The sequence below is a fragment of the Pseudactinotalea terrae genome (assembly GCF_009733845.1).
GTDB classification, from domain to species: domain Bacteria; phylum Actinomycetota; class Actinomycetes; order Actinomycetales; family Beutenbergiaceae; genus Pseudactinotalea; species Pseudactinotalea terrae.
Window position 1 is genome coordinate 854,512 of record NZ_WNXZ01000001.1, and the last position, 446,592, is coordinate 1,301,103.

Genomic DNA, 446,592 nt, shown 5'->3' on the forward strand with positions numbered 1-446,592 from the left:
GGAGATCCGGGACCTGCGGGCCGACGAGGTCGACCTGGCGGTCGAGCTGTCGTCGCGGTGCGACCTGGTGCGGCCGTGGAACGAGCCCGCTGGCGACCTGGTGAGAGCACTGACCGGCAGCACCTCGACCGTCCTCGCAGGGATTGACGGCGATGCCCTCGTGGGAACAGCGATGGTCGGGCACGACGGGCACCGCGGCTGGGTGTACTACCTCGCGGTCACGCCGGACCGGCAGGGCAAGGGATGGGGCAGGGCGCTGATGAGTGCTGCCGAGGACTGGCTGCGAGAGCGTGGCGCGCCCAAGGTCCAGCTGATGGTGCGCGACGGGAACGAGGCCGTGATCGGCTTCTACCAGTCGCTGGGGTACTCGAACCAGGGTGTCGCCGTGCTGGGGAGGTTCCTCGATCCCGAGCTCGAGGCGCGCCGGCGGATGGGGTAGCCAGCCTTCTCGCGGCCGCAGACGCGGTCGCGGCCGTTCGCAGCCATGATCTTGCCGGAACTGCGGCGGCCGACCACCCCGATCGGCAGGCACCCTCTATCCGCACCACCGCCTGGCGCTACCCGCACCTCGCCGATCCGCACGATGGCCGCCCGACAGCGCCACGTCCCCGGATCCAGCTCTCGCGCCGGATCTCATCCACCTCCCGGGCAGGACGCGAAGCACCGCCGTTGGCCAGCGCCCACGCCCGGTCTCACGTGCTTCGTCCGGTTCCGCGGCACGAGCTTCTTCCGCAGGTTCTGGGGCTTTGGGTGGGTTGTCGGTGGTCGGTGGTCTACTTCTCGTATGGATGTTCTACCTCTGAGTCTGACCGGTGACGGGGCGTTGCGCGCTGCTGTCGCGGCTGCTCGCGAGGTGACCCGCATGGAGGGCGTCCAGATCGATCACCTGGCCCAGTACCTCGGGGAGGTCGCCGCCGACTGGGAGCCGCCGGCCTGGCAGCGCCCCGGGATGGAGCAGGCGATCCGGCTCGGTGGCCCGGGAACCCCGCAGGTCCCTGAGTTCGCGGTCTGCGAGGTCGCCGCCGCGTTGGGGCTGACGCAACCGGCCGCGACCAGCCTGTGTGCCGATGTGCTGGACCTGTCCTACCGGCTCCGCGGTATCGCGACCTCGGTGCGCGCCGGAGCCTTGAGCTTTGCACGGGCGCGGGTGATCGCCCGCCGCACCCGGGACCTGACCCGGGAGCAGGCCGAGCTCGTGGAGGCGCGCCTGTGCCGGCCCCGGGACACCGGGCGCGGTCCGCAGCCGATGGCCGCCCTGGTCCCGATGAGCCGGCTGCGTACCGTGATCGACCAGGCCGTGATCACCGTGCGCGGCCCCGAGACCGAGGCCGAGGCCGAAGCCCGGGTCGCGGCCTCGTTGTATGTCGAGGTCGTGCACCAGGTCGGCGCCGCCACCGACCTGGCCGCCCGGCTGGCCACCGCTGACGCCGCCCGCCTGGACGCACGGCTGGACCAGATCGCCGGCTGGCTGACCGACCTCGGCGATACCCGCCCCAAGAAGATCCTGCGCGCCGTGGCCCTGGGCCTGCTCGCCGACCCCGCCCTGCTGGGCGCCCTGCACGACCTCCACACCCAGCACGAGCCGCACGAGAACCCGACCCCCGCCGCGACACCACCCACCGCGCCGCAGCCCACCCACGACGCCGTGTCCCTGCCATCCGCATCGACTCGGGGGTCGAGCGCCACACCGCAAGGATCGTCGCCACCACCCCAGCTCTCTCCTTCATCGACGGCACCGCCGACCATGCCCTGCGATCGGCCTGAGGCAACTGCGTCAGACCCGCCGTGGTCAACACCGCCGGGTGCATCGGGCGAACACACCGGACCGCCAGCCAGACCCGCCCCGGATCCCTTCGACCTGCTCCCCGACCCGGCTGACCGCACGCCCGGGACCGACGCATCCGACCCCACCGGAGCCGACCCCCGACCCGACCCCCACGCGTCCCAGCCCGCGGCGCGGGCTGCCGGTGTGGCTGGTCTGCCCGCAGGACTGCTGGCCAAGCTCGGAAACCTCGGCTCGACGGTGCTGTACGTGCACCTCGACCGGCCCTCGGGCACCTGGTGCGCCGAAGGCGCCGGGGTGCTGACCAAGGAACAAGCCATGCAGATCCTCGGACACTCCAACGTGAGCATCCGCCCGGTGCTGGACCTGGCCGAACCGCTGAAATACACCGGCTACGAAGCACCACCGAAGCTCAAAGAACAGCTCGCCCTGCTCAACGCCGGCTACTGCACCTTCCCCCACTGCCACCGCCGCGCCCGGGCCAGCGACGTCGACCACCAGCTCACCCACGCCAACGGCGGCCCGACCACCACCATGAACACCCACCGGCTCTGCCGCAAGCACCACCGCGCCAAGGACAAAGGCCACTGGCGCGTCGCCCAACCCGCACCCGGGATCTGGATCTGGGCCTCCCCCGCCGGCGCCACCTACCTCGTCACCAACGGCACCACCACACCACTGAACGGCATCCTCACCCGCACCACACCCCCGGCCGAGTCCGAGCCCGAGAACCCGTCCGCGCCCGAGACCACGGCGAACCGACCCGCCCGCTTGAACGCCGCCGACCCACGCACCCTCGACGTCCCCACCGAAGGCCACCCCTGGAAACCCGCCTGGGACCCCTGGAACGACTGGGACCCCCTGACCCAAACCGAGCACGAATACACCTACGGCTACCTCAACGCCGGATGACCAGGAACCCCTGGGTTGGCCATCCTCGCCGCACGTTGACGACCCTGCACGAGGGTCGCGCACGACCTGGACGGCCGCGGTCTCGCTCAGCACGGGCCCGATGCATGCCACCTCTGCGTGTGGGTACCGTCAACCAATGAGCTCGATCCCGATCCGCGTCTGGGCGCCGAACGCACGAAGCGTCGGCGTCGTCGTCGAGGGCAACACCCTGCCGCTGTCCGCCGAGCCGGACGGCTGGTGGGTCCATTCCCCTGGGCTACCGGCGGGCACCGACTACGCCTTCATGCTCGACGGCGACGGCCCCTACCCCGACCCGCGCAGCGCGCACCAGCCCCACGGCGTCCACGGGCCCTCACGTACCTTCGACCCCACCCAGCACGCCTGGCAGGATGCCGACTGGCCCGGCATCGACGTGCGCGGCGCAGTCATCTACGAGCTCCACGTCGGCACCTTCACACCCGAGGGCACCCTCGACTCAGCCATCGAACGCCTGGACCATCTCGCTGACACGGGCGTGGACATCATCGAGCTGATGCCGGTCGCAGCATTCCCCGGGACGCGTGGGTGGGGCTACGACGGCGTGGCGCTCTACGCCGTCCACGACACCTACGGCGGCCCGGCCGCGCTGCAGCGCTTCGTCGACGCCGCGCACGCGCGCGGGCTCGGCGTCGCGCTCGACGTGGTCGACAACCACCTCGGCCCCACCGGCAACTACCTCGCCCTGTTCGGGCCCTACTTCACCGACGCCCACCACACGCCCTGGGGGTCGGCGGTCAACCTCGACCAGCCCGGGTCCGAGCACGTCCGCTCGTTCCTCATCGACAAGGCGGTGCGCTGGTTCCGAGACTTCCACCTCGACGCGCTCCGACTCGACGCCGTCCACGAGCTCCGGGACGACTCGCCCACCCACGTGCTGGCACAGCTCGCCAGCACGACGGCGGCACTCGCCGCCGAGCTCGGGCGCCCCCTCGGCCTGATCGCCGAGTCGGACCTCAACGACGTCACGATGGTGACGCCCGTCTCCGAGGGCGGCCTCGGCATGACCGCCCAGTGGGACGACGACGTCCACCACGCCATCCACGCGTTCCTCACCGGCGAGCGGCACGGCTACTACACCGACTTCGGTTCACTCGAGACCCTCGTCGCCGCACTGCAGCAGGTGTTCGTGCACAACGGCACGTACTCCTCGTTCCGCCACAAGGTCTGGGGCGCGCCGGTACCAGACACCGTGGACCGGCGCCACTTCGTGATCGCGACCTCGACCCACGACCAGGTCGGCAACCGCGGCCTGGGTGACCGGCCGCCCGAGCGCCTCACCGCCGGGCAGTCCGCGATCGCGGCCGCGCTGCTGCTCACCACGCCCTTCACGCCGATGCTCTTCATGGGCGAGGAGTGGGCCTCGCGGACGCCCTTCCAGTTCTTCACCGACTTCGACGACCCCGACCTGGCGCAGGCGGTCCGCGAGGGTCGCGCCCGCGAGTTCGGCGAGCACGGCTGGGACGAGATCTACGGTCCCGGCGCCGAGGCACCCGACCCGCAGGCCGCCACCACCTTCGAACGCAGCCGCCTCGACTGGGACGAGCACACGCGACCCGAGCACGCCCGCCATCTCGCCTGGGTCAAGGCACTCATCGCGCTCCGCCGGCTTCGACCGGACCTCCGCGGCGGGGATGCCACGAGCCTCCGCGTCAGCGCCGACCCAACAGCGGGCTGGCTGATCCTGCACCGCGAGCACACGGACGTCGTCATCAACACGGCGGCGCACACGCAGCAGGTCACGCTCCCCGAGCCCGGCCCTCGCGTGGTGCTGGCCTCGTGGGAACCGCGCGACCACGGCGTCGATGACGGTGCCATCGATCTGGCCGCCCACGACGTCGTCATCCTCGGACGGGACTGACAGGGTCGGCCTACTCCTCGAACCACGACACCGATGTGGCACCGTCCTGGAGCCGCCACGTGCCGACGACGCGGCCACCGCGCACCAGCGCCGCCGCGCCGTTCGAGAGCAGCCGCCTCCGCTCGGGCGGGACGATCCGCGAGTCCGCGGTCCCCGGACCCATCACCCACGGGTCGTAGGCAGGCAGGAGCTTGAGCGCGTCGGAAGGCTGAGCAGCCTGCAGGTCGTCCAGCGTCTCGGTGAGCACGTATGCGTGGACGCCCGCCACCGTCACGGCGCTCACCTCGTCACCGAGATCGGCGAGCCACCCCGCCACCCGAGAACGCGGCGCACTCAGCCCTTCGGTCAACCAGTAGCTGAGGTTGGCCTCGGTGGCCGGCCCATACGCCCGCAGGTACTGCCGGACAGCGAGCCGACCGGCGTCGTCGGCGTCCGGCAGCCCCGGCCAGTGCGGGTCGTCCCGCAGCCACCGGAACGTGCTCTGCCCCTGCCGCGGCGGCCCGAAGCAGATGTCGCCCCACCAGTGCAGCGGCTTGTAAAGGCTGTCGGCGCCCGCCCCGGTCGCCGCCGCCTCGGCCAGCTGTGCGACCGAACGCGCCCCGGCCAGGTGCGACGCGATCTCGGCGCGGGTGGCAGGCCCCGACGCCAGCGCCTCCCGTACCGCCGCACGCAACGCCTCCCAGTCGACGGCGTCGTCGACGATCTGCCGTTGCCACCGCCGCGACTCCCACGCCCGGCTCGTCGTCCGCACGGCCATGAGCACCGCGCCGATCTCCGGCGTGAACACGTAGGAGCCACCGCGGAACGCGTAGCTCTGGATGAGCTCACCCGTTCGCAACGCGCTCTCGACCGCACCGGCCTGCGGGTCGGCCTGCCGGACCGCGAACGCCTCCTCCGCGGCGGGCAACGGCCACGCCCGCGCCGCCAGGACCCGCTCCGCCACGACCACGACGCCCGCGGCCAGCGGTGAGTCCAGCCCGTGGTGACGCCACCGCCAGGCGAGCGAGGCGCCGTCGTCGAGCGTGATCATCCGCGGAGCCGCTCCTGCAGGGCGAGCACGGTGCGCCAGTTGCGCGCGGTCGCCTCCCGCTGTCCGGCGGCGCGTGAGCGGCCGAGCTTCTCGGCGAGCTTGCTGCGGCCCATCCCGTTCGGCAGGTGCAGGTAGAGAACGCGCCCGACGACGGTCAGATCGTCGGTCGAACCGCCCTCCCGGACGGCGTCGCGCAGGTCCCGCGCCGCACGCACCTGGTCGGGGGTGTAGTCCTGTGCGGCGACGACGGCGTGAAGCTTGGTCCCGTCGGTCTCGTCGGGATAGGGGTTGTGCTCGATGAGCTCCTCCCACTCCGCGGCCGTCAGCACGATGACCGTGGTGCTGACACCGCAGGCCTCGGCGATCGCCGCCTCCAGACCCCGGGCGAGCGCCGGCGGCTCGGCCTCGGCCGTGAAGGTGACGTTGCCCGACTGCACGTAGGTCGCGACGTCGGTGTGCCCGAGCTCCTCGACCGCGGCGCGCAGGTCCGCCATCGCGACCCGCACCCCGCCCACGTTGACACCCCGCAGCAGCGCGACACATCTGGCCATCACCCCATCGTCGCACCCACGTCCTAGGTTAGGTGCCATGGCCACTCTGTTCACTCGCATCATCGACGGCGAGATCCCCGGTCGGTTCCTCTGGTCCGACGATGTCTGCGTCGCCTTCCTCACGATCGGCCCGCTCCAGCTCGGTCACGCCATGGTCGTGCCGCGCGAGGAGGTCGACCACTGGGTCGACCTCGATCCCGACGTCGCTGCGCACCTGTTCGAGGTCGCGCGCCTCATCGGGCTGGCACAGCGGGAGGAGTTCGGCGCCCCACGAGTCGGGCTGCTCATCGAGGGGTATGAGATCCCGCATGCCCACGTGCACGTGTGGCCAAGCAAGAGCTCGGCGGACTTCGACCCGCACAACGTGCTCACGGACGTCTCGGACGCCGACATGGACGAGGCCGCCGCACGGCTCCGTGAGCGGCTGCGTGCCCACGGGCACCACCAGGTCGCCGAGAGCGGGGCGCGGTCATGAGCATGGCGATGACCACGCAGGAGCGTGAGGCGTTCCTCGCCGACGTGCATATCGGGGTGCTGGGCATCGACCGACCAGACGGTGCCCCGTCGCTCACACCGATCTGGTACCGGTACCTCGACGGCGTGGTGGAGGTCGCCACACCGAGCAGCAGCGCCAAGGTGGCGCTGCTGGAGCGGGCGGGTCGAGCGAGTTTCTGCGTGCAGCGCGAGGGCGAGCCCGCACCCGCGTACGTGACGGTGGAGGGTCCCGTCAGCATCAGTCCAGCGCCGGAAGGGCTGGTCGAGGCGATCGCCTCGCGCTACCTCGGAGCCGAGAAGGGCGCGGCGTTCGCTGCCGGACCGGGCCAGCAGGATGACACCGTGGTCCGACTCCACGTGCAGAGGTGGCGCACGCTCGACTTCACCAAGATGGGCGGCTGATGGCACTGACGTGGCGGCCCGCCACCCTCGCCGACGTGCCTGCGCTGACTGTCCTCGCGAACGCGGCGATCGAGGCCGATGGCACCGGGAGGCCGATCTCCGAGGCAGCCGTGGCCGAGCAGCTCGAGGCACCCCGCTTCGACCCGGCCACCGACAGCGTCACCGTGTGGGAGGCCGGCGATCTCGTCGCCGCCGGGACGGTGTGGGCAGGCTCCGAGCCGGTCGCGGGGCATGCCCTGACCAGCATCGGCGGTGACGTGCACCCCGCCTACCGACGCCGCGGGATCGGTCGCGAGCTGCTGGCCCGGTTGGAGCGCCGCGGGATCGAGCTCGCCGGTGTCCGGCACCCCGGTCTCCCGATCCGGTTGCGCTCGGCCGGCGGCACGCCCGACTCCCCCACCCAACGACTCCTCGAGCACGCCGGCTACCGCCCGGACAACTACTTCATCACCATGGAGGTCGACCTGCCCGCGTGGGAGGACCCGGGCCACCCCTCGGCCGCCGTCGCGATCGATCCCGAAGCCCTGCTCGCGACGCGCGAGGCGCACAACGACGCCTTCCGTGACCACCGCAACTCCAGCGCGATCCCCGAAGACGTCTGGGTGCACTGGATGGGCTCCGGGGCCTCGCGACCCGACATGGGCCGCGTGGTGCTCGACGACGACCGCCGGGTTCTCGCGTACGCGCTGGTGGGCGAGCACCAGCCCGGCGTCGCGCACGTCGAGCTGCTCGGCACCCGCCGCGAGGCGCGAGGCCGAGGCCTCGCCCGACAGGTCCTCCTCGGGACCCTCCGCGCCGCCCGCGAGGCCGGCTACGCCGTCGCCGAGCTCGAGGTCGACTCGACCAGCCCGACGGGCGCGGACCGGCTGTACGCCACCGTGGGCTTCCTCCCGGTCCGGACGATCTCTCGGTATCAGCGCAGCGTCTGATCGGCGAGCAGGCGGCGCACGCCACCCCTGGCGGCAAGCAGCACGAGCACCAGCAGCGTCACCGACCAGAAGCCGCCGAGGCTCACCGCATCGCTGAAGACCAGCGCCACGAGCTCGAGCACCACGAACTTGCTGCCTGCGGCCACGACCCACAGGCAGACTCCGGCAACGATCTTCGCCCGCCGGGTGGTGGCGGCCCGTAACCGGCCCAGGATGGCGCTCTTCCCCCAGATGACGCACTCGAGCGCGACCTTGAGCAGCAGCGCGGTGAGGAGTGTCAGGGTGAAACCCTCGCTGAGGACGTTCGGCACGTACTCCACCGCGAGGTTGAGGACCACCACGTAGACGAACACGTCGACGACATCCGCAGGACGTGCCTTCAGCCACCCACGAGCCGTACGCCGCTGCGCCATCCTCGGATCGTAGACCTGGCCCGTCAGCTCCTCCCGTGCGCCAGTATGCTCGCCGCTATGCCGACGATCATCCTGCTCACCGAGGAGGCGTTGCGCCCCAGCGACGTCACCAACATCCGCACCCTCCACGGCGACGACCAGCTCGACGTCACGGTCCTCGTGCCCGCCGACACCGAGCAGAACGTGATCACCGAGATCATCAACCACCTGAGCCTGTTCGAGCTCAAGGAGGCGTGGGACGCGATCACGGAGAGGGAGGACGACGACGAGGCCCGGCAGGAGGCCTCCGAGGCGCTCGAGCAGACCGTGGCCGCCCTCGAGGCGGCGGGCCTGAAGGCCGGTGGCTCGGTGGTCGACGACGACCCCCTGCCCGCGCTCACCCAGGCCGTGACCAACGCTGACGCCGATGAGGTCATCATCGTGACCCGGCCGCACGCCGTCGAGGACACCTTCCACGCCGACTGGGCCTCCCGCGCCCGCGAGAGGCTCGGCGTCCCCGTGCTCCACTTCTACACGGGCACCAACTTCCTGGGCTGACCTCAGGCGTGCCAGCGCCGGAACTTGCGGAACTGGTTGACCATCGCCGTGACGACGTAGAACCAGCGGCGAGGATTTCTCTCTGCGGCGTAGTAGTACGGGTTCGTCACCGCTCCTCGGCGCCTGAGCTCGCGCACGCGCGCCCACGTGGTCGCCGACACGTACCGCTGGAGCAGCGCGAGCGGCACGACCGTGAACAGGTGCTCGGCATCGCCGATCACCGGCTCGCCCGACGGCGTGGGCTCACCTGCGAGGTAGGCCTCGCCGTACATCGCGGCGACGTTGTAGCCGGCCGCGGTCACGGCGTAGCCGCTACGCCCCACCCGAGGGTTGAGCTCGAGAAAGGTGTAGGAGCCGTCGCGCGGGTCGCGCTTGAGGTCGAGGTTCGCGAACCCGGTCCAGCCGACATGCTCCAGGAGGCGTCGGGCGTGCGCGACCGCGGCGTCATGAGCCGCGCGGCCGCCCGTGATCTGCGCGACCGAGTTGCCGAGCCCGTTGGGCGTGGCCTCCTCCAGGAGCACCTCGCCGAACAGCAGGAACCGCACCCCGCCCGCAGGCCCGCAGAACGCGTTGACTGCGGCCATCGCGTCGTCACCGCCCTCGATCCGCTCCTGCACCACGACCTCGCCGGCGAAACCGGCGGCTGCCATGCGATCCAGCATGCTTGCCAGCTCGGCGGCGTCGTTCGCGTACGCGACCTTGCGCTTGCCCTCGAACTCGACGTCGTGGAACTCTGCCGACGACGACGCCTTCACCACGGCGGGGAACGTCACCTCGTCCCGCAGATCGTGGGCGTCGGTGCCGATCCGCACCACCTGGGTACGCGGGTGCGGGATGCCGAGCTCGGCACACAGCCGGCTGAAGCCCGCCTTGGTCGTGACCTGCTCCATCGTCGCCTGGTCGGCGTACGGCACCACGACGTCAGGTCCGAGTGCCGCACGCACCCGCACGAGCGCGTGCACGGCCTGGTCGGCGCTGCCCAGCACCAGGTGAGGGACACCCGGCTGCTCCGCCGCGACGGCCTGCACCGCGGAGATCAACCCTGCGTCGTCGTCGAGGTCCGGGACGATCCGCAGATCCACGATCGTGCTGTGGGCGACCGGGCCGACCGAGACGCTCGCGAGCACCACGGTGCGCACGCCGTAGGCCTCGTGAAAGGCGCGTGCCGAGGCGTAGGCGCCGATGTCGCCACCGACCACGATCGGGCGTACGGAGGTCTCACCAGGCATGTGCGCGAGACTAGCGTCGGCGTGGCACGCCCCCGCACGACGGCGTGCCGACATAGCCTGTCCACGTGGACTCCGTCAAGCAGCCACCTCGCCCAGGCGAGGCCGGTCACCCGGCCACGCCTCCCGACTTCGAGGCTGCCCTGCTGAGCCTGCGCGGTCACCGGCTGCGGCCGGAGCTGCACCTCGAGGAGGTACCGGCCCCCACCCGCATCGCGCCGTACGCTCTCGCGCTCACCGGTGAGGTCAACCGCACCCGCGACCCGGACGACCTGCTCGGGTCGGGCCGGTTCGTCGTGCTCTACGACCCCGAGGGGCAGGACGCCTGGAACGGCGACTTCCGCGCCATCATCATGGGTCGCGCGCGCATGGAGCCCGAGGTCGCGCAGGACCCGATGCTCGGCGAGGTGGGCTGGGCCTGGCTGACGGACGCCCTCGCCGAGTGCGGCGCCGAGTACCACTCGCTCTCCGGTACCGTCACCCGGGTGCTCTCCGAGACGTTCGGCGGCCTGGAGCTGCGCGGCGGCGAGGTCGAGATCGAGGTACGCGCCTCCTGGACCCCGGGCACCACGGATCTCGGGCCCCACCTGCGCGCCTGGGCGCTGCTGCTGTCCCAGGTGAGCGGTCTGCCGCCGATCCCCGACAACGTCAGCCCGCTGGGCCGGCGCCGATGACCGAGCAGGACCAGGCGACGGACGCACCGCCCGAGATCGAGGGGCCGCCGCTGGAGCCCCTGGTCATGCCCAGCGACGGGGTGCCCGACGTCGTCGACTCCCCGGCGGCCCTCGCCACGACCGTGGCCGCCTTCGCCGCTGGCAGCGGACCCGTCGCGGTGGACGCCGAACGAGCCTCCGGGTTCCGGTACGGCCAGCGGGCGTACCTGGTGCAGCTGCGTCGGGAGGGCGCGGGCACCGCGCTGATCGACCCGATCCCGCTCGGCGACCTGTCGTCGCTGTCCGAGGTGCTCTCCGGCACCGAGTGGGTGCTGCACGCCGCGAGCCAGGACCTGCCGTGCCTGGACGAGATCGGCATGCGGCCGGACGGCCTGTTCGACACCGAGCTGGCCGGGCGGCTGCTCGGGCTCGACCGCGTCGGCCTCGGCCCGATCGTGGCCGCCGAGCTCGGCCTGAGCCTCGCCAAGGAGCACTCGGCCGCCGACTGGTCGACCCGCCCGCTCACGGAGTCGTGGTTGCGTTACGCCGCCCTGGACGTCGAGGTGCTGGTCGAGCTCCGTGACATCCTGGAGGCCAAGCTCGACGACGCCGGCAAGCTGGACTGGGCCCGCCAGGAGTTCGAGGCGGTGCGGCTGGCTCCGCCGCCGGTGCCACGGCCCGAGGCATGGCGCAAGGGAGCCCACGGGATCCGGGACCAGCGAGGGCTCGCCGTCGTCCGGGAGCTGTGGCTGACCCGCGAGGAGGTCGCCCGCGAGGCTGACATCGCCCCCGGACGCATCCTCAGCGTCGACGCGATGGTCGCCGCCGGTCGCGTCAAGCCCCGCACGCTCCGGCAGCTCTCGGAGCTCCGCGAGTTCAAGCACCGCGGTGCTGCGCGGCGCCTGCGCACGTGGGCGGACACCGTCTCGCGTGCGCTCGCACTCCCCGAGTCCGAGCTGCCGCCGAAGCGACCGCCGCAGGACCCCGACTCGCTCCCCGCACCGAGGTCGTGGCGCGACCGCGAGCCCGCGGCAGCGGATCGCCTCGAGGTCGTCAAGGCCGTGATCCGTTCGCACGCCGAGCAGATCACCATGCCGCAGGAGAACCTGCTGACGCCGGAGTTCCAGCGGCGCCTGGCGTGGCGCCCTCCGCAGCCCGCGACCGAGCAGCGCATCGGGGACTTCCTCAGCGATCTCGGCGCGCGGCCCTGGCAGGTCGAGCAGGTCGCAGGTCGCCTCGCGGCAGGTCTTGCCGACCCGGACTCCGTGCTGGCGGTCGAGCAGGTATCCTCTGGCGAAGATACCTAGTACTGCCAGTACCAACCTCTCGGAGGCGACGATGCCCTTGCTCGGTCGTGACGTGGTCCTCGTGGACGCCGTCCGCTCACCCTTCGGGCGCGCGAAGGCCGACGGCCTGTACGCCCACACCCGTGCGGACGACATCGCGGTCGCCGTCGTGCGCGACCTGCTGCGTCGCAACCCCGACCTGCCGCCCGAGCACATCGGCGATGTCGGGATCGCCGCCACCTCGCAGGTGGGCGACCAGGGACTCACCCTCGGGCGCACGGTGGGCATGCTGGCCGGTCTGCCACGCCAGGTCCCCGGGTTCGCCATCGACCGGATGTGTGCCGGCGCGATGACGGCGACCACGCTGCTGGCCTGTCAGATCGCCGTCGGCGCGCTGGATGCCGCGATCGCGGGTGGCGTCGAGCACATGGGCGCGCACCCGCTGGGCCAGGGCATGGAGCCCAACCCGCGCTTCATCTCCGAGCGGTTGGTCTCCCCGGATGCCCTCGTGATGGGGGCGACCGCCGAGAACCTGCACGACCGCTACCCCGCCCTCACCCGGGACCGTGCCGACGCCTTTGGCGCCGCCTCGCAGGCGAAGTACGCGGCGGCACTGGCCGCCGGGAAGATCACGCCGGACCTGGTTCCGGTCGCTGTCGCCGACCCTGAGCGCGGCTGGGGCCTCGCCACCGCGGACGAGCCACCCCGCCCCGGCACCACGGTCGAGGGCATGGCCGGCCTCGCCACGCCGTTCCGCGACGGCGGCCGCGTCACGGCGGCCACCTCCTCACCGTTGACCGACGGCGCGACGGCGGCCCTGCTGACCTCGGCGGACCTCGCAGCCGAGCTTGGGCTGACCCCCAAGCTCAGACTCGTCTCCTACGCGTACTCGGGCGTGGAACCCGAGGTCATGGGTGTCGGGCCGGTCCCGGCCACCCGGAAGGCGCTCGAGATCGCCGGGCTCGATATCGCCGACATCGGGATGTTCGAGATCAACGAGGCGTTCGCCGTCCAGGTGCTCGCCTTCCTCGACGCGTTCGGCATCGCCGACGACGACCCGCGGGTCAACCCCTACGGCGGCGCCATCGCCGTCGGTCACCCGCTCGCCGCCTCGGGCGTGCGGCTCATGCTGCAGCTCGCGCGGCAGCTCGCCGAGCGACCGGATGTCCGCTACGGCCTCACCACGATGTGCGTCGGTCTCGGTCAGGGCGGCACCGTCATCTGGGAGAACCCCCACTACGGCAAGGAGGCCCAGCAGTGAGCGCCGAACGCATCACCCACGCGCTGGTGCGCGACGTCGATCTGGCACCGTTCCGGGCCACTGGCACCGGCCCCCTGGTGCTGGGCCTCGTCACACTCGACAACGGCGAGGGCTTCACGAAGCCGAACACGCTCGGACCGGCCGGCATGGCCGAGCTGCGCTCCGCCGTCGCGGGGCTGATCGAGCGCGCGACCAGAGGCGAGATCCAGGCGATCGGGGTCACGGGCAAGCCGTTCCACTTCGCAGCCGGCGCCGACCTCAAGGGCGCGGCGACGATCAAGACCGAGGCCGACGCCCTCGGGATCGCCCGCGCGGGCCACGACGCCTACCGGCTCCTGCTCGACGCCCCGGTCCCCACGTTCGCCTTCGTCGGCGGTGTGGCGCTCGGTGGCGGCATGGAGCTCGCGCTCTCGTGCTCGTACCGCACGGTGATCTCGTCGGTGCGCAACCTGGGCCTGCCCGAGGTCGCGCTGGGGCTCATCCCGGGCTGGGGCGGCACGTACCTCGCGCCCGGTGTGGTGGGCATCGAGAAGGCGCTCGAGGTGATCGTCGCCAACCCGCTGCGCAACAACAAGCAGCTCACCGGGCCCGCAGCGGCCGAGCTGGGCCTCATGGACGTGGTTCTCGAACCTGCGGACTTCCTCGCGGAGTCCCTGCGCTGGGCGACGGCGGTGCTCACCGGCGCGGTCGAGGTCACCCGCCCGGCGCCGGTGCCGGCCGAGCGCTGGGTCGCGACGGTCGAGGCCGCGCGCGCCCAGGTGGACGCCCGGCTGCACGGTGCGGCGCCCGCCGCGTACGAGGCCCTCGACCTGCTCACGCTGTCGGCTCAGCGTGACCGGGAGGCCTCGTTCGCGGCTGAGGACGCAGCGCTCGCCCGGCTGCTCATCTCGCCTGAGTTCAAGGCGAGCATGCACGCGTTCGAGCTGACCACGAGCCGCGCCAAGCGGCCGGTCGGAGCGCCCCCGGCCGAGCAGGCACGCCCCGTGCGCTCGGTGGGCATCGCCGGTGCCGGGCTGATGGCCAGCCAGCTCGCGTTGCTGTTCGCACGCCGCATGAAGGCGCCGGTGATCATGCGTGATCTCGACGACGCCCGGGTCGAGCGCGGCCTCGGGTTCGTCAGCGCCGAGGTCGACAAGCTCAAGGCTCAGGGCCGGATCGGCGACGACGAGGCGAACCGCATCACCTCGCTCGTGACAGGAACCACCGACCTCGCCGATCTCGCCGGCCGCGATCTCGTGATCGAGGCCGTGTTCGAGGAGCTCGACATCAAGAAGCAGGTGTTCGCCGAGCTCGAGCAGGTGATCTCACCCGAGACGATCCTCGCGACCAACACCTCGGCGCTGTCGGTCACCGCGATGGCTGCGGACCTGCAGCACCCCGAGCGCGTCGTCGGGCTGCACTTCTTCAACCCGGTGGCGCAGATGCCGCTGGTCGAGGTCGTGCGGGCGGCAGCGACCGACGACGCCGCCTACGCGACCGCCTTCGCCGTCGCCAAGGCCTGCGGGAAGTCCGCGATCGCCGTGGCGGACCGCCCCGGGTTCGTGGTCAACCGGCTCCTGGTGCGCCTGCTCGGTGAGGTCCTCGGCTCGCTCGAGGACGGCACAGCTGTCGAGACCGCCGATGCCGCGTTGCGGCCCCTCGGGCTGCCGATGGGCCCGTTCCAGCTGCTGCAGCTGGTCGGCCCCGCCGTCGCCAAGCACGTGCTCGACACGCTGCGCGACAACCTGGGCGAGCGCTACCCCACCTCGCCCGGTCTGGACCGGATGGTCGACGACGGCGCCCCCTTCGTCACGTTCGAGGGTCGCCCGAACGCGGGCTCACCTGTCGATCCGTCGATCGCGTCCTACTTCGGCTCGCGGTCGGGCCACGCCCAGACCGACGACGAGCTGCTCGCCCGGGTGCGCGACGCGCTCGCCGAGGAGGTCCGGCTGATGATGGAGGAGAAGGTCGTCACCGACACCGCGGACATCGACCTCGCGATGATCCTCGGTGCCGGCTGGCCCTTCCACCTCGGTGGCATCACGCCGTACCTGCAGCGCACGGGCGCGCTCTGAACGGCTAGGGCAGGCCCGTCCCACGCGGCGATCGCCGGCAAACGTCGAGGTGAGCCGGAGCCGCGGGAACGGCCGGTCCAGCCCGCCAGGCACTCGATCTCGGACTCGACCCACGAGGCGAGCTCCGCCGTCGACCGGGGCCCGTCCTCGTGAGGTTCCGCGACGGCTCAGTTCTGCACGTCCACGGAAGCGGCCACGGATGCGGCGGCATCCCGTGCCACATCTGCTGCGCGCAGCCGGAGGTCCTCGATGATCTCGCCCCGTGAGGCGTGCTCGAGGAAGTTCGTCGGGATCCCGTGGGTCTGGACCGGCACGTCGATGCGGGCGGCGATCAGCGCCTCCCGGACCGCGGCACCGACCCCGTTCTCGACCAGGCCATCTTCGATCGTCACGACGAGATCGACCCCGCGGGCCATCTCGACGAGCTCAGCCGGGACCGGGAGCACCCAGCGCGGGTCGACGACGACGCTCCCGACGCCCTGGTCGGCCAGGCGGGTGCCGACCTCGATCGCACACGGCACGAACGAGCCGATGCCGACCACGAGCACCCGGGCGTCGCCGTCGCCAGCGGTACGCGCGAGCACGTCGACGACGCCATCGCGAGAGATCGCGGCAATCGGCTCCGGGAGAGCGGACTTCGGGTAACGGATCACGGTGGGTGCGTCGCTGACCGCGACCGCCTCGCGCAGCTCCTGCCGCAGCGTGGGCTCGTCACGCGGTGTCGCGAGCCGCAGCCCAGGGACGAGCCGCAGCAACGCCATGTCCCACATGCCGTTGTGGGAGGCGCCGTCGTCACCGGTGATCCCGGCGCGGTCGAGCACGATCGTGACGCCCGCCTTGTGCAGCGCGACGTCCATGAGGAGCTGGTCGAACGCCCGGTTGAGAAAGGTCGCGTACAGAGCGACCACGGGGTGCAGGCCGGCGAACGCCATGCCGGCGGACGCGGTCAGCGCATGCTGCTCGGCTATCCCGACGTCGATGACCCGGTCGGGCATCTCCTCGGCCATCGGCGCCAGCCCCACCGGGGCGAGCATCGCGGCCGTCACCCCCACGACATCCGATCGGGAGCGGGCGATGTCGACGATCTCCTCGGCGAACACGGCCGTCCACCCGAACCGCGACGGGACGACCGGGAGCCCGGTCTCGGGGTGGATCACCCCGACCGCGTGGAACCGGTCGGTGGCGTCGCTCTCGGCGGGGACGTAGCCGCGCCCCTTCTCGGTCATCGCGTGCACGATGACCGGCCCGCCGAAGGCACGGGCGCTGCGCAGAGCCGCCTCGACGGCGAGCACGTCGTGGCCGTCGACCGGGCCGACGTACTTGATGCCCAGGCCCTCGAACATCCCCTGCGGGCGCAGCATGTCTCGCAGCCCCGCCTTGACGCCATGCAGCGCCTCGTAGGTCACCTGCCCCGGCGTGCCAGCACCCTTGAGCGTCCGCTTGCCCCAGCCCAGGACCTTCTCGTAGGGCCGTGAGGTGCGCAGCGCGTCGAGCTGCCGGGCTAGCCCGCCGATCGTCGGCGCGTAGGAGCGGCCGTTGTCGTTGACCACGATGACGAGCCGGCGGTCCTCGGAGGTCGCGATGTTGTTGAGCGCCTCCCAGGCCATGCCACCGGTCAGCGCGCCGTCGCCGATGACCGCGACCACGGTGCGGTCCGAGCGGCCGGCGAGGTGGTTGGCACGAGCGATGCCGTCGGCCCAGGAGATCGCCGTCGAGGCGTGCGAGTTCTCGACCACGTCGTGGTCGGACTCCGCGCGGCTCGGGTAGCCCGACAGGCCGCCACGGCGGCGCAGCCTCCCGAACTCGGTGCGGCCGGTGAGGATCTTGTGCACGTAGGACTGGTGCCCCGTGTCGAAGACGATCGTGTCCCGCGGCGAGCTGAACACGCGGTGCATCGCGATCGTGAGCTCGACGACCCCGAGGTTCGGTCCGAGATGACCGCCCGTCTGCGAGACCGAGCTCACGAGGAACTGCCGGATCTCGGCCGCCAGCCGCTCCAGGCGGGCGGGGCCGAACGTGCGGAGGTCGTCGATCGAGGTCAAGCGCTCCAGCTCACCCACAGGCGACCCTCCCTCCTTCATGCCACTCGTGGCGGTCGCGGACACCCATGGTACGTCCGCCCGGTCAGCCGCTCGGCAACCACTCCTCGATCGCCGCTCCGAGGAAGGGCGCCAGCGCCGTGGCGTACTCGTGGCTCAGGTGGCTGTAGTCGCGGTAGACGATCACGTTGCCGACGACCGGGTAGCAGGTGGTGGCGTCGCAGAAGTGGTCCGTGAGGTCGACCACGCCCGCCCCCGCCTGCTCGGCGGCTGCCAGCAGCGGGTCCGGCGCCGCCGACTCCAGTCGTGAGGTTGCGCACGCTGCGAAGTCGTTCGCGTGCCCGGCGAGGCAGTCGGGGACGTTCGCGCCCTGCGTTCGCGGGATCGCGGCGATCGTCGCGACCGGGACGTCACGCTCCAGCCAGGCCCGCCAGTACTGGGCGAAGCCGGCCACGGCGGGATCCTGCTCGACCGCCGACGACTCTCCCAGGAGATCATCGGCCGGGACCCCGTACTCGTACTGCGAGGAGTACGCCGTGACGAGCACCAGGTCCGGGGCGCTCGAGAGCACCCGGTCCCGCACCTCACCGAGCCACTCCCGGCACGCCTCGAGGTCGCCCTCGCTCTCCGCGACCCCGGTCGCTCGTGCCGCCGCCGACGGCGGGCAGCTCGCCTTGGTGTAGGTCTCGATGCGCAGGTTCTCGTCCTGCCCGAGCCGGTCGAGCGCGGGGAACCACTGGGTGCCGTGGGAGTCACCCACGAGCACGACGACGCCGTCGGGTTCCGGGTCGTCCGAGCCCAGCGCGCAGGTGAGCACCTCGGCCCCGTGCAGATCCTGCTGGCAGCCGGGATAGGCCGGGTCCTCACTCTGCAGGGCCACCGCCTCGGGCGGCGAGACCAGCAGCAAGCCGGGCCCCATGATGCCACCGCACCCCTCGGGATCTGCGAGGGCGCCCGGTCCCACGCACTCGGCAGGGAGCGACGCCGCGGCCGCCTCCGCCGCCTCGACACGCGCGTCGAGCTGGGCGCGCAGCGCGAAGCCGAGCGACAGCACGAGCACCATCCCGGCCGCCGCCAGCGCGTAGGTGCGTGCGACACCCCGCTGCCCCGCCCGCGGCGTGCGGAACCGGTCCTCCACCCACACCTTCGTGCCCCACGAGAGCAACGTGACGAGACCGATCGCCACGACCTTGTCCACGAACCCGAGCGAGCGTGCGAGCGCGAACGGCGCCACGACCACGACCGGCCAGTGCCACAGGTACACCGCGTACGAGATGTCTCCGACGAAGGTCGCGGGCCGCAGGCTCAGCCACCGGTCGGCCCCGAGCCGCGACTGCGTCCGGCCGGCCGCGATCACCGCGGCCGCACCCAGCGTCGGGAAGGCCGCGACCCAGCCCGGGAACGCACTGTCGCCGTCGAGCATGAGAGCACTCGCCACGATCGCCGCGATGCCGACCCAGCCGAGCGCGATCCGCGCGAGCCTCCCGAGCCGCACGGCGACCAGGGCGAGCCCGGCGCCGAGAGCCAGCTCCCAGATCCGGGTCGGGGTGGCGAAGTACGCCCACGCCGACGCGGCCGCCGTCATCCACACCGAGGTCACGAACGAGGCACCTCCCACCCCTGCGATGACGATCGCAGCCGTCCGCACACGGTCCGCCCCCGGGCGGAGCCGGCGGGCCAGCGCGAGCCCGGCCACCAGCAGCAACGGCCACACGACGTAGAACTGCTCCTCGACCGAGAGCGACCAGAAGTGCTGCGCGATCGTCGGCGCCTCACCGAGCGCGAGATAGTCCACGGCGTCCGCGGCCAGCGCCCAGTTCTGCACGTACAGGGCGCTCGCGATCAGCTGCCGTGCGGTGGCGGCCCAGTGCGTCGGTAAGACCCAGAGATAGGTCGCGACCGCGCAGACGGCGAGCACGAGCAACGAGGCAGGCAGGAGCCGCCGGATCCGGCGCGCCCAGAACTCGCGGAGCGAGACCGTGCCGTCGCGCACGACCTCCTTCATCAGGTGGGAGGTGATGAGGAATCCGGAGATCACGAAGAACACGTCGACGCCCACGAACCCGCCCGGGATCCGGTTCGGCCAGAAGTGATAGAGCACCACGAGCCCCACCGCGACCGCACGCAGCCCTTGGACCTCGGGGCGGTAGGTGCGCTCGAGCGGCGTGGCGCTGGTCACGGAGAGCGAGGCTAGCCCGGGCGCTCCGCCCTGTGGTCGACTCGGGGACATAGGCTGGCACCATGCGGTTCCTGTCCGGAGAGCTCACGAACGATCTGACCTACTCCGATGTCTTCCTGGTCCCCTCTCGTTCGGATGTCGCTTCCCGGTTCGACGTCGATCTGACGCCTCTCGACGGCGCCGGTGCCACGATCCCGGTGGTCGTCGCGAACATGACGGCGGTCACCGGCGCGCGCATGGCCGAGACCGTCGCCAGGCGCGGCGGCATCGCGGTCCTCCCGCAGGATGTCCCGCTCACCGAGGTGAGCCGCACGATCGAGCGTGTCAAGGCGCGTCACCCCGTGCTCGAGACCGCGGTCACGGTCACGACCCCCGACACCGTGCACACCGTGCTCTCGCTGCTGCACAAGCGCGCTCATGGCGCCGCGGTGGTGCTCGAGGGTGATCGTCCGGTCGGCGTGATCTCACGCGCGGACTGCGAGGGAGCCGACCAGTTCGCGCAGGTCGGCACGCTGATGTCGAGCAACCCCACCACCCTGGGGATCGACGTGCTCGCCGGCGGCGGCGAGGCCGCGCTGCGCAACGCCTTCAACCAGCTCCACGCGAATCGGCGGCGCTTCACACCGGTGGTCGACGGCGAGGGTCGCTACCTCGGTGTCCTCACCCGGCTCGGTGCGCTCCGTTCCTCGATCTACTCCCCCGCCCTCGACGGCGCGGGTCGGCTGCGCGTCGGCGCCGCGATCGGCGTCAACGGCGATGTCGCGGGCCGCACAGAGGCGCTGCTCGAGGCCGGCGCCGACGTGCTGGTCGTCGACACCGCGCACGGCCACCAGGCCAAGATGATCGAGGCGCTCCGCACCGTGCGCTCGATCGCCACCGACGTCACGGTCGTCGCCGGCAACGTGGTCACGGCCGACGGCGTCACCGACCTCGTCGAGGCGGGCGCCGACATCATCAAGGTGGGGGTAGGCCCGGGTGCCATGTGCACCACCAGGATGATGACCGCCGTCGGGCGGCCGCAGTTCTCCGCCGTCCTCGAGTGCGCCACGCGCGCCCGCGAGCTCGGCAAGCACGTGTGGGCCGACGGCGGGGTGCGCTACCCGCGCGACGTCGCCCTCGCGATCGCTGCCGGGGCGAGCCAGGTGATGATCGGTTCGTGGTTCGCCGGCACCTACGAGTCGCCGGGCGACCTGCACGTCGACGCCAACGGGCGTGAGTACAAGGAGAGCTTCGGGATGGCATCGGCGCGCGCCGTCGCGGCCCGGTCCTCCAGCGAGCCCGAGGCGTTCGACCGCTCCCGCAAGGCGATCTACGAGGAGGGCATCTCGCACTCGCGGATGTACATCGATCCCGACCGGCCGGGCGTCGAGGATCTGCTCGACCACATCACGTCCGGGCTGCGCTCGGCCTGCACGTACGCGGGGGCGAGCACCATCGAGGAATTCGTGGAGAGGGCAGTCGTGGGGATCCAGTCGCAGGCAGGGTACGAAGAAGGCCGACCGCTGCCGGGTGGCTGGTCGTGAGCACCCTGCCATACGGTTCCTGGCGCTCCCCGCTGCACGCCTCCGACCTCGCCGGGGCGAGCGTGCGGCTCTCCGAGGTCGCGATCGTCGGTGCCGATACCTACTGGACCGAGGGGCGCGCCTCCGAGCAAGGCCGCACCGTCCTGCTGCGCCGGGATGCGGCGGGCGCAGTCTCGCGGGTCTCGCCCGAACAGGCGCCCGACGGCGGCACCTTCGACGTCCGCTCCCGCGCGCAGGAGTACGGGGGCGGCACGTTCGCCGTGACCGACGATCTCGCCGTCGCCTCCCGCAAGGAGGACGACCGCCTCTACCGGTTCGCGCTCGACGGCGCGGGCGCCACCCCGCTCACCCCTGCGGACGGTGCGCGGTACGCCGATCTCGCGATCGACGTCGAGCGCGGCCTGGTCTACGCGGTCAGCGAGGACCACGGCGAACCGGGAGGCTTCCGCACCGATCCGACGACGACGCTGGTGGCGATCCCGCTCGACGGCAGCGCGGCGGACTCGCGCGAGCGGGTGCGGACCGTGTTCGAGGGCACCGACTTCGTCAACGCACCCCGGCTCTCGCTCGACGGCGACTATCTCGCCTTCGTCACCTGGGACCACCCCAACATGCCGTGGGACGGGTCGAGCGTGCGCGTGGGCGTCCTGACCAGCGACGGCACCTTCGGCTCGCCTGCGCTCGTGGTGGCCGGCGGTGACGACGTGTCCGCGCAGGAGCCGGTATGGACACCCGCCGGTGACCTGGTGCACGTGGACGACAGCTCGGGCTGGTGGAACCTCTACCGCACCGAGCTGCAGACGCCCGAGGGCTGGCTCGAGCTCCGCACCCGGCACCTGCACCCGGCCCAGGTCGAGTTCTCCGCGCCCCAGTGGGCCTTCGGGCCGCGCACGCTCGCGGTGCTCGACGAGGACCACCTGGTGCTCTCCTGGGTCGAGGAGGGCCGCCGTCGGCTCGGCACCATGCGCCTGCTCAACGGTGAGCTCGAGGCCTGGATCGGGGACTGGGAGCCTGCCGGCGCCATCGCCGCCGCTCCGGACCGGGTGGTGTTCGTGGGCTCGCACCCGCGCCGCCCGGGTGCGGTGGTCGAGCTGGAGCTCGCCGAGGGGACGACGACGGTGCTCGCCACCTCGACCAGCATCACGCTCGACGACGCGAGCGTGAGCGAGGCGGAGTCGGTCTCGTGGGATGCGGGCGCGGGCGCCGAGGCGCACGGGTTCTACTACCCGCCCACGCTGGCCGGGACCACCGGTCCCGAGGGCGAGCTGCCGCCGCTGCTGGTGATGATCCACGGTGGGCCGACCGCGGCCACCAGTCCCGGGTTCTCACCGGGCGTGCAGTACTGGACCACCCGCGGCTTCGCCGTGCTGGATGTGAACTACGGCGGCTCCACCGGGTACGGCCGCGCCTACCGCGAGCGGCTCGACGCCTCCTGGGGGGTGGTCGACGTCGCGGACTGCGCCAGCGGTGCGGCAGCGATGGCAGCCGGCGGCCGTGCCGACGCCGCGAGGCTGGCGATCCGTGGCGGCTCGGCAGGCGGCTTCACCACGCTCGCAGCCCTGGCGTTCACCGACACGTTCGCCGCGGGCACCTCCAAGTACGGCATCGGCGATCTCGCGGCTCTCGCGGCGCAGACGCACAAGTTCGAGGCGCGGTACCTCGACCGGCTGGTCGGTCCCTACCCTGAGGCCGAGGCGGTCTACACCGAGCGGTCGCCGCTGCACCATGTCGAGCGGATCACGGCCCCGGTGCTGCTCCAGCAGGGGTCCGAGGATCGGGTGGTGCCGCCGTCGCAGTCCAGCGGGATGGCCGAGGCGCTCCGGGCGCGCGACGTGCCGGTCGCCTACGTCGAGTTCGCGGGCGAGGGGCACGGGTTCCGTGGTGCGGAGGCGATCACGAGGGCGTTGGAGACCGAGCTCGCGTTCTACGGGCAGGTGCTCGGGTTCGAGCCCGCGGGCGACCTCCCCACACTGGTGCTCGACGCGTGAGCGGGCCGAGAACCGCCGTCGTCGCTGGGGCCTCGGGGTACATCGGGCGGTACCTGACGGCGCGGCTGCGGCACCGCGGGGTGACGGTCCGGACGATCGGTCGCGGCGCTTCCGCCGATGCCGGCTGGGGTGACGAGAGCGCCGTCGCGCGGGTGCTCGACGGCGCCGACCTCCTGGTCAACCTCGCCGGGCGCTCGGTGAGCTGCCGGTACAACAAGCGCAACGCTGATCTGATCTTCTCCTCCCGCGTGCGCACGACGGCGGAGCTGGCCCGGGCGTTGGGCCGCGCCGCTGCTCCCCCGCCCGTGTGGATCAACGCGAGCACCGGCACGATCTACCGGGACGCGCGCGACCGGCCCCAGGACGAGGCCACCGGTGAGCTCGGGAGCGGGTTCTCGGTCGAGGTGGCCCGGGCATGGGAGCGCGAGCTCGGCGGGGCGCCGGAGCACGTGCGCACGGTCGCGCTGCGGATGTCGATCGTCATCGGCGCGGGCGGCGGTGCGATCAACCCGATCATCAACCTGGTGCGCATGGGGTTCGGCGGGCCGATGGGTGATGGCGGCCAGATGTTCAGCTGGGTGCACGTGGAGGACGTCGCTCGTGCGATCGACCACCTGTATGCCGACGCAGGCGTCAGCGGCCCGGTCAACGTCGCCACCCCGAACCCGGTGACCAACGCCGAGCTGATGAGGCAGATGCGCGAGGTCTTCGGTGCGCCGTTCGGGATCCCCGAGCCGACGTGGCTGCTCGAGGTCGGCGGTCGCATCATCGGCACGGAGCCTGAGCTCGTGCTGAAGAGCCGCTGGGTGCACCCGGGCGTGCTGCTCGGCACGGGCTTCACCTTCCGATTCCCGCACCTGCAGGGCGCGCTGGAGCAGATCGCCTCGCGCACCCGAGCGGGTCTGCTGCCGGTCCAGCTCGGTTGATGTCCTAGGCTCCTGGTTCGTGCGAGCAGTACGGATCCATCGCGACCAGGACCTCCGGATCGAGGAGGTGCCGACACCGGAACCAGGACCGGGTCAGGTGCGGATCCGACCGACCCATGTGGGCATCTGTGGTTCCGACCTGCACTACTTCTCGGACGGCGCGGCGGGGATCTTCAGGATCGTCGAGCCGCTGATCCCGGGTCACGAGATGTCCGGGACGATCGACCTCGACCCGTCCGGTCGGTACGCGCCGGGTACACCGGTCACCGTGCATCCGGCGACCTGGGGCCCGGTGTCGCAGGGTTCGCGGCCGACCTGGCCCGGCGGGACCTTCCTCGGCAGCGCCTCCACCTCGCCCCACACGCAGGGCGCGATGTCGGAGTTCCTCGTCGTCACGGCCGACCAGGTGCGGCCGCTGCCCGCGGACCTGCCGTTGCGCCGCGCCGCGCTCGTGGAGCCGCTCGCCGTCGGCCTGCACGCGATCGCTGTGGCGGGCGGGGTACGTGGTCGATCGGTGCTCGTGGCCGGGTCCGGCCCGATCGGGCTGCTCGCGGCCGCGGGGGCGCTCGCGGCCGGCGCGTCCGAGGTGTGGTGCACCGACGTGCGCTCCGGTCCCTTGACGCGGGCCCGCGCGCTGGGAGTCACCGAGGCCGTGGACGTCGCGCGGGCGGAGCTGCCGGAGTCCCGGTTCGAGGTGGTGCTCGAGTGCACCGGCATCCCCCAGACCCTGAACTCGCTGCTGCGCGCCTGCGCGCGCGGCGGCACCCTCGTGCAGGTCGGGAACGTGCCGAACGAGGACCGCCCCGTCAATCTCGCGCCGATGGTCTCCAAGGAGATCCAGCTCCGCGGGACGTTCCGCTACGACGACGAGATCGACGGCGCGATCGCGATGCTCGCCGCCAACCCCTCGATCGAGAAGGTGATCACGCACGAGCTGCCGCTCGAGTCGGTCCTCGAGGCGTTCGCCGTCGCCGCTGACTCCGATGCCTCCGGCAAGGTGCTGGTCCGGATCTCGTAGGGCTGCCCGCTCGGCGTTGGTGTTGCCTCGGGTCGAAGGATCACCTGCATCTCGGCCCAGGTGTACAGCAGAAGGCTCCGCGTGGCCGCGCTCCAGTGTCACCGCGCCACCGCGCCCAGACATCGCCGCGGCGGCTGACCGGAGGCGGCGGGCACCGCGCCCAGGGTCACCGTGCGACCTCGGGCGGCCGGCCGCGGTCGAGACAGGTCAGGCGTTCTGCCTTGGTCGGGGCGGATGTCCGTGGTCGATGATCTACTTCTCGTATGGATGTTCTACCTCTGGGTCTGGTCGGTGATGGCGCGTTGCGTGCTGCTGCTGTGGCCGATCGTGAGGTGACTCGGATGGAGGGGGTGCGGCTGGATCATCTGGTGCAGTATCTCGGGGAGGTTGCTGCGGATGGGGAGCCGCCGCTGTGGCAGGGCCGGGGTGCGGAGCGGGCGATCCGGCTCGGTGGTGCCGGGACTCCTGAGGTGCCGGAGTTCGCGGTGGTGGAGGTCGCTACGACGTTGGGGCTGACGCAGCCTGCTGCCACGGTCCTGTGTGCGGATGTGCTGGATCTGGCGTATCGGTTGCCGCGGTTGGCTTCGGCGGTGCGTGCGGGGGTGCTGGGGTTCTCCCGGGCGCGGGTGATCGCGCGGCGCACTCGGGAGCTGAGCAGGGAGCAGGCTGCGCTGGTGCAGGAGCGGTTGTGCCAGCCCAGGGACACGAGTCTGGGTCCGGCTCCGGTGGTCGCGGTGGTGGCGATGTCGCGGTTGCGCACGGTGGTGGATCAGGCGGTGATCACGGTCCGGGGGCCGGAGAGTCAGGCCGAGGCCCAGGCGCGGGTGGCGGCCTCGTTGTTCGTCCAGGTCAGCCCGGGCGAGCCGGGTGCTGCGGATGTTGCTGCGCGTCTGGAGGTCACTGATGCGGTCCGTCTGGACCGGCGCCTGGATCAGATCGCCGGCTGGTTGACCCAGGTCGGTGACGCCCGCCCGAAAGCGATCCTGCGTGCCGTGGCCCTCGGGCTGCTGGCCGATCCCGCACTGCTCCGTGCCCTTGACGACCTCCGCAAGCAGCACGAAGACACCTCTGTGAGCCCGACGGCCACGAGCGAGTCCAGCGACGTCGGCGAGTCAAGCGACGTCGGCAGGGATGAACCGACTCCGCCCACGCCGACCGAGGCCATCGAACCGCCGGTCATGCAACCGTCGGCCGTCGAACCGCCGTGGGATGCCCAACCTGATGGCACCGTGTCCACGGATTCGCCGGCGCGGCTCGCCGAAGCGGCGCACCACGCACTTTCCGACAGGGCAGGGCATCACGAGACCCCTTCATCGCGTTCCAGACCTGCAGGTCAGGAGGACCCTGGCCCCGCGCAGGAGCCTGTGCTCACGGGTGCGCTTCCGCCACCGGCTGCCGCTGCGATTGCGGCAGAGTCCGAACCGGACGGCGGCGACAGTGACGACAGCGGTGACCGCGCGGGCGGAGTCGGCGGTGTGTCCGTCGCTCAGGAGCCGCTCGCGGGTGTGGCGGGATGTCCGCCGGGGCTGTTGGAGGAGTTCGCGGGTTTGACCTCCACGGTGCTGTACGTGCATCTGGACCGGGCCTCCGGGACCTGGTGCGAGGAACGTGGTGGATTGCTCACCCCGGGACAGGCACGCGCGGTGGTGGGGCACGCCAAGGTGAGTGTGCGGCCGGTACTGGATCTGGCCGAGCCGCTGTCCTACACCGGGTACGTGGCCCCGCCGCGCCTGAAGGAACAGCTCGCGCTGCTCAACGCCGGGTACTGCCCCTTCCCCTACTGCCACCGACGCGCCCGCGCCGGCGATGTCGATCACCAGGTGCCCTACCGCCAGGGCGGTCCCACCGCCACCCCGAACACACACCTGCCCTGTCGCAAGCACCACCGCGCCAAGGACAAAGCCGGCTGGAAAGTCACCACCCCGACCCCGGGCGTCTGGATCTGGACCTCACCCGCCGGCGCCATCTACCTCGTCACCAACGGCACCACCACCCAGCTCAACGGCATCGGAGCAGGTGCCGGCGCGACAGCTGGGGGGCCGAGCGCTGTGGCACCCGTCGCATTCGCTCGCCAGGGTGGGCATATCGGAGGCGACAGCGACGGTGTCCCTCTCCGCGGTGTCGATGCCGGTGCCGGGCACCCGGATGACAGCTCTCATGGGATCGGTCCGAGCAGCGCTGCGGGTGCGGGTGATTCCCGACCGGTGCCTGATCGGCGAGCGGACACCCGTGCCGGGACCAGGAGCTGGGCGCCCTCGTGGGACCCGTGGGAAGACATCGACCCGCTCACCCTCGACGAGCACGATGTCACCTACGGGTTCATCAACACCGCCTGAGCCCGGCTCGAGACCGACGGCTAGCTCGAGGCAGGAGCATCGGGACTGGCGGCGCCATCGCTATTGGCCCTCGCCCCGGCACCGGCGCCGGCACCACCGGCATCCGGTACGGGCTCGAACAGCCCCGTGCGTGGTGCAACGAGTGTCCCCACGAGCACGGTCGCCACCAGTGCCAGGAACAACGACACGAGCCCGGACCGGAGACCGAGCATGGCCGTCAGGGCGCCGCCGATCCCGATGAGGAGGGCGGTGCCCAGCCCGTCGAGGATCTGTGCGGCAGCGGTGTTGAAACCCACCTCACCGCGCGCGGAGTGGCCCATCACGAGAAGCGAGACCGCCGGCATGCCCAGTCCCATCCCGAACCCTGCGATGGCCTGCGCCGCGAACGTCAGCCAGGCCGGCACGAGGCCCAGTGTCACGGGAATCACGATCGCGATCGCGACCGCGATCAGGCCGAACGCCGCGCGCAGCAGCGAGTCCCGGCGCAGATCCGGTCGGCCGCCCTGCCACGTCGACGCTGCCGACCAGCCCAGCGACCCGACGATCAGGACCGCACCGGCCTCGGTCAACGTCCACCCGTGCAGCCTGTTGAGCATGAGCGGCAGGAACGAGTTCATCGCGAAGAACGACCCGGCCAGGAAGCCACGGGAGAGCACCGTGGACGCGACGCCACGCCGCGCCAGCAGCGTCCCGGTCGGCACCAGCTGCCGCACCGAGGGGATCAGCACGGCAAGCGCCACCACCGCGACCGGAAGCACCGTGAGCCCTGGGCGCTCCCCCGCCCAGCTCAACGCCGCCACGCCGATCGCCGCGAGCGGTGCGGCAAGCAGCAACCACCGTCCCCCGGGCCGCACACCGGCCCGCTCGGGTCGCGTCGAGCCGAGCCGCCGCAACGCTCGGGACATCATCACGAGCGCGATCGCGGCGAACGGGACGATGCCCAGGAACACCCAGTGCCACGACCAGGTCTCGGTCACGTAGGCCGCTGCGGGCGGCCCGAGCAACGACGGCAGCACCCACGCGGTCGCCGTCCAGCCGAACACCGCAGGGCGCAGCTGCACCGGATAGGCCAGCGCCACCAGCACGAACACCGCCACGGTGAGCGCACCCGCACCCAGACCCTGCAGCGCGCGCCCCACCAGGAGCTGCGGCAGCGCGGTGGCGGTCCCCGCCGCGATCAGGCCGATCGCGAACGCCGCGACACCTGCGACCAGCGGCCCGGCCGGACCGCGCTCATCGGCCCACCGACCGCCCAGCACGGTGGCGAGCACCGAGGAGGCCAGGAACGCGACGAAGGGCCACGCGTAGGTCTCCAGCGTGCCGACGTCGGCCATGATGTCCGGCATCGCCGTGCCCACGCCCATGCCCTCGAAGGCGACGGCGGTGATGACCAGCAGGATGCCCGTCGTCGTCGCGCCCCGACCGTCTCGGAACACGTCCCAGCGGCCGGAGCTGCTCGGCAGCTCCGGCTCAGCCGGGGGTGTGTCAGATGTGCTCAGGCGGCGACCAGCGAACGCAGCACGTACTGGAGGATCCCGCCGTTGCGGTAGTAGTCCGCCTCACCGGGGGTGTCGATGCGAACGACCGCGTCGAACTCCACGACCGAGCCGTCGGCCTTGGTGGCGCTCACGTGCACCGTGCTCGGGGTCGAACCATCGTTGAGCGCGGTGACGCCACTGATGTCGAACGTCTCGGTGCCGTCGAGCCCGAGCGAGTCCGCCGTCTCGCCCGCCGGGAACTGCAGGGGCAGCACGCCCATCCCGATCAGGTTGCTGCGGTGGATGCGCTCGAAGCTCTCCGTGATGACCGCGCGGACGCCGAGCAGCGCCGTGCCCTTGGCCGCCCAGTCCCGCGAGGAGCCGGAACCGTACTCCTTGCCGCCGAGCACGACCAGCGGGATGCCCGCCTCGGCGTACGCCTGTGCCGCGTCGTAGATCGACGTCTGCTCGCCCGTGAGGAGGTTCTTCGTGAACCCGCCCTCGACGCCGTCCAGCAACTGGTTGCGCAGCCGGATGTTGGCGAACGTGCCACGGATCATCACCTCGTGGTTGCCGCGGCGGGAGCCGTAGGAGTTGAAGTCGCGGCGCGCGATCCCGTGCTCGGCGAGGTACGTGCCCGCAGGTGAGTCGGGCTTGATCGAGCCAGCCGGCGAGATGTGGTCGGTCGTGACGGAGTCACCCAGCTTCGCGAGCACACGCGCACCCGAGATGTCGGTGACCGGCGCCGGCTCGACCGTCATGCCCTCGAAGTACGGGGGCTTGCGCACGTAGGTGGACTCCGGGTCCCACGAGAACGTGTCGCCCTCAGGGGTGTCGAGGTTGCGCCAGTGCTCGTCGCCGGTGAACACGTCCGCGTAGTCGGAGGTGAACATCTCTCGGCTGATCGAAGAAGCGATGGTCTCCTGGACCTCCTGGGGCGAGGGCCAGATGTCCTCGAGGAACACCGGGGTGCCGTCCTCGGACTGACCGAGCGGTTCGGACGCGAAGTCGAAGTCCATCGTGCCGGCGAGCGCGTACGCGATCACCAACGGCGGCGAGGCGAGGTAGTTCATCTTGACGTCGGGGTTGATCCGCCCCTCGAAGTTCCGGTTGCCCGACAGCACCGAGACGACCGAGAGGTCGTGCTCGTTGACGACCTGCGAGACCTCGTCGGGCAGCGGCCCCGAGTTACCGATGCAGGTGGTGCAGCCGTACCCCACCAGGTGATAGCCGAGCTTCTCCAGGTAGGGCCACAGACCGGCCTTGTCGTAGTAGTTGGTCACCACCTGCGAGCCGGGTGCCATCGAGGTCTTCACCCAGGGCTTGACCTGGAGGCCCTTCTCGACCGCACGCTTGGCGAGCAGTCCCGCGGCCAGCATGACCTCGGGGTTGGAGGTGTTGGTGCAGGAGGTGATCGAGGCGATCGCGACCCGCCCGTGGTCGAGCTGATAGGTGCTGCCGTCCGGTGCGGTCACGTCCACGAGCTTGTGCGCACGGCTGGACTGCACCACCGGCGAGCTGGTCGGCTGGCCCAACGGCGAGGACTCCTCGTGCGCGTCGTGCGACGGCGAGTCGGAGGCGGGGAAGGTGTCCGCCAGCTCCTGGTCCACCGGGCTCTTCTCGATGCGCTTGCCGTCGACGACGTAGTTCTCGAGGTCGGCGTGGAACTGCTCCTTCGCGCGGGTGAGCGCGATGCGGTCCTGCGGCCGCTTCGGCCCGGCGATCGACGGCACCACGGTGGACAGGTCGAGCTCGATGTACTCGGAGAACTCCGGCTCGACGTAGTCCTCCGCGTCCGGGGCGAGCCACATCCCCTGCTCCTTGGCGTACGCCTCGACCAGCGCCACCTGCTCCTCGTCGCGGCCGGTCAGGCGCAGGTAGTCCAGCGTGACCTCGTCGATCGGGAACATCGCCGCGGTCGAACCGAACTCGGGGCTCATGTTGCCGATGGTGGCGCGGTTGGCGAGCGGCACCTGGGCGACGCCCTTGCCGTAGAACTCGACGAACTTGCCCACCACGCCGTGCTGGCGAAGCATCTGGGTGATGGTGAGCACGACGTCGGTCGCGGTCACCCCGGAGGGGATCTCACCCTTCAGCTTGAAACCGACGACCCGCGGGATCAGCATCGACACCGGCTGCCCCAGCATCGCGGCCTCGGCCTCGATACCACCCACGCCCCACCCCAGCACGCCCAGGCCGTTGACCATCGTGGTGTGCGAGTCGGTGCCGACGAGGGTGTCCGGGTACGCCTTGCCGTCACGGACCATCACCACCCGCGCCAGATACTCGATGTTGACCTGGTGCACGATGCCGGTGCCCGGGGGCACGACCTTGAAGTCGTCGAACGCGGTCTGGCCCCAACGCAGGAACTGGTACCGCTCGTGGTTGCGCTCGTACTCGAGGTCAACGTTGCGCTGGAATGCGTCGGCGCGCCCGAACACGTCGATCTGCACCGAGTGGTCGATCACGAGCTCAGCCGGCGAGAGCGGGTTGATCGCCGAGGCGTCCCCGCCCAGCTCCGCCACGGCCTCACGCATGGTCGCCAGGTCCACCACGCAGGGCACACCGGTGAAGTCCTGCATCACCACGCGGGCCGGCGTGAACTGGATCTCGGTGCTCGGCTCGGCACTCGGGTCCCAGCCGGCCAGCGCGTTGACGTGGTCGGCCGTGATGTTCGCACCGTCCTCGGTGCGCAGCAGGTTCTCCGCCAGGACCTTGAGCGAGTAAGGCAGCTTGTTCAGCCCCTCGACCGCTCCCAGTCGATAGATCTCGTAGCTGGCCCCGCCTACCTCGAGCGTGCCCTTGGCTCCGAAGCTGTTCACCGCGCTCACTGCTGCTCCATCCGGTCGTTCGTCGCCGAGGACGTCACGTCCATGACGTCGGGCTCGACTTCAATCAATTATCTCGATGTCGAGATATCTTACCAGGCTGTCCCCATCACGTCGTGCTCCAGCGTGGCACAGCGCGTCGCCGGTGTCATGGCGTCAGGCGGGCCAGCCGCTGCTCCCGCAGGCGGTAGACCAGCTCGATCAGCGCGGCCCCGACGAGCCCGACGACGACGACGAGCTGCGCGGTCGGGCCGGCGGGCCACTCGAGCGCGAAGAAGTCGCGCGCGGTCGGGATGCCGACGGCCAGCACCGCTCCGAACGCCATCACGGCGACCAGAGCGAGCCGCCACCAGTTCCACGGCCGCGCGAGGATCGCGAGCAGCCACAGCGCCATCACGATCAGCGTCAGCGTGGCACCGGTGCTCGCCTGCAGCTCCTCGCCGCGCTCGTGCAGGATCCCGAAGACCACCAGCACGCCGGAGCCGCAGATCAGGCCGCAGGGCACCGCCAGCTGGAGCACCCGGTCGAGGAAACCCTCCCGGTACCGCTGGTTGTTCGGTGCGAGCGCGAGGAAGAACGCCGGCGTGCCGATCGTCAGCGCACCGACGAGCGTGAGGTGACGCGGCAGGAACGGGTAGGGCCAGGCCACGAGGGCGACCACGACGGCGAGCAGCACGGCGTAGGTGGTCTTGGTGAGGAACAGCGCCGCCACGCGCTCCATGTTCGCGATCACGCGGCGCCCTTCGGCCACCACACCCGGCAGCGTGGAGAACCGGCCGTCGAGCAGCACCAGCCGGGCCACCGCCTTGGTCGCCGCCGCGCCGTTGCCCATCGCGATGCCGAGATCCGCGTCCTTGAGCGCGAGCGCGTCGTTGACGCCGTCCCCCGTCATGGCGACCGTACGACCCTCGTCCTGCAGGGCGTGCACGAAGGCGCGCTTCTGCTCGGGCGTGACGCGGCCGAACACCCGGCCACGCCTGATCGGGTCCCGCAGGGACTCACGGTCGTGCGGGAGCGTCCGCGCGTCGACGGCCTCGGCGCCCCCTTGCAGCCCGACCGATCCGGCGATCGAGCCCACGGTCGCCGGGTTGTCGCCCGAGAGCACCTTGACCTCGACTCCCTGCGCCGCGAAGTACTCGAGCGTCTGGGCAGCGTCGGGGCGCACGCGCTCCCGCAGCACCGCCAGCAACGCGGGCTGCAGGTCGTCCGGCAACGACTCCCCCGCCAGATCCCCGGCGCGCACCCGCGCGAGCAGCATGACGCGAGCACCTGTCGTGGCGAGCGCGTTCACGCGGGCGAGCACGCCGTCGTCGGCCCCTCGAGAGGCGAGCAGCACCTCGGGGGCGCCGAGCACCCACGTGCCCGACTCCGCCCGGTGCCCGCTCCACTTGCGAGCCGAGCTGAACGGGACGACCTCCTCCTGCGCGACCACGGGGGTCTCGGCGAGCCCGCCGGCGATCGCCGCTGTCGTCGGCGAGGCGCCGGGCTCGCGCGCGAGGGCTGCCAGCAGCTCGCGGGACCCGGCGACCTCCTCGATCTCGACCAGCTCGTCGAGCTCGACCGAGCCGTCGGTGATCGTGCCCGTCTTGTCGAGGCACAGCACGTCGACGCGTGCGAGCACCTCGACGGCGGGCAGCTCCTGCACCAGGACCTTGCGCCGGGCCAGGATGATCGCCGCCAGCGCGAAGTTGATCGAGGTGAGCAGCACCAGCCCCTCGGGCACCATCCCGACGATGCCGGCCACCGCCTGCACCACCGCCTCGCGCCAGCCGTCGCCCGCGAAGGCGGTCTGCCAGCCGCCGGCGTTGCGGATCTGGCTCCAGAACAGCAGGAACGCGATCGGGACGATCACCCACGAGATCACCACGAGCACCTTGTTGATGCCGCTGCGGAGCTCGGACCCCACGAGCGAGAACTGCTTGACCTGCGCCGTCAGCTTCTGTGCGTAGGCATCGGGCCCGACCTTCGTGGCCCGGACGACGGCCGAGCCGGCCACGACCGCTGATCCGGAGAGCACGGGGTCGCCGGGAGTCTTGTCGACCGGCTCGCTCTCTCCGGTCAGCATCGACTCGTCCACCTCAAGACCCACCGAGCTGAGCACCTCGCCGTCGGCAGGCACCTGGTCGCCCAGGCGCAGCCGCAGCACGTCGTCGAGCACGACCTCCCGCATGGGCACCCGATGCTCCGCGCCGTCGCGGATCACGGCCACCTCGGCCTGGTTGAGGATCGCCAGCCGGTCGAGTGTGCGCTTGGCCCGGTACTCGGTCACCGCTCCGATCAGCGTGTTGAACAGCAGCACGAAGCCGAAGACCGCGTCCTTCCAGGCCCCGACCGACAGCACGACCACGAGGGCTACCCCGAGGATCGCGTTGAAGAGCGTGAAGAGGTTGCCACGGACGATCTCCCACAGGCTGCGCGAGGAGGTGTCGTCGGTGACGTTGACCTTCCCCGCGTCCACGCGGGCGGCGACGTCGGCGGAGGTCAGACCGGGCGGCGGCACGATCGAGGTGGCTTGCTGCACGGTCCCCGAGTATGGCCGAACTCGGGCCGTGATGCGGATCACATCCGTTCTCGCGTCATGACGGGTCCCCGTCCACGTCTCTCAAGCACGTCGCACCGAGCAGAGAGGACAGCACATGGTTGCCACGGCGTCGCAGCTTCGGCTCCGCCTGCGCCGCGGTCCTCGCCGGTGGACGAGCCCGTCGGGTCAGGGGGTGCGGTGGGGTCGGGCCCGCCTCGCCCCCGCCGGCGGGCGATGAGGCGTTCGGAGGGGTGCCCGGGGCGGGGCGGTCGAGATGGGGGTCTCGGCCGGCCCCGCCCCTGTGACGCCCGCTGCCAGGTCGTACGCGCACGCCACGTGCGCGCCCTCGGGCAGCCGGGCGCGTCGACGACCCGGCGGCGCCGTCACCGCCTGAGCGTCGCCACAGCCTCGACGTGGTGCGTGTGCGGGAAGAGGTCGAGTCCTCGCAACGCCTCCAACCGGTAGCCGCGCTCGACCGCGATGCGCGCATCGCGTGCGAGCGCCGCCGGGTCGCAGGCCACGTACACGATGAGCGGCACCTCGAGGTCGGCGAGCCCGTTGAGCACCCCCGCCCCGGCACCTGCCCGGGGAGGATCGAGGACGACGGCGTCCGGCCGGGTCTCGATGTGAGGCAGGGCTTGCGTGACCTGGGCCGTGCGCAGCTCGAGCTGGGGAACGCCGTGCGCGTTCCGACGAGCGTCCCTGCCCGCCTGGGTGTCGGACTCGATCGCCAGCACGTGGCCCTGCTCGCCGACAGCGCGAGCGAGCGGGAGGCTGAGCAGGCCGGCGCCCGAGTAGGCGTCGACGACGCGCTGCCCAAGCTCGAGCGTGGCGGCCTCGAGCACGGCGTCCACGAGGGTGGCCGGGGCGCCGCGGTGGATCTGCCAGAAACCTGCCGCGGCCACGCGGTAGCGGTATTCGTCGGCGCCGGCCTGGACCCGTTCGCGCACATGGGTGCGACCGCCCTTCGCGGGCCGGCCGTCCACCAGCACGACCGGGTCCCCGTCCGCCGGTGCGACGGCGTCGATGCGGGCACCGGGCTGCCAGCGGCGGCTCAGGAGGTCGAGCGCGGCGATCTCGGCCACCGCGAGAGGCATCTCCCGCAGCGGGAGCACGTCGTGCGTCCGGTACCGGTACATCCCGGCCCGGCCCGCGCCGTCGGCGGTGAGCTCGATCCTGGTGCGCGTGCCGAGCCCGTCGACGTCGCCGGGGACCGGCTCGACCGAGAGACCCGCGAGAAGCGGGTCCTGCGCGTCGAAGCCGCCGATCCGCACGAGCGACTCGACCAGCACGCCCCGCTTCCACTCGCGCTGCGCAGGCAGAGCCACGTGCGCCAGCTCGCCGCCGCCCACGCCGTCGGGCCCGGCCTCGGGCCAGACGCTCGGCACCCGGTCGGGTGAGGCGTCCAGGATCTCGACCGCGTCTGCGCGCCAGTAGCCCTTGCGCCGCTGCTCGGTGATCCGGACCCTGGCCCGCTCCCCGGGCAGCGCGTGCCGCACGAACACCACGCGCCCCTCGTGGCGCGCGAGACAGTGCCCACCGTGCACGGCCGGCCCGATCTCCAGGACGAGCTCCAGCGGTGTCTCAGTGGCCACGGCGCACCGCCCCCGGTGCCGGGAGGTCACCGGGCTGCTGGCCCGGCTCGTCGACGGCGAACGAGCGGGACAGGTCCCGCGAGGAGTCGAGCTGCCACGGCACCGAGGCCACGACGACGCCCGGCGTGAACAGCAGCCGCCCCTTGAGGCGCAACGCGCTCTGATTGTGCAACAACTGCTCCCACCAATGACCCACGACGTACTCGGGGATGTAGACGACCACGAGGTCGCGAGGCGAAGAACGCCGCAGCGACCGCACGTACTCCAGCACCGGCCGCGTGATCTCGCGGAACGGGGAGTCGAGCACCGTCAACGGTAGCGGGATCCCGGCCGCATCCCATGCCGCGCGGGTGCGCTCCGCGTCGGCCGCGTCGACGCCGACCGTGATCGCCTGCAGCGTCGAGGGTCGCGTGGCACGCGCGTAGGACAGCGCCCGCATCGTGGGCTTGTGCACCTTGGACACGAGCACGACCGCGTGCACCCGCGCCGGCAGGGCCTTCGCGCCCTCGACGTCGTCGAGCGTGAGCTCCTCGGTGACCCGGTCATAGTGCTTGCGGATGCCGCGCATCAGCACGAACAGCACGATCATCAGGGCCATCGTGATCCAGGCGCCCTGGGTCGTCTTGGTGATCACCACCACCGTGAGCACGATCGAGGTGAGAACGAAGCCGAAGAGGTTGATCGCCCGGGACCGACGCATCCGGTTGCGCTCGCGTGGACGTGCCTCGGTGTCCATCGCGCGGCTCCAGTGCCTGACCATGCCGAGCTGGCCGAGCGTGAACGATACGAACACGCCCACGATGTACAGCTGGATCAGGCGCGTCACCTGGGCGTCGAAGACCCAGATCAGGAAGATCGCCGCCAGGGCGAGCGTGAGGATGCCGTTGGAGAAGGCGAGCCGGTCGCCGCGGGTGTGGAGCTGGCGGGGAAGGTAGCCGTCGCGGGCGAGGATGCTGCCCAGCACGGGGAATCCGTTGAACGCCGTGTTGGCGGCGAGCAGCAGGATCAGCCCCGTGACTCCGGTGACGACGTAGAAGAGCAGCGGGAAGCCCGCGAACACCGTCTCGGCGACCTGACCCAGCACCGGGTCCTGCTGGTAGGACTCGGGGACGTCGCCGCCGTCGAGGTGCAGCTGGGAAGCGGGGTCCTCGACGAACCGGACGCCGGTCGCCTTGGCGAGGCCGAGCACGGTGGTGAGCATGAAGACCGAGATGCCGCCGAGCATGAGCAGCGTGGTGGCGGCGTTCTTCGACTTCGGTCGCTGGAAGGCCGGCACCCCGTTGGCGATGGCCTCGACACCCGTGAGGGCTGCGGCGCCCGAGGTGAACGCGCGCAGCACGAGCAGCGCTCCCGCGAGACCCACCAGGCCCTGCTCGTACCCCGGCCGTGGGGTGACGTCGAAGGCGGCCGACTCAGCCGCCCCGAGCGAGCCCGTGAGCCACTGGATGCCACCGACGACACCCAGCACGCCCATCGAGAGCATGAACACGTAGACCGGGATCGCGAACCCGCGGCCCGACTCGCGCACACCGCGCAGGTTGAGCAGCGCCAGCAACGCCACGAACCCGCACGCGATCGCGGCCTCGTGACCGCGGGCGGCGGGCAGCACGGTGGCCAGGTACTGGGCGCCCGACGATACCGAGACGGCCACGGTGAGCACGTAGTCGACGAGCAGCGCGCTGCCGACCGTCAGGCCGGCGGTACCGCCCAGGTTCTTGGTGGCGACCTCGTAGTCGCCACCGCCCGAGGGGTAGGCCCGCACGGTCTGGCGGTACGAGGCCACCACGGTGAGCAGCACCACGACGACCGCGAGGCCCACCCATGGAGAGATCGTGTAGCTGGCCAGACCCGCGATCGAGAGCATCAGCAGGATCTCGTCAGGGGCGTACGCCACCGACGAGAGCGCGTCCGAGGCGAACACGGGAAGCGCGAGACGCTTCGGGAGCAGGGTGTGGCCCAGGGCCTCGCTACGGACCGGGCGGCCTACCAGGACGCGCTTGGCGGCATCGACGATGTCGGGCACGGTTGCCGATGCTACGCCCGCACGGACGGGACTGCTGGGTGTAGGTTCGGCAATCGTGCACTTCGTCATCATGGGCGCGGGCCGTGTCGGCGTCACGCTCGCCGAGGCCCTCGAGGAGCGCGGCCACTCGGTGGGGATCATCGACCAGAACCCCGACGCGTTCCGCCGGCTCTCCGCCGACTTCGAGGGACGCCGCGTCACCGGGCTCGGGTTCGACCGGGATGCGCTCGTGCAGGCCGGTATCGAGGAGGCGCGCGCGTTCGCCGCGGTGTCCTCGGGCGACAACTCCAACATCATCGCCGCCCGGGTGGTGCGCGAGACCTTCGGGGTGACCGACGTCGTCGCCCGCATCTACGACCCGCGGCGGGCCGAGGTCTACCAGCGCTTCGGCATCACCACGGTCGCGACCGTGCGCTGGACCGCGGACCAGGTGCTGCGACGGATGATCCCGCGTGGCGCCGACTCGGAGTTCACCGATGCGTCCGGGCGCATCCAGCTCTGCGAGATGGACAGCCACGCCGCGTGGGTGGGTCGCTCGATCCGCGACGTGCAGCGGGTCTCGCGCGCCCGCGTGGCCTACCTGACCCGGCTGGGCGAGGGCTACATCCCCGCACCCGACGACCTGCTGCAGGAGAACGACGTGATCCACATGCTCGTCGAGACGCCTCGCGTCAACGACGTGCAGCGCGTCCTCGCGGTCCGGCCGCCGGCCGAGGAGGAGTGAGCATGCGGGTCGTCATCGCAGGTGCTGGCAGCGTGGGGCGCTCGATCGCGCGCGAGCTGCTCAACCACGATCACGAGGTGGTTCTCATCGACAAGGAGCCGGCAGCGATGCGGGTGTCCTCGGTGGCCGATGCCGAGTGGATCCTTGCCGATGCGTGCGAGATCTCCTCGCTCGACCAGGCGCACCTGGACACCTGCGACGTCGTGGTGGCCGCGACCGGTGACGACAAGGTGAACCTCGTCGTCTCGCTGCTCGCCAAGACCGAGTACGCCGTGCCACGCACGGTCGCTCGCGTCAACAACCCCAAGAACGAGTGGATGTTCGATGACGCCTGGGGCGTCGACGTGCCGGTCTCGACCCCGCGGATCATGACGTCGCTGGTCGAGGAGGCCGTCTCGGTCGGCGACCTGGTGCGGATCTTCACCTTCCACCAGTCCGGCGCGAGCATGTACGAGATCACGCTCGCCGAGGACGCCTCGGTGGTCGGCCAGCGGGTGGCCGCGATCGCGTGGCCGAGCCACAGCGTGCTGGCGGCGATCATCCGCGGGGACCGGCCGATCCCCCCCTCGGCCGACGACACGCTCGAGGGCGGCGACGAGCTGCTGCTGATCAGCTCGTCGGAGGATCCTGCCGATCTTGCCGAGCTTCAGGATCTGCTCGGGGGTTCACCAGCACCCACGTCACCCACAGCACCAGAGCCCACAGCGGAAGCCCCATGACGAGGCGGGCGGCGCCGAGCCAGCCCGTGTCGCCGTCGAGGTAGAGCGGTACCTGGACCACGAGCCGCAGCACGAACGCGCCGACCCACAGCCACGAGGCCAGCGTGTACCGCCGCATCAGCGCCGGGGTGCTGCGCCAGTCGTGCCCCTTGCCGAAGAGCGTGGCCACGATGACGCCCACCACGGGCCAGCGCACGAGGATCGAGATCGTGACCCCGACGGCGAACGCCAGGTTGGTGTACAGGCCCCAGACGAAGAAGTTCTGGGCCTCGCCGCTGCGCCACGCCCAGACGGCCCCGATGCCGATGCCGAGCAGGCCGCCGACCGCCTGCGTGACCGGGGTGCGCTGGATCAGTCGGAGCACGGTGGCCAGCACCGCGACCGCCACCGAGGCGATCACCGCGGGCACGACCTCACGGATCGCCACGAACACCACCACGAACACGAGGCCGGGCGCGACCGACTCGACCATGCCCCGCCAGCCGCCGATGGCCTCCAGCCCGTCGAACTCCGCCGAGGCGAGCTGTCGCATGCCCCGCTGAGGCTCCTCGGTCGCCTCCTCCGGGCCGGTCGCCGTCATGACGCCACCGTCGGGGCGAGCAGCGTGTACGTGGGGTTGTACATCACCAGGTGCTGATCGCCCTCGCTGAGCCGCCCGGTCACGAGCAGCCGCCGTCCGGGCTCGATACCGGCGATCTCCCGCCGTCCGAGCCACACGAGGTCGACGCTGCCGGAGCCGTCGTACAGCTCGGCCACGAGCTCGGGCCGGGCATCGCGCGCCGCGTACCGGACCGAGCGCAGCACCCCGGAGAGGCTGTGGCGCTCGCGCGCGCGGCATCGGGAGACCGGATCCGTGCCCCGCAGCGCAGCCTCGACGAGCTCGTCGTCGGCCTCGAGCTCACCGGTCGAGGCGAACACCCGCCGGAGCCGCTCCTTCAGGGCCCGGGACACTCAACGGACCTCGGTGATCTCAGGGCCGCGCGGGCTGCCGAGATCGATGCTGGGCCGTGTGGCAGCGGTGCTCGGGACCTCTTGGCCGGGCTTGCCCGGCATGTGCAGTGCCAGGAGGTCGCGGGGAGCTCGCGCCTCCTCGCCGCGCACCACGACGAGGTCGGCGAGCACAGCCTCCATCGTGGCGGCCGACTCGGCGTCGACCGCGGCCTTGCCCGTCAGCACGGCACGCACGAACCAGCGTGGGCCGTCGATGCCGATGAACCGGGCGGGTCGGTGCCCGCTGCGGCCGTCCGGCGTCCTGATCGGGAGCCGCGCGAGAAGCTCGGGGCCGAAGCGGCCCTCCTGCTCCTCCGACGAACCGCCCTGCTTGGTGATCGTGCCGGCAATCTCCTCGCGGAGCTCCTCCCACAGCCCGGCCGAGCGCGGCGCGGCGAACGCCTGCAGCTGGAGCGCCGAGCCCTCGTGGCGCACGTTGACGGCGACGATCCGGCGAGTCTTGCGCTCCTGCTCCATGCGCACCTCCATGCCGGGGCGGACCGGGACGCGCAACGCACCCAGGTCGACCCGGGCGCCGAGCTCGGGCACCTCCTCGAGGTCCCACGGGCCGCTGCCCTCGGGCTCTGCCGGCGGATCCTGCTCGTTCGTCTCGACGTCGGTCTCCTCGACGTCGTCGCTCTCGTCGCGCCCCTTGCGGGAGAACCACCTCATGCCCGAGCCTCCGCTGTCATGGCCCCAAATCCCCCGGTGGAGCCGAACCCGCCCGCGCCCCGGTCACTGCCCGGTAGCGAGCCGACCTCGATCAGCTCCGCCTGCGCGACCGCCTGCACCACCAGCTGGGCGACACGGTCGCCACGGCGCAGGGTGACGGTCTCAACGGCATCGGTGTTGACGAGGATCACCTGGATCTCGCCTCGATAGCCGGCGTCCACCGTGCCCGGGGCGTTCAGCACCGTGATGCCGTGCTTGCGCGCCAGGCCGGATCGTGGGTGCACCAGCCCGACGTACCCTGCCGGCAGCGCGAGCGCCACGCCCGTGGGCACCGCCGCACGGCCGCCCGGTGCCAGCGTGACGTCCTCGCGGGCGAGGAGGTCGAGACCGGCGTCGCCGGGGTGGGCGTACGCCGGGAGCGGCAGCTCGGGGTCGAGTCGGTGCACCAGCACCTGTACGGGCTCGGAGTCGATCACTCGATCGATCCTACGTTCAGTGCGGGACCGTGCGAATCCACCTGGCACCCTGGTGCCGTGATCACGTACGAGGAACGACTGCACCCGTCGGCGGCGATGTGGCTGCTGGTGCCTGTCGGCACCTTCATGGCCGGTGCCGCGACGTTCCCGCTGGGGCTGCCGATCGCTGTGCCGGTCGGCCTCGCCGTGGGTGTCGGCTTGCTGGTGGCCCTGCTGGCCTCCCGACCGCGGGTGGCCGTCGGCCCCGACGGGCTGCACGCAGGCAAGGCGTTCCTCGAAGCCGAGCACCTGGGCGAGATCGAAGCCCTGGACACCGAGAGGACTCGCCTCGCGCTCGGACCCGAGCTGCGCGCGGACGCGTGGCTGCTGCACCGCTCGTGGATACGCACCGCCGTCAGGGTCCAGGTACAGGACCGGGCCGACACCACGCCCTACTGGGTGGTGTCGACCCGTCGTCCTGCTGAGCTCGCGACGGTGCTGGTCGCGTGCCGTGATGCTGCTGGCCAGGAGGGTCAGGCAGCGCACTCCGAGCAGACGGGCTGACCGCCCTCCTCGTAGGCGAGCTGGCTGCGGTGGTGCACCAGGAAGCAGCGCGAGCAGGTGAACTCGTCAGCCTGTCGTGGCAGCACGCGCACGCTGAGCTCTTCGCCGGAGAGGTCGGCGCCGGGTAGCTCGAAGCCTTCTGCAGCCTCGGTCTCATCCTCGTCGACGGTCCCCGAGTTCTTCTCGGCACGGCGCGCCTTGAGCTCTTCGAGCGAGTCCTCGCTGAGCTCTTCGTCGGTCTTGCGCGGGGCGTCGTAGTCGGTCGCCATGTGGTTCTCGTCGGTCCTTGATCGTCGTCGGGCTGGTGCTGTTCATACAGCGCGTCGGGAACGCCGTACGCGGGTACAACGCACTGCGGGCCGGATTGTTCCCGTACGCAGGCGAGCAGATTGTGCACCATCGAACGCCAGAATGCACACCGGATCACGCGCGAGCCGCCCTCGGATCGTGTTCGAACTCCCTCCAGTACCGCCACACCGACCTGAATCGGCAGATCCGGACGCTCGGCGTGGCAGGCTCGGGGGTGGTGAACTGTCCTGGGAGGTGTCATGGCTGAGCTCGAGCTTGTCGGTATCCACGCCGATGGAGAGCACATCGTGCTGGTCGACGAGGAGGGTCAGCGCCACCGTCTCCCCATCGATGACGCGCTCCGCGCCGCGGTTCGCCGCGACCGTCCCCAGCTGGAGCAGATCCGGTCGGAGGGCCTGCGCCCCCGCGAGATCCAGTCGCTGGTCCGGGCCGGCGCATCCGCCGAGGACATCGCAGCCGAGGCCGGCGTGCCCGTGGAGCAGGTGCGCCGCTACGAGGGGCCGGCCCTGGCCGAGCGCGGCCACGTCGCGCAACGCGCGCAGGCGATGATGCTGGGCCGTGAGCCGGGTTCCCCCACCCTGGGCGACATGGTCGTGGACCGCCTCGCCGCGCGTGGGGTCGAGCAGATCGACTGGGATGCTCGACGGCGTGGGGCCGAGCCCTGGGAGGTCGTGGCTCGCTTCGTGGCCGGGGACCGTGAGCGCGAGGCCACCTGGCAGGTGGACCTCGCCGCCGGCAGCGTGGTCGCCGTCGACGACGAGAGCCGGTGGCTCTCGGAGACCGACCTCGGGCCGGGCACGCCGCGGCGTCACCTCTCCGCGGTGCGCGGGGCGCGACTGTACGACGTCGAGACCGATGCCGACGTCGCACCCGCACTCGCCGCTGTGGACGCTGTGATCCGTGACACCCGCCCCCGTGACCTCCGCTCGGCGCGGCAGGCGCCCGAGCCGTCGGAGCCGCCGACCCCGCAGGAACCCGAGGCCGAGATCTCGGCCGAGGACACCGAGGCGCTCCTCGACGAGCTGAGCGCCGCGCGGGGCGTGCGGCAGCACATCGAGATCGACGACGAGACGCTGGCCGAGGAGGTGCTCGCCTCCGACCAGGAGGAGTCCGCCCCCCGCCCGCCGACAGTGCTGCGGGCGGCCCCGCACACCCCCGCCCTGTGGGACGAGGGCGATGAGGCCGCTGCCGACGCCCAGCCGGAGCACGAGGCCGACGAGAACGACGCCGACGACGACCGCTCCGACGACGCCGCGGACGACACCCGGCCCGACGGCGCCCACCCGGCCGCCTCCGCCCCGGAGGAGGCCACAGACGCCACGGTGATCAAGGAACGTCCCACCCGTCGGTCCCAGAAGAACCGCCGGACCAGCGTCCCCAGCTGGGACGAGATCGTCTTCGGCGCCCGTTCCGACCAGTAGCTCGACTACGCGAGCCAGGCGAGCTCGCGCCCGTGCGGGTCCGCGTGACCGAGCACGACGTCGTCGAGCGTGAGCAGGAACCGCCCCCCGAAGTCACCCGCCGGCACCGGGACGCCGAGATCGGCCGTCACCTGCGCGCCCTCGAGCCCCAGCCGCCGGGCCCCCGCCGCGCGGCAGGCTCGTGCGAGAGCGGCTCGGTGCGGGCGATCGAGGTAGGCCACCATCGCGCTGTGCACCACGACGAGCGTCGCGTCGGGCGCGTCGGCGCGAAGATGCTCGACCGCCGTGGGCAGGTCCCGCGGCGCCAGCCCTCGCACCACCACCGGCGGGTCTGACGCGGCCACGGTCAGGGCGGCTCCGAGCCGCTCGGCACGTTCGGTGTGCTCGGGCCAGACGAGACACTCGAGCCATCGGGCCACGTCCGGGTCGGAGGCGTCCAGGGGGTTGGCGTCCAGGCCGAGCCGCGCGGCGATCTGCGGTACCCGCTCGGGCGGGGACACGCCCTCGACCAGGCACGGCAGCGTGAGGGCGCCCTCACCGACGCGCACCGACCCGCCGTCCTCGCCCAGGTAGGCGTAGGAGTACTTCTCGTACTGCAGGCAGAGCCCCGCGCTGGCGCCCACCTCGAGGATGGCGAGCGGCTCCGGCAGCAACGCCAGCGCGGGAAGCAGCACCGCGCAGCGAGCGGGCTCGTTGGTCTGGGTGGAACGGGCCAGCATCACCGCCCGGAGATCCTCGGAGTGCTCGATGGCGAAGTCGAGCGCGGCCATCGGGTCGCCGACGTCGGCGCCCAGCAGCCGGAGGGCGCCGAGCAGCAGGTTCGGCTGCCGCTTCAGCGGCGGCACGGTCCGCAGGAACGCGAGCACACCGGCGTGCTCGGAGATGGCGAGGCAGAGGCGTTCGTACGTCTGCGACGAGCCGCGTGCCTCGACCTCGGCGAACCGCCGATACAGCCCGGCCACGTCGGGTGCGGACACCTCCATCAGGTCGGTCTCACAGCGGCGGCCACGGGATCGGGGGCATCTCACCCTCGGGCTCGGGGAACACACCCTCCGCCAGCAGCCGGTCGCACCGCCGTCGGAACGCGCTCACCTCGTCGACATCGAGGAGAGCGCCCAGAGCGATCCCCAGGGAGCCGTCGAGGGCATCACGGACCCGGCTGACGCCGTCGATCTCCGCCTCGTCGAGCTCCTGCCCCACCCAGCCCCAGAGGATCGTACGGAGCCGCGGCTCGGCGTTGAAGGTGACGCCGTGGTCGACGCCGTACCGGTGCCCGTCGGGCATCTCGAGCACGTGCCCGCCCTTGCGGTCTGCGTTGTTCGCGAGCACGTCGAGCACCGCCATCCGGCGCATCGCGGCCGAGTCCTCATGCAGCAACGACACCGGGCGCTCGGTCTCGTCGAGGCCGTCGAGCACATGGCACCAGCCGTCCGGCACCTCGTGGTCGGCGGGCACGAGGGCGACCGCGGGGCGCACCACGCCGTCGGGCTCCTGCCAGAGCTGCACCATGCCCTCGCCGAACGGGCCCTCGCGGAGCCACGTCGTCGGCACGATGTTCCAGCCGATCTCCTCGGAGAGCAGATACGTGGCGAGCTCGCGTCGGGCGAGCGTGCCGTCCGGGAAGTCCCACAGCGGGCGTTCGCCCGCCACGGGCTTGTAGACGACCTGCACGTCACCGATCCGACCGAGGAACGTCGCGTTGGACGCCGTGGTGATCCGACCCACCAGCTCGAGCGGGCCGGCGAGCGGCTCCTCGGTCTGCTGCTGGGTCGAGGTCACTCCAAGCCGTCCGTGATGGCGCAGACGTGACCATCCGGATCCATCGGCTCCTCGCAGATCGGGCAGATCGGACGCCCCCGGGTGAGGATCGTGCGGGTGCGCGCCGCGAAGGCGCGCGCCGCGCCGACCGGGAGACGCACCACCATCACCTCGGCGGGGTCCTCCTCCTCGATGACGGTGCCGTCGTCGTCGAGCAGCAACCGTGACGCCTGGATGACCACCTGCGCGGTCGAGGCATCCCAGGCGAGACGCATCTCGCCCACCCGGAACTCCTCCTCCACGGGTTCGGTCAGCGGCTCGTCGTCGGCGAGCCCGCTGGGCGCGGTCTCCGGGACGGAGTACCGGTTGCCCTCCTCGGTCATCAGCTGGTCCAGGACGGCGTCGACACCATCGGCCAACGCGGCGGACTGCTGCTTCTCCAGCGCGACGCTCACGACCCGCTTGCCCTCCTGGGCCTGCAGGTAGAACGTCCGCGAACCTGGCTCCCCCACCGTTCCGGTGACGAATCGGTCCGGCCAGTCGAAGCCGTGCACGATCGCAGACATGGCTCCAGATTAGTCTGCGGTCCCGCCGCCGCCACCCACCATCGGCTCCGGCGTGGGACCGAGCCAGGCCACCTCACCGGCGAGCGTGTTGAGCCCGAGCACGTACGGTCGCGGACCCCCGTAGTGGACGATCGAGATCGAGGCCGGGTGCACGTCGATCCGCTGGAACGAGTCGAGGTGCATCCCGAGGGCGTCGGCGAGCACCGCCTTGATGATGTCGCCGTGGCTGACGGCGGCCCACACCGCGTGGGTACCGGCTGCCTCGCCGATGCGGGCGTCGTGGCGGCGCACCGCCGCCACAGCGCGCGCCTGCATCGCCGCCATCGACTCCCCGCCCGGGAACGACGCCGCCGTGGGCTGGTTCTGCACGAGGCTCCACAGCGGCTCCGTGGCGAGCTCAGCCAGCGTGCGCCCCTGCCACTGCCCGTAGTCGCACTCCGACAACCCGTCCTCGACCTCCACCCCGGAGGCGCCGTCGGCCGGCTGCTGCGCGAGCAGCGCCATCGCAGTCTGCCGGCAGCGCTCCAACGGGCTGCTCACCACTGCGGCCAGCCGCAGACGGGAGACCCGGGCGCCGGCGGCGCCGACCTGCTGCCGACCGGTCTCGTCGAGCTCGACGCCCGGGGTACGCCCCGCGAGCACGCCGCTCGCGTTGGCCGTGGTGCGCCCGTGCCGGACCAGCAGGACCGTCGCCACCGTGCCGCCGCTCTACAGACCGACGGCCGACATCAGCCGACCCAGCTCGGTGCCTTCGATCGCCCGCGTGCGGCCGGGCTTGAGGTGCCCCAGCCGGATCGGACCGATCGAGGTCCGCACCAGCCTGGTGACCGGGTGCCCGACCTCCTCGAGCAGTCGCCGCACGATGTGGTTGCGCCCCTCGTGCAGCGTCACCTCGACCAGCGAGGCGTTCGGGGTGGTCTCCATCAGCGTGAACCGGTCGACGACGACCGGCCCGTCCTCGAGCTCGACGCCCTTGGCCAACTCGCGCCCCAGGCCCTTCGCCACGCGGCCCTCGACGTACGCGACGTAGGTCTTGGGCACCTCGTAGGAAGGGTGCGCGAGCCGGTGCGCGAGCTCGCCGTCGTTGGTCAGCAGGATCAGACCCTCGGTCTCGGCGTCGAGTCGCCCGACGTGGAAGAGGCGTTCGGTACGGTCGGCCACGTACGCCGACAGGTCGGGGCGACCCTGCTCGTCCGACATGGTGGAGTAGACCCCGGCCGGCTTGTGCAGGGCGAGCGTCACCACGGTCTCGTCGAGCTGCACCCGCAACCCGTCCACATGGATGACGGCGGTGCGCGGGTCGACCCGGATCCCCAGCTCCCGGACCTGCTCGCCGTCGACCGTCACCCGCCCGGAGTCGATGATGGTCTCGCACGCGCGGCGCGAGCCGAAGCCCGCGGACGCGAGCACCTTCTGAAGCCGGACGCCGGACGGGTCGTGGACGCTCATGAGCGGTCTCCCAGGTCGATGGTGGTGGTGCCCGGCTCGTTGACCTCGTCGAGGTCGGGCAGATAGGGCGCCAGCGGGGGCAGCTCATCGAGGCTGCGCAGGCCGAGCCGCTCCAAGAAGTAGGTGCTGGTGCGGTACAGGTTCGCACCGCCGTCGGGATCCTGGCCCGCCTCCTCGATGAGGCCGCGCGCCAGCAGCGTCCGCACGACGCCGTCGACGTTGACACCACGGATCGCGGCGATCCGGCCGCGCGAGACCGGCTGCCGGTACGCGATGACGGCGAGGGTCTCGAGCGAGGCCTGCGTGAGCCGGGCGGTCTGGCCATCGAGCACGAAGGCGTCGACGACCGGAGCGAACACCGGGTTCGAGTAGTAGCGCCAGCCGCCGCCGTGCTCGCGCAGCACGAAGCCACGATGCTGGACCTCGTACCCCTCGACCAGCTCCTGCAAGGCCTGCTCGACCTCGGCCTCGGGGCGCGCCAGCACGGTGGCCAGCTGCGTCGTCGGCACCGGGGTGTCGGCGACCATGAGGATCGCCTCGAGCGCAGCGGGCAGGCCGCCGGGCTCGTCGAGGACGCGGGCGGCCGCCGCGAGATCGGTCTCCCGTTCGGGCGCCTCGCGCTCGGGCGCCTGGGGCGGCTCCTGGGCCACCGGATCGGTCTCCGTCTCGCTCATGGTGCCTCCACCTGCTCGTCCGGGGGCGCAGACGTGGGCTCCCCTGGGTCGTCGTCGTACTCGTCGGCCACGTCGATCTCGCCGGCGTCGCTGCCGGTCCAGCGGATCGTCAGCTCGCCCAACGCGCTGGCCTGGTCGAACGAGACCGCACCTTCGCGGAACAGCTCCAGCAGTGCGAGGAACCGTGCGACCACCACGTTGAGCGACCCGGCGTCGGCGGCGAGCGTCCGGAACGAGACCGCGTGGTCCCGGCGGAGACGATCCACGATCACGCCCGCCTGGTCGCGCACGCTCACCGCGGGCGCGTGCAGGTGGGAGATGTCCACGCCCTCCGGTGCAGCCTTGGGCGCCAGCGCGGCCGCAGCCAGTCGGGCCAGGTCGTCGGGTCCGATCTGCAGCACGAGCTCGGGCAGCAGCGCAGCGAGATGGGGCTCGAGCGACACCGAGCGCGGGTGTGCCCGTCCGTGCCGCTCCCACTCGGTGCCCAGGTGCGCGGCCACCTGCTTGAACGCCCGGTACTGCAGCAGCCTCGCGAACAGCAGATCCCGCGCCTCCAGCAGCTCCAGATCCTCGATCTCGTCGGTGCTGGTACCCGGCAGCAGCCGCGCCGCCTTGAGGTCGAGCAGCGTCGCGGCGATCACGAGGAACTCGCTGGCCTGCGACAGGTCCCAGTCCTTCTGGGTGCGGATGAAGGAGATGAACTCGTCGGTGACGACGGCGAGCGCGACCTCGGTGACGTCCATCTGGTGCTTCGCGATCAGCGAGAGCAGCAGGTCGAAGGGACCCGTGAAGTTCTCGAGGGTCACCTCGAACCGGCCGGGGCGGGTGAGGGCGACCGCGGCCTCCCCCTCGACGACCGACGTCGCGGTCACCGGCTCGGCAGCGGGCTCCGCCGCCTCAGGCGGCTGCACCGCGGGCGATCAGCTCGCGGGCGAGCTTCTTGTAGGCGTAGGCACCCGCGTGGTTCGGGGCGTAGGTCAGGATGGACTCGGTCGCGACCGAGGCGTCGGGGAACTTGACCGTGCGCGCGATCACCGTCGAGAACACCGTGTCGCCGAAGGCCTCCCGCACCCGCGCGAGCACCTCCTTGGAGTGCAGCGTGCGACCGTCGTACATCGTGGCGAGGATGCCGTCGGTCTGCAGGCGCGGGTTGAGGCGGTCGCGGACCTTGTCGATCGTCTCGACCAGCAGCGCCACACCGCGCAACGCGAAGAACTCGGTCTCGAGCGGGATCACCACGCCGTGGGCGGCGGTGAGCGCGTTGACCGTGAGCAGACCGAGCGAGGGCTGGCAGTCGATGAGGATGACGTCGTAGGTATCGGTGACGCTCCGCAACACCCGGCTCAGCACCTGCTCGCGGGCCACCTCGTTGACGAGCTGGACCTCGGCGGCCGACAGGTCGATGTTGGCGGGCGCGAGATCGAGGCCGTCGACCGAGGTGCTCTGGATGATCTCGCGGACGTCGGGACGAGCCCTCATCAGCTCGGTGTAGATCGTGGCATCGAGCTCGTGGGCGTTGACCCCCAGCCCGGCCGAGGCCGCGCCCTGGGGGTCGAAGTCCACGAGCAGCACCTTGCGGCCGTAGCTGGCCAGGGCTGCACCGAGGTTGATCGTGGTGGTCGTCTTGCCGACCCCGCCCTTCTGGTTGCACATCGCGATGATGCGGGCGGGACCGTGCGACGACAGCGGTGCCGGCGCCGGGAAGTCGCGCGCGGCCTCCGGGTCGGAGTCGTCGATGCTCATCGGCCCAAACCTACAGTGCGCGGGGGTGCGAGGCGGCGTAGACCTCGCGGAGCGTGTCCGGTGTGACCAACGTGTAGATCTGCGTGGTCGTGACCGACGCGTGGCCGAGCAGCTCCTGCACCACACGCACGTCGGCACCGCCCGCGAGCAGGTGCGTGGCGTACGAGTGCCGCAGCGTGTGCGGCGAGATGTGGGTGCCGATCTTGGCGCGGGCCGCCGCGTCCTGCAGCACGGCCCAGGCGCTCTGACGCGACAGCGGGTTGCCCCGCTGGTTGAGGAACAGCGCCGCGTTGCCGCGGCCGTTCCCCGCGAGCACCGGCCGGCCCCGCACCAGGTAGGCCTCCAGCGCATCGATCGCATAGCTCCCGACCGGGACCACGCGCTCCTTGCGGCCCTTGCCGAAGAGGTGGATCGAGGGCGCCTGCCGGTCCAGCTCGACGTCGTCGACCGTGAGCCCGATCGCCTCGCTGATGCGGGCTCCGGTCCCGTAGAGCACCTCGACGAGCGCGCGGTCGCGCAGCCCGAGCACCCCGTCGGCGGCCGAGGCGCCGTCGAGGAGTCGCTCGACGTCGTCGACCGAGATCGCCTTCGGGAGCCGCTTGACGCCTCCGGCCGGACGGACGGCGGCCGCCGGGTCGTTCGCGGCGCGGCCCTCGCGGACCTCGAACCGGTGCCAGCCGCGCACGGCGACGACCGCGCGGTTGGTCGACGACGGCGAGAGCGCAGAGCCGCCGTCGGAGCCTGCTCGGAGCGCCTCGACGTACGAGGCGACCTCTGCCTCCGAGACGGCGGCCAGGTCGGTGATCCCGCGCCCGGTCAAGAAAGCGAGGTAACGCTCGAGGTCGCGCCGGTACGCCGCGAGCGTGTGCTCCGACAGGCCGCGTTCCACCCCGAGATGGGCGAGATACTCCGCGAGCGCCTCTGGCGGCGTCATGGCCTAGAAGGGCAGGAACGGGTCGATCGCGACCGCGACGAAGAGGATGGTCAGGTAGGTGATCGAGCCGTGGAACACCGACATGGCGTGGACCTTGCGCACACCGGAAGCGGCGCGCCGGTACAGCAGGATCGAGATGGTGAGGAACCACGCGCCGGAGATCACGGCCACGGCCGCGTAGAACCACCCGAGGCCACCGACCGGCACCAGGGCGAGCGTGCACGCCACCATCAGGGCGGCGTAGACGATGATCTGCTTCGCGACCGTGGTGTTCGCCGCGACGACAGGGAGCATCGGGACCCCGGCCGCCTCGTAGTCTCGTCTGAACTTCATCGACAGCGGCCAGTAGTGCGGCGGCGTCCAGAAGAAGATCACACCGAACAGCAGCACCGGTGCCCAGGTCAGGCCCCCGGTCACGGCTGCCCAGCCGATCAGCACGGGCATGCAGCCGGCGGCCCCGCCCCACACGATGTTCTGCGACGTGTGCCGCTTCAGCAGCATGGTGTAGCCGACCGAGTACATGACGTTGGCGGCCAGCGCGAGCCAGGCGGCGAACCAGTTGACGAGCAGCCCCAGCCACAGCACCGACGCCACGGCGAGCAGCGAGGCGAACACCAGCGCCTGGACCGGCGTCACGTCACCGGTGACCAACGGTCGCTTCTTGGTGCGGTTCATGAGCGCGTCGATGTCGCGGTCCCACCACATGTTGTAGGTGTTCGCGCTCCCGGCGGCGAGCGTGCCACCGATCACGGTGGCGATCATCAGCCAGGTCCCTGGCCACCCCTGCGCCGCGAGGATCATCGTGGGCACGGTGGTGATCAGCAGCAGCTCGATGATGCGCGGCTTCGTCAGCGCCAGGAATGCGAGGGCTCGCCGGCGGAGCGTGACCGGCGGTCGCTGCGCCACGGGCATCGTGCCCCGCTCGTCAGCCGGCCGGGTCGTCGCCCCGCTGCTCGCCTCGGTCTGTGCCACTCCGGTCCTTCACGCTCCTCAGCCGCGCCGGCGCAGCCTCGAGCAGGCGTACGTGCGCTCGCTCGTCAGTCTAGGCGGTCCCGCCGCCGGATCTCACCGAGCCGCGCTGCGCTGCCGTGGAGGGTTGTCTCGGGTTGTCTCCCGCATCTGAGACGACGCACCCAGGGCTGGACGAGGCGACTAGCCTCGATCCCGAGTGCCGGCCTGCGCCGGCGTGCTAGCGAGGAAGCCCCCACCAGGGCGGGAAGAGGAAGCGTGACCGAGACCGGAGTGCATGCACAGGCCGCCGTCGCGAAGGAGGTCGGTTGGACAGACCTCGACCTCAAGGCTGTCGACACGGCGCGGGTGCTCGCTGCCGACGCCGTGGAGAAGGTCGGCAACGGCCACCCCGGCACGGCGATCAGCCTGGCGCCCCTGGCGTACCTGCTCTACCAGAACGAGATGCGAGTCGATCCGGGCGACTCGAAGTGGCTCGGGCGCGACCGCTTCGTGCTCTCCGCCGGGCATGCGTGCCTGCTGCAGTACATCCAGCTGTACATGGGCGGCTTCGGGCTGGAGCTCGAGGACATCGAGGCGCTGCGCACCTGGGGGTCGCTGACCCCCGGTCACCCGGAGTACCACCACACCACGGGCGTCGAGGCCACCAGCGGGCCGCTGGGCCAGGGCGTCGCGATGGCTGTCGGCATGGCGATGGCGCAGCGCCGCGTGCGCGGGCTGCTCGACCCCGACGCCGCCCCGGGCACGTCACCCTTCGACCACTACGTCTACTCGATCGTCGGCGAGGGCTGCCTGCAGGAGGGCGTCTCCTCCGAGACCGCCTCGCTCGCCGGCACCCAGCAGCTCGGCAACCTCATCACGATCTGGGACGACAACCGGATCACGATCGAGGGCCACACCTCGATCGCCTTCACCGAGGATGTCGTGGCCCGCTACGAGGCCTACGGCTGGCACACGCAGACGGTCGACTGGATCACCGACGGCGGCTACCAGGAGAACGTGGACGCCCTGCACGCCGCGATCGCTGCTGCTCGCGAGGTCACCGACCGCCCGAGCTTCATCCGGTTGCGCACGATCATCGCGTGGCCCGCTCCCACGTTCCAGGACAGCCACAACGCGCACGGCAACAAGCTCGGCACCGACGAGGTCCGCCGCATCAAGGAGGTGCTGGCGTTCGACCCGGAGAAGACGTTCGACGTCGACCCCGCCGTCCTCTCGCGGACCCGCGAGCTGAAGGACCGCGGTCGCGCCGCGCACGAGGCGTGGGACGCCGACCTCGCAGCATGGGCCGAGCGCGAGCCGGAGCGTGCGGCGCTGCTCGAGCGGCTGCGGTCCGGCGAGCTGCCCGACGGCTGGGCCGACGCGCTGCCGACCTTCGAGGCCGGCAAGGACCTCGCCACGAGGGCCGCCTCGGGGAACGTGCTGAGCGCGCTCGCGCCCGTGCTGCCAGAGCTGTGGGGTGGCTCGGCCGACCTCGCGGGCTCGAACAACACGACGATGAAGGGTGAGCCGTCCTTCCTGCCTGCCGAGCTCTCCTCCGAGGAGTTCTCAGGGCACGTGTACGGACGAACCCTGCACTTCGGGATCCGCGAGTTCGGGATGGGCGCGATCCTCAACGGCATCGCGCTCTCCGGCCTGACCCGCGCCTACGGGGGGACGTTCTTCACGTTCAGCGACTACATGCGCCCGGCGGTTCGGCTGGCCGGCCTCATGGGTGTCGCCCCGATCTACGTGTGGACCCACGACTCGATCGGTCTCGGTGAGGACGGGCCGACCCACCAGCCGGTCGAGCACCTCGCCGCGTGTCGCGCGATCCCCGGGCTGGCCGTGGTCCGCCCCGCGGACGCCAACGAGACGGCGGCCGCATGGCGCGCCAGCCTCGAGCGCACCGACGGACCTATCGGGCTCGTGCTCACCCGCCAGGGTGTTCCCACGTTCCCGCGCGGCACGGACGGCTTCGCCGAGGCGAGCGAGCTCGCGCGGGGCGCCTACGTGCTCATCGACTCCTCGACCGAGACCCCGGACGTCATCCTGATCGCGACCGGTTCCGAGGTGCAGTACGCGGTCGCGGCCCGCGAACAGCTCGAGGCGAGCGGCGTCGGGGCACGGGTGGTCTCGGCTCCCTGCCTGGAGTGGTTCGACGAGCAGGACGAGGCGTACCGCGAGTCGGTGCTGCCGGCGTCGGTACGTGCACGCGTGAGCGTCGAGGCGGGCGTCTCGATGCCGTGGTTCCGCTACCTCGGTGACGCCGGCCGGGCGATCTCGCTCGAGCACTACGGCGCCTCGGCCGACGCCAAGACCTTGTTCCGTGAGTTCGGCTTCACGCCGGAAGCCGTCGTGGCCGCCGCGCAGGAGTCGATCGCCGCCGCCGCCAAGGCCGTGCCCGGCCACCAGCCGAGCACCAACGACCCCGGCACCGGCGACCAGCAGGCCTGAGAGGAGACAGAGATGACAGAGAGCAACGCTGTCGGCGGGAACGCGCTCGCCAGGATCAGCGCCACGGGGGTGTCGGTCTGGCTGGACGACCTCTCCCGCAACGAGCTCGAGGACGGGACGCTGGCCGGGCTGATCGCCGAGCGTCACGTCGTCGGGGTCACGACCAACCCCACGATCTTCGCCAAGGCGGTGTCCGAGGGCAACGCCTACGACGCCCAGCTCACCCGCCTCGGCGGCGCGGGCAGCCCGGTGGACGACGCCGTGCTGGAGGTGACCACTGACGACGTCCGTAGCGCGTGCGACCTCTTCGCCCCGCTCTACGAGGCGACCGGCGGTCAGGACGGCCGAGTCTCGATCGAGGTGGACCCCCGCCTCGCGCACGACACCGAGGGAACGATCGCTGCGGCCAGCAAGCTCTGGCAGGTCGTCGACCGTCCGAACGTGATGATCAAGATCCCCGCCACCCTCGAGGGGCTGCCGGCGATCACCGAGGCGATCGGCGCGGGCATCAGCGTCAACGTCACGCTGATCTTCAGCCTCGACCGCTACCGCGCCGTGGCGCAGGCCTACGTCGACGGCCTCGAGCGTGCGGATGCGGCCGGGATCGACCTCAGCACGATCCGCTCCGTCGCCTCGCTGTTCCTCTCCCGGATCGATGCGAAGGTCGACGCGGCCCTCGACGAGATCGGCGGTGCCGAGGCGGCCGCCTTGCGCGGCAAGGCAGCGGTCGCGAACGCACGGCTCGCGTACGAGATCCACGAGGAGATCTTCGCGACCCCGCGGTTCGCCTCCCTCGAGGGGGCGCACGCGCAGCGGCCGCTGTGGGCATCGACCGGCACCAAGGACCCGAGCTTCGCCGACACCAAGTACGTCGACGAGCTGGTGACCTCCGGCGTCGTCAGCACGATGCCCCGGACGACGCTGGAAGCCGTCGCCGACCACTCGCCCGCCACGGGTGAGGACGTCGTGCGCGGCAGCTACGACGAGGCGCGGGAGACCCTGGATGCCATCACGCGCCTCGGGGTCCCGTTCGAGCAGATCCTCGCCGATCTCGAGTCGGCTGGTGTGAGCTCGTTCGAGAAGAGCTGGGCGGAGCTGCTCGACACGGTCACGGCCGGCATGCGCGAGCAGGCCGGCTGATGCCTGCGCGGATCGCTGAGGGGGTCAACCCCCTCCGGCTGCCCGGCGATCGCCGGCTACCCAGGATCGCCGGGCCCAGCGGCCTCGTGATCTTCGGTGTCACGGGCGATCTCGCCCGCCGCAAGCTGATGCCCGCGGTCTACGACCTCGCCAACCGGGGCCTGCTGCCCCCGGGGTTCGCGCTGGTGGGGTTCGCCCGCCGCGACTGGGAGGACCAGGACTTCCGTGCCATCGTGCACAAGGCGGTCAAGGAGAACGCTCGCACCCCCTTCGACGAGAAGGTCTGGGAGCAGCTCTCCGAGGGTATCCGGTTCGTCTCGGGCGAGTTCGGTGACGACAAGGCCTTCCGGCGGCTCGCGCGCACGGTCCAGAAGCTCGACGAGGAACGCGGCACGGGCGGCAACCACGCCTTCTACCTGTCGGTGCCGCCCAGCCAGTTCCCGCTCGTCTGTACCCAGCTGGCCGAGGTGGGGCTGTCGTCGCCGGACGAGAACAGCTGGCGGCGCGTGGTCATCGAGAAGCCGTTCGGGCACGACCTGGAGTCGGCCCAAGAGCTCGACCGCGTGGTCTCCGAGGTGTTCCCTCCCGACACGGTCTTTCGCATCGACCACTACCTGGGCAAGGAGACGGTCCAGAACCTGCTGGCGCTGCGGTTCGCCAACCAGATGTTCGAGCCGATCTGGAACGCCAACTACGTGGACCACGTGCAGATCACGATGGCCGAGGACATCGGCATCGGCACGCGCGCGGGCTACTACGACGGCATCGGTGCGGCACGCGACGTCATCCAGAACCACCTGCTGCAGCTGCTCGCGCTGACCGCCATGGAGGAGCCGGCCTCGTTCGAGGCGGCCGGCCTGCGTGACGAGAAGGAGAAGGTGCTCTCCGCCGTCCGGCTCCCTCGCGACCTCGGTCGCCACACGGCGCGTGGTCAGTACACGGCCGGCTGGCAGGGTGGTGAGGAGGTCATCGGCTTCCTCGACGAGGAGGGCATGGATCAGGAGTCCACCACCGAGACCTACGCCGCGATCCGGCTGGACATCGACAACCGCCGCTGGGCCGGGGTGCCGTTCTACCTGCGCACGGGCAAGCGGCTCGGTCGTCGGGTCACGGAGATCGCCGTCGTCTTCAAGCGCGCGCCGCACCTGCCGTTCGACCTGCAGGACACCCAGGAGCTCGGGCAGAACGCGATCGTCATCCGGGTGCAACCCGATGAGGGCGTGACCATCCGGTTCGGCTCCAAGGTGCCTGGCACCCAGATGGAGGTCCGCGACGTCACGATGGACTTCGGGTACGGCCACGCCTTCACCGAGTCCTCCCCCGAGGCGTACGAGCGGCTGATCCTCGACGTGCTGCTGGGCGACCCGCCGTTGTTCCCGCGTCAGCGCGAGGTCGAGCTCTCCTGGGAGATCCTCGACCCGGTGCTGGAGTACTGGGCCAAGAAGGGCAAGCCTGAGCCGTACCGGCCGGGCAGCTGGGGTCCCGATTCCGCCAACGAGATGCTGGCCCGCGACGGACGGGCCTGGAGGCGACCGTGAAGATCCAGCTGAAGGACACGACCGCCTCGGCGATCGCGAGCAAGCTTGTCGACATGCGCGAGGAGGGCGGTGCTGTCGCGCTCGGGCGCGTGCTCACCCTGATCATCGTCGCCGACGGCGCTGACATCGAGCGCGCGATCGACGCCGCGAACGTCGCCAGCATGGAGCACCCGTGCCGCGTGATCGTGGTGCGTCCCGGAGATGGCCGCCGGGCCGCCGGGCTCGACGCCGAGATCCGCGTGGGGGCCGATGCCGGCGCCAGCGACGTCATCGTGCTGGAGCCTCGTGGTTCCGGCCGCAACGAGGTCGACACGCTCGTCACGCCGCTGCTGCTGCCGGACGCACCGATCGTGGTGTGGTGGCCCAAGGAGCCCCCGGCGGACATGTCGGCGGACCTGCTCGGCCAGATGGCTCAGCGCCGGGTCTCCGACGTCGGCGAGTGCACCTCCGCCGTCGACCTGCTGCATCAGCTTGCCGAGACCTACGCCCCGGGCGACACCGACCTCAGCTGGGCACGGACCACGCTGTGGCGTGGTGTCATCGCTGCAGCGCTGGACGAGCGCCCCTACGAGAGCGTGCGCGAGGTGCGCGTGTACGGCAGCAAGGAGCGGCCGTCGTCGTACCTCCTCGCGGGCTGGCTCGCCTACGCGCTCAAGCTGCCCGTGACGATCGAGCACGTGCCGGGCTCCTCCGCCGTCGACGGCATCGACCTGGTGCGGCGTACCGGAACGATCACGATGCGTCGCCCGGTCGGGAGCGCCGTCGTCACGATCACGCACCCGGACCAGCCCGAGCGCCGGATCGCGATGGCGAAGCGTCCGATCGAGGACTGCCTGATGGAGGATCTGCGCCGGCTCGACCCCGACGAGATCTACCAGCTCACCCTCGTGAAGGGCCTGCCGAAGGTGACGGTGGCGCCGTGACCGGCGAACGCGCGGTGATCGTCCACCCGGACGCGGACACGGTGGCCACGGCCACGGCGGCGCGGCTGCTGCTCGCGATCCTGGATGCGCAGGCGGTGCGCCCGGCTGTGCACGTCGCGCTCACCGGTGGCACCGTGGGCACCAAGACGCTCGCCGAGATCGCGCGGTCCGAGCTGGTCGGCGCGGTCGACTGGACCGGTGTACACCTGTGGTGGGGCGATGAAAGGTTCGTGCCCCGTGACGATGACGACCGCAACGAGAAGCAGGCACGCGCGGCCCTGATCGACGCGCTGCCGATCCCGGCCGAGAACGTGCACCCCCTGGCTGCTTCCGACGAGGTCGACGACCTCGAGGCGGGCATCGCGCGCGCTCGTGCCGAGCTCGCATCGTGGGCTCACGACGGCGGCGAGTGGCCGGTCTTCGACGTCACCTTGCTCGGGGTTGGCCCCGACGGTCACGTGGCGTCGCTGTTCCCCGGCAAGGAGAGCCTTCAGGTGCTCGACGTCGGCGCGGTCGGCGAGACGGACTCCCCCAAGCCGCCTCCCGTCCGGGTGTCGCTGACGCTGCCCGTCCTCAACGCCTCGCGACAGGTGTGGTTCGTGGTCGCTGGCGCCGACAAGAGGGACGCCGTCGAGGCGGTCCTGCATGGCGGCAGCGATCTGCCCGCCGCTCGGGTGAGCGGCCAGGACGTCACGCTGTGGCTGCTCGACGCCGCGGCAGCCGGTCAGCCGAGCTCCTAGCTGGACCCACCCGGCTCGGTCGGTCAGCCGCCGCGTCGTGCGCGCAGCGCCGCCAGCGCCTCGTCGAGCAGCGCGGCGCCGTCCTCGTCCGAGCGGCGCTCCTTCACGTACGCGAGGTGCGTCTTGTAGGGCTCGTTCTTGGGCGGCGCGGGCGGGTTCTCCTTGTCCTGGCCGGCCGGGAGACCGCAGCGGGGGCAGTCCCACGTGTCGGGGATGACCATCCCCGGCTCCTCCGAGAAGCTCGGACGGGTCTCGTGCCCGGCGGAGCACCAGTAGGACACCCACACACGGGGCGCCGCTTCGCCGCGCTCGGCCTCGCCCATGGGGCCCGCACCGACGCGCGAACCTCGGATCGCACTACCACCTGCCACGACTGAACCGCTCCCTCTTGATGCTGCGAACTACAGGCTGACCCGCTGGGCCAGGCCCAGCAGCACGATCACGACGATCCAGACGATCGCCGTTCCCACGGTGATGCGGTTGAGGTTGCGCTCAGCCACGCCGGAGCTGCCGACGCTGGCCGAGAGTCCGCCACCGAACATGTCGGAGAGACCGCCACCCTTCCCCTTGTGCATCAGGATCGTCAGGATCAGCAGCAGGCTGGTCAGAACCAGCACGACCTGCAAGACGATGGTCAGCGCGCCCACGCGCAACTCCTTCACGACGAACCCAGGGACCGCATGAGTTTACCCTCTGCTGGCCGCGGCGGCTGCCGCGGCCCGCGGGGTGTCCGCTAGAGGCCGACCTGGTGGGACTGGTACCGAACGATCGAGGCGAACTCCTCGGCCTCCAGGCTGGCCCCGCCGACGAGTGCGCCGTCCACATCGGCCTGCGCCATGATCGACGCGACGTTGCCCGACTTCACCGAGCCGCCGTAGAGCACCCGAACCTGGTTCGCGACCTCGGGGCTGTAGAGCTTGCCGAGCCGCTCACGGATCGCGCCGCAGACCTCCTGCGCGTCCTCGGGGGTGGCGACCTCGCCGGTCCCGATCGCCCACACGGGCTCGTACGCGACGACGCAGCGCGCGGCCTGCTCGGCGTCGATGCCCGCGAAGGCGCCGTCGATCTGGGCGAGCGTGTGGGGAACCTGCTCCCCCGCCTTGCGGACGTCGAGGCCCTCGCCGACGCAGATGATCGGCGTCAGGTCGGCGCCGAGCGCCGCCTTGGCCTTCGCCGAGACCAGGGCGTCGTCCTCGGCGTGGTACTCGCGGCGCTCGCTGTGACCGACGACGACGTAGCTGACGCCGAGCCGGGACAGCATCGCCGCGGAGATCTCACCGGTGTAGGCACCGCTGGCGTGCGCGGAGATGTCCTGGGAGCCGTAGCGGATCTCCAGCTTGTCGGCATCGACCAGGGTCTGCACCGAGCGCAGATCGGTGAACGGGGGCACCACGACGACCTCGACCGAGGCATAGTCGTGCTTGGCGTCCTTGAGCGACCATGCGAGCTTCTGCACCAGGTGCGTCGCCTGCAGGTGGTCGAGGTTCATCTTCCAGTTGCCCGCCATCAGGGGCGTGCGGGTGCTCATCTGCTGCGAAGCCATCGTGGTCAGTCCTCCAGAACCGAGATGCCGGGGAGGTCCTTGCCCTCCAGGAACTCCAGCGACGCGCCGCCGCCGGTCGAGATGTGGCTGAAGCCGGCCTCGTCGAAGCCGAGCACGCGCACCGCAGCCGCGGAGTCGCCACCACCGACGATGCTGAACGCACCCGCGGCCGTGGCGTCGATGATGCCTTGTGCGACCGCCCGGGTGCCGTCGGCGAACGCCTCGAACTCGAACACGCCCATCGGCCCGTTCCAGACGATGGTCTTCGCGTCGGACAGCGCCGCGGCGAACGCCTGCTGCGAGTCGGGGCCTATGTCGAGCCCGATCTGGTCGTCGGGGATCGCGTCCACGCCCACCACGGTGGCCGGGGACTCGGCCTTGAACTCCGGGGCGACGACGACGTCGGACGGCAGCACGATCTGCACGCCGCGCTCGGCGGCGGTCGCGAGGTAGCCCTCGACGGCCTCGACCTGGTCGGCCTCGAGCAGCGACTTGCCCACCGAGTGGCCCTGGGCAGCGAGGAACGTGAAGACCATGCCGCCACCGATGAGGAGCCGGTCCGCCTTGCTCAGCAGGTTCTCGATGACGCCGAGCTTGTCGGAGACCTTGGCGCCGCCGAGCACGACGGCGTAGGGCCGCGCGGGGTCCTCGGTCGCCCGGCGCAGCGCCTCGACCTCACGCTGCACGAGACCACCGACGGCGTGCGGCAGGTTGTCGGCGACGTCGTAGACCGACGCCTGCTTGCGGTGCACGACCCCGAAGCCGTCGGAGACGAACGCGTCGGCGAGAGCGGCGAGCTCGGTCGCGAGCGCCTCGCGCTCAGCGGCGTCCTTGCTGGTCTCACGCTTGTCGAAGCGCACGTTCTCGAGCAGCGCGACCTGGCCGTCCGCGAGCCCGTCGACCGTCTGCTTGGCGGAGTCCCCCACCAGATCGGTCGCCAGCGCGACCGGCTGGCCGAGCAGCTCGCCGAGGCGCGCGGCGACCGGGGCGAGAGAGAACTTCTCCTCGAACCCGGTGCCGGCCGGGCGGCCGAGGTGAGCGGTCAGGATGACCCGAGCTCCGCCGTCGAGCAGGGTGGTGATGGTCGGCAGCGCGGCGCGGATGCGGCCGTCGTCGGTGATCGTGGTGCCGTCGAGCGGCACGTTGAAGTCGGCACGGACCAGTACGCGCTTGCCGCGCAGGTCACCGAGGTCGGCGATCGTCTTCACGATGAAGGGCTCCTGACGAGATGAGACGGGCGGTTCGGGAGCCCGGGGCTCAGCACCCCGGGCGTGGCATCGCCCGCGCCACGTCCCTGCGGACGCGGCGCGGGCGAGGCGGTCATGCGCTCAGAGCTTGTCGCCGACGTACTGCGTCAGCTTGACGAGGCTGCTGCTGTAGCCCCACTCGTTGTCGTACCAGGAGACGACCTTGACGAGGTTGCCGGAGACCTTGGTGAGGCCCGCGTCGAAGATGCTCTGGTGGGGGTTGCTGATGATGTCCGAGGAGACGATCTCGTCCTCGGTGTACTCCAGCGTGCCGGCCATGGAGCCCTCGGCGGCGGCCTTGACCGCGGCGTTGACCTCCTCGACCGTGACCTCGCGCGAAGCGGTGAAGGTCAGGTCGGTGGCGGAGCCGGTGATCGTCGGGACGCGCAGCGCGTACCCGTCGAGCTTGCCCTTGAGCTCGGGCAGCACGAGGGCGACGGCCTTGGCCGCACCGGTAGTGGTGGGGACGATGTTCTGCGCGGCCGCACGGGCGCGGCGCAGGTCCTTGTGGGGACCGTCCTGCAGGTTCTGGTCGCCGGTGTAGGCGTGGATCGTGGTCATGAGGCCACGCTCGATGCCGATGGCGTCGTTGAGGGCCTTGGCCATCGGGGCGAGGCAGTTCGTGGTGCAGGACGCGTTGGAGATGATGTGCTGCGTCGCCGGGTCGTAGTCGGTGTGGTTCACGCCGACGACGAAGGTCGCGTCCTCGTTCTTGGCCGGTGCCGAGATGATGACCTTCTTGGCACCGCCGTCGATGTGGGCCTTCGCCTTGGTGGCGTCGGTGAAGAAGCCGGTCGACTCGATGACAATGTCCGCACCGAGCTCGCCCCAGGGCAGGTTCGCGGGGTCGCGCTCCGCGAGGGCGCGGATGGGCTTGCCGTCGACGATGATGTTCTCGTCGTCGTGGGTCACCGTCTGCGGCAGCACGCCGAGCACGGTGTCGTACTTCAGCAGGTGAGCGAGAGACTTGTTGTCGGTGAGGTCGTTCACGCCGACGACCTCGATGTCAGCGCCCGAGGCGAGGATCGCCCGGTAGAAGTTCCGCCCGATGCGGCCGAAGCCGTTGATTCCGACGCGAATGGTCACGTTGTCCTCCTGGCGCGCCACGCGCGCGGTTCGATCTGGTTCGCGGGCCGCGATCCCGAGCTGGGAGCACACCCTCACGACATGGTTCCGGAGCGTCGCGGACGCCAAGCACCCACGGCGTCATCGGCGGCTCCACGTTACACCGCCCTGACCCCTCGTTGACCGGGCCCTTGGTCCGTGAGACGCCACACACGGGCTGCGCCCCCGTGCACCCCCCAGTCAGAGGCTGTCGAGCATCTCCTGGGTGAGGCTGGCCTCGGTGTCGGGGATGCCGTCGTCGTTCGCCTTCTTGTCCGCCATGGCGAGGAGGCGGCGGATCCGGCCGGCGACGGCGTCCTTGGTCATCGGCGGATCTGCCAGCTGGCCCAGCTCCTCGAGGCTCGCCTGCTTGTGCTCGAGCCGGAGCCGACCTGCCTGCTGCAGATGATCGGGTACCTCGTCGCCGAGGATCTCGAACGCACGCTGCACCCGGGCGCCTGCCGCGACCGCCGCCTGCGCGGAGCGGCGCAGGTTCGCGTCGTCGAAGTTGGCGAGCCTGTTCGCGGTACCACGGACCTCGCGCCGCATCCGGCGCTCCTCCCAGGCGAGCACCGCGTCGTGCGCGCCCATGCGGGTGAGCATCGCGCTGATCGCATCGCCGTCGCGGATGACCACGCGGTCGACGCCGCGGACCTCGCGTGCCTTGGCGGCGATGCCCAGACGGCGAGCCGCACCGACGAGCGCGAGCGCCGCCTCGGGGCCGGGGCAGGTGACCTCGAGCGCGGCCGACCGGCCCGGCTCGGTCAGCGAGCCGTGGGCGAGGAAGGCTCCCCGCCAGGCGGCGACGGCGTCGGTGAGGCTGGCGGAGACGACCTGCGGCGGGAGCCCACGGACGGGGCGACCGCGGGAGTCGAGCAGCCCGGTCTGGCGCGCGAGCGCCTCGCCATCCTTGACGACCCGCACCACGTATCGGTTGCCGCGACGCAGCGCACCGCCGGAGACGACGATGACGTCGCTCGTGTGCCCATACACCTCGGCGATGGCCAGCCGAAGACGGCGTGCGGCGATGCCGGTGTCCAGCTCCGCCTCGATCACGATGCGGCCAGAGATGATGTGAAGCCCACCGGCGAACCGCAGGGTCGCCGCGACCTCAGCCTTGCGTGCCGACACCTTGTCGACCCGCAACCTGGCGAGCTCGTCCTTCACGTCGGCCGTCAACGACATGAGCGACATCCTGCCATTCACCGCGTGCTCTCTCCCACGTCTCCCAAGATCCCCTCGAACGCATCCCGATACGCCGCTGCCAACCGCAGCGGGTCGTGCTGAGGCGTACCGTCCCCCACGCCTACCTGGCGCAGCAGCACCCGCGCCCCCAGCAACTTCGCGCATCGCAGCACGTCATCGAGGTCCTCGATCGCCGAGGGGTCTGCCACCACGACGTCGACACGAAGGTCGGGCGCGTAGTCGTGCAGCGAGCGTAGGTGATCCGCAGCAGAATAACCGGCCGTCTCACCCGGCTGCTGCGCGAGGTTGAGCGTCAGCGCCAATCTGGCCTCGGTGTGGTGCAACGCCTCACGGATACCCGGCAGCAGCAGATGCGGCATCACCGAGGTGAACCACGAGCCCGGGCCCAGGATCACCCAGTCGGCGTCCTCGATCGCCGCCACGGCCTCCGGGCACGCCTCGGCGTCCTCGGGATAGAGGCGGATCCGCTCCACCGTGCCCGACGTCACGGCGACGCGGCTCTGGCCACGAATCAGCAGCGCCGGTGCATCGGGCTGTTCCCGCTGCCGCACGTCGGCCTCGATCGCGAGCGGTGTCGTCGCCATCGGCAGCACGCGTCCGTGGGCGTTGAGCAGCTTGCCGATCAGGTCCAGTCCCGCCACGGTGTCGCCCAGGAGCTCCCAGGTGGCCACCAGCAGCAGGTTGCCCACCGCGTGCCCGTCGAGCTCCCCGCCGGTGCTGAAGCGGTGCTGCAGGATGTCACGCCAGATCTCCCCCCACTCCGAGGAGTCGCACAGGGCCGAGACAGCCATCCGAAGATCGCCCGGCGGCAGCACGTCCATCTCGGAGCGCAGTCGGCCGGAGGAGCCGCCGTCGTCGGCCACCGTGACCACGGCGGTGACATCGGAGGTCACATGACGCAGCGCCCGCAAGGTCGCGGACAGACCGTGACCGCCGCCCAGCGCGACGACCTTGAGCCCGGAGGCGCTCTGACCCCGACGTGCGCGCGGCCTGCTCACTCGCGCCCCAGGTCACGGTGCAGGGTCGTGGCGCCGTAGCCACGTTCCCGGATCCCCGCGGCGAGGGCCTCGGTGAGCGCGACCGAGCGGTGCTTGCCGCCCGTGCACCCGATCGCGATCGTCACGTACGGCTTCTGCTCCTGGACGTACCCCGGCAGGATCGGCTCGAGGGCGTCCAGGTAGCGCTCGACGAACTCCTTCGCGCCGGGGAGCCCCAGCACGTAGTCGCGGACCGGCTCGTCCTTGCCGGTGAGGTGGCGCAGCTCGGTCACCCAGTAGGGGTTGGAGAGGAAACGCACGTCGATCACGTGATCGGCATCGAGCGGGAGCCCGTACTTGAAGCCGAAGCTGACCACCTGCAGCTTGAGGTCCTTCTCCCCCTCGGCGGCCACGAACTCGCGGACCGCGCGGGCAAGGTCGTGCACGGACATGTTGCTGGTGTCGATCGTCACGTCCGCCCGGTCACGCAGGTGCTCCAGGAGTCGCCGCTCGAGATGGATGCCGTCGAGCATCCTGCCCTCGGCCTGCAACGGGTGCGGTCGACGCACCTGCTCGAAACGCCGCACGAGGGTCTCGTCGGAGGCGTCGAGGAACACGATGCGGTAGTCGATCCGCTGGCTGCGCAGGTCCTCGATCACCTCGACGAGGTCGGCGAAGAACTCCCGGCTGCGGACGTCGAGCACCACCGCGAGGCGCTTCACGCCGCTGTCGCCCGGCGCGAGCATGCCAGCCAGCGGCAGCAACATCCTGGGCGGGAGGTTGTCGACGACGTACCAGTCGAGGTCCTCGAGGACCGCAGCGGTCCGGGAACGGCCGGCGCCCGACATGCCGGTGACGATGATGACCTCGGGTCGGTCCGCCGTCGGCAGCGCGGCCTGCTCCTCGAGGAGGGGGATCCCCGCCGGGACCGTCGGGGGCGCCTCGTCGGCGATCACCGGGGTGGCTCCCTCGGTCTCCACCGGCTCGTCGTCTCGCTGGTTGGTGGCCGATGCGTCAGTCATGCCTCTGAGGATGTCACGACATCCGAGTCGGCCGCCTCCGGATCTCGTTCCTGGCGCGCTGCACCGGGAAGGGCGGTCGCGATCACCTCGGCCATCTTGGGTCCGATGCCCGGCACCGCGGCGATCTCCTCGGTGGTGGCGGCGCGCAGGTTCTTCACGGAGCCGAAGGCACGCAGCAGCGCGCTCTGGCGGGTGGGACCGAGACCCGGCACGCCCTCCAGCTCGGAGCGGGTCATGCGCTTCGCACGCCGCTTCCGGTGGTGCGTGATCGCGAACCGGTGCGCCTCGTCGCGCACACGCTGGAGCAGGTAGAGGCCCTCCGATGTGCGTGGCAGCACGAGCGGGAACTCCTCCCCGGGCACCCAGACCTCCTCGAGCCGTTTCGCGAGGCCCACGATCGCGACGTCGACGACGCCCAGCTCGGCCAGCGCCCGCTGGGCGGCAGCGACCTGGGGGGCGCCGCCGTCGACGACCACGAGGTTGGGAGGGTAGGCGAAACGCTTGGGGCGGCGCGAGGGTTCGAGCTCCTCAGCGCCCTCCTCCGCTGGCGAGCCGGAGGCATCCACCAGGTAGCGGCGGAACCGGCGGGTGAGCACCTCGAACATCGCCTCGGTGTCATCGCGCGCGCCGTCGCCGTGCTCGCCGCGGACCACGAAGTGCCGGTACTCCGCCTTGCGTGGCAGGCCGTCCTCGAACACGACCATCGAGGCGACCTGCTCGGTACCACCGGTGTGGGAGATGTCGTAGCACTCGATGCGCAGCGGCGACTCCGACAGCCCCAGCTGGTCCTGCAGCTCCTGCAGCGCGACCGAGCGGGCCGTCAGGTCACCGGCGCGGCGGGTCTTGTGGAGGGCGAGCGCCTGCTCGGCGTTGCGGTGCACGGTCTCGGCCAGTGCTCGCTTGTCCCCCCGCTGGGCGATGCGGATGCTCACCCTCGAGCCACGCACCGAGGTGAGCAGGGCCTCGAGATCCTCGACGTCGTCGGGAAGGGTCGGAACGATCACCTCGCGTGGGATCGTGTCGCCATCCCCCTCCTCGGCGTCGCCGTAGACCTGGAGCAGGAGCCGGTCGACCATCTCGCCCTGGCTGAGCTCCTCGACGCGCTCGGTGACCCAGCCGCGCTGACCCCGGATGCGGCCGCCGCGCACGTAGAACACCTGCACCGAGGCCTCGAGCTCGTCGGTGGCCATGGCGAAGATGTCGGCATCGGTGCGTTCGGGGAGGACGACGGTGTTCTTGTCGAGGACCTTGCGCAACGCGCCCAGGTCGTCGCGAAGCCGCGCAGCACGCTCGAACTCCAGCTCGGACGCCGCCTGCTTCATCTCCTCCTCGAGGCGCCGCACGTATGGCGCGCTGTCGCCGGCCATGAAGGAGCAGAAGTCCTCGGCCAGCTCGCGGTGCGCCTCGGGATCGATCCGGCCGACGCACGGGGCGCTGCACTTGTCGATGTAGCCGAGCAGGCACGGCCGGCCGCTCTGCGCGGCCCGCTTGAACACCCCGGCCGAGCAGGACCGGATGGGGAACACCCGCAGCAGCAGGTCGACGGTCTCGCGGATCGCCCAGGCGTGCGAGTAGGGGCCGAAGTAGCGGGTGCCCTTGCGCTTCTTGCCACGCATCACCTGGACGCGCGGGAACTCCTCGCCCATGGTGACGGCGAGGAACGGGTAGGACTTGTCGTCGCGGTACTTGACGTTGAACCGCGGGTCGAACTCCTTGATCCAGGCGAACTCGAGCTGCAGCGCCTCGACCTCGTTGGTGACGACGGTCCACTCGACGCTGGCCGCGGTGGTGACCATCTGCCGCGTGCGCGGGTGGAGCGAGCCGAGATCGGCGAAGTACGACGACAGCCGCTGGCGGAGCGAGATCGCCTTGCCGACGTAGATCACGCGGCCGTGCTGGTCGCGGAACTTGTAGACGCCGGGTTGGGTGGGGATCTCGCTCGACTTCGGTCGATAGGTACGAGGATCCGCCATGCAGCCAGGGTAGTTCGACCTGCCGACAACGCTCGCCTTCGGCTACGGTGCCAGTACGCGTACGACGAAGGAGCCACGCATGGGAGCGCTGCACGACTTCACCGTCAACATCACGTGGACGGGGGCAGGGTCCGACGGGACTGCGAGCTACACCTCCTACGAGCGCGATCACGAGGTCGTGATCGAGGGCAAGCCGACCCTGCTGGGTTCCGCGGTGCCCGCGTTCCGCGGCGACGCCTCTCGTTACAGCCCCGAGGACCTGTTCGTGGCCTCGCTGTCGCAGTGCCACATGCTCTGGGCGCTGCACATGGCGGCCCGCGCCGGCGTCGTCGTGGTGGGTTACACCGACCGAGCCACCGGCACGATGCGCGTGGAGTCCGCGGGCGCCGGCCAGTTCGTGGAGGTCACCCTGCACCCGCGGCTGACCGTGCAGGGCGACGTCGACGAGGCCACGATCACGAAGATCCACGAGGACGCGCACGCGCACTGCTTCATCGCCCGGTCGGTGAACTTCCCGGTGCGGCTTGCCCCGGTCAGCACCGACGTCGTAGCGACCCGCTAGCCGACCAGCCCTCTGTTGCCGAGATCGTCGATGTGCGGCGAGATCGTCGATCTGAATCTACGATCTCGCCGCTGAACTACGATCTCGCGTTCACTGGATGTCGCTCCTCAGGCGCTCTTCGCCTTCGCGGCCCTGCTGGCGCGCCGAGCGGACCGTGCCTTCGGGCGCGCCAGGGCGGCCACGTCGGCGACCTTCTTGGTGGTGATCGCCTGACCGGGTTCGAGGATCTCGGCGATGAACCGCCCGGTGTGGCTGGCCGTGACCGCAGCCACGTGCTCGGGTGGCCCCTCCGCGACCACGGTGCCACCCTTGTCGCCGCCCTCGGGACCCATGTCGACGATCCAGTCGGCGTTCTTGATGACATCGAGGTTGTGCTCGATGACGATCACCGTGTTGCCCTTGTCGACCAGCCCCTGCAGGACGCCCATCAGCTTGCGGATGTCCTCGAAGTGCAGGCCAGTGGTCGGCTCGTCGAGCACGTACACGGTGCGACCGGTCGAGCGCTTCTGGAGCTCGCTGGCGAGCTTGACGCGCTGGGCCTCACCACCCGAGAGCGTCGGGGCCGGCTGACCGAGGCGGACGTAGCCGAGCCCGACCTCGACCAGCGTGGTCAGGTGCCTCGCGATCGCGGGAACAGCCGCGAAGAACTCGGCCGCCTCCGAGATCGGCATGTCGAGGACATCGGCGACGGTCTTGCCCTTGAAGTGCACCTCGAGCGTCTCGCGGTTGTATCGCGCGCCCTGGCACACCTCGCAGGGCACGTACACATCGGGGAGGAAGTTCATCTCGATCTTGATCGTGCCGTCACCCGAGCAGGCCTCGCAGCGACCGCCCTTGACGTTGAAGGAGAACCGCCCCGGGCCGTAGCCGCGCACCTTGGCCTCGGTGGTCTCGGCGAACAGCCTGCGCATGTGGTCCCAGACGCCCGTGTAGGTGGCCGGGTTCGACCGCGGGGTGCGGCCGATGGGGCTCTGGTCGACGTGCACGACCTTGTCGAGCTGCTCGAGCCCACGGACCCGCTTGTGCCGACCGGGCACGTGGCGGGCGCCGTTGAGCTCGTTCGCGAGCACGTTGTAGAGGATCGCGTTCACCAGGGTGGACTTGCCCGACCCGGACACGCCCGTGACGGCGACGAAGCATCCGAGCGGGAGCGAGACCGTGACGTCCTTGAGGTTGTGCTCGCGCGCGCCCTCGACCGTGATCCAGCGGTCCTTGGCGGGCTCGCGCCGCGCGGCCGGCAGCGGGATCGAGCGGCGCCCGGACAGGTAGTCGCCGGTCAGCGACCCCTTCGCCTCGAGCAGGCCGCGGTAGTCGCCGGAGTGGACGATGTGCCCACCGAGCTCGCCCGCACCCGGGCCGATGTCGACCACCCAGTCGGCGGTACGGATCGTGTCCTCGTCGTGCTCGACGACGATGAGCGTGTTCCCGAGGTCGCGGAGCCTCGTGAGGGTCTCGATCAGGCGACGGTTGTCGCGCTGGTGCAGCCCGATGCTGGGCTCGTCGAGCACGTACAGCACGCCGACCAGGCCTGAGCCGATCTGGGTGGCGAGCCGGATCCGCTGGGCCTCGCCACCCGAGAGGGTGCCCGCGGGGCGAGAGAGCGAGAGGTAGTCGAGCCCGACGTCGAGCAGGAAGCCCAGGCGCGCGTGGATCTCCTTGAGGACCATGCCGGCGATCGCCGCCTCGCGCTGACCGAGCTGGAGTGCGTCGAGCGCCTCCTTGGCACCCGAGATCGGCATCGCGCAGACCTCGGCGATCGACATGCCGCCCACCGTGACCGCGAGCACCTCGGGCTTGAGCCGCGCGCCCTTGCACACCGGGCACGGGACCTCGCGCATGTAGCCCTCGTACTTCTCGCGTGAGGAGTCCGAGTCGGTCTCGGCGTGCCGACGCTCGAGAAAGGCGATCACGCCCTCGAAGCCGGTGGTGTACGCCCGCTCGCGACCCCAACGGTTCCTGTAACGCACGTGGACCTTGTGGTCCTTGCCACGCAGGATCGCCTCCTTGGCGCGGGCAGGGAGCGCGCGCCACGGGGTGTCGACCGAGAACTTCAGCTCGTCGCCCAGCGCGCTCAGGATGCGGTCGTAGTACTGGTTGGTGCCCTGCGCCCAGGGGGCGATCGCCCCTTCCGCGATCGACAGGTCCTCATCGGGCACCACGAGCTCGGGGTCGACCTCGAGCCGGGTTCCGATGCCGGTGCACTCCGGGCACGCTCCGTACGGAGCGTTGAACGAGAAGGTGCGCGGCTCGATCTCCTCGAGCGTGAGCGGGTGATCGTTCGGGCAGGCGCGCTTCTCGGAGAACCGGCGCTCGCGCTCCGGGTCGTCGGGGTCGGCGTCGACGAACTCGATCACCACCAGCCCCTCGGCGAGCCCCAGCGCCGTCTCGACCGAGTCGGTGAGCCGCTGCTTGATGCCCTCGCGCACCACCAGCCGGTCGACGACGACCTCGATGCTGTGCTTGAGCTTCTTCTCCAGGGTGGGCGGCTCGCTGAGCTGGATCACCTCGCCGTCGACGCGGGCGCGCGCGAAGCCGCGGCTCTGGAGGTCGCGGAACAGCTCGGCATACTCGCCCTTGCGGCCCCGGACGACCGGTGCGAGCACCTGGAACCGGGTGCGCTCGGGGAGCTCGCGGATGCGGTCGACGATCTGCTGCGGGGTCTGCGCGGTGACGCGCTCGCCGCACACCGGGCAGTGCTGAGTGCCCGCGCGCGCGAAGAGCAGGCGCAGGTAGTCGTAGACCTCGGTGATCGTGCCGACCGTGGACCGCGGGTTGCGGTTGGTGGACTTCTGGTCGATCGACACCGCCGGCGAGAGGCCCTCGATGAAGTCGACGTCGGGCTTGTCCATCTGCCCGAGGAACTGGCGCGCGTACGAGCTCAGCGACTCCACGTACCGCCGCTGCCCCTCGGCGAAGATCGTGTCGAACGCCAGCGAGGACTTCCCCGATCCGGAGAGGCCCGTGAAGACGATCAGCTGGTCTCGAGGGAGCTCGATGCTGACGTTCTGGAGGTTGTGCTCGCGTGCACCGCGAACGACGAGAGAGTCCGACACCCGAACATGGTAGGTCGAGGTTCCGACATCGCACATCCGTTCGACGGCGTGTCGGGCTGTGTTCTCGCGCACAGCGTGGCCCGCACGTGCTCGTCGCTACGCTGACGCCCATGGCCGGACTCGCGCACGTCGACCCGCACGGCGCCGCGATCGCCGTCGGGGACGCCAGCCTCGAGGTCCACAAGGTCAGCGTGTCCGACGAGGACAACAACGCCTACCTGCTCACCGACCCGGCGACCGGCGCCCAGCTGCTCGTCGACGCCGCCGATGACGCCCCGGCGATCCTCGAGCTCGTGCGCAGGCACGGCGACGGCAGGCTCACCGCCGTGCTGACCACCCACCGACACCGGGACCATCACCGCGCCCTGCCGGCCGTCGTCGCGGCGACGGGCGCCGAGGTGCTGGCGGGCGCAGAGGACGCGGATGCACTGCCGAGCCCGGTGGACCGCCGGCTCGCCCACGGCGACACGATCACGCTCGGCGCCCACCGCTTCGACGTCATCGCGCTCCAGGGCCACACGCCCGGCTCGGTCGCCCTCGCCGCCCGCACCGAGGCCGCCACCCTGCTGCTGACGGGCGACTCGCTGTTCCCCGGCGGGGTCGGCAAGACCGGCTCTCCCGAGGACTTCGCCTCGCTCATCGACGACGTCGAGACGCGCCTCTTCGGCGTCTACCCCGACGACGCCGTCGTGCACCCCGGCCACGGGGACAGCACCACGCTCGGCAGCGAGCGCGGCTTCCTCGCTACCTGGCGCGCGCGGGGCTGGTAGAGCGGCCTCCCACCCGAGGGTTCAGCGGGGGTCGATGTACGGGGAGTCGGCCGCGTCGGCCGGCGACTCAGCAGGCCGGGAATCATCGGTCGGGACCTTGGCCGCCTCTGCCTCTTCGGCCCGGCGGGCACCGATCGTGAGCGACATGACTGTGGTGATGGCGAGCACCACGATGATGACGCCGAGCGAGACGAGCGGATCGATCTCCGGGATCACGGTGATGTGCTCGCCGCCGTTGAGCCACGACAGCTCGTTGGTGTGCATCGCGTGGATGATCAGCTTGATCCCGATGAACGTGAGGATCGCGGCGAGGCCGTAGTTGAGGTAGACGAGCTTGTCGAGCAGGCCGTCGACGAGGAAGAAGAGCTGGCGCAGGCCGAGCAGCGAGAACGCGTTGGCCGCGAAGATGATGTACACCTGCGAGGGGCCGCTGAGCTGTTCCGTGACGCCGAAGATCGCGGGGATCGAGTCGACGGCGAACAACAGGTCCGCGCTGCCGATCGCGATCATCACCACGAGCATGGGGGTCACGAGCAGGCGGCCCTTCTCGCGGACGACCATCTTGTCGCCGTGGTAGCCCTCGGTCGTCGGGAACAGCCGGCGCACGAGCCGCAGCGCGACGTTCTCCTTGACCTCGTCGTCCTCGTTCTCGTCCTGGCGCAGCTGCGTGATCGCGGTGTAGAGGAGGAACGCTCCGAAGATCCAGAACACCCAGGAGAAGTTCTCGACGATCGCGACGCCGAGGACGATGAACACCGTGCGCATCAGCAGCGCGATGGTGATGCCGATCAGGAGCACCTTCTGCTGGTACGCGCGCGGGACCCGGAAGCTCCCGAGGATCAGCACGAAGACGAACAGGTTGTCGAGGCTCAGCGACTTCTCCAGCAGGTAGCCCGAGAAGTACGACACACCGTGGGTGTGGTCCCACAGGAACCAGATGAGGACGCCGAAGGCGACGGCGATCCCCACGTAGACAGCCGACCAGATGCCCGCTTCCTTGAGGCTCGGCGCGTGCGGGGTTCGGACGTGTCCGACGAAGTCGACCGTGAGCATGACGACGATCAGACCGACTGTGACGAACCACAGCCACAAAGGGACATCCACGGATACAACCTCCGGTGTCGTGGGCAGAGTCACCGGAGGTCTCCCCCACCGCGGACGTCGGTCCGTGGCCGATGGCACCGAGCCTGAGCTGGGTCAGGTCCGTGATGACGACACCACCGCTTGTGGGGTACTCCCCTCCAACGGTAGAGATCCTAACCGGAGATGCGGGTATCAGGCACGCGACCGGCCGGCAGCACAGCCGACGCAGGTACGCGCTGCGGGTCTGACCCGCAGCCTCTCGACGGCGATCTGTTGCCCGCACACCTCGCAGGCGCCGTAGCTTCCGTGGTCCAGGCGTGCGAGCGCGGCGTCGATGTCCTCGAGATCGTGGCGCACATCACGGGCGAGGGCGTCGACCTGGGACCGCTCGAAGGCGATCGTCGCGCCCTCGGGGTCGTGCTCGTCGTCCACGTTGGAGTGTGCCGTGGCGTCGACGATGTCCTGGAAGTGACCGGTCAGGGCCGCCAGCCGGCGCTCGGAGTCGGCGCGCCGGGCCAGCAGCGCGGCACGCAGCTCCTTCTCCATCTCCGCCGCGAGCACGACCTCAGTTGAGCGCGCGTGTCGAAGGCGGGATGACGCCGTCGGCGTAGAGGCTGATCGCGACATCCTGCAGCGCGGTGAGCGCGACACGCTGGGTGGTGGGACCGTAGGAGATCCGGGCGATCCCGAGCGCCTCGTACTCGGCGGCGGTCAGCGCACCGGGAAGCCCGATCACGCTGACCTTGCGCTCTCCGATCCCCTCGACGAGCCTGCGGGTCACGTCGGCGTCGAGAACGCCCGGGACGAAGACGATGTCCGCACCGGCCGCGAGATAGGCGCGGCCCCGCTCGATCGCGTCGGCGACGGACTCGGCGACAGGTCGACCGCCGCCGCGGACGAACGCGTCGGTGCGGGCGTTGAGCGCGAACGGCACGCCCTCCGCCTCCGCCGCTGCCACGACCGCCTCGACGCGCGCGGCGGCATCGGCGACAGGCAGCAGCCGGTCCTCGATATTGGCACCGACGATGCCGACGCCGAGCGCACGGCGCGTGGTCTCGCCCGGGTCGTCGTACCCGTCGTCGAGGTCCGCCGTTACCGGGACGGAACCCGCCGCCTCGACGATCCGGCCCACCATGTCGAGCGTGATCTCGAGCGGGATGGTGCCATCCGGATAGCCGAAGCTCGCTGCGATCGAGTGGCCCGCCGTGGCGAGCGCCCTCGTCTGCGGAAGCTCGAGGATCGCCTTCGCCGAGACGACGTCCCAGACGTTGACCACGCGCAGGATCTCGGGCGCCGCATGCAGCTCGCGCAGGGCGCGGGCGCGGTCGGCGGGTGAGATGGCTGGCTGGCTCGGGGTGGCTGTCATGCCGCCAGGCTAGTCCGGGGCACCGACGCCGTGGGCCGCCCTCGCGCTCGTCAGCGACTCTTCGCCGACCATCCTTGGCCCCGCGCTGCTCCCCGCTCGCCCATGACGACGGCGCCGCTCACCCTGGTGAGGTGCGCGGCGCCGTCGCACGCGGTCGAGCTACTTGTTGGTGCCCTGCGTGACCGAACCCTGGAGCTGGCGCTGGAAGAACACGTAGCCGATCAGCACCGGCACGATCGTGATGACCACGCCGGCGAACAGCAGCCCGTACTGCGACTGGTAGCCGGCCCCGGACACGAACGACGCCACCGCCTGCGACAGCACCCAGTTGTCGCGCTTGGTGTTCAGCGCCACCGGGAGCAGGTACTGGTTCCACAGGCCCAGGAAGTTGAAGATCGCGACCGAGGCCATGCCGCTCGTCGCCATCGGCAGCATCACCTGGAAGAAGGTGCGCCACTTGCCGGCACCGTCGATCGCCGCCGCCTCGGAGATCTCGCTGGGCAGCCCCTGGAAGAACGCGTACAGGAAGAAGACCGTGAACGGCAGGGCGAACGCGACGTAGGTGATGACAAGGCCGGGAAGCGTGTTCAGCACACCCATGCTCTGCAGCACGAAGAACAGCGGCACGATCGCGAGGAACACCGGGAACGTGAGCCCCGCGAGCATCAGGTAGTAGATCGCGCGTCGGCCGAAGAACTCGAAGCGTGCGAGCACGTAGGCGCACATCGCACCGAGCATCATCACCAGCACCAGCGCGCAGCCGACCACCACGACCGTGTTGAACATGGCCTGGCCAAGCCGCTCGTCGACCCAGGCCAGCACGAAGTTGTCGAACGACCAGCTGCTGGGCAGGGCGAGCGGGGAACCGGAGATGATCTCGCGGTTGGACTTGAACGCCGACAGGAAGACCCACAGCAGCGGCAGGATCACGACGATCGACCAGAGGCCCAGCACCACGTGGGAGGTCGCCGCGACGGCGGTGTCCCCGCGGGAGCCCGGTCCGGACGACCGTCGAGACCGCTCAGGCACCGGCTTGAGACGGTTCTGTGTGTACGACCCAGACGACATCAGTTGCTCCTCGTCGATCCGCCGGTCAGGCGGTTGATGGCGAACACGAGGCCGGCGAAGACCAGCGTGACGACGGCCATCGCGACACCGACGGCGCTCGCGTACCCGAACTGGCTCTGGGCGAACGCCAGCCGGAACAGGTACTGCGGCATCACGAGCGTCGAGTTGTCGGGTCCGCCCGAGTTGTTCAGGATGTGCATGAACACGAAGGCGTCCAGCGCCGCGATGCCGAGGTAGATCCACGCGGTCTGGATGTTCTCGCGGATGCTCGGGATCGTCACCGACCACATGGTGCGCAAGCGCCCGGCGCCGTCGAGGCGCGCGGCCTCGAACGTCTCCGCAGGGATCGCCTTGATCGCCGCGATGAACAGCAGCATGTAGAAGCCGACGGCGCCCCAGATGATGACGAACATGGACGCCGGCAGCGCCGTGCTGACCTGTCCGAGCCAGTTCTGGCGCAGCCCTGCGGGCAGCAGCCCGTTGAGCAGACCGTTCGAGGGGTCGAACACCTTGGTGAAGATCACGCCGGCGACCACGGCGGGGATCACGTACGGGAAGAACGAGACCACGCGGTAGAAGCCGGAGTTCTTCACGCCGACCGTCTGCCCGATCCCCCGTCCGCCGACCGTGACGAGCGTGGCGAAGATCATCGCGATCACGATGACCGCGAACGGCACCACGATGGCGAGCTTGATGTTGTTCCCGAGCGCCGTCTTGAAGGTGGCGTCGTTCACCAGCCGCTCGTAGTTCGCGAAGCCGATGATCTCGAACTCCTGCGAGAACCCGCCCCAGTCGGTGAACGAGTAGAACACCGCCTGGATGAAGGGCCAGATCACCAGCAACAAGAACAGCGCCAGCGGCAGCCCGAGAAACACCAGGAAGAAGCTGATGTTGTCGAATGACCAACGCGCCTTGCGGCGCGCCCGGGTCCCGGAACGGGACCTGGGCGCGCCGGCGCCGGTGACGGGAGTGGTCACGAGACCGGGATGACTTCCTGGGTGTTGCGAGCCTCATCGGTGATGGCCTGGAGGTCGCTGGTGAGCTCCTCGACGCTCTTGGAGCCGTCGAGGAACGCGTTCCAGACGACCAGCTGAGCCTGGTTGAGCCCGTACAGACCCACGAACTTGTGGGTGAAGGTGTCCGATCCGGCTGCACCCAGCATGTCGACCTGGGAGACCAGCGCGGTCGAACCGAAGCCATCAGCGGGAACCGTGTCCTTGATGACCGTCGGTGCCAGCTTCGTCTTGGCGAAGTTGGTGGCCGCCTCGTTCGAGAGCATGATCCGCAGGATCTCCTTGCCGCCTGCGACGTTCGCCGCATCGCTGGGGACGATGAACGGCTCACCCGCCTCGGAGTGCAGCGCGGCCGCCGGCAGCGCCGAGGAGTCGTCGACGACGAAGGACGGGACGCCCATCATCTGGAAGTCGTCCGCGGTGTTGTCCTTCATCTCGTTCTCGATCCATGAGCCCGAGGGGTACAGCAGCGCGTCCTGGTCGAGAGACCACTGCGCCTGGGCGTCGGTGAAGAACGTGCCGGACCCGCCGGGCTTGACGTAGCCGGCGTCCACGATCTCCTTCATCGCGGTGAACACGGCCTGCACCGCATCCTTCGACCAGCAGCCCTCCTCGAGGTTCTCGAGGGCGAGGCGGACCTCGTCGCCACCCTGCTTGATCGCGGAGTCGATGGCCAGGGTCTGGTAGTACGTCGCCGCCTCCTTGCCCCACGCGAACAGGAACTTGCCCTGCTCCTGCGCCGCGGCGCCGAGCTCGAGGGCCTCGGCCCAGGTCGTCGGGGCAGTCCAGCCGTTGGCGTCGAACAGGCTCTTCGAGTACCAGACGCCGTACACGGTGAGCACGTAGTTGATCGCCGCGAGCTTGCCGTCGTAGACGCCCGAGTCGAGGACGTTGGGTGCGATGAGGGTGTCGCGGATCGTGGTGCCCTCGAGGTTGGGAGCGTCCACGACGTCGGTGAGGTCCTCGATCTGCTCGAGGATCGCGCCGAAGCCCATCGACTGCGCACCGGAGTTGTCGATCAGGTCCGGCGGGTCGCCGGCGACGAAGCGGGGCTGCAGCGCGGCCGTGATCTCGGTGGTGGGCTCGACCGTGGCCTCGCCGCCCCACATCTCGTTGAAGATCGCGGTCGCGAACTCGACGTAGTCGACGCCGTAGCCGCCGTTGAAGATCACCGTCTCGACGTTCGAGCCCTCTTCGATGCCGAAGGGGTTGCTGGCGTCGGCAGGAGCGCTGCTCTCGTCGCCGCCATCGGTGGTCTCGTCGTCGTCACCGCCGCCGCCGCCGGTGGCGCAGGAGGCGAGGCCGAAGGGCACTGCGGCCGCCGTGAAGAGCGCGCCACGCAGCACGTTCCGGCGGGTGAAGGAGGACTTGGAGTCCGACATGGTGGGTGCTTCCTTTCAGATGGAACCGGCGGTGCGGTCATTGCAGCCGCCGAGGTTGTTCGACTAGATGGACTGGATGCGGCCCTCGTATCGGGCCGTGAGGGCGTCGTTGTGCTCGTCCCCGCCGGGCACGTTCGCCGAGATGTACACGGGCGGCACCTCGCCGTCGTCGATGAGCTTGGTGACGACGCCGATGGTGAGCGCCTGCGCGATGTAGGCCGCCGTGATGGACGACACCGCACCGACGCCCACACCGTCACCGACGGTGAGGGTGGCGTCCCCGTAAGGTGCGAGGTTGTCGATGACGACATCGGCGACCTCGGACAGTCGCTTCCCGCTGGGGTGCTTGGGATCGACTGCGTTCGTGTGGGCCAGGCTGGTCACGGCGATCAGCCGGTGACCCCGCTCCTTGGCCGCCAGCGCCATGCCGACGATCGAGGAGTTGACCCCGGAGTTGCTCGCGATGATGAACACGTCGGCGGGGTCGAGGTTGGTGAGGTCCAGCAGCTCGGGCACCACGGAACCGTCGCGCTCGAGCCCGGCGCCCATGAGGTCGTCGACCACCCGGGTGCCGCGCAGCACCACGTTCCGCAGCGCGATCCGATGCGCGGGGATCAAACCGCCGGCGCGACCGGCGATCTCCATCGCGAAGGCCTCGGAGTGCCCGGTACCGAACGCCTGGATGACACCGCCGGCGCGGATCGACGCCACGAGCAGGTCGATCGCCTCGTCGAGGCCCCCGGATCTCGCCACCTCGGCCAGCTGGCTGAGGCGACCGCTCACCTCCTCGGCGAAGACGGCGTGTGCGTTCGGGCTGGACTGGTTCATGCGATGGCCTCCTGAGGGTGCTTGCCGTTGGGGACTGCTCGGTGAGCGGCGACAGCCGCCGCGGACACATCCAGCTTCGCCACTGCCCCTGCGTAGTCCTCTTGCATGACGAGGATGTAAATGAAGTCGAGGACGAGCAGCTGCGCGTGCTTCGTGGACAGGTCCGCGGGGTGCTGGTACTGGTTCGGGACGGCGGCGAGCAGGCACTCGTCGGCGACCGCCTCGAGCGGGGTGTGGCGCCTGCTGGTGATGGCCACCGTCAGCGCACCGCAGTCGCGGGCGCGGCTGAGCATCTCGATCGTCTCGACCGTCTCGCCGCTGTTCGAGATGCCGACGGCGACGTCGGAGGACCCGAGCATCGAGGCACTCGCCAGCCCGGTGTGGACATCTGCCCAGGCGTGCGTGTTCACGCCGATGCGGAAGAACCGGTGCTCCATCTCCTGGGCGACGACGGCACTGCCACCGGTGCCGTACAGGTCCACCTGGCCGCAGTGGGCGATCGCGTGCGCGATACGGCCGCTGGCCTCGAGATCGATGCCGCCTGCGGTGGACTGCAGGGAGCTGACGTGGCCGCTGAGCAGCGTGCGCAGCACGTCGCGAGGCTCGTCACTGGGCTGGAAGGCCGTGCCGATCTCGACACGCGTCGGTGTGCGACCGACGTCGGTCGCGACCGCGACACGGAACTGGATGTAGCCGTCGAACCCCAGCATCCTGCAGAAGCGGGTGACCGTGGCCGGTGAGGTGCCGGCGCGGTGGGCAAGCTCGGTGATCGACATCCGCAGCGGCGCGGTCGGGTCGGACAGCAAGACACGCCCGATCTTGCGCATCGCCTCGCTCATCTGCGGCAGGGCAGACTCGACCTGTTGCGACACCTGCAGGGCGGTGCCGATCTCGGTCGAGCCAGCGATCACTGAAAATCCCTCTCACGTCATTGGGGGTTGGATGAAATATATTCTCATACGATGCTCGTTGTCGAGCATCTAGGACACAGAAAGATCACAATGCTGCATCTTCTTGGCATCGACGCCGGCGGGACGTCCACCCGGGCGATGCTTCTGACCGGCGATGGCACCTGTCTGGGCATCGGCCGCGGTGGCCGCGGGAACCCCGTCTCCGACGGCGTCGAGCCCGCCGCCGCTGCGATCGGGACCGCCGTGGCGGGTGCGCTGTCGTTCGCCCCCGAGGTCCAGCCGGCCGCGATCACCGCCGTCACGCTCGCGATGGCCGGTGGCTCCATCGGAGGACCGGACGCGCCGTGGCTCCGCCCGACGCTCGACGACCTGGGGGTCCGCGCACCGTCGCGCATCGAGCCGGACCTGTTGGCCATGTTCGCCTCCGGAACGCACGAGCCCGACGGCTACGGCCTGGTCGCCGGAACCGGCTCGACGGCGGTCCGGGTGCGCGGGGGCGAGGTCGACCTCACCGCGGACGGCCTGGGGTGGCTGCTCGGCGACAAGGGCTCAGGGTTTTGGATCGGTCACCAGATCGCTCGCGCGGTGGCGGCGCACCTGGACGGTCGTGGCCCGGCGACCAGTCTCACCCCCGCCGTTCTCCTCGCCCTGGGGGTGACGGAGACCGCGGAGATCGACCGCAACGGCCGGACCGCCTCCCTCGGCCACCTTGTCACCGCGGTGTACGGAGCCTCACCCCTGCGGCTCGCATCACTTGCCCCGCTGGCCTTCGCCGACACAGCAGACGCCGTCTCGACAGAGATCGTGGCCGAGGCGGAGGCAGCGCTGGCCGAGCTCGTCCTCGACGTCGCGGTGCCCGAGCTGACCGGTCCCCTGGTGGTCGGCGGTGGTGTGGCGACGCAGCCGCGTGTGCGTGAGGCGGTGGTCGGCACGGTACGGGCGAGGGGCGTCACCGGCCCGGTCCACCGCGTCGATGACGGTCTGGTCGGTGCCGGCGTGATCGCCCTGCGGCGCGCGGGCATCCTTGTCGACGCCGAGATCTTCACGCGGCTTGCGGAGACGACTGCCTCACGCCGTGGCTGAGGTCATCTCCCGGAGCTCGCGCTTGAGGTCGCGGATCTCGTCACGCAGCCGGGCCGCGACCTCGAACTGCAGCTCCTCCGCGGCCGCGTGCATCTGGCCCGATAGCTCCTGGATCAGGTCGGCGAGGTCCGCTGCCGGAGCGCCGGCACGCGTGCTGCGCTCCGAGGCGGCGCCCTTGGCAGGCACCGGCGCCTTGCGGCCCTTGCCCTGCTGTCGGTAACCGCCGGCGAGCAGCTCAGCGGTATCGACATCCTCGCGCGCGAGCATGTCGGTGATGTCACCGATCTTCTTGCGCAGCGGCGTCGGGTCGATGCCGTGCTCCCGGTTGTACTCGACCTGCGTCTCGCGGCGGCGGCTCGTCTCCTCGAGCGCCGCCTTCATCGACGGCGTGATCGTGTCCGCGTACATGTGCACCTGGCCCGAGACGTTACGGGCGGCACGGCCGATGGTCTGGATCAGCGACCGCGACGAGCGGAGGAACCCCTCCTTGTCGGCATCGAGGATCGCGACCAGCGACACCTCGGGCAGGTCCAGACCCTCACGCAGCAGGTTGATGCCGACCAGCACGTCGTAGACGCCGCTGCGCAGCTCGCGGAGCAGCTCGACCCGGCGCAGGGTGTCGACCTCGGAGTGCAGGTACCGCACCCGGACATCCCGCTCCAGGAAGTAGTCGGTGAGGTCTTCTGCCATCTTCTTGGTGAGGGTGGTCACGAGCACGCGCTCGTCGCGGTCGGTGCGCTCCCGGATCTCGTGCAGCAGGTCGTCGATCTGCCCCTTGGTGGGCTTGACCACCACCTCCGGGTCGACGAGGCCCGTCGGGCGGATGATCTGCTCGACCACGCCGTCGGACACGGACATCTCGTAGTCGCCCGGGGTCGCCGAGAGGTACACGGTCTGACCGATGCGGTCGAGGAACTCCTCCCACTTGAGCGGGCGGTTGTCGACAGCGGACGGCAGCCGGAACCCGTGGTCGACCAGCATCCGCTTGCGCGAGAAATCGCCCTCGAACATCGCCCCGATCTGAGGCACGGTCACGTGCGACTCGTCGATGACGAGCAGGAAGTCCTCGGGGAAGTAGTCGAGCAGGGTGTGGGGCGCGCTGCCGGGCTCACGACCATCGATGTGCATCGAGTAGTTCTCGATGCCTGAGCAGCTGCCGATCTGCCGCATCATCTCGATGTCGTAGGTGGTGCGCATGCGCAGGCGCTGCGCCTCGAGCAGCTTGCCCTGCTTCTCGAAGGTCTCCAGCCGATCCGCGAGCTCGGCCTCGATGCCGGCGATCGCGCGCTCCATCCGCTCCGGCCCCGCCACGTAGTGGGTGGCCGGGAACAAGAACATCTCCTCCTCGGCCCGGATCACATCGCCCGTGAGCGGGTGCAGCGTGGCGATCGAGGTGATCTCATCCCCGAACATCTCGATCCGGATCGCGAGCTCCTCGTAGACCGGGATGATCTCGATCGTGTCGCCACGGACGCGGAACGTGCCGCGCGTGAACGACATGTCGTTGCGCACGTACTGCATCTGCACGAACCGGCGCAGCAGCTGGTCGCGATCCACCTCCTGCCCCACGTGCAGCCGCACCATGCGGTCGACGTACTCCTGGGGCGTGCCGAGCCCGTAGATGCACGAGACCGAGGCCACCACGATCACGTCACGCCGCGTGAGCAACGAGTTCGTGGCCGAGTGCCGCAGCCGTTCGACCTCGTCGTTGATCGAGGAGTCCTTCTCGATGTAGGTGTCCGTGGAGGGGACGTAGGCCTCGGGCTGGTAGTAGTCGTAGTACGAGACGAAGTACTCGACAGCGTTGTTCGGCAGCAGCTCGCGGAACTCGGTGGCGAGCTGCGCCGCCAGGGTCTTGTTCGGCGCCATCACCAGCGTGGGCCGCTGCACCTGCTCGATCATCCAGGCCGTGGTGGCCGACTTCCCGGTACCGGTGGCGCCGAGCAGCACGATGTCCTTCTCGCCGGCGCGCAACCGTTCGGTGAGCTCGGCGATCGCGGTGGGCTGGTCCCCGGAGGGCGTGTACTCCGAGACGACCTCGAACGGGGCGACGGTGCGCTGGAGATCGGTGACGGGACGCATGGGACAACGCTACGTCCAGCCACCGACATCTCGGCGTCTGCTCGCTCACAGCGATAACGTGGACGAGCAGCACGCAGTGGGACCGAACCAGGACGGAGGCAGGAACGATGTCATCGGTGATCGACGAGCTGCTGGAGCTCGAGCACCGGGGCTGGGAGTCCTTGTGCCGGGGCACCGGCGCCGACTTCTACGGACAGCTGATGACCGAGGACGCCGTGATGGTGCTCGCCCATGGGTTCGCCATGGACCGGGCGGCGGTGATCGCGTCGCTCGACGACGCACCGGCCTGGGACCGGTACGAGATCACCGACGAGCGCCTGATCGAGCCCGGCGACGACTGCGCGATCCTGGTCTACTCCGGTCGCGCCCGTCGCGGCGACGAGCCCGAGTTCCACGCGCTGATGTCCAGCGTCTACACCCGCACCGGTGGGCAGTGGCGGCTCGCTCTCTACCAGCAGACCGTGGTCCCGGGCCGGCAGTGACCGAGCTGCCCGTCGACGAGCAGGCCACCTGGTGGTCGGTCCCCGCCGCCGAGATCGACCACGCGATCGCCACCCGCCCCCTCGTGGTTCTCCTGCACGGCCTCGGCGCGGACGAGCGCGACCTGGCCGGACTGGTCCCGGCACTCCCTGCGCCCCTGGTGTACGCGAGCATCCGTGCGCCGCTCCCGATCTCCGGCATGCCCGGCTACGCGTGGTTCCCACCGCTGCTGGCGGAGGGGATCTCGGCCGACGCCGCCTACGTCGACGCCTCGACCCGTGGCGTGCTGAGCTGGCTCGAGAAGACACACGCACGGGCGCGCACCCACCAGGCGGTCGCACTGCTCGGTTTCTCCCAGGGCGCGGCGATGGCTGTGCAGCTGCTCCGGCACGCTCCCGAGCTCTTCGCGGGCGCCGTCGCCCTCTCGGGCTTCGTGGCACCGGGGCTGGTGGCCGGCGACGAGGCGATGTCGCAGATCCGGCCGCCGGTCTTCTGGGGATACGACCCGGCAGACCCGGTGGTCACCACCCCGGCGACCGATCGGCTGCGCGACTTCCTGGGTGCGCACGCCGACGTCCAGGAGCATCGGTACGCCGGGATCGGGCACGGCATCAGCGGCGCGGAAGCCACCGCCGTCGGAAGGTATCTCACGGATCTCCTCGGCGAGTGACTCCCGGCCTCGGGTGGGGCAGGATGGAGGGACCCGAATGTCGATGAGAGGGAGTTACCCATGGCTGCTGTGTCGAAGGCAACGACGACCTGGAACGGTGATCTGACCTCGGGGAACGGTTCCACCGCGCTCGAGACCTCGGGCATCGGCACCTACGAGGTCTCGTGGAAGGCCCGCACGGAGCCCGGCGCCGGCACCACCAACCCCGAGGAGCTGCTGGCCGCGGCTCACGCCTCCTGCTTCTCGATGGCGCTCTCGCACGGTCTCGCCGAGAACGGCACGCCGTCCACCTCGGTCACCACGACCGCCGAGGTCAGCTTCGTCGCCGGGACCGGCATCACCGGGATCTCGCTCACGACGACGGCGACCGTGCCCGATCTCGATGACGCGGACTTCCAGCGGATCGCCGAGGAGACGAAGACCGGCTGCCCGGTCTCGGCAGCCCTGGCAGCCGTGCCGATCACGCTGAGCGCGTCGCTCGCCTGATCTCGGTCCCCGGGTCGTCCCCGCTGGGCTTGATCTTGAGCACGGCGGGACGCCCCGGGTCCGCGTTCGCGAAGACGGTGGGGCGCACCTGCACGAAACCGGCCGGCAGCAGCGCGTCGGCCTCCAGGTCCGGATCGGCGGCTCGCGCCCGTAGCTCGATCACGTCCAGGCGAGGCTCGGCGCCGCGCCGCTTCTCCCGGACCCGGCTCAGCACGCCCTCCCCGGAACGCTCGATCCTGCTGATCAGGCGCTCGACCGCGCTGTCCCGACCGGTCGACGCCCCGGTCCGCTCCCCCGGCTCCGCCCAGTGCCCTGCCGCGAGATTCTCGGCGAACGGCACGATGCGGGCCCGCCACATCAGCTCGACGACCGAGCGGAGCTGATCCTCGGTCCCCTCGTTGTCGAGCCACACGTCGGCCGCGCGGCGCCTGGCCTCGTCGTCGGCCTGCGCAGCGATCCGCGCTGTTGCCTGCTCCCGAGACAGCCCCCGGAGCACCGCACGCTCGATCCTGACCGAGACCGAGGCGCCGACGACGACCACCAGGTGGTACTGCGCCGCCATGCCGTTCTCGACGATCAGCGGCACGTCGTTGATGACGACGACATCCTCCGGGAGCTGCGAGATCCGTGCCCGCGTCTCCTCCCGCACGAGCGGGTGCACGATCCCGTTGAGGGTCCTCAGCGCATCGGTGTCGGAGAAGACCCGCTGCGCCAGTCGCTGCCGGTCCAAGGACCCGTCGGGGCGCAGCACGCCGCGCCCGAACGCGTTCTTGACGGCGTCGAGACCCGGGGTGCCCTGCTCGACGACGTCCCGAGCGATCCGGTCCGCGTCGATGAGCACCCCACCCAGCTCGGAGAGGATTGCGGCAACGGTCGACTTCCCGGAGGCGATCCCGCCCGTCAGACCGACGTGCAGCATGGCGTCACTCTAGGCGCTCGCAGCCCGGCGCCCTGCCTCTCACTGCTCGACAGCGTCGAGAACCGCCCGTGCCGCCTCGCGAGCAGCCCCCGGATCTGTGGTGGCCAGCGCCGCGCGGGCCGCCTCCTGGCATGCCGCCAGGCTGACGCCGCTCAGGCGCGCTCCCACGGCTGGCAGCGCCGCCGCTGCTGCCGACAACGACGTCACGCCGAGCCCCACGAGCACGGCAGCCAGGGTGGGGTCCGCGGCGGCCTCGCCGCACACACCCACTGGCTTCCCCGCGCGCTCTCCCGCCTGCGCGGTGATGCCCACGAGCTGGAGCACGGCCGGCTGCCACGGGTCGCTCAGCGCGGCCAACGAGGGCGAGAGCCGGTCCGCGGCCATCGTGTACTGGGTGAGGTCGTTGGTCCCGATCGAGACGAAGTCGACGACGGCGAGCAGCGACTCGGCCAGCAGCGCGGCGGCGGGGACCTCGATCATGATGCCCGGCACCATGCCGCGGCTGCGGACCCGCTCGGCGAAGAACTCGGCCTCGGCGAGAGTCGCGACCATCGGAGCCATCACCCAGACGCTGTCGCGGGACTGCGCAGCGGCAGCGATCGCGTCGAGCTGCCGGTCGAGGATGCCCGGGTCGTCGAGCGCGATGCGCAGTCCGCGGATGCCGAGTGCCGGGTTCGCCTCGTCGGGAAGGCCCGCGTACACGATCGGCTTGTCGGAGCCGGCATCGAGCGTGCGCACCACGATCTTGGAGTCGGGGAACGCCTCCATGACGCCGCGGTAGATCGCGGTCTGCTGCTCGACACTGGGCTCCGCGGACGCCGACAGGAAGCAGAGCTCGGTACGGAACAACCCGATGCCCTGCGCGACACCGTTCGCAGCCTCGCGAGCGGCCGCGCCGTCGGCGACGTTGGCGAGGAGCTCGACCTCGTGACCGTCGGAGGTGTGCCCGGTCCCCCGCCAGGTGGCCGCCTCGCGCGCTCGGTCGCCGGCGGCACTGACCTGCTGCTGCGCCTCGGCCTCGTCAGGCTCGGCGACGACCGTGCCGGTCTCGCCGTCGACCAGGACAAGGGTTCCCGCCGGGATCTCCTCGATCCCCGAGACAGCCACGACGCTCGGGATGCCGAGCTGCCGGGCGATGATCGCGGTGTGGCTGGTGGGGCCACCGAGACGCGTCGCGAGGGCGACCACGAGCTGGGGATCGAGCAGTGCCGCGTCGGCGGGCGCGAGGTCGTCCGCGAGCAGCACCGAGGGAACCTCGGGGGCGGGAACACCGGGCTCGGGGAGACCGAGCAGCTCGGCTACGACACGGTCGCGGATGTCCTCGAGGTCGGTGACGCGCTCGGCCATGAGGCCACCGGCGGCGGCGAACATCGTGGTGAACTGCTCGGTCGCCGCGACGACCGCCTGCACGGCGGGGGTGCCGGAACCGATCGCCTTCTCGACGGCGGCTGCCAGGCTCGGGTCGTTGGCCATCACGGCGGTGGTGGTGAGTACCTCGGCCGCCTGTCCGCTCGCACGCGCAGCACGCTCCTCCAGGCCCGACGCCACGGCAGCCACAGCGCCGCGGAATCGCTCGCGCTCGCCGTCACGGCCACCCTCGGGGACCTCCGCGGCGATCGCGGAGACCGTGGGGCGCGGCGCCGGCCGAACCGCCGGTCCGTACCCGATGCCGGGTACCACCGGGGTTCCGTGAAGTGTCGTGCTCGTCATGTGCAGCTGCCCTTCCGCCCTCCGAACGATCGACCCAATCTATGGAGCAGGGCCGGACCGAACGGCCGCTTCCGGCGCCTGGGGCCTGTGATACCCCGCACATCGACGCTCCCGGTCTCGCTCAGTCGCTGCTCCCGGTCGCCACGGCGAGATCGGCCTCGCGGTCGAGCGCATCCTCGATCACGGTGCGGACGGCGGCCACGCTGTCCTCGAGCCGGTCGAGCGGTACGTGCACGAAGCCGGCACGCCGGCCGGGGCGCAGGTTCGCCCACGTCGCAGCCCGGTAGAACACCGCGTTGCACACGAACGTCCCGGCCGTCATCGACAGCTCGACGTCGTGTCCCTCGTCCGTCAGCCTGGCCGCTGACGCGCGCACCGGCAGGGTCGTCGACAGCGCCAGCGGGCCGCCGGCGATCACGGGTGCGTCGAACGGCCGCGCGCCGTCGTTGTCGGGGATCTCGGCCTCGCGGATGTTCACGGCGAGCCGTTCCAGGCTGGGGCGGTCACGCCGGGCGGCCAGGCCGACGCTGACGACCACCGCGGGCTCGACCTCCTGGAGCAGCTCGAGCAGCCGCAGTCCCGCCCTGTCGTAGGCGACGGGGAGCACCTCCCGGTGCAGCTGTTCCGGGCGCTCCCACTCCATGGCCACGCGCTCGGTCACCGCGATCGACGGGTTGTGCGTGGCGCCCGCGAACGGCTCGAACGCGGTCAGCAGGACGGAGCGGGGCATCAGGCGATCCTAGGGCGAGCATGACGAAGGCCCGCCATCCTCCACAGGATGGCGGGCCGCCGTCGAGCAGTCAGAGCCGCAAGGCTCTCAGGCTCAGTTGCCGGTCAGCTTCTCGCGAAGCGCGGCGAGCGCCTCGTCCGAGGCGAGCGTGCCGGCCGTCTCCGGCGCGGTCGAGCTGTAGGTCGCGGACTCCGCGGTGGAGCTGCTCGAGCTCGTGCTCGTGGAAGCCTCGTTGTCGGCCTCGGTGGCCTCGGCGACCTGCTTCTTGTGCGCCTCCCAGCGAGCGTGGGCGGTGGCGTACTGCGCCTCCCAGGCCTCGCGCTGGGTGTCGAAGCCCTCGAGCCACTCGTTGGTCTCCGGGTCGAAGCCCTCGGGGTACTTGTAGTTGCCGGCCTCGTCGTACTCCGCCGCCATGCCGTACAGCGACGGGTCGAAGTCGTCGCTGGTGGGGTCGACACCCTCGTTGGCCTGCTTGAGGGACAGCGAGATCCGACGGCGCTCCAGGTCGATGTCGATGACCTTGACGAACACCTCGTCGTCGACCTTCGCGACCTGCTCGGGCACCTCGACGTGGCGCTGGGCCAGCTCGGAGATGTGCACGAGACCCTCGATGCCGTCCTCGACGCGCACGAACGCACCGAACGGGACGAGCTTGGTGACCTTGCCCGGCACGACCTGCCCGATGGCGTGGGTGCGGGCGAAGGCCTGCCACGGGTCCTCCTGCGTCGCCTTCAGCGACAGCGAGACGCGCTCGCGGTCGAAGTCGACATCGAGAACCTCGACCGTGACCTCCTGGCCGACCTCGACAACCTCGTTCGGGTGGTCGATGTGCTTCCAGGACAGCTCGGAGACGTGCACGAGGCCGTCGACGCCGCCGAGGTCCACGAACGCACCGAAGTTGACGATCGAGGACACGACACCGCTGCGGACCTGGCCCTTGGCGAGGGTCTGCAGGAAGGTGGAGCGGACCTCGGACTGGGTCTGCTCGAGCCACGCACGGCGCGAGAGAACGACGTTGTTGCGGTTCTTGTCGAGCTCGATGATCTTGGCCTCGATCTGCTGCCCGATGTAGGGCTGCAGGTCGCGGACGCGGCGCATCTCGACCAGCGACGCGGGCAGGAAGCCGCGCAGGCCGATGTCGAGGATCAGGCCGCCCTTGACGACCTCGATGACGGTGCCGGTGACGACACCGTCCTCTTCCTTGATCTTCTCGATCGTGCCCCAGGCGCGCTCGTACTGGGCGCGCTTCTTGGACAGCAGCAGCCGACCCTCCTTGTCCTCCTTCTGGAGAACGAGGGCCTCGACGTGCTCGCCGACCGCGACGACCTCGGTGGGGTCGACATCGTGCTTGATGGAGAGCTCGCGGGAGAGGATGACGCCTTCGGTCTTGTAGCCGATGTCGAGGAGGACCTCGTCACGGTCGACCTTGACGATGGTGCCTTCGACGATGTCACCGTCGTTGAAGTACTTGATGGTCGCGTCGACGGCTGCGAGGAAGTCTTCTTCCGAGCCGATGTCGTTGACGGCGACCTGCGGTGCGGCGGTGCTCGAAGGGGCGGTGATAGTCAAGAGATGAACTCCGTTGCGGACAGGGATAGTTGGGACACGCTGACTGGCTCGCACCGACGGCTGCCGGGCGGGGCCGAGGTGCTCCGCGCCCCCGTCGCTCAACCGCACCCACGGTCACGTGGGGACGACGCACGGGCGCACATGACGCACCAACAGAAAATCTTAGCATTCGGGACCGCGGTGGCGAACCGCGGGCGGCGCGTCCACCAGACCGTGCGCTACGCGCGAGAGCGCGCGACCGCACCCCAGATCGCCAGCACGGCGCCCTTGATCAGGAAGAACGCGCCGATCAGGAACAGAGCGATCGCTCCGAACGCGGCGTTGCCCGTCAGCCCCTGGCTGCCCATGTACACCATGACCCCGATCCCGGCGACGGCCAGCAGCAGGCCGATCCCGATCGTCTTCAGACCTCGGACCAGCCGGTCCCGACCGCTCTCCTGAGCGGCAGCGGCAGGTGCAACGGTGGGCTGAGGCTGGTCGGCGGGGACGTGGGGTGTCTCGGTCACGGCGAGACGCTAGCAGCCAGGAACGAGCGCAGCGTCGCCAGGAATGCCTCGGGCTGCTCGGAGTGCACCCAGTGACCGGCCCCTTTGACGCTGACCCTCACGGCTCGCGGGAACAGGGCGCGCATGGCTGCGGTGTCGTCTTGGCTCGTGTAGTCGGATCGCTCCCCCACGACCCACATGACGGGTCTGTCGAAGGTCGCACCGCTCGGCCGGGGGAAGCCTCCGACGACGTCCAGCGAGCGGCGGAGCAGGGTCAGGTTCGCACGCCACCGCCAGCCCTCGTCGGTGCGGTGCAGGTTCTGCAGCAGGAACCCGCGCACGGTCGGGTTCGGGATCAGATCCTGCAGCTGCGCGTCGGCGTCGGCGCGATCCACGAGTGCCTCGAGGTCGAGCGTCGCGAGCGATCCGAGGAGCTGCTCGAACTCCGACACGTCGCGGCTGGGACCCGGCGCGATGTCGACGACGACGAGCCGGTCCACCAGATCCCGGTGCCGCAGCGCGACCAACATGGCGACCTTGCCGCCCAGCGAGTGCCCGACCAGGTGAACGGCCCCGGTCCCCTCGGCGCGGACGGCCTCGGCGACGGCGTCCGCCATCGCGACGAGGTCGACGGTCTCGGTCCAGGTGGAGCGGCCATGGTTCGGCAGGTCGACCAACAGGCTCCGCAGATCTGGCTGCAGCCCCTTGGCGATCGTCATGAAGTTGCGGCCCTGACCGAACAGCCCGTGCAGGAAGACGACGGTCGGGACGCCGTCGACCTCATCACCGATGGAGAGGGTGTGCAGCACGCCCCTACGCTACCGACCCGCGCGCTTCTGGTGGAGTGGAGCGACATCCGCCACGCGTTCGTGGAATGCTCGGGTGCTGTGAGCGCTGACCATCCTCAGCTCGCCCGCGCCGGCTACGAGGTCGTCGACGGCGAGGCCGCGGCTCGGGCGACCGCGCTGTGGTGGAGCGCGGAGGCGCCCGAGTACCTGGCTGAGCACGGCGAGTTCCTGGGCGACGTGGACTTCTGCTGGTGCCCCGAGGGACTGCGGGAGTCGGAGGCGCACCTTCTCGGCCCGCTCGAGACGCTGCGCGGCGAACGTGTGCTCGAGATCGGCGCCGGCGCGGCGCAGTGCTCGCGCTGGCTCCGCTCCCAGGGCGTGGACGCGGTCGCCACCGACGTGGCCGAGGGCATGGTCGCGGCTGCTGCCGAGCTGGACGCCCGGACCGGGGTGTCGGTCCCGATGACGGTCGCGGACGCACGCGCGCTGCCGTTTCCCGGCGGCTCCTTCGACGTCGCGTTCACGGCGTTCGGTGCGATCCCGTTCGTCCCGGATGCCGACGCCGTCCACGGTGAGGTCGCCCGCGTGCTCCGCCCGGGCGGGCGCTGGGTGTTCTCGGTGACCCACCCGCTGCGGTGGGCGTTCCCGGACGACCCGACGACGGCCGGGCTCACCGCGGTGCGCTCCTACTTCGACCGTACCCCGTACGTCGAGGCGGACGAGGCCGGCGCACCCACCTACGCCGAGTTCCACCGCACCGTCGGCGACCACGTGCGGGAGCTCGTCGGCGCCGGGTTCATCGTCCGGGACCTGGTCGAGCCGGCGTGGCCCGAGGGCCATGACGGCGTCTGGGGCGGCTGGGGTCCGGAGCGCGGCCGACTGCTGCCCGGCACCCTGATCGTGTCGGCGGTGCTGGGCTGACCAACCCTCGGCTCAGTGGCCGGCGTCCTGCCAGGACGTGCCCACGCCGACCGAGACGTCCAGCGGGACCGACAGCGCCGTGGCCGCACCCATCTGCTCGCGCAGCACCATCTCGGCCGCCGCGGCCTCGCCCGGCGCGACCTCGAGCAAGAGCTCGTCGTGGACCTGGAGCAGCAGCCGTGTGGCCATGCCTTGCGCGCGCAGCTCCCGGTCGACGTTGATCATCGCGACCTTGATGATGTCGGCGGCGCTGCCCTGGATCGGCGCGTTGAGCGCCATCCGCTCGGCCATCTCGCGGCGCTGCCGGTTGTCGCTGACCAGGTCCGGCAGGTACCGACGGCGGCCGAGGATCGTCTCCGTGTACCCGTTGCCGCGCGCTTCGGCGACGATGTCGTCGAGGTACGAGCGGACCGCGCCGAACCGCTCGAAGTACTCCTCCATCAGCGCCTTGGCCTCACCGGTGGAGATCTTCAGCTGGTTCGAGAGACCGAACGCGCTCAGCCCGTAGGCCAGCCCGTAGCTCATCGCCTTGATCTTCGAGCGCTGCGCGGCCGTGACCTCCTCGGGCTCGACGCCGAACACCCGTGATCCCACGAAGCTGTGCAGGTCCTCACCGGTACGGAACGCCTCGATCAGCCCCTCGTCACCCGAGAGGTGGGCCATGATCCGCATCTCGATCTGGCTGTAGTCGGCTGTCATCAGGTTCTCGTAGCCCTCGCCCACGACGAACGCCGCCCTGATGCGGTTGCCCTCCTCGGTGCGGATCGGGATGTTCTGCAGGTTGGGCTCCGACGATGACAGCCGCCCGGTGGCCGCGATCGTCTGGCTGTAGGTCGTGTGGATCCGCCCATCGGGCGCGACCGTGCGCAGCAGCCCTTCGACCGTCTGCCGCAACCGGATCGCGTCACGATGAGCGAGCAGGTGCGCCAGGAACGGGTGCTCGGTCTTGGCGTACAGCTCGGCGAGCGCATCCGCGTCTGTCGTGTACCCGGTCTTCGTCTTGCGGGTCTTCGGCATGTTCAGCTGGTCGAAGAGGATCTCCTGCAGCTGCTTGGGAGACGACAGGTTCACCTCGCGACCGATGACGTCGTACGCCTCCCCTGCGGCCCCGTCGACAGCAGCGGTGAAGTGCTTCTCGAGCTCGCGCAGGTAGTCGACATCCGCCGCGATCCCCGCCTTCTCCATGCGGGCGAGCACCTCCACCACCGGCAGCTCGACCTCGGCGAGCAGCGCGGCGCCGCCGCGGCCCTGCAGGTCCGCTCCGATCACATCGGCGAGCTCGCGCACGGCGGCAGCCCGCATGGCGCTCAGCTCATCCTCCTCGGGCCCGTCGAGGCTGAGCACCTGCTGCCCGCCGGCATCGGCACCGCCGCCACCGATCTCCTTGTGGAGCCGCCGGACCGCAAGATCATCGAGCGCGAAGAGACGCTGATCGGGGTGACACAGGTACTCCGCCACCGCCGTGTCGAACGCGACGCCCTGGAGCGGCAGCCCGCGCCCGTCGAGGGAGTGCCACGCGCTCTTGGCATCGTGCAGCGCCTTGGGCTGCGCCGGGTCGGCGAGCCAGTCGGCCAGCGCGGCCTCGTCCTCGGGAGAGATGTCGGTGAGGTCCAGCGTGAGTGCTGCGCCGGCGTCATCGGCGAGCGCGATCCCCCAGGCATCGCCGCTGCCGTGGGCGATGCTGCCACGCACATCCACGCCGAGCAGCCGACCAGCTCGCGCGCCCAGCCACTGCCCGACGCCCGTGCGGGTCACGTCGACCTCGAAGGGCAAGGCATCGACCGTCTCGGCATCGGTCGGAGTCATCGCGAACAGCCGGTCGCGCAGGATACGGAACTCGAGCGCGTCGAACACCTGGTGCACCTGCTCGCGCGAGTAGGGCTTGCGCTCGAGATCGGACAGCGCGAGCGGCAGCACCACATCGGTGTGCAAGCGGTTGATCTGACGGTTGACGATCACCTGATCGAGGTTGGCGCGCAGGTTCTCACCCGCGACGCCACCGATCGCGGGCGCATTCGCGATGATGCCGTCGAGCCCGCCGTGGGCGAGGATCCACTTCGCCGCCGTCTTGGGGCCGACCTTGGGAACCCCGGGCAGGTTGTCGCTCGACTCCCCCACCAGCGCTGCGAGATCGCTGTAGCTGCTCGGCGGCACCCCGTAGCGCTCCTCGACCGCAGCGGCGTCCATACGGGCGAGATCGGACACACCCTTGCGCGGGTAGAGCACCTGGACCCGGTCGTTGATCAGCTGGAACGTGTCGCGGTCGCCGGAGCAGATGAAGACGTCCATGTCCGCGTCCCCGCCCTGCAGCGCGAGGGTGGCGAGGACGTCATCTGCCTCGTAGCCCTCGATGCCGAGCCGCGGGATCGAGAGCGCCTCCAGCACCTGCTCGATCAGCGGGATCTGGCCGCGGAACTCCTCGGGGCTGGTGCTGCGGTTCGCCTTGTACTCGGCGTAGGCGTCGGTACGGAAGGTGGCGCCGCTGACGTCGAAGGCCACCACCACGTGCGTGGGCTCGACGTCGCGCAACAGGTTGATCAGCATCGAGGTGAAGCCGTAGACGGCGTTCGTGTGCTGCCCCGTCGTCGTCGAGAAGTTCTCGACCGGGAGAGCGAAGAACGCCCGGTAGGCCATCGAGTGGCCGTCGATGATGAGGAGCTTGGGTCGCGCCGATGCCGTCACAGGTGCCAGCCTAGGTGCCATGTCCGACATCGAAGCGACCACCGACCCGGGCCTCGGGCAGTTCGACCTGCGCGGCACGCTGCTGGAGCGCATGGGGATCGCGATCGCCGAGGCGAGCGCGGAACGCACCGCGGGCACGATGCCCGTGGCGGGGAACACACAGCCCGCCGGCTTGCTCCACGGCGGGGCTTCCGCTGTTCTCGCCGAGAGCCTCGGATCGATCGCGGCGACTCTCCACGCAGGCCCGGGCCGCGCCGCCGTCGGGGTCGAGCTCAACGCCACGCACCACCGGGCGATGCGCGAGGGCCTCGTGTCGGGTGTCGCCACGCCGGTGCACCTCGGACGCTCGCTGGCCACCTACGAGATCGTCATCACCGACGAACGGGACCGGCGCGTGTGCACCGCGCGGCTGACCTGCATGCTGATCGACTCCCGAACCTGATCGACGACGACGGCCGGGCACCCCGTGCGGGGGCCCGGCCGTCGCGGATCCAGCGTCGATCAGCCGCCGAGCGGCGGCACCAGGTCCGGGTACTCCTCGAGCCACGCCTCGACACCCGCTGCCGGGTCGTCAGCGTTCTGGACCGTGGCGAGGTCTTCGAGCGCACCGTACTGGGTGTCGTCCAGCTTGATCTCGCCGATCCACTCGGCGACCTCCGGGAACTCCTCGGTGAAGCCGGTGCGCGCGAGCCAGTGCAGCGCCTCGGGCTCGCCGAACGCGCCCTCCGGGTCCTCGAGATCACGCACGTTGTACTCGGCATTCGCCCAGAACGGCCGCCACAGCGTCACGACGATCTCCTCCTCGGCGCTGATGGCGCTCTCGAGCTCCGCGATCATCGCGGAGGTCGAGGAGGTGGCGAGCGTGAAGCCCGCCTCGTCGAGACCGTAGGTGGGGATCACGCTGTCCTGCGTGGCCTCAGTGAGACCAGCGCCGGGCTCGATGCCCACGATCCGGCCGCCGAGCTCGTCGACGTACTCCGGCAGCTCGGCGATCGAGTTGATCTCGCTGTACTCGGGCACCGCGAAGGTCAGCACGGCACCCTCGTAGTAGAAGCCGAGGTCCTCGATCTGATCCGCGTACTCCTCCATGTAGGAGGCGTGCGTCACCTCGGGCCACGCCGAGGGGTAGATGTCGACGTCACCCTGGGCGAGCGCGGTGTACAGCACACCGGCGTCCGAGAGCTCCTGGTGCTCGACCGTGTATCCGGCCTCCTCCAGCTTGTTCTCGAGCAGGTGGGCGGTGCTCAGACCATCGGTCCACGACGGGATGTAGCCGAGCGTGATGGTGCCCATGTCCTCGCCCCCGCCGCTCTCCGAGGTGGTGGGGTCGCCGCTGCCGTTGCTGCCCGAGTCGCTGTTGTCAGGGTTGCACGCTGCGAGCGTCAGCCCGAGCGCGGCAGCCGCACCCAGGGCGACCACCTGGCGGCGGCCGATCGTCGTACGGGACTTCATGTGTACTCCTTCTCTCCAGATGTCCTGGTTCGATGGTGGGTGGACTAGTTCAGACGCCGGAACCCACGGCGCGTGCGGCCTGCTCGGGCTCGCCGGGCTGCTGGTCGTCGGCGTGCGGCTCGTCGTCGCCCTGCGGCTCCGCGGCGGCGGTCTGCGCGGCCACGGTGCGTCGGCCGCGGACCTTGGCGGCCAGCGAGTGCGCGGTCGGCTTCCCGATGGCGCCGGTCAGGCGGTCGAGGAAGATCGCGAGGATGACGATCGCCAGCCCGGCCTCGAAACCGACAGCCACATCGACGCGACCGAACGCGTTGGTCACGGTCTGCCCCAGGCCGGGGGCGCCGACGAATCCGGCCATGACGACCATCGAGAGCGCGAGCATGATGACCTGGTTGACGCCGGCCATGATCGTCGGCAGCCCGAGCGGGAGCTGGATGCCGCGCAGGATCTGCCACGGGGTACCGCCGAACGCCTCACCCGCCTCGACGGTCTCGGCGTCGACCTGCCGGATGGCGAGCTCGGTCAGCCGGATGCCCGGCGAGATCGCGAACACGATGGTGGCGACGATGCCCGGGGCGTACCCGATGCTGAAGAAGATCACCACGGGCACGAGGTAGACGAGCGCCGGGATCGTCTGCAGGAAGTCGAGCACGGGCCGCACGATCGTGCTGACGACCGAGCTGCGCGCGGCAAGGATGCCGATCGGGATCCCGATGACGAGCGCGACCAGGGTCGCGACCAGCACCATCGAGAGCGTCTGCATGGCCTCGTTCCAGAGCCCCATGCTCATCACCAGCACCATGCCGACGGCGGTGAACGCCGCGAACCAGAGCGACCGGACCCATGCGGCGATCAGCACGAAGATGCCGGCGACCAGCAGCGGGTGGAACAGCAGCAGGAAGTCGGTGATCGCACCAGCGCTGTCGTTGAAGGAGCCGGCGATCCACGACAGCAGGCCCGGGAGGTGGGCCTTGATCCAGTCGACGAACGCCTCGGCACCGAGACCGAGCGGGATGTCGGGAAGCCAGCTCATCGTGCACCTCCGGTCGTGTCGTCGTCCTCGCCGTTCGACGCCGGATCAGCGAGGGCGGTCAGCAGGGTGACGCGTGGGATCAGTCCCACCAGCACGCCGTCCTCCTTCACGACGGCGAGCGGTGCGCGGGTGGCAGCGGCGTCGGCGAACAGGTCAGCGACCTGCGCGTCGGGGGCCACGCGCGCGACGTCGCGGGACATCCGCGGAAGCTTGTCGCTGCCCTGCCGCAACGCCTCGGCGACGTCGTCCTCCCAGACGATCCCCTGCACGCGTCGGTCACGGCTGACGACCAGCAGCGCGGGGGTCTGGTGCTCACGCATCAGGCGGTGCGCGGTGCGAGGCCCGGCGTCCGGGCCGACGACGGCGACCGGGCGTTCCATCACCGAGCTCGCGGTGAGCACCCGGGACCGATCGACCTCGGCAACGAACTGCGCCACGTAGTCGTTCGCCGGGTCGGTGAGGATGTCTTCGGGGGTACCGACCTGCACGATCCGCCCGTTGCGCATCATCGCGATGCGATCCCCGAGGCGCATCGCCTCGTTGAGGTCGTGCGTGATGAACACGATCGTCATGCCGAGCTGCGCCTGCAGCTCGAGCAGCTGGTCCTGCATCTCCTTGCGGATCAGGGGGTCGAGCGCGCTGAAGGCCTCGTCCATGAGCAGGATGTCGGTGCCGGCCGCGAGCGCTCGGGCGAGGCCGACCCGCTGTCGCATGCCGCCCGAGAGCTCGGAGGGCAGATAGCTGCCCCAGCCGTCGAGGCCGACCATCGCCAGCGCCTCCTCGGCCCGGGCCATGCGCTCGGCCTTGCCCACGCCCCGCAGCTGCAGCGCATAGGCGGCGTTCTCACCCACCGTGCGGTGCGGCAGCAGCGCGAAGTGCTGGAAGACCATCGAGATCCGGTTGCGGCGGATCTCGCGCAGCTGCTTCGGGGTTGCGCCGTCCAGTCGGTCCTCGCCGATCGTCACCGACCCTGCGGTCGGCTCCCACAGCCCGTTCAGGGTGCGGATCAGCGTCGACTTGCCGGAGCCCGACAGGCCCATGACGACGAAGATCTCGCCCTTCTTGACCTGGAAGCTCGCGTCGATGACGGCTGCGGTCGTGCCTTGCGGGAGATCGTCACGGTCACCGCCCTTCTCCAGGTGCTCGACCGCTCCACGAGCACCCTTGCCGAAGACCTTGTAGAGACCGTCGACGGTGAGAGCGAGGTCGTCGGAGCTGTCCACCGATTCGGTGGCGCTCAGCAGTGTGTGTGTCTCGGTCACGTTTCCTGTGCCTCGGCGCAGAGCGCATCGAGGTCTTGGGTCACGGTCCGGGCTTCCGGGGCGGGCTCTGCCACGCACCGCTGTGGAGCGGCGCCACCACCGGCCGCCATACGCCCGTCACCCCCCGTGACGGCCGCGGCCTTGGTCTGAGGCGCAATTCCGTGCAGCACACGGTTTCGCGCCTCAAGCACCGTAACAGGAGCCTGTCGGGTCGTGCAGGGCAGCTCGACCGGCCTCGATCAGCTCTCAGCCGCGTCATCGTGCGGCTGAGAGCGGAGCCAACCCCACACCAGAACGTTAGGGAATCGTGACCTCAGCCATACCGGATGAAGGGAGAGGGCGATCCCGGCCGTTCAGGAGGCGGTGCTGCGGTCGTGCCCACCCAGGGCGAGACCACGAGCAGGCGTGGGCGGGAGCCCGCGGGAGCGACGCCGTCGGGCGATCAGCTCGTCCAGGCCTCGCGCACGGCGAGGGATGGCGAGGGTCTCGAGCCGTCGCTGCAGCGCGACCGTCTCGGCGATGCGGCGCGTGGCAGCAGGCTGGAATCCGAGACCGGACAGGAACCGCTGCTCGGAGCGGCTGCCGGTGAGCGGCATCGTCACCACGTGGCTGTCGCCGCGATCGACAGCGACCTGCGAGGCGAGCGCCATCAGCGCTCGGCCGACCCCGTGCCGCCGGTGGGCCGGGTCCACGAACAGGGCCTCGAGCTGCAGGAAGGCGATGTCCGAGAACAGGTTGACGTCCACGTGCTGGGTCAGCGCCGCACCGACGATGACGTCGTCACCGTGATCCGCGACGAGGACATTGGTTCCCGGCATCCCGCACCAGGCAGCGAGCTGGTCGGTGAGGGTCTCGGAGTCCGGGCTGCACAGCTGTGGGCCCAGCGGGGAGTCGGCGCGCGCGATCCTGAGGAGCTCGACCACCTGTGGGAAGTCGTCAGGGCGTATCAACCTGGCGTTCGGACTGTGCCGCACGCGTGCTCTCCCTCCGTGACAGCGACTGGAACCCCGCCACACCCTACGCCTGCCGGGCCAGCCGTGGGGGCGGTCTCAGTCGGCGGTGCGGCCGACCTGGTCGATGACGGCGTCGGCGACCTCGCGCATCGTGAGACGACGATCCATCGAGGTCTTCTGGATCCAGCGGAACGCCTCTGGCTCCGACAGCCCCATGCGGGTCATCAGCAGGCCCTTGGCACGGTCCACGCGCTTGCGGGTCTCGAACCGATCGGTCAGGTCGGCGACCTCGGACTCGAGCGCAGCGATCTCGCGGTGGCGGTGCAGCGCGATCTCCAGGGCCGGCAGCAGATCTGCCTGGGTGAACGGCTTGACGACGTACGCCATGGCGCCGGCATCGCGCGCCCGCTCCACGAGCTCGGTCTGGGAGAACGCGGTGAGCAGCACGACCGGTGCGATCCGGGCCTTGGTGATGCGCTCGGCAGCGGTGATGCCGTCGAGGACGGGCATCTTGACGTCCATGACCACGATGTCGGGCTCGAGCTCGGTGGCGAGCATGACAGCGGTCTCGCCGTCGCCGGCCTCGCCCACGACCTCGTAGCCGGCCTCGTTGAGCGTCTCGACGACGTCCATGCGGATCAGCGGCTCGTCCTCGGCGACGACGACCGTGCGTCGCTCGCCGGGCTCGCGCTCGGCCGCGGGCTCCGGGCTCCTGGCCTCATCGAGGTCGAGCAGCAGGGGCTCGTCGTCCTTGGCGGTCTTCTTCGGCTTGGCTTCGGTCACGTTTCGTAGCGTAGTGCTCCCGCGCCCGCTCCTGCCGTCGAGTCGAGGAGAGGAACGTCACGTCCTGTCGGGAACCGCCCGGCGACGCGCTAGCGTTCTCCTCGGCGCCCCGGTAGCCCAACCGGCAGAGGCAGTGGTCTCAAACACCATCCAGTGTGGGTTCGAATCCCACCCGGGGCACTGAGCTCGCGAAGTGCGGCGGGAGGGATGACGGGAGCGTGAGTCCGCGTGCGAGGAACGAGCACTCGGCTCGCGCGGCTCCCACCCGGGGCACTGAGCTCGCGAAGTGCGGCGGGAGGGATGACGGGAGCGTGAGTCCGCGTGCGAGGAACGAGCACTCGGCTCGCGCGGCTCCCACCCGGGGCACTGAGCTCGCGAAGTGCGACGGCGCAAGAACGGGAGTGCTCGGTGCCACCTTCTGACCGTCCCGAGTCCCATGAGCCCGACGGCGATCGATCGGCGCGCGCCCTGGCCCTGGCACTCTCGGGAGCGACCGACACGCGGGCGCTCCTCGCGGGCGAGGGTGTCCTCGCGCAGGCGGGCGCCGTGCTCGTCGACACGTTCGGGCCCGACGCGGGCGCCGTGCTCGTCGCCGACACCACCACCTGGGAGGTCGCCGGTGCGCAGGTGCAGTCGTCGCTGCGCCAGGCGCAGGTCCCGCTCGGCGACCCGCTCGTGCTCCCGGGGATGCCGACGGTGTACGCCGGGTACGAGAACGTCGAGCGAGTTCGTGAGCACCTGCGCGCGCGACCGGGTGTGCCGGTCGCGATCGGGTCCGGCACCCTGAACGACCTGGTCAAGCTCGCCGCGAGCGAGCTGGGCCGTCCGTCCATGGTGGTGGGCACGGCCGCGTCGATGGACGGGTACGCCGCCTATGGTGCCTCGATCAGCATCGACGGCTTCAAGAACACCCGGTACTGCCCGGCCCCGGCGGTGGTCGTCGCCGACTACACGGTCATGGCCGCGGCGCCGGGCCGGCTCACCGCGAGCGGGTTCGGCGACCTGATAGAGAAGGTCCCGGCCGGTGCGGACTGGATGATCGCCGACGCCCTCGGTGTCGAAGCGATCGACGACGGCGTCTGGCACCTCGTGCAGGATCCGCTGCGGGCCTCCCTCGCCGACCCCGACCTGATCGCGGCCGGTGAGCTCGGTGCGATCAGCAGGCTCGCCGACGGGTTGCTGATGTCCGGCCTGGCGATGCAGGCGCACCGGTCCTCGCGGCCCGCATCCGGTGCCGGCCATCAGTTCTCCCATCTGTGGGAGATGGAGGGACTCGGACTCGACCGCGAGCCGCCGCTCACCCACGGCATGAAGGTGGGTCTGGGCACGATCGCGCTGTGCGCGCTGTACGAGGTGCTGCTCCGGCGCGACCTGACCGCGCTCGACATCGACGGCGCGCTCGCCGCGTGGCCGTCCTGGGAGCAGATGGAGGCACGCGTCCGCGGTGCCGCACTGCCGCCACCGGTGGCGGCGGCAGCGGTGGCCGAGTGCCGCGCGAAGTACCTGCCGCGGGAGCGGCTGCGGGAGCGCCTCCTCCTGCTGGTCGACCGCTGGCCGTCGCTCTCGGCGCAGCTCGCGGCTCAGCTCTTGCCCGCATCCGAGATCGAGGAGCGTCTCCGCGCGGTCGGCGCCGTGACCCACCCGTCACAGATCGGGCTCGGCGAGGCGCGGTTCCGTGCCACCCACGCACGCGCGCAGCTGATCCGCAGCCGCTACACCGTGCTGGACCTGCTGGTCGAGACCAACCTGCTGCGGGAGTGCGTGGCCGAGCTGTTCGCCCCCGGCGGCTTCTGGAGTGCACGGCCGTGGTCGTGACCTCGGTCACCTGCCGATCAGCCGCTCCACGCCTGCCGTTCACCCACGCCTGATCGGGTAGGCGCCCACGTCGTCGAACCCCGGAGAACCTCCCGTGCTCACCTTGCCGCGCATCTCAGGCCACCGCGGATCGCTGGACACCGATCCCGAGAACACCATCCGCTCGTTCAGGGCAGCGGTCGCCGCCGGCGCCGCCCTGGTCGAGCTGGACCTGCACCGTTCCGCGGACGGAGAGCTGGTCGTCATGCACGACGCCACCGTGGACCGCACGACCGATGGCACCGGGCGGGTCAACGACCTCGACCTGGCGGCGATCAAGACCCTGCGAGCCGGCGGTGAGGAGGTGCCCACGTTCCCCGAGGTGCTGGAGGCGATCGAGGCCCCGATCCAGGTCGAGGTCAAGGACCCCGCCGCCGTCGAGCCGCTCGTCGCGCTTCTGCGGCCGCGACCCGAGCTCAGCGAGCGGCTGACCCTCTCCTCCTTCTCCGCGAGCACCGTCCGCGAGCTGGCGGCGGCACTGCCCAAGTTCGGGCGGGGCCTCATCACCAGCAGCTACGACGACGGTCTGGCAGACCGGTGCCAGGCGCTGGGCTGCCGCGTCGCTTACGTCGGGTGGGAGAACCTGACCGCCGGGGCGGTCGCCGGTCTCCAGGCGACCGGCCTCGACGTCACGGTGTGGATGGTTCACACGCGCGAGCAGCTCGAGAACGCGATCGCGTTGGGCGTCGACGAGATCTCCAGCAATCACACCGCGCAGGCGATGCGGTGGCTGCGTGAGCTGAGCGGCTAGGACGCGCCCCGGGCGGGTCAGGAAGCGGGCTGCTCCGCGCTCTTCTGTGCCGCGGAGGTGGCGTCGGCCTCGGCCGGCCCCTCGTCCTCGACCTGCTCGGTCTCCGGCTGCTCGGACGCCACGTTCTCGGCCTGCTGCACCACGGCGTCGAGGATCGAACCCTGCACTCCCCCGCCGATCGTCGCGAGCATCTGCCGCACGTTGGAGAGCTGTGCCGTGATCGCCTCGCGTTGGTGCGACGCCGCCGCCAGCTCGCGATCGGACTCGCGGCGCACCTTCTCCGCGGTCTCGCGGGCCTCCTGCACCAGCCGGGTCGCCTCCGCGCGGGCCGCAGCCAGGGCCTGCTCGGCCTCACGCTCGGAATCGGCCTTGCGCACCTCGGCCTCCTTCTCGACGGCGGCCAGTCGCTCCTCCGCACCGGCGAGCTTCTGGTCCTGCGTCGCCAGCGCACGGGCGAACTCCGCGGCCGCGGTCTCGCGCCGCTCGGCCAGCGTGGTCTCGAACTCGGTGGCCGCCGCGGCCGCCCGGGCGCGCTGGCGCTCGTACACCGCCTCGGCCTCCTCGCGGCGGGCAGCGGCCTCGCGGTCGGCGACGTCGAGGATCTCGTCAGCCCGTCGCTGCGCGTCGGCGAGGCGGCGCGCGACCTCGGCATCGGTCCTCGAGATCGACTCGTCCGCGTGGGTCTGCGCCTGCTCCAGGATCCGCTCCGCCTTCGCCTGCGCCTCGGTGAGCACCCGGTCCGTCTCCTCGCGGGCGGCTGCCCGGAGCTGGCCTGCCTCCTCCTGCGCGAGCGTCAGGATCTTCCCGACGCGCTCGCCGAGCTCGGCGAACGACGGCGGTGCGCTCGTCTTCGAGCTCTCTTCCAGTCGCGCGACCCGCTGCCGGAGCTGCTGGGTCTCGTCGCGTGCCTGGGTGTGCTGGGCGCGTGCCTTCTCGAGCTCGACGGTCCGTTCAGCGGCGGCGACGCGGGCTGCCTCGGTGGCCTCCTGGAGCGACGCGACGTAGCGGTCGACCTCGCTGGGCTCGTAACCGCGCAGCACGGTACGGAATGCGGTCTCAGACATTCATTGCTCCTTGAGTGGATGGATCCGCGTGGTCGGGTACGGAGAGGGCCTCGATGGCACCGGCGAGACCGTCGAGCTCGGCGGCGATCGCGTCGCGACGCTCCCGCAGGCTCGCGACCTCCTCGCGTGCGGCCGCGAGAACCCGGGCCGCCTCCTCGCGCAGCTCCTGGGACTCGCGGCGGGCGTCGTCGAGGAGCTGCACGGCCTCGGCGCGGACCTTCGAGGTCTCGGCATAGGCGGTCCGCTGCAGCTGCTCCAGGTCGGCGGTGGTGCGTTCTCGCACCAGCCGGGCACCTTCGGCGGCATCGGCGAGGCGTTGCTCAGCCCGCGCGGCCTTCTCGGCGGCCTCCGCGCGGGCGCGCTCCATCAGGTCGGTCGCCTCGGCGTCGGCACGGGCGCGGGTGGCGGCGGCATCGGCATCGGCGACCCTGACCAGCGCCAGGGCGCGCGAGGAGGTCTCCTCGGCCTCGGCGCGAGCCTCGGCCAGCTGCTGCCGCACCCGGTGCGAGGACCGCGCCAGGATCAGCGAGAGCTGCGTTCGGACCTTGCGCGCGTGCGCCGCGAGCTCGTCGGCGTTCCGACGGCGGTGTGCCTCGGCCTCGCTCTCGGCGCCGGCGAGCAGGCCCGCGACGGTCCCCTGCGCCCAGCTCAGGTGCTCCTGCGCCTCGGCGAGGATGGCATCGGCCTCCGCCTGGGTATCGGCCAGCGTTCGTTCCCGCGTGGCAGCCGCGTCGGCCAGCAGGTCCTCGGCGCGGGTCTGGTGCTCGGAGAGCACCTTCGTGGCCTTGTGCAGCAGGCGCTCGTGCTCGGCCGCGGCCGCGGCGCGCAACCGCTCCGCCTCGCCCTGGGCCTCGGCCAGCCGCTCCTGCGCGTCCCGCGTCATCTGGTGGGCAGCGGCCTCCGCCTCGCGCCGGGCGGCGTCGAGATCGGCGTGCGTGCGCTGGGACAGCGCCTCCAGCTCGGCACGGCCCTCGTCGCGGTCTCGCTCGGCCGTGGTGCCGGCCTCGGCGACCAGGGCGTCGGCATCAGCGCGCGCCTGCGCCACCAGCCGTGCCGCCTCGGTGCGCGCATCAGCGACCGCAGCGGCTGCCGAGCGCTCGGCGGTCGAGGTGACCGCTGCCGCTTGGTCCGCGGCGTCGGAGAGAATCTGGGTGGCGTCGTCGCGTGCGGCCGCCAAGGTGGTGGCCGCGGCTGCGCGATCCAGCTCGGCGGCCCGGCGGTCAGCGGCAGCAGCGTCGTACGCTGCCTGCTGCTCGCGCCGCTGCTCGGCCAGGTGCTGGGTCTGCTCGGCTGCTGCCTGCGAGGCCTCGGCGCGGAGACGATCGGCGTGCTCCTGGGCCGTCTGCAGGATCTCGACCGCGTGCCGGTGGACGTCGCCCACCCCCGCGGCCTCGCCCCGTGTCCCCGTCACCCGAAAGATACTAGTTGCATCAACCGCCCCATGGGGGCTCCCCGAGAAGGTCTCAGATCTGCCCGACGGGCTCCCGCTTCTCGGCCTGGAACTGGTCCTCGACGCGACCCTGTGCCCAGTAGGCGGAGACCGACAGGCGCCCGCGGTCGATGCCGCGCTCGTCGGTCAGCAGCCGACGCAGCAGCTTGGTCGCCTCGCGCTCGCCGTGGACGAAGGCTTGCACGTCACCGTGCCGCCAGCGCAGTGCCCGGACGGCGTCGACGAGCGCCTGGTCCCCGCGCTCACGTACCCAGGTCACCTCGATGCCGGGCGGTCGGACGAGATCGACGACGTCGCCGTCGTCCTCGACCTGGATCAGCGCGTGCCCGACGGCGTCGGCAGGCATGTCCTCCAGCGCGGCCGCGATCGCGGGCAGCGACGAGAGGTCCCCCACCAGCAGGTGCCAGTCGGCATCGGGGTCAGGCGCATATCCGCCGCCCGGTCCGTTCATCACGAGCGGCTCGCCCGGCTGTGCGGTGGCGGCCCACGGCCCCGCCACGCCGTCATCCCCGTGGATCACGAAGTCGATCGCCAGCTCCTGAGCCTCGACGTCGACCCATCTCACGGTGTAGGTCCGCAGCCGCGGCAGCGCCTCCGGGCGCTCGGCACGCAGCGTCTCGAGATCGTAGGGCGGCTCCAGCCCGGCGGCGGGGTCCGCGAAGAGCAGCTTGACGTACCGGTCGCTGTACTCGTTGTTCTGGAACGCGCGAAAGCCCGGGCCGCCGGCGACGACGCGGGTCAGGTGCGGGCTCAGCCGCTCGGTCCGGATCACCTCGAGCACCGTCTGGGGGCGCTGACCGCGCCCTCGTCCGTCAGCCATCCTCACCCTCTCGTGTTGGTTAGGTAAGCCTAACCCGATCGGAGGGGTGAAGCCGACTCGCTGCCCACGACCTGGGCGGTCAGCCGACCTGCAGGGACGCCGCCAGGTCGTCGCATCCGCGCACGATCACGTCACGGTCGCCCTCGGGCGTCCACTGGCAGTACAGGTGCAACAGCTGGGTCTCGCTGAACAGCCACCAGCCCGTGTACCGGTAGCTGGCGAGCCCGATGTCCTGCTGGATCGCGGGATGTCCTGCCAGCGTGGTGATCTCGGCGTCGCTCAGCGGCTCGGCGTCGATCTGCTCGCGGTAACGGGCGAGCTGTTCCTGGATCGCCTCCAGCGGCACCCGGCCGCAGCCGTCGGCGAGGCCGTCCCAGTCGAGGCCGGTGTAGATGACGACCTGGATGACGTTGAGGGAGGGCATCGGCGGATCTGTCGGCTCCGCGTACCACGTGGAGTGCAGCGTCTCGACCGGGTTGTCCTCGATGTAGCTGCTGGTCTCGACGAAACCGGGCGGCGTGGTCCAGGTGGCAGCGGTCAGATCGAGGTCGGCGAGCTGCAGCGCCTCCTCGCGCTCCTTGTCGTCCTGGCCGCACTCGAGCAGCCACGAAGGCACCTCGGTCGGCATCGTGGCGGCCTCTCCCGGCTCGCTGGGGCCACCTGAGGACGCAGCATCGTTCGTCGGGTCCTCCCCGGCGCCGAGCGCGCCGCACCCAGCGAGCCCGGTCAGCGCGGTCAGCGTCAGCGCGGCGAGCGTCCGACGCCCACGGCTACGCACCCGGTACCACGACCGAGGCGGCCAGGTCGCCGCACCCACGCTCGATCACCGCCTGGTCGCCGCTGGGCGTCCACTGGCAGTACAGATGCAGCAGCTGGGTCTCGGTGAACAGCCAGTAGCCGATGTAGTCATAGCTCGCGAGCCCGATATCCTGCTTGATCGCGGGCAGCCCGGCGAGCGTGGTCATCTCGGCCTCGCCGAGCGGCTCGGCGGCGATCTGCTCGCGGTACCTGGCGAGCTTCTCCTCGACGGCCGCCAGCGGCACCCGCCCGCAGCCGTCCGCCAGGTCTCCCCAGTCGACACCCGTGTAGATCACGATGTTGATGACGTTGAGACTCGGCTGCGACGGGTCGGTCGGCTCAGCGATCCACTCGCTGTGCAGGGTCTCCACCGGGTTGTCCTCGGAGTATCCGGCGGCCTCGTCGAACCCGGCGGGCATGCTCCAGGTGGCCTGGGTGAGGTCGAGGGTCGTCAGCTGCAGGCTCTCGTCGCGGTCGCCCTTGTCGCGGTCGCCGCACTCCAGCAGCCACGACGGCACCTCGGTGGGCATCGTGGCGGGCTCGCGCGGGCCGGTCGTCGAGGTTCCGTCGGTGGGTGCGGTCGCATCGTCGCCGCCGAAGCCGGGGATCGCGCACCCGGCCAGCAGCGCCAGCCCGAGCAGCGCCGCAGCAGCCGCTCCGAGATGACGCGTCGTCCGGCTACGCACCGGGCACCGTGAGCGAGGAGACGAGCGCATCGCACCCCGTCAGCACCCGGTCCTTCTCCGCGTCCGAGGTCCACTGGCAGTAGAGATGGATCAGCTGGCTGCGGCTGAACACCCAGTAGCCGCGGTAGGAGTACTCCGGCAGCGAGAGGTCCTGCTGCAGCGCGGGCAGCCCGGCGATCTCGAGCGACTCGATCTCGGTGAGCGGCTCGGCGTCGCCCTCCTCCCGGTAGCTCGCCAGCCGTTCGTCCATCGTCGCCTCGGCCACGCGACCGCACTCGTCGATGTCGGCCCCCCAGTCAAGGTCCGAGTAGACGACCACGGCGAGCACGTTGAGGTCGACCGGATCCGTCGCCGGTTCCGCCGCCCAGAACGACTCGATGTGCTCGACGGGCATGTCCTCGCTGTACTTGAAGGTCTCGGCGAAACCCTCGGGCATCTCCCACGTGGCCGTGGTGAGCACGATGTCGTCGAGCTGGCGGCTGGGGGCCTCCTCGTCCGGAGATCCGCACTCGAGCAGCGCAGGGTCGATCGAGGTGTGCGACTCGACGGCGTCGCTGCCTGCGCCGTCAGACCCGGCAGCGCCGTCACCGGCGTCACCGCCGAGAACGCCGCAGCCTGTCACCGTCACCGCCAGCGCGGCTGCGACCAGCGCCGATGTCCCTCGATGCCCCATGCCCAGTGTTGTAACACACTCGCGTGCCCTCACCGATGGGCACCTCACCCCGTGGCCCTCAGCTGAGTGTGAGACTGGCCAGCAGTGCGTCGCACCCCGCCAGCACCTCCGCCCGGTGGCCGGTCCACTGGCACTGGATGTTCAGCATGTCCCCCGTGCCGTAGATCCAGTAGTGCCGGACCGTGATCCCGACCTCGGGGTAGGTGCGCTCCTCGACGAGCGCGGGGGCGCCCGCCACCTCGACCAGGTCCGGGCCGAGGGTCACCCTCGAGCCCGACCGCACGTCGTGGTCGGCCAGCCGTTCCAGCACCTCGTCCACGTCGAGCCGGCGGCACTCATCGGCCACGGGACCGCCTGCGAGGTGCAGGTAGTGCACGACCGCGAGGACCTCGACGGCGTCCCGCTGCTCGTACAGGTGGTAGGTCGCCTCGTAGTGCTCACCCTCGGCGGTGGCGATCTGCGCGAGGCCCGCGTCCTCGGTGCGAAACCCTGCCGGGACGTCGTACCTCGGGCGCACGCTCACCGGCACACGGACGTCGACGACGTCCTTCTCGTCCGGTGGGCACTCCCGGAGGTCGGTGGGGAGCTCGGTGGGCCTCTCGGGAGGCGCGCCGCCCCCGCCGGCCTCGTCGGCGGAGGGCGACGACGACGACCCGTCGCCCCCTGCTGGGGTCGTGCCGCAACCGGTGAGCATGACCATCGCGCTCACGGCGCACACCACGGCGCGCCGGAGCGCGAGACTCTTCCCCGCATACGAGCCACCCTCGCACCCGTGCCCGGGTGCGCGCGATGGTTAGTTGTGCACGATCTGGTCGCCGATGGTGTGCAGCCGGATCGAGTTCGTGCTGCCGGCGACCCCCGGCGGCAGACCCGCCACGACGACCACCGAGTCCCCGACCTCGGCGAGCGAGCTGTCCTGCACGGCCTGGTCCATCTGGCCGACCATGGCGTCGGTGTGCTCGACCTGGGGGACGATGAACGACTGCACGCCCCACGTCAGGGCCAGCTGGTTGCGAACCTCGGGAACCGGAGTGAACGCCAGCAGCGGGATGGCGGAGCGCAGCCGGGACATGCGCCGCGCGGTGTCGCCCGACTGCGTGAAGCAGGCGACGAACTTGACCTCGAGCGACTCGGCGATCTGCTTGGCCGCGCGCGTCATGACGCCACCACGGGTGTGCGGCGGGACCGTCACACGGGTGACGCGCTCCAGACCGTGCTCCTCGGTGTTCTCGATGATGCGCGCCATCGTGCGCACGCACTCGATCGGGTACTCGCCCACGCTGGTCTCACCGGAGAGCATGACCGCGTCGGCGCCGTCGAGCACCGCGTTGGCGCAGTCGGATGCCTCGGCCCGCGTGGGCCGCGGCGCGGAGATCATCGACTCGAGCACCTGGGTCGCGACGATCACTGGCTTCGCGTTGCGCTGCGCGATCTCGATCGCAGACTTCTGGACCAGCGGGACCTGCTCGAGCGGGAGCTCGACGCCGAGGTCACCACGGGCGACCATGATGCCGTCGAAGGCATCGACGATCTCCTCGAGGTTGTCGACGGCCTGCGGCTTCTCGATCTTGGCGATGACCGGCGCCTTGTAGCCCTCCTCCGCCATGATCGCCGCGACGTCGTCGTAGTCGCGTGCGGAGCGCACGAACGACAGCGCGATGAAGTCGGCGCGCAGGGCGAGCGCCCAGCGCAGGTCCTCGGCATCCTTCTCGCTGAGCGCGGGGACGTTGACCGCCACGCCGGGCAGGTTCAGCCCCTTGTTGTTGGACACCGGGCCGGGGACCTCGACGCGCGTGACCACACGGGGCCCTTCGACGGCGGTCACCTTGACGGCCACGCGACCGTCGTCGATGAGGATCGAGTCGCCGGGCGAGACGTCTCCGGGGAGGCCCTTGAACGTCGTCGAGACGAGCTCCTTGGTGCCCGGGACGTCCTCGGTGGTGATCGTGAAGGTGTCACCCTCGGCGAGGTAGTGCTTGCCGTCGACGAACCGCCCGAGGCGGATCTTCGGGCCTTGGAGGTCCACCAGGATGGCGACCGCACGGCCGGAGGCCGCCGCGGCCGCCCGGACCCGTTCGATGACGACGGCGTGCTGCTCGGCCTCGCCATGGCTCCTGTTGATCCTGGCCACGTCCATGCCGGCGTCGACAAGAGCCTGGATCATCTCCGTGCTCTCGGTCGCCGGGCCCAGCGTGCAGACGATCTTGGCTCTACGCATGCATCAACCCTCGTGAGAAGTGTGGTGGTGGTGCGCCGTCGATTCAGACGGCGATGGACACAGTTGTCGGCTCGATCGGGGCTGGCAGCTCCGTGTGACCGCGCAGGTAGGAGTCGACCGCGGCTGCGGCTGACCGACCTTCTGCGATCGCCCACACGATGAGGCTCTGACCGCGACCGGCATCGCCGGCCACGAACACCCCAGGGACCCTGGTGGCGAACTGGTGGTCTCGAACGATCCGACCGCGCTGGTCGACGTCGAGACCCAGCTGAGAGACTACGCCGTCGGTCTCCACACTGGTGAATCCCATCGCCAGCAGCACCAGCTGGGCGGGGATCACGCGCTCGGTTCCCTCGACAGGTGCCGGGCGGCCGTCCACGAACTCCACCTCGTGCACGCGCAGCTCGCTGACGCGGCCGTGCTCGTCACCGACGAACTCGGCGGTCGACGTCGCGTAGACCCGGTCGCCGCCCTCCTCGTGGGCGCTGGCGACCCGGTAGATCATCGGGTAGGTCGGCCAGGGCTGCCCCTCCGGCCGGTCCTCACCGGGGCGCGGCATGATCTCGAGCTGGGTGACGCTGCGGGCACCCTGCCGGAGCGCGGTGCCGAGGCAGTCGGCGCCGGTGTCGCCACCGCCGATGATGACCACGTCCTTGCCCTCGGCCGTGATCTGGTCCGGGACCGACTCGCCGAGCGCCGCGCGGTTGCCCTGCGGCAGGTAGTCCATGGCCTGGTGGATCCCGTCGAGGTCGCGCCCGGGCACGGGCAGGTCGCGACGAACGGTGGCTCCCATCGCCAGCACGACGGCGTCGTAGCGCTCGAGCAGGTCGGTCCCGGTGGTGCCCGCGTCGAAGCCGACGGCGACGCCGGGGCGGAACCGCGTCCCCTCCGCCTCCATCTGCGCGAGCCGGCGGTCCAGGACCGCCTTCTCCATCTTGAACTCGGGGATGCCGTAGCGCAGCAGTCCGCCGATCGCGTCGTCACGCTCGAACACCGCGACTGTGTGACCCACGCGTGTGAGCTGCTGCGCAGTGGCGAGGCCCGCGGGTCCGGAGCCGATGACGGCGACCGTGGAGCCGGTGAGCCGCCCGGGCACCAGCGGCTCCACCAGGCCGTCCTCGAAGGCCTTGTCGATGATCGAGAGCTCGATGTTCTTGATCGTCACGGCGGGCTGGTTGATGCCGAGCACGCAGGAGGTTTCGCACGGGGCAGGGCAGAGCCGACCGGTGAAGTCGGGGAAGTTGTTCGTGGCGTGCAGCCGCTCGATCGCCTCGTCGAAACGGCCGAGCCTGGTGAGGTCGTTCCACTCCGGGATCAGGTTCCCGAGCGGGCAGCCGTTGTGGCAGAACGGGATGCCGCAGTCCATGCAGCGCCCGGCCTGCCGGGTGAGCGCGGCCTCGTCCTCAGGGCTCTTCTCGTAGACCTCGCGCCAGTCCTGCAGCCGGATGGGTACGGGTCGGCGGGCCGGAAGCTCCCGGTCCCGGGTCTTGAGGAATCCTCGTGGGTCAGCCATGGGTCGCCTCCAGGATACGGTTCCAGACCTGCGGCTCGGCGACATCCACGCCATCCGCCTCTGCCTGCTCCAGCAGTGCCCGCACGCGGGCATACGCAGGTGGTCGCAGCCGGGTGAACCGGCTGCGGATCGCCTCGGGGTCGGCAGCGAGCTCGCCGGCGATGCGCGAGTCGGTGTGGCGGTGGTGCTCGCCGAGCAGCTGCACGAGCAGCGTGACGTCCTCCTCGTCGGGCGTCTCCAGAGCGAGCTCGCCCGCGGCGACCGCGGGGCCGTTCACCAGCGCCGGGTCGAGGTCCAGCACGTACGCGGTCCCACCCGACATCCCGGCGCCGAAGTTGCGCCCGATCGACCCGAGCACGACCACCGTGCCGCCGGTCATGTACTCGCAGCCGTGGTCGCCGACACCCTCGACCACGAGGGTGGCCCCGGAGTTCCGGACGCCGAAGCGCTCTCCCGCTGTCCCGCGCAGGAACACGGAGCCCGAGGTCGCACCGTAGGCGATGACGTTGCCGGCGATGACGTTCTGGCTCGGTGAGAACACGGCCGTGCGCTCGGGGCGCACCACGATCCGCCCACCGGACAGGCCCTTGCCGACGTAGTCGTTGGCGTCGCCGTTCAGTCGCAGGGTGATACCGGTCGGGAGGAACGCCCCGAAGGACTGGCCCGCCGAACCGGTGAGCGTGATGTCGATCGTGCCGTCGGGAAGCCCCTCGGCGCCGTACCGCTTCGTCACCTCGTGGCCGAGCATCGTGCCGACAGTTCGGTTGACGTTGCGCACCCGGGCGGCGATCTCCACGGGCTCACCGCGCTCGAGGGCGGGCTCGGCCTGCTCGATCAACGTGTTGTCGAGCGCGCGCTCGAGGCCGTGGTCCTGACCGCGCACCTGGTGCGCGGACGACCCCGGTGGGAGCTCGACCTTTGTCAAGATCGGGCTCAGGTCCAGCCCCGAGGCCTTCCAGTGCTCGACGGCGGCGGTCGTGTCGAGCATCTCGACGGCGCCCACCGCCTCCTCGATCGAGCGGAACCCGAGCTGGGCGAGGTAGGAGCGCACCTCCTCGGCGATGTACTCGAAGAACGTCACCACGAACTCCGGCTTGCCCGAGAACCGGGCCCTCAGCTCGGGGTTCTGCGTCGCCACACCCACCGGGCAGGTGTCCAGGTGGCACACGCGCATCATGATGCAGCCCGAGACCACCAGGGGTGCCGTGGCGAACCCGAACTCCTCGGCTCCCAGCAGCGCGGCGATGACCACGTCCCGGCCGGTCTTCAGCTGACCGTCGGTCTGCACCACGATGCGGTCGCGCAAGTTGTTGAGCACGAGCGTCTGCTGGGTCTCCGCCAGCCCGATCTCCCAGGGACCGCCGGCGTGCTTGAGGGAGGTCAGCGGGCTCGCCCCGGTACCGCCGTCGTGACCCGAGATCAGCACGACGTCGGAGTGGGCCTTCGAGACCCCGGCGGCGACGGTGCCGACGCCGACCTCCGAGACCAGCTTGACGTGCACCCGAGCCTGCGGGTTCGCGTTCTTGAGGTCGTGGATGAGCTGAGCGATGTCCTCGATCGAGTAGATGTCGTGGTGGGGTGGCGGAGAGATCAGCCCGACACCGGGCGTGGCGTGCCGGGTCTTGGCGACCCACGGGTACACCTTGCCGCCGGGCAGCTGCCCACCCTCACCGGGCTTGGCTCCCTGCGCCATCTTGATCTGCAGGTCGTCGGCGTTGACGAGGTAGTCGGAGGTGACGCCGAACCGCCCCGAGGCGACCTGCTTGATCGCACTGCGGCGGCGCGGGTCGTGCAGGCGGTCGGTGTCCTCGCCGCCCTCACCGGTGTTCGACTTGCCGCCGAGCTCGTTCATCGCGATCGCGAGGGTCTCGTGCGCCTCGCCCGAGATCGACCCGTAGCTCATCGCTCCGGTGGAGAACCGCTTGACGATCTCGCTGACCGGCTCGACCTCCTCGATCGGGACCGGCTCTCGCAGCCCCTCCTGGAAGGAGAACAGTCCTCGCAGCGTCATCAGGGCCTTGCTCTGGTCGTCGACCCGGCGGGTGTAGTCCTGGAACACGTCGAAACGCCGGTTGCGGGTGGAGTGCTGCAGCCGGAACACGGTCTCGGGATCGAACAGGTGCGGGTCGCCCTCACGCCGCCACTGGTACTCCCCACCGACCTCGAGACGGCGGTGCGCCGCCTCGATCCCGCTCTTGGGGTAGGCGCTCGCGTGGCGTGCTGCCACCTCGGCGGCGATCACGTCGAGCCCCACGCCGCCGAGCGGGCTCGGGGTGGCGGTGAAGTACTTGTCGACCAGCTCGCGGGAGAGCCCGAGCGCCTGGAACACCTGCGCGCCCCGGTAGGAGTGCACGGTCGAGATGCCCATCTTGCTCATGACCTTGAGCACACCCTTGCCGAGCGCCTTGATGAGGTTCGTGACCGCCTGCTCGGGGGTGACCCCTGTGACGACGCCGGAGTGCACCAGCTCCTCGACGCTCTCCATCGCGAGGTAGGGGTTGACGCACGCGGCGCCGTAGCCGATCAGCAGCGCGACGTGGTGCACCTCGCGCACGTCGCCCGCCTCGACCAGCAGCGAGATCTGGGTACGCGTCTGGCGCTTGAGCGTGTGGTGGTGCACCGCGGCCGTCAGCAGCAGCGACGGGATCGGTGCGAGCTCGTGGTCCGAGTCGCGGTCCGAGAGCACGATGAAGCTCACGCCGCGGTCCACGGCCTCGTCGACCTCCGCGAAGATCTCCTCGAGCCGCTGCTCGAGCGCCGGCGCACCGCCGGCGACCGGGTACAGGCCACGGATCGTGACGGCCGAGAAGCCCTTGCCCGCGGTCGGCGTGCGGTGGATGTGCTTGATCTTCGCCAGCTGGTCGTTGTCGATGGTCGGGAACCCGATGACGAGCTTGCGCGCGTGCGCCTCGTCGTCGATCAGCAGGTTCGGCTCGGGGCCGATCGCACCGCCGAGCGAGGTGACGAGCTCCTCGCGGATCGCGTCCAGCGGCGGGTTGGTCACCTGGGCGAAGAGCTGGGTGAAGTAGTCGAACAGCATGCGGGGCCGCGAGGACAGCACGGCGACCGGGGTGTCGGTGCCCATCGACCCGAGCGCCTCGGCGCCGACGGCGGCCATGGGACGCAGCAGGATGCGCAGCTCTTCCTCGGAGTAGCCGAAGGTCTGCTGACGGCGCAGCACCGAGCTGCGCGAGTGCGCCACGTGCTCACGCTCGGGCAGGTCGCTCAGCCTCACGAGGTTGTCCCCGAGCATGCGCGCGTACGGCAGCGACGCCGCCAGCTCGGACTTGATCTCGGAGTCCTCGAGGACCCGGCCGATGCCGGTGTCGACGAGGAACATGCGCCCGGGGGCCAGGCGGCCCTTGCGCGCGATCTTCTCTGCCGGGATGTCGAGCACACCGGACTCGGACGCGAGCACGACCAGGCCGTCCTCGGTGATCCAGAACCGACCCGGGCGCAACCCGTTCCGGTCGAGGACCGCGCCGATGAAGCGGCCGTCGGTGAAGCACATCGCGGCGGGCCCGTCCCAGGGCTCCATGATCGTGGCGTTGTACTCGTAGAACGCCCGGCGCTCGGCCGACATCGTGGCGTGGTTCTCCCACGCCTCGGGGATCATCATCAGCACCGCGTGCGGCAGCGACCGGCCACCGAGGTGCAGCAGCTCGAGGACCTCGTCGAAGCTCGCCGAGTCGCTCTCGGACTCGCTGCAGATCGGGAGCAGGTCCCGGACCTCGCCCAAGAGCTCGGACTGCAGGGTGCCCTGCCGCGCCGCCATCCAGTTGCGGTTGCCACGCACGGTGTTGATCTCGCCGTTGTGGGCGACGAGCCGGAACGGGTGCGCCAGCGGCCACGAGGGGAACGTGTTGGTCGAGAACCGCGAGTGCACGAGAGCGATCTCGGTGGCGAACCGGGGGTCGGACAGGTCGGGGAAGAAGGGCTCGAGCTGCTTGGTGGTCAGCATGCCCTTGTACACGAGCGTGCGGGAGGACAGCGACGCGAAGTACACGCCGTGCGCGTGCTCGGAGCGCTTGCGGACCCGGTAGGCGCGACGATCGAGCTCGACGTCCCGCAGGAGTCGATCCCGGGAGGCGATCACGAGCTGCTTGAACGCCGGCATGCAGGCGCGCGCGGTCGGACCCACGAGCTCGGCGGTCACCGGCACGTCGCGCCAGGCCAGCACGTCGAGGCCCTCCTGCGCGGCGATCTCGGCAATCCCCTCCATCGCCGCGACCTGCTCGTCGGGCGCGGTCGGCAGGAAGGCCATCCCGATCGCGTACCGGCCCGGTGCGGGCAGGTCGGCGTCGACGACGTCGCGCAAGAACGCGTCCGGGACCTGGGTGAGGATCCCCGCGCCGTCGCCCGAGTCCTCCTCAGCGCCCACGGCACCGCGGTGGTCGAGGTTCAGCAGGGCCGTGAGGCCGGCGTCGACGATGTCGCGGCCCGGCGTCCCCCGCAGGGTGGCGACGAACGCGACCCCACAGGCGTCGTGCTCAGCGGCCGGGTCGTACAGCCCGCGCGCAGGCGGTACGGCGCTGAAGGGGAAACCCGAGTCTTGTCTCATGGTCATTCTTGGGTCTGTCCTCCCACCGCGACGTGAGCCGCAGCCGTTGGTGCTGGCGAGGGACGTCGTCGGCCCGAGATGTCGGTCAGGATAGCGAAAGCGGTCGTGCTGACGGCTCGTCAGTCCGCCCTGGGCGTCGTTGCCCTGGAGTCGCCCGACGTCTCGCCGGTGACGGGGTCGTCGGGTTCGCCCGCCGCCTCGTCGTCGCCGTCGTCGGCGTCCTCGAGCTCATCCGTCTCGGTCGCTGCCTCGTCCACGTCCTCGTCATCGGCGTCGTCGGACTCGGCGTCCTCGGGCTCGCGGCCGGGTAGCCAGACCGTCTCCTCGACGCCGCGCTTGCGCCTCCCGATGATGACGAAGACCGCCAGCGCCACCACGAGCACGATGATCGAGGTCCACACGTTCAGGCGCAGGCCGAGCACCTCCTCGGCCTCGTCGATGCGCAGCATCTCGATCCAGAGCCGCCCTGCCGTGTAGAGGGCGACGTACAACCAGAACACCCGACCGTGTCGCAGCTGGAGCTTGCGGTCGAGGTGCACGAGGAGCGCAGCCATCGCCAGGCTCCACAGCAGCTCGTAGAGGAAGGTCGGATGGAAGAGCGTGCCCTCGGCGAAGTCGAGACCTTGAGCGCGCAGGTGCTCCTGGTCGATCTGCAGCCCCCACGGCAGCGTCGTCGGTGCCCCGAAGAGCTCCTGGTTGAAGTAGTTGCCGAGCCGACCGACGGCCTGAGCCACGAGCACCCCGGGCGCCATGGCGTCGGCGAACGGCGCGAACCGGAGCCCGGCCCGGCGCAGCGAGATCCACGCACCGAGCGCACCGGCGGGGATGGCGCCCCAGATGCCGAGCCCGCCCTCCCAGATGCGCAGCGCGAGCGCGATGTTGCCGTCGGGGCCGAAGTAGCGGTCCGGCGAGGAGAACACGTGGTAGATCCGCGCTCCGACGATGCCGAACGGCACCGCCCACATCACGGCGTCGAGCAGCGCGCCCTCGGGCCCGCCGCGGGCGCGGTACCGCCTGATGGCGATCCACGCGCCGATGACGATCCCGGCGAGGATCGCTACCGCGTAGGCGCGGACAGGGATCGGTCCGAGGTACCAGACGCCCGTCGGCGGGCTGGGGATCCCGGTCACGAAGCGACCGTGCCCTGGCGTACCCCGTCGGCAAGGTCTTCCACGAGCGTGCGGAGGGCGTCGAGCCCTTCGGCACCGGCGGCGCTGCCGAGCGCACGCACGGCGGCCGACCCGACGATGACGCCGTCCGCGTACCCGGCCACCTCGGCCGCCTGCTGGGCGTCCGAGACCCCGATCCCGACGCAGACGCGCTCGGCGCCCGCCGCGCGGGTGCGCGAGACCAGCGCCTCGGCGTGAGCGCCGATGGCGGCCCGCACTCCGGTGACACCCATCGTGGACGCAGCGTAGACGAAACCCCGCGAGGCGTGCGCCGTCAGCTCGAGGCGTTCGGATGTCGAGCTGGGTGCGACGAGGAAGACCTTGTCGAGGCCGTGGGCGTCAGCGGCGGCGATCCACTCCCCCGCCTCGTCCGGGATGAGGTCCGGCGTGATCAGACCGGCTCCGCCGGCTTCCGCGATCTCGCGGGCGAAACGCTCGACGCCGTAGCGGAGCACCGGGTTGTAGTACGTCATCACGAGCACGGCCGCGCCGGTCGCGGCGACCTCCTCGACCGCACGCATGACGTCGGCGATCCGGACGCCGCCGTCGAGCGCCTGCTGCGCCGCGGCTGCGACCAGCGGGCCGTCCATGCCGGGGTCGGAGTACGGCAGCCCCAGCTCGATGATGTCCGCTCCGGCGGCGACGGCTGTGCGGGCCGCCTCGATCGAGGTGTCGACATCCGGGTAGCCCACCGGGAGGTAGATCACCAGGGCACGGCGCCCCTGCGCCGAGGCGTCGTCGATCGCGGCACCCGCGGTGCGACGCGCGTGGCTCATCCGTCGGCCTCCTCGTCGGCGCCGCGCAGGCCGGGCCCGCCGTTGCCGGTCAGCCCGAACCAGTCGATCGCTGTCTCGACGTCCTTGTCGCCGCGCCCCGACAGGCTCACGAGGATGGTGGTCTGCGCCGGGTCCGCACCGCCGTCGACCAGCTCGCGGCCCAGCGTGAGCGCACCCGCCAGGGCGTGCGCCGACTCGATGGCCGGGATGATCCCCTCGGTGCGGGACAGCAGTGCGAACGCCTCCATCGCCTCGGCGTCGGAGATGCCGCGATAGCTCGCTCGACCGAGATCGGCGAGCCACGCGTGCTCGGGGCCGACGCCCGGGTAGTCGAGGCCGGCGCTGATCGAGTGAGACTCGATCGTCTGGCCGTCCTCGTCCTGGAGGAGGTAGCTCTTGGCACCGTGCAAGACGCCGGGCACGCCCTTGGAGATCGTGGCGGCGTGGCGCTCGGTGTCCATGCCATCGCCTGCGGCCTCGCAGCCGATGAGCGCGACATCGGCATCGTCGAGGAAGGCGTGGAAGATGCCCATCGCGTTCGAGCCGCCGCCCACGCAGGCGACCACGGCGTCCGGAAGCGCGTCGAACCGCTCGAGCATCTGGGCGCGGGCCTCCTCGCCGATGACCTTCTGCAGGTCGCGCACCAACGCAGGGAAGGGGTGCGGGCCGGCCACCGTGCCGAACACGTAGTTGGTGGTCTCGACGTTGGTCACCCAGTCACGAAACGCCTCGTTGATCGCGTCCTTGAGCGTGCGCGAGCCGGAGGTGACGGGGACCACCTCGGCACCGAGCAGACGCATCCGCGCGACGTTGAGCGCCTGTCGGCGGGTGTCCTCCTCGCCCATGTAGACCGTGCACTCCAGGCCGAACAGGGCCGCTGCCGTGGCGGTCGCGACACCGTGCTGGCCCGCGCCCGTCTCGGCGATCACGCGGGTCTTGCCGATCCGCTTGGTCAGCAGCGCCTGGCCGAGCACATTGTTGATCTTGTGGGAACCGGTGTGGTTGAGGTCCTCGCGCTTGAGCACGATCCGCACCCCACCGGCGCTGCGCGCGAACCGCGGCACCTCGGTGATCGGCGACGGCCGCCCGGTGTAGTCCCGGGCCAGCGTCGAGAGCTCGAGCGCGAAGGTCGGGTCCACCCGGGCCTTGTCCCAGGCGACCGAGAGGTCGTCGAGGGCGGCGATCAGCGCCTCGGGGACGAACCGGCCGCCGTAGTCGCCGAAGTACGGACCTGTCGCCGCCCGCAGCGGAGCTGTGCCGCCGGGGCCGCTCGTCTCGGTCACGGACGCACGGATCGCAGCGCCGGGTGCGCACCGGCCGCGACCATGTCGGAGGTGGCGCCGCGCGGGTCGCCGGTGGTCACGAGCGCCTCGCCGACCAGCACGGCGTGCGCCCCCCAGCGGCCGTAGTCGAGCACGTCGTGCGGGCCCCGGACACCGGACTCGGCCACGATGACGGCACCGGCCGGCACGCGCGGGACGAGCCCGGGGAACGTCTCCCTGTCGACCTCGAGCGTGTGCAGGTTGCGGGCGTTGATGCCGATCACGCGTGCCCCCGCCTCGGCAGCGCGGTCGACCTCCTCCTCGGTGTGGGCCTCGACCAGCGGCGTCATGCCGAGCGAGACCACGCGCTCCAGGAGACCGGTCAGCACCGGCTGCTCGAGTGCGGCCACGATCAGCAGCACGGCGTCGGCGCCATGGGCGCGTGCCTCGAACACCTGGTAGGGCGAGACCACGAAGTCCTTGCGAAGCACCGGGATGTCGACGACGGCGCGCACCGCGGCGAGGTCGGCGAGCGAGCCGCCGAAGCGGCGCTGCTCGGTCAGCACGCTGATCATGGCGGCCCCGCCTGCCTGGTACTCGACAGCGAGCGCCGCTGGGTCCGGGATGTCGGCGAGCGGACCCTTCGAGGGGCTGGAGCGTTTCACCTCGGCGATCACGGTGACGGCGTCGTCGCGGCGCAGGGCCGCCACGGCGTCGAGCGCCGGAGCCTGGTCGAGTGCACGGGCCCGCATCTCGGCGAGCGGTACCTCGGTCTCACGATGTGCCAGGTCCTCGCGGACCCCGGCAACGATGTCCTCGAGCACGGTCATACGGGGTTTTCCTTGCTCACCACGACGCCCATGCTAGTTGGAACCGTCGGGCACGCCGACCACGCTCACACCGGGCCGAGGACACCGTGGAGCGCGGGCACGTTCCGCAGCACGGAGAACACGATCGCGAGAGCCAGGAACGCGATCACGGACCAGGCGGGCGGTTGCCATGCGGGCCTGTCGGTGGCCGCCCGGACCAGCCAGATCAGCCAGAGCACGGCGGCGACAGGCATGGCGATCGTGAAGAACGGGTTCATGCCCCAGGCGCCCGCGACGTCACCGGTCGCGAGGTCGTGCGCGGACCGCAGGCCACCGCACCCGGCGCAGTAGTAGCCGGTCAGCGCGAGCACGGGGCACAGCGGGTAGCCGCCCTCGTGCGGGTCGCGGAGCGCCACGACCAGGGTCGCAGCTGCCACGAGGCCACCGACGAGCAGCGGCGTGCCTACGCCGCGGCGGACCTCGGTCGCTGCCGTCACCCCGCGGCGAACTGCGAGAGGTAGCCGAGCGAGGCCAGCAGGCTCATCCCCACCCCGATGCACCCGAGGACCAGCCCGGCGGTGGCGACACCGCGGTTGTCGGCGGTTCCGGCATCGGCCGCCCGGCGGCCGGCGTTGCCCATGAGGATCGCGCCGACGCCGAGCCCGATGCCGAGCAGGGAGCCGAAGCACAGCACGATGCTGAGGATCCCCATGACGAGGGCCCCGGTGGCCTTGCCGTTGTCGCGGGTGCTGTTGATCCAGCCGCCGTAGCCGGGGGCACCGGGGTACCGGCTCTGCGCCAGGTAGGGGGAGTAGTTCTGCGCAGGTCCGCCGTACTGCTGCGCCGGCGGGGTGCCGTAGCTCGGACCCGAGGGCGGCGGGGGTGGGGGCGGTGGCGCGTCCTGAGGTGTCTGCCACAGCTGGGAGCCTGCAGGCCCGGACGGCGGTGTGCCGTAGCTGGGGACCGACGGGGTCGACGACGAGCCGCCCTCGGGGACCTCGCCGTAAGGGTTGGTGCCGCCGCTGGGAGGCGGTGGGGGGCCGTACGACATCGGTCAGGCTGCCCGGTCCGCCTCGCGGGAGCCACGCGGCTGGCCGAGACCCATCGCGCGCATGATCGCGCTCGCGACCAGGCCGACGACGACCACGACCGCACCGGCGATCATGACGGGTGCCGAGGCCATCGGCATACCGACGGCGAAGATCAGGGCGCCGAGCCCGACGACGTACAGCAGCGTCCAGCCGGCCGGGGTCTTGCCCTCGTTCCGGTGCGCAGGCATGGGCGGCAGACCGACCTGCTCCTCGATGGTCTCACCATTCACCTGACGCATGATCACGGTCTTCTGCTCCACGTCGCGATCGTACCGGCTACCCGTGGGACGGGTCGTCGCCCCGGGTCAGCGCGTCCCAGTCGTCCATCGCCCGGCCTCGGGGCGTGCGAGGGGGCGTCGGCGTCGCCCGGGCGGCGGCGTCGGTGCCACGCTCGTAGCGTCGCCCCACCCGTTGCCACGACCCGGCGAGGAAGGGCAGCGCGAGCCCCGTGAGGACGGCCACGGCGCCGACGACCAGCGCTGCTGTCGGCCACGGCGCCACCGTGATCGGGCCGTCGACCTGTCGCACGCCGGTGATCTCGGCGGCGGCGCGCAGCACGCTTCGCTCGGGATCGGCGAGGAAGAGGCCGGCGGAGACCGCTGCCAACGCTCCCCCGGCGATCACACCGAGCACGGCGAGCACGCGGGCGAGCGCGCCGGCGAGCCCGAGCACGAGGCCCGAGACCAGCACCACGAGCCCGGCGCTGGCCACGCCCGGCGCAGCGTCGGAGCCGGCGACCGTCACCGCCTCGCTGCCGACCGTGGTCGGCGCGACGGCGTGCGCCCATGCGGGCAGCGTCAGCCCGAACAGCGCGATCCCGAGCACCACCACGATCAGCACCGCGCGACCGCGACCGAGCGAGCCGGTCATGGTGCGACGACGGGCGAGGTCATCGTGGAAGCGATCCGGATCGCCCGCAGCGCGGCCGCCGCCTTGTTCCGCGTCTCGACGTACTCGGTCTCGGGGTCGGAGTCCGCGACCAGGCCGGCGCCGGCCTGCACGGTCGCATGCCCGTCGGCGATCACCGCCGTGCGGATCGCGATCGCGGTGTCCATGTCGCCGGCCAGGTCGAAGTAGCCGACGACGCCACCGTAGATCCCGCGGCGTGCCGGCTCCAGCTCGTCGATCAGGGCGATCGCGCGAGGCTTGGGGGCGCCCGAGAGCGTGCCGGCCGGGAACGTGGCCTTGAAGGCCTCCAGGGCGGTCGCCTCGGGTCGCAGCTCGCCGCTGACGGTCGAGGACATGTGCATGATGTGGCTGAACCTCTTGATCTCCATGAGCTCGACCACCGCGACCGTCCCGGGCACGCACACCTTGCCGAGGTCGTTGCGCGCGAGGTCGACGAGCATGAGGTGCTCGGCGCACTCCTTCGGGTCCACCAGCAGCTCGTCGGCGAGCTCCTTGTCCTCGGCCGGCGTCGCACCGCGCGGCCGGGAGCCCGCGATCGGGAAGCTGGTGACCTGTCGGCCGGCGACCTTGACCAGCGTCTCCGGGCTCGACCCGACGACGTGGTAGCCCTGACCGCTGCCCTCCGGCCCGTCGGGCAGGTGCACGAGGTACATGTAGGGGCTGGGGTTGACGGTGCGCAGCACCCGGTAGACGTCGAGCGGGTCGGCCGGGCAGTCGACGTCGAACCGCTGGCTCAGCACGACCTGGAACACCTCGCCGTCGACGATCGCCTGCTTGGAGGTGGTGACGGCGTCGGTGAACTCCAGGTGTGCCGTGCGGTGCTTGACCTCGGGCTCGGGTGCACCGCTGTCGAGCACGCCCAGCACGGGTGCCGCCGGGACCGCCAGGGTCGCGACCATCGCGTCGAGCCTCGCGACGGCATCGCGGTAGGCGCCCTCGAGCGCGGCCGTGGGCTGCGTCTCGTCGAGGAAGGCGTTGGCGATCAGCCACAGGCTGCCGTCGCGATGGTCGACGGCGACCATGTCCCCGATCAGCAGCAACCCGACGTCGGGCTGGTCGTGCTCGGCGGGCGCCCGGCGCGGCAGCGTCGGCTCCCAGTGGTGGATGACGTCCCAGCCCAGCGCCCCCACGAACCCACCGGTCAGCGGAGGCAGCCCCGGCACCTGCGGGGTGTGGAGCGCCGACAGCGCGTCGGCGAGCACCTCGACGACATCGCCCTGCGTCCGGACCGACGACGGCACCTCGCCCCACCACCGGGCCTCGCCGTCGGGCTGGGAGACCAGCCCGGCACGCGCGGTGACACCGATGAAGGACCACTGGCCCCACGTGCCGTCCGACTCGGCGGACTCGAGCACGAACGTGCCGACGCGACCCTGCGCGAGGCGACGGTACAGCCCGACCGGCGTGACGTCGTCAGCCAGCAGGCGGCGCACGACCGGCACCACGCGCCGCTCGGCGGCGAGCGCCGTGAAGGTGGGCAGCGCCGGCCAGGTCTCGCCCCAGCCGACGGTCTGCGGCCCGGTCACGGGGCGTTCTCCCCGCGCACGGCGGGGAGCGTGCCGCCGGCGTCGAAGCACGAGCGGGCACCGGTGTGGCACGCAGGCCCGACCTGCTCGACCCGCAGCAGCAGCGCATCGCCGTCGCAGTCGATCTCGACGCTGCGCACCAGCTGGATGTGCCCCGAGGTGTCGCCCTTGCGCCAGTACTCCTGACGCGAGCGGGACCAGTAGGTCACCCGCCCTTGGGTCAGGGTCCTCCTGAGCGCCTCGTCGTCCATCCAGGCGACCATGAGAACGCGTCCGTCGTGATCGTCCTGGACGACCGCACACACCAGTCCGGAGTCATCGCGGCGCAGTCGATCGGCGATCGTGGGGTCGAGCGGCACGCCCACGATCCTCCCACGGCTGCGCACCGACCTGCGGCAGGGCCGGGTGGCGCCGCCACTCCACGAGGGTCGCGAGCGCCACTCTGCGCGACGGCATGTAGGCGTGGAAGAAGACCCACCGCGCCAGCCACGCCACCCACCCGGTCAGCGGGACGCCGTAGAGCTCCGCGGCGCCGCGGCCGATCCCGTAGCTCGCGCCCTGCCCCAGCCCGGGGAACCGGAACGGCGCGGGCTCGCGGCCGCGCAGCGCACGCACGATGTTGGCCCCGATGCGCTTGCCGTGGTAGATCGCCCAGAGCGCGTTCGCCGGGCACGGTCCGCTGCCGGCCGGGTGCGGGACAGCGGCGCAGTCGCCGCCCGCCCACACGTTCTCGGCCACTCGCAGGAACCGATCGGTGACGAGCCGGCCGGCGGCGTCGGTGGCGAGATCCTCGAGTCCTGGCGGCGCGACCGGGGTCTGACCCAGCGCGGAGATCACGGTCGCGGCGGCCAGCACGGTGCCGTCCTCCAGCACGGGCCCGGTGGGGGTGACCGAGGCCAGCCGAGCGTTGCTGCGCACCGTGACACCGGCCTCGACGAGCTTGCCGGCGGCGTACTCCGCCACCGCCTCGAGGCGGGGGCGCAGGCTGGGCAGCACGTCGGCGCCGGCACCGAGGAGCGTCACGGTGGCTCGCTCCCCCGCCAGCGCCGATTCGGCCGCCACAGCCGCGCGGAGCCGCTGCGCGATCGCGCAGGCGGCCTCGGTGCCGGCGAAGCCAGCACCCGCGACGACCACGTGCAGCAGCCTGCGGCGGTGCGCCGGGTCGGCGGTCCGGGCGGCCATCTCGACGACGCCGGCAAGGTTCCCGTTCATCTCCAGCAGCGCGCGATCGTGCTTGAGCGACCACCCGTGCTCTGTCAGCCCCGGGACCCGGTCGGTCGCGTCCCGGCTGCCGGTCGCGACCACGAGATGGTCGTAGCGCAGCCGCTGGGCGCCGGTGGCGCTCATCACGTCGACCGTGCGTGCGGACGTATCGACGGTCCCGACGACGCCGTGGATGTGCCGGGCACCGGGGACAAGCTCCACGAGCGGGACCCGCGCCCGCTCTGGCGCCACGTGCCCCGTGATGACCTCAGCGGTCCAGCCGTGGAAGCTGTGATGGGGCGCCATCGAGACCAGCGTGACCCGGACGCCGCGCCTGCCGACCACCCTACGCGCGGCCCAGACGCCGACGTAGCCGCCGCCGAGCACCACGACCTCGGTGGTCACGACGCCACCTCGGTCAGCGCCTCGGGCCAGGCGATCGCACGCCCGAAGGACATCGGGTCCGCGAGCGTGAACCCGAGGTGCGAGTAGCGGTTGGCTGCCGCACGCATCCGGATCGCGTGATCGACGCTCGCCTGCCCGGTCGCCGAGACGACGACCCCGTCGAAGGCCATCAGCATCGTCTCGCACAGGCACGCGTAGGCGAGGCCGGTTGGCAACCCGATGTCGCCCCGCAGCTCCACGCCCGGGACCGCCGCGATCCCGCCGTCGACCACGAGCACGTCGGGCCGCTCGTGCTGCAGCGCGGCGTCCGTGTTGCGTGGCTGGGTGTCGTCGAGCACGATCGCCCCGCGCTTCAGGTGCTCCGCGCGCACCAGCGCGTCGGTCGCGGAGGTGAGCACGAGCACCAGGTCGGCGTCCCGTATGTCATCGATCGAGGTCGAGGTCCTGACCTGCAGCCCGGTGCCGCGGACCTCGGCCGCGAGCTCCTCCAGCCGGCCGGCGCCACGAGCCACCAGGGTCAGGTCGGTGCCGAGCGGGTCCTCGGCCAGCAGCCGGACGACGCAGGATCCCACGCTGCCCGATGCGCCGACGATCGCGATGTGGCCCCCCGGCGCGGCGGGCAGCAGCCTGCGCAACGCCTCGACCGTGAGGAACGCCGTGAACGCGTTGCCTGTCGTCAGGGTGAGGCCGGGCCGCTCCCGCAGCAGCCGCCCGGCGCCGCTCGCGGGTGTGGTCAGCGCTCCCAGCCCGACGACCGAGGCGCCGAGCTCGACCGCCCGGTCGATCGCCGCCTCGATCTTGCCGACCACCCAGCGACGGTCCTCGGTGAGCATCTGCCGCGCGCTGACAGGGACCACGATGATATGGCCCGCCACCGTCGCGCGGTCCCGCCGGCGCACGGTCGCGAACGGCTGCGGCGGCACCGGGAGGTGCCGCAGCCCCCACTGCAGCGCCGGTTCCGGCAGCTGCCCGAGCGGGGACCACACGCGCGCCATGTCCGGGGCGACCCGGGCGCGTGGGTGCACCAGGAAGGCGAAGGTGCGCTCCGCCGTCGGGAGTGCGGGGGTGTCGATCAGCACGTGCGGCTCCTGTCTCGGGGTCACCGAGATGGAGCCGATCGCCGCCTGCGTGATACGTGCGGCGTCAGCCGCTCTGGACCACCCAGGAGGCGTGCAGGCGCGCGTACCGGCCGCCACGGTCCACGAGGTCCTCGTGCGAGCCGACCTCGACGATGCGGCCGGCATCGACGACCACCACGAGGTCGGCGGCCTCGGCGGTCGACAGCCGGTGGGCGATCGCGATCGAGGTGCGGCCCGCGGTCAGCCCGATCAGCGCCCTGTTGATGCGGGACTCGGTGGCCGGGTCGACGGCGGAGGTCGCCTCGTCCAGGACGAGCACGTCGGCATCGGCCAGGTAGGCGCGGCTGATCGCCACGAGCTGCCGCTCGCCCGCGGAGAGCGACTCGCCGCGCTGCCCGACGTCGGAGTCCAGGCCATCGGGAAGGGTTGCGACCCAGTCGGTCAGCCCCAGCTCGGTGACCGCGGCCTCGATGCGCTCGCGGGAGACCGGGCGGCGCCCGTAACCGATGTTGTCCGCGATCGTCCCGGTGAACAGGAAGCCCTCCTGAGGCACCACGACCACGCGTCCACGCAGGTCGGCGAGAGCGACGTCGCACAGGTCGACGCCGTCGATCGCCACCGTGCCCACGATCGGGTCGGCGAAGCGTGTGACCAGGCGTGCGAGCGTCGTCTTGCCCGAACCGGTCTCGCCCACGATCGCGACCCGCGCGCCCGCGGGGATCTCGAGGAACACGTCCTGCAGCACGGGCGGCCCGTCCGGGTAGGCGAACGCGACGTCCGTGAAGCTGATCGATGCCGGGCGCCGCGGGCCCAGATCGATCGGCTCCTCGGGGTCCTTGACGTCGACAGGGGTGTGCACCACGGAGATCACGCGCCGCCACCCGGCCACCGCGTTCTGCATCTCGTTGAGCACCTCGGTGGCGGACTGCACCGGACCGGTGAAGATCTGCACGAGGAACAGGAACGCGAGCAGCCCGCCCACGCTGATCTCGCCCACGAGCCCGAGGTAGGTGCCGAGGGTGACGACCGCGGCGAGCGCCACGCCGGCCAGCAGCGTGCCGGTCGAGAACGCGACCGAGGCGAACATCTGCGCCCTGACGGCGGCGTCCCGGTGGCCCTTGATCGCCCCGTGGATCCGCCGCAGCACCCGGTCCCCGGAGCCGTAGGCGCGGATGGTCTGCGCACCCACCACGGCCTCGGAGATGGCAGCGAGCATGCCGCCGACGCGGGCGCGGACGTTGCCGTACGCCTCGTTGAGCAACCGCTGACCCTTGGGCGCGAGCACCAGCATCGGCAGGAACACGACCCACACGAGGAGGGTGAGCTGCCAGGAGTAGAACAGCATCGCCACGGTCGCGCCGGCGATCTGCAGCATCGACAGGATCAGCATGATCCCGCCCCACTGCACGAACATCGAGATCGTGTCGACGTCGCTGGTGACACGGGAGACCAGCGAGCCGCGCCGCTCGGTGTTCTGGGTGAGCACCGACAGGTCGTGGACGTGCCGGAAGGCCCGCACCCGCAGCTGGGCGAGACCGCCCTCGGTGGCCGTGAACAGCCGCACGTTGACCCACGAGGTCGCCAGCCCGGTGATCAGCAGCACGACCGCGGCGATGCCGCACATCTGCACCACCAGGCTGGGGTCGGCGTCGCCCACGATGCCGCGGTCGGTGGCCTGCTGCACCGTGAACGGCACCACGAGCCGGCCGATCGTGGCGACGACGGCGAGCGCGAGCGTGACGCCGATCCCCTTCGTGATGGCCGGCGACAGGCGCAGGCCCTCGCGCAGCGTGCCGAAGACACCGAGATCGGAGGTCGCCTGGATGCGCGTGCTCATCGACCCGCCTCCTCGCGGTCCCGCGCATACGCGGTGACGATCTCGGCGTACCCGGCATCCCGACCGAGCAGCTCGGTGTGTGTCCCGACGTCGATCACGCGACCGCCGTCCAGGTGCAGCACCCGATCGGCCAGGGCGATCGTGGCGGTGCGGTAGGCGACGACGAGCACCGTGCAGGCCTGCTCGCGCAGGTTGGCCAGGATCGCCTGCTCCACCTCCGGGTCGACGGCGGAGGTCGCGTCGTCGAGCACGAGGAGTCTCGGGTTGCGCACCAGCGCACGTGCGATCGCGATGCGCTGCCGCTGACCACCGGAGAGCGAGGTGCCGCGTTCCCCCACGACCTCGTCGAGCCCGCCGGGGAGCGCCTCGACGAAGCCGTCGGCGCGAGCCAGCCGGAGCGCGGCCCAGACCTGCTCGTCCGTGATCGTGACGTCGTCGTGGTCGGCGAGGGTGATGTTCGCGCGCACGGTGTCCTCGAACACGAACGCCGTCTGGGCCACGAGGGCGGCGGCGCCCGTTCGGGCCTCGTCGGAGAGCGCGCGCACGTCGACGCCGTCGTAGCGCACCACGCCCTCGGTGGGGTCGGTCATGCGCAGCAGCACGTCGACGAGGGTCGACTTCCCGGCGCCGGTCGCTCCGACGACCGCGAGGGTGCCACCGGGCGGGACCACGAAGCTGACGTCGTCGAGCAGCGGGCGGGCGGAACGGCCCTGGCCGACCTCCAGGCCGATGCCCTCGGCCTCCAGGTGCAGGCCGCCCGAACCGGGCAGGTCCACGTCTCCGGGCTCGAGATAGCCGCGGGCGTCGATCACGCGGGCAACGCGCTCGTGGCCCACGAGCGAGCGCGGCAGGTCACCGAGCACGAAGCCGATCGCCCGGACCGGGAAGGTGAGGATCGTCAGCAGGTACGACGCCGTGATCACCGCGCCGGTCTGGGTCTGGCCGGCGTCCACCCGGTACACGCCGACGACGAGCACCGCAAGCGTGGCGAGCGCGGGCATCAGGTCGATGACCGGGTCGAAGACCGAACGGATCCTGCCGACCCGCACGTTGGCGGCGCGCAGCTGATCGGCCGCGACGGCGAAGCGCTCCTCCTCCAGCTGCTCGGTGCCGAGCGACTTGACGATCGTGGCGGCCTCGAAGCTCTCGTGCGCGACGTCGGAGACCCGCGCACGCTCGGCCTGCACCTGCGTGATCGCCGGCGTCATCCAGCGGCGGTAGACGGCGTTGACCACGAGCACGAGCGGCAGCACCGTGACGCCGATGAAGCCGAGCACGACGTCGGAGACGAACATCGCCACCGACGCTCCGATCACCATCACGATGACGCCGAGCGCGAACGGCAGTGGCATGAACACGTAGCCGGCGCTCTCGGCGTCGGAGTTCGCGTTGGAGAGCAGCTGCCCCGTGGGGTGCGCGCGGTGCCACGACATCGGCAGCCGCAGGTACTGCTGCGTGACGAGACGGCGATGCCCCGCCTGCACATCGATCGAGCCGATGCCCGCCCAGATGCGCCGGCCGGCGACCGTGACCGCCGAGGTGACCGCCAGCCCGAGCAGCAGCAGACCGGCCCCGATGATCGCTCCGCGACCCACGTCCTCGCCCCCGAGCGCCGGGACCACGACGCTGTCGGTCAGGCGACCGAGCAGCCATCCCACGGCCACGAAGGACAGCCCCCAGACCGCGCTGGCGACGATGGCGAGGGTGAAGGTCTTGGGCTGAGACCTGATGCCTCTGCCAAGCAGAAGGAACGAGCGGCGGACGGCGCCACCTGGCAGGGCGTACACGACCAACCATCCTAGGCTGGGTCGCATGACGCGTTGGGACCTGGTCGAACGGCAGCACCTCGTGGCGACGCTGGAGGCGGCGGACCCGCTCGCCCCCACGCTGTGCGAGGGCTGGGAGGTGCGGCACCTGGCGGCGCACCTGTACCTGCGGCGGCACCGGCCGTGGCGCTCATGGCAGCAGGACGAGAACAGCGTGTTCGCCGAGCTCGCGGAGCAGGCGAAGGATCCCGTGGCCTACCGAGACCTCGTGGGCCGGTTCGCGGCGGCGCCGGCCCCGATCTCGCTGATGGCGCTGACCGACGGCCCGCTCGGTCCCGTGACGAACACCACCGAGTACGTCATCCACCACGAGGACGTTCGGCGTGGCGCCGGCCCCGTGCCGGCACGCACGTTGCCGGCCGAGCACGCCGATGCGCTCTTCGACTCCGTCGTGCAGTTCTCGAAGCTGGCGCTGCGCAGGCTCGAGGTCGGCGTGGTGCTCGGTGTCCCGGGCGGGCGGCGGCGCGTGGTGAAGAAGGGCACCGACTCCGTGGCCGTGATCGGCGCCCCGGTCGAGCTCGCGCTGCTGACGTCGGGGCGCGGGCGCGCCGCCGATGTGGAGCTGCTCGGCTCGGAGAGCGCCGTGGCGTCGTTCGAGGCTGCGCTTATCTGACGACGATCCCCGCGGCGCGCATCTCGTCCTTGACCTGGGCGACGGTGAGCGTCCCGAAGTGGAACACGCTCGCGGCGAGCACGGCGTCAGCACCCGCCTGCACGGCCTCGACGAAGTGCTGCGCCGTGCCGGCACCACCGCTCGCGATCAGCGGCACGTCGACGGCGGCACGGACCGCCTCGATCATCGGCAGGTCGAAACCGGCGGTGGTGCCGTCGGCGTCGATCGAGTTGAGCAGGATCTCCCCGACGCCGTGGCTGGCGGCGTAGGTGACCCACTCGAGCGCATCCTTGCCCGTGCCCCGGCGACCGCCGTGGGTGGTGACCTCGTAGCCCGACGGGGTCGTCTCGCCGTCGGGCCGGCACCGGCGCGCATCCACCGACAGCACCAGCACCTGGGATCCGAACCGCTGACTGATCTCGCCGATCATCTCAGGGCGTGCGACGGCGGCGGTGTTGACGCCGACCTTGTCCGCGCCCGCGCGCAGCAGCATCGCGACGTCCTCGTCGGAGCGGACGCCGCCGCCCACGGTCAACGGCACGAACACCTCCTCGGCGGTGCGGCCCACCACCTCGAGCGTGGTGGCGCGGCCGTCGGTGGAGGCGCTGATGTCGAGGAAAGTCAGCTCGTCGGCGCCCTCGGAGTCGTACCGGTGAGCGAGCTCGACCGGGTCGCCGGCATCGGTGAGGTTCTCGAAGTTCACGCCCTTGACGACGCGACCGCCGTCGACGTCCAGGCAGGGGATCACTCTGATGGCGACGGTCATGAACCCGATCCTTCTCCGCTGACGTCGGACTGCGAGGTGACCGCGAGCACGTCGACGACGAACACCACGGTGTCGGTGCCGTCGGCCTGCGCGGGCGGCACCACGAGCAGCACGCGGGAGCCCACGGCCGCGTCGACGAGGCCGTCCTGCAGCCCGGGGATGCGGTCGACGAGCGGGATGGTCACCGGCAACGTGCCGGGACCCCACGTGCTGTCGAGCACCTCACCGGTCGACCAGGCCATCTGCACGTACCGCACGGTCACCGACTCGCCCGCCTGCACCTGCGGCCCGTCACCGCGGATCAGCTGGGCGATCGTCAACGAGTTCGGCGGGGCGCCCTCGGGCAGCGTGATCGTGGGGGTGCCGTCGTCGGCGACAGCGACCTGCGGCAGCGTCTCGGGGACCTCGAGCGGGGTGCCGACCGCCTGGGTGGGCAGGATGTCGTACACGATCACGACCGGGTCGGGCACGGTCATCGAACCGGGCTCCAGGCGCAGCAGCCGGCTGCCCTCGGTACGGCCGAGCAGCTCGTCGTAGAGCGGGCCGGCCTCGTCCTCGGTCAGCTGCAGGATGCGCGGCTCGGAGCCGTAGGAGTCCTCGACCACCTCGCCCGTGACGGCGTCGAAGGCGATGTAGGCCAGCATGACGGCGTCGCCGTCGGCGAGCTCGGCGCCCTCCCCCGGGATCAGCGTGGTCGTGACGATCTTCTCGATCTTCAGCGGCGTCTCGAGCGTCACGAGCGGGCGACGCCCGACCTCGCCGGCGACCTCGATGCCGGCGTTCGGGTCCGGCGGCGGCTCGGGCTCCTGACGGCAGCCGGCGAGCAGGGCGAGCACGATCACGGTCAGCACCGTCACGAGAGCGCGCAGCGGGGTGCGCGGGGACGTGACGGGCATGGTCTCGGATTCTAAGGTGCGCAGATGAGGGCCTGGGACAGCCCTACAGGCCCAGGATCGGGTCGCTGACGACGTCGCTCGACTCACCGGAGTCGAGCCCGGCGATCAGGCGCTCCACACGCGGGTCGACGCTGCGGAACGGGTCCTTGCAGAGCACCGTGCGACCAGCCTGGTCGTTGACCTTGAGGTGCACCCAGTCGACCGTGAAGTCGCGCCTGCGGGCGGTCGCGGCGCGGACGAAGTCGCCACGCAGCCGTGCCCGGGTGGTCTGCGGCGGCTGGTCCGTGGCGGTGGTGATGGTCTGCTCGTCGACCACGGTCGCGGCGAGGCCACGCTCCTGCAGCCGTGCGAACAGACCCTCGGTCGGCGAGATGTCGTGGTAGGCGAGGTCGAGGCGCTGGATCCGGGCGTCCGAGAGCGGCACGTCGCCTCTCGCGCGGTAGCGGTCGATCAGGCGCTTCTTGATCACCCAGTCCAGCTCGGTCTCGACGGCGGTGAGATCGCCCGAGGCGAGCGCGGTCAGGCCGCGCTCCCACAGGTCGAGCACCCAGGCGTCGTGCGGACCGCGCTCGTCGGCCTGCTCCACGAAGTCCCGTGCCTTCTCCAGGTAGGCGCCCTGCATCTGCAGCGCGCTCATCCGCTCGCCCCGTGCGAGGGGCACAGCGGCGGTCCCGGTGAGGTCGTGGCTGATCTCACGGATCGCCCGGACCGGGTTCTCCAGCGAGTAGTCACGGAACGTCGCACCGGCCTCGAGCATCCGCAGCACCAGGTCGGTCATGCCGACCTTGAGCATCGTGGTGGTCTGCGACATCGAGGAGTCGCCCGAGATCACGTGCAGGCGCCGGTACTCCTCGGCGTCGGCGTGCGGCTCGTCGCGCGTGTTGATGATCGGGCGCGACCGGGTGGTGGCCGAGCTGGTCGCCTCCCACAGGTGGTCGGCGCGCTGGCTGAAGGTGTACAGCGGGCCGCGTGAGGTCACCAGGACGTGGCCGGCGCCGGTGAGGATCTGCCTCGTGATGAGGAACGGCACCAGCACCTCGGCCGTGCGAGCAAAGTCGCTGCGGCGCCGGATCAGGTAGTTCTCGTGACAGCCGTAGGAGTTGCCGGCCGAGTCGAGGTTGTTCTTGAAGAGGTGGATCTTCCCCTCGACGCCGTCGGCGGCCAGGCGAGCCTGCGCATCGGTCACCAGGCCCTGCAGGATCCGCTCCCCCGCCTTGTCGTGAGCCACCAGCTGCTGCAGGTCGTCGCACTCGGCGGTGGCGTACTCCGGATGCGACCCGACGTCGAGGTACAGGCGCGAGCCGTTCGCGAGGAATACGTTGCTCGACCGCCCCCAGGCCACGACCTTGCGGAACAGGTAGCGCGCGACCTCCTCGGCGGAGAGTCCCCGCCCCTGCGGTGCCGCGCAGGTCACCCCGAACTCGGTCTCGAGCCCGAAGATGCGGCGGATCACCCGCCGGCCGCCAGCAGCGCGGCGAGGTCGTCGCCGTCGAGCCGCCGGAACGCGCGCCGGGTCCGGGTGCGGTCGAGGACCGCGGCCTCGAGCGCCGTCGGGACGATCTCGCGGACGGCACCGTCCTCGGCCGTTCCCAGCGTCCGGACGGCGAGCTGCATCGCCTCCTCGAGCGTGAGCCCGGGGCGCCACGCCGCCTCGACGAGCGCGCCGAGCCGCTCGGCGTCACCGCCCATCACGACGCGGCCGGGCTCGTCGGTGACAGACCCGTCGTAGGAGAGCCGGTAGATCTGGTCCTGCTCCTGCGTGACCCCGACCTCGGTCACGGCGAGCTCGACCTCGAGCGGCTTGGACTCGGTGGTGAACACCGCTCCGAGGGTCTGCGCGTAGGCGTTGGCGAGCCCGCGCGCGGTGACGTCGATGCGGTCGTAGGAGTAGCCGCGCATGTCGGCGTACCGCACGCCGGCGACGCGCAGGTTCTCGAACTCGTTGTACTTGCCGACCGCGGCGAACGCGATCCGGTCGTAGATCTCGCTGACCTTGTGCAGCGCCCGCGAGGGGTTCTCGGTGGCGAAGGCGATCCCGCCGTCATAGCCGAGCACGACGACGGAGCGGCCGCGGGCGATCCCCTTGCGTGCGAAGTCCGCCCGGTCCTTCATCAGCTGTTCGGGCGAGACGTAGAACGACTGCGTCATGATGCACCTCCGCGCTCGGGGCTGGCGTGGCGGCGCGCGGCGATCGCCTCGGTGTGGCGCGCGAGGTCGTCCTGGCTGATGCTCTCGTAGCCCTGGGCGTCGACGCGAGCGACGATGGGGTAGATGCCGCGGATGGCATCCGGTCCGCCGGTGGCGGAGTCCTCGTCGGCGGCATCCACGAGAGCGTGCAGCGCGACCTGGACCGCCTCCTCGGCGTCGAGCCCGTGGCTCCAGAGCTTCTTGAGCGAGCCGCGTGCGAACACCGAGCCGGACCCCACGCTGTGGTGGTCCTGCTCCTCGTACCGGCCGCCGACGACGTCGTAGGAGAAGATCCGGCCGATCTCCCGTTGCTGGTCGAACCCGCCGAACAACGGCACCGCGGCGAGCCCCTGGATCGCCAGGCTCAGGTTGGACCGGACCATGGTGGCGAGCCGGTTCGCCTTGCCCTCCAGCGAGAGCCGGGAGCCCTCGATCTTCTCGAAGTGCTCGAGCTCGAGCTGGAACAGCCGCACCAGCTCGACGGCGAGCCCCGCCGTGCCGGCGATGCCGATCGCGGAGAAGTCGTCCGCAGGGAACACCTTCTCCATCTGACGGTGCGCGATCTGGTTGCCCATGGTCGCGCGGCGGTCGCCGGCCATGATGATCCCGTCGGCGTAGGTGAGCGCGACGATCGTGGTCGCGTGCGGGCTCACGTGCGCCAGGCTCTCGCTGCCCACCAGGTCATGGCGGCGCCCGGGGAGCAGATCGGGGGCGTAGGAGGCGAGGAACTCGGTGAACGAGGCGCTGCCAGGGGTCGTGAACGCTGCCGGGAGCCGGCCACCGGACTCGAGGCTCACTGTCCGCCCTTCTGGACGAAGCCGCGCACGAAGGTCTCGGCGTTCGTCTCCAGCACGTCGTCGATCTCGGCGAGCAACGAGTCGACCTCCGTGTCGCTCGCCGCAGCGGAGGATGCCGGGGGCGGCGGTGGGGTCTCGTCGTCCGGCGGATCGGGGTTCTGGCGGTTCTCGAACTGCTGCGACGACACAGTGACTCCTTCTGGTGTGCTGCGCTGGACTCGATCCTACGTGGACGGCCCGGTCAACGCGGCCAGCAGCGACCCCGGGTCCGTGTGGGAGTCGAGCAGCGCTCCCACGTGCTGCTGCGTGCCCCGGTGCGGGTCGGGCATCGGCACGCGCTGCAGGTGACGTGCCTCCGCGACGTCGAACACGACCGCGTCCCAGTTCGCCGAGGCGATCGCCCCCGGGTAGCGGCGGATGCACTCGCCACGGAAGTAGGCGCGGGTGTCGGTGGGCGCGTGCGCGATCGCCCGCTCCACCTCCTCCTGGCTCACGAGGACCTCCACCGCGCCAGCCGCGGCGAGCTTGCTGTAGACGCTGCGCTCGGGGCGCAGGTCGGACCATTGCAGGTCGAGCGCGGCGAGCCGCGGGTGGTCCCAGCCGATCTGGTCGCGCCGCCGCATGCCCTCGAGCACGCGGAGCTTGGCGAGCCACTCGACCTCTCGCGCGCAGCCCGAGGGGTCGGTGGCCAGCCGGTCCAGCAGGTCGAGCCATCGATGGACGACGTCGGCGGTCGCCGGATCGGGAGCCTCGCCCTGGGCGGCCCCCTCCTCGAGCGCCGCCGCCACGGCCTCGGCGTAGCCGCGCTGGATCTGCAGCGCGGTCATCGTGCGGCCGTCGGCCAGGTCCAACGGCTCCGACAGCGACAGGTCGTGACTGACCCGGTGCGCCGCGCCGACCGGATCGGCCAGCGCGAGCGCGGCGATCTCGAGCGGCACTCCCCCGTGCTCCAGCAGCCACAGCACCAGCGACGTCGTCCCGACCTTGAGGTAGGTGGCCACCTCGAGCAGGTTCGCGTCACCGACGATCACGTGCAGCCGCCGGAACCGCTCGGAGTCGGCGTGCGGCTCGTCGCGGGTGTTGATGATCGGCCGGCGCAGGGTGGTCTCCAGCCCCACCTCGGCCTCGAGGTAGTCGGCGCGCTGGGTGATCTGGAACCCGGGCCGTTCCCCGCGCTGGCCGAGCCCGACCCTCCCGGCGCCCGCGAACACCGGCCTGGTGACCAGGAAGGAGGTCAGCATCGTCACGATGTCCCCGAACGGCACCTCACGGTCCATCAGGTAGTTCTCGTGGGTGCCGTAGCTGGCGCCCTTGCCGTCGGTGTTGTTCTTGTACAGCGCGACCTCGGGCATCCCGGGGATCTGTGCGAGCAACCGGGAGGAGCGCAGCAGGATCTCGTCACCTGCCCGGTCCCAGAGCACGGCGTCGCGCGGGTTGGTGACCTCGGGCCCGGAGTACTCGGGGTGAGCGTGGTCCACGTAGAACCGTGCCCCGTTGGGCAGGATCACGTTGGACACGACGCCCTGCTCGAGCTCCGGCGCCGGGCGACGTCGGTGCGTGACGCCCCAGTCGCCGTCCGGGGCGGGGTTCGCCTCGTCGTCGGTGAGCTGGCTCGGGTGCGCCGCAGAACGGTCGACGCGCCAGCCGCGCGCGTCGCGCAACGGGTCCTCGTCGGCGTAGTCCCAGCGTGCGCGTGCCCCGCCCGAGATGCCCTCGTTCGCATACGCCGTGACCACCTGAGCGCTCAGCAGCATCGGGTTGGCGCCGGGGTCGCGGACCCCGAGGATCCCGTACTCCGTCTCGATGCCCATGATGCGTCGCACAGTCACGGGCTCAACCCTAGGTGCGCACCCGGTCGAGGTCCGCACGCAGCCCGCGGGAAAGCGCTCTGGGGTGACGGCGGTCCGCCCGGTGGACCCGAACGACCCCGAAGCGCGTCGCTACAGGTACTGACCGGTCTGGGAGACGTTCTCGATCGTCCGACCCGCCTCCGCGGCGCCCTTGTGCTGCACGATCGTGCGGATGAACACGATCCGCTCGCCCTTCTTGCCGGACACGCGCGCCCAGTCGTCGGGGTTGGTGGTGTTGGGCAGGTCCTCGTTCTCGTGGAACTCCGCGAGGCACGCGTCGAGCATGTGCTCGACCCGGATGCCGCGCACCCCGGTGGCCAGCAGGTCCTTGATCGCGTTCTTCTTGGCGCGGTCCACGATATTCGCGATCATCGCGCCGGAGCTGAAGTCCTTGAAGTACAGGATCTCCTTGTCGCCGCTGGCGTAGGTGACCTCGAGGAACTGGTTCTCGGCGTCCTCGGCGTACATCCGCCCGACCACGCGCTCGATCATGGCCTCGACAGCGGCACCGGCGTCGCCGTCGTGCTCGGCGAGGTCGTCCGGGTGGATCGGGAGGTCGTCGGTGAGGTACTTGGCGAAGATGTCGCGGGCAGCCTCGGCGTCAGGGCGCTCGATCTTGATCTTCACGTCGAGCCGGCCGGGGCGCAGGATCGCCGGGTCGATCATGTCCTCCCGGTTGGAGGCGCCGATGACGATGACGTTCTCGAGGCGCTCGACGCCGTCGATCTCGCTCAGCAGCTGAGGCACGATCGTGGTCTCGACGTCGGAGCTCACGCCGGTGCCGCGGGTGCGGAAGAGCGACTCCATCTCGTCGAAGAACACGACCACCGGGATGCCCTGGGAGGCTTTCTCGCGAGCGCGCGAGAAGATCAGTCGGATGTGCCGCTCGGTCTCGCCCACGAACTTGTTGAGCAGCTCGGGGCCCTTGATGTTGAGGAAGTAGCTCTTCGGCCTGCCGGTAGCGTCGGGCTCGACGCTCTGCCCCTCCTCCTCGGCGCGCTTGGCGAGCGCGGTCGCCGCGAGCGACGTCGCGACCGCCTTCGCGATCAGCGTCTTGCCGCAGCCGGGCGGCCCGTACAGCAGCAGCCCCTTCGGGGGCTTGAGGCCGTGCTCGCGGAACAGGTCGGGGTGCAGGAACGGCAGCTCGACGGCGTCGCGGATCTGCTCGATCTGCGCGGCGAGGCCACCGATGTCGGAGTAGTCGACGTCGGGCACCTCCTCGAGCATGAGGTCCTCGACGTCGGAGCGCGGGATCCGCTCGAAGGTGAATCCGGTGCGGGTGTCGACCGTGAGCGCGTCGCCCACCCGGACACCGGTCTGCGCCAGCGGTCCGGAGAGCCGCAGCACCCGCTCCTCGTCGGCGCGCCCGACCGCGAGCACCCGGTCGGGGTCGAGCACCTCCTTGACGGTCACGAGCTCGCCGACCGGCTCGTAGGTGCCCGCGGAGACGACGGTCATCGCCTCGTTGAGCTGGACCTCCTGGCCCGGGCGCAGGTCGTCGATCTCGACGCTCGGCGACACCCCGACGCGCAGCTTGCGGCCCGAGGACATCACGTCGATCGAGCGGTCCTGGTGCGCGCGCACGAAGACGGCGTACGAGCCCGGCGGACGAGTCATCTCCTCGAGCTGCGCCCGCAGCTCGACGAGCTGGGTGCGAGCTGCGGTCAGCGCCGCGACCAGGCGCTCGTTCTTCGCCGAGAGGTCCACGACGCGCTTCTCCGCATCGCGGGGGGTGCCACCGACCCTGCCTGGGACCTGCTCACTCATGCCATCAACGATAGGTCAGTCTGGCTGGGGCGGCGCGGGCGTCTCGCCGTCGGTGGCCTCGGCGCGCCGCGCACGGTCGGCCTCATGCCCCCGCAGCACCCGCCGGACCTTCTTGGCCGAGACGGCTCGCTCGCCGACGTCGGCCGCGAGATCAGCCGTCTCGAAGTCGTTGACCGGTTCGCTGTAGGCACCTGGGGCGGGCCGGCGCCTGCGGATCGGCGCGGTGACACCCGGCGCCATCTTGCGGGTGGTCACCAAGAACCCGGTGTGCGCCACCATGCGGTGGTCGGGTCGCACCGACAGCCCCTCGAGGTGCCAGCCGCGGACCATCGACTCCCACGCGACCGGCTCGGTCCAGCAGCCACGGTTCTTGGCGTCCTCGGCGAACCGGGACAGCTGTGTGGTGGTCGCGAGGTAGGCCAGCAGCACGCCACCGGGCGCGAGTGCGCTCTCGACGGCCTCGAAGCACTCCCAGGGCGCGAGCATGTCGAGGACCACGCGGTCGACCGACCCGGGTGCCATCGTCCCGCCGGCCAGGGCCGCGGGCAGCACGTCCTGGAGGTCGCCGGTGCGGAGCTCCCAGGCGGGGTGCGGACCGCCGAAGAACGTCTCGACGTTGCCGCGGGCGATCTCGGCGAAGTCCTCGCGCCGCTCGATGCTCAGCAGCGACCCGCCCTCGCCGACCGCGCGCAGCAGCGACAGCGTCAGCGCACCCGAGCCGACGCCGGCCTCGACCACCCGGGCACCGGGGTAGATGTCCGCCTGTGTGACGATCTGCGCGGCATCCTTGGGGTAGATGACCGCCGCGCCGCGCGGCATCGAGAGCACGTAGTCGGCCAGCAGCGGCCGCAGGGCGAGGTACTCGACACCGCCGGTCGTGGTGACGACGGTGCCTTCCGGAGCACCGATCAGCTGGTCATGGGCGAAGGAGCCCTTGTGCGTGTGGAAGTCCTTGCCGGCGGCGAGGGTCAGCGTGGTGGGCCGCCCCTTGGGGTCGGTGAGCTGGACGCGCTCGCCGGCACGGAACGGGCCGCGGCGCATCTGGGCACCGATGGGGGCAGTAGTCACGGGGCGCCAGTCTAGGAGCGGAGGGTTCGGCGACCTGCCAGGTGGCACGAATCGCACGCTCGATCGCGTCGCCATCGCTTGCGGCGGCCCCGCGAGGGCATCGAGCGTGGAAAACGTCCCGCCTCAGCGGGGCAGGCGACGGCTGGCCTCGACGATGTCGACCGCGCCGAGCGCACGTCCGTCGAGCCCGACCAGCACGACGAACCGCGCCCCGGCCCGTGCCGCACGCGCGAGCTGCGCGACCGCGGCCGAGCCGGTGTGGGTGAGCAGCAGCGCCTCGGGCGGCAGCGCCGTGGCCACCGCAGAGAGCGGTGTGGTCGCGATCGCGTCCTGCGGCACCGCCTGCACGGCGGCGGGCTGCACCCAGGCGACCGGCCGGCCATCGGGACCCGCGAGCAGGACCGCGGTACCGCCGTCGACCCCGCGGAGGGAGGTGATCGGGGCGAGCTGGTCGAGGACGGTCACAGGGACCGCCCAGGCGCCGAGATCGACGTCGCGGGTGGCGCGGCGGGCGGTCGCGACCCGGGCGGCGCCGACGGCGCCCTGCCAGAGCACCGAGGCGATCATCAGGCCCCAGATCAGGGTGAACCAGTTCTGGCCGTCCCGGAGCGCGCCGAGGTAGATGCTGACGAGCGCGACCAGGACCGCGACCCCCTGACCCACCCGGGCGGCGACGAGCGTGCCGAGGTCACGGTCGGCGCTGACACGCCAGACGAGCGCCTCGAGGAGCCGGCCGCCGTCCATGGGCAGCGCGGGGACGGCGTTGAAGACAGCGACGAAGATGTTCGTGTAGGCCACGGCCGAGAGCACGAGCGCGGCCGCGGGTGAGGTCACCGCGGACGCCGAGGCGGTGAACACCAGCGCGAGCACGCCGTTGGTCAGCGGCCCGACGGCGGCCACGAGCGCCGAGGCGCCGGGGCGCCCGATCTCGTCGTGGAAGGAGGTGTGACCGCCCCAGAGGGAGAGCACGTACTCGCGGACCGGGATGCCGAGCCGCTGGGCGGTGAGCCCGTGCGCGAGCTCGTGGGCGAGCACGCTGGCAGCGAGCAGCAGCGGGATGCCGAGGGCGACGAGCGCGGCGGGGACGAGGTCGAGCCCGAGCGCGCGCGCGACGGTGGGCGTGAAGATCACCAGGAGCACGATCGTGATGAGCGCCCACCCGGGCGTCAGGTAGATCGGGACGCCGCGGATCTTCCCGATCCGCAGCCCGGGGCTACGCACCGATGAGGTCCATGACCGTGCCGGCGGCGATGCGCTCGAGCTCGTCGAGGCCGATGCCCTCGAGCGTGGTCATCCGGCTGCGCCCCGGTGCGGCGGGCAGCGGCACGTGCGCCTCGACCGCGAGCACGCGTGCCCCTGCCGCCTCCGCCGACGCGACGCCCGGGGTCGAGTCCTCGATCGCGACGCAGCGAGCGATGTCGACGCCGAGGTTCGCCGCCCCGGTGAGGTAGGGCTCGGGGTGCGGCTTGCCGCGGGTGACGGCGTCGCCCGTGACGACGACGTCGAAGATCCCGTCCGGAAGCTGGTCAAGGACGACGTCGACCATGCGCTTCCAGGACATCGTCACCAGCGCGCACGGGACGCCGGCCTGCTCGAGCTCGAGCAGCAGCTCGCGGGCACCGGGTCGCCACGGCACACCCTGGGTGTCCATGCGTCCGATCACCGCGTCGATGAGCGTGTCGACGATCTCCTGCACACCCAACGTGATCCCGAACCACTCCTGCAACAGCTGGGCGCTGTGCTCGAGCGACTGCCCGATCATCAGCGGCAGGATGGCGGGGTTCCAGGTCGCTCCCGCGGAGGTGACCAGCTCCCTCTCCGCGGCCAACCAGTAGGGCTCGGAGTCGACGAGCGTGCCGTCCATGTCCCAGAGGACGGCAGCAAGCTGGCGGGGCGGACCTGACGAATCACCATGCACCGCCCGAGGCTATCGGGGATTGTCGGCATCCGAGGTCCAGGGAGGGCCGGGCCGCTGCGGCACGGTCATGGAGTCGTCCGCTGCAGTGCCTGCTCGAACAGCGTGGTGGCGTGCTCGATCGCGTTGAGGAGCTTGTCGATCTGCGTCGCGTCGAGCTTCCCGAGCTGAGCGACCCGGATCATGCTGTAGAGGGCGTCCCCGACCGGCAGCAGCGCCTGCTGCGCCTGCAGCAGGGAGACGCTCTGCATCGACGTGGCTCGACCCTCCTCGCGCTTGAGCAGGTCCATGCCGAGGTTGTAGGCGAACTCGTGCAGGGCCGCGCTGAGCTGGTCGGGCTCGACGAGGTCGATGTCGTCGGAGACGTACTCGGCGAGGACGGCGAGGAACGAGGCGGCCGGCGCGACCTGGGTCACGAAGGCGTCGCGGTGCTCCTGCCCCACCAGGGTGACCCTGTCCACGGCCTCCCCTATCAGCGAGGCCGCATCTTCTCGCTGGATCGCCGTGCCGCTGGTGCGGATGTCCTCGGCGAGGTTGCTGAGGCCGTGCGACATGAAACCGATGAGAACGTTCTCGGGCCCCTCGCCGGCGTTGAGGTTCGGCAGCAGGTTGTGGAGCAGCACCGCCAACAGCTGTGAGTCGCTGCCGAGGTCGTTCGACGACGCCGCGCTCGGCTCGCCCGCCAGCGGCGCTACGCGCGGCACCAGGGCGGCGACACGCTTGCCGATGCGCTCGCGCGCGGCGTCGTCCAGCTCGGCCTCACCGATCATGGCGGGCAGGGCCCGGAACCAGGAGCCCATCACGAGATGACGGAGATGGACGTCGCGGGGCGCGAGAGTGGGCCCGCCCTCGGCTCCGATCGTGCGGATCGCTCTCGCCTTGTCGAAGCTCGCCTTCACCGCCGCGGGAAAGCTCGTGCGGCTCATCAACGTGATGCGGCCGATGCTCGAGTGACCACGGTCGAGGCCGATCGAGAGCAGCCGGGTGTTGATCGGACTGGCGACCGCGCCGTTGAGCTCGTCGAACGTCAGCGCATCGAGCCCTGACGAGACGTGGACGGCCATGTCGTTGTAGGGCGACAAGAAGCCGGCGAACCGGTCGTAGCCGTAACGGCCGCGCAGCCTGTTCTTCGAGATCGACGATGTGTACCAGCGGCGCTTGTCCGCGTTCGACCGCACCCCGAACCGCCCGAGCACGGCAAGCAGGTCCTCGGAACCGCCGCTCCGGTCGACGACCCGCACGAACCGGCGGACGACGGGCGCCTCGCCTGCCTCGGCTGTCGGCGGATCCGTGCGGCGTCGCACGGCGCCCTGCTGCAACGTGTGGGTCAGCTCGTGCGCGAGCAGATGCAGACCGGGGCCCGAGCCGGTGTCCGGGAGACCGTCACGGAAGTAGATGTCGCGGCCGTAGGTGAAGGCCGAGGCACCCATCGTGCGGTTCAGCGCCGCCGCGGTGCCGTCGGCGTGCAGACGCACGCCAGAGAAATCGGCATCGAAGGCGTCCTCGAGCCTCTCCTTGGCTTCGAGCGGGATCGGTGAGCCGGACCCGGCGCTCGCGGTCAACGTTGCCTGCGCGGTGGTGCCGAGCCGACCTCCGGCGAACCCGATCCGCTCGTCGTCGGAAGGGACGCGCCGGAGCGTATGGATGCTCTGCGCGAGTGGTCGCAGGCGCGGTGTCGGCACCACATCGGCACGGCTGCCGATCGCGACCACCGCGTGGGCGACGCGTTCCGCCTCGACCTCGGCCGGGTCGTCGACGGCGCCCACCAGTGCTCTCAGCTGGACGACGGAGCGCCGTGGGCGCGCGTGATCGTCTCGCGGATGTGGCAGCCCGGCTGCGGGCGCCTCACGCAGGTGCCCGCAGCCGGGCGTATGCCGGTGACCGCCGCGCACCCGCTCCGTCTGGTCGACCGAGCCGGCCTCGGCGTTGCTGCGGGACGTGACGGCGATCCCTGCCAGCGGCAGGGTGCCGCGCGGCGCGCTCAGCGCGCGGGTCGCAGCCGGCGCGGCGGTGGACGGCCCACGGTCGGTCGCCCCCCGGGCCCGGCGAGCAGCTGAAGTCATGAGATCTCCGCAGCGCGGCGCTGGTCGGTCGCGCACCAGACAGGATGTCGGGCCTCGCGCAGGCTCACATCGGTAGTCGCTACGGACTTGTGGCCGCCGGCCCGGCAGTCTCCCCCGCAGCGCCCCGATTCTCGGCTCGCTTTCGTACGTTCTAGTCTGGAGGGGTGACCACACCTCGTCACGCTGCAGAGCGTCCCGATCTCCCTCCGGCGATGATGATCGCCGCCTTCGAGGGCTGGAACGATGCCGGCTCGGCCGCGTCGTCGGCTGTCGCGACCCTCGGCGAGGCCTGGCGTGCGCGCGAGGTGCGCTCGCTCGACCCTGAGCCGTACCACGACTTCCAGGTCAACCGGCCGATCCAGAGCCGTGATGCCGATGGCAACCGCAGGCTCGAGTGGCCGGTGACCACGGTGTCGGTCGCGCTCAGCCCGCAGCTGGGTCGCAGCGTGGTGCTGGCGCAGGGCACCGAGCCCTCGATGCGCTGGCGTACCTACTGCAACGAGCTGCTCGACGCCGCCGAGGAGCTGCGGGTGGGCACGATCGTGACGGTCGGCGCCCTGCTGGCCGATGCGCCGCACACCCGCCCGATCCCGGTGCAGACCAGCTCGGACGACCCGCAGGTGCAGGCGCTGCTGGGTGTCGAGGGCAGCGACTACGAGGGTCCGACGGGCATCGTGGGCGTGCTGGGTCACCTCGCCGCAGAGCGGGGCATGCACACCCTGTCGGTGTGGGCCGCCGTCCCCCACTACGTGGCGCAGCCCCCCTCGCCCAAGGCCACGCTGGCGCTGCTGTCCGCGCTCGAGGAGATCCTCGGCGAGCCGGTGCCCACGGGTGAGCTGGCCGAGGATGCCGAGGCCTGGCAGCGCGGGGTGGACGAGCTCGCCGCGGAGGATCCCGAGATCGCCGAGTACGTGCGTCAGCTCGAGGAGGCGAAGGACACCGTGGACCTCCCCGAGGCCAGCGGCGAGGCGATCGCCCGCGAGTTCGAGCGCTACCTGCGGCGCCGCGGCGAGACCAGCTAGAGCAGCACGCGGGCGGGTGGGCTACCGGCTCGCGGGATCTGGGGCGAAGCCTCAGCGGGGGGCCACGGTGGCGGCGCCCCGGTGTCTAGATCTCGATGCCCAGCAGCGCGGAGACGGCGCCGATGACGGCACGGCCACGGCGAGGCCGGCCGGCCCAGGCGTCGACGACGGCGAGGGCTCGGGGCGTGTCGAGGTCGTCGGCGATGGCTGCGCGCAGGGCGGCGATCGTCTCGGTCTCGTCGACGTCCCGCGCCAGGTGCGCGGCGTCCTGCCACCGCTGCCAGCGACGCGCTGCCGCGTAGAGCTGCGGGGTCGTGTACTCCCAGTCCGTGCGGTAGTGCTGGGCGAGCAGGGTGAGGCGAACCACATCGGCGGGGACGCCGTCCTGCGCCAGCTGGCTGACGAACACGAGGTTCCCGCGCGACTTGCTCATCTTGTGGCCCTGGTACCCGACCAGCCCGGTGTGCACGAACGCCTCGGCCGGGTGCTGGCGTCCCGTGACCTCGCGCAGGTGCGAGGTGGACATCTCGTGGTGCGGGTAGACGAGGTCGTAGCCGCCACCCTGCACGGTGAACGGGATGCCGAGGTTGTCCTTGGCGATCGCGGCGCACTCGATGTGCCAGCCGGGCCGCCCCTCGCCGAGGTCACCGCCTGGCCAGGAGGGCTCGCCGTCGCGGCGGCCCCGCCACAGCAGCGGGTCGCGAGGGTGCCGCTTCCCGGGGGTGTCCGGGTCTCCCCCGCGCTCGGCGAACAGCTCGTCCATCTGCGCGTCGTCGAGGTGGCCGATGCTGCCGATGAGGGTGTCGGCGGACAGATCGGCGTAGACGTCGTCACCCACCACGTAGGCGGAACCGGTGCGCAGCATCTCGGTCACGGCAGCGGCGATGAGCCCGATCGAGTCGACGACGCTGACGTAGTGGTCGGGCGGGATCACGCGCAGTGCTTCCATGTCGCCACGGAACTTCGCGATCTCCGCCTCGGCGAGGTCGCGCCACTCGACACCGGTCTCCTTCGCGCGGTCGAGCAACGGGTCGTCGACGTCTGTGACGTTCTGCACGTACGTGACCTTCAGGCCGTGGTCGCGCCAGGCGCGGTTGAGCGTGTCGAAGGCCACGTAGGTGGCCGCGTGCCCCAGATGGGTCGAGTCGTACGGCGTGATGCCGCAGACGTAGAGCCCCGCCCGACCATCGGAGCCGGCCAGCGCCAGCAGCTCCCCGGAGGCGGTGTCATGGAGACGGGGAACGTCGCCCGTGCCCTCGATCTCGGGGACCTCGGGGGAATTCCAGCTCTGCACGGCACGAGCCTAACCGGCTCCGAGGTCAGGTCGTCACGCGGGTGGCAGCGCCTGCAGCGTGCCGGTGACCAGCAGCACCACGACCAACGCGGCGAGTGCGATCCGGTACCAGACGAAGCCCCAGTAGGAGTAGTTCTCGACGATCTTGAGGAACGCGATGATCACGACGTAGCCGACGACGAACGCGACCAGCGTCGCCACCAACGTCGCGCCCAGGCCGGCCTCGCCGCCGGTGAAACCGCTCTTGAAGAGCTGGTAGAACCCGGAGCCGAGCACCGCGGGGATCGCGAGCAGGAACGAGTACCGGGCCGCGGCGGTCCGCGTGTAGCCGAGCAGCAGCCCCATCGTGATCGTGCCGCCCGAGCGCGACACCCCCGGGATCAGGGCGAGCGACTGCGCCAGGCCGAACAGGATGCCGTCGCGCAGGGTCAGCTCGCGGAGCGCCTTCTTCTTCGCGCCGATCTTGTCGGCCCAGCCGAGGATCAGCGCGAACCCGGCGAGGACCGCCGCGGTGATCCACAGGTTGCGCAGGGCGTGCTCGATCGCGTCCTGGAACAGCAGCCCGAGCAGCACGATCGGGATCGACCCGACGATCACGTACCAGCCCATCCGGGCGTCCGGGTCCGTGGTGGGCACCTGCTTGGCCCAGGGACCCATCGGCAGCGACTTCGCCCAGCGGCTGATGATCCGCGCGATGTCGCGTCGGAAGTACAGCACCACCGCCGCCTCGGTACCGATCTGCGTGATCGCCGTGAATGACGCGCCCGGGTCGGCCCCCAGCAGGTCGCCGACGATCCGCAGGTGTGCGCTCGAGGAGATCGGGAGGAACTCGGTCAGGCCCTGAAGGAGACCGAGGATCACCGCATCGAAGAATGACACGGGACGCAACGGTAGCCGCTGCCCAGCCGACCCGAGGGCGAGCACTAACCTGCTGGGCATGGAGCTGAGGCGGTTGGGGCGTACCGGGTTGCGCGTGTCGGCAGTGGGACTGGGCACGATGACCTGGGGCCGCGACACCGACGAGCACGAGGCGGCCGAGCAGCTCAAGGTGTTCCTGGACGCGGGCGGGTCGCTCATCGACACCGCCGCCACCTACTCCGACGGCGGCGCTCTCGACATCATCTCCTCGTTGCTCCGTGACGAGGTTCACCGCGACGACGTGGTCCTCGCCGCCCGGTCCGGTGTCGCCGACGGACGCGTGGACGCCTCGCGCCGCGCGCTGCTCAGCTCGCTGGACGAGACGCTGCGGCGCCTCGGCACCGACCACCTGGACCTCTGGCTCGTGCAGGCACCCGACCCGGGCACCCCGGTGGCCGAGACCGCGGACACGCTCGCACACGCCGTCGGCTCCGGCAAGGTCCGTTACGTCGGGCTCGCCAACCATGCCGCGTGGCAGGTCGCCCAGATGGCGACCCTTCTCGACGGCGGGGTGGGTCTGGCCTGCACGCAGACCGAGATCTCGCTCCTCAACCGTTCGTCCGAGCACGAGCTGATCGCGGCCAGCGACGCCCTCGGCGTCGGCGTGATCGGCTGGTCCCCGCTGGGCCGCGGCGTGCTGTCGGCGAAGTACCGGCACTCGGTCCCCGCCGACTCCCGCGCCGCGTCACCGCACCTGCGGGGCTTCGTCGAGCCGTACCTGACGGCGTCCGCGCGCAGCGTCGTCGAGGCCGTGGCCACTGCAGCTGACGGCCTGGGTCGGGCTCCGGTCGAGGTCGCCCTCGCCTGGGCGCGCGACGCCCCGGGCGTGAGCAGCGTCGTCGTCGGGGCTCGGACGCCCGCTCAGCTGCGGGGCGCGCTCGCCGCGACCGACCTGGACCTCCCGGACGAGATCCGGGGCGCGCTCGACGAGGTCACCCAGGCCATCGCCGGGGGCTGACGCTCACCTCTCCTCGTCGCTGTCGTCCTCGTCGTCCTCGTCCTCGTCACCGTCGAGGTCGTCGTCGTCGCTCTCGTCGTCGCTGTCGTCCTCGTCACCCTCGAGGTCGTCGTCGTCGAAGTCGTCCTCGTCGTCGTCGTCGGAGTCGTCGTCGAGGTAGAGCGGCGTGTCGACACCGGTCTCCTCGTAGAGCGCCTCGTCGTAGGCGTCGAAGGCGTCCGCGAGCACGGCGGCGGCGTCGAGGACAGCGTCGGCGTCGGGGTCGTGCTCGGCCGTGGCCGCAGCAAGGTGGGAACGGAACGCAGCGATGAGCGTGTCGAGCGCTGCACTCGGATCGGTGGCCATGTGCGTAAACGTAGCGTCCCCGGATCGAGGTGGACAGCCCTATACAGTGAACGCCATGTCGCGTCCCAGTCACACGCGCCCTGCGCCCGCCTACGAGGTCAAGGTGCTCACCCTCCCCCGCACGACCAGCCGCAACGACGTCCGGCGTCTCCTCACCGAGGAGGCCGAGTACGGCAAGTGGGAGCTGGCGCGGTTGTGCCTGTACGTCGGCGGCCACCGCAAGGTGTGGTTGCGCCGCCGGATCATCCGGGTGCGGTCGACCCTCTGAGCTGCCTCAGCAGCTCTGCAGGAACCGCCGCAGCACACGCACCCCGAACTCGATCGACTCGGTCGGGACCCGCTCGTCGACGCCGTGGAACATGCCCGCGAAGTCGAGCTCAGGCGGCAGGCGCAGCGGGGCGAACCCGTAGCCGGTGATGCCGAGCCGAGCCAGCGACTTGTTGTCGGTGCCGCCCGAGAGCATGTAGGGCAGTACCCGAGCGCCCGGGTCCTCGGCATCGAGCGAGGCCACCATCGAGTCCACGAGACCACCCGTGAACGGGACCTCGAGCGCGATGTCGCGGTGGATGTCCTCGATCCGGATGCCCTCCCCCGCGAGCTCGCGGATCGTCGCCATCACCTGGTCCTCCTGACCGGGCAGGAACCGGACATCGACGGCGGCGCTCGCCTGACCTGGGACGACGTTCGCCTTGTAGCCGGCGTCGAGCTGGGTGGGGTTGGCGTAGTTCGCCGTCGTGGACCCGACGAACTTGCTCATCGGCCCGAGGGCGGCGACGAGATCGTCGACCGTGCTCGGGTCCTCGGGGTCGAACCGCTTGCCGGTGAGGTCCGCGACGCCGGTGAGGAACTGCGTCACCGTGGTGCCGAGGGTGGTCTCGAACCGGTGCTCGCCGATGCGGGCCACGGCCTGGGCGAGGCGCGTCACCGCGTTGTCGGTGTTGACCTGCGAGCCGTGCCCGGCGGTGCCGTCGGCGACCAGCCGCAACCAGGCGATGCCCTTCTCCGCCGTCTGCAGCAGGTAGGTGCGGCGACCGTCGATCTCGACGCTGAAGCCGCCCACCTCGCTGATCGCCTCGGTGGCGCCCTCGAACCACTCGGCGTGGTTGTCGACCACCCAGCTCGCGCCCAGCTTGCCACCGGCCTCCTCGTCGGCGAAGAAGGCCACCACCAGATCCCGAGCCGGCTGCCAGCCGCTGCGCGACATGTCGCGCAGCACCGCCAGGATCATCGCGTCCATGTCCTTCATGTCCACGGCCCCGCGGCCCCAGATCATGCCGTCCATCTCGTCGCCGCCGAACGGGTCCATCTTCCAGTCGCTGGCCTGCGCCGGGACCACGTCGGTGTGTCCGTGGACCACCAGCGCGGGCCGCGTGCTGTCCAGCCCCGGGATGCGCAGCAGCACGCTGCCTCGGGTCGGGCGCGACTCCACGTAGGTGGGGTCGTAGCCGACCTCGGTGAGCAGCTCCATCACCTTCTCGGCCGCGGCCCGCTCTCCCGGCCCGGAGTCGTCGCCGTAGTTGGAGGAGTCGATCCGGATCAGCTCGCGGCAGATACGGACGGCGTCTGCCTCAGGGGTCAGCTGGGTCGTCATGTCTGGTCCTTCGACGTGCGGGGGTGGTCGGGGGCGGAGCCGACAGTCAGCTTTCGACGGCGGAGCAAGGGTGCGATGTCGGCGTCGCGACCGCGCAGATCGCGATAGGACGCGAGCGGGTCGCGCGAGTGCCCTCGCGAGAGCAGCGCCTCGGCGAAGCGCTCGCCGGCCTCACGGTTCAGCCCGCCGTCACCGTTGCGGGCGGCCTCGGTCCCGAACCACTCGACCGTGTCCGCGTCGAGCACCTCGCTCCAGATGTAGGAGTAGTAGCCCGCGTCGTATCCACCACCGAAGGCGTGGTTGAAGTAGGCGGTGCGGTAGCGCGGCGGCACCTCGGCCAGGGCGACCCCGGCGGCCGCGAGGGCACGCTCCTCGAAGGCGAGGACGTCCTCGACATCGGTCGGGACGTCGTCGGGCGCCAGGCTGTGCCAGGCCTGGTCCAGCAGGGCGGCGGCCAGGAACTCGGTGGTGCGGAACCCCTCGCCGTCGGACTGGGACCCCAGCAGCGCCTCCAGCAGCTCGCTCGGCAGCGGCTCGCCGGTGCGGTGGTGGCGCGCATAGCCCGCGAGGATCTCGGGGTGGGTGGCCCACATCTCGTTGACCTGCGAGGGGTACTCGACGAAGTCGCGCGGCACGGCGGTGCCCGAGAGCGAGGGATAGGTGACGTTCGAGAGCAGCCCGTGCAGGGCGTGACCGAACTCGTGGAACGCGGTGTTGACCTCGTCCCAGGTCAGCAACGTGGGCTCGCCCGCCGCGGGCTGGGTGATGTTGAGGTTGTTGACGACGACGGGCAGCTCACCGGTGAGGTGGGACTGCTCCGACAGCGAGTGCATCCAGGCCCCACCGCGCTTGCCCTCCCGCGCGTAGTAGTCGGCCACGAACAGCCCGCCGGGGGTGCCGTCGGCTCGTGTCACCTCGAACACGCGGACGCCCTCGGCGTAGCCGGGCAGGTCGGGGCGCTCGGCGAACGTGAGCCCGTAGAGCCGCTCGGCCGCGACGAACACGCCGTCGCGGATCACGTTCTCGAGCTCGAGGTAGGGGCGCAGCGCTGCGGCATCCACCTGGTACTTCTCCGCACGGACGCGGTCGGCGTAATAGCCCCAGTCCCAGGCCTGCAGGCTCTCGCCCGGGTGGTCGACGGCGAGTGCCGCCTGCAGCTCGCTCGCCTCCTCGCGGGCGTTGCGGGCAGCCGGCGCGGCCAGCTCGGTCAGCATCGCGCTGACGGCCTCGGTGGACCTCGCGGTGCCACCGGCGGCGACGTAGGCGGCGTGGTGCGGGTAGCCGAGCAGCTGGGCACGCTCGGCGCGCAGCCGGGCGAGGCGCAGCACGAGCTCGCGGGTGTCGGTGGCGGCATCGCCACCCCAGCCACGCGCGACGGAGGAGCGGTGGATCTGCGCGCGGAGCTCGCGCTGCGGGCTCTGGGTGACCAACGGCTGGGCGGTGGGGAGGATGAAGGTGACCAGGGCGCCGTCGGCGCCTCGATCGGCGGCGGAGCGACGCAGACCGGAGACGGTCTCCTCGCTCAGCCCCTCGAGAAGGGTGTCGTCGGTGACCGACACCGCGGCCGCTGCCATCCCTGCGGCCGCCCGCTGGGAGAACGCGGTCTCTCCTCGGCTGATCTCGGAGTTGTAGGCGCGCAGCCTCACGGCGTCGTCGTCGTCGAGCGTGATGCCGGCGCGCTGGAAGTCCTCGAGGTACCGGTGGAGCAGCCACCGGGTCTCCTCCTCGACGTCGGCCGGCAGGTTCTCCTGCAGGGAGACCAGGCGGGCGTAGATCCGCTTGTCGAGGTACAGCGCGTCGCGGTGCTCGGTCATCATGGGCGCGAGCTCGGTCTCGAGGGCGCGGATCTCGTCGTCGGCTGCCGAGTTCGCCAGCGTGTACAGCGGCCAGTAGGCGTGCCGCAACGGCCCGCGGGCGCGCTCCAGCCGCTCGAGCGTGGTCGCCACCGTGGGCGCGTCGGTATCGGTCGCGACCTCCTCCCAGAGGGCCCGTTGATCGGCCATCGCGGCCAGCACCGCACTGCGCATCTGGGGCAGCGTGAGAGCCGGGAAGTCAGGGAGGCCGACGTCGAGTCGCGGTAGTGCGGGGGTCTCGGAAGAAGCGTTCACCCTCGTCATTGTGTCTGATGACAGCCGGCCCGCCACGCGTGCGATGGCGTGGCGTTCCGATGTAGCATGCAAGGCGGTCGAGAGTCTTTCCCGTCCCCCTCGGGAACATGAGCTCGGCCGAGCAGCGATGAGTCGTCGGCCCCCCTCCGAACGACCGTCGCGCGGTCAGCCCCGGTGCCTCAGGCACCGGGGCTGACTCGATCTGGGCGAAACCGTTGAGATTTGCTTTCGTGATGCTGTTCACATGACGGACACATGTCCTCTACATTCTTGGGGGGTGCTTGCCGACGACGCCGGCACCGTCACAGGAAGAGGAGACCCCTTGATGAGTCGAGTCGCTCGAGAACGACGTCGCCACCCGGCGCGACGAGCCACCGTCTCTGTCGGCAGCGCAGCCGCGCTGCTGGCAGCCACGTTGGTACCGCTGAGCGGAGCGACCGCGGACAACGCGGACGTGACCGATCTAGGAGGCACCGCCGATCATGGCGTCAGTGGTGTCACCGACACCTTCATGCCGGCAGCGAGCTCGCCCACCGGCGCCTGGTTCGTGCAGCTCGAGGGCGACCCGACCACGCAGGGCGGCAGCCGCACGGCTGTGGCCAGCACCAGAACGGCGTTCGAGGAGGCTGCGGAGGCGCTCGGTGTCGATGTCGACATCCGGCAGACCTTCAGCACCCTCTGGAACGGTGTGGCGATCGACGCCAGCGACGACGAGGCCGCTGCGCTGACGAACGCCGACGAGGTCGTGGCGATCTATCCGGTGCTCGAGGTGCAGGCACCGACCAGCCCGCCGCCGTCGGTCCCCGACATGGTGAACGCGCTCGGCATGACCGGGGCGGACATCGCGCAGAGCGAGCTCGGTTTCACGGGCGAGGGCATCCGCGTGGGTGTCATCGACACCGGCATCGACTACGACCACCCGGACCTGGGCGGCTCGGGCACTGACGACCCCGCGAACTTCCCGAACGAGCGTGTGGTGGCCGGCTACGACTTCGTGGGCGACGACTTCAACGCCGATGACACCGCAGCCGACTGGCAGCCTGTCCCCCACCCCGACGCCGACCCCGACGACTGCCAGGGCCACGGCACGCACGTGGCGGGCATCGTGGGCGCGAGCGGCGACCCGGCGCAGGACGGGGTCCGTGGTGTCGCCCCGGACGCCCAGCTCGGCGCCTACCGGGTGTTCGGCTGCACGGGTTCGACGACGGCGGACATCATGCTCGCCGCGATGGAGCGGGCACTGGCCGACGGCATGGACGTCGTCAACCAGTCGATCGGCTCCGCGTTCTCCTCGTGGCCGCAGTACCCGACGGCGGTCGGCAGCGACAACCTGGTCGACGCCGGTGTCGTGATGGTCGCCTCGATCGGCAACGAGGGTGACCTCGGGCTGTTCGCGGCAGGCGCTCCGGGCGTCGGCGAGAAGGTCATCGGTGTTGCCTCCTACGACAACACGATGATGGTGGGTTCGGCCATCTCGGTCGACGACCAGCTGATGGTCTACCTGCCGGCGACGGGTGCACCGACGCCTCCGACCTCGGGGAGCCTCCCGGTCGGTCTCGCGGGTGAACCCGGTACCGATGCTGGTCGCTCGTGCGGTGGCATCGAGGCCGACCTGACCGGCACCGTGGCGCTCGTGCAGCGCGGTGCCTGCCCGGATGGCGTCGTGGGGACCAGCTTCTACGAGAAGGCTCTCAACGCCCAGGAGGCCGGCGCGGCCGCGGCGATCATCTACAACAACGTCCCCGGCCTGGTGAACCCGACGGTCGAGGGCGAGGTCGAGATCACGATCCCGGTCATCTTCATCGGCCTGGAGGACGGTCTGGCGATCGCCGCCAGCGTCGCCGACGGCGGCGCCGAGATGGTGTGGACCGACCAGACCGCGCAGGCTCCGAACCCGACCGGCGGGCTGATCAGCTCGTTCAGCTCCTACGGTCTGGCCGCTGACCTGTCGCTCAAGCCGGACATCGGTGCGCCCGGTGGTTCGATCTGGTCGACGGTGCCGATGGAGCAGGGCTCGTACGGCTCGAACTCGGGCACCTCGATGTCCGCGCCGCACGTGGCGGGTGCTGCAGCGCTGTACCTGCAGGCTCACGCGGACGCCGAGCCCGCGCAGGTGCGTGATGCGATGCTCAACTCCGCCGACCCGACCGCATGGTCGCTGAACCCCGCGATCGGGCTGCTGGAGCCGGTCAACCACCAGGGTGCCGGCATGCTCGACATCGACGACGCGATCCTGGCCTCCACGGCTGTGTCGCCGAGCAAGCTGTCGCTCGGCGAGAGCCAGGGTGGGCCGGTCACCTCATCGATCTCGGTCACCAACAACGGCACCGCACCGGTGACGTACGAGATCGCCTACGAGGACGCGATCACGATGGGTCAGAACCCGGCCGACGGCGACTCCGTCGACGTGCCTGGCTTCTACTATGCCGACTCGATCGTGGAGGCACCCGCCTCCGTCACGGTCAACCCGGGTCACACCGAGACGTTCGACGTGACGATCAGCCCGGCCGCCGACTTCGACCTCGCTCACTACGGCGGCTACGTCTACCTGATCGACGGCGAGGAGCAGATCTCGATCCCGTACGCGGGCTTCGCCGGCGACTACCAGTCGCTGCCGGTGCTCACGCCGGGTGACTACGGGTTCCCGGTGCTGGCCGAGCTCACCGAGTGTGAGCGCGTCGTGGGGGTCGACTGCACGATGGGTGGGGTCTGGGATCTCGTCGAGGGCGGCAACGTCTACTCGATGGCCGACGGCGACGTGCCGACGATCCTCGCCCACCTGGACGCCCCCGCGAGCAACGTGCGCATCGACGTGTACGAGGCGAACGAGGACGGCACCCGGGGCGACCCGGTCCACCCGCGGTTCTACAACTACCTGGACACCGATCACGTCGGTCGTACCGGTGGTGGCCCCAACGTGTTCGTCCCCTACACCTGGGACGGCACGCGGAACCACAACGGTCGCGACCGGGTGGTGCCGGATGGTGACTACGTGCTCGTGCTGTCGGTGCTGAACGCTCTGGGCAACCCGGAGAACGCCGACGACGTCGAGACGTACACCTCCCCCTCCATCACCGTCGACCGTGACGGTGACGGCAACCCCCAGCTGACACCTCTGGAGAAGCTGATCAAGCTCCTCGGGAAGGTGCTGGCGAGGATCCTCTGCAAGGTCCTCGGCATCTGCTGAGGTAGCGGTGATCGAGGCCCGTCCGGCGCACGCCGGGCGGGCCTCGTCGCATGCGGGGAAACCCCCGTTGTCGTGATATCTTTTCCGGCGTTGTCCCGAGGCCTTCCAGGCCAGGGGCATCCACTCGTCCGGGTGGCGGAATTGGCAGACGCGCTAGCTTGAGGTGCTAGTGCCCTTTATCGGGCGTGGGGGTTCAAGTCCCCCTCCGGACACACATTTTCAGGCCTCTGACCAGCGCATTCGTCGCTTCGTGAGCCGCGCTTCTATGCTGTGGACACACCATGGACACACCATCGGGGGATTCCGATGGGGGTCCGGGCCACTCCGGAAGGGCGCGTAATGGCAAGTTTGCAGACCCGCGTACGGTCCGACGGAGCGCCGTCCTACCGGGTCCGGTGGCGGCTCGGCGGCGCCCGCGACGGCGAGTGGCAGAGCGAGACGTTCAGCAGCCAGGCACGCGCACTGGCCTTCAAAGAGGACGTCGAGGAGTCCGACCACATGTGGCCGCGCGGCTGGGTCAAGGGCGCCGGCTACCTCGAGAAGGACGAGGCCAAGGAGACGTTCGACGACGTCGTCGAGAGCTACTTCACCGAGCAGACCCGACGCATCGCCCGCGGCCGCGTGAAGCCCTACACGGTGCACCGCTACCGCCGCTGCGTCGAGACCCATCTGCGTCCCGTCTTCGGCAAGCTGCCCTTCCTCGACATCGTCCCCGAGGACGTCGCCGATTGGATCGACGTCGAGCTCGACGCCGGCCACAAGCCCAAGTCCATCAAGAACTGGCACGGGGTGCTGTTCTCGGTGATGGCGCACGGGCAGAAGAAGATGGGGCTGCGCTCGGACAACCCGTGCGAGGTAACCGAGCTGCCCGAGATGAACTCCCGCGACGCGCGCCAGCTGCGGTTCTTCCAGCATCAGGAGTGGGCGCTGTTCCGGGCGTGCCTGCGCACCGACGTGCACCTACTGGTCGACGTCATGCTGGCGACCGGGCTGCGCTGGGGTGAGGTATCGGCGCTGCGAGTCGGCGACGCCGTGGCACGCCCGGATGGCTCGGTCTCCCTGCACATCACCCGCGCATGGTCCGAGCGAGCGCCAGATGACGAGGATCCGATCAACTCCGCCGAGGGTGAGACGGTGAAGTGGCGGCTCGGCCCGCCGAAGTCGAAGCGATCCCGCTACGTGGTGCTCACCGGGGATGTGGCCGATCGGCTGCTGACCCACATCGAGGGTGAGCCGGGGCGTGCGTACGTCTTCGTGACCGCGCGTGGCAACCCGTGGCGCTACCCCGACTTCCACACCGACCGGTGGTCGCCGGCGCGCCGAGAGGCGGCCCGGCGCGGGCTCGACAAGCACGTGACCCCGCACATGCTGCGCCACACCACGGTGGTGTGGTCGCTGGCACAGGGGGTCCGCATCGAGGTCGTCTCGGAGATGCTGGGGCACGCAAGCATCCAGATCACCTACGACGTCTACGGCGGCCTCATCGACCTGCACGACCCTGTGCTGGCCCGGGCTATGGCGGAGGCGATGACGGCCTCACGCGGGGCGCTGCTGCCCACGGCACCGACGGCCGAGGAGATCGCCGCGATGCCCGTGCGACCGGGCCGTCGCGGAGAGAGGCGTACGCGCGGGGGCTAGAGGCGCGAGCGTCCGGTGCCGCTGGAAGTGCGCGGTGGAGCGACGATCTCCTGCTCACCGGCGGCCACGATGGCCTCGATGTGGTGCGGAGCGAACCGGACGTGCTTGCCGAGCCTGGTGTGGGGGACGCGCCGCGCTGAGACGGACTTGCGCAGCGCCCCCTCGGGGATGTTCAGCAGCTGGGCGGCCGCGGGAATGTCGAGCAGCCCGGTGCCGGCCGGGACGATGCTGTGCGCGGACGTCGCGGGGATAGCGGGGACGGTCTTGGGGGTGGGCTGCAGCGGCTTGGCAACACCGCGGCGGCGTTCAGTGGTCCTGGTCATGACCCATAGATGTGCGGCACCTGCTGCTCCTGGAGCACAACGGGTCGCAACAGGCCCGGACGGGTGCTGTGGCGCTCCTACCAGATGGGCGTGTCGCGCTCCCACGAGGGGGCCGTAGCCGACGCGGCGGGCGCGGTTGCTGCCGTCGGCGCTGCCATGGGTCGGACTACCGGCTCGACGGCCGCGGCCGCAGCACGAGCTGCCGGAGCGGCGATGCCGGGCTCGCCGTAGCGTTGCCCGGCCTTGACCGGGGTGCCCGGTGGGAAGTAGCGGCGACGGCGCCGCTCGAGCGCGCGGGTCTGCCGGCCGGTGAGCAGCTTGGCGCCCTTGGAGGTGTTGTGGTGGGCGCAGGAGGCTGCACCGTTCTGCAGCGAGGTCGCCCCGCCCTTGGACCACGGCAGGATGTGGTCGGCGTGCTCGGCCTTGGCCCGGCACCGTTGCCACGCCCACCCGGTGTACTCGCACTGCCCGCCGGCGCGAGCGAAGACCTGCGCCCGCATCACCGAGGGGTACATACGCACCGGGTCGGTCTGCCCGTTGCCGCGGCCGCCGGCCCGCCGGGCCGCGACACCGCCGACGAGCAGCGCCACCACCGCCAGCGGCACCCACAGCGGGACCGCGAGCACCCGGGCCGCGATGACGGCCCGCAGCTCATCCAGGCCCTCGATGCCACCGATCGCGAAGTAGACGATCGCTCCCACGACCGCCAGCGCGATCGTCGCGCGCAACGCCTTGCTCATGGACCAGCTCCTTCCGGGTGCACCGATCAACATGCGCCGGGAACGACGAAGGGCCCCCACCCGAAGGTGAGGGCCCTGTGCGTCAGCGAGGACTCAGAACTCGTCGCCGTCCTCGGCCGGGGCCGACTGCTTCGGCGCCGACTTGGCCGCGGGGCGCGACTCGCTGCCGCCGTTGCCGCCGCCACCGTTGCCGTTGCCGCCCTTGGCCGAGCGGGTGACCTTCGCCGTCGCGTAGCGCAGCGACGGGCCGATCTCGTCGACCTGGAGCTCGACGACCGTGCGCTTCTCGCCCTCGGTCGTCTCGTAGGAGCGCTGCACGAGGCGGCCCTGCGCGATGACGCGGGTGCCCTTGGTCAGCGTCTCGGCCACGTTCTCCGCAGCCTCACGCCAGATCGAGGAGCGCAGGAACAGCGTGTCGCCGTCCACCCACTCGTTCTTGTCGCGGTCGAAGGTCCGCGGGGTCGAAGCGATCGTGAAGTTCGCGACCGCCGCACCCGAGGGGGTGAAGCGAAGCTCCGGGTCGCCGGTGATGTTCCCGACGACCGTGATGACGGTCTCACCTGCCATGTGATTCTCCTGCTTGTCTCGTCCCGCTCGCTGCGGGCCCTGGCTGTGGGTCGTGCGTCGACCCTCCGACGGACAGATGCCCGTACTTGTTATATGTGCGGCACTCGCGCCGATCCGTGCAGGTTCCCGCCACGGACTTTCAGGCCAGTCCGGCCACCTCGAGGTACCAGTGCGCGACCGCCGGCGCCCACAGCAGGGCGGCGAAGGTGCCGGCAAGCATGAACGGGCCGAACGGCACCCCGCTGCCCTTGCGGACCCGGCCACGCACCGCCAGCACGAGCACCGCAACGACACCGAGAAGGAACGGGGCGAACGCCCCGACCACGGCGTGAGGCAGGCCGAACCAGCCCAGCACGAACCCGAGCAGAGGGGCCAGCTTGATGTCCCCGCCGCCCATCCCACCGGGGTAGACGACCGCCGCCCCCAGGTACAGGACGAACAGCGCCACCGCCGCCACAGTCGCGGTCAGCAGCCGCGACCAGGAACCGGTCAGCAGCGCCTCGGCCACGATCGGCAGCAGGACGAGGACACTCGTTGCCGCGGTCAGCTTGTCCGGAAGCCGGTGATGCTCAAGATCGATCAGCGACATCGCCACCCCGCCGCCGGCCAACGCCAGCACCGCGAGCAGGCTGAGCACGCTCAACCTCGGGCCCAGCAGCACGACCAGAGCAACGAACAGCACCGCGACCCCCGCCTCGACCAGCGGGTAGCGCACGCTGATACGGGTACCGCAGTCGCGGCACCGGCCACGCAGCACCAGCCACGAGAGCACCGGGACGTTGTCGAACCAGCGGATGGCATGCCCACAGCTCGGGCAGGCCGACCGCGGCCGGGTCGTGGACTGCTCACGCGGCAGCCGCCAGACCAGCACGTTCAGGTAGGACCCGACCACCGCGCCGAGCAGGCCGACGTAGGTCAGCAGCAGCCACGACGGCAGCAGGTCGGTCACCGCTCGAACTCCCGGGCAGGGAACGGCAACCCCGCCAGCACCGCCGAGGTCGCGGCACGGGAGTGCACCACCTCGTCCAGGTCCCCGAACACCTCGGGGTTGTCCAGGTCGACCCAGCCGGCGTCAGCGACCGCGACCCGCTGAGCGGGCAGCTGCAGACCGATGCTGGCGTGACCGGTCAGGATCTTCGCCGCCGGCTCCGGGACATCGAAGGTCACCAGCGCCATACGCTCGGCCCGCGAGGCCGCCACGGCCTGACGCAGCTGCGGCAGGAACCGTGCCGCGACCTCGACGACCTGGGCGGGATCGCCGTCCTCCTCGAGCTGGCCGACGTCCATGACCTCCAACGTGTGGTGGTCGGCCAGGTCCTCGTCACCGGCGAACATCACCGCGACGATCGTGTGGTGCGGGGCGCCGCCGCAGCGCAGCACCACGGTGGCGACGAGGTCCAGCACACCGTCGCGGTGGCGGGCGAGCTCACCTGCCTGGTCGTGGGTGTCGTCGAACGGGTCGTGGGTCATCGTGAGGCCTCTCGGGTCATGAACGTCATCGGGATGGGTAGGTCTTCTGCTCCGTATGTGCGGCTCGCAACTAGGCGGCGACCGCCAGCTCGGTACGGGTGGTCAGCGCGTCGACGTCCAGCCAGGACGCCTGCTCGGGCTCGACCGAGCCCATGTAGGAGCGCACGGTCTCCACCAGGTGCTCGTCGCTGGCAGGACTGCGCTGCCCGGAGAGCAGGACGACGGCGCGGTGCCCGAGCACACCGACCAGCGGCTCGGCTCCCATGCGCTCCGGGGCCTCCGGGATCGTCAGCAGGGTGGTCAGCGTCTCCACCCAGCCGGGCTGCAACCGGTGCACCAGGTCGCTGCTCAGCGATACGCCCTGGTTCAGCTGCAGCACCAACGGCGCGGCAGGCGCGACCCGGTAGGCGGGAATGTCCAGCGGTTCGGTGGCGTGCACGATGTCACCCGAACGCGGGTCGTCGACCTCGATCTGCTCCAGGTCGCGGAAGGTCAGCTCGCGGCGGTCGACCACCTCGATGCTGCCGTCCTCGTGCTCGACCTCGACCGACTTCACACGCACCTGGGCGCGGGCGGCCACCAGCGACCCGACGGCGGGGACGAAGCCCAGCGCCTCCCGGTCGGAGTCCCACATGACACCGTCGACGGACATGGTCGTGCCCTCGATGACGATGTTCGCGCGGCGTCCGCCCCGGTAGGCCTTCTCCGTCCAGCCGGCCAGCAGACCCACGATGACGACCAGGGAACCGGCCTCGACCTTGTTGACGGCGCCGACACCGCGGCCGGGCGCACCCCACTTGGTGACGTGATCGCGCAGCAGCGGACCGAACCGGCGCAGCGGGTGCTCACCGGTGATGACGCCGAGCCGGGAGCGCTGCCGACCGGCGCGCTCGAGCACACCCCACTCCATGTCGGGCACCAGGGCTGTCAGGTCGTGCTCGCTGTGGGAGGCGCGCAACGCGCGGGCCATCATCAGCTGACCCAGTCGCGGGCCCATGGAGTCCAGCGCGCCGGAGGCGATCAGGGACTCCACGACGTTGACCGGTAGCGACGCACCACCGGTGGTGGGCTCCTCGGTCGTACCGGACTCCTCGTCGCTCTCATCTGCCGCGACGGCGCCGCGAGGGGCCGCCTTGACCCGTACCAGCAGGTCATGCAGGGAGGCGAACGGGCCGTTGGCGTCACGCTCGGTGATGATGGCTGCGGCGTTGGCGCCCACGCCCTTGATCTCCGACAGGCCCAGGCGGACGTTGCCGCCCTCGGGGCGGGTGTCGACGCCGGAGAGGTTGATGTCCGGCGGCAGCAGCTCGATGCCCTCCTCGCGCAGTGAGGCGATGGTCGCGAGGCGCTTCTCCTCGTTCTTCTTGGTGATGGCCAAGATGGCGGCGGCGAACTCCGGCGGGTAGTTGGCCTTGAGGTAGGCGGTCACGAACGCCAGGAACCCGTAGGCGGTGGAGTGGGACTTGTTGAACGCGTACTTGGCGGCGCCCTTGATGGAGTCCCACACCTTCTGCGCCGTCGCGGCGCGGAAGGCGATCTTGGTGAGGGTGCCGTGCTCGTCGTGCTGCTCGGTGACGGCGCCGGCCATCCAGAGCTCGCCGATGGCGTCGATCTCGGACTGGATCTTCTTGGAGATCGCCTTGCGGAGGCGGTTCTTCTCGATGGGGCCGAACCCGGCGAGCACCTCCCCCATCCTCATCGCTTGCTCCTGGAAGGCCAAAATGCCCATGGACTCGTCCAGCACCGAGGCGATGACGGCCTGCTCGGCGGGGTCGGTGGTGAAGATGGAGTAGTCGACCGGTTCGGTCCCACGCTTGCGGGCCGCCCACCGGTTGTGCATGTCTTCGGCCATCGGGCCGGGCCGGTACAGGGCGGCGATGGCCGACAGGTCGTCCAGCGACTCCGGTCCGGAGTCCTGCGCCAGCGCCGTCATACCGTCGCTCTCCATCTGGAACACGCCGGCGGTGCGGCCCTCACGCAACAGCGCGAACGCCTTGCGGGTGGCCTCGTCCTGGGCGCCGGGGTCCAGGTCGTCGGGCTCGAACGGGATGCCGGACTGGGCGATGGCGTCCAGGGCGCCGCGGTACGCCTCGACTGCCTCGGCGTCGGCGGTGCGCTCCTGCTCCCGGTACCACTCAGCGACCAGGGTCATCGTGTGGGAGACCACGTCCAGGTTGCGCAGGCCGAGCACGTCGAGCTTGAGCAGCCCGTAGGCGTCGACCTCCGGTCCGGTCCACTCGGTGATCATCGGCGCGTCCGGGCCGGCGGTCTTGGACCGGTTCTTGCGCAGCGGGACCAGCGACTCCATCGGCTCATCCGAGATGAGCACACCGCAGGCGTGCACGCCCGGGGTCTTGATGGTGTTCTCGAAGATGTGGGCGAGCTCGACGATGCGCTGGGCGTCCTCTCCGCCCTTGTGCAGGGCGGCACGGAACGCCTCGGTGGACTTGTCGTCGGCGTCGGCCAGCCGCTCGAAGGACGCCGCGGTGCCACCCTCGGTCGGCACCAGCGTGGAGAGCTTGTCACCCAGCGAGGACAGGTTCAGCACCCGGGCGGCGTCGTTGATGGCGGCCTTGGTGCGGGCGATGCCGTAGGTGCCGATCTGCGCGACCCGCTCCGAGCCCCACCGGCGCACCAGGTAGGAGAGCACCTCCTGGCGCCGGCCCTGCTCGAAGTCGACGTCGATGTCGGGCATGCCGATGCGCTGCGGGTCCAGGAACCGCTCGAACAGCAGCCCGTTCTCGATGGGTGCGACCCCGACGATGCGCAGGTCGTAGGAGACCTCCGAACCGGCGGCCGAACCACGGCCGGGACCCACCCGGATGGGCTTCTTCTTGCCGGGCTCACCGAGTGGGTGCTTCTCGGTCGGCAGCCCGCGGTCGGAACGGGCCCACTCGATGACGTCGCGCACGTTGAGGAAGTAGTCGGCGATGCCGAGGTCCTTGATGACCTTGAACTCCCAGGCCAGGCGGGCGTTGACCTCTTCCGGCAGCCGGTCGGTCGGTGCCAGGCCGCGTCGTTCGCGGGCGCCGATGCCGACCAGGTGCTTGAGGTAACGCTCCGAGAGGGTCTTGTCGTCCAGGTCGGGCCCGAACTGGGCGGCGAAGTCGGGGGCGTTGGTGCGCACGTCGAAGGACGGCAACCGCATGGGGGTGGGCCCGAACACGTCGGCCTCGGCACGCTCGGCGATCGCGACGGTGTTGTCGCAGGCCTCCTGCCACCAGTCGGCCCCGTCGAACAGGGCCCGCATCTGGGCCTCGGTGCGCAGGTGGTAGCCCTGCCCGTGGAACTTGAACCGGTCGGTGTCGGACAGCTTGGCCTTGGTGCCGACGGCCAGCCACGCCTCGTGGGCGTGGTCGTGGTCCTCGTCGACGAAGTGGGAGTCGTTGGTGGCGACCAGCGGCAGGTCGAGCTCGCGGGCCAGCTTGACCAGCTCGAGGACGGCGGGGCGCTCGACGGCGATGTTGTGGTCCATCACCTCGACGTAGACGTTGTCCTTGCCGACTGCCCCCTTCGCGGCCTCCAGGTGGTTGCGGGAGCGCTGCCGTTCGCGGTGCGCGGTCTCGAGCTCGCTGGCGGCGATGTCCTCGCGGCCGGCCTGACGTGCGGCAACGGCTCGGGCCTCGGCGGCGACGGCTCGTGACATGGACCCGAGCACGGCGGAGCCGAGGCACCCGGTCAGGATGATGATGCCCTCGGCGTGCTGACGCAGCAGCGTGTAGTCCATCAGCGGCTGGGGCTTGCCGCGGCCCTTGGTGGAGTAGGTGTCCTGGGCCAGGTTGTGCATCGTGACCAGGTTGCGCCACCCGGCCTGGTTGATGGCCAGGACGGTCAGGTGCTCATACCCGCGCTCCTTGGTGCGGACCTCGTCGTGGGCGCCGCGGGTGGGCTTGTCGGCGTCGATCGCGTCGCCGGAGTCCTCATCGGCGGGCACCCGGATGGAGCGCTGCTCCTCGGGGCCACGGCCACCGATGGCCATGTAGACCTCTTCGCCGATGATCGCCTTGATGCCGGCGGCCTGGGCGAGCTTGTTCAGCCGCCAGGCGGCGCCGAGGCTGCCGTGGTCGGTGCAGGCGATGGCGGGCTGACCGTCGGCGACAGCGGTATCGACGAGCCGGTCAAGGATGGCCATGCCGTCCAGCGGGCTGTACTCGGTGTGCACGTGCAGGTGCACGAACCCGCGGGTGGTCTTGGTCATGGCGTCGTCCTTCACAGTCGTTCCCTTCTGGGTATGTGCGGCACCTGCCGCTGACTGGGCGCTCAGAGCTCGAGGGCCCCGCGCACGCGGTCACGCACGGCGGCGGCCTGGGCTTCATCGAGCAGGCCGGGGGTGTTCAGAGCTGCCAGGTCGTTGGCGACCTCGGCGGCGCCTGCGTTCCGCAGGGTGGAGTGCGCAAGCGAGAGCAGTGCCCGCAGACGTGCCGTCTCCGGTCCGCGGCGCAGGTTGTTCCGCACCGCGATGTCGTAGTCGTCCTCAGCGCCGGTCAGGTGGTCGCGACCGGCCCGGGTGCCGGTGACCTCGGCGGGGCGGGTGTCTTCGCGCGGGCTCGCCATGGTCAGGCTGCCTCGGTGTCCCGGACGGACCGGTAGGCGGCCAGCCACGCCTCCCAGGGCCCGACCAGGTACGGGGCGGCGCCACGACCAGAGACCCGGCTGATGCGTTCGGTCAGCGGCAGGGACTCGTCCCGGGCGCGAGCGATCGCGACCGCCACGGCCGACTTCGCCTCGAACGGGTCGATCGTGGTGGGCCAGGTGAGGGCGGTGGCCAGCCACTTGGTGCCCTTGCGGACGTTGTGAAGCTTGACCATGCCGACGTGGTGCGGGAACAGGGCCCGGCCGGCCTGCACGTGGGCGCTGACGGCTGCCTCCCGGCAGCGGGCGGTCACCGTGGTCGGGACGGACGCCTTGACCTGCACGGCACAGTCGGGGAAGACGTGCAGGTCGCCGATGTCGTCCTTGCGGCCGGCGCCGAGCTGACGCATCGCGTTGCGCACCAGCAGCTCGGGTGTCGTTTCCAGCAGCAGCGCCAGCGCCTCCCGTTCGGTGCGGTCGCCGCGGTCCTTCATCCGGTTAACCACCAGGTACTCCATCCCTGTTGACCCGGCCCGGGCGGGCTGGGCTTGTTCCTCCGGTGGGGGTAGATGTGCGGCTGGTGCTGGCGCTGGCTTTCCGGCGCATGTTGGATGTTGACCGTGACAACCGACCGATGACGGAGTGAGAGATGGCAGAGCAGCACCGGTGCGTGTTCCTGACAGCACCAGGAGAATCGCTGCTGACCGTGCGCGCACCGCACGCCGTGGAGGACCTGGTGCTCTCGCGCCGGCTGCGCTGGTGTGCCGCCACGGGACAGTCCCTGGCTGACCTGGTCACCACTCCCCTGGTCGGTGTGCCGATCCCGGTCTACCGCGAGCTCGAGGGGCCCGAACCGACCGACGGGGCTTACGACCCGCGCCGGCAGTTCCCCCGGGTGCACCCCTCGGCGTTGCGGCACCCGCTGTTCTGGCTGCCGATGCGGCTGGCTGCGCGTCAGCTGTTCAGCGACGGCACCGCGGAGACCGGTGAGGAGTGGGCGCTGCGGGTCGCGATCGAGTGCACCGAGTCGGGCCTGTACGACGAGGCCACCGGGTCCTGGTTCGACGTGCTCGCCGCGGCCGGGCTCGACGTCGACGACCCGGTCGACGAGGCGCGCATCGAGTCCTGGCAGCGGGGTCAGGCCGACCCGGTGCTGGATGGCATCGACCTGGGCGAGGCCCTGGAGATTGTGGACCGGGACTGGGCGATGGTCTTCGCCGCCGAACTGCTGCCGGCGTTGCGGCAGGCGACGTGGGCGCGGCTCTCGCGTGACCTGCGCCGCGACTTCGAGTTCCTGACCGCCCCCGACCTGCACATCGAGATCACAACGCTGCTGCGGGAGACGAAGATCCTGGCCGACCTGGCGTTGTCGAGCGTGGCCGAGGCCCCCCGACCGGACACCCTGCACGACCGGGTGCAGGAGTGGTCGCAGGTGCGGGCCGCGCTGCAGGCCGCCGGCACCGAGGACCGTGAGGCGCTGCTCGCCGGTCCTGTGACGGACGCGCTGTCGCTGCTGGATGAGACCTACGAGGACTACGAGGACGTGCTCGAGCTCATCCTGCAGGCCGCGGGTCAGTCGTTGGCCGAGGAGCTGGAGCTCTACGCCGAGGACGAGCAGGTAGCTGGGACCGCGCCGTTGGCGCAGCCTGTCGCCTGGTGACTTCTGCTCTGACAGAACCGGCCCAAGACCGTGCAGACAACGCGAGGTTGGCTCCCGGTGGCACCGCTCAGCACGGCGCCGAGGCCGCTCACCTCCCCGGTGAACGCTGACGGCAGATGTCTGAACCATCAACTACTCTTCGGGCCATGACATCTGTTGTTCGGGCGGCGATCGCGCTCTGTGTCGTTGGCGGTGGCCTCCTCCTGGCGAGTTGCTCTGCGACCACGGAGGGAGCGGACATCCCGTCCGCGCCGGAGGCTTCGCGATCCTCGGTGTCGAAAGCTCCCGCCGAGCTGTCGCCGCAGCAGACAGAAGAGGAAGCCGAGGCCTACGACCGGATCGGCATGCTCGGGATGGCTGGACCACTGGTGATTGGCACCTCCTCAGACGAGCAGGGCGCAGGCGGCATGTGCATGCTCGCGCAGCCCGAGGCGGTCATCAGCTTCAACGATGACGAGCAGCTGCTGCTGAAATCTGATGATGGAGCGACCGTGGGAATCGCGGAACTTGGCACCGTGACGTTCTCCGAAAGTGATGGCTCGCGGATGTGCCTGAGGTCATTCCAGGTGCCTGCAGTGGTCGTGGATCGCGACTTCTACTTCTTCGCCTGGGGCGACCGCACGTCTCCGGTTTTCTCCGCCGAGCTGCTCGATGCGGGCATCGCGCTGTGGGACGTTCCGCAGGACAGCATCAGCAATGCGCTCGACCTCATGGGTGAGGACGCGGGCACCTGAGCTCTTGGGACGATCAGGCCGACCGTTAGCGACAAGCACCTGGCCGTGGCCTGAACAGAGCAAGGCCCCCACCGGTGATGGTTGGGGCCTCTCGCCTGCGTTCTAGGGCTTGTGGCCGGCGGCGATAGCGGCCGCGGCGTCACCGCGGGCCCCACCGCAGGAGGTCGTGTAGTTGTACGTCGAGATGCCCCACCGCTGCGTCACGCAGTCGGCGTTCTGCTCGAGCCCGGAGAACCCGGACCCGCCGTAGATGCGGTTCATGTCCGCGGCCAGGGCGTCGACGTTGCCGCCGTAGACCCGGTACTGGATCAGGTGCACGCACTCGTGCGCGATCACGTAGGTGAACCGGGACGAAGGCATCGCTGAGCGCAGCAGGATGGTGTTGTGGTACCAGTCGGCCTTGCCGTTGGCCCATCCGCCCAGGCGTGAGTCGTCCCACCGGATGCCGGCCGACCCGCAGCCGTACCGGGACAGCACCGCGCGGGCCTGGTCGGTCTTGCCGCCGGTGCTCGCGCTGCTGGTCGAGCTCGACGAACCGCCGCTCCCGGAGCCGCTGGTCGAGGTGGACTCGGTGCGCTGCTGCGCGCGTCGTTGCCGCTCCAGCTCCGCCTGCCGCGCCCGCTCGGCCGCTGCCTTGGCCCGTTCAGCGGCCAGACGCTCCTGCTCGGCCGTCCAGTCCGCGTGGGACTTCTCAACCGCTGCGACCTCGGCGTCGACACCGTACTGGAGGGCACGCAGCTGGGCCGGCAGCGCCTGCGGCACCGCCTCCGCAGCGTCTCGCAGCATGGCCTCCAGAGCGGCGGTATGCGCGTCGTCGGTGACCTTGCCCACGGCTGCCTCCAGGACCGCACGAGCCGCCAGCACACCCTTCGCGGTGTCGGCGCGGTGTCGCTGGAGGTTGTGCTGGATGCCGGCACGGTTGACCGCGACGGCACGGCCGGTCACGAACGCCTCATCGGCGGCGGCTGAACGGGCATCGGCCAAGACCCGGGCGTGCGCCTGGGCGGCCAGCTGCTCCTGCTCACGATGCTCGGCGAGCTGGACCAGCCCGATCGTCACCACCAGGGCGAACGCGAGTACGGCGCCGAGGATGATGTGCAACCTCCGCGATCGGCGGAGACCAGTGGTGCTCACGTGCGTGCCTTCCTAGGCCGGGGACGGCTGGGCGAGCTTGACGCTCAGCGCCTTGATGAGGTCGGGACGGAACCCCGACCAGTGCTCCTCGCCGGCCACGACCACCGGTGCCTGCTGGTGACCCAGGGAGCGGACGTAGTCGAGCGCGGCGGCGTCCCGGGAGATGTCGACGACCTCGTGCTCGAGGCCGAACTTGTTCAGCGCGCGGTAGGTCGCCACGCACTGCACGCAGTCGGGCTTGGAGTAGACGGTCATGGCGGGCATGCGGAAGCTCTCCTTCGGGAAGGGATGTAAGGGGTCCTGCGGGGGTGAGAAGTACATGTGCGGGCACCGAGCGTGCTGGCCCACCTGCGGCAGCACCACGGGTGCCGGCGGCCCAGGCCAGGGCGGGGGTCAGCAGGCGAGCTGGCGCGGCGCCAACATCTCCTCCACGATCGTGCGGGCACGAACCCGGTGCGCGGACGGGGCGAGGCCCGCGTCGTGGTGGCGGCGTGCCATGACAGCCAGGGCGTCGGCGATCTCGTTCAGCGGGTCGCCGCGGTGACCCTTGACCCACTCCAGCCGGACCTGACCCCGCAGCCGGCTGTCAGCGATGGTGCGCTGGTAGCGGCGAGCCAAGGCGGAGCGGGCGTCGATCTGACCTTCCAGCGCGGACCGAGCCATGCTCAGCGCGTCCTGGGAGTCGGTCTTGACCAGCACCCGGCCGCGGTGACGGTGATGGGCTTCCAGTGCCATCGCGACGGCGGCGAGCTCGGCGGTGGAGATGTCGGCGGTCTCGATCACCTCGGTGGCGAACACCCCGTCCTGACGGACCCAGGCGGCGGCGGCCGGTGCGGTGCCGCGACGTGCGGAGGTATCGGTGGCGACCACAACCTCCCGGCCGGCCTCGGCAGCCTCCCGGTCGGCTTCGACGTTCACCTGACCGGCGAGCAGCGCGGCGTACATGGCGTCGGCGTCCGCGACCGCTCTGTCCACGGCAGGCAGTCGCACGAGCGCGTTGGAGGGCAGCACCTGGGCCGGGCCGAGCTGGTCGGCAAGCTCAGCGGTGACCGCCCGCAGGGTGGCGTTGGGGACCGCCAGCTCGATGAACCCCGCCGCCGTGGCGGCAGCGGCCTGACGTAGCTGCGGGGCGATCTCGGGCAGCACCTGAACGGCGGCGAGGCTGAACGCGGCACCGGGGGCGAGCTCGCCGTCGTGGGGCAGGTCGTCGATGCGTCCGCTGGTGCACCTGACCTGCTGGCCGTCATCAATGCACAGCGTCCACAGCAGGACCTGGTCGAAGGCCACACGCATGACCAGCGCCGCCAGCGGTGGGCGCGCCACCGGGGCGACCGGGGCGGCCAGCGGGCGGCGCACGACGCGCGCCAGACCCAACGGTGTCGGGGGCAGGGGTGGGGTGCTCATGGTGGGTTCTCGTCGGCGAAGCCAGTCCGGGTGCGGGCGCAATCGGGGTCTCACGCAGCTGCGTGAGGCTCACGGGTGGTCCGGCCCGGGTCGAAGCTCAGCTGCCAACCGGGCTCGGCTCGTCGGCGCCCACAACGGTCAGACCCCACCGGTGCAGCTGTCGGTGGTTGATGCCTCCGGAGCCGTACTGGCTCCACAGCCAGTCGTCCTTGGGGGTGCCGTAGGCGTGCAGGTGGGACTCGAGGAAGACCACCATGAAGGAGTCGGGCTGGTCCCGCTGCCCCTGCAGGGCGGCGGTCACCTGCACCTGGTCCGGGCCGCACGTCCAGGACTTCCACTTCATCGCGGCGGTGTCCACCACGTGCCCGGCGTCGGCCAGCTGGTCGCGGACGGCCCCGGTCAGCAACCGGTGTGCGAACCAGTCGGCCATCGGGTCGGACCGCTTGACCAGGCCCTCGTGCATGCGCTCGCGCAGCCAGCGGGCCTCGGCCAGCGACTCGCGGATGTCGTCCATGGCGGCGTGCCGCTTGCGCTTGGGGTAGAAGTCCTCTTCGTACCACCACTGCACGGCACCGGCGACCGAGGACATGTCACCCATGCGGTAGTGCAGGAAGGCGTAGCTCTGCGGCAGGTGAGCCTCGATGAAGTTCAGGTCCAGGCGGACGCTGTTGCCGGCCAGCCGGGCGGTGCGCGGGTCGGTGATGTGGCGCTGCAGGTAGGCGAGCACCTCGGTGTCGATGACCTCCAGCGGCTTGGCGATCGCCGGGTCGCTGACCTTGTCCCACAGGCCGGTCTCGGTGTGCATCTGCTGCACGAACGGGACCGCACGTTCCCGGGCCGCGGCCACCGTCTGCGGGTCGTGGTAGACGACGGCCTGGTAGCCCTCGCCGTCCAGCAGGTTCAGGTGCACGTCGGTCACCAGGACCGCGACCTCGAGCAGCAGGTCGGTGGCGTAGTCCAGGCCGGTCGTCTCGGTGTCCGTCCAGGCCAACGCCTTCTCGGGGTACTTCATGCTCACGGGTCGCTCACCTCAACGGTCGGGGTGGGCGCGGCTCGCGCCCTCCTCTTGCGTATGTGCGGCAGCCCGAGGGTCGTGGGTTCGAGCCTCGCGGGCGTCGTGCTGAGGTGCCAGCATTGGGCTCGTGGCGCGCGCGTGGTACGACGGTCAGGAACAGCTCCTGAACATGCTCCCGGTGCCGCCCCGGTACACCGAAGCCGGGTGGCCCTCGATCCCTGTGCGCGCTCGGCTCGAGTGGGAGTCGGGCGTCGTGGTCGTCGACACCGTCGCCGAGGCGTGGACCCGCGACGCGGTGCTTGTCGAGCAGCTGGACCCCCGCTCCCCGTTCCGAGGGGTGTGGGTCCCGGCGCGGGACGTCGCCCGGCGGTGAGCGCAGAACTCGCTGCTCCGGAGCCAACTAGAGCTGCAACGTGTCGCTGCTCTCGGCCGGCGTCCGTTCAGGCCCCCGGACGAACAGGTGCACCTGCCCCAGGCCACCCAGGCCCTCGACCAGGCGGGTGCCCTTGGTGCCGGCGCCCATACGGTCGGTCTTGCGGACCGGGGATCCGTCGGCCACCAGGGCGGCCAGGTCGTCGACGAACATGTCGACCTGGGCCAGGCTGCGGGTCTTGGTCGAGTCGGCGTACAGGACGATGCTGTTCGGGGTGTCCTGTTCCGGGGTGGGCAGCGGCTCACCACCGGTGGTGGCCCACCCGTACCCGACCAGGCCGGCCAGGTGCTGTGCTTCCTGCTCAGTGAGGCCGCGACCGACCTGCACCCGGAGCGCGTCGAACTGTGCCGGCAGCTGCTCCGGCTCCTCGATCCGGTCGAACGTCCCCCAGCCGGGGACCTCCACCTGGTCGGCGACCGCGGTCTCGGCGTACTGGGCGGCGGCAGCTTCCCGCAGCGTCTTGTCTGCCGCCTCCAGGGCACGCTCCGCGTCGCGGTAGGTGTCGTGCGCGTTCTCGTGCCGTTCCTCGGCGTGCGCAAGGAGGTCGCCGGACCGGTCGAGCTCGGCGCGTGCGGCGGCATGGCGTTCCACGGCCGCCGTGTGTGCGGCCTGCGCGCGTTCGAACGCCGACGGGCTCGCGGGGGTGCCGCTGCGGGCCAGGTCAGCCTCGACGAGCTCACGCACCTGCGGGGACAGCGCAGCCAGCGACACCGCGGTCTCGGGGCGGGACTGGACGGCGAACTGGCCGCCACCGCTCACCCCGGGCTGGACGCGGCGGACACGGGTCTCATCGAACGTGGTCGTCATGCCAGGTAGATGTGCGGGCACCCGCTGCCCGGGCCTGGGTGGAGCCGCGAGGCGAAGGACCCTGTCGTCACCTCGCCTCGCGGCTCGTTGCCCGGTAGATGTGCGGCGCGTCCCACACGCCTCGGTTCAGACCGCCAGGGCGAGCCGCGGCAGCGAGGCCGGCTCGGCCGGCTTGACCCGCAGCGTCCAACCGAGCTCGGCCAGCGACCGGTCGGCCTTGCACTGGTTGCACCGGCGGCACGCCGTCACGCAGTTCGTCCAGGACGTGGCACCACCCCGCGACTGCGGGACGACGTGGTCGATCGTGTCGCCGGGCTTGCCGCAGTACACGCACCGGTAGCCGTCGCGGACCTTGACGCCCTCACGGGAGAACACCATCCGCCCGGTGCGCCGGTACTTCCACGCCATCTTGACGTACCGGACCAGCCGCAGCACCCGCGGCCGCGGGAACGGCCCGAACATCGAGTCCTCGTCGGCCTCGTGGACCTCGGCGACCCCTCGCAGCAGCATCTTGACGGCGTGCTGGAGGGAGACGCGGTGCATCGGCTCGAAGCCGGCGTTGAGCACCAGGACCGTGGTCACGGTCGTCTCCTTCCTGCAAGCCGTGGTGGCCTGCTCTCGTGCCCGCGTGCGCGAGCTGCTGCTGCTGTGAAGATGTGCGGGGAGAACAGCACGGCGGATGAGAAGTAGGCGGGTCGGCCCTGGTCGGGATGGCGGGACTCGAACCCGCGGCCCCTCGGCCCCCAGCCGAGTGCGCTACCAAGCTGCGCCACATCCCGTTGGCGGCCCGCCGCACGTGACGGCGGGCCTGGTCGGACTGGCGGGAGTTGAACCCGCGACCTCTCGCTCCCGAAGCGAGCGCGCTACCAAGCTGCGCCACAGTCCGCTGTGCCTCTCGGCACGAGCTCGGGGTGCAGGGATCGAACCTGCGTAGGCGAGATTCAGAGTCTCGTTGGCGAGCCAGCACACCAACCCCCGATCGCTCGCGGTTTGCTCGACGACCATGTCGTCACCGGCTCGGTGGCCGGAGGGTCAGCCCTTGCGGGCTCCGCGAATCCCTATGCTCTGTCAGCCCTTCACGCACACGATGGTGCGCAGCCGGGCGACGACCTCGACCAGGTCGACCTGGGCCTCGATGATCGACTCGAGGTCCTTGTACGCGCCGGGGATCTCATCCAGCACGCCGCCGTCCTTGCGGCACTCCACGCCCGCGGTCTGCGCCGCCAGGTCCTCCAGGCTGAATCGCCGCTTGGCCTCACCGCGCGACATCCGCCGGCCGGCGCCGTGTGACGCTGACCAGTACGACTCCGGGTTGCCCCGGCCCCGCACGATGAAGGACCCGGTGCCCATCGACCCCGGGATCAGCCCCAGGTCGCCGCGGCCGGCGCGGATGGCGCCCTTGCGGGTCACGATCAGCTCCTGGCCCTCGATCTGCTCGGTCGCCACATAGTTGTGGTGAACGTTGGCGACCTCCTCGAAGGTGATGTCCCGGTCCGGGAAGGTGGCTCGGACCGCGTCGACGAACAGCGTCATCATCACCGCGCGGGAGCGGGCCGCGTACTCCTGCGCCCAGGTCAAGTCGCGCAGGTAGGCATCCATCTGCGGTGTCCCGGCCAGCAGCACCGCCAGGTCACGGTCGACGATGCCCTGGTTGTGCGGCAGGTCCTTGGCGATGGCGACGTGCACCTCGGCCAGCGACTTGCCGATGTTGCGTGAGCCGGAGTGCAGCTGCAGCCACACCTGGTCGTCCTGGTCCAGGCACACCTCGAGGAAGTGGTTGCCGCCGCCCAAGGTGCCGAGCTGGCGGCGCGCTCGACCCTCCAGGTCACGCACCTGTGGGGTGAGCCGGTCGAACGCGTCCCAGAACCGGTCGGTGCCGCGCAGCACCTCCGCGGTATGGGCCCTGTCAGACAGGGGCCGCAGCCGACGCAGGTCGACCGGGTCGTCGTGGGAGTTGAACCCGACCGGGATGCGTGTCTCGACCGCGGTGCGCAGCCCGTGCAGGTCCTCGGGCAGGTCGGCGGCGCTCAGGGACGTCCGCACGCCGATCATGCCGCAGCCGATGTCGACGCCGACCGCGTTCGGGGAGACGGCGTCCCGCATGGCGATGACCGACCCGATGGTGGCGCCCTTGCCCAGGTGCACATCGGGCATGACACGTACCCCGTGCACCCACGGCAGTGCGGCGATGTTGCGCAGCTGGGCCAGGGCGGCCGGCTCGACGTCGTGCTCGTGCGCCCACATCAGGGTGCTCGCCTTCGCGCCGCTCAGCGGCACCGGGTAGTGCTCGTGCATGGTGGTGCCTCCTGGTGTCGGTGCGCGCGCGGGGTGCGCTCGCTCTTCATGATGTGCGGCGCTGCGGCCGCGTGGAGCGGATGGCGGGAGTCGAACCCGCGCCCGTCCGGGTGGAAGCCGGATGCTCGGCCTGCTGAGCTTCATCCGCGAGGCGGCACCGCTGCGGTGCCGCTCAGACGTACTGGCGGGACTCGAACCCGCGTCTCCGGTTTTGCAGACCGGCGCCTCGACCACTCGGCCACAGCACGCAGCGGTCCGGCCACAGGTCGCGGCCGGACCGGTGTGTCAGTCGACGCCGCAGCCCTCGCACAGGCAGAAGATCAGCGGGTCGGGCATGACGTCGGCGAGCACCGGCCCGGTGGTGCGGTACTCGCGTGCGGCCGCACGCAGGCGGTCGCGGACAGCGGCGCGCCGCTCGATGACGGCAGAACCGCGGCGGGTCCACGGCTGGGAGGACGCCCAGCGGGCGACCACACCCGGGCAGCCGACCTGGTCGCAGCTGATGCTGCCGACACGGGGAACCCAGTGGCCGTAGCGGTGGGGAACGAGCGTGCCGGGGTCGGCGCGCTGCTGCTCGACGTGAGCCGGGACGTGTGCGTGAGTGCGGGACATGATGGCCCGTCTCCTTCTGCACACCGGTGGCGGCGGGATGCCGCACGGGGTGTCGGTGCGCGTCTACCTCATGGCGACCGCCTCCTCTCGGGTCGTGCAGCGGGCAAGTGGGGTGTCCGACGGGATTTGAACCCGCGACCTCCTGGACCACAACCAGGCGCTCTTCACCAGACCGAGCTCCGGACACAGTGCACGCGGCAGGGATCGAACCTGCGGCCGCCCGCGTGTGAAACGGGTGCTCTACCGCTGAGCTACACGTGCGTGGACGGCTGACGCGCCGCCGGGCGACCCGCGAACGGGCAACGCTCCCCACCCAGGACTCGAACCTGGACTACCCGGGCCAGAACCGGGCGGGCTGCCAACTACCCCAGCGAGGATCGATCGACCAGGACGTGCATCAGACGCCACCCCTCGGGGACGGCGGCCTGCACCTGCTCGAGCGCAAGCTCGTAGCTCTCCGCCGTCGCGGACACCTGGTCGGTGCGCCGGTCGGGAGCCGGGCCCGTGTCGTCGGGCGGGATGGTCTCGATCCGGGCGTTGATGGTCACGGGCATGCCGTGATCGTAGAGGCGGAGGGACTCGAACCCCCGACCACCTGCGCGTCATGCAGGTGCGCTACCAGCTGCGCCACACCTCCTCGGCGACGCGTGCGCGTCGCGCCGAGCGGACGGCGGGGATCGAACCCGCGACCTGCCGGTTGGGAACCGGCCGCTCTGCCTGCTGAGCTACGTCCACGCCGGGGCGCACCGGGTGCGTCCCGCGCCCGTGACGTGGGCGAGCCGTGGAGCGGATGACGGGGATCGAACCCGCGACCTTCTCGTTGGCAACGAGACGCTCTACCTGCTGAGCTACATCCACAGGTGCCTCAGGGTGATCCCTCGCGCTGAGACGCCGCGTCCCGCCTGTCCCGGTGGTCTGCCGGGGAAGTTCGGGACCACCATCGCCCTGGACCGCGGCACGAGGTCCGCAGCGGAAACGAGAGGGTGGAGGTGAGCGGAGAGTCAGGGATTCGAACCCTGGTGGCTGTGACACCGCGACGCGTTCCAGGCGTGCCCGATAGACCTCTCTGGCAACTCTCCATCAGCCCGTCACGTGGGCCAGCCGTGCTCCCCGACCAGGGCTCGAACCTGGGACGGACAGTGGGTAACAACCACCCGCTCTGCCAACTGAGCTACCGGGGAAGGTGCGCGATCGCAGCTCGCGCGGGCTGTGAGCCTCCTGCCGGAGTCGAACCGGCGACGCGCCGCTTACAGGGCGGCCGCTCTGACCTCTGAGCTAAGGAGGCGCTGCGTCCGGATGGCGGGGCTCGAACCCGCGACCTCCCGCTCCCAAAGCGGGCGCGCTTCCAGCTGCGCCACATCCGGTCGGCGTGATTTTCCGGGTCCTGAGTGGAGGTGGCGGGAGTCGAACCCGCGTCTCAGACACGAACTGACAGAAGGGGATCCCTACGAGCGTTGCCTGGCCAGGTACCGCGACGTCGCGAGGGCCAGGGCCGACGTCGTGGGTGCCGCGCGGAAGTGTCCCGGACCTCCCCGAGCGTGACGCGGGAGGAACGGCGAGCCCTGCTGCGACGCCCACATGACCGAGGCAGGGCCTCCCGGTCGGGGCGCTCGTCACGCGACGAGAGCGAAGTCGGACTTGGCGACTATTCCGTGCGGCGCATGATTTACGAGGTGACGTCGCGTGCCTCGGCTCGACTCGTTCTGCCATCGGCTGCCTGATCGAAACCATGACACCCCCGATGGGTACTGCTCGAGCACCGGAGTGCTCCGTGGACCTGGCGGGACTCGAACCCGCGACCCCCTCCATGCCATGGAGGTGCGCTACCAGCTGCGCTACAAGCCCGCGCCTGGCTGACCAACACACGGCTTCACCCCGTCGGGTGCCCGCACCGACCCGTCGGTCGTGCTGTGAGCCGCGCCCGGGCTCGAACCGGGACCAGCAGTGGAGTCACGGGGACTCGAACCCCGAACCTTGTGCTTGCAAAGCACCTGCGCTACCAGTTGCGCCATGACCCCGGATGCTGGTGTCGGTCCGGCCGCGCGCCGGCCAAGGAGAGCGGGACTCGAACCCGCCGTCGCCTGACCCCAAGGGGGCAGGTGCACACGCCCGTGTGCTGTCTCCCGTTCCGCTCGGAACCTCGGCCGGTCCCGACACCTGCTGATCGTCGGCGGGCTGCAGTCCCACCGGCTTCGAACCTCATGAGCGTCGCTGGTTCGCTTCGCTTCCGGCTTCATGTGGCCGGCTCGCCCGGCTACCGTTTCGGCCGGGTCTCTCGCTCATCTGCTTCATGTGCGGCACGAGCTCGTTTCGTGCACGCAGCGCGGAGGGTGCGGGATTCGAACCCGCGTGAGACTTACGCCTCTGCCGCTTAGCAGGCGGCCGCCATCGTCCTCTCGGCCAACCCTCCATCGACACATGCCGCCAGCCCAGGTGACGTCCCCCGGGCTGACGGCGAGCCCGTGCACCGACGGAAGGGCGCCGCTACCGGTCCGTCCGGGCGGCGCTTTGCTCCTCATCGGTGTCATGGGCTGCTGGCGCGTGCCGTGCGCCAGACGCGGAAGGTGAGGGAGTCGAACCCCCGTGGCTGTGACGCCGCACCGTTTTCGAAACGGGCCCGATAGGCCTCTCTGGCAACCTTCCATGCTGTGCCGCGATCGCGCGGCGCGCGTACCCCCGGGAGGACTCGAACCTCCACTGAACGGGACTTGAATCCGCTGCCTCTGCCGGCTGGGCTACGGGGGCGTGTTGCGCGGCAGGTGCGGCTCGGCCTGATAGGAAGTGGCCGTCGTGCTCCGCACCTTCGATCCGCCTCGCGCGGTGCACCATCGCGCGGGCGGTGACGTTGACCGCGTCGTACCCTCGGCCGGACTTGAACCGGCACGCTCGCTGGGGAGCACCAGCTCCTCAAGCTGGCGTGTCTGCCATTCCACCACGAGGGCGAGTGCGCGCCGGGGCGCGCTGCGTGGGACCGAGCGGGATCGAACCGCTGCCTGTCGGGCTTCAACCGACTGCTCTGCCTGCTGAGCTACAGTCCCGGAGCCACCACCGGGAATCGAACCCGGGACCTCACCCGTACCAGGGGTGCGCTCTTCCAGCTGAGCTACGGCGGCGTGATGGGTGCTGGTGCGCCGGAGCCCTCCCGGGGATTCGAACCCCGCACCTCCCGTTTACGAGACGGGCGCTCGAACCGGCCGAGCTCGGAGGGCGTGCTGCTCGCCGATCGGGCGAGCTCGTACTCTCTGCGGGACTTGAACCCGCACGCCCGCGAAGGGCACCAGGACCTGAGCCTGGCGTGTCTGCCATTCCACCAAGAGAGCTTGTGCGCGACTCGCGTCGTCGCGCTGACGGTGTGCCTCCGGCAGGGCTCGAACCTGCGGCCTTCCGCTCCGGAGGCGGACGCTCTGTCCTCTGAGCTACGGGGGCTCGTGGTGCCTTCGGCAGGGATCGAACCTGCGGCCCTCCGCTCCGTAGGCGGATGCTCTGTCCTCTGAGCTACGAAGGCGCCGGCCGTCACTGCCGCAGCAGGACGGCCTGGTCGCGGGCCTGCTCGACGAGCAGGAACGGTGCGCCGGCCTTCTCGACCGCGGCGCGCACTCGCGCCCCGACGGTCTCGTTGGCGTTGACGAGCACGACGTGCTCGACCTGGCGGCTGGTCAGGACCTCCACGGCAGCCGCGGCGGCGACCGGGGAGATCGACTCGGCGTCGGTGGCGTTGACGGCGACCTGGACGGTGCCGGCCCGCACCGAGCGGGACACGAGGTCACACGCGCTGCGCGGCGACCCCAGGGACTGTGGCAGCGAGAACGCGGCTGCTCGCATGGCGTGCTCCTTCCTCTGGTTGGTTTGGGTACCCCCAGCGGGACTCGAACCCGCGTCCTCCGATGTGAAAGATCGGCGTCCATGGCCTCTAGACCGTGGGGGCGTGGCCCGCGTTGCCGCAGCAGCACCGGCTGCGGCCCGCGCGGGCGCGGTGGGCACTCGAGACCGACGAGTGCATGGCTTTGCGGACCATGTCGACGCCCTGGGCGTCAGCCTTGCGGCGCCGCCGCACAGCGGGGTGCTCGCCGGTTGACCGGGCTGGCAGGGGCCACCGGTCGTGCTGTTCGGGCTGTGTGCGTCCCGTCCCTGCGTTGCGTACCCCGCAAGGGGATCGAACCCTTGCCGTCCGACTGAGAATCGGAGGTGCTGCCACTACACCAGCGGGGCGTGCGGCCCGGCGAGCCGTGTCGGCTGGCGCCAGGTGTGCGTCGGCTCGGGAGGATTCGAACCTCCTACCTCGTCTGTATCAGAGACGCGCCCATACCGGATGGGCCTCAAGCCGGGGTGCTCGTACGCTCCCGTCCTGCTGCGCTACGAGCCACTGGGCGCCGCGGGTTGCGGCGCCGGTGCGCGATCCTGGCCGGTTTCGATCCGGCTACCTCCACCGTGACAGGGTGACGCTCTCCCGATTGAGCTACAGGACCAAGTCGCGCCCGGGGTGACCCCGGGCACGTGGTTGCGGCGGCGGGACTCGAACCCGCGCACGCTGGCTTATGAGACCAGGGCTCTACCACTGAGCTACGCCGCTAGGACGGCCCGGTCAGGGGCACGGACTGCGATCCGCCGCGAGCACGTGTCGCAGCATGCGCCCGCGTCAGCACCTCCGCGGTACTGGACCTGACCCGACCTGGTGCCCCGCGCTGGATTCGAACCAGCGGCACGCCGCGTAGGAGGCGGCTGCTCTGTCCTCTGAGCTAGCAGGGCGATGCTGTTCGGCTGCGGCCCGCCCCGAGGACTCGAACCTCGCGTCGGCACACCGTCCTGGGTGCGCAGCCTCCGCCGAACCTGTCACCGGCGAGTCCCTGTGCGGGCGTTCCATCGTCGCGGGAGTCGAACCTGCGCGGCGAGCCGTGCTCACCTCACCTCATCCGAGGCCGGCCTGCGAGAGGTGCTCGCCCACCGGGTGCACGATCGCGAGCCTTGCTTCCCGCTTCGTGCGTGGTGCCTCGCCTGGGATTCGAACCCAGAGCCCATCGAGTAAGAGTCGATTGCACAGCCAGTCGTGCTCGCGAGGCGTGGTGGGAGCGGCAGGATTCGAACCTGCGGAGTCCGGAGACGGCTGATTTACAGTCAGCTGCGATTGGCCGCTACGCGACACTCCCAAGAGGCACGGACCCGACACCGGCCATGCCCTTGCGGGACGACCGGGGACGCTCGAACGCGGAGCCCCGGCGCGCGTGGCGCCGGCTCCGTGCCATGTGGGGCCACCGACCCTCCCAGGGTTGGCGCGTCCGGCAGTCGCACTCCCCCGCGTCGTGCGGGTTCCTCATGCGACGGGTCGCCGGACGCACCGCCTGCGAGGCGGTGGCCTACTTCTCATCCACTGTGCTGTTCTCAAATGAGCACCCGGAGGTGCTCTGCATGTCCACCGAGGCCCACCCCGACTGGTATCGGGGTCGTCCACCAAGGGGAGCTACGCACGGGCGGAGGGGTTCGAACCCCCGTTTGACGGGTTGGAGCCGTCTGCACTAGGCCGCTGTACTACGCCCGCTCGATGTTCTGTTGTCCTGCCGGTCCTGCTGGTAGTGCCTGATGTGCGGCACCGGGTCCTGATACGACGAAAGCCGCCCCGTTGGAGTTCGGAGCGGCCTGTGCTGGTGCGGTGCTGAGGTCAGATGACCCCTGCTCCGCGCCTGGCCGCCGCCGACTCCGTACCCAGCCACTGGTGACGCGGGTACAGGAAGGAGGCTTCGGGCTTCGAGACGTTCATGGGCATGACGGTGTTGCGACGGGTCGCGGTGATATTCGCGTCCATCAAGGTCACCTCCATGCTCAGGGTTGTCTGTCGTGTGTGCCTAGTGTCGTACATCCGTGCGGGATAGTCCAGCATTTACCCGCCTTGCGGCGTGTCGTTGTGCTGCTGGTGTCGTACACCGCGCCTGCTGCTAGTACATGTGCTGCGGGAGGTGTTCGCCCTACGGCGGCTACCTGCCCACACCACCTATATGTGCGGCACCGGCCGCGACCGTGCAAGGTGTTTTCGTCAGCGCTCAGCTGGCGAGGCGAACCCCGGACAGTGCCTGCTCGGCCAGCCGGGTGCGGTGCTCGAGCTCGGTGCGCCAGGCGTCGGCGAGGGCGTCGGCGTAGCCGCGGAAGTCGTACCCGAGGTAGCCGTCCTCGTCGTGGCGGTCGGCCTCGTTCCAGCCGGCGAAGTCCTCCAGATCGACGTCGAGCTTGGTCTCCTCCTCCAGGAGCTCACCGGCCCGCTCGTCGCCGTAGTCCTCGTCCTCGAACCACACCCACCGCTCAGCAGCGGTGCGGATGCCGTCCCAGACCTGCTCCGCGTCGGGCAGCTCACCCAGCACCTCCATCGCCTTGGCCTTGGCGGTGGCCGTGTCGGTCTCGCCCATCTGCGTGGTCGTCACCAGGTCGCTGGCGAGCTCGTACAGCTTGAGGGAGGTGGGGCCGTCCTGGAGCCGGACCGGGGTCTCCAGGCGGGTCACCGTCGCGAACCGGCCGTCGGTGTGGCGGGGCTGGGTGATGGGTGTGAGGGTCATGCCTGGTAGATGTGCGGGTCCTCACCTGCTCCCCGCGCTCCGGGCGGGGTGATGACGGGATGTCAGGGCGCCTCGACCGAGGTGATCTCCCACCCGCTGGGGGTGCTCAGCGACGGTCCGACGGTCAGGTACATGTCCATGCGGAAGTTCTCGAACCGGACCAGGACCCGGCCGGTGGTCTCACCGGTGTAGACCAGCAGCACCTCATCGACCACGGTCGAGGTGAACGTCGCCTGGGTGTAGGGGTCGGCGTAGGCCTCGGCGAGCCGGTCGGACAGGTACGGGGCGATGGCCTGATGCCACTGCTCGTGGGGGCGGTCGACGTCGGCCAGCTCAGCGGCGAACCCTTCCACCACCGGCATCCACTGCTCGGTGGTGTCCTCGGCGTGCTCGTGGTTGTCGAGCTCGCGCACGGGGCCCTCGTGCTCGGCCTCGACCCAGACCGACTCCGGCAGGTACTCCTCGGCGTCACCGTCACCGGAGGCCTCCAGGTCACGTTCCTCCAACGGGTCCTGCGTCGGCTCCACGCTCGGGTCGGTCGTGGGGTCAGGCTCGACCGGGGTGACCACCACCGGTTCGGTGACACCGGGGTCGGTCGGGGTCGGGTCCGGGTCGAGGTCGTCCCGGCCGCCGATCGTGACCGCGACGACCACCCCTGCGGTGACGGCGAGGGCGGCGACCGCCGCGACGACCTTGGTTCGCTGCTGCATCACATGACTCCGCGGGCTTGCAGGAATGGGACCGGGTCGACGACCGACCCGTTGATCTCCACCTCGAAGTGCAGGTGGGGGCCGGTGACCCGGCCGGTGGCGCCGACCAGGCCGATGAGCTCACCGGCCTGCACCTGCTGACCGACGGTGGTCTGGTACTGGGACAGGTGCAGGTAGTGGGTGATCAGGCCGTTGCCGTGGTCGACGAAGATGGTCTGCCCGCCGGTGCCCCACAGCCCGACCTTGGTGACCGTGCCGGCCGCCGCGGCGTAGACCGGTGCGCCGGTCGGTGCGGCCAGGTCGATACCGGCGTGCATCTTGCCCAGCTCACCGGTCACCGGGTGGGTACGCGGCCCGAACGGGGAGGTCAGCTTGGCGCCGGGGTCCATCGGGAACGCCCACCCACCAACGACGTCACCACCGGGGTCGCCGCCGTCGGGGTTGTACCCGGTGCCGGCGGTGCCGTGAACCGAGACGTGCACGTGGTCCAGGTGCATGTTGGTCGGGTCGGTGGCACCGGAGGGGTGGGAGTAGGCCTCCCACTGCCCCGTGCTGGCCAGCCAGACCCGGGCGTCCCAGATGACGTACTTGACGCCGAAGGCGGCAGCGTTGTCGATGGCGAACTGGGCCCACTCGTCCCCGGTGGTGGATGTGGTGCGCCAGTCGGGGACCATGAGGTCGATGGCGCGCCCGTTGGGGTGGTCGGACTTGGGGTTCGCGGCCCGGTTGCCGACGCCGAGGATGTTGCCGGTGGCGATGCCGAACTGGGCTGCGGCGCAGCGGGCGAAGTTGAGCGCGTCGGGGGTCAGGCCCTGCTCGACGGTGTTCGGCTCGAGCGGGACGCACTCGAAGGAGGCGTCGGTGCAGCCGCCGACGGTGGGTCCGCCGGTGATGGCGGAGACGATCTGGCGGGCCTTGGTCTCATGCTTGGCGTAGGCGTCCGGGAACCCGGAACGCTGCACCTTCTGGGCGGCCACGGTCACCGGCATCTGCTCCCAGCCGGTGACGGTGACCAGGACGTCGTAGAACTTCCCGGAGGAGTAGACCGGGTCCATGATCTGGTCGACGGTCCCCCACCCCTGGGAGGTCCGCTGCTGGAACAGGCCGACGGAGTCACGGTCGCCGTAGTCGATGTTGCGCAGGCCGGACTCCTGCATGGCGGTGGCGATCGCGACGACGTAGGCGTACTCGGGCAGCTGCCGGTCCTGGCCGACCTGGACGATGACGCGGGCGTTGTCCCACTGCTCGTCGGTCAGCAGGTCGGCGGGCGCGTCGGCGGGAGGTGGGGCGAGGTTGGCGCTGCACTGGTCCTGGTCGCTGGGAACGGTGCGGGAGTGCTCGTCCTCGTCGACCAGGGCGCCGGCCAGCTGGGTGAGCGTGACCGACCAGATGACGATGACGGTGAGCAGGGTGAGCAGCGCTCCACCGGCGAAGAACTTGAACGCTCGCTGGCCGGTGCGGGAGCGGGCGACCTTGCCGACGACGGCGCCGGCGACCTTCCCGGCGACGGGCGTGGCGACTGCGGTGGCGGCTGCGGTGGCGGCGACCTCGAGCCCGCCGGCGACGGCGGCCTGGGCCTTCTCACCCTTGGTGGCGTTGGGGTCGGTGAGGGTGGCGGCTGCGGTGGCGGCACCGCCGAGGGTCTTCTTGCCCGCGAGGGAGGCCGCGGCACCCGCAGTGGTGGCCCCGGTGGCGGCGGCGTTGCGGGCGCGGTGCGCGGGCGGCGGGGCTACCTGCCCGGCAGCTGGCGAGCTGGTCTCGGTGCGGGGAGCGCGGGCCGGCTGCGGCGGCGTGCTGGGGCCCGGGTCGTCGCCGGTGCGGCGGCGGGGCGTGGGGACGTCGCTCATACCGGTCAACATGCGCCGGAACCGAAACCGCCTCCCCCGACCGGCAGCGGTGCGCGAGCTCGACGGCGACCATGTCGTACCCGGCGGCTAGCATGCGCTGACGCCCCTGTTCGAAGGACCCTCATCGTGCCCACGCCACCAAAGCCCCTGGGTCAGCTGCAGCAGGATGCCGCGGAGTCGCTCGGTTGGCTGAATCCCGACTGCGCGCAGTCCGGGCCAGGCCCTGAGCTCGACCAGCAGCTCGACGCACTCATCGCGCCAGCGGTGCCGCGGCACGTGCAGGTCCGCGACGAACCCACCCCGATCGAGCGGTACGCGATGATCGGGGCCAGCGTGCTGCTGGGGATCTGGTGCGGTGTCGTCGTCGTGGGGATCGGCCCGGGGTGGCTCGAGAGCATCCAGGTGCTCGTACCGATCCTGATGAGCGTGGTGATCTATTACGGCCTGTTGCGCCACATCTATCCCCGGCGGCTGGTCTGGCAGCAGTCACCGCAGTACCTGGCTGCCCGCCGCGAGCAGTGGAAACACGTCCTACGCGGCGCCAGCACTCGTCGGATGCAGCTCGAGGAGGAGGCTCGACAGGCCGCCAAGGTTGAGGCAGAGCAACGGCGGGCGCGGGACGCCGAGCAGCAGCGCGAACGTGAAGCCGCCCTGCGCGCTGCTGGCAAGCTCACCGGCGGTGAGAGGTGGACACCCCTGGTCCCGCTCCCGCGCCCAGGTGCGATCGCCAACGCGACTGTCCCGCACCAGATGGCGGAGGAGATCGCCAGCGAGTGGCTGATGTGGCTCGGACGTCCGCGGGCGTTCGCGACCACCCCCACACGGGATGGCGGCATCGACGTCGAGGCCGACGGCATTGTCGCGCAGGTCAAGTGGCAGGCGAAGCCCGTTCCACCCGCCCACGTCCAACAGATATACGGTGTGGCGCACCTGCGTGGCGACAAGGCCGCGTTCTTCGCAGGGCCCGCTGGTTACAGCGCGGCCGCCCGGCAGGTCGCCGACCAAGCCGGCGTGCTGCTGTTCGTGATGGATGACATCGACGGCACCTTGCGAGGCGCCACGAAGGCATCCCGGCAGGCACTGATCGACGGCCTCGCAGACCTCGGCGGGGCCCGCCGGTAGTCAGCACCACGACAGGCAAAGAGCAGGCGTCTCGGCTCAGTCGGTCAGATCCACGATCGTGGTGCCGGGGTTGGCGGCGGCGTGCGCCTGCGCGGCCGCGAGCACCTCACCCTTGGCGCCCCTGACAGTGAACTTGCCGGTCGCGGCGCTGCCGACTGCGACGTAACCGGTAATCTCCGCCGAGTTGCCGGTCACCTCGGCGAACCCGATGATCGCGATGACCTGGGTGCCGGCGTCGTCATGGGCGTCCAGCACGTCCCCCAGCAGACCCAGGTGCTCGGCGTGCTGGGTCGCGTTCTGCGGCATGCCCTCCACCGTCTCGACCTCGGCGATGAGCTCCTCGGGGAGCGTGGCGTCGGGGTCGACGACGATGCCGTTGCCATCACCATTCGGGGAGACGTAGACCGTCACGCCAGCCTCGCGGGCAGCGTCGATCTGGTCCGCCGGAACGAGGTCGCCGGGCTCGGTGGGGATGACGACCTCGGGGGTAGCCGGCTCGGTCGGCTCCGGAGCTGCGGGCTCGGGCTGTGTGCTGTTCGTTGTCGCAGTGGGCTCCGGTGGCGCATCGGCACTGCTGCACGATGAGACCCCGAGCACGGCAGTCAGGCACAGCGCTGCAGCGGTCACCCTGCTTGCGGTGGTCACGATGCGCTCCTCAGTCGGTCAGGTCGACGATCGTGGTGCCAGGGTTGGCAGCCGCGTATGCCTGCGCCGCGGCGAGAACCTCAGCCTTACCACCGGAGGCGTCGAAGGTGCCGGTCGCCGCGCTGCCAATCGCGCTGTAACCAATGATCTCTGCGGAACTACCCGTCACATTCGCCATCGCGGCGATCGCGATGAGCTTGGTACCAGCATCGTCGTGCGCGTAGAGGATCTCCGTGAGCAAGCCGAGCTGCTCGGCGAGATGCCCAGCGTCGGTCGGGACACCCTCGACAGTCTCGACCTCGTTGATGAGCTCCTCGGGGAGCGTGGCGTCAGGGTCGACGACGATGCCGTTGCCGTCGCCCGTAGGCGAGACGTAGAGCGCGACGCCAGCGTCACGTGCCTGCTCGACGAGCTCGGGTGCCACTACCGCACCCGCCTCGCTCGGGATGACCACCTCTGGTGTCGGCTCCTGGGTGGGCTCGGGGGTCTCGGTTGCTTCCGCGGATGGTGCGGCCTGCGGGACAGCTGATGTGGTCGGGTCCGGTTCCTGGGTGGTGCTGCTGCACGCGGAGGCTGCCAGCAGGGCGGTCAGGCACACGACTGCAGCGGTGGCTTTGCGTGTGGTGCTCATGGTGCTCTCCTTGGGTTCCGTTCAAGAGGTGACATCGACGACGGGCGCACCCTGGTAAGCGACCGTGGACGCCGTGTGCTGCTTCTTGGCGCCTGAATGTGCGGCACGAGGAGAGTTCCGGGCTGCCGCTGGGCAGGCGATTTCGCCCCTCAGCGGGCCGATTCGGGTGCACGTTTCCGTGTCCCTGCCGCACATCTGAAAGACATGCAAAACAGCACGAACCCCTCCCCCAGGAAGGGCCCAGGGAAGGGGTTCGGCGGTCCGGCTCAGTCGGTCAGGTCGACGATTGTGGTGCCAGGGTTGGCAGCCGCGTACGCCTCGGCAGCAGCGAGCGCCTCAGCCTTGGTGTCGCCAGTAGCCTGGAACATCCCGGTGGCCTCCGTGCCCACCGCGTTGTAGCCGATGATCTCTGCGGAAGAGCTCGTGACATTCGCCATTGCGGCAATCGCGATGACCTTGGTCCCGGCCTCGTTGTGCGCCGTCAAGATGTCGTCCAGAGAACCGAGCTGCTCAGCGAGATGCCCAGCGTCGGTCGGGATGCCTTCGACAGTCTCGACCTCAGCGATGAGCTCCTCGGGGAGCTCAGCGTCGGGGTCGACGACGATGCCGCTGCCGTCGCCCGTCGGGGACACGTAGACCGCCACGCCTGCCTCTCGGGCTGCGTCGATCTGGTCTGCCGGGACGATGTCGCCGGGCTCGGTGGGGATGACGACCTCGGGAGTGGCGGGCTCGGTCGGTGCCGGGGTCGTCGGGTCCGCGGCCGGCTCGGTGGTCGGCTCGACCGTCGCCGTGGGGCTGCTGGGCGGCTCCGGGTCCGGCGAGCTGGAGCATGCCGCCAGAGTCGCGGCGACTGCGAGACCGAGGACCGTGGCGATGGTCTTCTTGGCGTTCATCTTCTTCTCCTTGCGCTTCGGCTGGAAGCCCTTCTCCCTGCCGGTGCGCCTAAATGTGCGGCACATGGCCGAAACTCGACCACCAGTTCCATTCTGACCCGCTTCGGCGGGGGCGCGGTCACACGCCACCGGAACCGCCCATGCTCCAGCGAGCCGCGACCAGGTACTCGCCCCAGTACATGTTGTTGAAGGAGAAGTAGATGGGGTGGCTGCGGTAGAACATGCAGGACAGGTTGCCCTCGCTGATCGAGCCGCTCAAGAGCGAGCCGTAGTCAGCCGCGAAGGAGCCTGACGACGGGCTACCGGTGTAGAAGCCCGAGCCGGGCTGGGTGCCTGCCGCGTTGAGCAGCGAGGCCACCGCGCCGTTACTCCGGTACAGGGCGCAGCTCCCGTTCGGGATGCCGCCGCTGGAGCCGGTGTTCGGGCTCAGCATGGTCAGCACGGACGCGCCACAAGAGCTGGAGGCGCTGTCGGAGGCGGTGTTGAAGCCGTCGGTGTTGGTGTGGGTGATGGTGGCGGTGGCGCTGTAGTAGCCGCCGGAGTAGACCGACAGCGCGGTGCGCGACAGGGTGCCGTTGGAGCTCCACCTCACCGTGGTCGGGGCGTAGGTGTCATCGGCCCATGCCGAGCAGGTGGGGGCGGGGGCCGGGGTGACGGTCAGGTCCTTGGTACTGACGCTGCCGGAGTGGGACACGTGGTTGACGCCGTCGCTGTTGCGGGCGGTGATGGCGAAGCCGGTGTTGTCGCGCAGCGGCTCCCAGGTGCCAGTCACGCCGTTGACGGGGTTGAGCCCTTCCAGGGTGATGGTGCGGGTGGTGCCTTCGGTCGCGGTGGCGGTGACGCTGACGGCCTTGGTGGTGGAGGAGGTGGCGCTGATGCGGATCGCCAGGGTGCGGGTGCTGGAGGAGCAGGTCGCGTTGTCCGACCAGCCGCCGTTGACGGGCGAGCCGTTCCGGTTCGCGACCGTGAAGGTGTGGGTGGTGCCGTGGCGGAGCCGGTCGATCGGCCAGGTCACCATGTTGTTGTCGCCGAGCCCGCCGACGGTGTTGCCGACGGCGGCGGTGCCGCCGTTGACCCGGGTGGAGGTGTACGTCGAGGGCATCGAGGGGCGCGCCACGGTGACCGTGCCGGAACGGGTCGAACCGGTCATGACGGCGGTGCAGGTGGGCACGTGCGGGCGCTGCAGGACAGTGCGGACGCTCGACCATGGAGAGCACCCGACCGCGTTGCAGGTGCGGATCTGGTAGTGGCGGTACTGGCCGGCGACGGCGGCCTGGGTGAGGGCGTGGGCGCGGGCGGTGGTGCCGCGGGCGGTCTCGGCGCCGGACCAGACGTTCTGGTTGGTCGGCCAGGTGCCGGGTGCGGTGCCGGTGCCGGGGGCGACGCGGGCGACCCAGCCGCGGTCGCGGTGGCCGTCCTTGCTGGTGGGTCCGTTGCCGGTCCAGGAGGGGTTGACGGCCCAGGTCAGGGTGTTGGACCAGTTGCTGTTGGGGGTGACGGTCAGGGTCGGTGCGAGCGGGCTGGTGAAGGCGCCGGCAGCGGCGGTGACGGTGGAGATGCGGCGGGCGGCGGTGGTGGCGCCGCCGGGCATGGTGAGGGTGTCGGCGGTCCCGAGGGCTACCTGGTAGGACTGGAACGCCTCGGTGCAGGTGGCGGCGCGGGTGGCGCACCGCTCCCACCGGTTGATGGGCACGACACGGTAGGTGTGGGTGTGGCCGCGGCCGGTGGGGTCGGTCCAGGTGGTCCCGGTCAGGGAGGTCTGGTAGAGGGTGCCGTCGCGGTACAGGTCGTAGGCGACGGCGCCGGTGGCGGCGGGCCAGGACAGGCGGATGCTGGCGTCCTGTCCGGTGGCGGTCAGGGTGACGGGTGCGGGCCGGATTCCGGTGGCGACCTGGTTGCTGGTGGGGCCGGGCCGGTTGTCGGTGAGGGTGGCGCGCAGGAGGTAGCGGGCGGTGTGACCGGCGGGCAGCCCGGTGTCGGTGTAGGTGAGCTGGGTGCCGGGCAGGGTGATGAGCGCCGCCCAGGACCCGTTGGCGGTGCCGCCTTCGGGGTAGGCGATGCGGAACACGGTCCAGGTCTGGGTGAGCTCGGTGGTGGGGTCCTGCCAGGTGAGGACCGGCTGGTTGACGCCTTCGTGGGCGGTGGTGACGTCCAGGAGCGGGGCGAGGGCGTCGCCGACGACGCCGTCGCCGGAGGTGCCGGTGCGCTGGGCGAGGGCGGCTCCGGAGGTGACGGTGCGGGGGTCGGCGTCCTCGGGGTAGGACGGGGTGGCGGTCAGCTGCCAGGTGACACGGGCGACCTCGTCGGCGGGGACCGGGACGGTCAGCGGGGTGGAGGTGGAGGAGCGGGCGAAGTAGGCGAACGGTTCGGTCTCGGTGAACCGGTCGACGACGTCGAGGGTGGCGCGTTCGCCGCCGGTGTCGGCGCAGGCGGGTTCGGCGGCGGCGGTGTCGGCCTGGGTGAAGGTGACTCGTTCGACGTTCAGGGTGGCGTCGTCGGTGACGGTCCAGGTGGTGAGCACGCAGGCGGAGTCGCGCAGGACCTCGAGCTGGAGGGTGTCGGGTGTGGCGTCCAAGATGCGGCGGGCGTCCTGGACGTCGCGCTGCAGCTGGGAGGAGGCGGACTCGAGGTCGCTCATGGTCTGCGCGGAGGCCTGGGAGCTGTGCATGAGCCGGCCGGTGAAGGAGACCAGGGTGGTGCCGATGAGCACGACGGCGGCCAGGATGACCATGGCGACCAGCAGCTCGGGCAGGGTGATGCCGTGCTGGTTGCGGAGCTTGTGGAGCACCGGGTCCTCCGTGGTTGAGGTTGTGTGGGCGGCGTGTGCCGCTGCACCTCAACATGCGCCGGAAATCGGTGCGGTCCGGATCAGGGCTGTGCGGGGTCCTCGGGTTCGGTCTGCCGGACGAGCTGGTCGAGCTTCTCAGCGATGAAGATGACGTGCTCGGCGGTCTGGTCGCGCCAGACGGCGTCGTCGAGCTGGTCGACCCGGTAGGCGTCCAGGAGCGCTCCGATGGGGACACCGTCGGGGTCGGCGCCGGCGATCTCGATGCGGGTCTCTTCGACTGCCTGGGTGATGCCGGGCAGCCATTCTTCGGACCGGCGGGCCTGCCAGCGCATGCGGTGGACGCGGGCGAGGTCGCGCGCGATGGTGGGGTCGATGTCGATGGGGTGGGCGTCCTCGTACCGGGCTTGCAGCTCCTGGTAGGCGGCGCTCCACCTCTCGTACTCGGGGTTGAGCTCCTCGGGGCGGCCGCGGCGGCTCTTGAGGTGCATGGCCGGCGGGTCGTTGTCGGCGATCCAGGCCTGGTAGTGCGCGACCGAGGTCTCGTAGGCGTACTGCACGTAGCCGATCTGCATCTGCCGGATGACGGTGTCGGGCACCCGGCAGTTCATCCAGAATGCGACGAGCTGGTCGTAGGAGCGGGCCGGCGGCGGGAACTCGAAGGTGCCGTCAGCGTTGTAGGTCGCGTCGTCGGCGGGGGCGGCGATGGGATCCAGGCTCACCTCAGCCTCCGATCGCTTGAAGGGAGCGAACTCCCCGTTGGGCTGGCGCGGCGGCTCGTACATCACTGACCTCCGGTCGGCAGGGCCGGTCGACGGTTCGCAGCGGGTGCTGCGGGACGCGGAGTCGCGGTGCGGGCACCGGCGACCTTCGGGGTGGCGCGGACGCTGTTCTTGGCACCCGGCGATGCTACGCCAGGGGCACGGGAGGGGGCCCGGCGGGTCGGGGCGGTGCGCCGCTCGACGGCGGTCCGGGTGCCGGAGCGCAGGACGCCGGCACGCTGGACGCCGCCCGGTGCGGCCTTGGCAGCCTCCGCAGGGGCGCCGCGCTCGGCCGCCTTGCGCTCGGTGGCCTTGCGCTCGGCGGCCTCCTTGGCGGCCACCTCGACCTGGCGGCGCTCCTGGTGGTTCTCGATGAGGCGGCGGCGGTCGGCGCGAGCCTTGTGCGCCTGGCTGAGCCCGGTGACACCCGCGACCGCGGCCAGCCCGGCACCGCCGGTGGCGACCGTGACCAGGGCCAGGCCACCGACCGCGCCCGCCGTGCGCAGCGAGCTCACGACTGGCTTCTCGGCGAACTGCTCGCGCACGCTCTGCAGCCGGGCCGAGAACGCCTCCCGGGCATCACCGATCGCACGGGTGTGGGGCTTGTCACCGTAGCCGCGGCGCGTCGCGTTGTCCGCGAGCTGCTGCTCACGGTCGGTGGCGGCCTGCGCGCGTCGCTGCGCCCGGGTGGCGGGCTGGGCGTCGGCGGGGGCCTGCAGCTCCTCGGGCGTGGGGCCCTCGCCGGACGTCTTGGCACCCTCGACGCGGGTGGGCTCCCCCGCCCGCGCACGACCACGCGGGGCGCCGCCCTCAGCGGAGGCAGCGGCAGCCGAGCCGGTCGCGCGACCGGAGCGGCCACCCTCGGCGGGCGTCAGTCGTCCGCTACGGGCAGCCAGAGCACCCGCGGCAGCAGCGCCACCGGCCACGCCCAGGGCACCGGCGGCTGCGGCCGACCCGACCCCGGAACCGGTCCGCTTGACCGGGGCGCCGCCGAGACGACCACCGGTGGTGCGGCGCAGCATCTCGCTACCGGCGGCACGCGCACCCTGGCGGGCGAACCCGGTCGCGGCACGACCAGCGGCCTGGGCGCGGGAGCTGACAGCATCGGTGAAGGACCCACCGATGGCGCCGGAGTTGATGCGGTCACCCCAGGCCTTCGCGCCACGGACCGTCAGCGGCGAGGGCATCTTGAGGATCTTGGTGAACAGCAGGTGGATGGACAGCAGCGCCACCAGCGGTGCCGCCCCGGTCCACACGATCGCCATGATGGAGGACCCGCCGAACCAGTCGGTGGCGGCCTGCACCAGGAACCCGGTCACGACCGCGACCAGGGCCAGCAGCAGCGACAGGGCGAACGTGGCGAAGGCGATACCGATGAACGCCTTGGCGACCTTGGCGGCCGAGGAGTTGCCCTCCTGGCCGGGCAGCAGGTCCTTGAGCAGCAGCAGGAAGATGGCCAGCGCCATCACGACGGCGGCGACCTTGGCGATCAGGACGGCACCGGCCAGGACGAGGAAGACCAGCAGCACCGCCAGCGAGCTGGCGAAGTAGGCGATCACCATGACGGTGTTGCCGCCGGCGTTGGAACCGCCGCCGTGCAGCGAGAGCAGGAAGTCACGCGCCTCGGGTGCGGAGCGGGTGTCGTTGCGGGTGTCGGAGGCCTTGCCGGAGAACTCGAGGTTGTTGGTGTCGCCGGCGATCCAGCCGTTGGGTCCGGCGTCGGTGTAGTAGTCCTCGGCCCACCACTTGGCGCAGTCGTCGGCGCTGACGGCGCCACGGCCGCCGGAGCGGGTGATGTCCGACCAGTCACCGGCCACCGTCCAGGACCCGTTGCTGCCCAGGCGGCAGGCGCCCCAGGCGATGAGGGAACGGTCGCGGGACTCGACGTCGCCGCCGGTGCCCCAGGGTGCGGCGTTCAGGTTGGGGTTGGCGGCCCCGGAAATGGGGGTGCCGGCGCGGGTGGCGGCCTGGCTGGTCAGCATCATCTGCACGACCTCGGCCTGGCCGGCGCGTTCCTCGAGCAGGCGGCAGTACATGTAGTCGCCGTAGCTGTTGCTGGACCCGAACTGGGCGGTCTTCCAGACCTCCAGGCCGGTCTGCTCCCACATGCGGGAGAGCAGCATGGGGACCGAGGCCTCGAGCTTGTTCGCCAGGGCGTTGGTGCCGCCGGCGGACTGGGCGTACTGGGCGGCGAGCTCGGCGGTGTAGGCGTCGCAGGACAGGATGCCGGTCTGCCCGGTGTCGGTGTCGGGGGTGTAGGTGGTCATCTCGTTGCTCAGGGCCAGTGCGGGTGCGGAGGCCAGCGAGGAGACGATGCTGTTGGTCTTGGTGGCGAGCCAGCCGGGCGACATGAGGCCGGGGCGGTACTCGCCGCCGGAGACGGTGGAGGCGGTGGCGCCGGCGAACATGACGGTCAGCAGGGCGAGCACGATGCTGGCGCGGGCGATGTAGCGCCACGGGTTGGTCCGGCCGCGGGCGGCGCGCCAGAGCACCACGATGATGCCGATGCCGATGAGGGCGCCCAGGATTGCGGAGTCGGCGATGGCGGTGCCGAGCTTGGCGGCGATCTGGTCGACCTGCAGGCCGACGGACTTCATGAGGTCGAGGCTGACAGCCCAGGAGGTCAGGTTGGTGGACAGGCTCCACATCCAGTTGCCCATGGACATCCACATGGGGAAGGTGGCTTCGCGCTGCAGGCGGGTGGAGAGGTCCTCGAGGAACCCGTCGCCGGTGCGCAGGTGCAGCCCGGAGGCGGCCTGGGCCCACCGCTGGGCGGGCAGGTAGTTGCTGTTGGCGCTGATGCGGTCGTCGTAGCAGCCCATGGCGCGCTTGTCGGCTTCGGGCAGCTGCGGGTTGCTGCACATGTCGGCCGGGGCCTTGGCGACGATGACGGGTGCAGCGCTGATGGGGGCGGCGCTGACGGGCGTGCTGACGGGTGCGGCGGTGGCGGCGACGGCTGCCGGACCGGCCAGCAGCGCGGTCGCGACCGCTGCCGCGGCGAGGAACCTGCCGATGACGTGCTTCACCATGGGGTCCTGTCGTTGGTGGTCTGCGGCGCGCGCGGGGAGGCGTGGGGGGAGGCCGCGCGCGCCGCAGAGTCTGTGGGGTCCTCGTCTGCGCGAGGGCCGGGAACGGTGGATGCGGCCAGGACGTAGGCCTGCACCCGCAGCGGGTCGACGAGCTGACCGGCGACGAAGAAGTGACCGGCGTCGGAACGGACCTGGTCGTGACGGACCTGCACCCACAGCCGGGCGGGGTCCTGGGTGGAGCGCACCATCATGGCCGCGTAACCGGCGCCGCCGGTCACCAGGCCGAGCAGGATGCCGACCGCGTCCAGGAAGATCCAGCCGAGGGCGCTGCCGATGAGGAAGGCGCCGGCCGCGACGATGACGGCCTTCCAGGTGCGGGCCTTGGCCTCGAACCCTGCGAAGACCTGGACCCGGTTGTTCTGGACGCGCTTGCCGGTCAGACCGGTCAGCGTGAACACGCTCATCATGACGACCTCACCTCCCCTCACCTGTGCAACGTGCGCCGGACCACGTCACGTGCAGGCGCCGCCCGAGGGCGGACCGGCACGTGACGGGGGTCAGGACAGGCCGCGGATGATGTTGGCCAGGACGTTGACGACGATGTCGACCAGGCGCAGGATCAGCGGGATGAACAGGTTCGGCCCCGCGAGCACGGCGCCGGCGATGATGGTCCAGATGAGGGCCTTGGAGTTGGCTCCGCCGCCGCGGCGCTTGTCCCAGAGGAACTTGATGCCGGAACCGACGATGAGGAGCACACCGACGACGGCCAGGATCGTGAAGAGGGTGCCCACGCCGTTCGCGCCGGACAGCACGCCCCAGAACCGCTCCCAGGCGCCCAGGAGGTTGGATGTCTGCATGATGTTCCCTTCCTCCCCCACTCAGGGAAGTCAGTCGAGTGATGAGCCGGTGCTGAGCGCCGGTTGACGTTCAACATGCGCCGGAGCTGCTCCGGTACGGCTAGTACATGTGCGGGGCCGTTCGCCCTGACCGACGGGGGCCCGGCCGTGGTGGTTGGTCACCTCGACCGGGCCCCTGCCGGACTGGTCAGCTCAGCGGGTGGCCGCCCGCATGGCCTCCTTGTGGAGGTCCTCGGCGTAGGCGGAGTGGGCGACCAGGACCGCGACGATGTCGTCCTTGTCGTCGGGCGACAGGTCGGGCCCGAACGGGGCGAACAGCGCCGCGGTGGCGGGGGTGTCCTCGTTGCGGTTCCAGTCGCGCACGGCCTCGCGCACGCCGCCAGCCGAGGCCAGGGCGTCCTTGTGGGTCTTGGCGCTCTGGCGGGACAGGCTGTCGGCTGCGACGTCGGCGACGCCGGCGCTCTCGGCGATCGCGGTCCATGCGGAGCGGCGCGCCTCGGCCTTGCGGCCGTTGGTGGCGGCGATCAGGGCCTGCCCGAGGGCGGAGTCGGCGTCCACGGCGATGTCGTCGTCGCTGCTGCCCTGCTGCTCGGCGACGATGTCGCCCAGGGTCTGCTCACCGTCACCGATGGGCCGGTCCAGGGAGACGAACCGCATCTCGGCGAGCACGACGAAGTCCTTCGACGGCTTGTGCCGCTGGTCCTCCCAGGTGTCGCGGATCTCGGTGGCCAGGGCCTTGCGCTCCTGGCTGGAGGTCCTGCGGCCGAGCTCGTCCTCCAGCTCGGTGACGCGACGGTTGTAGATGCCCATGGCCTTGCGGTCCTCGGGGCGCAGCGTGCCGCGCAGCGCGATGGCGACGTGCCCGCTGGTGACCCGGTCGACGTAGGCGCGGGTGACCACGGTGCTGGCGTTGCGCTGGCGTGCCTGCAGCACGGTGGCCATGGTGTCCTGGGCGATGTCCTCGGGCGAGACGTAACGCAGGCCGCGGACCCGGCTGTGGTGACGGGCCGACATGAGGGCGACCTTGACCAGGCCCTCGGCGTCGAGCTCCTCGACGGGGGGCTTGGCGGTGGCCTCGGGGCGCTCGAGGAGGCTGACCGAGGTCTCGGTGCGCTGCTCGACGGCGAACTGTCCGCCGTCGCGAACTCCTCGGGCGACGCGCTTGCGTGGGGTGATCGTCATAGCCGGTAGATGTGCGGGCTGTTTCAGCCCTACCGGCGGGTCACCTCAGCGTGGCGTCAGCAAGGTGGTGGCGAGGTCGCAGTAGTCGCGCAGGATGGCGGGCACGTCGGCCTCGGTGAGGTCGGTGTCCAGCAGGTCGCGCAACGGGCCGAGGGTGCCGGGCAGCTGGCCGGCGCAGATGCGCACGAGCCGGGCACCGGCGCTGGCCTGGCCGTGGGCGGCGGCGATCTCGCCACTGAGGGCGTGCGCCTGCATGGAGCGGGCCAGGTCGATGAGGTGGGCGGGCAGGCTCTGCGGGCGGGTGATGACGTGCTCGGGCAGGGCGCCGGCGGTGCCGGTCAGCTGCGGGGTGAGCAGCTGCAGGGAGTCGGTGTCGGCGGCCAGGCGCAGCAGGGCGGCACCCACGCTTAGCACGTGGGCCAGGAAGGTGGACAGAAGGGTGTGCGGGCCGCCGGGTGGCCGCTCTTGCAGGAGCCGGGCCAGCAGGTTGAGGTTGGCACCGTCGAACAGTCGGCGCAGCGTGTCCTGGTCGGTGTGCTGGGCGTAGGGGCCGGCGACAAGGGCGCGGAGCACCGCTTCGGACAGACGGGCTCGTTCGTGGTCATCGGTCATGGTGCCGGCGACGAACCGGGTCACGGCGGCAGGCTCGAGGTGGACAGCCGTCAAAGAGGCTCCTGGGTCGGGTCGATGGTTCGAGGCGCGGGGTCGTTCTCGGGCCCACGCACCCGCCACACCTCCGAACACATGTTCGCATGACGGCGCAGCGGTGTCACCTCGGCCCACCGGGCGCACGTGGTGCCCGCGCTCTGGCGGCGGTGCGCGCGAACCGCGATGTCACGACACCATGAGAGTCCAAGATGTCACGGTATCATGACACCATGCGATCGATCCGGAACGCCGGCGAGCTCGGCGCCGCGCTGCGAGAACGTCGCCTACGGGCTGGCCTGACCCAGGCCCAGGTTGCCGAACGGGCCGAGGTCTCCCGCGCGTTCGTCACCGAGCTCGAACGGGGCCGCCGCCCCCGCGCAGAGCTGATGCGGGTCTTCATGGTCATGCGGGCCCTGGAAACCGGCCTCGAGCTGGTCGACGCCCCGACCAAGACGGCCGATCAGGCCCTCAGCGAGCTGCTCGGGTTCGCCTGAGCGGCACCGCTGCCCCACGGCCGGGGACGCTCTCGGGCACCTCAGTCCGTGGTCCGCTCCTCGATCAGTGGGGCGTTCGCGGCAGCGGCGAGGCTGTAGGCCACCGGCACCTGCAGCGGGTCGGGCACCACCTCCCACAGATCGAACCAACGTGCCTGGGCGTTCCCCTGCATGCCGGCGGCGGCGGCCGCGACCAGTCGCGCGCCGTGCTGCTCGCACCAGGTGGCCTCCGGGTCGCTGCGAAACGTCAACACCCCGGTGCCCGGGTCGACGCTCCACTGGCATCGGTCGATACGCACCGGCGCGGCGGCGACGGCCCGCAACCCGGTCAGCACCGACAACGCCAGCGCGACATGACGCACCACACCGGCAGGCTGAACGGTCAGGTCGACCGGCAACCCGGCGGCGGCGTCCACGGCAAGCAGCCGCACCGCAGGGTCGCTCCCGTAGCGGGCGTTGTCCTCCTCCCGGGGATCTCGACTCATGCGCATCCCTGCTGGACCTGCTCGGCGACCTCCCGGTCGGCCTGCGACAGCGTCAGCGCATAGGTCTGCGCGACCTGCACGTAGGTGGTCACGTACTCGCACAACGCCAGCCCGGACAGCTGCGGGGCGTACTCGGCCAGGGTGGCGTCGGACTTGGAGGCGTTCACCGACCCGGCCGCGGCCAGCAGGTTCACCTCGTCGTTGGCGAAGGCGACCCGCTGCTCATAGGTCCAGGCGTACGCGCCGGCGTCCCAGGCCTGCGCCAACGGCAGCACATGGTCGATCTGCACCTGCTGGCTGGTCGTGGTGCCGCGCTCGAACCTCACCCGCTGCCCGGTGTAGGGGTCCACCAGGACCCCGGAGATCACGACGCAGTCCGAGCCCGGCGCGTGCTGCACCTGGGTCAGGTCCCGGGCCAGCACCCGGTTGCGGGTGTCGCAGCCGTTGCTGCTGGCCCAGCCGTCGCCGAACTCCTCCCGCACGTAGTCGGGCACCGCGTCGGGGCGTACCTGCGTGCGGGTGAGCTCGGGAGCCGGCTCGGTGAACGCTGAGCTTCCCTGGACGTAGCCGAGCCCGGCGAGCACCACGACCGCCAGCCCGGCCAGCAGCCGGCGCCGGGTCACCCCTGCTCCCCCGGGTCGGTGTCCAGCACAGTGGCGGGCCTCGGGTCGGGCAGCAGTTTGGGCGCGGGGCGCGGTCCCCCGGCCGGGGCCTTGACCATGACACCGGTGCAGCCCAGGGTCAGCGGGCACTTGGACGGGACCGTGGTGCCGGAGGCGGCCGCCATCCAGGAGCCGCAGCCCCGGCAGGCGGCGATCGCGACGGCCTGCGCGTCTGGGCCCTCTCCGGTGAGCTTGACCCGCAGCACGTGCAGCACGTCGTCGTGCTCGGCCAGCAGCTCGACCTGCCACGGCTCGAGAAGCACGTTGCCCGGCAGGCCGGACAGGTCGCGGCCGAGCTCGGCCCAGGTGTGACGCTTGGCCCGCTTGATCAGGTACATGGCCAGGCTCGCCGCGGTCAGCAGACGGACAGTGGGGTCGGTGGCGACCTCCTCGGGGGTGAATCCGCCCTTGGGGTCGACGTAGAACGGTGCTGCCATGGCTGCCTTATGTGCGGCACCCGCCGCCGCCGCGACCCGACACCCGGACCGGGGTGCCGCACATAGGCAGGACGTGACCACCACCGCTTCCCCCACCGCCGCCCGACGTGACCCCGACAAGCCCGCCAGGGCCACCCGTACCCGGCGGACCTTGCGCTGGGCCGGTGCCCTGGGCGCCGCCCTGGTGTGGGTGTCGGTGATGACCACCGCCCAGCTGGCGGGTGCACCGCTGTGGGTGGTGTACCTGCTGCTGACGGTTCCCGCCCTGATCTGCATGCTGGCGCTGCGTGGTGGGTGGCCGCTGACGCGCCGGTGGCTGGTCGTGCTCGTCCTGGCGCTGGTTGTGGATCAGAGCCTGCTGTCGGCCTACCTGCTCGTCGCGTTGACCTGGGCGCTGCACCGCACCTGGGTCACCGACCGTGCACCGCTGCGATTCTCCAAGGAGCCCACCCGTGACCGCTGACCTGAACCTGCTGCAGCTGCTGGCCGGTGTGCCCGCGGACGGCGCCGCCTACGACTGGCGTGACGAGGCCCAGTGCGCCCAGACCGACCCGGAGGCGTTCTTCCCCGACAAGGGCGGCTCCACCCGTGAGGCCAAGATGGTGTGCGCGACCTGCCCGGTGCTCCAGGAGTGCCTGGAATGGGCGATCCAGACCGGTGAGACGTTCGGTGTCTGGGGTGGACTCACCGAGCGTGAACGGCGCGCCTACGCCAGGCAGCACGGGCTGGCGTTCGGGTCGCGTCGGCTGCCCAGCGCGGACCGCGACTTCGAGGACTACGACGACCTTGACGGCCTCCAGGACAGTGACGAGGCGGGCGACCTCGAGCCGCCCGACCAGGTCGCGGCGTGAGCGAGCCCGACGTCCAGAAGGTCCTGACCGACGCCGTCCGCAAGGCCACCGGGCTGCCGCACGCGCGGCCGCGCCCGGGTCAGGACGAGCTGACGCAGCAGGTCTGGGAGGCGCTGACCGCCACCGGTGGTGAGGTGGTCGCGACCGCGCCGACCGGGTTAGGCAAGTCCATGGCATACGGCGTGCCGGCGATGCTGCTCAACGCCACCACCGGCAAGCGGGTCGTCATCTCCACCGAGTCCCTCGCGCTGCAGGCCCAGATCGTCGACAAGGACGCCCCCGTGGCCGCCGCCGCGGTCCGGGACGCCACCGGCGTCGTGGTACGCACCGCTGTCCTCAAGGGCTGGTCCAACTACACCTGCCTGCGGACCACCTTGTCCAGCGCGCACGAGCTGCTCGGCCAGGCCTTCGAGCCCGGCGAGCACGTCCCCACCGACGATGACCTGCGGGCGTTGACCTCCCAGCTGCTGCCCATGGTGGCCGCCACCGACACCGTCGAGCTCGGCGGCGGACGCTACCCCCACGGAGAGGCCGCCCAGCTCGTCGTGTGGGCGTTGCAGCAGCACCTGTCCGAGACCGGCGGCACCGGCGACAAGCACTCCTACTCCGGGTCCACCGCCAACGGCGCCTGGGACCTGGTCTCGGTCACCCCGAACGAGTGCGTCGGCATGGACCAGTGCCCGTTCGCCTCGGTGTGCAAGCCGGCCATGGCCAAGCAGCGCGCAGCCGACGCCGACGTCGTGGTCACCAACCACGCCCTGCTGGCCACCCAGGCCGCCAAGTCCATCGGGGCGGTGATCGGATCCAAGAAGCTGGGCCGCTTCGACGCCATCATCGTCGACGAGGCTCACGCGTTGCCCGACCAGGTCCGCAACCAGGGAGCCAGCGAGGTGGCCTCGCGTCGCATCCTGTCCACCACCCGGGCGTTGCGCACCGTGCTGGAGGAGGCCGACCCGACGGTCAAGACGCTGCTGTCCGACGGTCAGTCGATCGCCGAGGCGGTCGAGGCGGAGCTGGCCGCCCAGATGGGCAAGGCCGACAAGTCCTCCGGGGTGGTGCGCCTGGGCAAGGAGGACGACCCCATCCTGGGGTCCGGTGTGATGCTCGAGGCCTGGCTCACGCGCGCCCAGACCGTCCTGGCCAAGGTCGCCAAGAAGGCCGCCGGTGACGCCGAGGTGCGGGTGCGGCGGGTGCGGGCCCGGGTGGACAGCCTCAAGGCCGACATGTCCTCGGTCTGCGAGCACCGCACCGGGGTGGCCCGCTGGGTGGAGGCCGACGACCGGGGCGAACGCATCACGCACGCGGCTCGGTCCACCCCGGTCGACGTGTCCTCGATGCTACAGTCGAACCTGTGGTCGGCACCCGAGGACGACCCGGACGCGATCGAGGCCGCCGCCGCCGCCGAGGACCAGGACGGGCCGCAGGACCTGTCCGCTGACCCGCCGCTGCGCGGCGCCGACGGCAAGCCGCGGTACAAGCTGTCGGTGGTGACGGTCTCGGCGACGTTGCCGCGCGGGTTCCCCGCCCAGGTGGGGCTGCGGACGCAGACCACCAAGTACGCCTCCCCGTTCCGGGACGCCTACCGGGAGTCGGTGCTGTTCATCCCGCGCGCCGACGACCCGGCCGCCATCGCGGCGCTGTCGCGGGATCCGGGACGCCCGCGCCTGGATGTCGGGATGCACCGCGAGTGGGCCAAGGCGCTGATGGTCGCCCTGGTGGAGGCCAACCAGGGGCACGCCCTGATCCTGTCGGCGACCGCGGCGGCGGGTCGGGAGTACGCGCAGGCGTTGCGCACCGCGGCGGCGAACCGGTGGGCGGTCCACTCCCAGTGGGACGGCCCGGCGCTACGGCATCTGACCGGCCGCTGGAAGGATGACGTCCCCTCGGTGATGGTCGGCACCCGCTCCATGATGACCGGGGTGGACGCCCCAGGCTCGACGTGCTCGCTGGTGGTCATCGATCGGGTACCCCGCTCGCCGGCCAACCCGGTGGACGACGCCCGGGTGGAGGACCTGATGGAGCGGGCGGACATGGACCGCTGGGCCGCCACCAGGTTGATCTACAGTGCCAGTGCCAGCCTGCTGCTGGAGCAGGGGTCGGGTCGGCTGATCCGGTCCGAGCGGGACCGCGGCATGGTCGCCCTGCTCGACCCTCGCATGCTCAAGCTCAAGCCGTTCGGCTACCCCGAGGCCACCCGCGCCGTCTACAAGGAGGCGGTCGCCATGTTCGGGCAGCTGATGACCCGGCCGCAGGAGGCCACCGCATGGCTGCGCCAGCAGCAGGCACAGCTCGCCGCCGCCGCCTGACCGGGCCCGACCCGGCGCGCCGCTGACCGGTCCGCGCCTACCCGAGGTGCACGAACGTGCACATCAGCGGAATGTGCACGAACGTGCACCTTCGACCTCTCAGGCGGCCACCGCGACGGCAGCAGCGGCGCTCCAGACCCGGAACGCTCCGCCACCGGCATGGACCCGGACCGGGGTCGTCGCGGCCGCGGCCTCACGCATCCGGGCAGCAGCCTTGGCCACCGTCTCCGGGTCCAGCCCGTCCAGCTCACCGGCGGCCACCAGGTCGCCGAGCCACTGCGCAGCCAGCCGCGCCTGCCGCGCGGTCAGCCCTTCCGGCGTCGGGACCGTGAGCGCCGGGACATGCCGGTAGGTGGCGCCGCCCTCATCGGTGCCGGCCAGCACCTGCGTCAGCCGCGGCAGCACGTAGGTGTCCACGGTTTGCTGCGAGAGCTCGACGGTCAACCAGCGGCGCCCGAGCTTGTGCGCGACCGCGGCGGTGGTGCCCGACCCGGCGAACGGGTCCAGCACCAGGTCACCGGGTGCGGTGGCGGTCTCGATGATGCGGGCCAGCAGCTCCTCCGGCTTGGGGGTGTCGAACCCGGCGTGACCGAACAGGGCGTGCTGATGCTCCCGGGCGGCCTCGTTGGTCGCGACCCCGGTGGCCCGGGTGAACAGCGTGGTCCAGGTCTTGGAGCCCGATCCGGAGATGACGTTGGGTCGCAGCGGCAGCCGGCTCGAGACCAGCAGCTCGGCGCCGGCGGCGAGCTCACGGTCCAGTCGCTCCTGGTTCCAGCGGAAGGACCCGAACATGGCGAAGTCGGCGGCGTTGCGACCGTCCACGACCTCGATGTCGTCCAGCAGCTCGGTGCGCACCGAGGCGGTGGACATGTCACCGGCCGCGATGGTGCCCAGCCGCTGCGGCATCTGCACCGACCCGGCCGGGAACCGCAGCACGGTCGGGGCGTTGGACCCGTGGTGCAGCGGGACACGACGGGAGGCGACCTGCTCCCCGGTGCTGAACCGGCCCAGGCGGGTGCGGTCCTTGGCGAAGACGAGGATGTGGTCGGTGACCTGGGCGAGCTGACCGTGCAGGTAGGACGGCTTGCGCTTGCGTTCCCAGACGACGTCCGCGACGAAGTTCGCGGGCCCGAAGACCTCCTCGGCCAGCAGCCGCACCCGGTGCACCTCGCCGTCGTCGAGGTGGATCCAGGCGCTGCCGTCGGTGCGCAGCGACCTGTGCACCTGGGTCAGGGTCTGACGCATCATCGTCAGCCACAGCGCGGACTCTTCCCGGTCGCCGTAGTCGGTGAAGGTGCGGCCGGTGTTGTACGGCGGGTCGAGGTAGGCCAGCTTCACGGTGCCGTCCAGGTCCGGCATGCTGGCCAGCACCCGGTCGGCCGAACCGACGTAGAGGTCGCCGGTGGATTCGCCGTGACCGTGCGCGGTGGCAGCCCACTCCCCCGGCGGCGGCGGTTCGTCCTGACTCCACGCCAACGACCCGGTCGGGGTGGTCACCGCCCACTGGTCATCGCCGGCCCATCGCAGCCGGACGTTGGTGGAGCGGCGAGAGGGAGCGGTCACGTCCCTGTAGATGTGCGGGGCTGGGCTGAGCCTGCTGGCTCGATGATGCCCAGGTCGGCATTCAGCACACGAATGGACTCACGGAGCTCTGCTGCGACCTGACGTGAGCCGACCAGCAGAGCGTCAGTGCTGTCCACGCCGGACTTCTCCCGACGGCCCACGATCCGCTCGTAGTCGCTCGCGATCGCTTCGAGCGCGCTGATCGCTTCGGTGTGTCGACGCCAGTCGTCAACCATGCTGCGTGCCTCCTGATTCTGCTCCGTGCTCGGGGCAGCCGGGCTCGTCCTCGCGGTCGGACCCGGTGCGCGCGACGAGCGCGGAGCGGACCGGTCCGGCGGCGTAGTAGATGCAGGTGCACTCAGGCATCGGAGCCTCCTGACCCTGCGCACGCGCCCCACAGGCGGTTGTGCGTGACGCAGTACGGGTGCGCCTGGCCATCAGGCCTGCGATCGCCCGGGGCATCCACGCGATCGCAGATCGAGAAGTCGAGGAGCGCCTGCCGCACGTCCGCGACGGCCTCCTGCGGGGTCGGCCAGTTCATCGGTTCGGACCTCCGGGTGCCGTGGCGGCCCCGAGCCAGGAGTAGGTCGACACCAGACGTACACGTGCGGCCGCGACATCATCGAGCAGGACGGTGCTTCCGGGGTTGAGCACGTCGGGCTGGCAGGGCACGCCGTTGGTGTCCACCTCCCACACGTCCCACGGGTCATCGTGCGCCCAGACGCCGCGACGGTCCGGGGCCGGGCCGACGTACACCCCGACGGGCTGCCCGGCCGCAAGGTCCGCGTACGGTCCCTCGCTCGGACGTCGGGCACACAGCCCTTGGGCGAGGATCTGTTCGCGGTTCGTCGTCGGGCTGGTGTGGAACAGGGTGGTCACAGCTGCGCACCAGCCGGCTGCGGGTTCAGTCCTGCACGAGCGACCACCCGGTCGATCCGTGCGCGCAGCAGGTCCAGCGAGGAGCCGTCGTTCCCGTTGAGGTGCTCGACCGCCCCGAGCGCCGAGACCGCCACGTCGAGCAGCTCGTTCACCAGGTCCGCTCGGTCACCGACCTCCCCCTTGCGCGGGTTCGCGCCGGTCATGCCGATGACCGCCGCGATGCTCTCCCCGACCTCCTCGGCAGCCTTCATGGTGCGGTGCAGCATCAGCAGCTCGGCCTGAGCCTGCTGCGGGTCCAGGTCGGCGATACGGCCGCCGATCTTCTCATCGAGGTAGGCGGAGAAGACGTTCAGGTCAGCCACGATCGGCACCTCCGGCGACCTCGACATGGGTGAGCGCGATACCGCCGGCGTAGTCCTGCACGCACACCACGGCCTCACCCGAAGGCATCACCCAGGCGGTGCCACGCACCGTCGAGAGGCGTCCTTCACCGACCCGTGCGCCGGGCCAGTACCGCACCGGGGACCCGTGCGGGTGGTCCCGGTTGAAGGCATCCGCCTGACCCTGCGCCGACGTCGCCGACCCTGCCCGGACGCGTTCGGCGTCGATGCTGAGGTCGGTGATGTCCAGCGGCCAGGCCCCGTTGAGAGCTTCCGCCGCTTCGATGGCCGCCCGCTTGGACCGCGCCCGGATGCGGGCCTCGTGGGTCACGGTCACGGTGACGTCGTACTCAGGCATCGCAGCCTGCCGGTCCGGAGCCCTCGGTCAGGTCGTGCAAGGTGCGGGCGAGACGGTCGGTGATCTCCTCCTCGTCGCACCCCAGGGGCTGTCCCGGCCAGGCCAGGGCTCGCTGCACGTAGGTGGGCCACTGCTGCGCCAGCCGCTTGGCCTCGGCGACCAGGGCGGCGCGGCTGACCTCGTCGGAGACCCCGTCGAAGTCGGAGACCGGGCTGGTGGTCCGGGCCACGAAGGAGGCGACCAGGTGGGTGGCGATGTCGTGCCAGCCGCGGGAGGGCACCAGGTCCTTGGCGCTCTTGCGCAGCGCCCGCAGCACGGTCCGGGACGGCTTGGGGGCCGGCTGCACCTGCCCGACGACCAGGACGTCGACCATCGGTGCCGGTGCGGACTCCAGGGACTGCAGCTGCTCCAGGGAGAAGTCGTCCCACAGGGCCAGCAGCCGCTCGTCGACCTCGGGCATCCCGTCACGCAGACCGCACAGCAGCTCCACGACGGCGCGCAGCGCGCGGGCGGCAGCGTTGGGGTCGGCCTGGCAGGTCTCGAGGACCCACTGGCGGTCGGTCTCCTCGGCCGGCACGCACAGCCGGGGCAGGCTCATGGAGCGGCGGACCGCGACCGACAGGGCGAACGTGCGTGCCGCGGCGCGCATCCCCTTGGTCTTGGTGACCATCTGCTCGGGGTCCTCCACGAGGTCCCAGAACCCGCCGGTGCAGGCCTGCTCCTCGGCGGAGGAGGCGACCGGGGCGTGCTCGGAAATGTGCCGCTGCTGCCATTCCTGCTCGGTGGTGTCGTCCATCTGCCCGGGCGTGGTGTCCCACAGCACGGTGAGCCGGTCCGCTGCGGACCGGGGCCGCACCACGGCGTCCCGGTGGGAGAACGCGATCGCGGTCTGCCGCAGCCACCCGGCGAAGGAGGCGGTACGCAGCCGGTCCAGGTCGAAGAACCCGCGCTCGGCGTCCAGCACGGTCCGCACCAGCTGCCAGCGCAGCGAGTCGGCCAGGTCGGCACGCTGCTGCTGGGACAGGCCGGCGGTGTAGGTGCTGACCTCATCGATGATCGGGGAGGTGGCGATCAGGGCGGCGATCCGGTGAGCGCTCTCCCGCGAGTCCAGGGCGCCGGCGGCGGCGGTCTCAGCGATGCCGCGGGCCACCTCGTCCAGCTGGAGGGTCGTCAGCGAGGCGGCGTTGGTCACATCGCGCAGCGTCGAGGTCGACGCTGCCAGGGCCGCGGCTACCACGACATCTCGTTGCTCGGTGCGACCTCAGCGGTGGTGGACATGTCGTGCTGTTCCTTTGCAAGACGGGCCTGCTCCTTGACGAGCTCGCGCTCATCGATGTCTCGCTTGTTCGTCGAGGCCATCTTGAGGAAGGCAGGGGGGATGACAACTTCGGTGGGGACTGCGCGCTTGGCCAGGTCGCAGTAGATGCCGATGGCGCCGCGCAGGACTTCACCGGTGGTGGGGTTGCGCAGAGCGCGCATCGAGTCCCAGTTCGGCTGCTGACCGCCGCCGGCGGCCGCCACCTTGTCCGAGCCCATGATGGCTGCCAGCCGGGCAGGGGTGGGTTCGATCTTGAACAGCTTGCAGGCTGCGACGGCCTCGTCCTCGTCCTGGATGGGCAGGATGATGCCGCGGGAGATGTAGCCGGCCAGCTCGGCCTTGAGCAGGTCGGAGACCCGCTGGGTGAACAGCACCGGAAAGACCCGCTGGGAGCGGGCCAGCCGGCCCAGCCGCTCGACCTCGGCGCGACCGGACTGGGTGAACAGCCACGCCTCGTCGAGCAGCACGACACCGTCACGACCGGAGACGGCCATCGCGGTCCCGAACACCATCATGCGGACCAGCGCCTTGGCGGCACGGACGGTCTGGGAGTTGGTGTCCTGGGCGGCCAGGGCGGCGATGTCGATGGTGCCGGCCTTGATGAGGGTCAGCCCGTTGTTGACGCGCAGCCCCTGCGACTTGGGCGAGATTCCGAAGCAGGCCCGGAACAGCGAGCTGGTCTGAGCGAACCGGAAGATCGGGGCGACGGCCGCCTTGCCGATCTCGCCTGCCTTGACCGCCAGGGCCAGCGCCTGCCCGGTGCAGGTGGCGCCGCGCTGCACACCGTAGAAGATGGCGGCGCGCAGGTCGGTCTCGTACTGGCCGGCGTCCCGGGTGCCCCACGGGTTGATGTCCATGATCATGGTGACGGCCAGCTCGATGCCGTCCTCGGGGCTGGCGGAGAACCGGACCGGGTCGAAGACCCCGTCGGCCGATTCCAGGTCGTCCAGGGACGCCACGACGCCGCCTCGCTCCAGGACGGGGCCCTCGAGGTTGGAGGACATCTTGGGGTCGACGATGATGCACGGGCGGGTGAAGCTGAACTGGTGGGCCAGCCACTGCAGCAGGATCGTCTTCCCGGCTCCTGATTGCCCGACAACGGTCATGGCGGGGACGCTGTCGTCGTCGGCGGCGGCCATCGGGTCCAGCCAGGATGCCTGCTTGTCACGCTGGGTGAACCCGAGCAGCACCGACCCGGCGCTGGGGGCATCCCCCACGACCGACAGGCCGGAGGCACCGGAGTAGGCGACGGTCTGGGTGGGCAGGTCGTGCACGTGCGGGTTAGCACGCACGTTCGAGGCGATCATGGTCTCTGCCATGGCCTGCCGCTGCCGCTCGAGCATCGGGTTGAGCTTGGCGGTCAGGGAGACCGAGAGCTCGTTCATGTCGGCGACGTAACCGGAGAACCCCACGATGACCGAGGCGTCCACCAGGGTCGGCGGGGCACCGGCGGCGTAGGCGGCCTCGACCTCGCGGAGCATGTGCTCGTGCTCCTCCTGCTCGGCGCGCTCCATCTTGCCCTGCTGCAGGCGGTCCCGAATGTCCTCGTCGATGCGCTGCCGGTTGCGGCGCAGCTCGGCGCGGGTGATGACGGCCGGTTCGACACGTCCCCGGATCGAGACGACCAGGGCGTCCTGGTCCAGCAGCTGGGTGACCCACCACGCCTCGGCCCGGTTGGAGGGGACGTAGGGCAGGTCGATGTCCTGCACGGTGGCCATCGTGACCGTGGGCACGTGGTCCATGTCGGGGGCGGCGTCCGGGTCGGCCATGGCACGGGCCACCGCGCGGGCCTGCTCGGCGTGGGTGAGCACGTGCATACAGTCCGGGGAGGGCAGCACGTACACGTCCGGTGCGGTGCCGTTGTTCCACCAGGCGTTGGCGATGCGGAACTGCTCGTTGGACGGCACGGTCAGACCGGCCCGGGCTGCGGCCTGCGCGACCCGACGGGCGTCGGGCTCGTAGTCGCTGATCGGGGTGCCGCCGGAGGTGATGGTCTCCGCGATGGAGTCCAGGGTGGCCTTGATGCCGCCGGCGCCGCCGACCTTGTCCTGCAGCTTGACACCGATCAGGGCGGTCCGTACCCGGGTCTCCTGGGTGCGGGGGAAGAGCGAGGCCAGGTGGGCACCCATGGGGTGGTCGGCCGGCGGGGTCCACCACTGCGGCAGGTTCACCACCAGGGTGTGAACCTCGCGGTAGGACTGCCGGGCGATGGAGCGGCGGTTCCCGACGATCGCGGAGAGCTGGGCGAGCTCGGCGTACATCTGCAGCAGCGGGGCTGCGGCCTGGTCGATGTCGGAGTCGGACTTGGCGTCGGCGACCGGCGACATGGGCACCGCGCGCCACAGCCACACCGAGTTGTCGGTGCCCATGACCAGGCCCTCGCGCCACTCCCCGCGCAGCCGCGCCCGGGTGAAGGTGGGCCACTGCGGCTGCGTGGGCAGCACGTCGGCGGCGGCGGGCTTGCGCGCCATCAGCTGTTCTCCTGCACGGGGTTGACCGAGGTGTCGAGGTTCTCGCTGACACCGGTGACGGCGTTGGCGTAGGGCTCCAGGGTGGGGGCGGTGCCGGGGCCACCCCAGGCGACTACCCGGGGGGCGCCGCCGTCGGCACCAACGATGAGCAGGTCATAGGTGGCGCTCGGAGCCGGTGCACCGGGCTCACGCTCGACGCCGTCCCAGCCCAGGGAGACCACGGCCTGCGCCATCAGGTACTCAGTGCGCTGCTCGCGCCCCTCGACGATCTCGGTGCGCCAGGCGACCTTGGCGACCTGGGTGACGGGAGCGGACAGCCCGGCGAGCGGGACGTACAGGTGGGTGGTGTCGGGGTCACCGACGACCTGGCGAAGCCGGACCGAGTCGCCCGAGCCGTAGGCGGCGGCCCACTGCTCGACGGCCTGCGTGACGGCGGGTGAGGCGGTGTCGGGGGAACCGGCCGACCATGCCTCCAGGCCTTCCATGCCCTCACCGGCGGGCAGCTGGGCGGTCACCGACGGGCTGCCGATGGTGACGGCCTGGCCGGCGGGGTTGAGCGCGACCAGGACCTGCACGGTCAGCAGCGAGCCGGTACCGGTCCGCACCGTCAGGGTGTGCGACTGCCGCGTGGTGGTGTCGGCGTCCACCCCGGTGGTCTTGGGGCGCTGCGGCAGCTCGCTCCAGTCGTCCCAGGACAGCAGCGACGCCCCGGGCAGCGGTGCCGGGTCGGAGTCCAGCCAGGTCTGCACGGCCGACATGGCCAGGTTGCGGGTGGCCGGGTCGGCCTGCTCGACGACCGCCGGGGGTGCCTGGTCGGCGTTCAGGATGCTGCCGACGGCCAGGGTCGAGACCAGCAGGGTCACCGGGAGCAGGGCGCCCGCTGCCGTGTAGTAGCGACGCACACGGCGGTACCGCTTCTCGATCTTCGCCGCGTCCGGTACTCCGGCGCGCGGGACCTCCGCGGCGTCCTGCCAGATGTCCGTGGACCTCTGGTTGTTCTTCCTCGTCCTCAACTGTTCCCCCGAACTGTCTATACGGCCCTGTCGGCCGCCATGACGTGACGGTCAGTCATCCAAAAGGATGAGACCGGATACGACCCTCGTCGTCTTCATGGCATTGTCTATACATCCATATGTGCGGCAGATGCTCCTCACACGGTCCGCTTGGTCAGACCCAGGACCCGGTCCAGCCGGTCGCGGGCGGCGGTGCCCAGCCCGTGCACATCGCGGGCCAGCCGTCCGGCGGCCTTGGTGACGGCACCACCGGGCAGGTCCTTGGTGGAGGCACCACCGAGGCTCACCAGCAGGCTGTGGACGGTCTTGAGCTGGGCGGGTGCCAGCGCGGCGGCCACCAGCGGCGCCTCGAACGGGTCGGCCTCGGCGATGGCGCGCAGGTCGTTGACTGCAGCGAGGCTGGCGCGCGAGCCGGCCATGATGGCGACGGTGAGCTCGAGCGGGTCGGGCGCCACCCCGTACAGGGTGCCGAGCAGCTGCAGGTCCTCGTCGTTGACGCCGGTGAGCTGGATGTACTTGGCGATGTCGCGGCGGACCTCGGCGCGGCGGCTGCCTGCGCGGCGAGTGCTGCGGGTGCGGCGGACCTCAGAGCCGGAGGTCTCGTCCTCGTCGAGCTCGATCACCTCGGCGTCCTCGTCGCGCTCGGTGACCTCGGACTGGGTCGGGAACTCGGGGACGCCGCTGTCGGCCTCGTCGGTGGTGAAGTAGTCCGTGCTCATCGGTGCACCTCGCTGCGATGGTGGATGGGGGTTCATGGGTGAACATGCGCCGGAACCGGGTTCGCTCCGGCGCACCGCTGCCGCTGCCCGCGGGACTTGTCCGGGAGACAGCGGCAGCGGTACCGGTTCAGGCTGCGAGCAGCTCGTCCTTCTGCGGGTCGACACCCAGGTCGACCACGTGCTGCAGGACGCGGAACTTCTTGTCGCCGTTCTGCTCCATGCGCTTGTGCACGAGCACGCGGTGACCCTTGAGCGCCTTGACCTGCTCGAGCATCGCGGCACCCTCGGGGGTGTCGGTGCGCTCGGTGCGGATGGTCTCCTCCTCGCCGTAGCCGTCGCGGGTGACCGGGACGAGCCGGACCTCGACCCGCTTGGAGGCGGCCTCCACCTTGCCGCCGACGATGACCGCCGGGAAGCGGGCGTCGATGCCGGCGAACTTGTCGATGTGGCGGCTGATCGGGCTGTTCTCGTCGAGCATCAGGGTGACCTCGGCGGCGAGCCCCTTGACGCGGGTGTACCAGGCGCCCTTGTTGTCCCCGGCGGGGCCGGCGGCGGCGACGGCGGCCAGGATGATGTCCTCGCGGCTGGTCTGGAAGGCCATGTTCGTTCTCCTACGTGCTCTCGTGCGGGTGGGTGGTGGGCGCCGGTCAGGCGGCGTCGCGGCCCTGCCCGCGTGCGGGCAGGAGGTCGGTGAAGTTCAGCGGCAGGTGGCCGTCGAACAGGTCGATGCCGGTGCGCAGCAGCGCGGCAGCGAAGGTGGTCGCGCGCTGCTGCCAGGCCAGCAGAGCCTCGGCGTGGGCGGCGAAGTCCTCGGCGTCACGCTCGGTGCCCTCGGGCAGGTCACCGAAGGGCAGCGGACGCAGCGTGAGCACGGTGTGCAGGGCGCCGCGGGCGCGGGTGTTGGCACCCTGGGCCCAGTCGGTGGAGCCGTCGGTGATGGTGGCCTGGGTGTCCAGGACCACCTTGGCCAGCAGCGAGGTCATCAGCCGCAGCGTGGTCGGACCGACCTTGAAGCCGTGCTGGTGCAGCTGCTCGGCGGACATGGAGGCCAGCCCGATGACGGCCGTGGCCGCGGGTGAGGCGAGCATGATGTGACCGTCGACGGTGTCGCCCTCCCAGGGCTTGGTCTCGCGCCACGGCTTGCCGTTGCTCATCGTGTCCTCCATGTCAGATGTTCCGGAACCGTTCCGGCCTACTGCTGTATGTGCGGCAGGGGCGGTGATCTCGTCGCCGGCGGGAACGGCGGTGACGGGGTTGCGGCGCAGCACCGGGATGCCCAGCTCGACGGCCTGCGGGGCGTTGTCGCGAGGGTCCTTGGGGTTGCGCTTGGGTGAGGCGACCGGGCAGGAGTTGACCAGCGGGCACCACCCGCACAGCGGGCTGGGCTTGACCTCGAAGGAGGCCGATTCCAGCGAGGAGTGCAGCTCGCGCCAGGAGGTGGCGAACCCGGCCAGGGTCTGGCGGATGGCGCTGGGCCGGATATCGACCTCACGCTGGGTGCCGTGCTCGACGTAGTAGAGCCCGCCGCCGGCGACCTGCAGGTTGGGCTCACCGTTCTCGGTCAGCCAGCGTCGCAGTGCCTCGACGTAGAGGCGGATCTGGTCGCCGTGGTCGTCAGAGAACCGCGGATTCGGCTCGGACTTGTCGGCGCCCGTCTTGTAGTCCCTCACGAAGAGGGCTCGGTTGCCGTCCTGCTCGATGATGTCGACCCGGTCGATGAACCCCTTGAACGGGACCCCACCGACCTCGATGCCGTCCAGCCGCAGCTCGGTGGCGAACACCTCCACCTGGGTCGGGTCCTCGATCGTGAAGATGCCGGAGTAGGCGTTGGTGACCATCGAGATCCACTGCGCGTAGCGGACCGGGTCCGTGCCGAGCGCCTGGGCGTAGTCGACCTCCCCCTCCTCGGGGTCGCGCCGCGGCAGGCCGGTGAGGATGGCGGCCGCGTGCTTGGCGTCCCGGCGGCCCGGCGGCAGCTGGAACAGCTCCTCCAGCACCAGGTGTGCCGCGGACCCCTTCTCGGTGGGGCTGAACAGGTCGAAGGACCCCGGCAGCGCCTTCGCACCGACCCAGCACGCCGGGCAGTTGTGCACCGACTTCGCGGTGGAGGCCGACAGGTACGGCTTGTCCAGCTTGGCGAGCAGGTCGGGGTCGGTGACCACCAGGTGGTGGCCGACCCAGGCCAGCTTGTCGCCCAGGTAGAAGTTCGCAGAGTCGGGGGTCACACATGTTCAATGTGCGGCACCCGACCGGTTTGAGCGGGCCGTCGGTCACGACGATGACCCTCCGGCGCCCCCGGGCACGATCTGCGGGACGTCACCGGAGCTGGTCGGCTCCGGGGCGCCGTCGTCCTCGCCGCCGTAGACCAGCCTGAACGTCCATGCCTGCCCGTCCTGGGCGACCACCGGCAGCTGGGTGGACTGCCCGTCGAGCTTGACGGTGACGGTGAAGGACTCCCCCGCGGCGCAGGTGCGTGCCTCGTCATCCCCGACGGCCAGGGACCCGGCCTCCTCGCAGGTGAAGGTGGCCTCGGCGATGATCGGGACCGGGTAGGGCGGCAGGGTCACGTGGGCGGAGCCGACGAACTGGTACCAGACGGTGTAGGGGCCGCCGGAACCGCCCATGAGATGGTCGGTCGGCTGGTCCGTCGGGGCAACGGTGCTCTGCTCGGCGGCAGGCGGGTTGGCGTTGTTGACGCCCAGGCCCCACCCGATGGTGAGGCCACCGAGCGCCAGGCCCAGGCCGGCGGCGCCGGTGAGGGCGGCGTTGCGGCGGGCGGTGCGCTGCCGGGCCGGCTCCTCGTTGGCCGTCCGGACAAGGTGGGCGCGCAGGCCCTGCTTCATGCTCTCGTTCATGCCGGTGGGGGTACTCACGCCGTCTCCTCCTTCTGGTTGTTCGGGCCGATCCGTGTTCGCGTCGCCATCAGGCTCTCTTTGACGCGGCGTCGTGCCCGATGCAGGCGTGAGCGCGCACCGGTCTCGGTGAGCCCGATGAGCTCGGCAGCCTCTTTGACGGAGTGGCCCTCCAGCGCGATGAGCGTCAGCAGGCCTTGGTCGACGGGGTCCAGCTGGGCCAGGCCGGCGGCCAGGTCCTCGGAGACCTCGCCTTCCTGCTCGTCGCTCTCGACCGGGCGGGGCAGGGCGTCCAGCAGGGCGCGGTGGCGGCGCAGGGTTCGCTGCTGGTTGCGGGCGATGTTGGTCGCGGTGACCAGCAGCCACGGCAGCAGCGATCCGCGCAGCACGCGCACGCTGCGGCGCTTTCGCCACAGCTCGAGGAAGACCCCGGCAGTCACGTCCTCCGCGTCGGCGGCTTCACGCACCAGGGAGAAGGCGTGCCGGTAGACCCGGGCCTGGTGTCGGTCGAAGATGGTGCCGAACGCCGGGCCGTCTCCGGCCATGGCGCGTTGCCAGCACGAGTAGTCGTCGTCGGGTGTTTCCACACCTTGTAGTGTCCGGCTGCCCCTCCAGCGTTGCAGGATGACGCCACAAGTAGTGTGGTATGCGTCACGCCGGCGCGGCGCTCACCTCCAGGGCGAAGGTGCGCAGGTAGCGGCCGAGCTCGCGCCAGCTGCCGACACCGGGGCCGGGGACATGGGCGTTGTAGGCGTGCCGGTAGGCCAGGCGCGGCAGCCCGAGGGCGTCCAGGTCGGTCAGCACGCGCGGCTTGTCATCGGCCCAGATGTCACCGGGCACGGTGTGCTTGTCGGCCACGAAGTGGACCTCGTCGTACGGCATCCCGACCCGGTCCAGACCGGCGAGGGTGCTCGCCCGGACGAGGTGCTCGTCGATGCCGCCGATGAGCCGGTGGGTGGCGACCTTGATGTACCAGCCAGCCTCGCGCAGTCCGTGCAGGGTCTCGATCGCGTCGGGGTACGGGGCCATGTGGGCGAACAGCCCGGCCCGCACGGCCTCGCGATGGGTGCGCAGGAAGTGGTCGGTGTCGGCGAACCAGCCGGAGTTGGCGAAGGAGTAGTGCGGCACCTGAGCGGGCACGACGCGCCGCTCGGTCCGCAGCACGTGGCCGGCCAGCGCGGCGTTGTAATCGAAGGTGGTGTTGTCCAGGTCAAGGACAAGAACAGGCATCGGTCACCAGTCCGTGTAGGCGGGCGTGGCTGCCCAGGCGGGTTCGCCGTGCATGACCGGCAGCGGCGCGTCCTGGGCGTAGGGGTCGAAGCCGAGCGCGTCCAGCGGGTCGGGCTCGGGCGGCAGGGGGTTGTCGACGTCGTGCGCCCGCGGCGGTTCGCTGGCCTGGTCGTCGTCGAGGGCGGTCTCGAGGTCGGCGCGGTTCAGCGTCCAGTAGGGCTGGTCGGGGATGTCAACGCCGCCGCCGGTCAGCTGGTCCAGCAGGGTGGGCAGTTGCTGCGGGCGGGTGCGCCAGAGCCCGAGCAGTTCGCGCCCGCGCAGGGCGAGCACCCAGGCTGTGTGCGCTGGGCCGTTGGCGAGGATCTGTCCGTGCAGGACGTCCCACTGGCCGGCGGCCGTGTGGACGTCGAGCTCGTGGGCGGCGACCAGCGGCAGGTCGGCCGGGGCCTTCTCGTGCGGGGCGGGCCAGAAGGTGTCGGTCCACCATCCGGCGCGCGGCCAGAGCACGGCGTGGGGGCGTTCGGCGCACCACGGCGGCAGGTCGCCGTTCAGGCGGAGGGCGGGTCGTCCGGCGGGTCGGATCGAGGTGGCGTCCAGGATGGTGAAGTTGCGGGGCACCCCGGGGCCGGGGATGGGGCGAGCGGCGAGCTCGGCCTCGATGGCCTCGTCCTCGTCGATCTCGGGTTCGGTGGGTTCGGGGGTCGGGGTCTTGCGGGCGCGGGGCCGGTCGTTGACGTAGCGGCGGCCCGGCTGGGCCAGGGCGACGCTCTCTACCCCGGTGGGCTGCGGTGCGGGTGCTGCGGGTGCTGCGGGTGCTGCGGGTGCTGCGGGCGGTGCAGGATCGACGGCACGTGCAGGATCGAGAGCGGGTGAAGGCTCCGCAGCAGGAGCAGGGCCTGCCGCAGGTGAAGGATCGGTGGCAGGCGCAGGCTCAGCAGGCGCGAGCGCGGGCTCTGACACCGGACCGCTGTGCGCCGCGGCGGCGAGCCAGCTCGGCGTACCGAAGTTCATTGTCGTCACCAGCTCACCACCTCCTTCATCCTCGAGCGTGCTGTCCGGGGTCGCAGACCAGCGGTCTGCGCCCTCCCCCTGCCTATGTGCGGCACGAGCCCGCGTCGGGGCCCGTGCCGCACCGCGGCTCAGAACACGTCGGTGTTCTGGCGGACATCCTCAGCGGTCAGACCCCAGGTCTCGCCCGGGATGACGCACACCTGGGTGCGGTGACCGCCGATCTTGAGGGTGCGGGTCTTCTTGCCGTCCGGGCCGTCCAGGACCAGCGCGTCGGACAGGTCACGCAGCAGCGCCCGCCCACCGCCGGGGTAGCGCAACGCCTCCGCCGCGGCGATGTGGTTGATCGCCACAGCGTTCGGGCCCGCATCGACAAGGTCCACGACCTGACCGATGAGCGGCTTGTGGTCGCCCTGGACCGGGTCCAGCGTGACGCGCCGGGAAGCGACCAGCGAACGCAGCGACGCCAGTGCCCGGTCGGCCGGCGTCATGTTGCCGCCCATCACCTCAGTGGTGTGCTTGAGCACCGAGTTGCGCAGCCCCTCACCGAAGTTGTTCCAGATGGTGATCGCCTCCGGACCGGTGATGGCGCTGGTCTCGGTCGCGAACCGCAGCAGGTGCTCCATGCCCAGCAGCAGCGACGCGGTCAGCATGCGGGCACGGTTGGAGACCTTCGACCCGGCCGGGAACACCGAGTCGACCGCCGCGAGGCCCGAGTCCGGGTCGCCGGTGACGAACGCCTGACGCTGGTTCTCTACCTGCGCCTTCCAGGTCGCGAACCGGGCCTTGGGCTCGGCAGCCGGCATCGGGGTCTCCCCGTCACCGGAGAGCACCGGGGCGCCGGAGTTGATCTGCCCGGCGATCCACATCAGGTAGGCCGTGGTGGCCATCTTGAACCGGCCCGAGGCAGCCGAACGCTCGAGCTCGGCCAGGTCCTCCATGCTGCGCAGCTGGGTGTTGGGCTGGATCGGGATGAACAGCGCCCGGTCCAGACCGGACTCCGCGAACCCCTCACCGGTGGGGATCTCCTCACCGGTGATGATCATGAGCGGGGACGCCGAGTCGACCTTACGGACCGCGAGCCGGTCCTGCTGCTTGTCGATGGTGCCGCGCACCGCACCACCGGAGCCGTGGGCGCGACGCAGCAGGGCATCGAACGCCTTGAGCGCGGCCTTCATCGACTGCGGGTCGGCCTCGGGCTTGAGGTCATCGACGTGCAGGAAGCAGTGGTCCAGCCCGTCGGGCAGCAGGTCCATGCCCGCGGGGCGGGCGTTGAACGTCGCCATGGCCGACCCGGTGCGGGGCGCCCAGTGCTCGTTCAGCGAGGCGGCGATGGCCTGCGCGATGGTCGACTTGCCAGAGGCCGGCGGACCGAAGAAGCAGATGGCCGCGTTCGGGGTCACACCCAGGAACGCCAGCGCCCACGCCGACAGCCCGACCTCCCAGTTGAACTTGGCGGCGTCGTTGAAACGCTCCCGGGTCATGATGAACTCGCGCACCGCCAGCCGCAGCGCCTCCTGCTGGGCAGGGTCGATGCTGCCGTTCTCGTCCACCGCCGGCGGGGCGGGCAGCTTGATGGCCTTGAAGTCCTCCGAGCCCGGGTTGCCGTGCAGCCGGTCCACCTTGTCGATCGGGCCGATCGCGCCCATGCCGTCGCACCAGCGCCACATCTCCTCGGCGTCATCGAAGGTCCACCCGGTGTGGGAGACCACGGTGATGGGGCGGATGTTGGAGGAGAAGGAACGGATGGCGTTGGCGACGTCGTCATCGGGCTTGGTCTTGCGCGGGATCCGCACCCCGTAGCCGTGCGGCAGCCGGTCCAGCCAGACCCCGACGTCAGCCAGCTTCGAGGAGGGGACCTTGACCTGGTAGTTCTTGATCTTCGGGTTGTCCTCGGTCTCACCGTCGAAGGGCACGTACACCTTGAGGGTGAGCACCTGGTTGGAGGCGTCACCGGTGTCCTCATCGACGTGGGCCTCCGAGGCGATGATCTCGGCGGCGACGTTGAGTGCCACCTCCTCGGTGCGGGTGGCGTTGCCCATCTCGTTCTCGGAGGTGGCGACCTTCATGATGAGGCCGCGGCCGGTGTCCACGCGCATCGACTCGTCACGCTTGACGTTGGCGGTCTTGTTCTTCGCGGCGGGCTTGCGGCCCAGGCCCTTCTTGGCGGACTCGATGAGGCCCTGCAGCGACAGCGGGCGCACGTCCGGGGAGGCGATGCAGCCCAGGAAGTCGTCCAGGCCCATCTTGCCGCCGCCGGGCACGGTGATGAGCTTGGCGGACTTGGCCCCGACACCGGTGGCGAGCTCGGAGAGGTACTTGGCGGCGTCCCAGACCGCGGGGTTGGTCTGCCAGTCGGCGTCGAAGCAGAGCACCACGTCGCGGCCGGCGCCGATGAGGCGGGACATGACGGGCAGCGGCACCCCCGCCGAGGACCAGTTCCGGGCCCCCTGGATGCCGACGACCAGGTAGTCCGGTGCGGCCCACAGGTTGGCGGCGATGGTCTGCTTGGTGCCTTCCACGACGAGCACCTTGGTGGCGGTGTCGACCAGGTGGGCGCGCGCCTCGGGCACGTTGATGATGGCCCCGACACCGGCCTCCTGCACGTACTTGCGGACCGGGAACTCGACGTCGGCGCCCTCGGGGGTGACATGGCGGGGGTCGACACGCATCTGGTAGGTCAGCGCCCCGTCGACCTGACGCAGCGTGAACATCAGGCCGGTGATGCCCGGCACCTTCTGCGCCAGGTACTCCAGCCCGGTACCGGTCAGGTCGTCCGGACCGGTCACCGTCCAGATGCCGAGGTCCTTGGCCCGGTCGGCCGGGATGGCCGAGCTCTCCAGCCACTCGAGGTGCTCAGGGGAGATGAACCGGGGCTTGGACATGTGGTGCCTCCTGCGTCAGGTACGAGTACGTGCCTTGGGGTTGATGTGCGGCGCGGGACCGCTCACCGCTGCCCGGTCGGCGTGACCGTCCCGGAGGTGCCGGGTCGGTCGTGGCGAGTACATGTGCGGGCATGCTCGGCCCTGCCGGCCCCCGACGGAGTTGGCGTCGGGCCGCTGACCTGCGCAGATACCGGTTTGCAGGGGTTCCGACGGAGCCCGACGGAGTTTTTCGGAGCAAAGTCCGTCGGGCCCTGGAGGGTAAAACCGCAGGTCAGAGGGCCTCTAGTGCCTCTGATCTGGTACTTGAACGGAGAAACGGAGTAACTAGAGGGGGTACGCGTATAGGGGTTGTGTGTGTGCAAGCGGTTCTCGCACTCACACACACCCCCTATAGGGACCCCTGAAAGTTGCTCCGTCCGTCCGTTTCTCCGTTCACCCGCTCTGACCTGCGCAAACACCTCCCAGGGCCGACGGAGCTGGATCCGAGAAGTCCGTCGGAGCGGCTCTCGGCACGGTTCGAGGCGCTCTCGGGCACACAAAAGGGCCCCGCACCCGAAGGTGCGGGGCCCGATCGCGACAGCGACGGGGTCAGCTGCGCGGCACCTGCCACTCCCAGCCGCCCTCGGTCATGAACGAGATGAACTGCACCGAGGTCACGTCCTCCGGAACGTCCAGCACCACCCATCCGGTGGCGTGCTGACCGGGCCCGATGCGGGGCAGCTGGTCGTTGTCGTCCAGACACATGTAGGAGTTGCCGTCGACGTCGTTGACCCGGGTGTCGCCCCGGTAGGCACCGAACTCGAAGCTGTCCATGCTGAACTCCGTCGCCCAGTCGTTCTCGACGAACTCCTGCGTCGTCATCACGTCGAAGTGCAGTCCGAGGAAGGTGCCGTTCTTGGGACCCTCAGCCCACTCGTTCGTGCACTCCATGTCCCAGGCGTACTCGGTGAGTGTGAACTTCACGTGCTCGGTGCCGTCGTAGTCGAGGATGCCGGCCTCCTGACCGACCTCCTTGTCGAGGTTGCCGTGCGCGTTGATCGTGGGCCCCTGCTCCGTGGGCTCCTCGGTCGTGGGCTCCTCGGTCGTGGGCTCCTCGGTCGTCGGCTCCTCGGTGGCGGGATCCGTCGTCGACTCGGCGGCGGCCGCGTTCGGGTCGACGGTGTTGGTCGGGTAGGTGCCGCCACCGGGCTCGGAGCCGCATGCGCCGAGGGCCACCATGGTCGCAACCGCGGCCGCAGCCGCGAAGAACTGTCGTCTCATGGGGCGAAGGTAACGGGCACAGGAAACTAGAGGCAAGAACGCGCGATAACGATTGGGATACAGCCAAGACTCTCGCTCCCTGTTGCCGATCGTGTCGTCGCCGGCACGAGGTTGCGCAACAATGCCCGACATGACCTCCACGGCCGCGCTCGCTCCTGCACAATGGCATCGTGTTGCAGGGTGAGGGGATCCGGAGGGCGCGCGAGCGCGCCCAGCTCACCCAGGAGCAGCTCGCCTCGCTCCTGGGGGTCAGCGCCCGCACCATCGGAAACTGGGAGCGTGACGAGACCGTGCCCCGGAATCGGGCCGCTGCCGTGCAGGCCGCGCTGGGGCTCGACGAGACCGAGGGCCCGACACTACGGTCCGCGAGCGATGCCGAGCTGCTGGGCGAGATCGCCCGCCGGATGTCCCAACGCAGCTTCCCGCCTGCTGACTAGAAGAACGGCGCCGAGGTCCGCTGCGCCTCGGGTGCGGATGCGCCGATCGCAGAGCGCTTGTGCATTACTTCGACCCTCAGCGCCCGCAGGTGCAAAGTAAGGAGCAGCACCAGCCGGAAACCACAGCAGCGCCGGGGGCGCCGGCGGCCTGTGGTCAGCCCGTCAGGTCGAGAACTTGGGCGTCCGGGTGCTGCTCGAGCAGGCTCGCCACGTCGGCGTCGACCTGGGCGCGGGTCCCGTTGGTCAGAGCGGCGTTGAGCTCGCGCGCGTCGGGGACACCGACGATGCTCGCGCCGTAGGTGGTGCCGATCAGGTCCTGACCCTGGTAGATGCCGGCGGCCTGCACAAGGATCACGGGCACCTGCGCGTCGTCCAACCGCAACAGCACCTCCGTCTGGGCGGCCAGCTCGGCACCGTACTGGCTGAACGTTGCGGCGGGGCTCGGACCCCAGCTGGTCTGGGTGATCTCGGCCAGGACCGGCTCGGGCAGCGGCTCACCAGGGGCGAGCACCACGCCGTCACCGGAGGCGGTGACGTAGACATGGCCGGCAGCTTCTCGCACGGTCTCGACGTCGGCGGCAGGCACGACGTCGCCGACGGCCAACGCCGGTGGCGTCTCGGGCTCGAGCGTCTGGGTCCGGGCTGGTGCCGTGGTGGCGGGCGCCGGGTCCGTGACGGTCGGCACCACCCCCGGCGCACCGGTGCCGCAGCCGGCGAGCAGCAGAACGAGGGCAGCGGCCGCTGCGGTCGCGAGGTTCCTCACGCTTGGTCCTCCCCTGTGCGTCTCCGGTGGGTGTCGCTGAATGTGCGGCACCGGCCCGGCAGCCACCGACATGGCTCAGCGGGCTCGCGCACCCGCACACCGAGCCGCCCGAACGGTGCCGAGCGTCCGCACCGGCCAGGCTAGCCGGAGCGAGTTGACACCCGGTGGCGACCACCCGCCATAGGCAGGGTGTGAGCAACCAGAACATCACCGTCGGACTGATCCGGCTGCCCCACCTGGCGGCTGCGCTGTCCGCTGCCGGAGTGCGCGTGGCGACCGGCGACGACTTCCGTTCCAGCGCCCGCGCGGTCGTGGCCGCCGCCAAGGAGGGCCCCGTCGTCCTCCTGGTCGCCGACCTCGCCCAGTCCGGGGAGGCACCCTGGCTGGAGAAGACGCTGCGTTCGGCGACCGCCGCCGTGGTGCGTGTCGACATCGACGCCGTCTCCTCCGACCCCGGCACCGCGCGCCGCATCGCCGGCAACACCGGCGACGTCCCCCGGGTGCAGACCCCCGCGCCGGTCGCCGAGGTCCTCGAGACCGTCGGACTGCCGTGCCCGCGTGAGCTCACCGAGCACCAGCTGCTGACCGACGGTCTGGTGGTCTCCGCCGCCGACATCCACACCGGGCCCGCCCCCACGGTCTCGGCCATCCCGACCTGGCCCGGCGCTCACGAAGAGCCGGCCACCGACTCGGGCTGGGACGCGGCCCCGGCCATCCCCCGCCGGGCCCCGCTCACCGCGTCCCAGCCCGTTGCCCCGGTCCACCACCGTCCCGCCGCGCAGGCCGCGCCGGTCGCGGTGGCCGAGGACTGGGAGACGCTGCTGCAGGAGCCGGACGCGGCAGGCCCGTTCCAGCGCATCGTGCCCGCCCCGGCCCCGGCCGAGCCGGGCTTCCCGACCGCGGTCGCCGACCCCGCCGCCGGCGCCCCGGTCGTCATCGTCACCGCCGGCAAGGGCGGGGTCTCCAAGTCGACCACCGCCATGACGATCGCGCAGCGTGCCGCCCGCCTGGGTCACATGAAGGTGGTCCTGATCGACGGCAACCGCGGCCAGGGCGACCTGCGCATCTTCATGCGACTGACCCGCTCGGCGTTGCCGACCATCTACGACGTCGCCACCGGCACCGACCCGGCCCAGGTCGTCATCACCCCGGACCGGCTGGCAGCCAACCGGCCCGGCGACGTGGACCGGCTGGAGTTCGCCATGGTGATGGCGCCGCCGGACGGTCTGGCCGACCCGACCCTGGTCACCTCCGAGGTCTACGGCCGGGTCCTGGCGCACGCCCGTTCGGTGGCCGACCTGGTCGTCGTCGACACCCAGATCCAGGAGTCCGCCGACACCTCCGGTCTCTTCGATGATGTCTGGACTCCGGCACTGAGCACCTACGGCTGGCTCGTCGGCATCTCCGACCTGTCCACCCCCGGGGTGGACAACCTGTACAAGCGGCTGGTCGAGCTGACCTCGCTCGGGGTGCCGACCTCCCGCATCGGGGTCATGCTCAACCGGGTCTCGCGGGGCCTGAGCTTCAACGAGGACAAGACCCGCGAGCTGTTCTCCCGGTTCGGTCGCTGGCTCGGTGTCGTGCACAGCGACGACGCCATCAACGCCCAGACCAACAACGGTGAGCTGCCCTGGGACCACGCCGAGATGGCCCACGTGCTGGACCAGGTGCTGTTCCAGGTCACCCAGGACTCGGTGTTCACCCAGACCCGTGAGGTTCCCGGCGCGGTCGTGCCGGAACGTCACGAGGGCGGCCTGCTCGGGTTCTTCCGCCGCAAGGGAAACTGATGGCCCCGGCCGAGGGTGAGGCCGCGCAGGACTACCTCGAGGTCTCCCCCGTCCCGACGAACCGTCGCAGCAGCCCCTCGGCCTGGGAGGACGGCACCCCGTTGCGGGCCCGGACCGCCCACGCGGAGTGGCCGCGAACCCAGGTCGTGACCGCGACCGAGGACGTGGACGCGACCGCGCTGCTGACCCCGGCACCAACGCCGGGCGGCGAGCAGCCGACCGCTGCCGTGACAGCTGTCCCGGTCGGGGTGCCGCTGGTGCAGCGTCTGCCGTTGCGCACCATCGGCCTGGTCGGCGCGGTGCTCAGCGGTGCGGCGGCCCTGACCTGCGCGGTGGTGACGGCCGGCACGATCATCCTGCCGCCGCTGGGCGCGTTGGCCGCGGTGGCCGGTCTGGTCCGCGCCGCTCGGGCAGGTGCCCGATGACCGGGTACGTCCGCCACGAGTGGATCGACACCTTCTGCGGCCGGCTGCACGACATCCTCATCGGTGAGGCCGCCGCCCGGGTCCTGGAGGCCCGCACCGGCGCCACCGGCACGGTCCTGGTGCTGCCGACGTGGGCCTGGGTGGTGCCCGCCATCGACATCGGCCGCAAGGCCCTGCGTCGGGACGGGCGCGCCATGCTGATGCCGGTCCGGCTGACCTGGGACGGCGGCCCGGTACGGATCCTGCGGCCCGGGACGGTCACCGTCGCTGACTGGTCGATGATCGGCATGGGTCACTCAGCCTGCGGTCGCATGGACCTGGACGAGACCCTGGTCCGAGCCCGTGCCGTCCAGGCCCAGGACGCCGCCCCAGTCGAGGAGCCGTCGCTGTCCTCGGTGCGGCTGGCCCCCGGCCGTGACGTGACCCACGCCCTGCACGCCCTGATCGAGGCCGGCAAGCACGCCCGGTGGGAGGCGACCATGGCGTTGGAGGCCTACGTCGAACGGGCCGTGACCGGTGCGGTCCGGGTCGTCTCGGCCGACATCCTGCACGGTCTGCCACACGCCCAGGCCGCCCCCGACGTACTCGATGAGACCGGGCTGGAACAGGTTCGCGACCGGATGCTGCTGGGCACCTCCGAACGTGAAGGCGCCGTCGCGCTGCTGCTGCGTCGCTGCCTGGCGCCGGTGGCGTTCGTGCGGGTCGACCCGCTCAAGTACATCACCACCGACCTGCGTCGCGCCGCCGAGCTGTACGTGCGGCAGGCCGTCGGCGACCCCCCGATCGGGCGCAAGGTCCGCCGCGTGTGGCGCGAGCTGCCCGAGGCCACCCTGGAGCAGCTGATCGCCACCTACAACGAGCGTCACCCCGCCGATGACCTGTCAGTCAAGCGGGCGCTGCGGGCACTGACCGCCGGCCGGGACGCCATGGCCGGCGCCCACGACCTGGAGCGCCTGGGCACCACGCTGGGCGACCCGAACAACGACACCGAGGCCTTGGCACTGGCCCACCTGGAGAGCCAGGACGCGTGAAGGAGGCCACCCCCGTCCCGCAGCCCTCCGGGGGCTGGCTCGCCCCCGCCCCGCAGGCAGCTGCCGCGCGCCGCTCGGCCGCCATGCGGCGCGCCGAGTACCTGATGAGCGTCACCGACGGGCTGCTGAGCGTCAACGACGTCGTGAACGCCGCCGCCGAACCCGGCAACAAGGCGCTGCTGCGGATCACCCTGCATCAGCTGCTGCTGTCCCAACCCGGCTGGGGGCAGGTCCGTGCCGGTGCGGCGATGGACCGGCTGGTCAGCCTGCTGGGTCTGCGGCTGGATGTGGGCCCCCTGCGCCGGTTGCCGCTGTCCTGGCTGCTGGACCCCCGGGCCGCCGGCACCCGGCTGCTCGCCTGGTTGGACGCCACCACCCCGCAGATGGCTGCGCCGTGGCCCGGTTTCCCGTTCACCCCGGCCCCGGGCGCGTGCCGTCCTGACCGCACTGACCGGCACCGGCCGTTAAGTTGACACCCGGTTGCCAAGGCCCGCCATAGGCAGGGTGTGAGCAACCAGAACACCACCGCGAGCCAGCACCGCATCGGCGCCCCGACCGCCGACCAGCAGGCCCTCGCAGCGATCGCTGCGGCCGAGGGCCGCCACCGGGAGCGCCTGGTGGAGGAGTTCCTGCGCCCGCGAGTGCGTCCGCGCGGATCCTTCACCTCGATGGCCACCGAGCTGTGCCGGGTCAACGGCATCCGGGAGGCCTCCCAGATCGAGGCCCACCGTGACGACGTGCTCGGCATCCTGTATGTCGAGGCCGTCAAGATCCTCAACGGCATCGCCGAGGACCCGACCCGGGTCGCGAAGATCACCAGCTTCGACGGGTTCCTGTTCTACCAGTCCAAGGCCCCGACCCGGTCCCACTTCGACGGCGGTGCGGCTGGTATCCGGCCCGCGGGCGCGACTGCCCGCATGCGTCGGCGTCGCGAGCTGTTCAAGACCCGGTCGCTGCTGCTGGCGCAGTGGGGTCGGGAGCCCTCCAAGGCCGAGATCCTCACCGAGACGAACAAGCGGATGACCTCGCTGCGCGCGGACGCCGCCCGCCAGTCGATGATCGCCACGATGGACGACTTCGAGTCCGTCGACAACGTGGCGCTGCTGCCCGAGGAGCACGACCGCTCCGCCGGCGATCAGGACGAGTCCCCGCTGGCCAAGCATGAGGCGCTGACCCTGCTGGACAAGGTCGCCGACGCCGCAGGTCGTGTCGAGCCCGGTCTGGACGCGGTGGCACGCGCCTGGCTCGGTGGCGTCTACGACGGTCACGGCGCCCCCCGCGAGCTCGGGGAGGTCGCCAAGGCGTGCGGGCTGTCCATCGGGCAGGCCGCCAAGGCCATCTCCCGGGTGCAGGAGATCGCCACCTCCCAGCTGGCTGCCGAGTTCGGCATCAGCGCCGGTGGTGCCCGGTGAACGCGGCGGTGTACGCGTTGCGGCCCGCCACCGCCCCCGACCAGCCGGTCGTCCCTTCCCCGGACGCGCGAGCTCTGGCGTTGGCGCGGGTGGTCTTCGTCGCCCAGCGCACCCTCGACGACGGCCTGCCTGCTGAGGAGGTCGAGGACTGGACGGCTCGCCGCGACCTGGCCACGACCCGGCTGCTGGAGCACCTGGACCCCGCCGCTGACGAGGCGACCCTGACCGCCGGCATGGAGCGGGTCGTGATGTGGCTGGAGCGTGCCCCGCGCAGCCCCGAGCACGTCCTCATCTACGCCCGCACCCTGATGCTGAGTGCGGCGGCATGAGCGTCTCGACGCCGGATGAGCTGGTGGCCGCGGCCCGCCGCGCCGCCCACACCCGTACCGCGCAGGTCGTCCTCGGTCCGACCCCGGGCTCGATGCGTGTGTACCTGCCCACCTACGGCCGGTTCTTCGAGGCACCCTCGGTGACCTGGCTGATGGCCGCTTCCGAGATCATCGCTCTCGCTGAGGAGCTGGCCCGCCGCGGTGAATACGACCAAGCCAGTGCAGCCGCCGACTACGCGTTGACGCTCCGGCTGAGCCGGCACTTGCGGCTCAAGGCCCGCCGGGTCCATGACGAGACCCACGCGCACCGGTGCTGCGTCGTCCACGGCACCCACGCCACCACCCACCGCGGCTGCGTCCTGCGCTGACCGGCCCGCGCCGCCGCGGCCGCGACACGGCCACCTTCCTCACCGACGTCGGAGACCACCTTCCATGACCCTCCCCACCACTGCTGCCCCGTCCGCGCCCGTCGATGTCCTCGTCGTGGGTGCCGGCCCGGCCGGGTACACCGCCGCCCTGTACGCCGCCCGCTCCGGGCTGAGCGTGCGGGTGCTGTGCGGGTACGAGCCCGGTGGTGCGCTGACCACCACCACCCAGGTCGAGAACTTCCCCGGCTTCCCGACCGGTGTTCACGGTCCTGAGCTGATGGAGGCGTTCGGTGAGCGGGCGCAACGTCACGGTGCCGAGCTGCTGCTGGAACAGGTCACCGAGCTCGAGCTGACCGGGGACCTCAAGACCGTCACCACCGAGGACCGCATCCACACCGCCCGGACGGTCGTGCTGGCCACCGGCGCAGCCCACAAGCACCTCGGGGTGCCCGGTGAGCAGCTGCCCGGGGTCGCGTACTGCGCCACCTGCGACGGGGTGTTCTTCACCGGCCGCCCGGTGGTGGTCGTCGGTGGTGGTGACACCGCGTGCGAGGAGGCTCTGTACCTGGCCGGGGTGGCGTCCTCGGTCACGATGCTGGTCCGTTCGGACCGGATGCGGGCCTCGGCAGCGATGCAGGCCCGGGTGCTGGCCGACCCGCGCATCACGATCCGGTTCGACTCCCCCGTCATCGCGGTGCTGGGCACCGAGAAGGTCGCCGGTGTGCAGCTGGCCGCAGGCACCGTCCTGGACGCCGACGCGGTGTTCGTCGCGATCGGGCACACCCCGCGCAGCGACCTGGTCGCCGGGCAGGTGGCACTGGACGTGGACGGGTACGTGCTGACCGCCCCTGGCGGCGCCTTGTCCGACGGGGCCACGACGACGACCAGCGTCGCAGGGGTGTTCGCCGCCGGTGACCTGACCGACCGCCGCTACCGGCAGGCCATCACCGCCGCCGGCTCGGGCTGCCAGGCCGCCGTGGATGCCCACCGGTGGCTGACCGGCACCCGCTGAGCAGCCCGCCCGCTGACCCCCATCAACCCCCGACCCGCACACCCGGTGCGGTGAGGTCGCACGAGACGAAGGAACCGCCGTGAGCACGCTGACGTTCAACGCCTACCAGACCCAGGCCCTGTCCACCGCCATCTACCCCGAGAAGGGCACCGGGTCGGCGCTCGCGCTGGCCTATGTCGGCCTGGGGCTGGGTGAGGCCGGTGAGGTGCAGGGCAAGCTCAAGAAGGTCATCCGCGACAACGGCGGGGTGCTGACCGAGCAGGCCCGCACCGACATCGGCAAGGAGCTGGGCGACCTGCTCTGGTACGTCGCCGGTGCCGCCTCCGAGCTCGGCCTCGACCTCGGTGACGTCGCGCAGGGCAACCTCGACAAGCTCTCCGACCGTCAGATGCGCGGGGTCCTGGGCGGCTCCGGCGACAACCGCTGAGGAGTGGCGACCATGACGAACACCCTCATCGGGGTCTCGGGCCGGCTGCGGCACGGCAAGGACACCTGGGCCGAAACGCTGCGGGTGCACGCCGCCCACATGGCGTTCGCCGACGCGCTGCGGTCCCTGGTCACCGCGCAGGACTCGATCGTGCACGTGCGCTGCAACGGCACCCGGTTGGCTGACAGCGACCTGCGCTGGTTCGGTGAGAGCGGTCGCCTGCTGGATGCCACCATGACCTGCGGCATCCCGGAGCTGGCCGATGAGGAGCTCGCCAAGCGGTTCCTGCTCACCCAGAACCCCATCATCAGCGGCCCTCGCGAGATCCGGTACACCGACCTGGTGGACGCGGTGGGCTACACCGCCGCGAAGAACAACCCGGAGGTTCGCCGCTACCTGCAGGTCACCGGGACCGACGCCGGCCGGCGCTTGATCCGCGACACCATCTGGGTGGACACCGCGATGGGGCGCGCCGCCCAGGTGGCCGGCCCGGTGCTGTTCACCGATGTCCGCTTCCCCAACGAGGCGGCCGCGGTGCGTGAGGCCGGTGGGTACCTGGTGCGAGTGGTCCGTCCGGGGCTGCCGCGCCCGGAGGACGAGCACGCCTCGGAGACCTCGCTGGATGACTGGGCGGACTGGGACCACGTGGTGCTCAACGACTCGACCATCGAGGCGCTGCACGCTGACGCCCGCGCGTTCGCGTACCGGGTCGGGCTGGTGGGACGTCAGGCCGCCTGACCCGCACCCGTGACCGGGGCACCCGCCGACCTGGTGGGTGCCCCGTTCTCATGCCCGAGCACCGCGAACCGCGAACCGTGGTCGTGCCGCACATCGGGTGGACATGACGATGCAGACCTCCGCGCCGCTGGTGCGTCAGAGCCTGGATGCCACCTACCGGCAGGCCCGCGAGCTGGCACGCCTGGTCGTGGAGGGTCGCATCACCCTGGACGCCCCGTATCAGCGCGGCCGGGTATGGACGCGGCGCCAGCAGCGCGACCTGATCCGGTCCTGGCTGCTCGGGCTGCCGGTCCCGACGATCATCACCAACGCCCGTTGGCGCACCGACGACTTCGACCACCTGGGCCCAGCGTTCGAGACGGCTGTCATCGACGGCAAGCAGCGGCTCAGCACGGCCGTGGACTGGTTCTTCGGTGACCTTTCGGTGCCGTCGTCCTGGTTCGAGCCTGACGCGGTGGCACGCACCGTGCAGACCGAGGATGGCCCGTACGTGGCCCACGCCGGGTTGACCGAGCCGATGCGCCGGTTCGTGGCGAACCGGTTCCTGCTCCCGGTCGCGGAGGCCGCGGTGGGCAGCGTCGCGCAGGAGGCGCTGATCTTCGGCCTGGTCAACGGTGGTGGCGTCCCGCAGTCCGCTCTCCACCTGGCCCGCGTCGCGGCCATCGTGCGGGGCTGATCGGGCCGGGTTGGCACCTGGCGGGGCCGGGCCCGCATAGGGATGAGGTGATCACACCACCTTCCCTGTCATCGACCACAATCACCAGGGCGTGCACTGCGCCGACGAGGCCGACCGGGCCGGGCGGAGGTGCGGCGTGAACCGTGCCGAGCGAAACGCGCTGGTGGAGGAGAACCTGCCGCTGGTGGGCTACCTGGTGGCCGACGCGATGCGCAGGGCGACCCATCTGAGCCGTGAGGACCTCACCTCGGTCGCGACGCTGGCGCTGATCGCGGCGATCGACGCCTTCGACCCGGACCTGGGTGTGCCGTTGGGTGCCTACGCCCGGCATCGGATCATCGGGGCGATCGCCGACGACATGCGGTCCACGGACCGGGCCACCCGGGGCGAGCGGTCCCGGATCCGGGAGGCCACCGCGGCACAGGAGGCGTTGACGAACGACCTGGGTCGGCATCCCGACCGGGAGGAGCTGGCCGCTGCCCTGGGTGTGGATGCCGCCGCGCTGGACGCCACCTTGGCGGCGGCTGTCCGCAGCGTGCAACCGTTGGACGACGTCGTGACCGACACCCTCGCCGACCATGGTGGTACGCCGCAGGACCACGTGTTGGCGAGCGAGCAGGTGGCACATGTGCGGGCAGGTGTCAGCCTGCTCCCGGAACGGATGCGGTACGTCGTCGAGCAGGTCTACTTCCATGACCGTTCCGTCAACGACATCGCCGCCGAGCTCGGCATCTCGCACTCGGCGGTGTCCCAGCATCGCAGCGAGGCGGTCCGGATGCTGCGGGAGGCGTTGACGACGCACTACGGCGATGAGCCGGTCATCGACACCGACCGGCCGCTGCCACCGGCGCGCCGGCGCGCGTTCATGACCGAGTTCGCCGCGCTGACGGCCGGTGGTCTGACCCGCCCGGCGAAGCTCTCCGCCACGGGGTAGCGGTCGGCGCATGTTCGCAGGTACCAGCACCCGTCCCGGGGCGGCGTCCGCGTCGCACCCGGGGCGAAGCAGTCTCGCGAGCACCCCCGTATTACCAGTCCTCGCCATTCGTTAGTGCCGCCCGTCTGCGGTCACGGCGGCGGCGCTTTTTGGGCCCCAAACCGTCACGCAGTGCACGCTTCGCTGGCCGGGACCACGGCCACACCTCACCCTCGGTGCTGTACGCGAACAGGATCACGTTGTTGCGGTTGGCCCAATCGATTGCGTTTCGGCTGAACCCCGAGTAGGAGAAGCAGATCGGCTTCGCCGAGCGGGCAGCAGCGACGGCGGTGATCTGCTGAACCACCCGTTCAGGGATCGGCTTACCTTGGTGCTTGACCTCAGCGGCATATCCGAGCGCCTCGATGTCCAGGCCGCGATCTCCGCTGGCTTGCGTGACCCGGACCCGGCGGGCGCCCAGCCGCTTCATGATCTTGGCGCAGTGATACTCCGCCTCCCGCGGCGTCAGGAACGGCCCATACAGTCGGGCGAGCTCATCGGCACGGTGGCGCAGCTTGGCAAGGTCGGCATCCGGTTCAGGACTAGACCAGCGAGACGACGGACCAAGCAACGGTGTGCGCTCGAGGTTCCCGCCCTGCCCGCCGTCGGCCCTCCCCGGGTCAGGGGCGGTCGGGGCGGCAGCAGGTGGCTGTTGCGGACGTGTGCGGGCCGCGCCTTCAGCAGGACGGTTCACGCGAGCTGCCCGTCGCGGGAAGCGTGTCCGACGAGCGGGCTTCTCAGGCTCGGGTGCCGGAGGTTGCGGTGGCGGATGGGGGCGGCGGTCCTCGACGAGATCGGAGGCTCTGCCCTGTACCTTCCACGACAGGTCGCGCTTGATCCGCCGGTACAGCACCTGCTCATGGATGATCTGCGGGCTGCGACGCCAACGCCGCACGAAACCCCAAGAGACCCCGACCGTCAGGACACCGAACAGCACGACCGCTGGTACCCACGCGCCCGGCCTGGATGCGCCCACCGACGACGTCACCCACCACAGCACCACCATCAACCCGATGAGCAGCAGCACCGATCGGGCGTAGTAGCCGATCAGTGCCTGGGTGCGCCGGTGCACGTCACGGGCGGCCTGGCGGGGTGCCTCCGCTTTCGCCAGGGCCGCGATCTCACCGAGCGCCGTCTGATCCAGGCGCGGATGCGTACCGGTGGCATTGGCGCTGAGCCGCCGCGCCATCCGCTCCACCGCCTGGTCGTCCACGAGACGCATCCTGCCAGGCACCACCCGGACCCGACCCGTTCGCCGGTCCTCCGTGTCCTGTGCGTCGGGACAAGGCTGCCGAGGGCAGCCTGCACTGGAGACACGACCTACCCGTCAGCCACCAAGGTCAACATTGGTGGGCGGGTCCGGGTGCAGCGGGGACAGTCGACGCAAGTTCGTGACCAAGGTGTCGATGAGCAGGCCAGCGCCGGGCACCTTGGCGACGTCCTGGCCGGCGGCCGCCAACGCCTCAGGGACCGCGGAAATCACGCGGTCGACGACGGCGCGAGACTCCTCGACGTCCAGTCCCAGCCGCACCCCCTCGGAGGCGATGGTGCCCGCGAATATCTCTGAGACCCGGTACGTGTCACCGATCCGCATCGGGAACTCGATCGGGCCAAGGCGCGGGTCGAAGGTCTCGTACGGGGCGAAGGACAGCACGTCATAGGCCGGCGCGAGCTCGACCCTATCCCCGCGGAGCATCAGCGAGTAGTTCTTGGCATGGGCGTCGGTGTTGACCAGCGCGATGTTCAGCGTCAGCAGCGCCAGGAAGTCGTGCGCGACTTGTGTGCGGTCGTGGCGGGTCAGGCGCGAGCGCAGCAGCTGGGCAAGCGCACCGACGCCTGGTCCGCCGTCTCGGTTCTGGTACTTCTTGCCCGGTGGTACCGAGAGCGCCTGGCACAGGTCCTCCTGATGGGTGCGATGCACGAGACCGTCGGACTCGATCCGACGGTCGTACCGGGAGATGACCAGGGCGCGGACCTGCCCGTCGGGGGAGGTCCACATGCGCGTGTCCGGGGTGGGTAGCCCCACGTGGCGGGCGACCGCGAGGCTGAACAGCTCGACGGTGCCCAGATCAGGGAAGCGCTCGTCGGCCACGGTGCGGGGCGTGGAGAACTCGGGCTTGAGGATGTGGGTGGTCGGGGCACCGGGACCGGGCCTGCGCCAGGAGCCGTCCGGTGCCGCGATGAGGGCAATCTTGGGCTGAGCGCCGGCCAAGCTCATCCGCATCCGCTCCCGCCCGCGCAAGGCCCTGCCGGTGCGGTAGGCGTCGATGACCTTGGCCAGGTCCTCGGCAACCTCGTCGTCGGTGATCGGCTCCGTTGCGCTGCGATCCGCGCTCTGGTCGGTACTGGGCTGCCCAGGCGGCAGGAACTGCAGTGCTCCGGCGACGTCTGCGCCGATGTGCTCCAGGATCGCGAACGGAGAGGCGGCTGAGACCTGGTAGCTGGTGGCCAGCGACTGCAGCGCCTGTTCGTTGTCGGGCAGCAACCCCTGTACGAAGGGGTGCACCACTCGCTTCTTGTGCCTGGCGGTCAGCTTGAGCATCGACAGGGATAAGGGCGTGGTCGTGGGGTCGTGCCGGTAGCCCTCGTCGTAGGCGAAGCTGAGGTCACCCGAGCTGGTCATGCTCATCGTCCCCGCGGGTGTGCCGTCCATATAGACGTCCAGGTGCCGATCAGCCACGCCAACCACCTTCGGCGGAGACGTTGAGGGTCAGGCCGAGCTCTTCGAATACGTCAAGCACGCGCGGCAACGCGGCCGGCGTGCGGCCCGCCTCGACCGCGACAAGCCACTCACGGGATACCCCGGAGCGCCGGGCCAGCTCCGCCTGGGTGAGGCCAGCGCGCTCACGCGCGTCACGCACCACCGCGCCGACGTCCGCCATCGTTCGCACTCGCATGCCGGACTCCCTTCGTGTGTACTGCGGTCCACTTTACCAGATGTGGACCACAGTGCACATTGGCCTGTGTGGACTCCAATGCACACCGCAGCGGGCTGGCCGGCACGTGGATCGCGTTGGCCCCGAGCCGCCTGAGCTCAGTACGCGGCGAGGTCGGTGACCGCTGTCCCGTCGTTGGTGAACTCGGTGTACTGGTGGATGATGCCCGCCAGCTCGCCGGCGCTCAGCTGCCCGCGCTCCAGGAACCGCGGCGGGATCGGCTGACCCAGCACCCGCTCCACCCCGTGCAGGTCCGCCGTCGACAGCGGCGTGCTCCAGTCGTAGCGGGAGTAGGTGTCCCGGTCCCCGGTCCGGGGATCGATGCGCTGGTACCCGGCCATGCCGGCCGCTTCGAAGATCGCGTCGATGTGGGTCTGGCCGGTCTCGCCGATGTTGCGCCGCACCAGCACACCAGAGAGCGTGTACTCCACCGGGGCGCCGGTGTTGACACGGTCGTACCCGTCGGTCATGCCGTTGAACCGCTGGTTGCAGTACCCGTCGACCACGGTCTGCACGGCACGCTCGCGGGGGCCGTCGTCGTAGCTGACGTGCGCCCACCCGTACCCGGTGCCGCTGGACATGCGGGCGGAGAACTTGTGCCCGAACAGGGTCTTGATGTCGGCGCGCAGCGCCGCCAGCGACTCCTTGGGCATCACCCGCGGACGCTGCCCGGAACCGGTGCCGTGCCGGTCCGCCTCGGCGAAGGCCTCCTCGACGGTGTCGGCCCGCCATGCCTTGGGGCTGGGCGCTAGCGAGACACTGCTCTCGGACCGGGCCTTGGTGGCGAACTGGCCGCCGCTGCTGACGCCGGCCTGGGTGCGGCGGACCTTGGACTCCTCGAAGCTGGTCATGACGGGTAGATGTGCGGGCTCAGCCCTGCACCGTGACCGCGAAGGTGGTGACGCCCTCGAGGCTGTCACCGCGCTCGATCTGCAGCCGCTCCGGCCGGTAGGTGCCCGATCGGGTCTGTCCCTGGCGGCGCCCGTGCACCGCCGCGGCGACGTAGTCCTCGTGGGCCACGACGTCCGGGGCGGCGACCACCCAGATGGCGGACTCTTCGTCGTAGGACGCGACGATGGTCGGCTCGTAGAAGGGCACCACGCTCCAGCCAGGCCGGGAGATCACCTGGCACGCTGCCCCAGCCTCGGCCAGCGAGGCCAGCACCCGGGCGCTGAACCGGGCGTGCGGACCACGCTCGCCGGCGTACCGACCCCGGCCTGCCGGCCACTGCCGGCCGTGCTGCGACAGCGCCCGCAACGCATCCCGCTGCGTCCTGGTCAACGCGGGCGGCTGGTCCGGTGCGGGCAGCGCCACCCCGCTCTCGGACCGCGGCTTGGTGGCGAACTGGCCACCGCCGCTGACTCCGGCGCGGGTGCGGCGAACGGTGTCCTCGAAGGTGCTCATGCCCGGGTACATGTGCGGGCGGTGCCGCACATCAGAACAGCAGCGAACCCATCCGTCAGGAGGACCGACCCGTGCCCAAGATGATCCAGCTCAGCCGCCGCACCAACCAGCGGAGCGAGGAGGAGGAGCGCAGCCTCTATGTGCACCCCGACCACATCGTCTCCGTCGGCATCGGCCGCGACTTCGAAACGGTGGTGACGGTCTCGACCGGTGGGGTGTTCGTCGTCGAGCAGAACTTCGAGGACGTCGTGGCCATGATCGAGGACGACTGAGCACCGCACCGGTGCAGGTGCTGGCGTCTGGTTCGGGCCCGGTGCCGCACATCCGACAGCTATGACCCTCTCCGCATCCGCTCCGGCCGAAGCTGTCCACATGTGCTCGGTACCGATCGAGGCGCTGCCCGGCCTGGTCGAGCACCACCCCGTCGTCGACCTCGGCAGCTACGAGTTCGGTCGCCGGCAGGTCGGCAAGCTGCTGTCCGCGAACCTCGAGCGCGACGGGTCGGTCACCGGCTCCATCGAGCTGGCGGTGCCGCAGCGTGACATCCATCGACCCGGCATGGCGGTCTACCGGTGCGTGGCCGCGGGGTTCGGGGTCGCCGGCGGGCAGCGGGTCACCGCGCACCTGCGGACCAGCGTGCTGGCCGCGACACCGGGAGCGGTGGACATCGAGCTTGGCTGAGCCTGCCTGGTCTGGGTGCCGCACATCTACCGGGCGTGACCGACGCCATCACCACCACTGACGGCACCACGGTGCGGCTCGCCCAGTACGAGGGGCACACCCTGGTCTTGCTCGAGCAGCCCGACACGGACCTGCAGCCCGAAGAGGCCGGCCGCATCCTGGGTGGCGCGTTCCAGCCGGTGATGTTCTGCCCGATCACGATGACCGCGGAGGCGCTTGAGGCGATCGCGACGATCACGCGTGCCCACGTCGCGCGAGGCCGTGATTGAACCGCAGGAGCGCTGATCGCTGGGCGGCCCAATGGCCGTTGCACATCTGCAACACCCACGACGAGGGTCGCGCCACCTCGAGTCGGCGACGAACGCGCGAGACCGCACTGTCTGCACTGGCGCATCCATCGGATCGTCGCGCTCGTGCTCGCGTCACCCCCACGAATCCTGACGTTCGCTAATCCGAGTTAGGCGAGGAGAGGTACGGCGGCGCGGCGCTGCCGGTCGGCGTCGGATCACACCCCTACCGTGGTGTTTCATGGAGAACCCGGCCCGCGCCCTCGCCGACATCTTCGATGTGTGGGCCTTGCCCCCAAACCAGACGGCGGACGCCCGCGAGAAGGCGTTCGTCGAGCAACGCGGACTGGCATCGGGCACCGACGTCCTGGCCATGGCGATGCGATGCGTGCTCGACATCGAGACATGGCTGGAACGCCTGCGCGAGACCGGCATGGACGTGAGCATCTACACCGCGAAGCTGCCGGCGTGGCGCCGCATCATCATCGCCCGCCCAGCAGGGCAAACGAACCAGAAGCGGGAGGCCGCGCCGCAGCAGACCCGTGACGACCTGCGCGGGCTCGCCCTGCTCCTGGACGCTCACGCGGCCGCGTTCCGGCCGAGCCAGGCCACCCTCGACAAGATCGAGCAGGCCGTCGCCGACATCAAGCGCGACCTGGTCGACCTCGCCCTGGACCCCACCACCCACGCCTACGTGCTGATGCTGCTGGAGAAGATCCTGCAGGCGCTCAACGACGGCGACAAGGAGGCGCTGCGCTCCCGCCTGGCGGAGTTCGTGGGCTGGGCCGACCTGTCGGCGGAGGCAGCCCAGGACCCCGGCTTGAAGGAGAAGTTCCGCAACCTGCGCAACCAGCTCGTTTACCCGACGATGGCGGGTGCGACGGGCAACGTCATCTCCCACGTGGCGGTCGCCTTCCTCACCGCTGGGGGCGGCGCCTAACGGCCCCCACCCGGTGCCTCAGCCGTGTGTCGGGTGCCCGCGCTACGTTGTGCGGCACGGCGTGGGAGGAGGCCCCGTGGACACCAACGCCCTGCTCGCCCCGGCTGATGGTGAGCTCGAGCTCGAGCCCGCCCGGGTAGCCGGTGGTGTGGCCGAGCGGTTCGCGACCGCTGCGCTGGCGGACCGTACCTGGGAGGCCTACCGGTCGGACTGGCAACGGTTCGAGGCCTGGGCCGCCGAGCGTGGCGTCACCGCACTGCCGGCCGACCCGGCTGTCGTGGCCGACTACCTCGCCGCGGCCGCCGACCTGCACACCGGTGACCGGCCGGTGTACTCGGCGGCGACCATCTCGCGGTGGTGCTCGGCCATCAACGCGGTGCACCGGATGGCCGGGCACTCCCCCGTTGGTCAGCACCCCACCGTGGCCGTCGTGCTCGCCGGCATCCGCCGCACCGTGCGCCGCGCCCGCCCCACCGACCGCAAGGCCCCGCTGCTGCTGGGCGACCTCGTCGCGGTGCTGGACGCGATGCCCGCCCGGTGGCCCTGCGCGGTGGCCGCCACCCGGGACCGGGCGCTGCTGCTGGCCGGGTTCGCCGGGGCGTTCCGCCGCAGCGAGCTCACCGCGCTGACCGTGGCCGACCTGACCTGGCACCGCGACGACGGGCTGCACGTGCTGGTCCGGTACGCCAAGAACGACCAGGACGCCCACGGGCAGGTCAAGGCCCTGCCGACCGGGTCGGCCCCGGCCACCTGCCCGGTGTGCGCCATGGTGCACTGGCTGCGGCTGCTGGCCGCCCCGGACCGGCGGGCGGCGATGCGGGCGGCGATCGCTGCCGCGCGCGCCGACGCCCATGCCTGCCGGACCGGGCTGCCCGACCTGGCGCCTACCCAGGTGGTGTTCCCGGTGCTGAACCGGCACGGTGGCATCGGGCAGCGGCCGTTGACCGGGCACGGCATCAACCGGGTCGTCAAGGACCGGGCCGCGGCGGCTGGGCTGTCACCGGAGCGGCTCGGGGCGCACTCGTTGCGCGCCGGGTTCGTCACCCAGGCCACCCGCTCAGGTGCGTCCGTGCTGGAGATCATGCGCCAGACCGGGCACCGCGACCCGGCCTCGGTCGAGGGGTACGTGCGCGAGCACGACCCGCTGCAGGGCAACGCCGTCACCCGCCTGGGGCTCTGATGCGGGGCGCCGTCGGGCTGTTCCTGGACTGGGCGGCCGCCACCGAGCACACCCCCGGACCGGACGCCCTGGAGGCGTTCCTGTCCGACGTCGACCTGGCCGCCTCCGGGGTGCACGCCGTCCGCAGCTGGCTCGGCCTGACCGGCCCGCACCCGCGAGCCACGGCGGTCCGTGCCGGCGACCTGTGGCTGGACGTGGGCGAGTCGGTGGCCCGCTGCCCACGTTCGGGGACCGCCGGGGTGCGCGGGCGCCGTGACGCGTTCGTGCTGACCTGCCTGGCGGTCGGGCTGACTCGCCGCGAGCTGCTGACGCTGCGTCCGCACCACGTCGACGGGTGGAGCGTGACGGGCCGGCGGCTGGCGCGCGGCCAGGACTGGCGGTGCTGCCCGCGGTGCGTGCTGACCCGGTGGCTGCAGGTGCTGGCCGTGCTGCCGCCGTCAGGGTCGCGGCTGGCGGCCCGCAACCTCATCGCCACCACCGAGCCGCGTCACCTCTGCCACACCGACCCGCCGATGACGTGGCGGTCCGCCCCGGTGCTGGTGCCGGCGCTGGACCAGCACGGGTGGCCCTCGCTACGCCCGCTCACGCCCCGGTCGGTGACCCGGCTCGTCGCCGCCCGGATGAGCGTGGCCGCGCCGGCGCCGTTCGAACGCACCCCACCACCGGCCGGTGGGCGGGTGGACCGGGAACGGCTGCTGGCGGAGGTCTCCGAGCTGCTGGACGAGCTCGACACGCGTCTGGACGCCGCCATGGCGCGCCTGCCGCACCTCTGAGCAGGCACGGTCCCGCCCACCCAGTAGCAGCGCTCAGCCAGGGCGGGACCGGTACCGGCGTTGCCCGTTCCGTACCGCGATCTGCGCCACTCTGGCTTTCGACAGCCCGACCAGGGGTGCGATGTCCTTGTGGAGCATCCCGGCCTCGAGAAGCCTGACCACCTGTTCGACGCGCGTGGTGACCGCCGGGGAAGGCTGTCGCCGCTGCCCGGCGGCCCGGATGGCGGCGCTGACACACAGCGGATCCCCGCACGTGCGCCGGACCCGCGCCTCACTTCGCAGACCGCACCACTGCGCCCCGCACGCCACGCAGGTGCGCACAGTCGGGTCCACGGCTCCGAAGAGTCCGTACCCGCGACGCAGCCGACTGATGTGCGCCGTACACAGTCCCCGGTTTCTACGGGGCTTCCCGCAACCGACCATCCGGCAGACGCCGGGATCGTTCTGGATCAAGGTGAGCCCGTACTCGCTCCCATGCAGGAGGACCTCCTGGATCGCGTGGCCGGTGATGATGTTCCCGACCTCGACCACGGGGAGGCCAACCTGGACCGCGATCTGCGGCCACCGCACCCCCTTGTGCCACAGCGTGAGCGTCTCGGCGGCGGCGGGCATGCGCCCGATTCTGATCGCAGCCCCCTGACCCACGCAACCCTGGTCGGTGCTGGTGGCACTACGGGGTGGCCGCCGGTTGCGGTCCAGTCGCCAGCCTGAGCGCTGTGTTCATCGAGGACCCGCCGATGCGTGCGGGGGTGTGGTCCGCGTAGGCGCAAGCAGGTGTCCCGTCCCGGGATGGATCCGCGCTCGGTGTCGATGTGCGGGATGACGACGGGCGGCGGCGCGAGACGTCTGCACGGTGCGCCTGGGCCACAGGATCAGCAGGAGGGCTAAGAGCGCCAACATCGAGCAGAAGACGACGGGCCCGCCCATCGTGGCGATCGTGACGCCCGGCTCGGCGACGCATTCCCAGCTGAGGCCGACCCAGTGGAACTCGCCGCTGCCGCAGTAGATGTCCATGTCCTTCGCGACCTGCACGTACACGAACTGCCACAGCAGGAACGCCAAGAACAGGAGCAGCGCACCCAAGATCCGTCTCACCCGGCCGAGTGTTGCGCGGCTGGTTGCCCGTGGCCAGAGCCCGCGGGTGTGCGTCCTGTGCAGTCCTTGTGTCGGGACTCGCCGGTCGCGAACCGGCCCACCAGACGAGGGTGGGTGGCAGCACCCTCACGGGGGCGTGCCGCGGGATAGCCCATGGCCACAGATCCGGTCGGGGGGTTGCCGCGGCCCTGCTGCCTTCGTAGGTTGGTCCCGGAAGGGGACAGCTGGGGGGAACCAGATGCGTGGTTGGCAGATCGACCCGGGCGGTGTGGATCGGGTCCTGCGCGGCGCAGCCAGTGAGGCCGGCGAGCTCACGAGCGCGTTCGCCCGTAATCGGCTCGAGGCGCTCGACGACGACCTGGCCCGCACCGGGCCGGTGGGATCAGGGGTGCGCGCCGCGGTGCAGCAGCTCCTCATGATGCAGGCCCAACAGGTCGCCACCGCCGGCCAGGACGCCAGCGCAGGCATCCGGGGTGTGGCCGCAGCAGCCACCAACTACGCCCACGCTCAACACGAGATGGGCACCACCACCCGCAGCACCGCAACCGTGACCGACAGCGCCACGCTGCGACCCCGGGGTGCGGTGTGAACCCGCCCGCAGGGCTGATCGACCCCGCCCAGTGGCCGGTGCGCGCCGAAGACCTGGCCGACACCACCGGGTACGAGCAGGCCGCCGTGACGTTGCGACGCATCAGCGGGGACGTCGACGCCCACGCCAACGACCTCGGCGCCACCTGGCGTGGGCTGCCCGGCCCCTACGCGGCCCCGGAGGTGCAGGCAGCGCTAGCGGTCATGCCACCAGTGGTGGAGGCCGCCACCGGAGCCAGTATGGACCTCACCGCCGCCGCCGCAGCGGTGGAGGGCATCGCCACCACCCTGCAGGGCATTCACCCGCGGCTGGTCGACCTGCAAGCACGTGCCGAGACGTTCCGGGCCGAGGTCGTCGGCGGGGTCATGGTCGAGGTCATCTCCGGGTTCGGGGTCACCATGGACATGGCCGCCGACACCTCGCTGGTCGACCTCGCGCTCTCCGTGCTGCCCGGGGCTCCGGACCCGCAGCGGCTGGTGCCGTGGAACCAGCACCGCCCCAGCGTGGAACGCAACGCCGAGCTGTGCGCCGAGTACGCGATCCTGTACGAGCAGGTCACCACCGCGATCGCCGACTGCGTCAACACGATCAACGGCCGCAACCCCGAGCACACCGGGACCCCGCTGGAACCGGTCGCGGCCGAATGGTTGCTCGACCCCGACCAGCCGATGCCCTGGGGTGCGCCCGTCGCCGAAGACCGGTACTGGATCGAGGACATCCTCGCCGCTGGCCGCGACGCCAACTACGCCACCATCGACAACGCCTCCCGCCTCGTGCTCGGGTACGACATCACCACCGGGGAACGGTCCCAACGCATCGCCAACGAGGCCGCCTGGGAGATGATCTCCACCATCGGGTCCGCGGCCATCGCGCTCAGCATGGCCGTCGGTCGGGGCCTGAGCCCCGGCCTCTACGACGCAGCGTGGCGGGTCGCCCCCGGGTGGGCCACCGGCTGGGCCGGGCAGCGGCAGCACGAGGGCACAGCCTTCCTGGCGGGGATCGCGAACATCGACTACGTCGCCCACACCACCGGTGGTGACGCACTGCACCGGTGGCGCGAGGACGGCATCTACGCCGCCGCCTCCACCACCCTGAACATCGGCTCCTTCGCCGCACCGTCGGCCCTCGGTGCCGCCGTCGGCCTCGGACGGCTCTCCCGTCTCGCGCACCTCGCGGACACCACCACCGAGGCGATCCAGGCGGGCCGCGTCACCGACGGCAACGGGCTGATGTGGCGTGACCCCGACGCCCCACCACCCCACACCGCAGCCGAACGCGCCACCCCCACCCCGGGCGACGGGGAGGTCATCTTCAACCCGCGCGCCCGGCATTTCCCGCCAGCCGAGCTCGCTCAGCTCATCCGCTACACCGACACGATGAACGACCTCCGCCTCGATGGCGAGCTCTCCCCCACCGGTCGCCTCAGCACGGCCGGCGAGCTCGGATCAGCCGCTCAGTTCGCCCGTGACACCGAACGCCTCGCCGCGGACAGCTCCGGCGCCCCGTACCAGGGCGTTGCCGGGCATGCCTCGGACACCACCTGGACCGGGCGGCCTGTCCCACGCGAGTGGCACGATCAGACGTTGCGCATGAACTCCAGTCTCGGCGGCACAGCCAGCAACTACCCCGTCGGGTACAGGCCCACGATCTTCCGAGCGCTGCTGCACGACGGATCATTCCACCCACCGAAGGAAGGATGAGCAGATGGACCCCATCCGCTGGGACGCGCTGATCGCCCACCTTGCTTCAGCCCGGCACAACCTCTCCCAGGTCGCACCCGAGGTCTATCCGTTGACGATCCCGCACCTGGCTGCCACCCCCGACCAGCTCACCGGCGCCGAAGCAAGGCTCGGATACCCGCTGGACCCGCTGTACCGGGAGTTGCTCGGCTACGGCAACGGGTGGCCGCAGCTGGTCTTCACCGGCGACATGCTCGGCACCGACGACCTCGGCCAAGGACCGCGCTGGGACCAGGGCCAGGAGCTGCTCGACCTGTACTACGAGAACTGCGACACCAGCGAGCTACCCGAGCGCGACCAGCTGTACCCGATCTACGCCTCCCAGCACGATCTGAACGTCATGGCGCTGCGTAAGGACGGGCCCGTGACCAACGGCGGTCACGAGGTCATCTGGCTCTACACCGAGATCAACGGCCGCTGGGCCAACACCCTGCAGTGGTGGCTCGCGTGCATCGAGATCGTCAACAACGCCACGGCCTACTTCGAGAACCCCGCGACGCCGAGATGAGCGACCACTGACCGTCGGACAGCTCGCGGCCGAGCTCGCCCTGTACGACCCGGGCACCCCGATCGAGGTGTACGTGCCGGACCCTGCTGGCGGCTACCGGGTGCTGCCGATCGTGGGTGCCGGCCTCGGTGAGGTCGTGCCTGATGAGGCGATCGGGTCGAGCCTGCCGCTGCGAGCCCAGTCCCTGCTGGAGGACCTGCGCCCCTCGGGCGAGGTTCGCTGAGACCACCGATCGAGCTGGTCAGGTGGCGGCCCGCGGGCTGGCCGACCCGTGCAGCCGGACCGCCGGCCGGCTCAAGCGTGCTTGCCCTGGTAGATGGTCTGGGAGCGATACTGCTCGAGCCGGTCGGCGAGCACGGTCAGCGGCACGTCGTAGACCTGAACGACGGTGCCGGTGCCGTTGGGCAGAATGAGCCCGACCTGCAAGCCGCAAGCGAGACCGCCCCGGGGGCATCACGATGACGAAGCGAGGAGGCCGATGGCCGCTGATCGGCGCTTGCTTAGCGGGAACGCTGCTGGTCTGCGCTGCAGCGGTCGCGTCGAGCGTCCAGCTGCCCGGCTGGATTGGAATGGATGCCATGTCGAAGGAGCCAGGAGCGGGTTGCGGTAGCGATCTCGGTGCCGGCGACGAGGCCAGTACCGGGAGCGGTGGCGACGACGAGCGTGTCCTTTGCGTGGAGCTCGAGGAGTACCAGGTCAAGGTCATCAACCTTCCTGCGGACCTCGCCACAGACGACACGCCCAACAGCGAAGCAGACGGCTGGGCCGAGGGCGACGACTAGGCCGTGGGCAACTACCTAGCGCTCACGAACATGCACCCTGTTCAGACCGTCACGGCCGGTCGCGGTCGCCGAGCTGTCGCTCCAACGTCGCCGTCGGCGCCCACAGCACCCGGACGGTGTCCGCGAGCAGATAGGCGGCCAGACCGGCCCCGGGCACGAGCATCTGCCCCCAGCTGCCGGACAACGCGCTGAGACCGGCGAACAACGCCGCGAACCACATCATCAGCCGGACGGCTTCGCGGGTGCCGAGCCGGTTCGGGCTCGAGGCCAGCACGGCATGCACCCGCCACAGCCAGCCGCGGTCGGTCGTTCCGCGACCGCAGGCCGGGCAGCCGGTCGCGTCGGCGGCGGGCTGGTGACCACGCACCAGGCAGCGTGAGTCGCGCAGGAACTGCGCCACACTCACGACGCGGTGCGCTCCGTCTCCTGGACGAGGTCGGCGAAGATCACCCGCTCACCGGACTCGAACGGCATCGGCTCCAGGCCAACAACGCGCCCCCACCCCTCGTCCTCGAGCAGGACCCGGACGACCCGGCCGGGCAGCTTCTCCCAGGCGTCCACACCGGCCGCCCGCAGCACCGCCTTGATGAACGCGGCACCGAAGCCGGTGTCCCCGCCCAGGTTGTAGCCGCCGACGCCCTGACCGGAGCCGCCGTAGTCGACGGTCAGCTGCGCGGTGAAGATGCCGTGGTCCTCGAAGCCGAGGAACGTGCTGACGATCTTGCCGGGCTCGGCGTGCATGGTCTGCTCCACGGGTGGTGCGGGGCGCGCCCGGTGCGCGCCACTCCCCTGCCTCATGTGCGGCACCGGGCGCCACCGTCGCGGGCGGTGCCGCACATCTGGCAGCCATGGACATGCACATGGACACGCCCCGCAGCCTGACGCAGACCGAGCTCGACGCGATCGCCGCGGCACAAGCCTTCCTCGAGGCCGCCCCCTCGGGCGCCATCGTCACCGACAACGGCGAAGGCTGGCCCTGGGTCAAGAACGTCATCGGCACCTGGAAGCGTGATGGTGTCGCCCGCCCGCTCAACGCCGCCGAGGTCGTGCAGTGGCACACCGAGGCGCTGCTGGACCCCGATGACGACACCGACCAGGTGTTCGCACCGGTGCTGATGGTTCCGGCCACGACGGTGCCGGCGGCATGAGCACCGCGACTCTCGAGCGGACCTGCATGCGATGCGGGACCAGCGAGCTCGACCACCCGGCCCGGTACGAGGAGAACATCTGCCTGCTGCTGGCCGACGCGATGACCGTCAGCTGGACGCAGGCGCGTGACCGGTACCAGGCGGGCCTGTGGCCGGCGCCGATGTGGGAGGCCTACCAGCGCGGGCACGCCTACAGCGCCGACCGGTACTGGGGCACCCCGACCCCGGCCGTGACGCAGTGGGTGCAGCGGCTGGAGTGGGCACGCCGGGAGCCGATCGCCGGTGACCTGTACCAGCACCCGGTGCCGATGTTCTGAGAGCAGACCTCGAGCGCCCCGTCACCTTCCCGGTGGCGGGGCGTTCGTCGTCAGGGCGGTCGGTCGATCGGGTCCGCTGCATGGGACGTCCATGTCCACAACTGTGGCGCTGTCGCTACAGTTCTGGACACCTCTGCGGTGGTCAGAGACGCATCAGCCGGTTCCAGGCCGCAGCCGCGGTGATGTCTTCCAGGCGGACTCGGCCGGCGTGCCGGTCGGCGTCGGTCAGGCGGCGCACGTACCCCGGTCCGCCGAGCTCGCGCAACCGGTCCACCTCGGCCAGGTCGGCCGCGTGCTCGGGACCCGCCAGGTGCGCACGCACATACTCCTGGGCAGCGGCCCGGGTCTCATGCACCACCACCCCATACGGTGGACGTAGCGTGTGGCCGTCATCCTCGAACGCCTCCGGTCGCCACGACGGGATGAAGGTCGCCCACTGCTGCCCTTGGCGAAAGACGTGGATGCGGTTGAGGTCGCGGTCGGGGTGGTCCAGGTAGTGGCCGGGCTGCCCTGCGTGGTCAGGTCCGTGCCGGCTGCGGCGCGGGTGCGGCACGGGTGGGAACAAGGTGGGCAGCTCCATGACTCCTCCGGGACGGTCTCCTGCCCGTATGTGCGGCACCCAGCTCAGCCGACCGGGCCGCGGTCGCGTCGCCAACGTTTCCCGCCTGGTGCCCGTCAACGGTTACGTCTCAGCTCCGTCACGATGTTCGCCGCGTCTTCGACCAGATCGGCGTAGTGCCCACCCTGGGCGACGTTGATGAGCGCCCGATCGAGGCGGTCAGCGAGGTCCGCCTGCCGCTTGGCGAACTCGGCAGCGATCGCCCGATCGAAGGCCGCGCGGCGTGCGGGGCGCTCGGAATCCATCCCCTCGTGCAACAGGAGCCCGTCGCAGAAGAGCTCACGTACTCGCTCCATGCTCGGCGTGCGTTCGCTCATCGATGGATCCTGTCTCTCGCGGGTTTCGTCTTGGATGCCGTGGCCTCAGCAGTCATGATCGCTGCTCGCCTCGGTGGTCGGCCATGCAGTCCTCGCGGCACTCGTCCGTGCACACTCGTCGTCCGGGTCGGTGATGTTGGCGTCAGTGGTCCTCATCGGAGCCCGATCCCTCGCCCCCCGTCTGCCGCTTGGCCTTCTCGGCGGCGACCCGAGGACGGATCGCGGTGCACTTGCTGCGTGGTGCCATCGTCGTCCCAGCGGATCACGACGGATGTGTGCTCCAGGTCGACCTCCAGGACGGTGTAGCCGCGGCCGCGGTTCTCGAACCGGTCGCCCACCTTGAGCGCGCCCCACAGGGCATCCCGGCGCGCCTGCGATTCCTGCGCCCAGGTGGTGAGCATGCGGGCGAGAGCTCCCATGCGCGCGTCGGCCCGCTCCTGCGCGGTGGGTGAGAGGGCGCTCATCGGTCGGCCCGCTCCACGACGTGGCCCACGAGGTTGTACAGGCGGCCGTCCTCGAGCAGGTAGAGCTCGGGGTCGGTCGGGTCGGCGGCGCGCTGGCGGGCTGCGATGCCGTAGCGCCAGTCGCCATGGGGAAGCATCCCGCCCGGGGCCTGGTGATACCGGATGCGGTCACCTTCGCGCACCAGGGTGCCGTCGGTGTACCGCGCGATGCGCACCGGCCGCTCGTGCCGTTGTGGCGGTCCGACCTGTCGCTGCTCGCTCATAGGGTTCGGATGTGCGGCGCGGGCCGGTGCGGCGCACACGATGCCCCGGCTCAGGCGGCCAGGTCGTGCCCGACCGTCCGGGGCGGACCTCCAAGGTAGGTGTCCGCAAGGACTCCGCGGCCGGCCAGGTGGGCTTCGACGTCGACGCGTACCGTCTCGGGCAGAGTTGTGTTGCGATGACCGAGCAGCTGCACCAGCCGCCCGGACCCGTCGCCGGTGAGCTCGACCTCGAAGTTGCCGAGCATGGAGCCATCGATGTCCAGGACCGCGCCCAGTAGCGAGGTCTTGCGCCACAGGCGCAGCTGGTAGGTGGCGATGCAGTGGCGCATGGCGGTTCCCCACTCGCGTAGCTGGGTGCCGGTGCTCGCCACAAGCACGGTGCGCCCACCGGCTGTGACTCCGGGTAGCTCGCGGTGCAGCCTGGTCGGCTTGGTGACGGCGAAGTCCGTGGCTGCGGCCCGGGCCCACGCGCCGCTGGTGACCTCACGCCCCGGCAGACCCGGCGGCAGGACGATGTCGTGCAGGTCCGTCCAGGAATCGACCCTGGTCAGGCCCGGCACTGGCGGGGCGATCGCGATGTCCCGCAGGTAGGCCCAGTGGACGTTCCCGGTGTGCAGCACCAGGCGGCGCAGTGACCGCTGGTCCAGCTGGCGCAGGTGCCGGCGTAGCCCGACGATGTGCTCGGCCGAGGGCCACTGGCCCGGGTGGGCCGTGATTCCTTGCCCGCGCAGCAGCGCAACCTGCCAATCCACCGGGACCAGGCCGCGTACCGCCCATGCCAGCAGGACCTGGCTCAGCGCGGCGCGACGGCAGGCGGCGTCGTCACGGGTCAGCAGCTGGCCCAGGCTGCGGGCCAGGTCCTTGCGGTAGGCGCGCTTGCCGAACAGCTGCCGGGTCAGGGTGGGGATGTCGGCGGCGCCGGCGAAGGCGGACAGAACGAACAGCGGGCCGTAAACCCGGGTGGGGGTGCCTGCGGCGTCAGTGTCGAGCTCGAACAGGCACTGCGCCAGCGGTGCGTAGTGCGCCACGTCGACTGGGGCGGGCAGCAGCAGCCGCAGCAGGGGTTCGGTGTCGTCGCGGTACAGGTGCTCGCTGGTGTACCCGGCGCCACGGCTGTAACGCCTGGTGCGCAGCCAGCGCCCGTCGGGCAGCACCCGCACCCGCCGCCAGCTGACGGTGCGCCAGGAGGCGTAGACCTTGCGCGAGCCGCGCGGGTGACCCACGACGAGGTGGGACTCGCGCATCACGTAGGCGGTCCCGGTGGCGTCGGTCCGGTAGACCTCGAGCTTGTGTCGCTTGACGGCGCTACGGCCGGACTCGATGCGCCGGGTGACCTCGGCCTCGGGCAGCTCGCACACCACGGCGGCGACCTGGACCCCGCCGTGCTCGTCGGGCTCGAGATCGCCGGGGCGGGTCTGCATGTGAACGTCGTAGGCGACCCGTGCGGCGCCTTCCTCGCCGGGGGCGTACCGCGGGGCCAGGCGCAGAAGCTGCGTGAGAACCGGATCCTCGACGGTCACGCACGCGTCCCGAGGAACCTCACCGTTGGCGTTCGCCCGCCGCGGCAGGTCCTGCCCGTGGGTTCTCGCTGCTTGGTCGCTCTCGCGCTGCTCGCTCATGAGGTTCGGATGTGCGGCGCGGACCGGTGTGCCGCACATCAGGACAGGGACCACCACCCCCTTACCCGGCTTCGGAGGTTCCTTCCGTGCATCGTGACGAACGCATGCGTGCCTGCTCCTACGCACTGCTGGAGGCCTACGCGCTGGCGCGCAGCCTGCCCGTGGTCGTCAGGAGCCGCAACGTCGGCACCCTTGATGCGCCGCTGTGGGTCTTCGACTTCGAGGACGAGGACTCGACCGTGGTGATCGCCGACCTGACCGGTCCGCTGCTGCTGTCCAAGACGCTGGACTGGAAGGCGGCGCTCGAGCACGCGCAGTCCGGGCACCGCACCACCTGCGAGGGTCGGGGCGATGCCTCGGCGTGCACGGTGTGCGCCGCTGCGTCCTCGGAGGTGACGGTGAAGTCGTTCACCCACCCCGAGTACGTGGAGCCGCAGCCCGAACCCGAGGAGCTGGCCTCGGTCTGACCCCCGCAGGACGCACGAAAGGGCCGGCAACCCCTCACGGGTGCCGGCCCTTTCGGCTGGTGTCAGTGGGCGGCGTCGTAGGCGGTGAGCACGGCCTGCGGGACGCGGCCACGGTCGGAGACCTTGTGCCCGTTGCCCTTGGCCCATTCGCGGACCGCGGCCAGGTCCCGATGGCTGCTCGCGCCGTTTGTCGCGGCGTGCCCGGCGCGTCGGCGTCCACCGACCCGGCGACCGTGGCTGGTCCACTTCTCGAGCGCCTCCCGCAGCTGTGCGGCGTGCTTATCGTTGAGGTCGATCTCGTAGCTGACCCCGTCGACGGCGAACCGGATCGTCTGGGTCGCGGCGGTGCCGTCGAGGTCGTCGATGAGCTCGACGACGGTCTTGCTGGCCATTGGTGGTTGCCCCCTCATCCTCCGGTGTGCAGTCCCTTCGAGGCTAGGGGACCCCGGCGGCAGGGTCGAGGTTGGCCGGTTCCTGGGCGTGTTGTGCGGCCGCTCTCAGCCCTGACGAACCTCCTGCGTGAGGTCCCCGCTGAGGTGCCGGTCTGGATCGCAGCGCCGTGCGGCTCAGCCGCATCGCGGATAGTTATGCACTCCGGCGCAAACCCATCCAATGAGTGGACGGAGTTCCGAAGCCGCCCCTGACCTGCGCAAACGCTCCCCGATCGGGGCTCCGACGGAGCTCGACGGAGTTTTCCGAGCCCAACTCCGTTGTGAAGATTCTGTGAAGGCCCAGGTCAGAGGGCCTCTATAGAGATGAATACTCTCTTGAACGGAGAAACGGAGCAAAAAACAGGGTACGTGTATAGGGGGTTGTGTGTGCAAACCGCAGCCCCACTTCTTACACACACACAGCCCCCTATAGGGACCCCCTGAAGTTGCTCCGTCCGTCCGTTTCTCCGTCCACCCCCTCTGACCTGCGCAAACGCTCCCCGCGGCGCGACGGCCCGACGGACTTCGGCGGCCCAACTCCGTCGAGAACGCCTCCCAGGGCCCCGGTCGGCCCCAGACGGGGTACCGGGGGCGCAGCGGGTGGTCAGGCGGCGATCGGGTACTGCCGCACCCAGGTCGAGCTCGAGCCCGGCAGCAGCACCGTGTCCGGTGGCAGCCACAGGTTGTCCGAGAGCACCGCGTGCTCGGTGGCGATGCGGGCCCGGTTCGCGGTGTTCGGGATCTGGTAGGCCAGCACCCGCCGGTGCGGGTAGAGCACCTGGGCGACCACGTCCTCGTCGTCGTAGGTCAGCAGCCACCGAGCCGGGCTGGCGTTGAGCACGCGGGCGAGCTCGCGATGCTCGACCTCGGTCATGCCGTTGGCGTACAGCCGGTTGCCCTCGCGCAGGTAGGGCGGGTCGACGAGCAGCATCACTTCCTCCTCGATGCCGGACCCGTCCAGGTCGGCGATCGTGGTCACCGCCTCACCCTCGGTGAACCGGATGCGGCCGGCCAGGGTGCCCAGGTGCCGGATGCGGCTCGCCAGGCCATCACCGTTCCAGCGTGAGGCGATGGTCCACGGCCCGCTCTGCTGCTTGCCACCGATCGGTCCCACACGAGGGGCGACGATCCCCGAGCGCGAGCACCGGTTCACCACCAGGGCCGCGAACGCCAGCTCGAACCGCTCCCCCGCCCAGGTGCCGTCCATCGCGGCGCCGACAGCTTCCAGCGACGCGGTCCACAGGTCCAGGTCGGGCATGGTGCTCTCGACGCGGCGTGCCAGCTGCTCGGGCTCGGCGAGCACGGTGGCCCACATCGCTGCCAGGGCCGGGTGCTTCTCGGTCAGCCAGACCTCGCTGACCGCACCGGTCTCCAGCAGGTGCAGCCCGGCGCCGGCGCCACCGGCGAACGGTTCGATCCACACCTCGACCTCGAGCAGCGAGACCTGCCCGGCGAAGATGTCTGCCAACCGGCCGGCCATGCGGGCCTTGCCGCCCGGGTACCGCAACGGGGACAGGTACCGGCGGGCGCTCACGGCCGCTGCGACTCCTGGTAGTCAGCGAACCGGATACCGGACGCGGCCTCGACCGCCTCGAGCAGCGGCTGGGGCAGCTCGGTGACCAACCCGTGGTACGGGTTGTAGGGGTCGGAGGAGTGGGCGGTGCTCGGGTGCGGAAGCGACCACGTGCCGTACTGCGCAACGCCCCACTCGTTTCGGCCCCGGGCGGTCAGGGTCACCGACCGCGAACCGTTGTCCTCGACCGCGGTCACGGTGACCGACTCCAGGGTCACCGGGTACCCGCGGCCCATGTTCAGGCGCCCGAAACCGGTGACGCCTAGGGTGGCCGTCACCTCGAGCCGCTCGCGGCGGCGCTTGAGGCTCGCGACGGGGGCTGCGGCGGTGTCGCTCTCAGGTCGGTCCATACCTTCCGGATGTGCGGCAGCGGCTCCCGGTCAGATGAACGAGTCCTCGCTGGTCAACCATGCGATCGCGGCGTCGATGTCGCCGTACAGGACCACGGGCACCAGCTGCGCTCCGAGGACGGTCAGGGCCGCGACCCGGTGGTTGCCGTCCAGCACCGGCCACGGGGGCGAGGAGGACGGGGAGGGCACCCCGATGTCGACGGCGATCGGGTGCGGGTCGCGCGGGTCGACACCATGCCGGACGAACCAGGCGATGCGGCGCGCCTCGCACGCCCGGCACGGCACCGGGTCGTCGTGCTCGCACGTGCTCGGCCGGTCCAGCTCGGTCAGCACCGTGCCCCGCCCGACCGGGCCGCACCCCCAGACATCCTGCGTCAGCGGGTCACCCAAGGCGAGCAGCCGGTCCAGACGGACCCAGCTGGCACCGGTTGGGTCGTACGTGCTCATGCCTGGCCGGATGTGCGGCACCCCCGCGCGCCGCCGGTCTCACCCTCCCGCGCGTGCGGGCTCACCCCGTGGCGCCCGGGTTCGCGCCGAGCTGCTGCACAGAACGCCGCGATGCCGCACATGAAACGTCATGACCACCAACACCCTCACCACTGACCAGCAGCAGCGCGCCCTGGACCTCGTCGCCGCGTGGCTAGGCCCGAAGATGGGTCACGACGGCCCCGCCCCCACCGGGCAGGAGGCCGCCAACCGCGCCGAAGGTCCGTGGCTGCACCCGACCTGGGACTGGCCCGGCAAGCCGACCCCGACCATCCTGCTCGAGGGCGGCCCGTATGACTGGGCGCTGGAGGTCTCGTGGGATCTGCGGTCGCAGTTCGCAGGCATCGGTGTGTTCGCTGAGCCGTACGCCGGGTACGCGCTCTGCCTGTACCCAGCCTGATCCGATCGGCGGCGGTGTGGTCAGCCGCTCGATGCGAGATCGGCGATGTCGTGCTCGTTCAGCCACCCGATGTCGTCCGGGTGTGGCAGACCGATGACGGCCCGCCAGTCATCGGTGACGGCCAGGTACCAGTTGCGATCCCCTGCCCGGCCGACCGGACGTGCTGCGAGGGCGAGCGCGGTGACCTGCGCGACCGCGCGTGCGTGCGCCCACGGCACACCGAGCGGGTCCTGCCCGATCTCGAGGGCGCGCAGGTCTACGGCAGCCCCGGCGCGACCGTGCAGGTCCTCCAGGTACTCGGCACTGGCGAGCTCGCCTCGCCCGGGCACGAAGAACAGCGCGGTGTCCGGCATCGCTTCTCCGGGTATCGGCCATCGCCGGTGAAAAGCGGTCACCTGATCGAACGTCAACGACGCGGCCACCTGCAGCAGCCGCGTGACGTGGGGGCTTTCTGCCCCGTCCTTGGTAATCATGCGCCCTTGATGTGCGGAAAAACGAGACACGGAACACTATCTGCCATTGTGGCGTAAGAAGATGAGACCGGCGGCGTGTCGCGCCGCACATAAAGAACAGCATGAGTGCTGAGATTTCGCTACCCCTACTGTCGGTGGCTCTGGATGACCTGTGGCTGCTGCGGGGTGGTGCCGCGTTCGAGGCGGTCACGCTGCGGGAGCTGTCCGCGATGAAGACGATGCCGGCCACCGCTGCCCGGATGTGCGACCGCGCGGCCGGGATGCTCGAAGAGGTGGCCCGCGGCCGAGCCGCCATCATCGCGCTGGTGGAGCGGTCCGGCATCGAGACCGCCTTGGCGGGCGCCGGTGACTGGTTCATCACCGGGCAGTCCTGGCAGGAGCAAGCTCTCCGCCGCGCTGCCACCGCGTGCGAGGAGACGGCTCCGGCCGAGCTGTACCAGCGGGCAGTCGCCGAGGTGTCCGCAGCCGCGCGGGTGTATGCGACTGTCGCCACCTGGCTGCGGGGTCAGCTGACCCGGAGCCGGCTGCCCGGCCGGGCCACGATCGGTCGGATGCTGGACCGGTTGACCGAGGCCGCGCAGGGCGCCACCGACGGCGCTTACGTCATGGTCGGGTCGTTCGCGCTGCAGCAGGCGCTGCGGGCCGTCGGGGCCCCGGTCCATCTGACCCGGGGCATCTTCGAGGACCAGTGCCGGCAGGGACTGCACGTGGACCTGCCGGACCTGACACGCGAGGAGCTCGAGGCGTACATCACCACGGCGGTCACCGGGTTCAACCCGCGGGCCCGGGTCACCGAGGCCAATCTGGACACCTTGGCGGTCAACACGTTGCGGCACCGGCACACCGACTACGACCGCACCCAGAGCACCGAGGCGTTCCTGGCCGCCGGCACGGCTATCGTCGCCGCCTACCCGCACCTGGCGGACGCGGTGGCCACCCAGGTCGCCGACCGGCTCGCGCACGACGCCATCTTCGGTGCCACCCCGGCCCGGCATGCCGACCGCTCCCCTACCCAGCTGCAGCAGTGGCGGCACCAGCGCAAGATTGAATCGGCCGCCGCTCTGGCCGAGCGTGACCTGACGACCGGTGACCAGGTGTGGTTCGCCCGGTACGGGCGTGAGCACACCGGGACCGTGGTGGCGGCGTGGCCAGGCGGCTCGAGCGTGAAGGTACGGGTCCGCTCAGCCGACGGGGCGCAGGAGATCGTCACCACCGTGCACGGGGTTGACCTGACCGGCTGAGATCACCGCTCGAGCTCGGCCAGCATCGCTGTCAGCTCCGCACGCTCGGCCAGGGCTACCGGATGCTGCTCGGCCCACACGGCCCGGGCGCCGCCGTGCATCCCGTGCACCAGCGGACCGAACGTGACCCCGACGGGGACCGCGACGATGCCCAGCAGCGGATCCCGGGAGGTCTGCTCGCCCTGGAACGGGACGGCTTGCCGGAGGTCGGCGGCCCGGTCCGTGGCGCGCTCGACGGTGGAATGTACCGACAGGACGTCGAACCGCGCGGCCTGGAAGACACCGGTGCGTTCGACCCTGGTCACGCCGAGCAGGTACACCTCGCGCAGGGCGCCGCGTGTCGGTGCCGGCAACGTGGCGGCCAGCGGGGTGACCTCGGGAGAGCCCAGGTCGGGGTGCTTGGCCGCCAGCTGACGGAACCGTTTCTGCTTGTCGGCCGGCCACGGCACCTGCGTGGTGGCGGGGATGGGGCCGCGGGCGTGCCCCAGGAAGTTGGTGTAGTCGCCGACGACGACCGGGACGCGAGACGCGAGCGGTTCCAAGTCATCGGGCAGGTCGGCATCGACCTGCACCAGCAGGACGTCAGCACCGGCCGGGGTGCCTTGGACGCCGGCGCACCGCCATCGCGCGATCGCGGTGTCCAGGTCTTCGAGGAACATGATGGCGGCGCTGTGGCCGCGGCCCTCGGTGAGGTCGGTGTTGGTCTGCAGCAGGTACAGGTACTGATGGCTCATGGCTGTTCGATGTGCGGCAGGCTGCTGTCAGCGGGTGGTGCTCAGCAGCTGCAGCCCGGCGGCGACCTCGCGCGCGATGACGTCCAGGCCGGTGACCGAACGCATCGTCAGTGGCTCGCCGCCCTCCACCCATGCCGGGTGCCGGTAGGTCGCCACCAAGTAGGTGAAGTCCTCCAGGTCGACGCCCTCGTGGGTGATGGCCACGACGCCGTCCTCGGTCGGGGCGACCGCGGCCAGGGTGAGCCCACCGGTGTCCTCCACCTCGATCTGAATGCCGAGGTCGGTGAGGGCCGCCACGACGGGGTCCAGGCCCTGAACGGTGGTCGCCGCAGCGAGGCGGGCGGCGTAGTTCAGCTCGTCGGTCATGCCTTCTTCATGTGCGGCACGCCGCCGCGCGCGGCACCCGGTCACAGACACGTCGAGGGGCGCGGACCGTGACCGGTTCGCGCCCCTTCGAGGAGAATGTGGGCTCAGCTGGGCAGGTTCGCCACCTGGTCGCGCACCCAGGCCGCGACCTGGTCGGCGTCGTCGCCGGCGACCAGAGCAGAGGGCACCACCTCGCCCGACTCCTCGTCCTGGACCCGCCACGCGGCCGAGTCGCCCTCGGACAGGTCACCCGGGTGCGGGGTGTAGACGATGACACCGTTGCCGTCGGCGCGCTCGACGACGCGCACGTAGGCACCGCCGCCGTCGTCGCTGACGGGGAGGCCGAGGGCGTCGGCGACGGCCTTGGTGCGGGCGGTGTGTTGGTCCTCGGCGGCGAGGTCGATGTCGGTCATGACAGCCCCTTCGTGGGTTGCGTGCAAGTCGCTTGCTTCCCGAATGTGCGGCACACGGAGAGCTCTGAGCACCACCCTACGCCGGGCACCCGACACCATGACGCCGCACATTCAGATGTTGGAGGGGCGCGCGTCGGGCGCGCCCCGCGCACGAGACGGACCCGCACCATGGCTACCTGGTACTCGGCCGACCCGCACTTCTCCCACACCAACATCCTGCATCTGGGACCGGGGCGACCGTTCGCGACCATCGCCCAGCACGACGAGGCCCTGCTCGAGGCGTGGAACTCCCGTGTCGCCCCCGGGGACGACGTGTGGCTGCTCGGCGATGTCGCGATGAAGACCACGGCCGCGGCTGCCGTCATCGGCCGGCTCAACGGCCGGGTGCACCTGGTCGCCGGCAACCACGACGCCTGCTGGACCAGCCACCCCGACCCCAAGCGCGCCCTCAAGGCGCAACGCCTGGTCGGGCAGTACCTGGACTGGGGGTTCGCGTCGGTGCACAGCTCGGGCATCGTCACCGGTGCCCAGGTGGCCGGCATCCCGGTGGTGCTCTCGCACCTGCCTGCGCGTGGTGACCACTTCGAGGGCGACCGGTACGCCTCGCGACGCCCCCGGCCCGGTCCCCTGCCGCTGGTGCACGGCCACGTCCATCACCTGTGGAAGGTGCGCGACCGGCAGGTCAACGTCGGTGTCGACGTGTGGGGCTACGCCCCGGTCCATGAGGACGAGCTCGCGCAGGTGCTCCGCACCCTCTGACCCGCGCGCACCACGCGTGCCTGGTGGCGCCGACCCCTCGCGGTTCTGCCAAGTATGCGCGTTGCCCGTCGGACACGAACAACCCGCATATTCGGCTTGTTCGTGCGGGAATGAGTCATCAGCGACCCGCTTCGTCGGGGATGCAGAACGGGCGCCCCCATGACGGCCAGGCGCCCGCTCGCCGGGAAGGCGGGTCAGTCGCTGACGGTCGCGGTCACCACGGTCAGGGACTCGGTGGGCACGCCCGTCCAGTAGCGGCCGCTGTCGCCGCCGAGGCGGGCGACCTTGGTCTGGTGCTCGTTGCGGGCCGGGCCCAGCGAGACCACCAGGGTGCCATCGGGAATGCCACGGACGCCGGTGACGCGGGCGACCACGCCGGCGTGCAGCGGCGCCGGCGCGTCCAGCCGCGCTCGAAGGTCACGACCGGCTTCCTGCTCCCCGTCGTAGATGCTGATGGCGTCGGAGGAGATCCGGACCCGTTCCTCGGTGCTCGGGCACCGCAGCACGTAGGTGCCGCGGACGCTCTTGGGCTGCGCCACGACCACCATGATGCGGGAGGCCCAGCGGCGCTGCACGTGCGGGGAGGTGATCACCTTGGTGCCGACGGGGATGTCGAGACGGTGGGCTGCCGTGTTCAGGTTGTCGCTCATGAGGTCCGTATGTGCGGCACCGCGAAGCTCCGCACCCGTTGCGTAGGGCTCCACCTGACAGACCCAGGCTCTAAGGTCACCGGTACCACCCACGCAGCAGGAGAGACCATGGCAGGCACCACCCGTACCATCGTGATCGCCGCGGGCGTGACCGTCCTGGCCGGAGCTGCCGGCATCGCCGGGTGGCTGTCCGGGCAAGGGTTCTTCGAGCGGGCCCCCGAACCGGACTTCCACGCCGGCTGGGAATGGATGATCCGCCAGGACGTCGCCTTTGATCAAGGTCAGGACTTCGACTACCGGACCGGTGAGGTCACCGGTGGCACCGGGCTACAGCTGCCCGACCCGACGATCGATCTCGAGGCGGAGAACATCGCCGAGACCTGCGAGCGGTACGTCGCCAGCCTGGACAACCAGAGCGACACCGTCATGTTCATGCTGTTGTTCACCGAGTACGAGGCGGCCTCGCGGGTGAACGAGAAGTTCCCCGCCGTCGGCGCGGCTCATGACCAGATCGAGGCGCAGCTGGACCTCGAGCTCGGCCCAATCTTCGACGAGGTCGGCGAAAAGGTCGCGAACTACGACGAGCTGGTGGAGGCCCGCGCGGAACGACGGGCCGAGCTTTGGGCGCAGCAAAGTGAACGTATCCGCAACCAGGCAGACCGGGTCGACGACATGGGCGCCGAGGTCCGCGAAGCGATCCGCTCCGAGGAGGGTGTCCGCGCCGCTCAGCAGGTGGTCGTGGAGCAGTGCGGGATCGTGGTGTCTGAGGGGTACGAGTTCCCCAGCGCCGCGGACCTCGGTATCGAGCTTGGCTGACGCGACGCCGTCCGTGCGGATGGCCGGTGGTCGGGGCCGCACACCTGTGGGCCGGCCCCGGGGTCTGTCACCGTCGTAGCGGTTCCGCTCCCATCGTCGACGAACGATCCGGTCCGGCCCAATGGGCTCGCACTGCCCTCGGTGGCTGGAGTCGCCGGGTCGCATGCCGGCGCTGTCGGTGCCATCGGTCACGATGTCGCCGGACAGGAGAGCACATTGACCAGAACCACGGGCGGCCGCGCCGAGGCCATCCGCCACAGCAAGGGGCTTATCGGCACCCTTGCTGGGCTGTTGCTGCTCACCGGCTGCGGCGCCGCCCTCGGTGAGACCGCACAGGCCAGCCCCGACAGCGATGCGACACCCGTCGAACCAGCCGTCGTCGAGGTCACCGACGCCCCTGCCAGCGAGCCGACCGCGACCGCTGAGGCGGGTACTGCGCTCGCGCTGCTCGCCGAGCTGCGTATCGCCGGACGGGCACCCAAGTCCGGGTACGACCGCGATCTGTTCGAGTACCGCTCCTACGATTACGACCGCAACGGCTGCGACATCCGTAATGACATCTTGCGCCGCGACCTGACCGACATCCTGATCAAGCCCGGCACCAACGGCTGCGTCGTCCTCACCGGCGTCCTCAACGACCCCTACTCGGGGGAGGTGATCTCCTTCGACCGTGAGGCGCCAAACGATGTCCAGATCGACCACGTCGTCGCACTGTCCGACGCGTGGCAGAAGGGCGCCCAGGGCTGGGACGAACAGACCATGCGCGAGTTCGGCAACGATCCGCTGAACCTGCTCGCCGTCGACGGGCCGCTGAACGCCGGCAAAGCCGACGGCGACACCGCCACCTGGCTGCCGCCGGACAAGAGCTTCCGCTGTGCCTACGTCGCCCGCCAGGTCACCGTGAAGCACACCTACGGATTGTGGGTCACCCAGGCTGAGCACGAGGCCATGACCCGCATCCTCGCAGCGTGCCCTGACCAACCGGTCGCTGAACGTGAGACAGCAGACCTCGGCGGTCCTGAGGCGACCCAGGCGCCGACTCAGGAGCCGACCCCGCAGGCCAGCACCCATGCTCCCGCCACCGATGGGGACACCGACCCGCGGTTCGGGTCCTGCAAGGACGCCAAGGCCGCTGGGTACGGCCCCTACGTCAGCGGTGTCGACCTCGAGTACGGCTGGTACCGCGACGGCGACTCCGACGGCATCGTCTGCGAATGACCGAGCAACTCCCGCTGCGGGGCGGCCGGGTGGACACTTCCGCTACGGGTACCGTCCCGTGTGCCGGTCAGATGGGCCCTTGACCTCGCCGGTGGTCGTCTCGGGCAAGGCGCAGACCTGATGGACGGGAGCTCACCGCCGATCGGTAGCTGATGTTGGCAGCTCGCCGAGGTGCCCGGCAGGTCTGGCGTGTCGTGCTCAGGCCTCGGCGATGCCCTTACGGACCTCGACCTGCTGCTGCGACTGGTACCCCTTGATGTCGTCCATGACGACGGCGCGACCCTTCACCGGGCGGTCGAGCTGGTCCGCCAAGCCGCGTGTGGGCATCTGCGTCACCTCGATGTCGTGCTCCCCGATCGCCTTGGGCCCGGCCTGGGCGCCGTCGGCGACAGCGACCGACCCCACACCGACCAGGGCCAGGGCGAGGGCGGTCAGCAGCACGGGCAGCGACCGTCCGTTGGTGTGCTTGAGAGTGGAGTTGATGGTCTTGGCGCCCATGCTGTGGTCCTCCCGAACCCTTTGCCGGCCAGCACGGTGCCGGCGCGGTCCTCCTGGTTCCTGATGTGCGGCACCGGGACCGAATCGCACCGGGTCAGGGACGCGAAGCTCTGCGCGGCCGGTCAGACGGTCGTGTGGGCAGGGCCGTTGGACGGGTGGCCGAGCATGGTCCGAGTGCGTGGGCTGGAGGGGTGGGCGAGCATCGCCTGGGCTCGGCCGCTGGCGGGGTGCAGAGCGATGGCGCGGGCCCGGTCGGCGTCGGCGGGCTCGGGGGTCGCGGGGGTGTCTGTGGTCGACAAGTCGGTGCTCCTGCTCGATCGCGCCCGGGTCCAGCGGGGTGGGCGTGGTCATGCGGCGTGCCGGGCGGCGAGGTGGCGTGCCGCTGCCCGCACACCGGACCACCGGTCCGCCTCCTGCCGCAGCCGGGTCGCGAACGGCTCGAACACCTCCGACAGGTCCGCCACGCCCATCGATGCGGCGAGCTCGACGCGCAGGAACCGCCCGAAGGCGCCGTCGGCGCACACCCACTGGTTGCCGGTGAACTGGTACATCTGGGTTACCTGACCGTGGCGGCCGATGCTGATGAGCAGGTACCCGAGCGGGGTGCGCAGGCTGAGCATCCACCCGTCGGTGGCGTCTCGCGCGTCGGCCTTGGTGAGCTGCACCTTGGTGGCCTTGCCGAGGTCGGTCGTGGTGTCCAGCCAGACCTGCGGGGCGAGCGCGGCGCCGAGGGTGTCGACCAGCTCCTCGCGCACCCGGTGCGGCGGGTCGTCCTCATCGATGTTGATGCTGGCGAAGTGGAACGCACCAGGGGCGGCGGCACTGGCGGCGGGGACACCGATGGTGGCGGGACCGTCCAGGGTGCCGCGAGCGTTGGACGCGAACCTCACCACCCAGATCAGACCAGCGCGGGTGGTGACCTGCACCTGGGTGCGGCCCATGCCGAGCGGTGCGCCCATCGGCAGCGTGGTCACGGCCGCGTCGCCGGTGACGCGGGCGGCGCGCAGCATGCCGAGCACGACCTGCGCGCGGCGCAGCGCCCGCAGGTGGCCGCGATCCCACCCGGGTGCGCCGGGCTCGAGCCCATTGACCTCCACGACCGGCAGCCGGCCGTCGGTGCCGAGCACGGCACCCTCCTCGGACCTCATGTCGTCTCCGTTCGGGTCATCGGGCGCGGCGCAGCTCGACCAGGATGCGTTCGACCCGTTCGGTGTCGGGACGGTCGGGCAGCACGGATTCGACGGCGTCGAACGCGGCCAGGTCCGCTTCGAACCGGTCCAGGAACGCCTGCGGGTCGGTCTGTGCCAGCTCGCCCATGGTGAACAGGTGCTCGCGGTGCTCGCTGACGTCAAGCACGAGGCGACCCTCGGTGAGTAGGTACGTGCCCTGCATGAGCAGGCGCACGGCGTGCCGGGCCGCCTTGGCGGTGCGGAGCTGCTGGTTGCGGACCTGGCGAGCCTGTGACAGGGCGTACCCGCCGTAGCAGGAACGGACCGCGCTCGTCCACAGGAACGCCTGACGGGCCTCGACGAGCTGGGCACCGGTCTCGGTGAGCACCTCGTACCGCTGGGCCCACAGCAGCTCGGAGACGGTCGGGTTGCCCTTGAGCGCGAGGCGGCAGAACTTCCCGACCTCGTGCAGGCTCACGTCGGGGTTGTGGGTCACGACGCTCTGGTCGACTGCTTGGGTGCCGTTCAGGCCGAGCACCTCATCGGTCGGTGCGACGAAGACGCCCAGGCGGTCGAGGTCGGAGTCGGCGTGGGCCAGCCCGTAGGCGGTCGAGCCGAGCACGGCAAGCATCAGCACGTCACGGTCGGCGGTAATGTCGGGGGTCATGCACTCCTGATGTGCGGCACGTTCTGGCTGCGCGGCCGGTGCCGCTACCGTTCGCGGATGGACTCAGGTTGGGGCGCGGTGATCGGCGTCGGGATCGGCTCCGTGCTCACGGGGCTGTGGCAGTGGATCGACAGCCGCCGGCGCCGACGTGATGCTGCAGACGCGCGGGCCGCTGCATTCGCCCGCGAGCTGCGCGCCGAGCGGCGCGTGATCTACGCCCGGTTGCTGTCGGACCTGCGGTCTTTCAAGTACCACCCCGCCGACTCGTCCACCATCATGGAGTTCCCACAGCATCTCCTGTCGCGCTCGATCGTGCTGACCAGCGCGCTCGACGACCTCTACTTGGTGGCAGGCCAGGAAGTCCTGGACGCCGCCGAACGAGTCCGAGTATCGATCTCGGCCCGCGCGGAGGCCACTGCTCGGTACTACCGAGAGCCCAGGGGCGAGCGCTTCCGGCCGGAGATGGTCGCGTCAGCGAAGGCGAACGTGGAGCGGGTCGATGAGCTCGCGGCGGCGATGCGCGCTGAGGTCACCACCGACATCGACCCGAGCACGCAACCGCGGTAGCTGCCACCGCGGCGCGACCTCCTTGTGCAGACTGCGGCGCGCGCATACGCTCGGCCCACGGCACCGGACATGCCGGCAGCTCGCGCGAAGGCTTCGCCAGTCCACAAGCAGTACCGAGCCAGAACGATCCGTCACTTCACGACCTTCGGCTCGACCGTCATGCGAGCACGGTGACCGAGCCAGAAACGTGAGATGACGATGGACACCGTCCGCTTCTTCAAGGACCGCGCCAAGGCCCAGCTGCGCTCGGCGCGCGCCGGGACCGCCCACCCTCCGACGCTGCAGCAGATGCAGCACGAGGTGGCCCGCGAGGCGGGGTACCGCTCGTGGCGCGACCTGCTGCACGCCGACGAGGATGATCGCCAGCTCGCCGTCACCATGACGCTCGAGCCGCACCTGAACCTCAACGGGTTCGGGCCCGGCGCGTACGGCGGCACCATGGACGAGCGCCGAGCGCGCATGGCGGGGTGGCGCCGGGAGCTGCGGGGCCGCGCGCGCGACGTCGCCAGGGTCCGGGACTGGCTGCTAGCCAACGTCGCACCGCGCAAGACGGTCAACCCCAACGTCGGCAGCTACAGCTTGAAGCATCTCGTCGAGCGTGCGATGGGCACCTACATCGAGAACGGCGTCCTGATCGCCGCCGCGATCGGTGCCGGGTACGGCTACCGGCGTGAGCCGGGATGGTCGCCGAACGCGACGCTGGCGATGTCCTCGGTCAGCGTCAAGCAGCTTCGCAACCGGATGTAGGGCTTGCTCGTCGGCGGCGGGGAGGGCACACCGCGCGTGTCCCCGCCGTCGCACGCTCACCGGCCGGTGAGCCGCCAGCGGCGGTAGCCGGACGGGGTCGGTGAGCTGGTTGCCTGCCCGGTGCTGGCTGCTGGCGGGGTGGTGCCGGCGCTCCTCCCCCAGACCCCCTCTAATGAGCTCCCTCCCCTTCCTCGCTGGCGCTCGGTCGGGTCGGTCGCTTTGGCGCTTCGCGCTGGTGGTGGCGTGGTGTTGGGCGTGGTGTTGGGCGTGTCGTGGCGTGGTGTTGGCTGCGTCGGCTGCGCCGCCGGAGGGCGGCGCGGGGGGTACGGGAGGCGCGGCGCCCGGGGCCCGCGGGGCGGGGCGTGGGCGCTGCGCGGGCGTGACGGTTCGTGGCGGGGTTGTGGCACCGCTGCGCGGTGCGGCGGGTGCGGGGTTGGCGGGTGCGTGCGGGTCGCCAGGGGCGTCACGGTGCCGTGACGTTGATCGGTCCGGTTCGTCCCGTTCGTGCGGGGTCCACGTGGTGGTGCGGGAGCGGGTCGCGATGTGACCGGTCCGCGGGCTTGCGGAGTGCGTGACGTGGGCGTGACGACACCCGGTGGGTGCGCACACCTGTTCGAAACTACGTACGGGTGTTCGACCCGTGGGCGTGGCGTCTACGTGACGTCGACGTCACGACACCGTGACAACACCACCCCTGCGATTGGACCACCCAGCACCCCCGACCTGTGCCGGCGCCCAGCGCCGAAACAGGTGACCGGGCACGACGCCCCCAGGCGGCGCGCACGGACAGTCGCTGCACCAAGCCGACAACGCGACGGCAGCGAGGAACGAGCAGACGACACGATGACGGCACGCAGCAACTCGGGGCCGACCCGCACCCTAAGGACAAACGCCCCCAAGGCGTGAGACCGAAAGGCAGGGGAGGGTTGCGGGCGCGACGCGCCGGCCTTCCTTGGGGGTTACCGGCCCGGCAAGTCCGACGCATGCGGTCCTTGCTTGGGCTACTCCCCCGAACCTGCTCGGGCGGCCTGCGCGGGTTCCGGCGCATGTTCGACTGGTATGAGGACACGTACACCCATGCAGGCCTGGCGACTGGAGCGGGCCGGGTCGATGGACCCCAACCCGACGACCTTCACCTCCCGGTCGGGCCAGTTCGCCCGCACGGCCGGTGCGCTCGGTGGCGGGACGCTGCTGATGCTGCGCACCGGGGACCAGCTGACGGGGTACGCGCTGCTGCCCAAGACGACCGAGTCGGAGACCGCGGTGGCGCACCTGGCCTCCGCGGTGGCTGCCAGCGCGGTCCCGATGGAGCAGATGCCGGACCTGACGCAGGCCTCGACGATCGCCACCGCAGTGATCGACCCGGACGGTGCGGCGTCGCGGGAGTCGCTGCAGGGCACCGACATGGCTGAGGCGGCGCGGGCGATGTCGGTGGCGATGTCGGCTGGGGACTGGGCGGCGGTCACGATGCGGGCGCCGTCCTCGCGCGAACGGAACCGGCACCGGCGATGGTTGGCCGACCGCCTGGGCACCCAGTCCCCCACCCATCACTCCATCGGCACCGAGGCCACGGTCATCACGATCCGGGTCGGTTCGAGCTCGGCCCGTTCGGCGCGGTTCCTGCTGGGGCAGGTGTGTGCGGCGCTGCCCGGGTTCGACGTCAAGACGCGCGCCGTGGTGCCCTCGTCCAGGACTGCGCGGGTGCTCGCCACGGTGGGTACGGGTCTGGTGTTGTGGGGTGCCGCCCGGTGGGGGCTGGCAGCGATCCAGACCGACTGGATGCCGCAGCTGCCGTGGGCCCGTATCGGTGACCTGGGCGGTGTCGTGCTGACGGCGTTGGCGACGCTGTGGGCCTTCGGGGTGCTACGTGCCCCAGGTGATGGCGCCCGTGCCGCGCTGGCCTCCGGCCGGCTCCGCGGTGCACACCGCCCCTGGTGGAAGGTGCGGTGGCGGGGGCCACGGACCATCACCCCCAAGGACAGCCCCGCCAAGCACGTCCCGGGCTCCTACCCGTTGGCGCGGACGGGGTTCCTGGTCGGGCCGCAGATCGTGACCGGCCTGGTCGCCCCGCACGCCGGCGCCACCTCCGGCGAGTCCTCGACCGCGGCCCGTGCGACCCCCTCGACGTTGACGCGACGCATCGGACCGCTGGTCGGTGTCGGGGCCGACGGGGCGAAGGTGTACCTGTCGGCCGAGGACATGCTGTACGGGGTTGGTCTGCTTGGCCGGCCCGGGTCGGGCAAGTCGCAGCTGGTCCGTTCGCTGTTCGCGTGGTCGTTGCTGGAGCGGCGGCACCCGGCGCACGTGGAGGGCTTCCCGGGTGCGGCGCACGGTCTGATCGCGTTCGAGTCCAAGGCCGACGGTGCGGTCATGTACGAGCAGTGGGGAACCATGCTCGGTCAGCGGCCCGTGCTCGTGGAGGTCGCCGACCCGGACACCCCGGCGATCGACCTGTTCCAGGTGCCCGGCACCGTGAAGGACAAGGCGACGTTCTTCGTCAACGCGATGCGGTACGCGTTCGGTGAGGAGGCCATCGGCAACCGTGCCTACCCGGCCCTGATCCAGCTGTTCACCGGTGCTCTCGCGGTCACCCCGACCATCGCCTCGCAGGTGCCGGGTGTGCGTCATGACGCCTCCCCGGTGTACTACGCGTTCGTCCTGGTCGGCGGTGAAGGTGAGAGCGCTGCGACCGGTCTGGCTGCGGAGATCATCGCCGAGGCGGTCCGGACCGAGAACGGCTCGGACCCCGAGTCCCCGTTGCAGCTGGCGCGTCGTGAGCTGGTGCCGCTGTTCCAGGACATGACCCCGGCGGCGCGACGCTCGATGCTGGAGTCGGCCACGAACAAGGTCCGCCAGATCGCGGCTGCCGAGATGTGGTGGTCCCCTGCCCGCACCAAGCGGTCCTGGTCGCAGGTGCTGACCGACCACTCCGTTGTCGTGATCAACACCGGCACCACCCGGTCGGGTCTGCAGGTCGACGACACGTTGACGGACTGTGTCGGTTCGATGCTCATGTACGGGCTGCAGTCGGCGATCAAGCGGACCTGCGCCGGGTGGCAGGAACAGGGCAAGTTCACCTCCATCTTCGCCGACGAGCTCGCCCTGCTGGCCGGGTCCTCCCCGGAGGTGCTGGTGTGGCTGCGCAACCAGGGCCGCTCCTACGGCGCCCGCCCGGTGTTCGCCACCCAGTACCCCGACCAGCTGGACCCGCAGGTGCGGATGGCGCTGATGTCGTTCTCTACCCTGATGACCTTCGCTCAGGACAACGCCACCGTCGCCGAGCAGGTCGCCACCGATGCCGCGGTCGACGGTTCGGCGTGGACGGCCGCCGACGTGGTGAACCTGCCACGGTTCAACGCCATCCTGCGGACCAACGTCGCGCAGCGTCGGGTCTCGGCGTGCACCTTCTCGGCGCCGCACTTCGAGGCGGACATGTCGACGTTCTCCCTCGAGCAGGGCTACGGGGAGCTGGCCACCCTCTCGCGTGGGGCGATCTGGTGAGCGTCTCCGCCGTCGCCCCGGGCAACCAGCACTCCCCCACCCGATGGGAGGATGAACGGGTCCGCATGGTCGACCTGGCCGACCGTGGCTGCACACCCGGGTGGGGTGCGGCGGAACGGCTCGACCCGTACTGGGGTGGCATGTGGACTCAGGGGTCGAGCGCCTTGTGGGTCTCGCAGAAGTTGGCCCGCACCCAGCAGACCTCGGGTCTGGCGCGGATGCCCCGCTCGCTGGACATGAGCGTCGACGAGGCACGGGAGGCGGTGCGGTCCTCACGGCACTTCGGTGCCCGGCTGGCGGCGCTGGCCGCGATCGACCAGTGGCGGACCGTCTCGGTGGAGCAGCTGGCCGCCATCACCGGGTGGGAGCACCTGGCCTCCCCGGACCCGCGGTCGCTGGTCGCGCTGTTCGCGCTCGGGGTGCTCGACCGTGGCACGTTCGCCTCAGCGTTGCTGCCCGGTGCGGCGACCGCCCGCTCGACGCTGTACCGGCCCTCCCGCTCGGACGCCTTCGACAAGGAGGTGGCACCGGCGCTGTCCTGGGAGCAGCAGGTCGCGGTCACCGGTGGCAGCCCGTGGGACTTCCGCCGCCAGTTCGACCGGCACAACCTGCTGGCCACCGAGCTCGGGCTACGGGTCGCGCAGTTCTGCGACATCGGCACCGTCGTCGGCGAGAAGCTCTCGACCATCGACTTGCTCGCCGGCACCGGCCTGGGCCGGACGGAGGTCGCTGACGAGCGCGCCGCTGATGTGACGCTCGTGCGCGGTGACGGTCTGCGCATCGCAGTGGAGCTGACCGCCTCGGCGGGCCCCGACTTCAAGGAGAAGGTGCGCCGCTGGGCCAAGCTGCTGGTGGAACGTCCGTTGGCGACCTCAGGGCTGACAGTGCTGTTCGTGGAGGCCGCACCCCATGATGGTGACTACCGGTACGGGTCGGGCCCGACGGTGCGGTCGCAGGTGTACAAGGCAGTCGCGCAGGTGGTCAAGCAGTTCCCCGGCACCGGGGCGGACCGGGTCGCGGACCGGTTCGGTGTGGTGTCGTGGTCGCAGTGGTTCCCGGCACCGGGCACGGTCTCGCGCGCGTTCCTGACCCTGGAGGTCGACCGCCCGTCCGGTCCGGCCGATGACCGGTGGCAGCGGGCCGGCCTGCTCGACGTCATCGACACCCCGCTGGAGGCACGCGACCCTGCCGCCTTGACGGCCGTCATCGACAACGCCGCCACCTTGCTGGGCACGCCGCACTGGTTGCGGGCAGCGAGCAACGCGCCGGCGCTGTGGCCGGTGCTCATGCAGGCCAACGGCTGGGCGGGGCTGCCGGTGCCGCCGCCGTCGCGGGCGACCCGGTTCTCCGGGCAGCGTCCTGAGGCAGCCCGCGGTGTGGTGGGCGTCACCCGCCCGTGCGAACGGATGCGGATCGATACCGCGACGAGGGCTGCCCGCACCGCCGACGTGGCGGAGAACACACCAGACGTAGTGTGGTGAATCGGCGGAATCTGGCGGTCGTGTGAGCCGTGTGACCCACGACTCAGGCTAAACGGGTACCGCCGAGACGGTGGCCCATCGGATAGTTGACGCTGCCAACAAAATCCGGCACCCATCGAAGGAACACCCACCTGTCATGAACCTGCCCAAGCTCACCGCGGCCACCACCATCGCCCTGGTCGCTCTCGGCGCCACCACCGCCAGCCTCGTCGCAACCGCCGCTGCCAGCCCAGGCAGCTACCCCCTCGCCGTGAGCGAGGTCCCCGACCGGCCCGCCATGATCCGCGGCGTGACCCTGACCGCGGTCCAGGCCATGCGCGCACTGCTCCCCCACACTCTGGAGCACCTCGCCGACGACCTCATGACCGAGCGAGCTGAGGAGAAGGTGTCACGCACCGACCTGCCCGCCACCGCCGGGAAGGACCCGGTCGACCTCGACGGGGTCACCACATCCGGTGCGGGCACGACCGTCCCGGCGGCGAGCTGGCACACCGAAGACAGGGACCTGTTCGGCAAGAGCCCGAGTGCCGGCCCCGCGCAGTCACCGGTCGAAGACGGGGAGGAGGACTACCACCTCATCATCGACCTTGACGGGACGCCACCGCTCGAGTCCCCGATCGAGGATGTCGAGACGCCGCAGCCGCCGATCGAGTTGCCGCTGCCCGACGAGGGGTGGACCGACCCGATCCTCGACCCGATCGACAAGCCCGACCTCGACCTGTCCCCCGAGGACCTGCTGCGGGCCGACGTGCTCGCCGCCGTGGACCAGTGCATGCTCCCCGACGCCACCAACACCTGCGGCCTCTACTCCTCTATCGGGGCCGGCGCCACCCGCGAGAGCGGGGTGCTGTTCCCGAACGGCCCCCTCGACCCGAGCACCGAGACCCTGACCGTCACCGAGCAGGGCTTCGACTGGGACCTGGGCCAGATGGAGCTCCAGTTCTACAGCTACATCGACGGCAGCTGGACGACCGCGACCCTGGATGTGCACGCCCACAACGACCCGAGCACCGGCAGCATCCTCATCGAGTTCAGCCCGGCTATCTGACCCACCCCTCGAGCCCCGCAGGCACACCTGGCCTGCGGGGGTTCCTCTCGCCCCCGCAACGCCCTCTCGGCGCGGTGCGGCCGGTCTGCCGCACATCTACAGGTCATGGCAGCCGATGACAGCAACGATCAGTACGGGCGCGACATCGACTCCTGGCTGGAGCGTGTCGGTGGCCGCCTCATCGCGGGCCTGGGCATCGGGCTGGTCATCTGGGGCGCCGTGGTGGTGCTCGGGTGAGCCAGCGTCGACCCGGCCAGGTCATCGGCCGCCCCGGCGGTGGACTGGAGGCCGGACGCAACCAGTGGGCCGCCAACGCCGACGTCGCCCGTCAGGGACACGCCGGCGAGCTCCGAACCGCTGCGGTGCTCGACCCCATCGCCCGCACCCCCGGCGGCCCGACAGTGCTGCATGACCTGACCATCCCCGGCTCGCGCGCCAACATCGACCACGCGCTGGTACGCGGGAGTGACGTGCTGCTCATCGACTCCAAGCAGTGGAAGCCCGGCCGGTACTGGACGCTGCCGGGCCTGGGCACCTTCCGCGGCCGGGAGCGGTTCAGCTACGCCGACAAGGCAACCATGGCGATGGCGGTGGACAAGGTCCGCACCCATCTGGAGGCCAACGGTGTCCAGGCCCGGGTGCTGACCCCGCTGGTCGTCATCTGGCCGAGCTCGAAGCGTGGCACGGTCCGCACCCTGTTTCTGCGCATCCCTTGCGCCCGCGTGATCGCCGGGGATTCCCTGGCCCGGGCCGTCGGGACCGGCAGGGCCGCTGACCCGCAGGTCGTGGCCGCCCTGGCCAAGCTGCTGCCCGCGCACCGTCCCGTCCGTACCGCCTCCCCTGCCCCGACCGACACCTGGTGAGCGTTTCCCGCCATAGGGACAGCAGGAGGCGCGCCGTCGACGCGCGCCCGTGACCGAGAGGTACCGATGGCAGCCCGGACCGCCCAGCAGCCGCCCGACCTGACCGGCCTGGTCGCCGGACTCGGCGCCGCCGGCGCGGTCGCCGCGACCGTCTTCGGCTACCCCGGCGCGCCGGTGCTGTGGGTCGCGCTCATCGTGGCCGCGTTCATGGCCCGCCCGCCGATGTTCACCGGCAAGAAGGACCGCAACGGCCGCCCGACCCCCGCCCACCCCGGGGAGTCCAAGCAGATGCTCGCCTACCGCACCTGGTCCGAGGGCCGGTGGCGACTGATGGTTCCCAATGCTGACTGGCTGCCCGGCAAGGACCCGCTGGCAACCTGGTTCGCCGGTCTGCTCACCGGCGTGGCCGTCGCCGGCCTGCCCACCTCCGCGCTGCCCGACCTGCCCTACGCCCCGGCGCTCAACGGCGCCTTCGCGACCGTGCTCGTCTGGCAGGTCACCGCGACGCTGCGCCGCAACGCCGCCGAGCACGACCCCTGCCCTGGTCTGCGGCTGAGCGGGCTGCGTCAGCTGCCCAGCATCGGCAAGCCGTGGGTCGCCCTGGTCGCCGGCGCCGCGGTCGCCGCCGTCGTGGTCGCCACCCTCGTCAACACCTTCCTGCCCCTCGACGGGGTCGGCGCCTTCGGTGCCCACAGCCGGGTGCTGACCTCCTGGGCGGTGGGCCTGATCGCCTCCGGTGCGGTGCTGTCCGCCCCGTGGCGCAAGCTGTCGCTGACAACCTGGCGAGAGCTGGTCGCCGCCCGCTCGGCGTGGGAGCCGCAGTGGCAGGTCACCGGACTCAAGGACGACTCACCCTGGCTGCTCACGCACCAGGTGCTCGGCCCGGTCACCGTCGACACCTTCGACGCCCCGGCCTCCACCGGTGCGGCGTTCTTCTGCACCCCGGCCATCACCGGCAAGGTCACCGTGGCCCTGGGAGCCAACCAACGAGTGTGGGTGATCTCCTGCCCCAACCTCGACGGCCAGGGGCAGCCGGTGCCCGGGTCGGTGCACCCCACCCAGTTCCGGGTGGTGCACCTGCCCGCCGACCAGATGCCCGACCTGACCGACGCGACCCTGGACATCGAGCTGGTCAAGGTGCTCCTGGAAGGTGCGATGGGCGCGGCGTGCGACGCCTCCGGTGTCTCGCGCTACCTGCTGATGTCGGCCGACCTGGTCACCACCCATCAGGCCGAGCAGGCCGCCGCCGAAACGGCAGTGCAGGACCAGGACCTGGTCGAGGATCTCGAGGAGGACTACGAGGACCTCACCGGCGAGCAGCAGCCGCCCCCTAGCTCCCCGTGGGCGGTCTGGGCCACTACCTGGGTCAACCCCGACGGCCTGGCCGGCACCCACCTGCGTTCCCACGCCGGCCCCGCACTGGCCGGCCAGCTCGGCGTCCCGGCGCTGGTCGACCACCGCTTCGGCGACGGTCAGGGCCTGGTGCTTGTCGGCCCGGCCGCGCACCCCGACGTGGTGTTCGAGCCCGCGACCGGGCTGACCAATCAGCAGGCGGTCGACATCGAGCGCGAGGACGTGTGGCGCGGGCACTGGGAGTCGGTGCTCAAGCAGGGCGTCAACGCCCCCGTCCCGCAGATGCCGCTGTACTCCGAGGCGCAGCTGCCCGGCTCCCGGTACGCCTCCACGACCGTGTACCAGCTGCCGTTCGTGACCCTCAAGGGTGAACCGCCGGAGACCTACTTCGGTCTGGAGTCCAAGCTGCAGGCCGCCCTGAACGCAGCCCCGTTCGTCGCCGTCACCGGCTACCCGGGCGCGAACGCCAACGCCCGCCCCGGCGACCGGCACTCCCAGGCCGTCACCGTCATCTGGGCCGACGGCCCGGTGCCCGAAGGCCCGCAGACGTTGCCGCCGAGCTCGGGCCGGTCTCGCACCGAGGTCCAGAAGTGGATCCTGGCCGGACGGTTCAACGCCGCGTTCAAGGCCGCCCGTCTGGCTCAGCCGGAGGTCGCCGCGGCGACCTGCATGACCTCGGAACGTTCCCGCGGGCACATCTGGCGGGTGGACGTGCGCCTGTACGGCGGGGTCACCCTGGCCGATGTGCGTGGCGCGGCCGCCCGCATCCGCGGCGCGCTGGGGTGCGCCTGGCTGCGAGTGGCCGCCGCTGAGGACGGGTGCACTATCTTCGCCGGTGAGCGTCCCGAGCGTGTCACCCTGCAGCGCCCAGAGCGCGACCAGAAGCTGCTTATCGCGCTGGACTGGGAGCAGGCGTGGCTGGACTCCAAGGTCTCCGGTGTCGGCGGCCTGCTGCCCAAGCTCACCAACGCCGGCGCGCTGCCGCGCAACCCGAAGGTGCAGGAGCTGGACTTCGACCTGCCGGCGGGCCTATCCATGGAGGACATCAAGGCTGCGGTGCCCAAGCTCAGGACGGCCACGAGCAACGTCTTCATCGAGGTGCGCCCCGGCGACTCGGCGAGCTCGGTGCGGCTGCTGGTGTGCGAGGTGAACCCGCTGCCTGATCTGGTCGAGTTCGACTTCGACTACATCGACGGCGCCGAAGACATCCCATTCGCCTCCGGTGTGGAGGGCGAGCCCATCTCCTATGACTACATGCTCGATCCACACCTGCTGATCGTGGGCGGCTCGGGGTCAGGCAAGTCGGCGACGCTTCAAGGGCTGCTGTACTCGGTCATCGCGCTGGGTTGCGACCTGTACTTGGCGGACCCGACGAAGGGCGGCGCGGACTTCCGGTTCGCGCTGCCGTGGATGAAGTCCTTTACCGCCGACGTGTTCGAGGCCTCGGCCATGATGAACGCGATCTACGACGAGGTGCTGCGCCGCAAGAACCTCAACAGCGAGCACGGCGTCGGCTCCTACATCGAGCTGCCCGAGGACGTCAGGCCGCGGCACGCCGTCGTGGTTCTGGACGAGTTCACCTCGCTCATGATCGCCGACCAGCTGCCGGCCAAGCCGGAGCCCGAGGATGAGGAGGGGCAGGCGGAGTACCAGCTGGCGCTGGCGCTCAAGGCCGCGAAGATCAACATCGGCGCCAAGGCCGGACGCATCGCCCGTGAGGCGCGGTCGGCCGGTGTGACTCTGCTGCTGGCGACGCAGCGCCTGACAGCCAAGACGCTGGACGGGATCCCGGGTGCCTCGGACCTGCGGACCAACATGGCGCGCATGATCCTGGGCAAGGCCACCTTCGGTGAGATGCAGTCGGCACTCAAGGAGCCGACCGCGGCACCGTCCCTGGGTGACGTGGTCCCACGCGGGCGCGGACTGCTCGAGGTCTCCGGTGCACCGATCCGGATGATCCAGTGCTGGTACACCGCCGACATCCAGCGCACCCTGGCGGCGAAGCTGACCGAGCGTCGTGCCCCGCTCACCGATCGGGAGCGGGTGGACCTGACACCATTCATGCCCAAGACCGAAACCGCCCCGTCGGGACGGCGCGTGCCCGAGCCGCCGGAGCCGGTGGAGATCGAGCTCGGCGAGGTCGAGATCGAGTGGGACGAGTCGGTGTTCGCTGACACGGCCGACGAGGAGGCGGACGTGCCGACCCTGGACGCCGTCAAGGAGCTCGACGACGACGACGACGACGACGACGTGGTGCACGTCGAGTCCGCTGAGCCCGCGGTGGTCGGTGAGGCGGTGCTGCTGCTCGACGTCGATGAGACGATCGCGCCGCTGGGTGCGTCGGCGTGGCCAGATGCCCGGGAGGTGCCCGGGACCGGGATGGCGCTCTGGTGCAGCCCGACACTGATGGCGCGGCTGGGTGCGTTGCCGGTGAGCATCGTGTGGGCGACCGACTGGCAGGAGGATGCCGCCCCTACGTTCGACGCCATGCTGGGCCGTCCCAGCGCCGGTCACCTGGCCGAGGGCGCCAGCGTCTACGGCTGGTGGAAGGTCGAGGCGGTGGAGGCGTTCCTGGATGCCAACCCGCAGGTGCGCACTGTCGTGTTCGCCGACGACAAGCTGGAAGAGGTCGACGACCTGGACATCGCCTACCGCGAGACCCTGGCCGACATCCTGGCCGCGCGCGGGGTGGAGCACCTGCTGCTGGTGCCCTCGGGTTCGGAGCTGACCGAGTCCGACTTGGTCGTCATCGAGCAGATGCTTGACGTGCAGCCGGAGCCGGAGCCGGAGCCGGAGCCGGAGCCGGAGCCGGAGCCGGAGCCGGAGCCGGAGCCGGAGCCGGAGCCCGTGATCGTGGCGCCGCGCAAGCCGGGGCTGGCCAAGGTGCCGCCGCGCGAGCTGTGGACCCCGCCGGGCAGCGCCAAGCCCAAGGAGTACCTCGAGGAGTTCTGACCCGCACATCCCGGGCAGCGACGACCCGGCGGGCCCGGACCGGTCCGCACATCTACCCCGGCATGAGCCAGCAACGCGTCCCGAGCGGTGTCAGCACCGGAGGTCAGTACACCCAGGTCCCGCGCACCGAGACCGACGTCACCCTGGCCGCCGGCGCCCACGACATCCCGGACGAGCGAATCTCGCCCGTCACCGGTCGTCGCATCATCAGCCTCCCCCGCCGCCGGGTCACCCTGAGCCCCGAGGAGACCGAGCAGCTGCTTGCGCGGATACACCCGGTGGATCCGGAGCAGATGTGGCCCTCGCGACGCAAGGCCATCCGGGAGGCCGCCGAACGCAACGGCGCGATGAACAGGGCGCTGCGCTGAGCTTGCCAGCGCACCCCCGCACATCTATGCGGGCATGACCGCCATCGCCCATCGCAAGCGCCAGCGCGCCGGTATCCGTACCGGTGGCCAGTTCGCGCCCGACCATCGTTCCGAGCCCGCCGTGAGCCTGGCCCGCCAGCAGGAGGCGCTGCGCGCCCTCGGCACCGAGAGCCTGCGCGCACCCCGCGCCCTGGGTGGCGGCACCCAGCCGGCGCTGCCCGGCATGTCGCGGACCGGTGCGGGCCCCTCGGCCTGGCTGCTGTCCCCCGCCGCCCGCTACCGGGCCGGGGAGGAGACCGTCACCGACCTGATCGCCGAGCACGGCTGGACCCCCGTCGCCCCCGTCGAGCAGCCGGACGCCCGCTTCACCCAGCAGGCCGCCGCCACCAACGGCGACCAGATCGTGCAGTCCTACGTGCTGCCCGGGCGGGACACCACCTGCCTGGTCCTGCTGCCCGCTCATCAGGACGGCACCGACCCGTGGCTGGACGCCCAGTTCATCAGCATGCAGGGCCGTGCGGTCTCGGTGCACACCGTGCAGGCCGCCACCGGCATCGTCAGCCTCGACGTCGAGGAGGAGTCCGACGCCCAGGCCCGCCGCGGCCGGCTCACCCCGGCCGATCTCGCCCGCCACGTCCACGACCTCGCCGCCTGAGGAGCACCAGCCATGACTGACATCAGCTTCCGCAACCGCCGGCCGGCCGGTGTGCGCACCGGCGGCCAGTTCGCCACCGAGCCGCGCACCGAGCCCACCGTCACCCTGACCACGGTCACCGGCGGGCACGAGCACGCCTGCCGTGCGCACGCCATCGGCTGCGCCGCACAGAACCAGCGCGACGCCGGCATCACCGGTGACCCGATCGCCGAGGGTGACGGCTACCTGACCGACGGCACCGCCTCCTGCTACTGCGGCACCGACACCACCGCCCTGGCCCCGTGGATCACCGAGGGTGAGCAGCTGCTCGCCGAGCGTGAATCCACCGGCGGGCACGAGCATGCCTGCCGCGCGCACGCCATCGGCTGCGCCGCACAGAACCAGCGCGACGCCGGCATCACCGGTGACCCGATCGCCGAGGGCGACGGCTACCTGACCGACGGCACCGCCTCCTGCTACTGCGGCACCGACACCACCGCCCTGGCCCCGTGGATCACCGAGGGTGAGCAGCTGCTCGCCGAGCGTGAGGAGGCCGACCGACAGGCCGCCGAGCTCGAGGAGGCCGACCGTTACGCCGGGCAGCCCTCCGTCGACGACTTCACTCCCGAGCAGCGCAAGGCGATCGAGGCCACCCACCGCCACGCCTACGACTGGGCCCACCGCATCGTCGGCAACCTCGGCATGGAGACCCTCGACTACGCCGAGGACTACGCCTCCTGGGTCGCGCGGCTCTACATGGCCTGGGACTGCGACGACGACGCCCTCAGCGACCACCCGCGCATGCACCGCGAGTGGGATGCCGAGCGCGGCGCCAACGCCGCCGCCCAGGTCGCCACCGACAGCCAGCAGCAGCATTGGGCCGCGTCGATGAGCAACGGCCGGATCATGGCGCGAAGGGAACTGGACCGGACCCGCGCCGGCCAGCGGATGCGGTCCGAGTTCCAGGCGTTCCGCCACGACCTCGAGCAGCGCGGCATCTACATGCAGGAGGTCGATGACAGCGTCAGCGGGCGCGGCTGGCGCATCACCGGGCTCGACGGGGACCGGTTCGGAGCCCACGTCCGCACCGGCGGCTGACCCACCCGAGGACGGTGTGACGGCCCGCACATCTACCTCCCATGAGGAGCTTGCTCAGGAGCCGTGTCCCAGCCGGTGTCAGCACCGGCGGGCAGTTCGCCACCGACCACCGCCGTGAGCCGGCTGTCACGCTGACCTCGCGTGCGGGCACCGCCTCCTCATGCCTGCAGCAGCTGGCCGAGCGTGACGGGTGGCACGCGGTGATGCCGTTGCCTTCCGCGCAGACCCCGCCCGAGGCCGCGGTCACCCCCGGCACCGGTGTGGTGCTGCAGCTGCACCGCTGCCCCGAGACCCCCGAGGCCGTGTTCGTGGAGCTGGACCCCGACCGGTCCCTCCCCTGGGCGCGCCCGGTGTTCTTCGAGCTGCGCGGCGAGGAGCTCTCCCGGGTGGCCTCCCGCGATGACGGCAGCCGGTACCGGACCTTCATCGGCTCCGGCATCACCGGGCCCGAGATCCTCGCCGACGTGCTCGACCGCTACCTGCGGCGATGACCGCACCGGCACCGGTCCGGTTCGCCCCGTCCTGGACCACGACCACCACCGGTGGGAAGGTCACCTCGCTGTGCGGGTGCGGCTGGTCCCACACCAGCGCGGATGCGGACCTGGCCTCGATCGCCCGCGTCGACCACGAGCTGCGGCACCGGCGCCGCGCCACCGAACAGGCCGGACTGGCCGACCTGCTGGACGCCGGCGAGAACCCCATGCCGACCGTGCTCGGCAAGCTGGTCGCGACCGGCCTGACCCGCGAGAGCGCGTTGGCCGCCGTCCATGACGCGGTCGATACCCGCCGCGTCACCATCACCGACCGGTTCGCCCTGCGGCGCGCCTGACCCCGCACATCTACCCTGACATGCAGCACATCAGGAGCACCCCCGTGGCCGACGTCAGCAACCGCAACCGCCAGCCCGCCGGCGTCAGCACGGGCGGCCAGTTCGCGGTCGAACCACGCACCGAGACCGACGTGGAGCTCGACGACACCGCCCCGGTGGCGCTGTCCACCGTCGTGCCCGCCGACGGGCAGGAGGACCTGCTGGTCGATGAGTACGAGCACGGCGACCCCACCCTGGGCTCCATCCACGTCACCGCCACCGACGGCGGCTTCCTCGCCGAGGCCGCCTCGCAGCCGATCGGGTTCATCGAGGGGCTCGGCCTCCACGCCGCCACGCTCGGCCTGGACCCCGAGGACGAGGACTCCATGGAGGCCTACCTCACCACCCGTGAGCTCGTCGTGGCCCAGTGGCTCAAGACCGAGTACGGCATCGACCGGCTCGACGCCGAGGACTGGGACATGGCCCGGGGGACCTTCACCGCCGACCTGCCCGCCGAGGCCAGCACCGCCGACATCGTCGACGCGGTGCGCGCACAGGGCAAGCCCGTCGCCCTGTACAACGAGTCCGACCCCGGCACCTACGGGGTCCGGAACATGTGGCCGGTGCTGGCCGAGCACCTGGCCGCCGACGACGCACGCGCCAAGACCGCCACCACGGCCATCACGTGGCGGCGCCGGTTCCCGGTCGCCGACGTCAGGGAGGTCTGGACCGCGCAGGTGCCGATCAGCATGCTGCGCCAGGTGGACGCCGGGGCCCTGCACCGCTCCGACCTGGACCAGTACATCTGCGACAACGGGGAGCCCGTCGAGGGCCCCACCGGGGACCGATCCGGCCGCGACTTCGATGAGGTCTGGCACGACTTCGCCGACTACGGTCAGCTGCTCCCGGCCTACCGGCCCGTGCCCGAGCAGGGACAGGAGACGGCACAGTGACCGACATCGGCGACCGCAACCGTCAGCCAGCCGGGGTCTGCACCGGCGGCCAGTTCGCCGTCGAGCCCAAGGTCGAGGCCACCGTCAGCCTCACCAGCTCGGTCACCGGCCCTGAGGCCGTACAGGGCAACCGGGAGCAGGTGCAGGAACGCTACCGCCGCGCCCGCGAGGACGACTGGGGTGACCTGGTCCGCCACGAGGCGCACCGGGACATGGAGGTCATGGCGATGCACGTGCTCGCCCGGGCCGTGCTCGAGGAGTTCCCGACCGCGACCCACGTCGTCCTGTCCCGCTCCGACCAGGGCCCCGACGAGATGGTCGCCGGCGAGGTCCGCGACACCGACGGCCACGTGCTCACCGACAGCGAGTGGGGCTACGAGGACTACTACGACGCCGCCTCCGACCTGTCGCAGGATGGTGTGTGGCGCGAGCACGCCACCGAGACCACCCCCGACCTCCTCGGGCGGCGTTTCGTGCTCGACGTGCGCCGCGTTGTGCAGACCCCGATCGTGCTGTCCGACCAGGACTCGGTGCACGCCCGCTCCGCGCTGCGTGAGGCCGTGCTGGCAGCTGCGCCCGACACCCTGGACTGGCAGGTGCTGACCGAGCGGGTCGACGGCAGCTCCCGGTACGAGTACACCAACACGGTCGCGGTGACCCGCGCCGACGGGTGGAAGACCACCGTCGACATCACCGGCACCCAGGCCGCTGACGAGATCGCCAACTTCGAGGCCGAGCACTGCGAGGACGGTCTGCCCCGACTGGGCGGCGCCTGGGACGACCTCCCGGACAGCACCGACTGACGAACGGTCCAGCGTCTCCCGTCCCCACGGCACGTGCCATTGGTGACGCTGTCGACATCGCTGCCGGTGCCGCACATACGGGCGGCGAAGAAGGTCCCGCACACAGCCGGACGCGCCGCGCAGACTCCCTCGGAGCCGGGGCGCTGCGAACGGTCTGTAGCCTCCCCCTAGCGGTCACGACAGCCGCAGTACACAAGGAGACACACCGCAGTGGCGAAAACCCGACTCGACCAACTCCTGGGCCGTATCGAGTCCGAGACGCTGCGCGAGCAGATCGCGAGCGAGATCGCCACCCTCACCGACCGCACCAAGTTCGGCCTCGTGTACGAGGAGCACCTGCCCGAGCAGATCCGCCTACCCGGGGTCAAGCCCCGCCGCCGCTCCAAGGTGGTGCACCGCAACGACCCCGTCGACGCCCCGCTGCGCACCGTCCGCAAGATCACCGGCCAGCAGGTACAGCTCGACGACGACACCACCGCACCCATCGAGGACGTCGTGGTCGTGCGCGAGTACGGCGAACCGCTCTACCCGGGTCTGGAGGTGCTCGAGCGCATCAACCGCGGTGGCGACAAACCCGACCACGTGCTCATCGAGGCGGAGAACCTGCATGCCCTCGAGGCGCTGGCCTACACCCACGCCGAATCGGTCGACTGCATCTACATCGACCCGCCCTACAACACCGGCGGCGACCTCATCTACAACGACCGCTACGTCGGCAAGGAAGACACCTACCGGCATTCCCTGTGGCTCTCGTTCATGGCCCGCCGGCTCCGCCTGGCCCGCAAGCTCCTCAAGCGCACCGGCGTCATCATCGTCGCGATCGACGACAACGAGCACGCCCACCTCAAGGTCTTGCTCGACCAGGAGTTCGGTGAACGGAACTTCCTATCCAACGTCGCGTGGCTCGGCTCGTCGCGGAACGACCCAAGGTTCACTTCGGGCGGGCTCGACTACATGCTGATCTATGGCAGGTCGAAGGCCGACCTCGTTGCGAGCGACTCGCGTTGGGTCGAGACGAAGATGGGGTATGACATTGCGATCGAGGGCGCGCGGGCAGCGTGGGAGAAGTCAGGTGGCGACCCAGCGGAAGCGACGAAGCTCTACCGCGCTGCTATGCGTCTTCGGAAAGCTGAGATGGAGAAGGGGGTGGCCAGATACAGCGAGATCGACGAGACCGGACGGCTGTTCTTCCGAGCTGACCTGAGCAGCCCAAACCCCAGACCGAACCTGCAGTACGACCTCCCGCATCCGGTAACCGGGAAGCCTGTCCACCGAGCAGCAAACGGTTGGGTCTACTCGCCTGAGACTATGCAGGAGAAGCTCGCAGAGGGTCGCATCCTGTTCGGCCCGGACCACACCCAGGGCGCCTACTACAAGAGATACCTGGACGAGGTGGCGGAACAGGCCATCCGGCCCTTCATCGACGTCGATCGTCGCGCCTCATCCTTGGCGTTGACCAAGTTGCTGGGTGAGCAACGGTTCAAGTTTCCCAAGGACGTGTCGGTTGTTGCGAACTGGATCAACGCCGTCTCGATGCGAGACCCCCGTGCGGTGGTGCTCGATTTCTTCGGCGGTTCGGGCGCGACGATGCACGCCGTCATGGAGCTCAACGCCGCCGACGGCGGCAGCAGGCAGTGCATCCTCGTGACGAACAACGAGGTGAACGAGAAGGAAGCGAAGCAGCTCGTCAAGGCCGGGCACCTGCCCGGTGACCCCGAGTGGGAGGCCAACGGCATCTTCGAGCATGTCACCCGGCCCCGGATCAGCACGGTCGTGACGGGTACGCGTCCCGATGGGTCCTCCTACTCGAACGGCCTCGAGGAGAACGTCACGATCGCCAAGCTCACCTACCTGGACCGCACCGATATCGAGCGGGCCAAGGCCTTCACCCAGGTCGCGAACCTGCTGTGGTTGCAGGCCGGAGCGCACGGGGCGGCCATCACCGCGGAGACCGACGACTTCGCGGCCCCCGATGGTGCGCACTACGCGATCTGCTTCAACGTGGACAACTGGGAGCCGTTCGTCGAGGCGGTCAACGCCCGGCAGGACATCACCCACGCTTACGTCGTGACCGACGCCGAGGAGTCCTACCGGCTCGTGCTCGCACGGTTGCGGACCGACATCCGCGCGCGACGGCTGTACGAGAACTACCTGACGAACTTCACGACGAACACCCCGAGGTGACCCGGTGGACCTGACCCTGCACACCTACCAGGAGCAGGCTGTTGTCGAGCTCGTGCAGACCTACGACGACGCCGCCCATGCCAGCCGCCGCCGCGGCAAGAGCACCGCGATCGCCCTGACCGCTCCGACCGGTGCGGGCAAGACCGTGATCGCGGCCGCGTTCATCGAACGGCTGCTGGTCGGCGATGGAGAGAATGTCGGGGCGAACCCCGACCTAGCGGTGCTGTGGCTCTCGGACTCGCCAGACCTGAACCAGCAGACCCTCGACAAGCTCGAGGTGGCCACCGACAAGGTCGTCGGCACTGTGGTGGACGAGCAGTTCGACGAGCCGCACTTCCCGCCCGGGCAGGTGTACTTCATCAACACCCAGAAGCTGGGCGGCGGAGCCAAGACCTACCGTGCCGGCGGTGCCCGCCGGTACAGCCTGTGGGACACGATCGCCGGGTCAGTGGCCCGGTACGGTCCCAGCTTCCTGGTGATCATCGACGAAGCTCACCGCGGCACGGGCGTCACCACCGGCAACCCGGAGACCATCCTGGGCCAGGTCCTGAGCGGTGGGGCGAACCTGCGCACCCCGCCGGGAGTGGTGCTGGGTATCTCGGCCACCCAGGAACGGTTCCGCACGCTGGTCGGATCCTCGCGCACCTGGGAGCCGGTCGTTGTCGAGGCCGCCGACGTGCGCGCGTCCGGGCTGGTCAAGGATGACCTGCCGATCGGGCGCACCACCGACGACCAGGAGGGCGACGTCACGCTGCTCGCCGAGGCCACTGCCCGGTTGGCGGTGATGCGGGAGTCGTGGGCGAGCTTCACCACAGCGAACGAGGAGCAGCCGGTCGAGCCGGCGCTGGTGGTGCAGCTGCCGGCGAGTGTGGCGGCAGCCAAGGTGGCCCAGTACATCGACGTCATCCGTGAGACCGACCCCACGATCACACCGGACAACATCGCTCACTGCTTGCAGGACCATCGCCCCGAGGTGTTCGGGCAGTACACGATCCCGTACGTGCCGCCGACGGCGATCCAGTCCGACACCCGGGTCCGGGTGGTGCTGTTCAAGGAGGCGCTGACCACCGGGTGGGACTGCCCTCGCGCGGAGGTGATGATCTCGCTGCGCTCGGCCAGCGACCCCACCTACATCACGCAGCTGATCGGCCGCATGGTGCGCAACCCGTTGGCGCGGCGCATCGAGTCGCGTGCGGACCTGAACGCCGTGTGGGTGTACCTGCCGCACTTCAACAAGGACGCCGTCAACAGCGTCGTGGCCCGGCTGCGTGAAGGTGACGACGCGATCACCGTGACGCCCGTGCTGGAACCGGTCACCACCGTCCGGAACCCGAACGTGCCGGACTCGGTCTGGACGGCGTTCCGGGGCTTTCCCACCTTCACCCGCCCGACCAAGGTCGCCAAGAACGCCGTGGACCGGGCCATCAAGCTGGGCATGCTGTTCCAGGAGGTCGGCGGGCTCAAGGCCTCCGAGTCGCTGGTCCGCACCTCGGTGACCGCAGCGGCCCGGGCGGCGCTGACCCGTCACGCGCAGGCCGTGCAGGACAAGGCGGAGACGTACTCGAGGATCGACTTCGAGGTGCAGTGGGTGGACTACCTCACCGGTGAGGTCACCGAGACCACCGACGGGTTCCGGGAGACCGTGGTCCGCAACATCGACGACCTGTACGCCTCCGCGCAGCGGCGCATGTTCGGCGCGCCGGCGAAGTGGCTGTGGAACGAGCTGTGCGACGAAATGGACCCTGAGGACGCCAAGCTCACCGTCGCCGCGCTGTCGACGCTTCCGGACATCAAGGCCGACATCACCGCCGCAGCGGAGGCCCTGATCCGGTCCTGGCGCAAGGAGCACCAGTGGCGGGTCTCCGAGCAGGGCGGTGAGATGGTGGCCCGGCTGAACGGCATCCTGGAGACCTCTCCTCGCCCGGAGCCGACTCCCGTCATCGAACCGTCCCCGCGGGAGGTCGCCGACCAGGAGCTGCGGCTGCCGCTGCACCTGATCGCCGCAGACGAGGGTCAGGACTGCCCCGCCGGGCTGTACCCGGTCAAGTTCGGGTCCTCGTGGGAGGAACGCACGATCGCCTCCGCGCTCAACGGTGACGGTGTGCTGGGGTGGTATCGCAACCCGCCGAACGGTGCGTCCGCGGTGCGGATCCCGTGGTGGCCGCCGGAGGACCCTCAGAACGTGGGGCTGCTGGCGCCGGACCTGCTGGTCTTCCGTGAGGTTCCTGACCGGGGTGTGGTCGTTGACATCCTCGACCCGCACGACCCCACCCGGGAGGACACGATCGGGAAGTGGCGGGCGCTGGCCAGGTTCGCCGTCGAGCACGGCGACCGGCTGGGACGGGTGTGGGCGATCGCGGTCGGTGGTACCGAGAAGCACCTGCTGTTCCTGGACCTGCGCCGCGAGGCGGTGGTCGCCGCGCTGAACACCGACGGTGTCGATGTGCGGAAGCTGTTCGAGCAGGAGGGTGGACGCCTCCCGGAGCGGTAGGGCGAGCGCCGCCCGCCGTCTACCGGGCATGCCTGCATCCCAGTGCCGCCAGACGCCGGCGTGGAGCGGTCGCCAGAGAAGTCGCCGATCTGTTCCGGTCACCGACCCGAGCCGTGCTGGCTAGCGTGCGGACATGGTCAACTTGACGCTGCACCAGGGAGCCTCCGCGAACTTCATGCGCGAGGACTTCACCGACGCTCAGGTCCGGTTCGAGAACGGCTGGTGCTACGTGCGCACACCGGACGGCACCGAGCGGCAGTTCGACCCGTACCGCTGGTCGAAGGTCGTTGACCGTGACAGCGGCGCAGTGCTCGGCGAGAGCCCGCAGGGGGCATAGGTGGCCGCCGACGATGTCGTCGAGCGCCTGGTGGGCGCGCTGCACGAGTACCAGGCCAAGGTGACGCCGAGCTACGACGAGGTCCTGAACGAGGTGACCGCCGTCGCCAAGGAGACCGGCTCCCTGGGGAAGGTCGAGATCGGCGCCCTGGTGCTCTGGAAGCGGCTGAACGCCAGCACGAAGTGGGCCGCCCAGCTGATGAACACACCCGACACCGAGGTCCGGGCCGCTACTGCGGCAGCCCGCCGGGCCGCAGAAGCGACCGAGATCGAGGCAGCTGCCCGGGCTGCCCGCGCCGCGATCTGGGTGCTCCCCGGTTTCCGCACTGGCGACGCCCTGGCATCAGCCGTGCTGTGCGCGCTCGTGCCGCACCGGCTCGCCGTCTACGATCGGCGCGCCCACGCGGGACTGCATTCGCTGGGGATCACGCTGAGCAACGGCTCGGGCCGGTACGGGCGGTACATGGTGGCCGTCGAGCAGCTGCGGGACCGGGCGCTCGAGTCCGGCCATGAGCTCACCGTCCGCGACGTCGACCTGGCGCTCTACACCCTCGGCGGGTAGCGGCCGACTAGCCTGCCGCCCTGCAAGAGGACGACCCCATTGCCGCGCGTCGGCTCCGCACCGCGCTGATCGCTGACGCCGCTACGACAGCCCGCACATGTAGCGGGGCATGACCGACACCGCCCACCGCAACCGCCAGCCTGCCGGCATCACCACGGGTGGGCAGTTCGCGCTCATGCCGCACACCGAGCCCGACGTCGTCCTCGGCCCGGCCGGGTCCCGGGTGCTGACGATGCCGGTGGCGGCGTTCGTGGAGACCTTCGAGCCCGCCGAGTACGACCTGAACCGCGGCTGGGACGGCACCCTGGAGCACCCGGCGTTCCTGGAGCCGAACCCGTTCAACCCGGACCGGGTGCACGAGGGCACCTGGGATGCGTTCGTGCACGACGTCCGGGCCAACGGGATCCGCGAACCGGTCGCCGTCGACCTGGACACCGGGACCGTGACCGAGGGCCACCACCGGGTGGTGGCAGCCATGCTCACCGGTCAGGCGGTGCGGTTCGAGGCCTACCGCGACAGCGACCCGGACCGGGACGCCCACGCCGAGCTCGGACACCTGCTGGACGTCGGGCTCGCCGAGCTGGAGTAGCACGGGCCCGCACATCTACTGGTGCATGACCGCCACCGCATCGCACCGCACCCGCCAGCCCGCCGGCATCACCGTCGGTGGGCAGTTCGCCGTCGAGCCCCACACCGAGACCGGTGTCACGCTCACCGGACCGCCCGCGCAGGAGAACGCCTTCGCCAAGCGGTACGACACCCTGCAGGAGAAGCTGGACGCCTTCGGCACCGAGCTCGAGCAGCGGGTCGCCGACCTCGCCCACGACGAGAACTGGCAGGCGTGGCTGGACACCGCGGCGAAGTTCCACCGGTACTCTACTGGCAGGCGCGCCGTATCTGAACTCCGTGAATGCGTTTGATCTAAGCCCCGGGTGGCGGCTCGCTGCGCTAGGCCGCCTCCACACCAAGGGAGGGAACGGATCGACGCCGCCGGAGGCCGCAGCCTCACTGGTAGTCTGCCGATCTGGCTATGCGCGGCACCCGACGTACGCTCCCGGCGATGGGGACCGCCGACGGCCGCGTCCTGTGACTGTGAGGAGCGAGATGTCCGATCCGTGGGTGGAGAACGTACAGGACTACCTCAATGACACCTACACGGGCGTCACAGGGTGGAACCCGATCGAGGTGACCGGCCGCACCGGCTGGCCGACGATGCGGGCGCTGACGCGCGCGCTCCAGCACGAGCTGGGCATCACCGCCCTCTCGGACACCTTCGGCCCAAGCACGGTCGCCGCCCTGGACGCCATCGGAGCGATCGGACCCTCGACCGCGCACCCGAAGATCGCGCAGATCTACAACCTGCTGATCGGGGGTCTGTACGCCAAGGGCTACAACGGCGGCGACGGAGCCCTACCCGGAAGCTGGTCCACCCAGACCGAGACAGGAGTCAGAGCGATCCAGTCGAACATCGGAGTCGCGCAGACCGGGACGGTCACCTCGAAACTGTTCAAGGCCATCCTCAACATGGACGCCTACGTGCTCGTCGGCTCCGGGACCTCAGCGATTCGGCAGGTCCAGCAGTGGATGAACGCCACCTACCTGTCCCGATCCTGGTTCTCGATCATCCCCGCCGACGGCAGCTACTCCCGTGACGTGCAGAAGGCGCTCGTCTATGCCATCCAGGAGCAACTCGCGGTGGCCGGCGCGAACGGCAACTACGGACCCGGCACCCGCGCCGCGGTCGCCAGTGCGCCGACCGTCGCTGTCGGATCCGCCGACTCCGGGGCCTCGAAGTTGGTCCGCCTGTTCCAGGCCGCCTTGCGCTTCAATTCCTACGACGCCGACTTCAACGGCACGTTTAGCGCCGCCGACTCGACGAAGGTCTTAGCTTTCCAGACCTTCTGCCTTCTGCCGGTCACCGGTGAGAGCAACTACCAGACCTGGTCCTCCCTGCTGGTCTCCAACGGAGACCCTGACCGGGTCGGCGAGGCAGCCGACACCATCACCCAGGTCACGGCCGCCCGCGCAGGGGCACTCACGGCCCAGGGCCGCGAGGTCGTAGGCCGCTATCTGACCAATGTCTCCGGCGCCGGCGCTCTGAACAAGAAGATCCAGGCGGGCGAGCTGACCGACATCTTCGCGGCCGGGCTGCGGATCTTCCCGATCTACCAGACCACAGCGGCCAGCGCCTTGTACTTCTCAGAGCCGCAGGGCGCCATCGACGCCCGCCTAGCGGTTGACGCAGCCGCCGGGTACGGCTTCGGGCGTGCGACCACGATCTACTTCGCGGTCGACTTCGACGCCACCGACGACGACATCGCCAATCGTGTCCTACCTCACTTCCGCGGCATCGCCAGCATGATGCACCACCTCGGAGACAGGTACCGCATCGGGGTCTACGGAACACGAAACGTGTGCCGCCGGGTGTCCGAGGAGGGCCTGGCTGAGTTCAGTTTCGTCGCCGGCATGAGCACCGGGTACAGCGGGAACCTCGGCTACCTGCTGCCGGAGAATTGGGCCTTCGACCAGATCTCCACCGTGACGGTCGGGTCTGGTGCTTCCAGCATCGAGATCGACAACAACATCTACTCTGGCCGCGACGCCGGGCAGTCTTCGGTCACGGCCCCTACGGGCGCCGCAGCGCTCGACGTCGGCTGGGACCCGACCCTGACCTCCGCACTGGAGTCGGACTTGCAGGACTACGTGGACTCGCTCACCGAGTACGACCCACCGATCCTGCCCACCTACGGAGGTATCCCGGCCACCGTCACCGCGATCCTGTACAACGACGCACTCGTGACTTCGCTGGCACGTGCGTGGGGCATCCGCAAGGCGCTCATCCAGGCCGTCGCAGCGTGGGAGTACTGGCGGCGCAACATCGCCGACACGGCTTCCGACACTGCTGTGCGGAACTGGTACCAGTACCTGGAGGAGCTGGAGATCTGGCAGCAGAACCCCATCGGCCCGCCTCCCGTCGCACCGATCCCTGTCACCGAGGACTCCAGCACTGGCTTCGCACAGATCTTCGCTGCCACAGCGATCGCGGCCCACAACTGGGCGCTCGCGAACAACTTCCTCACCTCCGGCGACGCGCTGAACACCGACAGCCCGACGGACATGTGGCAGGTGTGGAGCAGCCTTGCCGACGACGTGGAGTACAACCTCTCGGCCGTGCCCCAGGTTCTGATGTGGGGGGCCGATGATGTCGGTGTCAGCGGTCCGCCGCGGACCAACTACACGTCGACGGAGATCTTCGACATCATCCGCAGGTACAACGGCTCCGGCTCGGAGGCGGAGCGGTACGCGCGCGCCGTGGTCGGTTTCTACGACATCTTCGAGGGATACAACGCCGGCCTACGGTAGGGGTGAGATGATGCTGCCGTGACTTCCAGCAGCTCAGTTCCGACCGCGGACACGGGCCTGAGCGTCCGCTGGCTGGCCGGCTTGGGGTTGGCTGCGTGCTGCCTCGTGTCAGGGCTACTCGCGCTCATCCCCTCAATGGCGTTGCTGATGGCGTCGATGACTATCTGGCGCCCGATCGCGGTGGTGGACTTCTTCGACGAGATCACAGCGCCCAGCGTCGCCGTGTTAGGGGTGCTGCTGCTGTTCGTAGCATTGGCGCCGGTAGTGATCGGCACTCTCGCACTGCGCCGCAAGGCCGGATGGCATCGTACTGTCGCGCCGGTAGCGACTGGTGTGATTGTCGCTGCTGGCTTGGTCACGATCTTCGCAACCGGGGCAATCTACTCGCCCCTGCCCTAGACGTGCGATCGCGCAAGTCAGGTCGGCCGCGTTCGCACTCCGCTGTCGCGAGGGCTGGGATGAAGTCGCACTCCACGATGATCAATGAGTATTGAACAGTCGGTCGCCTCAGACGCGGGCGGTCCAACGCGATGCTTGCCCACGTCTCCCCTTGACGGCGCACCGTGAGCGAGGCCACTATGTCCCTAGTTCTAGCCGAAGGGGGCGTACCGTGTGGCAGAGACTGGTCGTTTCAGCGTCAGTCGTTACGATTGCGACTGGTGCGATCGCGGGCATCGCGAACGCATCGACTGAGGCATTGATGCCGCCGGGAGAGGCTCCACCGGGCAGTCCTGCGGATGACTTGTCCAGCCAGTTGCTCGACGATCCTGCGTACGTTCTCGCTGTGACGGACCCGGTCGTGGACTCGCTTGCCTCGGACATGGTTGCTGCCGTGGAGTCGCTCGCCGACAGCGGCGGAGCCGTTGGATGGACACTCATCGACTCTGAGGACGTCGAGTTGGTGGGTGCTGCAGACCTCAGTGCCACAGGAACCGCTGGAACCGCGTTCGGCGCGTCGAGCGCGGGAGATCGCGAAGTCGATCCGCTCACTCCGGAGCAGATGAGCGAACTGGAGGAGGCCCTCGATCTGATCGAGATCGCCTCCGGCACTACCTACTACTGTGGCGCTGGGTCTTACAGATTCGCCTATACCCAGGCCTTCGATGACAACTGGTACGCTCTCTGCCGCTCGGGTGTCGGTACGCACACGATCTCGCCCAGCCTTCGCTCTGACAACCCTCCCACTGCGGTGTGCCCGTGGAACACGCGCGGAAACGTGTACTGGTGGGGCGGCGCGTATACACCCCGTTGGTCAACTGTCCGTGGTCCAGTCTCGACGAAGCAGCAGTGCTACTCGTTCGGCAACTACCAGGTCTACGTTAGCAAGATCAAGATTCTCAGTTGTACCGGAACCTGCCCGGTGTAGAACAGTGGCTTCAGGCATAAGAAATTAGCGCATCGTCGTTGGCAATGCGTACGCGCAGCATCTTCCAGAGTTTGTCGCTCACAACCACCAACGCGCCGGACGACACCCCACGGTCCTCGGAGTAACCGCCCCGGACGCGAAGGCAAGCCCGCTGCGCGGCTTGTCGTGGTTCGGTGAGGCTCTCGTTTGGACGAGCCGGCTGCCTGCTGACGACCGCGCCGGGCCGCGGCGATCCCCAGCTGGCATGCACTCGGACCAACTGGACGGGAGCCAGACCCAGGTTCTGCTCGTCAGGCACCCAGAGCGATTGCGCGTGAACCAGCGGTGGGTCCCGCGCCTATCGGGGTACGTACGGCTGGCTGGGTCGGCGCGCCGTGTGGACCCGACCTCAGGGGCCAGTCACAGTAGGTCGTGAGGCACCCGGGTGTGTGCCTTCAAGCATTGACGTGTAGCCGGGCTGGGCCTGCCGGTCTCAAGCGAGAGATTGGGCGATGTCGTTCTGATGTAACCGCCGGGGGGTTCGCCGCGTCTACACCTTCAAAGACCCACGTAGGCAGGCCGCCGACCCTCGGCCACGCAGACCGTGCAACCACTGAAGGAGTACTGATCTGTGAGTGAGAGTTCGGAGCTCGACTTCGAGGAGTTCGCACGCGCGGCGACGCCTGATCTAGCACGGTTGGCGTGGGCGCGGACGCTCGATTGGTCGGACAGCGAGGACCTGGTGCAGGAGACGCTAGCCCGGATGCTGCTTCACTGGAACCGGATCACAGGTGCGGACCACATGCGGTACGCGCGTCGTGTGCTCATGAACCTACGCGTCGACATGTGGCGGCGACGACGGCACGAAGAACTCGTCGACGCGGTTCCTGATCGTCCCCAGGGACACGTCAGCGACGACGTCGAGGCCCGGCTGGTGCTCGCCGAGATGCTGAGGCCGCTATCTCAGAAGCAACGAAGTATCGTCGCGCTCCGCTACTTGCTGGGACTCAGCGTGGCGGACACCGCTCAGGAACTGGGAATCAGCGAGAGCGCTGTCAAGGTTGCTGCCCACCGCGCCCTCAAACGCATGCAGGAACGCTGGAACAGTCACGAAAGGATTGGACAGTGACACACGATCTGGAGAATGAACTGCAGGAACTATGGCTTCGGGCGGACCTCCCCACCGCACAGATGACTACGACTGATCCAGTGCGTCGACGCGCTAGAGCTCTTCAGCGAAGGCGAAGCGGGCTGATCCTCGGAGCCGCGCTCGCCTCGACTCTCCTAGTCGTCGCAGGAGTTCTGGTGGCAGGGAACGTGCTCTTCACATCACCCATGCCGCCTGCCGACTCTCCTTCGGACAGTGCAAGCGAATCGGGCGATCCGGAAACGGAAGCTCCGAGCGCTCAAGTCACCCCTCCCAACGGCTTCGCAGACCTCTCCTCGCCGCAAGCGTTCACGATGGTCCCGGGCGAGGGCTGGTGGAACATGACCGCCACCGAAACCAGCTTCGACGATCCCCGCCAACTGGAGAACCCCGACACGATCCTCATCGCAGGCTGGGTCGACACCGTCGTGGAGGGCTACGACCGGGATCTGACCACCGGCCGCATCACGGTCGTCGCCGCAAGCGACCTTCCGCGAGTTCCGATCGACCCGAGTTGGCCCGAAGAATGGATCATTGTCGACGCGACCTCGTTCGACCTCCTAGACACGCTCGTCGGCATGGGCGCCCCCGGCGACACACCGGAGACACCCGTTGGATTCGAGCCCGTTCCGGACGCAGATGCGGCCGCCTTCGAGAACCTTGGCTCCCCGGTAGGGCTGACAACCGAGAGCGTACTGACCGACGGCGACATCATCGGCGTCACGGCCCTGGACAGTGAAGGAAACGGCTTCGCGCTCAGGTTCGACACAACGGACGCACAGGCGTGGTTCTCGGGCGACTCAGGCGATGTCGTGAACGGACCCGACGCCTTCGAGCTGCGGGTAGCCCAGCCCGACAATCTGGAGGAGCTCTCGCTCACTGGCATCGACTTCTCAGGGGAGTGTGGCTTCGTGATCAGCGGCCGGGCGAGCACGCCGGATACCGAGCTCATCGCTCAGTACATAGTGGAAGAGCTTCCAACGCACGTCGCCAGCCTCTGCGAAGAGCGATGACTAGGTGGTGTTCTTCTTCGGGAGGTTGCGAACGCCGGGAGTGAGCGAAGAGCTCCGGGACGATGTGGGTAACCACTCGCCGTGGCCACCGCCGGAGGCGGGGTGATCGCCTTGAACCGACGCCAAGAAGGATCACCTATCCGCCGGACACGGAGACCAGCTGCCCCCACAGGGGAGTCTTCTGTCCACTCAAAGGGAGGTCGCTGTCCCAGGACACTGAGCAGCGCGCTCGGTTGCGTGAGTTCGTCACGGCTGAGTACGCGCGTGGTCGGTCGCTCCGCGGGCTCGGGGAGCTCTCGCGTTGGTCGCCGCGCCGGTCGCCGAACCCCTTCGAGCAGCTCGCGTCGTTCGTCGGCCAGTACCATGCCGATGGGTCGCAGCTCGACACGATCCGCGGTCCGCTTGCTCTGGATCCACCGACTCCGCGACTGGGTCGTGTTTGCTTCGGCTTACGTCGACAACGGGTCGGCGGCATAGTTCGCCCAGGAGCCGCTGGCTTTCGCGCTGAGGCGGACGATGGTTTGTGGATGGAGGCCAAGGACGCCGGAGAGCATCGCGGGTGGGATCTCTCGGGTGAGTTGTTCGGAGGCGGCCAGGCGCAGTTGCCGTGGCCGGATGCCCAGGGATCTACGCAGTCGGCTTGCGAGGGCGTTCGCGGTGATGTGCTTTCCGGCGTGGCTGCCAGGGAACAGCCATCGGGTTGGGAGGTTCTCGGCTGTGCCGTGGCGGCGGCGGACTGGGAGGCTGCGGATCACGGTCGCGAACGGCTCAGGTAGTTCGAGTGCATCGGTGCCGAGCGTCAGGCTCGTGCCGGTCTGCGTGATCGTGACATCGTCGATCGTGAGCGCGACGACGCGGTTCAAGGGTTGCGCGTAGAGCACGATGAGCGCGGCAGCAATCCGGTCCGCGGGATCAAGAGAATCCTCGGTGACCAGCCGGCGTGCGATCTGCCAACGTTGTTCGGAGTCCATCGGGGCGACGGGTTGTCCGACGTAGGCGCGCGGGAGCTCGACCTGTTGTGGCAGTTGGCGGCTCTGCCTGGCCCAGGACAGGAACGGTCGAACGACGTGCCGGATTGCTCCGTGGCCGGCGAACCACGAGTCGATATCGTGCTGGGTCGTCTCGCCCAGGTGTCGTCCAGCTTCTTGCAGGGTGGTGAGAAAGGCGACGACCTGCTCGATCTGGCGGGTGGCGTTTCGTGCGCTGGTGTCGACCCGCCGTTGCTCGTGCTGGGCCCGTACCCTGGGCAGGACCTTCCAGTTCACCCACCGCGTCGTGATCCGCCGGTGTTCGAGATCGAGTGAGGTGAGCAGGTCCGGAACGCGGGTCTCGAGGCGGCGCAAGCTCCGGTGCGGGTCGGGCGCGAGGAGCCTGGTGGCGACCAGCAGAGCGCGCAGGTGTTCTGCTGCTCGACGTTGCGGGAACTGGTCGAGCGTGTCGTGGCTGAGCGGAATACGGCCGGTGTCGAGGTCCTGCAGCAGCTCGCGGGTACGGGCCAGCCAGCGGCGCGTCGTGAGGGGCTCCGCGGCAAGGATCGACTCGCGCAGCGGGGCCAGGACACCATCCCCGGCAAGCACACGGTCGAGGTCCCGACGCAGTGCGCAGGCGTTGCAGACCCTGGACCCGTCAACGCCGACGAGAGGAACGTCGCACGGTCCGCAGTCCTGGCAGCGCTTCCGCGCCAGCTCACGACACCAACGACAACAATCGTCATGGTCGAGCAGCCGGTTGGGCTTCCCGCATCTGGCGCAGTTGCCTCGGTCTCGTCCGATGCCCTTGCCGCAACTCCAGCACAGCCCACGTCCCTTCATGGCGGTGCGGTCGCAGAGCTGACAGATCTGTTCGGTCACTTGGCGTGTGAGACCTCCGCTCGCCGCGGAGTGCGGGCGGTGACCTTCGCGGAGACCCGCGCGGGTTTCCCGCCGGTGCCGGTCGCTTTCGCGGCAGCAGTCTCGGCGACGGGCTCGATCAGGTCGTTCGGGGTGCAACTGAGGATGTCGCAGAGCGCGGTCAGAGTGCGCAGGCTCAACCGTTCCGGGGTGCCGGTGACTAGCCGGTATACCTGCGCCTCGGAGAGTTGGACACCACGCTCGGCAAGCAACGGGACGAGCATCGTGGTGGCGAACATCTCCTGCTCAGCCATCAGCCGGCGCAGGTGCCATCGGTATCCCAGACGGCGCTGGGGGGTGCGTGCCATCGTGTCGCTCCTCTAGTCGCGGTTCAAGGTCTCGGGATGGAAAGCGCGGTCAAGAGCTTGCCGCAGGGCTCGGTTCTTGTAGTCGGCCCCGACGCTGGTGTAGATCGCGGTCGTCGATCCCCAGGAGTGCCCGAGCTGCTGTTGCACGAACAGGTGGTCGAAGCCGTCCTCGAGCAGATGCGTCGCGAACGAGTGGCGCAGGCAGTGAGGGCCGAGATTGCGGTCCAGTCCGATCGCGTCTCGATACTCGGAGAACCGCCGCGAGATCGCGTCGGTGCCGACGACGGCACGGCGCTCGGTCGGCCACAACGCGGTGCCCGTGGCGTCGTAGAGCGGCCGCACCTCCTCTACCCACTCAGCGAGGGCCTCCGCCGCCCAGCCCATGGTCGTCAACACGGTGCGACGGCGCGGCGGGCTGCCCCGCATCGCCTTCCCATAGCGAACAGCCAGCGCCCCGTACCGGCCGAACTCGGGAGCCGCGGCATTCGCCGACCAGTCGACAATCTCCAGCTTCGCCGCTTCGCGGCGCCGTAGCCCCCAGGCGTAGATCGTCTTGAACAGCGCCGCATCGCGGAACGTCGCCAACCATCCCTTCCGGCCCCGCGCCCGCACCTGGCCAACCCGCTGATCGCAGTAGTCAAAGAACGCCTGTAGCTCATCACGCGACAGCGGCCGGTTCCCTGGCCGCCCCTCATAGTCGGTACGGTGGATGACGGTGTTCCACTCGTGGAATATTTGAACCGGCACGTCCCCGAAGTGTCGTTCGCACACCTCGTGCCACTGGTAGCGAGCATCGGACAGATACCCGCAGAACAGCGCGACCGCCATCTGGTAATTCCGCACCGTCGAATGCGCCAAACCCGCCGAGACCATCTCCGCCGTCCACGCCTCGACATCGCCCGGCGTCCAGCGCCACGGGTAATCGTTCGTGAACGAGACGAACCGGCGAACCGTGAGCAACCGCCGCTCGATCGTCAATCCAGACAACATCCGCGACCGCTGCTGCAACTCCCAGCCCTCCAGCATTGCCGTCAACACCGTCTCCTCCGCGGCGAACAGCGCCACCCCAGGCATCAGCAACCGGGCGGCAGGGTCACCCGGCGCGCGCTGCGACCGCCCCTCCGCCGAACCATCCACATCCCGCATCGACACCCGATGACACTATCATGCATCAGATGCAGGATGCACACCGGCGGCAGACCTCGCTCTAAGCTCCGAGCCGCTTCATCCCGGGCTCGTGCCCGACGACGCGGGTCCCCGTGACTACGCGGCATCGCTCGGGTCTCCACCCCCTGAATCCTGCATCGGATGCAATTCCCCGGCCTTCTTCACCAACCAGCTGCTGATCGCCGCCCAGCGGCCCGACGCCACCCAGGTGGCCGGGTACCGCAAGTGGGAGGAGATGGGCCGGCAGGTCATGAAGGGTGAGAAGGGCATCGCGATCCTGGCCCCGAGGAAGGTCCGCGTCACCGTCACCGACGCCGCCGGCAACCCTGTGCGGGACGAGAAGGGCAAGCCGAAGAAGGAGCTCAAGGTCGTCGGATTCACCACCGCGACGGTCTTCGACGTGTCCCAGACCGACGGCGACCCGCTGCCCGAGCTCAAGGACGACCTGACCGCTGAGCCGCCCGCCGGGTACATCGAGGACCTGGAGAAGGCCATCACCGGCCGCGGGTTCACCGTCTCCTACGAGGCGGACCTGCCCGGCAGCGCCCGCGGCTACAGCTCCCCCGAGGGCAAGGTGGTGGTGCGTGAGTCGCTGTCGCCCGCCATGCGTGCCAAGGTCCTGGCCCACGAGCTCGGCCACATCGCCGCCGGCCACCTGGACGAGCTCGAGGAGTACCATACCGGTCACGGCGGCCAGCGCGGCCGCATGGAGGTGGAGGCGGAGTCGATCGCCTACACCCTGTGCCGCGCCAACGGCATGAGCACCGAGGTCGGTGACATCTCCGGCACCTACGTCGCCGGGTGGGCCACCGCCGCCGAGCCCGATGCCGTCAAGGCCGCGGCGCAGAAGGTCTCCAAGACCGTCGCGACGCTGCTCGGCGAGGGCGACTGGACCAACGCCGAGAGCATCTGAGCAACGAGGAGGTGGCCGTGCAGGCCGACACCAGCATCGAGGTCATCGAGCACGTCGACGGACTCGTGTACGTCTTCACCAGCGAGAGCGACCACGAGCAGTGGGCCCTGACCGGTCAGCCGACCTGGGCGCGGACCCGGCCAGCAACCGCGGCCGAGCTGATCGAGGCGATGCTGGACGCGCCCGAGGTGACCAGCCTCTGAACCGTTCGGCGTCCCGCCCCGTTCACAGTGCGAGGCGTTCGGCGACGCGGACTCAGCACCATGCACTAGCCGCCTCTTCCGCCATGAGCCACCGGGAGGCAGCAGTGCCAACCCGCGAGCGGCGCTCTGCGGGCCGAATCTGTGGACGTGTTCGACCTGTCGTCTGCGACCGAGTACGGCACACTCCTCCCATGACCGAGCTGCCGAACTCCGGTGTCCTCCGAACCGGACAAACCGCGGACCGCTACGTGGAGGTGGGTGTGCCGACGCTGGCCGCCGACGAGACATGCCTGAGGCTTGACGGTGAGATAGCGGCGGCCGGTGGCGGTACGACCCAGGTGCGGTTCGAGATCGGTCGTGAGGACCTCGACCAGTTGATCCGTCAGCTCGCGAACGAGGAGGACCTCGCCTCTGGCCTGTCTGTGCAGCAGGTCCTGCGTCTCGCTGCCGTCGTGCTGGAGTCCGCGCGGCAGAAGGCCGCGAACCTCGCAGAGGCGGCGCAGGAGGTGCTCGACCTACGAGTCGCCGAGGACCCCACCCGTGACCGTGACAGCCTCGGATACACGCCCGAGGGACGCCTCAGGCTGGCGATCGAGACCGTCGCAACTGAGGTTCTGGAGCCGCCAGACGTCTCCGCCGAGGGGTAGGCGGCCGGGGTCAGCTAGGCCGAGCGGCAATGCTGTTCAGCCACCGCAGCACCGCGACAGCAGTCTTGCGCCTGACTGGTAGCCCGGCGCGTACGCGGCGGGCGGTGCAGAAAGACAGTCCGGCGCCGTCGCGGATGTCACTGGGCCGGTGTGCCTCCAGCCGTTGCGCCAGCCACGGGTAGGCACGCGGGGCGGGCCCGTCCCGGTCCCCGAGGCGTTCGTGCACGATGCGCACGGCCTGCTCGGTCTGCTCGGTGACCCCGTTGGTCAGGTTGGACGGCATCAGGGTGGAGTGGGACAGCCCCGCCATGTCGGCGATCGCGTGGACCGGCCAGTGCCGGTCGATGAGCTCGTGGAGCCGCGCCACTGTCGGGCCGGGGTCGACAACCCGCGCCGACGGGCCGGGAGTACCGTGCAGCTGCATGAGCGCGTGCGCAGTGCCGGCGTACAGGGATGGCCGCTGTCCGGCCAGGACCGAGCGGACGGTCCGTTCGCTGACACCGGCACGCTCGGCGATCCACTCGGCGGTGGCACCCTGAGCGACGTACCGCTGCAGGTGGGCGCGCACGGACGCGGCGGGCACCCCGCGGGGCTTGCTCTCAGTCACGGCGGACCGGCTGGATGTCGATGGTGCCGTCGACGTCCTTGCGGGCACCCCAGGTGGCGGTGCGGACCTTGCCGGTGAACTCCCTGATCTGCACGTGCCCGGTCTGCGACATCGTCACCAGTGCGGGCAGGTCCTGCCGGGCGACGTCACGGTTCGGGTACGCAGCGAGCACCGGGTGGTAGTCGTGCACAGCAGGGTCGACGACCACGTAGACGGGCGATCGGTCCAGCGGCATGACTGCAACATGTGCGGCAAGCACCCGGTTCCGGTCAGCATCCAGGCGTCACCGTGGGGTGCGGTCAGCTGCGCAGCAGCCGCCTCAGCAACCCCCGCAACCCACCGCGCTGCTGCTGCTCGGCGGGCTCCCGCCCGGCACGGTGTTCCGCGACCCGGCGGTCAAGGTCCGCGAGGTCGCCGTCGCGGTGCTCGACCTGGAAGTAGCCCGCGCCGAGGTCGCGCTCAGCCTTCCGTAGGTGAGCCTGCGCGTCGGCGGGGTCGGGTAGCCCGGTGACAGTGATGCCGTGCTCAGTGATACCGCGCTCGGTGGCGACCTTCGCCCAGAAGTCGACACCGGACCCCTTGACCGGGGTGCTGTGCCAGGCGGTACACCCGGGGAACCCGGCAGCCAGCGCCCGGACCATCTCGGTGCCCCACCCGCGGTAGCCGGAGTGGTTCTTCACCGACAGCACGTACGGGACACCGTCGGGGGTGATCTTGAAGTCGAGCGCGACGTCGTCGCGGGTGTAGGGCGCGTACTGCTCGGCAGGCACGATCTGCCAGTGCTCGCCGTGCGCGCTGGGGCGGAGCGTAAGCCGGGGCGAGTGCGTCTCGATGCGTTGCTGGACCTCTGGAGGTAGCGGTTGGGTCATGGGTGGCGCCTGCCTTCCTCGAGTCCTACCTCCAGTATGTGCGGCATCGGCTGAGCTGATGCCGTTGCAGGCGCGGGGGCCGGGGGCGGGGTCAGCCGACCATGTCCAGGAACTCCGCCGGGGTGACGATGCGGACCCCGAGCTTGGTGGCCCTGGTGTACTTGCTCGAGGTGGACGGCTCGGAGACCAGCAGGCTGGTGGTGGCCGAGACCGAGGAGGAAGCCCGCCCGCCCTTGGCCTCGATGAGCTCGGCGACCGTGGTGCGGGTGTAGCCGGGGACCGACCCCGACACCACGACGCTCATGCCCGCCAGCGGAAGGTCAGCGGCGTCAGCGGACGGGGCGGCGGCGCCGAGGGTGACCCCGGCGGCGCGCAGCGCGTCCACCGCGTGAGGGCGCTGCTCGGTGCCGTCCAGCAGCCGGGCGCGAAGCTCGTCGTAGATGACCTGGGCCTTGACCTCGCCGATGCCGTCGACGGCGGCCAGGTCGGCCACGCTCGCGGCCAGCAGGTCCTCCACGCTGCCGAACGCGGCGGCCAGCCGGCGCGACATGGTGCGTCCGGTCATCCGCAACCCGAGGGCGGTGATGACACGCGCCCACGGGGCGGTGCGGGCCTTGTCGAGCTCGGCGAGGATCTTGGTCGCGTTCTTCTCCCCCAGGCGGCGGGCCTTGGCCAGCGGCAGGTCGGCCAGGTCGGTCAGCGTGAGGTTCCACAGGTCGGGCAGCCGGGTCACCAGACCGGTCTCGACGAGCGCATCGACAACCTCGGTCCCCATGCCCTCGACGTCCAGGGCGTCCCGGGAGACGGCGTAGCGCAGCGTCGCGCCGACGGACAGCGACGGGTCGACCGAACGCCACAGCAGGGTGGACTTGTCCCACTCCCCGCCGTTGGGGTCGGTCGCGGGCGGGGTCCACGGGGCGGAGTCAGCGGGCCGGGCGCCGGTGTCGACGGAGACCACGTAGGGGATGACGTCGTTGGCGCGCTTGATGGTGACGGTGTCGCCGACGCGGACGTCCCGCTCGAGCACCCAGGCGACGTTGTGGCCGGTGGCGAAGGTGACGGTGGTGCCGCCGACGAACACCGGCTCGACCTCGATGCGGATCGCCAGACGTCCGGTGCGGCCGACGGCGGTGGTGATGGCGACGACCTTGGTGACGGCGGCCTCGGCCTCGTACTTGTAGGCCACGGCCCACCTCGGTGCCCGGTCGCCCTCGCCGAGACGCATGCGGTCGGCGGCGGCGTCAGCCTTGAGGACGATGCCGTCGATGGGGAACCCGATGTTGTCGCGGGCGGCGTCCAGCGCCTCGACCTGGGCCAGCACGTCGGCGAGGTTCTCGCGCCCAGAGGGAACCGTGTGCAGCATGCCCAGCAGCAGCCCGGCGGCGGTGGCGATGTCGGCGTGGGAGAGGACCTGCAGGGTCTCGTCGTAGAGACCGGAGGTGGGTGGGTTGGTCAGCTCGGCCCCGTAGGCGGCGAAGGAGAGGATGTCGGCGTAGGCGGTGTCGCCCTTGCGAAGGATGCCGGCGGCGGCGTTGCGGGAGTTCACGAACGCGGCTCCACCCAGGCCCTGCCGGACGGTCTGGGCGTGCAGGAAGTCGGCGTCGGCGCAGTAGACCTCGCCGCGGACCTCTCGGATGCCGTAGGCGGGGTCGATGCGGCTGGGCAGGCCCTGGATGCGCAGGTTGCGCGCGGCGCGGGTGATGTCGTCGCCGGTGCTGCCATCGCCCCGGGTGGCGACCAAGGCCAGGTACCCGTCGGTGTCGTACTGGGCGCGGATGGCCAGGCCGTCGAGCTTCGGTTCGATGGCGACCGGCCCGGGGATGCCGGTGACGAACGCGGTGACGGCGTCCAGGCCGACGACCTTGTCCAGGGAGCCCATGCGGGTGGGGTGGGTGACCTCGCCTCCGGTGGACTGGCCGGCGGCGACCTGGGTGAGCAGGTCGTCGTAGCGACCGGTCACGGCGGGGTCGGTGGCGATCGCGGTGCGGAGCTGCTCGAGGCCGTCGTCGTAGGCGGCGTCGGTCATCAGCTCCTCGGTGCCGTCGTAGTAGGCGGCCGCGGCGGCGCGCAGGGTCGAAGCGAGCTGGTCGAGCTGGGTCATCGTCGTCGTCACTCTTCCATGATGTGCGGCAGCGACCCGTTCTCGGCACCTGGGCACGCGGTCGCGGGTGTGCGGGGGCGGTGCTCGAAGGCGCGGGTGCGAGCTGGCGGCGGGTACGCACGAACCATCACGATTCATACAGGCGTTCGAGTCTCGCTGTTCGGACGAGGGGTGGTCTTCACGTCTGCGCGGGCGCGCACGCGTATGTGCGCGCACATGTGCGCGGGCGCGCGCAGACGTTGGGACCCTCCCTCCGACCGCGGGCTGGACCCCGGATCGGCACCCGCGACGGGCCGGATCGGCCGGTTTCGACGGTCTCGACGGACTTCCAGCTCCGTTGCTCCGTCGGGCAGATGAGCGTTTGCGCAGGTCAGAGGGGGTGGACGGAGAAACGGACGGACGGAGCAGCTTTCAGGGGTCCCTATAGGGGACTGTGTGTGTGCAAAACTCTGCGGCACCACTTCCCCCTGGAGTCGGCCTGGCTGGGAAGTTTGCACACACAGTCCCCTATACGCGATCCCCTCTAGTTACTCCGTTTCTCCGTTCAAGTAGGAAGAAGTACCTCCTATAGGCCTCTGACCTGCAGCTTTGCACTCAGGACCCGACGGAGTTGGGGTCTGGAAAAGTCCGTCGTACTCCGTCGGCTCCCCCACCGAGACGGCGTTCTCGCAGGTCAGAGCCCTATGACAGCTCCATACGCAAGTCCGTCGGCACCCAGGTCCAAGCCCCTCGGCCCGGTGGACGCCGGGCCCGCTGGCCGCTCGGTCGACTGGGTTCGCGCCGCATGGACGATCGATGAAGCGGCGACCTGTCGGGACTTCCGACAGGTTCGGACCGAGGGCACACGGAGGGTCACCCGGGTCCTGCCCACTCGAACCCGCAAGAAATCCTTGCAGGTTCGTACCGAGGGTGCCGCGGCGTAGCCGCACCCGCACATCTACCGGGCATGACCGACACCGCAGCCCGCTCCCGTCAGCCTCAGGGCGTCACCACCGGGGGGCAGTTCGCCACCGAGCCCAGGTCCGAGACCGGCGTCACCCTCAATGCCGCGTCCCCGACCCGGGTTCGGGTCGATATCAATGCCACCGCGCACTTCTCGTCGGACTACATGCGTCCGCTGCCGTCGTTGCCCGCCTCGCTCGGAGAGCCGGAGCTGTCCTACGACCGGGACCCGGAGTCCGATGACATCACTCTCAGCGTCACCACCGACCTGACCGGCGCGGTCCTGTTCTGGGGCGATGGCGACACCTTCAAGGACGGCCTGTACGACGGGGAGAGCATCTCCTCGAACGAGCGTGACGCTCTCATCGCCTATGGCACCGCCTTGCGCACGAACGTTGACGTGCTGCAGTTCGAGGTCGACGCCCAGGCCAGGAAGGCCGTGGAGTCCGAGGTGCTTGCCGTAGCGACCGGCTCCCGCCCGCAGATGGACGACACAACGCCTGCTGACAACGGCGCCCGACGCGCCGATCGGGTCATGCGCGCCTGGGTGGACGAGGTGGACGAGGAGCCGGAGACCGCGCTGCAGGACGCCTTCACCGACCTGCTGCACTTTGCCAGCTCCCGCGGCATCGACCCTGAGGTTGCGCTCGGCAAGGCGTTCGCGATGGCCGCCGAGGAGCGCGAGGAGCAGGCCGCTCTGACCGAGGACTGAGCCGGAGGTCTCGTGGACGGGCGGACCTGACCGGGTACGTCCCGTTCCGCACATCTACCAGAGCATGACCACCTCCTTCGATGAGTCCCAGGTCCGCCGCGTCCAGCAGGGCGTGACCGCCGGCGGCCAGTTCACCGCCCAGCCCAGGCCCGAGGCCGGCGTCTCGCTCGACGCGCCGGGGCCCGCCACGGTCCGGCTGGACGTGCACGCCGCAGTCCTGCTCGACCGCGCTTTCGTCGAGGATGCGCTGCCCTTCCCGAAGTGCCTGGGTGAGCCGACGCTGGACTTCTACCGCGATTCGGAGACCGGCAAGCTGACGCTCGAGGTCTGGACCGACCGCTTGGGCTTGGTCGAGTTCGTGCGCGACCACGATGGCGGCGTCTACGTCCAGTTCCAGGACGCCGACACCGAGCAGGACCTGGACGAGGATGACTTCGACGCCCTGATCGCCTACGGCGAGACGATGTGCGGCAACGTCGACGGCATCGCATTTCTCATCGAGCACCAGAGCACGGGGGCGGTGCGCGACCAGGTTCTGGCGATCGCGGCCGGCACCCAGAAGGTCGGGAGCGAGGAGTCGGTCAGCGAGAGCGCCACCCGGGCGAACCGGGTGCTGCGCGCGTGGGTTGATCGTGTCGAGGAGGACCCCGCGGCCGCAGTCACCGACGCCCTGGTGGATCTGGTGCACTTCGCTCGCGCCCGCGACCTGGACCTGGCCAGTTTGCTGGGGGACGCGGCGTTCCTCGCTGACGACCAGCAGGCCAGGGAGGCCAGCACCGCCAAGGCGTCCTGACCCGCACACCCGGACCGGTTGCCGCACATCCAGCACTCATGAGCACGACGCAGCAGCTGCAGCTGGCGCACGAGGTCCTGGACGAGATCGCCGACCTGGTCGCCTCCCACCCGGCAGCCTCCTACGGCGACCCGGTGCCCGGCGCCGAACGAACCATCACCTCCCCTGCCGCAGTGCGGGTCAGTACCCGGGTGGTGCAGCCGTTCGTCAGCCGCCACATCACCTGCGCGCTGCTAGCACTCCTGGACGCCGGCGCGGCTGACCCGTGGCGCGAGGCGGTCTACGTCGATCTGGACCAGGGCAACCAGCGTGTGACGTTTCTCGAGCAGACCCGCTCCGGCGCGATGCTCACCCTGGCGGAATGCCCGCTGCCGGTCCGCTACGACGAGAACGGCGAGCCGCTGCCGGTGGCGGCGCGCCTGGCCCGCGAGATCGTCGCCTACGCCCGATTCCTGCACGACCAGGCTGCCTGAGGTGCAGCTAATCAAACAACTCCACCCCGCTGCCATCGGTTGTGCGCATTACTGAAAGCAAGGAGGCGCCGTGTTCTCGGTTGTGACCGTGCCGGCTGTGACAGGCGAGCCGCAGGTGTGGACCTCGACCCGCACCGGGCTGCAGGCGCCGTACCTGGCCGCTGTGGTCGCGCCGCTGGCCGGTATCGAGCTCGACCTGCCCACCGTGGTGACCGCGCGCCTGTGCCATGCCAGCGTCACGCTCGCCCGGGCGACTGCGCGCAGTGTCCTGCACCGGCCGTTGGCCCTGGCCGAGGCGATGGCCTCCTCCCGCATCGAGGGCGTCGTGGCCGACGCGCTCGACGTCGGCCTGACCCAGCTCGGTCGCCGCACCGGACCCGCAGCGCGGCTGACCGCAGCCGCCGCGACAGCCACCGACATCGCCGCCGGCGCGGTCGCCCCCTTGGACGACCTGGCTCTGACCTGCCACCTGGCGCTGCTCGGGACCGACCCGGCCTGGGCCGGGCGTGCCGGAGTTTGGCGCACCCAGCAGGTCTGGATCGGGCGCCCCGGCAGCACCCCGGCCACCGCGGCGTTCGTCCCACCGCGCGCCGCCCACGTCCCGGCCGCGATGTCTGACCTGGCCCGGTTCGCCGACCGTGACGACATCCCCGCGCTGGCCCTGGCCGCGCTCGTGCACGCCCAGCTGGAGACCATCCACCCGTTCGGGGACGGCAACGGCCGGGTCGGCCGCGCCCTGGTCCAGACCACCCTGGCCCGCGCCGGCATCATCGGCCCCGGGCCGGTACCGCTGTCGGTCGGGCTGCTTGCCGACGCGGGCGGCTACATCGAGGCGCTGCGCGCGTTCCGCGACGGCGACGTCACCCCGATCGTGGATGCCTTCACGCAGGCGGCGGCCAGTGCCGCGGCCACCATCGAGCACCTCGAGCCGGACCTGACCGCCCACCTGGACGCCGCCCGCGACCGGCTCACCGCAACGGTCCGTCCGCAGGCGGCCGCCTGGCGGGTGCTGGACCTGCTGCCGGAGCACCCCGTGCTGGACGCCCCGACGGTGCGGCGCCTGACCGGCCTGACCGGAGCAGCACCGCACCGGGCCCTGGACCAGCTGGCACGCGCCGGTGTGCTGACCGAGGTCACCGCGTCCGCCCGCAACCGGGTGTGGGTCCACGACGGGGTGCTGGCTAGCATCGAGCGTGCCGTCGCGGTGCATAGGTGGTGACGCCGCACATACGGACCTCATGACCATGACCCGCGCCGAGGCGTTACGGGCTGCGCTACGCACCCTGGACCAAGACCCGACCGCTGCGGCGGCCCTGCTGCGCGAGCTCGCGCCGCTGAGCGTCGCGACCATCGGCTCGGCGGTCTGGACGCAGGCGCGGAAGTCGCTGGAGGTTCTCGGCGGCTGCGGCTGCACCGAGGTCAGCCTCGGCGAGGACCCCTACGCCCAGGAGCTGCACACGGCCGCCCGAGATGCCATCGAGTACGTCGGCACCGGCGAGGTCCGCCAGCTGGACGGCACCGTGGTCCCGGTCATGGTGGTCCGCGGCGCCGGCCACGACGAAGACCTGCTGTGCGAGGTCGCCGTCCACCATGCCGTCGGCACTCCCCTGCCGCCCTGGCGCCACTTTGGCTACGGCTGGCGGGTCCGCACCGGCTACTACGACACGCTGCCCGAGGGCACCGAGGTGCTCACCGACGACATCGCGATGTGGTTCGAGCACACCGTGTACCGGCCCCGGTTCGACGACGGCGAGCAGCTGACCCTGCTCCGGCTGGCCGACTGAGCAGCGCCGCACATCTACCCGGGTATGAGTGACACGACCCGCAACCGTCAGCCCGCCGGCCTCACCACCGGTGGCCAGTTCGCCACCGAGCCCAAGACTGAGACCGGCCTGCTCCTGACCGGGCCCGACCCGCAGGACACTGCGGTCGCCACCAGCGCCGTGGCACTGGCCGAAGCGCTGGGCACGAACATCGAGAACGTCACGATCGAGCGGCTCCCGCTGGCCGTCGACCTTGCAGGCCCGGGCGGACAGCTCGTGCGTGTGAGCGCACCCGACGGGGACACCACGGTGCAGCTGAGCTTCCGGGCACGCGCCGACGGCGACGCCTTTGACCTGGACGCTCGCGCGGAGTGGGAGACCCCCGAGCTGGAGGACAGCGGGTACAAGGGTGACGCCACCCACAGCACCTACGACCCGCACCGCACCGCGGACCCGGACACCATCAACGCCCTGGTCGCCGACATCACCCGTCAGGCTCGAGTGCAGCGCGCCTTCGACACGGTGCTGAACAACCCGCAGATGGACGCCCTGCCGGCCAGCCGCGCACCGTATGAGGTCGTGCGCGTCCAGGTGTTCGTGGTCGAGGGCCGCACCTACCTCGAGGTCACCGACGGTGGCACGCCCCGCCCGCGGCCGGTCCGGCTGCGCGTGGAGGACTCCGGCATCGTCGCGGCCCGGGTGCGCACCGACTACGGCGACATCACCGTCACCGACCCTCAGGAGCTGGACCGTGTGCTGCAGCGCCTGGGCGAACAGCTGTCCGGGTCGCTGGGTCGACAGCTGCCTCAGCAGCCCGGCCGTTCGCGCCTGGAGTCGCTGCTCGCCGAGGGGTTCGGCCGGGTCGGCTGACCCGCACATCTACCAGGTCATGACCAACTTCGAGGAGTCCCAGGTCCGCCGCGTCCAGCAGGGCGTCTCTACCGGCGGCCAGTTCGCCAGCCAGCCCAGGGCCGAGTCCCCGGTCACCCTGGCTGAACACGGCGGGCCGCTGGACGCCACGCAGCTGGAGGCCGCCAAGGCCGGCCTGTGGGCGGCCGCGATGGACGAGGACGCCCTCTCGGTCTACGGCGAGGAGGACGAGGACGGGTACCTGGAGTGCCTGCGCTGCGGCTTCTTGATCCCCACCGGTGAGCTGGAGGCGCACGCAGAGAACAACCACGCCCCGCTGACCGCCGACGCCGTCGACCGTGCTGACCGCGCCAGCGTCGAGGCCGCATTCGAGCAGTGGCTGACCGGCCACGCCGAGCAGGTCAAGGCGCTCCTGGACACCGATGTCGGTGACGCCGACCCCGCCGCGGTCCTGGGTGGGTCCTGGTGGCAGCACCACACCCGGCAGCGGTCCTTCGGCGACTTGCTCCGCGACGACCCCGCCTACGTTGACGCCGAGCTGGAACGCCGGCTCGTCAACGCCGAGGACGACCGTGACGCCACCGTCCTCGACATCCTGGCCGAACGGGCCAAGGCCGCCGATGGCGCCTGGCGGGCGACGTACGGCATGGCCTACGCCAAGCTGCACGACGGCCGTTCCACCGCCCGCACCTACGCGCAGGCCGCCGACACCGAGAACCGTGCCCGGGCGGCCCAGGACGCGGCCGAACGTGCGCTGCGCCGCGCCCGAGCGCTCCTGGCTCTGCACGAGTCCACCGGGGCGCGCGACCGGTGGCTGACCGTCGAGGGCGAGTCCCTGGTCGTGCAGGACTGCTGAGGCGGCACCGCACATCTACCAAGACATGACCACCTTCGATGAGTCCCAGGTCCGCCGCGTCCAGCACGGTGTCTCCACCGGCGGCCAGTTCGCCACCCAGCCCAAGGCCGAGTCCGGCGTCGAGCTCGCGGCCGTGCCGCAGCCGCTCGCCGAGGGCACTCAGGCCGCCATCCGCAACCCGTGGGACAGCAACGGCTCGTGGCTGCACGGCCAGGTGACGTACGACGTTCCGGGCTTCCCGGACAAGATCGGCATCCGCCTGCCGGCCGCCGACACCGTCTACGTCACAGACCCGGCCGACATCCTGGCCGACGTCGACCCGTGGGAGTACGACGGCGACGACGTCGACACCCTGGCCCAGGCGTTCAGCTGGAGCGCGAAGGACTGGGAGAGCTACCACGACAGCCGCGAGGCGCGCGAGCAGGAGCAGGCCTTCGAGGCCGGCAAGTCCGAGGCGACCGAGCTCGAGCACCCCGCCGGAGCCGGCACCGTCCAGACCTGGGTCGGCGATGACGGCGTGCCGGTGTTCCAGATCGACAGCAACGCCACCGGCCGCATCCGGGTGAACCTCAACGATGCCCCGGTCTGGGACGGCGACCCCGAGACCGACGAGTCAGCCTCGGCGAAGCTGGAGAAGATCGAGGAGCTGCTGGCCGGCTACGAGCCGTTCACCTCGAGCGCGGACAGGCTCTCTGTGTTCGACGACGATGACGCCCACCGCGCCCACCTGGAGACCGCAGCCGCGAAGCTCGATGCACTCGTCAAGGCCATGCGCTCCTGAGCCGACACCGGACCTCCCCAACCGCGCGCGCCGCACCTCATCGCCTAGGGGTGCGGCGCGCCGCACATCCACCAGGCATGTGCTTCCCCGACACCCACCGCAAGGACGCCGACGAGCGGCTCGCCGAGGTCACCCAGCTGACCGCCCCGCAGGCGCTGGCGGGGGTGCGTGAGCTGATGGAGGGCTATCAGCCCTACCCCGTCCTGGCCGACACCGAGGACCCCGATGAGCTCGAGCGCCGCGGCGCCGACTTCGAGGACTACCTGCAGGACGCCGCCGGCCGCGTCGACGCCATCTATCGCCTGCTCGCCGCGGCGGCAGGCACGGGCACTCCCACAACGATGGCTGCCTGAACCCGCACATCCGCCACCCGCATCCTGGAGACCCCTGTGAGCAACGACACCTGGGAGAGCGGCACCATCACGCTGCCGCCGCAGGAGTTCGATCGGGTGCACGCCGCGGTGCTCGCGGTCGAGCGCAGCGTCAAGGAGCGGGTCCGCGCGCAGAGCCAAGAGTTCTGGCGCGGCCTGACCCGCAAGCAGCGCACCGACCCCGAGGCGTACCGACATGCAGTCCGCGAGCACTACCAAGCCACGCTCAAGCAGGTGAACGAGCTCTCGAACACCCCGGCCCGACCCGGTTCCTCCCCGACGCAGTGGGCGCAGTCCGATGAGCTGCAGGACGACGCGGACGCCCTGGGCGACCTCCTGCTGCGCGTCGGCTATGACAAGCCGCGCCGCGTCCTGGTCACCGACCTGCCCCTGCCGACCGCTCGCACCATGGTGCTCCCCGTGGACTCCGGCGCCACGATCACCTTCGACCGCAAGGCGTCAACCGTCCGATGGGACTCCGGATGGGGCAACAACCAGGCGGAGGTGGCCCGTCGCGTCCGCGGCGCCCGCGCCCTGTTCGCCGCCCTGCGCCAGGTCCGCTGGGCGCCAGGCACCGGGGGCGTCATCACCGGCAACGACGAGTACAGCCAGCGTGAGCTGCGCCGCGAGGACTACGCAATCGCCGGATACGGTCCGCTCGGCTCAAGTGACCCGCACGCCGCTCACCTGACCCCGCACTGGAAGCCCGCGACCGGGTTCTACAGCGGCGCCCAGGGTCGGGTTCCGTCAGGGGTGTCCACCGGCGGTCAGTTCGCGCACCGCTCGCGCAGCGAGAGCGACGTGCGTCTCTGACCCGCCTCGGCCGCCCCGGGGACCCGCACATGTACCCGGCATGACCGACATCTGCGCCCGCAACCGTCAGCCCGCCGGCATCACCGCCGGCGGCCAGTTCGCCACCGAGCCCAAGACCGAGACCACCGTCACACTCGGCAACGCACCGCGCACGGTCCTGAGCGACGCCCACGTGCTCGATGCCATCACCGCCCAGCTCGGCACCGCCGAGGAGTGGCACACCGGCGATGACCTGTCCGACATCGCCGACCTCGTCGCCCGCACCGGTCGCCCCCACCCCGGAGACTCCGGCGACGGCCAGGATTACGCCGCGCAGCTCGACGCCTGGAAGAACGCCCACCCCAGCCCCGAGGACGTCAACGGCGCCCGCGACTGGGTGAGCGTCAACGCGATCGCCGCAGAGCTGGGCTGGGCGAGCGAGTGGTATCCCGAGCACACCGAGTACGTCGCGGACCTGATCGCCGGCAGCGACCGCCCGCACCCAGGCACGGACCGCACGCTGCGCGAGTTCGACCAGGCGATGGCAGCCTCGCGCCGCCGGCGCGGCCTCGAGACCGACTCCCCGGCCGGCACCCGCGCGGTCGCCGAGGAGGCCGGGCTGCCGGTCGTGCACGAGGTGCTGTCTGTCGTGGCGGCGCGCGAGGGGGTCGAGCGGGCCCGGTTCGACACCGTGACGCCGGAGGACGTCACCCGCTGGTACGAGCAGCACCTGGCCCCGGCCGCGGACCGCATGGCCGAGATCGTCGCCGACGTCGAACCGCACGAGGACCACCCCTGGCTCTGCGAGGAGGACGACGCGTGGCAGCACGTGCGCAACTGCGCACGCGAGGCCGGCCTCCCGGTGGTCGCCGAGGTCATCTGGCTGCGGTACGACTCCGGTGACCTCGACGAGAGCGACCTGGCGGCGCTGACACCCGACCTCGTCACCGACATCTACGGGGGCCACGCGGCCCCGGCGGTGGATGCGATCGAGGCGGAGCTGCTGAGCCGCTGACGTCCCGCGCACCGGCACCTGACGTGCCGCCGCACGATAGACACAATCGTTCCGCCAGGGAAACCATTGTGTCTATGCCGGTGCCGACACCCCTTTGACAGCCCAGGCGCGACGGTCCCGCACATCTACCGCGTTATGGGACGTCTCACGCGCGCACTGCCGGCCCGGAGCCGGGGTTTCACCCTGGTGGAGCTGTTGGTGACCATCGTCATCATCGGGATCGTGGCCGCGATCGCGGTGCCGTTCTTCATGAACCAGCGCGACAAGGGCCACGACGCGGCGGTGAGGTCCGACCTCAAGAACGCCGCCACCCTCGCGGCAGCCAACTACGACCCAGCCGGGCTGGGGTACGCCAACGAGCAGGTGTTCACCGACCGCAACGGTGAGCTCCGCAGCAATGGCGGCACCTACGTCGGGTTCGCCGATACCGACTCGTTCGTCCTGTACGGCCAGTCCCGCTCGGGCCGCCTGTTCACGCTCACCTCCGCCGACGGTGGCGTGCCCGTTGCGGTCGCGGCCGGCACCTCCGACGCCAGCAACCTGGTGCTTGCGACCGCGGGACTGGGTGCCCCGCTCGCCGCCGGCGGCGACATCCTGAACCTGCCCGGGCTGACCGACACCCCGCCGCCGGGTATCGAGCGCCCCTATGCGGCGATCACCTGGGGCGAGGGCGACAGCGGGCAGGAGCGTGCCTCCGAGTTCTTCCCCGGCGACGGTCCCGCACCCGGCGACGGCGACGGGGACGGCGGCGGCATCGTGATTCCGACCTCCTCCACGTTGGTCTACGACATGTCCCTGGCCGGCTGCACGGCCGCCACTTCACGCACCCTCTATGTCCCGGCGTTCGGGTCGGACTACGCCATCGACTGGGGCGACGGCACAGTCACCGAGGACGTCAACACCCACACCTACGCCGAGGCCGGCCGGTACACCGTCACCCTGACCGGAACCATCGAGCGGTTCGGACTGGACTGGTCGGGCGCCCACACGAGCTACCTGCTGGCTGCGGCGTGCCTGGCTGAGGCTTCCTACAGCGCCCCGGCCCACGAGACGATCAGCATGCGAGGCGGCTTCGCCTTCGCGACGAACCTGACGGACGTCGACGCCCTCGACACCACCGGGGTCGTGGATCTCGGTGGCCTGTTCTACTGCGCGGCGAAGTTCAACGGCCCGCTCGACCTGGACACCTCCGCCGTCACGGACATGTCGAAGATGTTCGAGCAGGCGGAGGCCTTCAACCAGCCGGTCGACTTCGACACCTCGAACGTGACGGACATGACCAACATGTTCTACTACGCGCGGGCGTTCAACCAGCCGGTCGAGTTCGATACCTCCAGCGTCACCAGCATGAGCGGCATGTTCTTCTACGCGCGGGCGTTCAACCAGCCGTTGAACTGGAACACCGAGAACGTCACGAACATGTCCTCCATGTTCTACGAGGCGAGGGTCTTCAACCAGCCACTGCTCTTCGACACCGGGAACGTGACGGACTTCTCCCACATGTTCCGATACACCCCGGTGTTCAACCAGCCACTGGCCTGGGACACCGCGAACGGGACGTCCTTCGATCACATGTTCAGGGGTGCGGCAGCTTTCAACCAGGACATCTCGTCCTGGAGCACCGCGTCCGCGCCGACCAAGCCCGCGAGCTTCAACGATGGCTCTGCACTGCTGACCAGCAACTTGCCTCCAGCCTGGCGCTGACCGCTGCGGCGCCCCGGGTCGGACCCGCACCGACCCGGGGCGCCGCCAACCGCCGTGCCCGGTCCCGGCGGGCACTGCCAAGCCGGTGTCTCAGCCAAGGCCGGGCGGTCCCGCACATCTACCGCGTCATGGGACGTCTCACGCGCGCGTTGTCGGACCGGAGCAGGGGTTTCACCCTCGCGGAGCTACTGGTCACCATCGTCATCATCGCGGTCGTGGCCGCGATCGCAGTGCCGTTCTTCATGAACCAGCGTGACAAGGGCTACGACGCGGCGGCGCGGTCCGACCTCAAGAACGCCGCCACCCTCGCGGCAGCCAACTACGACCCGATGGGGCTGGGCTACGCCAGCGAGCAGGTGTTCGCCGACCGCAATGGTGAGCTCCTCAGCGACGGCGGCACCTACATCGGGTACGCCGACATCGACTCCTACGTCCTGTACGGCCAGTCCCGCTCGGGGCGCCTGTTCATGATCTCCTCCACCAACGGCGGTGTGCCCGTCGCGGTCGCGGCCGAGGCCCCCGACGTCGGTGATGTGGTGCTCGCGACCGCGGGACTGGGTGCCGTGCTCGCTGCCGCCGGAGGGGGTGGTATCGCGGACCTGCCCGGGCTGACCGACACCCCACCCGTCGGTATCGAGCGCCCCTACGCGGCCGTCGCCTGGGGCGAGGGCGAGGGCGGGCAGCAAGAGCGTGAGTCCGAGTTCTTCCCGGCCGACGCCCCCGCACCCGGCGACGGCGACGGCGGTCCCATCGTCATCCCGGCCGTCTCCGCACTGGTCTACGACACGACGCTGCCCAGCTGCCCAGCCGCCACCACCCGCACCCTGCACGTCCCCGCGCTCGGGTCGGACTACGCGATCGACTGGGGCGACGGCATCGTCACCGAGAACACCAACACCCACACCTATGCCGAGGCCGGCCGGTACACCATCACCCTCACCGGGACCATCGAGCACTTCGGCGGGGACTACGACCTGACGAGCCACGACCAGTCGCCCTACGCCCTCGACGGGAACTGCCTCGAGGAGGTCGTCTCCTACAACGCCCCCGACCTTGGCACCGTCAGCCTGCGCGGTGCGTTCTACTACGGGACCAACCTGCGCTCCCTGGGCCCACTCGACACCACCGGCGTGACCGACATGGGCCTGATGTTCGCTCTGACCACGGCACTCAACGAGCCCCTCGACCTCGACACCAGCTCCGTCACGCGTATGGACTCCATGTTCTACAAGACTCGAGCGTTCAACCAGCCGGTCGATTTCGACACCAGCAACGTCACCACCATGAAGTGGATGTTCTCGGGCGCGAGGGCGTTCAACCAGCCGGTCGCCTTCGAGACCGGTCAGGTCAGCGACATGGACGGCATGTTCTTCGACGCGAGGGTGTTCAGCCAGGACCTCTCCGGCTGGGACGTGAGCGCGCACCCGACCATGCCGACGAGCTTCGCTAACGGGGCGATGCTCACCACCGAGCAGCTGCCGCCCGCGTGGCGGTGACCGCTGCCGATGCCCCGGGCCGGACCTTTCCGCCGCGTGGCTCGAGCCGCCGCGGCTCGGTATCGGCGGTGCTCGGAGATCGCGGCCACGGCCAAGTCGTGGCGGTGCCGCACATGTACCGCCTCATGGGCCATCTCGCATCTGGACATCTGGGCCGTAACAAGGGCTTCTCGTTGGTGGAGCTGCTGGTCACCATCGTCATCATCGGGATAGTGGCCGCGATCGCGGTGCCGTTCTTCATGAACCAGCGTGACAAGGGCCACGACGCGGCGGTGAGGGCCGACCTCAAGAACGCCGCTACCGCCGCCGGTGTCAACTACGACCCGGATGGGTTGGGCTACGCGAGCGAGCAGGTGTTCGCCGACGGCCGCGGTGAGCTCCGCAGCGGAGGCGGCAGCTACGTCGGGTTCGCCGATACCGACTCGTTCGTCCTGTATGGCCAGTCCCGCTCGGGCCGCCTGTTCACGCTCACCTCCACCGACGGCGGGGTGCCGGTCGCGGTCGCGGCTAGCACCCCCGACGCCGGCAACCCGGTGCTCGCGACCGCGGGACTGGGCGCCCTGCTCACCGCTGCCGCCGGTGGTGGTATCGAGAACCTGCCTGGGCTGACCGACCCTCCCCCGGCCGGTATCGAGCGCCCCTACGCGGCCGTCGCCTGGGGTGAGGGCGAGACTGGCGAGCCGGAGCGCGCCTCCGAGTTCTTCCCTGGCGACGGTCCCGCACCCGGCGACGGCGACGGCGACGGCGACGGCGGCATCGTCACGCCGACATCCTCGACGCTGGTCTACGACATGTCCTTGCCCAGCTGCCCGGCCGCCTCCACCCGCACCCTGCACGTGCCGGCGTTCGGGTCGGACTACGCCGTCGACTGGGGCGACGGCACCGCCAGCGAGAACGCCAACAGCCACACCTATGAGGAGCCCGGCAGGTACACGGTGACTCTGACGGGGACCATCGAGCAGTTCGGGCGGGTTCACGCAGCCGCAGCCGACCGCACCCTTTACGAGAACGCTGCGGCGTGCCTGGCCGACGTCGCCTACTACGCCCCGCTGCACCAGACCGTCAGCATGAGCGAGGGCTTCTACAAGGCGGTCAACCTCCCCAGTGTCACCGCGCTCGACACCACCGGGGTGGTGGACCTCAGCTCGTTGTTCAACCGGGCCACCAGCTTCAACGGTCCGCTCAACCTGAACACCTCCGCCGCCACGAACATGGCGCAGATGTTTCGCCTGGCGCAGAGCTTCAATCAGCCGCTCGAGTTCGACACCTCGAACGTGACCAACATGTACTACATGTTCGCTGGCGCCGCGGCGTTCAACCAGCCGCTGAGCTGGAACACAGGGAACGTGACGACCATGTACGCCATGTTCTACGGGGCGACGTCCCTCAACCAGCCGCTCGGTTTCGACACGGGAAACGTGACGACCATGTACTCGATGTTCTCCGGCGCCGCGGCGTTCAACCAGCCGCTGCAGTGGGATACCGGGAACGTGGCCGACATGTCTTACATGTTCTACCAGGCGCCGTCCTTCAACCAGCCGCTGGACTGGGATCTCTCGAAGGTGACCACCACAACCTTCATGTTCTCGCGGGCCTCTGCCTTCAACCAGCCGCTGAGCTGGGACACGGGGAACGTGACCACGATGTACGCCATGTTCCACGAGACGACCTCCTTGAACCAGCCGCTGGACCTGGACACTGGCAGCGTGACGAACATGTACGCGATGTTCTCTGGCGCCATCAAGTTCAACCAGCCGCTGAACTTCGACACCGCGGACGTGACGAACTTCGCGAGCATGTTCAGTACCGCGCGAGCGTTCGACCGGCCGCTGGACTTCGACACCGCGAACGGGACAACCTTCGATCGGATGTTCTACTACGCGTCGGCGTTCGACCAGGACATCTCCTCCTGGAGCACCGCTTCCCACCCTGTCGCCCCCACCGAGTTCAGCACCGGTTCGCCGCTGGGGGCAGACAACCTGCCGCTCGCGTGGCGGTGACCCCGCACATCTACCGGTCATGAGCAGCAGCGTCCAGGACCGCAGCAGGGTGCACGCCGGCGTACGTGAGGGTGGCCAGTTCGCCACCGAGGCCAAGGCCGAGGCCGGCGTCACCCTGACCGCACCAGCGGTGGCCGAGGAGCAGGTCGTCGAGGCCTACACGCCTGTCTACAAGCTCCCCGAGGCCGCAGTCGAGGACGCCAAGCACCGCATCGAGAAGGCCAACCGGCGGCTTGAGCGCGCCGGCATCCAGGAGCGGTTCGAGATGACCTGGGGTGAGCCGTACGTCCGCAAGGTCGGCCCCCAGGGCAGCCAGGTCGACCGGTGGTACCGCGACCTAGAGCTGTCCGCGCCGGCCATCTCCTACGGCGGCTGGGAGTTCGTCGCCGCCCTGGACCAGGCCGGCCCCAACGAGAGCGACCTGGTGGCCCGCACCCGGCCCGGCGCCGAGCTGAACGGGTGGCGCCCCGAGTCCATCCGGTGCGACCACTGCGGCAAGTCCCGCGCCCGGTCGGTCACCTATGTGGTGCGGCATGAGGACGGCACCATCAAGCAGGTCGGGTCCTCCTGCATGCAGAACTTCCTCGGCATCCGCCCCTCGGGGCTGTGGACCTTGGACATGGACCCGCTGGACAAGGCCGAGGAGGAGTGGACCGACGCCAGCTACTCCTCGGGCCTGGGCGACGCCGCCACCGCCGAGGACGTCATCCGCACCGCGATCGCCGCGACCGAGGGCGGCAAGCACTACGTGTCCGCCTCCGCCGCCCAGTACGGGGCCGGCGCCTCCACCGCCGACACGGTGAAGAAGGCGCTGGGTCTGTGGTCGGTGGGCCCGCAGGAGCGCGACGAGATCGCAGGCGTCGCCGCTGGCGCTCAGCAGGTCAGCGACGCCGACGTGCAGGAGGTTCTGGCCTTCGCTCGCGAGATCGAGGGTGAGGGCGACTACGCCACCAACCTGCGCATGCTGGCCGCCCAGGAGTGGACCGGTACCCGGCACGTCGGCATCCTGGCCTCCGCCGTCTCGGCGTGGGCTCGGGAGAAGGGTCGCCGGGTGGAGCGGGAGCGCAAGCTCGCCGACTACGTCCCGGGTCACATGGCGCCGGAGGGTGAGAAGGTCAAGGGGCACACGGTCACGGTGACCAAGGTCAGCTACCTCGACGACCCGTACTCCTACTACGGAGGTGTCAACACCCTGGTCATCATGCGTGATGAGGCCGGGCACGAGGTGAAGTGGTTCGCCTCGGGGCGCAAGGAGCTCGACGCCGGCCAGCTGCTGGCCCTGACCGGCGGCACGGTGAAGAAGCACGACGTCTACGCCGATCGGGACCAGACGGTCATCACGCGCGTGAAGTACGACATCCTGCCCGCCGCCGGTGAGCTCTCGGAGGCCCCTGAGGGTGCCGCCGAACCGTTGGCCGCCGGGGACCGTGTCCGTATCGAGGACGTCTCGGAGACGACGCTGTGGGTTGGCGCGACCGGCACCGTGGATGAGATCCGTCCGGGCGGGCACGTCCGGGTGCGGTGGGACTCGCAGGACCGGGCCTCCGGATCCTTCGCACCGGACCGCTTCGCTCGTCTCTGAACTACGCCGCAGCCCGCACATCTACCTCAGCGTGAAGGCACGCGTTCGAGCCGGGGTGAGCACCGGCGGCCAGTGGACCACCAGGCCCCGGAAGGAGCCCGGCCTGTCTCTCGCTTCGCCCGCAGCTATGCACGCGTTGGAGGTGGCGCACCGGCACCTGGACGCCGGGCTCACCGAGTACGAGGCGCTGCGCCCGCAGCTGGCTCAGGCCGAGGTCGCCGCCCAGCGCATCTCCTCCGGTCTGGGCAAGGCCCGGCTCCGCGGGCACGTCGCCGAACGTGACGCGCTGCGTTCCCTGGTCGACGCCACCCCGGTCGGCCTGGCGTCCCTGGCCAGTGAGCTGCGCTGGACGATGCAGCGGCGCGAGGACCGTACTCTGCCGCACCGCACCCGCGCCCTGCTCGCGGAGCGTGCCGCCGCACTGCGCCAACGCCGCACCCACGCCCAGGACCGAGACCCGCACAGCATGTTCGCGCCGGCGTGTGAGGCCGAGGACGAGTCGCTGCCACATCTGGAGCCGGTGTGCGTACCGGTCGGCGGCCGGCGCAGCGAGCACCTGGTGGTGTCGGTGGTCAACGTGCGCGAGTTCGCCGAGGCCGGGCGGTTCACCGCTGGTACGCGCGAGCTGTACGTCCACGGGCAGCCACCGCACCGTCACGACGTGCTGGCCGCCGCGCGTCAGGCACTGTCGGACCTGGCATGAACGCCGCCCGCGTCCCGGCCGGCGTGAGGGCTGGAGGCCAGTTCGCCACCCGGCGTGCCGAGGAGCCCGGTGTCAGGCTCACCCGCCGACGCGACATCGACGACTACTTCGACGGCGGTGTGAACGACTACCCCGACGTGCCGTGGGTGCAGGCAGGCACGCACATCACCTTGTGGGAGGGCGACTGGGCGCAGCTCCCCGTCGAGCCTGTTCCGCTGGCGGGGATGCGGCGCACGCAGCGCAGGGTGCTGGCCAAGCACGTCGCGCGGCACCTGACCGGCAGCGAACCGGAGGGTGGTGACCTGCCGTGGGTGGTGATCTACGAGGGCAACCGGTGGGTGCTCGATGGGCACCACCGGGTCGTGGCGGCTCTCGATCGCGGGGAGACCGACATCGAGGCGCACCTGCTCGACCTGGACGGGCGCCCGCACATCTAGCGGGCATGAGCAGCGCACCGGACCGCAAGCGCCAGCCCGCCGGCGTCACCACCGGCGGCCAGTTCGCCACCGAACCCCGCACCGAGACAGAGGTCTCCCTGAGCACCGCGACACCCGTCTGTGAGCTGTGCTCGAGCCCCGCTGTCGCCCAGGTGCAGGCGTACACCCCGACCGGCAAGGTCGGTGAGCCTCGCCCTGTCTGCGCCGAGCATCGTTTCGCCCCGACGTTCATGAGTTTCGGCGGCGGCTGGTACGAGACGACCGATCTGCCCGCGCCTACCCCCGCGGGGGCCTCCTCGCGCGCTGAGCCCGACCCTGAGCAGCGGTTCGTCGTCACCGCCACCCGCCATGACGGCACTCCGGTGTATCTGTCCTTCACGGTCGGGCTGGACCTGCGGACGGTGCTGGAGCTGCGGCTGGCGCCGGCCCCGATGGCAGAGCGGTCCGCCCGCAGGGTGGCTCGGCTCGCCGAGCGTGACGAGGACCTGTCCCAGGTGCAGGTCCTGCCCGCCTGAGGAGCACCGCAGCCCCGCACATCTACCGGGGCATGACCAGCATCGCGAATCGCAAGCGTCAGCCCGCCGGCATCATCACCGGAGGCCAGTTCGCCACCGAGACCAGGGCCGAGAGCAACGTCACCCTCGCTCCCGCCCAGCAGGACTGGGGCAGCGCCGGCATCAGGATCGGTTCCCGCACCCCGTGGGGTGCGGCCGACGTCGTCTACGACATCGCCGACGGCATCGCCGAGGTCGGCACCCCCAGCCACGGCGGCATCAAGCTGTCCCCGCAGCGCAACAAGCTGGTGCCCGCCCCGCTGCGTAACGCCAGCGGCTGGTACGAGGAGGACTGCGAGGCCAACATCCCCATGTGGACCTTCCCGGCCGAGTACGCCGCGCACCGCCAGGGCCGCGACCGCAGCGGTGAGGACCGCTGGGCCGACCCCGACTTCGTGCGCCGGGACGCCGCCGAGCGCACCCGTGAGTGGTTCCCCGACCAGTGGGAGAAGGCCACCGGTGAGACCGTCACCGCCGAGCAGTCCCGCGCCCGGGCCGAGCAGCTGTTCCACACCGAGCACGCCGCCGACCACGTCGCGGTCTCGGCCAGCTACTCCAAGGACCACCCCGGCATGGTCGAGGTGACCACCACCATCGGCGGCCGCCGCCCCGGGATCGAGCAGGAGTGGGAAGACATGGGTCAGCGCAAGTTCCTGGTCCCCAAGGCCGAGTACGACACCCGCGACCGCATGCCGTTCGTCATCGACCCCGCCCGCCACACCGACATCACAGCCCCGCCGGCACCGCCGAAGCCGCCAGCAGTGCGCGTCCACTCGGCCCGGGTCGACCGCACGGGTCTGACCTCTGCGCAGAAGGCGCGCGTCGACAAGGACCTGGGCACCCGGTACCGGCTCGCCGACGGGTCGGTGAAGACCCTCGCCGACGTCATCGAGACTGACGGCGTCACCGGCAAGGGCGCCTGGGTGGACGAGGCCGGCCGCACCCACTACTCGCTGCAGCAGAAGAAGCACGCCGACTCCAGCTCCTACAGCTCGCTGCCGGTGTCCAAGGCAACGTTCGGGGCCCTGGTCGATGTCCCCGACGTCCGCACCGAGACCGACCTGGCCCGCGAGGAGTTCGACCGGGCCCTCGCAGCGCGCGAGAAGGCGAACAACGACTACCGGTTCAACTCCAGCAGCTTCGAGCAGCGTCGCAAGGCCAGCGCGGCGCGTGACAAGGCCGAGGCCCGGCTTACCGCGGCCAACGCCCGGCTGCGTGAGCTGATGGCTTGATGGTGCGTGGCCCGCAGGCATCGCACGGGAGCATCCCCGACCGCGGCCGCGTCCAGGCGGGTGTGCGTGAGGGTGGCCAGTTCGCTGCCACCCTGCGCGCCGAGGCCGGGGTGACCCTGTCGTCCACATCGGGCCGACCCGCTAACGCACCGCCGCGCGAGGTGGCTGACCGGTGGGGCACCACATCCACGGACTGGATCAACGACCCGGCCCGGCTGTGTGTGCTGCTCGCCGACGAGGTCTACGGCCGGCGCACCGCCTACGAGGCGCTGGTGCCCATGACCTCCTCGCCGATCTGGATGGACGACGACCTGTGCGTCGTCGACGTCGACCTGACCGTCGAGCCGAACATGCGGCCCGCGATCGAGGTCACCCTGCCACGCAGGTACAAGACCCGGGTCACGGTCACCTCCGACGGCGCCCGGTTCGACGGCGAGCACGACCGGCTCGACCCCGACGACAAGGTCGCTCTGGGCTGGTGGCTCGCCCCGGTGACGCGTGACCTCGAGATCAAGGCCGACGTCATGCGTCGGTTCGGCTACTTCGATCCGCAGGAGTATCAGCGCCTGGCCGGATGAGTCCGCACATCTACCAGGTATGACCGCAACGCTCCCCCGCCGTGTGCCGGCCGGTATCACCACCGGTGGGCAGTTCACCGCGCACCGCAGGGCTGAGGCTTCTGTCGTGCTGCCCGGCGCGGGACGCGTCGCCACGCTGCCAGCACCGCCCTCGCCCGAGACGCTCGTGCGCGTCGAGGACCCCGAGGACGTGTGGTCGCCGCCGCTGTACCGGGGACCCGCCTCCGGGGCGGCTGCCGTGCTCGCCGCAGGCGCCTACATCGCTGTCGACGCCGCCGACGCCTTCACCGAGTACGCCATCCGGATCGGCTGAGTCCGGACGCGACGTCACCTCCCGGCCATGGCGCCGCATAGGGAGAGCAGAGCAGGCCAGCCGAGGTAGGAGCACATGAACCAGTCGCGCATCGAGCGAGCCGTCGTGCCCTTGCCGAAGAGCTTCAACCCCGAGGTGCACGAGCACGAGCAGATGCTGCGCGCCCAGATCGAGAAGGCCAAGCCCGGGTTCGAGCTGGAGTCGATCGACGTCGACCGCGGCATCGCCCACATCTCCAAGCAGACCACCATCACCCAAGTCATCACCCCCGGTGAGCGAGGCGGTCGCACCTTCGAGCTGAACCTGCCGCGCGGGGTCAAGCCCGCCGACGGCGACAAGTTCGCCGACAAGTTCGAGGATGCCAACCCCGGCTTCACGATGACGACGTTCGAGCCGTTCCGCGGGTTCGCCGTCATGACCAAGCTCAACACCGAGGAGGTCCGCGCCCGCGCCGCGATCGCCGGGGCCCTGTCGGTCAAGCCGTGGGACGTGCAGGTCACCGCACGCAAGGGTGGCGGGTTCAAGGTCAACCTGCCCGCCTCCTACGTGCCGTCCAAGCACAAGACCAAGCTCGAGGAGGTCGCCTCCGTCGTCATCGGCAAGCCCGGCTGGTACGTCAAGGTGAACACCCGTGAGCTGACCGCTGAGGTCATCCCCGGTGAGCTGCCGACCTTCCCGGCCGCCTACCCCTACCCGTTCGACGCCACGACCTCCGACCCGTTCTCCATCCCGATCGGGATGGACCTCGGCGGCGAAGGCCGCCCCAACACGCTGCTCGACATCCGCCTCGACGGGTCGGCCGGAGCACTCCTGCAAGGTCTCGCTGGCAGCGGCAAGAGCATCGCTGTCAACGCGATCGTCTACGGCGTCCTCGCTCGCGGCCATCAGCTCGCCATCCTCGATGTCCCGCACAAGGCCGTCGACTTCGAGTGGTGCAAGCCGTGGGTCCGCGAGCACGGCTGGGGCTGTGAGTCCACCGCGGCCGCCGTCGCCGTCGCCCAGCTCGTCTACACCGAGGGCCGCCGACGCGGCGAGGTGCTGCGCAAGCACGGAGCCCAGAAGTGGCAGGACCTGCCCGCCTCGGTCCGCAAGGACATGCCCATCATCACCCTGGTCGCCGACGAGCTCACCGGCCTGTTCGCTGCCGACCCCATCCCGAAGTCGCTGCCCAAGGACCACCCGGTGCGGCTGGAGGCCGAGCAGAGGGCCGCCGAGCGGGACCTGCTGCGCGCCGTCATCACCAAGATCCCCGCCGAGATGCGAGCCGCTGGCATCCGCCTGGTGCTCGCCACCCAGCAGGCTCAGTCCAACACTGGCATCCCGCCGTCGGTCAAGATCAACCTGCCCAACCGGGTGCTGCTCGGCTCCCAGGCCACCAAGCAGGCCCGCGGGCACGCCTTCGCCAACCCCGACGCGGTGCCGTGGGTGCCGGAATGGATCGCCGAGGACGCCAAGGCCGCCAGGGGTGTCGGGGTCGCCGAGTTCGAGGGCCAGGCCTCCACCGTCTTCAAGGGCTACTACGCCTCGACCGATGACTACGAGCGGCATCTGCGCCGCCTGGGCGTGCGGCAGGCCAGCAACCCCGAACCGACCGCCGCCCAGATCGCCGAGTTCGTCCCCCGCCTGGACGATGGGCTCGAGGACGACCGGCCCGCTTCCCGGCTGGAGGCCGAGGGTGGCTGGGGCGCGCTCGACGGTCGTGACACCCCAGAGCCGCGACTGCGCGGTGCGGCAGCCGCCGCTCATGCCCTGCGCCTGGACGCCGACAAGGTGGCAGCCGACCGTGGCTGAGCCGCATAGGCAGGGTGTGACACAGAACCCGCCCCTGCTGCTCGGGCTGCTCGGCCCGACCGGTCAGTCCGAGCGTCGCGTCGTCGACACGCTCGTGAGCACCCACGGTTTCCGCGACTACGACCTGGGAGCACCGGCCCGCGCCGCCCTGGAGACGCTGGACCCGATGCTGTCCAGCGACCGGTCGCTGGCCGAGCTCGTCGCGACCGCTGGCTGGGACGGTGCCGCCGCTCACCGCATCCACGGCCCGGAGGTCACCCGGCTGCTGGAGCAGATGCGGTTCACGCTGCCCGGCAGCCTGCTGCCCGCCTCGGTGTGGGTGGCCGCGGTGCAGGCCAGCGTGGCCGCCGGCGCCTCGATGCTGGGCTCGGCCCCGGTCGTGGTGCACGACGTGCGCTCACCGGGCGAGGTCGCGTGGCTGCTCGAGCAGGGCGGCGCCCTGTGGCAGGCATCCGGCCGGCCCCGCCCCGACGCCGAGTGTGTCCTGTCCACCGGTGTCTCCGACGTCGCGCTGGGCCGCCGGGTGGCACGCGAGCTGGCAACGGTGCAATCACGACGTCGACTGGTCTCGGTCGGCACACGGGAGGAAGCATGACCACGACCACCACAACCGCCCAGGACGCGACCTTCGCGCTGCTGGTCGACGGCGAGGCGTACTACGCCGACACCGTCACCGAGCTCGTCGCCGCCCTCATCCCGGGCTATGACACCGACCACGAAATCACCCTGGAGCAGCGTTGGCGCATGGCGGTGCTGCGTACCAACGCCCTGCAGGCCGACCTGGCAGTGCGCGCCGTGGAGGCCGACCCTCACCTGATGGGCCGCCTGACCGAGGAGGAGCTGACCGCCCTGTTCGCTTCCCGCGGCGACCTGTTCGCGGTGCCCGCCACCTGGACCTGTGACATCCCGCTGGTCCTGATCGCCACCGACTTCGCCCCCTACACCGACCGGCCCGCCCCCGAGGGCAACGTCCGCTTCATCGACCCCGCCGATGAGCGCGGCCTGCTGATGTCGCTGACGGCCGCCGGTGACCTGACCTTCTACACCCGCGAGGAGACCCCGTGAGCCACACCGGCACCGTGCTGGGCGCCACCCCTTGGCACCAGGCGAAGCGGTCCCGGCTGCCGGCCGGGGAGAAGGCCCTGACCCGCGGCCCGATCGGGATCCGCCGCGAGGCCTACGTGTGCCCGGGCAAGCACCGCACCGAGCTGCGCTTCGCCTCCACGGCGACCTCACCACTGACGTGGGAGTGCCCCAAGTGCTCCCAGCCTGCCGCACTGGAGGGTGCCTGCGGCACGGCGGTCCTGCCGACCGAGCGCAAGCTCAAGGACCACATCGAACAGCTGTACGAGCGCCGTACACCGGGCGAGCTCGAGGCCCTGCTCGGTGAGCGGCTCGCTGCCCTGCGTGCCGGCGCCCTTGTGGGCGTGGACGACTTCCTCGGACGGGCCCCGCACATCTACGAGGCATGACTGCCCCGGCCTCCCCCATCACGGCCCCCCGCGTCCCCGCCGGGGTGCGCGAGGGCGGCCAGTGGACCACCACCACCCGTCACGAGTCCCCGGTCGCCCTGACCGCGACGAACGAGCAGGACCGCCACACGGCGCTGCGCTCCGAGGGGTTCGTGCCCGCCACCGTGCTGCGTGAGGGGCCCACCGCCCACGCCGACACCTGGTGGGACCGCCACTTCATCGCCGCCGAGTACCGTGCCGCAGCCGGTGGGTACCCGCAGATGCCCGACGACTACGGCACCACCGCCACCGGCCGTGGCCTGCGTGGTCGCCGTCGGGTGGCCCGCATGACCTACTCCGGTGCCGGTGTGCAGCTGCAGATGCCGGCCGCCGAATCCGTCCGTTCCTTCGTCCGCGAGGAGAACGGGACGGTCGACGTCCCGATCTCGGCCACCGTCGAGGGCCGCCCGGTCACCGGGTGGATCCGCATCACCCCACGCCCCGGCGGCGGGTACGCCACCGCCGGTGTCGGGTTCGAGGCCGGTGATGAGCTGGTCGCCGAGGCCGTCAGCGCCGTGCTGGAGTCGCGCCGCCCCCGCAAGGCGCTGCGTGAGGTGGGTGACCTGCTGGCCCGCGCCCGTGCCCGCGACCTGGGCACCGGTGCACCGCTGCAGCCGGTCGAGTCCTCCTGGGTGGAGGCCATCGGCTACGACGAGTCCACCGGCACCATGGCCACGCGCACCGCCACCGGCGCCCTGTACGGCCACGAGGTCTCCCGCGACCGGTTCCTCGCCGTCGCCGGGGCCGCCTCCCCGGGCGCCCAGTTCAACCGCATCATCAAGGGGAACACCCGCGCGCAGGTCGCCAACTGCCTCACCTGCGGCCGGTTCTACTCCGCCGCCAAGCAGCACGCCTGCCCGGTCACCCCGACGACCCCCAAGGACGTCCCGATCGAGCAGAACGTGCTCGCACGCCGCCGCGCCGCCAAGGTGACCGCCCCGCCACGCAGGCCCGGTGAGCACGTGCGCCAGGACGCCGAGCAGAGCATCGACATGGCCGACTGGGCCACCCAGCGGCTGGCCCGCCGCGCCCGCCGGGTCGGCATGTTCGGCCCGCCCGGGTTCACCACCGCCATCACCGGCCCGCTCGGGCGCTACACCTCCTCGACCTACAACGCCTACGCCTTCAACTCCTGGGAGATCGACGGCGAACGGTTCGAACGCATCAACGGCGACAACGGCTCGATGCGCTACGCAGGCGTCTCGGGTGCTGACGCCCTCGCCATCGGCAAGACGCTGCCGAAGCAGAACCTGGCCGACCGCCACCACAACGCCCCCACCACACGGTCGGCGCTGCTGGCGGCGGTGCGTCACCCCGGCAAGGTCGAGGTCGCCGGCTACGTCATCGGACCCGACCGTGAGGACGAACGGTTCTCGGTGACCTCGATCGACCTGCACGACGCCGACGCCACCGACCCCGATGCGGCGATCACGCTGATGCGGGAGCGGTACGGGCTGGACTTCCTGGCCGCCCCCGAGCGCATCCAGCGTGTCGAGGTGCCCTGGCGCCCGGGCGAGAGCGCCTGGCGTCTGTGGTGGCGCTGACCCGCACATCTACCAGACATGACGAACCAGAAGCGAGTCCAGCCCGGCGTCCGCGAGGGCGGCCAGTTCTCCACTGACCCCCGCTCGGAGGCGCAGGTCAGCCTGACCGGCACCGACCACGGGGTGCGTGTGCAGGGCGAGGTGCTCGAGGACGGGCAGGCGATGGTGGACTCCCTGAACGAGCTCCACCTGGGGCCCGAGGCCGTCCTGGACATCGACGGTCAGAACCGGTTCGCCGGCGATCTGCACACCGCCGTGTCCAGCTACCGGGTCTCGGCCTATGAGGTGGGCACGTACCGCATCAAGGCCGAGGGTGCCTCGGGCTACTCCGATGTGCTGCTGCCCGCGCAGCACACTCCGGCCGAGCTGGCCGACGCGTTGCGCAAGGCCCGTACCGCCGCGATCAGCGACCTGGCCCGGGGGCACGCCGACGCCAAGCTGCGTGCCGACGCCGTCGAGCGCGCTGAGCTCCAGCGGCCGGTGGCTGCGCGCCGCGACCCGCAGGTCGGCCTCACCGAGGTCGGGTTCGCCCTGCCCGGTGACCACATCAAGGTCCGGACCTTCTCCGAGGGTGCCGACGCCCAGCTGTTCGCCCGGTCGGCCATCAAGGACGGCATCGACACCCTGACCGAGCGGCAGAACCGGAACCGGCTCAACAAGGTCCTGGACCAGCTCGGTCCCGACCGGGAGACCGCCGACCGGGTGCTGCGCACCTACCTGAGCGACGTGCGTACCGAGGCTGACCGTCTGCACGCCGCCGACGAGGCGACCCGCCTGCAGCTCGGTCTGGACGCCTGAGCGGCCCAGATGCGGCACCGGACGCCGTTCGAGGAGCTGGCGGCCACCGCTGCCCGCTGTCCATCCAGCGCCGCTGCCCGCGGTGCTTACGTCGGTGTGGAGCAGGTCATGGACGGCAGGCTCTACCACGGCAGCCGGGTGCAGCTGACCCCGGGTGAGGTCGTGCGGCCGGGCTGGCGGGCCAACCACACCCAGTCACCGACCGATCAGGTGTGCGTGACCTCGAGCCTGGACCTGGCGCTGTACTGGGCGCAGCTGGGCGGCTACGGGCAGGTGTATGTCTACGAGGTGGTCACCCAGGACCTGGTGCAGGTGTGCCGCGCCACCCTGGACCTGCCCAGGCGTCAGGTCCGGCTCCTGGAAGGGCGGGTGCCGACGGCCCGGGTGGTGGCGGTGGTGGCTACCGAGACACCGTGGCAGCGGACCCAGTCCTCGGAGCAGCTCGCGCGAGGAGGCCGGCGGTGCTGGTTGCGTCGCCTGTTGCGCCGAGTCACGTCACGCCGCGTCCCGCACATCTACGTGGTATGACCTCGACCGCAGACCGCAACCGCCAGCCCGCCGGCCTCAGCACCGGCGGCCAGTTCGCCACCGAGCCCAAGACCGAGACCGGTCTGTCCCTGGCGCCGGCCGCCAAGCCGGGCCACCTGCGCCTGTCGCGCAACGGGCACGTCGACGCCACCGGGCTGAGCGAGCCGGCCGAGCTGGAGTACGCGACCGCGGTGGAGTCGCTGCTGCGCAACCGGTTCCGGGCGCGGGCCGCCGTCGGCGGCAGTGTCGAGCACAGCGACCTGATCACCGCTGAGGCGGTGCTGGTCCGTGGCCTGGCGATGCGGCACGACCCGGACCTGTTCGAGGAGACCTGGCACATCCTGGGCCCCAAGACCAACGAGGCCGCCGGCAAGCTGCTGCGCTCCAGCCTGGCAGAGATCGTGGCCGAGCACCCGGTCCCGCCGTCGCTGAGCCCTGAGCAGCGTTCGCGGGCGGTGCACCTGTTCGCCACCCAGTCCACCAACGAGCCGATGGGCAGTGCGGCCGCTGAAGCTTGCCAGGAGGTGCTGGCTGAGTTCGGTGTCGGTGACTGCGGCCACTTCGCTGCCACCTCCCTGGCCCGGGAGCTGGACGCCGAGCGCGAGCACGCCGTGAGGCAGCGCCGCCCGTTCGGCGTGCAGGAGATGGTCGGTGTGGTCAACCGGATGCGTGCGGAGTTCCAGGCCGACCCGCTGGCCTGAGCCGACCTTGCCGAGTGGCCGCACATCTACCGGGTGTGCCCACACTCGATCGTCCCCGTCAACCTGCCGGCCTCCGCGAGGGCGGCCAGTTCACCGCGACCACCCGCGCCGAGGCCGACCTGACCTTGACCGCTGCCGACCGGGTGCGCGCTGACAGGCTGCTTGAGCTCACCCCGGCCACCGTGGTGGTCCTGGAGGCGATCCGGGCCGCTGGCGGCAACGCCTACCTGGTCGGTGGGTGCGTGCGGGACCGGCTGCTGGGCCACCCGGCCAAGGACATCGACATCGAGGCCTACGGGTTGGAGCCGGACCGGCTGCGCAAGGTGCTGTCCCGGGTCGCCCGCGTGGAGGAGGTCGGTGCCGCGTTCTCGGTGCTGACCGTCTCCCGCGACGGGGAACGTCTCGACGTCGCCCTGCCACGCCGGGAACGGCGCACCGGGCCCGGGCACCGCGACTTCGCGGTCGAGGTCGACCCGTTCTGCGATGTCCGGGAGGCGTCCGCGCGACGTGACTTCACCGTCAACGCGCTGCTCTACGACCCGGCGGCCGATGAGATCGTGGACTGCTGGGGTGGCCTGGGTGACCTGCGCGACGGGGTGCTGCGCCACACCGGTCCCGCATTCGCCGAGGACCCGTTGCGGGTGCTGCGCGGGGCCCGGTTCGCCGCCAGGCTGGGCATGCGGATGCACCCGGCCACCGTGGACCTGGCGCGCGACCTGGTCCCGGAGTTCGGGTCGCTGTCCCGGGAGCGGATCTGGGGCGAGTGGTCGACCATGGCTGCCACCGCTACCCGCCCCTCGGCCTGGCTGGACACCTTGGAGCAGACCGGGTGGCTGGCACACTTCCCGGCTCTGGCCGACCTGCGCGGGGTCGGGCAGGATGACCGCTGGCACCCCGAGGGTGACGTCTTCGAGCACACCCGGCAGGCAGCCGACACCGCTGCGACGCTGGCCGAGCAGCACGACCTGAGCGGGCGTGACCGGGCCGTGGTGGTGCTGGCCGCGATGCTGCACGACGTCGGCAAGGCCACCCACACCCAGCAACACCCCGACGGGCGGATCACCTCCCACGGGCACGACACGGCGGGCGCGAGCACCGCCGCGACGTTCTTGTCCGACATCGGGGCACCCAAGGAGGTGCGCGACCTCGTCGCACCTATCGTCGCCGAGCACATGGTCACCGCCCACGGCACCGCACCCACCCGGCAGGCGGTGCGACGCCTGGCCCGGCGACTGGCACCGGCGAGCATCGAGCAGTGGGCGCTCGTGGTGGAGGCAGACAAGCGGGGCCGCGGGGCGGCCGCCCGTGCCGGCACCACGACCGCCTGGCTGGACATCGCCCGCGCCGAGGGCACCCAGGCCGCCCCGGTGCGCCGCATCCTGACCGGTGCCGACCTGATCGCCGCCGGCTGGTCCCCCGGCCCGCACTTCGGGCCCGTGCTCGCCGCGTCGGTCAGCGCCCAGGACGAGAGCCGATTCGAGGACCCCGCGGGTGCGCGGGCCTGGCTGGCCAGCACCTACCCGACCGAACCGGCCGGGTGAGCTGCCCGCACATCTAGCAGGCATGACCAGCATCGCGACCCGTCACCGTCAGCCCGCCGGCGTCAGCGTCGGCGGCCAGTTCGCCGCCGAGCCCAAGACCGAGACCGGGCTGACCCTGGTCCCCGAGGGGCGCCGGTGGCTCCAGGACGCGGAGCTGTTCGCCGGGCGGGGCGCCTTCGTCACGCTCAGCACGGAGCACGACTACACCGACTTCGACCTGGACGCCGACACGGTTCGTGCGGCGCTCACCTCGCTGGCCCACGGGCAGGTCCCCGGCACCGGCATGACCCAGTGGCCCGCGGTGGCCGACTGGCCCGCGCACGAGGACTGGGCCGACTGGGCCGATGACGCCGAGACGTTCAGCGGCGGTGCCTTCGTCACGCTGTCCCACGAGGACGGCACCTACACCGACTTCTCGCTCGACGGCGACCAGGCGCAGCTGATGTTCCTCGGGATCGCCACCGCCGCGGCGGGCACCGACCTCACCGGTGAGGTCGCCGAGTCGCTGCCGCGCCGGGACGGCATCTTCACCGACCCGGTCGAGCTGTTGCGTGCCTGCGAGGAGCTCGAGGACGACGTCGGTCGGCGTCGCGGCAGGGCGGCTCAGCGGGCCACGCTCGCGGCGGCGCCGCGCCTGGACGGCACCGAGCTGCGCCCCGAGAACCTCACCGCTGCGCGCAAGGCGCTCAACGCCACCCGCGCCCCGGGCCGGGTCGTGCTCATCAGCGGTCTGGACACCATCGGCCACGAGCCGTTGGAGGTCCGCGGCAACCCCGAGAGCCCGCTGCAGGTCATCGTCACCGGCGGCTTCGCCCGGTTGCGCGTCACCAGCGGCGACGTCGTCATCTACGCCGAGTCCGCTCTGGGTAACCCGATCGACGTCGAGGGCCAGGCCACCGTCGCGGTGCTGGCCGGAGCGGACCGCAAGGTCAGCGTCAACGTCAAGGGGTCGGGTGTGGCGGTGCTCAGCTTGGAGGAAGGGGCCCGCGGTTACCAGCATCGCGAGGACGGCGAGGGTTCCCTGGACGTGCTGCGCGCCGTGGACGGCAGCGACCGGGTGACAGTGCGTACCCCGTCGCACGAGGAGCCGGTCCGCCCCTGAGCGCCGCACATCTACCGGTCATGTCCAGCATCGCGAACCGCAAGCGTCAGCCCGCCGGAATCCGTGAGGGCGGCCAGTTCACCACCGAGGCCCGTACCGAGACCGGGGTCACCCTGCTCGGCGGGGGATTGCCGAGCGTGGCGGACTCCCTGGCCGTCATCGCGGATCACCTCCTGGAGATCGCGGTCCCGACGGCCGCCCGGGCGATGGCCGAGCAGACGGTCCGCACCGCGTGCGAGGCCGCCGGGCCGGACGTGCCGGAGCGGTGGGTCGCCCAGGTGGTCGCTCATGACATCGGCACCGGCGAGATTTACCGGCGCAGCCTGGGGGTTGCCACGGTCGGTTCGCCGCAGTCGGGTGAGGTGCTGCGCGCCGCCTACGCCGCCGGGATGCCCGCCGACTGGGCGTCGGCGATGCTGCAGGAGCGGGGCCGGGCCTGGGTGCCCGGTTGCGTGCAGCGTTACGCCGAGGGTCTGACCGTGCAGGAGCTGGCTCGGCTCGAGGACGCCGGCCTGGCCGGCACCCCGACCAAGGCGATGGCCTACCGCGGGTGCGACACCCAGGAGGTGCACCGCTGGGCGGAGGCCGCTCTCGACGATCCTGACCTGAACGCCTACCTGGCCCGGTACGGCGGCCACCCGGGCATCGGGCTGTACGTGCGCGAGGGGGTGCCGCTCTCGGATGTGATGCTGTGCCACGAGCTCGGCGTCGAGCCGGGCCTGGCCAGGCACGGTCTGACCCGCCCCGACGGCACGGTCGAGACCGGGCCGGAGGCGATCCGTGAGCTCGCCGCGTATGCCAAGGCGTGCGGGCAGTCCACCGACGAGGCCCATGAGGGCATCCGGCTGGGGGTGCCGGCGGCCACCGTCAAGGCGTTCGGGCCGAAGGTGGCTCCGCGCGAGATCGCCGACTTCGAGGCTGCGGGTGTCCCGGCCAAGGTGGCGCGTTCGCTGCGTGGCCGGGACCGGTCCATCACCGCAGAACAGGCTGGCGAGCTGCACACCGCGGGCATCAGCACCGGCGCCGACTACAAGGCGTGGCTGGCGGTGGCCTCGCCCCGACCCGGTGCACGCGAGCCCAGTGGAACCGACTACGCCGAGATGCTGCGGGTGGCGCGGGCCGGGGTGCCGTTGGCTACCGCGCACCGGTTGCGGGAGCAGTCGGTGCCGTTGGGCTCCATCTTGGAGCTGCACACCGCGGGCGTGCTGGACTTCGACCCGTGGCGCGCGGCGCTGTATGGACCCACCCAGCAGACCGCCCGGATGCACGACCCGATCGCTGACGGGCTGCACCACATCGCCGCGTTCGTCAAGGCCGGCGGCGCGCCGGCGCAGCTGGCCCGCGCCCAGCGTGCCGGGGTCCCGCTGGCGCAGATGGTGCAGCATGTGGACACCACGCCGGCGCAGCTGTGGGCGGCCGGTGAGCCCAACAGGGCTGCCGTCTTCGAGAATGCCAAGCGGCTGCACCGCGACTACGGCGGCCTGGCCGGGCAGCCGCAGCCGTGGACGGTGACCGGGCCGGAGGACCTGTGAGCTTGCAGCGGGCGCGGCTCAGCGGCGGGTGATGGCGTTGGCCCACACCCACACGCTGCCGGTGCGGCCGTCCTCGTCGTGGAAGCGCACATGCCCGGCGCGCGGGGTGTACGCGGTCGCCTCGCCCTCGACCCGGAGGTAGCCCCGCGCGGGGAACAGCACCCAGGCCTGCACCGGCACCGGCTCGGGCAGACGCGTGATGGGCCCGCCGACGGCGGCCATCGGCAGGTCGGGCGGCAGTGAGCGCAGCGGTACACGGTCGGGGTGGCGTCCTTCTCCGGTCACCCCCCTATTCGAACACGTGTTCGTACGCGGTGAGAGCCGATGACCTCCCGATCCTCAGGCCGAGGCGCCCGGCTTGACGTCCAGCTTGTCCCGGTCGTCCACCATGATGCGACCGAAGTCGGCGCCGGCCCGCTCGAACTTCGTTGCGTGGTGGCCGCAGAACCGCAGCGGGACCGCGATCCCGTCCACGACCTTGACCGACAGCACCACCGCGGCCGCCGTCGGGCAGCAGTCCGCACGCTCGGGTGCACGGATCGTGAAGTCCGTCTCGCTCCAGTGCGAGACCGGCTCCTCGAGCACCTCCGCACGGGCGCGCTCCAGAGTCATCGTGGGCATGGGGTCCTCCTTCATGCAGGGGGCCGCCACGGCAAGAGGGCCGCAGCAGGGGTTGGCGGTGCTTCATGTGCGGCACCGGCCCGATCCCCGGCACCGGCACCGGCAGGGCGTGCTGCCGCACATACGGATCACATGCACCGCAGTGACCTCACCGAGCCCGACCCGTTCGCGGAGTACGTCGGGCCGGTCGTCGACGCTGCCAGCATCCCGGCCCCGACACCGGTGGCCGAGCACATCCCTGAGCCTCGCCCGCCGGCGCCCGCCGACATCGTGTGGGCCGACGACCTGGGCGAGCACACCGACGCCGCCCAGGCCGAGTACGACCTGCTGCGCCGTGTCGAGGCGCAGGTCGCCGGTGAGCCAGTGCGCCGCACCCGAACCCCCGGGACGCCACCGGCCATCAGCGAGGGTGAGCCGATGCCGTTCGCGTTCGTGTGGGTCGACGCCGGCAGCGGCCGGGTCATCTACCGCAAGGAGCACTCCGAGCCCACCACGCCGCGACGTCTCGGGGTGCTGGGGTTGCGCGAGCTCATCGACAACGGCTTCCGGCTGGTCGTGCCCGACCAGTACACCGCCAAGCGGCTGAGCCGGGCCGCAGCCGCCGCAGCCGCCGGCGACACCCCCGAGGCAGCCGACGCCGCCCGCGTGGACCGCCAGCTCGCCGTCGCCTCCCGATTGTCCTACTCCATCAGCCTGGTCGTGCTCACCGAAGCGTTGCAGCGCGCCTACTGGCTCTCCGCCGACCTGGACGCCGACGACCCGCTCGCGTGGTCCCGCGCGTTCGACCCCCGGTTGCGGTTGGCCGGACGGCCCTACCAGCTGATGCACTCCCTGCTCGAGGCCGCCAGCCAGGGCCAGGAACGCACCGACGCCACCACCGCGATGTTCTACGGGGAGCTGGCCGCGATCGCCGCCGCCCGCCACCCCGGGCAGCGGGCCCGGGTCGCCGCGTTCCAAGGCATGAACCGCGCCGAGAACGCCGCCAAGGTGTGGGACACCACCGACCTGGGGCTCATCGGGCGCAACCTGGTCACCGGGGACGTCTGCGCCATCGAGGTGAGCGACACCAGCGGGCGCGGCTTCACCGCGACCATGTCGCAGCCGTTCAAGCTGCGCACCGGGCACCGGCACGTGTTCCTGGCCCCGCCCGGCGACCCGGCAGCCGAGGCCGCCTTCGTCCTCATGGGTGTGCGAGCCACCACCAGCGGTGACCTCATCGGACAGTTCGAGGCCGTCACCACCCGCCGCAACGCCCCCGCGGTGCCGCCTGCGGTGACTGTGGCCGCCGACGCCATGGCCAACGGCCGCACCCTGCACATCACCGAGGAGCCCTACCTGCCGTTCCTGCGTTCCCGCGGCGATGACGAGGAGGCCGGCCGATGGACCCGCGGCCGCACCGTCGATCGGGTCCGACCCCGATGGGGCATGCCCGCCGACGTCAAGGTCGCCCACACCACCCGCACCCGCAAGGAGCACCGATGACCGCCGCGACAATCGAGGAGCGCACCGCCGTCGAGGCCGGTTCGCCGCTGGCCGCTGCCCTGTACGAGCTGTACTCCGGCGCCCCCGTCACCGTGGTCGCCGCCCCACCCGGCGGCGGCAAGTCCGACCTGGTCGCCCGTGCGGTCGCGCACCTGTTCGCCCACACCGACGCCACCATCACCGTCGCGACGGCGACCAACGAGCAGGGCACCGCCATCGCCGAACGCATCATGGCCGAGATCGGGGCCCACGAGGGACCGTTCGCGGTCCGGGTCGCCTCGGGCAAGATGCGCGTCCCGGAGGGTGCCGGCAGCCCCAAGGACAAGGCCAAGGTCCGCGCCGTGCAGGTACGCACCGCAGCCTCCTGCAAGGCGTCCCCGCCGGCAACCGACTTCCTCATCTTCGATGAGGCCTACCAGATCACCTTCGCCGACTTCGCCGACGGTGCCGACCGCGCCGCCCAGGTGCTCGTCGTCGGCGACCCCGGCCAGATCGGGCCGGTCGTGACGGTGGACACCACCGCGTGGGCGCACCTGCGGCAGGCACCCCACATGCGGGCACCCGACGTGCTGTCCCAGCGTGAGGACGCCACCATCATCAACATGCCCGCCACGTACCGGCTCGGCCCGGTCACCGCCGGGGTGCTACACCCGTTGTACGGGTGGGAGTTCGAGTCCCGCCGCCCGCAGCGAGCCCTGGCGCAGATGCCCGGGGAGGTGCGCACCTTGGAGCTGCCGGTGCGGGAGACCCCCTTCGACCTGGTCTCCATGACCGCGGTCGTGGACGCCGCCCTGGACTATGTGGGTGCGACGCTGCGGGTGCAGACCTCCGGCGGGTCCCGCTCGCGTGACCTGACCCCGGCCGATGTCGCCATCGTGGTCTCCCGCCGTGCTCAGGCCTCGGCCATCGAGGCGTTGCTGCTCGAGCGCGCAGGCGGCGCCGAGGACATCACCGTCGGCACCGCCGACAAGCTGCAGGGCGGGCAGTGGCACGCCGTGGTGGCCGTGGACCCGACCCTGGCCGGTGCGGAGTCCGAGCATGCCCTGGCCTCGGGTCGGCTGTGCGTCATGACCTCACGTCACATGACTCACCTGACGTGGGTCTACGACGATCGGTGGGCGGCCGTGCTGGCCGGCGCCCCGGACGCCGAGGACGCCGCGCGTGGCGCTGCGGTGCGTGAAGGGCTGCTGGCCGCCGGGGAGCTGCGGCGAGTCGGCGCATGTTGACCAGTAGCCGTGATGTGCGCGGCCAGGAGGAGTCAAGATGCTTGGATGCAGGTCCCGCCTGCAGGCGCGTGCCGAGGGCGGTGCCCGCGCGGTGCTGACCCGCCCCGACTACCAGCTGCTGCGGTCCGCGCTCAGCGAGGCTGGCGACGCGCAGGCCGCACCGGTGCGCGCCCACCTCGAGGACTGGGCGCGGTACACCGGTGCCGCGGCGCGGGTGGTGGCGCCGCTGACCGGGCAGCAGCTGGAGGTGGTCCGTACCGCGGTGCGTGCGCACATCGGCGCTCGCCCGGTGGCCGACACGACGGCGGCGCGGCGGCTCTACGACCGGCTGGTGCGCCCTCGCCAGCGCTAGCCGGCCTGACCTGTCTCGGCTGGGCGCCGCTCAGGCGTCCTGGTGGCGGTACCCGGTGTCGGTCTCAAGCACGGTGCCCCAGTCCCGGCTGTCGGTGATCGCCCACAAGATCGCGAAGGAGTCCCGGGAACGGAGCAGGGTGCCCAGCGCCGTCAGCGCTGTCACGACCTCGCGGGCCGCGTGCAGCGACTCGACCTCGAGCACGACATGGTTGGCCTCACCATCGCTGACCTGCTCTCCCCACTCCTCCCAGCAGTCACCGTCCAGGAGGATCTTCCCGGGCTCGACCAGGGTCGCGGCGCTCTGGACGACCTGCGCGAGGTGCTCGGTGGCGACCCCGACGTGCACGTGCAGCGGGACGTCGGTCAGCGTCATCGTCGTGGTGCTCATGCTGACCGGATGTGCGGCACCACCCGCTGGCCCGCACATCTACCTGTCATGAGCGTCTCGAACCGCAACCGTGTCCAGCCCGGCATCCGTGAGGGCGGCCAGTTCGCCACCGAGACCAGGGCCGAGACCGACGTCAGCCTCGCCGCGGCTGGTGATTGTGACCTCTGCGACCGCGTGACCGCCCCCGGCCGCGACCTGTGCGCCGGCTGCGAGGAGACTCAGCGGGACCGCACCGAGGGCAAGGTCAACCAGGTGCAGGCCCCGACCGATGCCGACCGGCTGGCCCGGATGACGCCGGCGGAGGTCGACACCGAGCTGAACGAGGCCATGCACGCAGCCGCGACAGCCCAGCGCAAGCTCGAGTACGCGCTCAGCTCCGCTGACCGTGCGACCGGGCTGCCGCCGCGCCGATGGAACGAGCCGCCCTACGGCCGCGAGCAGATCGTCGAGGCGCTGCAGACCCGGATCGAGTCCCCCGACTCGGCCGACTGGCAGGTCCGCATCGCGCGCCGGTCCCTGGACGACATCGCCGCGGGCGACGCTGCCGTGCAGGTCCACCGGGCCGAGATCGCCGCCTACGACGCCGAGTGGAACCGTCGCGGCCGGTGGTCGCGGGCGTTCCTGGTCACCGGTGGTGACGGCCACGTGCACTCCTCGATGGGCTGCTCCACCTGCAACCGGGGCCAGCGGCCCACGCAGTTCCAGTTCATGACCGAGTTCTCCGGCAACGACGAGGCCGACATCGTCACCGCCGCCGGTTGGCGCGCCTGCACCGTCTGCTACCCCTCGGCGCCGGTGGGTTCCCCGCGCTCGTTGCCGACGTCGATGTGGTCCAAGGAGGACCTGGACAAGCAGCAGGCCAAGGCCGAGCGGGAGGCGAAGAAGGCCGCACGGAACGCCGAGAAGATCGCCAAGGGTCTGACCGCAGATGGGTCGCCAATGGAGGTGCGGTGGACGGCACGTAACGCCCCCGGCTGGGACCGTGACCCCGAGACCGGCAAGCGCGTCCACGCCTACCGCGACCGGTCCGAGCGCGCCGAGTTCGCCACCGAGCGTTCCGCGGTGCAGTGGTACCTGTTCGAGCACGTCTCCTCCGGTGCCGAGACCCACGCCGACCAGGCGCCTGCGTACGAGGCGATCGAGCAGGCCCTGGCCGCCAAGCACGGCAAGACCGTCGAGCAGATCCGCACCGAGCTCGCGGCCAAGGTCGCCGCCAAGCGCCGACGCGAGAGCCGCTGACCCAGACAACGCCGCCCGACCCCGCGAAGGAGAGCCGTGACCAGCACTGCCCGCAGCCGCAAGCCCGCCGGGATCACCGAGGGCGGCCAGTTCACCACCGGGGCCCGACGCGAGAGCGGTGTCACCCTCCCGGCGCCGAGCAGCCCCGATCTCTACGGCGGGTTCCGGCTCACCGAGGTCAGCGAGTGGATCGGACCGGCGGGCCGGGCGTACCGCGCCACGCTCTCCGAGAATGGCCAGCCGGTCGCGCACCTCGAGCAGCCAGGCCACGGCGAGGCGACCACGGTCCGCTTCATCAGCCAGGACGGGGCCGCTCAGGACCGGTTCACCGAGCAGGCTGCCGCGCTGGCCGCTCGGGTTATCACCCTCACGGGTTCCAATGCGGCCAGGACGTCCCCCGAGCGGGGCTCGCGGCTCGCCGGTGAGCTGCTCCTGGCTCGCCTGCTCGCGGTCGCTGCGATGGACCGCCGCCTCAAGCCGGCCTTCATCTTCGACGGCGACGACTTCTGGGGTCAGAGCCAGTACCGCGAGATGGGGTCCCAGGCCACGCTCGAGGACCTGGCCCGCTACCTGTCCACGCCTGAGGTCGCCGCCCAGCACCCGCGTGTGTGGGACTCGGCCGTGGGCGACTTCGTCCCTTACGCCCAGTGGTCCGGGCGGCCTGACTGAGACAGGTTGCTGGCGCAGAGTCGCCCTCCGGGCGATCTGCCGCACATACGGAGGGCATGACCCTCTGCGCCGCTATCGAGCCCGCAGTCCTACTTGCCGCGCAGGCCCTGGACGCCTACGACGCGATGGGCTACTTCGCTGTGAAGAACCGGGCCGGCATCACTGACCTCATCGAGACGGCCGAGGTCGCCGTGCTGGCAGCCCGTGAGGTCGGGGTCGGTCGCAGCGACACCGAGCTCGGTACCGATCCGGGCTGTCTGACCGCGGCCGCGATCGCGCTGGCCGAGCGTGAGGGCTCTGACGCCTTCGCGACCTGCGACATCGACTCCATGCACGCCTACCGCACCGACGCCCGCATCATCTTGCGGGCGCTCTCCTGACCACTCCACCGCCCTCCCCACTGCATCCCCGAAAGGACATCACCATGAGCATCGCCGCTGTCGAGATCGAGAAGAACGAACAGACCGGTACCTCTGAGTTCTACGTCACGATTGCCGGCGGCGTCCGCCGGCTCGAGGCCGACGGCGCAGTGCAGGTCGCGCTCGCCATCGACACGGCGGTCAGTGCCGCCACCGGCGAGCCGTCGCGCGAGGTGGAGCGGCAGGTCCGCGAGGCCGTCGCGGCCAACCACCGCGTCAAGGTGGCCGAGGTCCGGGAGCGGATCGCGGCACTGGAGGTCGAGCTCAACGCCGAGTTGTCCGAGGCGGAGGCTGCGGACGCCGCGCTGGCCGACATCACCGGCGCCGACCCCCAGGCCAAGCCGTCCGCGCGGGGCCGCAAGCCGCAGCGCGCCCAGCTCGCGGTCGTCAAGGACGAGCCGCAGCCCGAGGAGGTCCAGGAGCCCGAGGAGGTCCAGGAGCCCGATGAGGATGTCCCCCCGGCCGAGGATCCCACCTTCGACGACGCCGAGCCCGTCGAGGCTACGCAGACCTTCGGCGGCCCGGAGTACCGCGACGACGAGTTCTGACCCATTGGTCATACGTCCCGGTTATGACCGGTCAGTTCCGTTCCCTCTCGGTTCTGAGCCGTGGGTACGGGACCGTAGGTTCAGCCGTGAGTGCTGAGCCGCTCGTCGTGGGCTGCTCGTTATAGGCCACCGAATCTGGCTCGCGGGTTCTGATCCACAGGTCATTCGCCGCCGTCTACGCTGTCACCCGATCGCTGGCCGCAGTCTTCGCGTCAGCATGGTGAAAGCGAGGGCCGGTGCAGAATGTGGACGCCACCACGAGCGCAACGCTCGGGCAGACCGGAGCTTCCCGCGCCCCCGGACCCGGGGACATCCTCGCTGTCGTGTTCGCGGTTCAGTCGCTGACCGACCAGCAGGACGCGTTGCGTCCTGACGCTCAGCTGCTGCTCGACGACCTTGACCGTGCCGGGGTCCGTGCCGCGGTCATCGCCACCGCCCCCGGGGGGCGTGACCTCACGCGCCGATCGGGCCTGGAGCTGCGCGCCTCGATCGTCATCGACGAGCACTACGCCAAGGCGTTCCGGCTCACCGACGAGCGCCGTCACGGGCAGGTGCTGCAGCATGCCGCCCGCAGGCTCGGGGTACCGCTGGGTGCGACGGTGACTGTGGAGTGCGATCCCGACCGGATCCAACAGGCTCGCGAGTCCGGAGCATGCTGGGTCGCCGTCCTGGCCCGGGGATCCTCTGCCGAGCACCGGCTCCCACTGCGCACCCGCGGCGCCGACGCGCTGTTGTCCACCCTGTGGCCGGTGCCGAACGGCACCTGGTGGCAAGCCCTGGGCATAGGGATGGCAGAGGCACCGAACCCAGGCTGACGCCCCGCCATGCCGCGGTCGCCTCCATGCGAGGTGACGACCGGCTGTGCAGGCGACCATCACCGAGCTCGACGAGGTTCGGCGAGCTCGCCGGACCCGTTACGCCGCGATGCGACGCCGTCAGATCGCCTACGGCCAGTGGTCGCCGACACCGGAGGCCGACCGGGTCCGAGCGCACGTGCAGTACCTGCGCGAGCACATGACCCTGGCCCAGATCGCCGAGGCGACGATGGCGGCGGGCAACCCGGTGGCGGTGGCGACCATCAAGTCGCTGCTGCGCGGGCGCGGGACCGACGCCCCGCCCACGCGGCAGCCGCGGCGGCGCACCGCGCGGGCACTGCTCGCGGTGGGCCCGCCGACCCGGCTGGTGCGGCTTCGGCAGCTGGATGCCATCTGCGCCGTGCTGCTCGGCGTCGGCAGCACCCCGCAGGACCTGCCTCGCTTCCTGGGGCCGAGCCTGTCCGGGGCCTCGATGGCCGAGCTGGATGCTCGGCTCGCCAGCGCGTTTGCGCACGGCCTCCTGGAGCTCGAGGGGGCGTTGCCGAGGTCTCCGCGGTCACGACGGGCGGCAGCCGCGCACCTGCTGCGCAAGGTCTTCCCTCGGCCGTTGGACGCCACGGAGCGTGCCGCGGTCGTCACGGCCCTGTGCGGACCGCTGGTGGGCATGCCGGTGCGGGAGGTGGCCGAGCTGCTGCGGGTGTCCACACGGACGGTGCAGCGCGTCCTGCGCGGTCAGCGAACCAGCACGGCCACGACCGCGGCGATGCCGGCACCGACGATGGCTACCAGCGCGTAGAACCGCATCGGGCTACCGATCGTCGGCGCACGGCCGGGCGCCGGCGCGGGAGGTCCTGCGGGGCCGTGGGTGGGCGGAGGCACCGGGTCCTCGGGTGTGTCGGAGGGCGGCCATTCGCGACCGGCAGGCGGCGGTGGGGTCTCGGTCGTCATCTCAAGGCTCCTTTCCCACGCCTCCAGCACCGACGCTACGTCGCGGATGCAGGCAGCGCCATCTGCGCCAGCCTCGAGGCACGAAAAACCGGCCGGCCCCGCGCGCTGCGGGACCGGCCGGCTGGGCTGGCTCAGCTGCCGGTCAGCTGGTCGCGCCGGCCCAGGTCTGGGTCGCTGTGCCGACCTGGTCGGTGCCCGTGGGGGCATCACCGGTCGTCCAGACCACGGCTGCGTCCTCGACCTGGACCGGCGTGCCGCCGCCCTCGGAGTCGAGCACGAAGATGTTGCCGGACCTGCTCAGGCCGTAGATGACGTAGGAGTCCTCGTCGGCCCAGGCGGCGTACCTGGTGCCGTCCGAGGCGATCTCCGCGTCGGCCTGCAGGCCCTCGGCGAAGACGTTCGCGTCGGTGTAGGTGAGCAGGTCGACGTAGTTGGTCTCCGCCGACAGCGCTGCGTTCTTGAGGTCGGACTTGACGGCGGCGTCGTAGCCCTTGTCACGCTGGCTCATGAAGGCCGGCACCGCGATCGCGGTGAGGATGCCGATGATGACGATGGTGACCAGGAGCTCGACGAGCGTGAAGCCCTTGTCGCCCGTCTTCTTGTTCAGCGCCTGCGTGATGCGAGCGATCATGGTTGGTCTCCTGCAAGTTCATTCCCACGGGCACCTGCTGGCGCCACGGCCCCACGTCGCGGGACGGGATTGAACGTACGTCCGCCGCGCAGATGTATGACACACATCGGCTCCTCTGACGCGGGCGCCGAGCAGCGCGACGTTGTATTTGCGCAGGTCAGAGGCCGTTCCGTGTGGATCGGCGGGAGGCTGAACGCTGTAGCCATGTAGCCACACGATGTCGCCGCGGTCGCACGAAAATGGCCGGCCCCGCATCTGCAGGGCCGGCCATCAGGGGGTCAGGCGACGACTCAGAGGTTGTCCCAGGCGAGGGCGCCGACGAAGGTGCCGCCACCGGTCAGCGCCGGGGTCGGCGTGGTCGGCAGAGCGGTGAGGCCGTCAACCTGCTCCGGCGTGCCACCGTTGCGGCTGTCGAGCACGAAGACGTTGCCGGACTTGCTCAGCCCGTAGACCACGTACTCGTCGGTGTCGGCGAACGCGACGTAGCTCGTACCGTCCGAGGCGATCGGAGCGGAGGCGCCCTCGTAGAAGATGTTGGCGTCGGAGTAGGTGAGCAGGTCGACGTAGTTGGTCTCCGCCGACAGCGCTGCGTTCTTGAGGTCGGACTTGACGGCCGCGTCGTAGCCCTTGTCACGCTGACTCATGAAGGCCGGCACCGCGATCGCGGTGAGGATGCCGATGATGACGATGGTGACCAGGAGCTCGACGAGCGTGAAGCCCTTGTCGCCCGTCTTCCTGTTCAGCGCCGGCGTGATGCGAGCGATCATGGTTGGTCTCCTGCAAGTTCATTCCCACGGGCACCTGCTGGCGCCACGGCCCCACGTCGCGGGACGAAGTCGAACGTACGTCCAGCCGTCGCGCGCGTCATGCAGCCGACAGCTCGCGGTCGGCACGGCCGAGCCAGGCCGGGGTGGCGTTTACGCAGGTCAGAGGCCGTTCAGATGGGTGCGGCGCGGGCGGCAACCACTGTCGCAATGTAGCCGCGCGCTGTCGCGGGACGGTCTCGGGACCGGGTGTGCTGGTGGTTCAGCTCTCGGGCTCCCACAGCATCGGTGGCGTCGGCTCGGGCGCGACCGCCGGTGCGGCCTGGTCCAGGATTGCACTCCGTGGTGCCGGGCACCCGCCGAGCGGGGGCTCGGGCGGGGCCGGCGTCGGGCCGGGGGGCGGTGTCGCGCTGGGGTCTGCGTCGGGTTCCGGGGTCGGCGTCGACTCGGGGTCCGGCCTCGGAGCACGCTGTTCGGTCTCGACCTCTTGCTGCCACGTCGTGCAGGCGAGCACCGCGGCCTCGTAGGTTTTCTGGGCGGCGTCGCGGTCGGCCTCGAAACTCGCGAGCTGGTCCAGCTGGGTTTGGCGCGTCGTGACGGCCGCCTGATAGGTGGCCAGGGACTTGGCCTGGTCCTGCCAATGGGCGGCGACCTCGCGCACCTCGGTGGCATACGCCTCCCAGGCGCTCAGCTGCTCCTGGTAGCCCGGCAGGGCGTCTAGGTAGGAGGTGGCGGCCTGAGCCCACTCGGCGTGTTCGGCGTCGAGCGCGGTCTGGGCGTCGCGGGTGGCTGCGGCGGCCTGGCGCGACACGGCGGCGGGATCGACCTGCGGACCGGTGGCGCCGGTGAACGCCCACCCGCATCCGGGGCCGAGCTCATCGACGGCGGGTAGCCAGTAGGAGCGGGTCAGCGGCTGCTCGCCGGGGTGCTCGGGCCGCTGCGGGGCGGGCACGGCCTCGGGCAGGGGCGGGCCCGTGACGCCTGCGGGCAGGGTCGGGGCGTCCAGCTCGGTCGGGGTCGCGACACTCTCAGCCTCGGGCACCTCGAGCCCGGAGGCGACCACCGCCACCTGCTGCTCGATGCGCCACGGCGTGTACTGGCCCAGCGTGGGGTTGCGGGTGGGGTCCTGTGCTGCGATGTCGGCACTGGCGCACTGCCCCTCGAGCGCACCCAGCAGCCGCGTGTCGGTCGCGGCGAGCACGGCAGCGTCAACGGCGGGCGCGGAGACCGAGACCAGCACATCGCCACGCGACCAGATGACGACCTGGCCGCCGTCGACGGAGAAGGAGCGCGCCTGCGCGCCGGCGACAGTGCGCTGGTGACCGCAGGAGCGCAGGGAGTCCATCGCCTGCCGCCCGCCGCCAGCAGGCATGACGAACGCGCCGATGAGGACCGCGCCGTGCGAGCCGACGGCGGAGACCACGGGAGCGGGACCCTGGCAGCCGAAAGGCAGTGGCACGGCGGCCGCCCAGACCGGGTCGGCGTCCACGACGGCGCGGACCACCGAGATCGCCGGGGCCTGGGTCGGCACGATCGGCGTGTCCGGGGTCGGCGCGGCAGACTGCGCGGCGTCCTTGGCCAGCGGGTCCGGGCGCATCACGTCGGGCGCCAAGAGGGCCAGCAGCGCCACGATGAGCAGCAAAGAGACGGCACTCAGTAGCAGGGTGGGCTTGGCGCCCGCCGTCTCGGAGGGGGCCCGTTGCGGGTTAGTGTATGACACGCAACAGACCTTAGCAGTCCGAATCGGCCTGCTTTGGGTAGATGGTGTATTACACTTGCGGTGTGTTCTTTGACGAGATGGCAACACCCGCCACCCGGCCTTCCAAGCGCAAGGCCCTCGCCGGGTTGGGTGTCGCCGTGCTCGCAGGCAGCCTCTTGGTCTCCGCCGCCGCTACCGTGCCCGCGGTCTTGGTCGGCCAGCAGGTCAACCAGACCTACGACTGGTGGGAGTCCATCGAGGTTGACGCCGCCGTCTTCGACGTCGCTCTGCCCGGTCATGTCTACGTCACGGACCGCGACGGCAACGACATCGCCACCTTCTACGCCGAGAACCGCATCCCGCTGGAGCGCCTCGACCAGATATCCCCCGCCCTCATCGACGCCGTGCTCTCGGTGGAGGACCGCGAGTTCTACGAGCACGGCCCCATCGACCTGACCGGCACCGCCCGCGCACTGGCACGCAACCTCGCCACCAACTCCCTGCAGGGCGGCTCGAGCATCAGCCAGCAGTACGCCAAGCTGCTGCGCGCCGCCGCCGGGCAGAGCGAGCAGGAGAGGTCGGCAGCCACCGAGACCAGCCTGCGCCGCAAGGTCGTCGAGCTCAAGTACGCGATCGCCCTGGAGGAGCGCTTCACCAAGGACGAAATCCTGCTCGGCTACCTCAACGCCGCCTACTTCGGCGACGGCGCCTACGGCGTCGGTGCGGCCGCCCACCACTACTTCGGCATCGAGGCCTCCGAGCTGAACCACGCCCAGGCGGCGCTGCTGGCCGGCATCCTGCGCAACCCCGGTTCCTACAACCCGGTGGACCACCCCGACCGCGCCCTGGCACGCCGCTCGGTCGCGCTGAACGCCATGGTCGCCAACGGCAAGCTCGAGCAAGCTGTCGCCGACACGTTGCGCGAGCAGCCCCTTGAGCTGAGCGTCACCGACCTGCCCAACGGGTGTACCGACTCCCCCCACCCCTACTACTGCGACTGGGTGCGTGCCACGCTGCTGGAGGACGAGGCCTTCGGCGCGACCGCCGACGAGCGTCGAGCCAACCTGGACCGCGGCGGGTTCACCGTCACCGCAGCGCTGGACTCCTCCACGACGGCCACGGCCCAGCGCACCCTCGACGAAGCCCTGGGCCGGCAGGACGTCGCCGCCGCCACCGCCGTCGTGGAGCCCGGCACCGGGCACGTACTCGCGATCGCAGCCACCCGCGACTACGCCGACACCCAGTTCAACATCCCGGTCCAGGGGCAGCTGCAGGTCGGGTCGACGTTCAAGCCCATCACGGTCGCCGCAGCGCTCGAGGAGGGGTTCAGCCCGGCGACCACCATGACCTCCCCGCACCTGTACGTGCCCTCCTCGGGCAACTACCCCGCCGGGGGCTTCCGCAACTCCGACGGCCGCTCCCGCGGGCCCATCGCCGCGACCGAGGCGCTCAAGTTCTCGGTCAACGCCTGGTTCGTCAAGCTCACAGAACGCACCGGGGTCACCGACGTCGCCGACATGGCCTTCCGGCTGGGCATGACCTCGATGGACCCCGCGCGGCGCACCGTGTCCGAGGCCGACCTGTCCATCACCCTGGGCGCCTTCGAGACCACCGTCCTGGATGTCGCCAACGTCTACGCCACCCTCGCCGCCTCCGGTGTGGCCTGCTCACCGGTGGCCATCATCGCGGTGAGCGCCGCCGACGGCACTGCGCTGCCCGCCCCCGACCCGGCCTGCCATCAGGCCCTCTCGCCAGCCGTGGCCGACACCGTGACCGCGCTGCTCGGTTCCACCGACGAGCCCGGCGGCACGGCCCAGGACGTCACCGTCCCAGGGCAGCACTGGGTCGGCAAGACCGGCACGAGCAACGACTTCGGCGCCACCTGGTTCGCTGGGTATACCCGTGAGGTCTCCTCCGCGGTCTGGGTCGGCGACCCGCGCGGCCCCTCCTACCCCACCAACAACGTCACCGCCTGGGGTGAGCGGCACCACCGCGTCTACGGCGCCACCATCGCTGCACCGCTGTGGGGCAACCTGGTCACCGCGCTGACCGCGGGCCAGCCCGCCACCGCGTTTCCCACCCCCGGTCCACTGACAGTCAGCGGATTCGCGATGCCGAACCTGGTCGGCACCGACCTGGCTCACGCCCGCGGGGTGCTGACCACCGCCGGTCTCGGCGAGCCGGTCGTGCAGCACGTCAGCAGTCAGAGCCTGCCGCCGGGGACCGTCGCCGCTCAGGAACCGCTGGCCGGCTCGCACGCGGCCAGCGCCATCGTCCTGCAGGTCGTGACCGACCAGGACAGCGCCGATGAGTGAACCCACCATCGCCCGCGACCGGGCAGACCCGTGGGGACCGTCCCGTCCGCGGCGCCCGCTGGGCCTGCGTGACCTCGCCCTGGGTGTCGTGCTCGTGGTGCTCGCCCAAGCTCTCGTGGCCGGGATCGTGCTGTGGCAGGCCAGCTCCGGCACCAACGGTTCCCAGGCCCTCGCCTCCTCGGCGATCGTGGTCGGCGGTCTGGCGCTGCTGTGGGCGGCGTTCGCCGGCGCACCGCTGCTCGCGGCTCGGCGCACCGGGCGCCAGCTGGGCGAGATCATCGGATGGGTCCGTCCGAGCGTCGCGGCACTGGCGTGGGGCGCCGGGCTCGGCCTGGCACTACGCGGCGCGTCCCTGGCCGGCGGGTGGCTGGCCGGGGCGCTAGGTATGCCGACCGGGCAGAACGTCAGCTGGCTGGTGCAGGTGGACTCGGCCGCGGTGCTGCTGTCGTTGCTGCTCGGGACCGTGCTGATCGGCCCGGTGCTGGAGGAGACCTTCTTCCGCGGGCTGGTGCTGCACTCGGCCCTGGGTTCGAGGCGGGTGCCGCAACGCGCGCGTGCGGCGGTGGCGGTGCTGCTCTCCTCGGTGCTGTTCGGTCTGGCGCACCTGACCACCGCCGAGGGGGCCGGGCTGTTCGTCGTCGGCCAGACCGGTCTGCTCGGCGCGATCTTGGCCGTCCTGGCGCTGCGCCGGGGCCTGGCCGCGTCGGTCACGGCGCACGTGGTGTTCAACACCACCGGCGTGCTCATGCTCATGGTGAGCTACGCATGAGCGGGACCCGCCGAGCGCACCAGATGCGCTCGTGTCATACACTCCGGCGCTATCCTGGTCCGGGGGAAGCAACCAACTTGGAGGACAATCAGGCGTGTCGAGCATCGAGCGAGAGCCGGTCATGAAGTACCCGGGCGAGGATGCGCCGCTGCCCCTGCGCCACGGTGGGCAGCCCATCAGCGACGACGAGGCGGTGGGCGTCGCGCGCCGTTACGTGCGTGAGCAGAACGAGGTCAGCGGCAAGGACGAGCCGCTGCCCACCGAGCTGCCGCTGCCGCAGGAACCGGGTCGCACCCCCATCGAGTCGTTCCGGCTGCCGCGCCGGCGCAAGTGGCGGGCACGTGCCCGCGCCGACATGGAGGGCCGCTCCCTGACCGACGTCATCAACGAGGCGCTCGAGGCCTACGCCAACGCCAGTCCGGGCTCCACAGTGCAGTACGTGCTGCCCAGCGCCGGTGGTGCGCCGCGCCCCGGGCGTCGTCGTTCGCGGAGCAAGGCATGAGCTCGGCAGAGCCGCTGTACTCGGCCGCGGTCGACCCCGCGTTCGAGTCGGTGGTGGACGAGCCGGACGACTCCGGCCCCCGGATGGCCGTCTCCCCTGTACGACACCGCGGCGACGCTGTCGAGAACGCGAAGGCGGCGCGATTGTTCGGCTGACGGCGTTTCTTCCTGGTGACTGACCCCGGGGTGTAATACACTCTGAGGGTCATGTCGGTTTGCGCCAGGAGGTCTGCGGTGGGTCGTGTGAAGCGCGTGCTGCTGCGCGACACTGGTGGCGCCACCCTGGTGGAAGTCATCGTGATGATCGTGCTGCTCGCCATCGCGGTCACGATGATCGCTGTCGCCGGCACCAACGGCCTGCGCATGCAGGCCACCGCCGAGCGCACCGCCATCGCCGCCAACGCCCAGGCCGACATCCTCGCCCAGGCCCGTCAGGTCGACTACGCCGAGCTCGGCTTCTACGACGATCAGGACGGCGCCGCCACCGGGATCATCACGCTGCCGCTGCGCGAGGACGGCGGCGAGCAGCTACGGGAAAGCGCCGTCTCCCTCGGTCCTACCGCCCCGGGCATCCTGCCCTTCGACGTCGAACCGGTGCAGGAGTTCCTCGACGACCCGGCCAAGCCGCGTGTGGCCTACCGCGCGACCACCTGGATCACCGAGACCGCGCTGGGTGACGGCACCCTGAGCGCCAAGCGGGTCACCGTCCGCACCGAGTGGACCCCGCAGGCCAACGCCGACGCCCTGGACGGCACCTGCACCGATGTGCAGGTGCGGTGCAGCACCCAGACCATCGTGCGCGCCGCCACCGGCTCCGACGTCGACTCCGCCAACCGGTCTGCCTGGGAGTCCAGCCAGTGCAGGAGTGCCGCCGTCGCCGGGGTCTGCGAGACCTACGTCCGCTCGGGCCGGGTCCTGGACGGCTCCACCATGGTCTCGGCCACCGACCTGCCCGCCCAGCGTGACAACGTCGACCTCTACGCCCGCACCAGTGCCGTCGCCACCTCGGTGATCGCCAGCTGGTCCTACCGGGTGAGCACCCCGGCCGGAGGGACCACCACCCTGCATCGCTCGGTGGCCCTGGAGTCCACCGACGGCGGCGTGCGCTGGACCGGGCTGGTCGAGGCCGACGCCGACGGTGCCAGTCCCCGCGGTGACATCCGCCCCGGGCAGGTCGAGGTCACCTTCACCGCCACGATGGCGCAGGACGGCTCGACCCGCTCCGTCGTCACCGAGGCGTTCTGGTCGGTCGGTCTGGACAGCCACGGAGCCCTGAGCATCGACCCAGCGAGCGTCACCGGCACCTGCACCCCCACCGGTGGGCAGGTCACCTTCACCGTGACCGGGCACTCCGCCGGTCTGCGGACCACCGGCTCCCCCACCGCGGGCGCCGACACCCTCGAGGTCATCTTCCCCACCACCCTGGGCGGGGTCACCGAGAGCCTCACTGCTCCTGCCCAGCTGGTCAGCGTCGCACCCATCGTGGAGAACTTCGCCGGCACCCTCGTCGAGGTCGCCACCGCCGCCACCTGGCAGGTGAGCACCCCCGCCACCTCCAGCTGTGAGGTGACCCGACACGCCTCCGTACAGGTGCACCGCGCCGTGGACCGGACCGTGACCAACATCGACCTGACCCTGGGGACCTGATGAGCACACGGCGGCTGCACCGGCTGCGTGAGGACGAGGGCAACCTCATCTGGGCGCTGGTCATCCTGATCTTCTCCCTGGCGCTCATCACCGCCTTCACCGTCGCCGTCGTCGGCAACGTCAAGCGCACCGGCGCCACCAACTCCGACATCGCCATCACCCAGCGCACCGACGCCGCGATCGCTGACGCCGTCGCCACGCTGTCCGCCGGCGGGTCCGTGCCAGCCACCCGCGCCGCCGCGACCTCCGAGTGCCAGGACGTCGACAACCGCGCCGTCTGCTACACCTACTGGGCCATGCCGCGCCCAGGCAACGCCGTCGAACCGTTGCGTTACGACCTCATCACCCAGACCTGGGACGACTCCATCGACCGTGACGGGCTGCCCCCGAGCCAGGACCAGCTGGTCCGCTCGGTGCGGGTGCCGCTGGAGGCCATCACTTACCAGGGCGAGCCCATCAGCGAGAACGGACGCATCGTCTACGAGGCCACCCCGGCTGGGCTGTTCACCAACGCGATGTTCTCCTTCCGGGAGACCACGCTCAACGGCCCCGACGTCGAGGTTGTCTCCTACAACTCCACCGCCGCGACCGCCGGCACCGACAACGGCACCGTCGCCTCCGGCGGCTGGGTCGCCTACGGGCGGGCCGTCGACGTCGACTCCACCCGCCTGTACGGCACCGCCTCCCCTGGCACCGACCGCACCACCCGCTGCACCGGTGAACCGTGCCAGGAGTCCGAGGTGGTGGCGATGAACCACACCTACCGGAGCGCCGACGCCGCCTCGGTGACCTGGATGCGCGAGGGTGTGACCAACCCCGCCGTCGCTTGCACCACCACCATCGAGGGCAACTGGGTCGCCTCCGAGCACGACGCCAAGATCACCGACGCGGTGCTGTGCGTCAACGGGTCCTTCATCATCGACACCACGACCACCATCGCCGTTCCCTCCGCCACCGTGGTGGTGCACGGCAACATCCTCATCGAGAAGTCGCTCAACGCACCCGGCAGCAGCTACGCCTGGGCCACCCCCTCCCGGCTGGCTATCTACAGCACCGGCAAGGCCGTCACGTTCTCCCCGAACGAGTCCGCCGCCCCCGGCACCGCCGTCGCCGCGCTGCTGTACGCCCCGCGCGCCGTCTGCTCCACCGACCCGGCCGCCCAGGACGCCGGCGAGCCCGAGGACACCGACCACACCGGCAGCATCCTGTACTCCGGGTCGCTGGTCTGCGACACCATCAGCATCGGCGGCTCCTGGACCCACGCCTACGACGACGCCATCCCGGTCAACTACGTCGACCCGTTGGAGTCCCAGAAGTCCTGGGTCATCGGCGCCCCCGACGTCGTCGACCCCGACCAGTGGGAGGTGCCCGTCGGCTGGGAGGACCCCACCTGCGTGCCGCCGCTGCCCAACAACGCCACCGGCTGGTGGCGTCTGACCGAGCCGAGCGGCTCCATCGCGATGGACTCCGCCGGCAGCACGGACCTGGGCTGGCTGACCAGCGCCCGCGGCGATGGCATCTGCCACAACTCCAAGGGCGCCGCGCTGGCGGCCGGGCAGAGCGCGGCGACCGACCAACTGTTGGTCTCCGCCGTCAACGGGGTCACCCTCGAGTGGTGGGGCAAGGACGCCGTCGGCGCCCTCACCTCCGCCGGGGTCAGCGTCACCGGCGATGCCCAGCGGCACCTGAGCGTCACCTCTGGTGGCACCACCGCCCGGTTCCCGTTCAGCGTCGAGAACCACGACAGCTGGCACCTGTTCACCGTGACGGTCGCACCCAGCGGCGAGGCGAAGCTCTACGTCGACGGCGAGCACAAGAAGACCGTCACCGTCGGCTCCCCGGCCGCCGGCGGCCGCACCGCCGTGGGGCCCGGCACCCGGGGTTCGGTCTCGGAGCTGGTGACCTATTCCCGGGTGCTCGCCGCGGCCGACGTGCAGCAGCGGTGGGCCGCCTGGAACGCCTCGGTGTACTTCACCGTCACCGACCCGGGCACCCCGTTCACCGCCCCGGTACTGACCGACAACGGCTCGACCTCGACCGAGCTGCGCGTGAAGTGGACCGGCCCCACCGGAACGTTCCCCGACGAGGCTCACCTGCGGCTCGAGCAGGCCACGACGACATCCGGTCCGTGGTCGAGCATCCGGACGGACATCATCAGCACCGCCCACGACACCACCGTGCCCTCCCCGGCCGGTCGTGCGTACTACCGAATCTGCGCCGTCTACAACGGCGACGAGATGTGCTCCGCCGCGGTGGAGATCATCGTGATCCCGCCCGCGCCGGTGGTGACGTTGGCCTCCACCGGCAGCACCAGCGCACGCTGGACCTGGACCGCGGTGCCGGGCGCCGCCCGCTACGAGGTCCAGTACCGCATCAACGGTGGCGGCTGGTCCGCGCTGGTCAACACCGGCACCACCCGAGGTTGGACCTCACCGACCGTGACCGCCGGGTCGAACCTTGAGATCCGCGCCCGCGGTGTCACCGCCAGCGGCGTCGTCGGGTACTGGTCGACACTGTCGCTGTCGCAGCTGACGGTCGCCGCCCCGATCGTCAACGGCTACTACACCTCCTACGACTACCCGTGGATGAACGCGCGCCTGCGCAACACCAGCGGTGAGGCGATCTGCGGGCCGGGCCTGACGCTGCGCACCCAGGGCCGCGCCCGGTTCGCGGGCGACACGTGGGGGAACTGGACCAGCGAGCTGGAGACCTCCGGTGCGAGCTCGCAGGGCGCGCTGGTGCGCACCTCGACCTCGGACTACTCCCTGACCAAGCAGCAGCAGCACCGCGCTTACTGCCTCAACGAGGTCACCGGCCGCAAGTCCGCCACGGTCGCCGGGGCCTACATCGACCTGCAGCACACCCCGCCAGCCGCGACGTCGCTGTACGCGCGCGCCGGCAACATCGACGGCTCCACGGGTGGTGACTGGCGCACCGCAGTCTGGTCGGCCCAGTGCGCCGACAACACCGCCCCGCGGTACGGGGTGAAGATCACCGCTGCATGGGGCACCTGGTCGCACAGCAACATCACCTACACCCGTTACCCCCGCACCGACGCCAGCTGGGGCGCTTTCACCATCCAGCTGACCGCATGGTGCGTCGGCAACGACGTGCACGGGCCGCGGACCACCAGGACGTTCTCGTGAGGAGAACCATGACCGAGACGACTCGACGCCAGCTGCGCTCGACCGCCCGGCGGCAGACGCTGCGTGAGCGACGAGGGCTGCTGGCCGCCACGGTCGCCGCCGCGCTGCTGGTGGCCGGCGGCACCGGATGGCTGCTGCTGGAGCGGCAGCAGACGTCCGGGCAGCCGGAGCAGCCGCAGGCCGCGATCGACGGAACACCGGTGCCGGTGCAGGAGGAGCCCGCCCCGCAGGAAGGACTGGTCCTGGACACCGACACCGGTGAGCTCGTCGACATCGCTACCGGGCAGACCGTCGACCCGGCCTCGGTGGACCCGCACGAGACCGCCGTCGAACCGGTGACGATTCGGCCCGGCGAGGTTCTTCCGGCTGCACCGGCGGTTCTGCCCGCAGGGCTAGAGGTGGTGCCGGTCGGCACCGATGCTTGGCTGGTCATCGACCTGGCCCGGCAACTCGCCGAGGAGGACATGGCGCTGGTCGCCGAGCACACCCGCAGCACCGTCGAGCACGCTCTGGAGCAGCCCGACGTCACCGACCCCGACCTCACCCGCATCACCTCACTCGAGCATCAGCAGTCCGCGCTCGCCGGCACCGGCCTGTCCCTGGTCGCCGTCTTTCCCGCCGCGGGCGGGTACGCCGGCTGGACCGGACTGGTCGACGACGCCGGCCACGTCTACGACGGCGCCGGCGTCACCGCCGCCACCGCGCAGGACGCGCTCGACACGCTGCACCAGTGGCTCACCGACCGCGGGGTCGGCGAGAACGCCCGTATCGTCATCACCGCCGACCCAGGAGCCAGGCCATGACCACCACCGCAGATCACCGGTTCCCCGGCACCGACATCCCACAGCCCGTCCCGCTGGTCTCGGCGATGCTGTGCGCCGCCCACACCGTCTTTGCCGGGCAGCAGGCCCTGCACACCGACAGCATCCGTCCACTGGACCTGACCGAGCACACCGACCGTGGTCGGGCGCCGGCACCGCTGCTGGTCGGTGATCAGGCTGAGGCCATCCTGGCCGAGCTCGAGGGCTTCTGAGGCAGGCACGAACGGGGCGTGGGCAGCCCGCTCGCGTCCCGTCGTCGTACCTTTACAGCCCGAGCAGGGTCCGGATGGGTGCCATCCGCACCCACTCCACGGCCCCGAGCACCTTGCGCGCCGCCGCTAGGAGGTCCACTCCGCTCTCGGGGTCGACCTCGGAGGAGATGAGCAGCCACCGCGCCGTCGCCGTCATCATCGAATCGTCCCCCGCCGCACCGGCGATCTGGACGAGATAGGCCATGACGGCACCGGCGGCCCGCTCGGGGCCGCTCTGCTCGCCGGCACGCACCAGCATCGAGTCGACGTAGTCCTTCCACTGCACCTCACCCAGCACGGACCGGCGCCACTGCTCGGTGTGCACCTGCGGTGCCCGGGTCAGCCACGGCGGGGCGGTGAAGCTGATCGGCAGGTTGAACCCCTCCAGGGCCCCGGCCAGCGCCGCCCGCGTCGAGGCCAGCGCCGAGCCCGGGTCGACCGCGTCGCGGGGGGCGATGCCGATGACGGTACGCATCACCTGGGAGGCCAGGTCGAAGAAGGTCTCGACCGGGTCGTGAGCGCCGGAGGCCTTGGTCCACAGCACTGCAGAGACACGGTGGACGTCAGCCATCGTCTGACACGCCAGGGCGTCGGCGAAGTGCTCGGCAGCGGCCAGCTCACCGGCCAGGGTGGTGTAGCGGCGGCTCAGCCACGTCTCGTGACTGCGGCGGCGCAGCGCGGTCGAAGCGGTCATCAGGCACCTGCCGGGGACATCGCTCGGGTGCCGGGTCGGCGCCACAACAGCAGCCTCGAGCGCACCGCACCGCATCCGGCGCGCAGGGCCGGGAGGTCGGCTGGGATCGCCGGGACACCGTCACGAGGCCTCATCTCAGAGCCGCTCGGCGCTCCATGCGCCGCGACTGCGCCGAGGAGGTCGTGCGCGGTCCGCGTCCGGGCACGCGAGGTCGTCGCGGTGCGCGCAGCCCACCAGGGTCCTTCCCGCAACGTGCACCTCCTATGTCCAGAGCGGTCCTACCTGCGTATGTGCGGCAGGAGCCTCAGGCCGGCCGGATGGCGGCGACCTGCGCCGGGTTCAGCCGCACCCGGGAACCGTCGGGCTCCTCCAGCTCGATGAGCCATCCGCCCACGTGCAGCTCACCGGTGTAGGTGCTGCCGTCGGTGAGGGTGGCCTGGGCCTCACGCCCCTGGCCCGCTGCGAGGTCGACCCGGACACCGGTGGCCAGCGTGTACCGCTTGGAAGCCGCGGTCGCCAGTCCCCGGTGCACCCGAGGAACCGGGAACGCCTTGCCGACCGCCTCCAGCACCATCTCCTCGCAGTAGTCGCGGGTGGGCCCGACCCCTGCGGCGATCGTGACCGGGGTGTTCTCCGGGTCGGCGGTGACGTCCCAGGACCAGCGACCCGACTCGCAGATGATGCTGGCCTGGAACTCCGAGGCGGGGTCGCCGACGTGGTCGGAGCGCCACACGTACTGCAGGTACTCCTGGCCTGTCGCGGAGAAGTCCCACGGCACGGCGGATCGGGCCTCGAGGTTCGGGGAGAAGACCATCGGTCAGTGCCTCACTGGATCAGGTCGAAGACGGCGAACATGGGCATGTACATCGCCACGATGAGCCCACCGATCAGTGCGCCGACCACGACGATGAGGATGGGCTCGAGGATGGAGGACAGCTGCTTGGTGGTGGACTCGATCTGCTGGTCGTAGAAGTCGGAGACCTTGACGAGCATGTCGTCGATGGCGCCGGATTCCTCACCGGCGCGCACCATCTGGGAGACCAGGGTGGGGATGTGGTTGCCGTCGGAGAGGTGGTCCGACATCGGACGGCCGAGCTCGACGTGCTCGCGGGCGGCCATCAGGGCGTCGGCGATGACCTTGTTGTTGGCGGTCGGGGCCGACTTCTCGATGGCGGTGACCAGCGGCACCCCGGAGGAGAGCATGACGGCCAGCACGCGGGTGGCGCGGGCCACGGCGATACGACGAATCAGGCTGCCGAAGATCGGCAGCCGCAGCAGCGCCGGGTCGAGCTTGGCGCGCACCGCGTCGTCGTTCTTGTGGCTGCGCCACCAGAACCCGAACGCCACACCGGCCACGACCAGCGGAGCGATGGCGACCTTGAGGACGTCGGACAGGGCGATGGCCACCCGGGTGGGCAGCGGCAGCTCACCACCGAGGTCGGCGAACATCGTGGTGAAGATCGGCAGGACGAACAGCAGCATGCCGATGGCGGCTGCGACCCCGACGCACAGCACCACGACCGGGTAGGTCGCGGCCGACTTGATGTCGGAGGCGAGCTTGACCTGCTTCTCCATGGTGTCGGCGGCGGAGAGCAGGGCCTGCTCCAGGAACCCGCCGGCCTCGCCGGAGGAGACCTGGGAGACCAGCAGCGGCGGGAAGACCTTGGGGTGGTCGGTCATCGCGGCGGACAGGCTCTGCCCGGCTTCGACCTTCCCGCACACGTCCTCCAGCGCCTCCCGCAGTGTGGGGTGGGTGGTCTCGGCGGTCATCATCTCCAGGGCACGCATGATGGGCACACCAGCGGAGACGATGGTGGCGAACATGCGGACGAACACCGACATGTCGCCGTGCTTGACCCGCTTGGGCCCACCGATCTGCATCTGCAGGCCGGTACCGACCGGGCTGATGCGCAGCACGGTCAGCCCACGCAGCTGCAGCGAGGCGCGGACCTCGTCCTCGTCGCTGGCCTGGGTGCGCTCGGTGATGATGCGCTGGTCCTTGGGGTCCAGCGCACGGACCTCGAAGCGGGCCATCAGAGCTGCCTTCCTGTCGCGACACCGTTGCGGCGGCACCGGTTGGTGAACTCGGCCTGGTCGTGCGCCAGTGCCAGGGCGTCGTCGTAGGAGACCTTGTCGGCCACCACGAGCCGCACCAGGTCGGTGTCCATGGTGTGCATGCCGGCCTGGGCGCCGGTCTGCAGCGCGGACTTGATCTGCTCGAGCTTGCCGGAACGGATCTGGGAACGCAGCCCGTGCTCCATGAGCATGACCTCACGTGCCGGGACGCGACCGCGGCCGTCCTTGGTCTTGACCAGCGCCTGCACGATGACGGCCTCCAGGGCTGCGCCGAGGTTCTGCTGGATCTGGTTCTGGACCTCGTCGGGGAACATGTTGACCAAGCGGGAGACGGTCTCGTGGGCGCTCTTGGAGTGCAGGGTCCCGAAGACCAGGTGGCCGGTGTCGGCCGCCTCGAGCGCGGCCCGGACCGTCTCGAGGTCCCGCATCTCACCGACCAGGATGATGTCGGGGTCCTGCCGCAGCACCGCTCGCAGACCGGAGGCGAAAGAGTCGGTGTCGTCTCCGACCTCACGCTGGCTGACGACCGACAGCTGCGAGGAGTGGGTGAACTCGATCGGGTCCTCGATGGTGACGATGTGCGCCTTGCGGGTGCGGTTGGCCAGGTCCACCAGCGAGGCCAGCAGGGTCGACTTGCCGGACCCAGTGGGGCCGCACACCAGCACCAGGCCGCGGGTCAGCCCGGCTAGCTTCTGGATGGAGTCGGGCAGGTCCAGCTCGTCGGCGGTCCTCACCTTGGTAGGGATCAGGCGCATGACGGCGCCGATCTTGCGGCGGTGGCGGAAGATGTTGACACGGAAGCGGGCCTTGTCGCCGAGGGCGTGGGCCAGGTCCATGTCGTGGTGCTCCTCGAACACCCGCCGGCGGCGCTCGTCCATGATGGCGTAGAGCATCGCCTCCAGGTGCCGGGAGGCGATGGGGCCGTAACCGGGCATGTCGATGAGGTCGCCGTGCAGACGCACACGCGGCGGGGCGTCCGCGGCCAGATGCAGGTCGGAGGCGTCGTTGCGGTACACCCACGTGAGCATGGCGTCCAGGGTGATGCCCGTCCCGGGGGTGTGGACCTGGGCGCTGCTGACCCGCTCCACGGCCGGGGTCGCCGTCGCTGCGGGGGCCGGCGCCGGGCGCGGCAGGGTCGCCGCGACCGGAGGCGGGCTGGGCCGCGCCGGCAGCGTGGGCGCAGGCTGGGCCTCCCGCGAGAAGTACGAACCTGTCTGAGCTGTCACCTTTGTCTCCTCTACGCCACAACTCGCAGCACCTCGGAGATCGTGGTGACCCCCTGTGCGACCTTCAACCAGCCGTCCTCGCGCATCGGGCGCATGCCCTCGGCGCGGGCGACCTCGTGCAGCTCCAACCCGGAGACGGAGCCCCGGACGATGGCCTTTTCCACAGCGGGCGAACGCGACATCGCCTCGTGCAGGGCGATACGGCCCATGTAGCCCTCCGAGCAGCGGGCGCAGCCGACCGGGCGGAAGAACGTGGGTTCGACCCCCTCGGGGAGCACGAAGCCGATGTTGGCGGCCAGGTCCGGGTCGAGCTGCTCCGGTGCCTTGCAGGCCTCGCACAGGCGCCGCACCAGCCGCTGCCCGAGCGCGCACTCCACGACCGAGGACACCAGGAACGGCTCCACCCCCATCTCGACCAGGCGCACCACGGCCTCGGGGGCGCTGTTGGTGTGCAACGAAGACAGCACGAGGTGACCGGTCAGGGCGGCCTCGATCGCGATCGTCGCGGTCTCCTTGTCGCGGATCTCACCGACCAGGATGACGTCGGGGTCCGAACGCAGGATGGAGCGCAGCGCACCGGCGAAGGTGACACCGGCCTTGGGGTTGACCTGACGCTGGCTGATGCCGGCGATGCGGTACTCGACGGGATCCTCGATGGTGATGACCTTGACCTTGGGGTTCACGATCTTGCTCAGAGTCGCGTACAGCGTGGTCGACTTGCCCGACCCGGTGGGCCCGGTGGCCAGCAACATCCCGTTGGGCTTGGCGAAGCCGGCCGACCAACGCCCGTAGGTGTGCTCCGAGAGCCCCAACCTGGTGATGTCCATGTTGGAGGCGGAGTTGTCCAGGATCCGGATGATGACCTCTTCGAGGCCGGAGGCCACCGGCGCGGTGGCGACACGCATGTCGACGGTGCGTCCGGTGGTGGGGAACCTGATGCGGCCATCCTGCGGCTTGCGCTTCTCGGCCGGGTCGACCTCGGCCATGATCTTGAGGCGGGAGATGACCGACTCGGCCACGCTGCGCGGGATGGCCTCACGCTCGGTCAGGACGCCGTCGATGCGGTACCGCACCCGCAGGTGTGCGGTGGTCGGCTCGAAGTGGATGTCGGAGGCGCGGTCGGTGATGGCCTGCTCCAGGTGCAGGTTGACCAGCCGCACACCAGTGTCCAGCCCGTTGCCGCCGTCCCCCACGGCCAGGGCCAGGCGCTGCATCTCCGCCTCGTTGCGGTACAGCGCGGCGATCTTGGCGCGGATGTCCTCGGCGCGGGCGATCAGCCACCGGTAGGGGGTGGAGCCGAGCTTGAGGCCGAGGTCGACGTTGACCTGGCTGTTCTTCTGCGCGTTCGGGGTGCCGGCGATGATGAGCGAGGAGCCCTCGAACCGCAGCGGCACGACGCTCCAGGCCTCGGCCTGCTCGCGGGTGAGCAGCGCGACCGCCTCCGGGTCGGCCGGTTCGGCGGCCAGGTCCTCGGTGACGTTCAGCCCCGAGGAGCGCACGACGGCGACGAACACCTGGTTCTCGGTGAGCCCGCCGACGGTGACCGCGACCTTGGCCTGGGTGAGCTGGTGCTGCTGGGCGTGGCTGCGGATGAGATCCGCGGTCTGGGCGTCCACGAGCCGGGCGCTCTCGAGCACCGACGCGACGTCAGCCGCCATCCCCCGCCACCACCTTCCACAACACTCCGTCTGGGTTCACCGAACTCACGTCAGTGTATGACACACTGTACCCGGAAGCCGCGATGCGCGCCCGCGCGTCGCCGAGCAAGTCGTTCGCCGAGATGAGGAACAGCATGGGGTCGGTCGTAGGCCTGGACATCGGGACCACGGGCGTGCGTGCGGTCGAGACGACCACCAGCGCACGCGCGGTCACCGTGCGTCGAGCTCATGCGGTGCCGCTGGCCAGCGGCACGTTCAGCGAGGGCGTACTACGCGACCGCACCGCACTAGTGGCGGCATTGCGTCAGCTGTGGCGCCATGGACGGTTCCGCACGAGGCGCGCCTCGATCGTGGTCGGCTCCCACCCAGCCGTCCTGATCCGACCTGCGACCGTCGACTGGCTGGCCGCGCGAGCGGACATGGACGCCATCGTCGCCGTCGAGGCCGACAAGCGCCTTCCGGTCGGCACCAAGAACATGTACGTCGACTACCACATCGCCGATGTGTATGACACTACGAGCGAAGACGGGGACGTCCGCACCCAGGCGTCCGTCGCGGTCGTAGGGGTCGACAAGGTCACCCTGGAAGCCATCCTGGACTGCGTGTGGGAGGCGGGTATCCGGCCTTCCGGTGTCGACGTCACCGCGTTCGCGCTGGCCCGCTTCATCAACCAGGCCTCCTCCGGCCCCGGTGTGGTGGACGCCGTCGTCAACCTCGGAGCCACCACGGTCACCATGGCCGCCGTCGTCGACAAGCAGTTCGTCGCCGAGCTGCCCTTCGGTCAGTTCGCCGGAGAGAACCTCACCCAGGACATCTCCCTCAACCTCGGCATCTCCACCGAGGAGGCCGAGGCCCTCAAGCTGATCGACCACTCCCAGCCGCAGCACCACCCCAAGTACCAGCCCGAGGATCTGCACGACGTCGCCCAGGCAATCTCGGCGTGGTCGACCTCGCTCGTGCGCGAGCTGCACCGCGGCGTCTCCGACATGGCCCACACCCTCGGCATGCCGGTGGGCCGGGTGTGGCTGACCGGTGGAGAGTCCCGGCTGCCCAACCTCGCCCCCCGCCTGTCCGCCGAGCTCGGCGGCTCCAGCCGGGTGGCCGTGCTCGACCCCACCGCCTGGGTCTCCCACCCCGAGAAGCTGCAGGCAGTCACCGAGAAGACCGACCAGGACCTGACCAGCGCCGTCGCGGCGAGCGTCCGTTGAAGGGAACAGCGATGCAGCTGAAGCTGAGCCGCAAGAAGAAGGCCACCGGTGGGCAGAAGTTCCAGGCCACGCCGCCGCGGGTCGACGTCCTGCCGGCTGCGCATCGGGCACGACTGGCCACCATGCGCAACCGCCGGCTGGTCGTGGGCGCGACACTGGCCTGCGCGGTCGGGGTCCTCGGCACCTGGGGCGCCGGCACCGCAGGCATCGCCGACCTGGAGGACCAGGTCGCCACCGCCGCCGAGCGCGGCCGCGTGCTCTCCGAGCAGGTGGCGGTCTACTCCCCCGTCACGAACCTCGCCACCCAGACCGAGGCGCTGAACACCACGATCCAGTCCCAGACCTCGCGCACCGTCGACCACGGCGCGGTGATGCAGCGGTTCCTGGACGCGGTCGGCCCGTACCTGCAGGTCACCTCATTCCAGCTGATGACGGTCACCAGCGAGAACCCCGACGTCGACTGCGTCTCCACCGACCCGTTCAACCAGGTCCCGCTGGCTGGCTGCATCTCCTTCACCGGGAACCCGACGGCCGGCGGTGCCACCCCCTCGGGTGTGCTGAACGCCCTGGGCCGCGACACCTGGTTCGCCGACCCCTACCTGCCGGCGCTGGCCGGTGACGGCTCGCTGCAGGGCAGCGTCGGCCTCAGCGTCGAGGCCTTCAACCAGATGCAGAGCGACACCGGCGAAGGCACCGACCCGACCAGCGAGCTCCCCGAGCCCGAGACGACCCCGACCTCCGAGGACGGCCAGTGATGAACCTGCTCAAGGACAAGACCACGGTGCTGGCCGCGATCGGTTGCCTGGCCGTGGCGGGCGGCGGTTTCCTGGGGCTCATCAGCCCGCAGCAGGACCAGAAGGCCGAGCTCACCCAGACCCTCCAGGCGCAGGAGCAGTCCAACCTCTCCCTGGATCAGCAGCTACCCCTGCTCAAGGCCCGCCTGGCCGGCATCACCACCCAGATCGACGCGTTGCGCGACCTGTCGGCCCGGGTGCCGTCGCAGATCGACCAGGCGGACCTGTACGACCAGCTCGGCGCGATCGCCGCGACCGCAGGCATCTCGGAGGTCACCAACCTCTCGATCTCGGTGCCGCAGATGGTTCAGGCAACCCCCGACGAAGGACCCGCCCCCGATGACGGCGACGGCGGCGACGCCCCCGCCGCGCCCACGACCCCAGCCGCAACGCCGGTGCTGGCCTACTACGACCTGTCGATGTCGGTGCGTGGCAGCACCGAGCAGGTGCTCGCGTTCCTGGACGGACTGCGAGACGCCCCCCGCATCAACGTCGTCTCCAGCTCCTCCATCGCCGCCGACGAGGACGCCGTCACGCTGAACATCAACACCCGAATGTTCCTGCAGCAGGTCGACGTCGAGGGCCTCGCCGCGCAGATCGAGGCGCTGGCCGGCACCGCGCAGGCCGAGGAGCTGCCGGAGCCGACGCCCGGCGAAGACCTCGAGGAGCCGACGCTGCCGGAGGACCTGAGCACCACCGCGCCCGAGGACCTGCCGAGCATCGACCCGGACACCGCCGTCAGCAACAGCTGAGCCCAGAACACGAAGCGGCCGCCCCGACTGGGAGCGGCCGCTTCGCTGTCTTGGGTGCCCGGTCAGCCTTGGCCGACGACGGCCTTCTGCTTGGTGATCGCCACCACCGGGGTGGTGACGCGTTGCGTGTACACCGCGTCCGCGGCCAGTGGTTCCAGGAGCAGCACCGCCCGCTGACCCACACGCAGCTCGCCCACGGTGACCGTTCGCTGCTCGTCCACGGTGTTGACACCCAGCAGCCGTATCGGCTCTCGGTCGCGACGCAGGTTCGCGCTCTCCTCGGTCTGACCGGGCAGTCGGGACACGGTGCAGCCGTGCTCGTTGTGGGTCAGCTCGTACCGGGTTCCGCTGGCGGTGGCCAGCACCCAGGTGCCGTGCCGGTCACTGGGCCGAAGCCGGGTCAGAGACTGGTCCATGTGTCCCTCATGTGCGGCGGGTCGGCTGCTCATGACTGCTCGGCCTCGACGGAAGCCCACTGCACGACGTCACCATTCCAGGGCGCCTGGGGTGCCTGGCCGGCGAGGATCTCATCGAAGCTCACAGGCGTTGCGGCCTGGGCTGGCGCCTCCTCGACAGGCAGGGCGGTGGCGGTGGCGCCGGCGACCTGGTCCAGTAGGTCGTCGAGCTCGTCAGGCTGCTCGCCGTGCTCGAGGTCGGCCAGCGCCTGCTCGAAGGCGTCGACGCTCTGGCTGTCAGCCATGTCCTCGACGCCCAGCGCGAGACCCTCCGGGGCGTCGCCGTGGACGGGGTCTGTCTCGACCTGCTCGGGAAGCATCTGCGGGACCGGGGTGACCGCCTCGTCCGTGAGCTCCTCGAAGTCCGGCGCTACAGGAACCTCACCCAGGTCGGCCTCGACGCCGACAGCGGGCTCGGGGTCGTGACCTGCGAGCAGGTCCTCCAGCGCCGAGTCGATCGATGCCGGGGCCGGTGCCTCGGCATCGATCCCGGCCTGCTCCTGCACCTGCTGCGCGGTCGTGACGGTGGGCTGGCCGGTGAGCTCCGGCATGCCGTCCAGGACCGCGGTCAGGCGCTCGTGAAGGGTACGCAGCGAGGCGACCAGCGGGTCGGAGTCGAGCTGACCGGTGTCGTCCAGGTCGCGCACCACCCGGACCCCGAGCTCGGCCTCGTACCCGACTGTCATGACTTCCTCCACCAGCGCCGCGGCTGCCTGACCCACCAGGACGACCTCGGCGCTGACGCGGTCCAGGTGAGCCTGCGCGGGATCGAGCACGGTGCGCACGACCTCCTCGCGGCCCTCGACCGCCTGGGCCAGCGGCTGGTGGTAGTTCGCCTGCGCGTCCTGGGAGATCGAGTCGAGCTCGCTCTCAGCCTGGGCGACCTTGGTCTGCGCCGCCTGCAGGTGGTCCTGGGCGGCTGCGAGAGCACGCTGCGCCGCCTCGACGTCGACGTGGGCCTGCTCGGCGTTCTCGCGGGCCTGCTCGACCTGCTGCTGGGCGGAGCGCTCGGCGGCGAGGTAGACCAGCCCTTCCTCCTCGAAGCTGCGCAACCTGGTCTCGGCGTCCTCGACCTGCGCGCGGGCGGCCTGCGCCTGGGCTTCTGCGGCCTCGACCTGCTGCCGTCCGGCGTGCGCGTCAGCGGCCATTGCCTCGAGCTCGACGATCTTGGTTTCCAGCTCGCCCAGGCGTGTGCTGGCCGCGGCTGCGGCCGCGACGAGTGCCTGCCGGTAGACCGACTCGCGCAACGCCCGCTCGCGGTCGTTGGCGGAGGCGTCCACCCAGGTGCGCATCTGCTCGGCGCCGGAGCCGCTGAGCGTGTCCTGGGCCAGTGCGACGTCGGTGCCGTGGGCGACCTCGACCGCGCCTTCCAGAGGGTTGGCGGCCAGGGCGTCCTCTGTGGCCGGTCCAGCTGCGGGGACCTCGGGCTCAAGCACCGGCTCGGCCGTCTGCCCGGGCACCTCGACGCCCAGCTGGGCGTAGACGTCCCCCAGGTCGGCGTCACGCTGCTCGACCTCAGGCTCGACCTCAGGCTCGGGCTCGAGCTCGGGCTCGGGCTCGAGGTCGAGGTCGTCCTGGACCGGCTCGATGGGCTGCTCGACGGCGGGGCGCTCCACCTCGGCGACCGCCTCGATGCTGGCCCACTCGTTCGCGGTGTCCTCCAGCGACTCCGGCACCGGGTAGACCGGCAGGTCACCCGACATCGCCATCAGGCTGGGCTGCAGCGTTCCCCCGTTGAGCACGACACGTGCGGCGGCGGAGAGCAGCTCGTACCGGGTGGTGCCGAGCGTGCGAGCGACCTCGTCCACGGGTGCCTTGCCGAGCAGCAGCGGGTGACCGGGTGCCTGCAGCACAAGCTTGCCGCAGGCGACCGAGGCGGGCCGGGCGCCGCCGGCGAAGCCTTCCTGTGCGGCCAGGTAGTCGGTCAGGATCGCCCAGGAGGAGACCAGGTCGTCGACCCGGGCGGTCACGTCGGCGAGCACGACCTGCCACGGGGTGGGGTAGAACTTGTTCGTGGTGACGCTGGCCCGGCGGTTGCGGCGCACCTTGGGGTTGCGCCACGTCAACGCGGAGGCGAGCAGACCGTAGGACCAGTTGCGCACGATGCGGTCGACGTCGTCGGCGCCCAGGCCCTTGCCCTCGGTGTCGCTGTTGATGCGCTCGTAGAGCCATCGCAGGTGGTCCTGGCCGGTCGGCTCGTTGCCGGTGTAGGCGACCGCGAGCTCATGGGTGGGGAAGGTGAACTGCGGGCTGTGGACCGCGATGACCTGTCCGGCCTCGAGGAAGACGATGACCTCCAGGCCGTTGGCGGCGGCCGAGATCGACCCGTCGAACCCCTTGCTGGCGTAGGTGCGCAGCTCGTCGAGGAACGGGCTCGAGGCGTCGACCCGGTTCGAGCTCGTCATCAACAGGCTCCTGTCGTAGGGCGTCGGGGTGCGCCGATCGCGCACACCATCGCACACGAGTGTATTACACGTCTGCCGCTACAGCACCGGCAACACGCGGACACGCAGCGGTCCTGTGTCCTACACCCCGCGAGCAGTCAGGGCCCCGACGGAGTTGCGCCCCCACCCCCTGCAAGCCCCTGACCTGCGACAACGCCCCGAACCAGGGATCCCGACGGAGCTCGACGGACTTTTCGAGACCCCAACTCCGTCGGGTTTGCGACACAAAGTCCCAGGTCAGAGCCCTACAGGTACTACTTTTTCCTTGTTGAACGGAGAAACGGAGTAAGTAGAGGGGATCGCGTATAGGGGACTGTGTGTGCAAACTTTCCCCCTCTGCCCTCCCCCACCCCCGGGACGGCACCCGACGGTTCTTGCACACACACAGCCCCCAGTAGGACCCCCTGAAAACTGCTCCGTCCGTCCGTTTCTCCGTTCATGCCCTCTGACCTGCGAAAACACCCCCACGGCCCGACGGAGCAACGGAGCAAAACTCCGTCGAGACGACCGCAACCCCGGTCGAAGCTCACGAATCGGACCCCGGATCGGGGCCCTGCACGACGGCCGAAGGGAGGCTTCCACGTCTGCGCGCACATGTGCGCGCGCCCCCGCGCACATGTGCGTACGCGCGCGCAGACGTGAGAACCACCCCACGCCCGCCCCAACAGCGGGTCGTCCGCACATCTACCGGACATGACGCTCACCGCTCACCCCACCACCGCCACTCAGACGCGCGTGCCCGCTGGCGTGCACACCGGTGGCCGGTTCACCACCACCGCCAAGGGCGAGCCGGCCGTCACGCTGAGGTCCCCCACCTACCCCGGCGCCCCTCGAGAGGTCGCCACCGCGCTCGGCGTGCTCGCCCGGCACGGCGCCCGCATCACCAGCCTGGCAGAGGGGCGATGCTGGGAGGTCCGACTGCACCGGCCCGGCCACCAGGCGCTGTTCGAGATCGAGGTCGACCAGGGGCGCGTCAGTCCCGAGGTCTACCACCACTGGGCCGACACCTCGCCCGACCCCCGCGCAGCCGAGGACGACGAGGGCACCGTCATGGTCGACTGGCAGCACCCGCACGCGGTCGCCTACGCACTGCTGCGCCGAGCCGGGATCCCCACCGACTGAACCGGCACCCGATGGCACGGTGCCGCACATAGGGCGCACATGCCTCTCGCCCCCATCCTGGGCCGACCACGCCCAGCGACCACCCCGATGACGCTTCGACCGGCCTCGGTCATCGCTACCCCCGGCGGCCCGACCCGCAAGCTCGTCTACTCGGCCATGTGGGTCACCGATATCCGTGGCGGCATCGCCGTGTGCCTGGGCCGGCCCTGGGCCCTGGTGCACACCGAGGACGAGCCGACGTTGCAGGACTTCCTCGAGCAGTTTCAGCCGCGCCTGTTCAGCGACACCCACGAACGCGCAGCCCGCTACGACGGCAAGAACTTCGTCCTGGACGAGCCGATGTCGCCCCGCAAACGGCTCGGCATCGGACGGCTCCTGCAAGCCGCGCACGGCAGCCTGCTCGCCGCCCACAAGGCCAAGGACGAAGCCTGGCCTCTGCCCGGCACCAACTGGACCCCGTGGCTGCGTCCCGAGAGCCAGGCCCCGTGAGCGGAACCTCCTGGCAGACCCTGCTGGCCCGCTGCCGAGCCGACATCAACCGCACCGGTCTCGCCATCGTGACCGCCTTCGACGTCGAGCTGCGCAGCCTGTACAGCTACACCGTCGGTCTGTCCGCCCACGAGCACCCCGAGCTGGTCGTGGTCGGGCTGCGCCGCAGCATCGCCGAGCCCGCGTTGCAGGCGGCAGCCGACGGCGCCGGGGTGCTCGACCGCGGCCTGCGTCACGGGGACCAGGTCCACGGCATCCTGGCCGGGGTCGCGCTGCGTGCGGTCTCGGTCCTGGACACCAGGAGGTTGCTCCCGGCCGCCAACGAGCTCTACGCCCGACCCGGCCTGCCCGTGGACGCGTTGCAGCTGGTCTACCCGGATCGGACCGGCCGCATGCCGTGGCAGACGCGAGCCGACCAGAGCGTCCCGCTGCTCGGGTTCGGTGTGCTTGCCCAGGACGTCAGCATCGACCACCTGCCCGGCACCTGGTAGGTCCCGCACATCCATCTGGCATGACCACCACCCCGCTCCGAGTCCCCCGCGGCGTGCGCACCGGCGGCCGATTCGCCTCCACCCCGCGGCCCGAGCCGTCCGCCGACGTGCTGTTCGGGCTGACCGATGCCGGGTACACCGAGCCGCCGGTCCGGCTGCACGCGATCGGGTTCAACGACGAGCAGACCAGCTGCGACAGCTGCGGCCGCCAGGAGCTGCGCGGAACCGTGGTGCTGGCCGACGACGACGGCGTCGAGGTGGCCCGCATGGGCACCATGTGCGCGGGCCGAACACTGCGTCGCAGCCTGTCCCGCCAGGACGCCACCCGTATGGAGCGCCACCGCCGCGCGGATGTGGTCCGCATGCTTGCGGCCGGTGAGCACAACCTGGAGCGCGGCCACCTTGCCGCCGCGGAGATGGAGATCCGTGACGCCCGTCGTCGTGGCCTGCACCGTCCCGCCGAGCTTGAGCTGGCCGCCGGCATCGAGCACGGCGTGGAGCTGGCCCGTCGCGCTAAGCCCGAGCGGTGGGGTTACCAGAGTCCGGGCCGCCCGGTCGTGGAGCTCGACACCCGCGAGCAGGCGCAGGCGTTCGCGCAGCGTCTGGCCCGTCACGGGGCCCGCCTGGTGCAGCACACCGGTGCCGGCTGGCAGCCCACCGCCGCCTGAGTGCCGCACACCCGTTCGATCAGGGTGTGGTGACCCGCACATCTACCGGGGCATGAAGCTGACCGAGAAGCAGTGTCGCGTACCGGCCGGTGTCAAGGAGGGGGGACAGTTCTCCGCAGGCACCCGCGCCGAGCCCGATGTGGCGCTCGTGGCGCCATCGAGGCGCCCCTTCGACGAGTTCGGCTTCCCCACCATCGCGTGCGGCCGCTGCAACGGCACCGGCAAGTCGCTGTACAGCCGAGACCTCGGCCACAACCGCTGCTTCGTGTGCAACGGCAGCGGCCGCTCCTACGAGCGAGGTCTGGTCTCGGACATGGTGCGCGCCTTCGGCAAGGCTCAGATGGAGGCATCCCGGCCGCGGGTGCGTCAGCTGCGCAAGGGCGATCTCATCTCGCAGGTCTACCACGACCCGGGCAAGGCCCGGTGGGCGCGCGTGACCGGTGTCTGGGCCATCCCCTCGCGCCCGGTGAAGTGGGACGGCGAGGGCGCCCAGCGCCGGCCGGTGGAGTTCGAGGCACGCGTGGAGCTCAACGACGGCACCGTGCTGCGCACCTCCACGAACGCCGTCGTGGCCCGGCGCGGGGCCCAGGTCGACCCCGAACCGTTCCTGCAGGCGCTGCATCAGCAGCAGGAACAGCGGGCCAGGCAGCCGGTGTGACCGCGAGCCCGGCCCGAGCGTTCAGCCCTGCTGGCGTCGCGCCCGCCGGGTCCAGGCCTGGTCGATCTCCTTGAGCCACCACAGCCCGGACAGCATCAGCACGATGCCGGTCCACGGGCGCAGGTCGGCCCACAGCACCATCGCCAGCAACGAGATCAGCGTGGCCAGCGCCGCGGCCGCGCCGGACCAGTTGATGGGCAAGCCGGCGCGCAGCGCAGCGGTCTCGGTGCTGTGGGTCGTCATGCTTCCCAGATGTGCGGCACCGGCGCACGGTGAGCCCTGTGCCCTGCGACGCAGTGACGCAGCGCCTCCGGAACGCCCGGTCGCGGTGAAGCTGTCCGCCTGATCGGAGCTGTGTTCAGCGCACGGCTTCACGCTTGCAGCGGGCTGCCAGGGCAGCCGAACCCCGGTCCGGGCCGCAGCCGGCAGGGCCGAGGGCGCCCGCACATGTACCGGGTCCACCCACCCGAGACCACCACATGTAGGAGGCAGCAGACCCGTGAGCTCGCTGGTCTACTTCTCCTCGGTCTCGAACAACACCGCCCGGTTCGTCGACAAGCTCAGCCTCCCGGCGCATCGCATCCCGCTGCGTGCCGGCGACCCCGCACTGCACACCCAGGACCCCTACGTCCTGGTCGTGCCGACCTACGGCGGCGGCAACCACGGCGGCGCAGTGCCCAAGCAGGTCATCCGGTTCCTGAACGACCCGGACAACCGGGCCCTGCTGCGCGCGGTGATCGCCGCCGGCAACACCAACTTCGGCCAGGCGTACTGCCTCGCCGGACCCATCATCGCCGCCAAGTGCGGCGTCCCCTACCTGTACGGGTTCGAGCTCATGGGCACCCCCCACGACGTGGAGACCGTGCGCACCGGCCTGACCACCTTCTGGAACCACACGGAGACCCCACGATGACCGAAACCGCCCTGGACCACCACGCGCTCAACGCGATGCTCAACCTCTACGACGCCGACGGCAAGATCCAGTTCGACGCCGACAAGCGAGCGGTGCGCCGGTACTTCCTGGACCACGTCAACCAGAACACGGTCTTCTTCCACGACCTGCGCGAGAAGCTCGACTACCTGCTCGAGAACGACTACTACGACCCGGCCGTGCTGGCCAAGTACGACTACGCCGACATCAAGGCCACCTTCCAGCGTGCCTACGCCCACAAGTTCCGGTTCGAGACCTTCCTCGGGGCGTTCAAGTTCTTCACCTCCTACGCGCTCAAGACCTTCGACAGCAAGCGCTACCTGGAGCGGTTCGAGGACCGGGTCGCCATGGTCGCGCTCGGCCTGGCCGACGGCGACGTCGACTTCGCCGGCAAGCTCGTCGAAGAGATCATCACCGGCAGGTTCCAGCCCGCCACCCCGACATTCCTCAACGTCGGCAAGGCCCAGCGCGGCGAACCCGTCTCCTGCTTCCTGCTGCGCATCGAGGACAACATGGAGTCCATCGCCCGCGGCATCAACTCCGCCCTGCAGCTGTCCAAGCGCGGCGGCGGCGTCGCGCTGCTGCTGAGCAACCTGCGCGAGTACGGGGCACCGATCAAGCACATCGAGAACCAGTCCTCGGGTGTCATCCCGGTGATGAAGCTGCTCGAGGACTCCTTCTCCTACGCCAACCAGCTCGGCGCCCGGCAGGGCGCCGGCGCGGTGTACCTGCACGCCCACCACCCCGACATCATGCGGTTCCTCGACACCAAGCGTGAGAACGCCGACGAGAAGATCCGGATCAAGACGCTCTCCCTGGGTGTGGTCATCCCCGACATCACCTTCGAGCTCGCCAAGAACAACGAGGACATGTACCTGTTCTCGCCCTACGACGTCGAGCGCGTCTACGGGGTGCCGTTCGCTGAGGTGAACGTCACCGAGAAGTACCGCGAGATGCTCGAGGACGGCCGGATCAAGAAGACCAAGATCAAGGCCCGCGACTTCTTCCAGACCCTGGCCGAGATCCAGTTCGAGTCCGGCTACCCGTACGTGATGTTCGAGGACACGGCGAACCGGGCCAACCCGATCGAGGGCAAGGTCACCCACTCCAACCTGTGCAGCGAAATCCTGCAGGTGAGCACCGCCTCGACCTACAACGAGGACCTGTCCTACGCCCACGTCGGCAACGACATCTCCTGCAACCTCGGCTCCCTCAACATCGCCAAGGCCATGGACTCCCCCGACCTCGGCGCCACCATCGAGGCCTCGATCCGGGCACTGACCGCGGTCAGCGACCAGACCAGCATCGACGCGGTCCCCTCCATCCGCAAGGCCAACGACGCCGGCCACGCGATCGGTCTGGGCCAGATGAACCTGCACGGCTACCTGGGCCGGGAGCGCATCCACTACGGCTCGCCTGAGGCGCTGGACTTCACCAACATCTACTTCTACACCGTCGCCTACCACGCGGTCCGCGCCTCGAACCTCATCGCCATCGAGCGCGGCCGCGCCTTCGAGGGGTTCGAACGGTCCAAGTACGCCACCGGCGAGTTCTTCACCAAGTACATCGAGCGGGCGTGGCGCCCCAAGACCGACCGGGTCCGCCGCATCTTCGCCGCGGCCGGGGTGCACATCCCCACCCAGGAGGACTGGCGCGAGCTCGCCGGCTCGGTGCGTGAGCACGGCATCTACAACATGTACCTGCAGGCGGTCCCCCCGACCGGGTCCATCTCCTACATCAACCACTCGACGAGCTCGATCCACCCCATCGCGGCCAAGATCGAGATCCGCAAGGAGGGCAAGCTCGGCCGCGTCTACTACCCGGCGCCGGGCCTGACCAACGACAACATCGAGTTCTTCGCCGACGCCTACGACATCGGCTACGAGAAGATCATCGACACCTATGCCGAGGCCACCCAGCACGTCGACCAGGGCCTGTCGCTGACGCTGTTCTTCCCCGCCGACGTGACCACCCGCGACCTGAACAAGGCGCAGATTTACGCCTGGCGCAAGGGCATCAAGACCATCTACTACGTGCGGTTGCGCCAGATGGCTCTGGAGGGCACTGAGGTGGAGGGTTGCGTCAGCTGTGCGTTGTGAACCCACCGCCGGCGCGGCACCTGAGGTCGCGCCGGCTGCCCGGGCAGGCACCCCCGTCCGGTCAGCACCGAGCACCGAACACCCATCCCACAGGAGCATCATGACCACCTCCACCCCCAAGCTCATCGACCGGGTCACGGCGATCAACTGGAACCGCATCGAGGACGAGAAGGACCTCGAGGTCTGGGACCGCCTGGTCGGGAACTTCTGGCTGCCGGAGAAGGTGCCGGTCTCCAACGACATCTCCTCCTGGGCGAGCCTGTCCGAGGCCGAGAAGACGATGACGACCCGGGTCTTCACGGGCCTGACGCTGCTGGACACCATCCAGGGCACCGTCGGCGCCGTCAGCCTCATCCCCGACGCGCTGACCCCGCACGAGGAGGCTGTCTACACCAACATCGCCTTCATGGAGTCGGTGCACGCCAAGTCCTACTCCTCGATCTTCTCCACGCTGGTCTCGACCAAGGAGATCGACGAGGCATTCCGCTGGTCGGAGGAGAACCCGCACCTGCAGCGCAAGGCCGAGATCATCCTGGACCGATACCACGGCGAGGATCCGCTCAAGCGCAAGGTCGCCTCGGTGATGCTCGAGTCGTTCCTGTTCTACTCCGGGTTCTACGCCCCGATGCACTGGTCCAGCCGCGCCAAGCTCACCAACACAGCCGACCTGATCCGGCTGATCATCCGCGACGAGGCCGTGCACGGCTACTACATCGGGTACAAGGCCCAGCGCGCTCTGGAATCCGCCGACGCCCAGCGGCAGCAGGAGGTGAAGGACTACGCCTATGAGCTGCTGCTCGAGCTCTACGACAACGAGGTGCACTACACCGAGGACCTCTACGACGAGCTCGGACTGACCGAGGACGTCAAGGCGTTCCTGCGGTACAACGCGAACAAGGCCCTCATGAACCTCGGGTACGAGGCGCTGTTCCCGAAGGAGGAGACCGCGGTGAACCCCGCGATCCTGTCAGCGCTGTCACCGAACGCCGACGAGAACCACGACTTCTTCTCCGGGTCCGGGTCCTCCTACGTCATCGGCAAGGCCGTCGAGACCCAGGACGACGACTGGGACTTCTGAGTTCAGTCGCCCCGCCCCGCGCGGGGGTACGCGGCCCGATGCCGCACATCTGCCACTGGCAGCCGCATCCCGACCCTGGAGGACCCGTGACCGAGACTGCGCCCATCGTCATCTACGGCGCCAGTGACGACCTCGTGGAGGTCGAGGGCGCGGTCAGGAAGGAGTTCCAGCTCGCCGCCGACGGCACCCGGGTGCGGCTGACCGCCCCGGACGGGCAGAGCCTGGACGTGCTGGTCGACTACGGCGGCGGACCGGTCGGTTCCCGCCTGGACTGGACCATCGGGGTGTACGCCGTGGACGCCTACCCCGACTGGCCCGTCCGGTTCGGTGAGCGACCCCACTACGAGGGCGACCCGTCGGTGACCATCGACGCCCCGGTCGGCACCACCGTCACCGACATCTCTCGATGACCAAGACTCGCCCTGGCGCGGTACACCTCTCGCTCACCGGGGCCCAGCAAGGAGCTGAACCCTGATGACTGACCACCTCAGCATGGTCCGCACCGACCCGCAGGACGCCGTCGACGCGGCCGCCGCCCAGGCCGCTGCGGACGCTTCGACCCTGATGAACCGGGTCGTCGACGGCAAGGACCGTGACGAGCTCGCCCGGGTCGCTGGTCTGGCCGGGCGACGCCTGGTCGAGGTGCTCGGCGGCGATGGCGACGTGCGGGTCTCCACTCTGGCGCGGGTGCTGCGAGCTGCCGGATACGGACTGGAGCTGCGGGTTGTGCCGACCGAGGCCACCCTCGCCCAGGAGCTGGGCCCGTTCTTCGGCGCCTACCTCGGCAAGCCGTGCCCCCAGGGCCCCCACCGTGGCCCGGAGGGCCCGAACGAGGACCTGGCGACATGCCCGCTGTGCGGGGGTGGTTCCTGGACGCTGCGGCCCGAGGGCGAGACGCTGGGCCTGCACGCGCAGGACTGCTCGCTGCCGGTCCGGCACGAGAGTCGCTGCATCGGCGGTGGCACGGGGCACGCCCCGGCACCGGTGGTACGCGGGTTCTGGGCCGGCATGGACGACGAAGTCGCCGCGGCCCGCGCCCGCCACCAGGACACGGCCGCATGAGCGCCCACCCCTACGAGGCGTTGCTTGCCGACGTGCTGGCCAACGGCAGCATCAAGACCGACCGCACCGGCACCGGCACCCGCTCCGTCTTTGGGCGGCAGCTGCGCTACGACCTGAGCGAAGGCTTCCCGCTCATCACGACCAAGAGGGTGTTCCTGCGCGGGGTCGCCGAGGAGCTGTTCTGGTTCCTGTCCGGCGACACCGACGTCGATACCCTCATCGCCCGAGACGTGCACATCTGGGACCAGTGGCGCCGCGAGGACGGCACCATCGGCCCCGGGTACGGCTACCAGTGGCGGTCCTGGCCCACCCCGGACGGGGAGCACATCGACCAGATCAGCCGGGTCCTGGACGACCTTCGCACCAACCCTGACTCCCGGCGTCACGTCGTCTCGGCGTGGAACGTGGCCGACCTGGACAAGATGGCACTGGTCCCCTGCCACGCCCTCTTCCAGTTCTACGTCGCCGACGGGCGCCTGTCCTGCCAGCTGTACCAGCGCAGCGCCGACCTGTTCCTGGGCGTGCCGTTCAACATCGCCTCCTACGCGCTGCTGACCCACATGGTCGCCCAGCAGGTCGGGCTGCAGGTCGGCGACTTCGTCTGGACCGGCGGGGACTGCCACATCTACGCCAACCACGTCGACCAGGTGCGCCAGCAGCTGTCCCGCGCGCCGTACCAGTACCCGCGGTTGGGGCTGGAGAAGGCGCCGTCGGTGTTCGAGTACACGTGGCGCCACATCAAGGTCGAGGGCTACCAGCACCACCCGGCCATCAAGGCACCGGTGGCGGTGTGACCCCAGGCGGCAGAACCATACCGCCGCCGGTATGGTTCTGACAGCCGGACACACGAACGCCTCGTCTCGCTGAGCTCACCGGCTCGCGGGCGCGGCATTCGTGGTCGGTCAGGCGTGCTCGGCGACAGATCAGCGTGTGGTCCCCCAATCGACGGACTCCCGATGTCGGCCGCGATAGCGTCCGCCCATGCCCGACGAGCCGGACAGAGAGGCGTCCGCCAGCGCCGTGACGGACTTCTGGCGAGACGTCGCTAAGAGCGTCACCAGCTCCCTCATCACCGCCTACATCCTCTTCGTCGTCGCCTCTGTCATCACCGTGGGCGCGCTCGGCGGCGTGAACGCGCCTGTGAGATGGCAACCCGCCTTCTCGCTCTTAGTCGCTTCGATCGTTCTCGCTGGTGCGGTGGCTCACCTGGCCTGGCTTTGCTACCTCCTCATCCGTCAGGCGGGCCTGAAACGCACCTCGTGGCTGTGGTGCCTCGCCTGCTTCGGGTCTGCACTCGGGAACTTCCTAGCCGCCGGGTCCTTCCCTATGCCGCTGGCGGGGTTGGTTTTGGCGCTCGGCATCGGCTTGATCGGAACCATCTTCACGGGCGCCGTCCTGACGAATGCGACGCCGCTGAAACCGTCTCGCTCTCTCAGGTACATCGCGTGGGCGACCATCAACTCGCTTGGGGCGCTTATCGCAGTGGTAGGTGTCGGTGTGTGGCTCGGCGTTCTGCTCGCCCGGATCGTCGAATCCGCGGGCTAGGGCATGCTTCGCCGTCCCCACGTCTCCGTTGCAGCGGACGGTGCGACCATCTAGTCGGGTGTCCGACCCGACCCGAGATCGCCATCACAGCGCCAGCAGGGCTCCTGCAATACCTGCGGGCCGGGTCTGCAGCTGGCCGACGAGCCCTTGGACGGGAGCGCTACGCCGGACCTGGGCCAGCTTCACGGGGCGCACGCCGACCAGTCACGCCCGCACGGGCGGCAGCAGCCCCACACGGAGACACGTGAACGCCCCGACCACCGTGAGACATCGGCTCGCGGGGCGGGGCGTTCGACGGATACGTCAGGCGTGCTCGGCAAGCAGCAGCTGCGCGACCTGTCGGGTGCGGTCCCGGTCGGACTGGGCGATGCCCTCGTAGGGGTCGGCCGGCAGTTGGTCGGTGCCACCGACCTCGTCGAGCCGGTACACCCACACCCGGTCACCGTCGTAGTCCTCCTCGTCCTCACCGTAGGAGTCGACCATCTCGGCCCACTCATCGACCCAGCCCTGGTCCTCGTGAACGCCGCGGACGTCGACGATGGCGCCGTCGGGACGCTGCACGCCGGCGTGCACCCACCCGGTGACTCCACCGGGACCGTCACCGACGACCACGATCGGCCACCCGGTCGCCTGGTGCAGCTCATGGGCCAGCTGGTAGCACAAGGCCCTGGTGTAAGTGCCCTCGTCGGTCTCATCGATCGGCGGCTCGAGGTCGGTCAGGGCCGCCTCGTTGGAGCCCACAAGGATGTCGGCGACCTCACGGGCCCGCAGGCCCACGGACCCGTTGCGCTCGGCGTCCAGGTGCGCGCGAGCCTGCGTGACATCGAGCGTGCGAGCGGCGGAGCCCACGGTGTCGATGCTGTGGACCCGTCGCAGCCAGGTGTGCTCGCTGACCACGCCGGCCAGGCTGAGGATGCGCCCGTTCGGGGACCGGACGGCCAGGTAAGTGCTGGTGCCGCCGTCCGAACCGACGATCTCCCACCCGGTCTTCTCGTGCAGGGCCACGGCGAGCTCGGCCTGCCCGGCGGGCGTGAAGAACCGCTGGTGGTCGTGCCTGGTGATCGTGTCGCCGGCGAGGCTGACGCCGGTCTCGGACCGGGGCTGGGCGGTGAACTGGCCGCCGGTGGAGACGCCCTGCTGAACGCGGCGGACCCGGGACTCATCGAACGTGGTGCTCATGCTCCGGTAGATGTGCGGGGCTGGCTGCCCGATCAGGCGTTCTGGATGGCCTCGCGGGCCGACTTCGCGCCGAGCTCCTTGACCAGGTACCGGACCTGTGCCTCGAGCCCGCCGTTGTTCACGTCGGCGGCGTCCAGGTCGGTGAGCCCGTAATGGTGGTCCTGCGCCTCGGTGGTGCTGGCGAAGGTCGCATCGTCGTTGACGCGGCCGCTGGCCGTGGCGTCGGCTACGTCGTAGACCGCGTCGTCGAGGTCCATGGGAGTCAGGCCGCGAGCGTTGGCGAGCTCGAGCAGCGTGGCGACCTCGGCTTCCTGGTCGGAGGCAGCGCGGCGGGCTCGGTGCGCCACCAGGGACAAGCGCAGGGCCTCCAGCAGGCCCGGTGCGCCAGCTTCGCCGCCTGCCAGGGACACCTGGGCCTCTGCCCTCGGCTGGGTGGCGAACTGGCCGCCGGCAGAGACGCCCTGCTGGACGCGACGGACCTGAGACTCATCGAAGCTGGTCGTACCCCGGTAGATGTGCGGTGCGCGTGCCGCACATCCAAGAGGCATGACCGACCAGGACCTGCCGCCCCGCGTCAACGACATGCTCGAGGACCCCGCCGTGCTCGCACAGATGGCCCAGCAGCACGGGATGGGCGACCCCGACGGGGAGCTCAACGGGAACCTCCAGCACCTGCTCTCACCGCTGGTGGGGGCGCTGTCCTTGACGGTCCAGCACGCAGAGAATCCGACCAGCCGTGATGTCCACATGCTCGGCCGGCTGTCCCTGGCGGTGGCGCTGCTGACCCGCGAGCAGGTCCGTCAGGAGAACGGCGACACCGTGCCGGACTGGCCCGACACGCTCACCGGCATCCAGACGCTGCCCCACGGCTCGTGGAAGTGCGCGACCGCCACCTTCGCCGACCGGGCACCGGTCAGCGGGCTCGGCCGCACCGCCGAGCAGGCCGAGATCGAGGCGTGGAAGGTCTACGCCGCCGAGCTGACCGCGACTGAGCCGGGCGCATGACGCCCTCGCGCTGGCCCGCCGGCCTAGAGACCAGCGTCCACGCCCTCAAGGGCGGTCACACGTTCGTTGCACGGACGCCCGACGGCCGTCTGACCTACCACGGCGTCGGTTCCGACGACGCGACCGCTGAGCAGGCCGCCTGGGCCTCCTACCACCTGGCGAACGACCCCGGGCACGAGCACGACTTCGACCCCGGGCAGCGGCAGGACGGGTTCGGTCAGTGCCGCGGCTGCAGCATGAGCGACACCCAAGCGTTCGAGCAGCGCCGCACCATCGATCACGGCCGCTACGCCCTGGCGCACCCGTGGCCGGCCGGCTGGCACGTGCAGGGCGGCGCCTCGGGACTGGTAATCCGCCGGAGCGGCGGCACCTACACCACCGCGTTCGTGGAGGTGGCCCCGACCGACCCGCAGACCTTCATCCGCGGCGAGGGCGCCACGCTGGTCGAGGCGGAGCAGGCCGCCTGGGAGCAGGCCCAGCGCACCCTGGCCTGCCCGGGGCATGAGTTCGAGACACGCGGCTACACCAACGGTGCCGGGTTCTGCCGCCACTGCAACATGTTCGCCTCCGGAGCCTTCGACGTCGCCGTCGTCGGTAACCCGTGCGTGACGTGCGGTGCACGCACCAACTGGACCCGGGTCGCCGGCGCCTGGTACTGCCAGGACCACGCACCCGACCGGGCCGAGCGTGCCCGGCTGCGCGCGGAGGCCCCCGACGACGGGGCCGGCGACAGCCCGCTGCGTGAGCTGCTGGAAGCCATGCTTGTGGACGATGATGACTGACCGCACACCTGAGCCCGCTGGGCCGTTCCGGTTCGACGGCGACTATGGCAACCCGGAGCAGGTGCGCCCGTACCTGGAGGTGTTCCTTCGCCGCCGCGAGGAGCTGGACGAGGCCGCCCTGTACCCAGACAACGACATCTTCCGCGGCCACATCCCCGGCATCGAGGGACCTGACGACTCCGCTGCCTTCTGGCTGCTGCGGCTGCTTGCGGACCTGGACGAGATCGCCGCCCGACGGGAGGAGTTCATCGCCTCCGGCGCCCGCGAGGTCACGATCGCTGACCTCGCACCCGGGCAGGTGCTGCGTGGCACCGTGGTGCAGTGCGGATTCCACCGGCGCGGCACCGGCTGGGTGCGCTTCGACTCTGCCCGGGTGCGGCTTGAACGCGGCCGGATGTTCCTGCTGGAGAAGGGCAGGCGCACCCACGGCAGGTGGCTGGTCGGCGGCACGGTGCTCCTGCGCTCGGCCTGAGCCCGCACATCTACCGAGCATGACCAGCACCCAGAGCCGCAACCGTCAGCCCGCCGGCCTCCGTGAGGGCGGCCAGTTCGCCACCGGGGCCAAGACCGAGGCCGCCGTGACGCTCGCCGCCCAGGTGTCGGCTGTCGATGCCAAGGACGGACCCCGGCTGCGCGCTGAGTTCGTCGCGCTGCGCGAGGAGCTCGTCGGCATGGGCGGCGACATCCGCCGCGCAGCGTTCAACCATGGCGACGAGCACCCCACGACGCTCGCGCTGCGTGAGCGTGCCGCCGAGCTGAACCGAGAGCTGAACCTGCGGCGCGGACCCCTGCGCGTGGCGGCTGAGCAGCGGTACACCACCCAGGCGGCACGCGACGCCTACGCCACCTGTTACGGCGAGGAGTCCTACGCCGACTACCTCGAGGCCTCGACCTTGGATCGGGTCGCCCGCTTCCCTGACCGGGCCGAGGAGTTGACGACTCGCACCCTCGGTGAGGCGCTGTCTTCCAACACCAGCGGCGAGCGGGGCGACTGACCCGACCCCCTGCTGCCGCACATCTACCAGACATGAGCAGCGTCCAGAGCCGCAACCGTCAGCCCGCCGGCCTCCGCGAGGGTGGACAGTTCGCCACCGGGGCCAAGACCGAGGCCGACGTCACCCTCACCGCCGACGGCCCGTTCCGGTTCGATCGCGACTACAAGAACGTCGAGCAGGTCCGTCCGTACATGGACGCCTTCCTGGCCCGCTACGACGAGCTGGCCCAGGCCGGCCAGTACCCGTACAACGACAGCTTCCGCGGGCACATCCCCGGCATCGAGGGCCCCGACGAGGACACGGCCATCTACCTGCTGCAGAGGCTGCGGGACCGCGACCGGCTCGATGCCCAGCGGGAGGAGTTCATCGCTGCCGGCGGGTTCGAGGTCACCGTCACCGACCTCGCACCCGGGCAGGTGCTGCGCGGCACCGTCGTGCACTGCGGCTACTTCATGGGCGGGACCGGGTGGCAGCAGTTCGAGTCGGCGCGGCTGCGGGCCCAGAACGGCAGCCTGACGGTGATCGAGAAGGGCAAGCGGAACGGCCAGTGGCTGCACGGCAAGGTCCTCATCCGAGAGGACTGATCCCGGTCCGACTCGCTGCCGCACATCAGGTGGGCATGGATCCTCAGGCCTTGGCCGACCCGCAACGCGCCCTCGCACAGGCACGCGACGCCGCCGAGCAGGCCACGCAGGTCGCCGCCGCCGCCCACGACCCCGGCACCGCCCTGGTGCCGACCGGGGCCGACGCCGCAGTCGCGGTGAAGGCGCAGATGGCTCGCACCCACACCGAGATATCCCGAGCCCGCAAGCAGGCGATGGCCAAGCTGTCCGCCGCCCGCGAAGCCATCAAGGCGCAGCAGGCCGAGCTCGACCGTGCCGCCCGGGCGCTGGAGGCCGAGCTGGCACCGCTGCAGGAGAAGCTCGCCCTCATGCAGGAGGGCATCTGGACGATGAACCTCTACCTCGGCCGCGATGAGGAGATCGTGCAGCTCGCCGCCGGTGAACCCGCCCCGGCGGGCACACCGATCCACGTGCGTCAGCAGGTCCTGGCCATGGATGAGGAGTCGGCCATCAACGCTGAGGGCGGCGGTATCGACTTCCGCAACGTCGAGGCGTTCGACCAGTGGATCACAGCCAGCGTGGAGAACCTCGAGCAGGTGCTGCCCGAGACCCGGGGCGTGGTTGCGATCGTGCCGCGCCGCAGCGACGTCGACTACCAGGACACCTACCTCAACGCCGTGTGGAACGAAGCGAACAAGCACGCCTACTGGCTCATCCGCAACGGCGAGAACCTCTACCGGATGGACATGAAGTTCGAGACCGGGCCGCGTCTGGTGCCCGCCCGCGACGAGTTCACCTCGATGTTCATCGACCGGTTCACCAAGTCGCCGTTGCAGCCCGGCACCTCGGCGTGGATGCGGGCCGAGAAGGCCGCCAGCGCCCGGGAACGGCACTTCATGCGGGTCGCGCTCATCCTGCAAGGCCTCATCGACCGCACCCACGTGTTCCACCCGCTGCCCCGGGAGGGTGTCTCGCTGCTGTCCCCGCGGGACTACGACGACGGGCACGTGGTCCTCATCGCTGACGACGAGCACCTGCTGACCACCGGTCGGGTTGGGTTCTACCAGTGGCTCGCGGGGCTGAACGCGCAGCTGCGGACTGGCATGCGGGTCATGGTCGCCACGAGTCATCACGACTGGCGGAAACGGTCCAGGGACGGGCACCACGAGCGGCTGAACCCGCCGACAGCGGAATCCCCGCGCTCCGGTCAGGTGTACGTCCTCAAGCGCAAGGGCGAGCGGGCCGGGGAGTTCGTCTTGACCTACCCGCGGACCGAGAAGCGGTGGATGCGTGACCAGTACGGCCGGGACGAGTTCCGGGTGCCCTCGACTCCCGCGTCGTGCCGCATCCGGGTCGAGGACCGGTTCATCATCCCGATCGACCTCGTCGACGTCGAGACGATGCGCACCTACATGACCGCGCGGACCGAGCGGCACGCCTACCTGGACATGTTCCCGACACTGCGTGCTGCGATCGCGTTCAAGGAGGCTGAGACCGAGCTCGAGGCACCGTTCCGTCATCTGCTCGCCGCCCAGGTCGCCCAGGTGGAGGGCGTCGATCTCGAGACGGCGCACACCTTGGTCGACCCCGTCATCACGACCTGGAAGGTCGGTGCCCGCTGGTTCCGGCCGATGACCGGCGACAGGGAGGCTGAGGCCCGCGCGGCCAGAGCCATCCTGGCCGAACGTGCCCGCTTCGCCCGGGCCAACGCCGGCGGCGGCGACGACGCAGCGTTCGTGACGCGGGCGGTGCGTGAGCACTCCGAGGCGCTGCTGGTGGCCCGGAAGAAGGACGGCACCTACGTGGTCCTTACCCCGACCGCACGCGCGTGGGCCGAGCCCAGCGTCCCGACGAACGTCTGGGTGGACCGGCACGAGTACACCCGCACCGGTAAGCACCGCTCGAGCACCGAGTGGAGCATCGCCGCTCCGGCCTCGACGTCACGGTGGGTGGTCCTGCACGAGGCGCAGGCGTGGACGTCGTGGAACCGGTCCGCGATCGCGACCGAGCACCTGACCGACCCGGAAATCTGCGAGGTTCTCGACCGCATCCGTGAGCGCACCTTCGACGGGCTGAGGCTCATGACGGTCGGCTACGACGAAACCGGCGGCTGGTGGTCCGACAACACCCGCATCGAGTTCACTGCCTGGTACCACCCGGGCCCGGTGCCGGTCACCGACCGGCCGCTGACCGACGGAGTGGGCAGGCTGGCCGCACGCACTGTCAGGGTAGCTGCGCGCAAGGACCGCAACGGCGACATCACCTTGCGGTGGGGTCGGTATGGAAACGACGAGCCGACGACCGACAACACCACGTACTGGCAGCCCCCGTTCAACCAGGGGCTGCAGCCCACCCGGACCGCGGAACCGAACGTGCCCTGGTCGGACAATCGTGGCAAGCGCCTGATCTGGACCGACGCGGACGTCTTCGCCGCGGCGCAGCAGGACGCCCGCGCATGGGAGCGTCAGCGGCACGCCGCCGGCGTGCTGGGGGTCGAGGTCGAGCAGCTGATGGCTGGCGTGGAGCGCGATCACCTGAACGGCGTGCTCGCCGCAGCCAGGGCCCGGTTCCTCGAGGACTACCCCGACGAGGAGCTCTGGGCCGAGGAGGAGGCCAAGATCCGGTCCGAGCACGTCCCGCCGCTGCGCAAGAGCAGCCACGCGCACCTGAACGCCTGGTACGCGGTGCGGTTCCTGGCGCGTCGTCTGACCGAGCTGGGTCGGGCGCCGTGGGGTCTGACTGTTGGCGAGGCCGCAGCCGCGCTGGACGAGCCGTTGAGCCCGCGGGCCGGGTCGTGGCGACAGGACTGGTTCGCGCCTGAGACGTTGGAGGAGCCGCTGCCGCAGGAGATCGCGACCCTTCGGTTCCCAGCCTCCTCGGAGAGCGCATGAACGCCGACGCGCCCACCCCGGTCTGGTTCCTCGACGTCGACGGCGTGATCAACAGCATCGGCACGCCGAGGGCGAAGGCCGGCCCCTACGAGCTGGTGCACGTGGCACCCTCGCACGAGCCGACTACCTACCCGATCCGCTACTCCCCTGCGGTCATCGGCGCCATCAATGCCCTGTCCCGGGCCGGGCTGGTCCGGGTGGTGTGGCTGACCACCTGGGGGGCCGACGCCCGCGATCGGGTGGCGCCGGCAGTCGGGCTGGACACCTTCGAGGTGCTGCCTGGCCTCGCCGACCTGGAGCCGTACCTTGCCGAGCTCGGTCTGACCACGCTCGCGTGGCGGTCGCACAACGGGCGCCGGTGGTGGAAGCTCGCCATGGTGTATCGGTGGCTCGACCAGTACGGGGACCGGCCGGTCATCTGGACCGACGACGACCTGGACCCTGAGATCAAGGCCGAGCTGCGGGCGGTGCGTGACGTGCCGGTCCACCTGGTCACGCCGATGCCCAGGCCGGGGCTGATGGCCGATCACCTGGACGCCATCGAGGCCTTCGCCCGGGGCTGCGCCGCCTCAGCGGTTGCGAGCTGAGGTCACCCGACGGTCGAGAACGTGAGGTCCGGGTCCAGGTAGAGGCCACCGGCGGCGGTCTCGATCGCGAGCATCCCGGGCATCGCGTAGGAGCGCTCGACGTCATCGATGGGGATGTAGCAGCCGCCGTCGACGATGATCTGACCGACGTGCAGGTCCTCACCGGCGGTGGTGTCCGACTCGGCCTCCAGGGCGGCCGCCAGGTAGGCGATCAGGCGGACCTTCTGCGCGGTGTCAAGCTGTTGGACCGCGCGGGCGGCTGCCTCGTAGGCGGGGTCGGTCAGGGCGACCTGCGGCTCGGCCTTGGGCTGGGCGGCGAACTGGCCGCCGGTGCTCACGCCCTCGGGCTGGCGGCGGATCTGGGACTCGTCGAAGCTGCTCATGCCGGGTAGATGTGCGGGCTTAGAGGGTCTCGAGCACCGAGAACGGGACCCGGATCAGGCCGGAGCCCTGCACCTTCACGATCGCGTTGGTGCGGCCGGTCTTGGTCACGACGCCCGTCGCCCCGTCGTAGCGGTGCTGGTGCAGGTTGAGCCGCACGTGGGTGCCGACCTCCAGGGCTGCGGCCTTCTCCTGGGCGGGGTGCTTGCGCACGGCTGCCTTCACGGCGGCGTCCAGCTGCGGGTCGCCGGCGTTGCGCTCCCAGGTCAGGGTCCGCTCCGCGAACGGCTGACCGCCCGGGTGGCCGGGTCGACCGCAGGCGTACTGCCGGGTGGGCATGCGGGACCGGTGGTAGGTGTGCCCCATCGGGCAGGTGCCGATGATCTTGGCGGAGGCGTCCATGGCGTTGCCGACGTCGCTGGTCCGGTTCGGGGACGCTCCGACCTCGCGCGCCTTGGCCTGCCAGCGCCACCCGTGACCTTCCTCGGCCGGCAGCAGGGCGTGGGCGATCTCGTGCAGCACCGTGTCGCGCCGCTCGGCGCCGTCGACGGTGATCATGTGGGCGGCGGACAGGCTGATGGTGCGGGTGACGTGCCTGGTGACACCGAGCGTCTTGCCGCGGTGGTCGGTGTAGCCCAGCCGCCATTCCTGCAGCCCGTGCTCGTTCATGAGGGCACGGGCGGCCGTGTAGAGCTCCTCCAGCAGCTGGGCGGGCGGCAGGTCGATGTCATCACCGAAGACGCCGGGCTGGGTGTCGGTGAGGTTGACGCCGGTCTCGGCTCGTGCTGAGACGGTGAACTGGCCGGTGTCGCCGCTGCGGGGGTGCAGCGCGGCGTCGAAGTGGGTGGCGCTCATACCGGGTAGATGTGCGGGCACCCGCAACTACGGGGCGGTCAGCCGGGCCCGGTAGCGGGCGTAGCTCCAGCCGTTCACGGTGACCCTCTCGACGGCGGCCCGGGCCGCGGTCAGGGCCTCCTGCGGGGTCGCCCACCGGTAGTGGCTCATCGGCTGCTCACCGTGCCGTGGGCTCCAGCGCCAGGTGCCGTCGACGCTCAGCCGGCAGTCGCGGAACCGCAGCTGGGAGACAGCCCACCAGGTGCCTGCACCGTCGTGCTCGGCGTGCACGCGCAGGTAGAAGTCGCGGTGCTCGCATAGTTGCCCGGCGGCGATCGCGGCACGTACCTGCGTCATGGTGGGGGCACCGGCGGGGCGCACCACCCATGAGGGTGGTTCCTGCTCGGTCTCGGCCGACACCGGGGCCTTGTGCTCGCTCATGGTGAGCAGATGTGCGGGCTCCTGCCGCACATCCGTAGGGCGGGCCCGCACCGCGCCCAACTCGAGTTCGGAAGGACCCACGACGCCATGACCCACCACGCCTCCCCCGTCCGCACCGATGGGTGGGTGCAGCCGATCCTGGTCGCCAAGACCGGAACCCACCTGGCCACGGTCCGCGCCGCCGCGCAGGCCTCCGTGCTGGCGTTCCTCGGCTCCCGGGGCCTGTCGTCCTGGCAGGAATGGCTCGCCGGCCCGTTCACCAAGACGGTGCGTCGCACCAGCACCGGCAAGCTCGAGACCGCCACGGCCACAGAACCGGTGACCGCCCGGGTGGAGGTGGCCGACGCCGACGGCACGGTCAGCGTCGCGCTCGCCTACGCCCCCTCGCGCTACTCCGAGCTGCCGCGGGAGGTCGTCAAGGCGCAGGTGTCCGGGACCGACCTGGCCCGCACCGTCGACCAGCCCGAGCCCGGCCCGTTCGAGGTGTGGGTGGAGCAGTCCCTGACGACGGGGAAGGCGTCGGCGCAGGCCGCGCACGCGGCATGGATCTGGATGCTGCACCGGCTGCAGGACAACCCCGAGCAGGTCGCCGAATGGGCAGCCCTGGGCGCACCCCTGACGGTCCGGCTCACCGGCCCCGCAGCCCTGGCCGCTGCGGAGACCGAGCACGCCGACGACACCGCCTACGGGTTCGTCCGCGATGCCGGGTTCACCGAGGTCGCGCCACGCACCCTGACCGCCGCCGCGGTCCCGATGCGCCGGTAGCGCGGTCGGTGCCCGCACATGTACCGAGCATGACTACCCGAAACCGTGTGCCGGCAGGTGTCAGCGTCGGCGGCCAGTTCGCCCCGACCTCGCGCACCGAGGCATCGGTGCGGCTGCCCGCCGCTGCCGCGCAGCATGTGTCGGCGCTCATCACCGCCGGTCGGCTCTCGCCGGCCGGACGGGGCATGGACCCGCGTGAGGCCATTGAGCAGATGGCCGAGGCCGAGGCGCTGAACATCAGCGAGAAGGCCCACCAGCTCGCTCGTGCCGGCCTCTCGGTCCGTGACCGGGCCGACACCCTGGTCGTCGGCGATGTCCTCATCGGCCGGGACGGCACCCGCCGCGAGGTCGAGCACACCGTCCTGACCGAGCGCACCGTCGAGCTCGAGACCGATGAAGGCGTCACCCTCACCCTCGACCGCGACGAGCGGGTCGACTTCGAGCTCGGTCATGGCCGCTGCAGCACCTGCGGTGAGGAGCTCGACCTCGGCGGCTGGGACGGCCTCTGCGGCTCCTGCGCCGACGCAGACGAGTCCGACGGCGACTAAGCCGCGTGCACGCGGCGACCGCCGCGACACCCACACCTACCGGTCGTGCCCACGCACGACCAACGACCCGAGAGAGCACCGACATGGCCAGCAACGGCTTCACGCACGAGTCGACCGTCAACGAGTCCATCGAGTGGTACACACCGCCGGAGGTGTTCGAGGCGCTGGGTCTGACCTTCGACCTGGACCCCTGCTCCCCCGGGCCGGGCAACTCCTTCGTCCCGACCAGGAAGCACTACACCATCGTCGATGACGGGCTGACCTCCCCGTGGGAGGGCACCGTGTGGGTGAACCCGCCCTACGGCCCGCACACCCCGGTGTGGCTGAACAAGCTCGCCGAGCACGGTGACGGCATCGCCCTGGTGTTCTCCCGCACCGACACCCGCTGGTTCCAGGAGGCCGCGGCCACCGCCGGCGCGTTGTGCTTCATCTCCAGTCGGGTCCGGTTCTTCAAGGGCAGCACCACCGAGCGGGGCGGCTCCCCCGGGGCCGGGTCGGTCCTGATCGCCTACGGAGAGAAGGCCGTCGAGGCGCTCAAGGCCTCCGGGCTGGGTGTCGTGGTCGAGGTGGCCGCGACCCGGCCGGCGCTGTCGCTGGTTGCGGCCTGACCGGTCAGTCGCAGGTGTCGCAGGACCCCGAGGCCGGCAGCTGCAGGAAGCACGACCCGCAGTAGGTCACCGGCCGCTCGAGGTTCTTGCGGCGGGCCTGCTCGACCTCGCTCACGGAGACCTGGATCGCGGCACCCAGGTTGGCGTGCGCGACATCGGCCGCTGCCGCCACCGCATCGGTCAGCTCGAACGGGCTGGCCGTCATCCGGTCCCAGGAGCGGAAGGTGTCCAGGCGACGCACGGCGGTCGTGGACCCGAGGCCGTCGTCGGCTCCGAGACGGTCCAGCACACCCTGCTGGTCGCCGCTGCGCAGGGCACGCACCTGCGGCACCTCGTCGATGACCGCAGTCATGAGCGCGGCCCGCGAGACCGGGTCGGCCTCGGCCAATGCCCGGCCGGCGTCGGTGAGCTGGTAGCTCTTGACCGGGGCGCCGGGCTCGACCTCGACCAGGCCGAGGTAGCCGGCGGCGTCACCGTAGTAGGCGCCCTCCCGGTCGGCCATACCCAGCGCGGCGGCCACACCCGAGGGGGTGTTCGCACCGGCGGCCACGATCTCAGGCACCGAGGCGATCGCGTCGAGGTTGTTGGCCTGCGGGACCGGGAAGGAGGCGTCGATCCGGACCTGGATCGCGGCGTGCGTCAGCTGCACCCCGGACTCGGTGCGCGGCTTGGTCGCGAACTGCCCGCCGGCGCTGATCCCAGTCGGGACACGCGGGTGGGCTGCGGTGTCGAAGCTCGTCGTCATGGCCCGTAGATGTGCGGGACGTCACGCGCTGAGGATGTGCCGCACATACGGTGTGCATGAGCTGTATCGCGTCCCGGTTCGACCAGCTGCGGGTGGTCTCCTCCGCCCGTTGGCTCGCGCAGGACCTTGTCGCGGCGCAGGTGCTGCCGGTCGTGCACGACTTGGGCCTGGACGTGCGCTCGAGGTCACCGCGCACCGCGTGGTGGGCTCCGATGCGGTTCGCCTCGCGCCTGGTCGCCACCACCGGCCGTAACCCGTTCGCGGCGCCCGGACCGCACTTCACCGCCGGGCTGGACCGGCGCTGGACGGCCCGCCTGGTGATGACCACCACGGTCGCCGACCTGACCGCCGGTGCGCACGTGGCGCTGGACGGTCCGGTGCACGTCAAGCCGGCCGAGCTCAAGCATTCCGGGCTGCCGGCGCAGGTGGTCACCGACACGGGTGCTGCGCGTGCCGCGGTCGCGGCCGCCGGGCTGGACCCGGGCACCGTGGTGCAGCTCTCGAAGGTCATCGACCCGGTGGCCGAGTTCCGGGCGTTCGTCCGGCACGGGAAGGTGGTGACCGTCTCGGCCTACCTGGTTGCCGGGGTCACCTGGGACGCCTGGTCGTCCCAGGACGCGCCAGAGGCGGGTGAGGCGGCACGGTTCGCCGCTGATGTCGCCGCCTCGGTGGCGGGCCCGGACGGGTACGTGCTGGACGTCGCCCGCACCCGGCAGGGGGCCTGGGTGGTGTTGGAGGCCAACCCGGCCTGGTCCTCCAACCCCTACCACTGTGACCCGGCCGCCGTCGTGACCACGGTGCTTGCCGCACATCAGCAGGGTGCGCACCGGTGGCGCATCGATCCCTGGTTGCAGCGCACCGCTCGGCCGTTGCCCGTCTGCGAAGGAGCCTGAGGTGGCGCAGCTCGGCTGGTGCGAGCACCGTGACTGCGGCGACCGTGCCTGGCACGTGACCGTCGATGAGAGCGGCGAGCCGCACGTGTGGTGCGGCCGGCACAACATCGACGCGGTACGCGGGGGCCCGGTCCGCTACGTCCCCACCACGCTGGCGCGCACCGGCGGGGGCGTGTCGGTGACGTCGGTGCTGGAGGTGGCGACCGTCATCAGCGCCGGGCTCCTCGTGCTCGCCTTCGCCGTGTGCCTGGGCCAGCTGCTCGTGATCCAGACCGGCATCGAGGTGGACTGGCCGGTCTCCCCGGTCGGTGCTCTCGGCGTCCTGACCGTGGTCACGACGCTGTGCGGGGTGACGCTGCGGGCGCTGGAGGCGCGCCGGACCCGGGCGGCCTGACCGTCCGGCACCCGGTCAGGGTGACCCCGGCCTGCCCAGGTGTGCGGGCAGCCGCACCTGCTCGACGTCCAGGTCGGGCCGCACCCGCACCAGCCGCAACGCGTGCCGGAACGAGCGCCCGTCCCAGGCCGCGTCGGCCAGCACCTCCACAACGACGGGGCGCACCGGCGTCAGCCGCAACGGGTCCTGGTTGCCGGTGAACCGCTCCACCCAACGACGCGGCACCTGCGCGGGCCACAGCGGCACCCCTTCCGGCGGGGCCAGCAGCGCGCCGACCTGCGCGGCCCGGGCACCCGACAGGGCGGCGGTGCGGCCCACGATCCGGATCTGCCCGTCGATCGGCAACCCGACCAGCAGGTCGGTCGGTGCCTGCCGGGTGCCGGTGACCGCGGCCACGACGACGTCGAGGGCGTCGCGGCGCTTGACCTTGGTCCAGATGCGTTGGCCGGGTTCGTACCGTTGCCCCAGGCCTTTGGCGACGATTCCCTCCAGGCCGGCAGCGGCGAGCTCGTCGAACCAGGCGCGGGCCTGCTCGACGTCATCGGTGCCCATCGTCAGGCTCAGTGGTGGCGACCAGCCGGCGGCAAGCTCACGCAGCAGCGCCAGCCGGTGCCGCAACGGCAGGTGTCGGGTGTCGTTGCCGGCGACCTCGAGCACATCGAACGCGACGTAGGCCACAGCCCCGGTGCGAGCCTGCTCGGCGATGCCGGACTTGGAGGAGACCATGCGCCGCTGCAGGGCGGGAAAGTCCAGCCGTCCGGCCTCCCATGCGACGAGCTCACCGTCGATCGTGCAGCCCGGTGGCAGGTCACGCTCCGCGGCCGCCGCGATCTCCGGGAACCGGTCGGTCAGGTCGGTGCCGGTGCGGGAGCTGATGCGAACGCGTTCGCCTCGGCCGATCACGGCGCGAAACCCGTCCCATTTCGGTTCGTACCAGGTGCCGCCGGGTAGGGCGGTCGGGGTCGGGATCCGTTCGGCGGCCTTGGCCAGGGCGACCTGGTGGCCGGTCGGCATGCTCAGCCGGGGATGTCGCGCGGGTCGTTGCCGTAGGAGTTCTTCTCGGCGATCGTGCCGTCGAGGTTCTTGATCAGGTGCTCCACACCGTCACGCTGAGCGGCCGCTCGACCAGCTTCGACGGCCTCCTCCTTGGTGCCATGGGTGCTGAACGCCCGCTCGGTGCCCTGCCGGCGGTTCTTCCACTGGTCGTCCTCGTGGTAGGTCTCGACGTCGCCGGTCGCCATGGTGTGCCTCCGTGGTGGCTCGATGTGCCCCTAGCCTGACAGCCGCGCAGCTGGCGCGTGCGCCCAACCGGGCACCGGATCGCGCAGACTCCGCACCGAGCCCGTGCCGGCAGCGAAAGGCCCGCCGGCGAGGCTGGCTGCCCCGGGCGGGCCAGTCGAGATGGGGCCTCCCTTCCCGGGCGGCACCCACGCCGCCCACCAGCCGTGCTCGTCGCTACCTCACCGGCACCGGTGCCGGTGCCTGCACCTGGTAGATGTGCGGCACCGGGCTCGGCTCAGGCGGCCACAGGTACGGCGGGACGGGTCGCGGACGGCTCGGCGGCCTCCTCGGCCTCGGCCTGCAGCTCGCGCTCGATGCTGGCCAGGCGGGCCTCGGCAGCGGTCAGCTCGGCAGCCTGGTCGAACACCGCACCGTCGGCGGCCGCGGCCGCCTGATCGGAGTCCTGCATCAGCTGGCCCGCCCGCTCCCGCAGCTGGCCGACCGTCTCCGGGGCCTGCGCGAGCCAACTGGTCAGCGCGTTGTCGGCGGTCGTGACCGGGTCGTGCCGCAACGCCTTGGACGTCAGGCGGATCAGGCCGAGCTCGCGGTACTGGTGGTTGACGGCGACCTCGACCACCCGGGCGCCGGGTTCGGTGCGCTGCGCCTCGATCGCCAGACCGCACCACCAGGCGACGGGCCGTTGCCAGGAGTTGGTCCGCGGCCGGGTCAGCATCTGGGCGACCCGTTCCGACTGGCGCAGGCGTCCCTCCTGCTGCTCCGGGCTGATGACGCTCAACGCGGCTTCGATGCCGTCGGCCTGCCGGCGCAGCGAGTCGGCGTGCTGGGCAGCTTTCTTGGAGTCCTTGCGGGAGGAGTTGACCTGCTGGTTGTGCATCGCGAGCAGGGTCCGCAGACGACGCACCTGGGCGGCGGCCTCAGCGTGCTCGAGCAACCGCGGGTTGCCCGAGGCCAGCGCCTTGACCTCACCGTAGGACAGCACGGTCTCGCCGATGTCGTCGAGGCTGTCGACGGTGGTGTCGGCGTGCATGAGGGCGTGGATGAACCGGGCCTTGGTCTGCAGCGTCTGCCACATGTAGGCGTCGAAGGTGCCCTCGGTGACGTACCGGTAGATGTCGACGTGCCCGGACAGGTTGCCCGGACGCAGGGCCCGACCCTCCCGCTGCTCGATGTCGGAGGGCCGCCACGGGGCGTCCACGTGGTGCAGTCCCACCATCCGGGTCTGGATGTTGGTGCCGAACCCGACCCGGCTGGTGGAGCCGAGCAGGACGGCGACGGACCCGTCGCGGCAGGCGGCGAACAGGGCGTCGCGGCCCTTGTCGGTGGTCGCCTCGTGGGCGAAGCGAACCATGCCGGCTGGCACCCCGGCGGCGACCAAGGCGGCCTTGAGCCGGCCGTAGGTCTGGGTGCCCTTCTGGCCGGGGGTGCCCTGGTCGCACAGCACCAGCTGGAACCCGCCCGGGGTGGGTGAGGTGCCGAAGGTGCGAGCGGTGTTGGCGTGGTACAGGCGGGCGACCTGCTCGGCGACGACGTCGACCTTGGTGGAGTCCTCCTGCACGCCGACCAGCCTGGGGTCCAGGGCGACCCGGCGGCCGTCACCGACGACCAGCAGCATGTTGTCGTCCTGGACGCCGCCGCCGCGGATGCGTTCGGCGCGGGCGGCGAGCTCGGCGACGTAGGCGGACTGACCGTCGGTCATGTCGGCGACCCGGGTGTGCCAGGTGGCCCCAGGCCGCTCCAGCGGCAGCGCGGAGGTGGGCAGCAGGTCGGTGACCTGGCGCAGCATGCCCATGAGGGCCTGGACGTTGGTGATCTGTGAGGGGCGGCGGTGCAGGCGGAACCCGGACCCGTCGGGGGCGACCTCGACGGCGGTGACGTAGCGCACGAACATGGCCGCCCAGGCGTCGAAGGTGTCGATGCCGGCGCGGCGCAGCGCGTCGGGCTGGAAGAAGGTCTGCCAGACGTAGGACTCGGCGAGGCTGTTGGTCCAGGGGGTGCCGGTGAACCCGGCGAAGTGCGGCTGGCCGGGGCGGCGCTGGCCCAGGATGTTCACCTTGAGCAGCAGGTCGGTGGCCCGCTTGGACGCACCGAGGGAGAACCCTTCCGCTCGGGTCGAAATGTTCAACCGCTTGTAAAGGTGCACTTCGTCTACGGCAATGAAGTCGACGCCCAGGTGCTCGAACCGGACCGTGTCGTCATCACCGGTGTTGGCTCGCAGCTCGGCCAGGCGAGCATCCAGCTTCTTCATCGCACCCGCGATCGCCTTCGCGGTCTTGGACCGGGCCGACCGGTCCCCATCAGCGCGGATCGCCTCGGCCAGGGCCACCTTCTGCTCGGCGACCCACTCCTGCTCGGCCTGCGGGGCGACCGGGATGGCACCGAAGGCCTCATGGGTGATGATGACCGCGTCCCAGTCGCCGGTCGCGCACCGGGCCGCGAACAGTCGACGCCCGTTGCCGGCCATGTCCTCACGACCAGCGATCAGGAACCGGGCGGCCGGGAAGGTCTGGGTGGCCTCGCGGGCGATCTGCTCCAGCAGGTGCCCGGGCACCACGATCATCGGCTTGTTCGCCAGGCCCAACCGGCGCAACGTCACCGCACTGGCCACCATCGACTTGGTCTTGCCGGCCCCCACCGCGTGCGCGATCAGGGTCCGCTCGGAGGAGCAGACACGTTCCACCGCGTCCCGCTGCCACTTCCAAAGCTGCACGCCCTCGGCGATGCCGGGGAACGTGAGCCCGGACCCGTCCGCCACCCGCGGCACGTGGGAACGGAACCGGGTGTTGAACTCGGCGACCAGCTCGGCCGCACGGTCGGCGTCCTCCCACACCCAGGTGCCGAACCGCTCCTGCATCGCGGTCAGCTTGTCCTCCGCTGCCAGCGTCTCGGCAGCGTTGCGAACCTTGCGCCAGCCGCGCTTGTCGGCGTCCCAGACCTCGTCCCAGACGGTGACGGAACGACCGTTGAGGGCGGCGGCCAGCAGCTGCAACGGGTCCTTGCGGCCGGTGCCCCACCGCATGCCGAGCTGCGGGGAGCCGTACCAGTTGCCGTCGACCTCCCACAGCCCGAGCGCGGCCGCGTAGCTGACCGAGGGATGGGCCCCGAGGACGTCGGCGGCGAAGGCCTCGATGTGGTGCGGGGCGATCCACGGGGAGCCGATGGTGGCGCGGATGTTCAGCGGGCCGAAGTCGGCCGGCAGGACCTGCTGCAGGGCGGTGACGTTGCGCTGCAGCGACGGGTCCGCGGCGGCGGCGGCCTGGGCGCGGGCCAGCTTGCCGCGCACGTCACCGGAGAGGTAGTCCCGGGCCGAGACGTAGGTGTTGGTGTCGGGGTCGACGTAGACCAGGTCACCTAGCGCCTGCGCGGCCTGGGTGCGGGTGTCGAGCCCGAGCAGGGAAGCGATGCGTCCCAGGTCGACGCTCGCGGACTCCCCCAGTGAGACGGCCAACGCCTCGGCTGGGGTCTCGACCCGCTCCACCGGGGCCGGGGCCCGGTTGACCGGGCGCAGCAGCACCGGGGCCGCACCGGCGCTCTGGGTGTCGGGGTCGTAGGTCTCGCACGCCATCACGGTCAGGTAGTCGGGGTCGCGGCGGAACCCGCCCATGCTCGGGCGCCGCCAGGACAGCTTGGGTTCACCGGTCTCGGTGTCGATGGCGCCCTCGTGCAGGGTGCCGCGGTTGAGCGGGCCGAACCGCTTCGCGTACGCCTGGTAGCCGGTCCGTAGTCGGGTGCGCAGGTCGGCGTTGACGTCCTCGCCGGTGTGGTGCATGGCGTCGGCGTCAGCGGCCAGCAGCGCCACCGCGAGGTCACGCAACCCCACCAGGGTGCGCAGCTCGGCCGAGGGGCGGGCCACCGGTGCGGGCTGGCCGTCGGTGATCTGGACGACCTGGTCACCCTCGAGGTGGTAGGAGCCTTCCTTGCGGCCCTCGGCGTCGGCGAGCACGACACCGGCGAACGGGTCGACCGGGCCCGGGCGGGCTGGGATGGCCGGCAGGTCGGCGGTGGCGGCGGACACGGCGGCCAGCCCGTCGGTGCGGGGGTCGGCGGACAGCACCCGCAGCGGGGACTGGTCGTACCCGGTGGCGACCAGGCGGCCGGCGACCCGGTCCGGGTGGACCTCGAAGTGCCGGTTGACCTCCAGGTACGGCTTGCCGTAGTCGCTCTCACCGGCCTCGTTGCGGACGATGAGTCGCCGGGTCCGCTGCGCCGCGGAGGCGTAGTAGCTGGACCCGTACAGGGAGGCGGACTCGCGGGTGGCGGTCCGCTCGGTGAGGTCGTCCCATGCACCCGGTGCGGCCGGGCCGCCGCGGCGACGCAGCACCAGCAGGTCGGCGACGGCGCCGGTGCCCTCGAAGGTGCCCGAGGCCAGCCGGGCGACGGACCGGATCTCGGCGAGCTCGGTCAGGGTGTCGACCTGCCGGTCGGTGTCGAACAACCGCCGAGAGGTGATCGCCATGACGTACCCGCCCGGGCGGACCGCCATCAGGGAGCGCAGCAGGAAGTAGGTGTGCAGGTTCGGGGCGTCGACCTCGGGGTCGTACGGGGCGTGCTGGGAGAACGGGACGTTGCCGATGGCGGCGTCGAAGGTGCCCTCGCGCAGCGTGACCTTCTCCAACGGGGCGGTGTGGATGGTCGCTTCCGGGTGCAGGGTGGCGGCGATCGCGGCCGAGGCCGGGTCGACCTCGATACCGGTCCAGCGGGCACCGGGCAGGTGCCCGGACATGAACCGGCCGGACCCACACCCGGGCTCGAGGACCTCACCGCCGGTGAACCCGGCCCGTAGCAGCGCGTCCAGCATGGCCTCGATCAGCCAGGCGGGGGTGTAGAAGCTGGTGTCGGTGGCGGCGACCGCGGCGGCGGCCCAGTCGGGGCGGCCGGTCAGGGTGTCCTCGAGCTGGTCGGCCACGCTGACCCAGGCGCCGGTGGGGTTGGGGCCCAGCGCGGGGGCGAGCGGCCCCCACCCGGCCCACCCGGTCAGGACGTGCCGCTGCTGGTCGGTGGGCGTGGCGCCGTCGAGGTCGATGATGGTGCGCAGGGCGGCCAGGGACGCGGCAGGGCTGTAGGGCATGCCTACCTCATGTGCGGCAGGCTCTCCCGCGGCGGGTGCGGGACCAGGGCGTGTCGTCGGCGGTCTGCTGAACCAGGGGTTACTCCCGCGGTGGGCGGGACTCGATGCTGCTGCTCGTACTGCCGCAGCTGCTGGCGGGTTCACCCCCGCATGCGCGGGGCAGATGCGGGAGGTATGTGCCCTAGGGACGAACCACACGGTTCACCCCCGCATGCGCGGGGCAGATAGGCGTGGCCCCATCCATCTGCTGGACTGCCTCGACGGTTCACCCCCGCATGCGCGGGGCAGATCAGAACGGTCACGCGGAGCGGCGGACGTGGGCCGGTTCACCCCCGCATGCGCGGGGCAGATACTTCCTGGCCTGCGGTGATGCCGACGGGTAGCGCCACCTGGCTCCAAGTCTGCCGGTTACCGGGTGAGGGTGACCAGGCCGCAGCCGTGGCCACGGCGTCGGCCGATGCCCTCTGTCAGCAGGGTGCGGGCCGCGGCCGGGTCGGCCACCTGCACGTCCACCTCGACCAGCGTGTACGGGAAGCTCTCACTGGTCCCCTTGCGGTCGAAGGACTCCCACCCCTGCGCGAGCACCCGGCCGCTGCCCGGGACCACGGTCAACCCGTGGGTGGGCAGCCGGGCCGGCAGCCAGTCGGTCAGGACCTTCTCGCCGGTGACGTTGCGTCGCCGGCCCCGCTTGCCCGGCACCCGCTCGTCGACGGTGGCGTTGACCCGGACCCGGGCGGTGAACCGCTGCCCGGCCGCCAGGTGATCCAGCACCCGGGTGTAGTCGCGGGCGGCGACCTGCCCGCGTCCCACCCCGAGGGCCTCGGCGAAGACGTCCAGGTCCGGGGCGGTTCCGGCGACCACCAGCAGCCGCGCCTGCCCGGCGCCGGCGAGCTCCAGCCGCCACAGCACCGTGCCGCGCCGCTCGCGACGACGCGCCTGCTCGGCGGCATCCGCCGGGGCACCGGCCGCATTGATGGTGTGGTCGAAGGCGGCATCGATCAGGGCGTGCAGCCGCTGCGTGGAGCCCATCAGCCGGGCGTCAGCCGACCGCGTGCCGTCCAGCAGCACCCGAATCATCGTGGCGGTCATGCGGTCTCCTCAGACAGGTCAAGCTCGAACGGGTCAGCGGCAGCGGTCGTGGTCCGGTCGGGCACGCTCACCACGGCCCGTTGCACCGCCCAGTCGCGGTAACGGCGCACCCCCGGGGTCAGGGAGGCGACCCGGCCCCCGGAGATCCGTTCCGGGATGACCGCCCCCGGGGTCGCGTCGTGCACGACCTGCAGGCTCACCGCCCCCGCGGAACGGGTCACCTCCCGGACGCTGGCCCGCAGCGCCGGCGACACCTGCCACTCCAAGGTGGACAGCACCTGCAGCGGGTCCTCCTCGAGGATGGCGCCGCACAGGTCGAACGGGGCCGGGCAGGAACGCCGCCCCAGGAACAGCGGCCACCGGGGCGCCCGCAACGCGGCCGCCAGCTCACCCAGCAGCACCGGGTCAGCGCCGATGCCGACGGTGAAGCGGGCGTCCTGCCGGTAGCCGTCGACACCGATCTTGGTCTCGGCGCCCGAGACCGGGGCGGTCAGCTTCGCGCGGATGGTGCGCCGGTCCCCGACCAGCTTCGCCATGACCGCCTCCTCGGGCAGGCTCCGCTTGTCGGGCTTGACGGTCTTGTCGACGGTGGCGGTGCGGTAGTCGCGGGCGTGGCTGCCGGGTGCCTCGATACGGATCGCGACGCTGACCGCGGCGTCCAGCTCGCCCAGACGCTCATCCCCGCGAGGCAGCCCGAGCGCGCATCCGAGCAGCCCGAGCACACCGGACCGGGTCGGGTGCGGCAGCGTGGACCGGTGGTTGCCGGCACCGGCCGGCCCCCACGCCTGCAACGGCCCGTGCAGGTGCAGCAGCAGGGTCGCCATCTCAGGCAGCCAGCGCCGGGCGCACCAGGTCGGCGACCGAGGCCGACAGCCGACCGGCCAGCCGGTCCCCGATCGGGTCGTGGGCGATGCTCGCGGTCGCCACCGCCAACGGGGCGGCCACCATGCCGGAGGCGTCCACGTTCGCCAGGAACGAGGCCAACCGCTGCACCGAGGCGCTCTCATACCCCTCGGCGGAACGGACCGGGGCCTCGAACGCCTGCGCGGCCGAGACCGGCCGGTCGCTGCGCAGCACCGCGGTCACCACCGCCGGCACCGAGTCCGGGGCGAAACCGGCCCCCTTGCCGCCGGGCATCGACAGCGCGAACGCCTCGGCCACCTGACCGGTCAGCTCGGCGACCTCCTCGGGCCCGTACTGCTCGAGCAGGTCTCCCAGGTCCAGGCGCACGTACCGGTACAGGGTGGAGGAGACGAACTCGGCGACGTCCAGGAAGTCGGCGCCCCGCTGGATGTTGTCACCGGGCTCCGGGTCGCCGACGGCGGTGTAGGCGTCATCCTCGGAGTAGGCGGCATGGGTGGACAGCGCGTGCGCGACATGCACCGCGGCCTCCACCTTGGCCTCCGGGGTGCCGGCGATGAACCGGCCGAACAGGTGCTGGTCGGCGGCCTGGGCGGCACCGACAAGCGCGGCCGTCGCAGGGGCGTTGATGTCCTTGGCCCGGTCGACCTTGCCGCCTGCGGTGATCTTCCTGGCGACCTCGAGCACCACGGCGGCCAACGCACGCCGCTCCGCACCCGAGAGCGAGACCACGACCGCCTTGGCCTCCCGCCCCTCCTCGTCCTCGGCGCCCTCCGCGGCGGTGTCCTCGGCCTCCTCGGTCTCAACCTGCTCCAAGGCGGCGGCCAGGTCGGCGTCCTTGACCTTGAGGGTGCCTGACTTGGGCGAGGTGAGCGACTTGACCACCTCAGCGGCGGCGACCGCGGCAGCGGCGGCGTCCACGGTGGGGTCGGCCTCCTGCGCCAGCCGCACCAGGGCGACCGGGTGGCGACGTGACCGGGTGGCCAGGTCGACCGAGGCGACCTCGTGCAGGTAGCGGCGGGCGACGTACTTCCACGCCTGGGAGGAGACCCGGTGCCGCTGCACACCGCCGTAGACGGCCTTCTTCGGGGCGCCGGTGTCATCCCGGTTGACGCACGAGGGCGGGACGGTCTGGATCAGGTGCAGGTCGAGGAACAGGTTCGTCACGGTCATCTCCAAGAGCGGGTGTTGGGTTGAGGCGGTGGTCAGGGGTCAGGCAGCCGCAGCGGCGGCCGGGAGGCCGGCACGTTGGCGCACCCACCGGGTGCGGACCCGGCGGGCGGCGAGCTCGTCACCGGCGGCGACCGCGTACAGGTCACGGGCCAGGAACACGTAGTCCAGACCGGTGCCGGCCTTGCCGAGCATCGGCACCAGCCGGACCAGGTGGGCGGTCGCCGCCTCCAAGGTGGCGACCCGCACCAGACGGGCGAAGACGGCGTCCTCGCGGGCGACCTTGTCCGGGCCGCGGGCCTGACCGCGGCCGACGGCGGCGGCATAGGCGCGGCCCAGCCCGACACCGCTCTGGTGCGGGTTGCGGGCCCGCAGGTGCTGGTGGTGCAGCGCGTACAGCGACAACGTGCGGGCCAGCACCAGGTCCGCGGTCGGGGACAGGTCACCGGGCAGGTACCGCCAGGCGGCACGCACCTGTCCGAGGTCGCGGCGGATGCCCCGGCGCAGGTCCGCACGGACCCCGGCACCCCAGGCGGCGCTGGTACCCACCTGCGGCAGCGCGGCTGCCACCGCGCCAGCCAGCCGCTGGGTCAGGGCGGCGGTGGCGGTCAGGTCGAGCTCGGTCACTGGTCTCCTCCGGTGGGTTCGGTCAGCAGGTCCCGCAGCCGGGCGTTGAAGATGCCCAGGGGTCGGCAGGCGGCCCCGATACGGGCCGGTGCCAGCCCTTCGAGCAGGTGCGAGACCTGGGTGAGGGTGACCCGGCGCAGGTCGGTGCGCAGGGCGGTCAGGGTCGGGTCGTGCTCAGCGCCGCCGGCGACCGCGTGCAGGTGCCGGTCGGTGACCGGCTGCACGGCGGCCCAGGCCTCCTCGGTCCAGGCGGTGCGCTGGGCGGACGAGCGGGGCTCGATGTCGCGGGCCAGGTCGGTGACCAGCTTCACCGAGGACTCAGCCAGGTCGCGGGCCTTGCTGGCGAACCGCTCCAGGCGGCGTCCGGTGCGGCCATCGTCCAGGGCCGCGACGTCCAGTGTGGTGGTATCCAGGGTGACCAACTCGGCGGCGGTGTCACGCTCCCCGACGATGCCGAGGGTGACCAGGCGGACCGGTCCGCGGCGGCGCCGCTCCCGAGCCAGCGTCGCTACCCAGGTGACCACTGGGGCGGGCTGGGACTGCACGACCTCGACACCCTTCTTCGTGGTGCGTTCCCGGGTGGCCGGGGCACCCAGGGCGTTGCCGCGCCAGGCGAGCTGGGCGGCCGGGGTGCCGCCGGGACGTCGGGAGGTGGCGGTCTGCACGCCGCGCTTGTCGGTGCTGACCTCCCACGTCCAGAACGGGTCGATGTCCTTGAGGGCGGGGCTGGCCACGTCGTAACGGTCACCAGCGCTCACGCCCACGGTGTGCACCAGGTCGTCCTCGCCGACGGTGAGGGTGACGGCCCGTAGTCGGGCGGTCAGCCACTGCACCCGCCCGACCGGCAGGATGCCGGCGCCGTCCTCCTTGGCGTACCCGGCCAGGTCGGTCACGGCCGCCCACGGCTGCTCCCAGTGCGGGGCGTCAGTCTCGTCATGGGTGTACGGCAGCGTGTTCAGCAGGATGGTCTGGGCCAGGGTCTGCCCCAGCACGTAGGTGGAACGGGCGCTACCGGAGGAGGTCGACTTGCCGGAGGTCTTGCCGCCGGACAGGCCCGGGTGCCCGGCCAGGACACCGCCGATGAAGCCGGAGGGTGCGTACACCTGCACGGTGAGCAGCCGGTTGGCGGCGTCGGTCAGGGTGAGCCGGTCGCGCTCGTCGGCGCGGTCCAGGTGCCAGGCGGACTGGTCGGTCGGGGTGAACAGCGCCAGCGACGCGGCGTGCCCGCCGTTGACCTGGACCCGCAGACCGTGCGGCAGCTGCCCGAACGGGTGGGTGGGGTGCACCAGCCAGAAAGCCTCCTGCCAGGTGCGCAGGTAGGCCTGCACCGGGGCGGCAACCTCGGTGCCCCAGTCCTGCGCGAGCCGCTGCCAGGTGGGCGCGTCGGCCGGGCCCTGGGTGGCGCGGTGCACCAGTGCGACCAGCAGCCGCAGCATCGCCAGCTCGTGGTAGACGCCGTGGGTGGGGTCCAGCCGTTCGATGTGCTCGGCGTCGGTGAACAGCTCACCCAGGCTGACCTGGGCAGCGCGGCCGTCAACGTAGCGCACGGGCAGCCACGGCTCGGTAGCCAGGTTCAGCTTCGGGGAACTCCCGCCGGTGCGGGACGTCTGGGTTGCGTTCACCACTGGTGGGCCACTCCACTACCCCGGTGCTGGCCGTGGCCCGGTGCTGGCGTCAGCGGCCCGGGAGGTGTCACGGAGCTGGTCGACTGCCTAGGCATGGACACCGGTCACCTCGCTGTGAGGCGACCGCAGCCGACGGGTGTCAGCCTGGGGTCGGCGCCTCTGCCCTGCCTATGCGGCGGGTCCCGGGTCGGGTGTCGTTCCCTGGCGGCTCTGACCGCCGGTGTCGGGTCGCGGTGCTGTCGGCCGGCCCGGGTCAGTGGTTGCGCAGCGCGATCCAGGTCATGCCGCGTCCCGGGGCGTACCGGAACCGGCGCCCGAACAGGTCCACGACGAACCCCTGCTGGGCGCGGCTGAACTTCATCTCCATGACCGGGATGCGGTCCAGGTGAGCGCCGCGGGCGGGCCAGTACGGGCGGGCGGTGCACTCCGCGACGTCAGCGGCGCTGACGCCGAACCGTTGCGTGGGGACCTTCACCAGGGTGGCGCAGACCTCCTCCAGGGTGGCGTCGGCCCGGTCCAGGGGTTCTGGCAGCACCGCGTCGGGGTCGCCGGCCATGTGGTCCACGACCGCCTGGGTGGGTGGGTAGAGCCGGTCCCCGGCCCGGAACAGGATGGCGAACTCGTGCTCGAGCTGCCCGTCCCGGACCGCGGTCTCGAGGTCGTCGATGCCGCGGGTCCATGCGATCGGGGTGTCGAACATCGAGCACGCCGACGCTGCGGGAGCGCGCAGGGTCCGCCACGTGGTCTCCTGCACCGTCTTGGTCAGCTGGGCGGCGTAGGCGCGGGCGGCGTAGGCCATGAAGTGCTTCCAACCGCGGGGCCCGACCTTGCCGTCGCCGTAGACCGCGCGGATGGAGGTGTCGATGTGCAACGGGTCCAGCAGCACCTTGCGTCCGACCAGCCACCCGTAGGTGCGGGCCAGCAGCGCCTCACCGTAGATGGCCTGCAGGCCCTTGTTCGGGTGCGGCTTGTCGCCGCCGGCCTCACCACGCCCGAGCAGGATGACCCGGGGCCGGCGCAGCCCCTTGGGGCGGCCGGGGCGCTGGTGCCGGTGCAGACGACCCAGCCGCTGCCACATCGAGTCGATCGGCACCACGTCTGAGACCAGCAGGTCGGCGTCCAGGTCCAGGGACTGCTCGGCGACCTGGGTGGCGACGATGACGCACCGCTCCGGTCGCACCGTCCCCTCCCGGTAGGGGTTGCCGAGCATGTCGAGCAGCTTGGCGTCGGCGGCGGCTCGGTCGGCCTCGGTGAGACGGGAGTGGGCCAGCACCACCTCCCCCAGGCCGCCGTGGCGGACCAGCTCGTCGTAGGTGGCGCGTGCCTCATCGACCACGGACCGGAACACCAGGGCGCAGCCGCCGTCGGCGAGCTCGGCCGCCAAGGTCTGGGCGAGCATGGTGTTGTCGTCCTCGTGCCACTGCATCTTGATGGAACGGGAGCGGGTGCGCTCCTGGGCGCGCGAACGCAGGGCGCCGTCCAGCCCGAGGGTGGTCACCCGGGCGGTGGCACGCTGCACGGGCACCTCCAGGTCGGGCCGGCCGGCGTAGGCGCGGAACAGCTCGGTGCGCAGGTGGTCGGAGACCGTGGCCGACATCGCGATCACCGGGACCCGGTGCCGACCCAGCCAGGTGAGCACCTGCAGCAGGTGGGAGTACATGACCGGGTCGCAGGAGTGGACCTCGTCGATGACCACGACGCGGCGCACGATGCCGGCGTGACCGATGTCGGCGTGCTTGCGTGGGGAGGCCAGCGCGAGCAGGTGGTCCACGGTGGCCACCCAGATGTCCACGAACGGGACCGAAAGCCCGGACAGCCACTGGTGGGAGACCAGGCCGGGGCTCTTGCCGGCCGCCGGGACGCGACCGCGGCGCCATCGGGTCGGGCCGGTCGGGGTGAGGTCGCGCACGGTCTTGGTCAGCCAGGCCCGCGAGTAGGTCATGGCGGCGCCGACACTGGCGTGGGTGGCGCTGGTGTGCCGGACCCACCTGAACATGCGGTCGGCGGCCTGCCGGGTGGTGGCGCGGGTGGGCAGCACGAACGCCACCCCGTTGGCGCGACCGTTCGCGGCGACCAGGGCCGAACCCATCTGGGCGGCCTCGGTCTTGCCGGACCCGGGCCTCGACTCCACCATCATGAACGCGACGTCACCGTGGCGGGCCTCGTCGGTGACGGCCTGCTGCACCCAGGTGGCGGGGGCGTGCTCGGAGGCGTCGGCACCGACACCGAACTGCTCACGCAGCACCACCTCCAGCTGGTCGGGGTCGACCAGCGGCGGGGTCCAGGTGTCGGTCAACGCCAACGCGGCCATGATGGTTTGGGCGCGGGCCTCCGAGTCCTGCACGGGTGCGGGGCGGGCGGTGGCGTAGTAGGGGCCGTAGGCGGAGGCGGCCCAGTCGGCCAGGGTCACCAGCCCGGACAGCGCCACCTGCCAGGACGCGGCCGGGGCGGGGAGCTGGTCACGGGTCAGGTGCGCCAGGTCGAGGGCCTCATCGACCAGGGCGAGCATGGTGGCACCCCAGGCGGGTCGGGTGGTGTCCTCGAGCAGCAGCTCCACGCTCTCGCGGGCGTCGCCGTCGAGCTCGGCGGCGCTCGGCCAGGAACCGTGGTGGCCGCCGACGACCGAGGCCAGGGCGTTGCTGGCGTCCGGGTCGACGTCGTGCTCGGCACCCCAGGCGAGCACCGCGGCCGCGGAGATGGTCGCGTGCACGTACCCGGTGTCCTCGGGGTCAGCTGCCCTCCCCAGACCGGCGGCGGTGACCTTCTCGTACAGGACCGGCACCCGCTGCTGGAAGGCGGGGGTGGCCTTGCCGATGTCGTGCGCGGCGCCGGCCACGATGAGCCACTGCCGCACCAGCCGGGCCGGGATGGGCCGGCCGTGGACGTCGAGCACGGAGGTCTTGGCACGCTCGGGCAGGAAGTGGTCCCACAGGCGGGCGGCGACCAGGCCGACGTCGCAGAGGTGGTGGCGCAGGCTGATCCAGCCGCCGTGGAACCCGTCGGGTCCGGCGTGGGGTGTGTCGGTCTTGGCCCACAGCAGGGACGCGAGACGGGGCGTGGAGGGCACACAGGCCGTATGTGCGGCACGCCCGCCGCCTCGGCTCGGATCGGTCACGGTCCGCGACCCCCGCACATGTACTGCTTCGCCCGATGCTCGGGGTGCGGCGCGCACGTCACCTCGGAGCGGCCGGGTGGTCCCGCAGTGGCGGGAGTGGACCGTTGATGTACGACCCGACGGACGGAGTCGCACTCGTTGCCCCGCGCTTGCGGGGGTGTCCCTGGCGGCGTCATCATGGGCGTGCTCAGTGCAGTCCCGCGCTAGCGGGAGTTCAGTCCGCAGGGGTGTACAGGCGCACGTGCGTCTCGTGCAGGTCGACCAGCTCATCCAGCAGCACCGGGCGCACCTGCTCCCAGGTCAGGCCGCCGAGCCCGGCGCCCAGGGCGGGCACCGCGAGGCTGGTCACGCCCAGCCGGCGGGCGGTACGGACCAGCTCGTGGGCGCCGTCCCGCACCCACTCCAGCCGGGAGGGGTCGCGCCAGTGGTTCTTGGTGGCCACGTTGGCGACCCAGCGGGGCCCCACCGGGTCGGGGTTGGTCCACACGTGCACGCCGCCGGGCATCAGCGACCCGTTGCCGCAGTGGGCACGGTAGGCCTCGAACATGCCCGGCCACCGGTCCCGGAACGCCTTCGCCAGGCCCTTGCCCATCACCCCGAGACAGTTGACCGGGTTGACCAGCATCTGGGCGTCGTCGGCGAGCAGGTCACCGCTGACCTGCCGCAGCCGCGGCACCGGGGCGGGCAGGTGGACGCTGCTGCGGCCGGCGGCCACGTCGACCAGAACGTGCGGCTTGCCCTGCTCGCGGACCAGCTTCATCGCCTCGGCGGTGCCGCCGGTGGTCGCGGCGGGGTCCATGACGGCGATGACCAGGTCGGCGTCGCGGACCATGAACGCGTTGCGGGCGTGCAGCAGCCGCACGTCATACCCGGTGCCCAGGACCAGCTCACGGGTGGCGGCGCTACGCAACCGCTGCCAGGTCGCGGCGTCGGCGGGACGCCACCGGTCCGGCTGCTGCTCGAACGGCACGTACGCCCACAGGTCCAGACCCGCCCGCAGCGCAGCCTCGGCCCACCAGGTGTCGGCACCCAGCGCCATCCCGGAGATCGCGGTGGTGGTGCCGTGCTGGTCGGTGACCTTGACGGCCAGGCGGGTCAGCTCGGCGATCGCGAACCGGGACTGCTCGCGGGTCAGGTTCTTGGGTCGGTGCCCGGTGACCGCGACCCGCACCCACCGGTCGGTCGGGTCGGCCCGCAGCCGGGCCCGCTCGGCCATCAGGATGCGGCCCAGGTGGTTGCCACCGGCGAACGGGGCATGCTTGGGGCAGAAGCACTGGCCCCAGGTCTGGTCGTGCCAGGCACGCTTCCCGGTTCCGGTGCCCTCGATGAGCAGGGCGTCACCGGTGCCCAGCAGCGCGGCCCGCAGCTCCCGGCTGGTGAACTTGGCCCGCACCACCTGCGCCATGACGCCGAACCGGACGTGCTCGTCCCACCCGGGCCGCAAGGTGACCCGGCGGCCGGCACGCTTGGCCAACCCGGGACTCGGAGCGGTGCGGACCGTCTCGGCCTGGGCCGGGTCCAGGGTCTTGAGGGTGTTGAAGGCGTGCTCGGCCGAGGGGTAGGGGACGCCGTCGAGCACCAGCGGGCTGGGGTGGAAGTTCGAGAGGAACCCGTGCGCGCCGGTGAAGGAGTCGATCACCTCAACCATCAGGGCCCCCGGTGCTGCGGGCAGAACGCCACGTTGTCCAGGCCGCCGTTGGTGAGCTCGACCCGCCACCCGGCCTGGCCAGCAGCGGCGGCGGACTGCGGCGCGGTGGCGCCCATCGGGCTGGTCGCGAAGCAGCCGGGCTCATCGCACGAGGCGACGTAGCCGAGCACGTGGGCCTGCCTGGTGACCCCGTAGGTCTCGCGGGCCGCACTGATGAACCAGGCCACCGCGGCCACGCCGTCGTCGTGACGCTTGCGCTCGGTGGCGTCGCTGACGTGCTGGGCCGCCAGGGCGTAGCACTGCGCGACCTTCTCGAGCACGACCAGGATGTCACCGGCTGTCTGGGAGACCAGTGCAGCCTCACGGGCCTGCACCTGCTCCAGGGTGAAGGTGGGTTCGCTCATGCGGCACTCCGGGAGGTCTGCGCGAGCCAGGCGCGCGGTTCGGGTGGCTGGACGTCGTACCAGGCCTGCAGCATGGTGTCGACCTGCTCGTCGGTGGCGTCCTCGGGCAGCCGGTACAGCTGCCGGTTCATGGCCCGCTCCCACCGCAGGTAGGTGCGCACCTGCGGGTCGGCCCACACGTGCCGGCATGCCCACCAGGGGCGGATCACCAGCACCAGCGCCGGGTGGTAGGTCTGCCCGTCGTCGTCGCGGCCGGTGCTCAGGAACGGGACGGGCAGCACCAGGGTGTGCCGGTGCAGCTCATCGGAACCGACGTAGGGGCGCACGCCGGACCAGTGCCGGACCGTCCACACGAGTGCCATACCACTTCATGTGCGGCATCGGGTCGTTTCGTGCAGCCGCTCAGCCGCCGGCGAACGGCAGCGGGACGGTGGCGCCGAACTGGGCGCCGACGCTGTCGACCAGACCGACCACCACATACAGGGACAGGCCCACGCACAGCACCCACTCTCGACCCGACCCGGCCTTGCCGAGCAGCGGCAGCGCCACGTACCCGTTGGGCTGCCAGATCGCGTTCAGCACCGGCACGTCGTGCAGCGCCTTCGGCGGTTTGATCAGCAGCGGCCACAGCAGCGGCAGCCCACCGACGGTCAGGAAGTCCCCGATCAGGTGCAGGACGACCCCGACCAGCACCGAGGTCGGCAGCCAGGTCAGGTGCTCAGGGGCGAACCACAGCATGGCGGCGGTCCCCACGAACGCGGTCGCCCACAGCTTGACCATGGAGCCGCGGGACAGCTTGAGGGCCTTGAGCGCGAACGCGACCAGCGCCAGGAACAGCACCGCCGACCCGACCGGGATGAGCCCGAACAGCGGCACCTGCGCCTCCCAGCGGCCCAGCAGCATGGTGCCGAAGTAGAACCCGATGACGGCCAGCAGAGAGTGCAGGCCGTGACGGTGACCGCCGGACAGGCTCTGCGCGGCTCCGGCGATCGCCTTGGTGGCCATCCCGCCGGAGTGGGCAATGGTGGCGTTGTGGTGGTCGACGTCGGGCAGCAGCGCGGCGCCAGCTGTGACCAGGGAGCCGACCAGGATGGTCGCCGTCGGCTGCGGGTCCAGGCCCAGGGCGTACGGCGCGGTCGAGGTGACGGCGATCCATGCGGCTGCGCCGCTGATCGCGTGGTGTGCTCCCATCATGCTCAGTGGATGTGCGGCACCGGGCCGAACCCGCCGGGCAGGGTGGTTCAGGCGGTCACCGGTTCCAGCGCGAGCAACGCCTCCAGAGCCTTCTCGTACTTGGCGTGCAGCCGTTGCCTGGTCGGCTCGTCCAGGGCGGCGAGCCGGTCCGGGTTGGTGTTGTCGGCGATGTCGGCGACCTTGACCAGCAGCGCCAGCGGGTTGGCGGCCACCCGCCGGTAGTAGGCCGCTCGCGGTTCGTGCCGGCGGTGGGTGATGGCTCCCACGGCGTCGGCGACGATGCTTCCGAACCGGGTGCGGATCTCGGTCAGGGTGACGTCGGTGTCCTCCACGACGTCGTGCAGCCAGGCCACCGCGACCGCGTTGTCACGTACCGGGGCCGGTGCGTTCAGCTCGATGTCGGCGGCGACCCGGGCCGGGTGGCCGATGTAGGGCTCGCCGGCCTTGTCGTACTGGCCGGCGTGGGCGGCGGCCGCCAGATGCCGTGCCCGCGCCACCAGGTCCTGCCCCGTGCTCATCCCTGCCACCGGCCCTCGGTGGTACGTGCCTGTTCCCGTGCCCACACCGCGCGGGTGTCGGCGGCCTCGTTCAGCGGGTGGGCGCCGGGCCGGGCGTGCCCCTTGACCTTGACCAGCCGCACCGGCGGCAGGCCCGCCTGCCTGCGCTGCTCCCGCGCTGCGACCAGGCCCTCGACGATCTCCCGGTTGGAGACCGGCTTGCCCGCCGAGGTGGTCCAGCCGCGGCGTCGGTACCCGTCCATCCAGGCCGTGTACGTGCCGATGGCGTAGGCGGAGTCGGACTCGATGGTCAGGTCCCGCACGTGCATGTGCGCCTCGATCGCGTGCAGCAGCCCGAGCAGCTCACCGGCCTGGTTGGTGGAGCGGTGCAACGAGCCGGCCTCCCAGGTGCCGTCGTCCGCGACCCAGGCCCACCCGGTGGGTCCGGGGTTGCCCGAGCACGCCCCGTCGGTGCCGACTGTCATGCTGCTCATGCGGTTCTCCTGCTCCTGCTGTGGGTGGTCAGTTGTCGTAGCCGGTGCCGCCGGCGATGCCGACGTGCTGCAGGCCCATCACCAGGGCACCGGTGCGGTCCTCGCGCAGCCACTGCCAGGATTCGGCTCGCCACCCGCACCGGCATGCGGCACGCCACTTGTACGGGGTGCCGTTGCTGCTGTGGGTCAGCCGGATCCGGACCCGGCACGGCTGGGCCTGCGCGATCGCGCGGGCGATGCGCTGCTCGAGCATCCGGTCGAACGCGGCCTGGTAGGCCGGGACCAGCGCGACGCCGACCGGTCTGGGCAGCGTGTCGAGGTGGTGGTCGACCCAGGCGTCGCGGACCTCATCGACCTCGGGTGTGGGTACCGTCACGATCGCGGCTGCCCCGTCGGGGGTGCTGTCGCGGGCGCTGGTCCTCATGCCTGCTTGATGTGCGGCACCGGGCAGGCGTGTGTCGCTCAGGCCGCGGCGGGGTCGGTCATCGGGGCGAACTGCGGCTGCGGGCCGCCGAAGAAGCACTGGCACGGCCCGTCGTAGTGCCGCAGCTGGGTGTAGGGGTGCCGCACGCACGGCACACCCTCGGTCGCCAGGTTCAGCTGCGGTTCGACCCGCGGCGTGGTCGTGAAGCGTCCGCCGGCGTTCACGCCAGCGGGGACACGGGCCTGCAGTGTGGTGTGCGCCATGCCCGGTAGATGTGCGGGCGGGTGCCTCCGCGGGTCAGATGCGGCGCAGCGGGGTGCCGTGCAGCTTCGCGGCGGCGGTCACGGCGACCTGGGTGTCCCGCTCGACCAGGTCGTGGGCCAGGTACCAGGCATGGGAGCGGGGGTGCAGGGTGGCGACCCGTTCGACGAGTGCGGCGACCGCGCCGCTCTCACGCATGGCCGGGTGTGAGCCGGAGGCGACGAACGCGACGGCGCCGCGGCGGGTCTCCTCGTACTCCACCCAGGCCGCACCGGCGAGCCGACCCGTGGTCTGCAGACGCCAGCGCAGGACGCTCGGTGCCCGCTTGTCGACCAGGCAGCGTTCGACCTCCAGGACGGCCGGCACGGCACCTCCGCTGGTCATGCGAGGTATCCCCCTTGGCGGTGCGACGGCGTGCTGCGGCAGGCACTCAGTGTCCCACGCGGGGGTGTCCGAACCGGCGATCTCGCCCTCGGTGGGCGTGGCGTCCCCAGGTGGTGCGACCGGCCGGTGCGGGGGTCCGCAAACCGGTATCCGGCGCATGGTCCTGGGGTGCAGATCACCACCCAACGGACCAGGAGTCCTCCATGTCTTCGAGTACCAGCACCAGCCGTGGCCGGTTCCCGGTCGCTGCCGTCCTCGCCCTCCTCATCGGTTTCAGCCTCATCGTCGCCAACATCGTCGCGATGAACGCGCGCATCGACGGCCCGGCCAAGGATGTCGGCGTCGTCGAGCAGGTCGACACCACCGGCAAGTCCCGCTCCGAGCTGGGTGAGACCGTCGACAAGGACGTCATCGAGCCAGCCGAGCCCACCGGGAAGTCCTACTCCGAGCTGGTCAAGCTCGCAGGCAAGGGCCTCACCGAGGCAGCCGCACAGGCTGCGGGCAGCAAGGCCGTCGCCGAGCTCGAGCCCGACACCTCGTCCGAGGCGCTCACCAAGGCATCAGCCAGCTCGCCCACCCACGTCCGGCCGTAGTCGGCGTCGATGAACACCCGTGCGCCCTCGGCCATGGCCTGCTCCCGGGTCCATGCCGAGGGCCACGTGTATCGGTCCAGGTACCTTCCCGGGCGTTCGGACGCGACCGGGTAGAGCAGGTCATGGACGTCCTCGAACTGGTGCCGGGTCGGGTCGATGCGGACCTGGTCCATCAGCAGCCACCAGTGCGGCTCGCCGTCGAAGTCGCCGGCGATCGCGTGCGTGGCGATGTCGTGCCGGGCCCGTAGCGCCCACCCCAGGGTGGCGGCCACCACCATGCACAGGCCCCTCCCGCCGGACTCGTGCGCCCGGGAGTGCTGGTAGGCGACCTGAGCGAGGTGCCGGGCCACATGCAGCCGGTGGCGCCGGTCGCTCACGCGCCTGCCGCAGCCGGCGCCGACCCGAGCACGGAATGTGCCCGGTGCCGCAGCCGGTCCAAGGTGCCCGGGAAGGTCGACTCCGCCCATGCCTGCTTGGTGCGGCGCCAGTCACGCCGGGTGGCCAACAGCATCGGGATCAACAGGGCCCCGGTGAGCACGAGCACGATGACGTCGCCCTGCTGGCCGCGGTACAGGCCGAACCCGATCCAGTGCGGGGTCAGCGCCAGCGTCGGCAGCGCGAGCTCGACCTGAGGAGTCGCGAGCTGTGCACGGCGCAGGGTCCCGCGCCTGGTCCTCACACGCCGCACGTCCACGAACGCGAACACCGTCGAGATGGCGACCAGGGCGATCAGGGTGACCAGCTGCCAGGACATGCGGGGCTCCTCGGGCGGGGCGGTGCTGACCAGGCGCAGACGTGCAGCGGCGCGGCGGTGCTGGGTCAGCGTGGGGCGAGCAGGTCGGCGATGTCGCGGTCCTGGTGCCCGTTGGCGCGCAGGTACCCGAGCTGGTCGTCGTCGGTGATGGCGTCCTCGGCGACCTGGGTGACCTCGTCGCGGTACTCGGGGTCCTGGACGTGGCGGGCGATGTCGGCGGCGACCTCGCGGACGGTGCCGTCGATGATGTCGCGCTGGGGCTGGGTGAGGGAGTCCATCGTGACCGCGGGCAGGGTCACGCGCGGCTCGGCCTTGGCGGAGGTGGCGAACTGGCCGCCGGTGGTGATGCCGGCGGGCTGGCGGTTGCGGTGTGCGAGGGCGGTCATGTGCCGGTAGATGTGCGGGCTGACGCCGGGCTGGCCGACGGAGTTCGCCGATACGGCCGGCAGGCCGCTGACCTGCGCAAACGCGGAACCCGACGGAGTGAACGGAGTTTCGGTGCACCGAAGTCCGTCGGGGGGTCGAGCCTAAGTTCCCAGGTCAGAGGCCCTTCTACTACTACTTCTTGTACTGAAACGGAGAAACGGAGTAACTAGAGGGGGTACGCGTATAGGGGGTTGTGTGTGCAAACCACGGGTGGTTTTTGCACACACACAGCCCCCTATAGGGCCCCCTGTTTGCGCTCCGTCCGTCCGTTTCTCCGTTTACCCCCTCTGACCTGCGGAAACGCTGATTTGGCCGACGGAGCAACGGACTTCGAGGGCTGTCCGAGCGTCCCGATCCGGCCCGGTCGCGGTGGCCAGGGTGCGCGGGGCACCCCCTGGCCCCAGGCGTGGCGGGTTCGGGGTCCAGTGGTTAGCCTCGAGGAGAGCGCCGCTTCGAGCGGCGGAGAAGGTCCCCGGGCCAGCCACTCCCGACGACCCGGGGTCAGATTCGCCGCCTCGTTGGCCCGGCGCCCCGCCCGGACCCAACGAGCTGTCGCGGCGGGGATCGCCCCACAGCCGGCTCGCCGGGCGGTTCGGGCCTGCCCAGGCTGCGGGGCGCCGGGGTCGCGGCGCGAGCCGGCAGCGGCGGGCTCCGTGCCAAGGGGCCTCGCGCGGCACAGCTGAGGCCACTACGCGAGGCGCGTGAAGGGTGGCGCGGCTACTGTCTAGCCATGACGCAGGACGAGGCCTCTGCCGATGGGTCGGAGGCCAACGGCACCCGAAGGATCAGTCGGGCCAAGATCAGTCAGCCCAGGATCAGTCAGGCCAAGCTCAGGCCCCCGGCCAAGCTCAGGCCCCCGGCCAAGCTCAGCAGCCCGCCCCCGGCCAAACTCAGCAGCCCGCCCCCGGCCAAACTCAGCAGCCCGCCCCCGGCCAAACTCAGCAGCCCGCCCCCGGCCAAACTCAGCAGCCCGCCCCCGGCCAAACTCAGCAGCCCGCCCCGGCCCAAGCTCAGCAGCAGCGAGCCCGACCCCACCTGAGGGCCAACACACGGGCGGCTCAGGGCGAGAACACGAAGAAGCCCCCGCCGGTGTGGCGGAGGCTTCTCGAGGTCGTGCAGGTGACGGGGCGGTCAGCCGGAGAGGTGGTCGGCGAAGGAGATCACCACACCGATCAGCAGCTCGACCAGCTTGAGGATGAGGCTGATGACCGGGCCCGGGGCCAGGCAGATGATCAGGAACAGCACGGTCGCTCCGATACCGGCGCGCTTGCCGCCGCCACCCATTGAGCCCTTGGCGATGTGGAACAACGCCACCGCGGCCAGGCCGACACCGATCGCGGCGATCAGCTTCGGAGTCCAGGCCGGTGTCGAGGCCAGGAACCAGACCCATGTCTCGCGCCAGTTCTCGACCAGCGTCAACTCGCTACCCATCATCAACTCCTCGGTGTCCTGCACGTGTACGTCCAGGCAGTAGATGTGCGGGACACCGCACTACCGGGCGGCGTGCTCCCGTGCCCGGATCTGCTCAGCGAGCAGATGAAGCAGGTCGTCGGCAACGAGCACACGACGCGTCATGACCCGCTGACCGTCCGAGGGCAGGCTGGCAGCCGAGGCGCTGGTACGCAGCTCGGTGTGGCCGGCCAGCCACTGGTCGAGCCGGTCAGCTGCCGCGGCTGCCGCCGCCTTGAGCTCACCGAGCTGCTCGCGCCTCTTCCGTGCGCGCTCCTGGGCGGCCTCCTGCTCGTCGCGGAACAGGCTCCACGGGCGCACGTCGGTCGCCAGCATCACCAGGGTGCACTCGGGGCGCAGGCCGCGCACGAGACGCACGTGGTCGCCCTCGATGTAGCTGTCCTGGTGCGGCATCTCCGCCCACGAGTGCGGCAGGCCGAGGTCGGCCCGCTCGAGCCCCGCCGCCAGCAGGACGCCGGCGGCCGCCGTCAGTGCGCGTGTGGCGCCGTCGGTGATGTACCAGTCCAACCCGGACATCGGCCCCTCGAGGTGGCTGCGCGGCCCGGCAGAGCGCTGCAGGTTGTGCGGCTGGGTCAGCACCGGCAGCCCGGTGGCGACCACACGCCCGGCGTGCTTGGCCGGCACCGACGCCAGCGGCACGAACCGCTCGCGCCCCACGCGCACGCACGCCCACCGCTGGGTGTCCAGCAGCACGCCCCGCATGAACTCCTGTGGGTCGCGGCCGCGGGACGCGACGACGTCGTCCAGATCGACAGGTAGGTCGCTGGTCATCGGTGGTCCTCTCCGATCAAGGCATCGATCAGCTCAGGGCTGAGGAACGTCGGTGCCCCGACGCCCCCGTTCGGGCGCACGTGCTGGTGCACGGGGTCAAGTCCGTGTCGGGCCGCGAAATCGCGCAGCGTCTCCTCGTCCTGCTCTCGCCTGGCCCGGGCGGCTTCGGCCCTGCGGCGAGACTGCTCAGCCTCCTGCCCGCGGCGGTCGTAGCGGGCCAACGCCTGCTCGAGCGGGGTGAGCCGGTCGTCGAATCGCACCCACACGAGCGCGACCTGCTCCCCGGCGAGCTCGGTGACGGCGTAGTTCTCGTTCCAGGTGGTCGCGGCCGAGTCCAGCACCGCGAGGTCGAACCTGGCGGCTACGGACACCACCCGGGCGGCACGAGCCTCAAGGTCGGGCCGGGTGCCTGGGTCGCCGTGCTGGTGCAGCAGCAGCGTGTACAGCTCCAGCGACTCCCCCTTGCCGGCGCGCGGGCCGGCGGGTACAAACCGACGCGGATCGCGTCGGGTCGGCAGCCGCTTCCGGAACAGCCCGTCAGCGATCGCAGCGGCCGGGATGGGAACGAACCCGACGCTGTGATCCCGCTCCAGGCCGTACAGGTCGCCCTTGCCGGGCATCAGGTAGGTCACGACGGTGCTCCCCTCGTTGGTGGTCATCAGGCGGCCCTACGGTTGGCGCGCAGACGGGCGGCGATACGCTCACGCACCATCTCCTCCACGATCTGACGCGGGGTGGCCAGGTCATCGGTCTCGGTCTCGACCACCGAGGTGTCGTTGCCCTCGCCCATGACGACGTCGAGGTCCTTGGCCTTGTTGCGCTGCACGCGTTGCAGGTGCTCATCCAGCGTCCCGGGGGCGACCAGGGTCGTCAGGGTGACGGCACGCTTCTGCCCGAGCCGGGCGGTCCGGTCCCGGGCCTGGGACAAGATGGCCGGGGTCCAGTCGGTCTCGACCATGAGGTTGTCCGCCGCCCGGGTCAGCGTGATCGCCACCCCGGCGGCATGCAACGAGAGCAGCAGCACCTGATACTTGCCGCCCTGGAACTCCCCCACGATACGGCCGCGGTTAGTGGCTGAGGTGGAGCCGTCGATGGCGGCGAAGTCGATACCGGCGCCGGACATGGCTCGGGCGAGCTCGCCTGCGACCTCCTGGTGGTGGCACCAGACCAGCAGCGGCCGGTCGTCCTCGCGCTCGGCCCCGACCCACTTGTGCACGTACTCCACCGCGGCGTCGACCTTGGCGACGGCGGCCGCCTTGCGCAGCGGGGAGATGAACCGGATGGACTCGCGGGTGAACTCCTCGATCTCGGGCTCGGTCGGCTCGCGCCACCCTCTGGGGGCGGTGAAGTCATCCAGCCACTCGTCGATCACGCCGAGCTGCTTGTCGAGGGCGGCCCGGTAGCCGGCAAGGTCGACGTCGACGTAGACCGCCCGTGGTGGCAGCACCGGCGGCAGGCTTGGCCCGTCCTCGGTGCGGTTGTAGACCTCCACGGGGCGGCGGCGCACCCACACGTGCTCGTCCAGCAGCTCACGCAGTCGTGGCAGCGCCCGCACCCGCGGCTTCCACCCGCCGAAGGCATCCTCCTTGCCGTAGGTGTGCAGGAACTCCGCCAGTCCACCGAAGACGGTGTCGAGGTGGCCGCTGATGGCCAGCTGGGAGGCGAGCTCGATCGGTGAGGCGAGCATGGCGGTCCCGGAGATGGGCACGCGTAGCCCGGGCACGTTCATGGCGATGCGGCGCACGGCGCGTGAACGGGTCGAGTCCCAGGTCTTGAGCCGGTGGGACTCGTCCACGGTGATGCCGTCCGGGGCCCAGGCGCGCAGCTGGTCCACCAGGGCTGGGCGGGCGGCCAGCAACGAGTCGGGCACGATGACAACACCGCGCTCGGGCAGCTCGGGGACCTTGCGGCCGGGACGGATGATCGCCAGCGTCCCGATGCCGGGGCGCGGCGGTGCGGGCGGCGTCTGCCCCTTCTTGACCTTGGGCGGCTCCCACGCCAGCCCGTAGCTGAGGACCTCCCGACCCCAGTTGGTCAGCGCGACCGGTGGGGAGACCACGAGCAGACGCTGGGTGCCGGCGGCGGCGTGCGCGGCGATGCTGGCGAACGTCTTGCCCAAGCCGGGGCTGTCTGCCAGTAGCCGGTGGCCGCCCAGGATCGAGTAACACCCGGAGAGCTGGTATCCGAACAGGGTGATGCCCGCCCAGGGCGGCAGCTCCGGCATCCCGTGCGGGAGCCGCTTGGGGGCGCGGGGCATCCGACCGAAGATGGCCGGCCACCGGGGGTTGGGGTCGGTGCCGAGGTCACCGGTGGGCAGCGCGGCGACGAGCTGGTCGCCGAGGTCCTTGATGTCGGGCGGGACGCCCAGGCGCGGGTCGGCCGCACGCAGGTCGGGGGTGTGAACCTCCCACATGCCCAGGTCCTTGTTCCAGACCGCGCCGGCGGGCAGCGCCTCGGTCAGCCCGGAGAAGCGGGTGTTGACGCGGGTGACCCACGGGTCCTCGGGGTCCAGCTCGATCCATGGGGTGGCCAGGTCGGTCAGGGCGGTGATGCCGGCGCGGGCGCCCCGGGACAGGTCGACCTCGAACCCGAGCTCGGTGAAGACACGGTCGGCATCGAGACCGGGGTCGGTGACGATCCAGGTGGCGGTGTCCTTGTCGAACCGGCGCCCGGGCAGCGCCTTGACCCAGTCCAGCAGCGTCTGCGGCTTGCCGCCACCGAAGTTGCGGCCGCCGGGTCGCCGCTTGGGCTTGGGGTAGGTGGGCAGCCTGACGTCGTAGCCGATCCTGTCGAAGCGGGCGAACCTCAGCCGCAGCGACGGGTTGCGTCGGGTGCCCTCGAGCACAGCGGTGCGTGAGGCCATGGTGCTTCATGTGCGGCACCGGGCGCGATGCCGTACCGCCTCGGTGCGCTACGGACCGTCCGCCCGGTCAGCCTGCGAACACGGCGCTGCCGTGCACGGCCAGGACAGCGCCGATTATCACGGCCACCACCATCACCAGGGCTGCCACGTCGGCCCCTTGACGCAGCCAGGACAGCCCGACCTGATGCGCACGCGACGGCAGAGCGAACGCGTTCTCGAGCAGGTTGTGATGCGTCAGTGAGACCCACACGGCGGTCGTGGAGACTGTCACCAGCAGGCACCACGGGCACACCGCGCCGACCTGGGTAAGCGACTGCACGAACAGCCAGTAGGCCAGCGCCAGCCCGAGCGTGTAGACGCCCTGGCCGGCGAGCAGGAACCAGCGCGGGAACGTGGTGCCGCCCAGCCCCGCGAGCCCGATCGTGATCACCACGGGTTCGGCCACCAGCCCGAGGTAGGCATTGGGGAACCCGAGCAGACTGGCCTGCCAGGAACGGGCGACGGCGCCACAGGAGAGGACGGCGTTGATGTCGCACACGAGCGTCCGGTCCGGCTGCGCGGCGAGCTCGAGCGCGTCGATGCTCAGTACGAACGCTGCGATCAGCCCGACGACACCAGACAGCGTCATGGTCCCGAAGACCCACCAGCGCGAGTGACGCCAGCCGGGCAGCATGGGCAGGTTCGTCTCGCTGGTCACGGTCTTTCCTTCTCTGTCGCGCCACCGGGGGCAGTACCGGCCATTGGCCCCGCGGTGAGGCTGATGGTGTGGCGGGCCGACGCGACGAGCTCGGCGGTGTGGCGGCTGGTCGCGGCTGCGACCGGCACCCGGTCCTGGCGTTCAGATGTGCGGCACTTCGGCACGGTGGCGCGTGACAGGAGTCCTCGAAGCAGAACGCGTCGCCCGCATGGTGCGAGCGACGCGTTCAGTCCTCGAGCGGATCAACGGTCGAAGTCCTCCAGCAGATCCCGCACGTGCACGCCTTCACCGTTGGCCCAGGCGAGCAGGTCAGCCAGGGCCGCACGGGCGCTCTGAGCGAGCGAGGCGTCGGGGTGGTCGTGGTGGGCACGGTACTGCTCGATGAGAGCCTTGGCCCGGCTCGGGTCGGCCCCGGTGGGCGGCTCCGGCTCGGGGACCAGCGCCGCGTCGATGTTCACGGTGCGGACGTAGCCACGCTCGTAGGAGCCTTCGAAGGTGACACCGGGCAGGCCCAGCTCAGGGTAGGTCTCCTGGACGTCGTAGAGCATGCTGTCGACGGTGTCCTCGCCGTACTCATCCTCGCCGTACTCGGCGCCGTACCCGTCCATGAGGTCGCGGCCCTCGGGGTCGCGGATCGCCGAGACGTACCCGGACGTGGAGCCGTACTGGTCGGACTCCTCGATGTCGAAGGAGACTGCGCTGGGGTAGGCGGCGCGGACGGTCGCCGCGACGGTACGCAGCTGGGTCCGGTGACGCAGCGCGGGCTCGCCGCCGCTGGGCAGCTTCTGGAGCAGCTCGGCCCGAGCGAAGGAGTCATCGCGCACGGCGAGCACCTGCTCACGGTCGACGGCCCGCGGGGCCGGGAGTGCGATGTCGGGCTCGGTCTTGGGCTCGGTGGCGAACTGGCCGCCGGCGCTCACACCGGCCTGGACGCGGGTGCGGTTGGTGGTGTCAGTCATGCCTCATAGATGTGCGGGACGCGTGCGTCGCCGAGGCAGTATGGGTGCCCGCGGAGCTCGCCAGGGGGTGGCCGAACCCCGTAGAGGTTCGTTCTCGGCGGCAGTCGACCCGCGGCTTGGTTGGCCGCGTCTGCCATGCTGTTCTCGTGACACCGGACGTGGGCGCTGGCAGCTCAGTTCGGTGTGTCCATGGTGTGTCCTGGCTGGTGTGTCCATGGGCTCACCGAGGGCATGGACACACCATATCCGGATCGCAACGGCTTGCAACGATCCGCATGATTCCGCGGTTCTGAGCATCCTTGCAGGTCAGCCGAACGGCCCTCAGGTCGTTCAAGTCCCCCCTCGGACACAAGATCGAAGGCCTCAGACCTGCGCAGACGCAGGCCGGAGGCCTTTTCTGCGGGTATCCGGAGGCGAACGAGACGTGTTCCCGGCACGGCCGGTCTCAGGCTGTGTAGAACTCGGTGAGCAGGGGCGCCAGCACACCAGGATCTGCGACGTGGCCCGCGACCTCGAGGGTCGCCCGTCGCGCGTGCGGGAGGCAGGCAGCCGTCGCATCGGCAGCCGCGCCGAAGAAGCCGTCGGGCAGCCCTGCCGAGTGCGCGTCGGCCGTCACGCCGGTGGTCAGCAGCACCGGTCGGGTCACACGCGCGAGCCGTGCGGCCGGAGGTGAACCGTCACCGAGGCACGCGGCGTCGTAGCGCAGCGTGGGCGCCAGCTCGCGCAGGGTCGACCAGATCGGAGCGCTCTCGGCGTCTGCGATCACCTCGTCGGGCGACCCCGCGAGACGCATGAACAGCCGCAACGCGCCGTCGAGGTCACCCGCGTCGAGAGTCGTCGCCAGCTCGGACGTGTAGGTCCGCCACGCAGCGAGCATCTCGTCACCGACCTGGTACGGGACCTCATGGACGGCGACGCGGCCGAGCGGTAGCCCGGCAGCGGCCGCCTCCAGCGCGAGCGCGCCGCCGGAGGACGCACCGAACAGGTGCGTTGGGCCGCCGGTCGCGTCGATGAGGGCGGCGAGGTCCTCGATCTCTCGCTGCACGGAGTACGGCGGGGTGTCGTCGCTGTCACCCCGCCCTCGCCGGCGGTAGACGATCACGGTGAACCGCTCCGCGAGCCGCTCCCCCAGCGGGATGTTTTCCGTGCCATCGTCCAGCCCGCCGCTGACCAGCACCACCACCGGACCGCTGTCGCTGAGGATGTCGTAGCCGATGGCGGTGCCGTCGGCCGATGTGACGTGCGGCATCGTGCTCCCCTTCGTCGGATGCTCCTACTTTAGGAGTATTCGGTATCGAAGGGGAAGTACCATCGGGACATGCGTAGTTATCGCGACCTGTGCGGGATCGCCCGTGCCCTCGACGTCGTCGGCGAGCGGTGGGCCATGCTGCTCGTGCGGGAGCTGCTGCTCGGTCCCAAGCGGTTCGCCGACCTGCATCGCGGCCTTCCCGGCATCAGCCAGAACGTGCTCACCCAACGGTTGCGCGAGCTGGAGCAGTCCGGTGTGCTGACCAGGCGCCGCGCCCTGCCGCCGGTCAGCGGCGTGGTGTACGAGCTGACATCTCGCGGCCGCGACCTCGAACCGGTGCTGCTGGCACTCGGGCGCTGGGGCAGCCCGCTCCCGCCCGGCGCGGGCTCGGCTGACGAGCTCAGCCCTGACGCACTGGTGGTCGCGTTGCGCACCACGTTCGACGCCGGATCGGGCGCCGGGCTCTACCTCACGGTCCAGCTCCAGCTGCCGGGGGACGCCTTCGTGCTCACCGCCCGGGACGGCCATCTCCACGCCGCACGAGGGGCCGAGCCGTGCGACGCCACCCTCGCCGCTTCGGTCCGCACCGTTCAGGACCTGGTCTTCGACAAGCAGCCGCTCGACGACGCCGTGCGCCACGGCCGCGCCCACGCCGACGGCGACACCGTCGCCCTGGTCCGCCTCCTCGACAGCTTCGAGGACCACCGCGCCCGCTGACGAGGGGGCGCCAGCACCGCGCGGCCTCGCCACGCATACTGGGCACCAACGCGATCCGAGGAGGAGCGATGTTCGGTGGCATTTTCGGCGACCGACGGCAGCAACCGGCCGAGGTCTCACCCGAGGTGGGTGCGGCGCTGGTCCGCGCCGACGAGACCGTGCGCCGTGCCACCGACGAGCTCGGGTACGCCACCGCCGAGTTCGGCGAGACCTCGACCCGTGAGCTCCGGTCGGCACTGGCCGCGGCCCAGCGGCACCTGCAGGAGGCGTTCCGCCTGCAGGCGCTGCTCCTGGACGACGTCCAGGAGACCCCGGCCGAGCAGCAGCAGCTCGAGGCCGGGGCACTCGCCGCCGCGAGCGAGGCAGAGCGACTCCTCCGTCAGCCCGTCGACGCGCTCGCGGCGCGGCGGGCCGCACTCCAGGCGGCGCCCACCACCATCGCGCGCCTGCGCGCCGAGGTCGCCGACCTCGGCGACCGGATCACCGAGGCTCGCGTCGTCGTCGAGAACCTGTCCGGGCGATACAGCCAGCACGCGATGCTCGCGGTCGCGGACAACCCCGACCAGGCCGAGGCTCTCCTCGGGTTTGCCGAGCGCAGCCTCGCACTCGCCGAGCGTCGCCACGACAGCGGGCGGGCCGAGGACGCCACCAAGGCGATCCAGGTGGCCTCCGACAGCGTGCATCGGGCCGTCGATCTCCTCGAGGCAGTGGCTGACTTCGAGGTCGAGACGGTGCACGCGGAGTCAACGCTCGCGGCCGTGCTCGCCGACTCCCGCAGCGATGTCACCGAGGCCCGTCAGATGCTCGCAGTCACGCCGGACGACCGGCTCGGCGAGGCGGCAGCGGCGCTGGAGGCGGCGATCACCGACGCCTCCGAGCCGCGCGCCGGAGCGGACCCGTTCACCACGTTGAGCCGGTTGCGCACCGCGAACGAGGCGCTCGAGGCCTTGGTCCACGAGCGCCGCAGCCGGCCTCAGCAGGAGCGTCTGCGCGCCCGACTGGTGGGCGCCCTCGCCGACGCGGACCGTCAGGTGGCGCTGGCGCGCGCGTTCATCGCCGACCATCCCGGCAGGGTCGGGTCGGACGCTCGGACCCGCCTCGCGCAGGCAGAACGGCTGCTCGACGGCGTGGTCCAGGTCGACGACTCGCAGACCGCCTTGGCGCAGGTCCGGCAGGCGGCCGACCTCGCCGCCGCGGCCGCGGCTACTGCCGAGCGCGACGTCGCCGCCTCCCAGCAGGGTCGCTGGCACGCCGACACCGACTGGGGCGGTCGAGGACGTGGCTCCGGCGCCGGTCTCGGCGGCATGCTGGGCGGCGTGCTCGGCGGCATGATGCTCGGCGGCATCCTCGACGACCTCGACATGGACCTCGACTGACGGCCGCGCGGCCTCCTACCCCGCGACCGGGACCTGGATGAGGATGTCGCCGGTAGGTGACGGCGAGCCGCCGGTCGGCTCGATCGTGAGCGCCACGACCTCCGCGCCCAGCACGTCGTCGGCGAGCACGACCGTCGCCGACCCGTCCCCGCTCCTGAAGACCCCGGCGTCGGCGGGCGCGGCTCCGGCGATCGACCACGCCTGGAACACCTGGTCGTCGGCGAGATCCGGAAGGTCCTGGAGCAGCACGACCGCGGAACCCAGCTCGTCCGACATCAGCACCGTGCCGCGCATGCCCTCGGTGCCCTCCGCCGCGTAGACACGCAGGTCCGATGCCTCGAGCAGGGCGAGCATCTGGGTGCGACCCTCCTGCTCGACGACGGCGACCTCACGGCCGGGCGCGGCGTCCGGCAGCCGGAGCGCACCCCACAGGACACCCGCCAGGGCGACGACGCACGCGGCTGCTGCGAGCAGCTGCCACCGCCTGCCCTGTCGATCGGCACGCCCACGGCGCCGCGCGTCGAGGTCGACCGCTGCCCGCGCGACCGGCTCGGCCGGCTCGGCTCGATCCGCCTGATCGGCGTCGTCGATCTGCTCGGGCAGCGGCGGCAACGGTCGCACCTGGGCGATCGCCTCCAGCACCGAGGCGCGCAGCGCCGCCGGCGGAGCCGCTGCGCTGACCTCGGGAAGCCGCACGACGGCGTCGCGCAACGACCGGACCTCGGCCCGGCAGTCCGCGCACGCTGCGAGGTGACGCTCGAACGCAGCGAGCTCGTCGGCCTCGAGCGCGTCCAAGACGTACGCGCCGGTCAGCGCGTGCACCGATTCCTCGTCCACTCTCATCGCCGATCACCCTCGAAGAAGTCCCGCAATCGAATCAGACCGTCGCGCACCCGGGTCTTCGCCGTGCCGAGCGGGATGTCCAGCAGGCCGGCGACCTCGCTGTGCGTGTAGCCGCCGTAGTACGCCAGCTCGATCGCCTCCCGTTGCATCGTCGTGAGTCCGTCGAGCGCTTTCCGCACCCGTTCCGCCTCCAGGCGGTCGACGACGGCGTCGCTGACGTCAGGAACCTGCTGCGGCTCCTGGTCGGCGTAGCGCCGGTCCCGCTCGACCACCGACTGCGCCGACCGCACCCGGTCGACGGCGCGACGGTGTGCCAGGGTCATCATCCACCCCAGCACGCTCCCCCTGGCCGGGTCGAAGCGAGCCGAGCTCTGCCAGATCTGCAGGTAGCAGTCCTGCGTGACCTCGGCCGCCTGCGCCGGGTCGCGCACGACCCGCAGCACGAGCCCGTACATGCGCGACGACGTCGCGTCGTAGAGCTCGGCGAACGCCTGCTCGTCCCCGCGTGCGCTTCGCCGCATCAGGGCGACGAGCTCGCCTGCCGGGTCGTGCGCCCGGGCGGCATCGGCGCCGGGGGCCTGCTGCTCCCCCGGCACCGATACTGGTCGCGGCACCATCTGGTCCTCTCCGTCCGATCCCTGAAGGCTAGTGACCCGTGCCGGTCACTCGCTCGGCGGCATCAGCACGCCGTCGATGATGTAGACCGTGGCGTTCGCCGTCTGAATGTTCCCGCAGACGACCGCAGCGCCGTCGGCACCCACGGTGAAGTCCTCGCCGGACCCCTCGATCATCAGGTCTGAGCCCTGCAACGTGGTGAAGGTCCCGGCCAGGTCCTCAGGAGCCATGCGGCCGGGGACGACGTGATAGGTCAGCACGGTCGTCAGCAGTCCCTCGGGATCGGCCTGGACCGCCTCGACCGTCTCGGCCGGCAGGGCCTCGAAGGCGGCGTTGGCGGGTGCGAAGACGGTGATGTCCTCGGCGGCGTTGAGGGTGTCGCCGAGGTTCGCGAGACCCACGAGCTCGACGAGGGTCGAGAGCTCCTCGTTGTTGCTCGCAGCGGTGGCCACCGGGTCTTGCGCCATGCCGTCGAAGCTGCCGGCACCGGTGGTCGGGACGTCTGCGCAGGCCGGCCCGAACGGCTCGGCCATCGCCATGCCCTCGTCGGCCGCGCTGGTCTCCTCCTCGGCCATGCTGTCCTCCGTCGTCGCGTCGCTGCCGCCCTCCGGAGCACCAGACTCGTCGTCGGTGCCACCACCGGAGCAAGCAGTCAGAGCGAGCGCGGCCGAGATCATGAGCGCGGGAGCGATGGATCGGATCTTCACGATGAGTTCTCCTCGATGTGCAGGTGACCGGATTGGTCCGTACAGCTGGTCTTCGGAGCGACCGCCCGGGCGGATTGGTCAGTCCTGCACCATGAACGCGATCGAGTGCCATCCGCGGGCGCCGTCCGGGAACGGCTCGGTGCGTTCCTCGGTCTGCACCTCCCCCGTGCCATCGGTGCTGCGGACCTGGACGTCGTGGCGACCGCCAGCCGTGCTCTCCCACCGCAGGCTCCAGGCACGCCAGAGGTCCGGGCCGGCGTCGGCAGCGAGCTCGGCCTGCTGCCACTCGCCGTCGTCGACACGGACCTCGACCCGCGTGATGCCACGGTGCTGCGCCCAGGCCATGCCGGCGATCGTCACCTCGCCGGCAGGGACGGACTCCAGCGCGCCTGGGACGTCGATGCGCGTCTGGGTGAGCACCGGGGCGTCCGTGGCCCACCCGCGCTCGGTCCAGTAGGCGATGTCGTCGTCGTAGGTGGACAACCGCAGCCCGGTCAGCCACTTGGCGGCCGAGACGAACCCGAACAAGCCGGGCACGATCAGCCGGGCAGGGAAGCCTCTCTCGACCGGCAGCTGTTCACCGTTGAGCCCGACGGCGAGCAACGCGTCCCTGCCGTCGAGAGCGACATCGAGCGGGATGCTGCAGCTGAACCCGTCTGCCCCCTCAGCGAAGAGCTGCTCCGCGCCCGGCTGCACCCCGACCCGGTCCAGCAGGTCGGCCAGCGGCACACCCAGCCATCGGCCGGTGCTCACGTACGGGCCACCCACCGGGTTGGACACGCAGCTCAAGGTGATCCAGCGCTCCACCATCGGCATCTCCAGCAGGTCGGCGTAGCTGAGGCTGACCGAGGTGTCGACGAGCCCCTCGATCGGCAGCGCCCACGTCGACGCATCGAGGCGAGGGGTGCTCAGCGCGATGTCCACCCGGTAGAAGTCCGCGAGCGGCGTGACGAAGGGGGTCACGCCGTCGAGATCGAGCTGCACGCCGTCCGGGAGCTGACCGGCGGCGCTCACGGGAGCGGGAAGCTCCTGGTCGCGCCCCACCGCGGCGTCGCTCGTGCGCAGCGACGACACCAGCGTGCCACCGCCCGCCCCGGCGGCGGCGATCAGCGCCGGCCCGCCCAGCAGCACACCGCGCCTGCCCGGGAGGAACCGACCCGACCGCACGTGGCGCCCGTCCAACGGTGACTCCCGCGTGGCCGCCGGTCGTGCGTCCGGCGAGCGCCCCGACGCGCTCCCGAACCGCACCAGCACCAGCAGCGCGCCTGTCGCGACCACCGCTGCCACTGCGGCGGGCAGGGCGGCCAGGGGTTCGGCGATCCGTGCCGTGGCGGCCACCGCTGAGACGGTCGCGAGCGCGAGCATCCCCACGACGCCGATCCATCGACGCCGCGAGGCCGCTAGTCCGATCCCGGCCGTGACCAGGACCAGCGCCACGGCGATGCCACCGAGCAGGATCGGCTTGTCCGCCGTGCCGAACGTCCGCACGGCCCATTCCTTGACCGGCGTCGGTGCGGCGTCGATCGCGACCGATCCGACGGCGAGCAGCGGCGACGCCGCCGGGATGGTCAGCGCGGCGGCGAGGTGGGCGACCCCGATGCCGGCAGCGGCGCTCACGACCCCGAACCCGGCACCCAGCCATCGGGGCAACGACGTGTGGTGGTCTCGATCTGCTGTCACCCAGGTTGTTCGCCGCCGCAGCGCGAACGGATGGGTCTGGTGTCAGCTTCTGCTCAGGCGCACCTGTCGGCCGGTGATCTCGGTGACGTCGATGGCCACGAACGTGCCCTTCCAGCTGGTCGCCCACGGCTGCACGTGCAGGGACTCCGCTCGCTCCTCCTCGGCACCCTCGAGCACGTGCGCGCGGCCCCGCGCCACGACGGTGCTGACCGTGCCCTCGGTCTGCTCGTCGACCTCGAAGGCGACGTTGCTGCTCATGTGCAGGCCGAGCAGCTTGCTTCCCTCCGCGGTTCGGAACACCAGCCGTTCGCCGTCGACGACGGCGTTGATCGGGACGATGTTGACATCCTCACCCAGCCGGTAGGCCAGCCGACCGAAGTCGCTGCGCCGCATCACGTCCCACGACTGCTCCGCGGTCAGCTCGCTGATCGGGTTCTCCGCAGGGTCGTGCTCCCAGACGGTCATGACACCCACCTCCACGTGAGCTCGGTACGTCCTGCCACGGTAGCCCCGCGCACCCGCCCGGTCTCGGGACCATCGTCCCCGGGCTCGGCTCAGCCGGCGAAGACGGCGGTGCCATGGACGGCGAGCACGGCTCCGATGACCACCGCCAGCACGAGGATCGTGGCGAGCAGGTCGGCGCCTTGCCGCAGCGCCGCGAGGACCCGTTGGTGCGCGCGCCAGGACAGCCCGAGGTTGTTCTCGAGCAGGTTGTGGTGGGTCAACGAGATCCACACGAGGCTCGTGGACACGGTCACCAGCAGGCACCACGGGCAGACGGCGCCGATCTGCGACAGCGACTGCACGAACAGCCAGTAGGCCAGCACCAGCCCGAGCGTGTAGACGCCCTGCGCCCCCACCATGAACCAGCGCGGGAACCTGGTGCCGCCCAGCCCGGCGACACCGATCGTGATGACGACCGGCTCGGCGATCAGGCCGAGAAAGGCGTTGGGGAACCCGAGCAGCGCGGCCTGCCAGGAACGCGCGACGGCGCCGCAGGAGACCACGGCGTTGATGTCGCAGACGAGCACCTGCTGGGGCTGTGCCGCGAGCTGGACCGCGTCGATGCTCAGCACCAGCGCAGCGACGAGGCCGACGACTCCCGAGAGCGTCATGGTGCCGAAGACCCACCAACGGGAGTGTCGCCAGCCGGGCAGCATAGGGATGTCCACCGAACCAGGGTGGAGCACGCGCTCCCGGCGCGCGCGGGACCATGGTCCTCCCCCCGATAGCCTGCTCGCAGCATGCTTGTCACGGTCGTCCTCGTCGCCCTCGCGGGAGCTGTCGCGGCCAGGCGAGTGCCCTGGGTGCGCCACCGGATGCCACCCCCGGCCTCGACGTCGTTGCTGGCGTGCGCGGCGGCCGTGGCCGTGCTGGCCCTCGCCGACCGGGAGCCGGGCGTGCAGCGGGCCGTGCTGGCCGGCGCGATCACGCTCGCACTCGGCGCCGTCGCGATCCTCGGCGCGGGATGGTTCGTCACGCTCGTGCTCACGCCAGCGCGCCAGCGCAACCTGCTCAGCGGTGTGGAGTCGCTGCGTGACCGCATCACGGCACGCGCGGATGCCGTCCCGTGGCGCGTGGGGCGATGGAACCCCGTGGCCGTCGTGGTGCGATCGGTGCTCCGCGCCTCCGACGTGCGCGTGACCGGGCTCGCCGCCGAGATGAGTTACTACGCCCTCATCTCGCTCGTCCCGATCGCCACGGCGCTCGGGTCCAGCCTCGGGTTCCTGCGGCGGCTGCTCGGCGACGATCAGGTCGAGCGGATCCGCACCTCGATCGTCGACGGCCTGACCACGGTGTTCGCGGAGCAGGTGGCCGCCAACGTGCTCGCGCCCCTGATCGACGGCCTGCTGGACGAGGGGCGCGCGTCGGTCGCGATCGGTGCGCTGCTGATCACGCTCTATCTCGCCAGCCGGGTCTTCCGTGCGGCGGTGCGCGCACTCGACGACGCCTACCGGGTCGAGTCCCGGCGTCACGTCGTCGCGCAGTACCTGCTCGGGCTGGTGTTCACGATCGGTGCGTTGATCACGCTGGTCACCATCGTGCTGCTCGTCGTCGTCGGCCCGCTGCTCGGAGGGGGTAGTGCCGTCGCCGACCAGCTCGGGTTCGGCGATGCGTTCCAGGTCGCGTGGGACGTGCTGCGCTGGCCCGTCGCCTTCGGTCTCGGCGTCACGTTCCTGACGTTCCTGTACCGCTACGCCCCCCATGTGACCAACCACTGGCGCACGTGCGTGCCCGGCGCCGTCATCGGATCGCTCGGGCTGCTGCTGGTCTCGACCGGCTTCGCGCTCTACGTGCGCGCGTTCGCCCCGAACCCGCTCGCCGCGGACGCCGCTGACGCGGCCGTGGTGGAAGCCTCCGCGCAGATGCTGAGCCTGGTGCTGGCGGGTGTGCTCTGGCTCTGGTTGGCCAGCATCGTGGTGCTGCTCGGCGGGATCGTCAACGCCGAGCTGGACGCCGAGCGGACGGTCGACCCGCCGCCGTGAGCTGGATCGAGGTCGACGTCCGCGTGACCGCCGACGGCGCTGTGGCGGGAGGTTGTCGGAAGCCGCCAGTAGGTTGTCGAGGTGCTCACCACGCTCGCTGTCTCCGGCTACCGGTCCCTGCGTGACGTCGTGGTCGATCTCGGCCAGGTGACGGTGGTCACCGGTGCCAACGGCTCGGGCAAGTCGAGCCTGTACCGAGCGTTGCGGCTGCTCGCCGATGCCTCGCGCGGCGAGGCCGTGGCAGCGCTGGCGCGCGAGGGCGGCCTGCCCTCGACGCTGTGGGCCGGTCCCGAGACCATCTCGGGGTCGATGCGGCGGGGCGAGGTCCCTGTGCAGGGCACGCGTCGCACCGGACCGGTCCGGCTGCAGATCGGGTTCGCCTCCGACGGGCTCGGCTACGCGATGGATCTCGGCCTTCCGAAGCGGGACATGCCCACCCGGTTCGAGCTGGATCCCGAGGTCAAGGCCGAGCACGTGTGGAGCGGACCGGCTCCCCGGCCGGCCGCCATGCTGGCGCAGCGGCACGGGCCGGTCGTCACCACCCGCACCGACCAGGGCTGGGAACGGCTCAGCCACGCGCTGCCCACCTACACCTCGATGCTGGCCGAGCTCGCCGATCCCAGCCGGGCGCCCGAGCTGCTCACGCTGCGCGAGCAGATGCGTGGCTGGCGTTTCTACGACCACCTTCGCACCGATGCCCACTCCCCCGCGCGCGCCACCACGGTGGGCACCCGTACCCCCGTCCTCAGCGGCGACGGGTCCGATCTCGCGGCGGCGGTCGCCACGATCCTCGAGCTGGGCCGCGCCGACACGCTCGCGGAGTCCGTCGACCGCGCCTTCCCGGGGTCGGGGCTGCAGATCGAGTCGGACAACGGCCGGTTCACGCTGTTGCTGCGTCAGCCCGGGATGCTGCGCCCGATGCGCGCCGACGAGCTCTCCGACGGGACGCTGCGCTACCTGCTGCTCGCCGCCGCGCTGCTGAGCCCGCGGCCTCCCGAGCTGTTCGTCCTGAACGAGCCCGAGACCTCGCTGCACCCCGACCTGCTCGGCCCTCTGGCCGGTCTGGTGCGCGCTGCCGCCGAACGCACCCAGATCGTCCTCGTCACGCACTCGGCCGCGCTCGCCGGCGCCCTGGGCAGCGAGGTCACCCAGGTCGAGCTCGTCAAGGAGCTCGGCGAGACGCAGATCGCGGACCAGGGCATGCTGACGCGCCCCTCCTGGTCCTGGCCGAAGCGCTAGAGGAGCCCATGTTCCACATCGTCTTCTACGAGCCCCGGATCCCGCCCAACACCGGGAACGCGATCAGGATGGTCGCGGCGACCGGAGCCACGCTGCACCTGGTCGAGCCCCTGGGCTTCGACCTGTCGGACGCCAAGCTCCGCAGAGCCGGGCTGGACTATCACGACCTGGCGAACGTCGTCGTCCACCCTGACTGGGAGGCCACGCTCGCCCACCTGCACGAGCACGGCACCGGCGCGGTCTACGCCTTCACGGGTCGCGCGACCACCGGCTTCCACGAGATCGCCTACTCCCCTGGTGACGCGCTGCTGTTCGGTCCGGAGCCTGACGGCCTGCCCGCGCACCTCCTCGACGACCCGCGGATCACCGACCGGGTCAGGATCCCGATGCTGCCCGGCGTGCGATCGCTCAACCTGTCCAACTCGGCCGCGGTCGCGGCGTACGAGGCCTGGCGCCAGCACGGCTACGCGGGCCCGCACTAACCTGGGGCCGTGGAGGTGACGATCCCGCCGGTGCTGACCCAGCCCGGTGGCGCGGGCTCGACGGAGGCCGGTGGCCTGTGGCTGGCTCGCGTGCCCGAGCTGGTCGAGCGAGCGGTGCAGCGGTGGCAGCTTCGGCTCGGCGAACCGTTCGGCGTCGGCACCGCGTCGTGGACCGCGCCTGGCACCACACCCGACGGCACCCCCGTGGTGCTCAAGATCAGCTTCCCCCACGACGAGGCCCGGTACGAGGCGATCGCGCTGGCGATGTGGCACGGCTCCGCCGCCGTGGAGCTCCTCGCCCATGAGGCGGAGGACTGGGCGCTGCTGCTGCGGCGCGCGCATCCCGGCACCCCGCTGCTCGCGACACCTGGCACGCCGGAGCAGCACCTCGAGGCATGCCTCGGCGTGCTGGCCAACCTGCACCAGGCGCCGATCGCGAACGTCGGCGTGCCGATCCTGCGGGAGGTCGCCCAGCGCTGGTCCAGCATCGCTGCCGACAGGGCGGTGCGGTGGGCGGCCCTGCTCGCCGACCGCGAGAGCGTGGTCGACCGGGGCATCAGCCAGCTGCAGGCCTTCGCAGCCGACGACAGCGCCCCCACCAGGCTCCTGCACGGTGACCTGAACCCCGGCAACCTCATCCTTGACAACCCCGGCACCGCACACTGGCTCGCGATCGATCCCAAGCCGATGCTGGGCGATCCCTCGTACGAGCTGTGGCCGGTGCTGAGCCAGATCGACGACCCGTTCGCCTACCCGGACCCACGGGCCGTGCTGCTGCCGCGGCTCCTGCACGCGAGCGCCACGCTGGCCCTGCCGCCGCGCCGCGTGGCGCAGTGGGCGCTCGCGCGAACGGTCGAGTCGGTGCTCTGGCAGCTGGACACCTGGCCCACACCGGATCGTCAGGCCACGGCCCTCGCGTGGCTGGACGAGGCGCGGGTCTGGGCAGAGCTGGTCGACACGCTTCCGACCATGTGAGCGCGGATCGTTACCGGTCCGAGATCTTTGCGGCAGACTGACACGATGAAGATGCCGTCGATCCTGCGTCGCGCGTCGCGTGCCACGCCGAGCACGACGGCAATCCCGCAGCCGGACCAGGATCGCAGCGCCGCGCACCGCCCCGTCATGATCCGGTCGTCGCGTGGCTCCACCCCGAGGGTCCGACGGCTGCCCGAGGGGCACATGCGGCTCGAGGAGAGCGGCGACGGCGCACCGCGCTGGATGCGCAAGGCCGCGGGCATCTCGTGGCGGCTGCTGGTCATCCTCGCCGTGGTGGTGGTGCTGGTCTACGCGACGGCGCGCATCCAGCTCGTGTTCGTGGCGGTCTTCCTGGCACTGGTGTTCTCCTCGGTGCTGCGCCCGCTGGTCAACCTGCTCTCCCGCTGGATTCCCCGTGGACTGGCGGTGGTGGCCTCCCTGCTCGCGGCGATCCTCGTGATGGGAGGCATCGTCACCTTCGTGGTGCAATCGGTCCGCGGGCAGTGGCAGAACCTCTCGGAGGAGTTCACCGCGGGCATGCAGGACCTGCTCGGGCAGCTCGAGCACCTGCCGTTCGGGATGTCGGTCAGCGCCGACCAGCTCCGTGAGTGGTTCCAGCAGGGCGAGCAGTGGATCCAGGAGAATCAGGACACCCTGATCAACCGTGCTGCCACGGGCGCTGCCGAGGGGGCGGGCTCGTTGTTCGAGGTCTTTGCGATCCTTGCGCTGGCCACGTTCTGCACCGTGTTCTTCCTCGCGCGCGGCTCCCAGATGTGGGAGTGGTTCATCAACCAGCTGCCAGCGCGCGTCCGCGAGAAGTGGGTGATGGGCGGGGAGATCGCCTGGTACACGTTCTCGGGATTCGCGCGGGGCACGGTGCTGGTGGCGCTCGCCGACGGCGCCCTCGCAGCCATCATCCTCAGCGTGCTGCAGGTGCCGCTGGCCGCGCCGTTGGCGGTGCTGGTCTTCATCGGCGCGTTCATCCCGCTCATCGGAGCACCGGCCGCGATGGTGGTCGCGATGATCGTCGCGCTCGCGACGCAGGGTCCGCTGATCGCGGTCGTCGTCGGCATCGGGATCGCCCTGATCGGTCAGTTCGAGGGTCATGTGCTGACGCCGCTGATCATGGGCAAGCAGGTGCGTCTGCACCCGGTTGCCGTGGCCCTCTCGGTCACGTCGGGGACGCTGGTCGCCGGAGTGCTGGGCGCAGTGATCGTGGTCCCGATCGTCGCGGTGATCTGGGCCGTCTACGCCAAGCTCCGCAACATCGACCCGCCCATGACCACCGACGAGATGTCAGCGATCAAGCAGAAGGTCATCACGGCCCGAGAACACCTGACCTCCAAGGGCTGAGGCGATGACGACGATCGCGCGCGCCACCTCCGCCCGCGGCGAGCTCGCGCTGTCCACGCGCGAGGGCGGGGCCATCGAGCTTCGCGTCAACGGCGTGTTCGTCATGGACACCGCCGAGACCACGAGCGAGAGAGCACTCGCCCGGGCGGCGCTCGACCGCGTCCCGCAGCCCCGGCGTGTGCTCATCGGTGGACTGGGCCTGGGGTTCACGGCAGCGGAGGCGCTGGCGGACGAGCGCGTCGAGAGCCTCGACGTCGTCGAGATCGAGCAGGCGGTCGTCGACTGGATGGGCGACGGCACCATCCCGCACGGACCGGACCTGCTCGCAGACGCGCGGCTCACGGTCCATGTCCGAGACGTCCTCGAGCACCTGGCCCACACCGAGAAGGCGAGCTACGACGTCGTACTCCTCGATGTGGACAACGGGCCCGACCAGCTGGTGCACCTTCCCAACAGAGCGCTCTACGACCGCGGCGGGCTCGCGCTGGCGCGGCGTGCGCTGGCACCTGGTGGTGCGCTGGTGGTGTGGAGCGCGCACCCGGCGCCCGGTCTGGAGCGTGAGCTGCGGACCACGATCGGCACGCTGCGCACCCTGCGGGTGCCCGTGCGCCTCTCAGATCGTGACGAGGAGTACTGGGTCTACGTCGCGACGCGCTAATCTGCCTTCGTGATCAACCGTCGTTGGCGTTATTTCGTGGTGGCTCTGGAGGGGCCGACCGCGCACTGACGCCACGCGACCTCCAGAGCCACCCCGGGCAGCGACCATCAGGTCCTGCCCGTTGCCATGTCAGGCGGGCTCTGCACGGTCCGCCGGAAAGGACCGCCATGTCCGTCTCAGAGCTGACCGAGCCCGACGTCCGCACCTCGGACCTGCACGTCTCCCAGATCGAGCCCCTGCCGAGCCCCCGCGACCTGCTCGACGAGCTCCCCGCGGGCACGTCCGCGCTGCGTCACGTGGAGGAGTCGCGCGAGGCGGTACGGGCCGCCCTGCTGGCCCTCGACGAGCGGCTGCTGGTCGTCGTCGGGCCCTGCTCGATCCATGACACCGAGGCCGGGCTCGAGTACGCCGGCCGCCTGGCCGAGGTCGCCGAGCAGCTGGACGACCGGTTGCTCGTCGTGATGCGGACGTACTTCGAGAAGCCGCGCACCACGGTGGGCTGGAAGGGCCTGGTCAACGACCCTCACCTGGACGGCAGCCACGACATCGCCACTGGGCTGCGGCGTGCGCGTGGGTTCCTTCGCGACGTGGTGGACCTGGGGCTGCCCACCTCGACCGAGTTCTTGGAGCCGATCAGCCCGCAGTACCTGGCCGACCTCATCAGCTGGGGCGCGATCGGGGCTCGGACGGCGGAGAGCCAGATCCATCGCCAGCTCGCCTCGGGGCTGTCGATGCCGATCGGGTTCAAGAACGGTACCGACGGCAGCCTGGACGTCGCGCTCGACGGCTGCACCGCCGCGGGGGCCGCGCAGTCGTTCCTCGGGATCGACGACGACGGCAGGGCCGCGCTGGTGCGCACCTCCGGCAACCCCGACACGCACGTGATCCTGCGGGGCTCGAGCACGGGGCCCAACTACGGCGCGGAGCACGTGCAGGCGGCTGCCCAACGGTTGCGGGAGGCCGGCAGGGTGCCGCGGGTGATGGTCGATGCCAGTCACGGCAACAGCGGCAAGGACCATCTGCGGCAGCAGGTGGTGGCGCACGAGATCGCCGAGCAGGTGGCGGCCGAGCGTGCAGCGGGTGAGGTGGCGCTGGCCGGTGTGATGCTCGAGAGCTTCCTTGTGGGCGGTGCTCAGAAGCTGGACCCCCGACCCGGAGGTCCGACGCTGACGTACGGGCAGAGCGTCACCGATGCCTGCATGGCGTGGGACGCGACCGTCGAGGTGCTCGAGCACCTCGCCGCGGCCGTGGCAGGCTGAGGTGATGAGCGATCACGGCGCCTCCCCGCCCACCCCACCACGCGCGGACCTCGACCGGGCTCCGGAGGTGGTCGCGACGATCGACCGCCGCGCTGCGGCGTTGCGTGCGGCGCCGCAGGATCCCGGCGCTATGGACGGCGTGTGGCGAGCCGTCTACGGCCTGGAGCACTGGCTGTTCATCGCGCGAGGAGAGCCGCAGCGACCGACCGCGTACGCCATCGTGCACGAGCAGGGTCCGCTGGTGCTGGCCTTCACCACCGCGGCCCGCGCTCGGTCCGGCGGCATGGCGAACGGCTTGAGCGAGGACGAGGCCGGCCTCATCATGCAGGTGCCGCTTCCCGGTGCGATCGAGTGGGCCGCCTCGATGGCTGCGGGCGGCGTGACCGGGCTGGTCGTGGACTATGGCACGCTCGACCTCTTCGCGCCGATCGCGAACCTGCTGCCGATGCGCGATTGGATGGCGGCCAACCCGGTCACCGGAAGTCGCGAGAACGGCTCGGCACCCGCAGGCTGAGCGGCTCGATCCGTTCTGCCATGAGGTTGGTGACGCCGTCGGCGTGCTCCACGGTGCCTCTGATCACGAGCGCCGCGCTGCCACGAGCGACCTTCCGGTGCCGGCCCCACACGCCGGCTGAGCAGATGACGTTGAGCAGACCGGTCTCGTCCTCCAACGACAGGAACGTGACACCGCCGGCGGTGGCCGGTCGCTGCCGGTGCGTGACCACCCCGGCCACCCGGACCCGGGTGCCGTTGCCCGAGTGCGGCACTCTCTCGATCGTGAGCACCCCTGCGGTGTCGAGATCAGGGCGGAGGAACTGGGTGGGGAAGGAATCGGTCGACAACCCGGTGGCCCACACGTCGGCTACGGCCTGGGTGACGCCGTCCATCTCCGGCAGCTCGGGAACCTCCAGGCCCACAGCGGTGAACGGCAGCGGCTCCTGCACGTAGTCGCCGCGCCGGTGCCCACTCTCCCCTGCCAGCGCACCGGCCAACCACAGCGCCTTCCGCCGGCTGTGGTCGAAGCAGGAGAGCGCACCCGCAGTGGCGAGCGCCTCGAGCTGTGCGGCCGACAGGCCGACCCGCCGCGACAGGTCGGCGACGTCCACGAACGGTGACCGCTCCCGGGCGGCGACCAGCCGCTCGGCGGTCTTCTCCCCGATGCCCCGCACAGGTGCGAGCCCGAGGCGGACGACCAGTCCGCCGTCGTCGGCCCGTTGCACGCAGGCCTGCACCTCCGAGATCGCGACATCCGCCCGCTCGACCCTGACCCCGTGACGGGCGGCATCGGCGACCAGCGAGGCCGGCGAGTAGAACCCCATCGGCTGCGCGGCGAGCAGCCCGGCGTAGAAGGCCTCCGGGTGATGGACCTTCAACCAGGAGCTCGCGTAGACCAGGTAGGCGAACGAGAAGGCGTGCGACTCCGGGAAGCCGAAGTCGGCGAACGCCTTCAGCTTCTCGAAGATCTGCTCGCCGGTCTCGGTGTCGACGCCGCGATCGGCCATCCCGTCGAGAAGCCGTTGGTGGAGGGCTTCCATGCGTTCGACCGACCGCTTCGAGCCCATCGCCCGGCGCAGCTGATCGGCCTCGGCCGGCGTGAAACCGGCCACGTCGATCGCGATCTGCATCAGCTGCTCCTGGAACAGCGGCACCCCGAGGGTCTTGGAGAGCGCAGGCTCGAGCAGCGGGTGCGCGTAGGTGATGGGCTCACGCCCGTTCTTGCGGTTGATGAAGGGGTGCACGCTCTGCCCCTGGATCGGACCGGGGCGGATGAGCGCGACCTCGACGACGATGTCGTAGAAGCAGCGCGGACGCAGGCGCGGCAGCGTGGCCATCTGGGCGCGGGACTCCACCTGGAACACGCCCACCGTGTCGGCGGCGCACAGCAGGTCGTAGACAGCCGGGTCTTCCTGCGGGATCGAGTGCAGGCCGACCTCGACGCCTTCGATGTCCTTCACCCACGTGAAGGCCAGCCGCAGCGCGGTCAGCATCCCCAGGCCGAGCAGGTCGAACTTGACCAGCCCGGCATCGGCGCAGTCGTCCTTGTCCCACTGCAGCACGGTGCGCCCGGGCATGGTGGCCCACTCGACCGGGCACACGTCGATGACCGGGCCCTCGCACAGCACCATGCCGCCCGAGTGGATGCCGAGGTGGCGCGGCAGCCGCAGCATCTGCTCGGCCATGTCGACGACGTGGACCGGGATGTCGTCGGTGTCGCCCTCGGCTGCGGCATCGACGGCGGCGCTGGGCTCCCAGGGGCCGTCACGCCGCAGCTCGGTGGTCTTGCCCGCGCGCAACGTGCCCCAGCGCTCGATCCCCTTGGACCAGGCATCCTGCTGGCCGGCATCGAAGCCGAACGCCTTCGCCGCATCCCGGATCGCGGATCGCGGCCGGTAGGAGATGACGTTCGCGACCTGCGCGGCGTGACGACGCCCGTACCGTTCGTAGACGAACTGGATCACCTCTTCTCGACGGCGGGACTCGATGTCGATGTCGATGTCCGGGTAGCCCTTGCGCCCCTCGGAGAGGAAGCGCTCGAACAGCAGCCGGTGCTGCACGGCGTCGACCGCGGTGATGCCGAGCGCGAAGCAGACGGCCGAGTTCGCCGCGCTCCCCCGCCCCTGGCAGAGGATGCCGTTGCGGCGGCAGAAGTCGACGATCTCGTGGACGATGAGGAAGTAGCCAGGGAATCCGAGCCGCTCGATGATGCCGAGCTCGTGCTCGAGCATCGCGTACGCGCCTGGCTGCCGCTCGGCGTCGCGTGGCCCGTATCGCTCGGCGGCCCCGACCTCGGTGAGATGACGCAACCAGGAGGCCTCGGTGTGCCCGGGTGGGATGGGGTGCGGCGGCAGGTTCGGAGCCACGAGCGTGAGGTCGAAGGCGCACTGGTCGGCGATCTCGAGGCCGGCGGTGAGCAGCTGCGGGTGCCGCCGGTGCACGTGCGCCATCTCCAGCGGTGACCGGATGTGGTTGGCGGTGGGCGGGAGCCAGCCGTCGAGCTGGTCGAGGCTGGTGCGGGCGCCGACGGCTGCGAGAGTGTCGGCGAGCGGCTGGTCCCGCGGCGAGGCGCAGTGGACGTTCCCCGTGGCCACGGCCACCACCCCGGCCGCGTGCGCCAGGTCGACGAGCACCTGGCTCCGGGCGGCATCCAGGGGTGCGCCGCGGTCGGTGACCTCCACGGCCACGTTGTCCCGACCGAACGCCTTGATCAGCAGCTCGAGCTCGGCGCGCGCCGCGGCAGGGTCCCAGACACCGGGGCTCGGCTCGAGCGCACGCCGCACGGCGCCCTGCCGGCATCCGGTGAGCACCACCCACTGGCCGCCGGCGTGCTCGGCCAGCTCGTCCAGACGGTAGTCGGCCTCGCCCTTCGTGCCGGTCGCGAGGTGTGCGGTGGCGATCGCGCGTGACAGCCGCCGGTACCCCTCGGGACCGCGTGCGAGCACAACCAGGTGCTGATCGGGGAGGCTGAGCTCGGACCCAAAGATGCTGGGCAGCCCCAGACCACGCGCGGCTTCGGCGAACCGGACCACGCCGTAGTAGCCGTCATGGTCCGTGAGCGCCAGCGCAGACAGCCCGCGGCCCACGGCCTCGACCACCAGCTCCTCGGGCTGGCTCGCGCCGTCGAGGAAGCTGAACGAGGAGTGCGCGTGCAGCTCGGCGTACGCGGGTGAGCCCGCGTTCACGCCGCCCATCCGGCCAGCACCTCGGCCAGCGCGAACTCACCGGGCGACGGATCCTCGCGCGCGTCGATCTCGACGGCCGCGGATCTGAACGGATCGCGTAGCCGACGTGCACGCTCCCGCCCGGTCCCAGCACCGACATCACCGCCGGGCAGCGGTGGCGCCGCACTGACGTACCGATGACCGCTCGGTGTTCGCGTGGTGACCGTATGTCGCTGGAGAACCCCTCGATCCTCGCTGTGCGGACGCATCGCCCACCCAGGCGCCTGCTTCGCGTAGTTGTGCCCCTCGCAGGTCGACTGCAGATCGGTTGCCGAGCTGGGGCCGCCGGCCGCCCAGGGGACCACATGGTCGCTGTGCCTGGCCGGCGCATCGCACCAGGGCACACGACAGGTGCTGGCATCGCGCAGATCGATGAACTCGCGCAGCCCCTTCGGCACCTTCCTTCGACGGGAGTCCATCGCGACCAACGATCCGCTGTCAGGTGCGCGGTACAGCCGACGCACCCAGGCACCGGCGCCGCGACCGGCGTCACCCACCAGCTCTCGGGCGACCGCTGCAGGCACCGGGCCGTAGCCGGGAACCTCGGCAGGTTCGGCATCGCCGTGGAACAGCGCGGCATCGGTCATCACGAGGTTGACCAGTACCGGCGGGGCGGTTCCCTCATGCTGGCCAGTGACACCGGCGATCAGTGCATCGGCCATCACCTGGCCGCGAGCGCGTGGGTCGCCGCTGCTTCGAGCCGAGTCGGCATGCTTGCTCAGCGCGGCGAACGCGGCGACGCCCTGCGCAGCCGGGACCAGCGCGGTCAGGTACGCCATGGTGTCGGGGGCAGGGCGCAGCGTGACCCGGCGCTCCGCCTCCGCACGGGATCGGCGCTCGACGACGGCCGCGGCGTTCTCCCGCGCGCACCATCCTCGTGCGATGTTTCCCACCTGGCGGTCACCGAGACCGGCGAGCACCTCGGGGTTGGCGCACAGATCGTTGTCCAGGCGTGCCCTGTCCTCGCGCGGCAGGCATGCCGACTCCTTGACGAGCAACATCGAGCGCCACGGCGAGAGACGCCCGGTGGCGAGTGCGTGCAAGGTGTGGGGCATCTCGAGGCAGAGCGCCTTGCTGAAGCCCATCAGCGTGCGCCCGCGCACGAGGGACGTGCGGGCGGCGAGCGCGACCTCAGCGGCAACGCCGCGGCCGCGCTGGTCCGCCTTCGTGCCCGCCTCGCCCTCCTGGGCTCGTCGGGTCCGGTCGAGCTCGACCACGGCTCGGGCCTGCAGCGCAGCTGCGGCCGAGGTGACGTCCTCCAACGCCGAGATCAGGTCAACCAGTGCCGCGGTGGGATCGGCATCGGGTTCGAGCCAGGACTGCCGCACACCTGCGACCGCTGCGGAACCGAACGCGTGCGCCTGTGCCCGCGCCGCCAGCAGCAGCTCGGCGACCTCGGCCTCACGAGAGCCGAGTCGGACCCGCGAGAGGGTAGCCGCCGACCCGTTGGTCACGCCGTCACCTATCCTCTCGCCATCCATGGATTCTCCTTCGACCCGCATCGCCGACCGCCTCAGCTTTTAGAACATGTGTTCTATCTAACCTGATGCGTCCTTCCACGTCAACCCCGGCGAGCAGCTGGTCTTCGACCCTGAGGACCGCACACCCGCAGGCTAGGACCGGGATACGACACCCTGCGCCCACGGCACCGCCCAAGCCCTAGCCTGCTCCCAGGAGGTCACACCCATGCTCACCACCGTCGCCCTCGTCGGGGCGGGCTACCGCTCGCACACGTTCGCCCGCGTCATCGCCGCGGTTCCGGACCGGCTGCGGCTCGCCGGAGCCGTGGTTCGCGACCCCGAGCGCGCGAGCGAGTTCGCCGCTGAGCATGGCACCACGACGTGGGGCTCGGTCGCCGAGGCCGATCTCGACGGCGTCGACGTCGTCGTCGTAGCCGTGCCGGGCTCGAGCAGCGCCACGGTGATCGCCGAGCTGAAGGACCGCGGCCCCGTCGTGCTCGCCGAGACGCCGCCGGGAGTCGACGTGGCCCAGCTCGACGCCCTGTGCGCGCTCGAGCGGGACGGCCTGCGCATCCAGGTCGCTGAGCAGTACCACCTCGAGCCGCTGATCGCTGCGCAGATCTCGATCGCACGCTCCGGCCTGCTTGGAACGGTCTCGCAGGCCCAGGTCGCGGTGTCGCACGGCTACCACGGCGTCAGCGTGCTGCGCCGAGCGCTCGGGATCACGTTCGAGGACGCCGAGATCACCGCGACGAGGATCCCCTCGCCGGTGCGGCTGGGTCCGAGCCGTTACGGCGACCCAGAGACGGAGACGATGGTCACGGAGACCTACCGCACGCTCGCCTGGCTCGACTTCGGCGACCGCCACGGCACGTTCGACTTCGACGACCAGCAGTACCGGAACTGGGCCCGCTCGCCGGGCATGCTGATCCGGGGCACCGACGGCGAGCTCCGGGACACGGAGGTCCGTCGCTTCCTCGACCCCCGCACACCGCTGGTCTCCCGCCTCGAACGGGTGGCAGCGGGCGGGCCGGGCAACCACGAGGGCATGTTCCTGCGCGGTTACACCTTCGAGGGTGCGTGGCGGTACGCCAACCCGTATCTGCGTGCGCGGCTAGCCGAGGACGAGATCGCCATCGCGTCGATCCTCGAGGCCACCGGTGAGCACGCGCGCGGCGGCCCGGCGCCCTACCCCCTGGCCGAAGCCGCCCAGGACCGCTACCTCGACCTGGCGATCCAGCGGGCCGCCGAGACCGGTGAGAAGGTACGCACGAGCCGGCAGTCGTGGGCGGGCTAGCTACGGCGCGTCGATCAGCGCCAAGAACTCGCGGCGCAACGATGACCGCTTGACGGCGTCCATCACCCCGGGCGCGTCGAGCAGCACGAGGTTGCCCAGGTAAGCCGCGTACAGCACCCTGGCGCGCGCAGCTGCCCGCGCAGGGGCCATCCCGCGCGCTCGCAGCAGCCGCCGCACGTAGTCGATGCGCGTCTCGTGAACACGCGCGACCACAGGCCCGATCTGCGGGTGGTCGGCGGCACCCAGGATCCGCCACTCCGTCGGCGCCGACTCGGGGTGCCCGAGCACGACGTCGACGAGCCGCTCCAGCGCATCGCCCGACCCACCTTCCTCGACGTCAGCGATGATCGCCTCGGTCGCTGTGTGCGCCCACTGCTCGACGACGGCGTCAACCAGCTCCGCGCGGTCGCGGAAGTGCCAGTAGAAGCTCCCCTTGGTGGCCCCGATCTCGGCGGCCAACAGCTCGACAGCGAGGTTCTTGAAGCCGACCCGCGTTCCCATGCGGGTGGCAGCCTCGACCCAGTCGACCCTGCTCAGACGGGAGCTCGAGCGAGGTTGCGAGGACACCTTGCCACCCTACCGTACGGCAGCGTATGGTGCATCCGTACGCTACCGTATGGAGGAGCTGGAGATGGGCTGGACCACCCGCACGACCACTGGCCTGACGAACATCCACGAGCGCGAGGTCCGAGCCTGTCCCGCCGAGGTCTGGGAGGCGATGTCGACGCTCAGCTCCCCGCAGGACCGGGTCTGGCCCCGCGACCGCTGGCCTCGGCTGAGACTCAGCGACGGCCTCCGCCCTGGCTCCGACGGCGGCCATGGACCGATCCGCTACGGCGTCACCCGCGTCGAGGAGGGGTCCGCGCTGACCTTTGCCCTGGATCCTGCAGGGGGTGTGAGCGGCTGGCACGGCTTCACCCTGGCGCCGACCGACGCCGGCACCCGCGTCACCCACACGCTCGCCATCGAGAGCCCGAGCGCCACGGTCATCACGGTGGTCGTCCCGCTGCACGACGCCCTCCTCGAAGATCTCCTCGACCAGCTCGCGGCCGCCGTCGAGCATCGTGAGCTGACTCGGAGTCCGCAATCCCTCGGGGTGCGGGCGCGCCGCGCCCTCGTCCGTGTGTCGGCGCGCCGGTGAACGGCCACCACCATCGGCGATCAGCCCCGCGCCGCCTCACCGATGACCGTGCCCTCGGCGTCGTAGAAGGTCAGGGTGTCGCCGTCGACCACCAGCCACGCGGAGCCGACCAGCATGGAGCCGAGGTTCTCGCCCTCGCAGCCGATGAGGGTCTGCGGCCCTGAGGTCACCAGCAGCACGAGCTCGTCGTCGAGCAGCCAGCGGCCACCGACGCCGTTGCAGCCGTCGGAGCCGGTCCAGGTCCCGTCGTCGAGAAGCTCGATGAAGGGATCGGTCTCGTAGGTCTCGACCGGGACCCAGCGGCCGAGCACCTCCTCGGCGGCTGCCGGTTCGGTGCCGTTCGGGAGCGGCTCCGGCCGGACGTCGAGCTCGGCGGCCTGCTCCTCGGTGAGCTCGGGCTGCGTACGGAGCTCGTCGGCGACGTCGGGATGCGGCGGCGGTTCGCCGTCGAGGCTGAGGGTGGCGAGCACCTCGCCCTCGGCGTCGAGCAGGACCCGATCCTCACCATCGGCCGCGAAGCCGTCGACGGCGAGCAACCAGTCCACCGCTCCCGCGCCGTCGCCGCACGCGCCGGACCAGCTCTCGATCGATGTGAGCATCGCTCCGGCACCGGGGAGCCACCAGCCGCTGATCGCACCGCACTCCCGCCACAGCGTCAGGTCGTGGGGCGAGTACGGCGAACCGATCTGTACCCAGGTGTCCTCGCTCTCACCCTCGGCATCCACCCGCCACAACCCCACCAGCTGCGACGGCGGGACCTCCTCGCGCGCGGGGCCGCCGGCCGTCGTCGGCCCACCTCCGCCGTCACCCGCAGGCGCGCCGGCGCAGGCGGCCACTACCGGGATCGCGGCCAGCGTCGCGGCGGCTGCGAGGAGTCGTGCACCGGGTCTCGTCATACCGAGCCAGTGTGGTGGCTCCCCCGGCGTTGCACCACCGGCCGGCGCGGCCGATTTCGCCCGGGACGAACAGCCGTGCGCGGGCAGGGTGCGCGCTCTACCGTTCCTGCATGGGCGACGTCATCGCATTCCCGAGGTCACCGCAGACCACGCCGGCCGAGTCGACCGGCTCGCGCCCCGCCACCCGGCGCCGGCTGCTGTGGCGCGAGGCGATCGGGCACGAGCTGCGAGAGGAACGGCACAGCCAGGACCGCACCCAGGGTGACGTCGCCGAGCATGCCGGGATCTCCACCCAGTACCTGTCGGAGGTCGAGCGCGGCCGCAAGGAGCCGAGCTCGGAGATCCTCGAGGCCGTGACCGACGCCCTGCGCCTCCCCCTCGGCGACCTGGTGCTGCGGGCGGCCGAGCTGCTGCCGGGAGCCGACCTCGTCACGACCTCGTCGACCGACCGCGGCCCCGGCGCCCGCCCCGACGGCCCGGTCCTGCTCGCTGCCTGACCGTCAGCCCGGCCTCGCCTCCTCGGACTGCGCCGGCGGCGCCAGCTCAACGCTCACCGGAACGGCGTACCGATGCCCGTCGACCTCCACGAGCACGGGCTCAGGTACGGCGGCGGGCGCCGCAGCCACGACCAGCATCAGCCCTGGCTCCTGCCCCGCACCCGTGTCGACCCACGCCACCCCCAGACCGTGGGCGCCGAACTGCCTCATCAGCGCGGCGCCCTCGGACGCCTTCGCCGCCGCGGCGGCGCGCCAACGTGGGTCCTCCGTCTCCGTCATCGACCTCTCCCACCGCTCAGCGGACACGTACCCCGAACACCTGCGCGAGGCTGCGTCCCTCGCTGCGATCGAGCATGTCACGCAGCTCGCGCAGCACGGCCCGCAAGTCGTTGCTCGCGCGCCGGTCCACGATCTCGGCCAGCTTGCTGAGCCGCTCCACGTCCTCGCTCCCCAGCACACGGCCCAGCACGTCGTCGGTGGTCACCGCGGTCCCGGTGATCGGCCGTAGCGCCGAGAGCGCCGCACGTCTCACGTCACCGTCCTTGGCGAGCATCGTGAGCAGCTCGCCCCGGTGGGTGTCGACGGCGTCGGTCAGGACCCTGCCCTTGGCGGCTCCCTGCAGCCTGCTCTGGACGTCACGCGCCAGCCCGCGGGTGGGGTTGAGCGCGGCGGCGTGCCGTCGCACGGCGTCGGTGAACCCACCCGCCCAGCTGACCATCGGCGAGCGGTGGCTGACCGTGATCGGCAACTCCGCCGTCGTCAGCGGCAGCACGCCGAGGCGCCGAGCGACGACCGTCTCAGGGATCGCAGGTAGCGACTCCTCCGAGGCGTTGAGCGAGTCGATGAAATTCGCGAACGCACCGGCGCACAGCGTCGTCAGGTCCAGCTCGTCGAAGACGTTCTGGATCTTGCACGCGACGCCGTAGACCCCACCTCCGGCGAAGTGCAGCCCGACGGCGGGTTTGATCGCGCCGCCCTCGCTCGTCGGCGTCTGGCTGAACACCACGGACCCGGAGTCACCGCCCGCGGACCAGTCGTCCGAGGGGTCCACCGGCTCGATGCGCAAGCAGTCGTCGAAGGTGTGACCGCTGACGAGGGTGGTCATGTAGTCCACCGAGGCGAGCCGGCCGTAGGTGTGCTCGGTCGTACGGCCGAACTTCTCGACCAGCAGGTTGAGCACCGGCGTCGCCAGCGCGTAGACCGCCGGACCGATGTCATGGACCGTGAGCTCGTAGATGTCCTCGTTCGTGGGCGCCATGATGGCGCAGTCGACCGTGTTGGTGCCGGTCGTGGTGCGGGCGATCCCACGCTTCGTGGTGCCGATCGTGTCCGCGGGATTGCTGCCACCGTCGATCACGGTGCCCGGTTGCGGCATCCGCGCCCCGGCCGTGTGGCCGAACACGTGCTCGTTGCTCAGGGCCACGATCGTGTCGTCGGTCTCGTCCCAGACCCAGCCACCGAGCGTCCCGGTGGGCGGACCGACGCTGACACCGCCCGGCACCGGCCGAATCCGGTCCTTCGGGTCGAGCTCGAAGGAGGCCGGCGGGCTCTCGACGACGTCGGTCGACACACGCCGAGACGCGCCGTCGAGGCGGCTGCGGAACTCGAACGTCTTGGGGACCGCTGTCGCCGGGTTCAGTCGTTCCGCTGCGCTCTTGTGGGTGACGTAGAACGTCAGCGCCAGCTTGCTCGTGACCTCGCCGCCCACGATCTTCGGACCGATCCCGACCGAGTGCGCGTCAAAGCTCTTCAGCAACGTCCGTACGTCGGTCTGCGCCTTGAACTCTCGAAGCACGGGGTAGGCACGGTCCTTGCGGAAGTCACCATCGAAGGCGGTAGGCATGACCTGCTCCTGCTGTGCCGCACGGCCGGCCGATCCGGCCGCTCTTGGACATCAGGAGCGAGGGCACACCCGTGCTGATACACCGGCGGCGGATCTCGCCGTCGGGATGGCCTCGATCAGGCGGCAGGCAGCAGCTTGCGGCTCGCGATCACCTCGTCGACCACGCCGTACTCCCGCGCCAGCTCAGCGGGCAGCACGAGGTCGCGGCTGACCTCCTCTGCGACCTGCTCGATCGGCCGGCCGGTGTGGCGCGCGAGGATCTCCTCGAGCTGGGCACGGGTCCGGGCGACCTCCTTGGCCGCGAGCCGCAGGTCGGGCAACGTGCCGCGGCCGCCTGCCTCGGGCGGGTGCAGCAGCACCCGCGCGTGCGGCAGCATCCCGCGCCGCCCCGGCTCCCCCGCGGCCAGCAGCATCGCCGCGGTCGAGGCGGCCTGCCCCACGCAGATCGTCGAGATCGGCGCCCGCACGAACTGCATCGTGTCGTAGATCGCGAGGCTCGCCGTCACGGATCCGCCCGGGGAGTTGAGGTACAGCGAGATCTCCCGGTCCGGGTCGGCCGACTCGAGGTGGATGAGCTGGGCGATGATCGTGTTAGCGACACCGTCGTCGATCTCGGTCCCGAGAAACACGATGCGGTCCGAGAGCAGGCGCGAGTACACGTCCGAGGCGCGTTGCCCCTGGGCGGTCGTCTCGACCACGCTGGGGATCGTGTAGCTCACGCGAGCACCCCCACCCGGCGGCGCGGCACCCCGAGCGCGAGCACACCCGGGCCGTCCACGATCGCGTCGACGAACCCGTACGCGAGCGCCTCGTCCGCCGTGAACCAGCGGTCGCGGTCCGAGTCGCGGTGGATCGTCTCGATGCTCTGGCCCGTGTGCTCGGCGGTCAGCTCGGTCATCACCCTGTTGGTGTGCTCAAGGTTCTCGGCCTGGATCGCGATGTCGATCGGCGACCCCTGCAGGCCCGCCGAGCCCTGATGCATGAGGATCCGGGCGTGCGGTTGTGCGTACCGCTTGCCCGGCGTACCCGCCGAGAGCAGGAACTGGCCCATGCTGGCGGCGAGGCCGGTCGCGACCGTGGCCACGTCGTTGTCGATCATCCGCATCGTGTCGTAGATGCCGAGCCCGGCCGAGACCACGCCGCCCGGGGAGTTGATCAGCATCGTGATGTCCGCGCGCGGGTCCTCCGCCGCGAGCAGCAGCAGCTGGCTGGTCAGCCTGCGCCCGATGTCGTCGTCGACCTGTTGCCCCAGCACCAGGATCCGGTGCTGCATGAGGTTCTCGATCAGCCTGTCGTCCAGGTTCGCCATGGTGGCTCCTCTCCTTGGGAACCACCATGAGCCCGCTCGACGGCGGAGCTCACCTCATGCTGCCCACAGCAGATCCGCTGTGGGCTGAGCAGGTCAGCCCTCGGCCTTGCCGGTGCGCCAGTACCCCATGAACGCCACCGAGCGGCGGTCCACACCGTGCTCCTTCACGAGCGCGCGGCGCAGCCGCGTGACCACACCGGCCTCACCGGCGAGCCATGCGTAGAACTCGCCCCGGACCGGCTGGTCGGGCACGTCCCAGAGGTATCCGTCGGGGTCGATCGGGAGGTCGCCGACGTCGATCCCGTTCGCACCCTCACCCAGCCAACGATCGAGGAGCGAGCGGACCGCGGGCTCGACCATGGTGCCGTGACCGGCGCCGTCGCGGCCGAGCCAGCGCACCTGCACGCCCGCAGGCGCGTCGACCAGGAGCTCGTCGGTGCTGTGCGGCACCTCGAGCAGGGCCGCTCCGGTCGCGTCGCGCGGCAGGCCCTCGAGGATGGCCAGCGCCGCGGGTACGGCAGTTTCGTCGGCCACGAGGAGGAACCGGTCGGTCCCCTCAGCGGGCTTGAAGCCGGTCCCTCCGTACGGGCCACCGTGGGCTCGGTTGGGCCCGCACAGGATGATCTCGTCACCGGGCGCAACGGTCCCGGCCCAGCGCGAGGCGGGGCCCTCGTCGCCGTGGAGGACGAAGTCGACATCGATCTCACCCGCGTCGGCACGCACGTACCTGGAGGTGTAGGTGCGGACCGGGTTGCGGCGGATCTCCTCGCGGCCCATGAGCTCCTGGTACCAGCTCAGACCATCGGAGTCGCCGACCTCGAGCGAGCCGTCGGGCGCCGGAAGGATGACCTTGACGCGCTGGTCGAACCGATCATCACCGAGCTCGGTGAGCTCCGCCCCGGCGAACGTGATCCGCACGAAGCTCGGGCTGAGCGGCTGCACTCGGGTGACCGCGGTACGGAACAGCCGCCAGGGCTGGACGGTCGCGGTGAGGGTCTGAGTCATCGTGAATAAGGTTAGCCTGACCTCACCTAATCGCACCAGAGAGCAATGTCACAGCCCCCCGTTAGGGTTCATCGGTGATGGCGATCTCGGTGGCGGTCCCCCATGGGTGACCGCTCCTACACCTGGGACCAGCTGCGCAGGCGCGCTCTCGCGCGACAGTTCCCGCGGGTGCGTGGTGATGGAGTCGGCGCCGTGTCCGACCTGGTGGGCTGCATCGGGCCGCTGCAGACCCAGACAGCACGGTCGGCCTTCCTCGGCATCGGAGCGCGGCTCGGCGCCGGGCACCCCACGATCACGGAGGCGTACGAGGGGCTCGCGCTCGTGCGCGGCAGCTCGATCCGGGGCACCGTGCACACCTCGACGCCGGAGCAGCACGTCTGGCTCGACCGCGCCACCCGTGTGGGCCAGCGCGCGATCTGGGCACGCACGCTCAAGCTGCGCACGGCCACGCTCGAGCAGGTGTGGGCCGGGATCGAGGAGTTCGCGACCCCGCAGTGGCGCGGTGTCGACGCGCTCGGCCTGCACCTGCGCAGCTGGCTGGATTCGCACGGCGAGACGACCACCGACCAGCTCGGGCAGCCCCTCGGCCGGTACCTGGCGTTCGGGCACGGCGGCCTGATCCGCCGCCCGCTCACCGGGGGCTGGGAGGGCCAGGGCCGGCCGGAGTACCGCACCGTGGCCGCGGTCCTGGCCGATGGCGGCCACCGCGACACGGGGAGGCTGGCGGACCTGAGGGCGAGCGCGCGCGAGGAGGCGATGGACGCCGTCGTGCTCCTTCATCTGCGCAGTCACGGGCCAGCGAGCCGCAACGACGTGGCGTGGTGGGCCGGGATCGGGCTCCGGGAGGTCGACGCTGCGCTCGCGCGCCTCGCCGACCGGCTGAGCATGCTCCCAGGTCCCGACGGGCGGGACTACTGGGATGTGCCCGACGGCGCCCCTCGCCCGGTCTCGGACGTCGGTGCTCGGCTGCTCCCGGAGTTCGACGCGCTGATGTGCGGGTACGACCCGAAGGCCCGGACGCGGTTCCTCACCGCTGAGCAGCACGCGATCCTGTGGAACCAGCGGAACGGGATGGTGCTGCCCCCGCTGCTCCATCAGGGTCGGATCTCCGGGTGGTGGCGCGCGGAAGGCTCCGGGCAGTCCCGCTCGTTCCTCGTGACCACGTTCCCCGGCGTGGCGGCGCCGTCCGCGGCGGAGCTGGAGCCGGCGGTGAGCGCCGCGGCCACGTCGATGGGATGGGATGTCGCCGATCTTCGCGTCGAACGCGGCTGAGATGTCAGCGCCTCGTCCTAGGTTGGGCTCGCAACCGAGCTGACGGGGGAATCGATGGACGAGCGCACCGGTCCCTGGGTGTGGCCCGAGGACCCGAAGCTGACCAACGCCTCAGAGCGGGATGTCTGGAACCGGCTCACGGACCAGCTTCCCGATGGTGCGTACCTGCTCGGCAACCTGCGGCTGTCCGACCGGAACAAGAACCACGAGATCGATGCGCTCGTGCTGATACCGGGGCTCGGCGCGGTCGCACTCGAGATCAAGGGCGGTGGTGTCTCCTGGGATCCGCAGCGCGGCTGGTCGATCACCCGCGACGACGGGGTGAAGGCGATCGACCCGGTCGGGCAAGCGCGGGCGTCGATGTACGCGCTGCGGAACAAGATCGAGCACGATCCTCGCTGGGGTAGCCGGGATCGGATCCGCTGGGCGCACGGGGTGGTGACGCCGTTCACGGAGTTCGGTCCGGAGTTCGAGCTCGCCGAGCTGCCCCGCTGGATGCTGCACGACCGGCTCGACCAGCCGATGCTGGTCGAGCGGCTGCACCAGCAGCTGACGATGACCGAGCACGCGGGTACCGCGCCTGCGGACGCCGACGCTCTCGCCGTCGTCGCCGAGATCCTCACCCAGCCCCGTGGCATGGCGCATGACGTGCTCGCGAGGTCCGAGGAGCGCGCCGCCATCGCCGATCAGCTCACGATGGAGCAGGCGGTGCTGCTCGGCGCCACCCGACTCCTGCGGCGGGTCGAGGTGCGCGGCGGCGCAGGCTCGGGCAAGACGGTGCTGGCGCTGCAGCAGGCCAAGGAGCTGTCCAGGGGCGGCGGCGGCCGGTCCAAGGAGCGGGTGGCGCTGTTGTGCTACTCGATAGGGCTGGCCGAGCACCTCAAGCGCGTGGTCGCCGGCTGGAGCTGGAAGGAGCGGCCGGCGTTCGTGGGGACCTTCCACGAGTTCGGGCTGCAGTGGGGCGCGGCCACCGGCACCCGCCAGGACAGCGACTTCTGGGAGAACCAGCTGCCGGCAGAGATGGCTTGGCTGGCGGCGGCGCTTCCGCACTCCGGCACGTACGACTCGATCATCGTCGACGAGGCTCAGGACTTCGCGGACTCGTGGTGGACCCCGGTACTCGGGGCGCTGCGCGACGAGGAGGCAAGCGGCCTGTACGTGTACTCCGACGAGAACCAGCGGCTGTTCGCCCGTTACGGCGAGCCTCCGGTGCCGCTCGTGCCGTTGGTGCTCGATCACAACCTGCGGAACACCCGGCAGATCCTCGACGCGTTCGCGCCGCTGGCCCCGTCACGGATGCGGCCACGCGGCAGCGACGGTCCGCGCGTCCGGTTCGTGAAGGCCTCGCTCGAGGGTGCGGTCAGCGCGGCCGACGACCAGATCGAGCAGCTGCTCGAGGAGGAGGGTTGGCCGCAGGAGCACGTGTGCCTGCTGACCACCGGGAAGCGGCACCCGGTCCAGGTCGAGCGTGCCGGCGATGGTGACCAGGAGGCGTACTGGCGCACGTTCTGGGACACCGACGACGTTTTCTACGGGCACGTGCTCGGCTGCAAGGGCCTGGAGCGCCGCGTGGTGGTGCTGTGCGTCAACGACGACGGCTCTCGCGAACGCGCCACCGAGCGTCTCTACGTGGGGATGTCGCGAGCCACGGACCTGTTGGTGATCGTCGGTGACCCGGAGATCATTCGTGCCGTGGGCGGGAACGAGGTCGCGACGCGGCTGGGGATCGGCTGAGTGCTGACCAGCTGGTGCGCGGCTCGCGCTGAGCAGGTCGCGCGGCACCGCTAGCGTCGATGCATGGACATCCTCTCCGGCGGGCGCGACGCCGACGT

General features: G+C 70.9%; 455 protein-coding genes, 39 tRNA genes and 1 other RNA gene (2 of these 495 cut by a window edge). 207 read left to right on the plus strand and 288 right to left on the minus strand.

Annotated elements, in window-relative coordinates:
• The 3 genes from GPA03_RS03925 to treZ form a co-directional block, all read left to right on the plus strand.
• Positions 1–439, plus strand: the 3' portion of a protein-coding gene (locus GPA03_RS03925; protein ID WP_156250657.1) for a GNAT family acetyltransferase. 2 nt of this gene lie to the left of the window's left edge; the window shows 439 of its 441 coding nt (coding positions 3–441); only part of the start codon is in view: it crosses the left edge, with 1 base visible at position 1; the stop codon is at positions 437–439.
• 345 nt (positions 440–784) lie between these two features.
• On the plus strand, positions 785–2,695 hold the full coding sequence (locus tag GPA03_RS03930) for an HNH endonuclease signature motif containing protein (RefSeq protein ID WP_162458247.1): 1,911 nt from the start codon (positions 785–787) through the stop codon (positions 2,693–2,695).
• A gap of 136 nt (positions 2,696–2,831) precedes the next feature.
• Complete coding sequence (treZ, locus tag GPA03_RS03935; RefSeq protein WP_156250659.1) at positions 2,832–4,592, plus strand: malto-oligosyltrehalose trehalohydrolase; 1,761 nt, start codon at positions 2,832–2,834, stop codon at positions 4,590–4,592.
• A 10-nt stretch (positions 4,593–4,602) separates the two neighbouring features.
• On the opposite strand, the gene GPA03_RS03940 is transcribed toward treZ, so the two are convergent.
• The gene (locus GPA03_RS03940; protein WP_156250660.1) at positions 4,603–5,622 is read right to left on the minus strand and encodes a DNA glycosylase AlkZ-like family protein; all 1,020 of its coding nucleotides are present in this window, start codon (positions 5,620–5,622) and stop codon (positions 4,603–4,605) included.
• Positions 5,619–6,173, minus strand: coding sequence for a DUF1697 domain-containing protein (locus tag GPA03_RS03945; RefSeq protein WP_156250661.1), 555 nt, complete (start codon positions 6,171–6,173; stop codon positions 5,619–5,621). Before GPA03_RS03945 ends, GPA03_RS03940 begins: the two co-directional genes overlap by 4 nt.
• Before the next feature lie 37 nt (positions 6,174–6,210).
• Here GPA03_RS03945 and GPA03_RS03950 point away from each other — a divergent pair, with 37 nt between their 5' ends.
• The 3 genes from GPA03_RS03950 to GPA03_RS03960 are packed head-to-tail and all read left to right on the plus strand — an operon-like array spanning position 6,211 to position 7,999.
• On the plus strand, positions 6,211–6,648 hold the full coding sequence (locus tag GPA03_RS03950) for an HIT family protein (protein WP_156250662.1): 438 nt from the start codon (positions 6,211–6,213) through the stop codon (positions 6,646–6,648).
• Between the two features lie 2 nt (positions 6,649–6,650).
• Positions 6,651–7,070 (plus strand): TIGR03618 family F420-dependent PPOX class oxidoreductase, encoded by a 420-nt coding sequence (locus GPA03_RS03955; protein ID WP_206673441.1) that lies wholly within the window; start codon positions 6,651–6,653, stop codon positions 7,068–7,070.
• The gene (locus GPA03_RS03960) at positions 7,070–7,999 is read left to right on the plus strand and encodes a GNAT family N-acetyltransferase (RefSeq protein WP_156250664.1); all 930 of its coding nucleotides are present in this window, start codon (positions 7,070–7,072) and stop codon (positions 7,997–7,999) included. Before GPA03_RS03955 ends, GPA03_RS03960 begins: the two co-directional genes overlap by 1 nt.
• Here GPA03_RS03960 and GPA03_RS03965 read toward each other — a convergent pair.
• Entirely contained in the window at positions 7,984–8,412 is a 429-nt protein-coding gene (locus tag GPA03_RS03965; protein WP_156250665.1) for a hypothetical protein, read from the minus strand. The genes GPA03_RS03960 and GPA03_RS03965 overlap by 16 nt on opposite strands.
• A 57-nt stretch (positions 8,413–8,469) precedes the next feature.
• Between GPA03_RS03965 and GPA03_RS03970 the strand changes: the two genes are divergently transcribed.
• Positions 8,470–8,949, plus strand: a complete 480-nt coding sequence (locus GPA03_RS03970) for a hypothetical protein (RefSeq protein ID WP_156250666.1) — start codon at positions 8,470–8,472, stop codon at positions 8,947–8,949.
• Between the two features lie 2 nt (positions 8,950–8,951).
• Here the strand turns inward: GPA03_RS03970 and GPA03_RS03975 are convergent, their stop codons facing one another.
• The gene (locus GPA03_RS03975; protein WP_156250667.1) at positions 8,952–10,178 is read right to left on the minus strand and encodes a carboxylate--amine ligase; all 1,227 of its coding nucleotides are present in this window, start codon (positions 10,176–10,178) and stop codon (positions 8,952–8,954) included.
• Between the two features lie 65 nt (positions 10,179–10,243).
• On the opposite strand from GPA03_RS03975, the gene GPA03_RS03980 reads away from it, so the two are divergent.
• The 4 genes from GPA03_RS03980 to GPA03_RS03995 are packed head-to-tail and all read left to right on the plus strand — an operon-like array spanning position 10,244 to position 15,429.
• Complete coding sequence (locus GPA03_RS03980; protein ID WP_156250668.1) at positions 10,244–10,849, plus strand: DUF3000 domain-containing protein; 606 nt, start codon at positions 10,244–10,246, stop codon at positions 10,847–10,849.
• Positions 10,846–12,135 (plus strand): HRDC domain-containing protein, encoded by a 1,290-nt coding sequence (locus GPA03_RS03985; protein WP_156250669.1) that lies wholly within the window; start codon positions 10,846–10,848, stop codon positions 12,133–12,135. Before GPA03_RS03980 ends, GPA03_RS03985 begins: the two co-directional genes overlap by 4 nt.
• Before the next feature lie 31 nt (positions 12,136–12,166).
• A complete protein-coding gene (locus GPA03_RS03990; RefSeq protein WP_156250670.1) occupies positions 12,167–13,375 on the plus strand; it encodes a thiolase family protein in 1,209 nt (402 codons plus the stop codon).
• Positions 13,372–15,429, plus strand: coding sequence for a 3-hydroxyacyl-CoA dehydrogenase NAD-binding domain-containing protein (locus GPA03_RS03995; RefSeq protein ID WP_156250671.1), 2,058 nt, complete (start codon positions 13,372–13,374; stop codon positions 15,427–15,429). Before GPA03_RS03990 ends, GPA03_RS03995 begins: the two co-directional genes overlap by 4 nt.
• Positions 15,430–15,596: 167 nt before the next feature.
• On the opposite strand, the gene dxs is transcribed toward GPA03_RS03995, so the two are convergent.
• Complete coding sequence (gene dxs / locus GPA03_RS04000) at positions 15,597–17,489, minus strand: 1-deoxy-D-xylulose-5-phosphate synthase (RefSeq protein WP_241681079.1); 1,893 nt, start codon at positions 17,487–17,489, stop codon at positions 15,597–15,599.
• 64 nt (positions 17,490–17,553) lie between these two features.
• Complete coding sequence (locus GPA03_RS04005) at positions 17,554–19,647, minus strand: acyltransferase family protein (protein WP_162458248.1); 2,094 nt, start codon at positions 19,645–19,647, stop codon at positions 17,554–17,556.
• 62 nt (positions 19,648–19,709) lie between these two features.
• Here GPA03_RS04005 and GPA03_RS04010 point away from each other — a divergent pair, with 62 nt between their 5' ends.
• The 5 genes from GPA03_RS04010 to GPA03_RS04030 all read left to right on the plus strand — a co-directional run bounded on the left by GPA03_RS04010 (position 19,710) and on the right by GPA03_RS04030 (position 27,438).
• Positions 19,710–21,170, plus strand: a complete 1,461-nt coding sequence (locus GPA03_RS04010) for a GuaB1 family IMP dehydrogenase-related protein (protein ID WP_156250674.1) — start codon at positions 19,710–19,712, stop codon at positions 21,168–21,170.
• Positions 21,167–23,158 (plus strand): S9 family peptidase, encoded by a 1,992-nt coding sequence (locus GPA03_RS04015; protein WP_206673442.1) that lies wholly within the window; start codon positions 21,167–21,169, stop codon positions 23,156–23,158. Before GPA03_RS04010 ends, GPA03_RS04015 begins: the two co-directional genes overlap by 4 nt.
• Positions 23,155–24,084 carry a TIGR01777 family oxidoreductase gene (locus tag GPA03_RS04020; RefSeq protein ID WP_156250676.1) on the plus strand — a complete coding sequence of 310 codons (930 nt, stop codon included), beginning with the start codon at positions 23,155–23,157 and terminating at the stop codon, positions 24,082–24,084. The genes GPA03_RS04015 and GPA03_RS04020 overlap by 4 nt, the downstream gene beginning before the upstream one ends.
• A 19-nt stretch (positions 24,085–24,103) precedes the next feature.
• On the plus strand, positions 24,104–25,102 hold the full coding sequence (locus GPA03_RS04025; protein ID WP_156250677.1) for a zinc-binding dehydrogenase: 999 nt from the start codon (positions 24,104–24,106) through the stop codon (positions 25,100–25,102).
• A 263-nt stretch (positions 25,103–25,365) separates the two neighbouring features.
• Positions 25,366–27,438, plus strand: a complete 2,073-nt coding sequence (locus GPA03_RS04030) for an HNH endonuclease (protein ID WP_156250678.1) — start codon at positions 25,366–25,368, stop codon at positions 27,436–27,438.
• 20 nt (positions 27,439–27,458) lie between these two features.
• On the opposite strand, the gene GPA03_RS04035 is transcribed toward GPA03_RS04030, so the two are convergent.
• The 5 genes from GPA03_RS04035 to GPA03_RS04055 all read right to left on the minus strand — a co-directional run bounded on the left by GPA03_RS04035 (position 27,459) and on the right by GPA03_RS04055 (position 37,883).
• Positions 27,459–28,874 carry an MFS transporter gene (locus tag GPA03_RS04035; RefSeq protein WP_156250679.1) on the minus strand — a complete coding sequence of 472 codons (1,416 nt, stop codon included), beginning with the start codon at positions 28,872–28,874 and terminating at the stop codon, positions 27,459–27,461.
• Between the two features lie 59 nt (positions 28,875–28,933).
• Positions 28,934–31,747 carry an aconitate hydratase gene (locus GPA03_RS04040; RefSeq protein WP_156250680.1) on the minus strand — a complete coding sequence of 938 codons (2,814 nt, stop codon included), beginning with the start codon at positions 31,745–31,747 and terminating at the stop codon, positions 28,934–28,936.
• Between the two features lie 145 nt (positions 31,748–31,892).
• Positions 31,893–34,265 carry an HAD-IC family P-type ATPase gene (locus GPA03_RS04045; RefSeq protein WP_156250681.1) on the minus strand — a complete coding sequence of 791 codons (2,373 nt, stop codon included), beginning with the start codon at positions 34,263–34,265 and terminating at the stop codon, positions 31,893–31,895.
• 383 nt (positions 34,266–34,648) lie between these two features.
• Positions 34,649–35,860, minus strand: coding sequence for a class I SAM-dependent RNA methyltransferase (locus GPA03_RS04050; RefSeq protein ID WP_156250682.1), 1,212 nt, complete (start codon positions 35,858–35,860; stop codon positions 34,649–34,651).
• A complete protein-coding gene (locus tag GPA03_RS04055; RefSeq protein ID WP_156250683.1) occupies positions 35,850–37,883 on the minus strand; it encodes an APC family permease in 2,034 nt (677 codons plus the stop codon). Before GPA03_RS04055 ends, GPA03_RS04050 begins: the two co-directional genes overlap by 11 nt.
• A 70-nt stretch (positions 37,884–37,953) precedes the next feature.
• Here GPA03_RS04055 and GPA03_RS04060 point away from each other — a divergent pair, with 70 nt between their 5' ends.
• Both GPA03_RS04060 and GPA03_RS04065 read left to right on the plus strand, forming a co-directional pair.
• Positions 37,954–38,607, plus strand: a complete 654-nt coding sequence (locus GPA03_RS04060) for a potassium channel family protein (protein ID WP_156251336.1) — start codon at positions 37,954–37,956, stop codon at positions 38,605–38,607.
• A 2-nt stretch (positions 38,608–38,609) separates the two neighbouring features.
• Positions 38,610–39,326, plus strand: coding sequence for a potassium channel family protein (locus tag GPA03_RS04065; protein WP_156250684.1), 717 nt, complete (start codon positions 38,610–38,612; stop codon positions 39,324–39,326).
• Here the strand turns inward: GPA03_RS04065 and GPA03_RS04070 are convergent.
• From GPA03_RS04070 to dut, 4 genes are read right to left on the minus strand one after another with little or no spacing between them, the layout of a single operon-like run.
• Positions 39,217–39,906 (minus strand): DUF3159 domain-containing protein, encoded by a 690-nt coding sequence (locus tag GPA03_RS04070; RefSeq protein ID WP_156250685.1) that lies wholly within the window; start codon positions 39,904–39,906, stop codon positions 39,217–39,219. The two genes, GPA03_RS04065 and GPA03_RS04070, sit on opposite strands and share 110 nt — an antisense overlap.
• Positions 39,903–40,277: an OB-fold nucleic acid binding domain-containing protein gene (locus tag GPA03_RS04075; protein WP_156250686.1), complete on the minus strand. Its 375-nt coding sequence runs from the start codon at positions 40,275–40,277 to the stop codon at positions 39,903–39,905. The genes GPA03_RS04070 and GPA03_RS04075 overlap by 4 nt, the downstream gene beginning before the upstream one ends.
• The gene (locus tag GPA03_RS04080; RefSeq protein ID WP_156250687.1) at positions 40,278–40,988 is read right to left on the minus strand and encodes a DUF3710 domain-containing protein; all 711 of its coding nucleotides are present in this window, start codon (positions 40,986–40,988) and stop codon (positions 40,278–40,280) included.
• Positions 40,985–41,461 carry a dUTP diphosphatase gene (dut, locus tag GPA03_RS04085; protein WP_206673475.1) on the minus strand — a complete coding sequence of 159 codons (477 nt, stop codon included), beginning with the start codon at positions 41,459–41,461 and terminating at the stop codon, positions 40,985–40,987. Before dut ends, GPA03_RS04080 begins: the two co-directional genes overlap by 4 nt.
• Positions 41,462–41,521: 60 nt before the next feature.
• Here dut and GPA03_RS04090 point away from each other — a divergent pair, with 60 nt between their 5' ends.
• Positions 41,522–42,007: a DUF3093 domain-containing protein gene (locus tag GPA03_RS04090; RefSeq protein WP_156250688.1), complete on the plus strand. Its 486-nt coding sequence runs from the start codon at positions 41,522–41,524 to the stop codon at positions 42,005–42,007.
• Here GPA03_RS04090 and GPA03_RS04095 read toward each other — a convergent pair.
• Positions 41,977–42,276 carry a DUF4193 domain-containing protein gene (locus GPA03_RS04095; RefSeq protein ID WP_156221908.1) on the minus strand — a complete coding sequence of 100 codons (300 nt, stop codon included), beginning with the start codon at positions 42,274–42,276 and terminating at the stop codon, positions 41,977–41,979. The two genes, GPA03_RS04090 and GPA03_RS04095, sit on opposite strands and share 31 nt — an antisense overlap.
• Positions 42,277–42,555: 279 nt before the next feature.
• Between GPA03_RS04095 and sepH the strand changes: the two genes are divergently transcribed.
• Complete coding sequence (gene sepH / locus GPA03_RS04100; protein WP_156250689.1) at positions 42,556–43,737, plus strand: septation protein SepH; 1,182 nt, start codon at positions 42,556–42,558, stop codon at positions 43,735–43,737.
• A gap of 5 nt (positions 43,738–43,742) precedes the next feature.
• Here sepH and GPA03_RS04105 read toward each other — a convergent pair whose 3' ends face one another.
• From GPA03_RS04105 to GPA03_RS04150, 10 genes are read right to left on the minus strand one after another with little or no spacing between them, the layout of a single operon-like run.
• Positions 43,743–44,714 carry a DUF2332 domain-containing protein gene (locus GPA03_RS04105; RefSeq protein WP_162458249.1) on the minus strand — a complete coding sequence of 324 codons (972 nt, stop codon included), beginning with the start codon at positions 44,712–44,714 and terminating at the stop codon, positions 43,743–43,745.
• Positions 44,715–44,730: 16 nt separating this feature from the next.
• Positions 44,731–45,516: an SCO1664 family protein gene (locus GPA03_RS04110; RefSeq protein WP_156250691.1), complete on the minus strand. Its 786-nt coding sequence runs from the start codon at positions 45,514–45,516 to the stop codon at positions 44,731–44,733.
• Positions 45,513–46,061 carry a DUF3090 domain-containing protein gene (locus tag GPA03_RS04115; protein ID WP_156250692.1) on the minus strand — a complete coding sequence of 183 codons (549 nt, stop codon included), beginning with the start codon at positions 46,059–46,061 and terminating at the stop codon, positions 45,513–45,515. Before GPA03_RS04115 ends, GPA03_RS04110 begins: the two co-directional genes overlap by 4 nt.
• Positions 46,062–46,070: 9 nt before the next feature.
• Positions 46,071–46,757 (minus strand): MSMEG_4193 family putative phosphomutase, encoded by a 687-nt coding sequence (locus tag GPA03_RS04120; protein WP_156250693.1) that lies wholly within the window; start codon positions 46,755–46,757, stop codon positions 46,071–46,073.
• Positions 46,758–46,769: 12 nt separating this feature from the next.
• On the minus strand, positions 46,770–47,510 hold the full coding sequence (locus tag GPA03_RS04125; RefSeq protein ID WP_156250694.1) for a pseudouridine synthase: 741 nt from the start codon (positions 47,508–47,510) through the stop codon (positions 46,770–46,772).
• Positions 47,507–48,184 carry an SMC-Scp complex subunit ScpB gene (scpB, locus tag GPA03_RS04130; RefSeq protein ID WP_156250695.1) on the minus strand — a complete coding sequence of 226 codons (678 nt, stop codon included), beginning with the start codon at positions 48,182–48,184 and terminating at the stop codon, positions 47,507–47,509. Before scpB ends, GPA03_RS04125 begins: the two co-directional genes overlap by 4 nt.
• Positions 48,181–49,095, minus strand: a complete 915-nt coding sequence (locus GPA03_RS04135) for a segregation and condensation protein A (protein ID WP_421958395.1) — start codon at positions 49,093–49,095, stop codon at positions 48,181–48,183. The genes scpB and GPA03_RS04135 overlap by 4 nt, the downstream gene beginning before the upstream one ends.
• On the minus strand, positions 49,082–49,927 hold the full coding sequence (locus GPA03_RS04140; protein WP_156250696.1) for a ParA family protein: 846 nt from the start codon (positions 49,925–49,927) through the stop codon (positions 49,082–49,084). The genes GPA03_RS04135 and GPA03_RS04140 overlap by 14 nt, the downstream gene beginning before the upstream one ends.
• 10 nt (positions 49,928–49,937) lie before the next feature.
• The gene (gene xerD / locus GPA03_RS04145; RefSeq protein WP_156250697.1) at positions 49,938–50,861 is read right to left on the minus strand and encodes a site-specific tyrosine recombinase XerD; all 924 of its coding nucleotides are present in this window, start codon (positions 50,859–50,861) and stop codon (positions 49,938–49,940) included.
• A gap of 3 nt (positions 50,862–50,864) precedes the next feature.
• Positions 50,865–51,773, minus strand: coding sequence for a heme o synthase (locus GPA03_RS04150; RefSeq protein WP_156251339.1), 909 nt, complete (start codon positions 51,771–51,773; stop codon positions 50,865–50,867).
• A 330-nt stretch (positions 51,774–52,103) separates the two neighbouring features.
• On the opposite strand from GPA03_RS04150, the gene tkt reads away from it, so the two are divergent.
• Genes tkt through pgl form a run of 5 tightly spaced genes read left to right on the plus strand, consistent with a single transcriptional unit; the run spans position 52,104 to position 58,607 of the window.
• Entirely contained in the window at positions 52,104–54,266 is a 2,163-nt protein-coding gene (tkt, locus tag GPA03_RS04160) for a transketolase (protein ID WP_156250699.1), read from the plus strand.
• 12 nt (positions 54,267–54,278) lie between these two features.
• Complete coding sequence (gene tal / locus GPA03_RS04165; RefSeq protein WP_156250700.1) at positions 54,279–55,406, plus strand: transaldolase; 1,128 nt, start codon at positions 54,279–54,281, stop codon at positions 55,404–55,406.
• Entirely contained in the window at positions 55,406–56,944 is a 1,539-nt protein-coding gene (zwf, locus tag GPA03_RS04170) for a glucose-6-phosphate dehydrogenase (protein WP_421958396.1), read from the plus strand. The genes tal and zwf overlap by 1 nt, the downstream gene beginning before the upstream one ends.
• Positions 56,941–57,867, plus strand: a complete 927-nt coding sequence (locus tag GPA03_RS04175; RefSeq protein ID WP_156250702.1) for a glucose-6-phosphate dehydrogenase assembly protein OpcA — start codon at positions 56,941–56,943, stop codon at positions 57,865–57,867. Before zwf ends, GPA03_RS04175 begins: the two co-directional genes overlap by 4 nt.
• Positions 57,864–58,607, plus strand: coding sequence for a 6-phosphogluconolactonase (gene pgl, locus GPA03_RS04180; RefSeq protein ID WP_156250703.1), 744 nt, complete (start codon positions 57,864–57,866; stop codon positions 58,605–58,607). The genes GPA03_RS04175 and pgl overlap by 4 nt, the downstream gene beginning before the upstream one ends.
• Before the next feature lie 23 nt (positions 58,608–58,630).
• Here the strand turns inward: pgl and GPA03_RS04185 are convergent, their stop codons facing one another.
• The 9 genes from GPA03_RS04185 to uvrC form a co-directional block, all read right to left on the minus strand.
• Positions 58,631–58,978, minus strand: coding sequence for an RNA polymerase-binding protein RbpA (locus GPA03_RS04185; RefSeq protein ID WP_156250704.1), 348 nt, complete (start codon positions 58,976–58,978; stop codon positions 58,631–58,633).
• A 30-nt stretch (positions 58,979–59,008) separates the two neighbouring features.
• Entirely contained in the window at positions 59,009–59,254 is a 246-nt protein-coding gene (secG, locus tag GPA03_RS04190) for a preprotein translocase subunit SecG (RefSeq protein WP_156250705.1), read from the minus strand.
• An 86-nt stretch (positions 59,255–59,340) separates the two neighbouring features.
• Complete coding sequence (gene tpiA / locus GPA03_RS04195; protein ID WP_156251340.1) at positions 59,341–60,135, minus strand: triose-phosphate isomerase; 795 nt, start codon at positions 60,133–60,135, stop codon at positions 59,341–59,343.
• Between the two features lie 20 nt (positions 60,136–60,155).
• Positions 60,156–61,358 carry a phosphoglycerate kinase gene (locus tag GPA03_RS04200; protein WP_156250706.1) on the minus strand — a complete coding sequence of 401 codons (1,203 nt, stop codon included), beginning with the start codon at positions 61,356–61,358 and terminating at the stop codon, positions 60,156–60,158.
• A 120-nt stretch (positions 61,359–61,478) separates the two neighbouring features.
• Positions 61,479–62,483, minus strand: a complete 1,005-nt coding sequence (gap, locus tag GPA03_RS04205) for a type I glyceraldehyde-3-phosphate dehydrogenase (RefSeq protein WP_156250707.1) — start codon at positions 62,481–62,483, stop codon at positions 61,479–61,481.
• A gap of 219 nt (positions 62,484–62,702) precedes the next feature.
• Positions 62,703–63,686, minus strand: a complete 984-nt coding sequence (gene whiA / locus GPA03_RS04210) for a DNA-binding protein WhiA (protein WP_156250708.1) — start codon at positions 63,684–63,686, stop codon at positions 62,703–62,705.
• Positions 63,687–63,703: 17 nt separating this feature from the next.
• On the minus strand, positions 63,704–64,705 hold the full coding sequence (locus GPA03_RS04215; protein ID WP_156250709.1) for a gluconeogenesis factor YvcK family protein: 1,002 nt from the start codon (positions 64,703–64,705) through the stop codon (positions 63,704–63,706).
• Complete coding sequence (gene rapZ, locus GPA03_RS04220; protein WP_241681137.1) at positions 64,702–65,637, minus strand: RNase adapter RapZ; 936 nt, start codon at positions 65,635–65,637, stop codon at positions 64,702–64,704. The genes GPA03_RS04215 and rapZ overlap by 4 nt, the downstream gene beginning before the upstream one ends.
• Positions 65,638–65,702: 65 nt before the next feature.
• Positions 65,703–67,679 carry an excinuclease ABC subunit UvrC gene (uvrC, locus tag GPA03_RS04225; RefSeq protein WP_156250711.1) on the minus strand — a complete coding sequence of 659 codons (1,977 nt, stop codon included), beginning with the start codon at positions 67,677–67,679 and terminating at the stop codon, positions 65,703–65,705.
• A gap of 79 nt (positions 67,680–67,758) precedes the next feature.
• Here uvrC and GPA03_RS04230 point away from each other — a divergent pair, with 79 nt between their 5' ends.
• Entirely contained in the window at positions 67,759–68,241 is a 483-nt protein-coding gene (locus GPA03_RS04230) for an OsmC family protein (RefSeq protein WP_156250712.1), read from the plus strand.
• Positions 68,242–68,348: 107 nt separating this feature from the next.
• Here GPA03_RS04230 and uvrA read toward each other — a convergent pair whose 3' ends face one another.
• On the minus strand, positions 68,349–71,330 hold the full coding sequence (gene uvrA / locus GPA03_RS04235; RefSeq protein ID WP_156250713.1) for an excinuclease ABC subunit UvrA: 2,982 nt from the start codon (positions 71,328–71,330) through the stop codon (positions 68,349–68,351).
• Between the two features lie 74 nt (positions 71,331–71,404).
• Between uvrA and GPA03_RS04240 the strand changes: the two genes are divergently transcribed.
• Complete coding sequence (locus GPA03_RS04240) at positions 71,405–72,064, plus strand: MBL fold metallo-hydrolase (protein ID WP_156250714.1); 660 nt, start codon at positions 71,405–71,407, stop codon at positions 72,062–72,064.
• A gap of 21 nt (positions 72,065–72,085) precedes the next feature.
• On the opposite strand, the gene GPA03_RS04245 is transcribed toward GPA03_RS04240, so the two are convergent.
• The 8 genes from GPA03_RS04245 to GPA03_RS04280 all read right to left on the minus strand — a co-directional run bounded on the left by GPA03_RS04245 (position 72,086) and on the right by GPA03_RS04280 (position 79,715).
• Positions 72,086–73,168 carry a TerC family protein gene (locus GPA03_RS04245; RefSeq protein WP_156250715.1) on the minus strand — a complete coding sequence of 361 codons (1,083 nt, stop codon included), beginning with the start codon at positions 73,166–73,168 and terminating at the stop codon, positions 72,086–72,088.
• Between the two features lie 171 nt (positions 73,169–73,339).
• On the minus strand, positions 73,340–73,708 hold the full coding sequence (locus GPA03_RS04250; RefSeq protein ID WP_241681082.1) for a TraR/DksA family transcriptional regulator: 369 nt from the start codon (positions 73,706–73,708) through the stop codon (positions 73,340–73,342).
• A 4-nt stretch (positions 73,709–73,712) separates the two neighbouring features.
• On the minus strand, positions 73,713–74,513 hold the full coding sequence (locus GPA03_RS04255; protein WP_156250716.1) for an isocitrate lyase/PEP mutase family protein: 801 nt from the start codon (positions 74,511–74,513) through the stop codon (positions 73,713–73,715).
• A gap of 159 nt (positions 74,514–74,672) precedes the next feature.
• Positions 74,673–75,581 (minus strand): carbohydrate ABC transporter permease, encoded by a 909-nt coding sequence (locus tag GPA03_RS04260; protein WP_156250717.1) that lies wholly within the window; start codon positions 75,579–75,581, stop codon positions 74,673–74,675.
• On the minus strand, positions 75,581–76,558 hold the full coding sequence (locus tag GPA03_RS04265) for a carbohydrate ABC transporter permease (protein WP_156250718.1): 978 nt from the start codon (positions 76,556–76,558) through the stop codon (positions 75,581–75,583). The genes GPA03_RS04260 and GPA03_RS04265 overlap by 1 nt, the downstream gene beginning before the upstream one ends.
• Positions 76,555–77,976: an N-acetylglucosamine/diacetylchitobiose ABC transporter substrate-binding protein gene (gene ngcE / locus GPA03_RS04270; RefSeq protein ID WP_156250719.1), complete on the minus strand. Its 1,422-nt coding sequence runs from the start codon at positions 77,974–77,976 to the stop codon at positions 76,555–76,557. Before ngcE ends, GPA03_RS04265 begins: the two co-directional genes overlap by 4 nt.
• Before the next feature lie 63 nt (positions 77,977–78,039).
• A complete protein-coding gene (locus GPA03_RS04275; RefSeq protein WP_156250720.1) occupies positions 78,040–78,804 on the minus strand; it encodes a sugar isomerase domain-containing protein in 765 nt (254 codons plus the stop codon).
• The gene (locus GPA03_RS04280; protein ID WP_241681083.1) at positions 78,801–79,715 is read right to left on the minus strand and encodes a MurR/RpiR family transcriptional regulator; all 915 of its coding nucleotides are present in this window, start codon (positions 79,713–79,715) and stop codon (positions 78,801–78,803) included. The genes GPA03_RS04275 and GPA03_RS04280 overlap by 4 nt, the downstream gene beginning before the upstream one ends.
• Positions 79,716–79,805: 90 nt before the next feature.
• Between GPA03_RS04280 and GPA03_RS04285 the strand changes: the two genes are divergently transcribed.
• Positions 79,806–80,798: an N-acetylglucosamine kinase gene (locus tag GPA03_RS04285; RefSeq protein ID WP_162458250.1), complete on the plus strand. Its 993-nt coding sequence runs from the start codon at positions 79,806–79,808 to the stop codon at positions 80,796–80,798.
• Here the strand turns inward: GPA03_RS04285 and uvrB are convergent.
• Positions 80,784–82,880 carry an excinuclease ABC subunit UvrB gene (uvrB, locus tag GPA03_RS04290; protein ID WP_156250722.1) on the minus strand — a complete coding sequence of 699 codons (2,097 nt, stop codon included), beginning with the start codon at positions 82,878–82,880 and terminating at the stop codon, positions 80,784–80,786. The genes GPA03_RS04285 and uvrB overlap by 15 nt on opposite strands.
• 107 nt (positions 82,881–82,987) lie before the next feature.
• Between uvrB and GPA03_RS04295 the strand changes: the two genes are divergently transcribed.
• The 3 genes from GPA03_RS04295 to GPA03_RS04305 are packed head-to-tail and all read left to right on the plus strand — an operon-like array spanning position 82,988 to position 84,516.
• Positions 82,988–83,362 (plus strand): nuclear transport factor 2 family protein, encoded by a 375-nt coding sequence (locus GPA03_RS04295; RefSeq protein ID WP_156250723.1) that lies wholly within the window; start codon positions 82,988–82,990, stop codon positions 83,360–83,362.
• Positions 83,359–84,030 carry an alpha/beta hydrolase gene (locus tag GPA03_RS04300; protein ID WP_162458251.1) on the plus strand — a complete coding sequence of 224 codons (672 nt, stop codon included), beginning with the start codon at positions 83,359–83,361 and terminating at the stop codon, positions 84,028–84,030. The genes GPA03_RS04295 and GPA03_RS04300 overlap by 4 nt, the downstream gene beginning before the upstream one ends.
• Positions 84,031–84,090: 60 nt before the next feature.
• Positions 84,091–84,516, plus strand: coding sequence for an OsmC family peroxiredoxin (locus tag GPA03_RS04305; protein ID WP_156250725.1), 426 nt, complete (start codon positions 84,091–84,093; stop codon positions 84,514–84,516).
• Here the strand turns inward: GPA03_RS04305 and coaE are convergent.
• The 6 genes from coaE to GPA03_RS04335 all read right to left on the minus strand — a co-directional run bounded on the left by coaE (position 84,491) and on the right by GPA03_RS04335 (position 90,738).
• Positions 84,491–85,435: a dephospho-CoA kinase gene (gene coaE, locus GPA03_RS04310; RefSeq protein ID WP_156250726.1), complete on the minus strand. Its 945-nt coding sequence runs from the start codon at positions 85,433–85,435 to the stop codon at positions 84,491–84,493. The two genes, GPA03_RS04305 and coaE, sit on opposite strands and share 26 nt — an antisense overlap.
• Positions 85,436–85,474: 39 nt before the next feature.
• Positions 85,475–87,145 (minus strand): phosphoenolpyruvate--protein phosphotransferase, encoded by a 1,671-nt coding sequence (gene ptsP, locus GPA03_RS04315; protein ID WP_194239492.1) that lies wholly within the window; start codon positions 87,143–87,145, stop codon positions 85,475–85,477.
• A gap of 121 nt (positions 87,146–87,266) precedes the next feature.
• Positions 87,267–87,875 carry a pyroglutamyl-peptidase I gene (locus GPA03_RS04320; RefSeq protein WP_156250728.1) on the minus strand — a complete coding sequence of 203 codons (609 nt, stop codon included), beginning with the start codon at positions 87,873–87,875 and terminating at the stop codon, positions 87,267–87,269.
• Positions 87,876–87,968: 93 nt separating this feature from the next.
• On the minus strand, positions 87,969–89,444 hold the full coding sequence (gene rpsA / locus GPA03_RS04325) for a 30S ribosomal protein S1 (RefSeq protein ID WP_156250729.1): 1,476 nt from the start codon (positions 89,442–89,444) through the stop codon (positions 87,969–87,971).
• Between the two features lie 218 nt (positions 89,445–89,662).
• Positions 89,663–89,950: a hypothetical protein gene (locus GPA03_RS04330; protein ID WP_156250730.1), complete on the minus strand. Its 288-nt coding sequence runs from the start codon at positions 89,948–89,950 to the stop codon at positions 89,663–89,665.
• Positions 89,947–90,738, minus strand: a complete 792-nt coding sequence (locus GPA03_RS04335; protein ID WP_338325718.1) for an alpha/beta fold hydrolase — start codon at positions 90,736–90,738, stop codon at positions 89,947–89,949. The genes GPA03_RS04330 and GPA03_RS04335 overlap by 4 nt, the downstream gene beginning before the upstream one ends.
• Positions 90,739–90,816: 78 nt before the next feature.
• On the opposite strand from GPA03_RS04335, the gene GPA03_RS04340 reads away from it, so the two are divergent.
• The gene (locus GPA03_RS04340) at positions 90,817–91,638 is read left to right on the plus strand and encodes a class I SAM-dependent methyltransferase (protein WP_241681084.1); all 822 of its coding nucleotides are present in this window, start codon (positions 90,817–90,819) and stop codon (positions 91,636–91,638) included.
• A gap of 12 nt (positions 91,639–91,650) precedes the next feature.
• Here GPA03_RS04340 and polA read toward each other — a convergent pair whose 3' ends face one another.
• The gene (gene polA / locus GPA03_RS04345; protein WP_156250731.1) at positions 91,651–94,341 is read right to left on the minus strand and encodes a DNA polymerase I; all 2,691 of its coding nucleotides are present in this window, start codon (positions 94,339–94,341) and stop codon (positions 91,651–91,653) included.
• Between polA and GPA03_RS04350 the strand changes: the two genes are divergently transcribed.
• Positions 94,340–94,762, plus strand: a complete 423-nt coding sequence (locus GPA03_RS04350) for a hotdog fold thioesterase (protein WP_156250732.1) — start codon at positions 94,340–94,342, stop codon at positions 94,760–94,762. The genes polA and GPA03_RS04350 overlap by 2 nt on opposite strands.
• Positions 94,763–94,821: 59 nt before the next feature.
• Here GPA03_RS04350 and GPA03_RS04355 read toward each other — a convergent pair whose 3' ends face one another.
• The 5 genes from GPA03_RS04355 to GPA03_RS04375 form a co-directional block, all read right to left on the minus strand.
• Positions 94,822–95,772, minus strand: a complete 951-nt coding sequence (locus GPA03_RS04355; protein WP_194239493.1) for a glycine betaine ABC transporter substrate-binding protein — start codon at positions 95,770–95,772, stop codon at positions 94,822–94,824.
• A gap of 49 nt (positions 95,773–95,821) precedes the next feature.
• Complete coding sequence (locus GPA03_RS04360; RefSeq protein ID WP_156250733.1) at positions 95,822–96,802, minus strand: ABC transporter permease; 981 nt, start codon at positions 96,800–96,802, stop codon at positions 95,822–95,824.
• Positions 96,799–98,025: a quaternary amine ABC transporter ATP-binding protein gene (locus tag GPA03_RS04365; RefSeq protein WP_156251346.1), complete on the minus strand. Its 1,227-nt coding sequence runs from the start codon at positions 98,023–98,025 to the stop codon at positions 96,799–96,801. Before GPA03_RS04365 ends, GPA03_RS04360 begins: the two co-directional genes overlap by 4 nt.
• A 392-nt stretch (positions 98,026–98,417) precedes the next feature.
• A complete protein-coding gene (locus GPA03_RS04370) occupies positions 98,418–99,038 on the minus strand; it encodes a GNAT family N-acetyltransferase (protein WP_156250734.1) in 621 nt (206 codons plus the stop codon).
• A gap of 75 nt (positions 99,039–99,113) precedes the next feature.
• Entirely contained in the window at positions 99,114–99,752 is a 639-nt protein-coding gene (locus tag GPA03_RS04375; protein ID WP_421958402.1) for an ANTAR domain-containing response regulator, read from the minus strand.
• A gap of 154 nt (positions 99,753–99,906) precedes the next feature.
• On the opposite strand from GPA03_RS04375, the gene GPA03_RS04380 reads away from it, so the two are divergent.
• From GPA03_RS04380 to GPA03_RS04390, 3 genes are all read left to right on the plus strand, one after another.
• Positions 99,907–99,980 (plus strand) — tRNA-Leu (locus tag GPA03_RS04380).
• A gap of 228 nt (positions 99,981–100,208) precedes the next feature.
• The gene (locus GPA03_RS04385) at positions 100,209–101,615 is read left to right on the plus strand and encodes a sn-glycerol-1-phosphate dehydrogenase (protein ID WP_241681086.1); all 1,407 of its coding nucleotides are present in this window, start codon (positions 100,209–100,211) and stop codon (positions 101,613–101,615) included.
• Between the two features lie 94 nt (positions 101,616–101,709).
• Positions 101,710–102,405: a glycerophosphodiester phosphodiesterase gene (locus tag GPA03_RS04390; RefSeq protein ID WP_156250735.1), complete on the plus strand. Its 696-nt coding sequence runs from the start codon at positions 101,710–101,712 to the stop codon at positions 102,403–102,405.
• Between the two features lie 17 nt (positions 102,406–102,422).
• Here the strand turns inward: GPA03_RS04390 and GPA03_RS04395 are convergent, their stop codons facing one another.
• From GPA03_RS04395 to GPA03_RS04510, 24 genes are all read right to left on the minus strand, one after another.
• Positions 102,423–103,469, minus strand: a complete 1,047-nt coding sequence (locus GPA03_RS04395; protein WP_156250736.1) for a hypothetical protein — start codon at positions 103,467–103,469, stop codon at positions 102,423–102,425.
• Positions 103,462–104,880 (minus strand): coiled-coil domain-containing protein, encoded by a 1,419-nt coding sequence (locus tag GPA03_RS04400; RefSeq protein ID WP_156250737.1) that lies wholly within the window; start codon positions 104,878–104,880, stop codon positions 103,462–103,464. The genes GPA03_RS04395 and GPA03_RS04400 overlap by 8 nt, the downstream gene beginning before the upstream one ends.
• A 52-nt stretch (positions 104,881–104,932) precedes the next feature.
• The gene (locus tag GPA03_RS04405; RefSeq protein WP_156250738.1) at positions 104,933–105,739 is read right to left on the minus strand and encodes a siderophore-interacting protein; all 807 of its coding nucleotides are present in this window, start codon (positions 105,737–105,739) and stop codon (positions 104,933–104,935) included.
• 79 nt (positions 105,740–105,818) lie between these two features.
• A complete protein-coding gene (locus GPA03_RS04410; RefSeq protein WP_156250739.1) occupies positions 105,819–106,517 on the minus strand; it encodes a hypothetical protein in 699 nt (232 codons plus the stop codon).
• Positions 106,510–107,223: a hypothetical protein gene (locus GPA03_RS04415; protein ID WP_156250740.1), complete on the minus strand. Its 714-nt coding sequence runs from the start codon at positions 107,221–107,223 to the stop codon at positions 106,510–106,512. Before GPA03_RS04415 ends, GPA03_RS04410 begins: the two co-directional genes overlap by 8 nt.
• Positions 107,216–107,896 (minus strand): hypothetical protein, encoded by a 681-nt coding sequence (locus tag GPA03_RS04420; RefSeq protein WP_156250741.1) that lies wholly within the window; start codon positions 107,894–107,896, stop codon positions 107,216–107,218. Before GPA03_RS04420 ends, GPA03_RS04415 begins: the two co-directional genes overlap by 8 nt.
• 58 nt (positions 107,897–107,954) lie before the next feature.
• The gene (locus GPA03_RS04425) at positions 107,955–108,605 is read right to left on the minus strand and encodes a hypothetical protein (protein ID WP_156250742.1); all 651 of its coding nucleotides are present in this window, start codon (positions 108,603–108,605) and stop codon (positions 107,955–107,957) included.
• A gap of 84 nt (positions 108,606–108,689) precedes the next feature.
• Positions 108,690–110,114, minus strand: coding sequence for a pyruvate kinase (pyk, locus tag GPA03_RS04430; protein ID WP_156250743.1), 1,425 nt, complete (start codon positions 110,112–110,114; stop codon positions 108,690–108,692).
• Positions 110,115–110,157: 43 nt separating this feature from the next.
• Positions 110,158–111,627, minus strand: a complete 1,470-nt coding sequence (locus tag GPA03_RS04435; RefSeq protein ID WP_156250744.1) for a glutamate synthase subunit beta — start codon at positions 111,625–111,627, stop codon at positions 110,158–110,160.
• Positions 111,620–116,188, minus strand: coding sequence for a glutamate synthase large subunit (gene gltB / locus GPA03_RS04440; RefSeq protein ID WP_156250745.1), 4,569 nt, complete (start codon positions 116,186–116,188; stop codon positions 111,620–111,622). The genes GPA03_RS04435 and gltB overlap by 8 nt, the downstream gene beginning before the upstream one ends.
• Before the next feature lie 119 nt (positions 116,189–116,307).
• The gene (gene lgt / locus GPA03_RS04445) at positions 116,308–117,318 is read right to left on the minus strand and encodes a prolipoprotein diacylglyceryl transferase (RefSeq protein WP_156250746.1); all 1,011 of its coding nucleotides are present in this window, start codon (positions 117,316–117,318) and stop codon (positions 116,308–116,310) included.
• The gene (gene trpA / locus GPA03_RS04450; protein ID WP_156250747.1) at positions 117,315–118,133 is read right to left on the minus strand and encodes a tryptophan synthase subunit alpha; all 819 of its coding nucleotides are present in this window, start codon (positions 118,131–118,133) and stop codon (positions 117,315–117,317) included. Before trpA ends, lgt begins: the two co-directional genes overlap by 4 nt.
• Positions 118,130–119,416 carry a tryptophan synthase subunit beta gene (trpB, locus tag GPA03_RS04455; RefSeq protein WP_194239495.1) on the minus strand — a complete coding sequence of 429 codons (1,287 nt, stop codon included), beginning with the start codon at positions 119,414–119,416 and terminating at the stop codon, positions 118,130–118,132. Before trpB ends, trpA begins: the two co-directional genes overlap by 4 nt.
• Entirely contained in the window at positions 119,413–120,225 is an 813-nt protein-coding gene (gene trpC, locus GPA03_RS04460) for an indole-3-glycerol phosphate synthase TrpC (protein ID WP_156250748.1), read from the minus strand. Before trpC ends, trpB begins: the two co-directional genes overlap by 4 nt.
• Before the next feature lie 65 nt (positions 120,226–120,290).
• A complete protein-coding gene (locus tag GPA03_RS04465; RefSeq protein ID WP_156250749.1) occupies positions 120,291–120,701 on the minus strand; it encodes a DUF2752 domain-containing protein in 411 nt (136 codons plus the stop codon).
• Positions 120,698–121,255, minus strand: coding sequence for a DUF4190 domain-containing protein (locus tag GPA03_RS04470; RefSeq protein WP_156250750.1), 558 nt, complete (start codon positions 121,253–121,255; stop codon positions 120,698–120,700). The genes GPA03_RS04465 and GPA03_RS04470 overlap by 4 nt, the downstream gene beginning before the upstream one ends.
• A gap of 3 nt (positions 121,256–121,258) precedes the next feature.
• The gene (locus GPA03_RS04475; protein WP_241681087.1) at positions 121,259–121,555 is read right to left on the minus strand and encodes an HGxxPAAW family protein; all 297 of its coding nucleotides are present in this window, start codon (positions 121,553–121,555) and stop codon (positions 121,259–121,261) included.
• A gap of 16 nt (positions 121,556–121,571) precedes the next feature.
• Positions 121,572–122,165, minus strand: coding sequence for a Trp biosynthesis-associated membrane protein (locus GPA03_RS04480; RefSeq protein WP_156250751.1), 594 nt, complete (start codon positions 122,163–122,165; stop codon positions 121,572–121,574).
• Complete coding sequence (locus GPA03_RS04485; protein ID WP_156250752.1) at positions 122,162–123,730, minus strand: anthranilate synthase component I; 1,569 nt, start codon at positions 123,728–123,730, stop codon at positions 122,162–122,164. Before GPA03_RS04485 ends, GPA03_RS04480 begins: the two co-directional genes overlap by 4 nt.
• On the minus strand, positions 123,727–124,098 hold the full coding sequence (gene hisI, locus GPA03_RS04490; RefSeq protein ID WP_421958403.1) for a phosphoribosyl-AMP cyclohydrolase: 372 nt from the start codon (positions 124,096–124,098) through the stop codon (positions 123,727–123,729). The genes GPA03_RS04485 and hisI overlap by 4 nt, the downstream gene beginning before the upstream one ends.
• Positions 124,046–125,338, minus strand: a complete 1,293-nt coding sequence (locus GPA03_RS04495; RefSeq protein ID WP_162458252.1) for an NAD(P)/FAD-dependent oxidoreductase — start codon at positions 125,336–125,338, stop codon at positions 124,046–124,048. Before GPA03_RS04495 ends, hisI begins: the two co-directional genes overlap by 53 nt.
• Positions 125,335–126,417, minus strand: a complete 1,083-nt coding sequence (locus GPA03_RS04500; protein WP_162458253.1) for a semialdehyde dehydrogenase — start codon at positions 126,415–126,417, stop codon at positions 125,335–125,337. The genes GPA03_RS04495 and GPA03_RS04500 overlap by 4 nt, the downstream gene beginning before the upstream one ends.
• Positions 126,418–126,481: 64 nt before the next feature.
• Positions 126,482–128,254, minus strand: coding sequence for an ABC transporter ATP-binding protein (locus GPA03_RS04505; RefSeq protein WP_156250756.1), 1,773 nt, complete (start codon positions 128,252–128,254; stop codon positions 126,482–126,484).
• Positions 128,251–130,041 (minus strand): ABC transporter ATP-binding protein, encoded by a 1,791-nt coding sequence (locus GPA03_RS04510; RefSeq protein ID WP_241681088.1) that lies wholly within the window; start codon positions 130,039–130,041, stop codon positions 128,251–128,253. The genes GPA03_RS04505 and GPA03_RS04510 overlap by 4 nt, the downstream gene beginning before the upstream one ends.
• A gap of 25 nt (positions 130,042–130,066) precedes the next feature.
• Between GPA03_RS04510 and GPA03_RS04515 the strand changes: the two genes are divergently transcribed.
• Positions 130,067–130,693: a TIGR03085 family metal-binding protein gene (locus tag GPA03_RS04515; protein WP_162458254.1), complete on the plus strand. Its 627-nt coding sequence runs from the start codon at positions 130,067–130,069 to the stop codon at positions 130,691–130,693.
• Here the strand turns inward: GPA03_RS04515 and hisF are convergent.
• From hisF to GPA03_RS04575, 12 genes are all read right to left on the minus strand, one after another.
• Positions 130,686–131,459, minus strand: a complete 774-nt coding sequence (gene hisF, locus GPA03_RS04520) for an imidazole glycerol phosphate synthase subunit HisF (RefSeq protein WP_156250759.1) — start codon at positions 131,457–131,459, stop codon at positions 130,686–130,688. The two genes, GPA03_RS04515 and hisF, sit on opposite strands and share 8 nt — an antisense overlap.
• Positions 131,456–132,355: an FKBP-type peptidyl-prolyl cis-trans isomerase gene (locus tag GPA03_RS04525; RefSeq protein ID WP_156250760.1), complete on the minus strand. Its 900-nt coding sequence runs from the start codon at positions 132,353–132,355 to the stop codon at positions 131,456–131,458. The genes hisF and GPA03_RS04525 overlap by 4 nt, the downstream gene beginning before the upstream one ends.
• A 43-nt stretch (positions 132,356–132,398) precedes the next feature.
• Positions 132,399–133,808 (minus strand): Pup--protein ligase, encoded by a 1,410-nt coding sequence (gene pafA, locus GPA03_RS04530; RefSeq protein WP_156250761.1) that lies wholly within the window; start codon positions 133,806–133,808, stop codon positions 132,399–132,401.
• Positions 133,805–134,503, minus strand: coding sequence for a proteasome subunit alpha (prcA, locus tag GPA03_RS04535; RefSeq protein WP_156250762.1), 699 nt, complete (start codon positions 134,501–134,503; stop codon positions 133,805–133,807). The genes pafA and prcA overlap by 4 nt, the downstream gene beginning before the upstream one ends.
• A complete protein-coding gene (gene prcB, locus GPA03_RS04540) occupies positions 134,500–135,339 on the minus strand; it encodes a proteasome subunit beta (protein WP_156250763.1) in 840 nt (279 codons plus the stop codon). The genes prcA and prcB overlap by 4 nt, the downstream gene beginning before the upstream one ends.
• A complete protein-coding gene (locus tag GPA03_RS04545; protein ID WP_156250764.1) occupies positions 135,336–135,527 on the minus strand; it encodes a ubiquitin-like protein Pup in 192 nt (63 codons plus the stop codon). The genes prcB and GPA03_RS04545 overlap by 4 nt, the downstream gene beginning before the upstream one ends.
• A gap of 36 nt (positions 135,528–135,563) precedes the next feature.
• Complete coding sequence (gene dop / locus GPA03_RS04550) at positions 135,564–137,168, minus strand: depupylase/deamidase Dop (protein ID WP_156250765.1); 1,605 nt, start codon at positions 137,166–137,168, stop codon at positions 135,564–135,566.
• Positions 137,169–137,279: 111 nt separating this feature from the next.
• Positions 137,280–138,956, minus strand: a complete 1,677-nt coding sequence (gene arc / locus GPA03_RS04555; RefSeq protein ID WP_156250766.1) for a proteasome ATPase — start codon at positions 138,954–138,956, stop codon at positions 137,280–137,282.
• A gap of 15 nt (positions 138,957–138,971) precedes the next feature.
• Positions 138,972–139,997 (minus strand): tRNA (adenine-N1)-methyltransferase, encoded by a 1,026-nt coding sequence (locus GPA03_RS04560; RefSeq protein ID WP_194239502.1) that lies wholly within the window; start codon positions 139,995–139,997, stop codon positions 138,972–138,974.
• A gap of 150 nt (positions 139,998–140,147) precedes the next feature.
• On the minus strand, positions 140,148–141,245 hold the full coding sequence (locus tag GPA03_RS04565; RefSeq protein WP_156250768.1) for a site-2 protease family protein: 1,098 nt from the start codon (positions 141,243–141,245) through the stop codon (positions 140,148–140,150).
• Positions 141,238–141,942 (minus strand): HAD family hydrolase, encoded by a 705-nt coding sequence (locus GPA03_RS04570; protein ID WP_241681089.1) that lies wholly within the window; start codon positions 141,940–141,942, stop codon positions 141,238–141,240. The genes GPA03_RS04565 and GPA03_RS04570 overlap by 8 nt, the downstream gene beginning before the upstream one ends.
• Before the next feature lie 65 nt (positions 141,943–142,007).
• Positions 142,008–144,002, minus strand: a complete 1,995-nt coding sequence (locus tag GPA03_RS04575; protein WP_156250769.1) for an eCIS core domain-containing protein — start codon at positions 144,000–144,002, stop codon at positions 142,008–142,010.
• Positions 144,003–144,214: 212 nt separating this feature from the next.
• On the opposite strand from GPA03_RS04575, the gene GPA03_RS04580 reads away from it, so the two are divergent.
• Positions 144,215–145,024, plus strand: a complete 810-nt coding sequence (locus GPA03_RS04580; RefSeq protein WP_156251352.1) for a PAC2 family protein — start codon at positions 144,215–144,217, stop codon at positions 145,022–145,024.
• Positions 145,025–145,109: 85 nt separating this feature from the next.
• Here GPA03_RS04580 and mshC read toward each other — a convergent pair whose 3' ends face one another.
• Together mshC and GPA03_RS04590 are read right to left on the minus strand one after the other, a co-directional pair.
• Complete coding sequence (mshC, locus tag GPA03_RS04585) at positions 145,110–146,318, minus strand: cysteine--1-D-myo-inosityl 2-amino-2-deoxy-alpha-D-glucopyranoside ligase (protein ID WP_156250770.1); 1,209 nt, start codon at positions 146,316–146,318, stop codon at positions 145,110–145,112.
• Positions 146,319–146,351: 33 nt separating this feature from the next.
• Positions 146,352–147,197, minus strand: a complete 846-nt coding sequence (locus GPA03_RS04590; RefSeq protein WP_156250771.1) for an undecaprenyl-diphosphate phosphatase — start codon at positions 147,195–147,197, stop codon at positions 146,352–146,354.
• A gap of 58 nt (positions 147,198–147,255) precedes the next feature.
• Between GPA03_RS04590 and GPA03_RS04595 the strand changes: the two genes are divergently transcribed.
• Positions 147,256–148,194 (plus strand): aldo/keto reductase, encoded by a 939-nt coding sequence (locus GPA03_RS04595; protein WP_156250772.1) that lies wholly within the window; start codon positions 147,256–147,258, stop codon positions 148,192–148,194.
• 3 nt (positions 148,195–148,197) lie between these two features.
• On the opposite strand, the gene GPA03_RS04600 is transcribed toward GPA03_RS04595, so the two are convergent.
• The gene (locus tag GPA03_RS04600) at positions 148,198–148,539 is read right to left on the minus strand and encodes a DNA primase (RefSeq protein WP_156250773.1); all 342 of its coding nucleotides are present in this window, start codon (positions 148,537–148,539) and stop codon (positions 148,198–148,200) included.
• 55 nt (positions 148,540–148,594) lie between these two features.
• Between GPA03_RS04600 and GPA03_RS04605 the strand changes: the two genes are divergently transcribed.
• Entirely contained in the window at positions 148,595–148,807 is a 213-nt protein-coding gene (locus GPA03_RS04605; RefSeq protein WP_156250774.1) for a DUF5703 family protein, read from the plus strand.
• Positions 148,808–148,813: 6 nt separating this feature from the next.
• On the opposite strand, the gene GPA03_RS04610 is transcribed toward GPA03_RS04605, so the two are convergent.
• Positions 148,814–150,130: a M20/M25/M40 family metallo-hydrolase gene (locus tag GPA03_RS04610; RefSeq protein WP_156250775.1), complete on the minus strand. Its 1,317-nt coding sequence runs from the start codon at positions 150,128–150,130 to the stop codon at positions 148,814–148,816.
• Complete coding sequence (locus GPA03_RS04615) at positions 150,127–152,247, minus strand: M3 family metallopeptidase (protein WP_156250776.1); 2,121 nt, start codon at positions 152,245–152,247, stop codon at positions 150,127–150,129. Before GPA03_RS04615 ends, GPA03_RS04610 begins: the two co-directional genes overlap by 4 nt.
• 316 nt (positions 152,248–152,563) lie before the next feature.
• Between GPA03_RS04615 and GPA03_RS22980 the strand changes: the two genes are divergently transcribed.
• From GPA03_RS22980 to GPA03_RS04630, 3 genes are all read left to right on the plus strand, one after another.
• Complete coding sequence (locus tag GPA03_RS22980; RefSeq protein WP_162458255.1) at positions 152,564–155,425, plus strand: S8 family serine peptidase; 2,862 nt, start codon at positions 152,564–152,566, stop codon at positions 155,423–155,425.
• 126 nt (positions 155,426–155,551) lie between these two features.
• Positions 155,552–155,637, plus strand: a tRNA-Leu gene (locus tag GPA03_RS04625).
• A 127-nt stretch (positions 155,638–155,764) separates the two neighbouring features.
• On the plus strand, positions 155,765–157,063 hold the full coding sequence (locus GPA03_RS04630) for a tyrosine-type recombinase/integrase (RefSeq protein WP_162458256.1): 1,299 nt from the start codon (positions 155,765–155,767) through the stop codon (positions 157,061–157,063).
• Here GPA03_RS04630 and GPA03_RS04635 read toward each other — a convergent pair.
• The 8 genes from GPA03_RS04635 to GPA03_RS04670 all read right to left on the minus strand — a co-directional run bounded on the left by GPA03_RS04635 (position 157,060) and on the right by GPA03_RS04670 (position 165,241).
• Positions 157,060–157,386 (minus strand): helix-turn-helix domain-containing protein, encoded by a 327-nt coding sequence (locus GPA03_RS04635; RefSeq protein ID WP_206673444.1) that lies wholly within the window; start codon positions 157,384–157,386, stop codon positions 157,060–157,062. The two genes, GPA03_RS04630 and GPA03_RS04635, sit on opposite strands and share 4 nt — an antisense overlap.
• A gap of 77 nt (positions 157,387–157,463) precedes the next feature.
• Entirely contained in the window at positions 157,464–158,126 is a 663-nt protein-coding gene (locus GPA03_RS04640; protein ID WP_162458257.1) for an HNH endonuclease, read from the minus strand.
• Positions 158,127–158,219: 93 nt separating this feature from the next.
• Positions 158,220–158,693: a single-stranded DNA-binding protein gene (locus tag GPA03_RS04645; protein ID WP_156250780.1), complete on the minus strand. Its 474-nt coding sequence runs from the start codon at positions 158,691–158,693 to the stop codon at positions 158,220–158,222.
• Between the two features lie 139 nt (positions 158,694–158,832).
• Positions 158,833–159,642: a prepilin peptidase gene (locus tag GPA03_RS04650; RefSeq protein WP_241681090.1), complete on the minus strand. Its 810-nt coding sequence runs from the start codon at positions 159,640–159,642 to the stop codon at positions 158,833–158,835.
• Entirely contained in the window at positions 159,639–160,163 is a 525-nt protein-coding gene (locus GPA03_RS04655) for a hypothetical protein (protein WP_156250781.1), read from the minus strand. The genes GPA03_RS04650 and GPA03_RS04655 overlap by 4 nt, the downstream gene beginning before the upstream one ends.
• Positions 160,164–160,233: 70 nt before the next feature.
• Positions 160,234–164,361 (minus strand): DNA polymerase III subunit alpha, encoded by a 4,128-nt coding sequence (dnaE, locus tag GPA03_RS04660; protein WP_156250782.1) that lies wholly within the window; start codon positions 164,359–164,361, stop codon positions 160,234–160,236.
• Positions 164,362–164,423: 62 nt separating this feature from the next.
• Complete coding sequence (locus tag GPA03_RS04665) at positions 164,424–164,717, minus strand: hypothetical protein (RefSeq protein ID WP_156250783.1); 294 nt, start codon at positions 164,715–164,717, stop codon at positions 164,424–164,426.
• Between the two features lie 2 nt (positions 164,718–164,719).
• Positions 164,720–165,241, minus strand: coding sequence for a hypothetical protein (locus GPA03_RS04670; protein ID WP_156250784.1), 522 nt, complete (start codon positions 165,239–165,241; stop codon positions 164,720–164,722).
• 143 nt (positions 165,242–165,384) lie between these two features.
• Between GPA03_RS04670 and GPA03_RS04675 the strand changes: the two genes are divergently transcribed.
• Together GPA03_RS04675 and GPA03_RS04680 are read left to right on the plus strand one after the other, a co-directional pair.
• Complete coding sequence (locus GPA03_RS04675; protein ID WP_156250785.1) at positions 165,385–166,395, plus strand: hypothetical protein; 1,011 nt, start codon at positions 165,385–165,387, stop codon at positions 166,393–166,395.
• Between the two features lie 146 nt (positions 166,396–166,541).
• Positions 166,542–167,129 (plus strand): hypothetical protein, encoded by a 588-nt coding sequence (locus GPA03_RS04680; protein ID WP_156250786.1) that lies wholly within the window; start codon positions 166,542–166,544, stop codon positions 167,127–167,129.
• Between the two features lie 102 nt (positions 167,130–167,231).
• On the opposite strand, the gene GPA03_RS04685 is transcribed toward GPA03_RS04680, so the two are convergent.
• From GPA03_RS04685 to orn, 4 genes are all read right to left on the minus strand, one after another.
• On the minus strand, positions 167,232–168,263 hold the full coding sequence (locus GPA03_RS04685) for a hypothetical protein (RefSeq protein WP_156250787.1): 1,032 nt from the start codon (positions 168,261–168,263) through the stop codon (positions 167,232–167,234).
• Between the two features lie 12 nt (positions 168,264–168,275).
• Positions 168,276–168,527 (minus strand): glutaredoxin-like protein NrdH, encoded by a 252-nt coding sequence (gene nrdH, locus GPA03_RS04690; protein ID WP_156251355.1) that lies wholly within the window; start codon positions 168,525–168,527, stop codon positions 168,276–168,278.
• A 129-nt stretch (positions 168,528–168,656) separates the two neighbouring features.
• The gene (locus GPA03_RS04695) at positions 168,657–169,667 is read right to left on the minus strand and encodes a ribonuclease HI (RefSeq protein ID WP_156250788.1); all 1,011 of its coding nucleotides are present in this window, start codon (positions 169,665–169,667) and stop codon (positions 168,657–168,659) included.
• Positions 169,668–169,764: 97 nt separating this feature from the next.
• On the minus strand, positions 169,765–170,679 hold the full coding sequence (gene orn, locus GPA03_RS04700; protein WP_241681139.1) for an oligoribonuclease: 915 nt from the start codon (positions 170,677–170,679) through the stop codon (positions 169,765–169,767).
• 130 nt (positions 170,680–170,809) lie between these two features.
• Between orn and GPA03_RS04705 the strand changes: the two genes are divergently transcribed.
• Positions 170,810–171,055 carry a hypothetical protein gene (locus GPA03_RS04705; RefSeq protein ID WP_156250790.1) on the plus strand — a complete coding sequence of 82 codons (246 nt, stop codon included), beginning with the start codon at positions 170,810–170,812 and terminating at the stop codon, positions 171,053–171,055.
• A 27-nt stretch (positions 171,056–171,082) separates the two neighbouring features.
• Here the strand turns inward: GPA03_RS04705 and GPA03_RS04710 are convergent, their stop codons facing one another.
• The 48 genes from GPA03_RS04710 to GPA03_RS23130 form a co-directional block, all read right to left on the minus strand.
• On the minus strand, positions 171,083–171,922 hold the full coding sequence (locus GPA03_RS04710) for a hypothetical protein (protein ID WP_156250791.1): 840 nt from the start codon (positions 171,920–171,922) through the stop codon (positions 171,083–171,085).
• Positions 171,923–172,048: 126 nt separating this feature from the next.
• Positions 172,049–172,504: an HNH endonuclease gene (locus GPA03_RS04715; protein WP_162458258.1), complete on the minus strand. Its 456-nt coding sequence runs from the start codon at positions 172,502–172,504 to the stop codon at positions 172,049–172,051.
• 120 nt (positions 172,505–172,624) lie between these two features.
• Positions 172,625–172,701, minus strand: a tRNA-Pro gene (locus tag GPA03_RS04720).
• A 30-nt stretch (positions 172,702–172,731) separates the two neighbouring features.
• A tRNA-Pro gene (locus GPA03_RS04725) sits at positions 172,732–172,808 on the minus strand.
• 19 nt (positions 172,809–172,827) lie between these two features.
• Positions 172,828–172,901, minus strand: a tRNA-OTHER gene (locus GPA03_RS04730).
• Positions 172,902–172,990: 89 nt separating this feature from the next.
• A complete protein-coding gene (locus tag GPA03_RS04735; RefSeq protein WP_156250792.1) occupies positions 172,991–174,217 on the minus strand; it encodes an RtcB family protein in 1,227 nt (408 codons plus the stop codon).
• A 72-nt stretch (positions 174,218–174,289) separates the two neighbouring features.
• Positions 174,290–174,365 (minus strand) — tRNA-Gly (locus GPA03_RS04740).
• 28 nt (positions 174,366–174,393) lie between these two features.
• Positions 174,394–174,465 (minus strand) — tRNA-Cys (locus tag GPA03_RS04745).
• Between the two features lie 37 nt (positions 174,466–174,502).
• Positions 174,503–174,829, minus strand: a complete 327-nt coding sequence (locus GPA03_RS04750) for a hypothetical protein (RefSeq protein WP_156250793.1) — start codon at positions 174,827–174,829, stop codon at positions 174,503–174,505.
• Between the two features lie 108 nt (positions 174,830–174,937).
• Positions 174,938–175,016: transfer RNA gene (locus GPA03_RS04755), tRNA-His, on the minus strand.
• Positions 175,017–175,018: 2 nt separating this feature from the next.
• Positions 175,019–175,090, minus strand: a tRNA-Val gene (locus GPA03_RS04760).
• 44 nt (positions 175,091–175,134) lie between these two features.
• Positions 175,135–175,206 (minus strand) — tRNA-Gln (locus GPA03_RS04765).
• Positions 175,192–175,383 (minus strand): hypothetical protein, encoded by a 192-nt coding sequence (locus tag GPA03_RS04770; RefSeq protein ID WP_156250794.1) that lies wholly within the window; start codon positions 175,381–175,383, stop codon positions 175,192–175,194. Before GPA03_RS04770 ends, GPA03_RS04765 begins: the two co-directional genes overlap by 15 nt.
• Positions 175,384–175,393: 10 nt before the next feature.
• Positions 175,394–175,466 (minus strand) — tRNA-Val (locus tag GPA03_RS04775).
• Between the two features lie 25 nt (positions 175,467–175,491).
• Positions 175,492–175,564: transfer RNA gene (locus tag GPA03_RS04780), tRNA-Gly, on the minus strand.
• 47 nt (positions 175,565–175,611) lie between these two features.
• Positions 175,612–175,687 (minus strand) — tRNA-Gly (locus tag GPA03_RS04785).
• 136 nt (positions 175,688–175,823) lie between these two features.
• Positions 175,824–175,908, minus strand: a tRNA-Ser gene (locus GPA03_RS04790).
• 27 nt (positions 175,909–175,935) lie between these two features.
• Positions 175,936–176,010, minus strand: a tRNA-Asn gene (locus GPA03_RS04795).
• Between the two features lie 31 nt (positions 176,011–176,041).
• Positions 176,042–176,114: transfer RNA gene (locus GPA03_RS04800), tRNA-Thr, on the minus strand.
• A gap of 6 nt (positions 176,115–176,120) precedes the next feature.
• Positions 176,121–176,193 (minus strand) — tRNA-Pro (locus GPA03_RS04805).
• A 22-nt stretch (positions 176,194–176,215) separates the two neighbouring features.
• Positions 176,216–176,569, minus strand: a transfer-messenger RNA (tmRNA) gene (ssrA, locus tag GPA03_RS04810).
• A 32-nt stretch (positions 176,570–176,601) separates the two neighbouring features.
• Positions 176,602–176,674: transfer RNA gene (locus GPA03_RS04815), tRNA-Ala, on the minus strand.
• A gap of 100 nt (positions 176,675–176,774) precedes the next feature.
• Positions 176,775–176,847 (minus strand) — tRNA-Ala (locus GPA03_RS04820).
• Positions 176,848–176,879: 32 nt separating this feature from the next.
• Positions 176,880–176,955, minus strand: a tRNA-OTHER gene (locus tag GPA03_RS04825).
• A 198-nt stretch (positions 176,956–177,153) separates the two neighbouring features.
• Positions 177,154–177,239 (minus strand) — tRNA-Ser (locus GPA03_RS04830).
• Positions 177,240–177,387: 148 nt separating this feature from the next.
• Positions 177,388–177,472: transfer RNA gene (locus GPA03_RS04835), tRNA-Ser, on the minus strand.
• 28 nt (positions 177,473–177,500) lie between these two features.
• A tRNA-Leu gene (locus tag GPA03_RS04840) sits at positions 177,501–177,574 on the minus strand.
• Between the two features lie 112 nt (positions 177,575–177,686).
• Positions 177,687–177,771 (minus strand) — tRNA-Leu (locus GPA03_RS04845).
• 24 nt (positions 177,772–177,795) lie between these two features.
• A tRNA-Phe gene (locus tag GPA03_RS04850) sits at positions 177,796–177,867 on the minus strand.
• Positions 177,868–177,869: 2 nt separating this feature from the next.
• Positions 177,870–177,942 (minus strand) — tRNA-Thr (locus GPA03_RS04855).
• A 22-nt stretch (positions 177,943–177,964) separates the two neighbouring features.
• Positions 177,965–178,038, minus strand: a tRNA-Thr gene (locus GPA03_RS04860).
• Between the two features lie 27 nt (positions 178,039–178,065).
• Positions 178,066–178,149: transfer RNA gene (locus GPA03_RS04865), tRNA-Leu, on the minus strand.
• 33 nt (positions 178,150–178,182) lie between these two features.
• Positions 178,183–178,255: transfer RNA gene (locus GPA03_RS04870), tRNA-Arg, on the minus strand.
• A 3-nt stretch (positions 178,256–178,258) separates the two neighbouring features.
• Positions 178,259–178,334: transfer RNA gene (locus GPA03_RS04875), tRNA-Arg, on the minus strand.
• Positions 178,335–178,342: 8 nt separating this feature from the next.
• Positions 178,343–178,651, minus strand: a complete 309-nt coding sequence (locus tag GPA03_RS04880) for a hypothetical protein (RefSeq protein ID WP_156250795.1) — start codon at positions 178,649–178,651, stop codon at positions 178,343–178,345.
• Positions 178,652–178,680: 29 nt separating this feature from the next.
• Positions 178,681–178,754: transfer RNA gene (locus tag GPA03_RS04885), tRNA-Glu, on the minus strand.
• Between the two features lie 213 nt (positions 178,755–178,967).
• Positions 178,968–179,038, minus strand: a tRNA-Glu gene (locus GPA03_RS04890).
• A gap of 41 nt (positions 179,039–179,079) precedes the next feature.
• A tRNA-Ile gene (locus GPA03_RS04895) sits at positions 179,080–179,153 on the minus strand.
• A gap of 69 nt (positions 179,154–179,222) precedes the next feature.
• A tRNA-Asp gene (locus GPA03_RS04900) sits at positions 179,223–179,295 on the minus strand.
• A 29-nt stretch (positions 179,296–179,324) separates the two neighbouring features.
• A tRNA-Ile gene (locus GPA03_RS04905) sits at positions 179,325–179,399 on the minus strand.
• 100 nt (positions 179,400–179,499) lie between these two features.
• Positions 179,500–179,575, minus strand: a tRNA-Arg gene (locus tag GPA03_RS04910).
• A 235-nt stretch (positions 179,576–179,810) separates the two neighbouring features.
• Positions 179,811–179,886: transfer RNA gene (locus GPA03_RS04915), tRNA-Lys, on the minus strand.
• 1 nt (position 179,887) lies between these two features.
• Positions 179,888–179,973, minus strand: a tRNA-Tyr gene (locus tag GPA03_RS04920).
• A gap of 316 nt (positions 179,974–180,289) precedes the next feature.
• A tRNA-Trp gene (locus GPA03_RS04925) sits at positions 180,290–180,362 on the minus strand.
• Between the two features lie 120 nt (positions 180,363–180,482).
• Entirely contained in the window at positions 180,483–180,626 is a 144-nt protein-coding gene (locus GPA03_RS04930; RefSeq protein WP_156250796.1) for a hypothetical protein, read from the minus strand.
• Between the two features lie 235 nt (positions 180,627–180,861).
• Positions 180,862–181,368, minus strand: a complete 507-nt coding sequence (locus tag GPA03_RS04935) for a hypothetical protein (protein WP_156250797.1) — start codon at positions 181,366–181,368, stop codon at positions 180,862–180,864.
• A gap of 62 nt (positions 181,369–181,430) precedes the next feature.
• Complete coding sequence (locus GPA03_RS04940) at positions 181,431–182,078, minus strand: hypothetical protein (protein ID WP_156250798.1); 648 nt, start codon at positions 182,076–182,078, stop codon at positions 181,431–181,433.
• A complete protein-coding gene (locus GPA03_RS23130; RefSeq protein ID WP_156250799.1) occupies positions 182,078–183,925 on the minus strand; it encodes a M23 family metallopeptidase in 1,848 nt (615 codons plus the stop codon). The genes GPA03_RS04940 and GPA03_RS23130 overlap by 1 nt, the downstream gene beginning before the upstream one ends.
• Positions 183,926–184,051: 126 nt before the next feature.
• Between GPA03_RS23130 and GPA03_RS04950 the strand changes: the two genes are divergently transcribed.
• Positions 184,052–185,047, plus strand: coding sequence for a restriction endonuclease (locus GPA03_RS04950; protein WP_156250800.1), 996 nt, complete (start codon positions 184,052–184,054; stop codon positions 185,045–185,047).
• Between the two features lie 36 nt (positions 185,048–185,083).
• Here GPA03_RS04950 and GPA03_RS04955 read toward each other — a convergent pair whose 3' ends face one another.
• The 10 genes from GPA03_RS04955 to GPA03_RS05000 all read right to left on the minus strand — a co-directional run bounded on the left by GPA03_RS04955 (position 185,084) and on the right by GPA03_RS05000 (position 196,496).
• Positions 185,084–185,692: a hypothetical protein gene (locus tag GPA03_RS04955; RefSeq protein WP_156250801.1), complete on the minus strand. Its 609-nt coding sequence runs from the start codon at positions 185,690–185,692 to the stop codon at positions 185,084–185,086.
• Positions 185,693–185,702: 10 nt separating this feature from the next.
• Complete coding sequence (locus GPA03_RS04960; protein ID WP_156250802.1) at positions 185,703–186,323, minus strand: hypothetical protein; 621 nt, start codon at positions 186,321–186,323, stop codon at positions 185,703–185,705.
• Positions 186,324–186,589: 266 nt separating this feature from the next.
• Positions 186,590–187,216 carry a hypothetical protein gene (locus tag GPA03_RS04965; RefSeq protein ID WP_156250803.1) on the minus strand — a complete coding sequence of 209 codons (627 nt, stop codon included), beginning with the start codon at positions 187,214–187,216 and terminating at the stop codon, positions 186,590–186,592.
• 118 nt (positions 187,217–187,334) lie between these two features.
• Entirely contained in the window at positions 187,335–190,004 is a 2,670-nt protein-coding gene (locus GPA03_RS22985; RefSeq protein ID WP_156250804.1) for a prepilin-type N-terminal cleavage/methylation domain-containing protein, read from the minus strand.
• Positions 190,005–190,084: 80 nt separating this feature from the next.
• Complete coding sequence (locus GPA03_RS04975; RefSeq protein WP_156250805.1) at positions 190,085–190,723, minus strand: hypothetical protein; 639 nt, start codon at positions 190,721–190,723, stop codon at positions 190,085–190,087.
• Positions 190,724–190,785: 62 nt separating this feature from the next.
• On the minus strand, positions 190,786–193,791 hold the full coding sequence (locus GPA03_RS04980) for a hypothetical protein (RefSeq protein WP_156250806.1): 3,006 nt from the start codon (positions 193,789–193,791) through the stop codon (positions 190,786–190,788).
• On the minus strand, positions 193,785–194,279 hold the full coding sequence (locus GPA03_RS04985) for a hypothetical protein (RefSeq protein WP_156250807.1): 495 nt from the start codon (positions 194,277–194,279) through the stop codon (positions 193,785–193,787). The genes GPA03_RS04980 and GPA03_RS04985 overlap by 7 nt, the downstream gene beginning before the upstream one ends.
• A 69-nt stretch (positions 194,280–194,348) precedes the next feature.
• A complete protein-coding gene (locus tag GPA03_RS04990; RefSeq protein ID WP_156250808.1) occupies positions 194,349–194,648 on the minus strand; it encodes a hypothetical protein in 300 nt (99 codons plus the stop codon).
• Between the two features lie 192 nt (positions 194,649–194,840).
• The gene (locus GPA03_RS04995; protein WP_156250809.1) at positions 194,841–195,830 is read right to left on the minus strand and encodes a hypothetical protein; all 990 of its coding nucleotides are present in this window, start codon (positions 195,828–195,830) and stop codon (positions 194,841–194,843) included.
• 45 nt (positions 195,831–195,875) lie between these two features.
• Positions 195,876–196,496: a hypothetical protein gene (locus tag GPA03_RS05000; protein ID WP_156250810.1), complete on the minus strand. Its 621-nt coding sequence runs from the start codon at positions 196,494–196,496 to the stop codon at positions 195,876–195,878.
• 212 nt (positions 196,497–196,708) lie between these two features.
• Between GPA03_RS05000 and GPA03_RS05005 the strand changes: the two genes are divergently transcribed.
• Positions 196,709–196,972, plus strand: a complete 264-nt coding sequence (locus GPA03_RS05005) for a helix-turn-helix transcriptional regulator (protein WP_162458259.1) — start codon at positions 196,709–196,711, stop codon at positions 196,970–196,972.
• A gap of 41 nt (positions 196,973–197,013) precedes the next feature.
• Here GPA03_RS05005 and GPA03_RS05010 read toward each other — a convergent pair whose 3' ends face one another.
• From GPA03_RS05010 to GPA03_RS05020, 3 genes are read right to left on the minus strand one after another with little or no spacing between them, the layout of a single operon-like run.
• On the minus strand, positions 197,014–197,457 hold the full coding sequence (locus GPA03_RS05010) for a hypothetical protein (protein WP_156250812.1): 444 nt from the start codon (positions 197,455–197,457) through the stop codon (positions 197,014–197,016).
• Positions 197,454–198,080, minus strand: coding sequence for an HNH endonuclease family protein (locus tag GPA03_RS05015; RefSeq protein ID WP_156250813.1), 627 nt, complete (start codon positions 198,078–198,080; stop codon positions 197,454–197,456). Before GPA03_RS05015 ends, GPA03_RS05010 begins: the two co-directional genes overlap by 4 nt.
• Positions 198,077–198,556 (minus strand): hypothetical protein, encoded by a 480-nt coding sequence (locus GPA03_RS05020; protein ID WP_156250814.1) that lies wholly within the window; start codon positions 198,554–198,556, stop codon positions 198,077–198,079. Before GPA03_RS05020 ends, GPA03_RS05015 begins: the two co-directional genes overlap by 4 nt.
• Positions 198,557–198,629: 73 nt before the next feature.
• Between GPA03_RS05020 and GPA03_RS05025 the strand changes: the two genes are divergently transcribed.
• From GPA03_RS05025 to GPA03_RS22995, 3 genes are read left to right on the plus strand one after another with little or no spacing between them, the layout of a single operon-like run.
• On the plus strand, positions 198,630–199,019 hold the full coding sequence (locus GPA03_RS05025; protein ID WP_156250815.1) for a hypothetical protein: 390 nt from the start codon (positions 198,630–198,632) through the stop codon (positions 199,017–199,019).
• Positions 199,009–199,407, plus strand: a complete 399-nt coding sequence (locus GPA03_RS22990; RefSeq protein WP_277754896.1) for a WhiB family transcriptional regulator — start codon at positions 199,009–199,011, stop codon at positions 199,405–199,407. Before GPA03_RS05025 ends, GPA03_RS22990 begins: the two co-directional genes overlap by 11 nt.
• Entirely contained in the window at positions 199,404–201,713 is a 2,310-nt protein-coding gene (locus tag GPA03_RS22995) for an ATP-dependent DNA helicase (RefSeq protein ID WP_156250817.1), read from the plus strand. Before GPA03_RS22990 ends, GPA03_RS22995 begins: the two co-directional genes overlap by 4 nt.
• A 99-nt stretch (positions 201,714–201,812) precedes the next feature.
• On the opposite strand, the gene GPA03_RS05040 is transcribed toward GPA03_RS22995, so the two are convergent.
• The 19 genes from GPA03_RS05040 to GPA03_RS05130 all read right to left on the minus strand — a co-directional run bounded on the left by GPA03_RS05040 (position 201,813) and on the right by GPA03_RS05130 (position 219,649).
• Positions 201,813–203,276, minus strand: coding sequence for a site-specific DNA-methyltransferase (locus GPA03_RS05040; protein WP_156250818.1), 1,464 nt, complete (start codon positions 203,274–203,276; stop codon positions 201,813–201,815).
• Entirely contained in the window at positions 203,273–203,512 is a 240-nt protein-coding gene (locus tag GPA03_RS05045) for a hypothetical protein (protein WP_156250819.1), read from the minus strand. The genes GPA03_RS05040 and GPA03_RS05045 overlap by 4 nt, the downstream gene beginning before the upstream one ends.
• A complete protein-coding gene (locus GPA03_RS05050) occupies positions 203,505–203,642 on the minus strand; it encodes a hypothetical protein (protein ID WP_156250820.1) in 138 nt (45 codons plus the stop codon). Before GPA03_RS05050 ends, GPA03_RS05045 begins: the two co-directional genes overlap by 8 nt.
• Positions 203,635–203,817: a hypothetical protein gene (locus GPA03_RS05055; RefSeq protein ID WP_156250821.1), complete on the minus strand. Its 183-nt coding sequence runs from the start codon at positions 203,815–203,817 to the stop codon at positions 203,635–203,637. Before GPA03_RS05055 ends, GPA03_RS05050 begins: the two co-directional genes overlap by 8 nt.
• Complete coding sequence (locus tag GPA03_RS05060; RefSeq protein WP_156250822.1) at positions 203,814–204,155, minus strand: hypothetical protein; 342 nt, start codon at positions 204,153–204,155, stop codon at positions 203,814–203,816. The genes GPA03_RS05055 and GPA03_RS05060 overlap by 4 nt, the downstream gene beginning before the upstream one ends.
• The gene (locus tag GPA03_RS05065) at positions 204,152–204,517 is read right to left on the minus strand and encodes a MazG-like family protein (protein WP_156250823.1); all 366 of its coding nucleotides are present in this window, start codon (positions 204,515–204,517) and stop codon (positions 204,152–204,154) included. The genes GPA03_RS05060 and GPA03_RS05065 overlap by 4 nt, the downstream gene beginning before the upstream one ends.
• The gene (locus GPA03_RS05070) at positions 204,510–204,893 is read right to left on the minus strand and encodes a hypothetical protein (RefSeq protein ID WP_156250824.1); all 384 of its coding nucleotides are present in this window, start codon (positions 204,891–204,893) and stop codon (positions 204,510–204,512) included. The genes GPA03_RS05065 and GPA03_RS05070 overlap by 8 nt, the downstream gene beginning before the upstream one ends.
• Positions 204,886–206,130: a hypothetical protein gene (locus GPA03_RS05075; RefSeq protein WP_156250825.1), complete on the minus strand. Its 1,245-nt coding sequence runs from the start codon at positions 206,128–206,130 to the stop codon at positions 204,886–204,888. Before GPA03_RS05075 ends, GPA03_RS05070 begins: the two co-directional genes overlap by 8 nt.
• Positions 206,124–208,682: an ATP-binding protein gene (locus GPA03_RS05080; RefSeq protein ID WP_156250826.1), complete on the minus strand. Its 2,559-nt coding sequence runs from the start codon at positions 208,680–208,682 to the stop codon at positions 206,124–206,126. Before GPA03_RS05080 ends, GPA03_RS05075 begins: the two co-directional genes overlap by 7 nt.
• Complete coding sequence (locus GPA03_RS05085) at positions 208,682–209,695, minus strand: hypothetical protein (protein WP_156250827.1); 1,014 nt, start codon at positions 209,693–209,695, stop codon at positions 208,682–208,684. The genes GPA03_RS05080 and GPA03_RS05085 overlap by 1 nt, the downstream gene beginning before the upstream one ends.
• A 137-nt stretch (positions 209,696–209,832) precedes the next feature.
• Entirely contained in the window at positions 209,833–210,414 is a 582-nt protein-coding gene (locus GPA03_RS05090) for a hypothetical protein (protein WP_156250828.1), read from the minus strand.
• 127 nt (positions 210,415–210,541) lie between these two features.
• Positions 210,542–211,015: a hypothetical protein gene (locus GPA03_RS05095; RefSeq protein ID WP_156250829.1), complete on the minus strand. Its 474-nt coding sequence runs from the start codon at positions 211,013–211,015 to the stop codon at positions 210,542–210,544.
• 46 nt (positions 211,016–211,061) lie between these two features.
• On the minus strand, positions 211,062–212,639 hold the full coding sequence (locus GPA03_RS05100; protein WP_156250830.1) for a RecB family exonuclease: 1,578 nt from the start codon (positions 212,637–212,639) through the stop codon (positions 211,062–211,064).
• Between the two features lie 45 nt (positions 212,640–212,684).
• Complete coding sequence (locus GPA03_RS05105; RefSeq protein WP_156250831.1) at positions 212,685–213,287, minus strand: hypothetical protein; 603 nt, start codon at positions 213,285–213,287, stop codon at positions 212,685–212,687.
• Positions 213,284–213,853, minus strand: coding sequence for an RNA polymerase sigma factor (locus tag GPA03_RS05110; RefSeq protein WP_241681091.1), 570 nt, complete (start codon positions 213,851–213,853; stop codon positions 213,284–213,286). The genes GPA03_RS05105 and GPA03_RS05110 overlap by 4 nt, the downstream gene beginning before the upstream one ends.
• A 64-nt stretch (positions 213,854–213,917) precedes the next feature.
• A complete protein-coding gene (locus tag GPA03_RS05115) occupies positions 213,918–214,496 on the minus strand; it encodes a 5' nucleotidase, NT5C type (protein ID WP_156250832.1) in 579 nt (192 codons plus the stop codon).
• A gap of 3 nt (positions 214,497–214,499) precedes the next feature.
• Positions 214,500–215,516, minus strand: a complete 1,017-nt coding sequence (locus GPA03_RS05120) for a hypothetical protein (RefSeq protein ID WP_156250833.1) — start codon at positions 215,514–215,516, stop codon at positions 214,500–214,502.
• A gap of 119 nt (positions 215,517–215,635) precedes the next feature.
• Positions 215,636–218,389, minus strand: a complete 2,754-nt coding sequence (locus GPA03_RS05125; RefSeq protein WP_156250834.1) for a toprim domain-containing protein — start codon at positions 218,387–218,389, stop codon at positions 215,636–215,638.
• Between the two features lie 588 nt (positions 218,390–218,977).
• Complete coding sequence (locus GPA03_RS05130; protein ID WP_156250835.1) at positions 218,978–219,649, minus strand: DUF4352 domain-containing protein; 672 nt, start codon at positions 219,647–219,649, stop codon at positions 218,978–218,980.
• A gap of 170 nt (positions 219,650–219,819) precedes the next feature.
• Here GPA03_RS05130 and GPA03_RS05135 point away from each other — a divergent pair, with 170 nt between their 5' ends.
• A complete protein-coding gene (locus tag GPA03_RS05135) occupies positions 219,820–220,086 on the plus strand; it encodes a helix-turn-helix domain-containing protein (RefSeq protein ID WP_162458260.1) in 267 nt (88 codons plus the stop codon).
• 154 nt (positions 220,087–220,240) lie between these two features.
• On the opposite strand, the gene GPA03_RS05140 is transcribed toward GPA03_RS05135, so the two are convergent.
• Positions 220,241–220,849 carry a hypothetical protein gene (locus tag GPA03_RS05140; RefSeq protein WP_156250837.1) on the minus strand — a complete coding sequence of 203 codons (609 nt, stop codon included), beginning with the start codon at positions 220,847–220,849 and terminating at the stop codon, positions 220,241–220,243.
• 191 nt (positions 220,850–221,040) lie between these two features.
• On the opposite strand from GPA03_RS05140, the gene GPA03_RS05145 reads away from it, so the two are divergent.
• The 12 genes from GPA03_RS05145 (at position 221,041) to GPA03_RS05200 (ending at position 229,988) form a co-directional block, all read left to right on the plus strand.
• Positions 221,041–222,636 (plus strand): CpaE/TadZ family protein, encoded by a 1,596-nt coding sequence (locus tag GPA03_RS05145; RefSeq protein WP_156250838.1) that lies wholly within the window; start codon positions 221,041–221,043, stop codon positions 222,634–222,636.
• A complete protein-coding gene (locus GPA03_RS05150; protein ID WP_156250839.1) occupies positions 222,636–223,061 on the plus strand; it encodes a hypothetical protein in 426 nt (141 codons plus the stop codon). Before GPA03_RS05145 ends, GPA03_RS05150 begins: the two co-directional genes overlap by 1 nt.
• Positions 223,058–224,092 (plus strand): hypothetical protein, encoded by a 1,035-nt coding sequence (locus GPA03_RS05155; RefSeq protein WP_156250840.1) that lies wholly within the window; start codon positions 223,058–223,060, stop codon positions 224,090–224,092. The genes GPA03_RS05150 and GPA03_RS05155 overlap by 4 nt, the downstream gene beginning before the upstream one ends.
• Positions 224,089–224,565 (plus strand): hypothetical protein, encoded by a 477-nt coding sequence (locus tag GPA03_RS05160; protein ID WP_156250841.1) that lies wholly within the window; start codon positions 224,089–224,091, stop codon positions 224,563–224,565. The genes GPA03_RS05155 and GPA03_RS05160 overlap by 4 nt, the downstream gene beginning before the upstream one ends.
• 33 nt (positions 224,566–224,598) lie before the next feature.
• Positions 224,599–225,504: a hypothetical protein gene (locus tag GPA03_RS05165; protein ID WP_156250842.1), complete on the plus strand. Its 906-nt coding sequence runs from the start codon at positions 224,599–224,601 to the stop codon at positions 225,502–225,504.
• Positions 225,501–225,833, plus strand: a complete 333-nt coding sequence (locus tag GPA03_RS05170; RefSeq protein WP_156250843.1) for a hypothetical protein — start codon at positions 225,501–225,503, stop codon at positions 225,831–225,833. Before GPA03_RS05165 ends, GPA03_RS05170 begins: the two co-directional genes overlap by 4 nt.
• Entirely contained in the window at positions 225,830–226,201 is a 372-nt protein-coding gene (locus GPA03_RS05175) for a hypothetical protein (RefSeq protein ID WP_156250844.1), read from the plus strand. The genes GPA03_RS05170 and GPA03_RS05175 overlap by 4 nt, the downstream gene beginning before the upstream one ends.
• 64 nt (positions 226,202–226,265) lie before the next feature.
• The gene (locus tag GPA03_RS05180; RefSeq protein ID WP_156250845.1) at positions 226,266–227,213 is read left to right on the plus strand and encodes an NAD(P)/FAD-dependent oxidoreductase; all 948 of its coding nucleotides are present in this window, start codon (positions 226,266–226,268) and stop codon (positions 227,211–227,213) included.
• Positions 227,214–227,292: 79 nt separating this feature from the next.
• Positions 227,293–227,640 (plus strand): nucleoside triphosphate pyrophosphohydrolase family protein, encoded by a 348-nt coding sequence (locus GPA03_RS05185; protein WP_206673445.1) that lies wholly within the window; start codon positions 227,293–227,295, stop codon positions 227,638–227,640.
• A gap of 12 nt (positions 227,641–227,652) precedes the next feature.
• On the plus strand, positions 227,653–228,378 hold the full coding sequence (locus GPA03_RS05190) for a deoxynucleotide monophosphate kinase family protein (protein WP_156250846.1): 726 nt from the start codon (positions 227,653–227,655) through the stop codon (positions 228,376–228,378).
• Between the two features lie 103 nt (positions 228,379–228,481).
• Positions 228,482–229,054: a DUF262 domain-containing protein gene (locus GPA03_RS05195; RefSeq protein WP_156250847.1), complete on the plus strand. Its 573-nt coding sequence runs from the start codon at positions 228,482–228,484 to the stop codon at positions 229,052–229,054.
• A gap of 136 nt (positions 229,055–229,190) precedes the next feature.
• Positions 229,191–229,988 (plus strand): sigma-70 family RNA polymerase sigma factor, encoded by a 798-nt coding sequence (locus GPA03_RS05200; protein WP_156250848.1) that lies wholly within the window; start codon positions 229,191–229,193, stop codon positions 229,986–229,988.
• 91 nt (positions 229,989–230,079) lie between these two features.
• On the opposite strand, the gene GPA03_RS05205 is transcribed toward GPA03_RS05200, so the two are convergent.
• The 5 genes from GPA03_RS05205 to GPA03_RS05225 all read right to left on the minus strand — a co-directional run bounded on the left by GPA03_RS05205 (position 230,080) and on the right by GPA03_RS05225 (position 234,367).
• Complete coding sequence (locus GPA03_RS05205) at positions 230,080–231,240, minus strand: restriction endonuclease (protein WP_162458261.1); 1,161 nt, start codon at positions 231,238–231,240, stop codon at positions 230,080–230,082.
• 114 nt (positions 231,241–231,354) lie between these two features.
• The gene (locus GPA03_RS05210) at positions 231,355–232,707 is read right to left on the minus strand and encodes a HipA domain-containing protein (protein WP_156250850.1); all 1,353 of its coding nucleotides are present in this window, start codon (positions 232,705–232,707) and stop codon (positions 231,355–231,357) included.
• Positions 232,700–232,924, minus strand: coding sequence for a helix-turn-helix domain-containing protein (locus GPA03_RS05215; protein ID WP_156250851.1), 225 nt, complete (start codon positions 232,922–232,924; stop codon positions 232,700–232,702). The genes GPA03_RS05210 and GPA03_RS05215 overlap by 8 nt, the downstream gene beginning before the upstream one ends.
• 137 nt (positions 232,925–233,061) lie before the next feature.
• Complete coding sequence (locus GPA03_RS05220; protein WP_156250852.1) at positions 233,062–233,814, minus strand: LPD29 domain-containing protein; 753 nt, start codon at positions 233,812–233,814, stop codon at positions 233,062–233,064.
• A gap of 19 nt (positions 233,815–233,833) precedes the next feature.
• Entirely contained in the window at positions 233,834–234,367 is a 534-nt protein-coding gene (locus GPA03_RS05225; protein ID WP_156250853.1) for a hypothetical protein, read from the minus strand.
• Between the two features lie 71 nt (positions 234,368–234,438).
• Here GPA03_RS05225 and GPA03_RS05230 point away from each other — a divergent pair, with 71 nt between their 5' ends.
• From GPA03_RS05230 to GPA03_RS05255, 6 genes are all read left to right on the plus strand, one after another.
• Positions 234,439–234,639 (plus strand): hypothetical protein, encoded by a 201-nt coding sequence (locus GPA03_RS05230; protein WP_156250854.1) that lies wholly within the window; start codon positions 234,439–234,441, stop codon positions 234,637–234,639.
• Between the two features lie 100 nt (positions 234,640–234,739).
• Positions 234,740–235,048 (plus strand): hypothetical protein, encoded by a 309-nt coding sequence (locus GPA03_RS05235; RefSeq protein ID WP_156250855.1) that lies wholly within the window; start codon positions 234,740–234,742, stop codon positions 235,046–235,048.
• Between the two features lie 35 nt (positions 235,049–235,083).
• Entirely contained in the window at positions 235,084–235,317 is a 234-nt protein-coding gene (locus GPA03_RS05240; protein ID WP_156250856.1) for a hypothetical protein, read from the plus strand.
• A gap of 259 nt (positions 235,318–235,576) precedes the next feature.
• Complete coding sequence (locus GPA03_RS05245; RefSeq protein ID WP_156250857.1) at positions 235,577–236,275, plus strand: hypothetical protein; 699 nt, start codon at positions 235,577–235,579, stop codon at positions 236,273–236,275.
• 76 nt (positions 236,276–236,351) lie between these two features.
• Complete coding sequence (locus tag GPA03_RS05250) at positions 236,352–237,455, plus strand: site-specific integrase (RefSeq protein ID WP_162458262.1); 1,104 nt, start codon at positions 236,352–236,354, stop codon at positions 237,453–237,455.
• Complete coding sequence (locus GPA03_RS05255; protein WP_156250859.1) at positions 237,455–238,228, plus strand: hypothetical protein; 774 nt, start codon at positions 237,455–237,457, stop codon at positions 238,226–238,228. The genes GPA03_RS05250 and GPA03_RS05255 overlap by 1 nt, the downstream gene beginning before the upstream one ends.
• A 33-nt stretch (positions 238,229–238,261) precedes the next feature.
• On the opposite strand, the gene GPA03_RS05260 is transcribed toward GPA03_RS05255, so the two are convergent.
• Positions 238,262–238,840 (minus strand): hypothetical protein, encoded by a 579-nt coding sequence (locus tag GPA03_RS05260; protein ID WP_156250860.1) that lies wholly within the window; start codon positions 238,838–238,840, stop codon positions 238,262–238,264.
• Between the two features lie 108 nt (positions 238,841–238,948).
• Positions 238,949–239,323, minus strand: a complete 375-nt coding sequence (locus GPA03_RS05265; protein ID WP_156250861.1) for a hypothetical protein — start codon at positions 239,321–239,323, stop codon at positions 238,949–238,951.
• A gap of 238 nt (positions 239,324–239,561) precedes the next feature.
• Between GPA03_RS05265 and GPA03_RS05270 the strand changes: the two genes are divergently transcribed.
• The 4 genes from GPA03_RS05270 to GPA03_RS05285 all read left to right on the plus strand — a co-directional run bounded on the left by GPA03_RS05270 (position 239,562) and on the right by GPA03_RS05285 (position 242,382).
• Positions 239,562–239,912 carry a DUF6507 family protein gene (locus GPA03_RS05270; protein ID WP_156250862.1) on the plus strand — a complete coding sequence of 117 codons (351 nt, stop codon included), beginning with the start codon at positions 239,562–239,564 and terminating at the stop codon, positions 239,910–239,912.
• The gene (locus GPA03_RS05275; RefSeq protein ID WP_156250863.1) at positions 239,909–241,612 is read left to right on the plus strand and encodes a hypothetical protein; all 1,704 of its coding nucleotides are present in this window, start codon (positions 239,909–239,911) and stop codon (positions 241,610–241,612) included. The genes GPA03_RS05270 and GPA03_RS05275 overlap by 4 nt, the downstream gene beginning before the upstream one ends.
• Positions 241,613–241,616: 4 nt before the next feature.
• Positions 241,617–242,159 (plus strand): SMI1/KNR4 family protein, encoded by a 543-nt coding sequence (locus tag GPA03_RS05280; protein WP_156250864.1) that lies wholly within the window; start codon positions 241,617–241,619, stop codon positions 242,157–242,159.
• 73 nt (positions 242,160–242,232) lie between these two features.
• Positions 242,233–242,382: a hypothetical protein gene (locus tag GPA03_RS05285; RefSeq protein WP_156250865.1), complete on the plus strand. Its 150-nt coding sequence runs from the start codon at positions 242,233–242,235 to the stop codon at positions 242,380–242,382.
• Between the two features lie 71 nt (positions 242,383–242,453).
• On the opposite strand, the gene GPA03_RS23000 is transcribed toward GPA03_RS05285, so the two are convergent.
• Positions 242,454–242,585, minus strand: coding sequence for a hypothetical protein (locus GPA03_RS23000; protein ID WP_277754903.1), 132 nt, complete (start codon positions 242,583–242,585; stop codon positions 242,454–242,456).
• 152 nt (positions 242,586–242,737) lie between these two features.
• Here GPA03_RS23000 and GPA03_RS05290 point away from each other — a divergent pair, with 152 nt between their 5' ends.
• Positions 242,738–242,941, plus strand: coding sequence for a hypothetical protein (locus tag GPA03_RS05290; RefSeq protein ID WP_156250866.1), 204 nt, complete (start codon positions 242,738–242,740; stop codon positions 242,939–242,941).
• A gap of 49 nt (positions 242,942–242,990) precedes the next feature.
• On the opposite strand, the gene GPA03_RS05295 is transcribed toward GPA03_RS05290, so the two are convergent.
• Together GPA03_RS05295 and GPA03_RS05300 are read right to left on the minus strand one after the other, a co-directional pair.
• Entirely contained in the window at positions 242,991–243,347 is a 357-nt protein-coding gene (locus tag GPA03_RS05295; protein ID WP_156250867.1) for a hypothetical protein, read from the minus strand.
• Positions 243,344–243,682: a hypothetical protein gene (locus GPA03_RS05300; protein ID WP_162458263.1), complete on the minus strand. Its 339-nt coding sequence runs from the start codon at positions 243,680–243,682 to the stop codon at positions 243,344–243,346. Before GPA03_RS05300 ends, GPA03_RS05295 begins: the two co-directional genes overlap by 4 nt.
• A gap of 119 nt (positions 243,683–243,801) precedes the next feature.
• Here GPA03_RS05300 and GPA03_RS05305 point away from each other — a divergent pair, with 119 nt between their 5' ends.
• Positions 243,802–244,089 (plus strand): hypothetical protein, encoded by a 288-nt coding sequence (locus GPA03_RS05305; protein ID WP_156250869.1) that lies wholly within the window; start codon positions 243,802–243,804, stop codon positions 244,087–244,089.
• A complete protein-coding gene (locus GPA03_RS05310; protein WP_156250870.1) occupies positions 244,086–244,406 on the plus strand; it encodes a hypothetical protein in 321 nt (106 codons plus the stop codon). Before GPA03_RS05305 ends, GPA03_RS05310 begins: the two co-directional genes overlap by 4 nt.
• 142 nt (positions 244,407–244,548) lie before the next feature.
• On the opposite strand, the gene GPA03_RS05315 is transcribed toward GPA03_RS05310, so the two are convergent.
• From GPA03_RS05315 to GPA03_RS05335, 5 genes are all read right to left on the minus strand, one after another.
• Positions 244,549–244,986 (minus strand): hypothetical protein, encoded by a 438-nt coding sequence (locus GPA03_RS05315; protein WP_156250871.1) that lies wholly within the window; start codon positions 244,984–244,986, stop codon positions 244,549–244,551.
• Positions 244,987–245,081: 95 nt separating this feature from the next.
• Complete coding sequence (locus GPA03_RS05320; protein ID WP_156250872.1) at positions 245,082–245,342, minus strand: hypothetical protein; 261 nt, start codon at positions 245,340–245,342, stop codon at positions 245,082–245,084.
• Positions 245,343–245,494: 152 nt separating this feature from the next.
• A complete protein-coding gene (locus GPA03_RS05325; RefSeq protein WP_156250873.1) occupies positions 245,495–245,806 on the minus strand; it encodes a hypothetical protein in 312 nt (103 codons plus the stop codon).
• Positions 245,803–246,069 carry a hypothetical protein gene (locus GPA03_RS05330; RefSeq protein ID WP_156250874.1) on the minus strand — a complete coding sequence of 89 codons (267 nt, stop codon included), beginning with the start codon at positions 246,067–246,069 and terminating at the stop codon, positions 245,803–245,805. The genes GPA03_RS05325 and GPA03_RS05330 overlap by 4 nt, the downstream gene beginning before the upstream one ends.
• A gap of 50 nt (positions 246,070–246,119) precedes the next feature.
• Positions 246,120–247,688, minus strand: coding sequence for a PcfJ domain-containing protein (locus GPA03_RS05335; RefSeq protein ID WP_156250875.1), 1,569 nt, complete (start codon positions 247,686–247,688; stop codon positions 246,120–246,122).
• Between the two features lie 86 nt (positions 247,689–247,774).
• Between GPA03_RS05335 and GPA03_RS05340 the strand changes: the two genes are divergently transcribed.
• Positions 247,775–248,155, plus strand: a complete 381-nt coding sequence (locus GPA03_RS05340) for a hypothetical protein (protein WP_156250876.1) — start codon at positions 247,775–247,777, stop codon at positions 248,153–248,155.
• A 62-nt stretch (positions 248,156–248,217) separates the two neighbouring features.
• Here the strand turns inward: GPA03_RS05340 and GPA03_RS05345 are convergent, their stop codons facing one another.
• The 4 genes from GPA03_RS05345 to GPA03_RS05360 form a co-directional block, all read right to left on the minus strand.
• A complete protein-coding gene (locus tag GPA03_RS05345; RefSeq protein ID WP_156250877.1) occupies positions 248,218–248,547 on the minus strand; it encodes a histone-like nucleoid-structuring protein Lsr2 in 330 nt (109 codons plus the stop codon).
• A 643-nt stretch (positions 248,548–249,190) separates the two neighbouring features.
• The gene (locus tag GPA03_RS05350) at positions 249,191–250,120 is read right to left on the minus strand and encodes a DNA adenine methylase (RefSeq protein WP_156250878.1); all 930 of its coding nucleotides are present in this window, start codon (positions 250,118–250,120) and stop codon (positions 249,191–249,193) included.
• The gene (locus tag GPA03_RS05355) at positions 250,117–250,509 is read right to left on the minus strand and encodes a hypothetical protein (RefSeq protein ID WP_156250879.1); all 393 of its coding nucleotides are present in this window, start codon (positions 250,507–250,509) and stop codon (positions 250,117–250,119) included. Before GPA03_RS05355 ends, GPA03_RS05350 begins: the two co-directional genes overlap by 4 nt.
• Before the next feature lie 30 nt (positions 250,510–250,539).
• Complete coding sequence (locus GPA03_RS05360; RefSeq protein WP_156250880.1) at positions 250,540–250,956, minus strand: ParB N-terminal domain-containing protein; 417 nt, start codon at positions 250,954–250,956, stop codon at positions 250,540–250,542.
• 130 nt (positions 250,957–251,086) lie between these two features.
• On the opposite strand from GPA03_RS05360, the gene GPA03_RS05365 reads away from it, so the two are divergent.
• A complete protein-coding gene (locus GPA03_RS05365) occupies positions 251,087–251,395 on the plus strand; it encodes a hypothetical protein (protein ID WP_156250881.1) in 309 nt (102 codons plus the stop codon).
• A 20-nt stretch (positions 251,396–251,415) separates the two neighbouring features.
• On the opposite strand, the gene GPA03_RS05370 is transcribed toward GPA03_RS05365, so the two are convergent.
• Complete coding sequence (locus GPA03_RS05370; RefSeq protein ID WP_156250882.1) at positions 251,416–251,868, minus strand: hypothetical protein; 453 nt, start codon at positions 251,866–251,868, stop codon at positions 251,416–251,418.
• Between the two features lie 101 nt (positions 251,869–251,969).
• On the opposite strand from GPA03_RS05370, the gene GPA03_RS05375 reads away from it, so the two are divergent.
• Entirely contained in the window at positions 251,970–253,109 is a 1,140-nt protein-coding gene (locus GPA03_RS05375) for a hypothetical protein (RefSeq protein WP_156250883.1), read from the plus strand.
• A 2-nt stretch (positions 253,110–253,111) separates the two neighbouring features.
• Here GPA03_RS05375 and GPA03_RS05380 read toward each other — a convergent pair whose 3' ends face one another.
• From GPA03_RS05380 to GPA03_RS05390, 3 genes are all read right to left on the minus strand, one after another.
• Positions 253,112–253,843: a hypothetical protein gene (locus GPA03_RS05380; protein ID WP_156250884.1), complete on the minus strand. Its 732-nt coding sequence runs from the start codon at positions 253,841–253,843 to the stop codon at positions 253,112–253,114.
• Positions 253,844–253,870: 27 nt separating this feature from the next.
• Complete coding sequence (locus tag GPA03_RS05385; protein ID WP_156250885.1) at positions 253,871–254,209, minus strand: hypothetical protein; 339 nt, start codon at positions 254,207–254,209, stop codon at positions 253,871–253,873.
• Positions 254,210–254,313: 104 nt separating this feature from the next.
• Positions 254,314–254,622 (minus strand): hypothetical protein, encoded by a 309-nt coding sequence (locus GPA03_RS05390; protein WP_156250886.1) that lies wholly within the window; start codon positions 254,620–254,622, stop codon positions 254,314–254,316.
• Positions 254,623–254,790: 168 nt separating this feature from the next.
• Here GPA03_RS05390 and GPA03_RS05395 point away from each other — a divergent pair, with 168 nt between their 5' ends.
• On the plus strand, positions 254,791–255,381 hold the full coding sequence (locus GPA03_RS05395) for a metallophosphoesterase (protein ID WP_156250887.1): 591 nt from the start codon (positions 254,791–254,793) through the stop codon (positions 255,379–255,381).
• Between the two features lie 194 nt (positions 255,382–255,575).
• Here GPA03_RS05395 and GPA03_RS05400 read toward each other — a convergent pair whose 3' ends face one another.
• Positions 255,576–256,031 (minus strand): hypothetical protein, encoded by a 456-nt coding sequence (locus GPA03_RS05400; protein ID WP_156250888.1) that lies wholly within the window; start codon positions 256,029–256,031, stop codon positions 255,576–255,578.
• Between the two features lie 108 nt (positions 256,032–256,139).
• On the opposite strand from GPA03_RS05400, the gene GPA03_RS05405 reads away from it, so the two are divergent.
• Both GPA03_RS05405 and GPA03_RS05410 read left to right on the plus strand, forming a co-directional pair.
• A complete protein-coding gene (locus GPA03_RS05405; RefSeq protein WP_156250889.1) occupies positions 256,140–256,847 on the plus strand; it encodes a hypothetical protein in 708 nt (235 codons plus the stop codon).
• Positions 256,848–257,063: 216 nt separating this feature from the next.
• On the plus strand, positions 257,064–258,065 hold the full coding sequence (locus tag GPA03_RS05410) for a GmrSD restriction endonuclease domain-containing protein (protein WP_156250890.1): 1,002 nt from the start codon (positions 257,064–257,066) through the stop codon (positions 258,063–258,065).
• 198 nt (positions 258,066–258,263) lie between these two features.
• On the opposite strand, the gene GPA03_RS05415 is transcribed toward GPA03_RS05410, so the two are convergent.
• From GPA03_RS05415 to GPA03_RS05430, 4 genes are all read right to left on the minus strand, one after another.
• Positions 258,264–258,563, minus strand: coding sequence for a hypothetical protein (locus tag GPA03_RS05415; RefSeq protein WP_156250891.1), 300 nt, complete (start codon positions 258,561–258,563; stop codon positions 258,264–258,266).
• Between the two features lie 122 nt (positions 258,564–258,685).
• On the minus strand, positions 258,686–258,862 hold the full coding sequence (locus GPA03_RS05420) for a hypothetical protein (RefSeq protein WP_156250892.1): 177 nt from the start codon (positions 258,860–258,862) through the stop codon (positions 258,686–258,688).
• A 48-nt stretch (positions 258,863–258,910) separates the two neighbouring features.
• Positions 258,911–259,711, minus strand: a complete 801-nt coding sequence (locus GPA03_RS05425; protein WP_156250893.1) for a hypothetical protein — start codon at positions 259,709–259,711, stop codon at positions 258,911–258,913.
• 16 nt (positions 259,712–259,727) lie between these two features.
• Positions 259,728–260,399: a nucleotidyltransferase domain-containing protein gene (locus tag GPA03_RS05430; RefSeq protein WP_156250894.1), complete on the minus strand. Its 672-nt coding sequence runs from the start codon at positions 260,397–260,399 to the stop codon at positions 259,728–259,730.
• Between the two features lie 57 nt (positions 260,400–260,456).
• Between GPA03_RS05430 and GPA03_RS05435 the strand changes: the two genes are divergently transcribed.
• From GPA03_RS05435 to GPA03_RS05555, 26 genes are all read left to right on the plus strand, one after another.
• On the plus strand, positions 260,457–260,966 hold the full coding sequence (locus GPA03_RS05435; RefSeq protein WP_156250895.1) for a hypothetical protein: 510 nt from the start codon (positions 260,457–260,459) through the stop codon (positions 260,964–260,966).
• A gap of 192 nt (positions 260,967–261,158) precedes the next feature.
• Positions 261,159–261,713, plus strand: a complete 555-nt coding sequence (locus GPA03_RS05440; RefSeq protein ID WP_156250896.1) for a hypothetical protein — start codon at positions 261,159–261,161, stop codon at positions 261,711–261,713.
• A 1,059-nt stretch (positions 261,714–262,772) separates the two neighbouring features.
• Positions 262,773–265,214 carry a type IV secretory system conjugative DNA transfer family protein gene (locus GPA03_RS05445; protein ID WP_156250897.1) on the plus strand — a complete coding sequence of 814 codons (2,442 nt, stop codon included), beginning with the start codon at positions 262,773–262,775 and terminating at the stop codon, positions 265,212–265,214.
• Complete coding sequence (locus tag GPA03_RS05450) at positions 265,211–266,695, plus strand: hypothetical protein (RefSeq protein ID WP_156250898.1); 1,485 nt, start codon at positions 265,211–265,213, stop codon at positions 266,693–266,695. Before GPA03_RS05445 ends, GPA03_RS05450 begins: the two co-directional genes overlap by 4 nt.
• 136 nt (positions 266,696–266,831) lie before the next feature.
• Positions 266,832–267,743 (plus strand): hypothetical protein, encoded by a 912-nt coding sequence (locus GPA03_RS05455; protein ID WP_156250899.1) that lies wholly within the window; start codon positions 266,832–266,834, stop codon positions 267,741–267,743.
• A gap of 105 nt (positions 267,744–267,848) precedes the next feature.
• A complete protein-coding gene (locus GPA03_RS23005; protein WP_277754905.1) occupies positions 267,849–267,980 on the plus strand; it encodes a hypothetical protein in 132 nt (43 codons plus the stop codon).
• Complete coding sequence (locus tag GPA03_RS05460) at positions 267,977–268,606, plus strand: nuclease-related domain-containing protein (RefSeq protein WP_162458264.1); 630 nt, start codon at positions 267,977–267,979, stop codon at positions 268,604–268,606. The genes GPA03_RS23005 and GPA03_RS05460 overlap by 4 nt, the downstream gene beginning before the upstream one ends.
• A 66-nt stretch (positions 268,607–268,672) precedes the next feature.
• Positions 268,673–272,911 (plus strand): FtsK/SpoIIIE domain-containing protein, encoded by a 4,239-nt coding sequence (locus GPA03_RS05465; protein WP_156250901.1) that lies wholly within the window; start codon positions 268,673–268,675, stop codon positions 272,909–272,911.
• Positions 272,912–272,973: 62 nt separating this feature from the next.
• Positions 272,974–273,279 (plus strand): hypothetical protein, encoded by a 306-nt coding sequence (locus GPA03_RS05470; RefSeq protein ID WP_156250902.1) that lies wholly within the window; start codon positions 272,974–272,976, stop codon positions 273,277–273,279.
• Between the two features lie 34 nt (positions 273,280–273,313).
• Positions 273,314–273,934 carry a hypothetical protein gene (locus GPA03_RS05475; RefSeq protein WP_156250903.1) on the plus strand — a complete coding sequence of 207 codons (621 nt, stop codon included), beginning with the start codon at positions 273,314–273,316 and terminating at the stop codon, positions 273,932–273,934.
• Between the two features lie 12 nt (positions 273,935–273,946).
• The gene (locus GPA03_RS05480) at positions 273,947–275,011 is read left to right on the plus strand and encodes a hypothetical protein (RefSeq protein ID WP_156250904.1); all 1,065 of its coding nucleotides are present in this window, start codon (positions 273,947–273,949) and stop codon (positions 275,009–275,011) included.
• A 41-nt stretch (positions 275,012–275,052) separates the two neighbouring features.
• Positions 275,053–275,502 carry a hypothetical protein gene (locus GPA03_RS05485; RefSeq protein WP_156250905.1) on the plus strand — a complete coding sequence of 150 codons (450 nt, stop codon included), beginning with the start codon at positions 275,053–275,055 and terminating at the stop codon, positions 275,500–275,502.
• Positions 275,499–275,840, plus strand: a complete 342-nt coding sequence (locus GPA03_RS05490; RefSeq protein ID WP_156250906.1) for a hypothetical protein — start codon at positions 275,499–275,501, stop codon at positions 275,838–275,840. Before GPA03_RS05485 ends, GPA03_RS05490 begins: the two co-directional genes overlap by 4 nt.
• Before the next feature lie 20 nt (positions 275,841–275,860).
• Positions 275,861–276,772: a hypothetical protein gene (locus GPA03_RS05495; protein ID WP_156250907.1), complete on the plus strand. Its 912-nt coding sequence runs from the start codon at positions 275,861–275,863 to the stop codon at positions 276,770–276,772.
• Positions 276,769–277,575, plus strand: a complete 807-nt coding sequence (locus GPA03_RS05500; RefSeq protein WP_156250908.1) for a hypothetical protein — start codon at positions 276,769–276,771, stop codon at positions 277,573–277,575. Before GPA03_RS05495 ends, GPA03_RS05500 begins: the two co-directional genes overlap by 4 nt.
• A gap of 210 nt (positions 277,576–277,785) precedes the next feature.
• Entirely contained in the window at positions 277,786–279,759 is a 1,974-nt protein-coding gene (locus tag GPA03_RS05505) for a site-specific DNA-methyltransferase (protein WP_156250909.1), read from the plus strand.
• A 4-nt stretch (positions 279,760–279,763) separates the two neighbouring features.
• Entirely contained in the window at positions 279,764–282,250 is a 2,487-nt protein-coding gene (locus GPA03_RS05510) for a DEAD/DEAH box helicase (protein ID WP_156250910.1), read from the plus strand.
• 133 nt (positions 282,251–282,383) lie between these two features.
• Positions 282,384–282,587: a hypothetical protein gene (locus tag GPA03_RS05515; RefSeq protein WP_156250911.1), complete on the plus strand. Its 204-nt coding sequence runs from the start codon at positions 282,384–282,386 to the stop codon at positions 282,585–282,587.
• Positions 282,588–283,148, plus strand: a complete 561-nt coding sequence (locus GPA03_RS05520) for a hypothetical protein (RefSeq protein WP_241681092.1) — start codon at positions 282,588–282,590, stop codon at positions 283,146–283,148.
• A 109-nt stretch (positions 283,149–283,257) separates the two neighbouring features.
• Positions 283,258–283,737 carry a ParB N-terminal domain-containing protein gene (locus GPA03_RS05525; RefSeq protein WP_156250912.1) on the plus strand — a complete coding sequence of 160 codons (480 nt, stop codon included), beginning with the start codon at positions 283,258–283,260 and terminating at the stop codon, positions 283,735–283,737.
• 25 nt (positions 283,738–283,762) lie between these two features.
• Entirely contained in the window at positions 283,763–284,068 is a 306-nt protein-coding gene (locus GPA03_RS05530; protein WP_156250913.1) for a hypothetical protein, read from the plus strand.
• Positions 284,069–284,252: 184 nt separating this feature from the next.
• Complete coding sequence (locus GPA03_RS05535) at positions 284,253–286,511, plus strand: glycoside hydrolase domain-containing protein (RefSeq protein WP_156250914.1); 2,259 nt, start codon at positions 284,253–284,255, stop codon at positions 286,509–286,511.
• Positions 286,512–286,529: 18 nt separating this feature from the next.
• Positions 286,530–286,910, plus strand: coding sequence for a hypothetical protein (locus GPA03_RS05540; protein WP_156250915.1), 381 nt, complete (start codon positions 286,530–286,532; stop codon positions 286,908–286,910).
• 385 nt (positions 286,911–287,295) lie between these two features.
• Entirely contained in the window at positions 287,296–287,877 is a 582-nt protein-coding gene (locus tag GPA03_RS05545; RefSeq protein WP_156250916.1) for a hypothetical protein, read from the plus strand.
• Positions 287,878–288,487: 610 nt separating this feature from the next.
• The gene (locus tag GPA03_RS05550) at positions 288,488–288,985 is read left to right on the plus strand and encodes a SigE family RNA polymerase sigma factor (protein WP_156250917.1); all 498 of its coding nucleotides are present in this window, start codon (positions 288,488–288,490) and stop codon (positions 288,983–288,985) included.
• Between the two features lie 176 nt (positions 288,986–289,161).
• The gene (locus GPA03_RS05555) at positions 289,162–290,016 is read left to right on the plus strand and encodes a hypothetical protein (protein WP_156250918.1); all 855 of its coding nucleotides are present in this window, start codon (positions 289,162–289,164) and stop codon (positions 290,014–290,016) included.
• A 449-nt stretch (positions 290,017–290,465) separates the two neighbouring features.
• On the opposite strand, the gene GPA03_RS05560 is transcribed toward GPA03_RS05555, so the two are convergent.
• Genes GPA03_RS05560 through GPA03_RS05570 form a run of 3 tightly spaced genes read right to left on the minus strand, consistent with a single transcriptional unit; the run spans position 290,466 to position 293,359 of the window.
• Entirely contained in the window at positions 290,466–291,866 is a 1,401-nt protein-coding gene (locus GPA03_RS05560; RefSeq protein ID WP_156250919.1) for a hypothetical protein, read from the minus strand.
• Positions 291,863–292,213, minus strand: a complete 351-nt coding sequence (locus GPA03_RS05565) for a helix-turn-helix domain-containing protein (RefSeq protein WP_156250920.1) — start codon at positions 292,211–292,213, stop codon at positions 291,863–291,865. Before GPA03_RS05565 ends, GPA03_RS05560 begins: the two co-directional genes overlap by 4 nt.
• 12 nt (positions 292,214–292,225) lie before the next feature.
• Complete coding sequence (locus GPA03_RS05570; RefSeq protein ID WP_227453747.1) at positions 292,226–293,359, minus strand: tyrosine-type recombinase/integrase; 1,134 nt, start codon at positions 293,357–293,359, stop codon at positions 292,226–292,228.
• Between the two features lie 91 nt (positions 293,360–293,450).
• On the opposite strand from GPA03_RS05570, the gene GPA03_RS05575 reads away from it, so the two are divergent.
• From GPA03_RS05575 to GPA03_RS05585, 3 genes are all read left to right on the plus strand, one after another.
• Complete coding sequence (locus tag GPA03_RS05575) at positions 293,451–294,293, plus strand: ArdC-like ssDNA-binding domain-containing protein (RefSeq protein WP_156250921.1); 843 nt, start codon at positions 293,451–293,453, stop codon at positions 294,291–294,293.
• Between the two features lie 17 nt (positions 294,294–294,310).
• Positions 294,311–294,496 (plus strand): hypothetical protein, encoded by a 186-nt coding sequence (locus tag GPA03_RS05580; protein ID WP_156250922.1) that lies wholly within the window; start codon positions 294,311–294,313, stop codon positions 294,494–294,496.
• Positions 294,497–294,687: 191 nt separating this feature from the next.
• Positions 294,688–295,143, plus strand: coding sequence for a hypothetical protein (locus tag GPA03_RS05585; RefSeq protein ID WP_156250923.1), 456 nt, complete (start codon positions 294,688–294,690; stop codon positions 295,141–295,143).
• Positions 295,144–295,153: 10 nt separating this feature from the next.
• Here GPA03_RS05585 and GPA03_RS05590 read toward each other — a convergent pair whose 3' ends face one another.
• From GPA03_RS05590 to ligA, 4 genes are all read right to left on the minus strand, one after another.
• On the minus strand, positions 295,154–295,750 hold the full coding sequence (locus tag GPA03_RS05590; RefSeq protein ID WP_156250924.1) for a helix-turn-helix domain-containing protein: 597 nt from the start codon (positions 295,748–295,750) through the stop codon (positions 295,154–295,156).
• Positions 295,743–295,985: a hypothetical protein gene (locus GPA03_RS05595; protein WP_156250925.1), complete on the minus strand. Its 243-nt coding sequence runs from the start codon at positions 295,983–295,985 to the stop codon at positions 295,743–295,745. Before GPA03_RS05595 ends, GPA03_RS05590 begins: the two co-directional genes overlap by 8 nt.
• 64 nt (positions 295,986–296,049) lie before the next feature.
• Complete coding sequence (locus tag GPA03_RS05600; RefSeq protein WP_156250926.1) at positions 296,050–296,619, minus strand: hypothetical protein; 570 nt, start codon at positions 296,617–296,619, stop codon at positions 296,050–296,052.
• Positions 296,620–296,710: 91 nt separating this feature from the next.
• Complete coding sequence (gene ligA / locus GPA03_RS05605) at positions 296,711–298,732, minus strand: NAD-dependent DNA ligase LigA (RefSeq protein WP_162458265.1); 2,022 nt, start codon at positions 298,730–298,732, stop codon at positions 296,711–296,713.
• Between the two features lie 934 nt (positions 298,733–299,666).
• Between ligA and GPA03_RS05610 the strand changes: the two genes are divergently transcribed.
• The 32 genes from GPA03_RS05610 to GPA03_RS05765 all read left to right on the plus strand — a co-directional run bounded on the left by GPA03_RS05610 (position 299,667) and on the right by GPA03_RS05765 (position 329,735).
• Positions 299,667–300,374, plus strand: a complete 708-nt coding sequence (locus tag GPA03_RS05610) for a hypothetical protein (RefSeq protein WP_156250928.1) — start codon at positions 299,667–299,669, stop codon at positions 300,372–300,374.
• Positions 300,375–300,438: 64 nt separating this feature from the next.
• Positions 300,439–301,167, plus strand: coding sequence for a hypothetical protein (locus tag GPA03_RS05615; RefSeq protein ID WP_156250929.1), 729 nt, complete (start codon positions 300,439–300,441; stop codon positions 301,165–301,167).
• 38 nt (positions 301,168–301,205) lie between these two features.
• Positions 301,206–301,640, plus strand: coding sequence for a hypothetical protein (locus GPA03_RS05620; protein WP_156250930.1), 435 nt, complete (start codon positions 301,206–301,208; stop codon positions 301,638–301,640).
• A gap of 70 nt (positions 301,641–301,710) precedes the next feature.
• Complete coding sequence (locus tag GPA03_RS05625; protein WP_156250931.1) at positions 301,711–302,859, plus strand: Fic family protein; 1,149 nt, start codon at positions 301,711–301,713, stop codon at positions 302,857–302,859.
• 19 nt (positions 302,860–302,878) lie between these two features.
• Positions 302,879–303,424, plus strand: coding sequence for a hypothetical protein (locus GPA03_RS05630; protein ID WP_156250932.1), 546 nt, complete (start codon positions 302,879–302,881; stop codon positions 303,422–303,424).
• Between the two features lie 24 nt (positions 303,425–303,448).
• On the plus strand, positions 303,449–304,273 hold the full coding sequence (locus GPA03_RS05635; RefSeq protein ID WP_156250933.1) for a hypothetical protein: 825 nt from the start codon (positions 303,449–303,451) through the stop codon (positions 304,271–304,273).
• Between the two features lie 19 nt (positions 304,274–304,292).
• The gene (locus tag GPA03_RS05640) at positions 304,293–305,129 is read left to right on the plus strand and encodes a hypothetical protein (RefSeq protein ID WP_156250934.1); all 837 of its coding nucleotides are present in this window, start codon (positions 304,293–304,295) and stop codon (positions 305,127–305,129) included.
• A 25-nt stretch (positions 305,130–305,154) separates the two neighbouring features.
• Positions 305,155–305,910, plus strand: coding sequence for a hypothetical protein (locus GPA03_RS05645; protein ID WP_156250935.1), 756 nt, complete (start codon positions 305,155–305,157; stop codon positions 305,908–305,910).
• A 77-nt stretch (positions 305,911–305,987) separates the two neighbouring features.
• Positions 305,988–306,263, plus strand: a complete 276-nt coding sequence (locus GPA03_RS05650) for a hypothetical protein (RefSeq protein ID WP_156250936.1) — start codon at positions 305,988–305,990, stop codon at positions 306,261–306,263.
• A 36-nt stretch (positions 306,264–306,299) separates the two neighbouring features.
• Positions 306,300–307,094, plus strand: coding sequence for a hypothetical protein (locus GPA03_RS05655; RefSeq protein ID WP_156250937.1), 795 nt, complete (start codon positions 306,300–306,302; stop codon positions 307,092–307,094).
• 40 nt (positions 307,095–307,134) lie between these two features.
• Complete coding sequence (locus GPA03_RS05660; protein WP_156250938.1) at positions 307,135–308,088, plus strand: hypothetical protein; 954 nt, start codon at positions 307,135–307,137, stop codon at positions 308,086–308,088.
• 135 nt (positions 308,089–308,223) lie between these two features.
• Complete coding sequence (locus GPA03_RS05665; RefSeq protein WP_156250939.1) at positions 308,224–309,792, plus strand: BspA family leucine-rich repeat surface protein; 1,569 nt, start codon at positions 308,224–308,226, stop codon at positions 309,790–309,792.
• Positions 309,793–309,920: 128 nt separating this feature from the next.
• Complete coding sequence (locus GPA03_RS05670) at positions 309,921–311,288, plus strand: BspA family leucine-rich repeat surface protein (RefSeq protein ID WP_156251361.1); 1,368 nt, start codon at positions 309,921–309,923, stop codon at positions 311,286–311,288.
• A 125-nt stretch (positions 311,289–311,413) separates the two neighbouring features.
• Positions 311,414–313,288, plus strand: a complete 1,875-nt coding sequence (locus GPA03_RS05675; RefSeq protein ID WP_206673447.1) for a BspA family leucine-rich repeat surface protein — start codon at positions 311,414–311,416, stop codon at positions 313,286–313,288.
• Positions 313,289–313,307: 19 nt separating this feature from the next.
• A complete protein-coding gene (locus GPA03_RS05680) occupies positions 313,308–314,870 on the plus strand; it encodes a hypothetical protein (protein ID WP_156250940.1) in 1,563 nt (520 codons plus the stop codon).
• Positions 314,871–314,901: 31 nt separating this feature from the next.
• On the plus strand, positions 314,902–315,573 hold the full coding sequence (locus GPA03_RS05685; RefSeq protein ID WP_156250941.1) for a hypothetical protein: 672 nt from the start codon (positions 314,902–314,904) through the stop codon (positions 315,571–315,573).
• A complete protein-coding gene (locus GPA03_RS05690; protein WP_156250942.1) occupies positions 315,570–316,010 on the plus strand; it encodes a hypothetical protein in 441 nt (146 codons plus the stop codon). The genes GPA03_RS05685 and GPA03_RS05690 overlap by 4 nt, the downstream gene beginning before the upstream one ends.
• Positions 316,011–316,015: 5 nt before the next feature.
• Positions 316,016–316,525 carry a hypothetical protein gene (locus tag GPA03_RS05695; protein ID WP_156250943.1) on the plus strand — a complete coding sequence of 170 codons (510 nt, stop codon included), beginning with the start codon at positions 316,016–316,018 and terminating at the stop codon, positions 316,523–316,525.
• A 32-nt stretch (positions 316,526–316,557) separates the two neighbouring features.
• Positions 316,558–317,796: a DUF7007 domain-containing protein gene (locus GPA03_RS05700; RefSeq protein ID WP_156250944.1), complete on the plus strand. Its 1,239-nt coding sequence runs from the start codon at positions 316,558–316,560 to the stop codon at positions 317,794–317,796.
• Positions 317,796–318,374, plus strand: coding sequence for a hypothetical protein (locus tag GPA03_RS05705; RefSeq protein WP_156250945.1), 579 nt, complete (start codon positions 317,796–317,798; stop codon positions 318,372–318,374). Before GPA03_RS05700 ends, GPA03_RS05705 begins: the two co-directional genes overlap by 1 nt.
• Positions 318,375–318,393: 19 nt before the next feature.
• Entirely contained in the window at positions 318,394–318,687 is a 294-nt protein-coding gene (locus GPA03_RS05710) for a hypothetical protein (protein ID WP_156250946.1), read from the plus strand.
• A 75-nt stretch (positions 318,688–318,762) separates the two neighbouring features.
• Positions 318,763–320,478 (plus strand): cell division protein FtsK, encoded by a 1,716-nt coding sequence (locus GPA03_RS05715; protein ID WP_156250947.1) that lies wholly within the window; start codon positions 318,763–318,765, stop codon positions 320,476–320,478.
• The gene (locus tag GPA03_RS05720) at positions 320,471–321,073 is read left to right on the plus strand and encodes a hypothetical protein (RefSeq protein WP_156250948.1); all 603 of its coding nucleotides are present in this window, start codon (positions 320,471–320,473) and stop codon (positions 321,071–321,073) included. The genes GPA03_RS05715 and GPA03_RS05720 overlap by 8 nt, the downstream gene beginning before the upstream one ends.
• Positions 321,070–321,543: a hypothetical protein gene (locus GPA03_RS05725; protein WP_156250949.1), complete on the plus strand. Its 474-nt coding sequence runs from the start codon at positions 321,070–321,072 to the stop codon at positions 321,541–321,543. Before GPA03_RS05720 ends, GPA03_RS05725 begins: the two co-directional genes overlap by 4 nt.
• On the plus strand, positions 321,540–321,950 hold the full coding sequence (locus tag GPA03_RS05730) for an RNA polymerase-binding protein RbpA (RefSeq protein WP_156250950.1): 411 nt from the start codon (positions 321,540–321,542) through the stop codon (positions 321,948–321,950). Before GPA03_RS05725 ends, GPA03_RS05730 begins: the two co-directional genes overlap by 4 nt.
• Entirely contained in the window at positions 321,947–323,533 is a 1,587-nt protein-coding gene (locus GPA03_RS05735; protein ID WP_156250951.1) for a hypothetical protein, read from the plus strand. Before GPA03_RS05730 ends, GPA03_RS05735 begins: the two co-directional genes overlap by 4 nt.
• Before the next feature lie 18 nt (positions 323,534–323,551).
• Entirely contained in the window at positions 323,552–324,331 is a 780-nt protein-coding gene (locus tag GPA03_RS05740) for a hypothetical protein (RefSeq protein WP_156250952.1), read from the plus strand.
• A 9-nt stretch (positions 324,332–324,340) separates the two neighbouring features.
• Positions 324,341–324,859 carry a hypothetical protein gene (locus GPA03_RS05745; RefSeq protein ID WP_156250953.1) on the plus strand — a complete coding sequence of 173 codons (519 nt, stop codon included), beginning with the start codon at positions 324,341–324,343 and terminating at the stop codon, positions 324,857–324,859.
• Positions 324,856–325,560 (plus strand): hypothetical protein, encoded by a 705-nt coding sequence (locus GPA03_RS05750; RefSeq protein ID WP_156250954.1) that lies wholly within the window; start codon positions 324,856–324,858, stop codon positions 325,558–325,560. The genes GPA03_RS05745 and GPA03_RS05750 overlap by 4 nt, the downstream gene beginning before the upstream one ends.
• A gap of 35 nt (positions 325,561–325,595) precedes the next feature.
• Complete coding sequence (locus GPA03_RS05755; RefSeq protein WP_156250955.1) at positions 325,596–327,101, plus strand: CCA tRNA nucleotidyltransferase; 1,506 nt, start codon at positions 325,596–325,598, stop codon at positions 327,099–327,101.
• A gap of 22 nt (positions 327,102–327,123) precedes the next feature.
• A complete protein-coding gene (locus GPA03_RS05760) occupies positions 327,124–328,203 on the plus strand; it encodes a hypothetical protein (protein ID WP_156250956.1) in 1,080 nt (359 codons plus the stop codon).
• Between the two features lie 20 nt (positions 328,204–328,223).
• Entirely contained in the window at positions 328,224–329,735 is a 1,512-nt protein-coding gene (locus GPA03_RS05765; protein WP_156250957.1) for a hypothetical protein, read from the plus strand.
• An 18-nt stretch (positions 329,736–329,753) separates the two neighbouring features.
• On the opposite strand, the gene GPA03_RS05770 is transcribed toward GPA03_RS05765, so the two are convergent.
• Complete coding sequence (locus tag GPA03_RS05770; protein WP_156250958.1) at positions 329,754–330,020, minus strand: hypothetical protein; 267 nt, start codon at positions 330,018–330,020, stop codon at positions 329,754–329,756.
• Between the two features lie 54 nt (positions 330,021–330,074).
• Positions 330,075–330,356: a DUF7455 domain-containing protein gene (locus GPA03_RS05775; RefSeq protein WP_156250959.1), complete on the minus strand. Its 282-nt coding sequence runs from the start codon at positions 330,354–330,356 to the stop codon at positions 330,075–330,077.
• Positions 330,357–330,488: 132 nt separating this feature from the next.
• On the opposite strand from GPA03_RS05775, the gene GPA03_RS05780 reads away from it, so the two are divergent.
• Genes GPA03_RS05780 through GPA03_RS05790 form a run of 3 tightly spaced genes read left to right on the plus strand, consistent with a single transcriptional unit; the run spans position 330,489 to position 333,416 of the window.
• Entirely contained in the window at positions 330,489–331,838 is a 1,350-nt protein-coding gene (locus tag GPA03_RS05780; protein ID WP_156250960.1) for a hypothetical protein, read from the plus strand.
• Positions 331,835–333,064, plus strand: coding sequence for an AAA family ATPase (locus GPA03_RS05785; RefSeq protein ID WP_162458268.1), 1,230 nt, complete (start codon positions 331,835–331,837; stop codon positions 333,062–333,064). Before GPA03_RS05780 ends, GPA03_RS05785 begins: the two co-directional genes overlap by 4 nt.
• Before the next feature lie 37 nt (positions 333,065–333,101).
• On the plus strand, positions 333,102–333,416 hold the full coding sequence (locus GPA03_RS05790; RefSeq protein ID WP_156250962.1) for a hypothetical protein: 315 nt from the start codon (positions 333,102–333,104) through the stop codon (positions 333,414–333,416).
• A 30-nt stretch (positions 333,417–333,446) separates the two neighbouring features.
• On the opposite strand, the gene GPA03_RS05795 is transcribed toward GPA03_RS05790, so the two are convergent.
• Positions 333,447–333,806: a hypothetical protein gene (locus tag GPA03_RS05795; RefSeq protein ID WP_156250963.1), complete on the minus strand. Its 360-nt coding sequence runs from the start codon at positions 333,804–333,806 to the stop codon at positions 333,447–333,449.
• A gap of 48 nt (positions 333,807–333,854) precedes the next feature.
• On the opposite strand from GPA03_RS05795, the gene GPA03_RS05800 reads away from it, so the two are divergent.
• The 6 genes from GPA03_RS05800 (at position 333,855) to GPA03_RS05825 (ending at position 338,292) form a co-directional block, all read left to right on the plus strand.
• Positions 333,855–335,045 carry a hypothetical protein gene (locus tag GPA03_RS05800; RefSeq protein WP_156250964.1) on the plus strand — a complete coding sequence of 397 codons (1,191 nt, stop codon included), beginning with the start codon at positions 333,855–333,857 and terminating at the stop codon, positions 335,043–335,045.
• Between the two features lie 36 nt (positions 335,046–335,081).
• Positions 335,082–335,714 carry a hypothetical protein gene (locus GPA03_RS05805; protein WP_156250965.1) on the plus strand — a complete coding sequence of 211 codons (633 nt, stop codon included), beginning with the start codon at positions 335,082–335,084 and terminating at the stop codon, positions 335,712–335,714.
• 56 nt (positions 335,715–335,770) lie between these two features.
• Positions 335,771–336,094 (plus strand): hypothetical protein, encoded by a 324-nt coding sequence (locus tag GPA03_RS05810; protein WP_156250966.1) that lies wholly within the window; start codon positions 335,771–335,773, stop codon positions 336,092–336,094.
• A 44-nt stretch (positions 336,095–336,138) separates the two neighbouring features.
• On the plus strand, positions 336,139–336,681 hold the full coding sequence (locus GPA03_RS05815; RefSeq protein WP_156250967.1) for a hypothetical protein: 543 nt from the start codon (positions 336,139–336,141) through the stop codon (positions 336,679–336,681).
• Between the two features lie 236 nt (positions 336,682–336,917).
• On the plus strand, positions 336,918–337,496 hold the full coding sequence (locus GPA03_RS05820) for a hypothetical protein (RefSeq protein ID WP_206673448.1): 579 nt from the start codon (positions 336,918–336,920) through the stop codon (positions 337,494–337,496).
• A gap of 46 nt (positions 337,497–337,542) precedes the next feature.
• On the plus strand, positions 337,543–338,292 hold the full coding sequence (locus GPA03_RS05825) for a helix-turn-helix domain-containing protein (protein WP_156250969.1): 750 nt from the start codon (positions 337,543–337,545) through the stop codon (positions 338,290–338,292).
• Positions 338,293–338,586: 294 nt separating this feature from the next.
• On the opposite strand, the gene GPA03_RS05830 is transcribed toward GPA03_RS05825, so the two are convergent.
• The 3 genes from GPA03_RS05830 to GPA03_RS05840 form a co-directional block, all read right to left on the minus strand.
• Positions 338,587–339,075, minus strand: a complete 489-nt coding sequence (locus GPA03_RS05830) for a type IV pilin protein (protein ID WP_156250970.1) — start codon at positions 339,073–339,075, stop codon at positions 338,587–338,589.
• A 290-nt stretch (positions 339,076–339,365) separates the two neighbouring features.
• The gene (locus GPA03_RS05835; protein WP_156250971.1) at positions 339,366–339,842 is read right to left on the minus strand and encodes a type IV pilin protein; all 477 of its coding nucleotides are present in this window, start codon (positions 339,840–339,842) and stop codon (positions 339,366–339,368) included.
• A gap of 259 nt (positions 339,843–340,101) precedes the next feature.
• Positions 340,102–341,559 (minus strand): hypothetical protein, encoded by a 1,458-nt coding sequence (locus tag GPA03_RS05840; protein WP_156250972.1) that lies wholly within the window; start codon positions 341,557–341,559, stop codon positions 340,102–340,104.
• A 62-nt stretch (positions 341,560–341,621) separates the two neighbouring features.
• Between GPA03_RS05840 and GPA03_RS05845 the strand changes: the two genes are divergently transcribed.
• From GPA03_RS05845 to GPA03_RS05880, 8 genes are all read left to right on the plus strand, one after another.
• Positions 341,622–343,853, plus strand: coding sequence for a penicillin-binding protein (locus GPA03_RS05845; RefSeq protein WP_162458269.1), 2,232 nt, complete (start codon positions 341,622–341,624; stop codon positions 343,851–343,853).
• Complete coding sequence (locus tag GPA03_RS05850; protein WP_156250974.1) at positions 343,846–344,622, plus strand: CPBP family intramembrane glutamic endopeptidase; 777 nt, start codon at positions 343,846–343,848, stop codon at positions 344,620–344,622. Before GPA03_RS05845 ends, GPA03_RS05850 begins: the two co-directional genes overlap by 8 nt.
• Positions 344,623–344,716: 94 nt before the next feature.
• The gene (locus GPA03_RS05855; RefSeq protein WP_156250975.1) at positions 344,717–345,124 is read left to right on the plus strand and encodes a hypothetical protein; all 408 of its coding nucleotides are present in this window, start codon (positions 344,717–344,719) and stop codon (positions 345,122–345,124) included.
• A complete protein-coding gene (locus tag GPA03_RS05860) occupies positions 345,121–345,279 on the plus strand; it encodes a hypothetical protein (protein ID WP_156250976.1) in 159 nt (52 codons plus the stop codon). The genes GPA03_RS05855 and GPA03_RS05860 overlap by 4 nt, the downstream gene beginning before the upstream one ends.
• 78 nt (positions 345,280–345,357) lie before the next feature.
• The gene (locus GPA03_RS05865; protein WP_156250977.1) at positions 345,358–346,770 is read left to right on the plus strand and encodes a type IV pilus modification PilV family protein; all 1,413 of its coding nucleotides are present in this window, start codon (positions 345,358–345,360) and stop codon (positions 346,768–346,770) included.
• Positions 346,770–349,916, plus strand: a complete 3,147-nt coding sequence (locus GPA03_RS05870) for a hypothetical protein (RefSeq protein WP_156250978.1) — start codon at positions 346,770–346,772, stop codon at positions 349,914–349,916. Before GPA03_RS05865 ends, GPA03_RS05870 begins: the two co-directional genes overlap by 1 nt.
• 8 nt (positions 349,917–349,924) lie before the next feature.
• Positions 349,925–350,719: a hypothetical protein gene (locus GPA03_RS05875; protein WP_156250979.1), complete on the plus strand. Its 795-nt coding sequence runs from the start codon at positions 349,925–349,927 to the stop codon at positions 350,717–350,719.
• The gene (locus GPA03_RS05880) at positions 350,716–350,949 is read left to right on the plus strand and encodes a hypothetical protein (RefSeq protein ID WP_156250980.1); all 234 of its coding nucleotides are present in this window, start codon (positions 350,716–350,718) and stop codon (positions 350,947–350,949) included. Before GPA03_RS05875 ends, GPA03_RS05880 begins: the two co-directional genes overlap by 4 nt.
• A 52-nt stretch (positions 350,950–351,001) precedes the next feature.
• Here GPA03_RS05880 and GPA03_RS05885 read toward each other — a convergent pair whose 3' ends face one another.
• The 4 genes from GPA03_RS05885 to GPA03_RS05900 form a co-directional block, all read right to left on the minus strand.
• Positions 351,002–351,682 carry a hypothetical protein gene (locus GPA03_RS05885; protein ID WP_156250981.1) on the minus strand — a complete coding sequence of 227 codons (681 nt, stop codon included), beginning with the start codon at positions 351,680–351,682 and terminating at the stop codon, positions 351,002–351,004.
• A gap of 304 nt (positions 351,683–351,986) precedes the next feature.
• Positions 351,987–352,496 (minus strand): hypothetical protein, encoded by a 510-nt coding sequence (locus GPA03_RS05890; protein ID WP_156250982.1) that lies wholly within the window; start codon positions 352,494–352,496, stop codon positions 351,987–351,989.
• 11 nt (positions 352,497–352,507) lie between these two features.
• Positions 352,508–353,716 (minus strand): type II secretion system F family protein, encoded by a 1,209-nt coding sequence (locus tag GPA03_RS05895; RefSeq protein ID WP_156250983.1) that lies wholly within the window; start codon positions 353,714–353,716, stop codon positions 352,508–352,510.
• Positions 353,716–354,786, minus strand: a complete 1,071-nt coding sequence (locus tag GPA03_RS05900) for a type IV pilus twitching motility protein PilT (protein ID WP_156250984.1) — start codon at positions 354,784–354,786, stop codon at positions 353,716–353,718. The genes GPA03_RS05895 and GPA03_RS05900 overlap by 1 nt, the downstream gene beginning before the upstream one ends.
• Here GPA03_RS05900 and GPA03_RS05905 point away from each other — a divergent pair.
• Positions 354,785–354,976: a hypothetical protein gene (locus tag GPA03_RS05905; RefSeq protein ID WP_156250985.1), complete on the plus strand. Its 192-nt coding sequence runs from the start codon at positions 354,785–354,787 to the stop codon at positions 354,974–354,976. The two genes, GPA03_RS05900 and GPA03_RS05905, sit on opposite strands and share 2 nt — an antisense overlap.
• A 19-nt stretch (positions 354,977–354,995) precedes the next feature.
• Here GPA03_RS05905 and GPA03_RS05910 read toward each other — a convergent pair whose 3' ends face one another.
• Entirely contained in the window at positions 354,996–356,642 is a 1,647-nt protein-coding gene (locus GPA03_RS05910) for a GspE/PulE family protein (protein ID WP_156250986.1), read from the minus strand.
• 83 nt (positions 356,643–356,725) lie between these two features.
• Here GPA03_RS05910 and pilM point away from each other — a divergent pair, with 83 nt between their 5' ends.
• From pilM to GPA03_RS05925, 3 genes are read left to right on the plus strand one after another with little or no spacing between them, the layout of a single operon-like run.
• Positions 356,726–357,850 (plus strand): pilus assembly protein PilM, encoded by a 1,125-nt coding sequence (gene pilM, locus GPA03_RS05915; RefSeq protein WP_156250987.1) that lies wholly within the window; start codon positions 356,726–356,728, stop codon positions 357,848–357,850.
• A gap of 11 nt (positions 357,851–357,861) precedes the next feature.
• Entirely contained in the window at positions 357,862–358,605 is a 744-nt protein-coding gene (locus GPA03_RS05920; protein ID WP_156250988.1) for a hypothetical protein, read from the plus strand.
• Positions 358,605–359,396, plus strand: coding sequence for a hypothetical protein (locus GPA03_RS05925; RefSeq protein ID WP_156250989.1), 792 nt, complete (start codon positions 358,605–358,607; stop codon positions 359,394–359,396). Before GPA03_RS05920 ends, GPA03_RS05925 begins: the two co-directional genes overlap by 1 nt.
• 62 nt (positions 359,397–359,458) lie before the next feature.
• Here GPA03_RS05925 and GPA03_RS05930 read toward each other — a convergent pair whose 3' ends face one another.
• The gene (locus GPA03_RS05930) at positions 359,459–359,812 is read right to left on the minus strand and encodes a hypothetical protein (RefSeq protein WP_156250990.1); all 354 of its coding nucleotides are present in this window, start codon (positions 359,810–359,812) and stop codon (positions 359,459–359,461) included.
• Positions 359,813–359,841: 29 nt separating this feature from the next.
• Positions 359,842–362,256: a hypothetical protein gene (locus GPA03_RS05935; protein WP_156250991.1), complete on the minus strand. Its 2,415-nt coding sequence runs from the start codon at positions 362,254–362,256 to the stop codon at positions 359,842–359,844.
• Between the two features lie 732 nt (positions 362,257–362,988).
• Between GPA03_RS05935 and GPA03_RS05940 the strand changes: the two genes are divergently transcribed.
• From GPA03_RS05940 to GPA03_RS05955, 5 genes are all read left to right on the plus strand, one after another.
• Complete coding sequence (locus tag GPA03_RS05940) at positions 362,989–363,417, plus strand: hypothetical protein (protein WP_156250992.1); 429 nt, start codon at positions 362,989–362,991, stop codon at positions 363,415–363,417.
• 87 nt (positions 363,418–363,504) lie between these two features.
• On the plus strand, positions 363,505–363,906 hold the full coding sequence (locus GPA03_RS22435; protein ID WP_162458271.1) for a hypothetical protein: 402 nt from the start codon (positions 363,505–363,507) through the stop codon (positions 363,904–363,906).
• Entirely contained in the window at positions 363,903–364,397 is a 495-nt protein-coding gene (locus tag GPA03_RS22440) for a DUF4262 domain-containing protein (RefSeq protein WP_162458272.1), read from the plus strand. Before GPA03_RS22435 ends, GPA03_RS22440 begins: the two co-directional genes overlap by 4 nt.
• 20 nt (positions 364,398–364,417) lie before the next feature.
• Positions 364,418–365,065 (plus strand): hypothetical protein, encoded by a 648-nt coding sequence (locus tag GPA03_RS05950; protein ID WP_156250994.1) that lies wholly within the window; start codon positions 364,418–364,420, stop codon positions 365,063–365,065.
• Between the two features lie 52 nt (positions 365,066–365,117).
• On the plus strand, positions 365,118–365,723 hold the full coding sequence (locus tag GPA03_RS05955) for a hypothetical protein (protein ID WP_156250995.1): 606 nt from the start codon (positions 365,118–365,120) through the stop codon (positions 365,721–365,723).
• A gap of 21 nt (positions 365,724–365,744) precedes the next feature.
• On the opposite strand, the gene GPA03_RS05960 is transcribed toward GPA03_RS05955, so the two are convergent.
• The gene (locus GPA03_RS05960) at positions 365,745–365,966 is read right to left on the minus strand and encodes a hypothetical protein (RefSeq protein ID WP_156250996.1); all 222 of its coding nucleotides are present in this window, start codon (positions 365,964–365,966) and stop codon (positions 365,745–365,747) included.
• 256 nt (positions 365,967–366,222) lie between these two features.
• Here GPA03_RS05960 and nrdI point away from each other — a divergent pair, with 256 nt between their 5' ends.
• From nrdI to GPA03_RS05995, 7 genes are all read left to right on the plus strand, one after another.
• The gene (gene nrdI / locus GPA03_RS05965; RefSeq protein ID WP_156250997.1) at positions 366,223–366,636 is read left to right on the plus strand and encodes a class Ib ribonucleoside-diphosphate reductase assembly flavoprotein NrdI; all 414 of its coding nucleotides are present in this window, start codon (positions 366,223–366,225) and stop codon (positions 366,634–366,636) included.
• Entirely contained in the window at positions 366,633–368,753 is a 2,121-nt protein-coding gene (gene nrdE, locus GPA03_RS05970; protein WP_156250998.1) for a class 1b ribonucleoside-diphosphate reductase subunit alpha, read from the plus strand. Before nrdI ends, nrdE begins: the two co-directional genes overlap by 4 nt.
• Before the next feature lie 100 nt (positions 368,754–368,853).
• Entirely contained in the window at positions 368,854–369,831 is a 978-nt protein-coding gene (gene nrdF / locus GPA03_RS05975) for a class 1b ribonucleoside-diphosphate reductase subunit beta (RefSeq protein ID WP_156250999.1), read from the plus strand.
• An 86-nt stretch (positions 369,832–369,917) separates the two neighbouring features.
• Positions 369,918–370,241, plus strand: coding sequence for a hypothetical protein (locus GPA03_RS05980; protein WP_156251000.1), 324 nt, complete (start codon positions 369,918–369,920; stop codon positions 370,239–370,241).
• Between the two features lie 64 nt (positions 370,242–370,305).
• A complete protein-coding gene (locus GPA03_RS05985; protein ID WP_156251001.1) occupies positions 370,306–370,893 on the plus strand; it encodes a helix-turn-helix domain-containing protein in 588 nt (195 codons plus the stop codon).
• Positions 370,890–371,687, plus strand: a complete 798-nt coding sequence (locus GPA03_RS05990) for a thymidylate synthase (protein WP_156251002.1) — start codon at positions 370,890–370,892, stop codon at positions 371,685–371,687. Before GPA03_RS05985 ends, GPA03_RS05990 begins: the two co-directional genes overlap by 4 nt.
• A 187-nt stretch (positions 371,688–371,874) precedes the next feature.
• Positions 371,875–372,438: a hypothetical protein gene (locus tag GPA03_RS05995; protein WP_156251003.1), complete on the plus strand. Its 564-nt coding sequence runs from the start codon at positions 371,875–371,877 to the stop codon at positions 372,436–372,438.
• Between the two features lie 303 nt (positions 372,439–372,741).
• Here GPA03_RS05995 and GPA03_RS06000 read toward each other — a convergent pair whose 3' ends face one another.
• Both GPA03_RS06000 and GPA03_RS06005 read right to left on the minus strand, forming a co-directional pair.
• Entirely contained in the window at positions 372,742–373,617 is an 876-nt protein-coding gene (locus GPA03_RS06000) for a hypothetical protein (protein ID WP_156251004.1), read from the minus strand.
• Positions 373,618–373,649: 32 nt separating this feature from the next.
• Complete coding sequence (locus GPA03_RS06005) at positions 373,650–374,027, minus strand: hypothetical protein (protein ID WP_156251005.1); 378 nt, start codon at positions 374,025–374,027, stop codon at positions 373,650–373,652.
• A gap of 136 nt (positions 374,028–374,163) precedes the next feature.
• Here GPA03_RS06005 and GPA03_RS06010 point away from each other — a divergent pair, with 136 nt between their 5' ends.
• Genes GPA03_RS06010 through GPA03_RS06040 form a run of 7 tightly spaced genes read left to right on the plus strand, consistent with a single transcriptional unit; the run spans position 374,164 to position 380,440 of the window.
• Positions 374,164–374,622, plus strand: coding sequence for a hypothetical protein (locus GPA03_RS06010; RefSeq protein ID WP_156251006.1), 459 nt, complete (start codon positions 374,164–374,166; stop codon positions 374,620–374,622).
• Entirely contained in the window at positions 374,619–375,404 is a 786-nt protein-coding gene (locus tag GPA03_RS06015) for a hypothetical protein (RefSeq protein ID WP_156251007.1), read from the plus strand. The genes GPA03_RS06010 and GPA03_RS06015 overlap by 4 nt, the downstream gene beginning before the upstream one ends.
• Complete coding sequence (locus tag GPA03_RS06020; protein WP_156251008.1) at positions 375,394–375,876, plus strand: hypothetical protein; 483 nt, start codon at positions 375,394–375,396, stop codon at positions 375,874–375,876. Before GPA03_RS06015 ends, GPA03_RS06020 begins: the two co-directional genes overlap by 11 nt.
• A gap of 19 nt (positions 375,877–375,895) precedes the next feature.
• Positions 375,896–376,399, plus strand: coding sequence for a hypothetical protein (locus GPA03_RS06025; RefSeq protein WP_156251009.1), 504 nt, complete (start codon positions 375,896–375,898; stop codon positions 376,397–376,399).
• A 32-nt stretch (positions 376,400–376,431) separates the two neighbouring features.
• Positions 376,432–376,983: a hypothetical protein gene (locus tag GPA03_RS06030; RefSeq protein WP_156251010.1), complete on the plus strand. Its 552-nt coding sequence runs from the start codon at positions 376,432–376,434 to the stop codon at positions 376,981–376,983.
• 35 nt (positions 376,984–377,018) lie between these two features.
• Complete coding sequence (locus GPA03_RS06035; RefSeq protein ID WP_156251011.1) at positions 377,019–379,853, plus strand: hypothetical protein; 2,835 nt, start codon at positions 377,019–377,021, stop codon at positions 379,851–379,853.
• Positions 379,850–380,440: an HAD domain-containing protein gene (locus tag GPA03_RS06040; protein ID WP_156251012.1), complete on the plus strand. Its 591-nt coding sequence runs from the start codon at positions 379,850–379,852 to the stop codon at positions 380,438–380,440. Before GPA03_RS06035 ends, GPA03_RS06040 begins: the two co-directional genes overlap by 4 nt.
• 2 nt (positions 380,441–380,442) lie before the next feature.
• On the opposite strand, the gene GPA03_RS06045 is transcribed toward GPA03_RS06040, so the two are convergent.
• From GPA03_RS06045 to GPA03_RS06055, 3 genes are read right to left on the minus strand one after another with little or no spacing between them, the layout of a single operon-like run.
• Positions 380,443–380,823: a hypothetical protein gene (locus GPA03_RS06045; RefSeq protein WP_156251013.1), complete on the minus strand. Its 381-nt coding sequence runs from the start codon at positions 380,821–380,823 to the stop codon at positions 380,443–380,445.
• Positions 380,824–380,842: 19 nt separating this feature from the next.
• Positions 380,843–381,676, minus strand: a complete 834-nt coding sequence (locus GPA03_RS06050; RefSeq protein WP_156251014.1) for a SprT-like domain-containing protein — start codon at positions 381,674–381,676, stop codon at positions 380,843–380,845.
• 27 nt (positions 381,677–381,703) lie between these two features.
• Positions 381,704–382,096, minus strand: coding sequence for a hypothetical protein (locus GPA03_RS06055; protein ID WP_156251015.1), 393 nt, complete (start codon positions 382,094–382,096; stop codon positions 381,704–381,706).
• 87 nt (positions 382,097–382,183) lie between these two features.
• On the opposite strand from GPA03_RS06055, the gene GPA03_RS06060 reads away from it, so the two are divergent.
• From GPA03_RS06060 to GPA03_RS06070, 3 genes are all read left to right on the plus strand, one after another.
• Positions 382,184–382,861, plus strand: coding sequence for a peptidyl-tRNA hydrolase (locus tag GPA03_RS06060; RefSeq protein WP_162458273.1), 678 nt, complete (start codon positions 382,184–382,186; stop codon positions 382,859–382,861).
• Positions 382,862–382,890: 29 nt separating this feature from the next.
• Positions 382,891–383,409 (plus strand): hypothetical protein, encoded by a 519-nt coding sequence (locus GPA03_RS06065; protein WP_156251017.1) that lies wholly within the window; start codon positions 382,891–382,893, stop codon positions 383,407–383,409.
• Positions 383,410–383,492: 83 nt separating this feature from the next.
• Positions 383,493–384,017, plus strand: coding sequence for a DNA N-6-adenine-methyltransferase (locus GPA03_RS06070; RefSeq protein WP_156251018.1), 525 nt, complete (start codon positions 383,493–383,495; stop codon positions 384,015–384,017).
• Between the two features lie 4 nt (positions 384,018–384,021).
• Here GPA03_RS06070 and GPA03_RS06075 read toward each other — a convergent pair whose 3' ends face one another.
• Positions 384,022–384,762, minus strand: a complete 741-nt coding sequence (locus GPA03_RS06075) for a hypothetical protein (RefSeq protein ID WP_156251019.1) — start codon at positions 384,760–384,762, stop codon at positions 384,022–384,024.
• 56 nt (positions 384,763–384,818) lie between these two features.
• On the opposite strand from GPA03_RS06075, the gene GPA03_RS06080 reads away from it, so the two are divergent.
• Both GPA03_RS06080 and GPA03_RS06085 read left to right on the plus strand, forming a co-directional pair.
• Positions 384,819–385,655, plus strand: coding sequence for an ATP-grasp domain-containing protein (locus GPA03_RS06080; protein WP_156251020.1), 837 nt, complete (start codon positions 384,819–384,821; stop codon positions 385,653–385,655).
• Position 385,656: 1 nt separating this feature from the next.
• Positions 385,657–386,049, plus strand: a complete 393-nt coding sequence (locus GPA03_RS06085; RefSeq protein WP_156251021.1) for a hypothetical protein — start codon at positions 385,657–385,659, stop codon at positions 386,047–386,049.
• A 15-nt stretch (positions 386,050–386,064) separates the two neighbouring features.
• On the opposite strand, the gene GPA03_RS06090 is transcribed toward GPA03_RS06085, so the two are convergent.
• The 18 genes from GPA03_RS06090 to GPA03_RS06175 all read right to left on the minus strand — a co-directional run bounded on the left by GPA03_RS06090 (position 386,065) and on the right by GPA03_RS06175 (position 406,149).
• Positions 386,065–387,063 (minus strand): ATP-dependent DNA ligase, encoded by a 999-nt coding sequence (locus tag GPA03_RS06090; protein ID WP_156251022.1) that lies wholly within the window; start codon positions 387,061–387,063, stop codon positions 386,065–386,067.
• Positions 387,064–387,065: 2 nt separating this feature from the next.
• The gene (locus GPA03_RS06095) at positions 387,066–387,290 is read right to left on the minus strand and encodes a DUF2188 domain-containing protein (protein ID WP_156251023.1); all 225 of its coding nucleotides are present in this window, start codon (positions 387,288–387,290) and stop codon (positions 387,066–387,068) included.
• 275 nt (positions 387,291–387,565) lie between these two features.
• On the minus strand, positions 387,566–392,356 hold the full coding sequence (locus GPA03_RS06100; RefSeq protein ID WP_156251024.1) for a helicase-related protein: 4,791 nt from the start codon (positions 392,354–392,356) through the stop codon (positions 387,566–387,568).
• Between the two features lie 408 nt (positions 392,357–392,764).
• Complete coding sequence (locus GPA03_RS06105; protein WP_156251025.1) at positions 392,765–393,445, minus strand: type I-E CRISPR-associated protein Cas6/Cse3/CasE; 681 nt, start codon at positions 393,443–393,445, stop codon at positions 392,765–392,767.
• On the minus strand, positions 393,442–394,269 hold the full coding sequence (gene cas5e, locus GPA03_RS06110; protein WP_162458274.1) for a type I-E CRISPR-associated protein Cas5/CasD: 828 nt from the start codon (positions 394,267–394,269) through the stop codon (positions 393,442–393,444). Before cas5e ends, GPA03_RS06105 begins: the two co-directional genes overlap by 4 nt.
• 1 nt (position 394,270) lies before the next feature.
• Positions 394,271–395,473, minus strand: a complete 1,203-nt coding sequence (cas7e, locus tag GPA03_RS06115; protein WP_162458275.1) for a type I-E CRISPR-associated protein Cas7/Cse4/CasC — start codon at positions 395,471–395,473, stop codon at positions 394,271–394,273.
• A 45-nt stretch (positions 395,474–395,518) separates the two neighbouring features.
• Entirely contained in the window at positions 395,519–396,103 is a 585-nt protein-coding gene (gene casB, locus GPA03_RS06120) for a type I-E CRISPR-associated protein Cse2/CasB (protein WP_162458276.1), read from the minus strand.
• On the minus strand, positions 396,100–397,728 hold the full coding sequence (gene casA / locus GPA03_RS06125) for a type I-E CRISPR-associated protein Cse1/CasA (protein ID WP_156251029.1): 1,629 nt from the start codon (positions 397,726–397,728) through the stop codon (positions 396,100–396,102). Before casA ends, casB begins: the two co-directional genes overlap by 4 nt.
• A 253-nt stretch (positions 397,729–397,981) precedes the next feature.
• Positions 397,982–400,795, minus strand: coding sequence for a CRISPR-associated helicase Cas3' (gene cas3 / locus GPA03_RS06130; RefSeq protein WP_162458278.1), 2,814 nt, complete (start codon positions 400,793–400,795; stop codon positions 397,982–397,984).
• A gap of 262 nt (positions 400,796–401,057) precedes the next feature.
• A complete protein-coding gene (locus tag GPA03_RS06135) occupies positions 401,058–402,491 on the minus strand; it encodes an SLOG family protein (RefSeq protein WP_156251031.1) in 1,434 nt (477 codons plus the stop codon).
• Positions 402,491–402,895 carry a hypothetical protein gene (locus tag GPA03_RS06140; RefSeq protein ID WP_156251032.1) on the minus strand — a complete coding sequence of 135 codons (405 nt, stop codon included), beginning with the start codon at positions 402,893–402,895 and terminating at the stop codon, positions 402,491–402,493. The genes GPA03_RS06135 and GPA03_RS06140 overlap by 1 nt, the downstream gene beginning before the upstream one ends.
• On the minus strand, positions 402,892–403,257 hold the full coding sequence (locus GPA03_RS06145) for a hypothetical protein (RefSeq protein WP_156251033.1): 366 nt from the start codon (positions 403,255–403,257) through the stop codon (positions 402,892–402,894). The genes GPA03_RS06140 and GPA03_RS06145 overlap by 4 nt, the downstream gene beginning before the upstream one ends.
• Positions 403,258–403,297: 40 nt before the next feature.
• Positions 403,298–404,089 carry a metal-dependent hydrolase gene (locus GPA03_RS06150; protein ID WP_156251034.1) on the minus strand — a complete coding sequence of 264 codons (792 nt, stop codon included), beginning with the start codon at positions 404,087–404,089 and terminating at the stop codon, positions 403,298–403,300.
• 47 nt (positions 404,090–404,136) lie between these two features.
• Positions 404,137–404,607, minus strand: a complete 471-nt coding sequence (locus GPA03_RS06155; protein ID WP_156251035.1) for an HD domain-containing protein — start codon at positions 404,605–404,607, stop codon at positions 404,137–404,139.
• Positions 404,604–405,080, minus strand: coding sequence for a ribonuclease H family protein (locus tag GPA03_RS06160; RefSeq protein WP_156251036.1), 477 nt, complete (start codon positions 405,078–405,080; stop codon positions 404,604–404,606). The genes GPA03_RS06155 and GPA03_RS06160 overlap by 4 nt, the downstream gene beginning before the upstream one ends.
• 28 nt (positions 405,081–405,108) lie before the next feature.
• The gene (locus tag GPA03_RS06165) at positions 405,109–405,504 is read right to left on the minus strand and encodes a hypothetical protein (protein ID WP_156251037.1); all 396 of its coding nucleotides are present in this window, start codon (positions 405,502–405,504) and stop codon (positions 405,109–405,111) included.
• A 38-nt stretch (positions 405,505–405,542) separates the two neighbouring features.
• Entirely contained in the window at positions 405,543–405,767 is a 225-nt protein-coding gene (locus tag GPA03_RS06170) for a hypothetical protein (RefSeq protein WP_156251038.1), read from the minus strand.
• A 34-nt stretch (positions 405,768–405,801) separates the two neighbouring features.
• Complete coding sequence (locus GPA03_RS06175) at positions 405,802–406,149, minus strand: hypothetical protein (protein ID WP_156251039.1); 348 nt, start codon at positions 406,147–406,149, stop codon at positions 405,802–405,804.
• A 203-nt stretch (positions 406,150–406,352) separates the two neighbouring features.
• On the opposite strand from GPA03_RS06175, the gene GPA03_RS06180 reads away from it, so the two are divergent.
• Both GPA03_RS06180 and GPA03_RS23010 read left to right on the plus strand, forming a co-directional pair.
• A complete protein-coding gene (locus GPA03_RS06180) occupies positions 406,353–406,742 on the plus strand; it encodes a hypothetical protein (protein ID WP_156251040.1) in 390 nt (129 codons plus the stop codon).
• Between the two features lie 122 nt (positions 406,743–406,864).
• Positions 406,865–406,990 carry a hypothetical protein gene (locus GPA03_RS23010; RefSeq protein ID WP_277754914.1) on the plus strand — a complete coding sequence of 42 codons (126 nt, stop codon included), beginning with the start codon at positions 406,865–406,867 and terminating at the stop codon, positions 406,988–406,990.
• A 125-nt stretch (positions 406,991–407,115) separates the two neighbouring features.
• On the opposite strand, the gene GPA03_RS06185 is transcribed toward GPA03_RS23010, so the two are convergent.
• The 9 genes from GPA03_RS06185 to GPA03_RS06225 form a co-directional block, all read right to left on the minus strand.
• Positions 407,116–407,496: a hypothetical protein gene (locus GPA03_RS06185; RefSeq protein WP_156251041.1), complete on the minus strand. Its 381-nt coding sequence runs from the start codon at positions 407,494–407,496 to the stop codon at positions 407,116–407,118.
• 65 nt (positions 407,497–407,561) lie between these two features.
• On the minus strand, positions 407,562–407,882 hold the full coding sequence (locus GPA03_RS06190) for a hypothetical protein (protein WP_156251042.1): 321 nt from the start codon (positions 407,880–407,882) through the stop codon (positions 407,562–407,564).
• 1,171 nt (positions 407,883–409,053) lie between these two features.
• A complete protein-coding gene (locus GPA03_RS22805; protein ID WP_241681093.1) occupies positions 409,054–409,353 on the minus strand; it encodes a hypothetical protein in 300 nt (99 codons plus the stop codon).
• 60 nt (positions 409,354–409,413) lie between these two features.
• The gene (locus GPA03_RS06200) at positions 409,414–410,163 is read right to left on the minus strand and encodes a hypothetical protein (RefSeq protein WP_156251044.1); all 750 of its coding nucleotides are present in this window, start codon (positions 410,161–410,163) and stop codon (positions 409,414–409,416) included.
• Positions 410,160–410,822 carry a hypothetical protein gene (locus GPA03_RS06205; protein WP_156251045.1) on the minus strand — a complete coding sequence of 221 codons (663 nt, stop codon included), beginning with the start codon at positions 410,820–410,822 and terminating at the stop codon, positions 410,160–410,162. The genes GPA03_RS06200 and GPA03_RS06205 overlap by 4 nt, the downstream gene beginning before the upstream one ends.
• The gene (locus tag GPA03_RS06210) at positions 410,822–413,026 is read right to left on the minus strand and encodes a helicase-related protein (RefSeq protein ID WP_156251046.1); all 2,205 of its coding nucleotides are present in this window, start codon (positions 413,024–413,026) and stop codon (positions 410,822–410,824) included. The genes GPA03_RS06205 and GPA03_RS06210 overlap by 1 nt, the downstream gene beginning before the upstream one ends.
• A gap of 67 nt (positions 413,027–413,093) precedes the next feature.
• The gene (locus GPA03_RS06215; protein ID WP_206673450.1) at positions 413,094–413,723 is read right to left on the minus strand and encodes a vitamin K epoxide reductase family protein; all 630 of its coding nucleotides are present in this window, start codon (positions 413,721–413,723) and stop codon (positions 413,094–413,096) included.
• Positions 413,724–413,965: 242 nt separating this feature from the next.
• Positions 413,966–414,682, minus strand: coding sequence for a hypothetical protein (locus GPA03_RS06220; RefSeq protein WP_156251047.1), 717 nt, complete (start codon positions 414,680–414,682; stop codon positions 413,966–413,968).
• A 445-nt stretch (positions 414,683–415,127) separates the two neighbouring features.
• On the minus strand, positions 415,128–415,931 hold the full coding sequence (locus GPA03_RS06225; RefSeq protein ID WP_156251048.1) for an alpha/beta fold hydrolase: 804 nt from the start codon (positions 415,929–415,931) through the stop codon (positions 415,128–415,130).
• A gap of 69 nt (positions 415,932–416,000) precedes the next feature.
• Here GPA03_RS06225 and GPA03_RS06230 point away from each other — a divergent pair, with 69 nt between their 5' ends.
• Positions 416,001–416,648, plus strand: coding sequence for a winged helix-turn-helix transcriptional regulator (locus GPA03_RS06230; protein ID WP_194239496.1), 648 nt, complete (start codon positions 416,001–416,003; stop codon positions 416,646–416,648).
• Between the two features lie 68 nt (positions 416,649–416,716).
• On the plus strand, positions 416,717–418,024 hold the full coding sequence (locus GPA03_RS06235; protein ID WP_156251049.1) for a coiled-coil domain-containing protein: 1,308 nt from the start codon (positions 416,717–416,719) through the stop codon (positions 418,022–418,024).
• A gap of 15 nt (positions 418,025–418,039) precedes the next feature.
• Here GPA03_RS06235 and GPA03_RS06240 read toward each other — a convergent pair whose 3' ends face one another.
• The 6 genes from GPA03_RS06240 to GPA03_RS06265 form a co-directional block, all read right to left on the minus strand.
• Positions 418,040–418,867 (minus strand): anti-sigma factor, encoded by an 828-nt coding sequence (locus GPA03_RS06240; RefSeq protein WP_156251050.1) that lies wholly within the window; start codon positions 418,865–418,867, stop codon positions 418,040–418,042.
• The gene (gene sigK, locus GPA03_RS06245; protein WP_156251051.1) at positions 418,864–419,484 is read right to left on the minus strand and encodes an ECF RNA polymerase sigma factor SigK; all 621 of its coding nucleotides are present in this window, start codon (positions 419,482–419,484) and stop codon (positions 418,864–418,866) included. The genes GPA03_RS06240 and sigK overlap by 4 nt, the downstream gene beginning before the upstream one ends.
• 45 nt (positions 419,485–419,529) lie before the next feature.
• Complete coding sequence (locus GPA03_RS06250) at positions 419,530–420,189, minus strand: fasciclin domain-containing protein (protein WP_338325720.1); 660 nt, start codon at positions 420,187–420,189, stop codon at positions 419,530–419,532.
• Positions 420,190–420,267: 78 nt separating this feature from the next.
• Entirely contained in the window at positions 420,268–421,869 is a 1,602-nt protein-coding gene (locus tag GPA03_RS06255) for a molybdopterin-dependent oxidoreductase (RefSeq protein WP_241681094.1), read from the minus strand.
• Positions 421,870–421,911: 42 nt separating this feature from the next.
• The gene (locus tag GPA03_RS06260; RefSeq protein ID WP_156251052.1) at positions 421,912–422,334 is read right to left on the minus strand and encodes a pyridoxamine 5'-phosphate oxidase family protein; all 423 of its coding nucleotides are present in this window, start codon (positions 422,332–422,334) and stop codon (positions 421,912–421,914) included.
• Between the two features lie 89 nt (positions 422,335–422,423).
• The gene (locus GPA03_RS06265) at positions 422,424–423,041 is read right to left on the minus strand and encodes a vitamin K epoxide reductase family protein (protein ID WP_241681095.1); all 618 of its coding nucleotides are present in this window, start codon (positions 423,039–423,041) and stop codon (positions 422,424–422,426) included.
• Between the two features lie 72 nt (positions 423,042–423,113).
• Between GPA03_RS06265 and GPA03_RS06270 the strand changes: the two genes are divergently transcribed.
• The 8 genes from GPA03_RS06270 (at position 423,114) to GPA03_RS06305 (ending at position 430,835) form a co-directional block, all read left to right on the plus strand.
• Positions 423,114–424,355 (plus strand): YihY/virulence factor BrkB family protein, encoded by a 1,242-nt coding sequence (locus GPA03_RS06270; RefSeq protein WP_156251053.1) that lies wholly within the window; start codon positions 423,114–423,116, stop codon positions 424,353–424,355.
• An 81-nt stretch (positions 424,356–424,436) separates the two neighbouring features.
• Positions 424,437–425,594 (plus strand): AAA family ATPase, encoded by a 1,158-nt coding sequence (locus GPA03_RS06275; RefSeq protein ID WP_156251054.1) that lies wholly within the window; start codon positions 424,437–424,439, stop codon positions 425,592–425,594.
• Between the two features lie 8 nt (positions 425,595–425,602).
• The gene (locus tag GPA03_RS06280; RefSeq protein ID WP_156251055.1) at positions 425,603–426,076 is read left to right on the plus strand and encodes a tRNA (cytidine(34)-2'-O)-methyltransferase; all 474 of its coding nucleotides are present in this window, start codon (positions 425,603–425,605) and stop codon (positions 426,074–426,076) included.
• A gap of 9 nt (positions 426,077–426,085) precedes the next feature.
• Complete coding sequence (locus tag GPA03_RS06285; RefSeq protein WP_156251056.1) at positions 426,086–427,051, plus strand: aminoglycoside phosphotransferase family protein; 966 nt, start codon at positions 426,086–426,088, stop codon at positions 427,049–427,051.
• A 45-nt stretch (positions 427,052–427,096) separates the two neighbouring features.
• Positions 427,097–428,404, plus strand: coding sequence for an AI-2E family transporter (locus GPA03_RS06290; protein WP_156251057.1), 1,308 nt, complete (start codon positions 427,097–427,099; stop codon positions 428,402–428,404).
• Positions 428,405–428,408: 4 nt separating this feature from the next.
• Positions 428,409–429,062 carry a spermidine synthase gene (locus GPA03_RS06295; protein WP_156251058.1) on the plus strand — a complete coding sequence of 218 codons (654 nt, stop codon included), beginning with the start codon at positions 428,409–428,411 and terminating at the stop codon, positions 429,060–429,062.
• A 167-nt stretch (positions 429,063–429,229) separates the two neighbouring features.
• On the plus strand, positions 429,230–430,321 hold the full coding sequence (locus tag GPA03_RS06300; protein WP_156251059.1) for a 3-deoxy-7-phosphoheptulonate synthase: 1,092 nt from the start codon (positions 429,230–429,232) through the stop codon (positions 430,319–430,321).
• A 4-nt stretch (positions 430,322–430,325) separates the two neighbouring features.
• The gene (locus GPA03_RS06305; RefSeq protein WP_156251060.1) at positions 430,326–430,835 is read left to right on the plus strand and encodes a hypothetical protein; all 510 of its coding nucleotides are present in this window, start codon (positions 430,326–430,328) and stop codon (positions 430,833–430,835) included.
• On the opposite strand, the gene GPA03_RS06310 is transcribed toward GPA03_RS06305, so the two are convergent.
• Complete coding sequence (locus GPA03_RS06310) at positions 430,795–434,010, minus strand: error-prone DNA polymerase (RefSeq protein ID WP_156251061.1); 3,216 nt, start codon at positions 434,008–434,010, stop codon at positions 430,795–430,797. The genes GPA03_RS06305 and GPA03_RS06310 overlap by 41 nt on opposite strands.
• Positions 433,998–435,521 carry an HNH endonuclease signature motif containing protein gene (locus GPA03_RS06315; RefSeq protein ID WP_156251062.1) on the minus strand — a complete coding sequence of 508 codons (1,524 nt, stop codon included), beginning with the start codon at positions 435,519–435,521 and terminating at the stop codon, positions 433,998–434,000. The genes GPA03_RS06310 and GPA03_RS06315 overlap by 13 nt, the downstream gene beginning before the upstream one ends.
• Positions 435,522–435,726: 205 nt before the next feature.
• Between GPA03_RS06315 and GPA03_RS06320 the strand changes: the two genes are divergently transcribed.
• A complete protein-coding gene (locus GPA03_RS06320) occupies positions 435,727–436,797 on the plus strand; it encodes a Gfo/Idh/MocA family oxidoreductase (RefSeq protein ID WP_156251063.1) in 1,071 nt (356 codons plus the stop codon).
• Here GPA03_RS06320 and GPA03_RS06325 read toward each other — a convergent pair whose 3' ends face one another.
• Positions 436,798–437,364 (minus strand): TetR/AcrR family transcriptional regulator, encoded by a 567-nt coding sequence (locus GPA03_RS06325; protein ID WP_162458279.1) that lies wholly within the window; start codon positions 437,362–437,364, stop codon positions 436,798–436,800.
• Between the two features lie 49 nt (positions 437,365–437,413).
• Between GPA03_RS06325 and GPA03_RS06330 the strand changes: the two genes are divergently transcribed.
• Positions 437,414–437,938 carry an SRPBCC family protein gene (locus GPA03_RS06330; RefSeq protein WP_162458280.1) on the plus strand — a complete coding sequence of 175 codons (525 nt, stop codon included), beginning with the start codon at positions 437,414–437,416 and terminating at the stop codon, positions 437,936–437,938.
• Between the two features lie 20 nt (positions 437,939–437,958).
• Here the strand turns inward: GPA03_RS06330 and GPA03_RS06335 are convergent, their stop codons facing one another.
• The gene (locus GPA03_RS06335) at positions 437,959–438,834 is read right to left on the minus strand and encodes an META domain-containing protein (RefSeq protein WP_156251066.1); all 876 of its coding nucleotides are present in this window, start codon (positions 438,832–438,834) and stop codon (positions 437,959–437,961) included.
• Positions 438,835–438,944: 110 nt separating this feature from the next.
• On the opposite strand from GPA03_RS06335, the gene GPA03_RS06340 reads away from it, so the two are divergent.
• On the plus strand, positions 438,945–439,331 hold the full coding sequence (locus tag GPA03_RS06340) for a helix-turn-helix domain-containing protein (protein ID WP_156251067.1): 387 nt from the start codon (positions 438,945–438,947) through the stop codon (positions 439,329–439,331).
• Positions 439,332–439,334: 3 nt separating this feature from the next.
• On the opposite strand, the gene GPA03_RS06345 is transcribed toward GPA03_RS06340, so the two are convergent.
• The 5 genes from GPA03_RS06345 to GPA03_RS06365 all read right to left on the minus strand — a co-directional run bounded on the left by GPA03_RS06345 (position 439,335) and on the right by GPA03_RS06365 (position 443,488).
• On the minus strand, positions 439,335–439,610 hold the full coding sequence (locus tag GPA03_RS06345) for a hypothetical protein (protein ID WP_156251068.1): 276 nt from the start codon (positions 439,608–439,610) through the stop codon (positions 439,335–439,337).
• 16 nt (positions 439,611–439,626) lie between these two features.
• Positions 439,627–441,174 carry a hypothetical protein gene (locus GPA03_RS06350; protein WP_156251069.1) on the minus strand — a complete coding sequence of 516 codons (1,548 nt, stop codon included), beginning with the start codon at positions 441,172–441,174 and terminating at the stop codon, positions 439,627–439,629.
• Positions 441,175–441,290: 116 nt separating this feature from the next.
• The gene (locus tag GPA03_RS06355) at positions 441,291–441,893 is read right to left on the minus strand and encodes a ClpP family protease (RefSeq protein ID WP_156251070.1); all 603 of its coding nucleotides are present in this window, start codon (positions 441,891–441,893) and stop codon (positions 441,291–441,293) included.
• Complete coding sequence (locus tag GPA03_RS06360; protein WP_156251071.1) at positions 441,890–442,483, minus strand: ClpP family protease; 594 nt, start codon at positions 442,481–442,483, stop codon at positions 441,890–441,892. Before GPA03_RS06360 ends, GPA03_RS06355 begins: the two co-directional genes overlap by 4 nt.
• 93 nt (positions 442,484–442,576) lie before the next feature.
• Complete coding sequence (locus GPA03_RS06365; RefSeq protein ID WP_156251072.1) at positions 442,577–443,488, minus strand: siderophore-interacting protein; 912 nt, start codon at positions 443,486–443,488, stop codon at positions 442,577–442,579.
• A gap of 102 nt (positions 443,489–443,590) precedes the next feature.
• On the opposite strand from GPA03_RS06365, the gene GPA03_RS06370 reads away from it, so the two are divergent.
• The 3 genes from GPA03_RS06370 to GPA03_RS06380 all read left to right on the plus strand — a co-directional run.
• Positions 443,591–444,760 (plus strand): winged helix DNA-binding domain-containing protein, encoded by a 1,170-nt coding sequence (locus GPA03_RS06370; protein ID WP_156251073.1) that lies wholly within the window; start codon positions 443,591–443,593, stop codon positions 444,758–444,760.
• A gap of 54 nt (positions 444,761–444,814) precedes the next feature.
• Positions 444,815–446,494: a nuclease-related domain-containing DEAD/DEAH box helicase gene (locus GPA03_RS06375; protein WP_156251074.1), complete on the plus strand. Its 1,680-nt coding sequence runs from the start codon at positions 444,815–444,817 to the stop codon at positions 446,492–446,494.
• A gap of 63 nt (positions 446,495–446,557) precedes the next feature.
• Positions 446,558–446,592, plus strand: partial view of a phosphotransferase gene (locus GPA03_RS06380; RefSeq protein WP_156251075.1) — the start only. It continues 679 nt past the right edge of the window; only the first 35 of its 714 coding nucleotides appear in the window; it begins with the start codon at positions 446,558–446,560; its stop codon lies off the right edge, out of view.

Excerpts from the sequence above, each read along its gene's own strand:
- GPA03_RS06140 (WP_156251032.1), bottom strand. The coding sequence starts at position 402,895 with ATGAGCGAACCCACCTTCACCCTGGAGCAGGTGCAGGCCCGTGAGGCT.
- GPA03_RS05595 (WP_156250925.1), bottom strand. The coding sequence starts at position 295,985 with ATGCCGCTGGACCGATCGCCCGTCTACGTGGTCGTCGACCCTGCTGTG.
- GPA03_RS06040 (WP_156251012.1), top strand. The coding sequence starts at position 379,850 with ATGAACGCCGACGCGCCCACCCCGGTCTGGTTCCTCGACGTCGACGGC.
- orn (WP_241681139.1), bottom strand. The coding sequence starts at position 170,679 with ATGAAGTACCCCGAGAAGGCGTTGGCCTGGACGGACACCGAGACGACC.
- GPA03_RS23005 (WP_277754905.1), top strand. The coding sequence starts at position 267,849 with ATGGCAGCCGATGACAGCAACGATCAGTACGGGCGCGACATCGACTCC.
- GPA03_RS04095 (WP_156221908.1), bottom strand. The coding sequence starts at position 42,276 with ATGGCGACCGACTACGACGCCCCGCGCAAGACCGACGAAGAGCTCAGC.
- polA (WP_156250731.1), bottom strand. The coding sequence starts at position 94,341 with ATGGCACCTAGGCTGGCACCTGTGACGGCATCGGCGCGACCCAAGCTC.
- GPA03_RS05215 (WP_156250851.1), bottom strand. The coding sequence starts at position 232,924 with ATGCGAGTGCGAACGATGGCGGACGTCGGCGCGGTGGTGCGTGACGCG.
- GPA03_RS03965 (WP_156250665.1), bottom strand. The coding sequence starts at position 8,412 with ATGGCGCAGCGGCGTACGGCTCGTGGGTGGCTGAAGGCACGTCCTGCG.
- GPA03_RS05695 (WP_156250943.1), top strand. The coding sequence starts at position 316,016 with ATGAGCAGCGCACCGGACCGCAAGCGCCAGCCCGCCGGCGTCACCACC.
- sepH (WP_156250689.1), top strand. The coding sequence starts at position 42,556 with ATGGCTGAGCTCGAGCTTGTCGGTATCCACGCCGATGGAGAGCACATC.
- GPA03_RS05925 (WP_156250989.1), top strand. The coding sequence starts at position 358,605 with ATGAACCTGCTCAAGGACAAGACCACGGTGCTGGCCGCGATCGGTTGC.
- GPA03_RS06225 (WP_156251048.1), bottom strand. The coding sequence starts at position 415,931 with ATGCCGCACGTCACATCGGCCGACGGCACCGCCATCGGCTACGACATC.
- GPA03_RS06345 (WP_156251068.1), bottom strand. The coding sequence starts at position 439,610 with ATGACGGAGACGGAGGACCCACGTTGGCGCGCCGCCGCGGCGGCGAAG.
- GPA03_RS04645 (WP_156250780.1), bottom strand. The coding sequence starts at position 158,693 with ATGGCAGGTGAGACCGTCATCACGGTCGTCGGGAACATCACCGGCGAC.
- GPA03_RS05690 (WP_156250942.1), top strand. The coding sequence starts at position 315,570 with ATGAACGCCGCCCGCGTCCCGGCCGGCGTGAGGGCTGGAGGCCAGTTC.
- GPA03_RS06365 (WP_156251072.1), bottom strand. The coding sequence starts at position 443,488 with ATGACTCAGACCCTCACCGCGACCGTCCAGCCCTGGCGGCTGTTCCGT.
- GPA03_RS05955 (WP_156250995.1), top strand. The coding sequence starts at position 365,118 with ATGAAGCTGACCGAGAAGCAGTGTCGCGTACCGGCCGGTGTCAAGGAG.
- GPA03_RS04750 (WP_156250793.1), bottom strand. The coding sequence starts at position 174,829 with ATGTCCCGCACTCACGCACACGTCCCGGCTCACGTCGAGCAGCAGCGC.
- GPA03_RS06335 (WP_156251066.1), bottom strand. The coding sequence starts at position 438,834 with ATGACGAGACCCGGTGCACGACTCCTCGCAGCCGCCGCGACGCTGGCC.
- GPA03_RS04560 (WP_194239502.1), bottom strand. The coding sequence starts at position 139,997 with ATGCGCCGCGGCCCGTTCCGTGCCGGCGAGCGCGTCCAGCTCACCGAC.
- GPA03_RS06075 (WP_156251019.1), bottom strand. The coding sequence starts at position 384,762 with ATGACGACGAGCTTCGACACCGCAGCCCACCCGCGTGTCCCGACTGGG.
- GPA03_RS05330 (WP_156250874.1), bottom strand. The coding sequence starts at position 246,069 with ATGAGCGAGCAGCGACAGGTCGGACCGCCACAACGGCACGAGCGGCCG.
- GPA03_RS05530 (WP_156250913.1), top strand. The coding sequence starts at position 283,763 with ATGACCGCCACCGCATCGCACCGCACCCGCCAGCCCGCCGGCATCACC.
- GPA03_RS05155 (WP_156250840.1), top strand. The coding sequence starts at position 223,058 with ATGACCGGGTACGTCCGCCACGAGTGGATCGACACCTTCTGCGGCCGG.
- GPA03_RS05055 (WP_156250821.1), bottom strand. The coding sequence starts at position 203,817 with ATGAACTGGCCGACCCCGCAGGAGGCCGTCGCGGACGTGCGGCAGGCG.
- GPA03_RS06155 (WP_156251035.1), bottom strand. The coding sequence starts at position 404,607 with ATGAGCACGGGGCAGGACCTGGTGGCGCGGGCACGGCATCTGGCGGCC.
- GPA03_RS05775 (WP_156250959.1), bottom strand. The coding sequence starts at position 330,356 with ATGCCCACGATGACTCTGGAGCGCGCCCGTGCGGAGGTGCTCGAGGAG.
- GPA03_RS05735 (WP_156250951.1), top strand. The coding sequence starts at position 321,947 with ATGACTGCCCCGGCCTCCCCCATCACGGCCCCCCGCGTCCCCGCCGGG.
- GPA03_RS05710 (WP_156250946.1), top strand. The coding sequence starts at position 318,394 with ATGACCGCAACGCTCCCCCGCCGTGTGCCGGCCGGTATCACCACCGGT.
- GPA03_RS05315 (WP_156250871.1), bottom strand. The coding sequence starts at position 244,986 with ATGGAGCTGCCCACCTTGTTCCCACCCGTGCCGCACCCGCGCCGCAGC.
- GPA03_RS05610 (WP_156250928.1), top strand. The coding sequence starts at position 299,667 with ATGACCGACACCGCAGCCCGCTCCCGTCAGCCTCAGGGCGTCACCACC.
- GPA03_RS04350 (WP_156250732.1), top strand. The coding sequence starts at position 94,340 with ATGTCCGACATCGAAGCGACCACCGACCCGGGCCTCGGGCAGTTCGAC.
- GPA03_RS05665 (WP_156250939.1), top strand. The coding sequence starts at position 308,224 with ATGGGACGTCTCACGCGCGCACTGCCGGCCCGGAGCCGGGGTTTCACC.
- trpA (WP_156250747.1), bottom strand. The coding sequence starts at position 118,133 with ATGAGCCACGCGCGTCGCACCGCGGGTGCCGCGATCGACGACGCCTCG.
- GPA03_RS05345 (WP_156250877.1), bottom strand. The coding sequence starts at position 248,547 with ATGGCCAGCAAGACCGTCGTCGAGCTCATCGACGACCTCGACGGCACC.
- GPA03_RS05455 (WP_156250899.1), top strand. The coding sequence starts at position 266,832 with ATGAACCTGCCCAAGCTCACCGCGGCCACCACCATCGCCCTGGTCGCT.
- GPA03_RS05395 (WP_156250887.1), top strand. The coding sequence starts at position 254,791 with ATGGCTACCTGGTACTCGGCCGACCCGCACTTCTCCCACACCAACATC.
- GPA03_RS04060 (WP_156251336.1), top strand. The coding sequence starts at position 37,954 with ATGGGCGCGGGCCGTGTCGGCGTCACGCTCGCCGAGGCCCTCGAGGAG.
- GPA03_RS05115 (WP_156250832.1), bottom strand. The coding sequence starts at position 214,496 with ATGCCTGTTCTTGTCCTTGACCTGGACAACACCACCTTCGATTACAAC.
- GPA03_RS05150 (WP_156250839.1), top strand. The coding sequence starts at position 222,636 with ATGGCCCCGGCCGAGGGTGAGGCCGCGCAGGACTACCTCGAGGTCTCC.
- GPA03_RS06240 (WP_156251050.1), bottom strand. The coding sequence starts at position 418,867 with ATGAGAGTGGACGAGGAATCGGTGCACGCGCTGACCGGCGCGTACGTC.
- GPA03_RS06295 (WP_156251058.1), top strand. The coding sequence starts at position 428,409 with ATGACGACGATCGCGCGCGCCACCTCCGCCCGCGGCGAGCTCGCGCTG.
- GPA03_RS06090 (WP_156251022.1), bottom strand. The coding sequence starts at position 387,063 with ATGCCGACCGGCCACCAGGTCGCCCTGGCCAAGGCCGCCGAACGGATC.
- GPA03_RS05535 (WP_156250914.1), top strand. The coding sequence starts at position 284,253 with ATGTCCGATCCGTGGGTGGAGAACGTACAGGACTACCTCAATGACACC.
- GPA03_RS05280 (WP_156250864.1), top strand. The coding sequence starts at position 241,617 with ATGGACCCCATCCGCTGGGACGCGCTGATCGCCCACCTTGCTTCAGCC.
- GPA03_RS04580 (WP_156251352.1), top strand. The coding sequence starts at position 144,215 with ATGATGATCGCCGCCTTCGAGGGCTGGAACGATGCCGGCTCGGCCGCG.
- GPA03_RS05415 (WP_156250891.1), bottom strand. The coding sequence starts at position 258,563 with ATGGGCGCCAAGACCATCAACTCCACTCTCAAGCACACCAACGGACGG.
- GPA03_RS05430 (WP_156250894.1), bottom strand. The coding sequence starts at position 260,399 with ATGACCCCCGACATTACCGCCGACCGTGACGTGCTGATGCTTGCCGTG.
- gltB (WP_156250745.1), bottom strand. The coding sequence starts at position 116,188 with ATGAGACAAGACTCGGGTTTCCCCTTCAGCGCCGTACCGCCTGCGCGC.
- GPA03_RS06375 (WP_156251074.1), top strand. The coding sequence starts at position 444,815 with ATGGACGAGCGCACCGGTCCCTGGGTGTGGCCCGAGGACCCGAAGCTG.
- GPA03_RS05680 (WP_156250940.1), top strand. The coding sequence starts at position 313,308 with ATGAGCAGCAGCGTCCAGGACCGCAGCAGGGTGCACGCCGGCGTACGT.
- GPA03_RS04240 (WP_156250714.1), top strand. The coding sequence starts at position 71,405 with ATGGCCGGACTCGCGCACGTCGACCCGCACGGCGCCGCGATCGCCGTC.
- GPA03_RS04435 (WP_156250744.1), bottom strand. The coding sequence starts at position 111,627 with ATGGCTGACCCACGAGGATTCCTCAAGACCCGGGACCGGGAGCTTCCG.
- sigK (WP_156251051.1), bottom strand. The coding sequence starts at position 419,484 with ATGGTGCCGCGACCAGTATCGGTGCCGGGGGAGCAGCAGGCCCCCGGC.
- GPA03_RS05890 (WP_156250982.1), bottom strand. The coding sequence starts at position 352,496 with ATGGTCTTCTCCCCGAACCTCGAGGCCCGATCCGCCGTGCCGTGGGAC.
- GPA03_RS06160 (WP_156251036.1), bottom strand. The coding sequence starts at position 405,080 with ATGAGCAGCATGACAGTCGGCACCGACGGGGCGTGCTCGGGCAACCCC.
- GPA03_RS05005 (WP_162458259.1), top strand. The coding sequence starts at position 196,709 with ATGCGATCGATCCGGAACGCCGGCGAGCTCGGCGCCGCGCTGCGAGAA.
- GPA03_RS06080 (WP_156251020.1), top strand. The coding sequence starts at position 384,819 with ATGAGCTGTATCGCGTCCCGGTTCGACCAGCTGCGGGTGGTCTCCTCC.
- GPA03_RS06070 (WP_156251018.1), top strand. The coding sequence starts at position 383,493 with ATGGCCAGCAACGGCTTCACGCACGAGTCGACCGTCAACGAGTCCATC.
- GPA03_RS06050 (WP_156251014.1), bottom strand. The coding sequence starts at position 381,676 with ATGAGCGCCACCCACTTCGACGCCGCGCTGCACCCCCGCAGCGGCGAC.
- GPA03_RS05175 (WP_156250844.1), top strand. The coding sequence starts at position 225,830 with ATGAGCGTCTCGACGCCGGATGAGCTGGTGGCCGCGGCCCGCCGCGCC.
- GPA03_RS05130 (WP_156250835.1), bottom strand. The coding sequence starts at position 219,649 with ATGAGACGACAGTTCTTCGCGGCTGCGGCCGCGGTTGCGACCATGGTG.
- GPA03_RS05470 (WP_156250902.1), top strand. The coding sequence starts at position 272,974 with ATGAGCCAGCAACGCGTCCCGAGCGGTGTCAGCACCGGAGGTCAGTAC.
- GPA03_RS05050 (WP_156250820.1), bottom strand. The coding sequence starts at position 203,642 with ATGCCTGAGTGCACCTGCATCTACTACGCCGCCGGACCGGTCCGCTCC.
- GPA03_RS22980 (WP_162458255.1), top strand. The coding sequence starts at position 152,564 with ATGAGTCGAGTCGCTCGAGAACGACGTCGCCACCCGGCGCGACGAGCC.
- GPA03_RS05780 (WP_156250960.1), top strand. The coding sequence starts at position 330,489 with ATGCACCGCAGTGACCTCACCGAGCCCGACCCGTTCGCGGAGTACGTC.
- GPA03_RS05670 (WP_156251361.1), top strand. The coding sequence starts at position 309,921 with ATGGGACGTCTCACGCGCGCGTTGTCGGACCGGAGCAGGGGTTTCACC.
- GPA03_RS05650 (WP_156250936.1), top strand. The coding sequence starts at position 305,988 with ATGTGCTTCCCCGACACCCACCGCAAGGACGCCGACGAGCGGCTCGCC.
- GPA03_RS05320 (WP_156250872.1), bottom strand. The coding sequence starts at position 245,342 with ATGAGCGAACGCACGCCGAGCATGGAGCGAGTACGTGAGCTCTTCTGC.
- GPA03_RS04960 (WP_156250802.1), bottom strand. The coding sequence starts at position 186,323 with ATGAGCACCACACGCAAAGCCACCGCTGCAGTCGTGTGCCTGACCGCC.
- GPA03_RS04695 (WP_156250788.1), bottom strand. The coding sequence starts at position 169,667 with ATGAGCACCCCACCCCTGCCCCCGACACCGTTGGGTCTGGCGCGCGTC.
- GPA03_RS05070 (WP_156250824.1), bottom strand. The coding sequence starts at position 204,893 with ATGCCTGAGTACGACGTCACCGTGACCGTGACCCACGAGGCCCGCATC.
- GPA03_RS06000 (WP_156251004.1), bottom strand. The coding sequence starts at position 373,617 with ATGAGCACCACGTTCGATGAGTCCCGGGTCCGCCGCGTTCAGCAGGGC.
- GPA03_RS05940 (WP_156250992.1), top strand. The coding sequence starts at position 362,989 with ATGACGCTCACCGCTCACCCCACCACCGCCACTCAGACGCGCGTGCCC.
- GPA03_RS04065 (WP_156250684.1), top strand. The coding sequence starts at position 38,610 with ATGCGGGTCGTCATCGCAGGTGCTGGCAGCGTGGGGCGCTCGATCGCG.
- nrdE (WP_156250998.1), top strand. The coding sequence starts at position 366,633 with ATGACCGAAACCGCCCTGGACCACCACGCGCTCAACGCGATGCTCAAC.
- GPA03_RS06270 (WP_156251053.1), top strand. The coding sequence starts at position 423,114 with ATGCTTGTCACGGTCGTCCTCGTCGCCCTCGCGGGAGCTGTCGCGGCC.
- GPA03_RS04305 (WP_156250725.1), top strand. The coding sequence starts at position 84,091 with ATGGCTGCTGTGTCGAAGGCAACGACGACCTGGAACGGTGATCTGACC.
- nrdH (WP_156251355.1), bottom strand. The coding sequence starts at position 168,527 with ATGCCCGCCATGACCGTCTACTCCAAGCCCGACTGCGTGCAGTGCGTG.
- GPA03_RS06145 (WP_156251033.1), bottom strand. The coding sequence starts at position 403,257 with ATGGCACTCGTGTGGACGGTCCGGCACTGGTCCGGCGTGCGCCCCTAC.
- GPA03_RS05920 (WP_156250988.1), top strand. The coding sequence starts at position 357,862 with ATGCAGCTGAAGCTGAGCCGCAAGAAGAAGGCCACCGGTGGGCAGAAG.
- GPA03_RS05675 (WP_206673447.1), top strand. The coding sequence starts at position 311,414 with ATGGGCCATCTCGCATCTGGACATCTGGGCCGTAACAAGGGCTTCTCG.
- GPA03_RS05260 (WP_156250860.1), bottom strand. The coding sequence starts at position 238,840 with ATGCCCGCCGCCGCCGAGACGCTCACGCTGTGGCACAAGGGGGTGCGG.
- prcA (WP_156250762.1), bottom strand. The coding sequence starts at position 134,503 with ATGACGCAGTCGTTCTACGTCTCGCCCGAACAGCTGATGAAGGACCGG.
- uvrA (WP_156250713.1), bottom strand. The coding sequence starts at position 71,330 with ATGTGCGATGTCGGAACCTCGACCTACCATGTTCGGGTGTCGGACTCT.
- GPA03_RS05465 (WP_156250901.1), top strand. The coding sequence starts at position 268,673 with ATGGCAGCCCGGACCGCCCAGCAGCCGCCCGACCTGACCGGCCTGGTC.
- GPA03_RS05390 (WP_156250886.1), bottom strand. The coding sequence starts at position 254,622 with ATGACCGACATCGACCTCGCCGCCGAGGACCAACACACCGCCCGCACC.
- GPA03_RS05045 (WP_156250819.1), bottom strand. The coding sequence starts at position 203,512 with ATGGTTGACGACTGGCGTCGACACACCGAAGCGATCAGCGCGCTCGAA.
- GPA03_RS05910 (WP_156250986.1), bottom strand. The coding sequence starts at position 356,642 with ATGGCGGCTGACGTCGCGTCGGTGCTCGAGAGCGCCCGGCTCGTGGAC.
- trpC (WP_156250748.1), bottom strand. The coding sequence starts at position 120,225 with ATGACCGTGCTCGAGGACATCGTTGCCGGGGTCCGCGAGGACCTGGCA.
- GPA03_RS05495 (WP_156250907.1), top strand. The coding sequence starts at position 275,861 with ATGCAGCACATCAGGAGCACCCCCGTGGCCGACGTCAGCAACCGCAAC.
- pyk (WP_156250743.1), bottom strand. The coding sequence starts at position 110,114 with ATGCGTAGAGCCAAGATCGTCTGCACGCTGGGCCCGGCGACCGAGAGC.
- GPA03_RS23130 (WP_156250799.1), bottom strand. The coding sequence starts at position 183,925 with ATGAGCGACGTCCCCACGCCCCGCCGCCGCACCGGCGACGACCCGGGC.
- GPA03_RS06340 (WP_156251067.1), top strand. The coding sequence starts at position 438,945 with ATGGGCGACGTCATCGCATTCCCGAGGTCACCGCAGACCACGCCGGCC.
- GPA03_RS05490 (WP_156250906.1), top strand. The coding sequence starts at position 275,499 with ATGACCGCACCGGCACCGGTCCGGTTCGCCCCGTCCTGGACCACGACC.
- GPA03_RS05790 (WP_156250962.1), top strand. The coding sequence starts at position 333,102 with ATGCTTGGATGCAGGTCCCGCCTGCAGGCGCGTGCCGAGGGCGGTGCC.
- GPA03_RS06100 (WP_156251024.1), bottom strand. The coding sequence starts at position 392,356 with ATGCCCTACAGCCCTGCCGCGTCCCTGGCCGCCCTGCGCACCATCATC.
- GPA03_RS04070 (WP_156250685.1), bottom strand. The coding sequence starts at position 39,906 with ATGACGGCGACCGGCCCGGAGGAGGCGACCGAGGAGCCTCAGCGGGGC.
- GPA03_RS06030 (WP_156251010.1), top strand. The coding sequence starts at position 376,432 with ATGAGCAGCGTCCAGAGCCGCAACCGTCAGCCCGCCGGCCTCCGCGAG.
- GPA03_RS05405 (WP_156250889.1), top strand. The coding sequence starts at position 256,140 with ATGGCAGGCACCACCCGTACCATCGTGATCGCCGCGGGCGTGACCGTC.
- GPA03_RS03975 (WP_156250667.1), bottom strand. The coding sequence starts at position 10,178 with ATGCCTGGTGAGACCTCCGTACGCCCGATCGTGGTCGGTGGCGACATC.
- GPA03_RS03970 (WP_156250666.1), top strand. The coding sequence starts at position 8,470 with ATGCCGACGATCATCCTGCTCACCGAGGAGGCGTTGCGCCCCAGCGAC.
- GPA03_RS06060 (WP_162458273.1), top strand. The coding sequence starts at position 382,184 with ATGACCCACCACGCCTCCCCCGTCCGCACCGATGGGTGGGTGCAGCCG.
- GPA03_RS04610 (WP_156250775.1), bottom strand. The coding sequence starts at position 150,130 with ATGACGACCCAGCTGACCCCTGAGGCAGACGCCGTCCGTATCTGCCGC.
- GPA03_RS04600 (WP_156250773.1), bottom strand. The coding sequence starts at position 148,539 with ATGGCCACCGATCCGAGTGCAGCGCTCGACACGCTCATCGCTGCGTTC.
- GPA03_RS06220 (WP_156251047.1), bottom strand. The coding sequence starts at position 414,682 with ATGACTGACACCACCAACCGCACCCGCGTCCAGGCCGGTGTGAGCGCC.
- GPA03_RS05585 (WP_156250923.1), top strand. The coding sequence starts at position 294,688 with ATGACCGAGCTGCCGAACTCCGGTGTCCTCCGAACCGGACAAACCGCG.
- ptsP (WP_194239492.1), bottom strand. The coding sequence starts at position 87,145 with ATGACGAGCACGACACTTCACGGAACCCCGGTGGTACCCGGCATCGGG.
- GPA03_RS04395 (WP_156250736.1), bottom strand. The coding sequence starts at position 103,469 with ATGTCTGAGACCGCATTCCGTACCGTGCTGCGCGGTTACGAGCCCAGC.
- GPA03_RS04140 (WP_156250696.1), bottom strand. The coding sequence starts at position 49,927 with ATGAGCATCGACGACTCCGACCCGGAGGCCGCGCGCGACTTCCCGGCG.
- GPA03_RS04680 (WP_156250786.1), top strand. The coding sequence starts at position 166,542 with ATGACATCTGTTGTTCGGGCGGCGATCGCGCTCTGTGTCGTTGGCGGT.
- GPA03_RS05270 (WP_156250862.1), top strand. The coding sequence starts at position 239,562 with ATGCGTGGTTGGCAGATCGACCCGGGCGGTGTGGATCGGGTCCTGCGC.
- GPA03_RS04295 (WP_156250723.1), top strand. The coding sequence starts at position 82,988 with ATGTCATCGGTGATCGACGAGCTGCTGGAGCTCGAGCACCGGGGCTGG.
- scpB (WP_156250695.1), bottom strand. The coding sequence starts at position 48,184 with ATGAGCGAGACGGAGACCGATCCGGTGGCCCAGGAGCCGCCCCAGGCG.
- GPA03_RS05795 (WP_156250963.1), bottom strand. The coding sequence starts at position 333,806 with ATGAGCACCACGACGATGACGCTGACCGACGTCCCGCTGCACGTGCAC.
- GPA03_RS05935 (WP_156250991.1), bottom strand. The coding sequence starts at position 362,256 with ATGACGAGCTCGAACCGGGTCGACGCCTCGAGCCCGTTCCTCGACGAG.
- GPA03_RS04770 (WP_156250794.1), bottom strand. The coding sequence starts at position 175,383 with ATGCCCGTGACCATCAACGCCCGGATCGAGACCATCCCGCCCGACGAC.
- GPA03_RS05255 (WP_156250859.1), top strand. The coding sequence starts at position 237,455 with ATGCGGGGCGCCGTCGGGCTGTTCCTGGACTGGGCGGCCGCCACCGAG.
- GPA03_RS05190 (WP_156250846.1), top strand. The coding sequence starts at position 227,653 with ATGACGAACACCCTCATCGGGGTCTCGGGCCGGCTGCGGCACGGCAAG.
- GPA03_RS05125 (WP_156250834.1), bottom strand. The coding sequence starts at position 218,389 with ATGTCCAAGCCCCGGTTCATCTCCCCTGAGCACCTCGAGTGGCTGGAG.
- GPA03_RS05020 (WP_156250814.1), bottom strand. The coding sequence starts at position 198,556 with ATGGCAGCACCGTTCTACGTCGACCCCAAGGGCGGATTCACCCCCGAG.
- GPA03_RS06320 (WP_156251063.1), top strand. The coding sequence starts at position 435,727 with ATGCTCACCACCGTCGCCCTCGTCGGGGCGGGCTACCGCTCGCACACG.
- GPA03_RS23010 (WP_277754914.1), top strand. The coding sequence starts at position 406,865 with ATGGACGTCCTCGAACTGGTGCCGGGTCGGGTCGATGCGGACCTGGTC.
- GPA03_RS05765 (WP_156250957.1), top strand. The coding sequence starts at position 328,224 with ATGTCCAGCATCGCGAACCGCAAGCGTCAGCCCGCCGGAATCCGTGAG.
- GPA03_RS04320 (WP_156250728.1), bottom strand. The coding sequence starts at position 87,875 with ATGCCCCGCTCCGTCCTGCTGACCGCGTTCGAGCCGTTCGCGGGCGCC.
- GPA03_RS05995 (WP_156251003.1), top strand. The coding sequence starts at position 371,875 with ATGCCCGACGAGCCGGACAGAGAGGCGTCCGCCAGCGCCGTGACGGAC.
- GPA03_RS05740 (WP_156250952.1), top strand. The coding sequence starts at position 323,552 with ATGACGAACCAGAAGCGAGTCCAGCCCGGCGTCCGCGAGGGCGGCCAG.
- xerD (WP_156250697.1), bottom strand. The coding sequence starts at position 50,861 with ATGACGCCGCCAGAGGCGCTCGCGGAGTATCTCGCCCATCTCGGGGTG.
- GPA03_RS04615 (WP_156250776.1), bottom strand. The coding sequence starts at position 152,247 with ATGACGAGGGTGAACGCTTCTTCCGAGACCCCCGCACTACCGCGACTC.
- arc (WP_156250766.1), bottom strand. The coding sequence starts at position 138,956 with ATGAGTGAGCAGGTCCCAGGCAGGGTCGGTGGCACCCCCCGCGATGCG.
- GPA03_RS05745 (WP_156250953.1), top strand. The coding sequence starts at position 324,341 with ATGCGGCACCGGACGCCGTTCGAGGAGCTGGCGGCCACCGCTGCCCGC.
- GPA03_RS04125 (WP_156250694.1), bottom strand. The coding sequence starts at position 47,510 with ATGAGCGTCCACGACCCGTCCGGCGTCCGGCTTCAGAAGGTGCTCGCG.
- GPA03_RS05830 (WP_156250970.1), bottom strand. The coding sequence starts at position 339,075 with ATGATCGCTCGCATCACGCAGGCGCTGAACAAGAAGACGGGCGACAAG.
- GPA03_RS04735 (WP_156250792.1), bottom strand. The coding sequence starts at position 174,217 with ATGCACGAGCACTACCCGGTGCCGCTGAGCGGCGCGAAGGCGAGCACC.
- GPA03_RS05960 (WP_156250996.1), bottom strand. The coding sequence starts at position 365,966 with ATGACGACCCACAGCACCGAGACCGCTGCGCTGCGCGCCGGCTTGCCC.
- GPA03_RS05225 (WP_156250853.1), bottom strand. The coding sequence starts at position 234,367 with ATGAGCACCTTCGAGGACACCGTTCGCCGCACCCGCGCCGGAGTCAGC.
- tpiA (WP_156251340.1), bottom strand. The coding sequence starts at position 60,135 with ATGAGCACCCGCACGCCCCTGATGGCGGGCAACTGGAAGATGAACCTC.
- GPA03_RS06045 (WP_156251013.1), bottom strand. The coding sequence starts at position 380,823 with ATGAGCAGCTTCGACGAGTCCCAGATCCGCCGCCAGCCCGAGGGCGTG.
- GPA03_RS06105 (WP_156251025.1), bottom strand. The coding sequence starts at position 393,445 with ATGACCGCCACGATGATTCGGGTGCTGCTGGACGGCACGCGGTCGGCT.
- GPA03_RS05365 (WP_156250881.1), top strand. The coding sequence starts at position 251,087 with ATGACCACCAACACCCTCACCACTGACCAGCAGCAGCGCGCCCTGGAC.
- GPA03_RS05440 (WP_156250896.1), top strand. The coding sequence starts at position 261,159 with ATGACGATGGACACCGTCCGCTTCTTCAAGGACCGCGCCAAGGCCCAG.
- GPA03_RS03930 (WP_162458247.1), top strand. The coding sequence starts at position 785 with ATGGATGTTCTACCTCTGAGTCTGACCGGTGACGGGGCGTTGCGCGCT.
- GPA03_RS06205 (WP_156251045.1), bottom strand. The coding sequence starts at position 410,822 with ATGACCACCAACGAGGGGAGCACCGTCGTGACCTACCTGATGCCCGGC.
- GPA03_RS04935 (WP_156250797.1), bottom strand. The coding sequence starts at position 181,368 with ATGACCCTCACACCCATCACCCAGCCCCGCCACACCGACGGCCGGTTC.
- GPA03_RS04525 (WP_156250760.1), bottom strand. The coding sequence starts at position 132,355 with ATGCCCGTCACGTCCCCGCGCACCCCGCTGCGCGCTCTCGTGACGGTG.
- GPA03_RS04360 (WP_156250733.1), bottom strand. The coding sequence starts at position 96,802 with ATGAGCTGGCTTCCCGACATCCCGCTCGGTCTCGGTGCCGAGGCGTTC.
- GPA03_RS22435 (WP_162458271.1), top strand. The coding sequence starts at position 363,505 with ATGACGCTTCGACCGGCCTCGGTCATCGCTACCCCCGGCGGCCCGACC.
- GPA03_RS06150 (WP_156251034.1), bottom strand. The coding sequence starts at position 404,089 with ATGATGGGAGCACACCACGCGATCAGCGGCGCAGCCGCATGGATCGCC.
- GPA03_RS06095 (WP_156251023.1), bottom strand. The coding sequence starts at position 387,290 with ATGGCGACCGGCGACGTCGAGACCTACCACGAGGACGACCAGTGGAAG.
- GPA03_RS05300 (WP_162458263.1), bottom strand. The coding sequence starts at position 243,682 with ATGCACGCCGAGCCCGGCAAGATCGTCAGCACGTTCCTCGGCTTCGAG.
- GPA03_RS06135 (WP_156251031.1), bottom strand. The coding sequence starts at position 402,491 with ATGGTTGAGGTGATCGACTCCTTCACCGGCGCGCACGGGTTCCTCTCG.
- GPA03_RS05800 (WP_156250964.1), top strand. The coding sequence starts at position 333,855 with ATGAGCGTCTCGAACCGCAACCGTGTCCAGCCCGGCATCCGTGAGGGC.
- GPA03_RS05645 (WP_156250935.1), top strand. The coding sequence starts at position 305,155 with ATGACCACCTTCGATGAGTCCCAGGTCCGCCGCGTCCAGCACGGTGTC.
- whiA (WP_156250708.1), bottom strand. The coding sequence starts at position 63,686 with ATGTCGTTGACGGCCGACGTGAAGGACGAGCTCGCCAGGTTGCGGGTC.
- GPA03_RS06230 (WP_194239496.1), top strand. The coding sequence starts at position 416,001 with ATGCGTAGTTATCGCGACCTGTGCGGGATCGCCCGTGCCCTCGACGTC.
- GPA03_RS05475 (WP_156250903.1), top strand. The coding sequence starts at position 273,314 with ATGACCGCCATCGCCCATCGCAAGCGCCAGCGCGCCGGTATCCGTACC.
- GPA03_RS05400 (WP_156250888.1), bottom strand. The coding sequence starts at position 256,031 with ATGAGCGACAACCTGAACACGGCAGCCCACCGTCTCGACATCCCCGTC.
- GPA03_RS05380 (WP_156250884.1), bottom strand. The coding sequence starts at position 253,843 with ATGAGCCATCAGTACCTGTACCTGCTGCAGACCAACACCGACCTCACC.
- GPA03_RS04505 (WP_156250756.1), bottom strand. The coding sequence starts at position 128,254 with ATGAGCACGCGCATCCAGGCGACCTCCGATCTCGGTGTCTTCGGCACG.
- GPA03_RS06235 (WP_156251049.1), top strand. The coding sequence starts at position 416,717 with ATGTTCGGTGGCATTTTCGGCGACCGACGGCAGCAACCGGCCGAGGTC.
- GPA03_RS05355 (WP_156250879.1), bottom strand. The coding sequence starts at position 250,509 with ATGGACCGACCTGAGAGCGACACCGCCGCAGCCCCCGTCGCGAGCCTC.
- GPA03_RS04710 (WP_156250791.1), bottom strand. The coding sequence starts at position 171,922 with ATGACGACCACGTTCGATGAGACCCGTGTCCGCCGCGTCCAGCCCGGG.
- GPA03_RS05515 (WP_156250911.1), top strand. The coding sequence starts at position 282,384 with ATGGTCAACTTGACGCTGCACCAGGGAGCCTCCGCGAACTTCATGCGC.
- uvrC (WP_156250711.1), bottom strand. The coding sequence starts at position 67,679 with ATGGCGGATCCTCGTACCTATCGACCGAAGTCGAGCGAGATCCCCACC.
- GPA03_RS05375 (WP_156250883.1), top strand. The coding sequence starts at position 251,970 with ATGAGTGCTGAGATTTCGCTACCCCTACTGTCGGTGGCTCTGGATGAC.
- GPA03_RS06035 (WP_156251011.1), top strand. The coding sequence starts at position 377,019 with ATGGATCCTCAGGCCTTGGCCGACCCGCAACGCGCCCTCGCACAGGCA.
- GPA03_RS06165 (WP_156251037.1), bottom strand. The coding sequence starts at position 405,504 with ATGAGGACCAGCGCCCGCGACAGCACCCCCGACGGGGCAGCCGCGATC.
- GPA03_RS05870 (WP_156250978.1), top strand. The coding sequence starts at position 346,770 with ATGAGCACACGGCGGCTGCACCGGCTGCGTGAGGACGAGGGCAACCTC.
- GPA03_RS04260 (WP_156250717.1), bottom strand. The coding sequence starts at position 75,581 with ATGTCGTCTGGGTCGTACACACAGAACCGTCTCAAGCCGGTGCCTGAG.
- GPA03_RS04665 (WP_156250783.1), bottom strand. The coding sequence starts at position 164,717 with ATGGCGAGCCCGCGCGAAGACACCCGCCCCGCCGAGGTCACCGGCACC.
- GPA03_RS05885 (WP_156250981.1), bottom strand. The coding sequence starts at position 351,682 with ATGACCGCTTCGACCGCGCTGCGCCGCCGCAGTCACGAGACGTGGCTG.
- GPA03_RS05705 (WP_156250945.1), top strand. The coding sequence starts at position 317,796 with ATGGTGCGTGGCCCGCAGGCATCGCACGGGAGCATCCCCGACCGCGGC.
- GPA03_RS05325 (WP_156250873.1), bottom strand. The coding sequence starts at position 245,806 with ATGAGCGCCCTCTCACCCACCGCGCAGGAGCGGGCCGACGCGCGCATG.
- GPA03_RS04080 (WP_156250687.1), bottom strand. The coding sequence starts at position 40,988 with ATGAGGTGGTTCTCCCGCAAGGGGCGCGACGAGAGCGACGACGTCGAG.
- GPA03_RS03985 (WP_156250669.1), top strand. The coding sequence starts at position 10,846 with ATGACCGAGCAGGACCAGGCGACGGACGCACCGCCCGAGATCGAGGGG.
- GPA03_RS04010 (WP_156250674.1), top strand. The coding sequence starts at position 19,710 with ATGCGGTTCCTGTCCGGAGAGCTCACGAACGATCTGACCTACTCCGAT.
- GPA03_RS05815 (WP_156250967.1), top strand. The coding sequence starts at position 336,139 with ATGAGCATCGCCGCTGTCGAGATCGAGAAGAACGAACAGACCGGTACC.
- GPA03_RS05875 (WP_156250979.1), top strand. The coding sequence starts at position 349,925 with ATGACCGAGACGACTCGACGCCAGCTGCGCTCGACCGCCCGGCGGCAG.
- GPA03_RS04255 (WP_156250716.1), bottom strand. The coding sequence starts at position 74,513 with ATGACAGCCACCCCGAGCCAGCCAGCCATCTCACCCGCCGACCGCGCC.
- GPA03_RS04420 (WP_156250741.1), bottom strand. The coding sequence starts at position 107,896 with ATGGGGCATCGAGGGACATCGGCGCTGGTCGCAGCCGCGCTGGCGGTG.
- GPA03_RS04940 (WP_156250798.1), bottom strand. The coding sequence starts at position 182,078 with ATGCAGCAGCGAACCAAGGTCGTCGCGGCGGTCGCCGCCCTCGCCGTC.
- GPA03_RS05620 (WP_156250930.1), top strand. The coding sequence starts at position 301,206 with ATGAGCACGACGCAGCAGCTGCAGCTGGCGCACGAGGTCCTGGACGAG.
- GPA03_RS06305 (WP_156251060.1), top strand. The coding sequence starts at position 430,326 with ATGAGCGATCACGGCGCCTCCCCGCCCACCCCACCACGCGCGGACCTC.
- ngcE (WP_156250719.1), bottom strand. The coding sequence starts at position 77,976 with ATGTCGGACTCCAAGTCCTCCTTCACCCGCCGGAACGTGCTGCGTGGC.
- GPA03_RS06180 (WP_156251040.1), top strand. The coding sequence starts at position 406,353 with ATGTCTTCGAGTACCAGCACCAGCCGTGGCCGGTTCCCGGTCGCTGCC.
- GPA03_RS04995 (WP_156250809.1), bottom strand. The coding sequence starts at position 195,830 with ATGACGATCACCCCACGCAAGCGCGTCGCCCGAGGAGTTCGCGACGGC.
- GPA03_RS04595 (WP_156250772.1), top strand. The coding sequence starts at position 147,256 with ATGGAGCTGAGGCGGTTGGGGCGTACCGGGTTGCGCGTGTCGGCAGTG.
- GPA03_RS05290 (WP_156250866.1), top strand. The coding sequence starts at position 242,738 with ATGTCGAAGGAGCCAGGAGCGGGTTGCGGTAGCGATCTCGGTGCCGGC.
- GPA03_RS04605 (WP_156250774.1), top strand. The coding sequence starts at position 148,595 with ATGTCGCGTCCCAGTCACACGCGCCCTGCGCCCGCCTACGAGGTCAAG.
- GPA03_RS03955 (WP_206673441.1), top strand. The coding sequence starts at position 6,651 with ATGGCGATGACCACGCAGGAGCGTGAGGCGTTCCTCGCCGACGTGCAT.
- tal (WP_156250700.1), top strand. The coding sequence starts at position 54,279 with ATGACAGAGAGCAACGCTGTCGGCGGGAACGCGCTCGCCAGGATCAGC.
- dnaE (WP_156250782.1), bottom strand. The coding sequence starts at position 164,361 with ATGACCAAGACCACCCGCGGGTTCGTGCACCTGCACGTGCACACCGAG.
- GPA03_RS05335 (WP_156250875.1), bottom strand. The coding sequence starts at position 247,688 with ATGAGCGAGCAGCGCGAGAGCGACCAAGCAGCGAGAACCCACGGGCAG.
- GPA03_RS05700 (WP_156250944.1), top strand. The coding sequence starts at position 316,558 with ATGACCAGCATCGCGAATCGCAAGCGTCAGCCCGCCGGCATCATCACC.
- GPA03_RS05525 (WP_156250912.1), top strand. The coding sequence starts at position 283,258 with ATGACCGACACCGCCCACCGCAACCGCCAGCCTGCCGGCATCACCACG.
- GPA03_RS05930 (WP_156250990.1), bottom strand. The coding sequence starts at position 359,812 with ATGGACCAGTCTCTGACCCGGCTTCGGCCCAGTGACCGGCACGGCACC.
- GPA03_RS05715 (WP_156250947.1), top strand. The coding sequence starts at position 318,763 with ATGAACCAGTCGCGCATCGAGCGAGCCGTCGTGCCCTTGCCGAAGAGC.
- GPA03_RS03950 (WP_156250662.1), top strand. The coding sequence starts at position 6,211 with ATGGCCACTCTGTTCACTCGCATCATCGACGGCGAGATCCCCGGTCGG.
- GPA03_RS04980 (WP_156250806.1), bottom strand. The coding sequence starts at position 193,791 with ATGGTGAAGCACGTCATCGGCAGGTTCCTCGCCGCGGCAGCGGTCGCG.
- GPA03_RS04990 (WP_156250808.1), bottom strand. The coding sequence starts at position 194,648 with ATGCAGACATCCAACCTCCTGGGCGCCTGGGAGCGGTTCTGGGGCGTG.
- uvrB (WP_156250722.1), bottom strand. The coding sequence starts at position 82,880 with ATGCGTCCCGTCACCGATCTCCAGCGCACCGTCGCCCCGTTCGAGGTC.
- coaE (WP_156250726.1), bottom strand. The coding sequence starts at position 85,435 with ATGCTGCACGTCGGTCTGACGGGCGGGATCGCCTCCGGGAAGTCGACC.
- GPA03_RS05435 (WP_156250895.1), top strand. The coding sequence starts at position 260,457 with ATGGACTCAGGTTGGGGCGCGGTGATCGGCGTCGGGATCGGCTCCGTG.
- zwf (WP_421958396.1), top strand. The coding sequence starts at position 55,406 with ATGCCTGCGCGGATCGCTGAGGGGGTCAACCCCCTCCGGCTGCCCGGC.
- GPA03_RS04230 (WP_156250712.1), top strand. The coding sequence starts at position 67,759 with ATGGGAGCGCTGCACGACTTCACCGTCAACATCACGTGGACGGGGGCA.
- GPA03_RS04675 (WP_156250785.1), top strand. The coding sequence starts at position 165,385 with ATGGCAGAGCAGCACCGGTGCGTGTTCCTGACAGCACCAGGAGAATCG.
- GPA03_RS03960 (WP_156250664.1), top strand. The coding sequence starts at position 7,070 with ATGGCACTGACGTGGCGGCCCGCCACCCTCGCCGACGTGCCTGCGCTG.
- GPA03_RS05900 (WP_156250984.1), bottom strand. The coding sequence starts at position 354,786 with ATGCTCACGTGGGTGTACCGCAACGACGCCTCCGACCTGCATCTGGCC.
- GPA03_RS05180 (WP_156250845.1), top strand. The coding sequence starts at position 226,266 with ATGACCCTCCCCACCACTGCTGCCCCGTCCGCGCCCGTCGATGTCCTC.
- GPA03_RS03940 (WP_156250660.1), bottom strand. The coding sequence starts at position 5,622 with ATGATCACGCTCGACGACGGCGCCTCGCTCGCCTGGCGGTGGCGTCAC.
- GPA03_RS06185 (WP_156251041.1), bottom strand. The coding sequence starts at position 407,496 with ATGTCCTGGCAGCTGGTCACCCTGATCGCCCTGGTCGCCATCTCGACG.
- GPA03_RS05600 (WP_156250926.1), bottom strand. The coding sequence starts at position 296,619 with ATGACCCAACCGCTACCTCCAGAGGTCCAGCAACGCATCGAGACGCAC.
- GPA03_RS05880 (WP_156250980.1), top strand. The coding sequence starts at position 350,716 with ATGACCACCACCGCAGATCACCGGTTCCCCGGCACCGACATCCCACAG.
- GPA03_RS04640 (WP_162458257.1), bottom strand. The coding sequence starts at position 158,126 with ATGAGCAAGGCGTTGCGCGCGACGATCGCGCTGGCGGTCGTGGGAGCG.
- GPA03_RS05080 (WP_156250826.1), bottom strand. The coding sequence starts at position 208,682 with ATGGCGCGCAAGCCCGCCGCCGCCGACGTGCTGCCCACGCAGCCGCAG.
- GPA03_RS06020 (WP_156251008.1), top strand. The coding sequence starts at position 375,394 with ATGATGACTGACCGCACACCTGAGCCCGCTGGGCCGTTCCGGTTCGAC.
- GPA03_RS05425 (WP_156250893.1), bottom strand. The coding sequence starts at position 259,711 with ATGAGGTCCGAGGAGGGTGCCGTGCTCGGCACCGACGGCCGGCTGCCG.
- GPA03_RS05445 (WP_156250897.1), top strand. The coding sequence starts at position 262,773 with ATGAGGACACGTACACCCATGCAGGCCTGGCGACTGGAGCGGGCCGGG.
- GPA03_RS05485 (WP_156250905.1), top strand. The coding sequence starts at position 275,053 with ATGAGGAGCTTGCTCAGGAGCCGTGTCCCAGCCGGTGTCAGCACCGGC.
- GPA03_RS05385 (WP_156250885.1), bottom strand. The coding sequence starts at position 254,209 with ATGACCGACGAGCTGAACTACGCCGCCCGCCTCGCTGCGGCGACCACC.
- GPA03_RS05630 (WP_156250932.1), top strand. The coding sequence starts at position 302,879 with ATGACCATGACCCGCGCCGAGGCGTTACGGGCTGCGCTACGCACCCTG.
- GPA03_RS05760 (WP_156250956.1), top strand. The coding sequence starts at position 327,124 with ATGACCAGCATCGCGACCCGTCACCGTCAGCCCGCCGGCGTCAGCGTC.
- GPA03_RS05220 (WP_156250852.1), bottom strand. The coding sequence starts at position 233,814 with ATGACCAGCTTCGAGGAGTCCAAGGTCCGCCGCACCCAGGCCGGCGTC.
- GPA03_RS05615 (WP_156250929.1), top strand. The coding sequence starts at position 300,439 with ATGACCACCTCCTTCGATGAGTCCCAGGTCCGCCGCGTCCAGCAGGGC.
- GPA03_RS05305 (WP_156250869.1), top strand. The coding sequence starts at position 243,802 with ATGGACACGCCCCGCAGCCTGACGCAGACCGAGCTCGACGCGATCGCC.
- GPA03_RS04965 (WP_156250803.1), bottom strand. The coding sequence starts at position 187,216 with ATGAACGCCAAGAAGACCATCGCCACGGTCCTCGGTCTCGCAGTCGCC.
- GPA03_RS05095 (WP_156250829.1), bottom strand. The coding sequence starts at position 211,015 with ATGGCCTTCCAGACCAGCCGCGAGGACATCATCCTGGCCGCCGTCGCC.
- GPA03_RS04030 (WP_156250678.1), top strand. The coding sequence starts at position 25,366 with ATGGATGTTCTACCTCTGGGTCTGGTCGGTGATGGCGCGTTGCGTGCT.
- GPA03_RS05660 (WP_156250938.1), top strand. The coding sequence starts at position 307,135 with ATGACCGACATCTGCGCCCGCAACCGTCAGCCCGCCGGCATCACCGCC.
- GPA03_RS05635 (WP_156250933.1), top strand. The coding sequence starts at position 303,449 with ATGAGTGACACGACCCGCAACCGTCAGCCCGCCGGCCTCACCACCGGT.
- GPA03_RS06010 (WP_156251006.1), top strand. The coding sequence starts at position 374,164 with ATGACCGACCAGGACCTGCCGCCCCGCGTCAACGACATGCTCGAGGAC.
- GPA03_RS06300 (WP_156251059.1), top strand. The coding sequence starts at position 429,230 with ATGTCCGTCTCAGAGCTGACCGAGCCCGACGTCCGCACCTCGGACCTG.
- GPA03_RS06260 (WP_156251052.1), bottom strand. The coding sequence starts at position 422,334 with ATGACCGTCTGGGAGCACGACCCTGCGGAGAACCCGATCAGCGAGCTG.
- pilM (WP_156250987.1), top strand. The coding sequence starts at position 356,726 with ATGCGCGCCCGCGCGTCGCCGAGCAAGTCGTTCGCCGAGATGAGGAAC.
- GPA03_RS04880 (WP_156250795.1), bottom strand. The coding sequence starts at position 178,651 with ATGCGAGCAGCCGCGTTCTCGCTGCCACAGTCCCTGGGGTCGCCGCGC.
- GPA03_RS03990 (WP_156250670.1), top strand. The coding sequence starts at position 12,167 with ATGCCCTTGCTCGGTCGTGACGTGGTCCTCGTGGACGCCGTCCGCTCA.
- GPA03_RS04655 (WP_156250781.1), bottom strand. The coding sequence starts at position 160,163 with ATGACCCACGACCCGTTCGACGACACCCACGACCAGGCAGGTGAGCTC.
- GPA03_RS06360 (WP_156251071.1), bottom strand. The coding sequence starts at position 442,483 with ATGGCGAACCTGGACGACAGGCTGATCGAGAACCTCATGCAGCACCGG.
- GPA03_RS05360 (WP_156250880.1), bottom strand. The coding sequence starts at position 250,956 with ATGAGCACGTACGACCCAACCGGTGCCAGCTGGGTCCGTCTGGACCGG.
- GPA03_RS05235 (WP_156250855.1), top strand. The coding sequence starts at position 234,740 with ATGTGCTCGGTACCGATCGAGGCGCTGCCCGGCCTGGTCGAGCACCAC.
- GPA03_RS06280 (WP_156251055.1), top strand. The coding sequence starts at position 425,603 with ATGTTCCACATCGTCTTCTACGAGCCCCGGATCCCGCCCAACACCGGG.
- GPA03_RS04275 (WP_156250720.1), bottom strand. The coding sequence starts at position 78,804 with ATGAACCAGTCCAGCCCGAACGCACACGCCGTCTTCGCCGAGGAGGTG.
- GPA03_RS05850 (WP_156250974.1), top strand. The coding sequence starts at position 343,846 with ATGAGTGAACCCACCATCGCCCGCGACCGGGCAGACCCGTGGGGACCG.
- GPA03_RS05905 (WP_156250985.1), top strand. The coding sequence starts at position 354,785 with ATGGCGTCCAGGGTGATGCCCGTCCCGGGGGTGTGGACCTGGGCGCTG.
- GPA03_RS04285 (WP_162458250.1), top strand. The coding sequence starts at position 79,806 with ATGCTGCATCTTCTTGGCATCGACGCCGGCGGGACGTCCACCCGGGCG.
- GPA03_RS04515 (WP_162458254.1), top strand. The coding sequence starts at position 130,067 with ATGACGCGTTGGGACCTGGTCGAACGGCAGCACCTCGTGGCGACGCTG.
- GPA03_RS06350 (WP_156251069.1), bottom strand. The coding sequence starts at position 441,174 with ATGCCTACCGCCTTCGATGGTGACTTCCGCAAGGACCGTGCCTACCCC.
- GPA03_RS05310 (WP_156250870.1), top strand. The coding sequence starts at position 244,086 with ATGAGCACCGCGACTCTCGAGCGGACCTGCATGCGATGCGGGACCAGC.
- GPA03_RS05895 (WP_156250983.1), bottom strand. The coding sequence starts at position 353,716 with ATGGCCCGCTTCGAGGTCCGTGCGCTGGACCCCAAGGACCAGCGCATC.
- GPA03_RS06025 (WP_156251009.1), top strand. The coding sequence starts at position 375,896 with ATGACCAGCACCCAGAGCCGCAACCGTCAGCCCGCCGGCCTCCGTGAG.
- GPA03_RS06190 (WP_156251042.1), bottom strand. The coding sequence starts at position 407,882 with ATGACCGCCCTCGCACACCGCAACCGCCAGCCCGCCGGCATCACCACC.
- GPA03_RS05750 (WP_156250954.1), top strand. The coding sequence starts at position 324,856 with ATGACCTCGACCGCAGACCGCAACCGCCAGCCCGCCGGCCTCAGCACC.
- GPA03_RS06200 (WP_156251044.1), bottom strand. The coding sequence starts at position 410,163 with ATGACCAGCGACCTACCTGTCGATCTGGACGACGTCGTCGCGTCCCGC.
- GPA03_RS04355 (WP_194239493.1), bottom strand. The coding sequence starts at position 95,772 with ATGAAGTCCCGTACGACGATCGGCCGCCGCCAGGTGGTCGCCCTGGGT.
- GPA03_RS05785 (WP_162458268.1), top strand. The coding sequence starts at position 331,835 with ATGACCGCCGCGACAATCGAGGAGCGCACCGCCGTCGAGGCCGGTTCG.
- GPA03_RS04480 (WP_156250751.1), bottom strand. The coding sequence starts at position 122,165 with ATGACCGGCTCGCTCGGTCGCGGTCGCGCGGTGCTGATCGTGGTGGTG.
- GPA03_RS05990 (WP_156251002.1), top strand. The coding sequence starts at position 370,890 with ATGAGCGCCCACCCCTACGAGGCGTTGCTTGCCGACGTGCTGGCCAAC.
- nrdF (WP_156250999.1), top strand. The coding sequence starts at position 368,854 with ATGACCACCTCCACCCCCAAGCTCATCGACCGGGTCACGGCGATCAAC.
- GPA03_RS06330 (WP_162458280.1), top strand. The coding sequence starts at position 437,414 with ATGGAGGAGCTGGAGATGGGCTGGACCACCCGCACGACCACTGGCCTG.
- GPA03_RS05570 (WP_227453747.1), bottom strand. The coding sequence starts at position 293,359 with ATGCGGGATGTGGATGGTTCGGCGGAGGGGCGGTCGCAGCGCGCGCCG.
- GPA03_RS06370 (WP_156251073.1), top strand. The coding sequence starts at position 443,591 with ATGGGTGACCGCTCCTACACCTGGGACCAGCTGCGCAGGCGCGCTCTC.
- GPA03_RS03945 (WP_156250661.1), bottom strand. The coding sequence starts at position 6,173 with ATGGCCAGATGTGTCGCGCTGCTGCGGGGTGTCAACGTGGGCGGGGTG.
- GPA03_RS05090 (WP_156250828.1), bottom strand. The coding sequence starts at position 210,414 with ATGAGCACGGACTACTTCACCACCGACGAGGCCGACAGCGGCGTCCCC.
- GPA03_RS04150 (WP_156251339.1), bottom strand. The coding sequence starts at position 51,773 with ATGCCCGTGGCGCAGCGACCGCCGGTCACGCTCCGCCGGCGAGCCCTC.
- GPA03_RS05010 (WP_156250812.1), bottom strand. The coding sequence starts at position 197,457 with ATGAGTCGAGATCCCCGGGAGGAGGACAACGCCCGCTACGGGAGCGAC.
- GPA03_RS05245 (WP_156250857.1), top strand. The coding sequence starts at position 235,577 with ATGGAGAACCCGGCCCGCGCCCTCGCCGACATCTTCGATGTGTGGGCC.
- GPA03_RS05195 (WP_156250847.1), top strand. The coding sequence starts at position 228,482 with ATGACGATGCAGACCTCCGCGCCGCTGGTGCGTCAGAGCCTGGATGCC.
- GPA03_RS04115 (WP_156250692.1), bottom strand. The coding sequence starts at position 46,061 with ATGTCTGCGATCGTGCACGGCTTCGACTGGCCGGACCGATTCGTCACC.
- GPA03_RS05565 (WP_156250920.1), bottom strand. The coding sequence starts at position 292,213 with ATGGCACGCACCCCCCAGCGCCGTCTGGGATACCGATGGCACCTGCGC.
- GPA03_RS05725 (WP_156250949.1), top strand. The coding sequence starts at position 321,070 with ATGACCACGACCACCACAACCGCCCAGGACGCGACCTTCGCGCTGCTG.
- GPA03_RS22805 (WP_241681093.1), bottom strand. The coding sequence starts at position 409,353 with ATGGGTAGCGAGTTGACGCTGGTCGAGAACTGGCGCGAGACATGGGTC.
- GPA03_RS05835 (WP_156250971.1), bottom strand. The coding sequence starts at position 339,842 with ATGATCGCTCGCATCACGCCGGCGCTGAACAGGAAGACGGGCGACAAG.
- GPA03_RS05860 (WP_156250976.1), top strand. The coding sequence starts at position 345,121 with ATGAGCTCGGCAGAGCCGCTGTACTCGGCCGCGGTCGACCCCGCGTTC.
- GPA03_RS06310 (WP_156251061.1), bottom strand. The coding sequence starts at position 434,010 with ATGGGCGGCGTGAACGCGGGCTCACCCGCGTACGCCGAGCTGCACGCG.
- GPA03_RS04405 (WP_156250738.1), bottom strand. The coding sequence starts at position 105,739 with ATGGCTGACGGACGAGGGCGCGGTCAGCGCCCCCAGACGGTGCTCGAG.
- cas5e (WP_162458274.1), bottom strand. The coding sequence starts at position 394,269 with ATGGCGACCCTGCTGCTGCACCTGCACGGGCCGTTGCAGGCGTGGGGG.
- GPA03_RS06290 (WP_156251057.1), top strand. The coding sequence starts at position 427,097 with ATGAAGATGCCGTCGATCCTGCGTCGCGCGTCGCGTGCCACGCCGAGC.
- GPA03_RS05950 (WP_156250994.1), top strand. The coding sequence starts at position 364,418 with ATGACCACCACCCCGCTCCGAGTCCCCCGCGGCGTGCGCACCGGCGGC.
- GPA03_RS04470 (WP_156250750.1), bottom strand. The coding sequence starts at position 121,255 with ATGTCGTACGGCCCCCCACCGCCTCCCAGCGGCGGCACCAACCCTTAC.
- GPA03_RS06065 (WP_156251017.1), top strand. The coding sequence starts at position 382,891 with ATGACTACCCGAAACCGTGTGCCGGCAGGTGTCAGCGTCGGCGGCCAG.
- GPA03_RS06210 (WP_156251046.1), bottom strand. The coding sequence starts at position 413,026 with ATGGCCTCACGCACCGCTGTGCTCGAGGGCACCCGACGCAACCCGTCG.
- GPA03_RS04930 (WP_156250796.1), bottom strand. The coding sequence starts at position 180,626 with ATGGACGCGAATATCACCGCGACCCGTCGCAACACCGTCATGCCCATG.
- GPA03_RS06170 (WP_156251038.1), bottom strand. The coding sequence starts at position 405,767 with ATGGCGCACACCACACTGCAGGCCCGTGTCCCCGCTGGCGTGAACGCC.
- GPA03_RS04630 (WP_162458256.1), top strand. The coding sequence starts at position 155,765 with ATGGCAAGTTTGCAGACCCGCGTACGGTCCGACGGAGCGCCGTCCTAC.
- GPA03_RS06055 (WP_156251015.1), bottom strand. The coding sequence starts at position 382,096 with ATGAGCGAGCACAAGGCCCCGGTGTCGGCCGAGACCGAGCAGGAACCA.
- GPA03_RS05480 (WP_156250904.1), top strand. The coding sequence starts at position 273,947 with ATGACTGACATCAGCTTCCGCAACCGCCGGCCGGCCGGTGTGCGCACC.
- GPA03_RS04635 (WP_206673444.1), bottom strand. The coding sequence starts at position 157,386 with ATGACCAGGACCACTGAACGCCGCCGCGGTGTTGCCAAGCCGCTGCAG.
- GPA03_RS05370 (WP_156250882.1), bottom strand. The coding sequence starts at position 251,868 with ATGATTACCAAGGACGGGGCAGAAAGCCCCCACGTCACGCGGCTGCTG.
- GPA03_RS05640 (WP_156250934.1), top strand. The coding sequence starts at position 304,293 with ATGACCAACTTCGAGGAGTCCCAGGTCCGCCGCGTCCAGCAGGGCGTC.
- treZ (WP_156250659.1), top strand. The coding sequence starts at position 2,832 with ATGAGCTCGATCCCGATCCGCGTCTGGGCGCCGAACGCACGAAGCGTC.
- hisF (WP_156250759.1), bottom strand. The coding sequence starts at position 131,459 with ATGACCGTCGCCATCAGAGTGATCCCCTGCCTGGACGTCGACGGCGGT.
- GPA03_RS06175 (WP_156251039.1), bottom strand. The coding sequence starts at position 406,149 with ATGACCAGCGGAGGTGCCGTGCCGGCCGTCCTGGAGGTCGAACGCTGC.
- GPA03_RS06315 (WP_156251062.1), bottom strand. The coding sequence starts at position 435,521 with ATGGATGGCGAGAGGATAGGTGACGGCGTGACCAACGGGTCGGCGGCT.
- GPA03_RS05810 (WP_156250966.1), top strand. The coding sequence starts at position 335,771 with ATGACCCTCTGCGCCGCTATCGAGCCCGCAGTCCTACTTGCCGCGCAG.
- GPA03_RS06015 (WP_156251007.1), top strand. The coding sequence starts at position 374,619 with ATGACGCCCTCGCGCTGGCCCGCCGGCCTAGAGACCAGCGTCCACGCC.
- GPA03_RS05985 (WP_156251001.1), top strand. The coding sequence starts at position 370,306 with ATGACTGACCACCTCAGCATGGTCCGCACCGACCCGCAGGACGCCGTC.
- GPA03_RS04575 (WP_156250769.1), bottom strand. The coding sequence starts at position 144,002 with ATGACTTCAGCTGCTCGCCGGGCCCGGGGGGCGACCGACCGTGGGCCG.